Origin of the sequence: Vibrio sp. A2-1, assembly GCF_021728355.1 — a bacterium.
Classification (GTDB): Bacteria; Pseudomonadota; Gammaproteobacteria; order Enterobacterales; family Vibrionaceae; genus Vibrio; species Vibrio splendidus_K.
Genome location: NZ_JAKKCO010000001.1, coordinates 1,153,430 through 1,614,802, shown reverse-complemented (window position 1 = coordinate 1,614,802; position 461,373 = coordinate 1,153,430). Strand labels below are relative to the sequence as shown.

The 461,373-nt window shown below is 44.5% G+C and carries 394 protein-coding genes and 2 pseudogenes (2 of these 396 only partly in view); 180 read left to right on the top strand and 216 right to left on the bottom strand.

Annotated features, from left to right (window positions below; genetic code table 11):
• From ugpC to L3V33_RS06770, 8 genes are all read right to left on the bottom strand, one after another.
• On the bottom strand, positions 1–623 hold the 5' portion of the coding sequence (ugpC, locus tag L3V33_RS06805; protein ID WP_237290048.1) for a sn-glycerol-3-phosphate ABC transporter ATP-binding protein UgpC. It extends 469 nt beyond the left edge of the window; 623 of the gene's 1,092 nt are visible here — the first part of the coding sequence; the start codon lies at positions 621–623; its stop codon lies off the left edge, out of view.
• Complete coding sequence (locus L3V33_RS06800) at positions 623–1,972, bottom strand: GH1 family beta-glucosidase (RefSeq protein WP_237290047.1); 1,350 nt, start codon at positions 1,970–1,972, stop codon at positions 623–625. The genes ugpC and L3V33_RS06800 overlap by 1 nt, the downstream gene beginning before the upstream one ends.
• Positions 1,973–1,989: 17 nt before the next feature.
• On the bottom strand, positions 1,990–2,838 hold the full coding sequence (locus tag L3V33_RS06795) for a carbohydrate ABC transporter permease (protein WP_017077012.1): 849 nt from the start codon (positions 2,836–2,838) through the stop codon (positions 1,990–1,992).
• 46 nt (positions 2,839–2,884) lie between these two features.
• Entirely contained in the window at positions 2,885–3,871 is a 987-nt protein-coding gene (locus tag L3V33_RS06790; protein ID WP_237290046.1) for a sugar ABC transporter permease, read from the bottom strand.
• Between the two features lie 68 nt (positions 3,872–3,939).
• Positions 3,940–5,187, bottom strand: a complete 1,248-nt coding sequence (locus tag L3V33_RS06785; protein ID WP_171314248.1) for an extracellular solute-binding protein — start codon at positions 5,185–5,187, stop codon at positions 3,940–3,942.
• Positions 5,188–5,205: 18 nt separating this feature from the next.
• Entirely contained in the window at positions 5,206–6,213 is a 1,008-nt protein-coding gene (locus tag L3V33_RS06780; RefSeq protein ID WP_054546146.1) for a LacI family DNA-binding transcriptional regulator, read from the bottom strand.
• Positions 6,214–6,661: 448 nt separating this feature from the next.
• Positions 6,662–8,680 (bottom strand): methyl-accepting chemotaxis protein, encoded by a 2,019-nt coding sequence (locus tag L3V33_RS06775; protein ID WP_065206437.1) that lies wholly within the window; start codon positions 8,678–8,680, stop codon positions 6,662–6,664.
• 200 nt (positions 8,681–8,880) lie between these two features.
• Complete coding sequence (locus L3V33_RS06770) at positions 8,881–10,221, bottom strand: carbohydrate porin (protein WP_237290045.1); 1,341 nt, start codon at positions 10,219–10,221, stop codon at positions 8,881–8,883.
• Between the two features lie 53 nt (positions 10,222–10,274).
• Here L3V33_RS06770 and L3V33_RS06765 point away from each other — a divergent pair, with 53 nt between their 5' ends.
• Positions 10,275–10,565: a hypothetical protein gene (locus L3V33_RS06765; protein WP_054546144.1), complete on the top strand. Its 291-nt coding sequence runs from the start codon at positions 10,275–10,277 to the stop codon at positions 10,563–10,565.
• Between the two features lie 29 nt (positions 10,566–10,594).
• On the opposite strand, the gene L3V33_RS06760 is transcribed toward L3V33_RS06765, so the two are convergent.
• A complete protein-coding gene (locus tag L3V33_RS06760) occupies positions 10,595–12,655 on the bottom strand; it encodes a prolyl oligopeptidase family serine peptidase (protein ID WP_237290044.1) in 2,061 nt (686 codons plus the stop codon).
• A gap of 11 nt (positions 12,656–12,666) precedes the next feature.
• A complete protein-coding gene (locus L3V33_RS06755; protein WP_171307384.1) occupies positions 12,667–13,584 on the bottom strand; it encodes a LysR family transcriptional regulator in 918 nt (305 codons plus the stop codon).
• A 247-nt stretch (positions 13,585–13,831) separates the two neighbouring features.
• Here L3V33_RS06755 and L3V33_RS06750 point away from each other — a divergent pair, with 247 nt between their 5' ends.
• From L3V33_RS06750 to L3V33_RS06740, 3 genes are all read left to right on the top strand, one after another.
• Positions 13,832–15,538 (top strand): L-lactate permease, encoded by a 1,707-nt coding sequence (locus tag L3V33_RS06750; RefSeq protein ID WP_237290043.1) that lies wholly within the window; start codon positions 13,832–13,834, stop codon positions 15,536–15,538.
• A 313-nt stretch (positions 15,539–15,851) separates the two neighbouring features.
• Entirely contained in the window at positions 15,852–16,991 is a 1,140-nt protein-coding gene (gene lldD, locus L3V33_RS06745) for an FMN-dependent L-lactate dehydrogenase LldD (RefSeq protein WP_010432610.1), read from the top strand.
• 143 nt (positions 16,992–17,134) lie between these two features.
• Positions 17,135–19,990 (top strand): FAD-binding and (Fe-S)-binding domain-containing protein, encoded by a 2,856-nt coding sequence (locus tag L3V33_RS06740; protein ID WP_237290042.1) that lies wholly within the window; start codon positions 17,135–17,137, stop codon positions 19,988–19,990.
• A gap of 139 nt (positions 19,991–20,129) precedes the next feature.
• Here the strand turns inward: L3V33_RS06740 and L3V33_RS06735 are convergent, their stop codons facing one another.
• Both L3V33_RS06735 and L3V33_RS06730 read right to left on the bottom strand, forming a co-directional pair.
• Positions 20,130–20,372, bottom strand: coding sequence for a hypothetical protein (locus L3V33_RS06735; RefSeq protein WP_237290041.1), 243 nt, complete (start codon positions 20,370–20,372; stop codon positions 20,130–20,132).
• Positions 20,373–20,396: 24 nt separating this feature from the next.
• Positions 20,397–21,266, bottom strand: a complete 870-nt coding sequence (locus L3V33_RS06730; RefSeq protein ID WP_171310987.1) for a helix-turn-helix domain-containing protein — start codon at positions 21,264–21,266, stop codon at positions 20,397–20,399.
• A gap of 115 nt (positions 21,267–21,381) precedes the next feature.
• On the opposite strand from L3V33_RS06730, the gene L3V33_RS06725 reads away from it, so the two are divergent.
• The 6 genes from L3V33_RS06725 (at position 21,382) to L3V33_RS06700 (ending at position 25,809) form a co-directional block, all read left to right on the top strand.
• The gene (locus L3V33_RS06725) at positions 21,382–22,530 is read left to right on the top strand and encodes a PLP-dependent aminotransferase family protein (protein ID WP_237290040.1); all 1,149 of its coding nucleotides are present in this window, start codon (positions 21,382–21,384) and stop codon (positions 22,528–22,530) included.
• A gap of 145 nt (positions 22,531–22,675) precedes the next feature.
• Positions 22,676–23,011: a 5-carboxymethyl-2-hydroxymuconate Delta-isomerase gene (locus L3V33_RS06720; protein ID WP_114634350.1), complete on the top strand. Its 336-nt coding sequence runs from the start codon at positions 22,676–22,678 to the stop codon at positions 23,009–23,011.
• Positions 23,012–23,084: 73 nt separating this feature from the next.
• The gene (locus tag L3V33_RS06715) at positions 23,085–23,516 is read left to right on the top strand and encodes a GNAT family N-acetyltransferase (RefSeq protein WP_114634351.1); all 432 of its coding nucleotides are present in this window, start codon (positions 23,085–23,087) and stop codon (positions 23,514–23,516) included.
• A gap of 268 nt (positions 23,517–23,784) precedes the next feature.
• Positions 23,785–24,774, top strand: coding sequence for a rhodanese-related sulfurtransferase (locus L3V33_RS06710; RefSeq protein ID WP_017085031.1), 990 nt, complete (start codon positions 23,785–23,787; stop codon positions 24,772–24,774).
• Between the two features lie 156 nt (positions 24,775–24,930).
• A complete protein-coding gene (locus L3V33_RS06705; protein ID WP_010432560.1) occupies positions 24,931–25,188 on the top strand; it encodes a YdcH family protein in 258 nt (85 codons plus the stop codon).
• Positions 25,189–25,284: 96 nt separating this feature from the next.
• Positions 25,285–25,809 carry a GNAT family N-acetyltransferase gene (locus L3V33_RS06700; RefSeq protein ID WP_237290039.1) on the top strand — a complete coding sequence of 175 codons (525 nt, stop codon included), beginning with the start codon at positions 25,285–25,287 and terminating at the stop codon, positions 25,807–25,809.
• Between the two features lie 44 nt (positions 25,810–25,853).
• Here L3V33_RS06700 and L3V33_RS06695 read toward each other — a convergent pair whose 3' ends face one another.
• The 7 genes from L3V33_RS06695 to L3V33_RS06665 form a co-directional block, all read right to left on the bottom strand.
• On the bottom strand, positions 25,854–28,769 hold the full coding sequence (locus L3V33_RS06695) for an alkaline phosphatase family protein (protein ID WP_237290038.1): 2,916 nt from the start codon (positions 28,767–28,769) through the stop codon (positions 25,854–25,856).
• Positions 28,770–28,971: 202 nt separating this feature from the next.
• Complete coding sequence (gene manA / locus L3V33_RS06690) at positions 28,972–30,177, bottom strand: mannose-6-phosphate isomerase, class I (protein ID WP_237290177.1); 1,206 nt, start codon at positions 30,175–30,177, stop codon at positions 28,972–28,974.
• Between the two features lie 295 nt (positions 30,178–30,472).
• On the bottom strand, positions 30,473–31,813 hold the full coding sequence (locus L3V33_RS06685) for an MFS transporter (RefSeq protein WP_054546129.1): 1,341 nt from the start codon (positions 31,811–31,813) through the stop codon (positions 30,473–30,475).
• Positions 31,814–31,821: 8 nt separating this feature from the next.
• Entirely contained in the window at positions 31,822–33,318 is a 1,497-nt protein-coding gene (uhpB, locus tag L3V33_RS06680; protein ID WP_267136822.1) for a signal transduction histidine-protein kinase/phosphatase UhpB, read from the bottom strand.
• Positions 33,318–33,926: a transcriptional regulator UhpA gene (uhpA, locus tag L3V33_RS06675; RefSeq protein ID WP_004732761.1), complete on the bottom strand. Its 609-nt coding sequence runs from the start codon at positions 33,924–33,926 to the stop codon at positions 33,318–33,320. Before uhpA ends, uhpB begins: the two co-directional genes overlap by 1 nt.
• Positions 33,927–34,102: 176 nt before the next feature.
• Complete coding sequence (gene uhpT, locus L3V33_RS06670) at positions 34,103–35,497, bottom strand: hexose-6-phosphate:phosphate antiporter (protein ID WP_237290036.1); 1,395 nt, start codon at positions 35,495–35,497, stop codon at positions 34,103–34,105.
• A gap of 404 nt (positions 35,498–35,901) precedes the next feature.
• Positions 35,902–36,240 carry a DUF1840 domain-containing protein gene (locus L3V33_RS06665; RefSeq protein ID WP_146455334.1) on the bottom strand — a complete coding sequence of 113 codons (339 nt, stop codon included), beginning with the start codon at positions 36,238–36,240 and terminating at the stop codon, positions 35,902–35,904.
• A gap of 315 nt (positions 36,241–36,555) precedes the next feature.
• Between L3V33_RS06665 and L3V33_RS06660 the strand changes: the two genes are divergently transcribed.
• Entirely contained in the window at positions 36,556–37,746 is a 1,191-nt protein-coding gene (locus tag L3V33_RS06660) for a GGDEF domain-containing protein (protein WP_237290176.1), read from the top strand.
• Positions 37,747–37,774: 28 nt separating this feature from the next.
• Here the strand turns inward: L3V33_RS06660 and L3V33_RS06655 are convergent, their stop codons facing one another.
• On the bottom strand, positions 37,775–38,056 hold the full coding sequence (locus tag L3V33_RS06655) for a hypothetical protein (RefSeq protein ID WP_171307394.1): 282 nt from the start codon (positions 38,054–38,056) through the stop codon (positions 37,775–37,777).
• Between the two features lie 177 nt (positions 38,057–38,233).
• Between L3V33_RS06655 and L3V33_RS06650 the strand changes: the two genes are divergently transcribed.
• Positions 38,234–39,106 (top strand): pirin family protein, encoded by an 873-nt coding sequence (locus L3V33_RS06650; protein WP_237290035.1) that lies wholly within the window; start codon positions 38,234–38,236, stop codon positions 39,104–39,106.
• Positions 39,107–39,329: 223 nt separating this feature from the next.
• Here the strand turns inward: L3V33_RS06650 and L3V33_RS06645 are convergent, their stop codons facing one another.
• Entirely contained in the window at positions 39,330–39,611 is a 282-nt protein-coding gene (locus L3V33_RS06645; RefSeq protein WP_237290034.1) for a pyrimidine/purine nucleoside phosphorylase, read from the bottom strand.
• A 307-nt stretch (positions 39,612–39,918) separates the two neighbouring features.
• Here L3V33_RS06645 and L3V33_RS06640 point away from each other — a divergent pair, with 307 nt between their 5' ends.
• On the top strand, positions 39,919–40,383 hold the full coding sequence (locus tag L3V33_RS06640; protein WP_004732753.1) for a DUF2850 domain-containing protein: 465 nt from the start codon (positions 39,919–39,921) through the stop codon (positions 40,381–40,383).
• A 428-nt stretch (positions 40,384–40,811) separates the two neighbouring features.
• Complete coding sequence (locus tag L3V33_RS06635; protein WP_237290033.1) at positions 40,812–43,352, top strand: glycosyl hydrolase family 18 protein; 2,541 nt, start codon at positions 40,812–40,814, stop codon at positions 43,350–43,352.
• A 154-nt stretch (positions 43,353–43,506) separates the two neighbouring features.
• Here the strand turns inward: L3V33_RS06635 and L3V33_RS06630 are convergent, their stop codons facing one another.
• Positions 43,507–44,355 carry an alpha/beta hydrolase gene (locus L3V33_RS06630; RefSeq protein WP_237290032.1) on the bottom strand — a complete coding sequence of 283 codons (849 nt, stop codon included), beginning with the start codon at positions 44,353–44,355 and terminating at the stop codon, positions 43,507–43,509.
• Between the two features lie 193 nt (positions 44,356–44,548).
• Positions 44,549–45,142, bottom strand: coding sequence for a TetR/AcrR family transcriptional regulator (locus L3V33_RS06625; RefSeq protein WP_237290031.1), 594 nt, complete (start codon positions 45,140–45,142; stop codon positions 44,549–44,551).
• Positions 45,143–45,317: 175 nt separating this feature from the next.
• Here L3V33_RS06625 and L3V33_RS06620 point away from each other — a divergent pair, with 175 nt between their 5' ends.
• Both L3V33_RS06620 and L3V33_RS06615 read left to right on the top strand, forming a co-directional pair.
• Complete coding sequence (locus L3V33_RS06620; protein ID WP_237290030.1) at positions 45,318–46,274, top strand: AEC family transporter; 957 nt, start codon at positions 45,318–45,320, stop codon at positions 46,272–46,274.
• Positions 46,275–46,396: 122 nt separating this feature from the next.
• Positions 46,397–47,437 carry an acyltransferase family protein gene (locus L3V33_RS06615; RefSeq protein WP_237290029.1) on the top strand — a complete coding sequence of 347 codons (1,041 nt, stop codon included), beginning with the start codon at positions 46,397–46,399 and terminating at the stop codon, positions 47,435–47,437.
• A gap of 124 nt (positions 47,438–47,561) precedes the next feature.
• Here L3V33_RS06615 and L3V33_RS06610 read toward each other — a convergent pair whose 3' ends face one another.
• A complete protein-coding gene (locus tag L3V33_RS06610; protein WP_237290028.1) occupies positions 47,562–48,440 on the bottom strand; it encodes a 6-carboxytetrahydropterin synthase in 879 nt (292 codons plus the stop codon).
• A 231-nt stretch (positions 48,441–48,671) separates the two neighbouring features.
• Positions 48,672–49,496 (bottom strand): AraC family transcriptional regulator, encoded by an 825-nt coding sequence (locus L3V33_RS06605; protein ID WP_237290027.1) that lies wholly within the window; start codon positions 49,494–49,496, stop codon positions 48,672–48,674.
• Between the two features lie 110 nt (positions 49,497–49,606).
• On the opposite strand from L3V33_RS06605, the gene L3V33_RS06600 reads away from it, so the two are divergent.
• Together L3V33_RS06600 and L3V33_RS06595 are read left to right on the top strand one after the other, a co-directional pair.
• Positions 49,607–50,083, top strand: coding sequence for a YHS domain-containing (seleno)protein (locus L3V33_RS06600; RefSeq protein WP_017077045.1), 477 nt, complete (start codon positions 49,607–49,609; stop codon positions 50,081–50,083).
• A gap of 260 nt (positions 50,084–50,343) precedes the next feature.
• The gene (locus L3V33_RS06595; protein ID WP_237290026.1) at positions 50,344–50,979 is read left to right on the top strand and encodes an START domain-containing protein; all 636 of its coding nucleotides are present in this window, start codon (positions 50,344–50,346) and stop codon (positions 50,977–50,979) included.
• A 47-nt stretch (positions 50,980–51,026) separates the two neighbouring features.
• Here L3V33_RS06595 and L3V33_RS06590 read toward each other — a convergent pair whose 3' ends face one another.
• The 4 genes from L3V33_RS06590 to L3V33_RS06575 form a co-directional block, all read right to left on the bottom strand.
• Positions 51,027–51,557, bottom strand: a complete 531-nt coding sequence (locus L3V33_RS06590) for a hypothetical protein (protein ID WP_017075355.1) — start codon at positions 51,555–51,557, stop codon at positions 51,027–51,029.
• Positions 51,558–51,565: 8 nt separating this feature from the next.
• Positions 51,566–51,952, bottom strand: coding sequence for an MAPEG family protein (locus L3V33_RS06585; protein WP_237290025.1), 387 nt, complete (start codon positions 51,950–51,952; stop codon positions 51,566–51,568).
• Positions 51,953–52,613: 661 nt separating this feature from the next.
• Complete coding sequence (locus L3V33_RS06580; protein ID WP_004732741.1) at positions 52,614–53,081, bottom strand: YjiG family protein; 468 nt, start codon at positions 53,079–53,081, stop codon at positions 52,614–52,616.
• Complete coding sequence (locus L3V33_RS06575) at positions 53,081–53,818, bottom strand: nucleoside recognition domain-containing protein (protein WP_017075357.1); 738 nt, start codon at positions 53,816–53,818, stop codon at positions 53,081–53,083. Before L3V33_RS06575 ends, L3V33_RS06580 begins: the two co-directional genes overlap by 1 nt.
• A gap of 534 nt (positions 53,819–54,352) precedes the next feature.
• On the opposite strand from L3V33_RS06575, the gene L3V33_RS06570 reads away from it, so the two are divergent.
• Together L3V33_RS06570 and nhaD are read left to right on the top strand one after the other, a co-directional pair.
• A complete protein-coding gene (locus L3V33_RS06570) occupies positions 54,353–54,523 on the top strand; it encodes a hypothetical protein (protein ID WP_198595312.1) in 171 nt (56 codons plus the stop codon).
• A gap of 248 nt (positions 54,524–54,771) precedes the next feature.
• Positions 54,772–56,211, top strand: a complete 1,440-nt coding sequence (nhaD, locus tag L3V33_RS06565; protein ID WP_237290024.1) for a sodium:proton antiporter NhaD — start codon at positions 54,772–54,774, stop codon at positions 56,209–56,211.
• Here nhaD and L3V33_RS06560 read toward each other — a convergent pair.
• The 3 genes from L3V33_RS06560 to L3V33_RS06550 all read right to left on the bottom strand — a co-directional run bounded on the left by L3V33_RS06560 (position 56,208) and on the right by L3V33_RS06550 (position 58,774).
• Entirely contained in the window at positions 56,208–56,594 is a 387-nt protein-coding gene (locus tag L3V33_RS06560) for a hypothetical protein (protein ID WP_017075360.1), read from the bottom strand. The two genes, nhaD and L3V33_RS06560, sit on opposite strands and share 4 nt — an antisense overlap.
• A gap of 255 nt (positions 56,595–56,849) precedes the next feature.
• On the bottom strand, positions 56,850–57,332 hold the full coding sequence (locus tag L3V33_RS06555; protein ID WP_237290023.1) for a methylated-DNA--[protein]-cysteine S-methyltransferase: 483 nt from the start codon (positions 57,330–57,332) through the stop codon (positions 56,850–56,852).
• Between the two features lie 65 nt (positions 57,333–57,397).
• The gene (locus L3V33_RS06550) at positions 57,398–58,774 is read right to left on the bottom strand and encodes an AlkA N-terminal domain-containing protein (protein ID WP_171327574.1); all 1,377 of its coding nucleotides are present in this window, start codon (positions 58,772–58,774) and stop codon (positions 57,398–57,400) included.
• 236 nt (positions 58,775–59,010) lie between these two features.
• Between L3V33_RS06550 and L3V33_RS06545 the strand changes: the two genes are divergently transcribed.
• Positions 59,011–59,214: a hypothetical protein gene (locus tag L3V33_RS06545; RefSeq protein ID WP_237290022.1), complete on the top strand. Its 204-nt coding sequence runs from the start codon at positions 59,011–59,013 to the stop codon at positions 59,212–59,214.
• Positions 59,215–59,489: 275 nt separating this feature from the next.
• Here the strand turns inward: L3V33_RS06545 and L3V33_RS06540 are convergent, their stop codons facing one another.
• Complete coding sequence (locus tag L3V33_RS06540; RefSeq protein ID WP_004732733.1) at positions 59,490–60,380, bottom strand: LysR family transcriptional regulator; 891 nt, start codon at positions 60,378–60,380, stop codon at positions 59,490–59,492.
• A 156-nt stretch (positions 60,381–60,536) separates the two neighbouring features.
• Between L3V33_RS06540 and L3V33_RS06535 the strand changes: the two genes are divergently transcribed.
• Both L3V33_RS06535 and nagB read left to right on the top strand, forming a co-directional pair.
• Positions 60,537–60,890, top strand: a complete 354-nt coding sequence (locus tag L3V33_RS06535; RefSeq protein WP_017092459.1) for a DUF413 domain-containing protein — start codon at positions 60,537–60,539, stop codon at positions 60,888–60,890.
• Positions 60,891–61,437: 547 nt separating this feature from the next.
• Complete coding sequence (nagB, locus tag L3V33_RS06530) at positions 61,438–62,238, top strand: glucosamine-6-phosphate deaminase (RefSeq protein WP_004732731.1); 801 nt, start codon at positions 61,438–61,440, stop codon at positions 62,236–62,238.
• Positions 62,239–62,502: 264 nt separating this feature from the next.
• Here nagB and L3V33_RS06525 read toward each other — a convergent pair whose 3' ends face one another.
• The 3 genes from L3V33_RS06525 to L3V33_RS06515 all read right to left on the bottom strand — a co-directional run bounded on the left by L3V33_RS06525 (position 62,503) and on the right by L3V33_RS06515 (position 66,315).
• On the bottom strand, positions 62,503–63,039 hold the full coding sequence (locus tag L3V33_RS06525) for an MltR family transcriptional regulator (protein ID WP_208638372.1): 537 nt from the start codon (positions 63,037–63,039) through the stop codon (positions 62,503–62,505).
• Positions 63,040–63,089: 50 nt separating this feature from the next.
• A complete protein-coding gene (locus L3V33_RS06520; protein WP_237290021.1) occupies positions 63,090–64,238 on the bottom strand; it encodes a mannitol-1-phosphate 5-dehydrogenase in 1,149 nt (382 codons plus the stop codon).
• 190 nt (positions 64,239–64,428) lie between these two features.
• Positions 64,429–66,315: a PTS mannitol transporter subunit IICBA gene (locus L3V33_RS06515; RefSeq protein ID WP_054546108.1), complete on the bottom strand. Its 1,887-nt coding sequence runs from the start codon at positions 66,313–66,315 to the stop codon at positions 64,429–64,431.
• 565 nt (positions 66,316–66,880) lie between these two features.
• On the opposite strand from L3V33_RS06515, the gene L3V33_RS06510 reads away from it, so the two are divergent.
• The 4 genes from L3V33_RS06510 (at position 66,881) to norW (ending at position 71,750) form a co-directional block, all read left to right on the top strand.
• Positions 66,881–67,747 (top strand): glycerol kinase, encoded by an 867-nt coding sequence (locus L3V33_RS06510; RefSeq protein WP_237290020.1) that lies wholly within the window; start codon positions 66,881–66,883, stop codon positions 67,745–67,747.
• A 324-nt stretch (positions 67,748–68,071) separates the two neighbouring features.
• Positions 68,072–68,728, top strand: coding sequence for an NAD(P)H-dependent oxidoreductase (locus L3V33_RS06505; RefSeq protein ID WP_171327577.1), 657 nt, complete (start codon positions 68,072–68,074; stop codon positions 68,726–68,728).
• Positions 68,729–69,094: 366 nt separating this feature from the next.
• Positions 69,095–70,600 carry an anaerobic nitric oxide reductase flavorubredoxin gene (gene norV, locus L3V33_RS06500; RefSeq protein ID WP_237290019.1) on the top strand — a complete coding sequence of 502 codons (1,506 nt, stop codon included), beginning with the start codon at positions 69,095–69,097 and terminating at the stop codon, positions 70,598–70,600.
• Position 70,601: 1 nt separating this feature from the next.
• On the top strand, positions 70,602–71,750 hold the full coding sequence (gene norW, locus L3V33_RS06495; protein WP_237290018.1) for an NADH:flavorubredoxin reductase NorW: 1,149 nt from the start codon (positions 70,602–70,604) through the stop codon (positions 71,748–71,750).
• 113 nt (positions 71,751–71,863) lie between these two features.
• Here norW and gltS read toward each other — a convergent pair whose 3' ends face one another.
• Both gltS and L3V33_RS06485 read right to left on the bottom strand, forming a co-directional pair.
• Positions 71,864–73,090, bottom strand: a complete 1,227-nt coding sequence (gltS, locus tag L3V33_RS06490) for a sodium/glutamate symporter (RefSeq protein WP_004732723.1) — start codon at positions 73,088–73,090, stop codon at positions 71,864–71,866.
• 316 nt (positions 73,091–73,406) lie between these two features.
• Positions 73,407–73,763 carry a YibL family ribosome-associated protein gene (locus L3V33_RS06485; protein ID WP_004732722.1) on the bottom strand — a complete coding sequence of 119 codons (357 nt, stop codon included), beginning with the start codon at positions 73,761–73,763 and terminating at the stop codon, positions 73,407–73,409.
• A gap of 383 nt (positions 73,764–74,146) precedes the next feature.
• Here L3V33_RS06485 and L3V33_RS06480 point away from each other — a divergent pair, with 383 nt between their 5' ends.
• Entirely contained in the window at positions 74,147–74,944 is a 798-nt protein-coding gene (locus L3V33_RS06480; RefSeq protein WP_237290017.1) for a DUF4344 domain-containing metallopeptidase, read from the top strand.
• A gap of 126 nt (positions 74,945–75,070) precedes the next feature.
• Here L3V33_RS06480 and L3V33_RS06475 read toward each other — a convergent pair whose 3' ends face one another.
• Positions 75,071–75,457 carry a tautomerase family protein gene (locus L3V33_RS06475; protein WP_004732720.1) on the bottom strand — a complete coding sequence of 129 codons (387 nt, stop codon included), beginning with the start codon at positions 75,455–75,457 and terminating at the stop codon, positions 75,071–75,073.
• A 277-nt stretch (positions 75,458–75,734) separates the two neighbouring features.
• Here L3V33_RS06475 and L3V33_RS06470 point away from each other — a divergent pair, with 277 nt between their 5' ends.
• From L3V33_RS06470 to L3V33_RS06395, 16 genes are all read left to right on the top strand, one after another.
• Positions 75,735–76,355 (top strand): LON peptidase substrate-binding domain-containing protein, encoded by a 621-nt coding sequence (locus tag L3V33_RS06470; RefSeq protein ID WP_004732719.1) that lies wholly within the window; start codon positions 75,735–75,737, stop codon positions 76,353–76,355.
• A 110-nt stretch (positions 76,356–76,465) separates the two neighbouring features.
• The gene (locus tag L3V33_RS06465) at positions 76,466–77,113 is read left to right on the top strand and encodes a sigma-70 family RNA polymerase sigma factor (protein WP_065206472.1); all 648 of its coding nucleotides are present in this window, start codon (positions 76,466–76,468) and stop codon (positions 77,111–77,113) included.
• On the top strand, positions 77,106–77,795 hold the full coding sequence (locus L3V33_RS06460) for a ChrR family anti-sigma-E factor (protein ID WP_237290016.1): 690 nt from the start codon (positions 77,106–77,108) through the stop codon (positions 77,793–77,795). The genes L3V33_RS06465 and L3V33_RS06460 overlap by 8 nt, the downstream gene beginning before the upstream one ends.
• A 176-nt stretch (positions 77,796–77,971) precedes the next feature.
• Positions 77,972–78,919 carry a DUF523 and DUF1722 domain-containing protein gene (locus L3V33_RS06455; protein WP_054546099.1) on the top strand — a complete coding sequence of 316 codons (948 nt, stop codon included), beginning with the start codon at positions 77,972–77,974 and terminating at the stop codon, positions 78,917–78,919.
• Positions 78,916–80,361: a deoxyribodipyrimidine photo-lyase gene (gene phrB / locus L3V33_RS06450; protein WP_054546098.1), complete on the top strand. Its 1,446-nt coding sequence runs from the start codon at positions 78,916–78,918 to the stop codon at positions 80,359–80,361. The genes L3V33_RS06455 and phrB overlap by 4 nt, the downstream gene beginning before the upstream one ends.
• Before the next feature lie 14 nt (positions 80,362–80,375).
• On the top strand, positions 80,376–80,807 hold the full coding sequence (locus L3V33_RS06445; protein WP_054546097.1) for a nuclear transport factor 2 family protein: 432 nt from the start codon (positions 80,376–80,378) through the stop codon (positions 80,805–80,807).
• Entirely contained in the window at positions 80,807–81,538 is a 732-nt protein-coding gene (locus L3V33_RS06440) for an SDR family NAD(P)-dependent oxidoreductase (protein ID WP_237290015.1), read from the top strand. The genes L3V33_RS06445 and L3V33_RS06440 overlap by 1 nt, the downstream gene beginning before the upstream one ends.
• Before the next feature lie 2 nt (positions 81,539–81,540).
• The gene (locus L3V33_RS06435; protein ID WP_237290014.1) at positions 81,541–82,812 is read left to right on the top strand and encodes an FAD-dependent oxidoreductase; all 1,272 of its coding nucleotides are present in this window, start codon (positions 81,541–81,543) and stop codon (positions 82,810–82,812) included.
• A complete protein-coding gene (locus L3V33_RS06430) occupies positions 82,809–83,615 on the top strand; it encodes a DUF1365 domain-containing protein (protein ID WP_237290013.1) in 807 nt (268 codons plus the stop codon). The genes L3V33_RS06435 and L3V33_RS06430 overlap by 4 nt, the downstream gene beginning before the upstream one ends.
• A gap of 118 nt (positions 83,616–83,733) precedes the next feature.
• Complete coding sequence (locus L3V33_RS06425) at positions 83,734–85,014, top strand: cyclopropane-fatty-acyl-phospholipid synthase family protein (protein WP_102533956.1); 1,281 nt, start codon at positions 83,734–83,736, stop codon at positions 85,012–85,014.
• Entirely contained in the window at positions 84,992–85,513 is a 522-nt protein-coding gene (locus tag L3V33_RS06420; RefSeq protein WP_017098843.1) for a DUF2878 domain-containing protein, read from the top strand. The genes L3V33_RS06425 and L3V33_RS06420 overlap by 23 nt, the downstream gene beginning before the upstream one ends.
• A 3-nt stretch (positions 85,514–85,516) precedes the next feature.
• Positions 85,517–86,104: a chalcone isomerase family protein gene (locus L3V33_RS06415; RefSeq protein ID WP_237290012.1), complete on the top strand. Its 588-nt coding sequence runs from the start codon at positions 85,517–85,519 to the stop codon at positions 86,102–86,104.
• Complete coding sequence (locus tag L3V33_RS06410) at positions 86,101–86,643, top strand: DUF3833 domain-containing protein (protein WP_017082957.1); 543 nt, start codon at positions 86,101–86,103, stop codon at positions 86,641–86,643. Before L3V33_RS06415 ends, L3V33_RS06410 begins: the two co-directional genes overlap by 4 nt.
• Positions 86,644–86,921: 278 nt before the next feature.
• Positions 86,922–87,185, top strand: coding sequence for a hypothetical protein (locus tag L3V33_RS06405; RefSeq protein ID WP_004732701.1), 264 nt, complete (start codon positions 86,922–86,924; stop codon positions 87,183–87,185).
• A gap of 201 nt (positions 87,186–87,386) precedes the next feature.
• Entirely contained in the window at positions 87,387–88,061 is a 675-nt protein-coding gene (locus L3V33_RS06400) for an SDR family NAD(P)-dependent oxidoreductase (RefSeq protein WP_237290011.1), read from the top strand.
• Between the two features lie 112 nt (positions 88,062–88,173).
• Positions 88,174–88,413, top strand: a complete 240-nt coding sequence (locus tag L3V33_RS06395; RefSeq protein WP_004732698.1) for an RNA-binding protein — start codon at positions 88,174–88,176, stop codon at positions 88,411–88,413.
• Between the two features lie 173 nt (positions 88,414–88,586).
• Here the strand turns inward: L3V33_RS06395 and L3V33_RS06390 are convergent, their stop codons facing one another.
• The 5 genes from L3V33_RS06390 to L3V33_RS06370 all read right to left on the bottom strand — a co-directional run bounded on the left by L3V33_RS06390 (position 88,587) and on the right by L3V33_RS06370 (position 92,434).
• Positions 88,587–88,931 carry a ribosome recycling factor family protein gene (locus tag L3V33_RS06390; RefSeq protein ID WP_065206483.1) on the bottom strand — a complete coding sequence of 115 codons (345 nt, stop codon included), beginning with the start codon at positions 88,929–88,931 and terminating at the stop codon, positions 88,587–88,589.
• 175 nt (positions 88,932–89,106) lie between these two features.
• Entirely contained in the window at positions 89,107–90,339 is a 1,233-nt protein-coding gene (locus tag L3V33_RS06385) for a PatB family C-S lyase (RefSeq protein ID WP_237290010.1), read from the bottom strand.
• Between the two features lie 122 nt (positions 90,340–90,461).
• Complete coding sequence (locus L3V33_RS06380; protein ID WP_237290009.1) at positions 90,462–90,929, bottom strand: OsmC family protein; 468 nt, start codon at positions 90,927–90,929, stop codon at positions 90,462–90,464.
• 28 nt (positions 90,930–90,957) lie between these two features.
• Positions 90,958–91,350 (bottom strand): GFA family protein, encoded by a 393-nt coding sequence (locus L3V33_RS06375; RefSeq protein WP_017070209.1) that lies wholly within the window; start codon positions 91,348–91,350, stop codon positions 90,958–90,960.
• Positions 91,351–91,504: 154 nt separating this feature from the next.
• Entirely contained in the window at positions 91,505–92,434 is a 930-nt protein-coding gene (locus tag L3V33_RS06370; RefSeq protein WP_237290008.1) for a LysR family transcriptional regulator, read from the bottom strand.
• Positions 92,435–92,593: 159 nt separating this feature from the next.
• On the opposite strand from L3V33_RS06370, the gene L3V33_RS06365 reads away from it, so the two are divergent.
• The 3 genes from L3V33_RS06365 (at position 92,594) to L3V33_RS06355 (ending at position 95,765) form a co-directional block, all read left to right on the top strand.
• On the top strand, positions 92,594–93,277 hold the full coding sequence (locus L3V33_RS06365; RefSeq protein WP_237290007.1) for an SDR family oxidoreductase: 684 nt from the start codon (positions 92,594–92,596) through the stop codon (positions 93,275–93,277).
• A gap of 106 nt (positions 93,278–93,383) precedes the next feature.
• On the top strand, positions 93,384–94,592 hold the full coding sequence (locus tag L3V33_RS06360) for an MFS transporter (protein WP_237290006.1): 1,209 nt from the start codon (positions 93,384–93,386) through the stop codon (positions 94,590–94,592).
• An 84-nt stretch (positions 94,593–94,676) separates the two neighbouring features.
• Positions 94,677–95,765, top strand: coding sequence for an alkene reductase (locus L3V33_RS06355; RefSeq protein ID WP_237290005.1), 1,089 nt, complete (start codon positions 94,677–94,679; stop codon positions 95,763–95,765).
• 39 nt (positions 95,766–95,804) lie between these two features.
• On the opposite strand, the gene dcm is transcribed toward L3V33_RS06355, so the two are convergent.
• From dcm to L3V33_RS06285, 14 genes are all read right to left on the bottom strand, one after another.
• Entirely contained in the window at positions 95,805–97,475 is a 1,671-nt protein-coding gene (gene dcm, locus L3V33_RS06350; protein WP_237290004.1) for a DNA (cytosine-5-)-methyltransferase, read from the bottom strand.
• A 59-nt stretch (positions 97,476–97,534) separates the two neighbouring features.
• Positions 97,535–98,980 carry an MvaI/BcnI family restriction endonuclease gene (locus L3V33_RS06345; RefSeq protein WP_237290003.1) on the bottom strand — a complete coding sequence of 482 codons (1,446 nt, stop codon included), beginning with the start codon at positions 98,978–98,980 and terminating at the stop codon, positions 97,535–97,537.
• A 466-nt stretch (positions 98,981–99,446) separates the two neighbouring features.
• The gene (gene rlmJ / locus L3V33_RS06340; protein WP_237290002.1) at positions 99,447–100,313 is read right to left on the bottom strand and encodes a 23S rRNA (adenine(2030)-N(6))-methyltransferase RlmJ; all 867 of its coding nucleotides are present in this window, start codon (positions 100,311–100,313) and stop codon (positions 99,447–99,449) included.
• Positions 100,314–100,550: 237 nt separating this feature from the next.
• Positions 100,551–101,489 (bottom strand): protein translocase subunit SecF, encoded by a 939-nt coding sequence (secF, locus tag L3V33_RS06335; RefSeq protein ID WP_237290001.1) that lies wholly within the window; start codon positions 101,487–101,489, stop codon positions 100,551–100,553.
• A 2-nt stretch (positions 101,490–101,491) separates the two neighbouring features.
• Positions 101,492–103,291, bottom strand: coding sequence for a protein translocase subunit SecD (secD, locus tag L3V33_RS06330; RefSeq protein WP_237290000.1), 1,800 nt, complete (start codon positions 103,289–103,291; stop codon positions 101,492–101,494).
• A 271-nt stretch (positions 103,292–103,562) separates the two neighbouring features.
• Positions 103,563–104,027, bottom strand: coding sequence for a hypothetical protein (locus L3V33_RS06325; RefSeq protein ID WP_237290175.1), 465 nt, complete (start codon positions 104,025–104,027; stop codon positions 103,563–103,565).
• A gap of 312 nt (positions 104,028–104,339) precedes the next feature.
• Entirely contained in the window at positions 104,340–107,114 is a 2,775-nt protein-coding gene (locus L3V33_RS06320; RefSeq protein WP_237289999.1) for an insulinase family protein, read from the bottom strand.
• Between the two features lie 239 nt (positions 107,115–107,353).
• Entirely contained in the window at positions 107,354–108,184 is an 831-nt protein-coding gene (locus tag L3V33_RS06315) for a response regulator transcription factor (protein WP_237289998.1), read from the bottom strand.
• Between the two features lie 51 nt (positions 108,185–108,235).
• Positions 108,236–109,294, bottom strand: coding sequence for a sensor histidine kinase (locus L3V33_RS06310; protein WP_237289997.1), 1,059 nt, complete (start codon positions 109,292–109,294; stop codon positions 108,236–108,238).
• A complete protein-coding gene (locus tag L3V33_RS06305; RefSeq protein ID WP_237289996.1) occupies positions 109,294–110,586 on the bottom strand; it encodes a hypothetical protein in 1,293 nt (430 codons plus the stop codon). Before L3V33_RS06305 ends, L3V33_RS06310 begins: the two co-directional genes overlap by 1 nt.
• A gap of 8 nt (positions 110,587–110,594) precedes the next feature.
• A complete protein-coding gene (locus L3V33_RS06300; RefSeq protein WP_237289995.1) occupies positions 110,595–111,395 on the bottom strand; it encodes an outer membrane lipoprotein-sorting protein in 801 nt (266 codons plus the stop codon).
• Positions 111,388–112,686: an FtsX-like permease family protein gene (locus L3V33_RS06295; RefSeq protein WP_237289994.1), complete on the bottom strand. Its 1,299-nt coding sequence runs from the start codon at positions 112,684–112,686 to the stop codon at positions 111,388–111,390. Before L3V33_RS06295 ends, L3V33_RS06300 begins: the two co-directional genes overlap by 8 nt.
• Positions 112,674–113,372, bottom strand: a complete 699-nt coding sequence (locus tag L3V33_RS06290; protein WP_237289993.1) for an ABC transporter ATP-binding protein — start codon at positions 113,370–113,372, stop codon at positions 112,674–112,676. The genes L3V33_RS06295 and L3V33_RS06290 overlap by 13 nt, the downstream gene beginning before the upstream one ends.
• Before the next feature lie 87 nt (positions 113,373–113,459).
• Positions 113,460–114,140, bottom strand: coding sequence for a hypothetical protein (locus tag L3V33_RS06285; protein WP_237289992.1), 681 nt, complete (start codon positions 114,138–114,140; stop codon positions 113,460–113,462).
• Positions 114,141–114,658: 518 nt separating this feature from the next.
• Here L3V33_RS06285 and L3V33_RS06280 point away from each other — a divergent pair.
• Positions 114,659–115,519: an Imm49 family immunity protein gene (locus L3V33_RS06280; RefSeq protein ID WP_237289991.1), complete on the top strand. Its 861-nt coding sequence runs from the start codon at positions 114,659–114,661 to the stop codon at positions 115,517–115,519.
• A 531-nt stretch (positions 115,520–116,050) separates the two neighbouring features.
• Here L3V33_RS06280 and L3V33_RS06275 read toward each other — a convergent pair.
• Together L3V33_RS06275 and L3V33_RS06270 are read right to left on the bottom strand one after the other, a co-directional pair.
• Complete coding sequence (locus L3V33_RS06275; RefSeq protein ID WP_102460159.1) at positions 116,051–116,665, bottom strand: hypothetical protein; 615 nt, start codon at positions 116,663–116,665, stop codon at positions 116,051–116,053.
• A gap of 407 nt (positions 116,666–117,072) precedes the next feature.
• A complete protein-coding gene (locus L3V33_RS06270; RefSeq protein ID WP_237289990.1) occupies positions 117,073–117,972 on the bottom strand; it encodes a LysR family transcriptional regulator in 900 nt (299 codons plus the stop codon).
• A 325-nt stretch (positions 117,973–118,297) separates the two neighbouring features.
• On the opposite strand from L3V33_RS06270, the gene L3V33_RS06265 reads away from it, so the two are divergent.
• Positions 118,298–119,050, top strand: a complete 753-nt coding sequence (locus L3V33_RS06265; RefSeq protein WP_065206503.1) for a hypothetical protein — start codon at positions 118,298–118,300, stop codon at positions 119,048–119,050.
• A 681-nt stretch (positions 119,051–119,731) separates the two neighbouring features.
• Here the strand turns inward: L3V33_RS06265 and L3V33_RS06260 are convergent.
• From L3V33_RS06260 to L3V33_RS06240, 5 genes and pseudogenes are all read right to left on the bottom strand, one after another.
• Positions 119,732–121,015, bottom strand: a complete 1,284-nt coding sequence (locus tag L3V33_RS06260) for a serine hydrolase domain-containing protein (protein ID WP_237289989.1) — start codon at positions 121,013–121,015, stop codon at positions 119,732–119,734.
• A gap of 333 nt (positions 121,016–121,348) precedes the next feature.
• Positions 121,349–121,957 carry a DUF3299 domain-containing protein gene (locus L3V33_RS06255; RefSeq protein WP_237289988.1) on the bottom strand — a complete coding sequence of 203 codons (609 nt, stop codon included), beginning with the start codon at positions 121,955–121,957 and terminating at the stop codon, positions 121,349–121,351.
• A 94-nt stretch (positions 121,958–122,051) separates the two neighbouring features.
• Positions 122,052–123,572, bottom strand: coding sequence for a M20 family peptidase (locus L3V33_RS06250; RefSeq protein ID WP_017075587.1), 1,521 nt, complete (start codon positions 123,570–123,572; stop codon positions 122,052–122,054).
• A 423-nt stretch (positions 123,573–123,995) separates the two neighbouring features.
• Positions 123,996–124,190: pseudogene (locus L3V33_RS06245) on the bottom strand (NAD-binding protein); the annotation flags it as partial.
• A gap of 3 nt (positions 124,191–124,193) precedes the next feature.
• A complete protein-coding gene (locus L3V33_RS06240; protein ID WP_237289987.1) occupies positions 124,194–125,171 on the bottom strand; it encodes a DUF1254 domain-containing protein in 978 nt (325 codons plus the stop codon).
• A 116-nt stretch (positions 125,172–125,287) separates the two neighbouring features.
• Here L3V33_RS06240 and L3V33_RS06235 point away from each other — a divergent pair, with 116 nt between their 5' ends.
• Positions 125,288–126,169, top strand: a complete 882-nt coding sequence (locus tag L3V33_RS06235; RefSeq protein ID WP_237289986.1) for a LysR family transcriptional regulator — start codon at positions 125,288–125,290, stop codon at positions 126,167–126,169.
• A 142-nt stretch (positions 126,170–126,311) separates the two neighbouring features.
• Here the strand turns inward: L3V33_RS06235 and L3V33_RS06230 are convergent, their stop codons facing one another.
• Both L3V33_RS06230 and L3V33_RS06225 read right to left on the bottom strand, forming a co-directional pair.
• Positions 126,312–127,187 (bottom strand): NAD(P)-dependent oxidoreductase, encoded by an 876-nt coding sequence (locus L3V33_RS06230; RefSeq protein ID WP_065206509.1) that lies wholly within the window; start codon positions 127,185–127,187, stop codon positions 126,312–126,314.
• 12 nt (positions 127,188–127,199) lie between these two features.
• Positions 127,200–128,102, bottom strand: a complete 903-nt coding sequence (locus tag L3V33_RS06225) for a LysR family transcriptional regulator (protein ID WP_237289985.1) — start codon at positions 128,100–128,102, stop codon at positions 127,200–127,202.
• Between the two features lie 85 nt (positions 128,103–128,187).
• On the opposite strand from L3V33_RS06225, the gene L3V33_RS06220 reads away from it, so the two are divergent.
• A complete protein-coding gene (locus L3V33_RS06220) occupies positions 128,188–128,466 on the top strand; it encodes a DUF2798 domain-containing protein (protein WP_171315109.1) in 279 nt (92 codons plus the stop codon).
• A 276-nt stretch (positions 128,467–128,742) separates the two neighbouring features.
• On the opposite strand, the gene L3V33_RS06215 is transcribed toward L3V33_RS06220, so the two are convergent.
• The 4 genes from L3V33_RS06215 to phhA form a co-directional block, all read right to left on the bottom strand.
• A complete protein-coding gene (locus L3V33_RS06215) occupies positions 128,743–129,459 on the bottom strand; it encodes a YebC/PmpR family DNA-binding transcriptional regulator (protein ID WP_004732617.1) in 717 nt (238 codons plus the stop codon).
• 96 nt (positions 129,460–129,555) lie between these two features.
• Complete coding sequence (locus L3V33_RS06210; RefSeq protein ID WP_237289984.1) at positions 129,556–129,765, bottom strand: DUF3283 family protein; 210 nt, start codon at positions 129,763–129,765, stop codon at positions 129,556–129,558.
• A gap of 284 nt (positions 129,766–130,049) precedes the next feature.
• Positions 130,050–130,388: a 4a-hydroxytetrahydrobiopterin dehydratase gene (locus tag L3V33_RS06205; protein WP_017075596.1), complete on the bottom strand. Its 339-nt coding sequence runs from the start codon at positions 130,386–130,388 to the stop codon at positions 130,050–130,052.
• Positions 130,378–131,172, bottom strand: coding sequence for a phenylalanine 4-monooxygenase (phhA, locus tag L3V33_RS06200; protein ID WP_237289983.1), 795 nt, complete (start codon positions 131,170–131,172; stop codon positions 130,378–130,380). Before phhA ends, L3V33_RS06205 begins: the two co-directional genes overlap by 11 nt.
• A gap of 199 nt (positions 131,173–131,371) precedes the next feature.
• Here phhA and L3V33_RS06195 point away from each other — a divergent pair, with 199 nt between their 5' ends.
• Both L3V33_RS06195 and L3V33_RS06190 read left to right on the top strand, forming a co-directional pair.
• Positions 131,372–133,387: an acetoacetate--CoA ligase gene (locus L3V33_RS06195; RefSeq protein WP_237289982.1), complete on the top strand. Its 2,016-nt coding sequence runs from the start codon at positions 131,372–131,374 to the stop codon at positions 133,385–133,387.
• 608 nt (positions 133,388–133,995) lie between these two features.
• On the top strand, positions 133,996–134,925 hold the full coding sequence (locus L3V33_RS06190) for a carbamate kinase (protein WP_004732606.1): 930 nt from the start codon (positions 133,996–133,998) through the stop codon (positions 134,923–134,925).
• 235 nt (positions 134,926–135,160) lie between these two features.
• Here L3V33_RS06190 and maiA read toward each other — a convergent pair whose 3' ends face one another.
• From maiA to L3V33_RS06140, 10 genes are all read right to left on the bottom strand, one after another.
• Positions 135,161–135,865 carry a maleylacetoacetate isomerase gene (gene maiA / locus L3V33_RS06185; protein WP_237289981.1) on the bottom strand — a complete coding sequence of 235 codons (705 nt, stop codon included), beginning with the start codon at positions 135,863–135,865 and terminating at the stop codon, positions 135,161–135,163.
• A 21-nt stretch (positions 135,866–135,886) separates the two neighbouring features.
• Complete coding sequence (locus L3V33_RS06180; protein WP_237289980.1) at positions 135,887–136,924, bottom strand: fumarylacetoacetate hydrolase family protein; 1,038 nt, start codon at positions 136,922–136,924, stop codon at positions 135,887–135,889.
• A 12-nt stretch (positions 136,925–136,936) separates the two neighbouring features.
• A complete protein-coding gene (locus L3V33_RS06175) occupies positions 136,937–138,067 on the bottom strand; it encodes a homogentisate 1,2-dioxygenase (protein WP_017075602.1) in 1,131 nt (376 codons plus the stop codon).
• Positions 138,060–139,133: a 4-hydroxyphenylpyruvate dioxygenase gene (hppD, locus tag L3V33_RS06170; protein WP_114634421.1), complete on the bottom strand. Its 1,074-nt coding sequence runs from the start codon at positions 139,131–139,133 to the stop codon at positions 138,060–138,062. The genes L3V33_RS06175 and hppD overlap by 8 nt, the downstream gene beginning before the upstream one ends.
• Positions 139,134–139,535: 402 nt before the next feature.
• A complete protein-coding gene (locus tag L3V33_RS06165; protein ID WP_171327621.1) occupies positions 139,536–140,195 on the bottom strand; it encodes an HAD family hydrolase in 660 nt (219 codons plus the stop codon).
• A gap of 1 nt (position 140,196) precedes the next feature.
• The gene (locus tag L3V33_RS06160) at positions 140,197–141,216 is read right to left on the bottom strand and encodes an ABC transporter ATP-binding protein (protein ID WP_122081402.1); all 1,020 of its coding nucleotides are present in this window, start codon (positions 141,214–141,216) and stop codon (positions 140,197–140,199) included.
• Entirely contained in the window at positions 141,216–142,001 is a 786-nt protein-coding gene (locus L3V33_RS06155; RefSeq protein WP_004732591.1) for an ABC transporter permease, read from the bottom strand. Before L3V33_RS06155 ends, L3V33_RS06160 begins: the two co-directional genes overlap by 1 nt.
• A complete protein-coding gene (locus L3V33_RS06150; protein ID WP_237289979.1) occupies positions 142,001–142,894 on the bottom strand; it encodes an ABC transporter permease subunit in 894 nt (297 codons plus the stop codon). The genes L3V33_RS06155 and L3V33_RS06150 overlap by 1 nt, the downstream gene beginning before the upstream one ends.
• Positions 142,891–143,769 carry an alkaline phosphatase family protein gene (locus L3V33_RS06145; protein ID WP_237289978.1) on the bottom strand — a complete coding sequence of 293 codons (879 nt, stop codon included), beginning with the start codon at positions 143,767–143,769 and terminating at the stop codon, positions 142,891–142,893. Before L3V33_RS06145 ends, L3V33_RS06150 begins: the two co-directional genes overlap by 4 nt.
• Positions 143,770–143,830: 61 nt before the next feature.
• The gene (locus tag L3V33_RS06140) at positions 143,831–144,934 is read right to left on the bottom strand and encodes an ABC transporter substrate-binding protein (protein ID WP_237289977.1); all 1,104 of its coding nucleotides are present in this window, start codon (positions 144,932–144,934) and stop codon (positions 143,831–143,833) included.
• A 211-nt stretch (positions 144,935–145,145) separates the two neighbouring features.
• Between L3V33_RS06140 and L3V33_RS06135 the strand changes: the two genes are divergently transcribed.
• Positions 145,146–145,874 carry a UTRA domain-containing protein gene (locus L3V33_RS06135; protein ID WP_102572349.1) on the top strand — a complete coding sequence of 243 codons (729 nt, stop codon included), beginning with the start codon at positions 145,146–145,148 and terminating at the stop codon, positions 145,872–145,874.
• Positions 145,875–145,986: 112 nt separating this feature from the next.
• On the opposite strand, the gene L3V33_RS06130 is transcribed toward L3V33_RS06135, so the two are convergent.
• Positions 145,987–148,416 carry a response regulator gene (locus L3V33_RS06130; protein WP_237289976.1) on the bottom strand — a complete coding sequence of 810 codons (2,430 nt, stop codon included), beginning with the start codon at positions 148,414–148,416 and terminating at the stop codon, positions 145,987–145,989.
• Positions 148,417–148,504: 88 nt separating this feature from the next.
• Between L3V33_RS06130 and L3V33_RS06125 the strand changes: the two genes are divergently transcribed.
• Entirely contained in the window at positions 148,505–149,263 is a 759-nt protein-coding gene (locus L3V33_RS06125; RefSeq protein WP_237289975.1) for a transporter substrate-binding domain-containing protein, read from the top strand.
• Between the two features lie 182 nt (positions 149,264–149,445).
• On the opposite strand, the gene L3V33_RS06120 is transcribed toward L3V33_RS06125, so the two are convergent.
• A complete protein-coding gene (locus L3V33_RS06120; RefSeq protein WP_054546041.1) occupies positions 149,446–150,006 on the bottom strand; it encodes an NADAR family protein in 561 nt (186 codons plus the stop codon).
• Positions 150,007–150,196: 190 nt separating this feature from the next.
• The gene (locus L3V33_RS06115; protein ID WP_004732575.1) at positions 150,197–150,391 is read right to left on the bottom strand and encodes a hypothetical protein; all 195 of its coding nucleotides are present in this window, start codon (positions 150,389–150,391) and stop codon (positions 150,197–150,199) included.
• Positions 150,392–150,753: 362 nt separating this feature from the next.
• Between L3V33_RS06115 and L3V33_RS06110 the strand changes: the two genes are divergently transcribed.
• From L3V33_RS06110 to L3V33_RS06100, 3 genes are read left to right on the top strand one after another with little or no spacing between them, the layout of a single operon-like run.
• On the top strand, positions 150,754–151,578 hold the full coding sequence (locus tag L3V33_RS06110) for an ABC transporter ATP-binding protein (protein WP_237289974.1): 825 nt from the start codon (positions 150,754–150,756) through the stop codon (positions 151,576–151,578).
• Positions 151,579–151,587: 9 nt separating this feature from the next.
• On the top strand, positions 151,588–152,520 hold the full coding sequence (locus L3V33_RS06105; protein WP_065680955.1) for an ATP-binding cassette domain-containing protein: 933 nt from the start codon (positions 151,588–151,590) through the stop codon (positions 152,518–152,520).
• Positions 152,517–153,062 (top strand): transcriptional regulator, encoded by a 546-nt coding sequence (locus L3V33_RS06100; RefSeq protein ID WP_114634437.1) that lies wholly within the window; start codon positions 152,517–152,519, stop codon positions 153,060–153,062. The genes L3V33_RS06105 and L3V33_RS06100 overlap by 4 nt, the downstream gene beginning before the upstream one ends.
• 445 nt (positions 153,063–153,507) lie before the next feature.
• On the opposite strand, the gene L3V33_RS06095 is transcribed toward L3V33_RS06100, so the two are convergent.
• The gene (locus tag L3V33_RS06095; RefSeq protein WP_004732568.1) at positions 153,508–155,487 is read right to left on the bottom strand and encodes a replication initiator protein RctB domain-containing protein; all 1,980 of its coding nucleotides are present in this window, start codon (positions 155,485–155,487) and stop codon (positions 153,508–153,510) included.
• Positions 155,488–156,747: 1,260 nt separating this feature from the next.
• Here L3V33_RS06095 and L3V33_RS06090 point away from each other — a divergent pair.
• The 4 genes from L3V33_RS06090 (at position 156,748) to L3V33_RS06075 (ending at position 163,228) form a co-directional block, all read left to right on the top strand.
• Positions 156,748–157,965 (top strand): ParA family protein, encoded by a 1,218-nt coding sequence (locus tag L3V33_RS06090; RefSeq protein WP_004732566.1) that lies wholly within the window; start codon positions 156,748–156,750, stop codon positions 157,963–157,965.
• Between the two features lie 5 nt (positions 157,966–157,970).
• Positions 157,971–158,945 (top strand): ParB/RepB/Spo0J family partition protein, encoded by a 975-nt coding sequence (locus L3V33_RS06085; RefSeq protein ID WP_237289973.1) that lies wholly within the window; start codon positions 157,971–157,973, stop codon positions 158,943–158,945.
• 93 nt (positions 158,946–159,038) lie between these two features.
• The gene (locus L3V33_RS06080) at positions 159,039–161,138 is read left to right on the top strand and encodes a GNAT family N-acetyltransferase (RefSeq protein ID WP_237289972.1); all 2,100 of its coding nucleotides are present in this window, start codon (positions 159,039–159,041) and stop codon (positions 161,136–161,138) included.
• A gap of 419 nt (positions 161,139–161,557) precedes the next feature.
• Positions 161,558–163,228, top strand: a complete 1,671-nt coding sequence (locus tag L3V33_RS06075) for a FapA family protein (protein ID WP_237289971.1) — start codon at positions 161,558–161,560, stop codon at positions 163,226–163,228.
• A 147-nt stretch (positions 163,229–163,375) separates the two neighbouring features.
• Here L3V33_RS06075 and L3V33_RS06070 read toward each other — a convergent pair whose 3' ends face one another.
• The 6 genes from L3V33_RS06070 to L3V33_RS06045 all read right to left on the bottom strand — a co-directional run bounded on the left by L3V33_RS06070 (position 163,376) and on the right by L3V33_RS06045 (position 172,973).
• On the bottom strand, positions 163,376–165,490 hold the full coding sequence (locus L3V33_RS06070) for a type I secretion system permease/ATPase (protein WP_017078412.1): 2,115 nt from the start codon (positions 165,488–165,490) through the stop codon (positions 163,376–163,378).
• A gap of 18 nt (positions 165,491–165,508) precedes the next feature.
• Positions 165,509–167,419: a LapD/MoxY N-terminal periplasmic domain-containing protein gene (locus tag L3V33_RS06065; protein WP_237289970.1), complete on the bottom strand. Its 1,911-nt coding sequence runs from the start codon at positions 167,417–167,419 to the stop codon at positions 165,509–165,511.
• A 5-nt stretch (positions 167,420–167,424) separates the two neighbouring features.
• Positions 167,425–168,093 (bottom strand): transglutaminase-like cysteine peptidase, encoded by a 669-nt coding sequence (locus tag L3V33_RS06060; RefSeq protein ID WP_017078414.1) that lies wholly within the window; start codon positions 168,091–168,093, stop codon positions 167,425–167,427.
• 59 nt (positions 168,094–168,152) lie between these two features.
• Positions 168,153–169,544, bottom strand: coding sequence for an HlyD family type I secretion periplasmic adaptor subunit (locus tag L3V33_RS06055; RefSeq protein WP_065206536.1), 1,392 nt, complete (start codon positions 169,542–169,544; stop codon positions 168,153–168,155).
• 112 nt (positions 169,545–169,656) lie between these two features.
• On the bottom strand, positions 169,657–170,952 hold the full coding sequence (locus tag L3V33_RS06050) for a response regulator (protein ID WP_171307609.1): 1,296 nt from the start codon (positions 170,950–170,952) through the stop codon (positions 169,657–169,659).
• Between the two features lie 98 nt (positions 170,953–171,050).
• Positions 171,051–172,973: an ATP-binding protein gene (locus L3V33_RS06045; RefSeq protein WP_171307462.1), complete on the bottom strand. Its 1,923-nt coding sequence runs from the start codon at positions 172,971–172,973 to the stop codon at positions 171,051–171,053.
• A 166-nt stretch (positions 172,974–173,139) separates the two neighbouring features.
• Here L3V33_RS06045 and pdxH point away from each other — a divergent pair, with 166 nt between their 5' ends.
• Positions 173,140–173,775: a pyridoxamine 5'-phosphate oxidase gene (pdxH, locus tag L3V33_RS06040; RefSeq protein WP_004732548.1), complete on the top strand. Its 636-nt coding sequence runs from the start codon at positions 173,140–173,142 to the stop codon at positions 173,773–173,775.
• A 133-nt stretch (positions 173,776–173,908) separates the two neighbouring features.
• On the opposite strand, the gene L3V33_RS06035 is transcribed toward pdxH, so the two are convergent.
• From L3V33_RS06035 to L3V33_RS06025, 3 genes are all read right to left on the bottom strand, one after another.
• Positions 173,909–174,694: a helix-turn-helix transcriptional regulator gene (locus L3V33_RS06035; protein WP_237289969.1), complete on the bottom strand. Its 786-nt coding sequence runs from the start codon at positions 174,692–174,694 to the stop codon at positions 173,909–173,911.
• A 376-nt stretch (positions 174,695–175,070) separates the two neighbouring features.
• The gene (locus tag L3V33_RS06030) at positions 175,071–176,900 is read right to left on the bottom strand and encodes a formylglycine-generating enzyme family protein (RefSeq protein WP_171311138.1); all 1,830 of its coding nucleotides are present in this window, start codon (positions 176,898–176,900) and stop codon (positions 175,071–175,073) included.
• 203 nt (positions 176,901–177,103) lie between these two features.
• Positions 177,104–178,207 (bottom strand): PEGA domain-containing protein, encoded by a 1,104-nt coding sequence (locus L3V33_RS06025; RefSeq protein ID WP_237289968.1) that lies wholly within the window; start codon positions 178,205–178,207, stop codon positions 177,104–177,106.
• A 484-nt stretch (positions 178,208–178,691) separates the two neighbouring features.
• On the opposite strand from L3V33_RS06025, the gene L3V33_RS06020 reads away from it, so the two are divergent.
• From L3V33_RS06020 to L3V33_RS05990, 7 genes are all read left to right on the top strand, one after another.
• On the top strand, positions 178,692–179,516 hold the full coding sequence (locus tag L3V33_RS06020) for an AraC family transcriptional regulator (protein WP_017075637.1): 825 nt from the start codon (positions 178,692–178,694) through the stop codon (positions 179,514–179,516).
• A gap of 181 nt (positions 179,517–179,697) precedes the next feature.
• A complete protein-coding gene (gene putA, locus L3V33_RS06015; protein WP_237289967.1) occupies positions 179,698–182,835 on the top strand; it encodes a bifunctional proline dehydrogenase/L-glutamate gamma-semialdehyde dehydrogenase PutA in 3,138 nt (1,045 codons plus the stop codon).
• A gap of 11 nt (positions 182,836–182,846) precedes the next feature.
• Positions 182,847–183,551: a 1-pyrroline-5-carboxylate dehydrogenase gene (locus L3V33_RS06010; protein WP_146455211.1), complete on the top strand. Its 705-nt coding sequence runs from the start codon at positions 182,847–182,849 to the stop codon at positions 183,549–183,551.
• A gap of 186 nt (positions 183,552–183,737) precedes the next feature.
• Positions 183,738–185,228 (top strand): sodium/proline symporter PutP, encoded by a 1,491-nt coding sequence (putP, locus tag L3V33_RS06005; RefSeq protein WP_029203037.1) that lies wholly within the window; start codon positions 183,738–183,740, stop codon positions 185,226–185,228.
• Between the two features lie 262 nt (positions 185,229–185,490).
• On the top strand, positions 185,491–186,381 hold the full coding sequence (locus L3V33_RS06000; protein ID WP_146455590.1) for a helix-turn-helix transcriptional regulator: 891 nt from the start codon (positions 185,491–185,493) through the stop codon (positions 186,379–186,381).
• Between the two features lie 122 nt (positions 186,382–186,503).
• Positions 186,504–187,358 carry a hypothetical protein gene (locus tag L3V33_RS05995; protein ID WP_146455209.1) on the top strand — a complete coding sequence of 285 codons (855 nt, stop codon included), beginning with the start codon at positions 186,504–186,506 and terminating at the stop codon, positions 187,356–187,358.
• A gap of 329 nt (positions 187,359–187,687) precedes the next feature.
• Entirely contained in the window at positions 187,688–187,912 is a 225-nt protein-coding gene (locus L3V33_RS05990; protein ID WP_081008942.1) for a hypothetical protein, read from the top strand.
• A gap of 62 nt (positions 187,913–187,974) precedes the next feature.
• Here L3V33_RS05990 and L3V33_RS05985 read toward each other — a convergent pair whose 3' ends face one another.
• On the bottom strand, positions 187,975–188,145 hold the full coding sequence (locus L3V33_RS05985; protein ID WP_162838715.1) for a hypothetical protein: 171 nt from the start codon (positions 188,143–188,145) through the stop codon (positions 187,975–187,977).
• 279 nt (positions 188,146–188,424) lie between these two features.
• On the opposite strand from L3V33_RS05985, the gene L3V33_RS05980 reads away from it, so the two are divergent.
• Positions 188,425–188,913: an Lrp/AsnC ligand binding domain-containing protein gene (locus tag L3V33_RS05980; RefSeq protein ID WP_004732526.1), complete on the top strand. Its 489-nt coding sequence runs from the start codon at positions 188,425–188,427 to the stop codon at positions 188,911–188,913.
• A 132-nt stretch (positions 188,914–189,045) separates the two neighbouring features.
• Here L3V33_RS05980 and L3V33_RS05975 read toward each other — a convergent pair whose 3' ends face one another.
• Positions 189,046–189,750, bottom strand: coding sequence for a hypothetical protein (locus L3V33_RS05975; protein WP_017078426.1), 705 nt, complete (start codon positions 189,748–189,750; stop codon positions 189,046–189,048).
• Between the two features lie 297 nt (positions 189,751–190,047).
• Entirely contained in the window at positions 190,048–191,898 is a 1,851-nt protein-coding gene (locus L3V33_RS05970; RefSeq protein ID WP_102450049.1) for an ABC transporter ATP-binding protein, read from the bottom strand.
• Between the two features lie 665 nt (positions 191,899–192,563).
• Here L3V33_RS05970 and L3V33_RS05965 point away from each other — a divergent pair.
• The gene (locus L3V33_RS05965; RefSeq protein WP_004732521.1) at positions 192,564–193,538 is read left to right on the top strand and encodes an arginine deiminase-related protein; all 975 of its coding nucleotides are present in this window, start codon (positions 192,564–192,566) and stop codon (positions 193,536–193,538) included.
• A gap of 196 nt (positions 193,539–193,734) precedes the next feature.
• Here the strand turns inward: L3V33_RS05965 and L3V33_RS05960 are convergent, their stop codons facing one another.
• From L3V33_RS05960 to L3V33_RS05925, 8 genes are all read right to left on the bottom strand, one after another.
• On the bottom strand, positions 193,735–194,367 hold the full coding sequence (locus L3V33_RS05960) for an acetyltransferase (RefSeq protein ID WP_017091975.1): 633 nt from the start codon (positions 194,365–194,367) through the stop codon (positions 193,735–193,737).
• A 121-nt stretch (positions 194,368–194,488) separates the two neighbouring features.
• On the bottom strand, positions 194,489–195,328 hold the full coding sequence (locus L3V33_RS05955; RefSeq protein WP_237289966.1) for an AraC family transcriptional regulator: 840 nt from the start codon (positions 195,326–195,328) through the stop codon (positions 194,489–194,491).
• Between the two features lie 121 nt (positions 195,329–195,449).
• On the bottom strand, positions 195,450–196,295 hold the full coding sequence (locus tag L3V33_RS05950) for a GNAT family N-acetyltransferase (RefSeq protein WP_237289965.1): 846 nt from the start codon (positions 196,293–196,295) through the stop codon (positions 195,450–195,452).
• 266 nt (positions 196,296–196,561) lie between these two features.
• Positions 196,562–197,137: a mechanosensitive ion channel family protein gene (locus L3V33_RS05945; RefSeq protein WP_237289958.1), complete on the bottom strand. Its 576-nt coding sequence runs from the start codon at positions 197,135–197,137 to the stop codon at positions 196,562–196,564.
• Positions 197,137–198,072 (bottom strand): CorA family divalent cation transporter, encoded by a 936-nt coding sequence (locus L3V33_RS05940; protein WP_054546020.1) that lies wholly within the window; start codon positions 198,070–198,072, stop codon positions 197,137–197,139. The genes L3V33_RS05945 and L3V33_RS05940 overlap by 1 nt, the downstream gene beginning before the upstream one ends.
• A gap of 329 nt (positions 198,073–198,401) precedes the next feature.
• Positions 198,402–200,024: a phosphoethanolamine--lipid A transferase gene (locus L3V33_RS05935; RefSeq protein ID WP_237289956.1), complete on the bottom strand. Its 1,623-nt coding sequence runs from the start codon at positions 200,022–200,024 to the stop codon at positions 198,402–198,404.
• 305 nt (positions 200,025–200,329) lie between these two features.
• Positions 200,330–200,899 carry a porin family protein gene (locus L3V33_RS05930; RefSeq protein WP_237289946.1) on the bottom strand — a complete coding sequence of 190 codons (570 nt, stop codon included), beginning with the start codon at positions 200,897–200,899 and terminating at the stop codon, positions 200,330–200,332.
• 249 nt (positions 200,900–201,148) lie between these two features.
• Positions 201,149–201,712: a porin family protein gene (locus L3V33_RS05925; RefSeq protein ID WP_146455198.1), complete on the bottom strand. Its 564-nt coding sequence runs from the start codon at positions 201,710–201,712 to the stop codon at positions 201,149–201,151.
• 351 nt (positions 201,713–202,063) lie between these two features.
• On the opposite strand from L3V33_RS05925, the gene L3V33_RS05920 reads away from it, so the two are divergent.
• A complete protein-coding gene (locus L3V33_RS05920; protein WP_146455196.1) occupies positions 202,064–202,603 on the top strand; it encodes a hydrolase in 540 nt (179 codons plus the stop codon).
• Here the strand turns inward: L3V33_RS05920 and L3V33_RS05915 are convergent.
• Both L3V33_RS05915 and L3V33_RS05910 read right to left on the bottom strand, forming a co-directional pair.
• Positions 202,600–203,463 carry a MurR/RpiR family transcriptional regulator gene (locus L3V33_RS05915; RefSeq protein WP_017075657.1) on the bottom strand — a complete coding sequence of 288 codons (864 nt, stop codon included), beginning with the start codon at positions 203,461–203,463 and terminating at the stop codon, positions 202,600–202,602. The genes L3V33_RS05920 and L3V33_RS05915 overlap by 4 nt on opposite strands.
• A gap of 161 nt (positions 203,464–203,624) precedes the next feature.
• Entirely contained in the window at positions 203,625–204,899 is a 1,275-nt protein-coding gene (locus tag L3V33_RS05910) for an amino acid deaminase (RefSeq protein ID WP_237289936.1), read from the bottom strand.
• A 176-nt stretch (positions 204,900–205,075) separates the two neighbouring features.
• Between L3V33_RS05910 and L3V33_RS05905 the strand changes: the two genes are divergently transcribed.
• From L3V33_RS05905 to L3V33_RS05880, 6 genes are all read left to right on the top strand, one after another.
• Entirely contained in the window at positions 205,076–206,509 is a 1,434-nt protein-coding gene (locus L3V33_RS05905; protein ID WP_146455192.1) for a D-aminoacylase, read from the top strand.
• A gap of 139 nt (positions 206,510–206,648) precedes the next feature.
• Complete coding sequence (locus L3V33_RS05900; RefSeq protein WP_004732497.1) at positions 206,649–207,041, top strand: RidA family protein; 393 nt, start codon at positions 206,649–206,651, stop codon at positions 207,039–207,041.
• A 205-nt stretch (positions 207,042–207,246) separates the two neighbouring features.
• Positions 207,247–208,761 (top strand): sodium:solute symporter family protein, encoded by a 1,515-nt coding sequence (locus L3V33_RS05895; protein WP_237289934.1) that lies wholly within the window; start codon positions 207,247–207,249, stop codon positions 208,759–208,761.
• A 130-nt stretch (positions 208,762–208,891) separates the two neighbouring features.
• On the top strand, positions 208,892–209,860 hold the full coding sequence (locus L3V33_RS05890) for a sugar kinase (protein ID WP_237289932.1): 969 nt from the start codon (positions 208,892–208,894) through the stop codon (positions 209,858–209,860).
• A 19-nt stretch (positions 209,861–209,879) separates the two neighbouring features.
• Positions 209,880–210,515: a bifunctional 4-hydroxy-2-oxoglutarate aldolase/2-dehydro-3-deoxy-phosphogluconate aldolase gene (locus L3V33_RS05885; RefSeq protein WP_237289930.1), complete on the top strand. Its 636-nt coding sequence runs from the start codon at positions 209,880–209,882 to the stop codon at positions 210,513–210,515.
• A 127-nt stretch (positions 210,516–210,642) separates the two neighbouring features.
• Positions 210,643–213,093 carry a family 20 glycosylhydrolase gene (locus L3V33_RS05880; protein ID WP_237289928.1) on the top strand — a complete coding sequence of 817 codons (2,451 nt, stop codon included), beginning with the start codon at positions 210,643–210,645 and terminating at the stop codon, positions 213,091–213,093.
• A 120-nt stretch (positions 213,094–213,213) separates the two neighbouring features.
• Here L3V33_RS05880 and L3V33_RS05875 read toward each other — a convergent pair whose 3' ends face one another.
• A complete protein-coding gene (locus tag L3V33_RS05875; protein WP_237289919.1) occupies positions 213,214–215,289 on the bottom strand; it encodes an ATP-binding protein in 2,076 nt (691 codons plus the stop codon).
• Between the two features lie 208 nt (positions 215,290–215,497).
• On the opposite strand from L3V33_RS05875, the gene L3V33_RS05870 reads away from it, so the two are divergent.
• From L3V33_RS05870 to lhgO, 4 genes are all read left to right on the top strand, one after another.
• Positions 215,498–216,841, top strand: coding sequence for a sigma-54 dependent transcriptional regulator (locus L3V33_RS05870; protein ID WP_145563432.1), 1,344 nt, complete (start codon positions 215,498–215,500; stop codon positions 216,839–216,841).
• 318 nt (positions 216,842–217,159) lie between these two features.
• Positions 217,160–218,173 carry a TAXI family TRAP transporter solute-binding subunit gene (locus L3V33_RS05865; protein ID WP_010432072.1) on the top strand — a complete coding sequence of 338 codons (1,014 nt, stop codon included), beginning with the start codon at positions 217,160–217,162 and terminating at the stop codon, positions 218,171–218,173.
• Between the two features lie 213 nt (positions 218,174–218,386).
• A complete protein-coding gene (locus L3V33_RS05860) occupies positions 218,387–220,564 on the top strand; it encodes a TRAP transporter permease (RefSeq protein WP_237289917.1) in 2,178 nt (725 codons plus the stop codon).
• A gap of 25 nt (positions 220,565–220,589) precedes the next feature.
• A complete protein-coding gene (gene lhgO / locus L3V33_RS05855; protein ID WP_237289915.1) occupies positions 220,590–221,813 on the top strand; it encodes an L-2-hydroxyglutarate oxidase in 1,224 nt (407 codons plus the stop codon).
• Between the two features lie 131 nt (positions 221,814–221,944).
• Here lhgO and L3V33_RS05850 read toward each other — a convergent pair whose 3' ends face one another.
• The 5 genes from L3V33_RS05850 to L3V33_RS05830 all read right to left on the bottom strand — a co-directional run bounded on the left by L3V33_RS05850 (position 221,945) and on the right by L3V33_RS05830 (position 229,059).
• Positions 221,945–223,495 carry a M28 family metallopeptidase gene (locus L3V33_RS05850; protein WP_237289912.1) on the bottom strand — a complete coding sequence of 517 codons (1,551 nt, stop codon included), beginning with the start codon at positions 223,493–223,495 and terminating at the stop codon, positions 221,945–221,947.
• Positions 223,496–223,638: 143 nt separating this feature from the next.
• Complete coding sequence (locus tag L3V33_RS05845; RefSeq protein WP_237289910.1) at positions 223,639–226,023, bottom strand: M4 family metallopeptidase; 2,385 nt, start codon at positions 226,021–226,023, stop codon at positions 223,639–223,641.
• A gap of 564 nt (positions 226,024–226,587) precedes the next feature.
• On the bottom strand, positions 226,588–226,863 hold the full coding sequence (locus tag L3V33_RS05840; RefSeq protein WP_004732471.1) for a hypothetical protein: 276 nt from the start codon (positions 226,861–226,863) through the stop codon (positions 226,588–226,590).
• Between the two features lie 135 nt (positions 226,864–226,998).
• A complete protein-coding gene (locus L3V33_RS05835) occupies positions 226,999–228,318 on the bottom strand; it encodes an ATP-binding protein (RefSeq protein ID WP_017095807.1) in 1,320 nt (439 codons plus the stop codon).
• A gap of 36 nt (positions 228,319–228,354) precedes the next feature.
• Positions 228,355–229,059 carry a response regulator gene (locus L3V33_RS05830; protein ID WP_237289892.1) on the bottom strand — a complete coding sequence of 235 codons (705 nt, stop codon included), beginning with the start codon at positions 229,057–229,059 and terminating at the stop codon, positions 228,355–228,357.
• 279 nt (positions 229,060–229,338) lie between these two features.
• Here L3V33_RS05830 and L3V33_RS05825 point away from each other — a divergent pair, with 279 nt between their 5' ends.
• Both L3V33_RS05825 and L3V33_RS05820 read left to right on the top strand, forming a co-directional pair.
• Complete coding sequence (locus L3V33_RS05825) at positions 229,339–230,436, top strand: alpha/beta hydrolase (RefSeq protein ID WP_102562648.1); 1,098 nt, start codon at positions 229,339–229,341, stop codon at positions 230,434–230,436.
• Between the two features lie 308 nt (positions 230,437–230,744).
• Positions 230,745–231,944: a diaminopropionate ammonia-lyase gene (locus L3V33_RS05820; RefSeq protein WP_237289890.1), complete on the top strand. Its 1,200-nt coding sequence runs from the start codon at positions 230,745–230,747 to the stop codon at positions 231,942–231,944.
• A gap of 175 nt (positions 231,945–232,119) precedes the next feature.
• Here L3V33_RS05820 and L3V33_RS05815 read toward each other — a convergent pair whose 3' ends face one another.
• Positions 232,120–232,611, bottom strand: coding sequence for an Lrp/AsnC family transcriptional regulator (locus L3V33_RS05815; protein ID WP_004732456.1), 492 nt, complete (start codon positions 232,609–232,611; stop codon positions 232,120–232,122).
• A gap of 310 nt (positions 232,612–232,921) precedes the next feature.
• On the opposite strand from L3V33_RS05815, the gene L3V33_RS05810 reads away from it, so the two are divergent.
• The 19 genes from L3V33_RS05810 to L3V33_RS05720 all read left to right on the top strand — a co-directional run bounded on the left by L3V33_RS05810 (position 232,922) and on the right by L3V33_RS05720 (position 255,547).
• Entirely contained in the window at positions 232,922–233,716 is a 795-nt protein-coding gene (locus L3V33_RS05810; RefSeq protein ID WP_237289879.1) for an Asp/Glu racemase, read from the top strand.
• 100 nt (positions 233,717–233,816) lie between these two features.
• A complete protein-coding gene (locus L3V33_RS05805) occupies positions 233,817–235,028 on the top strand; it encodes a M20 aminoacylase family protein (RefSeq protein ID WP_237289877.1) in 1,212 nt (403 codons plus the stop codon).
• Positions 235,029–235,241: 213 nt separating this feature from the next.
• The gene (dctP, locus tag L3V33_RS05800; protein ID WP_237289875.1) at positions 235,242–236,285 is read left to right on the top strand and encodes a TRAP transporter substrate-binding protein DctP; all 1,044 of its coding nucleotides are present in this window, start codon (positions 235,242–235,244) and stop codon (positions 236,283–236,285) included.
• 120 nt (positions 236,286–236,405) lie between these two features.
• Positions 236,406–236,948, top strand: coding sequence for a TRAP transporter small permease (locus L3V33_RS05795; RefSeq protein ID WP_017088808.1), 543 nt, complete (start codon positions 236,406–236,408; stop codon positions 236,946–236,948).
• The gene (locus L3V33_RS05790) at positions 236,945–238,288 is read left to right on the top strand and encodes a TRAP transporter large permease (RefSeq protein ID WP_061021025.1); all 1,344 of its coding nucleotides are present in this window, start codon (positions 236,945–236,947) and stop codon (positions 238,286–238,288) included. The genes L3V33_RS05795 and L3V33_RS05790 overlap by 4 nt, the downstream gene beginning before the upstream one ends.
• Positions 238,289–238,325: 37 nt before the next feature.
• Complete coding sequence (locus tag L3V33_RS05785) at positions 238,326–239,507, top strand: Xaa-Pro peptidase family protein (RefSeq protein WP_237289873.1); 1,182 nt, start codon at positions 238,326–238,328, stop codon at positions 239,505–239,507.
• Positions 239,508–239,909: 402 nt separating this feature from the next.
• Positions 239,910–240,512 carry a transcriptional regulator BetI gene (gene betI, locus L3V33_RS05780; RefSeq protein WP_017078460.1) on the top strand — a complete coding sequence of 201 codons (603 nt, stop codon included), beginning with the start codon at positions 239,910–239,912 and terminating at the stop codon, positions 240,510–240,512.
• Between the two features lie 119 nt (positions 240,513–240,631).
• Positions 240,632–242,092 (top strand): betaine-aldehyde dehydrogenase, encoded by a 1,461-nt coding sequence (betB, locus tag L3V33_RS05775; RefSeq protein ID WP_237289872.1) that lies wholly within the window; start codon positions 240,632–240,634, stop codon positions 242,090–242,092.
• A gap of 72 nt (positions 242,093–242,164) precedes the next feature.
• A complete protein-coding gene (gene betA, locus L3V33_RS05770) occupies positions 242,165–243,877 on the top strand; it encodes a choline dehydrogenase (protein WP_237289863.1) in 1,713 nt (570 codons plus the stop codon).
• Between the two features lie 145 nt (positions 243,878–244,022).
• Complete coding sequence (locus L3V33_RS05765) at positions 244,023–244,994, top strand: choline ABC transporter substrate-binding protein (RefSeq protein WP_017081365.1); 972 nt, start codon at positions 244,023–244,025, stop codon at positions 244,992–244,994.
• Between the two features lie 95 nt (positions 244,995–245,089).
• Positions 245,090–245,932, top strand: coding sequence for a choline ABC transporter permease subunit (gene choW / locus L3V33_RS05760; RefSeq protein ID WP_009845976.1), 843 nt, complete (start codon positions 245,090–245,092; stop codon positions 245,930–245,932).
• Positions 245,933–245,934: 2 nt separating this feature from the next.
• Positions 245,935–247,149, top strand: coding sequence for a choline ABC transporter ATP-binding protein (gene choV / locus L3V33_RS05755; RefSeq protein WP_017078464.1), 1,215 nt, complete (start codon positions 245,935–245,937; stop codon positions 247,147–247,149).
• A gap of 362 nt (positions 247,150–247,511) precedes the next feature.
• Entirely contained in the window at positions 247,512–247,994 is a 483-nt protein-coding gene (locus L3V33_RS05750) for a MarR family transcriptional regulator (protein ID WP_004732429.1), read from the top strand.
• 276 nt (positions 247,995–248,270) lie between these two features.
• The gene (locus tag L3V33_RS05745; protein ID WP_237289861.1) at positions 248,271–249,686 is read left to right on the top strand and encodes a coniferyl aldehyde dehydrogenase; all 1,416 of its coding nucleotides are present in this window, start codon (positions 248,271–248,273) and stop codon (positions 249,684–249,686) included.
• 85 nt (positions 249,687–249,771) lie between these two features.
• Entirely contained in the window at positions 249,772–250,215 is a 444-nt protein-coding gene (locus tag L3V33_RS05740; protein ID WP_004732424.1) for a hypothetical protein, read from the top strand.
• 227 nt (positions 250,216–250,442) lie between these two features.
• A complete protein-coding gene (locus L3V33_RS05735) occupies positions 250,443–251,648 on the top strand; it encodes an iron-containing alcohol dehydrogenase (protein WP_102441077.1) in 1,206 nt (401 codons plus the stop codon).
• A gap of 207 nt (positions 251,649–251,855) precedes the next feature.
• On the top strand, positions 251,856–252,287 hold the full coding sequence (locus L3V33_RS05730; RefSeq protein ID WP_102441078.1) for a tetratricopeptide repeat protein: 432 nt from the start codon (positions 251,856–251,858) through the stop codon (positions 252,285–252,287).
• Positions 252,288–252,410: 123 nt separating this feature from the next.
• A complete protein-coding gene (locus tag L3V33_RS05725) occupies positions 252,411–254,156 on the top strand; it encodes an arylsulfatase (RefSeq protein ID WP_237289859.1) in 1,746 nt (581 codons plus the stop codon).
• Positions 254,157–254,275: 119 nt separating this feature from the next.
• Positions 254,276–255,547, top strand: a complete 1,272-nt coding sequence (locus L3V33_RS05720) for an anaerobic sulfatase maturase (RefSeq protein ID WP_237289857.1) — start codon at positions 254,276–254,278, stop codon at positions 255,545–255,547.
• Between the two features lie 90 nt (positions 255,548–255,637).
• On the opposite strand, the gene L3V33_RS05715 is transcribed toward L3V33_RS05720, so the two are convergent.
• Positions 255,638–256,228 (bottom strand): TetR/AcrR family transcriptional regulator, encoded by a 591-nt coding sequence (locus L3V33_RS05715; protein WP_237289847.1) that lies wholly within the window; start codon positions 256,226–256,228, stop codon positions 255,638–255,640.
• Between the two features lie 320 nt (positions 256,229–256,548).
• Here L3V33_RS05715 and L3V33_RS05710 point away from each other — a divergent pair, with 320 nt between their 5' ends.
• Complete coding sequence (locus L3V33_RS05710) at positions 256,549–257,205, top strand: QnrS family quinolone resistance pentapeptide repeat protein (protein ID WP_017057760.1); 657 nt, start codon at positions 256,549–256,551, stop codon at positions 257,203–257,205.
• Between the two features lie 131 nt (positions 257,206–257,336).
• Here L3V33_RS05710 and L3V33_RS05705 read toward each other — a convergent pair whose 3' ends face one another.
• Positions 257,337–257,552, bottom strand: coding sequence for a hypothetical protein (locus L3V33_RS05705; RefSeq protein ID WP_237289837.1), 216 nt, complete (start codon positions 257,550–257,552; stop codon positions 257,337–257,339).
• A 448-nt stretch (positions 257,553–258,000) separates the two neighbouring features.
• Between L3V33_RS05705 and L3V33_RS05700 the strand changes: the two genes are divergently transcribed.
• Positions 258,001–258,261, top strand: coding sequence for a DUF5062 family protein (locus tag L3V33_RS05700; protein ID WP_076679323.1), 261 nt, complete (start codon positions 258,001–258,003; stop codon positions 258,259–258,261).
• Positions 258,262–258,364: 103 nt separating this feature from the next.
• Here the strand turns inward: L3V33_RS05700 and L3V33_RS05695 are convergent, their stop codons facing one another.
• The 3 genes from L3V33_RS05695 to L3V33_RS05685 form a co-directional block, all read right to left on the bottom strand.
• The gene (locus L3V33_RS05695; protein ID WP_237289835.1) at positions 258,365–260,575 is read right to left on the bottom strand and encodes a hypothetical protein; all 2,211 of its coding nucleotides are present in this window, start codon (positions 260,573–260,575) and stop codon (positions 258,365–258,367) included.
• 104 nt (positions 260,576–260,679) lie between these two features.
• Positions 260,680–262,098 carry a melibiose:sodium transporter MelB gene (gene melB, locus L3V33_RS05690; protein WP_237289833.1) on the bottom strand — a complete coding sequence of 473 codons (1,419 nt, stop codon included), beginning with the start codon at positions 262,096–262,098 and terminating at the stop codon, positions 260,680–260,682.
• Between the two features lie 71 nt (positions 262,099–262,169).
• The gene (locus L3V33_RS05685; protein WP_237289831.1) at positions 262,170–263,522 is read right to left on the bottom strand and encodes an alpha-glucosidase/alpha-galactosidase; all 1,353 of its coding nucleotides are present in this window, start codon (positions 263,520–263,522) and stop codon (positions 262,170–262,172) included.
• Between the two features lie 327 nt (positions 263,523–263,849).
• On the opposite strand from L3V33_RS05685, the gene melR reads away from it, so the two are divergent.
• Complete coding sequence (melR, locus tag L3V33_RS05680) at positions 263,850–264,857, top strand: transcriptional regulator MelR (protein WP_193835104.1); 1,008 nt, start codon at positions 263,850–263,852, stop codon at positions 264,855–264,857.
• A 66-nt stretch (positions 264,858–264,923) separates the two neighbouring features.
• On the opposite strand, the gene L3V33_RS05675 is transcribed toward melR, so the two are convergent.
• The gene (locus L3V33_RS05675; RefSeq protein WP_237289829.1) at positions 264,924–267,167 is read right to left on the bottom strand and encodes a hypothetical protein; all 2,244 of its coding nucleotides are present in this window, start codon (positions 267,165–267,167) and stop codon (positions 264,924–264,926) included.
• Positions 267,168–267,464: 297 nt separating this feature from the next.
• Here L3V33_RS05675 and L3V33_RS05670 point away from each other — a divergent pair, with 297 nt between their 5' ends.
• The gene (locus L3V33_RS05670; RefSeq protein WP_004732395.1) at positions 267,465–267,620 is read left to right on the top strand and encodes a DUF5993 family protein; all 156 of its coding nucleotides are present in this window, start codon (positions 267,465–267,467) and stop codon (positions 267,618–267,620) included.
• A gap of 9 nt (positions 267,621–267,629) precedes the next feature.
• The gene (locus L3V33_RS05665; RefSeq protein WP_237289827.1) at positions 267,630–268,169 is read left to right on the top strand and encodes a disulfide bond formation protein B; all 540 of its coding nucleotides are present in this window, start codon (positions 267,630–267,632) and stop codon (positions 268,167–268,169) included.
• Between the two features lie 119 nt (positions 268,170–268,288).
• Here L3V33_RS05665 and L3V33_RS05660 read toward each other — a convergent pair whose 3' ends face one another.
• The 3 genes from L3V33_RS05660 to L3V33_RS05650 all read right to left on the bottom strand — a co-directional run bounded on the left by L3V33_RS05660 (position 268,289) and on the right by L3V33_RS05650 (position 271,431).
• Positions 268,289–268,918 carry a bifunctional 4-hydroxy-2-oxoglutarate aldolase/2-dehydro-3-deoxy-phosphogluconate aldolase gene (locus tag L3V33_RS05660; protein WP_237289818.1) on the bottom strand — a complete coding sequence of 210 codons (630 nt, stop codon included), beginning with the start codon at positions 268,916–268,918 and terminating at the stop codon, positions 268,289–268,291.
• A 3-nt stretch (positions 268,919–268,921) separates the two neighbouring features.
• A complete protein-coding gene (locus tag L3V33_RS05655) occupies positions 268,922–269,890 on the bottom strand; it encodes a sugar kinase (RefSeq protein WP_237289816.1) in 969 nt (322 codons plus the stop codon).
• A 107-nt stretch (positions 269,891–269,997) separates the two neighbouring features.
• Positions 269,998–271,431 carry a PTS transporter subunit EIIC gene (locus tag L3V33_RS05650; RefSeq protein ID WP_237289815.1) on the bottom strand — a complete coding sequence of 478 codons (1,434 nt, stop codon included), beginning with the start codon at positions 271,429–271,431 and terminating at the stop codon, positions 269,998–270,000.
• A gap of 261 nt (positions 271,432–271,692) precedes the next feature.
• Here L3V33_RS05650 and L3V33_RS05645 point away from each other — a divergent pair, with 261 nt between their 5' ends.
• Positions 271,693–272,892, top strand: a complete 1,200-nt coding sequence (locus L3V33_RS05645; protein WP_237289813.1) for an enolase C-terminal domain-like protein — start codon at positions 271,693–271,695, stop codon at positions 272,890–272,892.
• Positions 272,893–272,921: 29 nt separating this feature from the next.
• On the opposite strand, the gene L3V33_RS05640 is transcribed toward L3V33_RS05645, so the two are convergent.
• Both L3V33_RS05640 and L3V33_RS05635 read right to left on the bottom strand, forming a co-directional pair.
• On the bottom strand, positions 272,922–273,635 hold the full coding sequence (locus L3V33_RS05640; RefSeq protein WP_065206599.1) for a GntR family transcriptional regulator: 714 nt from the start codon (positions 273,633–273,635) through the stop codon (positions 272,922–272,924).
• A 283-nt stretch (positions 273,636–273,918) separates the two neighbouring features.
• Positions 273,919–275,163 carry a membrane dipeptidase gene (locus tag L3V33_RS05635; protein ID WP_208774562.1) on the bottom strand — a complete coding sequence of 415 codons (1,245 nt, stop codon included), beginning with the start codon at positions 275,161–275,163 and terminating at the stop codon, positions 273,919–273,921.
• A 239-nt stretch (positions 275,164–275,402) separates the two neighbouring features.
• Here L3V33_RS05635 and L3V33_RS05630 point away from each other — a divergent pair, with 239 nt between their 5' ends.
• Positions 275,403–276,359: an AraC family transcriptional regulator gene (locus L3V33_RS05630; RefSeq protein ID WP_237289810.1), complete on the top strand. Its 957-nt coding sequence runs from the start codon at positions 275,403–275,405 to the stop codon at positions 276,357–276,359.
• Between the two features lie 37 nt (positions 276,360–276,396).
• Here L3V33_RS05630 and L3V33_RS05625 read toward each other — a convergent pair whose 3' ends face one another.
• Entirely contained in the window at positions 276,397–276,981 is a 585-nt protein-coding gene (locus L3V33_RS05625; RefSeq protein ID WP_237289808.1) for a sugar O-acetyltransferase, read from the bottom strand.
• 167 nt (positions 276,982–277,148) lie between these two features.
• Entirely contained in the window at positions 277,149–278,147 is a 999-nt protein-coding gene (add, locus tag L3V33_RS05620) for an adenosine deaminase (RefSeq protein WP_171315215.1), read from the bottom strand.
• A gap of 120 nt (positions 278,148–278,267) precedes the next feature.
• On the opposite strand from add, the gene L3V33_RS05615 reads away from it, so the two are divergent.
• The 8 genes from L3V33_RS05615 (at position 278,268) to L3V33_RS05580 (ending at position 289,508) form a co-directional block, all read left to right on the top strand.
• Positions 278,268–279,203 carry a LysR substrate-binding domain-containing protein gene (locus L3V33_RS05615; RefSeq protein ID WP_017075712.1) on the top strand — a complete coding sequence of 312 codons (936 nt, stop codon included), beginning with the start codon at positions 278,268–278,270 and terminating at the stop codon, positions 279,201–279,203.
• Positions 279,204–279,363: 160 nt separating this feature from the next.
• Entirely contained in the window at positions 279,364–280,995 is a 1,632-nt protein-coding gene (gene gshA, locus L3V33_RS05610; RefSeq protein WP_237289806.1) for a glutamate--cysteine ligase, read from the top strand.
• Between the two features lie 6 nt (positions 280,996–281,001).
• Complete coding sequence (locus L3V33_RS05605) at positions 281,002–282,822, top strand: ABC transporter transmembrane domain-containing protein (RefSeq protein WP_237289796.1); 1,821 nt, start codon at positions 281,002–281,004, stop codon at positions 282,820–282,822.
• Positions 282,815–284,665 carry an ABC transporter ATP-binding protein gene (locus tag L3V33_RS05600; protein ID WP_237289794.1) on the top strand — a complete coding sequence of 617 codons (1,851 nt, stop codon included), beginning with the start codon at positions 282,815–282,817 and terminating at the stop codon, positions 284,663–284,665. Before L3V33_RS05605 ends, L3V33_RS05600 begins: the two co-directional genes overlap by 8 nt.
• A gap of 61 nt (positions 284,666–284,726) precedes the next feature.
• A complete protein-coding gene (locus tag L3V33_RS05595; protein WP_237289792.1) occupies positions 284,727–286,202 on the top strand; it encodes a glutathione synthase in 1,476 nt (491 codons plus the stop codon).
• A gap of 406 nt (positions 286,203–286,608) precedes the next feature.
• Positions 286,609–287,127, top strand: coding sequence for a TetR/AcrR family transcriptional regulator (locus tag L3V33_RS05590; protein ID WP_145562754.1), 519 nt, complete (start codon positions 286,609–286,611; stop codon positions 287,125–287,127).
• Positions 287,124–288,179 carry an alcohol dehydrogenase family protein gene (locus tag L3V33_RS05585; protein ID WP_237289790.1) on the top strand — a complete coding sequence of 352 codons (1,056 nt, stop codon included), beginning with the start codon at positions 287,124–287,126 and terminating at the stop codon, positions 288,177–288,179. The genes L3V33_RS05590 and L3V33_RS05585 overlap by 4 nt, the downstream gene beginning before the upstream one ends.
• 234 nt (positions 288,180–288,413) lie before the next feature.
• On the top strand, positions 288,414–289,508 hold the full coding sequence (locus L3V33_RS05580) for an HDOD domain-containing protein (RefSeq protein ID WP_237289788.1): 1,095 nt from the start codon (positions 288,414–288,416) through the stop codon (positions 289,506–289,508).
• Between the two features lie 101 nt (positions 289,509–289,609).
• Here L3V33_RS05580 and L3V33_RS05575 read toward each other — a convergent pair whose 3' ends face one another.
• The 5 genes from L3V33_RS05575 to L3V33_RS05555 all read right to left on the bottom strand — a co-directional run bounded on the left by L3V33_RS05575 (position 289,610) and on the right by L3V33_RS05555 (position 294,214).
• Positions 289,610–290,008, bottom strand: coding sequence for a DUF1090 domain-containing protein (locus tag L3V33_RS05575; protein ID WP_237289786.1), 399 nt, complete (start codon positions 290,006–290,008; stop codon positions 289,610–289,612).
• Positions 290,009–290,161: 153 nt separating this feature from the next.
• Positions 290,162–291,682, bottom strand: a complete 1,521-nt coding sequence (locus tag L3V33_RS05570) for an SgrR family transcriptional regulator (RefSeq protein ID WP_237289784.1) — start codon at positions 291,680–291,682, stop codon at positions 290,162–290,164.
• A 10-nt stretch (positions 291,683–291,692) separates the two neighbouring features.
• Positions 291,693–292,703 carry a Gfo/Idh/MocA family oxidoreductase gene (locus tag L3V33_RS05565; protein WP_237289782.1) on the bottom strand — a complete coding sequence of 337 codons (1,011 nt, stop codon included), beginning with the start codon at positions 292,701–292,703 and terminating at the stop codon, positions 291,693–291,695.
• 113 nt (positions 292,704–292,816) lie between these two features.
• Positions 292,817–293,716 carry a homocysteine S-methyltransferase family protein gene (locus tag L3V33_RS05560; protein ID WP_237289780.1) on the bottom strand — a complete coding sequence of 300 codons (900 nt, stop codon included), beginning with the start codon at positions 293,714–293,716 and terminating at the stop codon, positions 292,817–292,819.
• A gap of 108 nt (positions 293,717–293,824) precedes the next feature.
• Entirely contained in the window at positions 293,825–294,214 is a 390-nt protein-coding gene (locus L3V33_RS05555; RefSeq protein ID WP_237289778.1) for a phage integrase N-terminal SAM-like domain-containing protein, read from the bottom strand.
• A 342-nt stretch (positions 294,215–294,556) separates the two neighbouring features.
• On the opposite strand from L3V33_RS05555, the gene L3V33_RS05550 reads away from it, so the two are divergent.
• From L3V33_RS05550 to L3V33_RS05520, 7 genes are all read left to right on the top strand, one after another.
• Positions 294,557–295,507 (top strand): DUF559 domain-containing protein, encoded by a 951-nt coding sequence (locus L3V33_RS05550; protein WP_237289768.1) that lies wholly within the window; start codon positions 294,557–294,559, stop codon positions 295,505–295,507.
• Between the two features lie 161 nt (positions 295,508–295,668).
• Complete coding sequence (locus L3V33_RS05545) at positions 295,669–296,076, top strand: hypothetical protein (protein ID WP_237289767.1); 408 nt, start codon at positions 295,669–295,671, stop codon at positions 296,074–296,076.
• Between the two features lie 139 nt (positions 296,077–296,215).
• Positions 296,216–297,052 (top strand): hypothetical protein, encoded by an 837-nt coding sequence (locus tag L3V33_RS05540; RefSeq protein WP_237289765.1) that lies wholly within the window; start codon positions 296,216–296,218, stop codon positions 297,050–297,052.
• A gap of 118 nt (positions 297,053–297,170) precedes the next feature.
• Positions 297,171–297,866, top strand: coding sequence for a hypothetical protein (locus tag L3V33_RS05535; protein WP_237289747.1), 696 nt, complete (start codon positions 297,171–297,173; stop codon positions 297,864–297,866).
• Positions 297,867–298,043: 177 nt separating this feature from the next.
• The gene (locus L3V33_RS05530; RefSeq protein WP_237289745.1) at positions 298,044–298,715 is read left to right on the top strand and encodes an SLATT domain-containing protein; all 672 of its coding nucleotides are present in this window, start codon (positions 298,044–298,046) and stop codon (positions 298,713–298,715) included.
• Between the two features lie 220 nt (positions 298,716–298,935).
• A complete protein-coding gene (locus L3V33_RS05525; protein WP_237289743.1) occupies positions 298,936–299,259 on the top strand; it encodes a hypothetical protein in 324 nt (107 codons plus the stop codon).
• A 123-nt stretch (positions 299,260–299,382) separates the two neighbouring features.
• Entirely contained in the window at positions 299,383–300,084 is a 702-nt protein-coding gene (locus L3V33_RS05520; protein WP_237289741.1) for a lipoate--protein ligase, read from the top strand.
• Positions 300,085–300,235: 151 nt separating this feature from the next.
• On the opposite strand, the gene L3V33_RS05515 is transcribed toward L3V33_RS05520, so the two are convergent.
• Positions 300,236–301,096, bottom strand: a complete 861-nt coding sequence (locus tag L3V33_RS05515; protein ID WP_346730220.1) for an SDR family NAD(P)-dependent oxidoreductase — start codon at positions 301,094–301,096, stop codon at positions 300,236–300,238.
• 327 nt (positions 301,097–301,423) lie between these two features.
• A complete protein-coding gene (locus tag L3V33_RS05510) occupies positions 301,424–303,496 on the bottom strand; it encodes an alkyl sulfatase dimerization domain-containing protein (RefSeq protein WP_237289729.1) in 2,073 nt (690 codons plus the stop codon).
• A 197-nt stretch (positions 303,497–303,693) separates the two neighbouring features.
• Between L3V33_RS05510 and L3V33_RS05505 the strand changes: the two genes are divergently transcribed.
• Positions 303,694–304,596: a LysR family transcriptional regulator gene (locus tag L3V33_RS05505; RefSeq protein WP_237289727.1), complete on the top strand. Its 903-nt coding sequence runs from the start codon at positions 303,694–303,696 to the stop codon at positions 304,594–304,596.
• Here L3V33_RS05505 and L3V33_RS05500 read toward each other — a convergent pair.
• Positions 304,593–305,492, bottom strand: a complete 900-nt coding sequence (locus L3V33_RS05500) for a DMT family transporter (protein ID WP_346730219.1) — start codon at positions 305,490–305,492, stop codon at positions 304,593–304,595. The two genes, L3V33_RS05505 and L3V33_RS05500, sit on opposite strands and share 4 nt — an antisense overlap.
• Positions 305,493–305,701: 209 nt before the next feature.
• On the opposite strand from L3V33_RS05500, the gene L3V33_RS05495 reads away from it, so the two are divergent.
• Both L3V33_RS05495 and L3V33_RS05490 read left to right on the top strand, forming a co-directional pair.
• The gene (locus tag L3V33_RS05495) at positions 305,702–306,091 is read left to right on the top strand and encodes a VOC family protein (RefSeq protein WP_237289724.1); all 390 of its coding nucleotides are present in this window, start codon (positions 305,702–305,704) and stop codon (positions 306,089–306,091) included.
• A gap of 51 nt (positions 306,092–306,142) precedes the next feature.
• Complete coding sequence (locus L3V33_RS05490; RefSeq protein WP_237289722.1) at positions 306,143–306,667, top strand: hypothetical protein; 525 nt, start codon at positions 306,143–306,145, stop codon at positions 306,665–306,667.
• A gap of 83 nt (positions 306,668–306,750) precedes the next feature.
• Here the strand turns inward: L3V33_RS05490 and L3V33_RS05485 are convergent, their stop codons facing one another.
• Both L3V33_RS05485 and L3V33_RS05480 read right to left on the bottom strand, forming a co-directional pair.
• Positions 306,751–308,130, bottom strand: coding sequence for a hypothetical protein (locus tag L3V33_RS05485; RefSeq protein WP_237289720.1), 1,380 nt, complete (start codon positions 308,128–308,130; stop codon positions 306,751–306,753).
• A 61-nt stretch (positions 308,131–308,191) separates the two neighbouring features.
• A complete protein-coding gene (locus L3V33_RS05480) occupies positions 308,192–309,754 on the bottom strand; it encodes a bifunctional UDP-sugar hydrolase/5'-nucleotidase (protein WP_237289704.1) in 1,563 nt (520 codons plus the stop codon).
• 316 nt (positions 309,755–310,070) lie between these two features.
• On the opposite strand from L3V33_RS05480, the gene L3V33_RS05475 reads away from it, so the two are divergent.
• The 3 genes from L3V33_RS05475 (at position 310,071) to L3V33_RS05465 (ending at position 313,370) form a co-directional block, all read left to right on the top strand.
• Positions 310,071–311,510, top strand: coding sequence for a 6-phospho-beta-glucosidase (locus L3V33_RS05475; protein WP_237289702.1), 1,440 nt, complete (start codon positions 310,071–310,073; stop codon positions 311,508–311,510).
• A 98-nt stretch (positions 311,511–311,608) separates the two neighbouring features.
• Entirely contained in the window at positions 311,609–312,607 is a 999-nt protein-coding gene (locus L3V33_RS05470; RefSeq protein ID WP_237289700.1) for a LacI family DNA-binding transcriptional regulator, read from the top strand.
• 202 nt (positions 312,608–312,809) lie between these two features.
• A complete protein-coding gene (locus L3V33_RS05465) occupies positions 312,810–313,370 on the top strand; it encodes a sugar O-acetyltransferase (RefSeq protein WP_237289698.1) in 561 nt (186 codons plus the stop codon).
• A gap of 151 nt (positions 313,371–313,521) precedes the next feature.
• Here L3V33_RS05465 and L3V33_RS05460 read toward each other — a convergent pair whose 3' ends face one another.
• From L3V33_RS05460 to L3V33_RS05425, 8 genes are all read right to left on the bottom strand, one after another.
• Positions 313,522–314,880, bottom strand: coding sequence for a diguanylate cyclase (locus L3V33_RS05460; RefSeq protein ID WP_010431858.1), 1,359 nt, complete (start codon positions 314,878–314,880; stop codon positions 313,522–313,524).
• Positions 314,881–314,916: 36 nt separating this feature from the next.
• Positions 314,917–315,786 carry a hypothetical protein gene (locus L3V33_RS05455; protein WP_016797865.1) on the bottom strand — a complete coding sequence of 290 codons (870 nt, stop codon included), beginning with the start codon at positions 315,784–315,786 and terminating at the stop codon, positions 314,917–314,919.
• The gene (locus L3V33_RS05450; protein ID WP_237289696.1) at positions 315,755–318,193 is read right to left on the bottom strand and encodes a pilus assembly protein PapC; all 2,439 of its coding nucleotides are present in this window, start codon (positions 318,191–318,193) and stop codon (positions 315,755–315,757) included. The genes L3V33_RS05455 and L3V33_RS05450 overlap by 32 nt, the downstream gene beginning before the upstream one ends.
• A 43-nt stretch (positions 318,194–318,236) precedes the next feature.
• The gene (locus tag L3V33_RS05445) at positions 318,237–318,911 is read right to left on the bottom strand and encodes a fimbria/pilus periplasmic chaperone (protein WP_010431845.1); all 675 of its coding nucleotides are present in this window, start codon (positions 318,909–318,911) and stop codon (positions 318,237–318,239) included.
• A gap of 52 nt (positions 318,912–318,963) precedes the next feature.
• Positions 318,964–319,635: a hypothetical protein gene (locus tag L3V33_RS05440; protein ID WP_010431836.1), complete on the bottom strand. Its 672-nt coding sequence runs from the start codon at positions 319,633–319,635 to the stop codon at positions 318,964–318,966.
• Between the two features lie 122 nt (positions 319,636–319,757).
• Positions 319,758–320,402: a response regulator transcription factor gene (locus L3V33_RS05435; protein ID WP_016800423.1), complete on the bottom strand. Its 645-nt coding sequence runs from the start codon at positions 320,400–320,402 to the stop codon at positions 319,758–319,760.
• A 31-nt stretch (positions 320,403–320,433) separates the two neighbouring features.
• Positions 320,434–321,192 (bottom strand): helix-turn-helix transcriptional regulator, encoded by a 759-nt coding sequence (locus tag L3V33_RS05430; protein ID WP_237289694.1) that lies wholly within the window; start codon positions 321,190–321,192, stop codon positions 320,434–320,436.
• 387 nt (positions 321,193–321,579) lie between these two features.
• Positions 321,580–322,764 carry an MFS transporter gene (locus L3V33_RS05425; RefSeq protein ID WP_016799867.1) on the bottom strand — a complete coding sequence of 395 codons (1,185 nt, stop codon included), beginning with the start codon at positions 322,762–322,764 and terminating at the stop codon, positions 321,580–321,582.
• A 281-nt stretch (positions 322,765–323,045) separates the two neighbouring features.
• Here L3V33_RS05425 and L3V33_RS05420 point away from each other — a divergent pair, with 281 nt between their 5' ends.
• Complete coding sequence (locus tag L3V33_RS05420; protein WP_237289692.1) at positions 323,046–323,927, top strand: LysR family transcriptional regulator; 882 nt, start codon at positions 323,046–323,048, stop codon at positions 323,925–323,927.
• A gap of 121 nt (positions 323,928–324,048) precedes the next feature.
• On the opposite strand, the gene L3V33_RS05415 is transcribed toward L3V33_RS05420, so the two are convergent.
• The 3 genes from L3V33_RS05415 to L3V33_RS05405 form a co-directional block, all read right to left on the bottom strand.
• On the bottom strand, positions 324,049–324,339 hold the full coding sequence (locus tag L3V33_RS05415; protein ID WP_237289690.1) for a putative quinol monooxygenase: 291 nt from the start codon (positions 324,337–324,339) through the stop codon (positions 324,049–324,051).
• Positions 324,340–324,546: 207 nt separating this feature from the next.
• Positions 324,547–325,044 carry a hypothetical protein gene (locus L3V33_RS05410; protein ID WP_237289681.1) on the bottom strand — a complete coding sequence of 166 codons (498 nt, stop codon included), beginning with the start codon at positions 325,042–325,044 and terminating at the stop codon, positions 324,547–324,549.
• Between the two features lie 140 nt (positions 325,045–325,184).
• A complete protein-coding gene (locus tag L3V33_RS05405; RefSeq protein WP_237289679.1) occupies positions 325,185–325,718 on the bottom strand; it encodes a dihydrofolate reductase family protein in 534 nt (177 codons plus the stop codon).
• Between the two features lie 92 nt (positions 325,719–325,810).
• On the opposite strand from L3V33_RS05405, the gene L3V33_RS05400 reads away from it, so the two are divergent.
• Positions 325,811–326,374: a TetR/AcrR family transcriptional regulator gene (locus tag L3V33_RS05400; RefSeq protein ID WP_237289677.1), complete on the top strand. Its 564-nt coding sequence runs from the start codon at positions 325,811–325,813 to the stop codon at positions 326,372–326,374.
• A gap of 160 nt (positions 326,375–326,534) precedes the next feature.
• Positions 326,535–328,067, top strand: coding sequence for a phospholipase D family protein (locus tag L3V33_RS05395; protein ID WP_237289667.1), 1,533 nt, complete (start codon positions 326,535–326,537; stop codon positions 328,065–328,067).
• Between the two features lie 131 nt (positions 328,068–328,198).
• Here L3V33_RS05395 and nfsA read toward each other — a convergent pair whose 3' ends face one another.
• The 3 genes from nfsA to L3V33_RS05380 form a co-directional block, all read right to left on the bottom strand.
• On the bottom strand, positions 328,199–328,921 hold the full coding sequence (gene nfsA, locus L3V33_RS05390; protein ID WP_237289665.1) for an oxygen-insensitive NADPH nitroreductase: 723 nt from the start codon (positions 328,919–328,921) through the stop codon (positions 328,199–328,201).
• 230 nt (positions 328,922–329,151) lie between these two features.
• A complete protein-coding gene (locus tag L3V33_RS05385; protein ID WP_237289664.1) occupies positions 329,152–330,264 on the bottom strand; it encodes an outer membrane protein transport protein in 1,113 nt (370 codons plus the stop codon).
• 188 nt (positions 330,265–330,452) lie between these two features.
• A complete protein-coding gene (locus L3V33_RS05380) occupies positions 330,453–331,853 on the bottom strand; it encodes a DUF1214 domain-containing protein (RefSeq protein ID WP_237289662.1) in 1,401 nt (466 codons plus the stop codon).
• 242 nt (positions 331,854–332,095) lie between these two features.
• Between L3V33_RS05380 and L3V33_RS05375 the strand changes: the two genes are divergently transcribed.
• The 5 genes from L3V33_RS05375 to L3V33_RS05355 all read left to right on the top strand — a co-directional run bounded on the left by L3V33_RS05375 (position 332,096) and on the right by L3V33_RS05355 (position 338,827).
• Positions 332,096–333,247, top strand: a complete 1,152-nt coding sequence (locus tag L3V33_RS05375) for an anaerobic sulfatase maturase (RefSeq protein ID WP_237289660.1) — start codon at positions 332,096–332,098, stop codon at positions 333,245–333,247.
• Between the two features lie 17 nt (positions 333,248–333,264).
• Positions 333,265–334,161, top strand: coding sequence for a LysR family transcriptional regulator (locus L3V33_RS05370; RefSeq protein ID WP_237289658.1), 897 nt, complete (start codon positions 333,265–333,267; stop codon positions 334,159–334,161).
• A 186-nt stretch (positions 334,162–334,347) separates the two neighbouring features.
• Entirely contained in the window at positions 334,348–335,886 is a 1,539-nt protein-coding gene (locus tag L3V33_RS05365) for a sulfatase-like hydrolase/transferase (RefSeq protein ID WP_237289642.1), read from the top strand.
• 73 nt (positions 335,887–335,959) lie between these two features.
• A complete protein-coding gene (locus L3V33_RS05360; RefSeq protein WP_237289633.1) occupies positions 335,960–337,408 on the top strand; it encodes a DUF1254 domain-containing protein in 1,449 nt (482 codons plus the stop codon).
• A 174-nt stretch (positions 337,409–337,582) separates the two neighbouring features.
• Positions 337,583–338,827: an NADH:flavin oxidoreductase/NADH oxidase family protein gene (locus tag L3V33_RS05355; RefSeq protein WP_237289625.1), complete on the top strand. Its 1,245-nt coding sequence runs from the start codon at positions 337,583–337,585 to the stop codon at positions 338,825–338,827.
• 173 nt (positions 338,828–339,000) lie between these two features.
• Here the strand turns inward: L3V33_RS05355 and L3V33_RS05350 are convergent, their stop codons facing one another.
• Positions 339,001–340,710, bottom strand: coding sequence for an amidohydrolase (locus tag L3V33_RS05350; RefSeq protein WP_171315282.1), 1,710 nt, complete (start codon positions 340,708–340,710; stop codon positions 339,001–339,003).
• A gap of 230 nt (positions 340,711–340,940) precedes the next feature.
• On the opposite strand from L3V33_RS05350, the gene L3V33_RS05345 reads away from it, so the two are divergent.
• Positions 340,941–341,378 (top strand): MarR family transcriptional regulator, encoded by a 438-nt coding sequence (locus L3V33_RS05345; protein WP_146455059.1) that lies wholly within the window; start codon positions 340,941–340,943, stop codon positions 341,376–341,378.
• 697 nt (positions 341,379–342,075) lie between these two features.
• Positions 342,076–342,312, top strand: a complete 237-nt coding sequence (locus L3V33_RS05340) for a YdcH family protein (protein ID WP_009845921.1) — start codon at positions 342,076–342,078, stop codon at positions 342,310–342,312.
• A gap of 273 nt (positions 342,313–342,585) precedes the next feature.
• On the opposite strand, the gene glpD is transcribed toward L3V33_RS05340, so the two are convergent.
• From glpD to L3V33_RS05315, 5 genes are all read right to left on the bottom strand, one after another.
• Positions 342,586–344,145, bottom strand: coding sequence for a glycerol-3-phosphate dehydrogenase (gene glpD, locus L3V33_RS05335; RefSeq protein WP_114635755.1), 1,560 nt, complete (start codon positions 344,143–344,145; stop codon positions 342,586–342,588).
• A gap of 269 nt (positions 344,146–344,414) precedes the next feature.
• Positions 344,415–345,200 (bottom strand): DeoR/GlpR family transcriptional regulator, encoded by a 786-nt coding sequence (locus tag L3V33_RS05330; RefSeq protein ID WP_004732237.1) that lies wholly within the window; start codon positions 345,198–345,200, stop codon positions 344,415–344,417.
• Positions 345,201–345,492: 292 nt separating this feature from the next.
• On the bottom strand, positions 345,493–347,016 hold the full coding sequence (glpK, locus tag L3V33_RS05325; RefSeq protein WP_065206658.1) for a glycerol kinase GlpK: 1,524 nt from the start codon (positions 347,014–347,016) through the stop codon (positions 345,493–345,495).
• Between the two features lie 59 nt (positions 347,017–347,075).
• On the bottom strand, positions 347,076–347,930 hold the full coding sequence (locus L3V33_RS05320; RefSeq protein ID WP_004732234.1) for an MIP/aquaporin family protein: 855 nt from the start codon (positions 347,928–347,930) through the stop codon (positions 347,076–347,078).
• 447 nt (positions 347,931–348,377) lie between these two features.
• On the bottom strand, positions 348,378–348,809 hold the full coding sequence (locus L3V33_RS05315; protein WP_048660946.1) for a PACE efflux transporter: 432 nt from the start codon (positions 348,807–348,809) through the stop codon (positions 348,378–348,380).
• A 128-nt stretch (positions 348,810–348,937) separates the two neighbouring features.
• On the opposite strand from L3V33_RS05315, the gene L3V33_RS05310 reads away from it, so the two are divergent.
• Positions 348,938–349,819 carry a LysR family transcriptional regulator gene (locus L3V33_RS05310; protein WP_171307548.1) on the top strand — a complete coding sequence of 294 codons (882 nt, stop codon included), beginning with the start codon at positions 348,938–348,940 and terminating at the stop codon, positions 349,817–349,819.
• A 71-nt stretch (positions 349,820–349,890) separates the two neighbouring features.
• On the opposite strand, the gene arsB is transcribed toward L3V33_RS05310, so the two are convergent.
• The 3 genes from arsB to L3V33_RS05295 all read right to left on the bottom strand — a co-directional run bounded on the left by arsB (position 349,891) and on the right by L3V33_RS05295 (position 352,028).
• Positions 349,891–350,946, bottom strand: coding sequence for an ACR3 family arsenite efflux transporter (gene arsB, locus L3V33_RS05305; protein WP_237289623.1), 1,056 nt, complete (start codon positions 350,944–350,946; stop codon positions 349,891–349,893).
• Between the two features lie 102 nt (positions 350,947–351,048).
• Positions 351,049–351,390 carry a metalloregulator ArsR/SmtB family transcription factor gene (locus L3V33_RS05300; protein WP_237289613.1) on the bottom strand — a complete coding sequence of 114 codons (342 nt, stop codon included), beginning with the start codon at positions 351,388–351,390 and terminating at the stop codon, positions 351,049–351,051.
• A gap of 119 nt (positions 351,391–351,509) precedes the next feature.
• Complete coding sequence (locus tag L3V33_RS05295) at positions 351,510–352,028, bottom strand: HPP family protein (RefSeq protein WP_171329931.1); 519 nt, start codon at positions 352,026–352,028, stop codon at positions 351,510–351,512.
• Positions 352,029–352,183: 155 nt separating this feature from the next.
• Between L3V33_RS05295 and L3V33_RS05290 the strand changes: the two genes are divergently transcribed.
• The gene (locus L3V33_RS05290) at positions 352,184–352,735 is read left to right on the top strand and encodes a TetR/AcrR family transcriptional regulator (RefSeq protein WP_237289611.1); all 552 of its coding nucleotides are present in this window, start codon (positions 352,184–352,186) and stop codon (positions 352,733–352,735) included.
• Between the two features lie 51 nt (positions 352,736–352,786).
• Here L3V33_RS05290 and L3V33_RS05285 read toward each other — a convergent pair whose 3' ends face one another.
• The 3 genes from L3V33_RS05285 to L3V33_RS05275 are packed head-to-tail and all read right to left on the bottom strand — an operon-like array spanning position 352,787 to position 356,230.
• Positions 352,787–354,415 carry a M48 family metallopeptidase gene (locus tag L3V33_RS05285; protein ID WP_237289609.1) on the bottom strand — a complete coding sequence of 543 codons (1,629 nt, stop codon included), beginning with the start codon at positions 354,413–354,415 and terminating at the stop codon, positions 352,787–352,789.
• Positions 354,415–354,792, bottom strand: coding sequence for a hypothetical protein (locus L3V33_RS05280; RefSeq protein ID WP_237289607.1), 378 nt, complete (start codon positions 354,790–354,792; stop codon positions 354,415–354,417). Before L3V33_RS05280 ends, L3V33_RS05285 begins: the two co-directional genes overlap by 1 nt.
• Before the next feature lie 31 nt (positions 354,793–354,823).
• The gene (locus L3V33_RS05275) at positions 354,824–356,230 is read right to left on the bottom strand and encodes a CHASE2 domain-containing protein (protein WP_237289605.1); all 1,407 of its coding nucleotides are present in this window, start codon (positions 356,228–356,230) and stop codon (positions 354,824–354,826) included.
• 296 nt (positions 356,231–356,526) lie between these two features.
• Here L3V33_RS05275 and L3V33_RS05270 point away from each other — a divergent pair, with 296 nt between their 5' ends.
• The 3 genes from L3V33_RS05270 to L3V33_RS05260 all read left to right on the top strand — a co-directional run bounded on the left by L3V33_RS05270 (position 356,527) and on the right by L3V33_RS05260 (position 359,379).
• Complete coding sequence (locus L3V33_RS05270) at positions 356,527–357,324, top strand: Cof-type HAD-IIB family hydrolase (RefSeq protein ID WP_146455032.1); 798 nt, start codon at positions 356,527–356,529, stop codon at positions 357,322–357,324.
• A 179-nt stretch (positions 357,325–357,503) separates the two neighbouring features.
• The gene (locus tag L3V33_RS05265; RefSeq protein ID WP_237289603.1) at positions 357,504–358,151 is read left to right on the top strand and encodes a DsbA family oxidoreductase; all 648 of its coding nucleotides are present in this window, start codon (positions 357,504–357,506) and stop codon (positions 358,149–358,151) included.
• 34 nt (positions 358,152–358,185) lie between these two features.
• On the top strand, positions 358,186–359,379 hold the full coding sequence (locus L3V33_RS05260; RefSeq protein WP_237289601.1) for a crosslink repair DNA glycosylase YcaQ family protein: 1,194 nt from the start codon (positions 358,186–358,188) through the stop codon (positions 359,377–359,379).
• 65 nt (positions 359,380–359,444) lie between these two features.
• On the opposite strand, the gene L3V33_RS05255 is transcribed toward L3V33_RS05260, so the two are convergent.
• Positions 359,445–360,383 (bottom strand): LysR substrate-binding domain-containing protein, encoded by a 939-nt coding sequence (locus tag L3V33_RS05255; protein ID WP_237289599.1) that lies wholly within the window; start codon positions 360,381–360,383, stop codon positions 359,445–359,447.
• A gap of 106 nt (positions 360,384–360,489) precedes the next feature.
• Here L3V33_RS05255 and L3V33_RS05250 point away from each other — a divergent pair, with 106 nt between their 5' ends.
• The 4 genes from L3V33_RS05250 (at position 360,490) to L3V33_RS05235 (ending at position 362,657) form a co-directional block, all read left to right on the top strand.
• Entirely contained in the window at positions 360,490–360,792 is a 303-nt protein-coding gene (locus tag L3V33_RS05250; RefSeq protein WP_237289597.1) for an antibiotic biosynthesis monooxygenase, read from the top strand.
• Between the two features lie 3 nt (positions 360,793–360,795).
• Positions 360,796–361,770 (top strand): Gfo/Idh/MocA family oxidoreductase, encoded by a 975-nt coding sequence (locus L3V33_RS05245; RefSeq protein WP_237289595.1) that lies wholly within the window; start codon positions 360,796–360,798, stop codon positions 361,768–361,770.
• Between the two features lie 198 nt (positions 361,771–361,968).
• Positions 361,969–362,307 carry a hypothetical protein gene (locus L3V33_RS05240; protein ID WP_054545890.1) on the top strand — a complete coding sequence of 113 codons (339 nt, stop codon included), beginning with the start codon at positions 361,969–361,971 and terminating at the stop codon, positions 362,305–362,307.
• 50 nt (positions 362,308–362,357) lie between these two features.
• A complete protein-coding gene (locus L3V33_RS05235; RefSeq protein ID WP_237289593.1) occupies positions 362,358–362,657 on the top strand; it encodes a hypothetical protein in 300 nt (99 codons plus the stop codon).
• Positions 362,658–362,949: 292 nt separating this feature from the next.
• Here L3V33_RS05235 and L3V33_RS05230 read toward each other — a convergent pair whose 3' ends face one another.
• From L3V33_RS05230 to ulaR, 4 genes are all read right to left on the bottom strand, one after another.
• The gene (locus L3V33_RS05230; protein ID WP_171307557.1) at positions 362,950–363,849 is read right to left on the bottom strand and encodes a GyrI-like domain-containing protein; all 900 of its coding nucleotides are present in this window, start codon (positions 363,847–363,849) and stop codon (positions 362,950–362,952) included.
• A gap of 136 nt (positions 363,850–363,985) precedes the next feature.
• A complete protein-coding gene (locus L3V33_RS05225; RefSeq protein WP_237289591.1) occupies positions 363,986–364,228 on the bottom strand; it encodes a hypothetical protein in 243 nt (80 codons plus the stop codon).
• Between the two features lie 65 nt (positions 364,229–364,293).
• Positions 364,294–365,361 carry an L-ascorbate 6-phosphate lactonase gene (ulaG, locus tag L3V33_RS05220; protein WP_017072609.1) on the bottom strand — a complete coding sequence of 356 codons (1,068 nt, stop codon included), beginning with the start codon at positions 365,359–365,361 and terminating at the stop codon, positions 364,294–364,296.
• Between the two features lie 120 nt (positions 365,362–365,481).
• Positions 365,482–366,237 (bottom strand): HTH-type transcriptional regulator UlaR, encoded by a 756-nt coding sequence (gene ulaR, locus L3V33_RS05215; protein WP_237289589.1) that lies wholly within the window; start codon positions 366,235–366,237, stop codon positions 365,482–365,484.
• Between the two features lie 340 nt (positions 366,238–366,577).
• Here ulaR and L3V33_RS05210 point away from each other — a divergent pair, with 340 nt between their 5' ends.
• From L3V33_RS05210 to L3V33_RS05185, 6 genes are all read left to right on the top strand, one after another.
• On the top strand, positions 366,578–368,398 hold the full coding sequence (locus L3V33_RS05210) for a PTS ascorbate-specific subunit IIBC (protein WP_102387942.1): 1,821 nt from the start codon (positions 366,578–366,580) through the stop codon (positions 368,396–368,398).
• 66 nt (positions 368,399–368,464) lie between these two features.
• Entirely contained in the window at positions 368,465–368,932 is a 468-nt protein-coding gene (locus L3V33_RS05205) for a PTS sugar transporter subunit IIA (RefSeq protein WP_017072606.1), read from the top strand.
• A 10-nt stretch (positions 368,933–368,942) separates the two neighbouring features.
• Positions 368,943–369,641 (top strand): L-ribulose-5-phosphate 4-epimerase, encoded by a 699-nt coding sequence (locus tag L3V33_RS05200; protein WP_102551390.1) that lies wholly within the window; start codon positions 368,943–368,945, stop codon positions 369,639–369,641.
• Between the two features lie 43 nt (positions 369,642–369,684).
• Positions 369,685–370,506, top strand: coding sequence for a pyridoxal phosphatase (locus L3V33_RS05195; protein ID WP_102387943.1), 822 nt, complete (start codon positions 369,685–369,687; stop codon positions 370,504–370,506).
• Positions 370,507–370,510: 4 nt separating this feature from the next.
• Positions 370,511–371,158: a 3-keto-L-gulonate-6-phosphate decarboxylase UlaD gene (locus L3V33_RS05190; protein WP_102387944.1), complete on the top strand. Its 648-nt coding sequence runs from the start codon at positions 370,511–370,513 to the stop codon at positions 371,156–371,158.
• A 12-nt stretch (positions 371,159–371,170) separates the two neighbouring features.
• Positions 371,171–372,052: an L-ribulose-5-phosphate 3-epimerase gene (locus L3V33_RS05185; RefSeq protein WP_237289587.1), complete on the top strand. Its 882-nt coding sequence runs from the start codon at positions 371,171–371,173 to the stop codon at positions 372,050–372,052.
• A 194-nt stretch (positions 372,053–372,246) separates the two neighbouring features.
• On the opposite strand, the gene L3V33_RS05180 is transcribed toward L3V33_RS05185, so the two are convergent.
• Positions 372,247–372,456, bottom strand: a complete 210-nt coding sequence (locus L3V33_RS05180) for a hypothetical protein (protein ID WP_017072601.1) — start codon at positions 372,454–372,456, stop codon at positions 372,247–372,249.
• Positions 372,457–372,702: 246 nt separating this feature from the next.
• Between L3V33_RS05180 and L3V33_RS05175 the strand changes: the two genes are divergently transcribed.
• The 3 genes and pseudogenes from L3V33_RS05175 to L3V33_RS05165 all read left to right on the top strand — a co-directional run bounded on the left by L3V33_RS05175 (position 372,703) and on the right by L3V33_RS05165 (position 373,957).
• Entirely contained in the window at positions 372,703–373,302 is a 600-nt protein-coding gene (locus L3V33_RS05175; protein ID WP_017072600.1) for a beta-phosphoglucomutase family hydrolase, read from the top strand.
• 56 nt (positions 373,303–373,358) lie between these two features.
• Positions 373,359–373,571 (top strand): annotated as a pseudogene (locus tag L3V33_RS05170) (ribulose-phosphate 3-epimerase); the annotation flags it as partial.
• Between the two features lie 248 nt (positions 373,572–373,819).
• On the top strand, positions 373,820–373,957 hold the full coding sequence (locus L3V33_RS05165) for a hypothetical protein (protein WP_017072598.1): 138 nt from the start codon (positions 373,820–373,822) through the stop codon (positions 373,955–373,957).
• A gap of 185 nt (positions 373,958–374,142) precedes the next feature.
• Here L3V33_RS05165 and L3V33_RS05160 read toward each other — a convergent pair whose 3' ends face one another.
• The 13 genes from L3V33_RS05160 to yiaK all read right to left on the bottom strand — a co-directional run bounded on the left by L3V33_RS05160 (position 374,143) and on the right by yiaK (position 385,597).
• The gene (locus L3V33_RS05160) at positions 374,143–375,342 is read right to left on the bottom strand and encodes an MFS transporter (protein WP_237289585.1); all 1,200 of its coding nucleotides are present in this window, start codon (positions 375,340–375,342) and stop codon (positions 374,143–374,145) included.
• Between the two features lie 89 nt (positions 375,343–375,431).
• The gene (locus L3V33_RS05155; RefSeq protein WP_009845890.1) at positions 375,432–375,755 is read right to left on the bottom strand and encodes a hypothetical protein; all 324 of its coding nucleotides are present in this window, start codon (positions 375,753–375,755) and stop codon (positions 375,432–375,434) included.
• 10 nt (positions 375,756–375,765) lie between these two features.
• Positions 375,766–376,635 (bottom strand): L-ribulose-5-phosphate 3-epimerase, encoded by an 870-nt coding sequence (locus tag L3V33_RS05150; RefSeq protein ID WP_102313745.1) that lies wholly within the window; start codon positions 376,633–376,635, stop codon positions 375,766–375,768.
• 9 nt (positions 376,636–376,644) lie between these two features.
• A complete protein-coding gene (locus L3V33_RS05145) occupies positions 376,645–377,403 on the bottom strand; it encodes an IclR family transcriptional regulator (RefSeq protein WP_017065667.1) in 759 nt (252 codons plus the stop codon).
• 7 nt (positions 377,404–377,410) lie between these two features.
• On the bottom strand, positions 377,411–378,118 hold the full coding sequence (locus L3V33_RS05140) for a 3-keto-L-gulonate-6-phosphate decarboxylase UlaD (protein ID WP_267136820.1): 708 nt from the start codon (positions 378,116–378,118) through the stop codon (positions 377,411–377,413).
• Positions 378,111–379,604 (bottom strand): FGGY-family carbohydrate kinase, encoded by a 1,494-nt coding sequence (locus L3V33_RS05135; protein WP_237289583.1) that lies wholly within the window; start codon positions 379,602–379,604, stop codon positions 378,111–378,113. The genes L3V33_RS05140 and L3V33_RS05135 overlap by 8 nt, the downstream gene beginning before the upstream one ends.
• Entirely contained in the window at positions 379,604–380,092 is a 489-nt protein-coding gene (locus L3V33_RS05130; RefSeq protein WP_237289581.1) for a YhcH/YjgK/YiaL family protein, read from the bottom strand. Before L3V33_RS05130 ends, L3V33_RS05135 begins: the two co-directional genes overlap by 1 nt.
• Positions 380,093–380,140: 48 nt before the next feature.
• Entirely contained in the window at positions 380,141–380,989 is an 849-nt protein-coding gene (locus tag L3V33_RS05125; RefSeq protein ID WP_237289579.1) for a Cof-type HAD-IIB family hydrolase, read from the bottom strand.
• A gap of 10 nt (positions 380,990–380,999) precedes the next feature.
• Positions 381,000–381,710, bottom strand: a complete 711-nt coding sequence (locus tag L3V33_RS05120; protein WP_237289576.1) for an L-ribulose-5-phosphate 4-epimerase — start codon at positions 381,708–381,710, stop codon at positions 381,000–381,002.
• Positions 381,711–381,806: 96 nt separating this feature from the next.
• Positions 381,807–382,781, bottom strand: coding sequence for a DctP family TRAP transporter solute-binding subunit (locus L3V33_RS05115; protein WP_017072588.1), 975 nt, complete (start codon positions 382,779–382,781; stop codon positions 381,807–381,809).
• 21 nt (positions 382,782–382,802) lie between these two features.
• A complete protein-coding gene (locus tag L3V33_RS05110; RefSeq protein WP_017072587.1) occupies positions 382,803–384,083 on the bottom strand; it encodes a TRAP transporter large permease subunit in 1,281 nt (426 codons plus the stop codon).
• The gene (locus tag L3V33_RS05105; RefSeq protein ID WP_114634598.1) at positions 384,083–384,571 is read right to left on the bottom strand and encodes a TRAP transporter small permease; all 489 of its coding nucleotides are present in this window, start codon (positions 384,569–384,571) and stop codon (positions 384,083–384,085) included. The genes L3V33_RS05110 and L3V33_RS05105 overlap by 1 nt, the downstream gene beginning before the upstream one ends.
• A gap of 24 nt (positions 384,572–384,595) precedes the next feature.
• Positions 384,596–385,597: a 3-dehydro-L-gulonate 2-dehydrogenase gene (gene yiaK / locus L3V33_RS05100; protein WP_237289575.1), complete on the bottom strand. Its 1,002-nt coding sequence runs from the start codon at positions 385,595–385,597 to the stop codon at positions 384,596–384,598.
• A gap of 427 nt (positions 385,598–386,024) precedes the next feature.
• Here yiaK and L3V33_RS05095 point away from each other — a divergent pair, with 427 nt between their 5' ends.
• The 3 genes from L3V33_RS05095 (at position 386,025) to L3V33_RS05085 (ending at position 389,957) form a co-directional block, all read left to right on the top strand.
• Positions 386,025–387,206, top strand: coding sequence for a glycerate kinase (locus tag L3V33_RS05095; RefSeq protein ID WP_237289572.1), 1,182 nt, complete (start codon positions 386,025–386,027; stop codon positions 387,204–387,206).
• Positions 387,207–387,406: 200 nt separating this feature from the next.
• Positions 387,407–388,858, top strand: coding sequence for a catalase (locus tag L3V33_RS05090; protein WP_054541599.1), 1,452 nt, complete (start codon positions 387,407–387,409; stop codon positions 388,856–388,858).
• Between the two features lie 226 nt (positions 388,859–389,084).
• On the top strand, positions 389,085–389,957 hold the full coding sequence (locus L3V33_RS05085) for a patatin family protein (RefSeq protein WP_146455005.1): 873 nt from the start codon (positions 389,085–389,087) through the stop codon (positions 389,955–389,957).
• 120 nt (positions 389,958–390,077) lie between these two features.
• Here L3V33_RS05085 and L3V33_RS05080 read toward each other — a convergent pair whose 3' ends face one another.
• The 3 genes from L3V33_RS05080 to L3V33_RS05070 form a co-directional block, all read right to left on the bottom strand.
• Positions 390,078–391,070 (bottom strand): 2-hydroxyacid dehydrogenase, encoded by a 993-nt coding sequence (locus L3V33_RS05080; RefSeq protein WP_237289570.1) that lies wholly within the window; start codon positions 391,068–391,070, stop codon positions 390,078–390,080.
• 223 nt (positions 391,071–391,293) lie between these two features.
• Entirely contained in the window at positions 391,294–391,626 is a 333-nt protein-coding gene (locus L3V33_RS05075) for a DUF1971 domain-containing protein (RefSeq protein WP_237289567.1), read from the bottom strand.
• Between the two features lie 66 nt (positions 391,627–391,692).
• Positions 391,693–392,496 (bottom strand): ferredoxin--NADP reductase, encoded by an 804-nt coding sequence (locus L3V33_RS05070; protein ID WP_237289565.1) that lies wholly within the window; start codon positions 392,494–392,496, stop codon positions 391,693–391,695.
• 374 nt (positions 392,497–392,870) lie between these two features.
• On the opposite strand from L3V33_RS05070, the gene L3V33_RS05065 reads away from it, so the two are divergent.
• Positions 392,871–393,833, top strand: a complete 963-nt coding sequence (locus tag L3V33_RS05065) for an acyltransferase (RefSeq protein ID WP_237289563.1) — start codon at positions 392,871–392,873, stop codon at positions 393,831–393,833.
• A 152-nt stretch (positions 393,834–393,985) separates the two neighbouring features.
• Here L3V33_RS05065 and L3V33_RS05060 read toward each other — a convergent pair whose 3' ends face one another.
• The 3 genes from L3V33_RS05060 to glgX all read right to left on the bottom strand — a co-directional run bounded on the left by L3V33_RS05060 (position 393,986) and on the right by glgX (position 398,806).
• Positions 393,986–394,708 carry a tRNA (adenine(22)-N(1))-methyltransferase TrmK gene (locus L3V33_RS05060; RefSeq protein WP_237290173.1) on the bottom strand — a complete coding sequence of 241 codons (723 nt, stop codon included), beginning with the start codon at positions 394,706–394,708 and terminating at the stop codon, positions 393,986–393,988.
• Positions 394,709–394,836: 128 nt separating this feature from the next.
• Positions 394,837–396,579: a diguanylate cyclase gene (locus L3V33_RS05055; protein ID WP_237289561.1), complete on the bottom strand. Its 1,743-nt coding sequence runs from the start codon at positions 396,577–396,579 to the stop codon at positions 394,837–394,839.
• Between the two features lie 253 nt (positions 396,580–396,832).
• The gene (gene glgX / locus L3V33_RS05050; protein ID WP_237289553.1) at positions 396,833–398,806 is read right to left on the bottom strand and encodes a glycogen debranching protein GlgX; all 1,974 of its coding nucleotides are present in this window, start codon (positions 398,804–398,806) and stop codon (positions 396,833–396,835) included.
• Positions 398,807–399,239: 433 nt separating this feature from the next.
• Here glgX and L3V33_RS05045 point away from each other — a divergent pair, with 433 nt between their 5' ends.
• The 3 genes from L3V33_RS05045 (at position 399,240) to L3V33_RS05035 (ending at position 402,663) form a co-directional block, all read left to right on the top strand.
• Complete coding sequence (locus L3V33_RS05045; protein ID WP_237289551.1) at positions 399,240–400,637, top strand: carbohydrate porin; 1,398 nt, start codon at positions 399,240–399,242, stop codon at positions 400,635–400,637.
• 80 nt (positions 400,638–400,717) lie between these two features.
• A complete protein-coding gene (locus L3V33_RS05040) occupies positions 400,718–401,605 on the top strand; it encodes a MalM family protein (RefSeq protein WP_237289549.1) in 888 nt (295 codons plus the stop codon).
• Positions 401,606–401,835: 230 nt separating this feature from the next.
• The gene (locus L3V33_RS05035; RefSeq protein WP_171329989.1) at positions 401,836–402,663 is read left to right on the top strand and encodes an alpha/beta hydrolase-fold protein; all 828 of its coding nucleotides are present in this window, start codon (positions 401,836–401,838) and stop codon (positions 402,661–402,663) included.
• A 116-nt stretch (positions 402,664–402,779) separates the two neighbouring features.
• On the opposite strand, the gene L3V33_RS05030 is transcribed toward L3V33_RS05035, so the two are convergent.
• The 3 genes from L3V33_RS05030 to L3V33_RS05020 form a co-directional block, all read right to left on the bottom strand.
• Positions 402,780–405,611 (bottom strand): amylo-alpha-1,6-glucosidase, encoded by a 2,832-nt coding sequence (locus L3V33_RS05030; protein WP_237289540.1) that lies wholly within the window; start codon positions 405,609–405,611, stop codon positions 402,780–402,782.
• Between the two features lie 30 nt (positions 405,612–405,641).
• Positions 405,642–406,820 (bottom strand): maltose/maltodextrin ABC transporter substrate-binding protein MalE, encoded by a 1,179-nt coding sequence (gene malE, locus L3V33_RS05025; protein WP_237289538.1) that lies wholly within the window; start codon positions 406,818–406,820, stop codon positions 405,642–405,644.
• A 367-nt stretch (positions 406,821–407,187) separates the two neighbouring features.
• On the bottom strand, positions 407,188–408,819 hold the full coding sequence (locus L3V33_RS05020) for an alpha-glucosidase (RefSeq protein ID WP_237289488.1): 1,632 nt from the start codon (positions 408,817–408,819) through the stop codon (positions 407,188–407,190).
• A 194-nt stretch (positions 408,820–409,013) separates the two neighbouring features.
• Here L3V33_RS05020 and L3V33_RS05015 point away from each other — a divergent pair, with 194 nt between their 5' ends.
• The gene (locus tag L3V33_RS05015; protein ID WP_237289486.1) at positions 409,014–409,925 is read left to right on the top strand and encodes a LysR family transcriptional regulator; all 912 of its coding nucleotides are present in this window, start codon (positions 409,014–409,016) and stop codon (positions 409,923–409,925) included.
• A gap of 101 nt (positions 409,926–410,026) precedes the next feature.
• The gene (locus L3V33_RS05010) at positions 410,027–410,200 is read left to right on the top strand and encodes a hypothetical protein (RefSeq protein WP_237289484.1); all 174 of its coding nucleotides are present in this window, start codon (positions 410,027–410,029) and stop codon (positions 410,198–410,200) included.
• A 19-nt stretch (positions 410,201–410,219) separates the two neighbouring features.
• On the opposite strand, the gene pulA is transcribed toward L3V33_RS05010, so the two are convergent.
• Together pulA and L3V33_RS05000 are read right to left on the bottom strand one after the other, a co-directional pair.
• Positions 410,220–414,635, bottom strand: a complete 4,416-nt coding sequence (gene pulA, locus L3V33_RS05005; protein ID WP_237289475.1) for a pullulanase-type alpha-1,6-glucosidase — start codon at positions 414,633–414,635, stop codon at positions 410,220–410,222.
• Between the two features lie 391 nt (positions 414,636–415,026).
• Positions 415,027–416,802 (bottom strand): alpha-amylase family glycosyl hydrolase, encoded by a 1,776-nt coding sequence (locus L3V33_RS05000; protein ID WP_237289473.1) that lies wholly within the window; start codon positions 416,800–416,802, stop codon positions 415,027–415,029.
• 273 nt (positions 416,803–417,075) lie between these two features.
• Here L3V33_RS05000 and L3V33_RS04995 point away from each other — a divergent pair, with 273 nt between their 5' ends.
• Entirely contained in the window at positions 417,076–417,405 is a 330-nt protein-coding gene (locus L3V33_RS04995; RefSeq protein WP_102307705.1) for a DUF1294 domain-containing protein, read from the top strand.
• Positions 417,406–417,567: 162 nt separating this feature from the next.
• Here L3V33_RS04995 and L3V33_RS04990 read toward each other — a convergent pair whose 3' ends face one another.
• A complete protein-coding gene (locus L3V33_RS04990) occupies positions 417,568–418,152 on the bottom strand; it encodes a LysE family translocator (RefSeq protein WP_237289471.1) in 585 nt (194 codons plus the stop codon).
• 141 nt (positions 418,153–418,293) lie between these two features.
• Between L3V33_RS04990 and L3V33_RS04985 the strand changes: the two genes are divergently transcribed.
• Both L3V33_RS04985 and L3V33_RS04980 read left to right on the top strand, forming a co-directional pair.
• A complete protein-coding gene (locus L3V33_RS04985) occupies positions 418,294–418,734 on the top strand; it encodes an Lrp/AsnC family transcriptional regulator (RefSeq protein ID WP_010431662.1) in 441 nt (146 codons plus the stop codon).
• Positions 418,735–418,760: 26 nt separating this feature from the next.
• Positions 418,761–419,690: a LysR family transcriptional regulator gene (locus tag L3V33_RS04980; protein ID WP_017070613.1), complete on the top strand. Its 930-nt coding sequence runs from the start codon at positions 418,761–418,763 to the stop codon at positions 419,688–419,690.
• Between the two features lie 184 nt (positions 419,691–419,874).
• Here L3V33_RS04980 and L3V33_RS04975 read toward each other — a convergent pair whose 3' ends face one another.
• The 5 genes from L3V33_RS04975 to dsrO form a co-directional block, all read right to left on the bottom strand.
• On the bottom strand, positions 419,875–420,936 hold the full coding sequence (locus L3V33_RS04975; protein WP_237289469.1) for a c-type cytochrome: 1,062 nt from the start codon (positions 420,934–420,936) through the stop codon (positions 419,875–419,877).
• Between the two features lie 9 nt (positions 420,937–420,945).
• Positions 420,946–421,587 carry a c-type cytochrome gene (locus tag L3V33_RS04970; protein WP_237289468.1) on the bottom strand — a complete coding sequence of 214 codons (642 nt, stop codon included), beginning with the start codon at positions 421,585–421,587 and terminating at the stop codon, positions 420,946–420,948.
• 459 nt (positions 421,588–422,046) lie between these two features.
• Positions 422,047–425,139 (bottom strand): tetrathionate reductase subunit A, encoded by a 3,093-nt coding sequence (locus L3V33_RS04965; RefSeq protein WP_237289466.1) that lies wholly within the window; start codon positions 425,137–425,139, stop codon positions 422,047–422,049.
• 14 nt (positions 425,140–425,153) lie between these two features.
• Positions 425,154–426,302 carry an NrfD/PsrC family molybdoenzyme membrane anchor subunit gene (nrfD, locus tag L3V33_RS04960; RefSeq protein ID WP_237289465.1) on the bottom strand — a complete coding sequence of 383 codons (1,149 nt, stop codon included), beginning with the start codon at positions 426,300–426,302 and terminating at the stop codon, positions 425,154–425,156.
• Complete coding sequence (gene dsrO, locus L3V33_RS04955) at positions 426,299–427,105, bottom strand: sulfate reduction electron transfer complex DsrMKJOP subunit DsrO (protein ID WP_237289463.1); 807 nt, start codon at positions 427,103–427,105, stop codon at positions 426,299–426,301. The genes nrfD and dsrO overlap by 4 nt, the downstream gene beginning before the upstream one ends.
• Before the next feature lie 270 nt (positions 427,106–427,375).
• Here dsrO and L3V33_RS04950 point away from each other — a divergent pair, with 270 nt between their 5' ends.
• The 3 genes from L3V33_RS04950 to L3V33_RS04940 all read left to right on the top strand — a co-directional run bounded on the left by L3V33_RS04950 (position 427,376) and on the right by L3V33_RS04940 (position 431,452).
• Positions 427,376–429,271 (top strand): sensor histidine kinase, encoded by a 1,896-nt coding sequence (locus tag L3V33_RS04950; protein ID WP_237289461.1) that lies wholly within the window; start codon positions 427,376–427,378, stop codon positions 429,269–429,271.
• A gap of 11 nt (positions 429,272–429,282) precedes the next feature.
• Positions 429,283–429,885 (top strand): response regulator, encoded by a 603-nt coding sequence (locus L3V33_RS04945; RefSeq protein ID WP_237289459.1) that lies wholly within the window; start codon positions 429,283–429,285, stop codon positions 429,883–429,885.
• A gap of 322 nt (positions 429,886–430,207) precedes the next feature.
• The gene (locus L3V33_RS04940; RefSeq protein WP_237290172.1) at positions 430,208–431,452 is read left to right on the top strand and encodes a tetratricopeptide repeat protein; all 1,245 of its coding nucleotides are present in this window, start codon (positions 430,208–430,210) and stop codon (positions 431,450–431,452) included.
• A 183-nt stretch (positions 431,453–431,635) separates the two neighbouring features.
• Here L3V33_RS04940 and sstT read toward each other — a convergent pair whose 3' ends face one another.
• The 7 genes from sstT to malT form a co-directional block, all read right to left on the bottom strand.
• The gene (sstT, locus tag L3V33_RS04935) at positions 431,636–432,850 is read right to left on the bottom strand and encodes a serine/threonine transporter SstT (RefSeq protein WP_004732110.1); all 1,215 of its coding nucleotides are present in this window, start codon (positions 432,848–432,850) and stop codon (positions 431,636–431,638) included.
• A gap of 440 nt (positions 432,851–433,290) precedes the next feature.
• Positions 433,291–434,355 (bottom strand): ribosome small subunit-dependent GTPase A, encoded by a 1,065-nt coding sequence (gene rsgA / locus L3V33_RS04930; RefSeq protein WP_237289457.1) that lies wholly within the window; start codon positions 434,353–434,355, stop codon positions 433,291–433,293.
• Positions 434,356–434,822: 467 nt separating this feature from the next.
• The gene (locus tag L3V33_RS04925) at positions 434,823–435,281 is read right to left on the bottom strand and encodes a copper chaperone PCu(A)C (protein WP_061037950.1); all 459 of its coding nucleotides are present in this window, start codon (positions 435,279–435,281) and stop codon (positions 434,823–434,825) included.
• A gap of 71 nt (positions 435,282–435,352) precedes the next feature.
• Complete coding sequence (locus L3V33_RS04920) at positions 435,353–435,985, bottom strand: SCO family protein (RefSeq protein WP_237289455.1); 633 nt, start codon at positions 435,983–435,985, stop codon at positions 435,353–435,355.
• The gene (locus L3V33_RS04915; protein ID WP_237289453.1) at positions 435,982–436,422 is read right to left on the bottom strand and encodes a hypothetical protein; all 441 of its coding nucleotides are present in this window, start codon (positions 436,420–436,422) and stop codon (positions 435,982–435,984) included. Before L3V33_RS04915 ends, L3V33_RS04920 begins: the two co-directional genes overlap by 4 nt.
• A gap of 204 nt (positions 436,423–436,626) precedes the next feature.
• The gene (locus tag L3V33_RS04910) at positions 436,627–437,547 is read right to left on the bottom strand and encodes a DUF368 domain-containing protein (RefSeq protein WP_237289451.1); all 921 of its coding nucleotides are present in this window, start codon (positions 437,545–437,547) and stop codon (positions 436,627–436,629) included.
• 570 nt (positions 437,548–438,117) lie between these two features.
• Complete coding sequence (gene malT, locus L3V33_RS04905; RefSeq protein WP_237289449.1) at positions 438,118–440,826, bottom strand: HTH-type transcriptional regulator MalT; 2,709 nt, start codon at positions 440,824–440,826, stop codon at positions 438,118–438,120.
• A 568-nt stretch (positions 440,827–441,394) separates the two neighbouring features.
• Here malT and L3V33_RS04900 point away from each other — a divergent pair.
• The 3 genes from L3V33_RS04900 to glgB all read left to right on the top strand — a co-directional run bounded on the left by L3V33_RS04900 (position 441,395) and on the right by glgB (position 448,560).
• Positions 441,395–443,848: a glycogen/starch/alpha-glucan phosphorylase gene (locus tag L3V33_RS04900; protein ID WP_010431613.1), complete on the top strand. Its 2,454-nt coding sequence runs from the start codon at positions 441,395–441,397 to the stop codon at positions 443,846–443,848.
• A gap of 175 nt (positions 443,849–444,023) precedes the next feature.
• A complete protein-coding gene (malQ, locus tag L3V33_RS04895; protein ID WP_004732094.1) occupies positions 444,024–446,204 on the top strand; it encodes a 4-alpha-glucanotransferase in 2,181 nt (726 codons plus the stop codon).
• Positions 446,205–446,379: 175 nt separating this feature from the next.
• Positions 446,380–448,560 (top strand): 1,4-alpha-glucan branching protein GlgB, encoded by a 2,181-nt coding sequence (gene glgB / locus L3V33_RS04890; RefSeq protein WP_065206705.1) that lies wholly within the window; start codon positions 446,380–446,382, stop codon positions 448,558–448,560.
• A gap of 80 nt (positions 448,561–448,640) precedes the next feature.
• Here glgB and L3V33_RS04885 read toward each other — a convergent pair whose 3' ends face one another.
• The 6 genes from L3V33_RS04885 to L3V33_RS04860 all read right to left on the bottom strand — a co-directional run bounded on the left by L3V33_RS04885 (position 448,641) and on the right by L3V33_RS04860 (position 454,255).
• The gene (locus tag L3V33_RS04885) at positions 448,641–449,111 is read right to left on the bottom strand and encodes a TetR/AcrR family transcriptional regulator (protein ID WP_017072409.1); all 471 of its coding nucleotides are present in this window, start codon (positions 449,109–449,111) and stop codon (positions 448,641–448,643) included.
• 222 nt (positions 449,112–449,333) lie between these two features.
• A complete protein-coding gene (locus L3V33_RS04880; RefSeq protein WP_054545857.1) occupies positions 449,334–450,173 on the bottom strand; it encodes an energy-coupling factor transporter transmembrane component T in 840 nt (279 codons plus the stop codon).
• The gene (locus L3V33_RS04875; protein WP_237289447.1) at positions 450,170–451,864 is read right to left on the bottom strand and encodes an ABC transporter ATP-binding protein; all 1,695 of its coding nucleotides are present in this window, start codon (positions 451,862–451,864) and stop codon (positions 450,170–450,172) included. The genes L3V33_RS04880 and L3V33_RS04875 overlap by 4 nt, the downstream gene beginning before the upstream one ends.
• 6 nt (positions 451,865–451,870) lie before the next feature.
• Positions 451,871–452,419 (bottom strand): ECF-type riboflavin transporter substrate-binding protein, encoded by a 549-nt coding sequence (locus L3V33_RS04870; RefSeq protein ID WP_048609818.1) that lies wholly within the window; start codon positions 452,417–452,419, stop codon positions 451,871–451,873.
• Positions 452,420–452,729: 310 nt separating this feature from the next.
• Positions 452,730–453,860 (bottom strand): HlyD family secretion protein, encoded by a 1,131-nt coding sequence (locus tag L3V33_RS04865; protein WP_054545855.1) that lies wholly within the window; start codon positions 453,858–453,860, stop codon positions 452,730–452,732.
• A complete protein-coding gene (locus tag L3V33_RS04860; RefSeq protein ID WP_065206708.1) occupies positions 453,860–454,255 on the bottom strand; it encodes a DUF3302 domain-containing protein in 396 nt (131 codons plus the stop codon). Before L3V33_RS04860 ends, L3V33_RS04865 begins: the two co-directional genes overlap by 1 nt.
• Before the next feature lie 250 nt (positions 454,256–454,505).
• On the opposite strand from L3V33_RS04860, the gene L3V33_RS04855 reads away from it, so the two are divergent.
• A complete protein-coding gene (locus L3V33_RS04855) occupies positions 454,506–455,408 on the top strand; it encodes a DMT family transporter (RefSeq protein ID WP_237289438.1) in 903 nt (300 codons plus the stop codon).
• A gap of 63 nt (positions 455,409–455,471) precedes the next feature.
• On the opposite strand, the gene L3V33_RS04850 is transcribed toward L3V33_RS04855, so the two are convergent.
• From L3V33_RS04850 to deoD, 4 genes are all read right to left on the bottom strand, one after another.
• Positions 455,472–457,052: a GGDEF domain-containing protein gene (locus L3V33_RS04850; protein WP_017081835.1), complete on the bottom strand. Its 1,581-nt coding sequence runs from the start codon at positions 457,050–457,052 to the stop codon at positions 455,472–455,474.
• Positions 457,052–458,521 carry a hypothetical protein gene (locus L3V33_RS04845; RefSeq protein ID WP_017090319.1) on the bottom strand — a complete coding sequence of 490 codons (1,470 nt, stop codon included), beginning with the start codon at positions 458,519–458,521 and terminating at the stop codon, positions 457,052–457,054. Before L3V33_RS04845 ends, L3V33_RS04850 begins: the two co-directional genes overlap by 1 nt.
• Positions 458,522–458,707: 186 nt before the next feature.
• Entirely contained in the window at positions 458,708–460,177 is a 1,470-nt protein-coding gene (locus L3V33_RS04840; protein WP_029222154.1) for a lactate dehydrogenase, read from the bottom strand.
• Between the two features lie 81 nt (positions 460,178–460,258).
• Positions 460,259–460,969, bottom strand: a complete 711-nt coding sequence (deoD, locus tag L3V33_RS04835) for a purine-nucleoside phosphorylase (protein ID WP_004732072.1) — start codon at positions 460,967–460,969, stop codon at positions 460,259–460,261.
• A gap of 344 nt (positions 460,970–461,313) precedes the next feature.
• On the opposite strand from deoD, the gene L3V33_RS04830 reads away from it, so the two are divergent.
• A protein-coding gene (locus tag L3V33_RS04830; protein WP_237289437.1) for a L,D-transpeptidase family protein crosses the window boundary here: on the top strand, positions 461,314–461,373 show its start. It continues 936 nt past the right edge of the window; only the first 60 of its 996 coding nucleotides appear in the window; it begins with the start codon at positions 461,314–461,316; its stop codon lies off the right edge, out of view.

Below are 461,373 nucleotides of genomic sequence, written 5' to 3'. Positions count from 1 at the left end.
TTCAGAATCACGATACGATCCGCCAGTGTCATCGCTTCAATCTGATCGTGCGTTACGTAAATCGTGGTCGTTTTTAGTTCACGGTGCAGGTGTTTGATCTCTTCACGCATCACACCACGAAGTTTCGCATCTAGGTTAGATAGTGGCTCATCGAACAAGAAGACTTTAGGCGTACGAACCATCGCTCGGCCCATCGCAACACGCTGACGCTGACCACCAGAAAGCTCTTTTGGCTTACGGTTCAGTAGCGGGTCAAGCTCTAGCATTTTCGCCGCTTTTAGCACTTCTACGTCGATGTCTGCTTTCGGCATGCCTTTCAGTTTTAATGCAAAGGCGATGTTCTCGTACACCGTCATATGTGGGTACAGAGCGTAGCTTTGGAATACCATCGCCAAGTCACGGTCTTTCGCGTCGACTTTATTCATCAACTTACCGCCAACTACGATGTCACCAGAGCTGATGCTTTCAAGGCCAGCAAGCATGCGTAGCGTTGTTGATTTACCACAGCCAGATGGGCCAAGGAAAACCACGAACTCGCCGTCTTCAACCGTAAAATCAAACTCTTTTACAACCTCAACATCACCGAATGATTTCTTGATGTTCTTAAATTCTACTTTAGCCATTATCTGTTCTCCTCAGCGCGCTCTAGAAGCATATTTCGGTACGCAATTGCGCTCTGTTTCAATGTTCTTTCTTGGGTGGTGTAGTCAACATAGACAATGCCAAAACGCTGGCAGTAGCCGAATGCCCACTCAAAGTTATCCATCAAGCTCCAAGCGAAGTAACCATCGACTTTCACACCCGCTTCAACGGCGTTGTGAACCGCTTCGATGTGACCTTGGAAATAACGAACTCGTTGGTCATCCATCACTTGTCCGTTAACGCGCTCGTCGTTGCCTGCAGCACCATTTTCAGTAATGTAGATAGGTGGCATATTTTCGTAGCGAGCATCCAGTCGGACCAATAAGTCGGTTAAACCTTGTGGGTTGATCTCCCAGCCGATGTAAGTGTGTTCAGCTTCAGTTTGCTTCACCGATTCAATATCGCCGTTCTCATTGAAGCGAGCGACATTGCGTGTGTAGTAGTTAATACCGATGTAATCAACTGGAGCACTGATGATGTCTAAGTCACCTTCAAGGATCATCGGCATGTTCATCGCTTGGCGTTCAACCACTAACTGTGGGTATTCACCTTTCAATACTGGGTCGATGAACCAGTGATAGTTCTCCGCTTCGCAGTAGTCTGCTGCCGCTTGGTCTTGTGGCGTCAGTGGGTAGGCTGGTGTCGCGTTAAATACCACACCATGCTTAGCATGAGGCGCATTCTTACGAAGAATCGGCATTGCCAAACCGTGTGCCAACATTAGGTGGTGAGACGCTAGGTAGCCCTCTTTTTCGCCCTTGATACCTGGCGCATGTTCGCCCCAACGGTAGCCTAGGAATGCAGACACAAATGGTTCATTGAGCGTGGTGTACACGTCGATGTTGTCACCAAAGTATTTGCTCACCACTTCTGCGTATTCTGCGAATTTGTAAGACGTTTCACGGTTTAGCCAGCCGCCTTTATCTTCAAGGTATTGCGGCAGATCCCAGTGATAAAGCGTCACATAAACTTTCATTCCACGAGCATGACACTCATCGATGATCTGGCCGTAAAACTCTAGGCCTTGCTGATTCACCACACCGTCTTGCGGCAGGATGCGTGGCCACGCAATAGAGAGACGGTAAGCATCAACGCCTAAGCCTTGAATCATCTCGATATCTTGTTGCCATAAATGGTAGTGATCACACGCCACATCACCATTGTCACCGTTATCGACCTTGCCCGGCTTCTTACAGAAAGTGTCCCAGATAGACGGTGTACGACCGCCCTCTTCTACGCCGCCTTCAATTTGGTATGAAGATGTCGCGACACCGAATACAAACTCCTTACTACGTAACTTTGAATCACTTGGAAGTTGATATTTATTCATTGTTATAACCCTTAAACCTAACCTTTAACTGCGCCGGACGTTAAACCACTGATCATCTGTTTCGATGCGAACAAGTAAGTAATCACGAGTGGTAAAATTGAAATTGTAGTACCTAGCATCACCGCGCCCCATGGCGTATTTGGAATGCCTTGAACGCTTCGTAGCGCCTGTGTAATCACGTAATTATCTGGGTTGTTAAGCACCACGAGAGGCTGCATAAACATGTTCCAGAAGAAAACGAATTGAACGATAGCCAGTGTTGCTAATGCGGGCTTCATCAGTGGCAATACCACACTCCAGTACGTTCTAAACTCACCAGCACCATCCAGCTTTGCGGCTTCCAATAGCTCTTTAGGAATCGATGCAATCACGTGCTGACGCATCAGGAAGATACCAAATGGTGTCGTGGTGAACGGCAGCCACACCGCCATATGGTTGTCTAACAAGCCTAGGAATTTCACGATCATGAAGTAAGGGATCAAGCTAAGCACCGGCGGAATCGCCATTGAGCCAACCAGCATGCCGAACAACACGTTCTTACCGCGGAACTTAAACACAGCAAACGCGTAACCACCCATGCTACAAAACAGCAGCGAGATGGTGGTGCCTAAGAAAGCCACGTAAATCGAGTTAAACATCGCTTTCCAAAACGGCATGATTTCAAGCAATTTGGCGTAGTTAATCGCCAGGCTATCGCCAATCGCAAAGCTAATGCCCGTGCCGAAAATTTCAGAACGGTCACGCGTTGATAGCAGTGCCGACCATACAAATGGAAAGACTGTAATTAGCGCTGAAACAACCAGTAAAATGCCTAACATGACCATCAAGATCTTAGTCAGAATATACATGCTGCGTTCGCTTGGCATCAGTCCACTTAGTGGTGAGGTATTTGTCTTAATTGATGTCGACATCTTAATGTTCCCCTAAGCCTTTCTTACCGAAGAGTAAAAATTGAACCAATGTACAAGTCGCGATGAGTGCAAACAGTAACCATGAGATAGCAGATGCTGTGCCCATTTCTAGCCATTCCCAACCCACTTTGTAGAGGTACATCGAGATAGTTAAACCAGATTGGCCAGTACCACCTGTACCACGTGTTAATACGAACGGTTCTTCAAACATTTGCAGGTTACCGATGATGGTCATCGTGATAGCAAAGAAGATGAATGGACGAATCATTGGTAGTGAAATGTTCCAGAAGCGGCGGAAGGCATTGGCACCATCCATACGTGCAGCTTCTAAGATGTCTTTAGGTATCGTCATTAAACCCGTCGTGTAAAGGACGATGTTAAAACCGGTGTATTTCCAGAAAACCATGATTGCGATAGACGGCTTCACCATAGTGGCATCGTCTAACCAACGGATTGGTTGGAAATCGTTAACCCAAGCGAATGCCCAACCAAACAGCGTGCTATCGGCCAGAGCCATTAGCGTTTGGTTAATAATTCCTGAGTTAGGAGAGTACATGTTGAAGAAAATCAGAGACGCTGCGACCGTTGATGTAATGAACGGTAGAAAGTACGCCGATGTTAGCCAGTGACGCATACGGTCACCCATTGAAACCAACATGTAAGCCACTGGAATAGCAACTAAATGCTGAGCCACACCTGACGTGATCGCTAGCCAAAACGTATTCTTCAATGAACGCCATAACCACGGGTCAGTCAAGGCAATGTAATAGTTCTCAAAACCAACGAACTCCATTGCATCCATGCCTCTTACCGGGTTCCACTCGTGGAACGACAGGTAAACGGAGAACAACAGCGGGAAGATCCCAAATACAGAAAAAATGATCAGAAACGGCAGAAGAAATCCATACGGTGTAAGCGCTTTCAAATTTAGACGAGAAAAAAGACTTTTATCCGCAGGTTCCATCGTTGTGCTCGCTGTATGATTCATAGTAACGACCTCTTAAAAAAAGGAAGCGCGTTATCCACGCTTCCTCACTTACTTAAAGTAAAAATAAATTACAAACTGCGTGTGCGACGCTTGATTAGACGTTCAGCCTCTTTCAACGCTGTCTTGATATCTTTACCTTCATCAAGCACTTCCATTAACGCGTTCTCCAAAATTATAGAACGTGCAACGTGATCGCCTTGTGCTGGGGATACTGGTTTGATATTTTGCGCAACTTCAGCAAAAAGAAGACGTGCTTTTTGTCCGCCAAGGAACTCCATCTCCTCTTGGAAAAGCTCATCGTCATACGTGGTTACGTTAGAAGGGAAGGCCGCGATAGTCTCAAAGGCACCTAGCTGAACATCACGATCAGTCGTCATGTATTCAATAAGAGCCCACGCTTCATCTGGGTTGTCCGATTGAGTTGGAATAGAAAGGAATGAACCACCCCAGCTTCCGTAGATACCATCTGGAAGGTTAGAGACTGCCCATTTACCCGCAGTATCTGGAGCCATCCAGTTTTGAAGGTGACCCAATAGCCATGCGCCAGATAATTGAGTTGCTAACGTACCGTTACGGAAGCCTTCGTACCATTCGTTAGACCAAGCCAGAATGCGGCCGTCTAAGCCTTTGTCGCGAATCTCTTTTGCTACTTCAAAAGCGTGAACAAAACGCTCTGATGTCACCACTGGGTTACCATCTTTATCAAAATAAAGGCCTTCACCCTCAGGAACCGTCGTGAAGATAATGGCTTGTGCAACATCTGATGCTGAAGCGATAAGTTGTACGTTTTGCTCTTTCAGTTTTTCACCAGCAGCGATGTATGAATCCCAATCTTTGATTGCTTCATTCACATCAATGCCCGCTTTTTCGAATACGTCGGTACGGTAGTACATAACACCTGGACCTAAGTCGACAGGGATACCATACATATCGCCGTCAGCGCCTTTGCCTTGTGCCCATGCGTAAGGTGCGAATCGTTCTTCGTACTTATCTGCACCGTAGTTTTCAGACAAGTTAACTAGGCCGCCAGAGCCCACGAATGGACCAATTTTCTCAACGTCGACAACAATCACATCACCGGCACCAGAACCCGTTGCAAGGTTAGTGGTTAGTTTCGTATGGTGGTCACCGTGGTTGTTCATAAGGTAATCAACTTTGATACCCGTTTCCTTTTCGAAATCAGGCAGTAATACCTTCAGGCTGCTATCGAAATCAGGGAAACCGTCGAAACGAATTTCTTTGTCGGCTGCATTCGCAGTTGTTGTACCTAATCCTAAAGCAACCGCGCATGAAAGCGCTAAGGTCTTAAATTTCATGTTCTATCCTTAATATTTTTATAGGGTAACTGGTAAATCCGATACCGAGTTTCTAGTGACCAACGTCGGCAGCAATTTAAAGTTCACGTCATGTTTTATTTTTTTTAGCTTCTGTAGAGTGAGCTGTACTGCTTCAACGCTCATCTCTTCAATAGGGAAATTAATGGTGGTCAAACTAGGGGTCAGATAGCGCGCGAAGATGGTGTTATCGAAGCCCACCAGTGATACATCTTTAGGAACAGACAGCCCCTCTTGATGCAACACCTCGAAGGCGCCAAATGCCATGTGATCATTCGAAGCAAATACTGCTGTGAAATGACACTTACGATTTATCAGCTTCTTCATCGCACTGATGCCAGTCTCTTCAGTAAAGCCCGCTTCCGAGACTAATGCTTCATCGTATGGCACACCCGCTTCTTCCAAGGCCTTTCGATACCCCTGCAAACGCCCCCTAGCATCTGCTTTATCTAAAGGCCCGGTAATACACGCGATATCTGTATGTCCCTTTTGCAATAGATATTGAGTAGCGAGTAGCCCCCCGACTTCGTTATCAATATCAATGCAACTCATCGCCATTTCTGGGATGAAGCGGTTAATTAAAACCACAGGGGTCCCCTGTTCTTCCAATTCAATTAAATAGTCATCACTGAGCAGTTGAGTGTGAAGAATCAAAGCATCAACACGACGCCCCAATAGAAACTCCACCGACTCGCGCTGCCCTTGTTCGGTGTTCGAGCCCGCCGCAACAACAGCGTGGTAACCAAAGCGGCGTAGGTTTTCTTCTATGCTATGCAAGATGCCTGAATAGAAAGAGCCACCAAGCTCTGGAACAACAACGCCCACACTACCAGTACGACTTGAAGCCAAAGCTTGAGCGATAGAGTTCGGGCGATAACCCAATTCTTTGATCGCTTTTTCAACCTTTAGCTTCTTGTCATGACTGACTCGGCTAGTGCCATTAATAACCCTAGACACTGTCGCCTGAGACACACCTGCATGTTCTGATACGTGTTTAATTGTTGCCACTCGAACCTCGATACTTCATTAGCTTGTAACCGCTTACAAAACGATTATTAAAGAAAGGCGTCTTGGTTGAAGTGAGTGTCATCACACTAAAGTTGGAGGTAAAAAGGCCAGTTGTGGAAATCATGAAAGCGCTTACAGATTAACTTCACGCCATGAAACTGTTTCATGAGATTATTGTTCATATTATCAAGATGGCGCTCGGTTACTTGTTCGTCAGATCAAACAAGCCCGCCTAAATCCATTTTTTGAAAACGTTATTTGATGATGAATCCGCAGCTGACGGCAATATACACGGGGAAAGTGACCTTGTTATTTCAATGGCCTTTCGAAATTGTATGAGAACGTTTCACGGTAATTTTTAGCTCAAAGCCTTTTCATCAGAAAAAACCAGATACGAAAACGCCCAGCGGAAGGCTGGGCGTGAAATCATGGAAGAAATTAACTGGCTCTAATCTTTGTGATTAGATGATTCCGCTAACTTAAACTCTTGAGTTAATGAGAATTGCTGTTGCGACATGGTTTCAAGCTGTTGACCGTGGGAAAAAAGCACTTGGGAACGTTGCGAGTTATCTTCAGCCAAGGTGTGTATCTGGCTGATATTTTGAGTGACTTGAGAGGCAACGACTTGATGCTCTGTCGTCGCGGTCGCAATTTGATGGCTTCTTTGCTCTACTTCGTTGAGAAGATCAGACACTGTCGATATCGAGTGATTAACTTCGCCGGTTTGTTCTACGCATTGAATCATCCCCTCCACGCACTGATTGATCTGTTCAACCGCCAGTTTAGAGCTAGTTTGCAACTGCTCGATCTTGTTGTGTATCTCTTGCGTTGATGCATTGGTTTTGGCTGCTAACACTCGAACCTCATCCGCAACTACAGAGAAACCACGCCCTTGTTCTCCCGCTCGCGCGGCTTCTATTGCCGCATTCAACGCCAGTAGATTGGTTTGCTCAGAGATCCCAGATATCACATCCAGAATGGATCCAATACTGGCGCTTTCGCTTTCAAGCTGACCAATGGTCGCCGTTGATTCCGCCAGCTTATTTTCTAGGCTGCCCATCAATTCGACGCTTTTATTCATGGTCTTTTGCCCATCACTGGAACTGGATACCGCTTCGGTCACTAGCGTTAGAGTTTGGTTGGCCGCCTGAGTGATCTCCGTCACTGAGCACTCAATTTGTTCCATCGCTGTCGCTACCATCACCGTTTGATTGGTTTGTTCTTGCATCGCTTCACTCAGAGAACGACTGGTGCTTTGGTTCTCAAGGGAAGCTTCCTTTAAACGTGTTGAGGAGTGGCGCATGTTGTCAATCATTTGGGTCAGGTGACTGATCACCAAATTGACTTTATCGCTCACCAAACCAAATTCATTATTGGCTTGATAGTGAACCATCACGCTCAAGTCTTTTTTGGCGACTTGGTCTAGTGCACTTTGCAGTAATTTACTTGGCTTGCGAATCCCTTTAGCGATGTTCAGCCCGATTAGCAGCGCAATAAAAACCGACCCAATAGCAATGATGGCCTGCATCAACAGTGCTTGATGAGAGAAGTCCATCGACTCGTGATATAAACGTTTAGCCGTGTCTTCCGCATACATAGAAAGCTCATCAAAATGGCTTAACTGCACATCAATAAGCTGTTCGATCTCCACTCTTTGCTGAGCAATGCTCTCATGTAGCTTCACGGTTTCCATATGCGTTGACACAGATCCTTGCGCTGAAAATACATGTGAAGCGAGCAGTGATAAAGACTGTTTACTGCGGCGTAACAAAGATGAGTCCAGATTATCCAAGTCTGATACAGCTTGTTCGAATCGCTCTTTACGACTTTGTAGACGACGTTCAACTCCACGAACCTCCGATGACGTTTGCAGAGAGAAGGCTTCATTCGCTTCTGCGGCAATCAAACTCAACTGAACCAACAAGGCTTCTACCGCTTTTTGCGTGTTACCCGAACTCGTACTCGCCAATTGATTAACCAAGGTGTTATTGAGTTGTCCTACCACAGATTGAAATTGTTCCTGCTCCATCGAACCGAGATCTTTACTATCCAAATAAGAGACGTATAAGTTCAAGGACTGCTCTACCTTATTGATGGTGGCAACGCCCGTTTCTTCAATATTTTGGAGCATGGGTTCAAGTGGTGAGCCCGATTCAGCCTTGCCATCAAACCAATTTAACTGCTGCTGATATCGCTCGATATTACTCAAAACGGTTTGTTTCAGCGGTTCGAGCTCATCAATGTAGTTGGCAGATAAATAGGGAGTAGTACTGCGATTAATGTCCAAAAAACGAATGGTGAGCGTGGAGGATTGGAGCATTAAAGGGGTGGCTTGTTGAGTTATGGTTTCGATGTGTGAGGTTATGTTCTTGTTACTGCTAATACTCAACCATGCGCTACCCAGCATGATTACTATCAGCGTGAAGAAACCTAAATAGACTCGAGACACAATGGAAGAAAGTCTCATCGTTATTCCTTGATCTAGTGGCGAAAAAAAAGGGCACAAAAATGTGCCCAAGAATGGAGTTAATTGAAACGTGCCCTAATCAATCTGCCTTTAGGGCTAAAATGGACAGTATTACGTGCTCTTAATAAGCATAGATATTTGAAAGCATGGCTCCTTGAAAATATGCCGAATTCAAAGAGCAGTGCATTCTATACCCATGATTACCACCAAGCTTCAAACATTGCGCCGAACGACAATGTATCAACATTGGTTGTCTTCACTGTGTTGCCTTTAGTTTCTACATCACCCACGGTTGTGTAGAAGCGAAGCATTGGACGGCTCCAAGGTAAGCCACCAAGTGATACGTTTTGAGACAGAGTTACTTTCCATGCGTTCTCTTCACCGTCGTCATCGTAATCAACCATGCCGTAGCCTGCTTCTAACCAAGTAGAATGGACATCATTCCATTGGTACTGTGGACGAACGATACCCGCATATTCCGTGTTCTCACGGTCTAGATCTGAGCCAGAATTGTCTTTGTAAGACACTAAGTAATCAATGATGAACTGTTCAGATGCAGCGTAGCTACCCTCAACACTTGCATACAAAGTCTGGTAATCACCTTTAAGGTCATATACCGATGAATCTGCACCGTCACCGTACTTAACAACCAACTTGTTAGACTCACCCAAGCCTAATGTTGCACCTACTAGGTATGCCGTTTCATCACTGACTTTTTGACCTGGAGTCACGACAGGCTGCATTGAATCTGTCACTGGATCGTATACGTACTCAGTCGTCGTAGACGTATCCGCTTCGCTCGATGCAAAACCGTAGTTCGCGTAAAAATCCAGATTACCAATACCAGCGTCAATACTGTGTAGCTTCGCTGTCACGGCGTATCGACCATTGTCATTTACGAGGCCGCCTTTCACTTGGCCAACAAAGCCCATATCTAGCTTAGCGCCGCCGAAATCTAAGTTGTTAAAGCCAGCGCCTTGACCATCGTGTGTCATCCAGAAGTAATCGTTCAAACCTTGTTGCGGACGTTGATGGAAGTCACGACCAGCCCACATATAAAGTTCTGGTTGGCTTTCAAATACGTTGGTTACACCTGCGTACATTTTTTTCATACTTAGGCCACCGTCGTCAGCCCAAGCGTCTGCTTCCCAGTGGTCAGCCATGAATACGACGTCCCAGATAGCGCCATTGTCAGCTTGGAAAAGCTTAGCTAGCTGAACTTCACCACCATTAGCTTCGTTACCCAAACGACCGACAGAACGACCTGTTGTACCGATGTCTACATAACGCTCATCACCACTCTTGTAATGAGCGCCGTAACGAGCATAACCAGAGAAGACGATGCCATCTGGCACCTTAGTTTCTGCTGTTAAAACCGCGGGTTGTTGATCATTAACATAATCAATATCAACAACCTTAGATTCTAACTCTTGGATTCGTTTTTCTAATGCTTCGATATTAGTATCAGCTGCAAAAGAAGAGAGTGAAGCAAGCGATGCCGCCACTGCGACCGTTATTGGCAAAAGCTTAAATTTTTGCATTGTATTTCCCTATTATTTTTTTGAGTTTTCATCGAACAGGGAAATATTAAGCAATGAAAGAGTTGAAAAGTTGGTCGCTGTTCACACTGATAAATCAGCTTAAATGCCATGAAACTTTTAGAAAATCTATGACGAAAACTACTGATTTCAGATCAACAGGTTATAGTAAAAAATGCGTAAAATATCAGCTTGAAATCGCTTTCATTTCATCAGTAATGGTGGCGGCTATCACGGAAAAGGGTGTCGAAAAGCAAAGAGAACGAGGTGTGAATTTGATTGGTTTTCATATATATGAAAAACCTCAAAATCTAAGGCAGATTTTGAGGCTTTTTGGTCTGAGTTAAATACCCAGTTATCTAAAATCAAGTATTCGCTACAATGAATCTAGAGACTCAATTCCCATATTGAACAGGGTAAATGCGTAGATATCAGCAGTGAGGTCGATAGCTTTACTCAACGGCATACCTGCCCCATGCCCTGCATTAACATCAATACGAATCATCACAGGCGCGCCACCTTCATGCTTATCTTGCAGCTCTGAAATGAATTTATAAGAGTGAGCTGGCACCACACGGTCGTCGTGATCAGCGGTCGTAACCAGTGTTGCTGGGTAATCGACACCTCGTACAACGTTATGAACCGGGGAGTAACCCAGCAGGTATTCGAACATCTCTTTATTTTGCGCTGACGTGCCGTAATCGTACGCCCAGCCTTCGCCAGACGTGAATGTGTGGTAACGCAACATGTCCAAAACCCCAACCGCAGGTAAAGCCACTTGGAACAGCTCAGGCCTTTGTGTCATGCAAGCGCCTACCAACAAACCGCCGTTAGAACCGCCGCGAATCGCTAACTTATCGCTGCAGGTGTAGTTTTCTTCGATTAAGAACTCCGCAGCAGCAATGAAGTCATCAAATACATTCTGTTTTTGTTGTTGTGTACCGGCTTTGTGCCACGCCTTACCGTATTCGCCACCACCACGTAAGTTCGGCACTGCATACACACCACCAAGTTCCAGCCAACTGCCCACCGTTCCCGAGAAGGAAGGGGTTAGGCTAACGTTAAAGCCACCATAGGCGTACAACATGGTTGGATTATTACCATCTAACACTAATCCCTTCTTATAAGAGATAAGCATCGGGACCTTGGTGCCATCCTTCGAGGTATAGAAGACTTGTTTAGACTCAAATTGATCCGACTCAAACGGAGACTCAGAGCGTTGGTAGATTTCAGAGCTTCCAGATTCAACATCAAAAGAGAAAATCGTTGGCGGCGTTACATAGTTGGTAAAGGTGTAATAAAGCTCGGTTTGCTCGTTTTTTCCACCTAAGCCACTGGCCGTTCCGAGACCAGGTAAGTGGATTTCACGAACCAGATTGCCTTGGTAATCCAACTGCTCAATCTTAGACACCACATCGACCATGTAGTGGGCAAACAAGTAACCACCACCCGTGCTGATATCTAACGGCTGTGGCTTTTCAGGAATGATATCGAGCCACTGTTGACTGCTAGTATCAAAGCTCACCACCTTGCCATTAGGCGCATCGAGATTGGTGTATAGAATGAAGGTCTCATCTTGGTTATCGATGAGATAAGTGTCGCTATCCACATGATCAATCAGCGTGTTCAGCGATTGTTCTGGTGAATTTAAATCGATATAGAACAGCCTGTTACCCGATGTCGACTCTCGCCCTAGAATGATCAAGTAACGGTCGTCTTCGGTGGTGTAACCCGACACATAGCGGTGCTGCTCAGCGTTGTTCTCGCCAAAAACCACCTTGTCGCTAGCTTGCTCTGTACCCAACTCATGGAAGTAAAGTTTGTGCTGTTCGGTACGTGCAGAAAGCTGGCTACCGTCTGGCTTATCGTAACTAGAGTAATAAAAGCCACGATTACCCAACCAAGAAATGCCGGTAAATTTAGCGTCGGTGATTTCGGCTTCAAGCTGCTGTTTAGTCTCGGTATCGATAACAAAGATCTTACGCCAGTCGCTACCACCCTCGGAAATACTGTACGCCACTAGGCTGTAATCTTTAGAAAACGACACCGAACCCAGTGATGTAGTGCCATCTTCCGAGAAGGTATTCGGATCTAGGAAAATTTCTTCTTGTTGCCCTTCTTTGTGACGATAGAGAATGCTGTGATTTTGCAGGCCATCGTTCTTATAGAAGTAGGTGTAATCTCCTCGTACCAACGGCTGCGAGCTCTTTTTGTAGTCTTGCGCTTTCGCCAATCGCTCTCGCAGGTCATCACGATACGGAATTTGAGCAAGGTAATCGAACGTGACTTCATTTTGGCTCGCCACCCACTGCGCGGTTTCGTCGCTTCTGTCGTCTTCTAACCAGCGATAAGGGTCTTCAACTATGTGATCAAAATAGTCATCGCTGACGATCTGTTTGTTGGTGACTGGATATTGATACTCTTTTAAATAGCTCATCGTGATCCTTATTAAAAATAATGTGAAATCGTCAGGTAACGCGTTCTGATGTGTTCAATCAATAACTTAATCTTGTTCGGTGGCTGACGAGTGAACGGGTACACTGCATAGATGCCCAGTTTTTTGCCGACTAAGTCAGGGAAGATGTCCACCAGCTGGCCGTTACGAATGTCGTGATAAACCAGACAGCGCGGTACATACGCGACCCCATGACCGCCCAACGCCGCCTTTCTTAATGCCGTCGCATTATCGGTAGAAAAAGAGCCCGAGACGCGCACTATGTATTTATCGTTATCGGTAAAGCCATCTTTGCTATGCAGAAATTGCCACTCACTGGCACCCGTTGTTTGATAAGCGTATTGCAGACAATTGTGCTCAACCAAATCCTTGGGCTGCATCGGCTTACCATTCTTAGCGATATAAGACGGAGAAGCACATACCACCCATTGAGAGTCCAAGATATGACGGGCAATTAAACTGGAGTCTTCCAAGTAGCCGGTTCTAATCACTAAGTCGAGGCCATCATCAACCAGATCCACAAAGCGATTGTTAAGAGACATATCGACCGTTAAACCTGGGTGCATATTACAAAACTCGGCAACAGCGTCTGCGAGAATCAAATCTCCGGAGATAGTAGGTACTGACATTTTGATATGACCACTAACATTTTCACCAAAGCCTGAAACTGCGTCCATAGCCTCTTGAGCCGCCTGCTTCACATTTTTGGCGCTGTGTAACATTGCCTTACCTGCCTCAGTCAGCGTCAATTTACGCGTGGTTCGATACAATAGCTGCACGCCAATCTCTTCTTCCAAACGCGCAATTCTCTTACTAACTACCGAATTTGTAAGGTTATTTTGTTCTGCCACCTTACTAAAACTGCCCAGCTCTACTACCTGTGAAAACAGGATCAAATCGTCTGCTCGCATTTGATTATGCCAATTTTGGAATTAATTATTTTCATTATTTCCCTATATCAATAAAAAATAAAGGGGTAAATTCACGCCAAATTAACAAAACAATTACAAAAACAGCTTTTGCAATCACATCGGTTACAAATAAAGCGACTCTAATTACAACAATTGAATCCTCGAGATTCAGATTACACCTACAAAACTAATGACGTGTTATTCACTTCAAACATGAACGTTTGAAAACAAGTACGAGGAAGTACCCATGAGTGAAACTCTACTAGCATTATTGGCCTTTTCGCCAATAGTTGTTGCAGCGATTCTGCTGGTTGGCCTTAACTGGCCTGCAAAAAAAGCGATGCCCGTGGCATTTGCGTTAACCGTTGCTATCGCCCTATTCGCATGGGATATGTCTAGCACTCGCGTGCTGGCTTCAGTATTCCAAGGCTTCGGCATTACCGTGTCGGTTCTCTGGATTGTGTTTGGCGCCATCTTCTTATTAAACACTTTGAAACACACCGGAGCTATCACCACCATCCGCAACGGATTTACTGACATATCAGCAGACCGTCGTGTACAAGCGATCATCATTGCTTGGTGTTTTGGTTCATTCATTGAAGGTGCATCTGGCTTCGGCACACCGGCTGCCATCGCTGCACCACTATTGGTTGCTATCGGCTTCCCAGCGCTGGCTGCGGTATTGATGGGCATGATGATTCAATCTACGCCGGTATCGTTCGGCGCGGTTGGTACACCTATCATCGTTGGCGTAAACAAAGGTTTGGATACGCACAACATCGGTGAAAGCCTGATTGCCAATGGTTCAACATGGGATGCTTACCTACAACAGATCACATCAAGTGTTGCAATCATCCACGCCTGCGTTGGTGTGATGATTCCTGTATTGATGGCGATGATGCTGACTCGTTTCTTTGGTAAGAACAAAAGCTGGACTGAAGGCCTTGATATCCTGCCATTCGCACTGTTCGCAGGTGCCGCTTTCACTATTCCTTACGCACTAACAGGTGTTTTCTTGGGTGCTGAGTTCCCATCACTGATTGGTGGTTTGGTTGGCCTTGCGATTGTTGTAACAGCAGCAAAACGCGGCTTCCTAGTACCTAAATCAAAATGGGATTTTGAGAGCGAAGACAAGTGGCCAGCAGAATGGTTAGGTTCTTTGAAAATCGACCTTGATGACAACAATTCAAACGGTAAGCAAAGCCATAAAAAAATGAGCATGGCGATGGCATGGGCACCTTACGTGTTGCTCGCTGTCACTCTAGTTGCTAGCCGTGTTAGCCCTGAGTTCAAAGGCCTGCTTAAGAGCGTTAGCCTTTCATTCAGCAACATCCTTGGCGAGACAGGCGTAAGTACAGCGATTCAACCTCTGTATCTACCTGGCGGTATCTTGGTATTCGTCGCACTGGTTGCTGTTCTAATGCAATCACGCAGCGCAACACCACTGGCTAAAGCCTTTGGTGAGTCGAGCAAAACTCTAATAGGCGCTGGCTTTGTGTTGGTGTTCACCATCCCAATGGTTCGTATCTTCATTAACTCTGGCGTGAACGGCGCTGATTTAGCAAGTATGCCAGTAACCACTGCAAACTTTGCAGCTGACCTAGTCGGCGGCGCATTCCCAGCGTTAAGTGCCACGGTGGGTGCGTTAGGTGCCTTCATTGCAGGTTCGAACACAGTTTCAAACATGATGTTTAGCCAGTTCCAATTCGAAGTAGCACAAACTCTGTCGATCTCTAGTGCTGTGGTTGTTGCTCTGCAAGCCGTTGGTGCTGCAGCAGGTAACATGATTGCGATTCACAACGTGGTAGCCGCATCGGCGACCGTAGGCTTGTTAGGACGTGAAGGCGCAACACTACGTAAGACTATCATCCCAACGTTCTACTACTTGGTGATGACCGGAATCATCGGCCTAGTGGTTATCTACGGCTTCAAAATGACAGACGCACTTATGTAAACCATAAGTCGTTACAAAAGCACTTGGCGTTAATACTCAATTCCCCGACTGTAACACCGTCTAATAAGACAGTTGATGAGTTTCGGAATGGATACTAAAACACATCAACACCCCCGAGTATTAACGCCATTTTATTGCTTGTCTGTTTCACTGTTTATTTGCTTCATAGATTAATTGCTTCACAGGTTATTTTATTTATCGATGAGTTGCTTCACCGATTAATAAACAACAAACACTTACTTTTCAAGAATTAAAGCAGCCCAAGCCAAGCTCTCACAGAAGGGCAACATCCCAAGAATTTAGGACTGAAATTATGATCATATCCGCATCGACTGATTACCGCGCAGCAGCAAAAGCGAAATTACCACCGTTTCTTTTCCACTATATTGACGGCGGTTCTTACGGTGAACATACCCTACGCCGCAACACGGCCGATCTTGCAGAGATCGCGCTCAAGCAGCGTGTCCTCAATGACATGTCAGATCTGAATTTGGAAACTGAGCTGTTTGGCGAAAAGCTGGCGATGCCAATTGCCTTAGCTCCGGTTGGCCTAACAGGTATGTACGCACGACGTGGCGAAGTACAAGCCGCAAAAGCCGCAGACAACAAAGGCATCCCTTTTACCATGTCGACCGTATCGGTATGCCCGATCGAAGAAGTCGCACCTAAGATTGAGCGCCCAATGTGGTTCCAACTTTACGTGCTAAAAGATCGCGGCTTCATGAAGAACGTATTGGAACGTGCAAAAGCGGCTGGCGTGACAACACTGGTCTTTACGGTAGACATGCCTGTACCCGGCGCTCGCTACCGTGACATGCACTCAGGAATGAGTGGTCCAAATGCAGCAATACGTCGTGTATTCCAATCTATGCGTCATCCTAGCTGGGCGGTTGATGTTGGCCTACTCGGCAAGCCGCACGATCTTGGCAACATCTCGACTTACCGCGGCTCTCCAACCAAACTGGAAGACTACATCGGTTGGTTGGGTGACAACTTCGACCCGTCGATTTCATGGAAAGACCTAGAGTGGATCCGTGATTTCTGGGATGGCCCAATGGTCATCAAAGGCATTCTTGATGAAGAAGATGCAAAAGACGCCGTGAGATTTGGCGCAGACGGTATCGTAGTTTCAAACCACGGTGGTCGTCAGCTTGATGGCGTTCTATCAAGTGCTAAAGCCTTACCTGCAATTGCTGATGCAGTAAAAGGCGACACCAAGATTCTGGTCGACTCTGGTATTCGTACTGGCTTAGATGTAGTTCGTATGATGGCGATGGGCGCAGACTGCACCCTACTTGGCCGTTCTTTCGTCTACGCGTTAGCGGCACAAGGACAAGCAGGCGTTGAGAATCTACTCGACCTGTACGACAAAGAGATGCGTGTTGCGATGACTCTAACTGGCGCTAAGACAATCAAAGACTTAACCCGTGAATCATTGGTAGGGCTAGATTAATCGGCCACGACTCAGGCTCAGATTCGGACTAATGCTTTGGTCTACTTAGACTGAAGTTCAATCGGTGTCACAGCAATTCCACTGCCGTTGTGACACCGTTTAAAAACAAATCAGTGCCAAATAAGAAGCACAAGGAAGCAAAGATGGAGACAACCACATCCCATGAGCGAGTAGTAGACGCACAAGCTTATCAGCAGCTTGAATCGATACTGGCTCAAAAAATAGAAACAGAACGCATTGTCACTCAAGAGGCAAAGCGATTGGCTTACGGCACCGATGCGAGTTTTTATCGCTTGGTGCCGAAAATGGTTCTGAGGCTGAAAAACTTAGACGAAGTCATATTCACCATTCAAAGCTGTCGTGAACTCGGTATCCATTTTACTTTCCGTGCAGCAGGCACCAGTCTGTCAGGGCAAGCCGTTTCAGACTCGGTACTCATCACTCTAACCGATGACTGGCGTGGCCACGAAATCGTCGATAACGGTAATCAAATCATCCTTCAACCGGGTGTGATTGGCGCTGATGCCAACAAATATCTTGCCCCTTTCCAACGTAAAATCGGCCCAGATCCAGCCTCTATCAATACCTGTAAAATCGGTGGTATTGCGGCGAATAACGCCAGTGGTATGTGTTGTGGTACCGCGCAAAACTCTTATCGCACCGTCGAGAGCATGAAAATCGTATTGAGTGATGGCTCCCTGCTTGATACGGCTGATAACGCCAGCGTTGAGGCGTTCAAGCAATCACACAAAGAACTGTTTGAAGGCATTGTTGAATTACATCAACAGACAGCTTCAAACCAAAAACTTGCAGACAGAATCCGCCACAAATACCGCCTAAAAAACACCACTGGCTATGCTCTGAATGCTTTGGTCGATTACCACGACCCAATTGAGATCATCAAACACCTGATGATTGGCTCTGAAGGCACGCTAGGCTTCATCGCAGAGATCACCTACAACACGGTTATCGAACACCCGAACAAAGCTTCAGCGCTGTTGGTGTTTGCCGACATCGAACAAGCAAGCAAAGCCGTGACTACGCTATCAAAAACGCCCGTTGCTGCGGTGGAATTGATGGACGGCAGAGCGCTGCGTTCAGTGGCTGATAAACCAGGTATGCCTGCATTCATGCCGAGCTTAGATTTAGAAGCCGCGGCTATTTTGGTGGAATCACACGCCAGCTCCCAGCAGGACTTAGATTTACAATGTAAATCAATTTTGGACGCATTGACTGAATACACGATTGTTGAATCGGTCCCTTTCACCTCCGATCCAAAGACAGTCGCAACCCTATGGGGCATCCGAAAAGGCATGTTCCCTGCTGTTGGAGCCGTTCGTGAAGTTGGCACAACCGTTATCATCGAAGACGTGGCTTTCCCTGTCGAAAACCTCGCTAACGGCATTCGAGAGCTGCAAGAGCTGTTCGACAAATACGACTACAGCGAAGCGATCATTTTCGGCCATGCCCTCGAAGGCAACCTGCATTTTGTGTTTACTCAAGGCTTCGATAGCCAAGAAGAGATCGACCGTTACGGCGGATTCATGGATGACGTTGCCGAGCTGGTTGCAGTGAAATACCAAGGTTCTCTGAAAGCAGAACACGGTACTGGCCGTAACATGGCGCCTTATGTGGAATTGGAATGGGGCAAAGATGGCTATGCCTTAATGCAACAGATCAAAGCACTGTTCGACCCAGAAAGGCTGCTTAACCCCGGCGTTATCATCAACGATAATCCAAATTCACACATCACAGACCTAAAGCCGATGCCTGCTGCCGATGACCTTGTCGACCGCTGTATTGAATGTGGCTTCTGTGAGCCTGTTTGTCCGTCTCGTACCTTAACCCTATCGCCACGCCAACGTATCGTGCTGTACCGCGAGCTACAACGCCGCCGTGCCGCAGGTGAAGAAATAGAAGCAAGCGAGCTAGAGAAAACCTTCGAATACCAAGGTATCGATACCTGCGCCGCAACAGGCCTGTGTGCCGAGCGCTGCCCAGTGGGAATCAACACCGGCGACTTGATTAAGAAACTTCGTATTGCCAAGTACGAGAAATTTACGCCAATCGCGAAGTGGACAGCGGATCATTTCTCGACCACCACCAAGCTGACCAAGGCTGGCCTCAAAACCAACCAAGTGGCGAGCAAAGTTTTAGGCGCCAACACGGTTGGCAAGCTAACCAACGGCCTGCGCTCAGTGACCAAAGGCGCGACACCGGTTTGGATGCCTGAGATGCCGCAATCCAATAGCCATTCTCTCGTCTCATCACCAGTGACGGCAGAATCCTCAAGCAATCATAAAAAGGTGGTTTACCTGCCTTCGTGTGCGAGTCGAACTATGGGACAACAGAGTGATGCGGGCGACCAACGTCCTCTTACTGAAGTGACCATGTCTTTGCTCAACAAAGCCGGATTTGAGGTAATACTGCCGAAGAAGCTAGACGACCAATGTTGTGGCATGCCTTACGACAGCAAAGGCATGGCCGACTTAGCTCAATCGAAAGCACAACAACTCGAAGAAGTGTTATGGCAAGCGAGTCGTCAAGGTGAATACCCAGTATTAATGGATACCAGCCCATGTGCTAAACGCAGTATTGAACAGTTCACCAAACCGTTAGAGGTATTAGAGCCGACAGGGTTTGTGAACAAATACTTGCTTGAACATCTGACACTTGAGCCGCTGCAAGAAACCGTGATGCTGCATGTGACTTGTAGCTCTCGTCGAATGGGTTTGGAAGGCGCTATGTTAAGCCTTGCTAAAGCCTGTACCGAAGAGGTCATCGTTCCAGAGCATATTCAATGTTGTGGCTGGGCGGGTGATAAAGGTTTTACCACTCCAGAGCTGAATGAAGCGGCGGTACACCCACTCAAGGAACAAGTGCCGAGCAACTGCACTCGTGGATTCAGCAACAGCCGAACCTGTGAGATTGGTTTATCACATCACAGTGGCATTCCGTATCAATCAATCTTGTACTTGGTGGACGAAGTCGCGCAGTAGCTTCACTCTTAGTACAGAGCAATTTGCTCCCACTTAAAACGAAAATGGCAGCCCAATCAGGCTGCCATTTCTTTATTCGGTTATTTGACGGATGTTACTGAGCTAGGTATTACGAAGCTAGTGGTTACAGATCTAACGCCTAGACAGCTAAGCGCATCAACTCTTCTGGTGAGTAGTGCTCTGCTTCTGCGCCTTTGGCGATTAAGTCGATCACTTGGAACTCACTCATATCACCGAACTCTTTAACTAAGTAATCACGAAACGCTTTCTCATTCGGCCACTTACCTCGCACGATATAGCCCTCTTCTTTGTCAAAATCTTCCGTTTCAAAGAAGGAAAAGTCGGTCATACCAATATTGTGGCAATACAAAACAAGATACATAATTATTCCTCAAAAACGGGGTTACTAATAAAAACTCACAGGGAGGTAGAAATCAAGCTCAAACACTTCATCACTGTTGAGAAAGTGATTCTGATGATAATGCACATACGCAGGAGTCGAACGCTGTTTGAAACCAGAAGCCGGCAACCATTTTTCCAATACCATACTGATCTGTGGTAGCAGCTCACCATAACGACCATTAAGTCGAAACACCGCATGCAAACCGCCTGGAATCACCATTTGGTTAACCACACTGCGATACTTAATCGGCTCATCAATCGCGATACAGGCTACATAGCGACACTGATCCATTTCAACCCAAGCAGGGTTAGAGTGATGCAAACCAAACTGACTCGAAAAATCACGCTGTTCAGAGTTCGCCCATGCTTTCAATATCAACCAAGCATTGCGAATGGAGCGGTTATAGCCCGTATGTCGAACATAAGCTGCCATTCGGTCTGATACTTCAACAATTTTAGGTTCCGGCAACTCCCGCTGCGACACATTCAAATAACCCGCCGCTACTTCGGGATCTTTCAAATAGGGTTTTTCTGCTATCTGTAAATCATGCTTACGCCATTCTCCGGGCGACATATTAAAAGTCGCTTTAAACGCTCGGCTAAACGAAGACACAGAGCTAAAGCCGCATTTATGGGCGATCTCAACCACAGACGAGCTGGTATCGAACATTAATTGATTGGCCGCATACTCCATTCGGGTACGTCGAATGTACTGATGCAACGACTCCCCAACCACACTTTTGAACGTGCGATGAAAGTGTTGCTCTGAATACGCAGCAATCTCAGAGAGCGCTTTTGCCGACAAAGGCTGACTGATGTCTTGGTGAATATGGAACAAAACATCATTGATTCGGGATATATGTTGTCGTGACATTTTTCAAATAGCATAAATGGACATGTTTATGAGCATAAACGGACACGCTAGTTTTTACAATTGCCGTGTAATATCAAGCGATAGAATAAAAACGATAAACGACGAGACACAACACATGGAAATCGCACAGTCATTACAACAGATTCAATCTTCATACATTCGAGAGATCCTCGCAGCCGCAAGCGATCCAAATGTCATCTCATTGGCCGGTGGTTTACCGGACGAGAAAACATTCCCTATCGATTTAATGAAGCCAACGCTAGAAAACCTAGCGAACATGCCTGAAGTTTTCCAATACGGCTCGACTGCCGGTTACGGCCCGTTGCTTGATCACCTTACGCAAAGCTACCAATTGCCAGAGACTCACACAGCAATGATCTGTACCGGTTCTCAGCAAGGTCTCGACTTAATTGCACGAGCATATGTTGATCCGAATGATGTGGTTGTGATGGAAGCGCCAAGCTACTTGGGTGCGATGCAAGTGTTTGGTCTAGTTCAAGCGAACATTGTGACTGTGTCTCAAACAGAATTTGGCCCAAATCTAGACGAACTAGAAACGTGCTTTGCAGAGCAATCACCGAAAATGTTCTACGCCGTGCCTGATTTTCACAACCCAACCGGCGTGTGCTGGGCAACAGAAACTCGTCAAAAAGTGGCTGAGCTGTGTATCAAATACAACGTGGCATTCATTGAAGATGCACCATACCGAGAGCTACGCTTTACAGGCACAGAGCTGCCAATGGTTTCTTCGTTCTGCCCTGATAACTCTATCGTTCTTCGTTCATTCTCTAAGATTGCATCGCCAGGTCTACGTATTGGCGCGGTAACAGGTAAACGCAGCTACCTTGAGCCACTAATCAAAGTGAAGCAAGGCGCGGACTTACACTCAAGTATACCAATGCAAGCGCTGCTTGTTGGTCTTCTAAAACATGAAGATTTCAACCTGCACATGGAAAATATTCGTACCCTTTACAAGTCTCGTTATGAAGTGCTGTTTTCAGAGCTAGAAAAACAGCTGCCTACTGACTGTGTATTAAAATCCGTTGATGGCGGAATGTTCATTTGGGTTGAAATCCCAGAGTGCGACACTTTTGAATTAGCTAAGACTTTGCTATCGAATGGCGTCGCGGTAGTACCAAGCCCAGTCTTCTATCCAAAGGCAGATGAAGCAAAAGCCGCACTGCGCTTGAACTTCACCAACGCCAACCCAGAAGAATTAACCGAAGCGGTAAAGCGCTTAGCGGAAGTACTTAACCCAGCGTAATCGCTGACCGCTTTGGTGATTGCCTGAGCGGCTTATTGCCGAGAAAGCCGCAACGAATCAGCATTAAGGGTCAATGTCATTCTCAACAAGAGAGTCACATTGGCCTTAATTTTAGGTCGCTATAAAACACAGAAAGGACATCACTTTGCCTCATTGTATTATCGAACACTCATCCACTATTGATGGTCAGCAACTCAATCAGAAAGTGTTTCTCGGCGCGATGGAATCTCAATTGTTCTCACCAACAGGAGAAGACATCAAAGTACGCAGCCTTGCCTACCAGCATTACCAAACAGGTGAAGTAAAAGAAGACTTCGTGCATGTCTCTGTGCGTATTTTGTCTGGGCGTAACGAAAGCATTAAAACGATGCTCTCCAAGTCCATTTTGGATCAATTACTGACTCTTCCACTATCCAATGCTTCGCTGACCGTAGAGATCATTGATATAGACACAAGTAGCTATTCAAAAGCCTTAGTTTAAAGGCAAGTCACAAACGAACAGCCCCTCAAATAGAGTATTTTCAAAGCATTAGTTAGACAGCATGGAGCAATAAATGGAAGTGGTGATTGGTAACAACCCTGAATTGATAATGAAAGCACAATCCATTCGTCATCAAGTCTTCGTTGTTGAACAAGGCATACCGCAGATATTGGATCTTGATGGGCTCGATCCTGTCTCACATCATGCACTCATGACCGATGAAGATAATTTAGTCGCGACTGCACGCTTGCACATTGATGAATCAGGACACTCAACTATGGCGCGTGTTGCTGTTCTACAGCCTTATCGAGGATCTGGTATCGCATCTAAAATTGTTATAGCACTTCTAAAACATGCCTCTGAACATGGTGCTAAAGTAATTGAAATCCACGCTCATCAATACCTAAAAAATTACTATGAAAAGTTTGGCTTTAAGTTCATTCGTGAAGTAGAAATCGTCGGGGAACACCAGCTCATTGAAATGAGATACAACATAAGTTCGTAGCCAAATATTCAATAAACAACAAGATATCACTACTTATCTGAGCTGAAACTGTTTATCAAATAGCTACCATTTTCACCCACCTAAAACCACACTGATAACAATGCTAAATAGCCCTACTTTTGGTTGGTTTTTGTCCTTCCTTGGCTTGGTTATACTGCGGCGGATTTTAATAAGCCAATATGGGCAAACCTGAGTAAATCAAACTCAGTCTGTATCATAAAAGGCAACCGCTCTGGATTTACGTTCCAGCTCGCAGAAAGGAAAAACCATGTCTCAATATGTTGTATGTGCTCTGTATAAATTCGTAGCACTTGATGATTACCAAGAAATTCGCCAGCCACTCACTGACGTGTTAGAAGCCAACCAAATCCGCGGTACTTTGCTACTTGCGAGTGAAGGTATCAACGGCACCGTTGCAGGTAAGCGCGAATCTATCGACGCTCTTCTTAAATGGTTCAAACAAGATTCTCGTTTGGCTGATGTTGTTTACAAAGAGTCGTTCAACGAAGAACAACCATTCAACCGCACCAAGGTTAAGCTTAAGAAAGAGATCGTAACCATGGGCGTTGAGGGTATCGACCCACGCCACGTTGTCGGCACTTACGTGAAACCAAACGAATGGAACGCTCTGATTTCTGATCCTGATGTGATTCTGGTTGATACTCGCAACGACTACGAAGTCGATATCGGTACATTCAAAAATGCTGTAAACCCAAACACAGAAACCTTCCGTGAATTCCCTCAATACGTTGAAGACAATCTCGATCCTAAGAAACACAAAAAAGTCGCAATGTTCTGTACTGGCGGTATTCGTTGCGAAAAATCAACGGCCTACATGAAAGAGCAAGGCTTTGATGAGGTTTACCACCTTGAAGGCGGCATTCTTAAGTACCTAGAAGAAGTACCAGAAGAAGAGAGCATGTGGGAAGGCGACTGCTACGTATTTGATGGTCGTGTTGCAGTAAACCACCAGCTAGAGAAGAGCGGCTACGACGTGTGTAACGCGTGTCGTTTGCCAATCACTGACGAAGACAAAGCCTCTGAGCACTTCGAGAAAGGCGTAAGCTGCCCTAAGTGTATTGATAAGCACAGCGACGAGCAAAAAGCCCGTTTCCGCGAACGTGAAAAGCAAGTTCAACTGTCGAATGCTCGTGGCGAAACCCACGTAGGTGGTGAAGCCGCTCACCTTATCGATCAACGTAAGAAAGAAAAGCTTGCACACAAAGAGCAGCAACGCTCTGGTAAGAAAGCGAAGTAGTTTTTAGTATTACGAAAATAACAAAGGGCATCAGCGAATCCACAATGGAACGTTAATGCCCTTTTTTGATCCTGTTCTCGCTTTGTGTTTTGAGCCACATTTCTTTCGATAAATTGCTTCTATACTGTTAATAATCCGACTAGAGAGGAAGTGCCAATGCTCAATGAAAACCATGCCTTTATCTTAGATTTCCCAGATCTTAAATTAGACATTGTTCAGCTCAACCACGACGACGAAAAATTCAAAGCAGACATGCAGAAATACCACCAACTCGACTACGACATCCGTCAGCTAGAAATCTCTGGCAGCCCTATCGATGACGACAGCATGCACAACCTCAAAGTTGAACGCATGGCGCTAAAAGACTCGCTACACAAACAGCTCACGCGCCACCACGCACTTAAGATCGTATAGAAAAATCAATCCAAGACTTTATTCTAAGCCATGCATCACGCATGGCTTTTTGGTTTTATCACATCGCAAATCTAAGCTAATTCGGCTTCTTCAATTATGTTACTGTTTGCTTATTCAAAGGCGTTTGATAAGGAAGCAATCAGAGTGGTAATCAAAGAAGAGAATATACAATTCCAGCTCGTTTCAAATTCTGAATTCGAAGAACGGTTTACGTGTGTTAAACAAAGTCTTTTCATACACGTCGATAGTGTTTTCGGTTGGGATGACGACTTCCAACGCCAACGACTTTTAAACGATTACCATCCCTCTTGGTTTCATTGGGTATACCGAGGAAAAGAGAGGATTGGACTTGTGTGTTTTAAGCCTTATGACAACGCATACCATATTCATCTGCTGATCATTTTCCCTCAATACCAAGATCAATCTCTTGGTAAAAAAGTCATGTCACTCATCCACGAAAAAGCCCATCAAGAGCAACGAAACCAAGTCACTCTGTCGAGCTTTAGAAGTAACACCCGCGCCATTCGCTTTTATCAGTCACTTGGCTATCAGGTTATTGATGACAGTGATGAAGATTTTGTGGGGATGGCTCTCAACCTAGCTAACTCTCAGTCTCGCTAACCATAGAGAAAATACAGATAGCGAGTAGGTAGAGAGCGTTTACTTTAGCGCGCGCTTGAAATATCTAACTTCTCAATCAACGACGGAAAGCCCCAACCGTTCTCGCCTTCGACCACAGGTTCTCCGGTCAAATACTCAAACAGCGTTGGCGCTAAAGATCCGTTAGCTTCGATTTTCAGTTGCTGAGAGTTATCGCCAATTGGCGCTCCCCAGAATCCGATGAAAGCATCTTTCTCTAAGTAATCCTCACCAGCATGACGCCCCGGTACCTTGGTGTTGTAGCCAATTCCCGCTTTAGGGAACAAGTTAACCGTGCCAGCCCTATCTTCAAGGTAGATATTAGCCAGTTGATTCACTGAATCTGGTCGAGGTGTTGGTTGCGTTAATGAAGTCCACTCAGCACTGCTACACCACGTTGTCACATCCGCTTTAACCGCTCGGTTAATACACTTTTCTACCAATTGAGAATATTGTGAAAAATCAGCTTCGCTTGGTGATGCTAGGTATGGGTTTAACCTTTGCGTATTGAGCAAAATCGGCGCTCGGTTGTCTTCCAATGACTCATAGAAAAGCTTGTCACCTTCACGTGTGATCAATTCATCAACCCGTTTTAAATCACGGTTGCCAATCACACGAACAGCGCAACGTTGTTGATCACATGTGCTTTCTCTTACGACCATATAATCAAGACTTTCAGGCAAGCGCTGCGCTATCTGATTAATGATGTCTATGTTCTGACCATCTGGCGCTGCAATCGGAGACCACTGCGTGAGTTCTTGGTAAACCGGCTGAACCTGCCACCCTTGAGCCGAATTAAAGAAGTCCATCATGAAATTACCACCAGCAGTAGAGGCGACCACCACATCCAATTCCTTCGAGCTTGGGTAGCTTAGAGCATTGGTGATTTTAGGCCCTTCACCCTCGTCTGAAGATATCTTCTTAACCACAATTGGATACTCTAGCTCTGCTTGTAAGCCTTCAAATACCTGCTTTTCGGGATTGAGCGCGTAGAACACCGGCGTTAAACCATGATCCCCAGCTATGCCCCATAGCGTTTTATCGTAAACGCCTGCGCTGCTATAGGTCGCTTCAATCTGACGAATCCAATAGTCCAGTCGATTGAGCTCTCCAGTCGGCATCAGAATTTCGTCACTAAAAGGACCGGTAAAGTGCGCGAAATGATCCGGCCATGGGTTATACACCAAGGTGTAGTCTGGCATCCCTTTTCCATCTAACTCGGAAAACTGAGTGATCGACTGTTTAACCAGAGCTCTCTTCGAAAACTTAGTGAAAAAATCAAAGCTAAATATAGACTGATACGCCTCAATATCTTCAATCAAGGCTTGACGCTTTTCTTGCAAAACCACTTCGACTTCTGAACGTTCTTGAAGCTCTTTAACGCAGCGTTTCTCACCATAATCACGCAGTGACTCACCCAAACCTAGGTTTACTAGCCCGTCGTAAGTCGTGTGAGCATTCCAATCGTATTGGGCGTTGCAGTTCAACGTTTTCAGGTAATCAAGGCGATCAAACATGGTCTGCACCTTGTTGTTTGCCATCAACACATCCAACTGCAGGGCATCATTACCAAAGAAGTAATACGCTCGGTCGATCTCTCGGTCAACAAAGTGAAAATTAGGGATACCAGTGCCACCTTGCCCCGAGACTTTCGCGCCCGTTTTAATGATCGGTAGGTTGCGTACACTGATTGTCGGAGTAGAAGAGATACCTACTCGACTTATATTATTTCGATTTTCTTGATAGAGTTTTTTGAAGAACGGAAGATAATTCGGATCACGGTAGGTTTGTTCAGACAGAACTTCCATGAACCTCACCTGTTGTTGATGCTCAGGCTCAATCACCGTTTCTAACTTAGGTTTGTATTGCGTTCGGTTTTTATGATTTTGGTAAGCAACCGAGATGAATGGCGCGCTTTCATCGACCAACCCCTCAATCAACCCTTGCTGTAAACCATCGACGGTCACTTGGACCGCAAAGCGCTTGTGCTGTTGGGATTCTAAGAACTGAATGAGCGCATCTGGCTGGTCACTGAACGCTTGCTGCATCCAATCATCGAGCGCTTCTGCACGTTCTTCTTTAAACACAAATTGACGGTAGGCTTTCAGCAAGTTTAAGCGCACAAAATCAATAAGCGTGATGGTAAGAGCTTGTGCTTTGTTATTCGGCTTATCAGCGTTTTCTGGTTTACCATCTTCTGCAATCGCCAACATTGCAGACTTCATATCGCCGTCATCCATTCCCAATGCCGCTTTATCGATCAAATCAACGATGATCGGTTGAATCTGAGCGATGATCGCTAGATCTTCAGAGCTATTGGTTAAGTATGTGTAATTCGCAGGGAGCGTGTCCATATCCTGCCAAACACCAATTTCGAATAACGCATCGTAGATAACCACCATGTTGGCAATGAACTGTTCATCGATACGAATACCTTCATGATGCCCCGTTGCTTCAGTCGAGGTATCTGGCTCATGATGCTCTGAGGTTGGCTTATCTCCAACATGATAGAGGCTATGTTCAAAGCCCTTTAATGCCTGCTCATCATAAACCGTCGACAAGTAAGATTTGAATACATCTTCACTGCCCAAGCCTGAATAGCGGTCGTAATAACTATAAAGAAAATAACCCAAAGGAATTGAGTACGTCGGGTTGGATAACTGAGCAACGACTCTGGCTTTTGTTTTGACATCTAAAGGGAGAGCGAGAATATACGCATCTAATGTAACGCCACCAATCGTGAAAAGAGCCGCATCACGAGTGAGTTTGGCAGAGTAACTTAGGCTTGAAAGCACCTGATTTTTCAACACTTCACTGGAGCTAAACACGCCACCAATGACGGGCGTTGTTGATATATCAGCCGCACTCGGAGCTGACGCAACCGCCAACGATAAGACACTGAATAAACTGGCGTAACTGCGAACGTGAGAATAAGAGCTCATCAAATTTCCTTTAGATCAACACACTTCTATAAATACGACTTATTGTTTCAGTTTGCATTTATTAGTCAACCTATGAAAACGTTTGTTTTCTGATTCAAAGAGCTCTTATTGTTATGAAATGTTCATTCTTACTAATATCTCTACGACTTTACCGCGTACCCAAAGCCCGAAAGCTTTCTAATGTTAGACGACAACTATTCCCTTAATTAAACGCCCTAGCCACTCGTCCTTTACTGCTCAATTCGTAATGACCAATATAGGCTGGAATAAATACCGATTGTCCTTTAGTGAGGGTTAAGTGCTCGCCTTTCTGACTCATTAGCGTTAAATCATCATCTATGGCCATTAAAATTTCAGCACCGCTTGTGATGACTTCTTCTTGCTGTGGGCAATGAAAAATATTGAAACTAAAATCGATGACCGGGATGTCATAGCTATCACATTGCCCCAGTTTTGACGGCGCTAACAACAAGCGATCAAACGGGATTGGCGAAAACTCTGTACACGCCACTAACTCAGCGACATCAATGTGTTTTGGCGTTAAACCTGCTCGCAGCACGTTGTCTGAATTTGCCATAATCTCGAGCCCGGTTCCCTTAATGTAAGCGTGCGGAGTGTTCGCATTCAAATACATCGCTTCACCTGGCTTTAGTGTGATCAAGTTAAGCAGCAGAACACAAAACAAACCGATATCGTTCGGGTACTGATGGCTAAGCTCAGTAACCAAAGCAAACTCAGCTTGATCTTGGTGAGCGGCTGCGTGAGTCAGAAGTTGCTCTAATGCTCGGTGTTTACGTTGGTCATTCAGCGTTAACAGATCGCGGAAAAACGCTTCTAAGCCAAGAGAATCAATATTGTTACCAAACTCTTCAACCAAGCCAGCCAGCTCGCTCGAATCCAATTTTCTGAACAGACCCAATATTTCATCGAACTCTCGAAAGCCATTCATCGCTTGATATTCAGTGATCGCGTAAACCAATTCAGGTTTGTGGTTCGAGTCTTTGTAATTGCGATGCCCTGCGTTTAGGGGAATTCTTGCTTGCTCTTCTCTCGCAAAGCCAATTTCAGCTTGGCGCTTGTTTGGGTGAACCTGAACAGACAGCGCTTTTTCTGCTGCCAAGATCTTAAACAAGAACGGTAGCTCACCGAACTCCTGCGCAATATCAGTAGATAGATAAGCGGGTTTATTCTTGTTAATCAGCTCAGATAGAGGCACCAAATGTTGGTCAAGCTTGACCATTGAGCAGCCCTTCGGATGTGCTCCCATCCAGACTTCCGCTTGCGGCTCTTGTGACTCATTCTTAAAGCCAAACAGCTCACGTATCGAAGAAATACTCCCCCATGCATAATTTTGGATGGTGTTTTCCATTGGGAAAAATGAGTGTTCTGAGAAGTGGCTGAGTGACATGGCGTTTTCCATAGTGAGCCCTTTGAACATAATTCAGAGAGCTGATTTCTAATAACGTAAATAATTAGAAAGACTACAGAGAGCAGCTAGGACCCACATGAGATGAGGTCTTAGACGCAATAGGAAAAATTCTTAGAAACAGGTGAGATCGATGAAAAGCGTGAAAAGAGTCACATTTGAATATCACTAGTAGAAAGCGCTGAGAATAAGATAGCTACTTGTATCGCACTGGTTACAGCAGCGATACAAGCAACAATACAAACACCAGCGACTATCTTGTTATCGGGAAGAGTCCTTAAAAGCCAGAGCGAACCTCTGCACTTTTCTGAGGCGATTGAGCTTGTAGGAAAGGCAGCAGCAGCAAGCCAATAACGGCCGCACAAGTAGAGATGGTAATGAAGAACCCACTCCAACCATAAGTTTCTAGAACGAGCGCTAATGGGTAACCAGAAAGTGCTGCACCCATGTAAGCAAACAAGCCAACAAAGCCTGTCGCCGCCCCAGCAGAGTCTTTGTGCGAACATTCTGCCGCCGCCATACCAATAAGCATTTGAGGACCAAAAACAAAAAAGCCGACACAAAACAGCCCAGCAGCTTGAAACACAAAGTTGGTTAAAGGCATCAACCACAATGCAGAAACTGAAAGAAATATGCCGATGGCAAACAAGATGTTCATTGGACCGCGGTTGCCACCAAACAGCCTATCCGAGCCCCACCCAGCAACAAGTGAACCAACGAAACCGCCAATCTCAAACAGAGACAAGGCAGCGTTGGCGTTTATCAAACTGTAATTGTGTTCTTCGGTGAGGTATAAGTTACCCCAGTCGTTAACCGCCGTTCTTACGATGTAAACCAACACATAGCTAAAGGCGAGCAGCCAAATGTACTTATTGCTGAACACATAGGTTTTCAGGATTTCTCGATAGCTTAACCCTTGCCCATGGCTCTCTTGCGCCAATTCTAGATGGTCACTGCGCCACTTCCCTACCGTCGGAAGTCCCATGGTGGTGGGCTTATCACGTAAGCGCCAACAAACGATAAGACCGATAAATACACCAATCACACCCGGCCAGATAAACCCAGCTCGCCAACTGAATTGCAGCGTTAGATAACCCACGAGAATAGGAATTAGCGCCCCACCAACGTTGTGTGCTGTATTCCATATAGCCCAGCGAAAGCCTCTTTCGGAGCGAGAATACCAAGTCGTCAATAACTTAGAACACGATGGCCAGCCCCAACCTTGGAACCATGCATTCAGTACCCAAAGCGAGATGAAAGCCGCTAACGAACTAGAAAAGCCAAAAGCGATATTGATCAAGCCTGTTGCGATTAAGCCAAGCCCCATAAAGTAGCGCGGGTTTGAACGATCCGATATCGTGCCTGAGATAAATTTCGATAAGCCATAAGAAAGATAAAAGAGCGTGCCAATTAAGCCGATATCACCTTTGTCCAAGCCAAGGTCGGTGATCATGGCTGGCGCGGCATAATTAAAGGTTTTACGAGTGAAGTAAAAACCGGCATAGCCGACATACATTCCTATCATGATGTGGAGGCGCCAGTAGCGATAACTCTGATTGATCTCATCATCAGTTAGAGCATCACTCTTTGACGTTGTTGAGCGCAGAAATCCAAACATATTCGTTCTCACACTTTAGGTAATGTAACGCTGATATTGGTACCCGAAGATGAGCCATTAGCGGTGATTGTCATCTTGCCACCGAGCGCCTGAACACGCTCTTGCATACCACGAACCCCCATTCCTTTGAGAAGGTCTTGCGCTGTAAAACCAACGCCATTGTCTGAGATCCGAAGATAAGCCTGATCATCTAGAATCAGTTCAATTCTGATTTCGCTCGCGTTGGCGTATTTAGAGGCGTTGTTTAGAGATTCTTGGCACAGCCTGAAGATAGTGACCTTGAGCGTGTCACTCAAACACGAATAATCACCTTGCCAATTTAACTGAATATCAACGCCATGATCCGAAAACTCCATCTCTCGAATAAGCTGTTCCACAGAATCTTTTAGGTCAAGATCGTCCAACATCTTAGGTCTTAGTTTTGTAAGTAGACGCTTGGTGGTGTCATAAACATTCAAAGACAATGACTCAATCGTTCCCGCACAACGAACGCTCATCTCAGCCGCGTCAACACGCTTAATAATGCTTGCTTGAGTACGAATTGCCGTGATGTTTTGACCGATTTCATCGTGTAGCTCACGAGCAATGTCACGACGAACCGATTCTTCAGCCGTGATTAACTGACGTGAAAGATTTTGATTCCTTGAGAGCTCACTGCGCAATTTCGAATTGAGATCTTTTTGCTTTTGAACTGCAAGACCCAGCAATATACCAGTGATGGTTTGAGCGGAAAGAGATAAGAGTAAATCGGTAATTTCGAGTTTGGACGTTCCACTGTGGGCAGCAATCAGCGCAACACTGTTTAACAGGGTCGCGAGCAAAGCGCCTTGCCATCCGTAACGAACGGCCAGCAAGATAATAGGGATCGCCATACAAAATGGGGCAAATCGTCTGAGTTCATCAGGCAAACTGGTTTGTATCAAAATACTGGCCACCAGCAACACACTGTATAAAGCGATGTGACGGATTTTGAACTCTACAACATTATGGATTAAGTAAGAGCTCAGTGGCGCCCACTTATTTTGGAATAGATAGTTCCAGACTAGATAACACATAGGCACCAGCATCAGTCCACCCGTGATACTCGCTAACCACACCATGTAAACGGCTGGAACATGAGAACCCACCACGGCAACGTTAATTGATGCGGTGACCATGATTAAGCTCGCCATCACTAACAGGTGACGATTTTGGTCACCAAAGTAGTACCGCTTAGCAAGTAAAGTAACGGGAATACTTAATCCACTCGCAATTAATATGGTTAACCACTGTGGCTCATCGAGTAATAGGGCTAAAGCAATCGCGAGCCCCCACTCTGCAATATAGATAGCAGGCCAATAGTGAGTGCGAGTGTGCAGCGTCATTCCTAACCTGAGTGAGAATGGAAAAAGCAGAATGGCTAACTCAGGGTCATTAATGAAATAAAAGGCAATAACCCATAAACAAAACCATGCGCAGCCAGCCATAAAAACCCCACATAGGGAGGTGGCTAGATAGGAGCGCATTAGTACTGATCTTGAGTGAACAATTTAGCTAACTCAACGTTGTTCTTAACATTGAGTTTGTCCATGGCATTGGCACGGTGTACATGAACCGTTTTATGACTAACTCCTAACTCAACGGCGATAGATTTCACATCGAGCCCTGTTGCCAATAACTGGCACACTTCGCTTTCTCGACGGGTGAGTTGATTTAAAGAGGCTTTATTCTTCATTGGTGTCGCAAGCTTTATAGCGATATCGGGCGTGAGATAACAGCCACCATTTGCGCTCGTATGTACGGCTTGGATTAACTCATCTGGGCTGCAGCGCTTGCTGAGATAACCTTTGGCTCCTAACTCTAATGACTTCTCAACCATCGCCGGAGAGTCATGTACGCTCAGCATGATACTGGCAATGCCTGATGGAATTTCTTCCAATAAGCTCAAGCCACTTTCATCCTGCATTGAAATATCCAAGATAACGACATCAGGGTGACAACTTGGCAATCCGAGGCGCGCTTCTGCCGCAGAGTTGAATTCACCCACGACCGTAATATCAGTTTCAAGACTGAGTAATTGAGCAAAGCCCGAACGAACAATGACGTGGTCATCAACAAGCGCAACATTAATCATGATATTAACCAAAATTAGGAGTAAGAAAGAAAAATAGCCCCGACAGGAGCTATTTAATATTAAGTTTATTGATAGATATGATACTGAATCGAACTAGCGATTGGTATGATCTCACGTGCTTTAATCAAATAAAGCACGTGAGACTAACTACCCGAAACTCTATTTACGAAAACTCGCTAGGCGTTTTGAGCAGCTAGGTGCATCTTCTTCGTGTGACGAATCTTCTTCTCTTCCGCAACCGCAACGAATAGCAGCAAAACAATACAAATAGCAGCAGATGTATCCAATGCTGCGAATGTGCCTTTCCAACCCGTTAAGCCGAAAATAGGTGTGCCATCCGCAATCATACCGAGGCCAAGTTTGGCAAAGCTGTCACCAATTAGGTAAGCAAATGTACCTTTCACGCCGTCAGCAACACTGATTGCTTTCTTAGGTACAAAACCTACCGCAGCAACACCAATCAACAGTTGAGGACCGAACACTAGGAAGCCAAGTACGAACAGTGACGCTAGGTACATGAACTCGCTCGTTGCATTTTGGTAGAACTCTAGAGAGACAATAATCAGTCCAAGCGATACACAGGCAACTAAAGCACGGCGTCCGTTCGCAAGGTCTGATAAATAACCCCACATCAATGTGCCAACCAGTGCTCCGACTTCAAAAAGAGTAAAGCCTGAAATCGCAGTTTCTTTTGATAGACCTAGCTCTTGATACGCGTAAACGGTAGACCATTGATCGATACCGATACGAACAATGTATAAAAAGATATTCGCGAAGCAGAGCAACCAGATCACTTTGTTTTTTAGAATGTATTCAACAAAGATCTCTTTCTTGGTCATTTGATTTTCTTCAGCGATAGTATCTTCTTCGCTGATTTCTTCGTCAAACAACTCTTCTACTGTGCCTAGACCGTATGCTTCTGGAGAATCATTACCAAAACGCATGCCAATAAAACCCACCACAATCGCGATGATAGATGGGAAAACGAACATACCAATTACGTTGCCATCAAATAGGTAATTCGCACCAAACAGAGCAACACCAGCAGCACCAGCACCACCCACGTTGTGCGACATATTCCAAAGACCTAAATACGAACCACGCTTGTTACGAGGCGTCCATTTAGTGATCGTTGAATAACTTGAAGGGCCACCCGTACTTTGGAAGAAACCACTCAATGCGTAGAAGGCAACCATCATGAATAAGCTAGCGCTGCCGCCACCCATACTGAAGCTGAAGCCCAACATGGCAATACCTGAAAGGACAAGCATGAATGGCAGGAACTGCTTGGTGTTTTTACCATCGGCGTAATAAGAAACGACGGTTTTACCGATACCATAAGTGATTGAGAAACCAAGACCGATAAGACCTAGATCCGTCATTGATAACCCATAAGTAGAAATCATGTCGTTTTGCGCGACATTGAAGTTCTTACGGATTAGATACATGGTTAGATAACCAATGAACACGACTAGGTACGATTGCAGGAATGGTTTAAACCACATCTTTCTTCTAGTTTCGACCGGAAGATCCAGCGTCGGTTTTCTAACCTGATCTAGGAACTTTAACATTGTGAACTCTCTTATTTTTTGTGAGGTCTGCACGGCATAATTGCGACCATGCATTCTTTGTTAGTTGACCGTGAAATAATAAGGAGTCTAAAAATCGACCGCATGAGAGAGGGTCTTAGAATAACTAAGAAAAATTCCTAGTTCAGAATTGGGAGTCAAGAAAGCGTGAACAGCATCACTTTGTTTACGGTCTGTTATGTATTGATATTACGATAACAAAAGTAACTCATTTCAAGGCTGATAAACTTTGTAAACGAACAAACACAAGTGAAACACTTCGCCTAAAAAAAGCGCCAGTGTCGATTCATCACCATCAAACTCCATGACATGATCAATACTGGCTCAACATTCATTCCTATTAAAATAGATTCAATAGGCTTGTTACGTGTTTTGCGCGAATCGTACTACAGTCGTTTACCGCTGCCGTCTTCCCACATCACTTCGCATTCATCCTTGATTGCCGCTTTCAATAGTTCGACTAGCGGAAAAGCTCGGCTACCGATATTAACAGGCGCTTCAACAACCTCTTCTTCACTGTCGTCATCAGCATTTTCTTGCTCTACCGGTTTGCTCTGCTCAGCAGCGATCGCAGCACGTAAGTTGTTTAGCGCTTGAGGAACCTCTGAAGCATCAATCGCTCCTGGGATCGCGCCACTATGTCCAAGCATCTTAATGAACTGAAGACCTACCTCACCAAACATCGTGACGCTAGCATGAGCCTTGCAACTAAAGGTAATTAACATAATGAGCCTCTATCAAATTTAGGTATCTATAAACTATGTTGAGTAAATCATTGGAAAGCAAGTGGATAATAACTAAATCGCTTTTGCCAACTCGAACCTTGATTATCCTCCCTCTCGGACAAGCTTGCGCCGTCAGTGATACGCATCACTATTTATTATCGGTTGGGCATTTTTAATATAAAACCTTGATAATAATCACACTAAATAGCCATCTAAGTATCCGCATAGCTTATTATTTAATCTACTATTAACTTCATTATCAAAATCTTTGGCACAAATCACATGAAAAGGCTGGTCGGCAGACATCTAGAAGAAATGGCGGACATACGATCCACCCGCAAGCAAAAGATCGTCCACTCCTTTTCACTGACTGCCGCTGCGTTATTCATTTTCTACACTTGGGCTTACTTCCAAGGCCAACATTACACACTATCGGTTTTCGAATTGTGTTTTGCACTGATCGCTATCTCCAATGCATTTTACGTAAGAAAAGTCATTAACCCTGAATATTCAGAATTGATTCTGAGTGGCGTTCTTCTGGTACAAGGGGTTATCCTATTCTTGTACAGTCACGCTATTCCCGACCGGATACTTTGGCTCTATCCGATTCTGGCAGCCGTCATTTTCATTAACGATTTCAGAATTGGCATTGTCTTCAGCACCTCATTTTGCCTATTTATCAGCATCTTAATTACGGCGATGCCCAACAACTTTTCTTTGCCATTTAACAACACACACAGATTTATTCTTAGCCTGTTTACCATGAGCTTGGTGTGTCACACATCCGCTTATTACTACACAAAAGCCGTCAGTTACATCCAACGCCTGTATAAAGAAGGCATTGAAGATCTCGCCTACAGAGACCAACTTACCGGATTGGCAAACCGCTGGAGTTTTGAGCGCTGGGCGTTAGAAAAGCTTGCGACAGTGGATAGTGAGCGATCACTTACGGCATTGGTCTTCTTAGATATTGATGACTTTAAAGGTATTAACGACAGCTACGGGCACGACGTAGGAGACAGTGTCTTACAGCACTTTGCTAATCGCTTGAGCAACAACATCCGAACCAGAGACAGAAAAAGCCATGAATACGACTATTCGATTGCGCGCTTTGCTGGCGACGAGTTTGTTTTGATGCTCTACGATGTACCAACTCGTAAAGATCTAGACGGTATTTTAGATAGGATTTGCGGGTTATTCGAAAGTGGTTGCCAGACAAACGAGAGAATCAAGGAGTTGACGCTCAGTGTTGGGGTGTCTTTGTATCCGCAAGATGCTCAAGAATTACATGAACTGACGAGATGTGCTGATAAAGCGATGTATGTCGCTAAGCACTCAGGAAAAAACCGATACGCTTATTATCACGACAATCCAGTGTCGACCTTGATAGAAGAACTACCGACGAATCTAACCTTCTCAGAATCGGATTCATCTGAGCTTGAAGATTGTCTTGAAGCAAAAGTCGAAGGGAACAATGTTACGCTGTTAAAAACGCGTCAACGATAACCATTAACATCGTTTACTGCTAAGCGCGCTAACCTGCCATATACATAAGCCATAGGCTCACTAACCCGATCACAATAATCCATATGACTTGTCGTGTTCGGTTTGGGTTATTGCCTCTAGGTCTCACTACCGTTTTAAAAGCAGCTTGCTTAGCCGACTGAATAAACGGTGCTTCAATCTCACGTTTTTTCACGCGACGTTTAACAGCGCTGTTCGCAACCTCGGTAAAACGCTGCCCTTGCTCCGTTGTAAAGTCGTTATCAAAGCCCATCCGACCTTGCCTTTCGCCATGTTTTTGCTGTACTGCCATAGCGGCCTCCTTGGCGGTCTACTCTATATTGAGTATAGACATAATTTCATATTGTTACCTGTTCAAAATTATTGTTACCTGTTCAAAATTTTCGAATAAGTTACTCAACGCTATGCCATCTTCTTTTTAAATCAAATTACATAAACTACTGCTATTCAAGTTTATGAGGATTTCAAAATGACGAGTGTAAGAACAGTAGATAATGTGATTGCAGCACATGCCACCTCCGATGGTGATGGAGTCAAAATCCAAAGACTCACTGGTTTCAATAACACGCGTTTCTCTCCATTTTTGATGATTGATGAACTTAAGTCGGATGAAAGCAAAGACTATGTTGGTGGCTTTCCTCCACACCCTCACCGTGGGATAGAAACGCTCACTTACATGCTCCAAGGTCACTTCCAACACAAAGACCACATGGGGAATATTGGTGAACTTCGTAGCGGTGGCGCACAGTGGATGGCTGCGGGTCGTGGTGTTATTCACAGCGAAATGCCGATGATGGAAGAAGGCGCACTGCACGGTTTTCAGATTTGGATAAACCAGCCTGCGTCACACAAAATGCTGCCCGCGCAATATCACGACTTCCAGAGTGAAAGCATTACAGAACACCAAAGTGAACAACGTGGTTTATTGAGAGTGATAGCCGGTGGGTTTGAACTGCATAACCAAACTAACGATGATTCAGAGGCTTTACGAGCGCAAGGTCCATTGCAGAAAACAGGTGTGCCATTAAGCGTTGCGGATTGGCGCTCTCATTCTGGGCAAAAAGTGACGTTAGGGACTAATGTTAATCACAATGCCATGACTTATGTGTACCGAGGCAGTATTAAGATCAACGACAAAGTGATCAAGCAAGGTCAGCTTGCCCTGTTAACAAAAGCTGAATTGTTGTCTTTAGAAAGCCTAGAAGATTCAGGTGTACTGATTTTTTCTGGTCAGCCGATTAATGAACCTGTTGTGCACTATGGTCCGTTCGTCATGAATTCAATGGAAGAGATTGAACAGACGATTCAGGATTACAACAACGGCGTATTTGAGACTTACTGATTTACAGATGTCTGTCTTTGAGCTTTGAGATTTGAATTGAAGATTGAAGATTGAAGATATTTTGCAACGAACAACGATTTGGTCATCCATTTGATGACTGCAAAAACAAGTGACACTATCCACTGCCGGTTACTATCACTTATTTAACCACGCTCTTAGAGCGTGGTTTTTTTCTATTAAATCAGAGACCAACGATGTCCTGATTAAACGAATTTAGAGCGAGTTACAGGTACTCACACAGGTAAGCTGTCGCTTCTTTTACCTGTAGGTCGAATGAAGAATCACCCGCAACGTCAAAAGACTCACCAGATTGGTATGTCGTCCAGTCATCATCGCCAACACGCTTTACAATTAAAGCACCTTTAACAACGGTCATCTTCTCTGGAGCCGCGGTACCGAATGTGTATTCGCCAGCCGCCATCACACCAACACTCACATCAGCGCCACCTTGGTTAAACGCTAACGACTTAACGCCACCATCAAAGTATGTATTCTCTTTAATCATTGTACTTCCTTGTTATCTTCAAATTGCAATTATTGGACTCAACGAATGAGCCTATGCGTAAATCTAGGTGATAATTGTTTTAACCAATTCGAGACTGTCCTACAAGAAATAAATACGCATAGCTTAGGCATTTATTGAATTCACTTTCATTGATAACGTAAATACCAAGGAATCAGGCAAAAAATCGCCAACGCAACCAAATTTATTGGAACATTCGATCCTGCTTCTAACTCTTATAACAATTTTTGCAAACTAAGGTTTTAGTTAATAGAATCTAAAATAATATCAGTGGGAAAATGAAGAGATAATGGCAAAAAAGTCGATCAAAAGCAGAGATTTATTTGCCAACTCGTTACTCTACAGCTTCCTATTAGCTGGTTTTATGATTGCCCTCACCGCGGGCTATTTTGCTTACCAAGCCCACCAACAATCTGTCAGCCCAAGCAATGTCTATGGCACATGGATAGAAATTGCAGCACCACCTTACAATACTGATACCCTGACACTTTCAGATAATGGTGTGATGATGAATCATCGCCTCATTGCTACCTCGTTTGATTTTGATGGCAAGATTGTCACGATTAGCACAGGCTCTGGAACCACCGTTTACACCATCAGTGGTACTTACGATTCTCCTCGCTTGAAGCGACTAGAGCCAAGCGTACCATCTCAGCAATTTATTAAAGAAGGCTACGAAGATACTGCAGCTGGTGATACCCACAGTGTGATGCAACAAAGACGGGCTTCTTTAGCAGAGCAATTCAAAAGATAATCCCCTTCTCAGTCGTCTAAATAATAGTCTTCTCCGTAAAAAGTATTCTCCGCATCACTACTTTCATATTTACCTACCGATCTGCGCCGCTCACCCAACACACTTCGCTTTGTGATACTGCTTCAACTTGCGATATTTTCTTATCATTTGTCGCATCTTTTCATAACTTCATGTCGTGGATTTTCACTTATGAGATTTTACTTCTGAAGGGTGTTTTATTTTATAAAACATGGACTCAGCCTCTCACTCATTAAGCAACAGAATTGTAACGAAATACTATTTTTTAGTTGTCCATCGAAAACGGATTTATTTTCAGTTATAAAATTAAAACTCTCTCGAATACTGACTGGGAAGCTCCTTCAAAACTGACTGGAGCCGTTTATGGGGCCATTTGGTTCTCGTAACCTTCAAGGAATGAGAGAAAAAGTATGATTCGTATAAATACCTGTGCTGCGAGCATTGCTCTAGCGCTATCTGGTACAGCATTAGCTGCTCCAACAGCACCTAGCATCGACATGTACGGTTCCAACAACCTGCAGTTTTCCAAAATTGAACTCGCGATGGAAACCACATCAGGCTACAACCAGATGGTTAAATATCACGACAAAGCAAAGGTCGACGTCAAGTTCAACCAATGGAGCGGAACGTCAGGAAACACGTACAACATCTACTTCGATGGCGTTAAAGTTGCCACTGGCCCTATTACTGGCAGCCAAACTACAGCTTCATTCGAATACGGCCAAGGCGGCTTATTTCAGATGGAAATCGAAGCGTGTGACGAAACAGGCTGCGCCAAGAGTGCTCCTGCTCAGATCACGATTGCAGATACCGATGGTTCACACTTAGCGCCACTTGCAATGAATGTTGATCCGAACAACAAGTCATACAATACAGACCCAAGCACGGTAGTAGGTACTTACTTTGTTGAGTGGGGTATTTATGGTCGTGATTACACCGTTGATAACCTACCCGCTGACAACTTGACCCATATCCTTTATGGCTTCATCCCAATTTGTGGTCCTAATGAATCAGTAAAATCGGTAGGCGGCAACAGCTACAACGCACTCATGACAGCCTGTCAGGGTGTAAACGATTACGAAGTGGTGATTCATGACCCTTGGGCCGCTTTCCAAAAGAGTTTCCCGCAAGCTGGTCACGAATACAGCTCACCTATCAAGGGTAACTACGCAATGATGATGGCGCTAAAACAGCGCAATCCAGACTTGAAAATCATCCCATCAATTGGTGGTTGGACACTGTCTGACCCGTTCTTCGATTTCACGACTAAAGCCAACCGCGACACGTTCGTTGCATCGGTTAAGAAATTCCTCAACACATGGAAATTCTACGACGGTGTCGATATCGATTGGGAATTCCCTGGTGGAGACGGTGCTGCTCCCGATCTTGGTGACCCTGTGAATGACGGCCCTGCTTACATTGCATTGATGGCAGAACTGCGCGTTATGTTGGATGAGCTAGAAGCGGAAAACGGTCGTACTTACGAGCTCACATCTGCGATCGGTGTTGGTCACGACAAGATTGAAGACGTGAACTACGGCGATGCTATCCAATACATGGATTACATCTTCGCAATGACTTACGACTTCTACGGCGGTTGGAACAACGTGTTAGGTCACCAAACAGCACTAAACTGCGGTAACTTCATGCGCCCTGGTCAATGTGATGGCACAGGCCTTGATGAAAATGGCGAACAATACACTGGCCCAGCTTACACCACAGACAACGGCATCCAATTGCTGCTTGAGCAAGGCGTTCCTGCGAACAAACTTGTGGTTGGTACAGCGATGTACGGCCGTGGTTGGGAAGGCGTATTACCATCATCACTTTCAGATCCTAATGATCCAATGACTGGCGTAGGTAATGGCAAACTGACCGGCAGCTCTGCTCAGGGTGTATGGGAAGATGGCGTTATCGATTACAAAGGCATTAAAGCGAACATGCTTGGTGCAAACAACCAAGGCATCAACGGCTTTGAATATGGTTACGACGAAATGGCAGAAGCGCCTTACGTTTGGAACCGTACTTCGGGCAAGCTGATCACATTTGATGATGACCGCTCAGTAAAAGCAAAAGGCGCATACGTTCGTAGCCTTGGTCTTGCGGGTTTATTCTCTTGGGAAATTGATGCGGATAACGGCGATATCCTGAATGCGATGCATGAAGGTCTAGCAGGTGGAACTACTGACCCTGTAAACCGTAAACCAACCGCAGCAGCGGGCGCAGACCAATCGGTTGAAGGCCCAGATTCTGTTTCTCTAGACGGTAGCGTTTCAAAAGACAGCGACGGCACGATTGCAAGCTACGCTTGGTCACAAGTAAGCGGAACAGCCGTAACTCTGGCCAACGCCAATGCTGCAGTTGCAAGCTTCGATGTGGTTGAAGTCGCTCAACAAGAAGTACTCACGTTCAGCCTAACGGTAACTGACAACGAAGGTGCTACTGCAACTGACACCGTTGTTGTAACGGTAACTCCTAAAGACACAGGCCCAGTCAATACAGCACCAGTTGCTGTGGTTACGGCTCCGTCTGAAGTTAATGCGGGTGATGTAGTCGTGGTTGATGCTTCGGCTTCGAGCGATGCTGACCAAGATACATTGACCTTCACGTGGGATGTGCCTGCTGGTATTGATGCTACGGTTCAAGGTTCTTCAGTGAGCTTTGTCGCGGCGGAATACACGCAAGATACGACGCTGAACTTCTCTGTAACGGTCAGCGATGGCACTGATACATCGGTAGCGGCTACTTCAGTGAACGTTCTTAAGAAAACCACAGGCGGCGGTACGTGTACTAACGCTTGGGATTCAAGTGCGGTCTACACTGGCGGCGACCAAGTGACTCAAGGCGGTAAGGTTTGGGAAGCGAAGTGGTGGACAACAGGTGAAGATCCAACAACGACAGGCCAATGGGGCGTGTGGAAAGAGATCGGCCCTGCAAACTGTGCAAGCTAAAAATAGGGTTTAGCTAAACGCTAACTAAGCGTCGACTAAACACCTAAAAGCAAGGCCAACCAGATAATGTCTGGTTGGCCTTTTTATTTATGTTTTCTGAGCTTTGGGCTTACGATCTTTTTATTGGCGTCCTACTGACTTGCGATCGTTGGACTTAGCCAATTAAGTTATCAAAGCTCTCGAATACTTGTGGGCACTTCATCACTCGCCCGTGACCTTGGCCTTGAGTCGCAATCAAGGTAACTCGACCCATTTCATTAGCTGCACGCTGAGACACATCAAACTTAGTAAACTTGTCTTGCTCATCATGAACAATGATCGTCTGAGACTCACGAAGCGCCAGCTTTCCATAAGGATCGACAGACTGAATTGGGTAATTAAACTGCTCTTCCACTTCACCTACTACCGCCTCAAACAGCTTCATTGAGTAACCAGAACGCGCAACGCTGCCAAATAGGTTTTCTAGATAATCCAACACAGGTGCAATGAGCAATAACGGCTTGCTTTCCAATTTAACGTGCTTACATTCCAACGCAGAAGCGGTACCCATGCTGTGACCGACCAAACCTGCCACTTCACCCACCGAATCGAGAACAGCTTCCAAACCATTCACAAACGCTGGGATATGACCATGTACGCCATCACTGCCACCATGAGCAGGGTGGTCGTAAGCCATTGCAGTAAAGCCTTTAGCAGCGATGTGTTCCATTAAAGGAAAGAACTGACTCGCGGTGCCTGACCAACCGTGGGTAAGCACCCAAACTGGACCAGTACCCAGAGAATACGTTTTTATAACGCCATCACGACCTTCGATTTCACTCTTGATAAGCCCTTGCGGATCTGCATTTTTTTGCTCGGTACGCATCGGAGTGAGCAGCAGTTTACGTGCCGTTTTCTTTGCATGACTTGGCGCTAAAATGTAGTGCAAATTAGTTGTTGCGCCAATTAAGCTGCGCTTGAAGCTAAATTTGTTCGATGTATTGAAATAGATTTTGTCACTCATGACCGTTCCTTGTATCGCCATCATTATTGGCGGATCGAGCTCGGCCCTAAAAATCGAACGACCGTGCTATTTGTTGATATAAAAAATGGCGCTACTGCGATTTATCATCGCTTACCACCACTTATCTAAAATTTTGTTGTAAACCTTACTTCAGCAAGACTCACATGATTTGCGAGTTAACCTGCTGTATGTATTAAACCGCTTTCCAACTGGCTACCAAGCGCTCTACACCACTCCAAAAATGCGTGTGGCTGGCTTGTTGGCCTCGTAATGAGTAGAACAAGTTCGCGCTTAAGTAGAGACCGTACAACTCGAAGGTTGCCTGTTTCGGGTCTAAATCGGCTCTGAATTGTTTGCTCTCAACCGCTTTTGCTACCTGAATCGTAAAGTAGTCAATCCACACTGAAATGGTTTTCTGCAGTGCCTTCTGAATCACAGAGGTTTCGCTGCCAGCGTCTTTCCAAGCGTCAATAAACATGCAGCTGCCTTGGAACGAATGGTTCCAGCCCAGCCAGTTATCGAGCAGTTGTTTCAGCTTAGCTTCAATATCACCGTCGCCCAACTCTCTCGCCGGAATGATGACTCTTTCAGTGAATATGGCATTGGAATATTCGAGTACAGAGAGTTGCAGGTTCTCTTTAGAGTTGAAGTGCGCAAACAATCCACTCTTAGACATACCACACTGCTTGGCTAATTCGCCAATCGTCAAACTCTCAAGACCATTCTCACTCGCAAGTGAAAATGCATGGCTCAAAATATACTCTTTGGTTATCTTTCCTTTGCTCATTATTCACCAATAATAAATCTGATGCTTTATTTTTAGCACGTTCGTACTTTTTTTCAAGTTTTTTACTTAACCCTTGGTATTCATTTTGTATTATCAAAGAATTGTGGAAAAATGCGACAGTATTCAAAGGAATTTGAGCTAACCGATTATTGAGTTTAATAACTAGGGAAAGAGAATGAACACACTTTGGGAACAGTTTGCGTTTTCGGCTTCGGTGACAGGCCCCATCTGTTTAATGCTGTTTCTTGGTGTCATGCTCAAGCGAATCGGCTTAATCAATGACAACTTCATTGATGTCGCATCCAAGGTCGTGTTTCAAGTCACCCTGCCTGCAATGCTGTTTTTGAGCATTGTTCAGTCTAACCACGACTTTGCCGCAAGTGGAAAGCTTGTCATTTTTGGCTTAGTCGCCAACCTAGCCTTCTTCGTATTCACCACAGTAAGCACCAAAATAGCCTTTAAAAAGCCTCAAGACCAAGGCGTCATAGTACAAGGTGGCTTTCGTGCCAACACTGCTATTATCGGGCTTGCTTATGTTGCCAATATATACGGCAACGACGGTGTCGCGCTCGCTGCACTTTATGTCGCCTCGCTGACGGTTCTCTATAACATTCAGGCAGTTATCGCGCTCACCCCGAAAGGTCAAGAGTCGGGTGACAAAGCCATTCAAGTGATTGTTAAAACGCTCACCAAAAACCCTCTTATTATATCGATCACTATGGGTGTTTTGTTCTACTTACTATCGATTCCAGTACCGAAAATGGTGACAGATGCAGGGCAGTATTTTGCCAATATGACGTTACCATTAGCCCTGCTATGTACTGGAGGGTCGCTTGATATACGCTCTCTGAAAAAAGATAAAGGCCCAACTTGGTTCTCTACGGGATACAAACTGGTTTTGGCTCCGCTACTGATCACTCTAGCTGCCCTGTTCTTCGGTTTTAGAGGGTTAGATCTTGGTCTTATTTTCTTGATGAGCGCAGCGCCAACCGCAGCTGCAAGCTATGTTATGGCGCGTGCGATGGGTGGGAACTCCACATTGGCCGCCAATATTATCGCGCTAACCACTGTCGTTTCGCTTATCACTTGCACACTTGGCATATTTGCATTAACTGCAATGGATTTAATATAGCTGCGACAGGCTTCAAAAAATCAATATAAGCCTTAAATCAAAGGCCTCCAGCTTTGATTTAGGACTAACTGATTCCACATAAAGACTGTTAGATTTTACGAAATTTTTCTTAGAGATCTGATATGTCTTCCGTTCAACATACGCCTTCACAGCGCATCGCCAGTATCGAGTTGGGTCGAGTGATTGCTATCTTGGCGATCATTGGCTTACACGGCCAAATGGCACTTACTTATTGGCAAATCGATGAAGTGCCATGGATTGGTTATGTGCTTAACCAAGTCGCTCGCTTCGCCGTGCCTCTGTTCTTTCTGATTTCCGGCTATCTGATCCAACCCAAGCTCACAGCGTCGCCTTGGACAACCTTCATCAACTACTCCAAACCACTACTCAAAGTTTGGTTGGTATGGAGCGTCATCTGCCTAGTCATGCCATTTAATCTCGCTAAGGTTGAAGAATTGGGTTACTTAGGCGAACGCCAAGGCTACTGGGGCTTTTTAATGAACACCCCGCTCAACTCTTTCTTAGAGGGTGGGCTGGTTCACTTGTGGTTTATTCCAGCCCTTGTTTGCGCAGTGTTGGTCATCGCTTTATTGGTTGAGTTGAAGCTCAACAAACTTCTATTACCGATAGCCATAGCGCTCTATGGCTATGGTGTTTTGGCAGGAAGCTACGCAACGCTGACCGGATTAGAAGCACCCTTCTTCACGCGTAATGGCCCGTTCTTTGGCACGTTAATGGTGACCTTAGGTTTCCTTATTCGTCAGAATCAATGGAAGGTGTCATCAACTAAAGCGTGGGGGTTATTAGCGTTAGGCATGTTGATTCACTTTGCTGAGGCGGCATGGCTCACCACGTTCGACGTCGGATTCAACATGAATGATTTCTTGTTTGGCACGGCGCTATGGGGGATGGGCGTGTTCATGTGGCTTTTAGCAAATCCAAACATGGGTAACTACGCTTGGGTTCGTGCCATTTCGAATCGTATGCTGGGTATCTACGTAAGCCATTTACTGATCATTATTGTGTTGTTCAATGTCTGTGGAGTCTTAGGCATTACGGAATTGGCAAAAGACGTTACGGTATTTTTTGGCACCGTATTGTTGAGTTTCTTGTTGGTCGTTGGGATCGAAAAAACGCCACTGCGACGCGTGCTACTTCGCTAGTCTTTATGCCTAAAACTATCCGCTAAATCAATTTTAAAGAGCCACAAAAAAGAAAGGCAAGATAACTTAATATCTTGCCTTTCTTTCATCATATTGGAACCGAGATTATCTCACTCGTGAGGTGCTATAGGAACGCCATCGCACCTTTACCGACCCCTTCATAAGCGACGATCTGTAGTGATTGGTTCTCTGCTAGGCTCGGCTCAACTTGATCCGCAATATAGCCTGCCAGTAATTCTACTGTGGTATCTGTCGGCAAAATCTCTGTTTCACTCTTAGCAATCGCTAGCTCAAATTCACCTTGAGGCGCCGTGTAGCGGAAGCCATAGTGGCTTTCATCATTAACGCTTTGCGCGTGTTCACTCAGATTAAGTGATGAAACTGAAACTTGGTCTTCTTTAGAACCTAAATAAATGTCTTCCCAGCGCTGAGCAAACGCCTGTTCGCGTTGTTCGTCACGCTGACCATCAACCAAGATTTCGACTGGAGAACGGTGGCCATGTGCGATGCGTTGGCAGTTGCCATCATGCTTTTTCAAACCATGGGTATAGTGGTAAAACGCGCCATTAATGTTCTCATGACGTAGGGTGATCTCTAACCCAGTGACGTTACTTGGAAGGTTATCACGCAGAATATGATAAACATGAGCGGTCACACTCTCGATGGTGATCGCCTCTGCATCAATCAGACAGTATGCTTCGTCAGGGCAATGTAGGTAGAGACTCTTGTCACCACGCAACACATCAACCTTAGAGTAGCCCGCTTTGCTCGCTTGAAGAACAACTGCAGCGCTTTGCATCGGCAGTAGCAAACGGTGATCAACGTGCTCATCAACGAGGTGTTTGATCTGCTTTTTGACCTTGCTAAAATCCAGCACCATGCTCATTTCATTAAGTTCACCAGACATGGTGACATCTAAAATCCAACTATCTCCTACGACCCCTCTGTGTTCACAGATGTATGAAGAATCGATAACGGTAAGGTCTCTTACAAATAGGTTCAAGTTGAACTCCTTAATACTTTAATGAGATACGGGAGGCTGAATAATGTCCAGCAGGCACTTCGTCTCATTGGTGTCTAGATAAAATAGGACGAGCAGGATGTTACGACAAGCTCAAAAAGTCCACCTTTTTAGACCCTCTTTTGAGAAAAGAACAAACTCTGCACAATTTCCGCTAAAACATAGACCAGCCCGATGCGAATAGCCATATATTGGGTAAGGTTGCCGAGCGTTTCACGATACATTTTGCTTTAGCCAAAGGCGCGGTGACACCCCAGCAACATGCTGAAAAGCGCGTGAAAACCCCGAATAGCTGCTGTAACCCACTTCATCAGCAACCCAGTTGATGGGCTTATTTTGCAATAAGAGGGATTGAGCCACTGAGACTCGCCACTTTTGCACATAATCTCCAGGCGTCTCACCGACTTCTCGTTTGAACGCTTCAATAAACTGAGTTCGAGACATCGCGGCCAGTGACGCCATTTCCGCAATCGAAAAGTGGCGAGCAGGCAATAGGTGAACGGCCGTAACCACCGAAGCCAATCGTGGATGAGCTAGGGCTGAGAATACCCCTTGATCAATTTGCTGCTGTTCAATGAGATGACGAAAAATCAAAGCCATCAAGGCGTCACTCAACTTATCCATTAGATATTGTTGCCCAGATGACTCTTGGCTCGACTCTCGAAATAGCACCTCAATCACTGGCATTAAGTTAGGTGCATCCGCAAACGGAATCACTATCACGTCAGGCAGAGCAGACAATAAAGGATTCATCTGCCCTGAACGATATTCGACATTCGCACACACGACCTCAGCACCGTCTCCCACACCTTCAATCACATGTGGTGTGCTATTTGGAAGGTAAACAATGCAGGGCTGTGACAGTTGCCTGTACTCCGTGTGCGCGCTAGACAAGGTCAACTCACCCGCGCTCAATACATGAAGATGCCCTTCTTTACCCTGTTGCGGCTTAAATGACGACACTCCGCACAAATTGCCAGAATAGAAAACACCGGTACGTATCGAGAAGTGTTCCATTAATTGTGAAAGCAGATCCATGCATCCTCCGAACGATTCGCTTACTTTTAAGTTCTTTTGTCCCTCTATAGACCGGACGAGTGGGCTAAATTACTTCAAACAAGATAACCAACACTGACAAGGAACTTGATATGTCACACATGAAATCGACCAGTCAAAAAATCACTCTATTGGCCGCGTTACTAGGAACCAGCTTTTCACTGATGGCAGCAGACATCGACATGAGCGTTGATAGCAATGACATCGCGATCAAAGGCTATGACCCAGTGGCTTACTTTACTGATGCTGGTGCCGTTCAAGGTTCATCAGAATTCACTGCTACTTATAAGAACGCTATTTATCAGTTCGCAAACAGTGACAACCGAGATCAGTTCCGCACCAACCCTGAAGCTTATGCGCCTCAATACGGTGGCTATTGCGCCTTTGGTGTGGCTATGGGTAAGAAATTTGAGACCGACCCTAACGCTTGGAAAGTCGAAGATGGAAAGCTGTATCTGAACTTAGACAAATCAGTACAAAAACGATGGTTGGAAGATACGCAAGAGTTCATCCAAGACGCCAACAGCAACTGGACGACGATCAAAACCGTAGAAGCCTATAAGCTTTAGTCTATAAGCTTTAACCTACAAGTTTTAGCCTAGTAACTTTAACCTTTATCCATTGCCCATTAATAAAAGCGGAAGCGACCGAACGCTTCCGTTTTCATTTCGACGTTCCAAATCTTAATACGCCTCCAGCTATTGGCATCACCACAATAAATAGCGATGCGCAGCTCAAATCAGGAAAAACCCGTCAGCCTTTAGCACGAATCAAGCCCATTTATATTCTATACTCCTAGAAGATAAGTTTTTCTTTTTATGGAAGAATAATGATATTACCTAGGATTTTTGTACTTGGGCTCTGCGCCTTATCAACACTGACTTATGCGGCTCAATGGCAGTTCGTCAAAAGTGAAGACGGCATCATCATTGATAAGAGACCTCACAGTGAAGGCTTAGTAGAGATACGAGCACAAATGCAAACGCCCACCACTTACTCCGGTTTTTTACTGTTGCTGGAAGACAGCGATAACGTGCCGAATTGGCTCGACAACGTCTCCGAAAGCCGAGTATTAATGCAGATTTCTAATACAGAGAATATCGTCTATACCCAGTTCACCGCACCTTGGCCCGCGAGAGATCGAGACATGGTGACCTACTCCCAATACAGCATCGAGGATGGACAGTTTGTCTTGTCGATTAAGGATGCGTCTAACTATTTGGCGAAAGAGTCGGGGTATATTCGAATTTATGATGTGGATGCACTTTGGACACTGCAACCGCTCACCAATGGCAATACCTACATCACCTACACCGCTTATGCGAACGCGGGGGGAATATTACCCAATTGGTTGATGAACAAGTTGTCGATCGGCAGTGCACTAAGCACGTTCAAGGGGTTAAAAGAACAGCTACCAAAGTACCAAGGCCAACAGCACCCTAACCTGCCAAGCGAGTCTCGCTAGAGTTACAGGTACCAGCAATGGAAAGATCAACTTCTAAGGTTTTCTTGTTAAGGTCTTCTTGCTAAGTCTCGAGCTAAGATAAGTGCTAAACCAAACACCTGAAGAAACAAGGCGATGTTTTTATAGAAAGCCATTTTTTCGTCGAGTCTTTGTATCAACTCAACTAACGTCAAGTTATCCAAATAATAGTCGTCGATTCGTGTTCTTTGTGCTTCTTGGGCACGGTTTATCAACATCATAAGCTGAGATAAGTTAGCCAATGAGATAACCGGCACTTCATCACTCACCCAACGCCTAAGCTGCCCACGCAACGCTTCATCAAGAGCCGGGGTCGGTTGAGTCGCATCTGTTGACAGCTTATCAAGGTGAATCAAAATGGCTTCACGCTTACGTTCTAGGGTTTCAATCGTGTTCCAGGCCAGTTGTATCGAGTACACATTGCCATACTTACGATCGTTGTATTCCGCTTTCTCCGCTTCAATTTTGTCTAACACCAAACTCGACATGACAATCGCCATGACGTTAAGTATGAGACCTGCGAGGACAATTGCCCAAGCAGGAGGAAGGCGCAATGCCATAATGCTCCCTAGAACATTTTATCAAAAGGTAGGTAAGCTAAGTTTAGGACAATCAAAGAGATCATGCAGATAAGCGTTAACACCATCCCTACTTTTCGGCCTTTGAAGTTCTTCGCTAAAATCCCTTTTGCATGAATCACTCGTCCTATCAGAAACGCTACGCCGAGCACATGAATAAACCAAACATTGGCACCATTCATCTCTAAGAATCCCATCAGGATAATAGTAATTGGGATGTAATCCATTGCGTTGCTTTGTGCAGAACGTGCTATCTGCAACGACTCAACACCGCCATCGGCGTGAGCGACAAGATTAATTCGCCTCTGCTTAATAACTTCGATCGCTAACCAGATCATTACGACCGCAAGCAAGGCTGCGTAAAGTGCTGTAACCATTATATTTCCCTATTACTTGGTGTTTATTCATCATCCATTACCCATCAATTCATTGATGCGGTCAACGCAAAATGATAGTCGAGCCCGAAAGTTTGTAAGAGATCTCTTACATCGAACGTAAGAGATCACAATCAAGCTTCGCAGAAAATTCCCAAAATACAAACTCAACCCCTTGTTTTATATGAATCCACGCATATTTCTTTCGGCTAACGACTGCATTTTTTTCTTGGGGTAGATTGCGAGCAAAGCCTCCAGAGTGTTTAATACACATGTCGACAGGGAGTTGGCAGGAACAGGAAAAAGCCTAACGGATTAGGTATCTTCAGGACGAAGATTTGATGGCTTAGGATGAGTTATCTGCATGGAAGTTATTACTCTAGGATAGAGTCACTTATCAGGAAGATGAGTTTGAAGGACACCGCTAGGAAGGCGACGAATTGGATAGGTTAAAGGATTTAGCCACGTCAAGGAACGATGCAGGGAGCATTCGTTATCTATTGAAAGATAAGTAACGCGCAGTAGCAGGATGGCTACGAAAAGAATAGACCCCGTTTGGTGAAAGCCAAACGGGGTTTCCTTTTTTCAGCGTTTGAAAAGTCTCATTAGCAATTCATTTGCCATAAACTCTAAAAAAGTTTCGAGAACTGTCGTTCTACAAAAGTTATAGAATAATATTCATCAAGAACATCGCACCAAACGCATTCAATACTGAAATCGCGATCATCACTGGAATATAACGACCTTCAGTACCAATTGGCCCCATGATACGGCCCATGTATTGCACCTGAGAGCCCATCAAGTAGATAGCTGGCGCTAAGATAGCGATATGAGTTCCGTTCAAGATACCTTGGTCAAACAGCGTGATCACCACGCCCACAGCACCGCCCATAGACATCCACGCGCCAATCAATACTGCCGCCGCTTCGCCCGGTAACCCAAATACCGCCATGATAGGCGCAAACACGCTGCCCATCAGGTCAAGAGCACCCGTGATTTGCAACGCCTTGATGATGACAAACGCCATCAGAACATTAGGCACTGTAGAGGTTGTCGCAATTACCCAACCCTTCTTAGCACCTTCTACGAAAATATCAGTAACCATTGGTTTCTTTGCTTTAACTTCGCTCATTATGCTACTTCCTCTTCCAGTTTTTGTTCTTTATCTGCTTTTGGTTTGTCTTCTTTGCCTTCAGTAATATTGAGATAAATACGGAACAAGTTTGCGCCAACAAATTTGAAGATAAACATCACAGCAACCGCAAGACCAATTGACGATGTTACCGCCAGAGAACCGTCCATCGCAGTAAGAGTGAACAACACTGCACCCGACGAGAAAAAGTTAACGATCGCGGCACCAGCCGTGAACTGGAACATGGTGAATACGTCTGTTTCTCGCTTAGTTAAATGCCCTTCATCTTTCAGCTGTCTGGTCATTGCCGCGCCAGCATCGGTACTTTGTAGAGACGCAATCAGTGCCAAGCCTGAGTTACCCGGAATACCCATCAAAGGACGAAGTAGCGGAGTAAGTAGCTTACGAGCTGCATCAAGAGCACCGTAGTGCTCAAGAACGTTGATCATACCTAGTGCAAACATCACGGTCGGAATAAGTGTCAAAGCAAAAATGAAACCGTCGCGAGCACCGCTACCGCCTTTACCGCGTAATGAAGTGGTTGCAGCTTGAATACCATCGGCGGTTTCACTTACATCGTAGGCAACCTTACCGAATGAGCCATTGAGCGTCGTAAAATCGAGCACCCCATACCATTCATTGGACTGCATTAAGCCTGAAAAGAACACAATCGCAAAAGCGAGTGCAATATAGCTTCCGATCGTAACTTTACGGTCGGTTGTGGTTGGATTAGTCATAGGGACCTCTATACATCTCGTTTATGTGGAACAGAACACGTATAGATAGTGCAAACTTACGGGCAAGAGGTTACTGACCAAAATCAAATAGCGTATAAGTTTAAATATAAGAACCATAGCAACATATAAAACTGTGATTTGAATTCAAATATAGAAATATACACTGCATAAATTCGAATATTTCACATACAAAACTAAACAAAATCCGCTTCAACAACGCAACCGAAAACACACAGAATCAACACATAGATCAGGCTTGAAGAGAAAAACCTTCATGCAGGCTGATCTCTGATAATTACGTAAGAGATCTCTTACATAGCTTGCAGCACACAGTTTTAATTTAATTATAATACAAACACTTAAATTGCGATTTTTCTTCCAAAAATGTAAACGTTTACCTTTCATTGGTTGAGTTTTGAGCTGAGCTCAAACGATGAGCCATTTTATAAAGGATTTGAGCTCAATTCGAAATTCCAGCCAATAGAGGTGCTATAGACTTCGCGCAGCCAATATAGAAGGAAAACGGTGATTACGATGGAAATGAAAACACTTAAATATCAAGTAATGGGCAAGGGCTCATGGATCACAGCAACGGTATCTCGCGCAGTAGCGGACCAACTTGCGATGGAATACCAATCCTATGGCTGGCCTGTTGAAATATGTGCCGCAGAACAAACAATGACGTTTGATCGTAATGCGGCATGATGTTGGCAGTTTAGGGAAAGCTCTATCGGCAATAAGGCTGGTAGAGCTTTATCCTTAGTCTAAGGCTTTTAACCAATTTGATGCTTTCACTTCAGATTAATGCTTTCGCCCAGTTAAATATTTTCAGCACCGTCTATTGTTTTCACTATAATCTATTGAATTATTAAGATATCTATCACACCCCACCTAGATTTTTAGGTCTACGCTTTTACCCGTGTTAATGACTTATTAACTTTGGAGCGTAATCCATGTTAGGTATCCAGCTTTCTGCTGTTCTCTCTTTATTATTTTTTTCTACGGTAGCAGGCGCTGCCACTTCTCAGTTGGGAGAACCGCTCAAGCTAACCAGTTCATTTGCTGGCTACTTATCGCTGACCATTTTCGTTGTCGCCTACATCGTGGTGATGATGGAAGAATACCTAAAACTCCGAAAATCCAAGCCCGTTCTACTTGCGGCGGGCCTGATCTGGATCATCATTGGTTTTATCTACCAAGAACACAACCTTGTTGAAGTCGCCAAACAAGCGCTCGAACACAACCTTCTGGAATACGCCGAGCTATTACTCTTTCTACTCGTCGCCATGACATACATTAGTGCCATGGAAGAGAGAAGACTGTTTGATGCGCTGCAAGCGTGGATGGTAGGCAAAGGCTTTAATTTCCGCTCTCTGTTCTGGATAACCGGTATTCTGGCCTTCTTCATTTCCCCTATTGCCGATAACCTCACCACCGCCCTATTAATGTGTGCAGTGGTTCTTAAAGTCGCAGGCTCTAACCCTAAATTTGTCAATCTCGCGTGTGTGAACATTGTCATAGCAGCCAATGCTGGCGGCGCATTTAGTCCATTTGGAGATATCACAACGCTGATGGTATGGCAGGCTGGCCATGTCAGCTTTACCGAGTTCATTCCTCTCTTTATTCCTTCAGTGATGAACTACCTTGTTCCAGCCCTGATCATGTCTTACTTTGTTCCGACGACTCAACCTGACACGGTTCATCAGCACATCGAATTAAAGCGTGGAGCAAGACGAATCGTCTTCTTGTTCATCATGACAATAGCGACCGCGGTTGCTTTCCACGCCGTGCTCCACTTCCCTCCTGTGATGGGGATGATGATGGGGCTCGCCTACCTTCAGTTCTTTGGTTATTACTTACGTAAGACTTTACCCAACTCACTCGCGAAGAAAAAAGCGGTGGCGATCGCCAATAACGATGAAGGCGCCCTGAAACGACTCGGTTCTGTTGTGCCATTCGATGTATTTCGAAGAGTGTCGCATGCCGAATGGGACACGTTGCTGTTCTTCTACGGCGTCGTAATGTGTGTCGGTGGCTTGAGTTTACTTGGATACTTGGAATTAGCCTCGGGCGTGATGTATAGCCAATGGGATCCAATTTGGGCCAACGTCATGGTGGGGATCTTATCGGCTATTGTCGATAACATTCCGGTTATGTTTGCCGTGTTATCCATGGAACCCCAAATGTCGATGGGCAACTGGCTACTGATCACCTTAACCGCGGGCGTCGGTGGTAGTTTGTTGTCAATTGGTAGTGCAGCAGGCGTGGCTTTAATGGGTGCGGCGCATGGAAAATACACCTTCTTTGGACATTTAAAATGGATGCCAGTGATCATGATTGGTTATGTCGTCAGCATCGCCGCTCACCTATGGCTTAATGGTGATCTTTTCTAATAAGAGGAGTCACCCAAAGGCTTCTCAACCCTTGTCCAGACGTTGCTTAGTTGCATCGCTGGACATCGGTTGCAGGTGAGCACCGCCCCCTCATGTTGAATTCGCATTACCAACCCCGGGTCAACTCGACTATTTGCGGAGTTTAACTTAATACTGATCAAGTCATCTTCGACACGATACGTACGAGTGACGGTATTGTTCGTTGTTTGATAAGTCACTTGCCCAGATTCAAACAGCAAATAGCTGTCATTATCAGCGTTCTCATACATGCCTTTGAACAAAACAAGTTGTGGTACTTCGAAGGGACGACTGGTGTCAGTTAAACAACCGGACAACAATAACGCGGCACAGCAACCGAAGATTAACGAATGACGACTATTCATTTGGGCATCCTTGCCTAGAGAACATAGTTAAATAATATGCAACCAAACAAGTATTTTCCAGAAAGCGCCAATTTTATTGCAAAGTCACTCTTTACGTCTCTAACCCTTTAATTCTTTAATTCTAAATCTATGAATCTATGAATCTATGAATCTATGAATCACATTAGTGCTCACTAGCGATTTGTGCGCAATACATCGCAATACACTATCCAACCACTTTCGATAAAGCCCACCACCACTCTCTACAGAACCTATTTACTCTTGTTCTCGTCCTTCGATAACCAACAAGCGTTGCTTTCGTTCTACACCACCCGCATACCCGGTCAGCTTGCCATTTTTACCAATCACACGGTGACACGGCACAATCACTGACACCGGATTTTTTCCATTCGCTAAACCCACGGCCCGCACCGCTTTGGGGTTACCAATCGCATCGGCTAATTGTGCATAGCTCCATGTTTCTCCATAAGGAATGGTAGTAAGCGCCTGCCAAACCGACTGCTGAAATGGCGTGCCCTTAGCTGCGATCGGTACAGAAAACTGGATTGCTTCACCAGAAAAATAACGGTTGAGCTGGTCGGCGACCAATTCAAAGATCGGAAAGCTAGCATCTTGAACGCCTAACTGTTCTGGCTTGGTGGTGTATGTTTCAAACCAAAGGCCGAGCAGCCCTTCTTCGTTCGCCTGTAACGTCACGGTTCCCAATGGGCTCTCATAATAAGTAAATCGGTTAGTCATAATCTCTCCTAGCCTGCTACTGCAGATGTTTGTGGATTACTGATGTTTGTAGATTGTTCTTTCTACTAAGACTGATTCCAACAGTGGAACGTGGCGTAACTACCCCAAGGCGAAACACTCTCTGTGTTGATGGCGGGGCGATGCTCAATGAACTTCTTCACCACCAAATCGCCAACCAACAGGTGGTTAGGTTCACTTAACCCGCGAAGCAGCGCGTATTGAATCGTCCAAGGCCCAATGCCCTTTAGCTCAATCCATTTGGAAGGGTGCTCTGCTTCATTGTCGACCATGTATTCAGCAAAACGCTTTAAGGTCTCTTTGCGGCTTCCCGGCATTCTTAAGAAACTGACATCAGCCTCCGCTATCTGTTTAGGTGTCGGGAAGCTGACCTTCTCATGTGCATCAGAAAGCTCTTTGACCAACAAGTTAAGCTGCCCAATCGCCGCGGTTACCGAAACTTGCTGCCCGAGAATCGCTCTTACTCCGGCTTCCCAAGCACTCCACACGCCAGGAATGCGGATGCCACTCTTAGCCACTAAGTTGGGGTCAATGGTTGTAAAGAAGACCTCAACTTTGGCAATATCGACATCAAGATCGAACATGCGTCGAATGTTCGCAATCAAGCTTCTTAACTGGCTTATATCGTCCAACTCAAATTCAATATCTAAGCGGTTCTCTTTAGCCAAAGTGGCCTTGAACCAACCCTTTGACCCATTAACATTCACTGTGCGCTTGTAATAGTCTTCGCCAACGTCTTCTAAGCCCTCAATCATTCTTCGTCGATAGAAACCCAGTAAATGCTTCCAGTCTAATGGGCCGTGAAAGACTAGCTGAATATGATTGCTCAGGTTTTCACTTAGCTTTGTTCGTCGGATTTGGCTTGGCGAGAGCTGCAGCTCTTTTAGAAAGGCATCATTGAAACGACGCGTGCTATTAAAACCACTCGCAAAGCCAACATCGGTAATGCTCATGCTACTGGTGTGCAGCAACTGCTTGGCAAACATCAATTGGCTATAAAGGCTATATTGCTTTGGCGACACGCCGATGTAATTATCGAATAAGGTTCGTAAATAGCGGTCTGAAATACCTAATCGAGTGGCAAGGTCGACGATTGATCCTGAGTTCAGCGCACCATGATCAATCAACTGTAAAGCACGCAAGAAAGTCGTTTCAACACCTTTCCAAGCTGGAGAAAAAGGTGCGCTGTCTGGCCGGCAACGTAAGCATGGGCGATATCCAGCCTTCAAGGCTTGAGCTTGATGAGAAAAATACTCGACATTTTCTTCTTTGGGCGGGCTTGCTGGGCAAATCGGACGACAAAAAATTCCGGTGGTTTTTACCGCTGTAAAAAACATTCCGTCAAAGCGAGCGTCTCGCGCATATCGAGCCAAATGGCACTGCTCACTCGTTAACGTACTGTTGTGATGAATATTTCTCGACATGCTGTGCTCTTCCCATTTGCCATAACTTTTACTCCGATACCTAAAAGTTTACCGTGAACTGTCATTGTCGCTAGCCACTTTCGGAACTGAAGGTTAGATAAATCACAAAAAAGGGTTTTCTTTTTACGCAATTCGACTAAATTTAACCTTGAGAAGAAACTCTTCTCACAACGTCAACGATAGGTACTTAGCACACTAAGATGCAGAGACCTGTCGAATATAAAAAGGAAAAGGCTATGGTTCTTCACACGTGTCGTATTGTTTTATCAAACCAACAGGTTCTCACCAGTCAATCAGTCGAGCAGTCTCTCAGCTTTCTTGAAGACGAAGCGAGTAAGGGGATTTCTAAAATTGAGATTGACGCTACCGATGGAAATCAAATCCATTCATACATGTCACACTCTCTTGAAGAGTCCATTGAGAATCTAATGAATCTCTAGAATTTTCGAAGAATAGTGCTTTGAAGTGATAGGGCTTTTAAAAAAGGTTACGCATACCAGGCTTAAACTGATTTATCCGAGTTAGGGTTATCTCTGATTTGGCAATGAAGATCATCTCTGGTTTAAAACGAAAATGGCTCCCAACTATATAACTAGTTAGGAGCCATTTTTTATTTAATCAACTTTTATTTAATCAACAAAGTTAATTCAGCAACGCATATTTCAGCAAGCTGATATTGGTTGCAACACACGATATTCATTACAACATATAGCCGTTACTCAGGTGCTTGTTCAGCGGCTTGTTGCAGCGTGTAGGCGGTCGATGGGTCAATCTCGTTAACCAGCTTCTCAACCTGCATGATCGCATCAACCGAGGTGCTGCTTTTACGGTAGCTGAGATAAATTGGGCGATACCAATCTTCTACCCCTTTCACCTTATGCAGCTGACCCGAATCGATAAAAGGTTCAACCATAGAAACAGGTAAATACGCACTGCCACCTTTCTCTAAAATGAAATCGAGGGCAATACGAGCCGTAGAGGTACGTAAATACGGAGCTGGAACTTTAGGGTGACGTTCTGCGTGTTCTGAACCGAAGCGCGTTCCCCAATCAACATACACATACTTATGTTGGAACACAGATTCCAGATCATCTTGCTGCGTTGATACCAGCACCAAAACCAAATCAGCGACTTTTTTACAGTTCAGCTCTTCTGCTTTAATCTGATCGAAGGCGAAAGCCATATCTAAGGTTCGCTCTAGCAAATTACGGTTCAGTTGCTCGCGCCCCATCACCTCAGCCATGAAGCCATAACCACCAAAAGAATCGGTCACTACGCTTAAACAGTTTTGCAGATACGCATCCCAAATATTCGGAGTGCCACCTAGTGTTAACTGCAAGGCTTTTCCACTCTCTAACGACAGCTCAAACTTGGCTTGTTGTAAGGTGGATACCATCACTTCAGCATAACCAATCAAACGCTCACCGGAAGAGGTAAGCTTGATGTTATTGCGGTCACGAATGAAGAGCTGAGTATCAAAATAGCCTTCAAGCTGTTTGATCCGCGCACTCACCGCTGCTTGTGTTAAATACAAGTTTTCAGCTGCGCGCCCAAAGTGGCGCACCCTTGCAACCTCAAGAAAGGTTCTAAATACTTTCACATCCATCAAAAATACATCTCTGTAATAAATCTGCTAACTAGCCGATCTAGGATTGTTTATCGTAAAGGCAAAAACGTTTTGTTTCCTATTTTAGCCTTTTAACAATATTTTCGCGTGAGCAATAAACACTAATTTCTATCTAACCACATTACTGAGGCTGATATGTCTGAGACCGAATTCCGACACGGAAAAAAACGTTTTTATGACACCATTAAATTCCCACGAGGGTTCGCTAAGTCAGGTGATTTTACTCTTTCAGAAGAAGAAATCCTAACCTTGTTTGGTGACACTATGCTTGCACTTGAGACTGGTGAACTAACACCGACCAATGCTGAAGAAAGACATTTCATCAAAGTATTGGCTCACCCTCATAAGGCTAAGTCCAAGTTAGACCGTGTTTGGTTGAAGTACATTCAACTGGCTCGTGGACGCCGTCGCTTTCATACCCTAAACGGCTGCAAACGCGGTGAAGTGCCTAGGGAAGAATACGACAGAGAGTTAGTGTTAGAAGATTAGTAAAACTGCTCAAAGTGATACCTAATCACTTTGGGCTTTTTTCACAGCATATTAGTGGCAACTTAAAACAAACACGCATCTTCTTCGTAATTAGTAAGTTTAGCCAACCTGTCCAGTTTTACCAATATTTATATAAAATTCATAGTGATAGCTTTGAATGATCACTATTCTTAAATATACCCATGCTCATTCACGCCTGTCGGTGATACTTTCTCACTTTTTCTCCTCTTTTTTGCACGGCAGTGCCACATAAGTATCACTCTTTGATCATACGTCCATTGCACTCCTGACCATCCACTCAACGAAGCTTGTTGATCTTTCAGACCCTGAATCAAAACCACCTGACGATATATGACAAACGTATTAATCTTGTTTAACGCTACCAAATATCCATACAATAATTGTGCAAATTTGAGAGTTCTGGTCACAGATACGACGAAAAAAGCAAAAACTTGACCTAAAACAATAGCGGAATTTAATAACTTATTTTATAATGCGAATTAATGTTTCAGAACACTATAAAATTTTATTTCTAGGGGCAAAATCAATGAGACTTATTCCATTAAGCAACAAAGCTAAAGTAGGTAAATGGGCTGCTCGTCACATCGCAGATTCTATCAACAAATTCGCTCCTACTGCTGAGCGTCCATTTGTTCTAGGTCTTCCTACTGGTAGCACACCTCTAACTACTTACGCTGCGCTAATTGAACTACACAAAGCGGGCGAAGTAAGCTTCAAGCACGTTGTAACATTCAACATGGATGAGTACGTTGGTATCGACCCTAACCACCCAGAATCTTACCGCACATTCATGCACGAGAACTTCTTCAACCACGTTGATATTCAAGCAGAAAACATCAACCTGCTAGACGGCAAAGCTGAAGACATCGATGCTCACTGTGCAGCATACGAAGAGAAAATCCGTTCATACGGCAAAATCAACCTATTCATGGGCGGCGTAGGCATCGACGGTCACATCGCATTCAATGAGCCAGGTTCTTCTCTATCTTCACGCACTCGTATCAAAACGTTGACTGAAGACACTCGTATCGCGAACTCTCGTTTCTTCGATGGCGACATCAACCAAGTTCCTAAATACGCACTAACTATCGGTGTTGCTACTCTTCTAGATTCTGAAGAAGTAATGATCCTTTCTCTAGGCCACAACAAAGCGCAAGCGCTTCAAATGGCTATCGAAGGTTCTGTAAACCACATGTGGACTGTTACAGCTCTACAGATGCACCGTAAAGCTATCATCGTTGCTGATGAGCCAGCTCAACAAGAGCTAAAAGTTAAGACTCTACGCTACTTCCAAGAGTTAGAAGCTGAGAACATCCAAGACCTATAATCCGCATCGTCTTGGATAGAAGGGCGTTTTTAATAAAGAGAGCGTCTTGAATAGAAAAAGCCACTGAATGTGGCTTTTTTTGTACCTGCTGCTTTTGTGTTTAATGGGAAGAGAGGTTTCGGGTATTTTTTATAGACACAAAAACAACAAAGCGATTTCTCCAACGAGAGAAACCGCCATCATTTTAAGCTTTGGATTGAAACGAACGAACAGCTACAAGATATGTAGGATGTGAAACAAGATAAGCAGGACTGCAAACTAGAGCTAAGAACTCAGTGCGTTATCTCGGCATAAAGTCGTGATAATGTCAGTGATAGCCAAAACGATCGTCGACTTCACTTTCTGATTGTGTCGACCCAAGAACATTTGAAGCATTGGGCCAGACATGGTTTCCACCATCTCCGCATCATATTCGATAGGCATGATACGCTGAACCGCGTGCACCTTGTTAAGCTCAAATATAACGTCGACTTCTGTGAAGCTGGTGTCTTCACCCTGTATTTTCGCCCACTCTTTCAAGGTAACGAAAATCTCTAAATCATCGTAGAGCTCTTTACTGATCACACCAAGCCCTAATAGTAGCTTAGCGCGGATCATAATCTCGCCCAACGGCCCGCCACTGTTGAGAAGTGGTTCAACAACAAATTTAATTGCCGTGTCGTCTTTCTTGAAAATGTTTTTTAATACGGCATCTACCGTGTCATCCAATGCATCGTAAGCCGCCATTAGACAGGCGCTAGCGCTCTCAGCTTCAGATAGGGCTTCGAGTAATTCAGTTTCGTGGCTAGTTTGTATTGGCATAACGGCTCGACAATAAGAAAGTGCCACTGGTGTGGCACTTTGATGGTTTATCATTTCAATGCTAGATAAGCTTCTTCCGCTAGTTTAACAACTTCTGAGTTACTATTCAGCTCAGAATAATGCGCTAATGTCTCAGCAAACCCTTTTTCTGCGAACATTGCCTGAAGTTCAACCGCTTGAGGGTCATCTTCATTCTTGTAATGGAAAGCCGCTGCAATCGCTTTTACGAGATGAGCATTTGGAAGACCATACTCCAATGTGCCGTTTAATGGCTTGACTAGGCGGTCTTGTGGGCTCAGTTTACGAATTGGCTGACGACCAACACGGTCTACTTCATCACGTAGAAACGGGTTAGCAAAACGACCAAGGATTTTTTGGATGTAGGCTGCGTGAGCTTCCGGGTCAAAACCGTAACGCTTAATAAGCACAGCACCGCTTTCTTCCATTGTTGCAGTTACTTCAGCGCGGATCACGGCGTCTTCAATAGAATCTTTGATTGTCTCATGGCCAGCAAGCACACCAAGATAAGCTGTTACTAAGTGACCAGTGTTAAGGGTAAACAGTTTACGCTCAACGAAAGCCATTAGGTTGTCAGTGCATTCCATACCTGGGATGTTTGGAATCTCACCCTTAAATTGTGTTTGATCTACGATCCACTCGCTGAACGTTTCAACGGTTACGGCTAGAGGGTCTGTTTCGCCCGCTTCTGCCGGTGGAACAATACGGTCAACCGCTGAATCAACAAAGCCAATGTGCTCTTCCGTGAACGCTTTCATTTCATCAGAAAGGTGCTCTAACACTGCTGCCTTTAATTGGCTAGTACCGCGAACCATGTTCTCTGCCGCGATAATGTTCATTGGTGCCGTGTTGTTTGCCGCAGCACGTTTTTCAATACCTTGAGCGATCGATTTAGAGATAATCTTAAGAACCGTTGGGCCTACCGCTGTTGTTACAAGATCAGACTCAGCGATGCAATCTACTACAACGCTTGTCGCTGAGTTTACTGCTGTCACGTTCTTAACCACTTCCACAACACACTCTTCGCCAACAATCTTAACTGGGTATTCTTGGCGTTCAATTAACGCATTTACAACCGTTTCATTTACGTCAGCAAACGTAACCTTCATACCTGCATCAGAAAGAAGCTTACCAATGAAACCACGACCGATATTACCTGCACCAAAATGTAACGCTTTCATAATTTTGACCTTATAAATATTTGAATCTAGATAGCTAACGGCTCAACAACATGCCTTGACGACGTGCCCTAGGCATTAAGCAGTAAGCTATTCAGACTGAATCTTTAATAAACCGATAAAGAGTAAGACCGAAAATGAGGCCAGTGGGGGGACACCGGCCTCCTTCACTCAGGAGCTTGACTAGAGCGTATTAATTTCCGTTTAGAATACGTAGAACATCATCTGGGTTAGTTGTGTTCTGTAAGCATTCCACTGCTTCTTCGTCATCAAGTGAATTGGTAATAGCCATCAACACCATGTTGTGTTCATCGCCTTGTGCTGCAATACCGATAACCATCTTAGCGATATCATCTTCGTCTTCGCCCCACTGAATGCCTTCAGGGTATTGGCAGAACACGATGCCGGTTTTTTGTACGTATTGTTTTGCTTCGATTGTGCCGTGTGGTACCGCGATAGACTCGCCTAAGTAAGTAGACACAAGCTCTTCACGAGCAAACATACCGTCTACGTATTCAGGTGACACGTTGCCAAGTTTTACTAACTGGTCGCCAGCAAACTTGATAGCGTCTTCTTTCTGCGTGGCTTTAAGGCCAAGGAAGATACTGTCGTTAGTTAGTGCAAGTTTGTTGCCTTTCTGTGTAGGAGCGGCTGCAGTCACTGGCGCTTTTGCTTCGCCACTTTTTGCTTCTACAAGGTCTGCAACTAGCTGGTCGTATACAGCACCATCTAAGAAGTTGTTAAGAGACATATGCATTGCACCTGGTACGGTTTTACGTGCACGGTCTGTTAGGTCTTTGTGTGTAATAACAATTTGCGAATCAGCTGGTAGATTGTTGATTGCGTAGTTGGTTACCACAATGTTCAGGCCTGCTGCTTCTACTTTTTTACGCAGTAGACCGGCACCCATTGCACTTGACCCCATACCCGCATCACACGCTACGTACACTGCTTCTACATCAGTTAGGTTCACGTTTGCACCTGATGCCGCACCTTTAGAAGACGCTTTCATGTCTTTCATTTGCGCTGATGCTTTTTCTAGTGAATCTTCGTCGTCACCTTGAGCTGCAGTCTTAAGTAGGATTGAAGCTACGATGAAAGACACAGCGGTTGATGCGATAACAGAAAGAACAACACCAACGTAAGAGCCTTTTGGCGTCATCAATAGAACTGCAAAGATAGAACCTGGAGATGCTGGAGAGATAAGGCCAGAATCAAACATTACGTTAGTGAATACACCTGTCATACCACCTGCGATAACAGCAAGAATTAGACGTGGGTTCATTAGTACGTAAGGGAAGTAAATTTCGTGGATACCACCTAGGAAGTGGATGATAGATGCGCCAGCAGCAGACTGTTTCGCACTACCTTTACCAAATACCATATAAGCAAGTAGAAGACCAAAACCAGGACCTGGGTTCGCTTCAATTAGGAAGAAAATTGAACGACCAATCTCTTCAGATTGCTGGATACCTAATGGAGAAAAGATACCGTGGTTGATTGCGTTGTTTAGGAAAAGGATTTTCGCAGGTTCAACAAAGATAGAAGCTAAAGGAAGGGCACCAGCTTCAACCATTGCGTTAACACCAGCAGCAAGAGCACCAGACAGTACTTTAACTGCAGGACCAATCACAACGAATGCGATGATTGCGCAGATCATACCGATGATGCCAGCAGAGAAGTTGTTCACTAGCATTTCGAAACCACTCTTCACTTTACCGTGAACAGCTTCATCGAATTTCTTAATTGCGATACCACCCAGTGGACCTACAATCATTGCACCCATGAACATTGGGATATCAGTACCAACGATAACACCCATTGTTGTGATAGCACCCACTACGGCACCGCGGTCGCCACCAACCATTTTACCACCGGTATAACCGATCAATAGTGGTAGTAGGTATGTGATCATTGGGCCAACCATTGATGCTAACGTTTCGTTAGGCCACCAACCCGTTGGAATGAATAGTGCAGTAATGAAACCCCACGCAATGAATGCGCCGATGTTTGGCATTACCATATTGGATAAGAAACGACCAAAGTTTTGAACCTTAATCTTTGCTTCTGGTGATAACATAGGTAGAACCCCGTAATGTATTGGTTGGTCAAATGACCGAAAGTGTGTACTCAAAAGTCGATTAAAATGTATCACAACATTTTTAAAATGCACCTCAGCCCAACTTTCGTGATAGCCATCACACGCAAAAAACACTTTCGGGTTAACGAGTACACCTTAGATCACAAAAACATCATGAATTTAAATTACAAAGCCAAATTAATGAGAATAGATATCATTAACACAAGATCTAGATCACGTTTTATTTTGTAATACTTAAAAATAAATGGTGATGCAAATCACACTTAATAAAATATAGCATCTGAGATCTATATAACCCGTATAAAAGAACATCGTGTTACGAATAATAAATATGCACCAAGATGGGTAAAAACCCTAAAACTGTAATTTAATTACAAATTAGGCGACATTTTGCTTAACATTCAAAATGAGAGCGAATACTCACTAAAAACATGGACCAGTGAACTGCAGTTAGTATCAACAGTTGTGTTATTGTATTTCCCTATTCTATACAACAGCCCCTCAACATTAATCAGCAGTTCTACTGCTAATTGAGAAACAGACTATGCCAGACAAGATTTCCACATCAGCACTAGCCAAACAAAAAGGGATAGAAGCAAAGGCTCTATTCAGTGATTTGAAAACAGCTGGCTATATCGTGCGTTCACAGGAGCGTTGGGTACTCACAGAACGAGGCGAAAGCTTTGGTGGGGAGTATGTCGAACACAAGAAGTTTGGTGTCTTTATTGTCTGGCCAGAAAAACTACTCATCGACCTAGATTCTTTCTCTGGAAAAACGCTAACGGCAACTCAACTAGGCAGTGCCTTTCAACTTAGCGCAAAAAAAATTAACCTGTTGCTCAGCGAGCTTGGTTGGATAACACGTGAAGAAGATGGTTGGCATGTCACCTCAACAGGCTTAAAAGCAGGCGGTGAGCAAAGGGAAGATAAAGCGACTCAAAACCTATTTGTGGTATGGCACGATTCATTGGTTCGCAATAAACGTTTGAAGCAGTCTGTTGTCGAATTTCTAGGGCATGATGCTGAAAGCCACTCTACCGATGTCTCGTTTTCTAGCTTTCGTCAGAAATTTGAGGCGAAACACCGAACCTTAGACGGACATTATGTACGTTCAAAGGGAGAGCTGATCATTGATAACTGGCTTTATATGGCGGGAGTGGTTCATGCCTATGAACGTCCGCTCCCGATATCAAAGGAAGTAATGAGCGATTTCTACCTGCCAAGCGGCAAAGTATACATTCAGTTCTGGGGAACAGATTCAGGCTCTATAGAAGAAGACAAACGAAGTGCGACCAAGAAAGTTTACCAAGAGCATGGTTTTAGCTTGATTGAACTTAACCCTGAAGATATCCCAAACCTCGACAGCGTACTTCCCTCTTTATTACGCCAATATGGAATCAAGGCGTACTAACTGGCTGATTTTCGAAAACCAACACACACCCAGATCACACAAATCAAATCATTGTGGACATTATTAACCATAGTGATTTGATGTGTTCGCTATTTTTCCCGAGCCAATCTTCTATTATCTTACACCCATCGACTTGAGCTACCGCAGATACTCGATTTATTGGGGCATGTTCGATAGCCATTTAAGCGTTCAGCCTTTTAGAGGCTGACTGTTCTAGAAACGACTTCTATAGAGATATAGCCTAAATGCGTTATCCGTTTATTGTTGACGTTACCGAACATAAAACCCTACAACATTTATTATTGATAGATATTAGGATTCAACATGACTCATCCAATCATTACTGATCTAAACACTCGTTACACAGCTAAAAAATACGATGCCGACAAACGCATCTCTGCGGAAGACATGGAAGTAATCAAAGAAGCACTTCGTTTATCAGCTTCTTCTATCAACTCTCAGCCTTGGAAATTCATCATCATTGAGAGCGACGCAGCAAAACAACGTTTTCACAATACTTTCGAGAACATGTTCCAGTTTAACCAACCACATGCGAAAGAAGCATCACATACGATCTTGTTTGCTCACGATCCTAAGTACACTAAAGAGAAATTCGCTAAGCGTGCTGACACAGAAGTAAGCTCTGGTCACCTACCCGCTGAAATGTACGAGCAATTCTTGGGTGCTTACGCATTCGCAGAAATGAACACAGACGAAACGGGTTTTAACGGTAACTGGACTAAGTCTCAAGTTTACATCGCGCTAGGTAACACACTGCACACACTGGCTCGTCTTGGCATCGCTTCAACACCTATGGAAGGCGTAGACGCAGCTCTGATCGGCGAAGAATTTGCTGACGAACTGGAAGGTCACGTTGTTGATGTAGCACTGGCTATCGGCTACCACAAAGACGGCGAAGACTATAACCACGGTAAACCAAAAGCGCGTCTAGCGCTTGATGAAGTGGTTACTACACTGTAATAAATCCAATACATATGCATTATGTACTGATAGCTACAACGCTTTAATTTCTAAAACGCTTTTTCGTTTTACAAAAATATAGTTTTAACAGCACTTTAGACTGTTAGATTACACTGCCTTGTTTTGGCCAGACATTCGTCTGGCCTTTTTTGTATCTGTTATTTATCCAAGCAACTACCAATTACCAACCATCAACAACTTAGTCATAAAGACACGATGAGTTCATTTTAATTACACATCTAACAGTGTCATAAAGACACATCATGACAATTAAAAACCAAATAAACACTATAAAAACAAATACTTAAAAACATGGCATAACTAGTGCAATAGGAGCCTTAGATATTTAAATAAGGTATTATCATTATGACTATTCACGTTAAATCAAATGTTCATTGGGTCGGCGTCCACGATTGGGAAACAGAACACTTCCATGGTAAGGAATACCACATGAACAAAGGTACAAGTTATAACTCCTACCTGATTCGTGAAGAGAAAACGGTTCTAGTTGATACTGTTGACCACCGCTTTACTGAGCAATTCTTAGCAAACCTTGAGATGGAAATCGACATCAACGATATCGACTATATTATTTGTCAACACGCTGAAGAAGATCACTCGGGTGCGCTCTCAGCGCTACTAGCCAAAATTCCAAACACACCGGTCTACTGCACCGAAGCGGGTGTTAACTCAATTGTTGGTCATCATCACCAGCCAGACTGGAACTTCAGAACCGTTAAAACCGGTGACACACTTGACGTGGGTAACGGTAAACAGCTTATCTTTGTAGAAATGAAGATGTTGCACTGGCCAGATTCAATGGCGACTTACCTGACTGGCGATGAAATTCTGTTCAGTAACGACGCTTTTGGTCAGCACTACTGTGATGAAAACCTGTTCAATGATCAGTTAGACCAAGTTGAGTTGCATGATCAATGCCTACGTTACTTCTCGAACATCTTGACGCCTTTCGCACCTTTAGTGAAAGCAAAGATCGAAGAAGTATTGAGCTTGGGTGTGCCTATCGATGTTATCGCAACCTCTCATGGCTGTATTTGGCGCGACAACGCGACCCAAATCGTTGAGCAATATTACGAGTGGTCTAAAGCCTACAAAGAAGACCGTATCACCATTGTCTACGACACCATGTCGAATAACACCCGCATGATGGCAGACGCGATCGCAAAGGGTATTCGTAAAGGCAGCCCAGAAACAGCCATCAAGGTCTTCAATATCTCTAAGCACGATAAGAATGACATCCTTGCCAATATCTTCCGTTCAAAGGGCGTGCTTGTTGGATCATCGACCATGAACAATGTGATGATGCCGCAAATCGCCGCACTACTTGAAGAAGTACACGGCCTGCGCTTTGCAGAAAAAAGAGCCGCAGCATTTGGCTCTTCAGGGTGGACTGGCGGCGCAGTAAAACGCATCGATGCTCGCTTACGTGAAGCCAACTTCGAAGTGAGCGCACCTCAGCATATTCACTGGAAACCAGATACAGACGCACTTCGCCAATGTATTGATTACGGAATGACACTTGCTGAAGTTTGGCGTGTAAATCCAGACGAAGTCAGCGCACCAAAGCAAGTATCACGCAATGTTACACCGCTTGAAGCCACACCAGCACCGGCAAACACCACTGCCGAGCTCAAAGACACGACAGAGCAAGAAACAGAAGTAGCTCAAGATAAGTCAGTACACACTGCAGACTGCACTTGCTGGCGCTGCACTGTCTGTGAATGGGTGTACGACCCACAATTGGGTGAACCCTACCAAGGCGTTGAACCAGGAACACCTTGGGCACAAGTGCCGGATGACTTCCTTTGCCCAGAATGCCATTTAGGCAAAGAAGTGTTTGTGGAGAAGTAATATGGACAACATTGTTATTGTGGGCGCTGGTTTCGCTGCCTTACAAACCATAAAGATGATCCGTAAAACTGACCCAAATATCGCTATTACAATGGTCACTGCTGATGCGGGTATTGAATACAGTAAGCCGAATCTTTCGCATGTATTCAGTCAAGCTCAAACACCTCAGCAACTTGCGATCAATACTGCTCAACAATTAGCTGAGCTGCATAACGTTGTCATTAAAACCAACGTTTGGGTAAACGAGATTAACACCGAGCAACAATTCGTTGTCGCCGGTGACGATGTCATCCCGTATTCAAAACTTGTACTGGCAACAGGTGCTACGCCTTTCATACCGCCAGCCGAAGGCTTGAACCCTGGAGCGACCATTACGCTAAATAGCTTAGAAGAGTTCGAAAAACACAAAGCTCAGATCGATGCAGCCAAGCGAATCACCGTCATTGGTGGCGGGCTCATTGGAGTCGAGCTCGCTTTCGATCTTCAAACGTCGGGTAAAAATGTCACGATCATTGAACCTGCAAGTTACCTATTAAGTAGTTTGGTACCACCTTTTGTCTCTCTAGAGTTGGAGAGAGAGCTTCGTAAAGCCGGTGTAACTGTTGAGACGGATGCTACGGTAAGCCACGCGACTTACCTTGCTGATGGAGTCCGGTTACAAACGACCTCTTCTCGATTAATCAAAACCGATGTAGTCATCGCCGCAGCAGGGTTAAAGCCAAACACAGCATTAGCCAAACAAGCGGACATTGATGTGAATAGAGGTATTCTCGTTGACGAAACTATGAGAACCAACATCAAAAATATCTATGCCATTGGGGATTGTACTGAGATTCAAGGTCGAGTGATGGCTTACCTGCAACCCGCGATATTAGCGGCCAACGTATTAGCGAAACAACTCACTACGGGTGAAGGAAAACTAAGCTTGCCGCATATTATGACTAAAGTGAAAACGCCTAGTTATCCGATTCAACTGGCAGGCCGTGATATTCAAACTGCTCAGAGTTGGGAGACTCGGTTTGATCCAAAAGGGATTGTCGCCAAAGGTTTTAATGAGGCAAACCAACTCGTCGGATTCATTGTCACAGGAGAACACATTAAAGCAGCATTTCCTCTGCTTAAAGAACTACAGATCAGCTCACCGACATAAGATAAAATCTATAAGTTCGTATACGCTAGACAATAAAAAAGCCAGTCAACAGACTGGCTTTCTTGTATTCATCTTAGTGCGATTAGCTCATCGCATTTAAGCAAAGGCGAACATTAACCGATAAACGAGATGTAACCTTGAAGGATGATCAGGTTAACGATATCGATAAAGAAGGCACCAACGATTGGCACAACCATGAAGGCTTGTGGCGACGGACCGAATCGGTTCACCAAAGAACCCATGTTCATTACCGCTGTTGGTGTTGCACCTAGGCCGAAACCACAGTGACCACCCGCCATAACCGCTGCGTCGTAGTTAGAACCCATTACTTTGAACGTCACAAAGTAAGAGAAGATACCCAACACCACAGCCTGAACCGCAAGGATAACCAAGAAAGGAATCGCAAGGTCAAAGATGTTCCAAAGCTTAAGGCTCATTAGCGCCATAGCTAAGAACAGCGACAATGACACCGTACCAAGAATATCGACCGTTTCACTGTCGGTTTTATGCAGCTTAGTCACTTCAAAAACGTTAGTGATGAACACACCGATAAACAACGCGTAAACGAAGTCAGGAATCATCAACCAAGAAATTTCAAAAGTCGCTACCCACTCTTCTAAGTATTTCGCCCCCGAGATACAGATTAGAAGAATGAACAATACTTCAATCACCTTCTTCGCTGTTACTTTGTCTTCTTCATACTCGTTGTAAGTAACAAGTTCAGGAAAACGCTCATGGGTTTGTGTGCCGGTGCCGTACTCAGATTCAAGCTGGTTTTTATCAATCAGCTTTTGTGCTACTGGGCTACCGATAATACCACCGATAATCAAACCAAACGTCGCTGAAGCCATCGCGATTTCTAGAGTATTGGCAATGCCAAACGTGTCTGAAAAAGTTTGAGACCAAGCTGCGCCCGTGCCGTGACCACCCGAAAGCGTGATAGATCCAGCAATCAAACCCATCAAGGGTTCAAGGCCTAGTGCCGTCGCAAGTGTTACACCTACACCGTTTTGGATAATGATGTAAACCGAAGCCACCCCTAAGAATAGGAATACCTTAGCGCCACCTTTTATCAGCTGCGTGTAGTTAGCCGCAAGACCGACCGTTGCAAAGAACATCAACATAAAAGTGTTCTGCAGGGGCAAGGAAAACTCAAGATCAAGGCCGTTAAAGTGCAGGGCTGTAATAGCAAAAGCGACAATCAAGCCGCCGACAATGGGCTCTGGAATATTGTACTTTTTGAGAACCGGAAGCTTTGCATTGACGAAATGACCTAGAAACAAAACACTAATCGCGATTAGGAAGGATTCTAGTGGTCCAATTGAAATTAATTGATTCATATAACCTCTATTTTTTTACGTTCTCATCTTCCTTAATGAGTCTAGTTTTATCTGTAATTATCTGTGCTGCTCTACCTATATTTATACAAACTGGAGAGAAATTGTAGATTCGAAAAGCGAACACATTACTGCGTTCACTTGGTGCCATGTTAGTGACACGTTAACTTTTATAGGAGATAAAAGGATTTGTGACAAAAATCACCTCCAAAAAGTTGATAACGGCGTGAGTATCCTTGCCGCTAACTCTGCTTTTTTAATACCTAAAAAAGCAAAAAGGAGCTATTACTAGCTCCTCTTTCATCACCATCACTGGTAATTAGAATTTTTTCGGTGCGTAACCAGTCATAACCTCAATGCGAAGCTCTTTACCGATCTTCGTCATTGGGTGAACAATTACGAGCCCTTTTACAGACTTTTTAAGTTTACCCATATCCGCTTGCTCAGCTTTTGTAATCTCACGGCTAAATGGCATATCAACCAAAGACTTACGCTCTTGATTTACATCGAAGCTTTCTTTGTGTTTCAACTGAGCAATTTTCTTGGTTAGCTTCTTAATCTCGTCTTCAAATTGACGAACAACAGGACGATCATTACGAGTTTTAGCAGCCGCTAACTTGTTGCGACATTTGTCTAGACGGTTGTTAATTTGTTGAAGTTCGTTTTTAACACTCATAATAATTTCCTAAGATTTAACAAGCCAATTCGGATTGGGGCGCGGAGTATAGCACAAGGGTTCACTTGAACCGAAATTTATCTATCAATTACCAACAGAAACGAATCACATCACCGCTGGTCATTCAGCTCGCCAATTCTTTGTAGCCGAACCTCAAAGTGGGTCACTCATTAATCAGCTCGTGTCGACTTCAAAAATTGCTGTCCTCGATGCTTCAAAATTCAGTCTAAACTTGTAATCTAACCACAGTAAATAACTCAATTAACTCAAACAGCTTAAACAGCTTAAGGTACATAACTTAGATCGCGTAACTTGAGTTACATGACTTAGGGGGATCACCTTAACACCGAGCCTGAATCGCAGCATAATCACAAGGATAGCCGATGACATTATTGAAACGAACACTGACCTACAGCCTAGCCCTTAGCTCAGTGTTTGCCGCAACTTATGCATCTAGTGAACAAACAACCCAAAATAACCTGATCGTTGAGTTCTCTTCACCACAAAATACTGAAGAAGAGCAGCTCAAACGTGAAATTCGAAACAGTGGCGTCAATGACACTGTGATTGACCTGTCAAACCAACTCTTCATGTTTGAAAAGCCATTAACCATTCAATACGGCGGGGAAGAAGGTCCACTCTACGATCCACAAACGCATCAAGTGCTTATCCCGTATAGCTTCTACTCTGAGTCGCTTAATTACTTTGAAAAGAATCGATACGAAAAAGAGTATGGAAAGACCGCGCAAACTGGTGCTATCGATACCTTGCTTCATACTCTACTGCACGAAGCTGGGCACGCTTATATCGAAGACCAGAATATTGCCATACTGGGCAAAGAGGAAGATGCCGTTGATAACCTCGCGACAGTGCTTTTACTTAACTATGTAGAACATGGAGGTGATGCCGCAATCAGCGCCGCTGACATGTTCGCTTTCGAGTCAGAAGACCGCCCTGAGTATTACGACTTGGGTGAATACATTGATGAGCACAGTTTTGATCTACAGCGCTACTTCTCCACATTATGCTTGGTGTATGGCAGCGATCCTGATGCCTACAAGAACTTGCTCGATGAAGTAGAAAACGACTATTTGAAAGATAGGAAAGAGTTCTGTGTGGAGCACTTTGATGTCATCAATGCCAACTGGCACCGTTACCTAAAAGAGAACCACGAGAGCTAATGGTTTAACCTTCTCTATTGGTCTTCTTCAATAACAAGCGGCTTAGTGTTTTTCTAAAGCCGCTCTCAGTAATCTATAAATCCAAGATTTAAAGTGGAATATATCTTAGTCCTGAGTCCTGCGACCTTAGACCTTCACTTTATACTTCAGGTCTTGGGCTTCATCACCGGTCATGCCTCGAAACCCCCAACAGTGTGCAGGTTGTTCCTTGATGGTTATTTCAATATCAATAGGAGAGATAGCTAACTGCTTCTCTATTTCAGAGAATATCTTCTTAATTAAGCGCTTCTTGGTGTTGACCGCTCGGCCTTCCATCATATTGATCTCTATAACAGTATAGGCTTCTGTTCTTCCTTCTGGATAAAAGAAATCATCTCGCTCCAATGGCACAAATCGATGCGCTCGCTTGTCATCGGGTAAACCCATTTCACTGTTTAAGCACTGTTGCAACACATTAGAGAGCTGCAACTTAATTGGATTCAAGCACTCTTTGATACCATATATAACAATCATGACCATTCCTTTGATGCGATGTCAGGTAAAGAAGAAGGATAGATAGAAGCATCGTTTGGCGACCACCCATCCGCTTACTATTCGTACATATATTACCTAATGACGCGTATGAAAGAAGGTAAAAACAATGAATTTATGAGCATGTGCAACAAAAAATCATCTGCTTTGGCTCATGTCTGTAACTCATCACCCAATAACAACAACCGCAATCAATTGATCGAACACCACCGACTCCGCGTATATCTTCTCAAATTACATTTGAACTAAGGAGTGCTATGTGCCGAATTCATCGAGCCAGACCACACGGACAGACGCCGAACCAGAGGCACTCGTAGAGTCTTCTTTCGAGCTCGCCGTATTTCCTCTTCCGATATTTCTTCTGCCCGGAGGTCGTCAGAGGCTACGCATCTTTGAACCAAAATATCTTGCTATGGTTGCACATGCGGCCCAAGGAGATGGGTTCATTATTGCCACCCAAGACAGCACCAACTCTGAACATCTCAGTTCTTGGGGAACCAAAGTGTCCATCGTTGATTTCAATATGTCTGACGACCAAATTTTGGAAATCGATGTCGAAGGTCAACAACTGGTTCAGCTTCACGGGTCATTTCGAGACGACGATGACCTGATAAAAAGCCAATTCAGGTTATTACCTCATTGGCCAGATCTAGAATGCAAAGTACCGAACGTATTTACTGCATTCTTAGTACAGCTGTTTCGAGACCACGATTCAATCAGAACGCTCTACCCCACTCCAGACTTCGAAAGCCCACGATGGATTTGTGCGCGATTACTCGAAATGATGCCTATCCCATTGGAAAAGAAAACAGAATTTACCGAACCCGCTAGCTTTCCTTCTTTAGTTCCTTTTTTGAATCAAATCATTACGGGGCAATAAGCACTTTTCTTCACTATAATTTTGTATAGTGGAAATTAATTTAAATTAAAGTGATCCCGACCTTCTCCTTTCACGTAGTGCCACTCAAATTCGCATGATGGTTAAGTACTATGCAAGTCGAAAGCAGAAGTTCAGGGAACGGCAAGGAGCATGTCATTATTCCCGACAACAAATTACCTAATGAAAATAAGGTACCTACAGAGCTCTCAAGTTGGTTGATTTTGGTTGGTTCAGACCGAGACAAACAAGCCTTCACCTGTTTGTTCAAGTTCTTCGCACCTAAGATCAAGCGTTTTGGAATCAGCAAGTTGGGCGGCGAGGCTGCTGCAAACGAGCTAGTTCAAGACACAATGACTAACGTTTGGAAAAAAGCACATCTCTACAACGAAGAGAAAGGTGCTGCGACTACTTGGGTCTACACCGTGATGCGAAATGCGGCCTTCGACATGTTACGAAAGGTGAAAGCAAAAGCAGAACAAACCATTGCTGACGACATTTGGCCAATAGATGCAATGGTCGCGGAATCTCAAAGCGATGAATTACCGTTTGGTGATCATTTGATGAGCCGCCATGTAATGACTCAAATAGAGAAGTTGCCTTTGGCTCAGAAAACGATTGTTAAAGGCGTTTACTTTCAGGAGTTGTCACAAGAGCAACTCGCTCAACAACTTGGCGTCCCACTTGGAACCGTGAAATCACGTCTAAGACTCGCTTTAGCCAAACTTAAGGTTCACATGGGGGAACAAGATCATGATTAAACATCACCCAAATACCGCAATTTTGAAAGATTTTGTCGATGGCACACTCGCAGACTCAGTTTCTTTGATTGTCTCTAGCCATGTTGAACTGTGTGAACACTGCCAACAGCAAGTAAGCATGCTGACGGCGCAAGCTGCTGACTCAGTCTTTGAAAGTGATACCTCAGGGCTTCAACTTTCTGACAGCGAAATGGATGCGTTCCTATCCGATGATGGGGAGTTTGATTTTGATGCGATTGCTCAAATCACTGCTGATTCATCTCAAGCTATCGAAGTGACACCCGAAGTTCAGCAAGTTACGGTTGCAGACACCACATTCACTATTCCTCGCGCGTTGAACTCAGTGGCGAGAAAAGACTGGATGAACTTAGGCAAAATTTCGCGAGCGCGACTCGATTTTGATGACGAAGCACACCACACCAGCTTGCTGCACATCGACAAAGATGGACAAGTGCCTTGCCACACCCACAAAGGCTTTGAGATTACGCTTCTCTTGGAAGGCAGTTTCGAAGACGAAATGGGCGTCTACAACAAAGGCGACTTCATCTGGTTAGATGGTGACCACACCCATCAACCAGCTACCAAAGAAGGTTGTGTGTGTTTAACTGTTTCAAGTGATGCGCTTTACTTCACAAAAGGGGTGAGCCAGTTATTCAATCCACTCGGTAAATATATCTATTAACCCAGTTGCACGCTATAAATATACAGGATGGCGTGAAGTTATCCTGTATATCGTCAAATACATCTGGCTTAAAACATCAACGGTGTTGAGACTTAAAACACACCCGGCTCTGTAAGTACGATTAGCAATGTTGAAATATAATAAATAGCTCAAAGCAAGAGCAAAGGAGTTGGCCAATGGAAAAGAAAATTAAAATAGGCATTAGTGCTTGTGTTGCAGGACATAAGGTACGTTTCGATACAGGTCACAAACGCTCTCGTTTTTGTACAGATGACCTTGCAGATTATGTTGAACTAGAACCAGTATGCCCAGAAATGGCAGTGGGTCTTCCAACACCTCGCCCAACCATTCGCCAAGTTCGTCAGCTAGACAATATCATTCACGTTTCTAGACCTGACGGTTCTGGTGATGTGACCAATGATCTGATCGAGTTTGGACAAAACTATTCAAAGAGCAACCAGCACATCGCAGGATTCATTGTGTGTCAAAAAAGCCCAACCTGCGGTATGGAAAGAGTAAAAGTGTACCACCACCACGGTCGCGGCTCTGAATCGACAGGCGTAGGCATGTTCACCAAACAAGTGATGGAAGGCAACCCATTACTTCCTGTTGAAGAAAATGGTCGCCTCAATGACCCTATTTTGCGCGAAAACTTCATGACACGTGTCTTCACTTATCAGAAGTGGCTCAACCTTGTTGACGAAGGCGTAACTAAACACAAGCTGATTCAATTCCACAGCGCTCACAAGTACTTGGTAATGTGTCACCACATTGAAGGCTATAAGAAACTTGGGAAATTATTAGCAAGCAACGATCTTGAAATCGATGAGTTGGCAAAACAATATATTGAAGGCTTGATGACGGCATTATCTCACCACGCGAACCGTGGTAGCCACGCCAATACTCTGCATCATTTGCAAGGTTACTTTAAGAAACAATTGAGCAGCGCGCACAAGCAAGAGCTTACCAATCAGATTTCATCATTCAGAGAAGGTCTTGTTCCTCTGTTAGTTCCACTAACACTGATCAACCACTACTTGATGGAATACCCAAACGAGTACCTTGAATCACAGGTTTACCTAAACCCGCACCCACAAGAACTTAAGCTGAGATACGGATATTGAGCGACATTCTATGGATAAGACGAGACCTGCGGATTCACGATAACCCTGCGCTCGTCGCGGCAGTTGAAAACGGTGTGACGACCGCCGTTTTCATTTCAACGCCACAGCAATGGCAGCAACACCACCTTGCGCCAATCAAAGCCGATTTAATCTATCGTCACCTGCAGCAACTTGAATCCCAACTCGCTGAATTTGGGATCGATCTTCTGCACCTCAAAGCCACAGACTTTAACGATCAAGCCACTCAACTCATCAACTTGTGCAAACAGGTCGATGCGACATGTGTGTATGCCAATTCAGAGCCGGAAGTGGATGAGCAGTTAAGAGACAAACGCTTAATCGCTACTGGTATAAAGCTGAAAATAACCGACTGCGATACTATTCTGCCATTAGGTAGCGTGCTGAATAAACAAGGTGAGATGTTCAAGGTTTTCACACCTTTCAAAAACGCATGGTTAAAAGAAGTGCAAGCGAAAGGCATCATTTGCAGTCGCGCTCCAGTGCATTCAACAGGATCAGCGCAAGCAGGTTCATCTGAAACGGATTCGCTTCAGAATCCATCACAACTGAAACAATCGTTAAGTGGTTTTTCTGGCGAGTACGATTTCGAATTTCCGCGTGTTGATTCAAGCCGTTGGCCATTAAGCCAAGATGTGCTTGAGAGCGTGATCCCCAATTTCTTAGCCAATAAAGTTAACGACTATTCTCGCCTTAGAGACATTCCATCAGTGAAGGGGACATCAGGCCTATCTCCTTACTTGGCTATTGGTGCAGTCAGCCCTCGTTGGTTAGCGATTCAATTGATTCAGCAACAGCCTGACTTGTTATTTGATACTCAGTTGCCAGCTTTTTCTTGGCTTAATGAATTGATTTGGCGAGATTTTTATAAGCATTTGATGTTCCACCACCCTAAACTGGTTAAAGGTGCGAACTTTCAGCAGAAATACAACGGCTTAGATTGGTATCACGACAACCCGAGCTTCAAGGCGTGGTGCGAAGGAAAAACAGGCTACCCATTAGTTGATGCAGCGATGCGTCAATTGGTTGAGACAGGCTGGATGCACAACAGGCTAAGAATGGTGGTGGCAAGCTTCCTAACCAAGCACCTGCTGATCGATTGGCGTTGGGGTGAGCGTTTCTTTATGTCGCACCTTATCGATGGTGATTTCAGCGCGAATAATGGTGGCTGGCAATGGGCTTCAAGTACTGGCTGTGATGCTCAACCCTACTTTCGAATTTTCAATCCGATCACACAGAGTGAAAAGTTTGATCCGAAAGGAATTTTTATTCGTAAGTACATACCAGAGCTGCAAAATATTCCTGACAAGCATGTGCATTTTCCACATGATTACATTGCAAAAAACGGAATTAACAGCGAATACTGGCAACCCATCGTTGAACACAAAGAAGCACGATTGAGAGCCTTAGCCTTTTTCAAATAATTAGAGTGAATATTATGGATAACTCTCTATGGCTTGATAACTTTCTCAACATGTATCGAGAACTCGGAACTGACAATTTCGACGTGCTTAAGACGGTTTATCACCCTGATATCGAATTCCAAGATCCGCTGCATCATGTCAGCGGAATTGCGGCGCTTACCCACTACTTCGAGAATCTCTACACTCAGGTAACGAGCTGTTACTTTCATATCGAACACACTTTCGAAGCGAACGACGAAGCTTCTGTTTACTGGACGATGCAGTTTGCTCACAAGCAATTAAATGGACAAAAGCCGATCGAAGTACAAGGACACAGCCACCTCAAGATGCTCGACGGTCAAGTGGTCTATCACAGAGACTATCTTGATGTCGGCTCTATGTTGTACGAACACATTCCAGTTCTGGGCTGCGCCATCAAATCCATCAAAAAGAGAGCGAGCCAATAATGCGTATTATGATCACAGGCGCGACCTCAGGTATCGGCCAATCACTCGCTATCGATTACGCTCAACAAGGGCATCAGGTGATTGCTTGTGGCCGTAACCCAGACAAGCTGCAAGCCTTGGTTGATTCTCACGAGACAGACATCGCGCATTCATCCATTACGCCGCTCTGTTTCGATCTGACCGATTACCACAACTTCCCAGAGCTCGACCAAGACAAGCCGCTTGATCTACTGATTTTAAATGCGGGTGATTGTGAATACATCAACGACCCAGTGAATTTTGATGCCGAGCTTTTCGAGCGCGTCATCAACATTAACCTGATCTCAATTGGCTATGCGCTTAAATCGTGGCTAAAAAACATTAAGCCCGGCGGCCGTTTGGTTTTAGTAAGCTCCAGCGCCAGCTTTTTACCTTTGCCAAGAGCCGAGGCTTATGGCGCTTCAAAGGCAGCCCTCACCTACTTAGGCAGAACACTGTCGGTTGATCTGGCCGAGCACAATATTCATGTCTCAATTGTGCACCCAGGCTTTGTTGAAACGCCATTAACCGAGCGAAATACCTTCTCTATGCCTATGATTATTAGTAGTGAGGCCGCAACTCAGCGAATCGTAAATGGTATTGCTCAAGGAAAGAGTGAAATCGATTTCCCAAGACGATTCATCATGTTGATGAAGCTACTAAGAATGCTTCCAACTCCAGTTTGGCAAAAACTCGCTTCAAGGATGGTATAACAATGAAGAAAATCGCCATTATTGGGTCAGGTATCTCTGGACTCACTTGCGCACACATATTAGATAAGCACCACGACGTAACAGTATTCGAAAAAAACGATTATGTTGGGGGCCACACCGCCACCGTTGATATTGAACATCAAGGCTCGGCGTTTTCGATAGATACTGGCTTTATCGTATTTAACGATCGAACCTACCCAAACTTCAATCAGCTACTCGAACAACTCGGTGTTGAAAGGCAACCTACCGAGATGAGTTTCAGCGTTCACAACACCACGACTAAGTTTGAATACAACGGCCATAGCATAAACTCTCTGTTCGCTCAACGAAGTAATATTTTCAAACCTCAATTTTGGTCTTTAGTCTCTGACATTCTCAAGTTCAACAAATTGTGTAAGGCTCAATTCGAAAGTAACGAGTTCACACCGGATATTACCTTGGGCAACTTCCTACGTGAAAACCAGTTTTCCGACTTTTTCAGCCAGCATTACATCCTACCGATGGGCGCAGCAATTTGGTCGACAAGCTTAGAGGAGATGAAAGAATTTGAGCTTAAATTCTTCATTCAATTCTTCTATAACCACGGCCTGCTCGACATCGCGAACCGTCCACAATGGTATGTGATTCCTAAAGGGTCGCGCTCTTACGTTGAAATCATCCTTTCACGCTTGAACAAATCCGTCGCTTTGAACACATCGATCAAACAAGTCACTCGCCATGAAGCGGGCATCACGATTGAATTTGAAGATGGCGCTACACAAGACTTCGACGAAGTGATATTTGCTTGTCACTCAGACCAAGCGTTACGTTTACTCGGCGATGCGACAGAGCAAGAGCAACAGGTTCTAGGCGAGATCCCATACAGCCGCAATGAAGTGGTTCTGCACACTGATACCCGATTGTTACCAGACAGAAAGCTAGCTTGGGCAAGTTGGAACTACATGTTGGATGGCGACAGTAAACGACCTGCCTGTGTGACATACAACATGAACATTCTGCAAGGCATCGAAAGCCAGGACACCTTCTGTGTGACCTTGAATCAGAGCGAAGCTATCGACCCAGAAAAAATCATTCGCAGCTTTGTTTATCATCACCCGGTACTTAACTCGAACACGGTAGAAGCTCAGCACAAACGCGAACAGATCTGTGGCAAAAACCAGACTCACTTCGCCGGCGCATACTGGTACAACGGGTTCCATGAAGATGGCGTCCACAGTGCACTCGACGTGACCAAACGCTTCGGTTTAGATTTGAGTACGAGTTCAGCGCTATGAACAGTCAAACCCTGACATCCGAAATGGAGATCGCATCCGAAAAGAGTGAAGAACTCAGCGGTATCTATTGGGGCAACGTCAGACACCGCCGCTTTGGCGGCATCACTCATGAGTTCAGCTATCAGCTGTATATGATGGGGTTAGATCTCGATGAACTACCCCAAACCACAGCGCGTAGTGCGCTGTTCGGAACTCGATGGTACAACCCGATTCGCTTTGTCGAATCGGATTATCTCGCTGAAAAAAAAGAAAATGCCACCACGGATGAACCAAAATCACTTAAACAACGTATAGCTTCCAAAGTGCAAAAACTTGGTGGGGTTTGGTCTGATTCAAACCGTGTGACTATGCTGGCTCAGTGCCGCTGTTTAGGTATCTACTTCAGCCCAATCAACTGTTTCTTCTGTTACGACGAAACTGGCGATTGTAAGTATATGTTGGCTGAGGTGAGTAACACGCCTTGGCGAGAAAGACACTATTATCTGATCGACATGCACCAAGAGTTGAAAGTAAAAAAAGAGTTTCACGTTTCGCCGTTTATGGATTTGAACATGACTTATTTTTGGAAGATTAAGCCACCAGCGAAACGCACCTTGGTCCACATTGAAAGCCGCCGAGACGACAAGCTTTTCGATGCGACACTGGCTTTGACGAAACAGTCAGTAACCAAGACAAACATTAGACGAACGGTATTCAAGATTCCGGCAATGACGATTAAAGTCGTGATGGGAATTTATTATCAGGCTCTCAAATTATTCCTGAAAAAAGTACCGTTTGTGGGGCATCCAGATTCAACATCTTAAGTGTCTTCACAGCAACTAAATAATAGAACTCGACCCAAGCTTGGGTTGGCTCCAACCAAGGGGCACAACCCAGCTAAGTTGGCACAAAATATTAGAATGAGTTATCAGCGAGGTTTACATGGAACAGCTTGCCAAACAAAACAACAACATTGAACAACAAGCTAAAGCCGTTGCTGTTTCAAGCAACTGTAAATATCGAGCTTTAATCTTTAAGGTTTTAGAAAGCCTGCAATTCGCGACGCTTGAGATCATTGAGCGCGACCAGCATTCGGTGTTCGGCGATCGAGAAGCCGACTTGAAAGGTCGAATCGTGATTCACGATGCAACCTTTTTTAGAGATGTCGTGATTGACGGCAGTATTGGCGCATCTGAGGCCTACATTGATGGAAAATGGACAAGCCCAGATCTCACCAAAGTGATTCAAATCATGGCTCGAAATCAATCTCAACTCGACGAGCTTGACGATAAAACGCAATGGATTTCTCGCATCAAAAATCTATTGCTGCGTCGTAAGAATGCTAACACCGAGCAAGGCTCTAAACGTAATATTCTTGCGCACTACGATATTGGCAATGAGTTGTACGAGCGCTTCCTAGACAGCTCGATGCAATACTCTTCCGCTATCTACAGCGAAGAAGCAGAAACCCTATCCAAAGCTCAGCAAAACAAAATGAAAACCATCTGTGAGCGATTAGAGTTGTCAGAGAAAGATAACGTGGTCGAGATAGGCACAGGCTGGGGTGGCTTAGCGATATTCATGGCGCAACACTACGGATGCCATGTCACCACTACCACAATCTCAGATGCCCAACACGCGCTTGCAGAACAGAGAGTAAAAGCGCTTGGCTTAACCGACAAAATCACCCTGCTTAAAGAGGATTATCGTAACCTCACTGGTGAGTATGACAAGTTGGTCTCTATCGAGATGATTGAGGCGGTCGGTCATGAATATCTCCAGACCTTCTTTGAGAAATGTTCATCGCTACTTAAACCTTCAGGCAAGATGCTGATCCAAGCGATTACAATTGCCGACAGTCGTTATGACAAATACCGCAAAGGCGTCGACTTTATTCAGAAATACATTTTCCCAGGCGGTTGCCTACCTTCGGTCTCAGTGATGACCCAACACCTTGCGACCAGTACAGACCTTGTTGTCCAAGAAATCGATGACATTGGCCTGCACTACGCTCGAACGCTTAATGATTGGAATGTTGCCTTTGAAAACAGTTGGGAAGAGTTAGAGTCTCTCGGCTATTCAGAAGAGTTTAAGCGCTTGTGGATCTTCTACTTCTGCTACTGTGAAGGTGCATTCAAAGAGCGCGTGATCAGTACTCATCACTTAGTTGCTAGAAAACCTCGTTACTTTGGAGCAAAAGATGAAACGGTTTTGGATTATTAATCTCGTTCTGTTTCAAGCGACCTGGGTTTGCAGCGCGTTCTTTACCGCGCAAGCCCCGTTCGTGGCGCCACTGATTGTGGCCGTTCACTTCCTTCTCTCCCCTACTCGCAGTAGCGACCTGAAAATACTCATTTTATTACCATTAGGGCTGTTGCTTGATAGCCTCTTGCTTCACTTCGGCGTGTTTGCCGTCGACTCTGAAATTGCGAATCAATCGTGGTTTCCAGTGTGGCTAGTCTGCCTGTGGATCATGTTCTTAATCAGTTTTAACCACAGCCTAAATTGGCTTTTAAAATGCTCGAAAGTGATCTTGTTTGTCATAGGGTTCGTAGCAGGTACTAGTAGTTATTGGGGAGGCATCAAAGCAGGCGCCCTTCTGACTACTTGGCCAGACGCATCGGTGTTAGCTGCCCTTGCAATAAGTTGGGGGATTTTGTTGCCCTTACTGGTGGCCGCTTACTCCAACTTAATACAACCCAAAATGGCAACAACGAGGTGACTTATGGCTTTTCCACGCAACCCTACGCAAGCGTTCAAATCTGAGAGCGATGTTAGTCGCGTTCGCACTCAAGCAAGCGTGCAATCAAGAAATCGATTATTTAGCTTAGCCACCCTAATCCTCATTTGCGCAGCACTCCTATTTATCGGGAATGCCAAAGCTTCTGCTGTCGATGATTTAAATAAGCGCGGTCAGGGAGAAATGAGTTACTTGTTTTGGACTTTGTATTCTGCAGAGTTCTACACCACTCCTTCTAACTCTGAGCGCGCCTTGAAACTTGAGTACTACCGAGCAATTGACAGCGAAGACCTTGTAGACGCAACCAAAGACCAATGGAGCAAACTTGGTTACTCCAACAACAATATCCAACGTTGGTTGAAGCCTTTGTACGCAATGTGGCCCAACGTTGAGGAAGGCAGCACGCTGACTATCCGAGTTGCTGAAGACAACGTAAGTCGCTTCTATTTCGATGAGCAACCCATAGGCACCATCCAAGACAAGCAATTTGGTGAAGCCTTTCTCGCGATTTGGTTATCTGAGAACACATCTGAGCCCGGTCTACGCAAACAACTATTAGGTTTGAACAAATGAATCCAAAAACAACAATAATAAAATTTGCTTTGGCACTGTTTTCACTCACTTGGCTAGCGGGTTGTGGCTCTGCAAGTTTAGAAAACCACGTAGACACTACGCCAGAGCTCAAGCTTGAAACCTTTTTCAATGGCGAGCTAATGGCATACGGCATGGTACTCGACCGCTCTGGCAACCTACTACGCCGTTTTGACGCCAAGCTTGTCGCGACTTGGGACGGTGACAAAGGAGAAATCAAAGAGTGGTTCTCTTTTGCTGATGGCGAGCGCTCAACACGTGTTTGGAACCTAATAAAAACCGGCGAAAACACCTATTCTGGCACCGCTAATGATGTAGTCGGTACCGCTTATGGCGAGACTCTAGGTTCTGCTTTGTATTGGAAATATGACTTAGAAATCGAAGTAGACGGCAGCACCTATGAAGTGGTGCTAGACGACTGGATGTTCTTGATGGACGACAAACGCTTGTTCAACAAAACTGAGATGTCTAAATTTGGTTTTAAAGTAGGCGAAGTGATCTTATATATCGAGAAAATTTGAATAAACCAATGCTGATGCTTCAAGGCTAATTATTCTTTGTTTCATTAACCTTTCGATTCATTTTACAGGGCGTCTCCACCCCACAAGAAAACTTCAGTCCACAACAAAAAATTGTGGGCTGTCTTTTTTAATCGCTCGAATAGCATATCTGCAAGATTAAGTCTCTGTGCTAAGATGCGCCACCAGCATGCAAATGGGCTAGACTCATACACAACAGTTCCTATTTGTTTCGCTAAGTGTAGATTCCCTACCATGATTAATTGAAAAGGCTTTAAAGCATGAGCAAGTTGACCTCAGCGGAGCGTAAAGCTCGCGACAATGAACGTTTCTCACAACGTGTAAACGACCGCAGAGAAAAAGGCGAAGACGTAGTTGCTTACGCACTGACCAACAAGAAAGCTGTAAAATTCCTGACTAAGTCGGAAAAGAAACGCTTCAATGAAGCGAAAGTCATTCGCCAAGAAGAACAGCGTGTGAAAGATCAAGAAGAGCTCAACAGAATCGAAGACTCGTTCACGACCAAACAGTTCGACGAAGAGTAATCTGATTTTCAAAAGCGCTGGCCCTGTGCCGGCGTTTTTACTTTTTAGTTCTCCTTATTTTCCCCTCCCTAATTACATTACTTTCTCAAACCTCTGTTTTATCCACCTTGCTCATGGATCTCTGCATCTTGGTCTTAGATCTCAGCAAACAGGTATTCAAAGCCTTACTATCTCGATTCAATTCAACAATTCCGAGTCACCATGATTTTAATCACCGGATCAAGCAGCGGTTTAGGCGCAGCTTTAGCCAAGCAATATGCGAACACATCAAACAGCCGTCAGCGCTTAATGATCACTGGCCGCAGCTCCCAACGTTTAGCTGAATTAGCGAAAAACCTACCAGCAGATACCGTTAGCCAAGCCTGTGACTTGTGTGACCCGCGCTCCGTGAGCGAACTGCTTGATGCCTTACCAGAAACACCAAAGCTGGTGATTCATAGCGCAGGCAGTGGGTACTTCGGTAAAATTGAACAACAAGATCCCACAGCTATTAGCGACATGCTGAAAAACAACATCGAGTCCTCGATATTTCTGATTCGCGAGCTTGTTCAGCGTTACAAGGATCAATCTGTCACCATTGCTGTCGTAATGTCGACCGCGGCTCAAGGCGCTAAAGCAGAAGAGTCTACTTACTGCGCAGCCAAATGGGCAGTTAAAGGCTTTATCGAATCGGTAAGGTTGGAGCTCAAAGGTCACCCGATGAAAATCGTGGCGGTTTATCCCGGAGGTATGGCAACCGAGTTTTGGGGAACCAGCGGCAAAGCAATGGATACCTCAAGCTTTATGAGCGCTCAAGAAGCCGCTCAAATGCTGCAGCAGGCGTTAACCAGCACCGAGCATGGATATGTGTCAGATATCACGATAAACCGCGGTTAACGGCTAATGAGAGCAGCGAACAGGTAAACCGAGCTATTCCGCTAATTATTTGTGAGGGTGAGCACGAAAGTGTGCGACAATGCTCGGCGTAAATTCATATTCAAGGTTTATTATGAAACTTCTAGTTCGTAACCTATCGCGCTCTACTGCAGAGCAAGACATCCGTGTTCTATTTTCTGAGTTCGGCTCAGTAAAAGAGTGCAGCCTAGTTTTAGACCAAGAAACTGGCGAATCTAAAGGCTTTGCTTTTGTTGAAATGCCAGAGCACGAAGAAGCTAAAGCGGCACTAAACAAGCTGAACTTGTCAAAGCTTGGCAAAAACACGATTCGTGTAAAAGTGGCTAACTCTTAATCGAGTAAACGCTTTATAAGCCACATGGCTTAGCTTAACAGCAGCACAAGCACAGATGATAAAGCCCGTAACGATATTCCGCTGAAAAACGCAATATCGTTACGGGCTTTTTGCTGCTCGCAATTCTTTTTTACAACATTTCACAACACAACCTATTCACTTATAGTTTGCGCCTACAGCCCTTCATGTTCATCAATGGCACGCCTTGCTTCTGCCATTGAACATCCAGATTCCATCACCAGTTGAGCGACGGTCATTGAAGGTATCGCGGCCAACAGAGATGCCAAACACACCACTGGTTTAGGCAGCACTTTGTCTATTGCTGTTGCTATCCAACCGTCTTTCTCATGAGTTAACATGGTTTTGAATTCAACGAGTTGATGCTCTTGAGCGACCAACAGCCAATTGCGTGAACGACGAACTCTCTTCAACTGGCATCCACATTCTGCAGCATGCGCCATCACTTGGCTTTTATCACTCACACGATGTACAAAACTATTCAGTGGGACGCTAAACATAACTCTCTGCTAACCAATCTATTCCTACCATTCAAGAGATCGCTACCTATCTCTCAGTACTTTCTAACTGTCACTCAATAAAACCGTACGTAGGATTACACAGACATAAAAAAACCGCCAGTGATGCACTAAGCAGCCTCGCGGTTTTTTGTTCTTTAGAGCCTAACGCTCGATATCAGCAGCAGCTTTTTGAAGCGCCGCTATCACAGCAGTTTGAACTCTCCTGGCTTCCTCGCTCAAAGCCATCAATCGCATCGTCTAAAGCCGTAAACGACTTCTCAATATTATCGCGCGAAGTGGCAATATTCATTCGCATAAAATTAGGGTTCTCAGCGCCAAACCACCCACCCGGTGTTAACCCCATCTTCGCCTGTTCAAACACCACATTTTTTAACTCTTCTTCCGAAAAGCCTAAGCCTGAGAAATCAAACCACACTTGGTAAGTCCCTTGCGGTTGGAAGACTTTTAACTGAGGAATTCGCTGCTCTGCAAACTCGGTAATCCACTTAACCGTGTCTTGCAGGTACACCAACATGCCATCTAACCACTCTTCACCCTTTTCAAAGGCCGCCACGGTTGCGAACGTGCTGAATGCATTCCCGTGATCAAGATACATTGCGACCACATTGGTTTTGAACGCTTCAAATAGCTCATCATTGTTGGTGTACACATAGCCGTTTGAGATGCTGTGCATGCCGAAGGTTTTCGCCGGAGAGCCAATCAAGGCAATGACCTTGTCGTAATCAAAGCTGGTCAAGCTCGTAAAAGAGTGACCTTCAAAGATAATGTCTGAATGGACCTCATCACTGATGATCAATACATCATGACGCTTAGCAATTTCGATAACCTGTTCGATTTCTTGCGGTGTCCACACTCGGCCTGTTGGATTGTGTGGATTACAGAAAATCATCGTCTTCACTTTTTGCTCGATGATCTGTTGCTCCATACCATCGAAATCAATCTGGTAACCCTGTTCATCATTGAGCAATGGGCTTCTCACTACCTGACGTCCTGCTTTATTCACCAAGTTAGCAAACTGGTGATACGCCGGCGTATGGATAAGCACGCCATCGCCTTCGTTGGTGAATTGGCGCAGTAACAGCGCGATACCAGAAAGCACACCCGGTACCTGAACAAACTTGTCTGTAGAAAGGTTTAAACCATGACGCTTTGAATACCATTGAGAAAGCGCTTCAAATACAGCCTGCTCATGAAATTCATAAGAGTACACACCGCGCTCAACCAAACGGTTCAACTCTTGAGTTATGGGTTCCGCCACCTGAAAATCCATATCGGCAACCCAATAAGGGAATACATCTGTGGTGTTATAAATGTTCTGTAGCATCTGCGGTTTACTTTTGATAAACGCATTTTCACCATAGTTCGATGTACTGTTAAACGCTGTCATGGAGGTGTCCTCAAATAGTGTGTTCGGTCTTTTTGCAATCAACTGAATTGCATGAATACCCTTAAGACGACGGCAAAATCAAAAAGACGAAGCTTTTAAAGAAATCTTGCGATTAATTCAAATCAATCTCGCATCTCGACCTTTATCTCTGTTTTTACCGAGTTCGCGATAAAGCAGTTTTTGTGCGCCAAGTGATGCAGTTTTTCGAGTTGTTTGGCGGTTGGTTGGTTGGTGCCTAGAAACACAATGTCAGGTCGCAGAGTCACCTTCGTGACCGATGAGCGGCCTGATTCATCTTCCTCAAGCACACCAATCGCATCATCCACATAAGAGTCGATCACGTACTTCTGCTTCGCGGCGATTCCCAGAAAAGTCAGCATATGACAGCTAGAGAGTGCCGCAATAAAGGCTTCTTCTGGGTCAACATTCGCTTCCACCGAGAATGGGAGCGGCACAACATGAGGAGAAGATGAAGCCGGCACAGTAACTCCACCATCAAATTCCCACGTATGACCGCGGCTGTATTGATTGTCGCTAAAGGCTTCATCTGCCGCTTTTTGCCAACGAATGAGCGCACCATATTCAGACATAGAACCATTCCTTTTTAATGTTCATTACTTAACGATCAGCAGGATGATTCACACCATCGTTGGTCACCACATCACCAATATCAAAAGGGTTCACTCCTTCCAAACAACCGATGTTAAAACCGTATTCATTTGGGCTTGAGCGGCGTTGGTGATGGGTATAGATACCGCAGTTTGAGCAGAAGTAATGCTTCGCGGTGTTGGTATTGAATTGATAAAGCTTAAGATGCTCCGCACCTTTGAGGATCTTGATGCCATCTAGCGCAACAGAGCCCACAATCGCTCCCCTGCGACGACAGATAGAGCAATCACAACGACGTGGCTTCTCTATTCCGTTAGGTAGGCTGAGTTCTAGTTCGACTGCACCACAGTGGCAGGTGGCTTTGTGAAAAGGTTGGATAACCGTGTTGCCGACTACTTTCATTTTTATCTCCAATCACGTCCTTGTAATCGAACTATCTTAACGAGAACCATTTACCTTGTCCGCAACCTGGCATTGAGTTCGAGAGATCCGTCATAAGCTAGCGAGTGAGCGATTCTTCTTTATCTGGTTCATCTTCTGTATTTTCTTTATCTGACTAATCTGATTTCTCAACCAAACCGCCAAAATTTTCAAATAGAAAATCCAAAAACAGTCGAATACGCTTGGGCTGATATTTCTTGCTGATGTACACCACATTCAAGTCAGCACTGGACACAGACATCGCGGTATTGAAGTTCTTCATGTAGCCGTTGAGTAACGTCACAAGGCGCTGATTATTGATGTCATCTTGCACATCCAGAATGGATTTCAGTGCAATCCCCTCTCCTTGTAGCGCCCAATAACGGATCACTTCGCCATCATCCGAAAATCGCTTAGGAACCACCGTCACAGCCTTCTTCATGTCATGATCTTGGAAGTGCCAAGTTTTGAGTTCTTCGTTGCTACGAAGCATCGCCAGACACGCATGATCAACCAAATCTTGAGGCTTGATCGGCGTCCCGTATTTGGCGAGGTATTCTGGGGAAGCGCACAGCACACGTCGGCTCGGTGATAAGCGTCTGGATATCAAACTGCTGTCGACCAACTCACCATAACGGACCACGATATCCATTCCCGACTCAGCGATATTCGACAGATTGTCGTTCAAATAAAGGTAGGGAATCACGTCGGGGTATTGCTGACAAAACTCCGACAAAATAGGCAATATATACTGCTTACCGATGTCTTTTGGCGCAGCGATTTTTAGTGAACCTTTGACTTCTTTTACGCCATTTTGAATCAGGTTCTCAGCTTCGCTAACGTTATCTAATATCTCAAGACACGCCTTGTAATATAGCTCCCCTGAATCAGTCAACGACACATGGCGAGTGCTGCGGTTCAATAGCTTCACACCATATCGCTCTTCAAGCGCCTGCAGCCTTGCTGTCATTGTCGCAGGAGACAAGCCCAATTCACGCCCTGCCGCTGCTAGCCCATGATGCTTCACGATACCCACAAACATTGCCATATCTGAAAATTTGTCCATTTCTCGCCCTTTCGCTTATTCACTTATTCGCTTATTTCCCGTTACTCAATCTCATTATTCAGCCTAACCGAATAATGATTTTATATTTTAGTCAATTATCAAAATTAATCGAATAAATATAATAACAACCATCAGCAGAACAACGCAGGAATTCAGAACATGAACAACGAACTTAAAAACCAAGAAAAACACACATTCGTCATCATTGGTGGCACATCAGGTATCGGCAAAGCTTTGGCTATGCAATTGAGGGATGAAGAGCACACGGTACACATTGCTAGCCGACACACCGGCGTTGATATCAGCAATGAAAAATCGATTTGTGATTACTTTGAATCAATTGGTGCCTTTGATCATTTGGTAGTAACGGCAGGCTCATACGCTCCGGGCGGAAAAGTCACCGACGTTGCCATCGAAGACGCGAAAACAGCCTTTGACACAAAATTCTGGGGAAGCCTAAACGTTGCTAAGCATGCTGCACGTTACATGACATCAAACGGCTCTATCACACTCACGACCGGCATGCTGTCACGCAAAGTTGTTGCTGGCACTTACGTAAAAACTGCGATAAATGCAGCGCTAGAAAGCGTCACTAAAGTGTTAGCGAAAGAACTATCACCGATTCGAGTAAATGCCGTCAGCCCCGGCCTTACGATGACGGAAGCCTACAAAAACATGGACGACTCAGCTCGTTCAAGCATGTATGACAACGCCAAAAACAACCTACCCGCAGGCAAGGTTGGTGAACCTTCAGAGATAGCTATGGGTTACTTGTTCTCGATTAATAACCCTTACGTTACGGGCTCGATCATCGACATTGATGGTGGTGCACTGCTCGGCTAGTTCCCGATTTTTTCAAAATTTCAGGCTGTATAACTCACAGAAAAATTGAATGCAGGGCGCGTAATTCAAGCGCCCTTAACAACCATATCAACACAGGTCACTCAACATGAAACAACAAGTCATGAAACAAGAAAAGATGCCGTTTCAGGTTTGGATACTTACACTCGCGGCTTTTGCCATAGGTACGGCTGAGTTTGTTATTGCAGGTATTCTCCCACAAATCGCTACATCGCTTTCGATCACGGAAGGCCAAGCAGGCTACCTAATCAGTGCTTACGCGCTTGCTATCGTTATCGGAGGGCCAATCTTAACCATCTACCTCGCACGCTTTAATAAGAAGATAGTGCTAATCGGTTTAATGGCTCTGTTCATTATTGGTAATGTCTTATCCGCTCTAGCGCCAAGCTATCCACTTCTACTTGCAAGCCGCGTTATCGCAGGCTTAGTGCAAGGTCCTTTCTATGGCATAGGGGCAGTTGTCGCGACCAATTTAGTGTCTGAGAAAATGGCAGGTAGAGCCGTTGGCCAAATGTTCGCAGGCTTAACGCTCGCTAACGTTCTTGGCGTTCCCGCAGGTACTTGGGTGAGCTTGCAATTCGGCTGGCACACCACTTTCTTTACCGTGGCAGCACTTGGCACAGTTGCAATGATCTCTATCCTAACGTCAATCAAATCCACAGGTCACAGTGAAGCGAAAGACATCAAAACTCAGCTCATGGCATTCAAAAACCCAATGCTCATTCTCAGCTTAGCAATCACCGCTTTTGCTTGGTCTGGCTTCATGACGCTTTACGGCTACCTTGCGCCAATCGCTATGCACATCACTGGCTACAGTCAAGAATCAGTAACTTGGATTTTAGTGGTTGTTGGAGTTGGCTTAATCATCGGTAACACCTTGGGCGGACGCTCTTCAGATAAACACCTAGGCAAAGCTTCAATGTTTTGGGCTGTCGCGATGATCGCTTCATTGGTTGCGGTTGGCCTTGTGGTAGACAACAAAATCCTATTCGTTGCAGCCGCATTCATTTTTGGTATCGCTTCATTTGCCAACGTCCCTGCCATGCAGCTTCGAGTAATGAACCACGGTGGCGAAGGGCAAGAGCTAGCAGCAACAGCCAACATTTCAGCGTTTAACTTGGCCAATGCCTTCGGTGGTTTCCTTGGCGGCATGGTACTCGATAGCCAACTAGGCGCAGGAGTGATCCCGTTCGCAGCCGTTGTGGTTCCTATCGTCGGCTTGTTCTTAATCGCTAAAGCTAACCGAAACGAGAAACCACAAAGCAACTCAATATTTGCACCAACAGAAGCTAAATAATTTAAGAACTCCGTAACTTCAAAGTGCCAATTCATTATCAAACTGGAATTGGCACAGCACTAAAAATTCATAAAGGTAGAGATCATGAACAAGTTATTCGAAACATCAGAACTGAAAGGCCTAGAACTGCAAAACCGTGTGGTTATGGCACCCATGACACGCGCTCGTACTAGCCAGCCTGGAAACGTGCCAAACGACATGATGGCGACTTATTACCAACAACGAGCAAGTGCAGGGCTCATCATCACTGAAGCCACACAAATTTCAGATGACTCCCAAGGTTACTCATTCACACCCGGCGTCTATACCGATGCGCAAATCGAAGGTTGGAAATCAGTAACAACAGCAGCAAAAGAGCAAGGTGCAGCGATATTCTGCCAACTATGGCATGTAGGCCGCGTGTCTCACCCTACCTTTCAAAAAGGTGAACTGCCGATTGCCCCTTCTGCACTTGCTCCAGTCGAAACTCAAGTTTGGATTTCTGATGAGAATGGTAACGGCAATATGGTCGATTGCATCCAACCAAGAGAAATGACGCAAGTAGACATCGATCGCGTTGTTCAAGATTTTGCTAACTCAGCGAAAAAAGCAGTCGAGGCTGGATTCAACGGCGTCGAGATCCACGGTGGTAATGGCTACCTCATCGATCAATTTCTACGCACCAATTCAAACCAACGCACCGACAACTATGGTGGCAGCCGCGAGAACCGACTTCGCTTCCTAATCGAAGTGGTCGATGCTGTGATTGAAGCGATTGGTGCTGACAAAGTGGGCGTACGTTTGGCACCATTCATCACCTTCAAAGACATGAACTGCCCAGACATCGTGCCAACGATTTTAGAGGCATCAAAGGAACTGCAAGCTCGTAATATCGCTTATCTGCACCTATCAGAAGCCGACTGGGATGACGCGCCGGTTATTCCTGAAAGCTTCCGCGTAGAACTAAGAGAATTGTTCTCCAACACCATCATTGTTGCTGGCAGTTACACACCAGAACGTGCCGAAGAAGTATTGAGTAAGGGCTACGCCGATCTCGTCGCTTTTGGTCGCCCATTCGTTGCTAACCCAGATCTAGTTTCACGCCTACAAAACGGCAACGAACTATCCGATCTTGACGGCGCGACTCTGTTTGGCGGCAACGAAAAAGGCTATATCGATTACCCAGCGTTGTAGTTACTAAAAAGGCCTACATAATCAATGTAGGCCTTTGCTTTAAATATTATTTTTCAGTAGGTTCGCTACGGCTCGAAATACCGGGACTACCACTGAATTACCGAACTGTTTATAAGCTGCCGTATCAGCACAAACAATTCTAAAGTCCGTATCACTATCGTAGCGGTCAAACTCAGGCTTTTCAAACCCCATAAGTCTCGCGCATTCACGAGGAGTTAGGCGACGGGGCGTTTTATATAGTGAGTCAAACTCAGGTGCGTATCGACCATGTAACTCATCATATTTCTTTTCACCTTCCTTGATTGCTAGTTTGTACTCTTTCTCACCGACGTCTGGGTCATTCAATTTCAGTCTATCTGCAAAAGATTTCGCAACTTCATCACGTTCAAGGTTCTTACGAATACCATGTTCACGGTTATCTGTTAGATATTCTGGTTCCAAAGCATCTTGATTGATTAAGATCTCGGAACCATCTTTATAGTAACGAGCGGAAAGTGTTCTTGATACAGCGTTAGGATTACTAGGGTCTACTAAACCAAATCCAAATCCATTACCTTTGGTTTGATGCTTCAGTGCATAGTGGTACAAGTAGTTCCAAAGATTAGGAGTTAACGTATATTTTTTCTTTTCTGCATCAGTTAGCGGACACAGAATTTCTGCAAAAGTATAACGCTTCTTTGGCCTTTCAATATTACGAAGTGATAATCGTTTTAAGCTTGGGTTAGCTTCTGCTAAATCTTTGCGTACCCCTACTAAAACAATACGTTCACGATGCTGTGGTGTAAAATGCGCACCATCAATGACAGTAGGTTCTGGTTTGCGTTTGCGAACTTCTTGTATCGCTTCCTCAATATCGCTATCTACATCAGAAATATCAGCGATCCAATACCCAGCTCGATCAAGCGAACGAATGATCGTCGCAAATGTATTACCTTTATCATGGCTTTTGAGGTTCTTAACATTCTCAAGAACAAAGTACTTCGGCTGACGTGTTATAAGTATTTGCTCAACATCAAAAAATAGCGTTCCTTGAGTATCGCACTCAAAACCATGGGCACGGCCTAATGAATTTTTCTTAGATACACCTGCTAACGAAAATGGCTGGCATGGAAAACCAGCAAGCAATAAATCATGTTGAGGGATATGTTTTAATATATTCGCTTGCTTATCTTCTTCCGAGATACCACCATCACCACTTTGAGTTATCTTAGTAATATCCATGTAAGAAGTGTTTTTTTCTAGATTCTCTTTCTCATTATCTAAAAAATATGGAAGCTCGTGCTCATCTACATAATGATTTGCAAGGTATGTGCGTCGAGCGGCAGAGTCCCATTCATTAGTAAAAATGCATTTGCCGCCTACGTCTTCAAAACCTTTACGTAAACCACCAATACCCGCAAAAAGATCGATGAAAGTGAAATCAGGTTTATCCCAATGAGCAGGTTTGACAGGCAAAAGCTTATTTTGAAGGTCTTCTAACGCCTTTTCATGAAAGACGATGGTTCCAGCCTCTGGGTTGGCTTTCCACTTATTAAGTTTCTCCCGAGTGATATCGCAATAGTTACCGCCAAGCTCTTGAAGTTTGATCGCCAAGTTCTTCTGGTCGTAGATTTCCACCAGTAATTTCAAAAGCTTATTAGTCGCAAGTAAGTTGCGCTCAATACGCTTTTCATCTTCAATGTCACCTTTCAGTATTTCTTGATATCGCATGGCTTTTGTTCTTTGGGAATTTTGTGTGTAATGCTATCACACAAAATTCCCTTTTGAAGCTATTTAACCAAGTTTACAAGTCTTGTCTCTTCATAGAGACTATCTGCAGCCTCATAAATATCATTAATGCGCCATTGAGAACGACGCTTGTTGTCTTTAGGACTGTCAGGACAGTACTTAGGAGCAGGATCTAAATAGACAGTGCCATTATTAATAGCTTGGAATAACTTTTCAGCATTTGTTCTATTACACCAAAGTACTTGATCTGGGAAATCAATCTTCCACTTGTACCCTTTGTCTAGTGTCTTCTGTTCTTCATTAACTAGCTTTTGAGCAGGGACATAAACAACTTCGTTATGCTTAGCACCCCAACAATTCAGTAAACGTTCCAATGACCAACTAGCCGCGACTTCACCACTTCTATCTTCTAGAATAACTTTCATATCAGTCATTTGCTTTGTTATTGGAATCTCAGGATCGTAGTAACCAGCTTTATACAGGATTATTTTCTTGCCAGTTATTGCATCTTTTTCTTTGATTGCATGCTTACAGGTTATCTTAAGCGTGAGTAAGCTCTTGGTGTTCTCTTGATATGCACGGTGCAAGCCAGTAAGACGGTATGCTCCTTCTTTTTCATAACCATAAGTTGTCATGAATACGTTGAAGTTTTCTTTATATAAGCCCCCATCAGGCTCCGGAGTGAATAACGTTAATTTTTTCCGTGTAAAGCATTTGAGCTCTATACCAAAAATATCGCCGTTTTTATCTGCGTTGGGCTTAATTCCACAAGCATGTTCTAAAGTATAACCATGTACCTGAGTCCCTGTGAACGGGATGGTATTACCCTCTTTGTCAAACCGACAACCAAGTAAAGTTTGTGATGCAACATTTTCGCTAAGTATCGCTTTGAGCTTTTGAGTTCCGGTTTCTTGTTCAATGACAATCGCCTTGCACACCGAAGAACCAAAGTAATTTTCGAGGGCTTTGAACTCTTTGACAAACTCTTGTGGCGGATTAACGGCTATCATTGCGACAGCCTCACCAGTCTTCGTTGCCCCGATAATAAGATAGCGAGGTAACAAATCATCACTTTTTGTGTAATCGACCGACAAAGAACGTGGCATCTCTAAATCATCGGTTACAAACCCTGATAATCGAGCTTCAGGATATTGAGCATAAATGATGGCTTTACAGGCTTTAGTCTTGGCTAATTTTCCGTCAGTGGATAGCCATGAAAAACGCTCAAATGTCGCTTCTGGGATTATTCTTCCGGGATTTGAGGTCTTTTTTGTCTGGCTAGTACTAGCTTCTCTATCGCGAAAGTTAAGTGCGAAAATCGAGTTAAGTAAGCTCGCATCTGAGTGTATGTATATCTGATTTTTATCATTAGCATTTTTAGGTAATGCTTTAATCAACGCAATATTACAGCCATGCGCCTGCAACAATTTACTGGCAGCTGCCAAATTAGGGGTGTTGAAGTGATCAAAATGGTTGAATTCGTACATTGGTTCAGCCTTGTATCAGATATGAGACTAGACACTATGCTTAAAATTCCAGGATATCAACGAGTTACATCAAGTTTTTCATCCATGAGACACTTAATTAATCAAATTAATATATGACATTAGATCAGTACCCATTCCTTCCGGGTTATTGGTTTAGGTGATAATAGAATTGGGTACATCGATATGAAACGCACAAGCCTTTCCTTCAGGCAAAAGAAAGGCTCGCATGACTAGTGCGAGCCTTATGCAGTTTAGGGGGTAAACCACAATCTAGTTTAATCTTAAGATTAATTATTTAACTTATGAGCCATTATGCACTTGTGCGCATTGATATTCTATTTTTAAATGATTCACTGCAATTAATCAATCGATAAAAGTTAGCGTTTGGTCAATTTAAACCACATAAATAACAGTGATTTAGTGAACGACGTCTAGAAAATCATCATAAAATCCATAGAAATCAGATTTATAGACTTCTCATTTGCCAATACCCTTCACCATTAGTCGCGAGTTGGCTGTGTAAATAATCAAGCGTATCCGCGACCGTTCCAGCAATGCCTTGTGGTGGATTGAACAACAGTAAACCACTACCGATCAGGCGATCATCACCCTTAGGATCTCGAAGGCGAAGCTCCGACTTAATCGGACTTGGCAGCAAACCATCTTTCACTGCGGTCACACAGTGGTTCAAAATCAGTGAGCTCTTGTCATCCGTGTAGAGCGGGTACCAAATTAGTGCAGATACCTTCTCAGATTGTTGATACGCCTTAACTAAGGCATCAATCACCGCGAGATATTCTGAATCGGTTTCATAGGGTGGATCGATAACAATCAGATGGTGGTTGTCATGTTTAGCTACGTCATCAGGTAACGCTTTAAGCCCATCACCTGCGCTAATCGTAAGCTTGCTCGAAATATTCAGGTTACATTGTAACTTCTCAATATTGGTTTGCAGTAAATCAGCTTCATCTTGCTGAATGTCTGAAAAATAGAAGCTATCTTGGCTGCGACCTTGTTGGTAAGTGATGGCGGCAGAACCCGGATACAAAGAGATAAGTTGATTCGGATTATAGTACTCCAGTACCGACATAAAAGAAGCGAATGCCGGAGGAAGAGAAGCCTTATTGCGCCACAAGTACCCGACCCCTTCAGCAAACTCACCGGCGTGATTACTTGGTGCGGTAGTGAGGTCATAACACCCTGTACCTGAGTGCGTGTCGATAACATTGAGGCGTGAATGCTGCTGCATTAATGACTGAACAAGTGCACTCAATACTGGATGCTTCAGTGCATCACCATGGTCGCCTACATGACATTGATGTCGATATTCCATTCCCTTGCCTCATTTCTACTAACGTCATCTAAACATACTTCATATCATGAGGGCTTGCCTGCTCAATCCATCGTTTTTTGAAATAGGCTCACTTTTCTCTAACCAGTTGACTCTTATATAAAAAATAAAGCCCCTGAACTTACTTAGGGGGCTAAGTAAGTTCAAGGGCTTTCATTATTGGGTTCAGTTAATAGCGTAAGTAAATCGGCCTACCGTGCATAAGCTAGCTTAGCTTGACTAAGGGTACTCACCCTCAACTTCCACTGGCGCTTTCACTTGGTAGTGACAAGGCTGTAGGCCAAGTAACTTAGGCAGTGTGATGCCGACAGACACTGAAGACCACGTACCGCTGACAATGCCGACAACGAGTGCAATAGCGAAACCTTGCAGCGCAGCGCCACCCAGTAGCCAAAGCGCTGATACGGTAATTAGCGTTGTTCCTGAAGTCACCATGGTGCGTGAGAAGGTCGCTTTAACCGATTCGTTAAGCAGGTTATCAGTATCACCGCTTGGGTTGCCGCGCAGCATTTCGCGTACACGGTCGGCGATGATGATCGAGTCATTCAATGAGTAACCGAGAATCGCTAGCACGGCCGCCAATACCGTCAGGTTGAACTCAAACTGAGTAAAAGCGAACAGACCCAAGATGAGCGTCACGTCATAGATGATCGCGGCAAGCGCACCAAGTGCCAAACGCCACTCAAATCGTACACTCAAGTACAGCATGATCATGAGGAAACACACCAATACCGCCAAGCCACCTTGGTCAACCATGTCTTGGCCTACTTGAGGGCCAACCACGCTGCTGTTGAGTACTTTCACTTGCTCGCTAACCGTTGTCAAAGCATCCACTAAGTTTGGCTGTGGGGTATCTGTCAGTTGGCTGTAACGAATCGTCCAACGATCTTGCTCTGCCATACCAACCACTTGAACATCTTGTTGGAAAGCGGTATCGAGTTTTGTTTTTAAGGCGTCTTTAGTCACTTGTTCAGAGAGTTGCACCTCGGCAACTACGCCGCCTGTAAAGTCCAAACCCCAGTTAAAACCTTTCACTGCCACCAGCATCACAGAGCTCATGAACAGCACAATAGAGATCATAGACATCACCTTACGAAGGCGAGTCATATTACTGTTTGAAAAATAGCGGTCTGAAATAGTCATTTTTGAAATACTCATGCTTAAATCCTTACATCGTGGCGTTGGTCACGCCCCCAAACCAAATTGATGATCGCTCGTGAAGCAAAAATGCCCGTAAACATACTGGTTAGAAGACCTAAGCCCAGTGTCAGAGCGAAGCCCTGAATCGGTCCATTACCAATGGTGTATAGGGCTACAGCAACAATCATGGTGGTGACGTTGGCATCGAAAATAGAAGAGAACGCACTGTCAAAGCCACGATCGATAGAACTCGCAAAGCTGCGCCCTTCTTTCATCTTGTCTCGAATACGCTCGAAGATAAGCACGTTGGTATCCACCGCCATACCTACGGTCAGTACCAAGCCCGCAATGCCCGGCAGGGTTAATACCGCACCTGGTAGCAAGGCAATCAAGCCAAACAATGTGGTCATGTTCACCACCAATGCACAGTTCGCGACCCAACCTAAGCGGCGATACCATAGCGCCATAAACGTCAGAGTAAGACCAAGGCCAAGCGCCAGAGCAGCAAAGCCGTTGGTTACGTTTTCTGCACCCAGAGATGGGCCAATAGTACGTTCTTCAATGATGGTAACGGGCGCGGTTAATGACCCCGCACGCAACAGTAACGCAAGCTCTTGTGCGTCTGCCAAGCTGCCTGCACCAGTGATTCTGAAGCGGCTACCCAGTTGAGATTGGATGTTTGCTACACTAATCACTTCACTGTCTTGCTTGCTGTTGCCTGCTCTATCACGGCTGTATTCGCTGTAAACAGTCGCCATTGGCTTACCAATATTATGGCGAGAAAATTCAGACATTTTTTTGCCGCCAGAAGAATCCAGTGTGATGTTGACTTCTGCGCTGCCCATCTCACCAATGCCACTACGAGCATCGATAATATGTTCGCCACTCAACACAGCCTTGCGGTCGACTACCACGCGGTTGCCGTCTGTGTCCTTCAGCGTTTGAGTGCTGCGCGTTGGGTTGTCGTACACAGAATAGAAAGCAAGTGATGCGGTTGCACCAATCACATCTTTCGCTGCTGCAGGGTCTTGTACGCCCGGCAGTTCAATACGAATACGGCTTTCACCTTGGCGTTGAATTGATGCTTCTGTGATGCCTAGCTCTTCAATACGGCTGCGCATGATTTGCAGGTTTTGTTGAACCGTTAGGTTACGTAGCGTTCTTTGCTCTTCTTCAGATTGGGTTAACGTTAGCGATTTATCTGAACGATCACGTTGCCATTGTGGGAACTCTTCACGAATCAGCTTTTGAGCTTGTTCAAAATCAGCATCAGTGCGGAAATTAAACTTAACTTGGTTGTTCACCACTTCACCACGGGCATAACGCACTTCGCTAGTGATCTCGTCGACCACCGCTTGAGCTTGCGCGTGATAAACCGGTGCCATATCCACTTCTAGCAAGAACTGCACGCCACCGCGTAAATCAAGACCTAGTTGAATCGGCGCAAAGCCCATATCAGTTAGCCATTTAGGTGCAGCTGGCTCCATCGCTAGAGCAACGGTTGCGCTGTCTAGTAGGCGCTCATTAAGTACTTCTTTAGCTTTCGCTTGCTGCTCTGCATCTTCTAAAATCACAACTAAGCGTTTGTCTTTTTGAAAGGCTGATGTCGCTTGGATGCCTTCGCTCGCGAGATATTGAGTAATTTGAGTGGCGTCGATCGTCTGTTCAGAACGGTTGCTAATTTGAACCGAGGCGTTCTCGCCATACCAAGAAGGTAAAGCACTCAGAACCATAACGATGATAGTGGCGATAAGCACCACGTATTTCCACTTCGAGTAGTGGTTAATTTGTTTTCTTGGAATGCGTTTTTTCACAGTCAAGATCTCTTCTTTTTACCAATCACCGTAAACACGTGCTCAAAAATAGCGCCGGAAAAAAGCAGTGATCGAGCATTTTAACCAGCTAGGATGGCCAGTTATTTACTGCGATTGGTATAACTAATGTTTTGCGAACACAATCGATAGCTGAAACCAGAACAAGCTGATTGAACGGTAGTGATGCTAAAGCTGATGTCGCTATGTTTGTTTTGGTTAATTGGCGAGTTCAACGGGCACAAATGACCATCGATACGACCAATTTAGGGTCAAACGATTAGCTAAGAAGTTCTCGGAAATGCGAGTATTGGATGTTGCCCTCTTTCCACCCCGAAAGCCGGGAGGACGGAGAACTCACAATGCTGGTCCAATGCTGCTTAGTATCCAACATCGGCGTGTTGAAGAGCAGAGAAGCCAGTAATGATGGGGGAGAGAAGTCGATCAATAGATGATAAGCAGGCTCAAGGTCAGCCACACTTTCTTGCTCGTTGCTGAGCATACGTCTAAAGGTTACCGCTTGGAGACTCGATTCAGTGTCGTGATAATTGGAACTATCACCTAAAGACACAGTGTCAAACTGAACCTGATCGCATTCCATGTAGCTCGACGGGTTATCCGCAGCAGCTTGTTTACAAAGATTATTCTGCGAAGGCTGCTCTTGAGCGGAGTGGATTTGGAATGGCTTAGAAGGGAACGAATAGCCGTTAGAATTCACTAAGCCAAAGCTCAGTAAAAACAACATTAAGACTAATCGGGTACCTAATTTAAGCAATCTAATATCCAAACAACATTCTCGTAGATCGCCAATCTACAATACAAATGAAATGCTGTCTTGATTTAAAACATTTTTTTAGAAAATGATACGAAGCAACCGATTAAGCACCCTAGCATTTAGAATTACATGCCTTTAAATACGACCAACAACACGTAATACATTGACGTTATGAATGATGTAAAAAAAACAAAAAAGCCAAGCAGTGTGTGCTTGGCTTTGAGTCATCTATTTCTGTTTGCTTATAGCTTATTTATAGCTTTAGGCTTTAGGCTTTAGGCTTTAGGCTTTAGGGCGCATGATATTCTTAACCTTACGGCTATTTTCACCAAATACACGCTGCACAAGTTGATTCATGTCTTCCGCAGTGATCGACCTCGCAACACGCTTAACTTGAGACAACGCTTCGATGTCGTAACCATGAAGTAAATAACGAGATAGGTACCACGCTTGGTCGATAGAGCTCATCTCGAGAGGCGTGAAGTCAGCTTCAAACTGTTTCACTACCGCTCGCATTTCCTCTTCAGAGACACCTTGTAGAAGGTCTGCAATCACCTTATCGATCGCCACTTCCACTTTATCAACGTTCTCAGGCGCTATCATCGCACCAATAACCCACTCATGACTCAGCTCTCTATCTGCAGACGCCGAATATGCATAAGGTGAGTAATCTAAACTCAACTCTTCACGAATATAAGCATCTAAGCGAGTCGCCAGCAGTCGTTCTAGCAAGCTTTCCGTGAAGATATCTTTTGCCGTTACGCCTTGGTCGGTTTCGGTTACAGGTTCAGAGATGACTCGTAAGACGTACTCTGCGCTATTCACATTGTTGATGGCTAAATCAATACGTGATTCAGATGGCTGCTTGTAAGCCACCTTAAAGTCAGGAACCTCGGCTTTTTCTAATGGAATCGAAGCCAAGTATTGCTCAACCAAAGGCTTTAACTCACTTGGGTCGATATCACCCACGATAACCAATTGGTTATGTCTCATTTGACCAAACAGCTGCTGGTGAAGATTAGCGACGTCTTCCACAGAAACCGCTTCAACACGTTCTTTATCAACAAAGAGGTGGCCACTGTCCTGACCATAGATGTTCTGGTTTCTTGCGCGTTCAAACTGACCAACAGGGCTGCTCAAGAAAGATTCTTGACCTTGTACAAACTCCTGCTTCACTGCCTCTAACTGCTCGGGAACAATTTTAGGCGCAGTGATGAAGGTATAAAGCGCAGCAAACGTGTCTTCAAGCCCATCTTTGTTAATATTAAATTCAATACCATGACGAGTATTACCAATGAAGGAATCGGCACGAATATTTTCCCGATCAAAGTACGCTAAAAGCTCAGAGCCCGTAAACTCACCGGCACCGCTTCGAGCGAAGGTAGGTAACGCAACCTCAACCGCTGGGTACAAGCTCGGATCCAAAGCGGCTTTTCCGCCGAGGCTCATGTACATTACACCGACATCATCACCTGCCACATAATCACGCAGGTACCACATATCGATACCATTACTTAACGTCCACTTTTGGATGTATGGGTCTACGGACATTTGTTCAGCAAGTACAACCTCGCCTTGCGAGCTAGGTATAGCAAAGGCACTGGCTGTCCCAATCGCAAGCGGCGGAACTCCCGCCTCGCTATACGCGGCTTTTAAACTATCTAGAGAGTTGATGACCGCTGTTCTGTCTTCGGAATCATCCATCCCAATAACAATAAAGTAATCATCAGAAAGTAGATTCTTGATGTTGTCGTTAATCACTTCAAGGCTCAAGTTATCAATGAAGGCTTCCAAGCTGACTTGATAGTCTTTCTGTGATTGGACGATTCGATCAGTGACTAACGCACTCACTTTGTAGTTCGCGTGTTCAACGCTGTCCATTTTATCCCAGTCATGCTCAATGTTATCCAGCAAGTCTTGGTAGTAGTGCAGTTCGCCAGCAATATCCGTTTCCGAAACACCAAAATCACGCAGTGATGCCAATGTAGAAAGCAGATCTTTTTGGATAACTTCGCGGCCTCCAGTCGGAAACCCAACACTTATTGACGAATAGTACAGAGAACCCATTCGATAGCTATCAGACGCTATCCATTGAGTCGGCAGCGCGGCATCATTGAACACCGCTTCTAATCGCTGTCGAATCAATTGTTGAGCGGTTTCATCTAACCTGCGTTGGTTCTGCTGAGCATGATTGTCAACTCTATTTAAACCTCGGTTAAACGTCAGAGTGATGCTTGGCGCTTCTCTTCCTGCGTACTCAACATAATCATCTTCATTGAATGACGTCACTTTCTGTTTCTCTGGTCGCGGCGTGTCGCCACGCTCCCAGCTAGAAAACTTTTCTTCAATGAGTGGAATCACGGTTTTGATATCCACATCACCAGAAACGACCAGCTCAACTATTTGAGGTTGATACCAAGTCTGATAAAAGTTGGTGATGCCTTGAGGAGTGGCATTCACAATCGACGGTTTAGTCCCTAGTGCATCTTGCGATTGGTACGGGCCGCCTTCAATGAAGTGATCATAAAATATCTCTCCGAATGACTTATCATCGAGGCGAGCCATACGGAACTCACCAAGAACCACGCCTTTTTCTTTTTCTACTTCTGAACTTGATAGATCCAGGCCATCACCAATGTCACGCATCCACGTCAAAGCAGACTGCAATTGGATGTTATCTGGCAAATCTAACTGGTAGACCGTCTCTTCATAAGAGGTGTAGGCATTAATATCTGCACCAAAGCTAGCGCCTGCATCTTCAAATAGACGAATCACATCATTTTCAGAGAAATTCTTGCTGCCATTGAATGCCATGTGTTCCAAGAAGTGCGCGTAGCCTTCTTGCTGAACAGTCTCTTGAATTGAGCCCGCGTGCACAACTAAACGAACAGATACGGATTCTTCATGATCTGGATAAACATGGTAGGTAAGGCCATTTTCTAGCTGGCCTGATGTCCATGCCGGATCCGGCTGGATTGGAGTTTCGGTAGTTTTTGATGTTGAGCTACAGCCAACTAAGGTGAAGCATACTGCCGCCGCTAAATAATATGTTTTCATAACAACCTCTTAATGTCATTCATCGACAATATACAGATTGAGTTAACGATTATTATTTAATATTGAACCGGATGAATATCTTTGTGATCTGGATCTTTATTTTATAAATTGCTATACGTTGTGTAAGACCCACTGTACTCGTTTAAAGCAGCGTTTTGATAAGAGCCTAAAACATCCATTTAAACTCGCTTACTCCACATACTTTAAAATCAATGGCTACATCCCCTTAAGCTAGTTCTCTACATACCTTTAAAGAGCCCTTGCGAAGCGCGGCTGATCGGTAACTTCTCTCCAGAAACATACGCCGACATCTGGCCTGAGAGCCCTTTCTTCACCTTATCAATAGCGGAGACCTTCACCACCACGGAGCGGTGGATCTGCCAAAACTCATCAGGATTGAGCTGAGCGATCAGTTCTTTTAGCGACACGCGAAGAATAAACTCTTCTAACGAACCGCCTTGACCCTTTTTAAATATAGACACGTACTTATCTTCCGCTTTGAAGAAAGCCACATCATCGACGGCGATTAGGTGAATGTCTTCCCCAACACTGGCTTTAAGCCATGTGAGATATTGAGGTTGAGCTTGCTGTGATGTTGATTGAGATAATTGCTGAAGCTGACTCATTAACGCAGCAATATCAGGCTGCTCAGGCGTAATACAGGATTGTGTTTGATTGCTCGACAAGCGCGCTTGAACCTTCTGACAGGTAGCGAGTAGGCGCTCTTCGTTGATTGGCTTCAGTAGGTAATCCATCGCATTGTGCTCAAAGGCTTTGACTGCATATTCGTCATAAGCGGTGATGAATACCACCAACGGCGGAGAGTCTAACTTGTTCAATTGTTTCGCCAGCGAGATTCCATCGAGCTCTGGCATGCGAATATCGAGAAAGGCCACATCGGGCTTAAGCTGTTGAATACTCTGCATCGCCTCTAAACCATTGGTTGCCTTACTGACGATCTCTAGCTCAGGCCAAACCTCAGCAAGGCTTTTGTCTAAATGGTGCCTTAACAGTGCTTCATCGTCTGCGATAATTGCCGTTACGTTCGGCTTTACTGCTGGGTTAGTCATTATTATTCCTTTAAATTCACACTGTAAATCGTCTGTTTGTAATCACTGATCTTAGAGGTTCGGCTCATCGTTCTCAGATCTAGTTTCGCTGATAAGCGGTAATAAGATTGTCGATACCACCCCACCCTCAGCTTGCTCAGTGATCGTCAAGCTAGCTTTCTCACCGTAAAGGGTTTCGATTCGCTGACGAATATTGCTAAGTCCCACACCATGGCCCGCACTAATAGAAGGGGAGTTCAGCCCAGCGCCATTGTCTGCAACTTCAATTTTTAGTTGCTGCGCCTGTTGAGCTATGCGGATATTCACTTGGCCACCCGCGGCTTTAGGTTCGATACCGTGCGTGAGTGCATTCTCGACCAAAGGTTGAATCAAGAATGGCGGAATCACCTGCAAGTCGCTGATGCCATGCGTTTCAATCGAAAACTCCAATCGTTCTGCCAATCGAATTTTCTGAATATTAAGGTAAGCATCAATCAAATCGACTTCTTGAGAAACCGTAGATTGATCAGCACGACTATTTTTTAATGTCACGCGCAGTAAATCCGTCAGCTTTTCTAACATCAGCTTGGCTTTAGCGCCATCAGTCTCAATTAGCACGCTTATGGTGGCGAGAGTGTTGAACAAAAAATGAGGTTCAATTTGGCTTTGAAGTTGCTTTAGCTGACTCATCACCACGACTTTCTCTTGGTCAGCTTGACGGCGTTTAGCAATCTCCAACTCATTTTCGGCTCTGAGTTGTTCGCCTCTCGTATAAAAATAGTAGTAACAAACCGAGCAGAAAATGACACCCAACAACATCACCGATTTCAGCCCAGAGAAATTGTCACCAAAGAAACCATTTAACCAATAATGTGCGTTTAACGTACCAACCGTCATCGCCACCAACATCGAGATACCCACTTCAAACACACGAGATTCGGTTTTGAACAACTTAACCAAAATGAAAGAAGAGCCGACCGCACTCAAACCAAAACCAAAGCTGATCGCGAGGTTGAGGATGAAATCGCCTCCCCATATGGTTTGCGTGGTCACAGCAATCAAAGCGCAGAAAATGGTGGTCAGAGTGAAACTCTTTGGCCACGAAAATTCACTTTTAGAAGAAGTACTCATTAAAACCGTCCTTTGATATTTAAGAGAATCATATGACTATCGGGTAAGTTGGCGTAAGCAGAATCACTTTTACCGCCTAGAAAGCGTGCAGCAAGTTCCAAATCCAACGATGAATCACCATTATCTAAAGCCTGATAGTTGAGCCACTGCGTAGCAATAAAGCCGCCGTCTTGTGGAGATAACATGACGTCGAATGTCGGCGTGATATCTTCAAGCCAGCCATGTGTCGAATCCAAAGACCAGTGAAACATGATGTTGTGTTGAACCAAATTGGCGTGTTGATAGCCCTGAGCGTAAGAACCAGCCAATGATGCTGTCATTGGATTAACCGACAAAGACTCGGCATTTTCTATTGCCCTTTGCCATTCAGAGTTACTCCAAGCTCGGCTATCAAACCAATATTCCAGAACCACATTGTGCCCCGAGTCATTGGCCCATGTTAGTCCTGCTAACGCTTGATAAGCCTCGCCCTGCTCTTCGAGATAAACCGGTTTAAGCATTGAGCTCGGCTGGCGATAGCCTAGGCTTTGTCGCTGATAAACCGCCGAACCGTGAAACTCCCACGCGAGGTTTAATACCGAAACCAAACTAGCCCCGAGCAAGCCGTGACGTACATCGTCGTAATAAGCGACCCATTGAACTTCGTGATCGCCCACTAAGTTGTAACGACGTACCCCAAGTCCTTGTTGCTGATTCTGCTTTTCGAATTCATTTACGTCTTGGGAAGTCCATGACGAATCACTGTAAAGCAATGTCCACTCGCCCGTCATATCAAACAATGAGACCGAAGCAACGCCAGCGCCCTCTTCAGCCACAATACCAACGGGGTTCTGGCGATAAGGCTTGATGATGTCTAACGGTCGGTAGCCATAACCCACGCCCCAATCGAGACGAACCTTACCGAGCGTCACATCAAGGTAGTGATCCCCGAAAGCAGAATTAGACAGTTCAACACCACCTTGCCAAAACAACTCTCGTACAATGAATTCAGACTCAAAGGTCGCGTCTTGTTCTTGAGGGTTGTTGCTCACAATATCATTGGCTTTCACTGCGAACAGACCAAGCCAATTGCCATATCCAACCTCTAGATCCAGCAAACCATTGAGTGACTGACGATTATCTGATGCTAAAGGACTGAATGGCGACTCTCGCGATTCAACCGACTCAGCGCTCAGTTGCCAATCCCAGGCCAAGCTCAGATCGTCTGCTTGAATCGTGTTACTTACACAAGACAAAGCAAGCAAAGTAGTGATTGAAGACTTTATGTGGAATCGGCGATTGGGCGCTCTCATACGATCACCTACAATCCAGATACACTGTTACGCGACAAATAAGCAGGGTTGTAGTATTTGTCTTCCAAGCTTTGTTCTATTACTTCGCGGTACTCAATCACGGTTTTCTTACTCGGCTGAATCTTATCGAGCAAGGTCATCGATACCACACTTGGCAAGCCATCTCGCACACCTTCAGCAAACCACGCTTGCTTCGCTAACTTTCCTGAACGCAGGTACAAATCCGCTTTAACTGGAAACGCTCGGTCTGCCGTTAACCACAGGTCAATCGATTGATAGCTGGCACCCTTGGTTTTCGCCGCTAGCTTTAGGTGATGGGTATCAATTGTCTCGCCAGTCGGCATCTCAACCAGTTGTTCGGCAACCCACTCACCTTGGTAATCTTCACTCCAAGTGAGTGTCGAGATATCGCCCACCGAGGCTTCACCCAATAACTTTTGCATCGGTGTGATACGAATTGGTCGACGAGATTTCGGCATCAGTAACCAATAGTTATCTTCAATCATCAGCATCTTTTGACCTGCCTCAACAGCTGATTTAAAGACGACCAATGACTCTCGATTTGGCCTTGTGTAGACATTGTATTCACGGGTTTTATCCAGTTGTTCGTCTTGGTATAGCGCCACCAAAGAAACCACCTTAGAGGCTTGTGCACTGTTCAAGCGGTAGCTATCCGCCTTGGCAATCATCTCAGTGACTTGTTGTGAATCGACTGCCCAGCTTGGCGTCGATGTTACAGCTAGTGTTAGAACCGAGGCCAAGGCCAAAACAGAGCCCAACGTTTTAATTGAGCGAGTTAATTTAGACATAAACCAGCGCCTCCGTGATTGGCTTGTTCACGCCTTTACGAGCAGAGAAATAAGCAGCGATTAAACATATTGTCAGCACACCTAAGGTGGCGTAACCAACCAATTCCAATGAGAAGTAAATATTGAGTGGGTAGCCTTCGGTTCTGCCGGGAGGTGGCGGCATTTGTATATCAACCACCAACAGTAGCAACGACACCAAGCCACTCACTAGCGCGCCAATCGCGCTACCAATCAGTGCCAGTAATCCCGCCTCTTTTAAGAAGCCTGTGACAATTTCAGAGGGGTAACTGCCGAGTGCTGACAAGGTGCCGATCTCTCGAGTACGTTCCGTCACTGACATAGTCATGGTGTTAAACAACGACACAAACACCACCAACGCCATCACTGCGCCCATGATGCCGAAGATCCGGTCGTAAAGATCTTTAACCTTGGTGTAGAAAAACGCGCGATCTTGCCATGGGGTAATCTCGATCTCTGAGCCTGGATCGTTTTGGCTAGCGCTATTTCGCTCTAAAGCAGTTTGGATGCGCTGTTGAACGGTCGAGGTTTTGCTTGTTTCAAATAGGAACACCGACAAGGTGCTGACTTTATCTGAGGCCAACAGCTCTTGAGCGGCAGTGATATGAACATATAACTGACGCTTATCCAGCTCAGGAACCCCAGTCGAGTAGATGCCCTGCACCTTAAAATCAAAGGCATTCAATGCGCCGTCACTTGTTGTAGCGAGCAGAGTCACCCAATCTCCTACCGCAACTTTAAGGTTACGAGCAAGGTCAGTTCCTAGCATCACTTGGGGTTCTTGGCTGTCGTATCTTGGGGATTTCACATCCGACAGGGTTTGCCCGCTGCGTACATCAAGGAAAGGGCCTTTCATGTCGAACTCACGCTCATTCACGCCCGTTCCCATAAAAATGGTCGACTTGCTGCCGTTAGAAACCAAACCACTGAAATAGACTCGCGGCTGCACACCACGCACATCACTATCGCCAATAATGCTCTTGGTTAGGGATTGAACGTTATCCAGACCATTGCTCAGCGGCATATCTTCGTCTTGTTCAAAATAACCCGGCGTGCTCAAGGTAAGGTGGCCAGTATCACGCGCAGTCGATTCTCTCAGTGACTCATAGGTGTAAAGCCCATAACCACCGGCACTGGTCAGTGCAAATACCGCAATGGCGATGATCAACACTGAAAGCAGGCTGCGCCGACCGTTTCTTAATAAATTAAGCCACGCTAAACGCACCGAAGTTGGAAGTAAAAACGTGCTCATTCTTTGTGTTAACTTGCCCATGAGATCGCCTCCGTGGTTGCCGCTTGTGGAGCCAATTGACCATCGATTAACTCAATGATTCTGTCGCAACGCTTTGCCATTCTTGGGTCGTGCGTTGCTACGATAAAAGTCGTGCCCATTTCATGGCCGAGCTCTTTCATAATGTCGATCACTAGGTTCGCGGTATGGCTGTCTAGGCTGGCGGTCGGCTCATCAGCAATCACGAGGCTTGGATTGTGAATCAGCGCTCTGGCTATCGCGACACGTTGCTGTTGGCCACCTGAAAGGTTATCTGGTCGATGATGAACGTAATCCCCCAACCCAACACGCTCTAACATGTCTTGTGCTCTGGTCTGTTGTTCTTGCCTCGAGCATTGGTTCAACATCAATGGGTATGCCACGTTCTCAAGTGCCGTCATCACTGGAACCAGATTGAAGCGCTGAAATACAAAACCCAACGACTGACGGCGAAAACGCGCAGCGGCGATTTGCTCTGTCGGATACGGTTGGCCATCAATATTAATCTGCCCTCGATAATCCATATCCAACAAACCAAGAATATTCAAAAGTGTGCTTTTTCCTGAACCAGACGGGCCGCACAACGCCACCATTTCGCCGCGTTGGATGTGTCCATCGACCCCATTTAATGCATCAACACGTTGACCGCCCGTGACATATGCTTTGCCGATACCGTTAAATTCAATCATTTCGTTGTCCTCTTATTTCCAATCCATTCTTAAGCCCTCGCAAACCGCAATTGAGCTATCGCAGCTGTTATTTGGCTTTGACAACTGTTACTTGGCTTTCGCTATTAGGGCCTTCGCTGTCATGGTCTCGATGTTTCCGGCATCGGTACTTTCCATTTTTTCAAGCCACACCTGTGCTTGCTTGAAGTCTTCAGCACGAATCGATGCAGTAATGGCGTAACGGTAAATCCACGCTGTCGCAGAGAAATGTTGTTGTTGGAAATCATCTTCCGCGAGTAACGAGAGGAACAGGTCATAACCACGGTCAAAATGGTTAAACATATCTGGTAGAGAAGTGTAAGTCACCGCTGCCATGGCGCGAGTTAGGTAAGAATCTGGCAGCCCTTGAACACGAGGTTGTTCATCAATCGGTTGGACTTCGTCTTTAAGCAGCACCAGTGATTTATCAATGGTCGATAAGCCCTTCTCCACATACTTCATCTTGTTCCAAGGCAAGAATGCATCACGTCCCATTAAGGTTTCTGTACTGCCTAAGTAAACCAAGGTCAGTGGCGTAGCACCGTCTTGTTGTAGCGTGTCATTCAGGCGTTCATAAGCCACCTCAACCAAGTCTTCATTGCCTTGCGCAGCTTGGTTGTAGATATCAAGCACGTCTGAACTTGGGTTAGCCAAAGCTAATGACGGTACAAACGAAACAAGAGCAATCAGTAATGAACGCTTAAGCAGAGAAGTGGTAGAGCTTGAATTAAATGAGTGTGAAGTAGTCATGATTTCTAATCCCTTTCAAATGTTGACGTTGAAAGGTTAACTAGAATTTGTCGTGCAGTTTTACCAATGCGACGAATGGTAATTACAAGGAGCGAATGGTTGAGAGGGGGTGTGAGTGGTGGGAGCTGCAAACAAAAAGCACGAGTAGGAAAGGATAAAATGAGTGGGAAAAAACGTATCTGACATTTCCTACTTCAGGCCTTGATCAGAGCTGACTCATTTCTGCCCCATAGTCTATTTCATCTGAACTTCGACCTGACTAGTTACTCTTTATTTAGCTCCATATTTTTGTCTCAAACTTGTGTCTGTGTAGTGGTCAGTGCTTTGAGATAGGAGTAGATTTTATTGCGGCATAATGTCGTATACGTAATGAGCCATTATGTATAAGACATTGATAAATCGTAATTAAATCTTAGACAGTTGTCAGATTTTCAACAACCTTAGGCAGAGCTCATCTTTAATAAAGATGGTACCATTAAAACGTCAAATAACGTGAAATTTGAGTTGGGGGCCTAGCCATGATAAAGGCAGTAAAGACACACGTGAGCAATTTAGCAGGAAAGCAGCGGCTGTATGACGTAACGTTATCCAGATTTTGTCAAATGAACCAAAAAGCCGTGGATGATGAAGGACACAATTGGTTTGGATTTGAATCGGGATATGAAAAGCAAAAAAAATTATTTTTTATTGGCCATCATGCGCCCTCGGTTTCGGAACAAGCGGTGGCTGAACATTTGAGAACGGCGCAGCAGTACCTAATGCAATGGCAGCGCGTGCTTTCAGAACCGGAAGGGGGCATTGTGGCGTTTACCTATCAGGGAGTCGACTTTTCTGTGCCTACACGTGGTAAAGCCCAGTCAGTACCTGTTACTGATTGGCTAGATTGGGTATTTATGACAATCATTACAGGGCGATATGGTGATCTAAATGCCCTAATGGCCCAATTCGGGCGTGGGCAAGTAAATTGTGGGGAAATTTTTGGTTCGCTGCATTGCGAAATTATTTTGCACTTATTGGGTTTGCAACCTAGCCAAGATATTACTGCTGCCATTGAGCGACTGACGCAGTTAATTGATGAAGGCGATCGCGCTGGCAGAGAGCGCTGGATGATTTTCCACAGTATTACCATCACGCTTGGTTTCTATGATGTGATGCAAGCGGTACACCAACAAAATCAAGAGGCGTATCGTGATGCTATGCACCGTGCTTTGGAAATGCACAAAGAGTGGTGGACGCATGATAAAGATTTTAGCCAAAGGGAAACGGGGTATGTTTCACTGCCGTTGCTCACAGCGGCTAAATACGCCAAAGAAAAGTATGGATTGACCCTTGATGTTGAGTCAGGATATTTACCTACTTATGTATTCTCAAACTCGTAAACAGTGAAGTAAAAATGATCGGTGGCGTTGTTGCCGATCATTACACTGATTGTCACAGTAACCCCGCGTTATTGAGCTGTTCTGCTACCATTAGAGTGGCATAAAGCTACGCGACTCTTTCGATACTTTTGCTCATTGGTTGTTTGCTAATTTAGTAATGTCGCTGACAAGCTTTTGTCCAAAAATGAGTTAGAGCAGCAGGTCTACAAACATTAATGCTAGTTTTTCTATACGCTATCTAATTCGTGACGGGTACCGGCGTTATGAGCTACTTGACATGTTTGGTTCCGTGGGGAAAAGATCGTGATTACGATAGCGTGCGTAGAGTAAAAGTGCGGTATAAATAGCTCGTTGGTGTCGCTTTATTAGCTTCGCACTGAGGATTAACTAAACTAGCCCTAATACACCTCATAATCAGAAGGTTCCAATTATGAGGTTTGTAACGTGGTTTATCTTGGAATAGAAATTACTTTTAGTACGATTCTATATCGAGTTAATTGTTTGATTGGTTATCAGAAACAGTCACATCACTTAAATTAGGTTTTTCATAAAATGGTCGTATATCCTTTGCACAGTTGGCTCTGAGGCAGAGCTAAAGAAGTGAGTCATTGACTCTTCGGATGAAAAGAGTTCAACCAAAGATATAGAGTATCCATCGGCTATGAATGGTATCAAAGGAGTATACGACCACAGTATATTTTTTTTACCATCAAGTAATTGAGCAGTAATATTGTAGCGGACGTCAAAACTACCAGGAAACCCCGGGGCCTTTCCTAAAACGACATGATTAAGTGTAATGACGAGTTTATTTGGGGAACTATCGTCAAATACTACTTTAACGTTACCTTGCTCTACTTTTTCGGAAAATTGTTTCTGAATAATCTGATTTAAACTAACTTGATTTTCATCCATAAAAATCAGGGTTTTTTCTTTTAAACCTAAACCATCTCCGCCTACTGGAGTTAAGCCCGAACCTTCAAGATGAACCGTACTTATTACAGTTAGTATCGAGTTGTCACTTTCACTTGATTCGAGTTTTATAGTTTTCAGATGTTCGAAGTTTTCTTTAGTCAACTTTACATCTGGAACTGTTGAACAACCACTTAAAAATATTGCTACAAAAAAAGTAAAATGATGAAATTTCAATGAATCACTCCGGTAAATATTAAATCTATCTTATATATTAAATTTGCTAATCATAACGTATCATTGAATGAATTAATATGTATATATACTATATATCTTCAGTTAGCTAAAATACATAACTAACGAATCCTTACTATTTAATACCAGTGATAATTGGTCATCTATGAAATTAGAAAAGGTACTAGCAAGTTTTTTTGTCCAGACACCTCTCAGACTGAATTTTCCCCCATGGAAAATTATTAATGTGATGGCTCTAAGAAACTTTTGTCCACAACTTGGATAGTCCAGTTTTTAACTCTTGGCACTTTATAACTCAAAGTGCGCTAAAACAAACTCATAATAGATAGCTCATCAAGCTCAATACTTTCTATAGCCTGATGAACTCATCCCAATACAGTGTCCGTTTTTTAGTACGCTGATTTATTTATATAATAATCAGCGACCTTGATGATCGATTTTTTTACCTGAGCAATCTGTTTTGAATGTGGACACCAAAGGGATATGGGAACCATTATTTCTTGTTTGATCTCGTCACATTTTATCTCTACCAAATTCTCTGTCATATATTCAGATTCAATTATCGATTTTGGTAAAAGAGCCCAGCCAAAATCATCTTGGACAAGCTTAACAATGACCGCTAATTGATCAACATATTCATGTCTTGAAGAAACAACAACCTTCTCCGTCATTTTATCATCGACCATAGATTTGAGTACAAACTGGCGTAAAGATTTCATCGTTGAGAGCGTTTCGTTTGAGGGCTTAGCCGATAATTCACTTCCTGCATGAGCAAATGGAACAAAAGGCATATTCCCCAAAAAGGTAAAATCAATACTATTAATCACTTTGCTTTCGTATATATTCACAATCCCAAAATGAATGCTTCCATCTTCGATCCCTGCTTTTATTTCTGGTTTCGTTCTGACCAAAAAATTAACACGCATGGATGGGAAGTCTTCATAAAGCTGTCGACGAATTTTAGAAACAACGTGATGAGGTAAAAAGCTCGCATAGGCTATCGTCACTGACTCTAGCCCGCCAAATGAAAGGCTTAATGCAAATCTATCAAGAGTTTTAGCCTGCTCTAGAATTTGCTTTGCGTAATGATAAAGGAGTACTGCATCTTCAGTCGGTTCGACACTGCGGCTCAATCTATCGAATAAAGTGATCGCTAACTGGTCTTCTAAACTCGTAATTACTTGTGCAACCGTTGTTCGGTGCTTATTCAATTTTATCGCAGCTTTACTAAAAGCTTGCTGTTCATATACCGCAACGAAAGTATTTAATTGTTCAAGACTAAAATTCATATCATGCCCTGCGAGTCCTTATATTCGATAATAAATCTTACCATCAGAGTTTACATTAACCAATACAACGTATGTTTCTCTTATTAAGTGGCACATTTTTATCAGCACGTTCTGACTTGAGTTCAAATATCTTCCCAAATACACATTAAACATACGAATTAGTATACTTTTTACCACCAGAAACCGCCCGCCCTCCCTTTACCGACGCTGTTTGGATGACAACGATGGTTCGAGCCCATCGCTAGAGAGTTAATGAGTCTAAAAACCTTATGTAAAGTTGCGTCATTGCTTCGGCAACTTAACTTAAATAACTCAGGAACGTCCCATGAACACTCTAAAAATGACCGCTTTGTCTACGGCTTTACTTGCTACTATTTCTATTTCTGCATTTGCTGGCGATGACATTCAAAAAGTCGATCCATCCGATATGACTCGTGCCAGCTCTAATATGTATGTAGCAACCAACAACAAAGGTGACCTAAAGCTATCAGGGGCACTATCATACGCTTATGACAACGGGCAGATGTCTATGTTCACATTGGAAGGTTCGATGGATAATGAAGGTAAATATAAAGACAGCCGAGCTCAATATTTCCATGTGTTCAACATAAATAGTGCTATTACACCTCGTGTAGCCGCATCATTAGATATCATTGATAATGCAAGCTTTACTACTGCTGCAGTAGGTGGTGTCGCTATTTTTAGAACTCCAATCGACTCTCTGACCTTTTTTGGCCGTGCAGCAGTGATGGGCGGTGAATATTCAGACAGCACAACAAGTGCCTTCGGTGTGACAGACAATAGCATCGTAGGTGGTATGGCTGCTGCTTATGCAGTTTGGAAGCCGGGCGCCGATGGTACTTATTTTGCAGCCTACCCAGAATTTACATACATGGATGGTGATATTGAAACGAGTACCGTTAAAACCACTCTACTCGCAGCGACTCCTTTTTCGGCAGACAAAACACGTTGGGGACAAGTCAAGGTTGAAAATACTTATGGAAGCATGGAATCAACCAATCAAAAACTAGACATTGACGACACCGTGGTTTGGTTCCAATACAAAGTATTCTTCTAAAACGACCAAAATCCATAATATGTTAAAGGTGAATCGAGAGATTCGCCTTTTTTTAGTTTTGTTTTCCTTACCTTACACCCTCTCACTCTTCTTTATTAAAATAGCCACGATTTACTATTCAGTTCGGCCTTACCTTGAACTGACTCTCGATCTCTATCAAGTTACATCTACATCCCGTATTGATTCAACACTCAAAACCTTATTCCAGCGAGCGAATTCGATGCTTCTATTGATTGATATCTAACTGTTTACGTTTGCTAGTGCATACCTAAACCCATCAAGATAAGTGAATTCAAACGAAGCCTCTCTTGAACTTACACTGCATCCTAACCCTACGTGTATTGCCAATGAGTAGAGGGTAAGGAGATCGAATGTATAGTCTGAACACAATGAGTAACGGGAAGAAGCTCAAACAATCGTATCTATATAATGTGAACTTCTTTACGCCATGGCATTGGTGTGTAACCACGAGCCTAAAGCGCATAAAAGCGTTAACACAAGCGATAATGGATAGTGGTGTTGAGATGACCCAAAGATATCGTGGTACTTAATCACCCGATAACAGGGAATCAATAACCAAGTTCAACAAACAAAAAACGCCAGTCAGGCGACTGGCGTTACAAAAAGATAAAACTCTATTCAATGATTAATCACATCAAGTAGCAATCACCGATTGCATAATTAGCGGCTAAAATATTTCGCAATCTCACGAGCATAAGTTTCTTCTTGGTTTTTGCCATTACTGGTTGAAAAGAAAGATATAACTAAGTCTTTTTCTGGTGAAATATACACACCTTGACCGCCAACACCGGCCTTGAATAAGTCGCCATCCTCAAAGATTGCATCAAATTGATAACCATTCTTGATGTTTGTGTCGTTGTAGAAAGAGTTTTCCATCATCTTACCAACATAACCACCACCGTAAGCTTCAGGGTTACCAGAGTCTTGAATTAACGTAATGACTTCTTTGCTAACACCACCATTACCCAACTTTGTGGCTGACGGAGTAAGTAACATACCGAATTTAGTCATATCTTCAATTGTGGTATTCATTGAGAAAAACATTAAAGGGTATCCCCCTTGTGGAGAAACGACAGTGTAAGCGTCATTATTTGCCCCCATTTTCTGCCACATATCACGACTGACAATCTCATTCATGGGTAAGTTACGAACATTCTCAATAAGTCGAGCCAGAACAAACGTATTAATTGAATTGTATTCGAATGTTTTTCCGCCCGGTGCTCTTCGCTTCATTTCGGCCAACACTTCAAGTGGGCTTTGGTTGCCTTCACCCTCAAATACGCCAATGGAAACCGCCCATTTAAACCAAGGTTGTTCTGGGTTTATACGTGAGTCTGCCTCTGGCTCATCGTGCTCTGTTGCGTTTAAGCCTGTCGCCATATTTGCAGTATCAGAAACAGATACTGTATCCCAGTCAGATCCCTTTAATTCTGGAATGTATTTAGAAATAGGGTCATTAGGGTTAATTTTGCCCTCATTGACCAACTTAGCCAGCTCTATACCTGCTGTAATTTTCGAGTTTGAAAACCAATTATGCTTATCTGTTTTTCGCATCGTGTTGTAACGTTCAAAGACAACCTCTCCACTCTTAACAACAAGAAAAGCATCGACAGGGTAAGAATCTAGGTGTTCATTTAATGTCTTGCTTTCACCGTGCACAGTCGCTGATATTTCACCAATTTCTAGGTCAATCTGATATGGGAATTGGTAGACAGGTCCATCACGTTCAATTTGAGCGGTAGGATAGAAACGGCTTAGGTTCTGCCAAGCAAACTTAGACTGTTCAATAGGAAACTGAAGTTTAACGCGATTGCCTTTTTGCAAGAAGAAGTCATGAGTATTGTAAACATCTACATTTGTGGATGATTCATTAACGATCTCATTAGCAAACGCTGAGCCTGCAGATAGAGCCGTTACTATGGATATAGCGATTAAGCTTTTCATATTGGTTTTCCTATTGGTATATAAGTGCTGTAGTGCGAACTGTATGCAAAAGCTGCGAGCCAGTTGCCTTTGTTAATACAGACACGTTACAAGGAAAACGTAATAACGCCTCATCGCCTCCGATGGATTGCTTCCATCAAACATTGAAGTTAGAAACATGAATATTGTGTTTTCGGTGGTTTTACCTACCCCAAGTGATTCTAATATTTACTATATTTAGTGTTGCTATGTGTAGAGCATGAAGAGAAATGAATTAAACGGCACATACCGATCAAATTTAGTCTAACTGTTCCCCGTTAGTCACCTTTTCAATTCTAAGTTCGTTGATCAGATTTAGTGATAGAGCTCAATATCCGACGCGTCAATAACATATCCAGTTTCAATATATTGATTGCCATCAGAAAGTGCAATCGACGTATCAACCGCCCCTGTTTTAATGTTCCCTGTCACCCATACTGGTGTGTATAAACTTTGTAATTCATGGCCTTCAGGAAATTCAACTAAAATCGTTTGGTTTACAGGTGGGGGAGGAGTGTGAATGCAAGCCCCTGCGGTTGGCACTAAAATGAACTGCTTTCCTATTAAACCTTCCATTTCGAGCGGTACTAAAAACCCGGCCAGTTTCATATCGTTAATACTAAGCTCAGGAACTATATCGTTCGCTTGTTGTGTTCTTTGTACAAGCAGCTCACGTACGTTTAAGCCAAACTTTTCAGCCAATACCACGCGTTGATTGTATCCATCGTTTTCCATTGAACTTAACTGACGCGTTTTTTGAACGGCTTCGTAGGCGTAAATCTCAGAAAGTAGCGCCTTATTCCCAGGAGAAAGAACCTGATACTGATTTTGCACAGGTCTTAATGACTCCCAAGATATCGTTTCAGCAGCTTGTGTGAACAAACTAAAACAACAAGCCATAACCATTAATAATGTATTTTTCATGTCAATGTTTTCTAATTAGAACAAGGGCTAATGAAAAAATGGCTAAGAAAGTCTTAGCCATCGTCTCGTTTTATATCAGTCAATAATATTTGAATTACAGACTTTCGAGGTTATCCATTAGTTGGTAGAAGAACCCAATAGAGCGACCGTATTCTTCAACTAAGATACGCTCGTTCACACCGTGGAAGCCTTCGAATTCTTTTACGCTTTCTAATTGTATCGCCGTCATCGTATATACATCAGGGGCAAAATCTCGTGCTTGAAAGTGCTTAGAATCTGAACCACCAATAACAAAGAACGGTGAGACAATCAGGTCATTTCCCCAAGTTTGGCGAATCGTTTTCTCCAACATGGCGTAACCAGGCCCGCTAGGATCCGCAACATTAGTTGCAGGCGTTGATGCTGAGATATCACGAATGGTCATTCTTTCGTCCCCGATCGCTTTCTTCACATGCTCAATAATCACCTCAGGAGTATCACCTGGCATTGGTCTAAAGTTTACAACTGCAGTTGCTGCTGGCGGTAATACGTTGTCTTTAATACCAGCATTAAACATAGTAACTGCCGTTGTGGTATGAAGCATGGCGCGAGTAACCTCATTTTTAGACATTACATCAATAAATTTTTTCTCTAAGTCCGTCACCGTGTCGTTCTCGCCATAGGCTACGGCTTTGTAAAGTGGTTGCTGCGCTTCTGGAAGTTCCGGCCCCATGTATCGGTATTGGTATCTCACCGCATCATGAATTTTGTAAGGGAATTGCGCTGCTTCAACTTTCTCAACGGCTTTTGCTAACGCGACAATATTCGATTCTTCACCCGGTTGTGATGAGTGACCACCAACACCATTGATGGCAATCTCTAGACTAACGAATCCTTTTTGAGCAATACCGATTAGTGCCGTGTTTTCACGGATGCCAGGGAATATACCAGGGACAAGAGGAGCAGATTCATCCATAACAAACGCAATTTTCTCATAGCGTTGTTCAATGATGTCAGCGGCGTGCTTAGCACCTTCTGGCCCACCAACTTCTTCGTCGTGGCCGAATACAAACAAAATGGTACGTTCAGGTTGGAAACCTTCTTTTAGCTTCATTTCAGTGGCTTCTAACAGTGCTTGAAGTTGGTTTTTGTCATCTAATGAACCACGGCCCCAGATATAACCGTCTTTAATTGCACCTGAAAACGGATCTTCTTTCCACTCATCACGAGACTCTTTTGCAATTGGTACCACATCTTGGTGCGCCATAAAAATAGCGGGAGCGAGTGATGGATCTTTACCTTCCCAAGTGTAAATCAAGCTGAAAGGGCGCGGGTCACCGACTTCTTCTCGCTTGAGTGTTTTGTGCACTAATGGGTACGATTCTTCAAGAAATTGGTGGTAGTCACGAAAAGCCTGTTCATCAAAATCACTGCGATCTTGGTTAGAGATAGTTTGAAACTGAACCGCTTGCGATAAGCGTTGCGCAGCACCTTCTATATCAACTTGAATATCCACTTTTTCGACGCCTTGCATTTGCATCGAACTAAAGTCTTGCTCATCAGCCCATACTGAAACACTAGCGGTCAATGCCAAAGCAGAAGCGATACTGGTAAAGAGTTTTGATGGTTTTGTCATGATTTGACGCCTTAATTAGGTAGAAAGTAAATCTGTGTTTTTGGTTTATGCGGCAATTATTAATGAAGAATACTGACCAAACCAATCTCTAGCGAAGGACTCAACCCATCAGAAGACGTTGGTAACAATTTGTAGTGGATGAGTAAAATCGTTGTAGTGGATGAGTAAATCGAGCATGACTTTCTAGGGGAGGGAGGTTTTTACAGTCGCGGAAATGATCCGAGATCACCCTGTGGCATTAAATTCGTAACAAAATTTTGTTCAATGGTGAGTTTCAGAACAAACGCTTCTCTGTATTTCTAAGTTATCTTAGGCAAAAAAATAGCCGCTAATCTGCGGCTATTTTTTAAAGTTCTAAGCGAAGCTTTTACTGCTTCTTCGCTGCGACTATTTCTTCGTTTCTTCTACTTCTTCGTCTCTTCAACTACGGCTTTCCACCTGCCATGAACCTGCAGCGCCGTTTTTAAGGCAATCAACCAGCGTTGGGGTGTCCAAACCTGATTTTTCAGCAAGTACTAAACCTCCAGAAAGGCCATCCAATACACCTGCGATGCAGTTCTGATTAACCATTTTCGCGCGTTGGACTTGACCGACTTTACCCTTCAGAACCGACGATTTAAATTAGCCTACTTTTTTAATCATCGTCGCTGGATTGTAACCTTTCTCGCCTTTGCTAACTGGCTCACTCGGGTTGTAATGGCGTATAAGAACGTTAAATTTACCGGTCTTATTACCTTCCATCGTTGGGATATTGTTTGGTTGACCTTCACACCCAAAACGGAGAGTGTAGGTTCCATCGCTGTTCATTACGGGGACCATTTCACTCGAAATATTGGCTTTATCGTTAAACATTCGTCCATCAGCGTTATATACGGTCGCGGACCAGAATGAGCCTGCCTTCGGATCTTTGAAAGTCGTCTCATAACATGCATTCGCATCGAAGTACTGGCTGGTTTGATAGATATTGTCTTCGACCATCGCGCCACCCCAACCGCCAGCTGCACCAACATAATTCATATAATCAGTTTGGCCGCTTTCTTTGTTACCAAACGCCTTTGATTGGTCATATCCGTCACTGAAATCGATGTTGCCAGCTTTATCTGTGGCACTGAACGACGCCATGTCCCACTCTTTTACTTCAAACGGTTTCTCACTGCCTGTTTCAATCTTCAGGTTACGGCGTGCATCATCTTCAAGAGCACGGACAATGACAAATGCATGATCGGTTTTTGCACTGATTTTATGACGACCTGAACCGTAGATCATTGGCTGCGTCTCGTGGTTTTCGTCCACGACTTGCAGTGACACATATTGGTCAGTTTCTGGAACCGTCACGTAGACATCATCGTTCGACATATCGATGACAGAAACGGAATAAAAAGTGTCTCGATTCATTCGTACAACGAACTGCTCTTCTGGAACGCTGCTCGGCACTGGCATCTCAAAGAATGTATTAATACCACCGGCTTTTTCTACGACTGCACCGAGACGCATGTTGGTGTATGCCTGAGCAAAATTATCTTCCGTGACGATAGTTGGCGTTGCAAAAACGCTGGTTGAGAATAAAGCGACAGCAGTAAGAGGGAATAGCTTTTTCATAATAGCGACCTTTATATTTCAAAGTGAATGTCATTTGGAAGAGTATTATTTGCTCTGCCGATAGTGATTACTTTATACTTCCCAAAAGGAAAGTGTGGAAAATAGGACTTGCCCAAATGGAAAGTATAGACCTGAATTTGCTGCGTACTTTTGTATTGCTGTGTCAGTCGAACAGCCTGAAAAGGGCGGGGATAAAGCTAGGGATCTCTGAGAGCGCAGTCAGCAAGCAAATGACCAAGCTCAGAGATCAATTAGGGCACCCACTTTTCGAACGCACCACTGAAGGACTAAGGCCAACACATTATAGCAAATCTATTTTGCCCAATATTGAACACGCCTTGTCCTTGATGCACTCTGCGACTTCACCTGTGACATTCGATTCTGCCACCTATGATGGGCCAATCACTCTTGCTTTTTTCGCCTACACACTGGAGTTTTCAGGTGTTGATCTATTTAGGGAACTCTCGAAAACGTTTCCCAAAGCGCAAATAGAACTGAAGACTTGGGCATCAGATACAGAGCAAAAGTTAGAAGAGGGTGACATCACTCTAGGTGTGCACTTTTTAAATGAAGACCGCAGTACGAATATCTTCCAGAAACGCATCATGGCCGATCAACTGGTGATTGCTGTTTCAAAGTCATTGGGGCAATTAACATGGGAAGAGGCGTTGCAATTGCCTTTTATCAAGATCCGAAGCCAAGGCTGGAATGAAGATCGTTACCGATATTTAGAAATGTTGAAAAGTAGTGGTATTGAGCCTCACATCAGTATCACGGTGGACAATTTTTCAGTTGCGAGGCAAATTCTAGAGCAGGGTGAACACGCCTGCGTATTAAGCGATAGTTGGAAGGATGCTTCGCTTAATACCATAGAGCCACCCAAAGAGTTTAGAATCGATCTAAACCTTGTGTCCTGCATGCGTCTTGTCGATCGCCAAAGCCCCCTAAATCTTGCCGTTCATGACGTAATAAAAAGGGTCATGCTTCAATCTAGATAGGCTTTAATCTAGATAGTTAGTGCCCCGAAACGAGTTAAAAAGGCTCGTTATCGTTTCACACAAACAAAAATAGCCGCTAATCAGCGGCTATTTTAATTATCTAAGCAAAGCTTTTACGGCTTCTTCGCTGCGACTGTTTCTTCTACTTCTTCGTTTCTTCAACCACGGCTTTCATCAATACTGATGTATCCATGCGGCCTTGTCCTTCGGCAGACAGTGCCTTGTATGCGTTGTTGGTTTTTTCAGTCAATGGAAGTTGGATACCTTGACGCTCTGCTTCATCTAAGCAGAATCCTAAGTCTTTGATCATCCAATCAATTGCGAAACCGAAATCGAATTTATCTTGCGCCATTGTGGTGGCGCGGTTTTCCATCTGCCATGAGCCAGCTGCGCCGTTTTTAAGGCAATCAACCAGAGTTGGGATGTCCAAACCTGATTTCTCAGCAAGTACCAAGCCTTCAGAAAGGCCATTCAATACACCTGCAATGCAGATCTGATTGACCATTTTCGCGCGTTGGCCTTGACCTACTTTACCCATCAGAACCGACGACTTACCGTAAGCTTTGAACACAGGTTGAAGGTCATCAAACAAATCTTGTTCGCCACCACACATGATGGTTAGCACGCCGTTTTCTGCGCCCGCTTGGCCACCAGACACTGGTGCATCCATAAAGCGAACATTTGCTTCCTTCGATGCAACTTCAAGCTCTTCAGATAGAACTGCAGACGTTGTGGTGTGATCGACAAGAATCGCGTTAGGCTTCATTGCTGCCAGTGCGCCCGTTTCGCTGGTCGTCATGCTGCGTACGTCGTCATCGTTGCCAACACAGACAAGTACAACATCCGCATCTGCTACACATTCAGCTACGCTTTCTGCGGCTTTACCTTGGTGTTTATCAGCCCAGTCTAGCGCTTTACTGTGAGTGCGGTTAAATACCGTTACTTCAAAACCGGCTTTGACTAGGTGGCCTGCCATTGGAAAACCCATAACGCCTAGCCCGATAAAACTTACTTTCATTCCTTTCTCCTTTTATTTGACCAAGTCATTACTATGGAAAGATCGAACACTCTCAATCAATGCATCGATAAGCAGGGTCAAAGCCTTTGGCTGATATTTTCTTTCTTTGTACACTAAATACGCTTGGCGATCACCCCGATGATACTCAGGGAGCACTTGAATCAGATTCATCTCTGGAGATACATGGCGAAAAGGCAGTGAAGCAAGCCCCAACCCCTTCAGCGCTGCGGCGGCCACAGCATTGATGTCATTAACAATAAACTTCGGTTTAATCGTCACCATCTGCTCTAAGCGGTCGGATTTGTAGAGCGGCATATCAAAAACATCATCGACATTAATCCAGTCGTGGTGCTCTAGATCACCTGGATTTTTAATCGCACTGTGGGAATCCAAATAATCTGGGCTCGCAAAGAAACCGTGCTTGGCTTTAAACAGTGGTCGAGCAATCATGCCTTCCATGTCGGAAATCTTAAACGTAATCAACAAATCACGATCAGTTTGAGGAACCACTTGCTGCTGACTCAGAGTTAAATCAAGCTGCACATTGGGATACTCAACAAGATATTGCTCAATGGTCGAACGTAGAAAGCCACTGTAGAAGTTATGAGGCACTGCGAGCTTTATCTTACCTTGAATCGCATCGCGCTCCTCAAGCAAGCTACTGAAGCCTTGATGCAGCGATTCCATACCGCTGCTCAACGCAGCAAAGGCCGCCTCGCCATCTTTAGTGGCCACCAACTCACGACCTTTCTTTTCTAAAAGTCGGATACTCAGGCGATCTTCCAATGCGGTTAATCGACGCGACATGGTCGACACAGGTAATTGCAGGCGTTTCGATGCCGAAAGCAAAGAACCCTCTTCAACCACTGCACAGAATAAAAACAGATCATCAATGTTTCCAAATATGGAATTCATACTTCTATATGTGCCTATTTTTCTCATTAATGGATAGATTTAACCTTATCTCATCAACAACAGAAAATCACGGGAGAAACATACAATGAACAATAAACAATTTTGGGTAACTTCTATTTTATCTTCCCTGACCATGGCAATGATTATGTCTGGGGTTATCTCAGGCTACAAAATAGGGTTCAGCCACGAATGGCCGCCTATTTGGCTACAAAGCTTCTTTATTGCTTGGCCTTGCGCATTAACACTCAACCTAACCGTACTGCCATTGATTCGAAAATTAGCAGCATGGATATGTAAGCCAAGAACCAAAGCGATACCTAACCCATTACCTGAAACTTCAACTTCACCTGAAACGACTAACTAAGTCGATCACGAGGCTAGGCGGATCATGTCGCTATCATGGAACGATGATCAAGGGGAATTCGATCAGCGGTTCCGAACAGATACTGCGAACGGGTACAGTGAGTAAAAATAGTAAGCAATCACAGAAGCTGACCAAAGAAAACAGCCAACACTCAGAGGCACACTTTTAAATTCTTCTATCTCTGAATCAACGGCATAAAAAAACCGAGCACTAGGCTCGGTTTTTTGTATTCTACATTCTACTCACAAGAGCAAAGCTATCAATTATAGATTGATATTATAGCTCAGCGTTGTGGTAAACCTGCTGAACGTCATCACAGTCATCAAGCATGTCTAAGAACTTCTGGAACTTCTCAGAATCTTCTTCAGCGACTGGCGTAGTCGTTTGAGGAACGAAAGTGATTTCCTCAACGTCCAGAGTTAGCTCTGGGAACGCAGTGTGTAGTGCAGTCTTCGTTTTGAAGAACTCAGTCGTTGGAGCGAATACAGTGATAACACCGTCTTCTAGCTCAACGTCAGTCACGTCTACGTCTTCCATCATTAGCGTTTCTAGGATGATCTCGTCATCTTCGCCAGCAAACTGGAATACAGCTTGGTGAGCGAACATGTGAGAAACAGTACCTTCAACACCGATTTTCGCGCCAGTCTTAACGAAACATTGGCGAACGTCTTGGAAAGTACGGTTGCCGTTGTCAGTTAGACAGTCAACGATTACGCTTGTGCCACCAGGGCCGAAACCTTCGTAACGAGCTGGTTGGAAGTCTTCACCGCCGCCGCCGTTCGCTTTATCGATCGCTTTGTCGATAACGTGAGCGGGTACTTGGTCTTTCTTAGCTTTAGCAATCAGGTGCTTAAGAGGTAAGTTCATATCTGGGTCAGAGCTACCGTTCTTAGCCAGTACGTAAATCTCTTTACCGTATTTAGAATAAACTTTAATTTTTGCGCCTGCAGTTTTCGCCATTGAGGCCTTGCGCACTTCAAAACTTCTTCCCATCGGGATCTTCTCTCTGATTCAATTAACGGAGCAAATTCTAGCAAATTACTGTGTCATTTCAATTCTACAGCTTTGCTGGGTAAGGTTTATGTGCGTTTATGCGACACCCATTACCCGTTTGTATTTTTCTACAGACTGATCAAACCAAGCCTTTTCTTCTGGATCACCTAGCTTCATTGCTTCTTCAATAATGGCTTCAGGGCCACATTTCGCATGCTTCAATTTCCATACAAGAAACGATGCCTGCTTATCCAGTTCGATTTTATTTTTCTCACTGGGTGGAAGGAGTGAAAGGTTGATAGACATTATTAGCCTTCGTCTGTAATACACTTGGCCGAGAAATATATCATAGAGCAGCCTCATAAAACCAATACTATGAGCAATAGAGGGGGTTGTGGGGCAAGAAACCAGCAAGTCGCTGATGCAGGTCAAGCTACTTTGGGAGAAGTTACGCTCTATGATACAAAAGTATTGCTTATTCAACTCATACCATGAGCCGTTTAAGCAGTTATTCGACTCACCTTATGAGCCGAATAATAAGATAATCACATCACAGATGTCGGAAAAAAGCCTCATCTAGACCAAAAAGGCTATTCACTCACGGCGAACACATCGCAGCGTGAGGCGCAGATGAAATCATTCTTGTGTAGGCCTTTGATTGAGTGGCTCCACCACGTTACGGTCACTTTGCCCCACTCCAATAAGATCGAAGGGTGATGGAATTCTTCTTCTGCTAACTCTGACACTTTATTGCTGAATGCCCATGCTTGTTTGTAGTTCTTAAACTTGAACACCTTCTCAAGCTGTGGGATGCCATCTCTTTCCATGATCTGCCAGTCGGACAACTCCAACAGTAAAGGCTGTTGCTCGTCTTTACTTAAGGCAATCGCGTCGATACTGCAGGCTTCGCATTTTTGTTCATTCAACATGTGTTGGTTCCTTAGGTTCAAAAAGTGGTGGTAGTAATCCCTCGTCTATCGCGAGATCAGCTTGCTGCAATAGGTTTTCCTGGCTGATTTTGAAGAGGTCAGACAACTCATCAATCACATAATATTTCGGTTGTATGATGTCGATGCGATAAGGGGTTCTCAAAACCGTTTGCAGATCAAACCGCTCACGAACGGCCAAATCTCCTCCCAACGCATACATGGTTTCCGCCGGAGACGAAAGAATGCCGCCGCCATAGATTTTCAGCCTATCGCCTTCTTTTACTAAACCGAACTCGACCGTAAACCAATACAAACGGGCCAGATACGCGCGTTGTTTAGGTGTGGCGGCTTGGCCTAGTTTTCCGTAATGCTCAGTGAATGTCGCAAAATCGGCATTGGTGAGCATGGCACAGTGGCCAAAAATTTCATGGAAGAAATCAGGTTCTTGTAAGTAATCGAACTCATCTCGCGTTCTTAGAAATGTCGCCACTGGGAATTTCTTATTGGCGAGCAAATCAAAGAATCGATCGAAATCGATCAATGCAGGCACAGGCTGAACCTGCCAACCCGTTGTTTCCATTAGCACTTTGTTTATCTCTGGAAGCTGGGGAACTCTGTCTAATGGCAGATCCAGCAGGGTCAAACCGTGCAAATAGGCACCGCATGCACGGTCATTAATGACGTCCAATTGCCTTTTCACTAAATCGTGCCAAATGGCGTCTTCTTCGAGGCTCCACTCAACCCATCCCTCTTGGCTCACGGGCTTAGAATGATATTGAGTCATTACACACCTCCTTTCGAATGTCTCACTTTAAGCCTATCTCCACTCGTTATATCCGCCAATTTGCGCGACTTTTCGAAATAGGCGGTCGTGTAACATTTTATTTACACAATTCCGACATCCCCTTATTTTGCTGATCTTTTGACTTTGTAAAACCTAAATACCAGACTGGAATCGTTAACTTTTTGTTAAAGGTAAAGGAATGCACGAAAGCGATAAGTCAATTTGGCAGCCTAGCGACCAGCGCATCGCACACGCCAACGTAACCCGATTTATGGATAACCTCGTTCAGCAGGGCGTACTCGAGCGGGAATTGAAAAACTACACGGATCTCCATCAATGGTCTGTGGAACATCCCGAGTCGTTTTGGCAGAACGTATGGCAGTTTTGTGGAATGGTGGGGTCGCAAGGAGATGACACCAAAACTCAAGGTGAGAGCCGCTGGCAGCAGCCAAAATCAAATCGCGATGCGGTGTGGTTCCCGAACGCTCAAATTAACTACGCCGAAAACTTGCTGCATTGTGCTCAGGCGTTGCCGAACGAACTTGCAATTTGGTTTGAGAATGAGCGTGGTGAGCAACAGAGTTATACATGGCAAACCCTATCTGAAGAAGTCTCTCTTATTCAACAATGGCTTGTTGATAGCGGAGTTCAACAAGGCGATGTAGTTGCTGCATATACGCCCTACCTGCCACAAACCGTAATAGCGATGCTAGCGACCACCAGCTTAGGCGCGATTTGGACATCGACTTCGCCTGATTTTGGCGTCGAGAGTGTGATTGAGCGCTTTGGCCAAGTGAAACCTAAGGTGCTATTCACCTGTGATGGCTACACCTTCAATGGCAAGGCGTTCGATATGACGGACAAAAACCGTGAAATCATCGAACACTTAAATGAATTAAAACAGGTGTGTGAGATCGGTTATTTGAAACCGAGTAATGACTTAGAGAAGAGCGATTTAGAGAAGAACGACTTTGAACATGATGTGTCGCCTCAAAGCTGGCACAGCATCATCAATCACTATCAGCCACAACCTCTTCGATTTACTCGTGTCGGCTTCAATGAACCACTGTTTGTACTCTATTCCTCCGGTACCACCGGAAAGCCTAAATGCATAGTGCATTCTGTCGGCGGCACCATCATCAATCACCTAAAAGAACATCAGCTTCATTGCGATATTAAACCAAGAGATCGCGTGTTCTATTACACCACCTGTGGTTGGATGATGTGGAACTGGCACGTCTCTGCGCTCGCGAGCGGTGCTTGTTTGGTGATCTTTGATGGTAGCCCAGTTTACCCACAACCTAACGTTCTGTGGGATTTAGCGCAGCGTGCGAATGTATCGCTGTTTGGCACCTCAGCCAAGTATATAGAGGCGATTGAGAAAGCCGAACTCTCGCCAATCGACAGTCACTCACTTCCTCACTTAAGAACACTGTGCTCAACCGGTTCGGTGCTCTACCCAGAGCAATTCGATTACGTTTACAAACACATCAAACAAGACCTGCATTTAGCCTCAATTTCTGGCGGTACGGATATTTGTGGCTGCTTTGTTTTGGGTAACCCGATCTCGCCTGTGTATCGCGGTGAGTGCCAACAGGCAGGGCTCGGGGTCGACATCAAGGTGTTCAACTCTTCTGGCCACAAAGTCAATCACGAACGTGGCGAATTAGTGTGTGCAAATTCCCTCCCCAACTTTCCTGTTGGCTTATGGAATGACACCGGAGAGCGCTACCACAGCACTTACTGGGACAAGTTCGATAATGTGTGGCATCACGGTGATGAAGTCGCACAGAGCGTGCATGGTGGCTACCTGTTCTACGGGCGAGGCGACACCACACTCAACCCCGGTGGTGTGCGAATTGGTACTGCCGAGATCTACCAGCAAGTGAACACCATTGAGGGCATTGTTGACTCGATAGCAGTCGGTAAAGACATCGACCGCAATGAACAGATATGGCTGTTCGTTCAGTTGCAGCAAGGTGTGAGTCTAGATGAAACATTACTAACGGCCATCAAGAGGAAGCTCAAATCATCATGCTCACCAAGACATGTGCCGAGCCAAATTTTTGCCATCAGCGACGTACCAAAAACACGTTCGGGCAAACTGGTGGAATTAGCGGTGAAACAGGTAGTGAACGGTAAAATAGTAGAAAACCTCGGAGCTATTGCTAACGCCGAGGTTTTAGAAGAGATAAAGCACGTTGTTTCGCTTTAGCGACTAGGCCTAGAACGTAGCAAGCTATCTCCAATTTTCACTTGGCTGTCAGATAATATCTAGAGTAAAGGCAGCCGATTGAAAACCGATGACTGAGTGAAGCAAGCAACGGGAGAAGCATTAAACACTGAACACTTTAAGCTGCCCTTGATTGGCCAATAAAAACCGAATCGAAGCCACTCTTTGAGCTCGTAAACCCTCGCCTCAGTTTGACCCCGTACCTTTTCTAAAGTTCTTAATGAGATCTGAACGTCATATTTAAAACAAAAATGTTAAATTATTCATTTTTTGGGCTGAGATAATATTCACTAAAGACGAATCATTTATACAAAAAAAGAGTCCACCACTAGATTGTATCCCAGCTTATGGATATTTAATCGAATTATAATAATTTCCGCTCCCACAGCTCTATTTCTAGTGAAATGATAATTTGATAGCTATCACATTTAGAACAGTTATTTTCCCATACTATCTCGGCATGTTAATTACTTAAGAGTAATTAAAAAACCTAGTCATTGTTATTAATAAGCTTGAGTTTAATTATAAACAAGCGGTTAATCCCTACGTAAAATAAATAAAATCATTATTAAATGATCGGAGACATTATCATGCGGATAGTATTAGCTTTAGGCGGTAACGCTCTTTTAGCAAGAGGCCAAGCATTAACGGCTGAGAACCAACGTGAAAATATAATCAAATCAGCGGCGAGTATTGCTGCAATCGCACGCGAGCATGAGATTGTTATCGTTCATGGTAATGGCCCACAAGTAGGTTTGTTGATGGAACAAAACGCGGCTTATAGCGAATATTCGCCAGAGACTACCCCATATCCAATGGATGTGCTCGGCTCTCAAACCTGTGGCATGGTGGGCTACATGTTACAACAAGAGCTAAGAAACATTGACCCTGAATTAGACGTAGCCACGCTAGTCACGCAAACTGAAGTATGCAAAAAAGACCCTGCGTTTGCTAACCCGACTAAATTTGTTGGCCCTGTATATACAGAGCAACGAGCTAAAGAATTAATGGCTCAAAGCACAATGCAATTTAAAGCTGATGGCGAGTACTACCGACGCGTTGTGCCTTCTCCTATGCCAAAAAGCATTGTTGAAATTCAGCAAATTGAAACACTTCTAGATACAGAAAACCTTGTTATCGCTTGTGGCGGCGGCGGTGTTCCCGTGAGTATTGAGCAAGGTAAGAGTAGTGGTGTAGAGTGCGTAATTGACAAAGATCTTACGGCTGAACTACTGGCTGAAAAAATCCATGCCGACTTATTTATTATCTTAACCGATGGGTCGATTTTCCGTAACTATGGTAAAGAAGACCAAGCAGAAATGAAGCAAGCAACGCCTGCTGGTTTAGCAGAATTTTCATTCCCTGCTGGTTCTATGGGGCCAAAAATTGATGCCGTTTGTAAATTCGTTGAAGCTGGCTTAGGTAATGCAGCGATTGGTTCATTATTTGATTTAGATAAAATAATCACCAATGAAGCTGGCACTCTGATAACGAAAGGCGAAGGTATTGTTTATTACTAATATTATCGAGTGATAAATACTACTAATATAAAATCTATTACAAGCCTCTTATTTGATTATAACGAGGCTTATTTTATTAGGACCGTTAAATGCTAGATGAGATAAATATTCATAAAATTAGAAATTAAACCTGAAAATAATGAATACATAATATCTTTAAATATACCAAATCGTAATTATAACGTGATTTAATCCAAATAACGTTTCCAGTTCATTAAAAAACAATTCAATACGTTCACATCGGTGCATTCGCATCCGCTTGGTTCTCTGGCATCGCCCCAATAAAGGCGGGTAACTGGTTACACTCCTCAACAATCGAGTTAATCAGCGGATAAGGCGACATATCAACATCAAACCGCAGCGCGTTATAGGCTTGCGGCACTAAGCAAATATCAACAATACAAGGGGAGTCAGTGAGGCTATACACTGAATCGCCATGTGCTTTTCTGTGCTTCGCCAGCTTCTCTTCTAACGCTGAAAACCCTTGGCTCATCCAATAGTGAATCCAATCCATTTTCACCTCTTGTTCGCAAGATAATTCTCTCTCCAAATATTGCAACACGCGCAGGTTATTCAGAGGGTGGATTTCCATCGCAATGTCCTGAGCCATCGCCAGTGCTTGATAGCGCAGTGGTGTTTGCTCTGGAATCAACAAGGTGTCGGGGCTGCTCTCACACAAATAGTGTTCATCGAGATATTGAAGAATAGCAAGCGACTGATTGAGCTGAACGTCACCATCCACCAGCACTGGCACTAATTGGCTGGCATTGAGATCGCGATATTGTGGATCATGCTGCTCGCCGCCATTACGCACCAAATGCACCGATTTCGACTCATAGTTGAGTTGCTTTAGGTTCAATCCAATACGCACTCGATAGGCTGCGGACGAGCGCCAGTAACCGTAAAGTATAATGTTCTTGTTCACGATGCTCTCGCTCATACTGAAACCCTATTACGTGGATTATAGTGCTCGATACTGGCTCACTTTTTGGTCTATCGCACCAAAAATAGAGTTACCCGCCGCATCAAACATCTCAAGCTTGATCGAGTCACCAAACGACATGAATTGAGTCGACGGCTTGCCATCTCGAATCGTCTCTATCATGCGCACTTCAGCAATGCAGGAATAGCCTACGCCGCCCTCGACAATTGAGGTGCCGTGGTCAGTCCCTTGCTTATTGGAAACCGTGCCTGAGCCAATGATTGCACCGGCCGATAGTGGACGAGTTTTCGCAGCATGGACTACTAATTCAGCAAAATTGAAAGTCATATCGACGCCCGCATTCGGACAACCAAAAGGCTGGTCGTTGTAGGTCGATATCAACGGTAGATGTACCTTGCTGCCTTTCCATTGCTCGCCAAGCTCATCAGGTGTAACGGCAACCGGAGAGAACGCTGAAGAAGGCTTAGACTGGAAGAAACCAAAACCCTTAGCGAGTTCAGCCGGAATCAAACCACGCAACGACACATCATTCACCAACATCAGTAATCGAATCGACTCGTGCGCCTGTTTAGCGCTAGCGCCCATGGGCACATCACTGGTGACAATCGCAACCTCACCTTCGAAATCGATGCCCCACTCGTCGCTGGCAAATTCGATATTGTCACGAGGGCCGATAAACGCGTCTGAGCCACCTTGATACATGAGTGGATCGACCCAGAAGCTTTCTGGCATTTCAGCACCACGAGCCTTACGCACCAGTTCAACGTGGTTTACATAAGCACTGCCATCAGCCCATTGATATGCGCGTGGTAGAGGTGATTCACAATACTGAGGTGCAAACACTTCACTGCCAGTCACATGCCCGTTGTTTAACGAGGTGTATAACTCTTCTAACTGAGAAGCCACGCTGTCCCAGTTATCCAATGCTACCTGCATGGTTGGCGCCAGATGCATCGCATGGAAGATTTCGGTGGCAGGTACACATTGTTTAAGATCTTTACTTACGACCATCAACAGGCCATCGCGAGTGCCATTTTTCTTGGTTGCTAATTTCATCCTTGTTGCCCCTTACTTCTCTTGCCAACTGTAGACATATTCTTTGTTCTCAACGCTATCGAGTTCATCAGAGAACTGCAGCGCATGGCGAGTATCGATCATCACCGCCACTTCATCGGTAAACTTCTTCTTATGCGCCTGACCTGCCTTAAAGGCTTTAGGGTGAGGCCCATGAGTGAAGCCCGCAGGGTGGAAAGTCACCATGCCCGCTTCAATGTTGTCGCGACTGAAAAAGTCACCAGCGTGATAGAACAGCACTTCGTCGTAGTCATCATTGTTGTGGTAGAACGGTACTTTCAATGCACCAGGGTCGCTCTCAATCGGGCGTGGCACAAAGGTGCACACCACAAATCCAGCGCCAACAAACGTCGTATGCGCAGAAGGTGGCAAGTGGTAGCGATGTGACATCAACGGTCTGATATCACGCCAATTCACTTTCACCACCGCTAAGTCGCCATGCCAGCCAATTGCGTCCAATGGGTTGAACGGATAGGTGATGACACTGACTTTGTCGTGGCGTTTCACCTGAACCTGAGTCTGGTTTTCTGAATACTGAGCGCGGAATTGATCATTGATTGAAGGTATGTCGAGCACAGCCGGATCAAACACCGCGTGATTACCGACCATGCCTTTCTCTGGCAGGGAGTAAGCCGCATCTGTGTTCTCAATCATCAAGATGAACATCGGCTCACTGGGTTCCAAGCGCCAGTTGGTCGAACGCGGGATCATCACGTAATCCCCTTCACTCACCGCTAGATGACCATAGTCACAATAGAGATCAGCGCTGCCTTGGTGAATGAATAGAAGCTCATCACCGTCGGAATTACGCACCAAGAAATCCATCTTCTCATCCATTCGCCACACGCGGATTTTGCAGTCCGCATTGTGCAAAAGATGAGGCACAGCCCAAGGGGTTATCTGGCTGGCTTTTTCCACCAACGTAAAATCGAAAGCGCGAGGGCGTAAATCGCCCTCCCACTCAGACCAACCTGTTGGGGCATGCTGGTGATGAAAGTGAGCCGCAGGGCCGAAGAATCCACTTCGGCCCGCCTCTCGCTCATAAATTGCCTCTTCGGGGAAGTCAGCGTGCGCTTGTTTAGAGCACACACCCTCCCGATGAGGAAACGAGATCCATTTATGCATCGTCTAATACTCCTCGACGAATCTGGTCCTCTTCAATCGATTCAAACAGCGCTTTGAAGTTACCTTCGCCAAAGCCTTCATTACCTTTACGCTGAATGATTTCAAAGAACACAGGCCCGATTACCGTCTGTGTGAAAATTTGCAGCAAGATGCCGTCTTTGGTCGGTGCGCCATCAATCAGAACACGCAGGTCACGCAACAGATCGGTGTCTTCCCCGTGGCCTTTCACACGATCGTCAACTTTCTCATAGTAGGTATCTGGGGTTGGCATAAAGTCCATGCCGCGATCACGCAGGGTTTTCACTGTTTTGTAGATGTCATCGGTGGCGAGTGCGATGTGTTGAATACCTTCGCCGTTGTATTCACGAATGAACTCTTCGATTTGTGATTTGTCGTCGGAAGACTCATTGATAGGGATGCGGATTTTGCCACACGGTGAGGTCATGGCTCTGCTCACAAGGCCTGTCAGCTTGCCTTCGATGTCGAAGTAGCGAATCTCGCGGAAGTTGCCAAGACGCTCATAGAACCCAGACCACACATCCATATTGCCTTGCTTCACGTTATGCGTGAGGTGGTCGATTTCGAACAAACCAACATTGGCTTCGGCCATACGCTCTTCCGCATCGTCATAGAATCGGAAATCGACGTCATAGATGCTCTGCTTGCCATAACGATCCACAAAATAGAGCAGGCTCTCACCGATGCCGTAAATAGCCGGAATGCTCAGCTCCATCGGCCCTATTTCTGTTTTGTACTCTTCACCACCGCCCTTGAAAGCTTGTTCCATTGCAGCCGTTGCTTCGTTGACACGAAAAGCCATGCCACATACCGATGGACCATGTACCTTGGCGAACGCTTCTGCTTGGCTGTGTGGCTGTTCATTGACGATAAAGTTGATGTCACCTTGTCGATACAGCCAAGCCTCTTTTGAGCGGTGCTTGGCGACCTCAGCAAAACCAAGTGACACAAACAACGCTTTAAGTTGCTCAATTCCCTTGTGGTCAACGGCCGTGTATTCAACAAACTCGAATCCATCCGTGCCAAGCGGGTTGTATGTATCCACCATGAACTTTCTCCTTGTACCTATTGGTTTGTATTACGTGTTTTTTTATTACGTACTTTCTATTACGTGAATAGATGTTGTGTGTTTTTTGTCCTTAATTAAATTTGGCCCACAAGCCGACAGATTGGAATGGATGGAGGAAAATGGGCAATAACGCTAAAACCCCGTCAACTTGTAAAATATTTGTTACACGCAGACAGCTAAGGCAGGAAAGTGAGTGCTATCAAGGGATTGAAAGGTGGTGGCTTGATTTACAACTGAGGAATAGATGTTATCGAATTGTTACAGACGTACTTTTGCCAGCTAAGGTAATAAATCGAACATTAGACTGATGACGTAAAAAAGCCGCTGTGTCAGCGGCTTGATGAGTTCTAGAACGAAGCTAATTCGAATATAAGATTCGCGTTAATCCCAGTCGAGAATCGACCAATTCGGTTGATCGGCTATTGCTTTTAAACGCGGACACGGATTCACCAGATAGGCAAAATCAGCGTGTTCACACAAAGGTAAGTCATTGATTGAATCCGTATAAAAGTGAATGTCCGAGTAGTTGGTTTCTTGATTGTCTAACCACTCTTTCAAACGCGTTACTTTACCTTCTCGGTAGCTTGGTACGCCTGAGATCTGAGACGTGAAACGGCCTTGGTTTTCGACCAAATCGATACCGAGTGCGTTCTCGATACCAATCTTGCGACCGACCGCTTCTACTAGGAAAGTCACGCTAGCCGAGATGATCAACATGTCGATGTCATCATTCTCTAGCTGCTCAATCAAAGGTTTCGACTGCTTGAACTGTTTAGGCAAAATATAGTGCTCAACACACTCTTCGACCAATGCTGTAACTTGCTCTGTTGGCATATCGGCTAAAGGCTGCATGGAGAATGTTAGGTAATCTTCCATGTTCAGTTTGCCTTCCGAATACAGGCCCATTAAGCGCTTATCTTCTTCAATAAAGTTGGGCGCGGTGGCAATGCCCTTTTCAACCAAGAACGCATTCCAGAGCATCGCTGCATCTGCATTGATCAGCGTTTCGTCCATATCAAATACATACAAAGGTTTGAACATCTTAGGCTCTCACAGGTTGAATTTCGTTAAGGTTAAACAGAAGTTCAAGTTGGCTGCCGTTTGCCAACAGTCGTTCAGAAGAACGGTTAAGCAAGTCGACGGTTAATTCACACTCATCAACGTCCACTTGGTAGCGAATCACGTTACCCAAGAGCTGGTGGTTGCGAATGGTGCCCGTTTTCGGTGCAGAGATATGCTCACCATATTGTCGACCTTGCTCTTTCACGTAGATAGATTCCGGTCGAATCGCCACTTTCCATTCCGTTTCAATGTTGAAAAGTTGCTTGGCTTTGTTCGCTTGCACCAAATTATAGTGCCCCATGAACCCAGCAACGAACTCATTGGCAGGTTGAGTGTAGATCTCTTCGGGTGTGCCGGCTTGCACGATCTCGCCTTTATTCATCAAGAAGATACGGTCAGACATGATCATCGCCTCTTCTTGATCGTGGGTCACGAAGATCGTGGTTAGATTCATCTCTTTTTGGATATCTCGGATCTGTTGGCGCAGATGTTTGCGGATCTTTGCATCCAACGCTGAAAGTGGCTCATCCAACAACAAAATACGCGGCTTGACCACCAAGGCTCTTGCCAAAGCCACACGCTGACGCTGACCGCCCGATAACTGATGCGGGTAGAATTTCTCTTTGCCCGTTAAGTCCACCAGCCCAATCACTTTCGCGACTTCGCGCTTAATCTCGTCAGCAGCAAGCTTTTTCATCTTAAGACCAAACGCAATGTTGCCTTCAACCGTCATGTTCGGGAACAGCGCATAAGATTGAAACACCATGCCGATGCCACGCTCTTGCGGCACTTGATGAGTAATCTCTTCGCCGTTCACCCAAATCTCGCCACCATCGACCGGATTCAGGCCTGCCAAGCTACGTAATAGAGTTGATTTACCGCAGCCACTCGGGCCAAGAAGCGTGATGAATTCACCCTTTTCGATGGAAAATTCAATGTCTTCAAACACCGTATTATCACCAAAGCGCTTGGTGAGGTTTTTCGCATTTACATAACTCATTATTTGGTTCCCTGGCTGAAACGACTTGCCAACCAAGTCAGTAAGAAAATAAACAGGAAGTACGTCATCACAAGGGCTGACGTGAAGTGACCACTGGTTTGACGCATGTTGTATAGGTAAATTTGCAGTGTCTCATAGCGTGTTCCTACCAAAATGTTGGCGAACACGAACTCGCCCAATAGGAACGAGAACGACAAGAACAGTGACGCCATTAAGCCTTTCTTAAGGTTTGGCAGAATAATCAACAAGAATGCCTTGGTGGTGCTTGCACCTAATAGGTGTGCTGCGTCCATCAAGTCATGCAAGTTAATCGCTTCAAAGCTGTTGGCAATCGCGCGATACATGAATGGCAGCGCGATGGTGAAGTAGGTGCCAATCAAAATCCACGGCGTGCCTATCAGTGAGATTTCGCTGTCTGCATACAATTGAAGTAAACCAACCGATGACACCACAGGCGGCACCGCGAACGGCAATAAGATCAGGATATTCATCACCTTATCGAGTTTCGGGAAATAGTAAAACACCACGAAAATCGCAGGCAGAACCAACACCACACTCAATGACAGTGCCGCCACGCAGATAAACAGTGAACGACCAAAGGCTTGCAAGAAGCGAGGATCCGTCAGCAGGTTGATGTACCAATCTAACGTGAAGCCATCCGGCAGGATCGTTGCGCCCCATCGAGAAGAGATCGAGTAGATAAAGGTCGCTAAAATCGGGATCATCATGATGCCGACAATCGAATAGACAACCGTTTTATGAAAGCGAGTATTTACGGTGTTCATTACTTTCTCTTCCCCGCGTAGCTTTTGCTGATCAGCCATTGGTTAATCACGGTGATGAAGGCCAGCATCGCCATCAGAATCACAGAAATTGCCGCGGCTAGGTTTGGTTCTAGGAACAAGTCGCCCGATACCAAGCTCGCGATACGAATCGTAATCACATTGTAGTTGCCCGAGGTTAACGCATACACGCTCGCATACGCGCCAATCGCGTTAGCAATCAAGATGATGAAGGTGCCAAGCAAGGCAGGCGACAACACAGGCAGCGCTATTTTGGTCCAGTACTGCCAAGTTTTCGCGCCAAGCAGTGCCGAGGCTGCTTGCCAGTCGTCACTCAAGGCATCGAACGCAGGATACAGCAACAACACCGCCAATGGGATCTGGAAATAGATGTAAATCGCCAGCAAACCCCACTTGCCGTACAAGTCAAAATCGCCCAGTAAACCGTACTGCTTGAGCAATAGGGTGATCGCACCGTTGGTACCCAAGATGATGATGAATGCGAACGACAGAGGTACGCCGGAGAAGTTGCTGCTCATGTTGGTAAAGGCAATCACCGCATCGCGGATTTTAGAATCAACGCGGCGCAGTGAAGAAACGAGCAGAGTCGCAATCGCCAAGCCAACAATGCTCGACCAAATCGACAACCATAAACTGTTGCCAAAAGCCTGCATCATAAAGGCAGAGTCGAATATTTCAGAATAGTTTTCGAGAGAGAGCTCATCGTCATAGAAGAAGCTGTTGATCAGCACCCAAACCATAGGTGCCAGTTGGAACAGGTAGAAGAACAGCGCGAAAGGCGCAAGCCACAAAGCGGGCTTGAAGCGTTGAAACAAAGATTTGGTTTTGGGTTTAAGCGCAGAGCCATCGCTCTGCGTGATTACAGAACTGCTCATAGGGCCAACAATTCCTGAGTGTAAGATTTATCGTGTTCAAGGTTGAGTAACTGACACACGCTGCCGCAGATATCGGTCTGTTTCACTGAACATTCTTGGTGTGTAAACTTATCGCCAATCACAAAGAAAGGCACTTCACGCTCTTCAGGCAGAATGCCACCATGAGACAAGTCATTGTTCATACCGTGGTCACTGGTGATGATCACCTGATAACCATCGTCTACCCATTTCTCAAGATAGTTTGATAGGTAGATATCCGCGCCACGTGCACTATTGCGGTACTGGCGAGAATCCAACCCATGCTTATGTCCCATATCGTCAATGTTCATTGGGTGAATCAGTAAAAAATCAGGCTGATGAGTCACGCGCAGGTGCTCGGCATCCAAGAACAAGGCTTCATCTGGGTAGTGATCCCAGTGGTAGAAACAGCCATGTTGAATGTTCATGGTCTCATCGTTGGTAAAGCGGTCACGCACAGCATCAAATGGCGCTCGGTTATATAACTCGCTCACCCAATGGTAAGCCGCAGCTGCCGTCACTTTGTTCTGCGACTTCGCCAAGCTAAATACCGACTCGTGATTCGACAAACGCACGATTTGGTTGTTGACGATGCCACTCTCGACAGGGCGAACACCGGTCAGGATGCACTCATACAATGGACGGGACATTGACGGCAGCTCACACTGCACAGGGTAAAGCGTGGCACGCAGCTTGTTTTTTTGCGTGCTCTGCGAAGTGCTCTGTTTATTGTACGAATCGCCCTGTTTTGTCTGCATATCACTTAGTTCTAGAAGACCGTTCAGGTAGCCCATGCAATCACGGGCTACCTGATAGTTCAGTCCATCTAGAACAACAAGGATAACCTTATTGTTCATGGTCTATTCTCTATTGCTTGTTTCTATAAGCCACCTATTGAAGGTGGTGTGTTAAGCGGGGTTATTGCTGGTGAATCAATACGCTTTCTTGCCATTGACGTGGCAGGCGACGTGCTGATTTTTCCCATGCTGAGAAGTCAGTCACTGGGTGAACATTGCTGTATTCATCGTTTGAGATCAGCTTGTCTTGTACTGCTTGAGGTAGCGTAATGTTGCTGCGGATTGGGCGTGCGTAACCTTCCGCTAGGTTGATTTGGCCTTGGTCGCTAAAGATGTATTCACGAGCCAACTTCGCCGCGTTCGGGTTTTGTGCGTATTTGTTAATGATGGTGGTGTAACCAGAAATCACTGATCCATCTTGTGGAATGCTGACGGTAAAGCGCTCACGGTCGATCTTGTCGCGGTAGTTCAGTGCGTTGAAGTCCCACATGATTGCCACTTCCACTTCGCCTTTTTCAAGGTTCGCGATGCTTGGGTCGGTGTAAGACAGGCGACCTTGCTTCGCTAGCTCACCAAAGAATTTAATCGCTGGTTTTAGGTTCGACTCGTCACCACCGTTAGCAAATGCAGCCGCTAGAATTGCGTTGTTTGCTTGCGCGGCTACGCCTACATCACCGACTGTGACTTTGTAGTCGCCTTCTAGTAGGTCGCTCCAAGATGTTGGGGCATCTTCAACAAGGTTATTGTTTGAAATGAACGAGATTGTACCTGTGTAAGCCAGAGCCCAATGACCATCTTTGTCTTTTGCCCAGTCTGGAATGTCATTCCAAGTAGTTGGTTTGTATGGCTGAGTGACGTTTTTCTTTACAGCCACACGTGCGAATGCGAAACCCACATCACCAATATCAGCGGTTGCGTTTTTCTTCTCTGCTTCAAATTTCGAGATCTCTTGCGCCGAGCTCATATCGGTATCCTGATGCTTCAAACCGTAGTTTGCTTTCAGGTCAGTCCATGTGCCTTTCCAGTTTGCCCAACTGTCTGGCATACCCACACTGTAAACTGCACCCTCTTTTTGAGCGGCTTCAATCAGTGACTCAAGATCAGCATCCTTCGCCATCGCTGGCATTGAAAGTGTTGCCGTTATTAGCGTTGCACCTATTAGCTTTGTAGATGAACCCATAAGTTTGGCTGGCGATACAGTTGAACGGCTAAGCAAAGTTTTCATTGTCTCTATCCTTCTGGACTAGGTCAGTAAGTTCGTTTTGTATGCTATAGCCGGAATGTGACGGTTTGCCGCAAGTTATTTGACAGTTCGAGTGCATTTACGTGGCAGTTATATTTCACTCATATGACAATAAGCCATTGTTTACTGTCACATTCCTGTTAACTCCATGGTTTACCTTATTAAGCACACGAACTTATGGACTAGATCAGTAATGAGAACATTGGGCACCGGGCAATCAGGGACACAGTTAGGAAGAATTAAGGCGAGTATTCGAGAGCAGCTTCAATCAGGTATCTTCATTGAAGGGCAAAAACTGCCATCAGAAAGAAACCTTAGCGAACTGTTTTCCACCACACGAATCACGCTCAAAGATGCGTTGGTGTCTCTGGAAACAGAAGGTTTGATATACCGAGAAGAGCGCCGTGGCTGGTATGTGTCACCCGAACGTATCCGCTACAACCCGCTGTCTCGCTCTCACTTTCATCAAATGATTCGCGAACAACATCGTATTGCAGAAACCAAGTTGCTCAGCACCCGCACAGAAATGGCCGCAGGCGATTACGCCAAAGCATTAGAAATAGAACAGATAACCCCGATACACGTGATTGAGCGATTACGCTTTATTGATGGCAGAGCGGTGCTGTTTGTTGAAAACGTCTTAAAAGCGCCGTTGTTTGAGAAGGTGTTGTCAGAAAATCTCACCATGTCGCTGACAGGCATCTACCGAGAAAAATACGGCTACGAGACCAAACGATCGCGCTTTGATGTGATACCCACCTCTGCCCCTGCGCATGTCGCCAAGGCATTGAATTTGGCAGAAGGGCAGCCCGTTCTAAAGATCTGCCGGGTGAACTACAAACAGGACGGTGAACTAATGGATTGCGAGTTGGAATACTGGCGACCCGATTCTGTAGTGATTCATATTGATAGTATTGGTTAGCGTCACGTAACCATTTGCCTAGGCTTAGGAAGAAAAATCGAGCACATACAAAAACTCCGACTGATTCAGTCGGAGTTTTTATTTTCAACGGTTACGTTTAATGAGGCACTAACTAAACAATCTTTTGCTCATCTTCTTCTTTGGTCGAATCGGTTTCTTTAGATAAAAAACTGGCTACGATCTCTCTCAGTTTCCCTTGGTTAACAGGCTTAGGTAAAAACTCATCCATGCCTACATCGAAGCACAAATGCTTGTCTCGCTGTACGACGTTGGCCGTCAGCGCAACGATTGGGATGTGCTTTGAAGACCCTTCTTCGAGCGCTCGGATCTGTTTGGTCGCTTCGAAACCGTCGAGAACCGGCATCTGGCAATCCATAAAAATCATCTCGTATTCGTTGGCCTGGAATTTCTCGACACCAATTTCCCCGTTATCGGCAATATCAACCTCAAACCCAAGCTTCTTGAGCATCATCTTGGCGACTTGTTGGTTCACTCGCGAGTCTTCAACGACCAATACTTTGCCACTAAACGAAGCGGCCACTGGTTTTGGCTCTTCTTTGATTGGAGCTTGTTTGTCTGTTTGTGTGGTTGTGACAGAAGCCGTTGGTGTAGCTTCAACAGAACCCGTTGGTTCGGTTAATGGTACTGGTTCATTGTCTTTGAACGCGACCTCACCTCTATTTGGATAAGTAAAGTTTGAGGTATCCGCTGCTCTCGCGAGAACTTCACTCAACGTCCATTTAAGCTGGTTGTCTTGATAAGGGCGAGCAATGTAGGCAACAAAACCCACTTGTTTAGCGCGCGCTTCATCTTGTTTTCGAGGGTCTGCAGAGATCATCACCAGCTTAGGACACGCTTTGTCAAAACGCTCAATCAAGCTTCTTGCTAACTGGAATCCATCAATAGACGGCATCACTTTATCAATCAGCACCAGATCATAAGGCAATGACTTCGCCACAGACTCCGAAACAAGCTCTAACGCTTGGGTGGCGGTTTCACAACACTCAGACTTAACACCGAAAGATTGAAGCTGTGTTGAGGTAATACGCATATTCAGCTGACTATCATCAACCAGAAGCACCGAGACTTTATTAAAATCGATATTGCTTTCGTCAACGTCCAGGCTCGGGTCAAAGTCAGCGGTAAAGTAAAATGTACTCCCCTTGCCTACGACACTGGTTAGCTCAAGCTTGCTGCCCATTAAGGTCACGATCTTATCGCATATCGTCAGACCAAGCCCGGTGCCTCCGTAAATACGGGTGGTGCTGCCGTCGGCTTGTTGAAACTTATCGAACACCGATTGTTGCTTGTCTTCTGCAATACCGATACCACTGTCAGTCACCTCAAATTTCACTCTGAGCTTTTGTTCTGGCTCTATGACTTCTTCCAAGCGAAGTGAGAGTGTGACATGACCATGCTCGGTAAATTTGATGGCGTTGCCGACTAGGTTATTAAGCACTTGTCTTAGCTGGGTGCCATCGCCAATCACCATAGTTGGGATCTTAGGATCAATCGCCAGTTGGAACCTGAGCCCTTTCTGCTCGGCTTTAACTCTAAACGTCGATTCAACATCGGCAGCAATACCCATCATCTTCATTGGTTCTTGTTGCAGTTCTAAACGACCCGCTTCTATCTTCGAGTAGTCGAGAATGTCGTTAATTAGATCAAGGAGAGTAAGCGAAGAGGTATTGAGCATATCGACATACTCTTTTTGCTCTTTCGGCATATCCATTTCAGAGAGTAGAGACGACAGTCCGATAATCCCATTCATCGGGGTGCGGATCTCGTGGCTCATGTTGGCAAGAAATTCACTTTTGTTGCGGCTGGCAACCTCAGCGACATCTTTGGCTTTTTCCAGTTCTTGGTATTGTTGACGAATACGTTCAACAGACTGGTTATAGCTACTCTCTAGTGTCGAGATCTCGTCTCTATAAGTAGAATCGGTTGGCGTTATGAAGCGTGGTTTGTTGTCTTCGACCTGTTGCTGGTTGATCTGGGAAGACATAGTCATTAAGCGTTTGACCACGAGGCGATAGACGATCGTTAAGCAAACCAGAGACAATAAGAAGATTTTAACGGCTTCGAAGGCGAGCAATAGTAAAACTCGTTCTTCAAAGTCGTTGAGGATCATGCTCAAATCAGATTGCACCGTGAGCGTCGCTAATGGGAAATCTGTCCCCCCCATCTGGTGCACCATTTCCCAAGACTGGGAATAAGACTGACCTGAGGTCTTTTGACCTAATTCTAGAATTTTTTCATCGGGACTTTCGATAAGAAGGTAACTAACCGAGGGTAAGCGGGAGATACCTTCGGCTTGCACAAACAGTTGCTCTCGATCTTCAACCCACAAACTGGACGTTAAACCCGAAAGATAGCCAGCCTTAACCTGTTCGATCTGAGAACTGATAAAAGAAACTCGACTTTGGTACTCCACATACAACCCTAGACCTGTCACTATAACTGTGAATAAGGTGCTGATTGCTATTATAGTCCCGATCAACTGTCGAGAGAGTCCAATATAGCGTTTTCCTTTTGTCACCATACACAAATTACCATTATTGTTATCCTAGCAAACTACAATTACTCAACTAGTATAATAGTAGTCATTCATCAAATAACTAGGGAAGGTTATGAAAAAACATCTTATATTTGCATCCATAGTCAGTTTGTTTTCAAGCAGTTATGCTTTTGCAAGCGAACCTGTTCACTACTACATTATTGCGAGCCAAGCGCAACCTTTTCAGATCGAAACTGACGGGTCATCTCACAGAGGAATGGTTTCGGATATTGTTGAGGCCGTATTTGATGACAGCCAATACGAGATCGATTACCACACCTACCCTTTCAACCGCATGATTGACAAGCTCGACGCGAGAGAGAATCCAAACTGGGTAACCTACGGCAGCCCTAGTTGGGGAAACATCCAATCTGTAAACCTGTCTAAAGATCCAATTTACAATGTAAAACACGTGTTGCTCAGCAGTGGCAAGGAACCATTTGAGTTCAATACTATCGACGATTTAAACGGAAAAGCGGTGGTCTTGTTGGTGGGGTTTGAATATCCAAATCTAGAGCCTTACATCGAACAAGGTAAGCTCAACGAGATTCGAGTTAAAGATTACAGCGCGGCTTTTCGTGTATTAAACCGAACTCCGGGCGATACCGTTTTTGTTGAGATGGAATCGAGAATCAAATACAACCTTAACGAGCAGAAGTTAAGTATTGATGATTACCAGATGCAAGAATTTGGTTCAGTGATCAATAACTACCCTATCCATTTGGCATTTGACCCTGAGATGGATCCTAAGCTGCAAAGCTTCATCAACCAACGTCTCGACCAAATGAAAGACGATGGTCAGCTCGATGACATCGTGCAAGGGTACTTATAGATCCTTTATTTATCTGTAATAGCGCCTAGTTGACGTTGTAGAGCACTTTTCTACTCTCAGTCACCTTAGCTCGACTTGCAACGAAAAGGCCGCTCTGCTTAGTCTAGCTTAATACTAAATTGCAGAGCGGCCTTTAAAGTTTAACGTTTAGGGAAACTATCTTTGAACTTGTACTCGATAGGTTAGTGCGAAGCAATCAAATGCAGTTGTTGATTACGAAGCTGTTGTCGCACCGCCATCAAAATTTCACCTAAGCGGTTCTCACCAGTTCCATCACCACCATCGCCCCAAAAATGGTCTTTATGAGAATGCTCTTTGATCACCGAATCTCCGGTGTTAGTCAGAAACAGCGCAAGCTGGGGGTTCTGTCTGAACTTCTCAGTCACAATGAACTGCATCACTTCAACACGAATGTCATACCAGTCTTCTCGAACTTGGTCTTCATAATCACGACTTAAAGAGAACGCTTCAGCAGGGGTACTGGCTTCCAAAATAGTATTGCGTAACGCTTCAGAAGCAAATTTCATCGCTTGATAATAATGTTCGCTGGTTGCCCAAACTTGATCGTTAACCTTGATGGGACAAGCTGCAAAATTTGACAGGTATCCGTTTGGATCTTCAGGTTCATAAAACAGCACTTCTTTGGCTTTAGCCACAGAATTAGACATAGCCTTCTCCTTACCAACGACATCGCATATTTTTGCTTTAACTTTAAAATTAGTGGCGTTGCATATTGCTGTCAAACAACTTAGTTCAAGAGTATGCCATGAGCATGTTTTTAGTCGGGAACAAGCAATGTAAAGGCAGGACAATGGAGTTAAATGGTGGGAGACAAGGAGCATGGTTTACTTATAAAAAACTCACAGCCCTTTTAAAAAGTCATATAAATCAAAGGGTGGCGGTGCGCCACCCTCTTAAATGCAATAGGGGTCCTTAGTGAATAAGACCGAGTTCCCTCGCTTCTTCCAGACTAAAACCGCTTTCTCTAATTTCTCTTAGAGCTTCAATACGACGACGAGCTTCAGCGGACTTCATTTTCTTTTCTGGTTTGAAAGATACTTCTTCTTCAGCATCCCACTTGTTTGCAATATTTGTCATTTCATCATGGTTGATAGAATTAATGGACATGTTTTCCTCCGAAAAGCACCATGTAATGGACAGGTAATCTGTAGCAAATGCTATTTCACTTGTTAAGACATTCTGTACTGAAATGTGATGATTCCGACGCTTCACAAAGCTAATTAATAAATGCCTCATTTAAACTTTGCCAAAGCCATTTTCTGCAATTACATTTACAAGATTCCCCATAAGAAATGTGGTTTGATCCACCTCTCATTTTCCCCGTTCTCATTTCTTGTTTCTCACTGAAACTTCGTGAAATAACCCAAGATAAATTTCGAGGCACTTCATTCTTTTTGTGCTCATCGCTTTCACTAAATTCACTTCATGTTAATGATAATAGTTATCAATATCATAGCTGAGTATTTATCATGTCTAGGGAAAATTCAGAGACACCTCTTCTCGAAGTGAAGAATCTATGTGTCGATTACATCACCGATGACGGTGATTTTAATGCCGTAAAATCCGTAAGCTTTAGCATTGGCCAAGGCGAAATTTTTGGTTTGGCTGGCGAATCAAGGTGCGGAAAAAGTACCATCGCGTTTGCCATTAACCGTTTACACAAGCCGCCTGCTTTCATCTCTGGAGGGAAGATACTGTTCGACGGGCAAGATCTGCTCGGTTTATCTGACGACCACTTGAACACCTTGCGTTGGAGCGAAATCGCCATGGTGTTCCAAAGTGCGATGAACTCACTCAATCCTGTACTGACCATTGAAGAGCAGTTCGCTGATGTGCTGCGTCACCATAAAGGCATGAGTAATGAACAGGCCAAAGATCGCGCCGAGAAACTGCTCGACCTTGTAAATATTCCACGCCATCGCCTAACAGAGTACCCGCATCAGTTCAGTGGCGGCATGCGTCAGCGTTTGGTGATTGCCATTGCTCTCGCCCTTAACCCGAAGCTGATCATCATGGACGAGCCGACAACGGCGCTTGATGTGGTTGTACAACGCGAAATTCTGCAGCAAATACACCAACTCAGAGAAGAGTTTGGGGTTTCGATACTGTTCATCACCCACGACCTCGCACTAATGAGCCAGCTATGTGACCGCATTGCCATCATGCGCCACGGCCAGATCGTTGAAATCAACCAAGCCTATGAGATTCGTAACAACCCTCAGCACTCCTATACCCAAAAGCTATGGAGTTCTTTCCCAAACATTCACGAACATGCGCACGCGACTACGTGCTAGGAGAGCTCAATGTCACAACCTATTTTTCAAGTGAAAAACCTCGTTAAAGAGTTCACCGTTGGCGGCGGATTTGGCAAAGAAGCGATCTTTAGAGCACTACATGGGGTGAGTTTTGATTTGCATGCCGGTAAAACATTGGCGCTGGTTGGAGAGTCAGGCTGCGGGAAAAGCACCTGCGCCCGATTGATGACCAAGGTTTACCCACCGACAGAGGGAGAGATACTGTTCAATGGCAGAGACATCTCTACCCTAAAAAGCCGCAAAGATATCTTGGATTACCGCAGCCGTGTACAAATGATATTTCAAGACCCATTTGGCTCACTTAATCCAACTCACACCATTGAGCACCACTTAACGCGCCCGCTTAAAATCCATAAGCAAGTTGCCACGAAACAGGCTCTCACAGAGCGTCTCAAAGAGTTATTAACGCTGGTGGAGTTACCCATTGAAACTCTCGCCAAATACCCTCATGAGCTCAGTGGTGGCCAAAGACAACGGGTTAATTTAGCAAGAGCACTTGCCGTCGGTGCTGAGGTTATCCTTGCTGATGAACCCACCTCGATGTTGGACGTTTCGATCCGACTTGGCGTGTTGAACTTGATGCAAAAAATGAAGAAAGAGTTGGGGATTGGCTTTTTGTACATAACTCACGATCTTGCTACGGCACATTACATCGCAGAAGAGACGGCGGTAATGTACAAAGGGCAGATCGTCGAATGGGGATCAACACAGTCGATCTTAACCAATCCACAACATCCGTACACTAAACTGTTGATCTCTGCCGTTCCCGATCCCGATCTGCCATTTGGCGAACTCGTCAAAAATGAGCCAAACTATTCAATAAACGCAGATCGAATTCGAGAGCAGAGCTGTGAAATACAGCATGAAATCAAGCAAGTTGCTGATAATCACTTTGTAAAACAGTGGGATAACGTTGCATGAATGAACTAGACACTTGGTTAGAGCGGATCGGAGATTGGTACAAAGACCGAAAGCATGATCAAGTGGACCGGTTAGAGCCTTTGATCTTAACGCCTCCAGACGCACTCTGGGGGCCAATGATCACGGATGTACAGAGCAAAGGCATCGCATGTTGGCTAGATGGATGCCTGAGAATCTTTACGTTTTATCGACATAAAAACGGAACGCTGACGACATCGACAAAGTTTGCAACACCAAGCGTATCATCGCTCTCAAACGAGGCTCGTAGTTCGCACAATCAAGAAAAGGCCTATCAATACCTGATGTTTGCCTATAGCAAGCTGCAGGCCGTGTCATGCGACCCAAAATCAGAGCCTGACTTGCAAGAGTGGTGTACGCAGCGGCTCCAGCATTTATGTGTACTGGCTTTAGAATTTACTAACCAACAACAAGAACCGCGCTGGAAGGAAGAATCAGAAAAACTGATCGAATCGCATGTGCGTTTTATGGCAAGCCAACACCAGAACGATGATCAAGGTGTAGCTCTACGTCAACGCCACTGATCCACTCCACGGTTTAACCCTGATCGATCAAACACCAAAGCAGAATTCCTTCACAAATAGGATCCGTAAAAAGCACGATCTAACCTTGATCATGCTTCAGGACCAACAGTCACGAATAATACGTAAGCTATTGAATTTTAATAATTATGCGAATTTCAGGCAAAAAAAAGCGAGTCCCTTAGGAACTCGCAAAAATCTATTCAGTATGATGTAACAAAATATGAGCCAATCTATTAATCATAAGAAAGGACAAAGGTTGTCTATTCGGGATAAATAATAATCAACTGGATGCGTTACATTGTCAGAACTTTGTCAGCGTTAGGTGCGGTTTTAATCAGCACCTAATGTGTTCAAACTATCCATTCATCGACCGTAAATAGTGGCTTCTTGCTACTGGGTATTTCTACTGCAAAAATCAGGTCGAAAGATCAACACGCCCTCGTGATTAATGGCCAATCGCCATTTCATCGAGCGCTAGAAACACATTCTCGTCCAAATGGCCTTCGTGAACTTGTTTACACACTTTACGACGTACAGCCAAACCAGAAATCAAACGTTCAATGGACAGGTGTCGATTGCTGGTGCTGTCACGGTCGTTGTACAGCTCAATTAAGCGACTCAGTGTTTCGTATGGGATAACATCCTCCCCTACTCTCAACCAATCAAGCTTCTCAATGAGCTCTGAGCACTCTTCTTTGATTGAGGCATGTGAATGCCCGGTCATAGCAGATAAAGCCGTTATACTGCGTTCTAGAGCCTCTGTGGAGGTATATTTAGAGAGAGTAATCATGATCTCATCAGCGTTGATCTCAACAGAATGTTTACGCTGCTTAACTCGACGTCCCAATTTGCCTCTTGGCGACGGAGCTTTACGTTGAATTGGCTCAAACTCACCATCGATAATCTCAGACAGCTCTTCCAGCTTCTGCTTAGACACCATCTCATTACGCAGCGGGTTCGGTAGCGTTGGGGCCATATTACGCTTACCAGCGTTGGTGGTACGCGCTCTTGAATAACGCAACACCTCTTCAACATTACATTTGATATCAACCTGATAATCGGTGGTTTTGCCTTTTTCGATCAACGCCGTGATCGTCAAGTGATAACCCCAAAGATTCACTAGGAAAGTATCTTCTTGATCCCCTACTTCACCCAATTTTCTTAGTTCGCGGATCAAATCCATCGAGAAGCGACGCCAATCGATATTACGAGCCAACTTCTGGTTCAGCTCGCTCAGCAACATACAATCTGAGTGGCGACGTGCCATACGGCTTCTAAAGTACGAATACATTTGGAAGACCAAGGTATGTTGTTTCAGGATTTCTGGCGGAAATAGGAAGAAATAATCACGCGTCAGGAGCTCTTCGTAGAACGAAGGTTCCCAGACAAGGATATACAGGTTCGGTTTAATGCGAATTTCGCCATCAGAGCCCTCTGTAGGCGCTTCTTCCGATGCCGTAATGGTTCTAGCTAAGAATCGGAAACGATCACTCTTGAAGCCTTCTGGCATGTTCTCGCTAAGCCAACGGCCCGTGAGCTCGTGCAGTTGGAAATCGGTAAATTCGATACGGTCAATACTGTCACGGATCGAATCGCGTGCAGGACCGCTGTCTTTCTTGCCACGCAAAGACAAAATATCCGTGATGTAGAGTGGTGTTTTGTTCGGTGTGTGTTTCGCGTCGAGATGATAATCATCTTGGTGGTGATCATGATATTGGACAGTAAGCGTGAATAACGCGAACAGCGTCATCAGATCGTCAACCGTCATGATGTTTTTAGAAGATCGTGTCTCGATCACCGCTCGAGTGCCAGAGATCGAAACCATAGATTTCTGGTAGCTCTTACGGGTTCTAGGTGGCGCCAACGCTTGATCAATAATCCCCGCCCAATTGGTTGGAGAAACAATGAATTGATCCGCTTCGTCTTTCATCGTCGGTGGCGTATTCAGTCCGTGTTCATTCAGTAAGCGCTTGTTTACTTTGGTTTGAGCTAGCGCTTTAGAACGCTTCTGCTTTTCATTTTGCTTGACGCTTTCTGTCACTAAACTGGTAGCACCCAGAACCGATATCAATTGGTTTGGGTTCACAAAGCGATGCAACATGGTTTTACCCGCAAGGCCTTCTTCAAAACGAACTGGGATTTGTTTGAACAGACCAATACTTACAGCGGCTCTCAGCCTTTGTTGCAAGGCGGCGCGAGTCACTTGACCATCAGTTGATTCAATGATCTCGGTGGTGGAGACGTATCCATCTTTACTGCTAAACCCACGTAGTGAAATTAGGTTAAGAAGCTCAACGATGCTTTTGGTGACCCCTTTGAAGTGTTGATATTGTTCTATCCATTCAACGGCTGTTTCAGATACCTCAAATAAATGACCATCTTTGTGGCTTCGTGCCTTAATTAACAATTTCTCTTCTGGTTTCATTTTTGATCCGTATCACACTAACCGTAATTTCACTATAGTTCCTGAATGATAAAGAAAGAATGATCATAAATAAAGAGAATTTATTGGCTTTTAAATAACTGATCTTTTTGATTAATATGATCTTAAATGATTAAGTGATCTAATGATCTGGCTTTGAATTTGCTTTTAAGTATATGAATTATAAGTGTTAAAAAAAATCCAATTGGAAAGCATGATCATAAAGAGCCCGAAACGATGATCATTAAATTAAAGAAAGCATGATCACAGAACTTCAGAACGATGATCATTAAGTCATTGTAAGCATGATCATTATCGGTTCGAAAGCATGATCATTATGCTTATACAGCTTATCCACAGTCCGTAATTGATCAAGTTGTATTAAGCGGCTTCTAAGTCACCTATGTGGATATTTTTGACAGCCAATTCATCGGAACAATGATCAAGTAATGGGGCTTTTATATCGTTCCTCCCCTTTTATGTTTAAAAATTCGTCGAGATTGGTCACACCGTCAGTGGTTGGGCACTTTTAGCTCGCAACACAATAAATCAGGAAGCATGATCATGAAATTGTCATGTTTCTGCATTTCCATTCTGTGTCGATTGAATTTCTAACCAATCAGGCCTTATAGAGCTTGAATCCCCATTGCAAAAGCATTTGTCCGTAAGTTAGCTCTAAATCTATATGCTTCCGGAACGATATTTACTTGATCATTTTTCCGGAGGTTGATCATTCCGAACGGGCATTCATACGGATCAATATTGATGAGTTTACACCTTGATCATGCTTCATAATATGGACTTATCAATTTTCTTACGAGTTATGTATCCCATGATCATTCTTCCGGTTGAGGCTCAATTCTCTTCTGTTTAGTGACATCTCGCCATCGCTTTGTTTCCTATTAACCAAGCGATTTTTTAGGTTTTACTCTTTGTTGGTTGAAAATCTATCAATTTCGAATGCAAATCACACCAACCGTAATCTATGCTTGTGTTTCAATCGTTCCGAAGATTTTTCTCTGAAATTCTATTTACATTGTAAATAAGTGATGCTGTAACATTTTAAATGTAAGGAAGAAATAGAACGGTTATACATGACAAAAAAGGTCATTTTTGTGTTCGTATTAGCCGTTGTTTCATTAAACTGTAAAAATACAGTCTATTTTGTGTGATTTTCCTCATAAATGTACGTTCATGTTTTTGTTGTGTTTGTTGTTAATCGCTGTACAATTTGTTCTAGGTTAATCATTACGGAAACTGGCAATGAAAAGAGAACAAACGATTGATAAGCTCTATCAGCTAGCCGAACAAACTCAACAAGTTCAGGCTGACCGAATTGAGATTATTCTGGAAGAGCGAAGTGATGAACATTTCCCTCCAATGTCTAAAGCTATGATGGAGACGCGTTCAGGCTTAACTCGTCGAAAATTGGATGAGGCTATCAACAAGCTTGAAGCGGATGGTCATCAGTTTACAAAGAACAACGCCAATCATTACTCGATTTCATTGACTGAAGCTCACATGCTGATGGACGCAGCTGAAGTGCCGAAGTTCCACCAACGTAAGCAGCATGTAGACAATAAGCCATGGGTTATTAACGTACAGAACCAAAAGGGCGGTACGGGTAAATCAATGACAGCGGTTCACCTAGCGGCTTGTCTGTCTTTGAACTTAGATAAGCGCTACCGTATCTGCTTGATTGACTTGGATCCACAAGGTTCTTTGCGTCTGTTCTTAAACCCACAAATTAGTGGTGCAGAGCACGACAGTATCTATTCTGCTGTTGATATCATGTTGGACAACGTGCCAGAAGGCCAAGATGTTGATCTTGAATTCTTGCGTAAGAACGTACTTTTACCAACACAGTATCCGAATCTAAAGACGATCTCGGCGTTCCCAGAAGACGCGATGTTTAACGCTGAAGCGTGGCAAAGCCTATCTCAAGATCAGTCACTTGATATTGTTCGTCTTTTAAAAGAGAAGCTTATCGACAAAATTGCTGATGATTTTGATGTGATTATGATTGATACCGGCCCGCACGTAGACCCTCTAGTGTGGAACGCAATGTACGCATCGAACGCTCTTCTGATTCCATGTGCTGCCAAGCGTTTGGATTGGGCTTCGACGGTTAACTTCTTCCAGCACTTACCGACCGTGTACGAGATGTTCCCGGACGACTGGAAAGGGCTCGAATTTGTTCGTCTAATGCCAACCATGTTTGAAGACGACAACAAGAAGCAGGTATCAGTATTAACTGAGATGAACTACCTATTGAATGACCAAGTAATGATGGCCACTATTCCAAGAAGCCGCGCTTTTGAAACCTGTGCAGATACTTACAGCACGGTTTTCGATCTAACGGTGAGCGACTTTGAGGGTGGTAAGAAAACTCTGGCTGTCGCTCAAGACGCAGTACAAAAAAGTGCTCTAGAATTAGAGCGTGTATTACATAGCAACTGGCCTTCACTTAATCAGGGATAACAAGAATGGCGATTAAAACATCTGACTTAAATGCAAAGCTATTTGGTAAAGCAAACAAACGTCGCGTAGCTACGCCACAAGAAGCTCAAACAGCGGCTAAAGAGCAGGCTCAAGTGATAGAGCTTTCTGTTGCAGGCGAAGAATTGGTTTCATTTGAACTAGTTCGAATCCCGGCGGCTGACGTAGCAACTCAAACGGTTGTTTTCGAAGAAAATGCTCGTGAGCAATCTTTCTTAAACGAGCACGCGCTTTCTGATGTTCTTACAACATTGAAAGAACGTGGCCAGCAATACCCAGCGGTTGGTCGTAAAAACAAAGACGGTAAGATTGAAGTTCTTGATGGTAGCCGTCGTCGTATGTCGTGTATTTTGGCTGACAAAGAGTTCCTTATCTATGTTGCTGAAAACATCAACGGCGAACACGCTAAGTTCCTATCTGATGTTGCTAACGCTCATAAACCGCTTTCTCTGTATGAGAAGGGTAAAGAGATGCAAGCGAAGCTAGATAAAGGCGAAGCTGAAGACCAGAAAGCACTAGCGAAAATGTTCCAGTGCAGTGAAGCTTTGGTGAGTGGCGCGTTGAAAGCGGCGGCTTTGCCTCTTGAACTGCTACAAGCTTACCCAAATGTGAGCGATCTTGGTCGACCAACCATTGTTAAACTACACAAACAATTCGGTGGCCTGACTGGCGAACAGCAGCAAGTATTACTGACTAAGTGCGATGCTTCTGAAGGTTTTGTATGGCAGCGTAGCGAAGCACAAGGTGTTACGCGTTTAACTAAAGACGTTACTGAAACTTTGGAAGGTTGGATTCTTGAATTGGCGCCAGCGCCAGCGAAGAAAGCTTCGCCAAAAGTTGAGCTTATTAAAGGCCGCGCTTCATACAGCCGTAAGGGTTCGAACTTAGCGTTGAACCTTAAGAAAGTGGATGATGCGACAATGGAAGAGATTTTAGCCTTCGTTCAATCGAAGCTCGACTAAGTCGACGACTTTCCATTACGACTCTAAAGCCGCATTATGCGGCTTTTTATTTGGCTGTGATAAACTGTGTCTAGATGAATCTGGACGCTAATTATGAAGAACCCAACAAACACTTTCCTACATACTCTTTCCCAAACAGCCGAGCATAATCAGCATCGTTATGGTGTTGTCTTTTCTGGTGATAGTGGTTGGCAAGACGCTACGATTCAAAGCTTTCTTGATGCCTCTTCAGCACAAACAGTTTTCCAGATGGGGGGGGCGCCTTTTCTATCGGTAACACATGTTCCGGTTAAAAAGGGGCAACAACTCTTAGGCCGTGAATGCCAACTTCTTGTTTGTGATTTTAGAGAGCAGTTTGATGCCAACAGTTTTAGTGCGGCACTAGGTGCGTTAGTCGGTGGCGGTTTGTTGTTGGTTATCCCGCCCAAATCCGATGAATATGAAGAGGGTTTGAATTCTACTTTTGGAAAACGTTGGTTAGCGTCTAACTTCGCCAAACTGTTTTCTGTTTCACAAGACGATGAACAGCTAACGCAACTCTATACTCGTAATCCTTTGCCTGAAGAATTAACCCAACCGATTTTGTTCGATAGATTTGAGCAACAAAAGACGGCAGTAGAGTTAGTCAAGAAAGTCGTCTCTGGACATCGAAAGCGTCCCTTGATTCTCACTGCAGACAGAGGTCGCGGCAAGAGTTCGACATTAGGTATCGCGGCAGCGGAGCTTTTGGTTGAGCGTCACGGGCTTAACATCATTGTTACCGCTCCTTCTGTTAAAGCGGTTGAGCCGGTATTTGCTCACGCAAGCCAACGGCTAGGCCCTTGTGAAGTTATAAGTACTACTAACATCGGCCATCAAGGTGGCAGCCTAAGATTCGTCGCACCGGATGAGCTACTTCAATCTAAGCCTGATTGCGACCTGCTATTGGTTGATGAAGCGGCTGCTATTCCAATCCCTATGCTCAAGTCCATGGTCGGCATTTATCATCGTATGGTTTTTTCAACCACGGTACACGGTTACGAGGGCAGTGGTCGAGGGTTTGGGATTAAGTTTGAATTTTGGCTTTCTGTACACCGCCCTGGTTGGAAAGGCTTTAAGCTCGAACAACCTATTCGTTGGAATAACAACGACCCACTAGAAGCTTGGTTGTTTGACTGCTTCCTGCTTGGTAACGACGCGTCGCTAAGTGACTCGGCGATTCATGAGTTAGATAACTTTTCTGATAAGACAATCAACCAATTAAATTTAGTTGAACTATCAAAAGCAGATTGTTTAGCTAATCCACACAAGTTACAACGATGTTTTTCTCTTCTTGTGGATGCTCATTATCAGACGTCGCCCAATGACTTAATGCAGTTCCTTAACAATCCAGCAATCCACTTGTACGCTGCCTGGCAGCAAGATGAATGTTTAGGTTGCATGTTGGTCACTGAAGAGGGTGGTTTAGATAAAGATTTGATTGCTCAGATTCAAATTGGAAAACGCAGGCCTCAAGGACACCTTGCTCCTGTGTTGCTGGCAAACCAACTAGGCTGTACAGAAGCGGCCACCAGTCGCTGCTTTCGAGTGATGCGCATTGCAGTTTCAACGCCTCATCAAGGTTTGGGCATTGGTGGTTGGATGTTGGCTAAGTTATCAGAGCAAACTAGCCAAGCGGATTATCTGGCGACAAGCTTCGGTGCGACTAGTGAGTTGATTTCATTCTGGCGCGATAACGATTTTGTACCTGTCCATATTGGCCACCAGCGGGATCAGGCAAGTGGCTGCCACTCGGTATTGATGGTTAAGGCGCTTACCTCAAACTCCCAAGGCTGGATTAACCAAGCTCTAAGTCACTTCGAGCGTAGCTACTGCTTTCTTGTTGCAGGTTCTTTAGTTTCACTTGAAACCGAAATGGTGCGCGTACTGCTGCCAAAGAGTGTCGATACCGTTAGCGAGTTTGAAACTCAGTTAGTTAGAAATTACGTGAACGGTGGCAACAGTTACGATGCGATTAGCTTCAGCGTACTGAACTTGATTCTACTTGGTAACGATCGAAACATAGGTATTTCTGACTTACTCATCGCAAAGGTCGTTCAGCAGAAAGAGTGGGGGACTTGTGTTGAACAGTCTAATCTTGTTGGTCGCAAACAAGCAGAGATTCAGTTTCGTAAGGACGTCGATGTTTTGCTAGCAAATTTACAGTGTAAATAGACAAGCCATCATTTAAATAGACTGACCGTTACAAATTAGATTTACAGTGTAAATTAGAATCTTGGATTTACACTGTAAACTGAAGCTCCATATTGAAATCCGTTTTTACCCTGATTATCAGCTTCATCACTTCTGTTCCACTTCTCCATAACAGCCTTTAATCTTCTAAAGCTATTCGCCTTTACTATCTTGCTCTAATATCGAATCGACATTCAATCACATGAAATATTCTGAAAAATTTCCCTATGTATTTGTAAAGGCGAAGTAGATCATAAAATGTGTAAGTCTTATTTATGAGTCATGTTTGCAGAATCGAAAGTAAGTGATGTGACGCTGATTATTCTAATAATGTGATACTCAGCGCAGAACGAATTATATAGACTGAATAACAACTGAGTCATTAGGGATACTCAATTCGAATGTGGGATAACATTGTTACATTGTCAGAAGACAAGAAACAAGTGGTGGCATGTCTGCCGTCGGGGTTTGTGGTTGAAGCAAGCTTTGATAACACGACGTTGCCACCAACCTTGGAAGCTTTGGACGCATCAAACTATTTTCTTTTTGAAGAAGAGGTGTTGCGCTTCGTCACTCTTGCCAAAGAAGGTAAAGGGGAAGCTTACGAAGGAGTCTTGATTGCCGAAGCTCGTAACGCAAGCGTTGCCGTCGAACTGTCTGATGACGAGATGCTGGCGAGTCTGGTGGTGACGGGACCACATCATGGACACGCACTGCGCGGGAGCGACATCATTCATTGTTTAGCCCAAGCCCACATAACAAAGGGAATTAATAAGTTAGCGCTCAGAAAAGTGCTGATGATGAGTAACAAGCTTAAACCCGGTGAAAAGTTTACTCAACCCGTCGCGAAAGGGACGCAGCCAGTAAAGGGCAAAGATGCTAAGTTTGCCGCCTTGGTTGAAGACATTACTCGCCAAGTCTTGAAGCCTCGCAGTAAAGACGAAGGCAAGATTGATATGCGAGACTTGGGGCAAACCATTACTGTTGGTCAAAATGATCACTTGATGAAGCGTACTCCCGCGACCAAAGGCATCGCTGGCTTTACCGTTCAAGGTCGAATTATCCCACCGCTTCCTGGACAAGACAGTTTAATTAAGCCTGGAAAGGGCACCTACATCTCCCCTGACGACCCCAATTTATTACTCGCTTCATTTCCTGGATTACCCATAATCAAAGATAGAACTATTGAAGTAGATGACGCCTTGTGTGTTAGCAACGTAGATGTCTCAACCGGACACGTTAAATTCAAAGGCAATGTCTTTGTCTCTGGGAACATTGAACCGGGAATGATCGTTAAAGCGACAGGAAGTGTCACGGTTGGTGGCTTTATTGAATCGGCAGAAGTCCAAGCACAGGGTGACATAAAGGTCGCGAAGGGGATTATCGGTCATACGACTAAAGAGGGTGAGCCGAAAAGCTGCAAGGTGTTTAGCAAAGGTTCTATCACAGCAAGCTACGCGCAGAACGCCGAACTCCAAACCGCCACCGACCTTCGACTGGGTGTGCACAGCATGAGTAATGATATTCGTTGTGGTAACAACCTTATCGTGATGGACAGTTTGAAGAAGCACGGTACGCTCAGTGGCGGCGAAGCTAGAGTCGGTGGGAAAGTGGAGTGTGTCTTTTTAGGCGTAGAAGGCGATACCGCAACCAAGGTACACGGATTTGCACGTTACGATGGTTACCGACAAAAGATAGCCGAGCTGAAAGAAACTTATAAACACGCTCAAGAGCAGACCATGGATGTGATTCGCCAAGAGCTCGAATTTAAGAAGCGACCAAAAGCGGAACGAAGCGAAGAGCAAGCACTAGAAATTGAGCAGCAAAGAGAAAAAAATAATCTTGCGATCGAAAATACTAAATCACAGTTGGATACGCTTGAAGCTGAGTTTGAAACCAACCTTGCTGAGTGCACAGTTGAGGCGCATGAAAAGGTGTATACGCGAGTGACGATTCAATTTTGTGATGAGACAGTCACCACCAAGCGAACCCATGGCGGCAGCGTTTTCTCGTTCAACCAATACGAGATTCAATGTTCATTCAAAATGGAGCAAGAAGATATCTCGTTGTAATGAATTACTTTGAAATTGACCGACCCTGAATAGAGCGGCTCGAGCTATTTTCTACTAATTAGAACAAACAAAAAAGGGGGAGCTGATGCTCCCCCTTTGCTTTTGCTGATATTGATTTAGTTAGATTCTTTAAGTCACATGCGCGCTTTAACTTGCTGCTCTTACCTTGCCTTGCTTCAAGTCTGACAGAACTTGTGCTTTCGGGCCGTCGGCAATAATACTGCCTCTCTCCATCACAATCACTCGATCTACAATATCCAACATCGATGTTTTGTGGGTGATAAGAATCAATGTCTCGCTTGGCAATAACTGGTTGAGTTGATGTTTGATGTGCATCTCCGAGCGATTATCCATCGCACTGGTCGGTTCATCCATCAAAAGCACGGGTGGACGTCCTAAGAAGGCTCTCGCTATGGCAATCGACTGACGTTGACCACCAGATAGCAATGCACCACCTTCGCCCACTTGGCGTTCTAAGCCTGCTGGATCTTGCTGAGTAAACGCGGTCACGCCTGCACGGTTGGCTGCGTCCATCACATCACGGTCATCGACCAACGGTCGACCTAAGGTAATGTTGTCTCTTACTGAACCGTAGAACAGGTTACTGTCTTGCGGTACACAGCCTATATTGCGTCGTACATCGACATGATGCAGTTGTTCCATGTCAGTGTCATCAATGCGCACATGGCCTTCTGTAGGCTTGTATAGGCCCATAATCAAACGTTCTAGCGTGGTCTTGCCTGAACCAATTCGACCAATGATCGCGACTTTTTCACCGGGTTTGATATTAAGGGTTAGGTCTCTGATAGAAGCGACAGGCGAGTCTGGGTAGTGGAACGTCACTTTATCTAGCGCAATATGACCCTGAATAATCGGACGGTGGATGTAGCGCTTACCTTCTTCCTGTTCATCAGGCATCGACATTACTTGTTCAATCAAAGTCATTGATGACTTCGCTTGGTTGTAACGTGTAGAAAGCAAAGACAGTTGAACAAGAGGGCCAATTGCACGGCCGCTCAACATGGTCGCGGCAATCAAGCCACCCATAGTGAGTTCACCTTCTGCGATGAGGTACACACCAAAAATGATCATACCTACATTGGTACTTTGTTGAACAAAGCCAGCCGTGTTTTGGATGCTGTCGGTGATGCGGCGACTTTTGATATTCCAGTTTGCCATGTGCGCCACCGCTTCTTCCCAACGGAATTGGAACTGACTTTGCGCGCTGAATAGCTTAACGGTTTCTAACCCAGCCAAGCTCTCAATTAAGTTCGCGTACTTCTGAGAAGCAAGTCGAGAGCCTTCTTCAATCGTACGACGCAGTGGCCCTTGGATTAACAGTGCATAGATAATCAAAATGACCACACCGACGACAGGAACAAACACAAGGTTTCCGGCCATCAGCCAAATTAACGCCAAGAACATCAGCGCGAATGGTAAGTCGATTAACGAGCCAATAGTTGCTGAGGTAAAGAACTCGCGGATTGATTCAAATTCTTGCAGGTTTTTCGCGAAAGCGCCAACAGAGGCGGGCTTTGCTTCCATGCGAATCCCCAGAACTTTACTGAACAGTTTAGAGGAAATTAAGATATCGGATTTTTTCCCCGCGACATCAATGAAGTAACTGCGCATTAACTTGAGAAGCAGATCGAAAAGGAAGACGACGAAAATACCACTCGCCAACACCCACAGGGTTTCAAAGGCAAGGTTAGGGACTACTTTGTCGTACACCAAACGAGTAAACATTGGCGCGGCAATGGCGAAGATATTGATCAGAATGGATGCTATCAACACGTCACGATAGATGTTTTTAGATTCCCAAATAGTGCTCCAAAACCAGTGACCTTTGCGTGTTTTTAGAACCTCTGGTGAACGTTCATCATAACGGAATTGTTTTTTTACCAAGAAGTAGCGGCCGATGAATTGTTCTTTGAGTTCATCGACTGGAATGACGATAGGCACCATCCCGCTTTCTGCGGTGATGATCTCTGCTTCTTGTTTTTCTAAATCGATACTATTTAGAACACATGCTTCGCCCTGTTTGAGAAGTAGAATAGCAGGCAGAATCAGGTGAGGAATACTTTCTAACTCGGAACGGTTTTCTTTCGCCACTAATCCCGCTCGTTCAGCTGAACGAGGGAATAGGAAAGGGGTTAGCTTTCCATCGGATAGTGGTAGCCCATTGATCAACGCTTCGGGCGAGTTAGCTAACCCGTAATACCGACTAACGTAGATCAGTGAGTTTAATAGTGGATCTTGCATGCGATATAACCCTTACAACTATTTATCAACAATGAAGCCTTGGAACACTTCTACGTAGTTATCAGACAGGATATCTAGCTGAGTCTGAGTTTCTATTCGAGACGCAATGGTGGTTATGCCTAGGTTGTGAGCGGTTCTAGAGATCGACGTTAAGGTGAATTTCTGTTTTTCATCATCAAGGTTGTGCGTAAACAAGTAATCCAACTTCACATAGCTTGGGCGGTACTCGTTGATGTAATCCAATGATTGGAAATTACGTCCGTAGTTATCAACACCGAATACGGACTCAGCGTTACGAATGGTGTTACACAGCAGCGCCGTGTAGTGCGGAACATTGATGAAACAATTTTCTGGAATCTCAAAATGTAACAGATGAGCAATTGAGGCATTGTGTTCAAGAGTTTTACCAATCCAGCGGATAAAGCTTGGCTGAGAAATACTGCTTGGCGAAATATTGATAGCAACGGGGCTCGTTATTTCTTTCGCATTCAGTTTCTCTATCATCTTCTCGATAACGTATTGGTCGAGAATGTGGCTCATTTCTAACTGTTCTAGTGCGTATAGATATTGGTTTGCACTGTAACGAACTCCGTCTTTTTCAATCGCAGAGAACACTTCTTGGTGATACGTTTTGCCAAAGCTATTGTTTGCAGCTTGCAGACGGAAGGTGACAAGGTCGTTGATGATTGCTTCTTCAACCAACATACGCCATTGTTGTTTGCCCATCACAGCACCATGATCGTCTGCCGTTACGTAGCCGTAAGTCAGTTCACGGTTCGCCTTCGCACTTGAGAGCGCGTTATCGACCAACGACATGATTTCGGTACTGGTTTTTCGCGTATTGCTGTATGTCACACCTAGCGCGATGTGTGGATTCGCCGTACCTGTTGGGTCTGAACCTAGGTTTTGAATGCAGTTTACGATGCTGCCAGCAACAAGTTTAAGTTCGCTTTCATCAATGTTTGGCATGATGAAACCGAATTCGTCACTAGAAATACGGGCGATGGTGATATCTGGTGATGAGATTGAAGCTTGCAGCTGTTCAGCCAGTTGATGAACCAAGGCATCACCTTCTTGATAGCCTTTTTCGTCGTACTCTTCACTAATAAATTCGGCTTTTAGTACGGCTAAACCACCTAAACTGGACTCTTCTAACCACTGAGCTAACTGAGACATGTAGTAAGCGCGGTTGCCTAGCTGAGATACAGGGTCGATATACGCTCTTTCACGCAGCTTTTGAGCTTCTTTCGCTTGGTTTTTAAAGGCCAGTTCAACTTGGGTCGACATGTGGTTGATACCATCGACAACCAAGGTGAGATCTTTTGTCTTTGGACGAGCCAGTGGTTCACCAAACTGATTCTTCGCGATCTGATCCATCTTGGTAATGATCAACGAGAGCGGGCGTAATGCGCGTTTAAGGATCCAAGAGATAGACACCAAACCAAGTAGAAAGATCGAGCTAAAGATGGTTAATAAGCGGATGAACGCTTGCCAAAGTTGATCGTAGGCAGGACCAGGGTGACTTACGATCTCTACTTCTGCCAGTTGCATCCAGCCACTGGTAATCACGCGGCGGTCATGAACAGGCTCAAATAGATTTAGGTTGGTAAACCACTCTGGTACGCCGGTTGGCTTTACAGGGTATGAACGGAGAATGTCATCTCCGGTGTCTAGGAAAATCAATCGCACGACGGAATAAGAACTGCCATCAAATAGGGCGTTGATAACAGACTCCACTGCCACCTTGTCCTTTTCTTCTAGGTAAGGGGCGAGAGCCAGTCCGACAGTATTAATGGTATTACTTACCTCAGAGCGTTGCTGCTCCTCTAAGTATCCACGGGTGGTATTGAATTCGATCATAAAAACTGACGTCATCAGCAGTATGAATACCGCAACCATCCCGACCACAAGCTGTTTATATAAAGTCATTGTACCTACTCATCGTAATTGATAATGGGTTTGTTTAAATTTAGAGAGCGCTCACGAGAACGTAGGTCGTTCCATAAGCTCAATCTTGAAGATTTCCCTGCCAGCTTACCGCTGCCTGCTGCCGACTTAATTAACCAAAGGTTTTTACCATTGAAACTGTATATCGGTCGCAGGTCTCCGCGTTTAGAACCGCGTTTTATTTCAGGGTTTAAGTTATCCAAAATTAGTGGTTCTGCACTGGGTGTCGAGTAGTACGCCAACACCATATGGAATTGGTTTAACTCAAGTGCTTTTACGTACACCAATCGCAATTTTTTATCTGGGACACCGAGTTCAAGTAAAGAGAAGTATTTTGCAATAGTGAAGTCTTCGCAATCACCGGCGTTGCTGCCTAAAAACTCCAGTGGTGTCGCCCAGTAGTCATTCTTTCCCCATAGTATGTTGTCATCGACAAAGTACATTTGGTTGAAGAACCGGTTTACCGAATCGAGCTTTTCCGTTTCACTTAGCCCTTCGTACGACGTCATATTAGAGCGCCATGTTGCCACTCGTTTTCCGGCTCTTTCCCCGTAGGTTGCAGTAACCGCGTCTATCCACCTTTGGTCGCTCTTGTTGAGCGCCACTGAGGTAAAAGAGGTGAGGACCAGCAACAATAACGAAATCCGAGATTTCATAGCCTCTGCTCTTGTCTGTTCACTGTGTATTGAAAGGCGCTATCAAGCATCAAACGTCCTTACTCTTTTAATGCGTTGTTTTGAGCGCTTAATAGTGGCTTCAACATGTACTCAAGTACGGTTCTCTTGCCCGTGATGATATCGACAGAGGCTGTCATACCAGGAATGATCGGTAACTCTTCGTTGTGTCCAAAGCTGTATTTATCGGTACGTACACGCACGATGTAGAAGCTGTTGCCTTCTTCATCTTGAGTGGTATCGGCACTGATGTGTTCTAGTACACCTTCTAAACCGCCATATTTTGTGAAGTCATAGGCACTAAATTTAACAATGGCGGTCAGTTCTGGGCGTAGGAATGCGATATCTTGTGGAGCGATTTTAGCTTCAACCAATAGCGAGTCTTCAGTCGGTACAATCTCAACAATGTCCATACCCGGCTGAATAACACCACCCACGGTATTAATCCCGAGCGTTTTGACTGTGCCCGTTACGGGAGAGACCACGATGGTACGGTTTACTCTGTCTTCAAGGCCAACCGAAGATTCGGTCATTGCAGAGAGCTTGTCTTGTGCTTGGTTCAGTTTTTCTTGTTGTTCTGAGCGGAAGCTCAATGCAGCATCGATACGGCTGAGCATCGCTTCTTTGATGGCGGAACGTAGAAGAGGGATTTTGAGTTCGCTCGAAGTCATTTCTCGGCGAGTGTCATTCACTTGTCTTTGAAGCTTGAGGAGTTCAATTCTTGGCACAACGCCTTCATCGGCAAGCGGTTTTGTTATATCTAATTCTTGGCGGGCAAATTTGTAACTTTGTCTTAAGTTATTGACGCGCGATTTTATTTCAACAAGGTCTTGTTGCTTCTGTTCAACTTGTTGATCAAAAACGGAAAGTTGGTTTCTTAAATTGTTTAGGTCTTGACGATATTCGGCTTTTTGGCGATTAACCAGTTTAGGTTGAAGTTCGTATAGCTTTGGTGGGAAGGCGAGTTTGCCGTAGTCGAGTAACACACTTTGTTTCCAGTCTTCGACGGAGAACTCTTCGTTGATGACCACGCTGTTAAATGAAGCTGAAAGCATCAACACGCTGGCAGTTAAGTTTGCCACTTGTTGTTCGCGCTCTCGGAAGTCAGAACGGAATCGAGTGTCATCGATCAACAGCAGCTGTTGACCTTTTTGAACGCGTTGACCCTCCCTTACTAATATCTCTTTTACGAGGCCGCCCTCAAGGTTTTGCACCACTTGGATTTGGGAAGAGGGGATGACCTTGCCTTGGCCAACGGTGACTTTATCGATCTCAGCCCAAGCGGACCACCCAATAGCAGCAATAAAAAACAGAACGATCACCCATAACATAATACGCGCACTGGTGGGCGTATTGAGTAGTAGTGCCGCTGTTTTATCATCGACGTACTCAAGTTCGGTTTCGTTCAATTTGCTGTAATTCTTCTGGCTCATGACAGTCCTTGTTTGCTAAATAAAAGTGCAAGCCTATTGAGTGTATTCTTACTTTTGATAAATGTTAAGATTTTGCTCCTTTAAATCTTTGAATTTATATATTTTTTAAGACTTATCGGTTCTTGAAATCTGTTTTATCCAATTGGTGCTTTCTCAGCTTGTCATACAGTGTCTTTCGCGACACTTGCAGCTCTTGTTGCACTTCTTTTAAACGCCCTTGATGGCGATGTAGTGCCTCAATTAAGATAATTTGTTCAAAGCTATCAGTGCGTTGGTTCAACGACTGTTGCTGCTCCTCAATGCTCACGTCACGTTCATCCGCGTCACTTTGCTCACCAGTATCACCGTCGAGCGACGGCTGCTTAATTTGAGTCAGCACTCTGAGTTCGGCATGTTGGCGAAGCTGACGAATGTTTTCCGTCCAATGAGTCGCAATGAGTCGTTGAATCTCTTTTTCTGTAATGACAGGTGGCGGCAGCTGATATCGACTTGCCGCACCACGAGCAAAATGCTTAAACAAGGAGCCAATATCTTCGGTTCGTTGCGCCAAGGTTAGCAAATCAAATCGGCGGAACTCACCTACAATTGTAGTTGGAACTATTGTGGTTGCGATAATGATACAAGTTGCATTGGTCTTGCATGAGTTTTCACGAAGTAGAGTGGGTTTTAGAGCCGCCAACCAGTGCCATTGTTGTGAAGTTAATGCTTCTGTTTCATGGATATAAAGTGTTCCGCCCTGATGTTTGCTGAATAATTGCACGACAAACTGATCGAACGTAGCTTGGTCATTGCGTGGTAAATTGAACGCAGCGACAGGGCAAAGTTCTGCGGATTGATGGCTGTGTAGATCGTGCGTGTACTGCGCCGTGACCCTTTTACCTGTTCCTAGATCGCCGACAAACAGTAGAAGAGGGTGAGTTTTGGTATCTAAGGTGATCAGTTCTCGGCGTAATGCCTGCATGGATGGCGATTGACCAATCAGTTTTGGTCCCACCTGATTCTGCATCGCCAACTCTTTACGTAATAAGTTGTTCTCTTCAACCAGTGCGAGTTTATCTGCGGCTTTTTTTACCGCGGTGAGCAGGGCATCGACCACAAATGGCTTTTCCAGAAAATCGTAAGCGCCGGCTTTCATTGCGGACACCGCTGTTTGCACGTCACCATGCCCAGTAAGGACGATGAGCTGAAAATTAGGATTTTGGCTCAGCAACTTTTGTGTCAATTGAATGCCATCCATCACAGGCATGTGAATATCGGTGATGACAATTCCAGCTTGCGCGGTATCTATTTTCTTTAGTGCCTCAATAGCATTAGGAAAGCAGACGATATCGATGCCTTCAATGAGCATGGCTTGTTCTACGGAGTCTCGGATTGCGGGTTCATCGTCGACAAAATAGAGTTTAGGCATAGAGTGCAAAAGTCGAGTCCTTAACAGTATGTGATTTGCTGTATGTCAGATCAGCAGTATGTAACGTTCGTTTTCTAATCAACAATAACAACGGCCCGTCAGCCCTTATCGTTATATAACGGGATGTTTAGCGAGAATACCATGCCTGAAGGCTCTAATCGGTTCGCGCTGATCGTGCCGTGATACGCCTCAATAATCCGTTTCGATATTGAAAGGCCTAGTCCTAAGCCTTCCGGTTTAGTGGTAAAAAACGGGTCGAACAACTTTTCTAATTTGTCGTCCTGCATGCCAATTCCGTTATCCCAAATGATCACCTGACAAGAGTCATGATGCAGTTGCCATTCGATGCCTATCTGTGGGCTAGCCTGTTGGTCTACGTTTTCCAGGTTTTGTTGCTGCTGCAAGACTTTCTGTTCAAGAACTTGTTGTTGAAGCGCTTGAGTCGCGTTGTGAATCAGGTTAACCAGTACTTGTTCGAGCTCGGTTGGGTGAATCGCAATGTTAATGTCGTTTGGCACTGTGCTTAACCTTAACGTGATGCCTTGTTTGATCATTAGCGCACTAAGAATACTGGTCGCGTTGTTGATCGATTGATGCAGGTTTGCGACGTGGTGTTCTTGCTTGGTGACCTTGCGAGTGAAGACTTTAAGACGCGCGATGATCTCGGTAATTGAGGTATTCAAAGCAATCATCTTATCGAGATTGCTTTTGACCAAGTCAGTCCGTTCCATTTCAAGCAGCTTTAAGCTGTTCTCACTGTATGTTCGCAGCGCTGCAAGTGGTTGGTTGATTTCGTGGTTAATGCTGGCTGACAGCTCACCGAGTACCGCTAATTTTGCGGTTTGTGTTAGCTCTTGTTCTGTCTGTTTCAACTTCGACTGCGACTCTTGGTATTGAAAAAGGGTTTGTTGCAGCTGTTGATTGGATTGCTTCAAGTAGTGAGTGCGTTTATCAACGGTTTGCTCGAGGTTTTGGTTGAGTCGGGTCAACGCCACTTTCGCGAGATAAGTCTGGCGCCACGACCAAGCGATTAGCATCACCAAGCTGTAAATCACCACGAAGATGACATCGATTTGCAAAACTTTAATAAGCTCAGCTCTGGTCTCTTTTAGTGCGACGACTTGGTATTGGTTGTTGCTGACCGTTGCAGGGTAAAGATTAAAAACACCAAGCTTGAATAGCTGGTTAGCCGTGAGTTCTTTTTGCACTTGATTTGGTTGAGGATCATTAGGCTGATTGGTGCTGCTAACTTCTTGTTTAGATTTGAAAGAACGAAAGGCTTCGATGATCGAAATTTCGCTTTGACCGTATTGGCGTTGAAGTGCGATATCCGTTTGTTGTTGCTGAGTTAATGGCAACAATGAATGGTAAAGCCATGGAGCTTGGCTTGATAAAAAGACTACTTGGTTAGAGTCGAGTACCACGATCTCAAAGTCGTCGCTGGTTAGGATGTTTTCGAGGTTCTCTAAACTCACCTTTACGGTGATAACACCAACAATGTCATTCTCAACATACAGTGGTGAAGATAAAAAATAACCGCGTACATTCGAGCGAGCGCCTAGTGCGACATATTGTGTATTGTTGCCTTGAATGGCTGAAGCAAAGTAGGGGCGAAATGAGAAGTTCTCGCCTACAAAAGTGCGAGGCTTTTGGTAATTACTGGAAGCGACTACAGTACCGCTCGGGTCATGAATATAGATGGTGTCAGCTTGGCTTTGATTAGACCATTCAAACAGTAATTGATTGAGTTGAGTGGCGGAAATCTTGTCTGTTTGTGGTGATGAGTCAAAATAAGAGAGCAGACGCGGGTCATGGCTGAGTAAATCCGGGATCTGTTTGAACTTATCCAGTTCAGAATCGATTTGTAGATTGGCTTTATTGGCCGCTTCATTGAGTTGCTGAGTGACGATTTTTTCTTGGAATTGTACTGCCATAAAGTGGGTTGCAGTCAGTCCTGCCGTTCCCAATAATAATGAGAATAAAACAAAAGGAGTCATTAGGTTAGGCAGTATCTTGGTCACTTGGATCTCAGCGTGTAATCGGTTTGTATAAAGATTATCAATATGATTGATTGAGTACCGAGATCTTGTTAACACCGAACACCTTCTGTGAGACAAAACCATGGCTTAGACTTGTGTTTCAAAGGATTACAGCGCAAAATCACAAAAAATTGAAAGGAGCAACGAAATGGAACTGACAGATATTCGTCGTGAATATGCTAAGGGTGGACTGAGACGTAAAGACTTAGCCGCAGACCCTATTGAGCAATTCAATCTATGGTTAGAGCAAGCCATCGAAGCTAAGATGACTGACCCTACTGCCATGACAGTTGCCACGGTTGATGAAAATGGTCAGCCATTCCAACGAATTGTTTTGCTAAAGAATGTTGATAAAGACGGTTTCGTTTTTTACACCAACTTAGGTAGCCGTAAAGCGCATCAGCTTGAGCACAACAGCAAAATCAGTTTGCACTTCCCTTGGCATCCACTTGAGCGACAAGTTCACATTACTGGCACCGCTGAAAAGCTGACAGCAATGGAAAACATGAAGTACTTCTCGTCACGTCCAAAAGAGAGCCAATTGGCCGCGATTGCAAGTAAGCAGAGTAGCCGTATCTCAGCTCGTGGCATTTTAGAAGGTAAGTATCTAGAGCTTAAACAGAAGTTTGCTAAAGGAGAGATTCCGGTGCCTTCTTTCTGGGGTGGCTTCCGAGTTCGCGTGGATAGCATTGAGTTTTGGCAGGGTGGTGAACACCGCTTGCATGACCGTTTCTTGTTCTCACGCCAAGACAACAGCTGGGATATTGATCGCCTAGCGCCTTAGGCTTATGGATCTTAAGTGGTCTACACCGAATAGAACATACAAAAATACCGCTAACTTGGTGATTAGAAACATCAAGCAGCGGTATTTTTTTATCTGTACATTCCCAGATTCATCGACGAGTTGGTCATTCAACTCATTTATCACTGTGCAGCACAACGGAGATCTGTTTATTGAGCAGAGTTTCTGGGATCACGGACCCTAAGCCCGAGTCCAGTGCATACTCAATTAATTGGCTTTTGCTGCGCGCATCGAACTTCTGTTTCAATCTCGCGACATGACCTTCGACCGTTTTGATTGAAATGTCTAACGTAGACGCAATGTATTGAGGCTTCTTGCCGAAAAGCAGTAAGAACAACACCTCTGATTCTCGCGAAGTCAGCCGCTTTTGCAGCTTAGACACACGCGGCTCTGATCCCGCAAGTGATGCTTGATTACCTTTCGCTCCTGTTGCCTGACAAACCCAATGACCGACCTCTAAGATTGCAGTATCAGTGAGCTCTTGCCCATAGAAGATAGTGCCTTGGACATTGTCATTATCATCAAGCCAAGGGGTTTTGGTAAAGATATGGGCGTGCCAGCGTCCGTCTGGATAAGGGTGAATATCGAGGATTTTAAGGGTACTGCGTGTATCCATCACATGTTTGTCTTGAGCTCTGAAATCTTGCGCGCACTCAATGGTTTGACTGGGCATGTCGAAGTCGGTCAAACCAGTACAAGTCTCATCGGGTTTTAAGCCAATCAGTTTGTTGTAGGCAAGGTTTGCGTACACGAAGATCGAATCAGTATCTTTGCAGCCCCAGCAACCTGGTAGTTGTTCAAATAAAGAACGATGTATGGCGTTGAATGGATCTGGCAAGGTTTTATCTCGTAAGCAGAGGTATAGCAATAATATCAGTTTCTTATAGCGCTGCAATGGCAATTAGAGTTTGTACTCTGTTCGAAAAATAGGGTGGTGAATGACAGTTAAACAGATTGCTGACTAACTGCTTCAATCACGGGGAATAGGTGGTCAGAAAGAATGATAAACAGGCAAAAAAAAGCCAGCCTGAAGAGGGGCTGGCTAAAGACAAGATATGCCTTGTCGACATGTAGAAGATTTTCAGCTTAATTTACGAGGGTCAGGTAAATTAAACTGAGGCATCAATTTGATACCCAGAGTGACTTACTACTCTATCGACGAATCTACTCCTAGGAATGCTTATGCATAAGGGGGGAATTCCCCTATAAATGCTGCTCAATGTGATAATTGAGAACTTAGAGTAAATATTTGAGATTCTGAGCCTGTGATTGGGAGCCTACAGCTCTCGCACGACTCGGAATCCTAGATAGTTCGCTGCCGTTGAAGGCGGTACATACAGTTCGTTAAACACTTTTGCTTCTTCTGGAGAGAAGCTCCACGCGCCACCTTTCGCTAAACCTTTCTGAATGGTTGTCCATTCCCATACGTTACCTACCATGTCGTAGAAGCCTGTTGGTGTTGGCAGGAATGATTTAACTGGAGATGTGCTAACGTTTGACCAAGGCGTACCCGCCCAGCCAGTGTTGGCCTTACCTGAGCGGAACTCGTTACCCCACCAGAAGTTGGTGTCTTGGCCTGCTCTTGCTGCAGCTTCCCACTCTTGTGGTGTAGGTAAACGGTAAGTGAAGCCGGTGTTTTGAGATAACCAACGAGTATACGCTTTTGCATCATTTTGGCTGACACATACAACGGGTGAGTTATCTGCTTGTTTAAAGCCAGGGCTTAGCCAGTCATTGTCTGAAACGGTTGTGATCTCTGCATTCACGAACGTATCGCAGGTGTTCATCAGTTCTGCGTCTGTTTGGTAGCCAGTGCTGTCAACAAATGTTCTAAAGTCTTGAACACGGGTTGGTGTTGCGGCTAATGCGAACGGCTGTTTGATCGTCACTTGCTGTGCGTTGTTTTCACCGAGTAGGTAGCGACCCGAGCCGACAACAATCATTTCAGGGCTCTGAATGTTGTTTCCCATCGGGTCTGCAAACTTGGTACCGACATTCAATGAGTTCTGCTTGGCCTGTAATACGGCTCGTAGGTTGTGATCGCGGGCTATCTTCAGCTCTTGGTGGAAAGAAAGGTAACCCTCTTTCTCAATCGTGACCATGTGCTGGCCTGTTGGTAACATCACTTCAACGGGTGTGCTGCCATAGTTCACGCCGTTGATAGAAACCTTGTCGTTGTATTGATTTGAACGAACCACCAAGTTAACCCAAGCGACTTCTTTTTGCTGGTCGTTGGCTTGTTGTTCGCTTTGAGTGAAACAGTTTGATGACTGAATACCAAGCAGACGACAAGGTGTGTTCTTATCTGGACGAGTTTCTAGGTTCGCCGCAATCACCGCTCGGTAACGGTTATCTTCAGAGAAGCCCGAGGATTTCACTTTGTGTTGCAGAACGTGAATATTCAATGAAGCAGACGCAAGGTGCTCTTTCACTGTTTTCGATTCGGTCGCGTTGTCTACAAGGCTGTGCTGGAATTGTTTTACCGCTTTTTGAAGTGCTAAGGTCACCGTTTGGTCTGAACATTGCGCCAGTGTCATATCGCTGCTGCAACGGTTCGTAAAGCTAACGGTTTGCTCTTCCGTCTGAGTGATCTCGTTTCTGAGTCGCTCAGCTCTTGCTCTTAGCTTATTTTGGTTCAGATTAGCGATTGAAGCTTCTGCTGCTGCTTTCTCGGCTTGGATAGCCTCAAGCTCCATCATCAAGCCTTGCTGCTTCTGCTCTGAATCTGAAATCGCAAGCTTGCCTTCTTTTACTGTTTTCCAAGCGTCTTGGAAGCGGTTTTGAGCCGGTGAGATATCGAAATCGGGCTCATCAATCATGCGCGTGTAATCTTGCTCTAGGCTGGCTTTCGCCTTTGCGAGTGTTAGCTCTGCTTGAGACGATAACTTGGCTAGACGTGCCGTTTGCTGCGCTTGATTGTCGACTTCATTTTGTTTGTCAGCTAGTTTCTTCTCAACTGCCGTTAACTCGGCATGCTTTTCGAAAAGTGAGCTTTCAATGTCGCTGACAGAAGACGCGATTGCTGGTGGTGTCGCCTCAGCGAAAACAGCAGGAGTCATTAGGCAGGGAGCAAGTGCAAATAGTAGAGTAGGAAGACCTTGGCGCATGATGGGCTACTTCAATCGTAATTTAGGTTAATCGAATATTCTAAACGAAAACGCCATTTCGTCTGCAGCTACTGTTTATAACGATCATACTGTCTATAACGTTCATACAGTTTATAACTACCAACAAAATGGCGAGTATTCATTCAGCTTTGTGAAATAGGCACGGCTATCTTAATTAGAGCGCTGAGCTATTCATACTGGACTTAGCTTTCCTTGCTAGGAAGAAGCTTAACCCAAATAGTGTCGCTACCGTTGATGGTAACTGTGCGGTTGTAAGACTCGTAACCTTGTTTTGAAATGGTTACTTGGTGACGACCACTTGGTAGCGCAACCTCAAGAGGGGTGCTGCCATACTTAATGCCGTTGATGGTCACTGAATCATTATATTGATCAGAACGTACCATCACGTTAGCCCATTGCTTATCGCGCTTTTTAACCACAGCAGCTTCACTGCCGGTTAAACAGTAGCGTGTTGAAACGTTCAATAAGTTACAAGCTGCAACCGCTTCAGGTTTTGCTTGAAGCTGAGCTTGCATTTGCATGAAGTAAGCGTTGTTACCTGAGAAACCGCTCTTAATTGCTTGGCTGTCTTGAACATGGATATTCAGTTGAACACCTTGTAAGTTTTGCTTAGCCAGAGTGCTTTCTGTGAGCTGCTCAAGTAATTGAGCCTTGAACGTTTGTACCGCTTTTTGATTGGTAAGTTGTTTACCTTGAGCAGTACACTCACCCAGTGTCATTGTTGATGCACATGTCGTGGTGTAGCTGGTTTTAAGAACAGCACTTTCTCGAAGTTCTGTTGCAATACGTTTAACACGAGCTTCAACTTTTGACTCTCTCAAGTTAGCCAACTCATTATTCAGGCGAGCTTGCTTTTGCTTGATTTGAGAAAGGTGAATTTCGCTTTCGTTCATCGCTTGTTGGTTATCTAGCTGAGACGATTGGTTCTCTTTAACGGCAGCCCAAGTGTCTTGGTAGCTTTTCTGGAAAGAAACCAAATCAGTTTCTGGGTCTTCCAGTAAGCGGCTGTACTGTTTGTCGAGTACAGACTTGGCTCTGTTACGTTTTGCCTTAAGTTCTTCACCTTCGCGTAACAACTTACTGTTTTGGTTTTGTAGTTGTTTTAGGTTTTCAGACGCCGATACTTGAGTTGCTGAAATACGCTCAATATCTGAGTTTTTCTCTGTTAGCTTTGCATCGATAGCTGAAACGGGATCGACTTGATTCAGTTCTTCAGCTGATACCGATGCAGATACCCAAAATGGGGATAGCGCGAGTAAAAGCGCTGAAATTCGAAAGTTAGTCATAGGTCCCTGCAACTTATAGATTGAAATTGGCTCGTTAATAAAGTGTCTACTTCCTAGTTGTGAGTCACTAGTTATTAGCAATTAACACAGTACCCGTCTTTATACCGTTTTATTGCCATCCAATCTACTCAAAAGCCCAGTTTCGGTACTTCGGATACACTTTTTACAAGTTGAGGCTTGATTATTTGAGCTATATAAGAAAATTTTTTTCGTATATAGCGGTAACGAAGCATCTATTTATTATATGGATTTCAATTCGTTGCATATCGTTATTTTTAGCCGCTTGAATTTGCCGGAAAGATTGGTTTTACAACTGCCGTAGTTTGTACACACTTGATCATCTTTCCGGAGGCATGATCAAGACGATCTCGATAATGATCTTTTGTTTAAGGCGAGGAAATGACTCTCATGATCATTTACAAATTCATCTTATGCAGATTTCAGAGTATTATTCTTACTATGTCGACCTGAGTATTTTGATGTTATGCCTAAACCGTTGCCCTTTCCGAACTTTGACTTGTCCCCGCTAAGCCTTACTGGCCCTCGCCCTGCGGAGATCATTACTTTGCCTTCGCATATGGATTGTCACGATCACCATTATTCGCAGGTAGTCATTGGTTTAAAAGGTCAGGCGGAATTTGAAGTGAGCGGTAAAGGTAATCTTGTCGGTCCAGGGCAAGGCTGTGTAGTCACGGCTCGCTCTGATCATGCTTTCGGTGGCGTGGTTGGTCAGTCGGATATTCTCGTACTCAACATGCCTATGCCAACCGATGATGACCCTCTGATGCTAGAGAAGATTAACCAGTTAGAATCATCGAACGTCTATTTCCAATTAGATGCGCAAATTCAAAAGCTTATCCATATGTTGGTGCAAGAGATGCAGGCCAGTCCTGATGATCTGTTGTTGAGTCGAGCTTGTAATGACACGGTGATTGCGTTGATGCAAAGACACATCTCGGCATTTGAAACCTCGATTAAAGATTCGCGTTTCGATCTTGAGTCGTTGGATCGCTACATCGAACAACACTTGGCTAATAAGATCTCAGTCGCGCAGCTTGCAGGCAGTGTGTTCTTGGGCGAAAGCCAATTCCACATGCTATTTAAAGATCAAATGGGCATTACCCCTCACCAATATGTTTTAGGAAAGCGTATCGACCGCTCTCGACGCCTTATTGAACAAGGTAATCTTAGCCTTGGACAGGTTGCAGAACTTGCTGGTTTTTCCGGTCAATCCTCCTTTACTCACACCTTTTCTCGCCTTCAAGGCATGTCACCATCTCAATACAAAAAGCAAATTTCTGTTAAATAAAAAAACAAAACGGCATATTATTTTAAAGTTTCATATGTGACCTTGTGTTTGTTTTGTTAATAAAGCGAGTTTTTAGCAAAAAACTCGGAGTTTTTGACAAGTAATCCTTATATACTCTAAATACACTGCAGCCATTGTAGAGATCCCGAACTCTTTTCGGGTGTGAGATTAAGGAAAACGCATGTTTACAGCTACTGATGTGTTAAAGCCAGAATTCAACGAGCAGTCGCTTGCTGATCTTTGGACGCTTATCTCACCATTATATATGGTGGATGAAACCCAATGGCTAGAGCAACTTCTGCCGCTAGCTACCCCTTCTGAGTCTGAAAAGCAGCAAATCACAGACAAAACGACATCATTGATCGAAGCTATCCGCGCGGATAAGACATCTATCCAGATGATCGATGCACTGTTGCTTGAATACAGTCTAGATACTCAAGAGGGCATCTTGCTGATGTGTCTGGCGGAAGCCTTGATGCGTATTCCTGATTCAGCAACCGCTGATGCACTGATTCGTGACAAACTCAGCGTTGCGGATTGGAAATCTCACCTAAAGAATTCTGACTCAGTGTTTGTTAACGCATCCACTTGGGGCTTAATGCTAACAGGCAAGGTTGTTGGACTTTCATCAAATGAACAGAGCGCTGGCCAAGCGGTTAACCGTTTAGTCAACAAGCTTTCTGAGCCGGTGATTCGTAAAGCGATGCACCAAGCGATGAAGGTGATGGGTCACCAATTTGTTCTTGGCCGCAGTATTGCTGAAGCGCAAAAGAACGGTAAGTCTATGCGTGACAAAGGTTTTACCTATTCATACGACATGTTAGGTGAAGCGGCACTGACTACTGCAGACGCCAATAAATACTTCAAAGATTACCTAGTGGCGATTGAAGCCGTAGGTCGAGATACGTATGTCTCTTCAAAATCGAGCCCTGCGCCATCGGTTTCTATCAAGCTTTCTGCGCTTCACCCACGTTATGAAGTGGCGAACGAAGACCGCGTATTGACGGAACTTTGCGACACGCTAGAGCAGCTATTGCGCCGTGCAGTAGAGCTCGATGTTGCAATTACGATTGATGCGGAAGAAGCGGATCGCCTAGAGCTTTCTCTTAAATTATTCGAAAAACTGTACCGCACTGACCTTGTAAAAGGTTGGGGTAAATTTGGTCTGGTTATTCAAGCATACTCAAAGCGTGCACTACCGGTTCTGGTATGGCTAAACCGCCTAGCGAAAGAGCAGGGTGATTTAATCCCGCTTCGCCTAGTGAAGGGCGCGTACTGGGACAGCGAAATCAAATGGTCACAGCAGGCTGGTTTCACTGATTACCCAGTTTACACTCGTAAAGAAGCGACAGACGTAGCTTACCTTGCTTGTGCGCGTTACCTATTGAGCCCAAGTGTTCGCGGCAATATCTTCCCGCAGTTTGCGAGCCACAATGCTCACACGGTTTCAGCTATTGCCGTAATGACAGAGCATAAAGACTTTGAATTCCAACGCTTACACGGCATGGGTGATTCTCTGTACAACCATGCGATGGAAGCTTACCAACAGTCGGTACGTATCTACGCACCGGTTGGCAGCCATAAAGACTTACTGCCATACCTAGTACGTCGCTTACTAGAAAACGGCGCAAACAGCTCGTTTGTACACCGTCTAGTTGATGCGCGTTGCCCTGTGGCAGAGCTGACCCAACATCCTGTCGATATGCTTCTGGCGTTCGATACACTGCATAACACTAAGATTCCATTGCCACCGGCGGTATTCCCAGAGCGTAAAAACTCTTACGGTGTGAACATCGATATCGAAAGTGAAGCGCATCAGTTTGAAGAGCAAGTAAAAGCGTTCCTTAATAATCAATGGACTGCTGGCCCTGTGATCAACGGTGAATCTCTTGCCGAAAGCATGATCAAGGCTGATCAGAACGTTGAGCAAGTGACTGCACCTTATGATCGTCGTATTAATGTCGGTCGGGTGGCTTTCGCTAACCTTGATCATGTTTCCGCAGCGATCACTGGCGCAGATGCAGCATTTGCTGATTGGAACGCAACTTCAGTTGAAACCAAAGCGGCAGCGCTTGATAAGCTGGCTGACCTGATGGAAGACAACCTTGCTGAGCTGGTGGCAATTTGTCATCAAGAAGCAGGTAAGACGATTCACGACAGCGTTGATGAAGTGCGTGAAGCGGTCGACTTCTGTCGTTACTACGCAAAACAAGCGGATAACCTACAAGGTTTTGAACTAAAAGGTTTTGATGGCCAAACACGAATCGCTTCTCGACAAGGTCGTGGTGTGTTCGTTTGTATCAGCCCTTGGAACTTCCCTCTAGCGATCTTCCTTGGCCAAATTACAGCAGCTTTGGTTGCGGGTAACACGGTTGTGGCGAAGCCTGCCGAGCAAACAAGCTTGATTGCAGCTCGCGCAGTGGAACTGATGAATGAAGCGGGTTTCCCTGCTGGCACCATTCAGTTACTGCCGGGTCGTGGCGCTGAGATCGGCAGTGCACTAACAAGCCATGATGCGATTGCGGGCGTTGCCTTTACGGGTTCAACACCAACCGCACAACGTATCAACGTGTCATTGGCAAGTCGTAACGCTAAGCCTGTTCCGTTTATTGCGGAAACCGGTGGTCAGAATGCGATGATCGTCGACAGTACCGCACTGCCTGAACAGGTAGTTCGTGATGTTATTCGTTCTGCATTTGCTTCAGCAGGTCAACGTTGTTCTGCGCTGCGTGTGCTTTACATTCAAGAGGACATTGCAGACCGCGTGGTTGGATTGATTCACGGTGCAATGGACGAATTGAGTGTGGGTATCCCACATCTTCATAAAACGGATGTTGGCCCTGTTATCGACCAAAATGCGAAACAGAAGTTGCTGGCGCACTTAGAAAATATGACCAATACCCAGAAGAAGGTGGCTCAACTTTCTTTAGGTGCTGATTGTGAACATGGTGATTTTGTTCCACCAAGTGCTTTTGAAATTGATGACATCAGCTGCTTGAAAGAAGAACAGTTTGGCCCTGTGCTGCACATCGTTCGCTTCAAGGCGAGTGAGTTAGCGCAAGTGGTAGACCAAATTAACCAAACCGGTTTTGGCTTGACCATGGGTATTCACAGCCGTAACGAGACAACTTACCGTTGGATCGAAAAACACGTGCGCGTGGGTAACTGCTACATCAATCGTGACCAAGTGGGTGCCGTTGTTGGGGTTCAACCATTCGGCGGTCAAGGTTTGTCAGGTACTGGCCCTAAAGCGGGTGGTCCTCACTATCTATACCGTTTTACAGATGTTCATTTCTCTCAATCACAAGACAAGGCATAAGGAGCAGTATCATGGTTCATCAAGTGACAGGTTTTTCTGATGCTTTGTTAGCGTGGGAACAATGGAATCTTACCGACTTTGATTACAAGAGTGCTCAGGTACTTGCGCTGAAATCAGAGATCGAAAGTCAATCTGTGCCTTTGGCTGCAGTGGCAACTTATCATCTAGAGCAAGCATCTGCGCTGCTTTCTGAACATCACCTAATGGCAGGTCCTACGGGCGAAACCAATGAGTTGTATGCCGCAGGCCGCGGTGTGGCTTTGGTGATTGTTGATGATTGCGAAGAGAAAGTGCCCGCACTGCAAACTGCAACAGCGATGATTACTGCAGCACTATTAGCAGGTAACAGCGTTCAATTGTGCAGTGATGACGTGCAGTTCAATACCTTAATTGCAGATGCCGCGAAACAAGCGAATCTACCAACCAACTTGGTGCAGGTTGCCTCGTACGACGCTGCTCAACAGCTGCTGTTTTGCGATGTACGAAGCGCGGGTTACGTGGGTAACTCGCAAACGGCACAAGCTATCAATTTACAGCTTGCTAAGCGTGACGGTGCAATCGTCGGTTTAGTAGCTGAAACGGATCTGGCGACAATGAATGTTGCCAATGATCCACACCTATCGCTGCGCTTCATTACCGAGCGTACGCGAACTATAAATATAACAGCCGTGGGCGGTAACGCGACCTTGCTCGAACTTGGAAGCGAAGCTCACTAACCTTCAGTAAAATTGGCTCTAAAGACTTTTGGTTTTCTCCATTGTTGGGTTTTCCCATTTTTGGTTTTCTCCCTGAGTGCTTTAGAGCCTCAATACCTAACTCAATGCACTTGCTTGCCTTTACGGTGAGTACCTTGCATTGAATTAGGCATGGAAGGCTTTCTACAAAATGAGGACTATCAAATGATAGAAAACAGTTTTGCAATAACGACGACGTTCATTGCGTATCTAATTATGATGCTAGCGATCGGTGTTATTGCTTACAAACGTACATCTAACTCAACTGACTACTTCCTAGGTGGTCGTTCGTTAGGCCCATGGCCTGCTGCACTTTCTGCTGGTGCATCAGACATGAGTGGTTGGTTGCTACTTGGCCTGCCTGGTTACGCTTACGCTGCTGGCTTTGAAGCATTTTGGCTTGCTGGTGGCCTACTTGTAGGTACTTGGGCAAACTGGTTAATCAGTGCAAAACGTCTACGTACTTACAGCATTACGACTGAATCACTGACGCTGCCTGAGTTCCTATCTCGTCGTTTCAATGATAATTCTAAGCTGATCCAAACAATTTCTGCTTTCTTTATCCTTTTATTCTTCCTTTTCTACACAAGTTCAGGCTTGGTAGCAGGCGGTAAATTGTTTGAAACGGTATTCGGCCTAGATTACACAACTGCGGTAATTATCGGTACGGTATGTGTGGTTTCGTACACCCTGTTTGGTGGCTTCCTTGCGGTATCTTGGACTGACTTAGTTCAAGGCTTGCTAATGTCTGCTGCGCTATTGATTGTACCAATCGCAGCAATGAACGGTGGCCTAGGTCAGCTGTCTAGCGACCTACACAACATCAACCCAGAGCTTCTAACGTTATGGAATGATGCGAAAGGTGAGCCGCTTTCTGCTATTGCGATTATCTCGCTAGCGGCATGGGGTTTAGGTTACTTCGGTCAACCACACATCTTGGCTCGTTTTAAAGCAACTCGTTCAAACAAAGATCTTGTGACAGCACGCCGCATTGCGGTTATCTGGACTGCACTGTCTATGGTTGGTGCAATGCTAGTGGGTCTTGTTGGTCTAATTTACGTGACTAACTCTGGCGCGCCTAAACTAGACGATGGCGAGAAGATCTTCATGCTTCTTGTTAACGCAATGTTCCACCCAGTAATCGCCGGTATCCTACTTGCTGCAATCCTAGCGGCAATCATGAGTACTGCTGATTCACAACTTCTTGTTTCTTCATCTGCAATGGCAGAAGACTTGTACAAGCAAATTCTGAAGAAAGACGCAACGTCGGAAGAGATTGTTCGTGTAGGCCGTTTCGCGGTTATCCTAATCTCTCTGATTGCACTTGTTCTAGCGATGACACCAGACAGTTCAGTTCTTGGCCTTGTATCTTACGCATGGGCAGGTTTTGGTGCTGCGTTTGGTCCAGCTATCGTGTTGAGCCTGTACTGGTCTCGTATGAACCGTAACGGCGCTCTAGCGGGTATCGTGGTTGGTGGTGTTACGATTGTTCTTTGGAAACAGTTCACGGGCGGTTGGTTCGATGTTTACGAAATCGTACCGGGAATCATCCTATCGACTCTTTCTATCGTTATTGTGAGCCTAATTACTGGCGAACCAGAAGACGAAGTTAAGAAGCAACACGCTGAATTTAAGAAGAACCTAGTTGAGCTAGACTAATTTACATTGTAAAACAGATGTGAATTAGCAACGGACATTAGCTAAAAATAATAGAGTCACTTCGGTGGCTCTATTTTTTTGACTATACCCCAATGCTTTGACCTTTCGAGCTTTGTGCGTCTGGCAAGTTGAGTGTATTGAGCATGATTACCTTGTTGGTGACGCTGGCTAAGTCATACTTCTAGGCTCGGAGCATTTCAGTTCCCACAGGGATACATTACTCTTGCTAAGAGCTGTTGAGTAAATGAATAGGAAGGTAGTAGTGCCTCAAGTAATCCCGAATATTGGCTTTAACCATGAAAAAACGGCGCAGGCTGAGCTGGAGTTGGTGCCCTTGTCTCGGCTCTATTCAGAAAGCAATATTTATCATGACCCTCAACTGCCCCATCGTGTCAGCTTCTTCCTGATTTTGTTTATCGAGCAAGGCTCTGGCACGCACATGGTCGACTTTGAGGACTACCCTTTTAGCCAAGGGAGCGTGTTGTTCATTCAAAGAGAGCAGGTGCACGCCTTTGATTTTAGTAATAAGCCACAAGGCACTGCGGTTTTGTTTACTCAAGCGTTCTTAGACAGCGTTCACGCTAACATGAAGTTGCCGAACTACACGCCTACTCATTTGAACAAGGCGCACTCGGTATTATTGTCACTAGACGAGTCCCACCAAGATCGGACGCGAAGTCTCATACAGCAAATTAAGACGGAACTGAAACAGTCAGAATCCGATCCCTTGATTGTGATGTACCTGTTCTCAGCACTAGCACTGATTCTTCATCGCCTGCGACCAGAAGTGAAGCAAGACGCCTTGAGCTTGCAGCAGAACATTAAGTTTGCCCGCTATTTTGAGCTTCTTCAAAACAACTACCTGCGCGTGCGTGATGCAAACTGGTACGCCAATCAAATTAACACCACCTACAAGACGTTGAACCAAGTGTGCAAAGTCGCAACGGGGTTAACTGCCAAGCAGATCATCGATTCTTTTACCGTTTTAGAAATGAAGCGTCAGCTGGTGGTAACCAATATTACGTCTCAAAAAATGGCGTCGGATTTTGGTTTTGAAGACGCCAGTAATTTTGTTAAGTACTTTAAAAATCATACTCAAATGACGCCGAGCGAGTTTCAAAAGAAATATTCCAAGCCTTCCCTCTCTGAATAGTGAATGGATCGACACGAATCATCTAAGGTTCGATATCTACCATTTTTCTGCCTAAATCCACTCTGCCGTGAGTCTCTCTCGTTGATTAATATAGTTTCCAAGCCAACGAGAGGACTTTAAAAATGAAAACAATAACTAAATCTACATTACTAGCGGCAAGCGTATTTAGCGCTTCTACTTTCGTAACCATTGCGACTGCCCAAGAGCTGTCTATTCAAGAAAAAGCGGTAGCGGTTATTTCGAGCATTGAAACGGGCGACGCAAAAGCGGTGAGCTACATTAACCCTGAAAAGTACATTCAACATAACCTAGCTGTTGGCGATGGCTTAGCGGGCTTTGGTGAAGTGCTACAAATGCTGCCTGAAGGCTCTGCGAAAGCACAAGTGACGCGCTCATTTCAAGATGGCGACTATGTTGTCATTCATACCGAATATAACTTCTTTGGTCCGAAAGTCGGCTTTGATGTGTTCCGCTTTGAAGAGGGGCAGATAGTTGAGCATTGGGACAACTTGCAAGAAATTGCCAAGCCAAACGCCAGTGGACGAACTCAATTAGATGGCACGACTAAAGTCGTAGATCTCGATCAAACGGACAAAAATCAGCAGTTGGTCAGTGGTTTCGTTAAAGACATCCTGATCGGCGGTGATATGGCGAAGATTAATAACTATATCGATAATGAAGACAGTGCTTACTTACAGCACAACCCAGGAGTAGCCGATGGTCTAAGCGGTTTGGGTGAAGCTTTGGGTGCGCTAGCAGAAGCGGGTATGCCAATGGTTTATACCGCCAACCATAAGATTTTAGGCCAAGGTAACTTTGTGTTGTCGATCAGTGAAGGCCAGTTCATGAATAATCACGTTGCTTTTTATGATCTATTCCGTGTTGATAACGGAAAAATCGTAGAGCACTGGGATACCATCGAAACCATTCCTGCTCGTTCAGAGTGGAAAAATGACAATGGTAAATTTGGCTTTTAAAATGTGAGCTAAATTCAACCAAACATGGTTTGCTTAAGCGGTACTTTCGCAGAGGAAGTGCCGTTTTTTTATCGATCAATTTGATGACTAAGACGGGGGAAGTACTGTCGTTATGGGGTTTTACAATGTAAATCGAAACCGCATGAACGAGGGAGGATAAATGGAAGAAGAAGGATCTTGATGGCGTTTGATGTCAAAAAACGAAAGAGAAAAATGGCTATTTTTTGAACTTGGCGCTCACTTTTGTAATTAGCTCGGTGAATAGTGAAACCAAATTCGACATGATGTGTCAATTGTCAGTAACCACTAAAGACCTATAGGACAAAGGTATGCCTGATCTCTATTGCAAAGGATGTAAAAAAACAACACTACATAAGTCTATAATGAAACGTTGTGAATCTGAGCCCGAGACAACCTCTGGCCGTATGATGCAATGGACGTCAAAGCTATTTAGTGGAAATCTGTACTACGATATGGAAACTCAGCACTTCTGTCGAACGTGTAACTGCCGTTGCGAAACAGGAAGTACTGTACCCCAAGTTGGTTTAGCTTAACTTAAAGTAAGCGCTCACTAACTTAGATCAAAAAACCTCCGTTTTAGGAGGTTTTTGCGTTTCTATGCGGCTTTGAGTGCTAGTTCGGCGTCAATGGCGTTGCCATCAATCTTCACTTCCCATCCATAGTTCGAGTATTCACTTGCGAGTGCTTCAGCAACATCTTTTGATACTGTTACGTGTGTCCATGAGCCAATACCGTATGGTTTGTACGCGAGTTCTTGTGTCTTCATAATAGAGTTATCCTTTCTCTTTGATAATCCCATTATTCACTTTGGCCTATATCCTTTCTTTCGTTTCTGGCTCAACTTATTTGTTATTCGGGTCATTTCTATAATAATTTGTTAATAGTCAAAGATTGATTTATAAGGGGTCTTATCGTTTCATATTGATTTATATTTGATGTGAATGCTAATGGCGTATTTAGTTTTTTAAATGTGTGAGCGAGGTTTTCTTCGATTGTTCGTGGTATGGAATATACTGAGCGGAATTTAGAATGTTTAAGGAATGTTATGTCTCAGCATCAACTCGATCGTATCGATAAAGAGATACTAAGAATTCTGCATATGAAAGGGCGTTTGCCTGTTGTTGAGTTGGCAAAGCAGGTCAACCTAACGACGTCCCCTTGTTCTGATAGATTGAAGCGATTGGAGAAAGAAGGCTACATAACGGGCTATCATGCCGAGCTCTGTTCAGAAAAGCTGGGACTCGATGTCCAAGTCTTTATCCATATTCGTCTCGACCAGACCAGCTTTTCGATTTTCGATAAATTCGCCCAAGCGGTTGAAATGATGCCTGAGGTGGAAGAGTGTTATTCGCTGTCGGGTGATTTTGACACCATGATCAAGGTTCGAGTGAAAGACATGAAGGCATACCAAGCGTTTATGGCAACCAAGCTGGGTACACTGCCGGGCGTGATTCAGACTCGAAGCGAAGTAGTGATTGAAGAGCATAAGAAAGGCTTTGGTGTTAACCCTGAGTTGTTGGCTACCCTAAAATAGTGGCCTGCTTTCGCCTTACCAAGGTTATTTAGATATAAAAAATGGAAGCCGATAAGCTTCCATTTTTTGTTGAGCGTCAGATGAGGGCATCAGATTAAGTTAGAGCAAATAAAGTGAGAACAGATAAACTGCTTATAGCGTAATTGCCGCAGAAATTAAGCCAATCACACCACCGAATACTCCGCCCCAAACGACCAACCAGCCAAGGTGTTTCTTGATCATGGCTTGAACCATCTCTTTAACCAGCTTTGGTGTCAGTTCATTCAAGCGCTGATCGATGATCGCTTCAATATTCTCTTTGATTTCATCCATCATTGCAGGCGATTCAAGTTCATCCTTGATGGCATTTTTTACAGAATCACTCTTGCTGATTTCAATCACAGACTCTTGCATCTTTTCCACGAATGGCGCTTTCATTGGCTGTAGTGCTTCAGTTCCGCCAACCATCGCTAGCATGCCACCAAATTGTGAGTTCTCGATAACATGCACCAGTGAATCGAATGCAGGGTTAAAGTCGATCTTCTTAATCACGGGTTCTAGGTTGAGTGACTTACCGCTCATCTCGCTGCTTAGGAAGCGGTCGATATTACCTTCGGTAAAGAACTGTTCCATCATCAGTTGTTTAATAGCCGCCTTGAACTCTTCAAAACGAGCTGGAATAACGCCAGAACCGTATAGGCCGGGTACTTTTTCGAACAACATGTGAATCGCAAGCCAGTTGGTGATGGCACCAGAAAAGGCGAATAGGCCTGCATAAAGCAAGTATTGGTTTGCTGTCGCATAGCCGCCAGCAAGCAGTGCTAACGCGATTACGTTAGTTAAGACACTTTTGTTCATGGTTGATCTCTAGAAAGAATACTGCGCGCATTTTAAGAAAAAAACGCCAAGAAAAAAACAAAAGGATCGATGAAGTTTATGGGGAAGACGAAAATAGATGAGAAAGAGGCGAAGAATAACAGACATAAAAAAGGCTAGCCTCCCCCCGAAGTCTAGCCTTATTCCAGAACGCGCAAGCGAGGCGTCTTTGGTGTTAATGTCATTATATAATTACGACATAACATTCTGCCACGTGTAATTTACCATTAGTTAACAAATTGGTGTGAATTACACCGCACTTTTAAAGTAGCACATAAATCAAGCACTCGACGCTTGGTCAAGATTATCGGCAATGAAGCCTCCGGTCTGGTGATTCCACAATTGAGCGTAGATACCATTTTGTGTAATCAGCTCTTGGTGAGTGCCTTCTTCAACGATATTGCCTTGATCGAGTACGATTAAGCGATCCATTGCTGCAATCGTCGATAAACGGTGTGCAATTGCAATCACGGTCTTGCCTTCCATAAGCTCAATCAAGCTCTCTTGAATTGCGGCTTCTACTTCTGAATCAAGTGCTGATGTTGCTTCATCCAGAACCAACAGCGGTGCATTCTTCAGAAGTACGCGTGAGATAGCAACACGTTGACGCTGACCACCCGAAAGCTTAACGCCTCTCTCACCAACTTGAGCATCGTAACCAATGTTACCAAACGGGTCGGTGAGCGTTTCAATGAACTCGTGCGCGTGCGCTTGTTTGGTTGCGGCATACACCTCTTCATCTGTCGCGTCAGGTCGACCGTAAAGGATGTTCTCTTTGATTGAACGATGAAGCAATGAGGTGTCTTGAGTCACCATGCCAATGTTGCTGCGCAGTGAGTCTTGCGTGACATCTGAGATCACTTGGTCATCAATCAGGATGCGGCCATTTTCTACATCGTGGAAACGCAGTAGCAAGTTAACTAAGGTTGATTTACCTGCACCTGAACGGCCAACCAAGCCGACTTTTTCACCCGGTTTGATGTTGAGGTTTAGGTTGTTAATCACACCCTTATTCTCGCCGTAGTTAAAGCTCACGTTATCGAAGTTGATGCCACCTTGTGGCACATCCAAAGGCTTAGCGTCTTTTTTGTCTTCAATAGCGATGGGCTTAGACAGCGTTTTAATACCATCAATCACGGTGCCTAGGTTTTCAAACAAGCCACCAATTTCCCACATGATCCATTTCGACATACCGTTAATACGCAAAGCCAAGCTGACTGCGATGGCAATTGCACCCACGGTGATCGCGTTGTCTAGCCATAAGTAGATAGAGATGCCGGCAATACTGAACACCAACAAGTAGTTAGCGAACTCAACGCAGATGTTGAAGCCGGTCACTAAGCGCATTTGGCGATGGACGGTATCTAAGAAGCCTTCCATGCCTTCTTCGGCGTATTCTGTTTCTCTTTTGCTGTGTGAGAACAGTTTGACCGTTGCGATGTTGGTGTAGCTATCCACAATACGACCCGTCATCAACGAGCGAGCATCGGCTTGCTCAGAAGACACATCTTTGAGTTTCGGTACGAAGTGCAGCTGAATGCTGACGTAAATGAACAACCAAACCAGCATCGGAGCCATCAAGCGCCAATCTGATTCTGCGAGTATGAATAACATTGCCGTAAAGTAGACCGTTACATAGACGAATACATCGACCATTTTGGTCACGGTTTCACGTACTGCGAGCGAGGTTTGCATCACCTTGGTGGCGACACGTCCGGCAAAGTCATCTTGATAGAACGACAAGCTTTGCTTCAAAAGGTAGCGGTGCGCTAACCAACGAATCGACATTGGGTAGTTGCCTAGCAAAGTTTGGTGAAGCAATAGCGAGTAGACGCTGATCAAGATTGGCATCACGACCAACAGTAGAACGCCGAGCCCCATCAGTGTTGATTTATTATCAGCAAGGAAGGTTTCGGGATTGCTTGTTGATAGCCAGTCAACCAGTTGTCCCATGTAACCGAATAGCGCGACTTCGATGATCGCGATGGTCATGCTCATCAACCCGAGCAAGATCAACGGCTTTTCGAAACCTCGAGTGTAATGGCGGCAGAATGCCAGTATTCCAGTAGGAGGTTGTATCGGCTCTCCCTTTGGAAAGGCTTCAGTAAAGCCTTCAAATTTCTTGTACATAGATTTCCCTTTATAAACTAGTGCATCTATAAGCGACTGCATCGTTGGTGCAGCTTTGTTTTTATAGTCTTGATTTGAAATTTTACCGTCTTAGTTTGAAATTATATAAGCGCCCATGGGTTCTTATAGGCATTGAGTCATTCGATGGGTGTTGTTCTAGCTCTTATCTAAGTACTTGGTTTAAGCGCTTAGCTTTAATTACTTAGCTTTAATCACTTGGTTTTAACGTTAAATGCTTAGTTTCAACGTTAATGCTTAGCTTTAACGTTAATTACTTTGTTTAAGTGACGAAGGAAAGATCCAAAGAGTGTCTTTCATGACGCTTATTTTAGATTGAATTAGACAGGAAAAGTTAAGCTTATTTCAAACGTAATTGATGGTTATGCAACGGTGATAATCCTAACGTTAAATGGATTGAATTGTAACCAAAACTCGTGGTGAGCGAGAAAATGAAATCGGAATATTTATCCATAAAGCGACTTAACGAATATGCATACAGTTGGTTCTTTCTGATGTGCTGTTATCTTGCAGTAAAAATTACCGATTAATCTAAGATCTGCAGTGATTGTTTGGGATAAATATTCAAATCATTATTATTTTCAGTGAATCTTGTCGTAACAAGTTGTTTACAATTCTGAGGTAAATAAAAGATAGGGACGGTTGAGATGTTAAACCTACACAAAAAATCACTTCATATTACTAATGTTCAAAACGCCAATTGCGTTGTTATGGTTCCGCCAAAAGAGTTTCGATTTAACGAAGAAACAGCACGTGATAATGAGTTTCAGCACAGAGTCAATCTGACCGAAGCTGAGGTGAAGCTAGAAACGATGGCCGAATTTAAGGCTATGGTGGCTTCGTTGCGTAAAGAAGGTGTGCAAGTTGTAGAGTTTGATTACCCAGAATTGGGTGTCGAAACCCCTGACGCAGTGTTCCCAAACAACTGGTTCAGTACTTGTAGTGATGGAAGTTTATTCACTTTCCCTATGGCCTGTGAAAACCGTCAGCATGAAGTTAAGCCTACTGCTCTTATTGAAGTGTTGGAAGCGTCTGGTCGCATTGTTAACCACAGTGAGTCTATGGAGTCGTACGTTGCTCAAGGTTCTTATCTAGAGAGCACCGGTGTGATGGTTATCGATCACATCAATAAGACGATCTATGCGGCGCTTTCTCAGCGTTGCGACCGTGAAGTATTAGAAGATTATGCGAAGCGTATTGGTTATTCTCGCGTGGTTTCGTTCCAAACGGCATTACCGTCTGGTCAGCCGATTTATCACACCAATGTGATGATGGCGATTGGTGATAACTTCTGCGTGATCTGTGATGAAGTGATTCCTGAGTTTGAACGCCGCTTTGTGGTGAAATCTCTTGCCAAAGACAAGCAAGTTATCTCGATCTCGATCGATCAGATGAACCGATTCTGCGGCAACATTCTGCAATTGGAAACCGTGAATGGCGATAAGGTAATCGCGATGTCTCAGTCGGCTTACGATGCATTTTCTCCAGCTCAGTTAGCTCAGCTTTCGACACACGGAAAACTGCTGCCATTTAACGTGAAAACGATTGAAGACATTGGTGGTGGTTCGGTGCGATGCATGTTGGGTGAGGTGTTCCTACCAACGCGAGTGAATCGTCTGTAATAAGTATAGAAAGTATAACAAGCACTCACTTCCAGCATTGAATTTTTGAATACCACTCTCATCGCAGAGTGGTATTTTTGTTTTTATCTATCTTTGTATCGGTCTACCAGAAGTAAGAAAACAGCAATAAGAGAACCAGAGCTAGATACACGAGCTAACGCGCACAAAAGTTAACGGAAAACAGCTAACGCAAAAGCTATGAAGCGTCCTTAAAAGCTCTGTGTTCGATAAACTGAGCCGACAGTGCCACGACTTCCTTAGAGTAGACAAGCGCCGTGTGGTTGAGTTTGAGAGCGTAAGTATCCGTTGCCCCTCGCAGGTTTGCGTCTTCGAGTGTTACCGTGCCATCCCCCGGATTTTTTCCCAGTACAATACGTCCAACTCCGGCGTCGTAAGTGCCTGTAATCACGCCAATCGGCACATCAATATCGTAATCACCCAAGCCATCACTTAAGATCATTTTGCTCGAACCAAATATAAATCCAAGACCATGATTCGAAAGCGTTTTGGCGATGGTTGCCCCATTGTGCGGAGTGCCTGCGGTAATAATGCAGGTGTCTGCAAAGTCGGGTTGGTAGAACTTAAAGTAGTGGCGAATCAGCAAGCCACCCAGTGAGTGACCAAAGAAGTAGACTTCATCGTATTCATTAAAGCGAGCATTCACGAAGCGATTGAGGCGTTTGGCGGCCGAAGGGAAGCGCAGCGAGTTGTAGGCAAATTTGTGCGTTGTAAAGCCGCGTTTTTTAAAGTTTCTATCCAGATATTGCATGATCAACGCAGGCATATATAGACCATGAATTAAAACTATATGTTTGTTTTTATTATTCATTTCTGTCCTCCGTCTGATGATGTCCCCAGTATATTTAGTCGCAAATCTAAACTCAATAAAACTTGCTACTAATGGGACACAAAAGGCAGAGAGTGCTTGATGGGTAAAGGTAAAGGGTAGGTTAGTCCGATCTCACTCCACCATAAACATCAATAGTTAAACCGCCTTGTTTAGCGTAAGTATTGGGTGTTAGACCGATGGTTTTCTTTAGGTAACGAATCAGGTGCGGTTGGTCGCTAAACCCAAATTGAAAGGCAACGTCCATCCAGTCGATGTCATCCAAATTTCGCTTATACAAATATTCCAACATCGCTTCGAGTTTGTTCATCGATTGGCACTGTTTTAATGTCAGCCCAGTTACCTTGTTGAAGCTTCTTTCCAGTGTTCTTTGCGAGCAAAACAGCTTGTCGCCAAGCTCTGCAATCGGTGTCGAACCAAGCACACCCAACACCTTACGTGTCAGTTCGCTGTGCCTATCCGTCTTACCTGTCAATATCCAAGGAAGTAGAAAATCATCTAACTGCTGACAGCAGGCCTCAACATCAGTTTGAGCGAGTTTGATCAGTAGCGTTGCATCGGCGTTTGGGTTGTTTAGTAAACCTGCGAGATTGACTGGACTAACCCTGTCCAAGCTAGGGTGAGGACTCTCTGGGAGAGCCAATGAATACAAGGCTCCGACATGGAATTTAATGCCCAAGTGAACAAAGGGCTTCGAGTGATCCAATTCGATGGCTTTATGGTGTGGTAACAGCAGATGGCTGCCAACGCCTTGATCGACCTGTTGCTCAATCGTGTAGTGATATACCTGCTCGCTTGGCGATAAGATCAGGTGTGCCGATGGATCGGGATTGAGTATCGGAAATTGATGAGTTTGAGCGTCGGGCGTTTTTTCAATCAGCCAGTAGCAATCAATGAACTGAGCAACTACAGGGGATTTTGGAGACTGTAACCAATTGATCATTAGACCTTCTATTTCAGATGATTGTCACCTCCAACTATATGTGGATATCGTTGGAGGTGACAGTTTTTATCAGTATCAATTGTTAGAACTTAGTCTTGATGTTTGTTAATCCGAATCAAGGCTAATCAGTTTCCTTTAATTCGCTAAAATCAAACTGCAAGATACGATGCTTTGATGATAACCCAGCGCGTTTGATGGCCTTTTGTGCGCCAATATTACTGCTTTCCGTAGAGCACATAGCTTCTACCCCTTGGCTATTAGCCTGTTGCTTTAGAAAGTGAATAACACGCGTTGCTAAGCCTTTACCGCGTTCTTCTTGTGCGACAATCATACCTAGGTCGGCAAACTGTGTTTGATGCTCATCGAACTTACGGCACTCTCCAGTAGCGAGAATGTCGTCACTCTCCCAGTAGCCCCATAGCTCTTGGCGGGCAATCAAATTACCGTAGTAATCGGTGAGCCACTCTTTTGGCGCGCCGATTGTTGTTGAAGTAAATTCAACTAACTGATCGAGTTGTTCTTCCGTCGCGAGGTTCATCTCTATCTCTTCAATTCGGCCTGAATCACAATCAGAGTTGGCTTGAGAGTTTTGGCGGTACATCATCGCATTCACTTTAAATGACTCTGTGTTGTCGACACACAGTGATAAATATTGTGGTTCAGCGGTGCTCACGAATGCGCCTTTCACCTTACCAATCACAGAGCTGTTGTTCTCTACGATTAGGGCGAATAGATCTTCAATACTGTGGTTTGCTGTTGGTGCTAGGAAAAACTGAAGCAAGTAGCCTTCACCATTGACCGCACAGTAGCCCACAAGTGAGTTGTTTTCGTAAAAGCCATAATGATCAGACATAGGAACAAAACCAAAGTGCCACATACCATCGAGTGGCGCTGTTGCTTCAGTAAAGTAAGCGGTTTTAAGTTCGTTTAAGTCACTCAGTGCGGAGATTTTTTGGATGTCTAACATCGCTTGAATTCCTGTTGTTTCGATTCGGTAGAGTGCGTGGCTGCGGTCTGGTTCTCAGGTACGTCAATTGACGATGAGATAAACTGATTAGCTGAACCACGTTTCAATGACAGCAATTGTAGGCGACTGCTTGAGGCAGGTATTGAATAAAAACGACAGTTTTGAAAGGTGTGTGGGTGTTAACAGAAGAGCTGATGTTAATTGAAAGAGGGCAAGATATTTTGCCCTCTGCTGAACTTATTGATTGGGACGCTGAATAGGGCGCATTACTTTCCTGAGTCTTCAGCTTTGATGAGTTTTGTATCGACAGTTTCACTGTTTAACTCAGGTTCAACTAATACCTTTATCACGCCTTTTTGTAGGATCAGGTTATTAGGGTAGGTGATGATGTTGCCCGAACTGTGTCGAAGAATAACGTGGAACATGGTGATATCGATGATCACACCGCTGATGTCTTCGTCTTTCTCCGCGACTCTTACTCTGTCACCAATGCGATAAGGGAATACGAAAAATATTAGTACGCTGGCTGTGAGGTTACTTAGAATCGACCATTGCGCGAATAAAGCGACACCCAACACCGCGAATATGGATGACAAGAACAGCGAAATATCACCAAAGCCCAAGTTAAGAACAATCGTAAACACAGCGATGAAGAGTAGAAATAGAACGATATTGAAACACTTAATCACGAACTGCTTTCGCTTCAATTCGACGCGCTTATTTTCAGCTAATGTTTCTATCCAGTTTTTCCCCAAGCGTTTTATCACCCAATACACAGTGATAAGAAGTAAACCTAAACCCACTTGTTTAAGCCACATATTGGATTGCAAAAACTCAACCATTAAATAAACCTCAATTTTTTCAAAATAATGACCTCTGCCGCTATGACCACGAGCAGCCCAATGCAAAATAGTGGGAATGCTATTGGGTTATCTGTTCCGGGTATTCCTGCAATATTGACACCCAGCAAACCGGTGAAAAACCCAGCAGGGAGGAAAATACCCGCAATGATAGAAAATAGGTACGTATTTCTATTCATTTTTTCAGCTTGTTGCTGACTTAGGCTCGCTAAAAATACATTAATTTGTTCGATGTAAAACTCAACAGACTCATTAATTCTCAGGATGGTATCAAGGCTGTTTTTTATATGACTGTTGTGCTTACTCAATGGTGCAGGCAGGTCACTCATTAAGTCCTCAAAAACGTATTTCTGTGGCTTCAAATAGCGCCTTAGTCTAAGTAGCCTTGAATGCAGAGCGTTAATCGATCTTATGTCGATATTGGATGTAGATTCTAACTCGTCAATCAAGAGTTCGACGGGTACTAGGAAGGTTGAAATGCTGTGGTTGATTCCACGTATCATGCCCAGTAATACATCAGGTAATGATGTCGGGCCTTGGTTTTGTTTGAGATCGGATATCAGATTACTGACCGCTTTTGAAGGAACTTTGCGTGTCGATATTAAAGTGCCTTTGTACCATAAGATGCGTAGGCTAAGCATGTCGTCAGGGTTAGCACCTTCGTTTAGATTAATGCCTCGCAGAATCATCAAAAAACAGTCGTGGCCAAATTGTTCAAATCGAGGGCGGGTGTCATCGGTGAGTAATGAATCGATTATGGCATTTGGAACCGTATTACTGTGGAGCCATTCTCTCAAACCGTCAGCATCTCTTTGGCAGTGATACCAAGTTGATTGCTCGAATGAGGCTGGGCTGGTGGTGTGTTCATGTGCCACACCCTCAGAAAATTGCCAGCTTGAAATTATGAAAGCGTCCATTCATTTGTCCTTAATGATATGACGTAAACATTGATATTGCGGCGCCATTCAGGTGCCGTATTGAACTGAGCTTAATCGTGGTAAGTTCAATGAGCGATGTGAGTGAGATAAAGTCTAATAAGACAGGTTGGTCTTTGGAGCACGACGGACTGTTCCATTATTGTCTCTATTAAATGTAGCTCATTGTTTCGTCGTTATAAATTAACACTCTGGATCCATGTTAGCGACGAAAAAAAAAGAAAAGACCGAGGTCTTTTCTTTTTCGGGGAAGTTGAGGAGAGCTTGCTCAGGCAACTCGAGTTTTCCGATGATTTACATAAGCAAAAACACTACCGACACGAAGCAAAAATATCTTGGTTCTCTCGGTATTCTTTGGTTTGTACATCCATTAGGCCGAGTAAAGAGTCGAACAGGTTGTCTTGGGAGAAGCTCTGTTCTTTGCCTGCCTTTCTTAAGCAGGTTTGGTTTATCCCTTTCTGCTCGGCGAAACCATCAGACATCCACATGATCATAGGCACATGGGTTTGCTCTTTCGGTGCCAATGAATAAGGCATGCCGTGTAAGTAGATGCCATTTTCTCCCAATGATTCTCCGTGATCGGAAATGTACATCAGCGCGACATTGTACTTATCGGTGAGTTTCTCTAGCTTCTGAATAGCCTGTGATAGAAAGAAATCTGTGTACAAGATGGTGTTGTCGTAGGTGTTGACCACTTGCTCTTTGGTGCAGTTTTCGATATCAGAACGTGGGCAGTCTGGCACAAACTTCTTATGATCTTCTGGGTATCGCTCAAAGTAAGTTGGGCCGTGAGATCCGGAGATATGATAGAAAATGATGCTATCTTGTTTAAGATCTTGAGTATCTTGTTCGAAGTTCTCTAGCATGGCTGTGTCATAGCACACTTCTTTATTACACAAAGGGTCGCTGTCTTTGGCAACCAGTGTCATCTCTTTGATTCGGTGTGCGACCGCCTTGTCTCCACCATCGTGCTCTCGCCAGATAGAGTGAATGCCCGCGCGATTCATAATGTCGACCACGTTATCTTGGTTGTAGGCTTTGTCGCGATCGTAGTTGCTTCGGTTCATGTTAGAAAACATACATGGCACAGAAACCGCAGTGGCTGTTCCGCATGACTGGACATCAGAGAAAAAGATCGGGTTATAGGGTTTGGTATGAGCATTGGTTTCTTTCTCATAGCCATAATATTGGTAGTTATATACACGTGCTGTTTCACCAAGAACAAACACCAATAAGGTTGGTTTTTCAGCTTGTTTAGCTTCTGGTTTTAGCTGCGCATCTAAGCCGATTTCTTGGTAAGGAATCGGTTCTTTGATGTAAGTATTGTTGATGTATTTTGCGGTTGAAGCGACGTATTCGGTCGGAATGATCATCTTTTTAAGATGAGAGTTATTACGACCAATCGATGCGTAATCTTTGTAAAACAACCCTGCAATGATGGCAATGAGGATCAAAGAAGACAGCAGCCCTATCGACTTCCAAATCGCAAAATCTTTCCAAGATTCTCTTTCAAGGTTTGTAAACAAAAGAAGCAGTGACGGGACTCCACCCATCAAGACAAACCATAAAATAGAATAGCTGCTTAGGTAGCTAGCGGCTTCTCCGCTGTTGGTTTCGAAGACGTTTTCTATCATTCCATAGTCTACAAAAATGCCGTAGTTGAACATGCTGTAGCTGACTAAAGAAGAAGTAAGTAGTAACAAGATAAAAAAAGCTTTGGCGAATATAGGCCAGTTGAATACTTGAAAGATAAAGTTGAATGCGGCGAGAAAGAAAAATGGGATCGAGATGATAAACCCAATGCTTTCGGCTTGTGAGGCACAAAGAATATTGAACAGTTCGCGTGAGATAGGTAAGTTAATGACAAGCAGGTAATACACAGCCAGCACGAAAGGGAGTTTGTTTATCGACATATTTAAGCGTGGTAGATTCATTGTTTTTTTGATTCCTACGTCTCTTAGTTTTGTTTATTTCTCTTAGCCAAGTTAAATTCTGACTCTTCATCACTGAGTCTAGTCTCGCTATTGTGAAAGCTCTAATACGAGTTCATAAAGTAATTAAGTATTAGATTAAGAGTTTTTTGATTGTCATGAGAAAGGTTTAATGCTGAATTGAATGTTTGGAGATCGATATGAGAAAGAAGCTACTGCAAATTCACTTTACTGAGTGACCTTCATGACAAGGTAGAACAGCAAAGTGAATTTGAGTTATTTACTACAATGTGGTCTTTAGGAGCACATTAGAAGTTGTATGAACCACCGAAGCTAATGCTGCTGAATGCTAGTGTCTTATCGTTTTTGTACGTACCGTAGTCGTTTTCCACGCTTACTGCGTCTGCTTGCGAGATCAAGCGCAGCGTTAGGTGTTCGATTGGCGTGTATTCAACACCAACACCAAAGTGGAAACCCGTACCGCTATCATCATCGTAACTAGCGCTCTTGTTTGCGTTCAAGTCAACAGAACTTAAACCAGCCAAGACGAATGGGCGGATTGTGTTGTCGAATGTGTAACCAAGATTTGCCGATAAAGAAATAGATGTCGGAGACAGTTTTGTAGTCCCTTTTTTGTAGTCTGCGTAATCGTTGTAGCCCAGTTCAACACCTACGATGCGGTTGAATTGGTAGCCGCCATATAGGTTGTAGCCCATACCGTCTGAATCTAAACTGCCTTGACCATCGGTATCAGAATCTTGGTATATGCCAAGACCGCCACCAATGTAAGCACCGCCGTCAGTACCTGCTGCTAAAGCTGGAAGAGAAACTGCGCTGATTAAACCCAGTGCTAATGCTGATTTCGTTATCTTGTTCATCTTTGTTACTCACTCTGTCATGTCTTCAAATGTGATTGTCGGTCACTGTCGATTTTTAATCGTTGTTGGTTTTTGGCCTCTCGACCGTTGTTGACAATTATCCCTGAGTCTTTTGCTCATTACTGTATGGCTTTGTAAGTTGAATCGTTACATAGATAAAAAAATTCACTTTACTGAGTTACCTTTGAGGCAAGGTGGTACAGCAAAGTGAATGAGTATGTTTAGCTTATTCCATGTGGTTCAATCACATTAGAAGTCGTATGAACCACCGAAGCTAACACTATTGAACGCTAGTGTGTCGTTACTGTAAGTCTTGCCACCAATCGTATTATCTACACTTACCGCATCTGCTTGGGAAATAGCACGAAGTGTTAAGTGTTCGATCGGAGAGTATTCAACACCGACACCAAAGTGGAAGCCAGTACCACTGTCATCATCAAACCCTGAACCACTACTTGCATTTAAGTCTACGGAACTCAAACCTGCTAATACGAATGGGCGAATGGTGTTGTCGAATGTATAACCGAGATTTGCCGATACAGAGATAGACGTTGGCGAAAGATCTTCGTAGTTATTTTTGTAGTTTGCATAATCGTTGTAACCTAACTCTACGCCGACAATTCTATTGAATTGGTAGCCGCCGTATAAGTTGTAGCCCATGCCGCTAGAATCTAGGCTTGGAGCACTATCAGTGTCTGAGCCTTGATAAACACTAAGTCCGCCACCTACATATGCGCCACCATCGATACCTGCTGCAAAGGTTGGTAGTGAAACTAAACCGATTAATCCGAGTGCTAATGCTGATTTTTTCATGATGATACCTTGTTAATTCATCCTGTGATGCAAATCACGGTATCGCTGATTTTTGATTTATAAAACCCTCACAAATGAAACCTATCTTTTCATTGATAGTGCGATTGTATGTACTCCTAGAGTTTTCAAGCATTAACGGAGTTTTTGTTGGTTATATCGTTTATAAATAAAATTCATATATTGACAAATAGTTAAATTTGCTAAATAAAACGATGTTTTTTATGGTCTGGGTAGAATTGCATTTATCTAACCTATTGAAAAATAAGGCACAACCAATGAGATTAACATCGTATTGTAGTATTTATTGGTTAGGGTCAGAGAGTTGATTATAGTGATAACAAGGAGAGTTGGATGTTAAACAGAGCAAACACAGGTTTGGTGGTTGTGGACGTACAAGGCAAGCTCGCACGCCTTGTTGATGAGAGCGATACGCTGATTGCTAATTGCGGAAAGTTAGCTCAAGGAGCGCAGGTTTTGGGTCTGCCAATTATTCGTTTGGAACAGAATCCAGAGAAGCTAGGTGCTACAGTCGACGAACTTAATGACTTGTTGAATGATGCAAAGCCGATACCTAAATTCACTTTCAACGCGTGTGATGAGCCCAAGTTTGTTGAGGCGGTTCAAGCCAAGGATGTGAAAACTTGGCTGGTGTGTGGCATTGAGGCTCATATTTGTGTCTATCAAACCGCAATGGGGTTGTTGGAACTTGGGTACAAGGTTCAGGTAGTTGGCGACTGTGTTAGCTCGCGAACGGCACTCAACAAGAATCTGGCAATCCGCCGATTAACGGATGCTGGTATCCAAATCACAGGATTGGAAATGAGCTTATACGAGCTAGTGAAAGATTGTCGAGCACCAGAATTTAAGCCCATCTTGTCCTTGATTCGCTAATCACCGAGAGGTTGTCTGTCGCCACCGCCGCGGTAGGAATCTAGCGCGACCTTCAAGCGACGCAGTTTGTCGCGCGATCGGTTCTTATGATTGACCGCGATTCCCATCGAAAGCACATCCACTAACGCCAACATTGCGTAGCGAGAAGCCGATGGTTTGTAGATGAAGTCGGTTTCCATATGTTTGATAGGTAACAAGATATCCGCAATCTTTGCCAACGGTGTGTCTTGTGGGGTAATCGCTATGATCTTAAGTCCATACTGCTTAGCTAGCTCTGCGGTTTCAGTGATCACTGGTGTAAAACCGGTCGCGGAAATCATCACCATCACGTCATTGGCATCGGCTGTGGCGGCAACCATGCGTGACATTAAGCCGTCGTTGTACGATACCACTGGGTAGCCCAATCGGAACAGTCGGTGTTGCAGTTCTTGTGAGGCGATAGTCGAGCCGCCACCCATGCCGATAGCAATGATCTGCCTGGCGTTATGCAGCCAGCTGACTGCGGTTTCAACGTCTTGCTCTTTGAACAAAGTGCGGTTGATGTCTAGGCTTTGCTTGATCGATTCGTAGATACCTTGATAACCCGTTTGGTCAACAGGTTCGAGGATAAAGCGCTGGCCAACGGTTAGTGTCTGAGCCAACTTAATCTTCATATCACGTACGTTATTGCAGCCGATCGCCTTAGCAAAGCGTGTGATGGTGGCTTCACTGACTTGAGCACCTTCAGCAAGTTCTGTGATACTGGCATTGGCAGCAAAATTAATGTCATCCATGATCAGCTTGGCGACTTTCTTTTCTGCATCACGAAGAACAGGAAAACGCTCTGTTATCTGTGAAATGATATCTACTTCTAAACTCAAGAATCCTGATCCTTTGTTGATGGGGCTAATCGTATTGCTTAGTTTTTAAGAACCTAGCTCTTAAGAACCAAGCCATTTAGCACTAATCTATTTAAAACTAAGCCTTAGCCCCGTTAGTATATCTTATTGCTTCGTTGATTCTAGCTTATTGAAAAATCGACCTAGAAACAGGTTTCCACCCATTTGGTCACCTGATGTTCGTCATCGCTGATAGCAATGTAGCGCCATTTGTCGAAGGTTAAACACGGGTGTGAGGTGGAGAAAGCAATCATGTCGCCCACTTCAATTTCAGAAGAACCATCGGTTTCAACAAAGGTATGTTGATCCATCACGGCAGTAGAGGTTAAGCCTTTCACTGAGATAGCTTCGCCATTGCGATAGCCACGCTCAGCAATTGGTAAGCCTGCATCAAAGGCCACATCACGCTTGCCTAGCCCAACCACTAATTTGGTCGGCTCTGGACGAGAGATTACATACGCCCATACCTCAAGTGCCGATTCTAAATCACCACCCAATTCGCACGCGTAGCCTTGGTTTACTTGGGCGCGTTGCAACACCTTGCTTTGTGCGTCTAGGTAAATACCTGTGTCGTGAATGGCATAACAGCCCGGGCGGATGATCGCCAAGTAATCAGTTAGGTTCGCCAAGCATTCTGCCACCACATCATACCAAGCAGAGCCAGCGCCAGTGATAATAGGTTGCCCTGCAATTAGGCCATCTGATGCAAGGCTTTCGACCGAAGTGAGTGCCTGATTTAAGAAGGTACGAATGTCTTGTTCTGCATTGTCACCGTGAATTACACCTTCGTACACCTCAATACCTGCTAGCGAAAGGGCTGGTGTGTCTTGGATGGTTTGAGCCAGTTCTAGAACTTCTTGTGGTGAACGACAACCACAACGGCCACCCGGTACACCAAATTCGATCAGTACTTTTAGTGTCTGTTTCGTGTTGGCGAAATACTGGTTAAGTTGCTGCACGTTTACCGATGAGTCCACACAACAATAGAAATCGACATCAAACTCGCGAATAAGTTGTTCGATGATCGCCATGTTGGTTCTACCCACCAACTGGTTGGCCATGATGATTCGTTTCGCACCCGCCATTGCGGCAACTTCTGCCTGTGCAGGTGTTGCTACTGTTATGCCCCAAGCGCCATTTTCTAGTTGTTGGCGGAAAAAAGCAGGAGTCATGGAGGTTTTGCCATGTGGCGATAATTTAACCTGATGATGATCAGCGAATGATTGCATCCAATTCAGGTTATTGGTCAATGCCGATTGTTTGATAACTGCAACCGGAAGTGAAACATCTTCATCAACCAGTCGATAAATACCGTTCTCAGATTGTGATATTGCTCTCCCTTTTTGGCCTTTTTCAGTCAAGACAAAACTATTGTTTTGATACTTTATAACATCTTTTTGTGCCGAGTTATGTTTCATTGCTGATTCCTAACATGATTTAAGTTGTTGTTATTTAATGTTTAAATATATCGACAATCTGTTTTGTGGTAGAAACTATCACACAAATTAAAATATTATGTGTGTTTTGTCACTGAAAATAATCGGCTGAATTTCTAATATAGCTCCATCAACACAGTGGATTGAGAGAGTGAGAAATGTTGTTCGATACGATAATTAAAAATGTAGAGGTGTTTGATGGCACCGGCGAACAATCGTTTTGTGCCGATGTAGCAATCCGAGATGGAAAAATCGCCGAAATTGGTCAAATCGATCATGAAGATTGTGGCCAGTTGGTTGAGGGAGCGGGCTTAGCATTGGCTCCTGGTTTTATTGATGTACACACACATGACGATACCAATGTAATTCGTTACCCAGATTGCCTACCTAAGATCAGCCAAGGTGTCACAACCGTGATTGTTGGTAACTGTGGTATCAGCGCATCACCAACCGTTTTGGCTGGCGATCCACCTGACCCAATGAATCTATTAGGCGCACAAGCTGACTTTAAATACCCAACTTTCGCCGCGTATGCACAAGCGGTAGAGCAAGCTCAACCCGCAGTAAACGTTGCAGCGTTAGTCGGCCATACCACATTGCGTAACCAAGTGATGGACGACCTGCAACGCACTGCAAGCGAAGACGAAATCGCAGCGATGCAGACCAACCTTGATTTGGCGATGGCGCAAGGCGCATTAGGTTTGAGCTCGGGTTTGGCTTACGCCAGCGCGAAACAAGCGAATGCCAACGAAGTGATGCAGTTAGCGAAAGTGCTTTCTAGTCACGGCGGCATCTATACCACGCATATGCGTACCGAGTTTGAAGAGATCTTAAGCGCGATGGAAGAGGCGTTTGAGACAGGACAATACGCGAAAGTACCGGTTGTTATCTCACACCTTAAATGTGCAGGTGCAGGTAACTGGGGCAGAACTGTTGAAGTACTCGACTTAATGGACAAGGTTTCTGAGCACCAAGATGTGTCTTGCGACTGCTACCCATACTCAGCGAGCTCTTCGACATTAGATTTGAAACAAGTGACCGACGATTTCGACATCTTCATCACTTGGTCTGAAGCAAAACCAGAACACGCAGGCAAAACGCTGAAGCAGATTGCTGATGAAATGAACCTACCTCTGATGGACGCAGCAAAAGCGCTTCAACCAGCGGGTGCGGTTTATCACTGCATGGATGAGAACGACGTAAAGCGCGTATTGAAATACAAACTGACCATGGTCGGCTCAGACGGTTTACCTAATGACCCGCATCCACACCCAAGATTGTGGGGCACCTTCCCGAAAGTGCTAGGCCACTATTGCCGAGATGAAAAACTGTTCTCGTTGCCAGAGGCGATTCACAAGATGACCGGAATGTCGGCTCAGCGTTACAACTTAGCCGGCCGAGGCGAAGTTCGCTGTGGTGCCTTTGCCGATTTAGTTTTATTTGATCCAAAGAATATTAAAGACACAGCAACATTTGAAAATCCTATTTCAGTTGCTGAAGGAATAGAAAGTGTATTTGTAAATGGTGAGTTAACTTACCAGCAAGGAAAAGTAAGAAATAATCATTCAGGCGTTTTTATTTACCGAAATTAGAATTTAAATTATTTATTAAATTCAGATGGATATAAAAACGGCGAATTAATTTAAATATATTGGAATAGAAACTGTTTTATCTATAAAGCCAATGTTATCTATAAACCCAATATTATCTATAAATAAGTGGAGTTAAAAAATGACTATTAAACGTTACGGTGTTGAAGGCGGTACAGGTACAGGCGGACAACATTTACCATTTGCACGTGCAACTGAAGCAGGTGGTTTCCTATACGTTTCTGGCCAGACACCGATGACAGATGGTGAAGTGGTTGAGGGTGGCATTGTTGACCAGTCTCGCCTAGCGATCCAAAACTGTGTCGATATCATGACTGAAGCGGGCTACGGCCTAGAAGACGTAATGCACGTAAAGGTTGTGCTAACGGATTCTCGTTACTTCCAATCTTTTAATAAGGTATTCAAAGAGTTCTTCGGTGCTAACCCACCGGCTCGTATCTGCATGGTTTGCGACTTAGTTGTAGACGTGAAGGTTGAAGTAGATGTGACTTGCTACCGCGCCGATCGCGGATAGTAATAACCTAATCACAATTACCTACTTAGAGAGTATTAGGGGTTAGTCATCCCTGTTATTATCCTTTAATACTCTCACCCTACATTTATAAAAATTACTTTAATTAAAAAAGATAAAACCAATAAAGTAATTATATGAAATATAAAATGAATGAATCATAAATAAAGTTCAAGAATGAACTCAATATTTCACTGAGAGGTGTCAAATGAACAGCACACTTTTTCTTACAGGCTTCGGCGTGTACGTATTATTTTTAATTTGGTTAGGCTGGTTTGTCTCGCGTAATCAAAAATCTGGCGAAGATTTCTTATTAGGTGGCCGTGGCCTACCTATGTTCTTAGTACTTGGTACAACAGTAGCGACGATGGTTGGTACGGGTTCAAGTATGGGTGCGGTTGGTTTCGGCTACGCAAATGGCTGGGCAGGTGCACTGTACGGCATTGGTGGTGCGATAGGCATCCTATTACTTGCACTTTGGTTTGCTCCGGTTCGTAAATTGAACTTCATGACCATGAGTGAAGAGCTGGCTTACTATGTTGGCGCTAACCGCATCGTGAAAAACGTTGTAGGCGTACTGATCTTTGTCGCTTCAATTGGTTGGCTGGGCGCTCACATTCTAGGTGGCGGCATGTACCTAGCGTGGATTGCTGACATCGATCTCAACCTAGCTAAAATCATTATTGCTGCGGCATTCACTATTTACGTGGTGATCGGTGGTTACACCGCGGTTGTGTGGACCGATACCATTCAAGCTATCATTCTTTTTGCTGGCTTCATCTTGATGGCGGTAATGTCAGTCGATTACATCGGCGGCATGGATAACCTTTACGCTGCGATGGACCCTGCTGCTACGAGCTTTTTAGCAATCGATAAACTGGGTCTTCTTCCAGCTGTGTCTCTGGCTGTGGTTATTGGTGTTGGTGTACTAGCTACGCCTTCATTCCGTCAACGTATCTACTCGGGTAAAGATGTATCAACCGTTCGTCGCTCATTTGTTGCATCGGGTGTGTTGTATCTTTTCTTCTCAATCATCCCTGCAATCATTGGTATGGCAGCACATGCCATTGATCCATCATTGGATAATCCGAACTACTCGTTCCCTTATGTTGCAGCAACGGTTCTTCCGGTTGGTGTTGGCATGATTGTTCTTATCGCGGGTCTTTCTGCAACCATGTCGAGCGCAAGTTCAGATGCGATAGCTGGTGTGTCTATCTTACTGCGTGATGTTTACGTGATGTTCACTGGCCGCGTACCAAACAAAGAGTCAATGGTGAACTATTCTCGCTTGGCATTGATTGTGGTGATTGGTTTTGCACTGTTGTTCGCACTGACATCAAACGACATCATTGGCTACATCACGAAAATGATTTCAACCGTAATGTCGGGCATGTTTGTGTGCGGTATGTTGGGCCGATTCTGGAAACGTTACAACTGGCAGGGTGCGCTTGCTACGCTAGCGGGTGCATCTGTGGCTTCATTTGTCGTAATGCTAAACGCAGACTACACGGCTTTCTGGGGTAACCCTGTGATTCCTTCTTGTCTAGTGGCTCTAACGGCTGGTGTGCTGGTAAGCCTATGTACTCCGGCTAATCAAGTAACACCAGAAATGGCGAAAGCAATTCTTGATGACGAGCGTGCTCTGATGGAGATGGAATTGTCAGACTCAGGTGTGCTTGAAGAAGACGCGTCTTCTCAACGTCCTGCAAATCAAACAAGCTAATCTAAAACGCTCCACAGCTAGTTAGTACAACAAATTCAGTACAACAAGCTGTGGAGTGGTTTAGCTAGCTCAGGCTCTGCTTCTCGGTAGGGCCTTCTTCCCCATTTATATCTCTATTTTAGGATCTGCTATGCCTGCATCTTCTAACTTCAATATTGCTTTCTTTGGCGAGTGCATGGTCGAAATCAGCGGCTCTCCATTAACCAAAAAATTCGGCGGTGACACGCTCAATACCGCACTTTACCTTTCTCGCTTAACTCAACATCAAAACCTCTCTGTGCACTACGCGACAGGTCTTGGCAGTGATGAACTGTCTCAAAATATGATTGATAGCTGGCAGTTAGAAGGTATTCAAACCAATTTCGTCGAACGCATCCCAAACAAGCTACCCGGCTTGTACATGGTCGAAACCGACGAGACAGGCGAGCGACACTTTCACTACTGGCGCAACGACGCGGCAGTCAAATATTACTTTCAAATCGATAACTTAAACAAGCAAGCCGACGACCTGAATAAGCTTGAAATCGCCCTGACAGAGAAGCAAGTCGATGCGGTTTACATCAGCGGTATCAGTATCGCGATTTTGGATGATGCCTCTCGCGAGCATCTATTCAAAGCCATTAGCGTGTTCTCAAACCAAGGCGGCAAGGTGATTTTTGATAACAACTATCGCCCGCAACTTTGGAGCACCGAGCAAGCTCAACATTGGTACGCCAAGTTACTGCCGCTGGTGGACATCGCCTTGATTACTGAAGACGACGATCTGCTGGTTTGGGGTAACTCAGAGAGCGTTCAACAACGCTGCCTGCGTTTGGGTTGCCAAGAGATCGTCATCAAACGTGGCTGTGAACCATGCAAGATTGTTCAAGTTGAACAGGGCAACATTGTTGAGAGTTATGTCTCAGCGACTCGTGTTTCTAACGTGGTCGACACCTGCGCGGCGGGCGATTCATTCGCCGCGGGTTATTTAGCTGCGCGTCTTACTGGCGAGAGCGCCACCGACGCAGCCGAACTTGGCCACCAACTGGCTTCCATCGTTATTCAATACTCTGGCGCAATCATCCCCGTGAGCGCTATGAGCCAACTGATTAAAAAATAAAATAAAAAGCGGAATTATTATGTCTCAAGAAATGATCAACAAACTTAAGCAATTCAAAGTTATTCCTGTTATCCAAATCAACAAGGTTGAACACGCGATTCCACTGGCAAAAGTGTTGGTAGAAAACGGCCTGCCAGTTGCTGAAGTGACATTCCGCACTGAAGCGGCAGCAGACGCGATTCGTGCGATGCGCGATGCGTACCCAGAGATGTGTATCGGTGCTGGCACAGTGTTAACGCCAGCGCAGATCGATCTTGCGAAAGAGTCGGGTAGCGAATTCATCGTAGCTCCGGGCCTGAACCCAAACACCGTAAAACGTTGCCAAGAAATCGGTATGCCAATCGTTCCGGGCGTAAACAACCCAAGCCAAGTAGAGCAAGCGTTAGAGCTTGGCCTTAACTTCTTGAAGTTATTCCCGGCAGAAGCGTCTGGCGGCATCAACATGGTGAAGTCTCTGTTAGCGCCATATGTTGATGTGTCTTTAATGCCAACGGGCGGTATCGGTAAACACAACGTGAATGACTACTTAGCAGTGGATCGCGTGATGTGCTGTGGTGGTACTTGGATGGTGTCGCCAAAGATGATCGAGAACGAGCAATGGGATGAGATTGCAGTATTGGTTCGTGAAGCGGTCGCTCTTGTTAACGAGCAATAAGCTTTTGAACTAGCGATAACAACCTTTCGAATGAGAGATAACGAGCAATAGCAGTGGCTGATGGTTCTGTTTTGTGAATCGCCTCCGAGAAACAAAACAGAACCATATTTATATAGGAAAACTAATAATGAAAAAAACTATATTATCCCTATTGATTTCAGGTTCAGTAGTGTCCCCAATGGCGTTAGCAATGGCTCCAAATACCGATCTAAATTTAATGCCGTACCCGCAAACGGTCGAGCTGCAAGCTGGACAAGTTAAGGTCGACGGTAACTTCAAGGTTTACATCAAAGGCTTTAATTCTGATCGTGTTGAATACACGGCGAAACGCTTTATTGATCGCCTTGAGCGTCAGACAGGTGTTCCGATTCTAAATTGGCAGGTGGATAGTGCAGGCGAAGCGAACCTGATCATAGATATCGACGCAGCACCAAAATCTGAAGTACAAAACATCGACTCTGTAGAGTCGTACAAAATTACCACTCAGGGTGAACAAATCACGCTGAGCTCTCCAAGCCCATACGGCACTATTCACGGCATCGAAACCCTTTTACAACTCGTCGAAACCACAGCAACTGGTTACCATATTCCTGCTGTTACGATTGTCGATGAGCCTCGTTTCCGCTGGCGTGGTGTTTCTTACGACACGTCACGTCATTTTATTGAATTCGATGTGTTGATTCGTCAGTTAGATGCGATGGCGTCGGCGAAAATGAACGTGTTCCATTGGCACTTCTGGGACGATCAAGGCATTCGCATTCAAACCGAATCATGGCCGCGTCTGTGGTCTGAAACCGCTGATGGTAATTACTACACCAAAGACCAAGTTCGCTACCTAGTTGAATACGCGCGTAACCTTGGTATTCGTGTGATTCCAGAGGTGTCTCTTCCGGGTCACTCTTCTGCGGTTGCTCACGCTTACCCACGCTTGATGTCTGGTGGTGAAGGTCAAAGCTACGAACAAGAACGTGGCTGGGGTGTGTTTGAACCGCTCATGGATCCACTGAACCCAGAAGTCTATGAGATGCTTGGTGATGTGTTTGATGAAGTGACCGAGCTGTTCCCTGATGAGTACTTCCACATTGGTGGCGATGAGCCAAATTATGCGCAGTGGAAAAACAGCGAAAAGCACCAACAGTTCATTGAAGAGAACAATATCGATGGCGAACGTGGTCTGCAGTCTTACCTCAACGTAAAAGTCGAGAAGATGCTCGAAGAGCGCGGTAAGAAGATGACGGGTTGGGATGAGATTTGGCATAAAGATCTGCCGACTTCGATCGTGATTCAAAGCTGGCAAGGGCACGACAGCATTGGCCGTGCGGCGAAAGAGGGCTACCCAGGTATTCTTTCTACGGGTTACTACCTAGATCAACCTCAGCCGACTAGCTACCATTATCGCAATGACCCAATGCCAAGCGGTATCACTGTTGACGATAAGCTGCACAGTGGCGAAAAATTCGTGACGTATCAATGGGAAAAGCCACGTTCAAAAGGCGGCCCACGTAAGGGAACACTGACCATCATTGAAGCGAAAGACGGTACTTTCCGTGCCTTCAGTGATTACAACGGTAAGTCTCGCGAAGAGATCTTTATCCTTGATTATGTGCCGGGCAAAACCTTTGTTGGCCACTTCGATAACTTCATGTCGTACACCGAGTTCAACTTAAACCTAAATCTAAAGGGTTTTGCAGAAAGCAGTTATCAACTGGTGGGTAACGTGCGCTGGCCAACCACTGGTGAAGTGATTGCGAGCAGTGATGTTGAAGGCAGCGTGATTCCTGAACCGAATGGTGGTTACCCAGCAGAATTAACGGATAAAGAAAAAGAGCTTATCTTGGGCGGCGAGATCACCATGTGGCTAGAGAACAAAGACAGCCTCACGGTCGAAAACTACCTATGGCCACGCAGCTATGCAATTGCAGAACGTTTCTGGTCTGATGCGGAATTGACGGACGAGCGCAGCATGTACAAGCGCATGAAAGCGATGGATACATGGTCTGAAGTGTCGGTTGGCCTACGTCATCATGCGGACGCTGACATGCTGTTAAAACGTATTACCAAAGGGCAGGATATTCACGACCTGCGCGTGCTTGCCAAGTACACCGAGCCAGCACAGTACTACGCGCGCAACTGGGAGAAGTGGAATTCGACTGAACCTAAGGGCACTTTATACAGCCAATACGAGCGCCTAAACCGCTTTGTTGATGCGCTACCAGTGGAAAGCTACGCCGTGTATGAGATGCAAGATTTGGTCAACGACGTTGCGACGGGTAATCAACAAGCGCTTGAGCAACTTGCTGAGCATTATCAGAAAGCAAAATCGGCTGCACTAGCGGCTAAAACTGTCTTCGCTGGCAACGTATCTTCGGTAGAGACTGTGGTTGTCGCAGAGAAAACGGCGGAAGTCGCAGACTTGGCGTTAACCTTGATTGCTAAAGCACAAGCGGGTGAAAAAGTTAGAGCATCAGATGCGAATGCCTACCAAGCGATACTGTCTGATTCAGCGAAGATCTACGACGAATCGATCATCGCGATTGTTCGTCCGACAGAGCTACTGTTGAAGCAGTTAGCTGAGTAAGCCGTTAACGGATTAGCGAATAAGTCACACGCCAACAAGTGAATCAAAACCGCCCTCTGTGGGCGGTTTTTTAGTTCTAGCTTCTCAACCAGGTGGGAATTCTAAACTCTATGTAAGCGGCTACTTATAATCACTATCACTATCAATATTCTGTAGCGTTAACGTGAATGTCATGCCTTGGTCTGGGTTGTTCTTCGCTATCAAGGTACCTTGCATATCCCGAACATTGTTTGCTGTTATAGCCAGCCCGAGTCCTAAGCCTTCGCCCATCTTTTTGTTGGTATGGAAGGGTTCGAAAATGGTTTCGAGTTGGTCTTCTGACACGCCACAGCCATTATCTTGCACCTTGATGATCACACGTTGTTGATCGGTATGTGCGCTGATAACAATGGTCGCGGGTGTTTGATTCTGCGTAGCGTCCACAGCATTTCTGATTAGGTTGCCAAGCACTTGACGAAGTCGCGCCTCTTCTCCCATCACCATCGAAATATTAGAAGCAACACGCACGCGAATATCGATTTTGTCTAATTCGGCTTGGTGAATTCGTAGGGTTTCTTGCAGTGCGTCAGTCAGTGAAACTGGATAGGGCTTCTCAAGTCTTTTAAATGCGAACGACTTCAATTGACTGGTCATGTTGGCCATTCTGTCGATGAGGCTCATCACTAAGTCCATGTTCGCTTTCAACATCTTGGTCTCGCCTCTTTCCATCAGTAGTTGATTACTTGAAAGCAGGGTTTTTAGACCAGTAAGCGGTTGATTGAGCTCATGAGTGATCGCACTCGACATCCGCCCTAGTGCGGCAAGTTTGCTTGATTCAACCAGTTCTTGTTGTGCGTCTTTCAGGTCTTGTGTTCGCTCTTCTACACGTAGTTGAAGCGTTTTATTAGCATTTTGCACTGCAATTTCTGCTTTTTTGCGCTTACTAATATCGATCACGGTACACAGATAATAAGTGGTCGCATGCCAAGGAAAGGCACTTATAGAGAACAGTACCGGAAAGTAGCTACCATCGCTGCGCCTTGCCATGGTTTCGACGCTGGTTATTTCGGCCAGTTCTTGGTGTTGATCTAGGTTCTGAAGCAATTGCAAGGTGGTTGAATTTGGATTGCCTGCCTCAAATAACTGCCAAGCTTTGATGTTACTGATCATTGAATCGGATAGTGAGAAGTAGTTCTTGGCCATGAGGTTAATATCATGGATATGACCATGTTTGTCGATCAGCACTAGCCCAACGTGCGTTTTATTGATCATCCCAGACAGACGCTTTTCCGACTCTTCGATGAGTTTTTGTATTCGTAAATTGCTGAGCTTTTTCTGACGTCTTTGATAAAGAATAACCAGCAATAACAGAATGAACAGACAACCTACCGCGACGCTCCAACTTATCCAACTTGTGGTTTGGTTGAGGCTGGTTAACGGCGTTAGGTAGGTTAAGCGCCAATTGAGGTCGTCTAACTTTATGGATTGAATAAGGTAATCTTTATCTTTCAGTCGCCATACTCGAATGTGGGTTTGGTCATATAGCTCACGCTTTGTAGCGAGCGGTTGTGAAGTGAAATTTTCATTGAACCAATCTGCATTCAATCGGTGATCACTCGATAGAAAAAACTGATCGCGAGGGTTTTGAAACAAGATGGCTTCACCATCGGCAAACCATTGGTCGATCAGTAATGATAAATCAATTTGTACTGCAACAATGCCTACCACATCGGATGCTCGATAAACGGGTGCAGCAATAAAATAATCGGGTGTGACGCCTTTATTTTTGGTTACTAGGGAGATCGCACCGCCTTGCTGGTGGATCTTGGACACAATAGTGCTGGCGCTTTTTTTACTGAGTTTGTTCCTTTCTACGCTAGAAACAAGCAAATCACCGTTTGCGGAAAGTAGATACCATCCTTTGGTGTTAGCCGCTTTGTCTAACTGAATCAGCTGTTTTTTAATGTGTTTTTGGAGGCGAATGTCACCATCAATAAAACGCACGCTGGTTTCATCGTTCGTCACGAGATAAGGCAAATAGTAAAAACGTTTGAGCGTGCGTCTTGCTTCGGCAATGTATCCAAGGAAGCGCTGTTCTGCGTAACGCTGAGCTTGTTCTAGCTTCCATTGGCTTATGCCACTTTTGGTGGTTACCTGAACTAAACCAATCAATAAACAGGCAAACAGGAACAACCAATATCGATTTTTGTTAACCATTCTTGATTAAATCCTTTTTAAATTATTGAGTTGAAAAGCTGCGTTTTATTACCACATGGAAGGTTGAATCTGGAACAAATTGAAGCTAGCAAACATTATAAAACTGTTAAAGGAGTGTTATTCAAAGTGGGAGCTAGCTCCTTTTAGTCTGCGGCTTTTTTACATACCGTGGTCGATATTATTTAGGTGTAAGCGATGGGAAGAGATCATGCAACGTATTGCTTTGATTGAAGATGACGCAATTGTGCGTCAAGCAACCAGCCAATGGTTGCAGTTGGCAGGCTTCGATGTCACCGCATTTGAGGTTGGACAAGACGCGTTAGATGCGGTCGTGGAAGGTGATTTTCAGACCATCATTAGCGATGTGCGCTTACCTGATATTGATGGTGTTGAACTGTTAAGTCGCTTTAAAGATTTGGTGCCAGAAGTACCTGTTATCTTGATCACCGGACATGGTGATGTCGATATGGCCGTTAAGGCATTACAGCAAGGCGCGTATGATTTTATAGAAAAGCCGTTCGATCCAGAGCGTTTGTCTCAAACGGTATCGGAAGCGGTAGATAAACATCAAAGTGGTCAAGATAGGATAAATCGTCAAAGCTATTTGGATAACCTGAAGGGCATTGAACAAGTTCTGATTGGCCGCAGCAGAGTGATGTGTGCATTACGAGAACAAATACAAAAAGTCGCTTCAATTGATACCAACGTGATCATTTATGGTGAAACTGGCTGTGGGAAAGAGCTCGTTGCCTCTTGTTTACATAAATTTAGTCAGCGTAAACCTCATCCTTTTGTGCCACTAAACTGTGGTGCGATTCCAGAGAATCTATTTGAAAGCGAGCTGTTTGGTCATGAAGCCGGGGCATTTACTGGTGCTGCTAAACGACGCATTGGTAAGCTTGAATTTGCCGACAAAGGTACGGTCTTTCTTGACGAAATAGAAAGTATGCCGTTGTCGATGCAAGTCAAAGTGCTACGTACTTTACAAGACAATGTTGTTGAGCGTGTCGGTGGTAATCAACAGCAACATGTTGATTTAAGAATAGTTTCAGCTTCGAAATGCGACCTTTTAAATCATCCGGACTTTCGCCAAGATCTTTTCTATCGTTTGAACGTTGCTCAACTGCATTTACCTCCCCTTAGTGAACGAGAAGACGATGCTCTTATCCTTTTTGAACACTTCACTCAAGAAGCGAACAGCGAAACCCGAGCGGCCAGTGAAGCCGATCGCTATGCCTTGTTGTCGTATGCATGGCCGGGCAATGTGCGTGAACTGCGTAATGTTGCGATTCGTTTTGCGCTGGATGAAAGCCTGACCGTTGGTGATATTTTGGCGTGTCGTCCTAATTCTGTCACAGAGTCCACAACGGCAGGCATCCCGTTGGCGGTTCAAGTGCAGAGCTTTGAACGGAAAGTGATTCATGATGCCTTAGTTCGTTATCAAGGTCGCATCAATGATGTTATGCAAGACTTGGATTTACCTCGTCGAACATTGAACCAAAAGATGGTGCGTTATGCGTTGAATCGAAGTGACTACGTCGATTCTCAATGATCGGTTTGACAGTCGTGTTTATTGGATATTGATGAGCAATAAATGGCTCATCGTATATTTATCACTTTATAAACATTGATCACATAAATATAACATGATGTGACCTGACCACCTTTAAGGGGATGTTAACTGCGGCTTTGGATAAGCAAAAAATAGCTTACTCATTAGTAGTGAAATAAGCAAAAAATGGCTTACTTTAGGTGGGTTTTAAAATAAATTTCAATAAAAACAGTATTTTAAAAATTGGCATTGTGCTTGCTATCTAGTGATTGTTGTTAACAAAAATATAACGTGAATAACCCTACATGGAGAGTAACAATGAAATACAACAAGCTAGTTAAAACTTTAGCGATAGCAATGGCTTCTCTTGGCCTTATCAGTAATGCGTCAGCTGAAGAGGATCGCAGCTATATTTTAGCGACGGCCTCAACGGGTGGTACTTACTATCCGGTAGGTGTGGCCTTAGCGACATTGAGTAAAGTTAAGCTTGCGCCTAAGCAGCACTTTTCTTTAGCGGCTATTAGCTCTGCGGGCTCGGGTGAGAACGTAAAGTTGTTGAACGAGAACGAAGCTCAGTTCGCCATTCTACAAGGTTTGTATGGTGCTTGGGCTTGGCAGGGTTTGGGGCCATATGAGAAATCTGGCAGACAAACTCAACTGCGTTCAGTTTCCATGTTATGGCAAAACGTAGAACACTTTATTGTGCGTTCAGATCTAGCAAAAACAGGTACGGTAAGCGATCTAGAGAACCTAAACGGTAAGAAATTCTCTATCGGTAAGAAGAACTCTGGGACTGAAAACTCAGGTCGTCAAATCATGCAAGGCTTATCCGTGGACCCAGAACAATTTAAACTCGCCTTTATGGGTTACGGTGGCAGTGCGAGCGCATTACAAAATGGCACAATTGATGGTATGAACACGCCTGCTGGTGTTCCTGTTGGTGCGGTGACGCAAGCCTTTGCAGCACTGGGTGAAGATATTCAAATCTTGTCGTTTACCGATGCACAAATCAAACAAGCGAATGGTGATTACAATATTTGGACCAAGTATGAGATCCCAGCAAACACTTATCCAGGTGTCGATAAACCAATTACTACGATTGCCCAACCTAACTTCCTAGCGGTTCGTGAAGACATTTCTGAAGAAGATGTGTATCAATTGACCAAAGCTATCTATGAAAACCTACCTTTCCTACAAGGTATCCACAAAGCAACCAAAGCAATGGCACTTGAGAAAGGGATCGCAGGCCTTCCTGTTCCGCTTCACCCAGGTGCTGCTCGTTACTATAAAGAAGTGGGCATAGAAATCCCTTCTGAGTTGATCGTCGACTAACCCTTTGTCTTCGATTAGCCATTTATCTTTAACTCGCTATTTGGCGTGAACTGAATATTCGCGTTAATTAATTGCTTGGTGCGTTTTCATCTGTTTCGGCTACTTTGTCTGATTTGACCGTCTCCGACTCGTTCGATTATTTGAAGTGAAAACGCACCACCTTACTTTATGGATTTTCTCTGCGCGTTTGGCTGTGGAGAGCAGGAGTTTTCTATGAGCGATTCGCTGCAGCAGGAACTGAAAAAATTCGAATTGCCTACCCGAACAGATTTCCCTTGGGTAGGCAAAGCAATAACGACAATGGGAGTGATACTCTCCCTCCTACATATTTGGTTTAATACCTTATCTACCTTGCCAGAGCTTTGGGTTTCGGCGACGCATTTTGCTGGTTTCGCAATCATTTGCGCACTTTGGTATCCCGCCCATGTCTCGCTTAAAAAAAGCAAAATAGCATTAGCTATCGATATTGGGATTGCCTTGGCTGCTTTAGCTTGCCTTATCTATATTCCCTTTGCCGAAGATGCGTTGTATGACCGAGGCGTAAAATTTATCGCTAGTGATTGGTTTTTCTCGATCTTGGCGATTGCCATCGTCATTGAGCTGATTAGACGCACTATGGGCTGGTTCATTCCAGTGCTTATCTTAGTGTGTTTAAGTTATGTAGTGCTTTGGGGACAATGGACCAGCGGTATTTTTCATTTTCCGGGTTTAAGCCTTGAGACGTTACTTTATCGAAGCTTTTATTCATCAGAAGGGATGTTTGGTTCGATCTCAAGAATCAGTTGGACCTTCGTGTTCATGTTCATCCTATTTGGCGCATTTTTAGTTCGATCTGGTGTCGGCGACTACATTATTGATGTATCCCGTGCCGCGGCGGGCAAAGTGATTGGTGGCCCTGGTTTCATTGCCGTTATTGGCTCCGGCTTGATGGGCTCTGTCTCCGGATCGAGCGTAGCAAACACAGTATCGACGGGCGTGATCAGTATTCCCTTGATGCAAAAGGCAGGTTTCCCTTCGCGTTTCGCGGCAGGTGTTGAAGCGGCTGCATCTACTGGCGGGCAGCTGATGCCACCTGTGATGGGTGCGGGCGCGTTCATCATGGCCTCTTACACGCAGATCCCTTATGTCGATATTATTGCGGTTTCCTTTGTTCCTGCGCTTATCTACTTTTTGTCTGTGGCCTTTTTCGTACGTATTGAAGCGAAGCGTAGTGGTGTACAAAAGGTGACCTCTGGCTGTGAACCTTTGTTAAAGGTATTGCTGTCGGGTTGGCACAACCTGATCCCATTGGCCGTGTTAGTGACTTTGCTCGTTCAAGGCTTTACGCCGACTTACGCTGCGGGTATTTCGATTCTTTCTGTGGTGGTGGCATCATGGTTCTCTAAAAATCACAAAATGGGACCGAAAGCGATCATTGAAGCTTTGTCTCAAGGCGCAAAAAACATGGCGACAACGGCTGTGTTATTAGTTGGTATTGGTCTAGTTGTTAATGTCATTAGCACTACGGGAATTGGTAACACCTTCTCTTTGATGATCAACAGTTGGGCGAATGGCGAGTTACTGGTGATGATTGCGTTGATCGCACTGGCATCTTTGATTCTGGGTATGGGGTTACCAGTAACGGCGGCTTATATTGTGTTGGGAACATTGTCTGCTCCTGCCTTGTATAAATTGATTGCTGAAAGTCAGCTGCTCGACTTGTTAGTGTCAGGGCAGCTTCCTGAGCAAGCTAAAGCCATCTTTATGTTGGCTGCGCCAGATAAGCTTGATCTATTGAACGCACCGATGGCGTTGGAAACGGCGAAAGAGATGATTGCGTTGGTTCCTGCTGATTTTGTGGAAACTCTGCTTGAACAGAGCCTTGGCTTAGAAGCAATCAGCCTCGCACTGCTTTCGGCTCACTTAATTATTTTCTGGTTATCGCAAGACAGCAACGTGACTCCGCCTGTTTGTTTAACTGCATTTGCGGCTGCAACCATTGCTAAAACACCCCCGATGAGAACGGGCTTAATGGCATGGAAGATCGCCAAAGGCTTGTATTTAGTACCATTGTTGATTGCCTACACTAACTTGGTAAGTTGGGATGTGACCTCCGTTTTAGTCACGGGTGGCTTTGCTGTTATTGGTACTTACGCGTTTATCGCGGCGATTGAAGGTTATCTAGAGAGCGAAGTTAATATTATTACTCGAGTAGTGTTGGTTGCGATAGGTATAGCTCTAGTATGGCCTGATGTTTCAGTCGTGATCCGTTTGGTATGTGTTGCCATTTTTGTTGGCATCTTTATCTACAGCGGTCGTAAATACGATGCTAATCAAGTGAAAAAGGAATCAGAAAGTGAGGAAAAAAAGTCACCTCAAACCGGGTCTAACACTGTCGCGTCTTCCCTATAATTAAAGGATTGAATGTAGGAATATTATGAACTCAACATACGACTATATTATCGTTGGTGGTGGCATTGTTGGTGTGTCGACGGCATGGCAATTACAGCAAGCTCACCCTGATAAAAGTATCCTTTTAGTCGAAAAGGAGCGTGGCTTCGCGCAGCACCAAACTGGCCACAACAGCGGTGTGATTCACGCGGGTGTTTACTACGCTCCAGGCAGTTTAAAGGCCGATTTTTGTAAGCGTGGCGTAGAGCGAACTATCGCCTTTTGCAGCCAACACGATATCCCAGTCGAAAACTGCGGTAAGCTGTTGGTCGCGACCAATGAGCAGGAAGTCGAGCGCATGAATGCGCTCTATCAACGTTGTCATGATAACGACATTGATGTCGATTTGTTGGACCAAGCGCAACTGAAACTTGCCGAGCCTAACATCACGGGCTTGGGCGCGATTTATGTCAAAACCACCAGCATCGTCGACTACAAAAAAGTCACCGAAGTAATGGCTCAAGAGTTTGTTGAGGCGGGCGGCAAGCTCAGTCTAGGCACAGAAGTGATCATGGCGGATGAGCAAGAAGATGAAGTGCAGTTAACGTGCAAAGTAGATGGTCAAACTCTACAACTGAACAGCCGATTCTTGATCACTTGCTCTGGTTTGATGGCCGACAGAATGACCAGTATGCTTGGCATTGAAACCGACTTCCAAATCGTCCCTTATCGCGGTGAATATTATCAGTTGGACGCCAAACACAACCAAGTGGTGAATCACCTTATCTATCCGATCCCTGACCCAGAACTGCCTTTCTTGGGCGTGCATTTAACACGCATGATTGATGGCTCCGTAACAGTAGGGCCAAATGCAGTGCAAGGCTGGAAGCGAGAAGGTTATGGCAAGCTTAACTTTAGTTTCAAGGACACTTGGCAGATGCTGAGCTTTGCGGGCTTTTGGAAAGTGACTGCGAATAATCTGAAAACCGGTTTGGTCGAGCTTAAGAACTCGTGGTGGAAACCGGGCTATTTAAAGTTAGTGAACAAATATTGCCCGAGCATTACGGTATCAGATTTCAAACCTTACCCAGCAGGCATTCGTGCCCAAGCGGTACTCAAAGATGGCACTTTGGTTCATGACTTCCTGTTTGCAGAAAGCCCAAGAAGCTTGCATGTGTGTAATGCGCCATCGCCTGCAGCGACTTCTGCGATGCCGATTGGCGAATACATTTGTGGCAAGGTGATGAAAAAGACGGCTTGTGATAACTGAAGATCATTGATCGAACTTTTCTCCGAAGATAATAAAAAATCCGTCAGCTCCATTCTATTTAGGATCGAACTCGCGGATTTTTAGTTTTAGCCGTGTTTGCTCGAGTTAGTTGCTAGCAACTAAACTTAAAGCTAATCAGGAACGAAGGTTGCGACGATGGTGACATCGTTAAAGTTACGATAACCATGCACCATGATGTTGAATTCACCGGCTGGTTTGTTCAATACACACTGTTCGTTGCTGCTATTTTGGTATGGACGACAATCGTAGCTCGCTTTCGATACAGTGCCATCGTGTTTCACGTAAAGGTCGGCATCGCCACTTCGAGGGCCGGTTAATGTTACCGTTAGCTGACCTGCACTTTGAGTCGTAAATGTGAAGAACTGCTCTTCACCATATCCTGCAGTAAGTCCTTCAACAGGCACGCCATTTTGCAGCTCTTTAGGGTCTGCAACGGGTGAATCAAGGCTGGTTTCGACAAGGTAAGCAATGGCCAGTTTGGCGAACTTGGTCGCGTGTGTCGCCGTAGGATCTGAGTTCTCAAGCGTGTCGTGCTGGGTATGAATACTTGGGTTGTAATCATTGAACATGCTCTCGAATGGCATGGCAGCTGGGTAGCCAACATTGTGCCAAGAGGCGTGGTCAGAACAGGCATAGCCGCAATCATCGAAACCGTAACTGATGTCGCTAGCGTAAGTGTCGATCAGCTCGCTCAAGTAGGCGGTTAAGTTACTGTCGGTATAGTCCGTGATGAAGGTGATATCGTGCGCTGAACCGTTGTAGTTGGTCATGTCTAATTGCAACACCGACACAACGTTTGCTTGCTCGTCTCTTAAAGCGTTAGCGACATCTTGTGAACCACGCAGTCCTACTTCTTCTGCAGCATAGCCATAGAACTTGATGGTTTTGTCTGGCTGAATGCCACTGGCGATCATCAGGCGAAGCGACTCTGTTACCGTTGCAATGCCAGACGCATCATCATCGGCTCCCGGTGAGATGGTGCCTTCGCTTGTCCAAGATCCAACGGTCGAATCAAGGTGTCCGCCAACAACGACGATCTCTTCAGGATATTTAGCGCCAAGCAGTGTCACTTCAACGGATTTTTGTGGATATTCGGCATGCGTGATCTGGCGTGCAGATGCGTACGGTACATCTTTAATCTCGGTTTCCCAACGCTCTAAAAGCCAATTTGAAGCAGCGACACCTGTAGAAGTAGTATAAAAACGGTTGGTGAAGTTGGTTAGATTTTCAATGGTCGTGACCATGTTGTTCGGCTCGACCTGAGCGAGTAGATCGTTCACTGTGTCTTGATGGCTGATCACCGGCTTTTCGAAGGTGTTCATTGTCAGTGGCATCGCTGCGGCTTTGAGTGCACTTGCTTTGTCTTCGTGCACCATGTAGCCACCACAACGGTGAGTTTCTTCATGCATGTGGCTGGATAGTTTCGCCAGCTCTTTCTGGTTGATTTTCGCGACGATGGAATGCTTGTTTCCAGTCACGCTTGGATAAACCGTTGCGCCATGCTGAGTCATTATATGCTGTGCGTCAGCATCGGTGGTGATCCAAACCTCTTCGTTCGCTGGTGGTGTGATGCCTAGGGATGCGTAAGCCGAAGTACTGTTGATTAAGGCTAAAGAGCCTCCGAGTACAGCCAAAGCTAGCATGCTTTTTTGAATAGCCATTTGTCGTCCTTTTTATGGTGAGTATTGTTATGTTGATGGGTGTGAATTTTGTTTAGTGCGTGGATGTTTTTGTGTAGATGTTTCATTTTCTAAACAGATAACCGCGAAAAGGGCCCCTTTCGGAGCCCTGAATTTACTATCGATTACTGTGTTTTAATGAAACGGTAGTGCTTGGTTTCTGAACAGATATCGCTTGAGGTACACACTTGGTACTCCACATCCACTGTGCCGTTGTGACGGAACTTGTCGACATATGAGTTGAAGTCTGTAGCACCAACATTCTTGCCATTACGTTTAATCACGAAGTAGTCATTGGTGTCGTAATCCCATGCCAGCTTAACGCGAGCTTTGCCATTCGGGTTTTTGTTACCAAACTTCAGTTTTAGTGGGAAGCCTTCCGCTGAGTCACCTTCAATCGTGATCGACTTGCTTGTTGATGTTGCAACACCTGCATCGTCAGTCACGGTTAGAGTCACCACGTAGTCGCCAGCTTCAGCGTAGGTATAACGAGTCACTTCACCGGTTTGTGTGTTGCCATCGCCAAGGTTCCATTGGTAAGAGACGATCTGACCATCGCTATCCGAACTTGTGCTGCGCAGTTCGACTTCTTTGCCGACAATGGTGTGTTCGAAAGAAGAAACTGGCGGTACGTTAGCATTGCCTGATTCGTACGATGCTTTCAGATTTGCACCTGCGTAATCTGAGTAACCCAGAATGTTCACCGTGTAGCGACCAGCTGTTGGGTTTTCAATCACACATACTTCATCGGTTACGCTTTCACTCTTACAAATATTCTCTTGAGAGCTTGGCGCATAATCTAGACCGACATACATATCCGGATCACCAGTAGAGACAGCAAGATCAATCGTTAGCTTGTCTTGGCCTTCTGGTACTTCGATATCGAAGTAAGTTTTTGAGCCGGTTTCACCAGCAACCGCAGCTTCAACACCGTTTTCAAGGCGTTGATATTCCGGTTCTGGCGGCAGTGGTGGCTCTGCACATGGGGTAACACCTACGAGAGCGAACGCAGACACAACGTCATCGGCATTGTAACCAAGGTCGGTTGCTGAGTTTTTCACACCACAAGCTCCTTGCCAAAAATTACTGTTTTCAGACCAGTAGATTTGATTGGATAGTACGAAAAGCTCGAATGCTTTTTTTGTATCCCAACCTTGCGTGGTTGCAAGATGATAGAAGGCCTTGTTGAACACCCCAGAGCTGTAGTGCACATTCAAGCCATCGTAGTATTCAGATGCGTTGTTGATTGAAGAACCATCTCGTGATGGATCGTCCATGTAACGCAGAGCGCCGTCGCCTTTAAAGATATTACGGCCGACCATCCAGTCGTTGGTGCCTTTCATGTAGTATTCTGCCGCTTCACCTGCCATATCAGAGAAAGCTTCGTTCATACCACCGGATTGGTTAGCGTAAATCAAACCTGAGTTTTGTTCTGTGAAACCGTGGCTCACTTCATGCGCTGACACGTCTAGGCTAACAAGTGGATAGAAGAAGCTTTCACCATCGCCAAAGGTCATTGCCTTGCCATCCCAGAATGCGTTCTCGTAGTTGTTACCGTAGTGAACACGCATCATGAGTTTGAAAGAGAGTGGTGCAGTGTCGAACCAGTTCTTATACATGTCGAACACAATGTTACCGAAGTAGTGCGCATCGTTGAGTGGAGAGAAGGCTCCGTTCACTTCTTTATGTTCGTTACGAGGACATTCGTAGCTATAAGTGGTCTCGCCGTCTGTCGCGCCATTTAGGTCAACGGTGACAACATTTTCCGACTCCATGACACACTCTGTGCCATTTTCTACCACATCAAGGTAGTGGTAGTCGGTACCGTACTCGTACATGCCTGTTTTTTCGTTACCACCAGGGCCTGTACCGATCTGTGCGTGAGCAATACCTTCCCAGCGGTCGATAACTTCGCCAGTGTGCGCGTCTAGCATGGTGAATGGTCGAGTCGGCTGTTCGCTGCCTTCAACGAGATAAGAGATAACGTAGACTAGGCGTGTTTTATCTGCCCCTTGTGTACCAATGCCTTGTTTATCAGCTCCTTGCTTAGATGCGCCCTGATAAATAAACAGCTCATGTTGTACGTTGTCTAGAGATTTGCTGGTTAAGCCCTGAACCTTAAGATCTTTACTCGCAAGCTCAACTGCTTGAGAGCTGTTGATCGATGGTTTAACAAAAGATCGCTCTAGGGTCGTCGTTTTAAGGTAGTTGCCTTGAACAGACTTAAGTGCGCCACCTTGTACACTTTGGGTGGCATTTAGGTAATGCCCCCAAACGGGTGTTCCCCAGATGTTTTGTTGGATCTTAACTTTGTAGATACCACGCTTTTTGAGGTTAACTTCCTTTACCATCTTAAAGCTAGAGGCGTTACTGACGCCTAACTGAGTGTTCAACCCAGAAAAGCTAGTAAAGTTGATCGGTTGATCGATGCTAACTGATTCACTTGCATGTACTGATAAAGACATAGCACTGGCTATAGCAACGGCAACTAAACGCTTTTTCATTTTCATTGTTATTTTCTCTTTCCATGTAAAATCCATGAAAACGTAACAAAATTATCACAACGAATTTACATCATTCGATCTAATTAATTAGTAGCATGGCAATGATCTCTTTTATTCATGAAACTTATATTTCTCGTATTTACAGATAGTTATCGTTTCTGTTTATTTTTGAACGCACTCATAGGTTTTATTTATAAAATCATGACAATTTTATTAGGTGTTATTTTTTGTTGGAAATTAAGATTTCTAGGTAAATTGATCTGTGCCTCAATTAGCGGGCTCTGGGTTGATAGAAGGATCAACGATTTGGAAGCGTCATTTTGAGCGAAAGACTATTAAGCGAGTTTAAAGGCAATTTTGATAAGAAATTGACGATTTTTGGGCTTATTTTCTGAGTTGTTAGTTACAAGAGAGTTAGCCAAATGGGGCTTTATTTGGCACAGAGCACAAAAACGGCTGGATGAAAAAAGCCAGCGACGGGTCACTGGCTTAGATTAACTTAGTTTGTGCAGGTTACTGATTAAAGGTACGTAACTAATACACTTAGCTATGGTTTGCGACTAAAGCGAATTACTGCTTTTTACCGCCAACTTGAACATATTCAATACCAATAATACGGTTGATAACACCCAAAACAGAGGTAGTATCAGAATTTGTTGATGTAACGGTATCGACGGTTGCGCCTTCAGGAACCAATTCCATTGCACGATCTTGAGTGTTGCCTGGAACTTGGAAGCCTACAATGTTGAAGCTCTCAGCGTGCGCTGTGTAAACTTCTTCATTGTGGTTAATACCTGAGCAACCTGCTAAAGAGACAATGCCTAAAACAACTAATAACTTTTTCATAAAAATACCTTAAGAATGATTGGAATCGAGATGGCAAGCCACAAAAGCAGTGTCGTGATTATCAAGATTCAATAAGTTCATGGGAGACAGCATCTCCCGACCGATGTTGAACATTATTCCAGAGGTGTTTTGTAGTTACTGTATGGGTTTGTCAGTTGAATCATTACACAGCTGAATGGTAATGGTGAATACCGCACCCTTTAAGGCTTGGCTCTGACCTACCTCCACGCTAGCGCCGTGTTGAGCACAGATCTTCTCGACGATAGACAGCCCTAAACCATGACCGCTCTTGGCTTTGTTACGCGCTTTGTCGCCAACGTAAAACGGTTCAAACAGGCGAGCTTGATGCTCCTTTGCCACACCATCACCGTCATCGTGTACCGCGATCTGTAGCTGATCTTGATGCACGGTCGCTGCAATCGACACTTGTGAGCGTGCGAATTTCATTGCGTTACGCACTAGGTTATCTAGTGCTCGGTTAAGTAGTGTTTCATCCGCCATTATTGAGCTAGGTTGCTCTGGTAGCGATAGGTCGATGTTGAGCTGAGTGTCTTTGTTCCAACGCGCCATTGCGTGGTCGAGAAAATCTCGAATCTCTAATGGTTTTTGTAAGTTTTCTAGGTCAGTGCTATCGAGTTTGGCGTAATACAATAGCTCATCAACCATTTTTTCCATTTCTTCCGTGTCTTCGACAATACTCTCAATCGTTCTCTCTTGATCGTCGTTAAGTTGGGTGTCTTTGAGCATTTCAGCTTGCCATTGGATACGGAATATCGGCGTGCGCAGTTCATGAGCGACGGCATTAGTGAGTGAGCGATTACTCTCAATCAAGCGGTGAATTCGGTCGGCCATTAGGTTGAAGGATTTGTTCAGTGAACCAATAGCAATGCCGCTTGAAGTCTCGGCTCGCGAGGAGAGATCCCCTTCAGCAAAACGCAGAGTGGCAGATTCAAGCTTTTTAACTCGGCGGAAGATGATTAACAGGTGGCATAAGCCGTACAAGATAAAGCTTGCTAAAAAGAACAACCAAATGAGGTCATCCTCTAGCTCTATCTTTTGCCTAACGAACGCTTCACTGTTGGGTAGGTAGTGATAGGTATCGTCACTGCTGGCTAATCGAAACCATAGGTCACGTTCATCATCGTGAAAGATAAAGGTATTTGGGTTGGTACTGAAAAATTCTGAAACTGGGCCTGGTATTTCATCGTCTGGGCTGAATGTGACCAGTTTATTTCGTGTGGTTTCTACAAACTGGTTTATCGCTTGATGAGCGGCTTCAAGACCTTGATTCTTAGCGATGTTTTCTATCAGTTGCTGGTGGGCCGTCGCTTCGTAATCTTGCAGTACATATTCGTAGTCGGTGTTGAGCTGATAGACACAGATCTCGTAGGCGACAAGGCCGGTCATAAAGCAAACTAATAGCCCTAACAAGGACTCCAAATAGATACGTCGCATAATTGATCTCTTTCATTACGCTCGTATTGAGCGAGGTTAGTGCCAGGCGGTTGAAACAAACAAATAGCCTTTACCGCGAATGGTCTGAATTTTCTCTGCTGGTGCGTGATCGTCGCCAAGAATCTTTCTTAGGCGCACCACTTTGTTATCAATGGTTCGATCAATCCCGTCGTACTCAATCCCGCGCAGTGTTTGCGTCAAATAGTCACGTGATAATGGCGTATCAGGGTTACTCGCTAATAACCAAAGTAGGTCAAATTCACTGTCAGTGAGTGATAAAACGGCACCTGAAAGTTCACACTTCTTATAGGTGTTTTTCAGAACGAGTTGATCGAACTGAAGGTTTTCTGAGTCATCGACTGAAGCTGTGTTGGCGTCTTGGCGGCGTAATAGCGAACGAACTCTGGCCAGCAGAACTCTTGGTTTGATTGGCTTGGTGACATAGTCATCAGCCCCTGTCTCTAAACCCGCGACGTGATCAAAGTCGTCATCGCTAGCGGTGAGCATCAAGATTTTACCTTTATAGTGCGTACGCGTCTGTCGGCAGATTGTAAGCCCATCAGTTACAGGAAGCATTAAATCCAACAACACGATGTCAGGTTGTTCGGCAAGGATAGTTTTCGCAGCATCACTACCGTCATCTAGTGTGGTGACATCAAAATCCTGCGTGACAAAGTAGTCCTGCAGCATTTTCTGAAGTTTTAAATCGTCTTCCACGATGATCATTTTAGGTTTTGTCATTCCATTATCAGCCTTGTCGTGCGTTTCAATCATTGAGATTACGTGAGGGAGCCTTATCTAGTGATTAGCTATTGTGGCATCTCCAATTTGCATGTTTTACGTAAAATACCTGACATGAATGATTAAACACTTTCCACGCCAGTTCAATGATGATTTTACATTAATGGGAGAATAAAAAACAATGTTCAAAAAACCAATACATACTCTTACATTCGCACGACAGATAGATTAACCATTTATCAATAGAATTACCCCATCAAACATTTGGGGAATAATTGTATGAACGACTATCGAAATGCATTACTGGCGTTGCCTTTGGTTCTTTTAGCTGGGTGTAACTCAAGCTCCAACTCAGGTAAAGCGGCGACTAAAGCACAAGTCAAACCTAAGGCCGATTACGTGTTTTCATCAGCTAAGCTTGGCGAGTTGTATCAAGAGCGACAAGAGGTCCAAGAGTCAATGGAGCTGACTTACGATGGTGTGCAGTATGAAACTATTCTGTTTGCGGAAGACATTAGTGATAAGCAAAAAGTGGTGAGGCTTGCGGATAGTTTAGGTCAAAGCGTTGACCTGTATTTTCCTGATGCAGGGTTTGATAGCTGTGGTATCTACACAGAGAGCAAGGGTTTGGACGTGTTTGATTGCAGCTCCGCGTTACGCTCTGTTTCTAATGAGACCACGTTAATCCAAACAACAGCGAACAGTGCAAAAGCCGTTAAGCTTGAATACCACAATGAGTTGTCGCAATACATGACTAGTCTTGGTTCGACGATTTTGAGCAACACTAAAAGTGGGAACAAGGTAACGATAACCACCTCGTTTGCCTTCAACGCTTTTTACCGAGATGTGCTTAAAGAGACTGGCGCTGTTGAGCGCATTAATTCGACTCTGGGTGCATCAACCTATTCTCAGCTTTTTGATATCGTAAAGTTATACCGAGGCAGTGAGATGACATTGAAGTTCACTAACCACATCGGTGGCAGTGCCGACGACGATATCAATATGTACACTGGGCGCATGATTAAGAACAACAAGATGACGACAATCGTGACCCCAACGGGTTCGGTTTTCTCGGGTGGTACGGATCTATTTGCTGCTGGTAATCCACGTATCTTACAGCGCTCTAACACCAAGCAGGCCATTGAATTAAACAAACAAATCGGCGTGCACAGTTGGGGGACGGGCGATAAGACAGCAAAAGATTTCCCGTATACTGAGGAGAGCCACCGTAAGCAAGCGACGTATTTTAAGAAGGTGATGGGAGATACAGGGATTGATTTTTACATCTTCACTTTAGACTCTGCGCCATCTGATGGTGAACACTGGGTGACTAAGACCGATTCAGATAAATACGGCTTCATCACTCGCATTGAGTAGCTTAAGCTCGGATTAAAATTAGAAACGACTTGAAAGGGTTGGTGATGACGTTGTTGTCACCAACCCTTTGAGCATCTGTTGTTTAGTGTACTGGCATATTGAGTCGTCGAGTACCGATGTTCGTTGGTGAATAAATTCTTCATTTAACACTCATGTAACAATTAATTCCCGCAGATCGTGTGATAAGAATGTGTAATCACGGCACTTTTTTATCGATAGAATTTATTATCCGCAGCCTTACTGGTCGGTAGGTTTCGATAATCTAACGATGTAAGGAGCATGTGAATGACTAATAAGGACGATCATTTATGCAGTTACTGGCAGGCACTCTGACCCACTACGCTAACCCTCAAGCACGCCCTGAATTGGAATACTCGAGCGAGCAGCGTGACATTTTAAGTGTCGCGAACTCACAACAGGCGATTAAAGATATTTCTCAATGGCCAGGCTACTCTGTTACTCCTTTGCATGAGCTGAATGCTATCTCTGCTGAGATCGGCGTAAACAAGTTTTGGTACAAAGATGAATCGCAGCGTTTTGGCCTGAAGAGTTTTAAAGCACTAGGCGGCGCTTATGCCGTTGCTCGTCAGCTTCAGATTGAAATCGCCAATCGCTATGGGAAGAATCCGACCATTAGTGAGTTGCTCAACGGGGAATGGAAATCAGAAGTTGCTGAAATCGTTGTCAGCTGTGCAACTGACGGAAACCATGGTCGCTCCGTCGCATGGGGCGCACAAATGTTTGGTTGTGGTTGTGTTATCTACATTCACCGTGACGTATCGGAAGGCCGCAAGCAAGCGATGGAAGCGTTCGGTGCAGAAGTGGTACGCATTACTGGTAACTACGATGAATCCGTTCGTTTGGCCGACTCAGAAGCTAAAGCGCAAAATCGCGTGATTGTTTCGGACACCTCTTACGAAGGCTACATGGAAATCCCTAAAGACGTTGCTTTAGGTTACACCGTGATGTTGGCAGAAATTGTTGAGCAATTGGATGGCGAGATTCCAACCCATGTCTTTGTGCAAGGGGGAGTGGGTGGTTTGGCATCTGCTGTCTGTGGTTACTTCTGGGATCTATGGGGCGTCGATCGTCCACGTTTTGTAATCGTAGAACCTGAGCAGGCTAACTGCTTACAGAAGAGTGCTCAAGCGGGTAAACCGATTGTGGTTACGGGCGACTTAGAAACGTTGATGGCAGGACTTGCCTGTGGTGAAGTTTCAAGCTTGGCGTGGACGATTCTACAAAACGGCGCGGATGATTTTATGACGTTGAGCGAAGAAGCTATTCCGCAAGCGATGCGCATGTTGGCAAGTGGCGAAAAAACGGAAGTAGCGATAGAGGGCGGGGAATCTGCAGTTCCTGGATTTGCCGCAGCGATCATCGCCAAGCAAGATCCGAACTTCGCTGAAAAATTGAATTTGACTCAAGGCAGTCGAGTGTTGGTTATTGGTACTGAAGGGGCAACCGACCCCGATCTCTACCAACAGATCATCGACAATAAAATCTAATAGCGAAAAGTACATAGCTAGCAGCTAACAGTTAATAGTTAATAGTTAATAGCTAATAGCTAATCGCGAACAACGAATAATAAAGTAAGCCCCAAGGTTGGCGGTATGTAAGGTTTCTTCATACCGTCTTTTTTTCCTCTCTTTTTTGACTTCATTTCACGACACGCCTTGCTTTCTAATCGCGCTGCTCATCAATTGGAATCGTCAGCCCCACCTTGACGTTATCCATCACCACATTGGTTTGAAAGCTCTTGATATTGGCATTGTCGAAGAAGGCTTCACGAGTAAAGTTGTCGTAACCCTCCATATCCGCTGCCGTAACAATCATGATGAAATCTGAACTACCGGTCACGTAATAGCATTGCTGTACTGAGCGGTTCGAACTCATCTCTTTTTTGAAATTGTGCATTAAATCCACACGCTCACGCTCTAGCGTTACCTGAACGATAAACGTCATTCCATGGCCGACTGCTTTTGGGTTGATAACAGAGACATCAGCTTGAATGACACCTTGCGCTCTCATGCGTTTTAAACGGCGCTGAACAGCAGCAGGAGAGAGCCCGACCTTTTCTGCAATCTTGTCTGAGGTAGCTCTGTTTGAGTCTTGTACGATGTTGAGGATCTTCTTGTCGAAACTGTCGACCACCAATGCAGGTTGCTGTGTCATACCCATACTTCCCAATATCTGTTTGTAAATTAATTGTTTCTTTTGAACCAGTGTGTGATCGAGTTAAAGGTATTTAGCCTTAACATTTAGACCTCAATGAGCGAGAACAAAAAACCACTATAACGCAGAAAAAATGCGGAATTTCTGCACAACAAGGTAATCATTTAATGATAATCCTTAAAGTTATCGGTGCATTATTAATCTTGTGAACGAAATGTAAAGATCAAATCGACAGAGTTTGAAAATTATATGAAACATGTTGTTAACATCCTTTGGGCGATGTTAACTCTCGCTCAAGGAGTTGGAAAGTATGAAATCTGCAACCGCTACTTTACAGTTTGAATTAGAAAAATTGGCACCAGCAGGACGCGTCGGTGTGATTGCGTTAGCGACAGATTTCAATATTGAGCGTGATTTAAACGCGTTGTATCCAAACGATGTGCAATCGTTCACCAGTCGCCTGAGAAACTACAATCCATTGACGATAGAAAACCTGCGTAAGATGGAACCGGGAATCGCCGCTTGTGCCGATACCATCCTACCGGGCACCGAATTGGATGTGGTGATTTACGCTTGCACCTCCGGCACCATAGCGATTGGCAGCGAGCGAATTACCCAGCTCATTCATCAGTCTCGCCCAAACGCTGCGGTAACGAATCCGGTGACCGCTGCCTTATCGGCTTTCGACAGTTTTAAAGCCAAGCGCATCTCGGTATTAACGCCTTATACCGAAGCCGTGAATCAAGACGTGGCTGCATTTTTTGAGTCGCAAGGCATTGAAGTGTTGAGCATCGCAGGGTTTGGTTTTGAAGATGACACCGCAATGACGTTCATTTCTCCAATGGACATCAAACAAGCCGCGATACAAGTCTGTGACCCTGAAGCGGATCTTCTGTTTATCTCTTGCACGGCATTGCGAGCAGCATCGGTGATTGAATCCATTGAAGCGGAATTAGATAAGCCCGTTGTCAGCAGCAATCAGGTGTTGGCTTGGCACTCGCTTCAGTTGATGAACTACCCCATACCCATTAAAGGGTTTGGTGCACTGCTAGAGCACCATCTCCAACCATCCTCTGATAATTGCCGAAGGTCGCAGTCGTTGTAACGACCTTTGATTAAAGCTGCTCACTTTGCGTTTACATTCAGCAGTCAGCTAACTCCATATCTAACGTTAATACAAAGAATTACACTTTGGGATCACTACTATGCCGTCTACTTTCTCGATCAAACCAGACCAACTGTCTTCGCAGCTTATTCAAAGCATGACGGAGTGGCGTCAACACTTACACCGTTTCCCTGAGTGTGGCTTTGACGTCAACCTCACCTCTGATTTCATCGCCAGTAAGCTTGAGAGCTTTGGCATCGAAGTGGTGCGTAACATCGGTAAAACAGGATTAGTAGGGATACTTCGTTCCGGATCAAGTGAGGCGAGTATTGGCCTAAGAGCTGACATGGATGCTTTGCACATTCATGAAAAAAACAGCTTTGCGCATTGTTCACAACACGACGGAAAGATGCACGCCTGTGGACACGATGGGCACTCTGCAATGTTGCTTGGTGCTGCAAGCTATCTAGCTCAAAACCTATTATCAGGGTACCCAACTTTTGATGGCACGGTGTATTTCATTTTTCAACCCGATGAAGAGCACGGTTGTGGCGCGCAAGCGATGATTGATGATGGCTTGTTTGAACGATTCTCGATTGATGAAGTGTATGGGGTTCACAACTTCCCCGGTCTAGCGGAAGGTGAATTGATGGTTCGCCCCGGATCATTAATGGCCAGTGAGAGTAGCTTTGAGATCACCATCAATGGTGTGGGTGGACATGCTGCTCTGCCGCATCAAGGGGTCGATCCTCTCGTCGTTGGCTCGCAAGTCATTCTTGGTCTGCAAACCATCGTGTCTCGTAATCTCAGTGCGATTCACGACACGGCTGTAGTCTCAGCCACCGAATTTATTACCGATGGTACGGTTAACGTCATTCCTACTCAAGTGGTAATCAAGGGTGACTGCCGCTGCTTCACTGAATCTTCTCTCGATCGAATCAAGCAGAGCATGGAGCGAATCGTGGCGGGCATTTGTCAGGCAGCAGGCGCGACTTACGACTTCGAGTTTATCAATACCTTCTACCCAACCATCAACAGCGAGCAACAAACCCAATATTCGGTTGCCGCCGCGCAGAAGGTGCTTGGTGTAGAGAGCGTTAATGAGGCCTGTGACCCACTGACAATTTCGGAAGATTTCTCAAGCATGTTGCGCGTTAAACCGGGCTGTTATGTGTTGTTGGGTAATGGCACGGAATCGGTCGGTGGCTGCGCATTGCATAACCCCGAATACGACTTTAACGACGGCATCTTAAAGCTCGGTGCGAGTTACTGGATTCAGTTGGTGAACGATCGTTTAGCAAGATCAATTTAGAAGCACTTATTTAGAAGCACTTATTTAGAAACAATGAATTAGAAGCAACTCAATTTGAAGTAACAAGTAGAGAAATAGATTCAGCAGTGACGCATTTGGCACTGCAAGATGGCTGACTTTAAACGGAGTTTATTGTCGACACAGCCAAAACTGAAGCGCGTGAAGTGACCAAGGTCATCAGCGTGTAATTAGGATAATAAAAGGAAAGACAGGATGAAACGATTAGGCGTAGCACTGCTAAGTTTGAGCATGGTTTTTGGCGTTCATGCCGAAACATGGAAGTTTGCTTCAGAAGAGGACAAAACAGACGTTCAAGACATCTATGCGCAAAAATTTGCGGAAGTGATTAAGAAGGAATCTGATGGCGACATCCGTGTTCGCATCTATTACTACGGTCAACTAGGTACAGAAAACGACATCGTAGAGCTGGCTGCTAAAGGCACGATTCAATTTGTGTCTGTAGGCGCGGGTCACTTAGGTTCTTATGTTCCTGAAGTACAAGCGGTGAGCTTACCGTATGTTCTGGGTACTAACGAAGCGATCACGCATAAGGTCTTAACGGAAAGTCCAACCATCTACAACAAGCTGGCACCCAAGTTTGAGAGCGTAAACCTCAAACTGTTATCGATGATGTCTGAAGGTGAAATGGTTTGGGGCGGCAATAAACCTATCCGTACACCTGAAGATTTTGCTAACCAGAAAATCCGTACTTTCACTTCAACCATTCCTGTTGAAACCTACAAAGCGTTTGGTGCAACACCTACTCCTCTTTCTTGGGGTGAAGTGTACGGTTCACTGCAACTTAAGACCATCGATAGCATGGTTAACCCGATCTACTTCATCTACAACGCGAAGTGGCATGAGGTTCAAGACTACCTAATGTTCCCAGGTCAGCAACCCTATGTCAGCACGGTATCGACCAACAGCAAGTGGTACAACGACCTGTCGGAAGAGAAGCAAGCGATGGTCGATAAAGCGATCACAGCGGCTGATGAAGCAGCGTATGACTATCAGGTACGCATCAACAAAGAGAACATGGACAAGATCTTAAAAGAGCGTCCAGACATGCAAGTGGTTGTGTTAACTGAGGAAGAGCGTGAACGCTTCAAGGTCCTCAGTCAAAAGCTGCACACGACTTACTATGACGTGGTAGCAAATGCCTACCCTGCCGGTGAGCAAATTGAAGCGCGTGAGGGTGCGAAAACCATTCTCGAAGAAATCCTAGATGAAGTGAAGGCTGCTTCAGCGATGCAATAGAAAGCGTTGTTAGGATGAATGCTATCCGCTGTTTATTGGCGGCGGGTAGCTTATCCCCACCTTCTCCAAATTGTGGCAATGGACCCCTGTCACTGAACGAAGTATGGAGCACTGCCTGTTATGAAAGAACTGCTACATAAAATAAGCGTCGCGACAGAAAAGCTAGAACGCTTTTTAATCACAACCGCTATTCTCGCGATGATGATCAACTCCACCGCCAATGCGATTGGGCGATATGCCTTCAATAAAAGCCTGTTCTTCTCAGAAGAGCTTAATCAATTCCTTATTGTCTCAGTGACCTTTATTGGCTTTGCCTATGCCGTCCGCCAAGGTCGAAATATCCGCATGACTGCGGTGTACGATTCACTGAGTTTCAAAGCCCAGAAGGTGCTCACCACCGTGATTGCATTGTTGACTGGGATGTTGATGTTTTACCTCGCTTATCACGCCTTCCTGTATGTCCAAGAGTTGAAGTCAATCAACCGACTTAGCCCAGCACTGCAGTTTCCGGTGTATTGGGTCTACTCCATTATTCCAATCGGCTTTGCTATCGCAGGGCTGCAATACAGCATGAGTTTTTTGATGAACTTGCTGCATAAAGAAATCTACGTGTCATTCGATGTCATAGAGAATAAACATAACAACGTGGGTGAATTCGAATGAGTGATATTGCACAATTTTTCTCGGACATTATTGCCGGCGAACTCGATATTTATGTCATCACATTTACTCTTGTTTCTGTGATGGTGATTTTGCTGTTTTTGAGCTTCCCAATGATCGTGCCGTTAGCGGTTGGCGCGTTAATCGGCTTGATTCATTTCTCTCAGGTTGAGCCGGGAGTGCTTATTCAACAGATGGTCACGGGCATCTCACCGAACGCCTTGATTGCGGTGCCGATGTTTATCTTGGCTGCCGATATTATGACACGCGGCCACACTGCCTATAACTTACTTGGCCTGATTCAAGCGTTTGTTGGACATCTGCGTGGCGGGCTGCCGATTACCACCTGCATTAGTTGTACTCTATTTGGTTCTGTTTCCGGTTCGACTCAGGCAACCGTGGTGTCGGTTGGCCAAATCATGCGTCCGAAGTTGCTGCAAGCAGGCTACAAAGACAGCTTTGTGATGGCGCTGATCATCAATGCCAGTGACATCGCGTTTCTTATTCCGCCAAGTATTGGTTTGATTCTTTACGGCACCTTAGCCAACGCCAGCGTGGGCGAATTGTTCATTGCTGGTATTGGCCCAGGTTTAGTGCTCGCGAGCCTGTTCTCGTTATACAGCTATGCCTACAGCGTCAAACACAGCGATACCATCACTTTGGTTGAAAAAGCCAACACCGCAGAACGCATTGAAGCGATCAAGAAAGCGATTCTTCCTCTCGGTTTCCCTGCTTTGATTATCGGCGGTATCTACTCTGGGGTCGTGACGCCAACAGAAGCCGCTTCGTTTGCGGTGCTGTATGCGATCATCGTTGAGTGCATTTTCTATCGCAAACTTGGCGTGAAAGACATCTGCGATGCGGCGTTGAATACCGGCTTGATCACCGCGGTTGTATTTGTGCTGGTGGGTGTTGGTCAGGCTTTTTCTTGGTACATCTCTTTCGAACAAATCCCTCAAGAACTGTTAGCACCTTTGGACTTAGAGAGTGCCTCTCCAGAGTACATCTTGTTTGTCATCGCACTGACTTTCTTTGTCGGCTGTATGTTTGTGGATTCGTTAGTGGTTTTGCTGATCTTGACGCCGATTTTCATGCCGATTGTTGATGCAGCAGGCATCGACCCGATATTGGTGGGTGTGATGGTGACATTGCAAATGGCTATTGGCTCAGCGACGCCACCTTTTGGGTGCGACATCTTTACTGCTATCGCCATCTTTGAAAAGCCTTATATGGAAGTGATTCGCGGGACGCTGCCGTTCTTCCTGATCTTGGTGTTGATGTCTGCGTTGCTGATTTTCTTCCCAAGCATCGCTCTGTTGCCAAGAGACATCTTATTCAATTAACCCGTCGAGTTACCCTTATTCAATCAAGGATAGAGATATGAGTATATTGCCATTAACACCTCCGCAGAGAGGGTTTGAAGCAGCAGAACTAGAGCAACGTACTGTCGAGTTGCAACAACGTCTTCGCGCGCAAAACATCGATGCTGCGTTTTTCACGACCGAGCCTGAATTTCGCTATTTCAGTGGCTTTAAATCGCAGTTTTGGGAGAGCCCAACGCGTCCGTGGTTTTTGGTGGTGCCAGCGGTTGGTAAGCCCATAGCGGTAGTACCAGAGATCGGTGTGGCTGGTTTCGACGATACATGGATTGAAGATGTGCGCAGTTGGCCGTCGCCAAGGCCAGAAGATGACGGTATCTCTTTGTTAGCTTCTACGCTATCTGAAGTCTCCAAAGGTTCTCGCAGAATCGGTTCGATGATTGGCCCGGAAACACACCTACGTATGCCTGCCACTAACTATGCGTTGTTACAGCAGAAGTTGAGCCAACATAGTGTGGTTGATGTGTCATTCATGGTTCGCGATCTGCGCAGTGTTAAGTCTCAAGCGGAGATCGATAAAGTACGCTTCGCTTGCCAAGTGACAGCGGCGGGCTTTGAGTATCTTCGTCATCATCTCGCTATAGGGATGACAGAGCGACAGGCGTGTAAAGCCATGCATTTGGAAATGCTGCGTTTAGGTGCCGATGCTTGCCCTTATCTGATTTCGGCATCCGGCCAAGGTGGCTATGACAACATCATCATGGGGCCAACCGATCGTGTGCTCTCTGAAGGGGATGTTTTGATCATCGATACTGGGGCTAACTTTGATGGCTACTTCAGCGACTTTGACCGTAACTATGCGTTTGGGCATGCGCAGCCAGATACAATATCGGCTTATGACGCCGTTTATCAATCGACAGAAGCGGGGCTCGCGATGGCAGAGCCGGGACGAACAACCGGAGACGTGTGGCAAGCCATGTGGTCGGTGCTCGAAAAGAACGGCGCGCTTGGCAACGATGTGGGTCGTATGGGGCATGGATTAGGCATGCAGCTAACAGAGTGGCCATCACATGTACCAAATGGTGACGTGATATTAAAACCCGGCATGGTGTTAACGTTAGAGCCCGGTATGGCGTTTGCGAAAAACCGCATGATGGTACACGAGGAAAACATCGTCATCACCGAATCTGGCTGCGAAATGCTGCATCAAAGATCTTGGCAGTCGATACCGATTATTGGCTAATTGCGCTTAGAATCTAGTCATAATTTTGAATCCTGGTAGAGGAGGGCGTTCAAGCACTTTGTTGGACGCTCGGTTTTCTTTTTCACTTCGCTATACCTCTTCATCTTTTACACTTAAATACCTCTAATTTCCGAATTCCTCTTTGTTTCAAGAATCTCTATTTCTGTTCAAATATTGTCCTTGTTGAGCAAAAACATTTGACCAATAACTATCACACCTCAAATCTTTAATTGTTTTCGTTAGTGCTCTAAATGATATTTAATTTATTGTTTTATAATGATTTTTATTGCTTTGAATGCTGTATTGTTACGAGTTTGTTTTAAATAATCATTTGAACCCTAACTAAATTTCTGTCATTTTATATTTAACTGAACGTTCAATATAAAATAAAAGGACTAAGAAATGCCGAAGGTTGGGATGCCTGATATACGTAAACCACAGCTTGTTCAAGCCACCATGACGGTGATTGATCGAGTGGGTTTGCATGCCGCGAGTATTGCGTTGATCAGCAAAGAAGCGGGAGTCTCCACTGGCATTATTAATCACTATTTTGGTGGAAAGCATGGGCTGCTCGAAGAGACCATGCGTGAAATCCTTCGCCAACTTTCCAATACCATCACCACGTCACTAAAAGCACTTCCTGTTGATGCTCACCAACAGAGAATTAACGCGATCATCGATGGTAACTTCGAAGGTTACCAAGCAGAAAATAAGGTCGCGAAGGCGTGGTTGGCATTTTGGTCATATTCAATGCATGACGAGCAGCTTAAAAGACTGCAACGTGTGAATGAAAAACGTTTGATTTCACACTTACGTCTTGAGTTGAAAGGTATTTTGAATCATGAACAAGCGGATCTCGTTGCTCACGGGATTGCGTCTCTGATTGATGGTTTGTGGCTGAGAGGCACACTAAACCCAGATGGTATCGATGCTCAAAAGGCGCGTGCCATCATTAATGATTATCTAGATAAACAACTTACGTTCTACTCGTGTCACAGCCAATAGATCGCAGTGGCAGCGCTAGACCTAGACCTAGATCAAGAGCTAGAACGACCACTATTCGCACCTAATACTCACATATAGACCAGTAGAGTCTAATAACAATAATTAAGTCAGAATCTCAAATGGAAATGAACTCGTTATACATTGATGGCGCAGCGGTTAAAGCAACCTCTGGTGAAACCTTTGATAGCATTAACCCTGCAAACGGTGAACCTATCGCGACATTAGGCCAAGCATCTTCTGCGGATGTCGACAGTGCTATTGAATCTGCGAAACGCGGATTTGCGGTATGGTCTGCAATGACCGCTGTGGAACGCAGCCGTATTCTTTTGAAGGCAGTGGAAATACTTAGAGCTCGAAATGATGACCTTGCAAACCTTGAGGTTGTTGACACGGGCAAGCCGCTGCAAGAAGCAATTGAAGTGGATGTGGCGTCTGGCGCTGATGTTATTGAATACTTTGCTGGTTTGGCTCCAACGCTACAAGGCGACCAACAGTCGCTGAGCGAATCTCAATTTTTCTACACTCGCCGCGAGCCGCTAGGCATTTGTGCGGGCATTGGCGCGTGGAACTACCCAATTCAAATCGCGATGTGGAAATCGGCTCCGGCATTGGCCGCGGGTAACGCGATGATTTTCAAACCTTCAGAAGAAACGCCGCTAACGGCGCTCAAGCTTGCAGAGATCTTTACCGAAGCTGGTCTTCCTGATGGCGTGTTTAACGTGGTTCAGGGCGATTACCGTGTTGGTCAGATGCTAACGGCGCACCCAGACATCGCGAAAGTGTCGTTCACGGGCGAAACCGGTACCGGTAAAGCGGTAATGGCAGACAGCGCTAAGACGCTGAAATCAGTCACCATGGAACTTGGCGGCAAGTCACCAATGATCATCTTTGATGATGCGAAATTGGATGATGCAGTTTCCGCTTCGATGGTTGCTAACTTCTACACCCAAGGCGAAGTGTGTACTAACGGTACCCGTGTTTATGTACACGAAAACATCTACAACGCATTCATCGACCAACTTAAAACACGCACTGAGAAACTGATCATTGGTAACCCAATGGACATGGAGACTCAGATCGGTGCGTTGATTTCTAAAGAACACCTTTCAAAAGTTCTCGAAGCGATTGAGCTGGCAAAACAGTCAGGGGCAACTCTGCTGACTGGCGGCTATCGAGTGACAGACAACGGCTTAGCGAACGGCAACTTTGTTATCCCAACCGTGTTTGTGGATTGCGAAGACAACATGCCTCACGTTCAACAAGAGATCTTCGGCCCTGTAATGTCAGTGTTGAAGTTTACGGACGAAGACGACGTGATTCGCCGCGCTAACGACACCAAATATGGCCTTGCGGCTGGCGTGTTCACGCAAAACCTTTCTCGTGCTCACCGCGTGATCCACCAAATGCAGGCAGGTATTTGTTGGGTGAACACGTGGGGCGACTCACCAGCAGAAATGCCTGTTGGTGGTTACAAGCTTTCGGGTATTGGCCGGGAAAATGGACCAGAAACCCTACTTCATTATACGCAGACTAAGAGCATTCTTATTGAACTTGGCGACTACGCCAGCCCTTATGCCTAACGCGTAACACTCAATTTTATGGGTTAGCTTAAAAGAGCTAGCCCTACTGACTCATCTCAGGGAAATCAAAACATGGAACAACGCTACGATTATATTATCGTCGGCGCGGGTTCGGCCGGCTGTGTGTTAGCGGATAGGCTAACGGAAAGCGGTGAACATAGCGTTTTATTACTGGAAGCTGGTGGTACGGACAAGAGTATTTTTATCCAAATGCCAACCGCGCTTTCTTACCCAATGAATACTGAAAAGTACGCTTGGCAATTTGAAACAGAGCAAGAACCGGGCCTTGATGGACGTGAACTGCACTGCCCACGTGGCAAAGTGTTAGGCGGCAGCTCATCAATTAACGGCATGGTGTATGTTCGTGGCCACGCGTGTGATTTTGACCAATGGGAAGAAGAAGGCGCAGCGGGTTGGAACTACCAAGCATGTCTGCCTTACTTCCGCCGCGCTGAATCATGGAACAAAGGCGGTGATGAATACCGTGGTGACAATGGCCCTGTCGGCACTTGTAACGGTAACGATATGGAGCTCAACCCGCTTTACCAAGCGTTCATAGATGCAGGTAAAGACGCCGGTTATCCAGAAACCAACGATTATAACGGCTACCAGCAAGAAGGCTTCGGCACCATGCATATGACGGTAGACAAGGGTGTTAGAGCCTCAACCTCTAACGCTTATCTACGTCGAGCATTGAAGCGTTCAAACCTGACCTTGAAGAAAGGTATCGTGGCGCGTCGTTTCCTACTTGAAGGACAAGACTCAAATGGTCAATCGGGCTTGAAAGCCGTCGGTGTCGAGTTTGAAAAGTCAGGCAATACCCAAGTGGCTGTGGCGAACAAAGAAGTGATCTCTTCTGCGGGCTCTATCGGTTCTGTTCAACTGCTGCAGCTTTCTGGTATTGGCCCGAAAGCGGTGCTTGAAAAGGCAGGCGTTGAGCTTAAACACGAACTGAGCGGTGTCGGTGAAAACCTTCAAGATCACCTAGAAGTGTACTTCCAATATCACTGCAACGAACCCATAACACTCAACAGCAAGCTTGGCTTGGTCAGCAAGGGCATGATTGGCGCAGAATGGATTCTGACTCGCAAAGGCCTTGGTGCCACTAACCACTTTGAATCGTGCGCGTTCATTCGCTCTCGCAAAGGGTTGAAGTGGCCAAACATTCAATATCACTTCCTGCCAGCCGCGATGCGTTACGACGGGCAAGCGGCCTTTGATGGTCACGGTTTCCAAGTACACGTTGGGCCTAACAAGCCAGAGAGTCGCGGTACGGTTGCGATCACTTCTGCAGATCCGCATGCCAAGCCAGAGATCATTTTCAACTACATCTCGACTGAACAAGATCGCCAAGATTGGCGCGATTGTATTCGTCTGACGCGTGAGATTTTGTCTCAACCTGCGATGGATGTGTACCGAGGCAAAGAGATTCAGCCGGGTCTAAACATTACTTCTGATGAAGCGATTGACGAATGGGTTAAGCAGAACGTTGAAAGTGCTTATCACCCTTCATGTGGCTGCAAAATGGGTTCAGATGATGATCCAATGGCAGTGCTTGATGAAGAGTGTCGCGTTCGCGGTGTCGATAATTTACGTGTTGTCGACTCATCGGTTTTCCCAACCATTCCAAACGGTAATTTGAACGCCCCGACCATTATGGTTGCTGAGCGTGCTTCCGATTTGATTTTAGGTAAGCCGATGCTCAAAGAACAGGGCGTTTCAGTGTGGATTGCACCTGAATGGCAAGACAAGCAAAGAATAAATAAACCAGTAAGAGAAGCGTAAGCCTCTGTTATTAGTTAAAAAATAGAAAACATTTCAAAAATAGAAAAAGCAAAAAGTAACAACAAAAATTAGTCAAAAGTCAGAAGAACTGCTCTCTATCGATGTTGATATCGAGCAGAAAAAGGAAAGATAAAAAGGAACCATTATGACGACTCTAAATATTCAGAACATGACCACGAAAACGTTAACAGCACTAGCCATTAGTTCATTTGCATTTGGTGCTAACGCTTCTATTGAACCACAGCAATGTGAAAACGTTCGCTTCGCTGATGTCGGCTGGACTGACATTACCGCAACAACCGCCGTTACTTCTGAACTATTAAAAGGCCTTGGTTACCAAACCAAAACCGACCTACTTTCAGTACCGGTGACTTACTCTTCAATGGCGAACGGCGATATTGATGTCTTCCTAGGTAACTGGATGCCAACCATGGAAGGCGATATTGCTAAGTACCGTGAAGCGGGCACGGTTGAAACCGTTCGTGCCAACCTTGAAGGCGCAAAATACACGCTAGCTGTACCAAAATATGTGTACGACTCTGGCGTAAAAAGCTTCGCAGACCTAGCAAAACATGCCGACAAATTTAAAGACCGCATCTACGGCATCGAGCCGGGTAACGACGGTAACCGCTTAATCCAATCAATGATTGATTCTGACGCGTTTGGCTTGAAAGATTTCAGCCTAGTGGAATCAAGTGAAGCGGGCATGGTGTCTCAAGTATCACGTGCAGCACGTCGTAGCCAATGGATTGTTTACCTTGGTTGGGCTCCGCACCCAATGAACAGCAATGTTGAAATGGAATACCTATCAGGTGGTGACGACTTCTTTGGCCCTAACTACGGTGGCGCGAATGTTTACACTAACGTTCGTTCAAACTACCTGTCTGAGTGTGCAAATGTCGGTCAACTTCTACAAAACCTAGAATTCACTCTAGAGATGGAAAACCAGTTGATGGAAGAGATTCTTAACCAAAAAGTGAAGCCAGAAAAAGCGGCTCAACAATGGTTGAACAAGAACCCTCAACAAGTTGAAGCTTGGTTAGACAACGTAAAAACGCATAAAGGTGAATCAGCGACTCAAGCCGTTACTGAATACTTAAAGCAAGTTAAAGCTTAGTTCTACCTATCTCAACAGCTACATAAATAATAAAGGTGGGCTTGCCAATTTATCGATTGGTTTGAAGTAGCCCACCCATAATAAAAGGCAATATTGTGAATTTTATTACGGAAAACAAAATCCCTGTCGGACAATGGATGGAAGCGGGTGTTGATTGGCTAACAATCAATGCAGCAGGATTCTTTGACGCTATTTCGATTTTTCTAGAAACCGTCATTATGTTTTTAGTCGATGTATTTAAGTGGATGCCGCCTGCACTGCCAATCGTGATGACTGCTGCGATTGCATGGTACTTACACCGTAAACCTTCGCTAGTGATCTTTGTGGTCGCAGCGCTGCTGACTATTCTTAACCTCGGCTATTGGCAAGAAATGCTGGAAACCTTTGTTCTCGTCTTTGCGGCGACAACGATTTCCGTATTAATTGGCGTACCGGTTGGCATCATGGCTGCTCACCGTCCTTGGCTCTATACAGTTTTGCGTCCAATCCTTGATTTGATGCAGACAGTCCCAACTTTCGTTTATCTGATTCCAACTCTGGTTCTATTCGGCTTGGGTATTGTTCCTGGCTTAATCTCGACCATTATTTTCGCGATAGCTGCACCGATTCGTTTAACCTACTTAGGCGTCACTAAAGTGCCTGAAGAGTTGATTGAAGCGGGTAAAGCGTTTGGTGCCAGCCGCATGAAATTGCTGATGAAGGTCGAATTACCGGCGGCTCTACCAAGCATCATGGCGGGTGTAACCCAATGTATTATGTTGTCGCTTTCGATGGTGGTTATCGCCGCTCTTGTCGGTGCTGACGGACTTGGTAAACCTGTTGTTCGTGCATTGAACACAGTGAACATCTCACAAGGTTTTGAAGCTGGATTAGCGATTGTATTAGTCGCAATCATCCTTGACCGCTTGTGCAAAACACCAAACCAGAAGGAAGCTTAATCATGTCTAACTCTCAGGAAAAAAAGACAATGGACGCGATTACCATTAAGAATCTCGATGTTGTGTTTGGTAATAAATCGAAACAAGCGCTTGAGCTACTCGACCAAGGTAAAACTCGCCAAGAGATCATTGATGAGACTGGCCAAGTGGTTGGCGTAGATAATGTGTCGCTGACCGTTGAAGAAGGCGAGATTTGTGTGCTGATGGGGTTGTCTGGTTCTGGTAAATCATCTTTGCTTCGCGCAGTTAACGGCCTGAATGAGATCAGCCGTGGCTCATTGGCGATCAAAGATGGAGACAAGCAGGTTGATTTAGGTGAACAGTGCGACGAAGCGACCTTGCGTCATCTTCGTACTCACCGCGTTTCTATGGTGTTCCAAAAATTTGCCCTAATGCCTTGGTTAAACGTGTTAGATAACGTGGCGTTTGGTCTAGAAATGCAAGGCGTAGCCAAAGATGTTCGTCGTGCTAAAGCGCGTGAACAACTTGAAATGGTGGGTTTGGCAGAGTGGGAAACCAAGTATCCGCATGAGCTTTCTGGCGGTATGCAGCAACGTGTTGGTCTAGCGCGTGCCTTTGCGATGGATACCGACATTCTTCTTATGGATGAACCGTTTTCAGCGCTTGATCCGCTGATTCGTGCGCAGTTGCAAGATGAGCTAATTTTATTGCAAAACAAGCTTAACAAAACGATTTTGTTCGTGAGTCATGATTTAGACGAAGCGCTGAAGATTGGTAATAACATTGCGATCATGGAGTCAGGCAAACTGATTCAACACGGTAAGCCTGAAGAGATCGTACTGACGCCAAAAACCGAATACGTAAAAGACTTCGTTGCTCACACCAATCCATTGAATGTGCTTAAAGGTCGTTCTTTAATGCAGCCTCTTGATTCACTGACGCAAGAGAATGAAAGCTGGAAGATCTGCGATTCTAAAGATCTCTGGATTGAACAGAATGAAGGTGCTTTATCGGTGAAAGGTGAATCTACCTTGGCGCTTGTTGAGTGGAGCGAGTCTGACGACCTAACCGCGATTAACGCGTCTAGTGTGGTAGTGACAAGCCCGGAGATTGGTATGCGTGATGCGATTAAGCTTAAGCAGATCAGTAACCACCCAATTCTGTTGGTTGAAAATAATCAATTGGTAGGGATTTTGGATAACAGCGAGTTTTACAACGCGCTAACGGGTAACTTTCAGATGAATACCGCTGCGTAAAATTTCGTTTTTCAGCTTAGCTATTGAGGCTGGTTTTTTATTGGGTGGAGAGGATTAAATCTCTCTACCTCTATGATTATTAAAATATATTATTCTTTGAGTTTGTATTCTCTGGTTCATTATTTTTGTCTTCATTGAAGCTTTCATTCCCCCTTCATTAAGCAAAAGTGCCGTACCACGCAAGTTTAGTGGTATAGAAAAGATTGAGAATAGTATGAACATCAGTACAATGCGGAAAAATCAATGAAGTAATTTATCAATTTACAGTGTAATTCGAGCGCGCGTGACGTAATCACTCGAGACATTTCATCGCTTCGACGCTGTAAAACCATTCACAGTATATTAGTACAAAGGTCTGCATCTTGGACAAACATGACGAAATCCTGGTCGCTATTCGCCAAATTATTCGCGCTATCGATTTACACTCGAAGAAGCTGAGTAAAGAGTATGGTTTGACTGGCCCTCAATTAATCTTAATGAGAGCAATCCAAGAAATGGGTAATGTGACGATCAAAGAATTGTCTAATCAGACCAATGTAAGCCAAGCAACGACGACGACGATCATCGACCGTCTTGAGTTAAATGGCTATGTACAACGAGTACGCAGTTCATCGGACCGCCGCAAAGTACACGCGAACCTGACTGAAAAAGGTCAAGAGTTGCTAAACAATGCGCCACCGCCGCTGCAAGATAACTTCGTGAAAAAATTCCAAAACCTAGAGACGTGGGAGCAAAGCTTACTGCTTTCTTCGATGCAGCGTGTATCAGCAATGATGAACGCAGAAGACATCGACGCTGCTCCAGTGCTTCAGCTTGAAGGCATTGCAAACGTAGCCAAAAGCTAACGTTAGTTTTAAATTATCTATTTAAAACAAAAACTTAAAGAGTTATTAAATGGTCGCATTAAGCGGCCATTTTTGATCTCACCATGTGAGATTTCTCGTTATACCGCCTGTTCGTTACGCCCTTCTATTTTTAATCGCCCTGAATTTTAACCCTACGTTGTAACCACCCTATTTATTTGTATTCAAAAATGCATTGACGATTCTCTGACAATAAAAATATAGACCGACCGGTCTGATTTGTATTATTGTGTGCTCATCTTAACCACGAGGTGATGTATGAAATACGAATTGACGCCAACACAAATGACCATGACGTTGAACAACATGCAGGGAGCTTTTGCACAGAACCCGATGCCAGCGGTATCGGTGAGAATTGAGCAGTTGCTTGCACTTAAATCTGCGCTTATCGATTACACGGATCGTTTGTGTTCAGCCGTGAGTGAGGACTATGGTCACCGCAGTCGACAAGACACTTTGATGGCCGACATATTGCCTTGCATCGGAAATATTGATCACAGCATTGAGTGTTTACCTCATTGGTCGACATCTTCGATTCGTCATTCCGGCCCTTTGCTTTCAACCTCTCGTGTTGAAGTGGTTTATCAACCCAAAGGCGTTGTCGGGATCATTGCTCCGTGGAACTTCCCGATCATGTTATCCGTCGGCCCGCTTATTTCGGCGTTGGCAGCGGGCAATCGCGCCATGATCAAGATGAGTGAATTTACCCCAGCGACGAACCAAGTATTAAGAGCGCTATTGGCGGAAGTCTTCCAATCCGATGAGGTGTGCTTGGTTGAAGGTGAGGTAGAAATCGCAGCCGCATTTTCGGCGTTGCCGTTTGATCATCTTCTGTTTACGGGGTCAACCCAAGTGGGTCGCCAAGTGATGAGGTCAGCGGCTGACACGCTAACTCCAGTCACGCTAGAGCTAGGTGGTAAGTCACCAGTTATCGTTGCAGAAGACATGCCAATTGATATCGCGGTTGAGCGAATCATTTATGGTAAGAGCCTCAATAACGGGCAGGTGTGTGTAGCTCCTGACTATGTATTGCTACCTGAAGGGAAAGTTGAATCTTTCATTCAAGAGTATAAAAAACAGTACCAATTGCTGTTCGATGAAGGGGTCTATTCCGAGAGTTTGACGTCCCTAATCAATCCTCGTCAATGCGACCGCATAGTTGGTTTGTTGAATGAAGAACGACAAACTGGAACGCGAACCGTCGCTTGCCATGACGAAGCGATGGACTTAGATAACCACCGTTTGGTGACGCACCTGATTGTTGAACCAAGCCTGTCATCCAAGGTGATGAACGAAGAGATTTTCGGCCCACTATTACCCTTGATTACTTATCGCAATATCGAAGAGGCGTTCCAAGTCATCAATAGCAAACCAAGGCCGTTGGCGCTCTATCTAATGAGCTTTGATTTGAGCTTACAAGCTCAGGTTAAACACCAAGTTCATTCCGGAGGAATGTGTATCAATGACTGTGTTTTCCATTTAGCAGTTGATGACGCGCCGTTTGGTGGCATTGGTGAATCTGGTCAGGGCAACTATCACGGCAAAGAAGGTTTCCTTACTTTCTCCCATGCCAAAACCGTATTGGAAACAGGCTTAGATCATCGAGTTAAGCATCTGTTTTCAAAAGAAGACAACGAATTAAAGACCGCAGTGATGAGCATGCTTGGCAAGTAAATCATTTCTGTCATCACCCAATTTATCTACAAGAAGTTATTTATAAGAAATTATTTTTACGACGTTATTTTAAGAGGTTATTTTTATGTTGGAACGATTTTTTGAACGAACGATGAAAGCGTATTTGATGGTTACAGGATTCTTAACCGCAACCGCTTTCTCTACTTTCCTTGCGCCTGATTGGAGTATGCAAACGCTGTTCTCGTACAACGATACGATGATGGTGAACAAAGAGTATCTTATGGGTACCTATCAACACTGGGGAGTCATGGTTGGCTGTATTGGTGTGTTGTTGATGTTCTCGGCGAAGTACAAATCGCTGCGTACTTCGACCATGATTTACAGTGCATTTGAGAAGTCGATGTTTGTGGGCATATTCTTATACAACGTGTGTATCAACGATTATGAGTGGTTTTATGGTTGGAGCGGTGTGTTTGCGCTCGATGGATTTGTGACTGTCTACTCTTTAGTTTACCTGTATTACTACCTCACTAGAGACAAAAGCAAGGTGCCAGCTCATCTTCGTTAATAGTTAATAGTTAATAGTTAATAAGTTGCTCATGGTGAGTCAATGACACTTATTCAATGATCACTCACTAGCTTACTTATCACTACAGCCCGCATTTGCGGGCTTTTTTCGTTTTGGGGCAATGATCCATAAAGATCTTAATTGACATATCTTTGACATCAACACTCTAGACCGACCGGTTTGTATTGGTTATTGTTTAGTCATCAACTAGAAATGAGGTAAATACCATGACAACCAATAATTTTAACTTTCAACTTAAAACCATTGTTCATGCTCAAGAGAATGGCATTGAAAATATCCCTTCTCTTTTTGGTCGCTTAGGTGCGCAAAGAGTCGTGCTCTTTTCTGATAAAGGCTTGGAGTCTCTTGGTTTTGTTGAGCAGTTCTCGGCGTTGTTTGTAAACGAAAAGGTGAACCAGCCAGGCAATGAACAAGCGGTTCAGCTTGTTGGCGTGTACACCGATATCGCGCCAGACGCGACTTGCGACAACATCAACGCAGCCATTGAGTTTGCAAACAGCGTCAATGCTGATGCGATCTTGTCTGTTGGCGGCGGCAGCGTAATTGATGCTTCTAAAGGTGTGAAATACGCATTTCATAAGAAGATAGATGACATTCGCACCGTAATTGCAGGTGGTGGTCATATGGATGTATGGCCAAACAATGAAGATATTCGAGTGCCCCACATTGCGGTTCCGACAACGGCTGGTACGGGCGCAGAAGCTTCTCCTATTGCTGTTTTTTACAACGAACATGAAAACATTAAGGCAAGCCTAGTCGCATCGGGATTGGAAGCCGATATCGCGATTCTTGATCCAACGGTGACCACTAAGCTACCAGCTCACCTGACTCGTTCTACCGCCATGGATGCACTAACACACGCTGTTGAAGCAATTGTCTCACCAATGAGTAATGCATTCACCGACGCTTACGGAATTCAGGCGGCAAAATTGATTGTTGAAAACTTACCCTTGGCACTTAAAGAACCAGAAAACCTAACGGCACGTGGCAACCTTCTTCAAGCAAGTACCATGGCGATCTCTGCATTTTATTCGTCTTTGGGCGGGATTCCGATTCATAACTGCGCTCACGCTTTTGGTGCGATTAGCCACATTCCACATGGTGATGCCAACACGGTATTAATGCCGGTTGTGATTGAAGCACTGCCAGAGTTCTACATGCCGAATGCGGCGAAGTTAGCTCAAGCATTCTCTGTCGACAGCACGGGAACTGATGAAATGATTTACCTACGCGTGTTGGATTTCTTAAATAACTTCCAAACCAGTGTGGGTGCGATGAAGCGTTTCAGCAGCTGGAAGTTTGATGAGCAAGAGAAGAGCAACATTGCAGAAGCGATTGAAAAAGACATCTGTTTTCAGTTCTACCCAATCTCGAAACAGACGATTGAAACCATCATAGAGAAAGCGATTTAAGTCTCTGTCTTAATCGACTGAATGTTATGACCATTTAATTCAGTCGATGATTCAGTCCCTGATTCACTCAACAATCATTACTCGAGAGCCAATTATGAAAATCGAAAACGTATTGCTATCAAGCTTGTGCATCATCGCGCCATTCCTACTTTTCACCTAACTCATTCAACAGGGACGTTGTGACCTTTATTCCCGAGGAGGAAATAAATGATCAATAAACGTTTAACTACCGTGATTCTGACTGGTGTTTTAGCTGCACTGTTTTTTGCTAAAGCAAGCGTTGGAAGCGAAAGCTCTAAGAACCACACCACCATGGACCAATCGCAGCAGCATCAAGATGTCGTGCAATTGTTGGATGAGGCTTACCAAGGGCAATTGGATGCCCAACTCTCTGTCGCTTACTTATATCTGAGCGGAGATGGCGTAGATCAGAATGATGAAAAAGCCGCGGAGTGGTTCGTCACCGCAGCCAATAACGGTAGCCCTGAAGCTCAAACACAGCTTGGGTTGATGTATATCTCTGGAAGTGGCGTTCAAGCCAGCCAAGCGGAGGCTGTCACCTGGATTGGCATGGCAGCAGCTCAAGAGTATGACCCCGCGCTCGACTTATTACATTGGATGTCGCAAGCCGCGCATTAATTCAAATCCTAACTCAGGTTAATCACAAAAAGGTTAACCACAGAAAAAGTTAATCACAGAAAAAGTTACTCGCAGAAAAGTTAATTATTGAAAAAGTTAATCACAGAAATTGGAGAACGTCTTATGCAGACATTCAAGAAATCTTTAGTCTTCACTGCAATGGCCGCGGCAAGTAGTGCTGCTCTGGCCGCAGAATCAGAAAAACCGAACATTGTTGTCATTGTTGGCGATGATGTGGGCTTTGCCGATACTCAGCCTTATGGCTCAGAAGCCAATACACCAAACCTAATGGCGCTGGCTGAAGAGGGGGTTAAGTTTACTAATTTTCACGCGTCACCAACGTCATCGGTAACGCGCTCTATGATGTTAACCGGAGCAAACAGCCACGAGGTTGGGCTAGGCACCTTCGACTATGCCGTCTATCCGGGCGCGATTGGTAAGCCGGGTTATGAAGGTTACCTCATAAAGAAAGGTGTTACGGTCGCCACGCTGCTTGAAGAGAGCGGCTATAACACTTACCTCTCTGGTAAATGGCACTTGGGGCACGACGATGGCTTCTTACCTGACGATCGAGGTTTTGGTGAGAGTTACGGTATCTTAGCGGGCGGCTCGAATCACTTTAATCGAGATATGATGTTCCCGGCCAAAAACGCTGCGACAGCGGATGCGTTGCAAAAAGGCGATATTCCCGGTGTTGAAGTTGAGCCAACTTACCGCAACGGTGAAGTGGTTGAGGATAAATACAAAGGCGAGTACTCAGACCAAGTTTACACCAACGAGATCATCAAGATGATCGACAGCAAAAAAGACGACGGCAAGCCTTTCTTCGCCTACGTCCCATTCACCGGTATTCACCTGCCACTGCAAGCGCCTGAGTCTGCCTATCAAGATAAAGTCGACTACTACGTTGAGCATGGTTGGGACTCGGTTCGAGAAGACCGTTTTCAACGCATGAAAGAGATGGGTGTGATTCCAAAAGACGCCGATATTTCAGATCGTAACGCATTAAGCCGACCTTGGGATTCGCTCTCTGAGAAAGAACAAAAGTGGTATGGCAAGAAAATGGCTGTCGCGATGGGCATGATGGAAATGCAGGACCACCAAGTCGGCCAGATAGTCGATTACCTGAAAGAAATCGGCGAATACGACAATACCTACATTATGTATCTAGCGGATAACGGCCCAGAAGCGGCGGATATTACCGGTGAAAATATCAGTGATTTGATCCGAACGTGGACTGCTCATCATTTCGATAATTCGACTGAAAACTTAGGTAAGGCGAACTCCAGTGTGTCACTTGGTCCTGAGTGGGCAAGCGCTTCAACCGGTGGCCTATCTTGGTACAAAGCTTATACAGCAGAGGGCGGTATCCGTGTGCCATTTATCGTTAAGCCAGCCAAAGCGCTTTTAGACGGTGAAGATGCGTTGCAACCGGGAACTCAGACAGACGACTTATCTCAAGTGAAGGACATTGCAGCAACGATTCTTGAGATTGCAGAGGTCGAGCATCCAGGAACGGAATATCAAGGTCGAGAAGTGGCGCCGATGAGTGGTGTGAGCTTGTTGCCTTACTTCAAAGGGGAAACGGCAGACGTGCACAGTGCCAACAATGCGATTCCATTTGAATTGTTTGGTAGCGGGATTTTGCTTAAAGGTGATTACAAGATCATCCGAATCTCTACGGGAATGGGCGGTGACAGTGAGTGGCACCTATACAACACCAAGAAAGATCCTGCTGAGCAACATGACTTGAGAAATGAAATGCCAGATCTGTTCCTTGAAATGGTCGCTGAATATCAAGAATACGAAAAAGCGCAAAATATCGTCCCAGTTGATGAAGCGTGGAACCCGTTTGAAAACGTGAAATAGAGGAAAAAAACCACTCGGCCAACCTAATGCCATCAAGCTTGGTTGGTCGATGAACACCGTGTAAAGGAATTACGAATTGTTTTAGCTAATACAATAACTTTTACATCGAGGCACTCTTCATGACGACATTATCGCTATCAAACTTGAGTTCAGTTCCGCAGTTCAATGGCAAAGCACACAGTAAACTTCAGGCCTTAGCAAAACCGATAGGTGCGGTGTGTAATATCAGTTGCACCTACTGTTATTATTTAGAAAAACAACAGCTGCTTGAATACCCAAAAGGCTCTCAATATACGATGGATGAAGTTCTGTTAGAGCGTTATATCAAGCAGTACATAGAAGGGCAGAATACGCATGAAATCATCTTTTCTTGGCACGGTGGAGAGCCTACCTTGTTGGGGGTTGAGTACTTTCAAAAAGTCGTCGATCTGCAGAAAAAATATTGTCCTAGCTACAGCAAGATTAGCAATGACCTTCAAACCAACGGTACGTTACTGAATGATGCGTGGTGTGAGTTCTTCAAAAAGAATGACTTTATCATTGGTGTGAGCATTGACGGCCCAGAGCACTTACACAATCACTACCGAACCAACCGTGCAGGCAAAGGTACTTTTTCTCAAACAATGCGTGGCATTCGCTACTTGAAGCAGCATGATGTCGAGTTCGCGACCCTAAGCTGCGTGAATGATGTGACAGGAAAATATCCATTAGAGGTCTATCGCTTTCTGCGTGATGAAGTGGGTTCGAAGCAATTGCAGTTTATTCCTGTGGTCGATAAGCGTGCTGCTCATACTAACAACAAATGGCTCACCAACCAGAAGGCGATCATTCCTGTTTCAGGCGATCTAGAGCCGTGGAGTGTTGAATCAGCACAATGGGGAGAGTTTCTCTCTACGATTTTTGATGAATGGTACCAACATGATTTTGGTCAGGTGCTCGTGCCTTATTTTGAAAACTTCTTTGGTGTGTGGATGGGGAAAGAAAGCACGATGTGCACATTGAGTGAGATTTGCGGGAAAGGGCTCGCGGTTGAACCGAATGGTGATGTCTATTCATGTGACCATTATGTTTTTCCTGAATTTCAGTTGGGTAACATTCAGGAGCAAGAACTTTCCACCTTAGCTTTCTCATCAGCGCAGCAGCGTTTTGGGTTCGCCAAACAGAAGTCTCTGCCGAAACAATGCCAAGCCTGTGAGTTTAAATTTGCATGCCATGGCGAGTGCCCTAAAAACCGCATCATCAAAAGTCGAGATGGTGAGGCTGGGTTAAATTATCTCTGTGAAGGATGGCTGAGCTTCTTCAAGCATATCGACCCTGTTATTAAGGGCTTACTCAAAGCTAATAATATTCCGTCTCGTCTGGGGTGGCGGAGTAAGCGTGAATCGATTTAATCAATGTTTACAGTAAGATAGAAGGCTCGCATAAATTATGCGAGCCTTTTGGTATTTGGTATTTGGTATTTGGTATTTGGTAACGGGTATCTAGTCAGCCGATTCCTGGGCTGGGCTCATGGCGAGAAGAGTCTCTTCCATGGCATTGTTTAGAATCGAACGGTTACGCTGCATGGCGGCCATGAGCGTTGAGCCTAGCCATAGGCCATAAAGCATTCGAGACAGCGATTCGGGCTCTGCGATCGTGAAATCACCGGTCTCATTGCCTTCTTCAAATAGCTTCGCCATACGCAGGATGATCTTTTCTGCACCTATTGCCATTGTGGACTGTAACGGGTTAGCAGACCCAGATACTTCTCCCGCCAGTTTTACGACAAGACATTGGATATTGAAGTCTTCAGTCAGTTTCGATGCACACCAAAACTCGAAATAGGCTTTTACGCGGTCACGACGAGAAAGCGACTCATCACTTAAAAAGTCGTCTAGCTTAGCGAGATGCTCATCAAAGTAGTTAGTAAGAAGGATCTCACCAAAGTGTTCTTTGGATTTGAAGTAATGGTAAAAAGAACCCTTCGTGCCTTGCGCTTGGTTGATGATTTTCATCAGGCCAACACCAGCAAACCCGTGTTCATTAATAAGGCTAAACCCTGCATCGAGCATAGCTTGTCGCATGTCTTTCATTGTTCTTACTCTTTATGCTGAGAATGAGGAATAGTGTAACGAGCAACATACCAACCGTCCAGTCTAGCGCGTTAGGACGCGGTCAATAATTGACTCGTTTCGTCAAAGTAACTTTTTCTCTTATTGGCACTTCTAAGCGACAAAACTTTTTTCAAGATAAGCACATCCTATAAATCGAAAATAACAACCTTAAAGGGCTTGTTTGGTGCCTTAAAATGGCTAAATCAGGGTGTTTTAAGTTGCTGTTTTTGTTGATTTTTAATTTGGTGTTTTCTTAAGATCGCAATGGTAGTCTTAGCTTAATTTCTTTAGGGGGCTAAATGGACACCAATAACAGCACTTATCATCACCACAGTTTTGCTCAGCAAGATTTATCAGAGCTTACATTTACAGCCTGCACGTTTATCCGTTGTGATTTCAGACGTTCGAACTTACGTGATGCAACGTTTATTAACTGTAAGTTTATTGAGCAAGGCGATATTGAGGGATGCCACTTTGATATTGCCGACTTACGAGATGCAAGTTTTCAGAATTGTCAGTTGGCGATGGCGAATTTTAGTAACGCGAATTGCTATGGTATTGAGCTACGTGAATGCGACTTGAAAGGGGCGAACTTTACTCGTGCGAATTTTGCCAATCAGGTGAGCAATCGCATGTATTTTTGCTCGGCATACATCACGGGTTGCAACCTGTCTTACGCTAATTTTGAACAGGCTTGTTTAGAGAAGTGCGAACTGTTTGAGAACCGTTGGATAGGCACTTACCTTGGCGGCGCGTCATTGAAAGAGTCTGATCTCAGCCGAGGTGTGTTCTCGGAAGATGTATGGGGGCAATTCAGTATGCAGGGGGCTAACTTGTGTCATGCTGAATTAGAAGGGTTAGATCCTCGCAAGGTAGACACATCGGGGATTAAAATTGTCGCTTGGCAGCAAGAGCAACTGCTTGAAAGCATGGGTATTGTGGTCATGCCCGATTGATAGCTGTAATTTCCAACTGCAGGCTATAGAAGAAAAGCCCAAAGCTAATAACTTTGGGCTTTTCCGTACTTGGTCGCATGCATTTTATAATGAAGTTTAGAAAAGAGAATGCTTGGCGAATATTGAGCTGATTAGTGCATACCTGAGCGCATTTTATCGGCAAGCGCAAAGAAGGCAAACAGCACAAAACATACTAAAGCAACACTCAGTGAAACTAAGATTGTTGTTGCATCTTTTGAGATCAATGGGATAACGATAGAGGCTAACGCTACTAACATAACAAGGATATGAACGATTCGTCCGACGATTGGATTCTTATGACAAAATGAAGCCCATAGGTAACGCATTTTTAACACCAGTATAAAATTAGTGGATTTATTCTATTTTCTTAATGAGTATTTTGTAAATAAGTTTTGGTTATAGGTGCCCGTAAATATGATCTGAGTCGTTCTAGTATAAAACTGGTTAAATAACATGAAGTTATTGGTTGTTGATAGAATTCTTATCATCTATATGAGAATCATAGTATTCCGTATTCTTTGGAATGATAAGTCAAAAATTGTTCGACTTTTGGTTTCTTGACTGAAGATCTCATTTACTGAGTGTTCTATTAAGAGACCGTTTGCTTATCATTATTTGTCTCGTCAATGTCTATATAATTAGAATCAGCTTTTAGTCTGTGATGCGTTTTATGTTATTTATCAAAGAGATTTTTTGATTTGAGATCGCGGTGATCTTGTCTTCTATTCTGTTTGATATACTCAATGCTCATTCGGTAAAGATGATGGAGATAAAATGTCGAAAACCGCTAAGATCATTAATGAAGATAAGCTGGTAAAAAAAGCAGTAGAGGTCGGTTTTAAAATGGCAAAATTGCAAGGTTTTGATTTGCCGCATTCATCTCAACCGATAAAGGTTAAATCGGTGTATTTGTTCCTTGTTGAAGTAAATCAGATTACCCCTCTTCCAGAAAGTAAGCTTGATGGAGCGAATATCAAGAAACGTTTGGCGCTATGGATTCACAAGGCACTGCCTGATAATGACCCCCTGAAGTAAGCTGTAGTTGAACAAGTATGACTGAGCTTATTTTTAGTTTGTTACTAATCAGGCATTTGAACTTAGAAGCCTAGCGGTTATTCGCTAGGCTTTGTTTTAAGCGCTACTTTTCAATAACTCGAGTAGAGTTTTTAGCTATGGGGACAATCACATAGCTGACTTGTTGCCCGTTCACCTGTTTCTTTTGACTACGGATTGCTTGGCCATCTACGATTAACGTTGGGTAATCGCCATAGAACCATGCCTCCCATTCTAGGGCATGCTCCGAACGGTTGGTAAGCGTTGACTTCGTGAGCCCATCATGACGCAGGGTTAGCTCATGTTCACCCATTGGTAACTGATCCACACTTAACCATTCTATGTCACTGGTGAGGTGAGAAGCTGTCGTCACTTGGTGCTCTGCGGCGTTTGGTTTTATGCCCATTAAGCCTTCAATCATATTCGAAATGAATGTAAAGGATATTTCTGGGTAGTCACCATTGGTTCCTTGAGTTGGACGTTCGTGTGGCTCATCTTTAGTGTCCATTATGTACTGCATCCACTTCCATGCTTCGGCATTGCGATTATATGGAAAATAGGTTTCAGGAATGTAGGTGTAGGCTTCAATATTATTGGGTGCCTCTGGCGTGCTACCAATGCCATTACCTAAATTGCTAGCAATGAAATCAAGATACCTGTTGTTTCTTTCTCCAGGTTCAGTGATGAGTTTCATCGGCATGAACCAACTATTCTCTTTACCAAAATCGTTTAGGCGCAGCCCATCTTTTTGAACAATGTTAACGTAGTTCTCTAGTGGTTTATTTGGATCTACGATGCTCCAGTCTTCATTAAAATAACGCTTAAGCTCTTGGGCTTTTTCTCGCCATAGTGTTGCCTCACTGTATTCTTCTCGTGCTTCTAGCATTGCTGAGTAAGCGAGTGTAGCTTGGTATTGAGAACCAATTCCGTCGCCAGCTTCAATTGGAAACTCGCCTCGTTCGTTGTACGTGGCAGACCCTTCAAAAATACCGCCATAACCTTCAGCGATTCCGTTAGGATCTTGGTCATCATGTAGCTCGATGTAATCGGTGAGAACTTTGGTATAAAACTGCCAGAGATCATCATCTTCTATATAGCGTTTGTCCCCTGTCCATTGGTATTGTTTCCATGCCTTTTCAACAAATTCGAACTGTGCGGGCACTTCACGAACAAACCAATTGTCGTCGTCATAATCAATAGTATGTGGCGTACCATCGAAATTAATGGCCCATAGTGTGTACCACTTTCTTGATTCTGTTGAATGCTTGGCGAATGTTTTGAACATTGAGAAGTTTTCTGGTTCAAGCCCTGCGATTTTTGCGCCACTTGCTTGGTGTAAGAAGTCTCTCGAGTAAAAAGCGGTTCGGTCAAAATAGCCAGCCCAATAAGATGGAATGTAATTTGCGCTGCCATCACCGTCATTATTGTATTCATCCCGATTTACGAGGTCATGTTGACCTGTCATTACGAAAAGTTGAGTTTTCTCTATCGCCCATTCGAAAGAGTCTTGGAGCTTCGAATTTGAAGAGGTGACCACCACTTGCTTTTCTTTTTCGATAGCGGTGAGCGTCCACAGCTGTTCTTTATTGTTGTCATCTATCACTGCTACTTGTACAGGGTGACGGAAATCGATCACATCGCCCGTGTTGACAGACGAGTAGCTGTTTTCAGATATTAGGATGTTCTCAATGGTCAATGTGGTTAGGTCTGTGCCGAATGGGACCTGGAACTTTATATCCCTAGAAATTTTATTGACGCTAGTGACTCCGACTTGTTCTTGAGCTGAGAACTGAATGATTTGGTTGAAATTTAGGGGTTTGTTTTTATTACTTTTTATTAAGGCGACGCTATCAACACTGACGCCACCTTGAGCAGAACCTGAGAACCAGACTTTTAGCTGTTCCCCTTTTTCTAATGGAATGTGTTTCAAATTTTTTCGCTTGTACTTGGTACTCGGCTTAATTTGTTCACTCACCAATACTTGATCGGTGAGGTTAGTCATTGCGAGGGTGGCATCGTTAGAAGGGCTAATAAAATAAGCGGATAAATCGTAGTAGCCCGTTTCAGGAATCGTCACTATTTGACTAATGTGGTGATTCTTGCCTTGAGCGATACGACCTCGGTATTCTCCTTCATGAGTAAAGTCGTTTTTGATGTTAGAAAACCAATAGTTCCACCCTAATCCCTTGTTTTCAAAGCTAGGGTTAGTAAGAATGTTGTCGTTTTTTTGTGCATGTGCCCCAGCTGATAGCATGAGGGAGAAAGTGATGGCAGAAGCAAGTAATTTGAGTTTCATACGGTTCTCTTTTATTGGAAGTAGAAAGGCTAGTGAGGGTTGAGAGTTGTTGGTATGGACGTCAATGTGGGTTCCGAAAACCTACATTGACGTCACTCTATGGTTTATGTTGCTTGTGCCGGTTCTGTTGGTTTGTGATTTTCTGAGCCATCGTTGGTGATGTGGTCATACTTTTCAGTGAGGTGATCTTGAATTTTTTGGTGATACGCGCCGTTCAGCTTGTAGAAGCGGAAGTATATGATTAATGCAATGGCAAAGAAGAAAGCAGGTAGGCCGACCATGATGCATTGCATGCCAAATACGGTTTCAGGGCTTTGCACTACATTAGGTACATAGTCGACGGCAGTGAGCGAGATGCCGATGAAGAAAGCGGCAAATGCAGAGCCTGCTTTTACGACCAAAGTTTGCACCGAGTAAGCGATACTTTCACAACGAGCACCTAGTTTAAACTCACCGTAATCGACCGTGTCGGCAACCATGATCACGTTGAGTACCCAGAACAGGGCTGTACCGATTTGTAGGAACACACCCGCCGTTGAAATCAACAGAATGCTTTGTTTGTCGTACATGCCAACATAGATCAGAACAGCACTGCCTAAAATAGGGAAAGTGGAAGCACAAGCCCATAGGGTGCGGCGTGAGAACATTTTTGCGAGTTTAGGAAACAGCACCAGTGTGATGAGGTTTGCGATGCCTGCATAAGCCATGTAGTAAGGGAACAACTCTTCGTTACCTACAACATAGGTGAAGTAGTAAACCGCGAAGGCTGTGATGATGTTGGTCGCTAAGTTGTAAGACAGTGCCATGCATAGAACGCTGGTCAATTGATCGTTTTTGTAGATAAGTGACAGTAGCTTTTTCAGTGATACTTTTGCTTCAGGCTGTGTGGCGTCCAGGTTTGCGGTTGAATAGCGTTCTTTGACATTACGCAGTGTGATAAACGTAGAGACTAAGAAACAGGCAATCAACAGTAGCGTAAATATTTGAAACCCAAACCCCTTGTCGTCACCACCTACATAGTTGACGAAAGGCATTGCAATGGCAGCGGTTACTATCCACGCGAGGCTCGCAAAGAAGCGAGGATATGGGACTAACTCTTCGCGTTCGCGTTTATCTAAGGTGAGTGTTGGGACTAACGACCAAAAAGGAATATCCATTAGTGTATAAGTCATGCCCCACAAAATATAAGTGACAGCGGCGTAGGCGATGAGCCAAGGACCTTCGATGTAGTGTGCACTAAACACCATGAGTAGAACGATAGAGTTGGCGAGCGTGCCAATTAAAATCCAAGGTTTGAATTTGCCCCAACGGGTGCGCGTATTGTTGACCAACCAGCCCATAATTGGGTCGTTGACCGCGTCCCAAATACGGGCGACGAGGAAGATGGTGCCGACGGTAGCGGCAGAAATACCGACTACATCCGTGTAGTAAAACATTAGGTACATATAGACGATGGTGATTGCGAAGTCTTTACCAAACGCCCCAAAGCCATAACTTAGCTTGGTATTCATAGAGATACTCATTGCCACTCCTTACGCCTCCTCGGTGAGAAGGCGCTAATATTCACGTTATTGTATTTTTTATTAGTATGAAATTACGTGTTAACCCACTCTGGTAGCCAACCTTCATGTGCTTCAATTAAGTCGTCAACCAGCGCGTATATTTCTTCTATTCCAAGTACAGCGGCTGTATGTGGGTCCAGCATCGCAGCATGATAAATACGGTCGCGGTTTTCAGTGAGGATGGCTTCCGTTAATAGAGTTTGAACATTGATGTTGGTCTGCATTAATGCGGCCAAGTGGTTAGGTAGGCGACCAGCTTTGATCGGTTGCACACCATTCGCATCAACTAAACAAGCGACCTCAACGCAGCAGCCTTGCGGTAAGTTGTCGATCAAGGCTTCATTTTTCACATTGCCGTAAATGACGCTCGGAGTACCTGTCCAGATAGAATTCATGATGGTGCTGGCGTATTCATGAGACTCATCAACGGTGATCTTGTCAGCTGTTTTGAATTCTTGAAGGTCACGTTTCCAATCGGCAATTTGCTCGACACAGCGCTTCGGGTACTCATCAAGTGGCACTTTATAACGTTCGATTAAATCTGGGCGATTTGGCTTGATAAAGTAGGGGGTGTATTCCGAAAAATGTTCAGAAGACTCAGTCACAAAGTAGCCCAATTTTTTGAACATCTCGTAGCGAACCAAATTTGTGCAGCGACCATTGTGATAAATACCTGGTTTAGGCGCTTGACCACTCTCAAAAGCTTCAAGTAGATCTGGATAAATATCGATGTATTGACCACTTGCTGTTTTCTTCTCAAGAGTGAGGTAGTAAGCCATGTGGTTGATGCCAGCGCAGGTATAGCGAAGGTCTGAATAGTCTAAGTCCAAGTCACGCGCTAATTCTTCTGCTGTGCCTTGTACTGAGTGGCATAAACCGACTTGTTTGATGTGCGGGTATTTCTCGTACATCGCCCACGTGTTCATCGCCATAGGGTTGACGTAGTTGAGCATAGTGGCGTTCGGACAAACTTCGGTCATATCTTCACACACGCTCCAAAGGTGCGGGACTGTGCGTAGCGAACGCATAATACCGCCTGGGCCAAGTGTGTCTGCGATGGTTTGTTCCAGGCCATGGCGTTTACACACCTCGAAATCAGTGACCGTACAAGGTTCATAACCGCCTATTTGAAAAGCGATGACAACGAAGTCTGCATCTTGTAGTGCCTCTTTTTGATTTAAGTGACACGAAATAGAACCAGTAGCACCAGATGATTCCATGAGTTTACTGACGACTAGGTGTGATTCTTCTAATCGGGTCCCATCAATATCCATCAGGGCGACATGAGCGTTTTGTAGTGCAGAACGATGGAAAACGTCACCAAGAATGTTCTTAACAAAAATGGTTGATCCTGCACCGATGAATGTGATCTTAGGGCTTTGCATAGTGGAATCCTTTATCTCTCTGAGTTCTTTGTTGATACAGACAAATTACACCTAGAACCCACATCGATTCGTCTCAGATAATCAAATAGCTCTCCCGTTTTCTAATATTTTTAAATCATTGAATGGAAATCTTAGGAAATGGGATAACTTGCTGGCTTTTAAGGTGAAGGGTTGTGCAATGAAACGAGTTTTGCACTTAAGATGCTGACTCTAATCACATTGTGCTGATCTTATGAAATGGGGTATTTCGGCACCATGATCGCCTTCAGAGTTTTATTATCGAGGAACTGCTAAAAGTCATTTATACGATTTCCTAAGGAACGAGATATGCCGCAATCAACCCCTGATACGCTGAGAATTATCACTTTAGATAAGTACTCATCCGAGACCGTGTCGGTAAGCCCGCTTTCTCTCTATTCTTCCTATGAGAAAATCGATATCGAACTCAGAGCTCCTCACTCCATGCCCGGCTATCATTGGCATGGTCAAATTGAGGTGAATATTCCTTTTGGGGATGATGTGGAATACATCATTAACGGCAGCCCAATCGTGGTTAAGAGCGGATCGATTGGCTTGTTTTGGGCATCGGTACCTCATCGACTCACCAATCCCGGCCAAAGCCATAATATGGGGATCATCAACATACCGATTCATCATTTTATGTCGTGGACTCTCAGTCGAGATTTAGTCAATCAGATAACTCACGGTAGTGTGTTGCAATCGAATTCTTGTTCGTTAGTGAGTGAATTTGAAATTGCCCGTTGGGTACAAGAGATAAAGCATTCGTCAGAAAGCCGCCAGCAGTTGGCCATCGATGAAATTGGCTTGATGCTTAAGAGAATCTGCCTTGATGGTTGGCAACAACTGCTCGTAAATCGACAGGATAAATCGACCTCAAAAGGGGTGTCGAAACACTCTCAATTCTATGTAAGCCAAATGTTGGAATACATCGCCACGCATCACAACCAGCCATTAACCGTGAAAGATATCGCAGAACATATTGGATTACATGCCAACTATGCAATGAACGTATTTCAACGAACGATGCAGATGACCATCAAGCAGTACATTACTGCGATGCGCATCAATCATGCTCGCGCTTTACTGAGTGATACTGACAGAACCATTCTCGATATCTCACTCACGGTGGGCTTCAATTCGAGTAGCCGATTCTATGAAACCTTCCAAACGTACATTGGCGTCACGCCGACGCAATATCGAAAAATAGCGAGGGAAGATCATCGGTGGAGCAGTCATGGAGCCAGCCCCGTCTACGACCTTGAGAAAGGCGCGTGTGATGGAAAAAGGCCGCTAACGGTCACCGATAATTTATAGGAAAAGTGGTAAGTGTTTATTCCGTTGTGTAAAGATGGCTAATACCCTGAACTTGGGGCTAAGGGGCTAATAAAGCAGAAATAGCCCTTGATATCCCCCAAGCTTAACTTCTTTCACATACTCACCAACCTTGCCATTCATATCTATGGGCCTCATTGGCTTGTTTAATGGAATATTGAGTTTAGGCGCTGAATAAAAGTCTGGGTTTTTACCGTAGAAATCGGTGCGGAAGAGTACGCGACCATGCTCAAACTCTCTTGCGAGCACCATCTCTTGTGGGCCTCCCTCTACGATGTTTGTTTCCGAACGATAAAGAAAATAGGTATAGGTTGGTAACAGCTGAACCTTACCGTTTGGCAGATCAGCATGCACAACTTGATGCTTGGTTGAATCGCCGACAATGGTGTAGTCACTGGGTGTTGAGTGTGTGGTCGAAAGCATTAACGGAATGGGTTCTAATTTATTCGGAATCCGGTTGGCTGGAAAGCCTAGGTCTACCTTGAGCAGTTGTGTCGGTCGGTAAGCCATGTTTTTCGGCACACCACTCTTCCAAAAATTCTCTTCGGTAGTATTGCCGCTGCCATACACATAACTGCTATTCCACTGGTTAAAATAACTATGTTGTGGCTGGTAACTGAGGTAATAAATAGCGAGGGTTGAATACTTATCTTGTTGCCAGTTATCTTGGCTATTACCTAGGTATTGAACGCGCCCATAGCGAGTAGTGGCTTGGAATATAACGTTTGAATCAGTGTTAGCTAACGCTGAGTTATCCCAAAACTTAGACAATCCGGCATAACCACTAAAGCCTGTAGAGGGGAATAAGTAGTGCTCCCTAAAGTACAGGTTTCCTGAGTCAATTAAGTGTGATTGCCCGTTTCGGCCATAAAGGTTGGCCGTTCCAATATTAAGGCCAATTGAAAGAGTGTCGTCGCTAGCTGATAACTGTTTGAGAAAGTCTGCGAATTGTTCTTTGTATCGCTTATCCGCTTCATCAGACCCTACGACAAGACCAAGCTCTTGAATTGTTCCTCCTGAATGAACCTCAAATTGATTGCTGCCAAGGAGTTTGTTGGTATCGTCGTTGTAGGCGCCATTGAGCCCTTGTTGCCCCCAATGTTTGGAATAGTAGTTTCGCATCAACATCAGTAGATCTGGGTTAGCAAGGTTGGTCAATGACCATGATGAGTTTTGGTTCCACATTCGGCCGAAAGGAATGACGCGAGATTCCCAACGAAATTGAGCCGTAGCCAATTTGTTGTTCCTATTCTCATATTCAGAAGATGATAAATAGTTGTCTTGGTCGAGATCGGCTGATTGGTCAAAACCACGGATCTTGCGCCAATACTTGGTTTCGTTTGGTGGTTGTGAATCTGTCTTTGAAGTCTGCAGATCTTTGAGTATGATTTTCGGGAAATGGTCCTTCAATTGAACTTGATTTAAGCGAGGGCGGATATCATTTTGGTTCCCTTGCCAGCGTACCCTAACAACGTATAAACGCCCGCCATCTCGAATAAACGTAGAACCAAAATATTGACCCCCACCATAACTCTGACCACTTCCATCATGAGTATTTGCTCTTACCCAGTTAGATGGGACTCGCCAGTTTACGGCTTGGTTTCGGGTCATGTTGCTTGTGTTATCTTCCATTATAACGACGCTAGACCATGCCGTGACTTTGCCCTCAACGTTCATCGATGATGGATACTCAATCTGAAACTCTCCGCCCTGTGCAAAGTGTGAAAATTCAAATGCTAAGTGATTGAATTTCTCAGAGTGATAAACGTAGAGAGCACCACCTTCGTCGAAATGTTCAAACACATCAGCATCCCAAGGTGGTGGTTGATAAAGAGCAAAGCCCGCGTGCTTTTCATCAGCGGTATAGCCGATAATCATAGGTTTGCGATTTAAAGTGGTATTGGCACCGTGACTCGTATCAGGCTCTGCCAGAATCGTGTCTTCTGAAAAGTGTAGGAAAAAATCTTCGTAATCAATGCCATTTCGCTCTGCGGCATTTCTAATTTCGTTTTCTAATTCTCCTGAATTCAGATCCAATTTTTGGTTGTACATATAACCAATCGCGCTGACGCTTTTGTTATCATTTTTATCGGCGTAAGCCCCAAACACCAAGTCACTATTGTTGACCTCCCAATCGATCACCTCTCTGGCTGATAAGGAGGAGCCATGTAAGTTGAACCCATTCTCATGTTGGCTTGGTAGCACAATGGTATAGCTTGCCAAGCTGGTGTTTGAAGACACAAGGCATGTAAAGGGAAGGGCCAATAGTAGTCGAGTACGGTGTTTTTTCATCAAGCTTCCTAGCCATAATGGGAGCGATTTAATATCAGCTAAATTAAGCATGTCACGCTATGTCAGTGTAGCAAAGTACGGTATTGGGGTTCGGTGTACATCGGGAGGTTAGCTCGAATAGATATCAGCATATAGCTTCTAACTTGACAGTTTGGAGGTTACTAACAACTATTAAGTTGATGATTTTAAATCCGTAATCCATTGGTTCACCTAAGGTGAATGACTAAGGAAGTAGGTGCGGGTGTTTTATGATGTTCAATATGACTGAACTCGATAAATAAGGAGGGGGTGCCCCTTATGATGTCTTTACTGTTTTTGTTATTACTTGTAGCGATGATATGTGCTTTTTTTGGTACAAAGACCGCTGCGTATGGCTTTTTCGCTAGCTCAGTGATCCTTGGTTTGTATTGGTTCAATCATCATGCGACTGATCCACTCTCGATCTTATTGTAAGGAGCTAGCATGAATCGAAATCAGTTAACTCTCTTGAATACGCTTGGCCTGCTAGGCATGACAGCCGTTTTATTGATCGGCTTTGTTCTTCAGTTTGTCCTCAATGAACTTCCTTGCCCACTGTGTTTACTGCAACGGATTGGCTTTGTGATGGTCGCGTTTGGCTTCATGCTGAATGTGGTTTATGGGCCTCAATCGCGTCACTATGGGGTTGTGCTAATTGGCGCTTTGTATGGTGTCGCCACATCGTTAAGACAAGTTTCCCTACACGTGATTCCGGGCACTCCTGGTTATGGCAGTCCTATTTTTGGGATGCATTATTACACTTGGGCTTTTGTGTTGTTCGCTGCAACTATATTGGGTGTTGCCGTGATCCTGATACTAACCAATAAGGCCGAGTCTCACGAACCTTACAAAATGAGTAACTTTGGACGGATTGTGTGTTTACTAGCAATCGTGGTGGTGGCATTGAATGCTATTGCTACATTTGTCGAATGTGGTCCTTATCAGTGCCCTGATAACCCGGTGAGCTATTGGTTACTTAATTAAGGGACTGGTGGCTAATTTCTGGATTTGAACAAAAAGAGCGAGAGGCCAACCTCTCGCTCTTTTTGTATGTAACGCATTTCCAAATCTGCTAACAGTTTGGCTGGCTTGGCTTAGTTTACTTAGCGATTCACCTGCTCAACAATCTCTCGCGTTAGGCGGGCAATCTCATCCCACTTGCCGTTTGCAACGAGCTTCTTATCCACCATCCAAGTGCCACCGCAGGCTAATACCTGAGGCACTGCTAAGTAATTGTCGATGTTTGATGACGTAATGCCGCCTGTAGGCATCAGTCGAATATCGCCATAAGGTCCGACTAGCGATTTCACCATGTTGATACCGCCAGACGCCTCAGCAGGGAAGAACTTCAAGGTTGTTAAGCCCATCTCTAATGCCGCTTCAACAGTGCTTGGGTTGTTCACGCCTGGGATAATATCAATGCCGATCTCTTGGCATGCTTTAACCGTGTTTGGATTGAATCCCGGTGATACCACAAAGGTTGCGCCTGCTTCTTTCGCGGCCAGTGCTTGCTCACGGTTCAAGATGGTGCCCGCACCGATCAGCATTTGTGGCTGTGCTTGGCGAAGCAGTCGGATAGCTTCAACAGCTGCGTCTGAACGGAACGTAATTTCAGCGGCGGGAAGTCCATTCTCAGCTAATACTTTGCCTAGAGGGATAATATCCTCTGCGTTATCAATCGCGATAACAGGGATAACTTTAAGTGCTTTTAGCTGTTCGTTAATTGTAGGCATGGTTTACTTCTTAATAGGGTTTGAAAGAGTATCGGTGATGGCTTTTGGAATAATTGCACCGTGGTGCTGAATCACTAGTCTTGCGAGTGCATTACCTTGTTGGCAGGCTTCTGAAACAGAACCTCCAGCGAGATAGCAAGATAAGAAACCGCCGTTAAAAGAGTCGCCAGCAGAGGTGCTATCAACCACAGTCTCGACAGGTGTCGTTGTGATTTTTACTGGCTCATTTTCGGGGTTTTCGCTGATCAAGCAGCCTTCAGCACCAAGCTTCACAACAACGGTTTTGACGCCGAGTGCATGCAATCTTTTTATGGTGTCTTGTGGGTGTGCGTCTTGCCACAAAAGTTGCTCATCGTCGAAGGTGACTAAGGCGATATCTGTCGCTTGATAGGCAAGCTGATAAGCTTCTTTGATTGCGTCTTCTGAGTCCCATAACTTTGGTCGATAGTTACTATCAAAGGCGATGGTAACGCCACGTTCACGTAAGCCTTGGATGATAGTGAGTAACTTTAGTTGATCGCTATGTGGCAAGATGGCAAGAGAGATCCCGCTCAAAAATACCATATCAACATCTTCAAGCTGGGCGGTTATTTTGTTGAAATCTGGGTGCTGCACCATGTAGCGAGCAGCAGAGTCATTACGCCAATACAAGAATGTGCGTTCGCCAACGTCGTCTAATTGAATCAGATACAGGCCTGGCGAGCGCTGTTCGTCGATAAGCACTAAATCGGTTGATAATCCTTCATTTTGCCAACGCTTAAGCATCTCTTGGCTAATGGAATCTGCTCCAAGAGCCGTGACGTAACTGGTACGAATCCTAGGAGTATTTGTCGAACTGGAATGGCTGGTGGCACTTCGGTTCAAATACACAGCGGCGTTGAGCGTATCTCCACCATAGGTTTGTTGCATGGTGCCGAATGGAGCGCCGTTCAGTTCAATCATGCACTCGCCGATAATCGCAATGTGGCTCATAAGTGTGCCCTTACAGAAGAATGGGTATTGCTAGCTATAAATGATGGAACGTGGCTACAAGGAAGGTAGCCACGTTGATTCTGTTCCCAATAGGTTGAGAGGAAGTGTTATTTGTTGTCTAGTTTCACGAACAATAGCGTTAGAACATAAGACAGTGCGAACACACCCACCACGCCCATTAGTGCTTGAATGAAGTTTTGCGTACCGCCAGCAAGGTAAGCCGGCAAGCTGAAGACAGAAGAAAGAATGTAGCTCGTTAAGTGCGTATCGATTGTTACCGAGATTGCACCGAATACACCAGCAGCCAAACTCGCGGTCATCATCGCTTTGGTGTATTTCGTGAGGACACCAAATAGAGCCGGCTCCGTGATGCCTAAGATAGCGGTAACACTTGAGCCCATCGTGATTGAAGATTGCTCTTTAGAAACTGTTTTACGTTGCTTGTGCCAGATAGCCATTGTCGCGCCAGCAATTGCCATGTTACCTAAACACATGATCGGCATTAGTAAATCCTTACCATACAGAGCAAAGTTGTTCAGGCTAATCGGCGTCATGCTGTGGTGAATACCAAACACAATCGTAATCGGGCGAGTCAGACCAAAAACAAAGCCCGTTAACGTCGGAGAGATCTCCAGTAGCGAGCTCATTACCCAGCCCGCGCCGTTACTTAGCCAGATACCAGCAGGGCCAACAAATGATAGCGTGATGGTCGAAGTTACCGTAAAGGCAAGCAGTGGTGTAAATACAGGCTTCGCAGAAGAAGGAACTAGACGGTCAACTAACGGAGTCACTTTAGACAATAACCAGATTGCTAGAATCGCAGGAACAATTGCGCCGCCGTAGTTGAGCAGTTCAATCGGAACCACTCCAAGAACCGTCAGCTCCGGAGCAGCGCCAGCATCTTTTAGCATCGCCGCTTTATCTACTAGCTTGGGTGCTAACATTGCGGAGGAAACAGCAAGCGCAATGTATTCGTTTACTTTGAATACTTTAGCTGCAGAGAAAGAAACCAGCATAGGTAAGAAGAAGAACACAGCAACAGAGATTGAGCGGAAGAAATAAACTGTGTCTGAGCTTTCAGAGATAACGTTGGTTGCGATAAGCCCTGAGAGTAGACCCATCAACATACCAGCGCCCGCAATGGCAGGCACGACAGGGCCAAAGATACCTGCGACAATACGCATCACGCCCTGGAACAGCTTGCCTTTCTCTAGCTCATCAGCCGGATTAGCGTCAGCTTGTTGAGTGTTTGATAGCGCGTTGAACCACTTCTCGACCTCAACACCGATGATGACTTGGGTTTGGCCTTGTTGAAGTACCACACCTTTCACATCAGCGATCTGCTTGATAGCCTCTTCGTCTACCAGAGACTCGTCTGCCAATTTGAATCTTAGTCTTGTCATACAGTGCGTGAGACTCACGATATTATCTTCACCACCAAGTGCAGTGACTAATAACTGTATATTTTCTCTGAAATTTTTCTTTTTAGACGATGACTTAGAGTTATTCATAACAGCATCATTATTTTCAACAATTTGCATACTACACCTGTTACTGGGATATATTTAACTCCAGTAATCATATCGATAACTTATTTAAATCCAATGGGATAAAAAGAGACTTCAATCACACTTAAAATTCGAATAAATTATTTTTGACCGTTTTGGGCCAATTGGTATGTTTTGTTTATCAAAAAAAAACACTAAACGTACCAATTATTTTCGCATGAAATTTAACGCTTGAAATGTGCTTTTTAACACGGTTAGATAATAAGAGTTGAAGTTAGTTTAGGTTATTTAATTGTGAAAGAAACTATTATATCCGATATCCATTGTATTATTACCAAGCCAGATAGGCATAACCTCATCACGGTTGTTGTTGAAACCAATGAAGGTGTGACAGGCTTTGGTTGCGCGACCTTCCAACAACGACCGCTTGCTGTAAAAACAATGGTCGATGAGTATCTAAAACCTCTTCTAGTTGGTAAAAATGCCAATAATATTGAAGACTTATGGCAAATGATGATGGTCAATGCTTATTGGCGAAATGGCCCTGTTATCAATAATGCAATTTCCGGTGTTGATATGGCACTGTGGGATATTAAAGCCAAATTGGCGGGTATGCCGTTACATCAATTATTTGGTGGTAAGTCTCGTGATGCTATTCCTGTATACACACACGCGACTAGCGACACAATGGAGGGTATTTATGAGTTGGTGGAATCTTTCCTAGACAAAGGTTACAAGCATATTCGTTGTCAGCTTGGTTTCTATGGCGGTGTTCCAACCGATTTGCATACCACTCAAAATCCAACTGAAGGTTCGTACTACGACCAAGATCAGTACATGGACAATACACTGACAATGTTTAAGTCGCTTAGAGAGAAATATGGTAATAAATTCCATATTCTTCATGATGTTCATGAGCGCCTTTTCCCAAATCAAGCAATACAATTTGCCAAAGAAGTCGAGCAATATAAGCCTTACTTCATTGAAGATATTCTTCCGCCAAACCAAACTGAATGGTTGGATAACATTCGTAGCCAAAGCTCGGTTTCATTGGGTTTAGGGGAGTTATTTAACAACCCTGAAGAGTGGAAGTCTTTGATTGCCAACCGCCGTATTGATTTTATTCGTTGTCATGTTTCACAAATTGGCGGCATTACTCCAGCTCTGAAACTAGGTCATCTATGTCAGAACTTCGGTGTTCGTATTGCATGGCATTGTCCGCCGGATATGACGCCAATTGGCGCTGCGGTAAACACGCATTTGAATGTACATTTGCACAATGCGGCAATTCAAGAGCATGTTGAATACAACGAGAATACACATAAGGTATTCCCGAACGCTGCTGAGCCAATTAATGGCTACTTATACGCTTCTGAAATCGCAGGTATTGGTGTAGAGATGGATCGAGAGGTTGCAGCCGAGTTTCCTGTGATGTACCGCCCTCATGAGTGGACTCAAAGTCGACTACCAGATGGCTCAATTCATACGCCATAGTTTGTTGTTTCAATTAAAATTTAGCCGCACTAGCGGCTATTTTTATCTCTGAAATTCATGCTCTCGTTGTTAAAAGGCGTGTGATAAGTGCATTGATAGTTGATGTCGATAATGTCACTGACGATGAACAATTCGCCAGAGGTAAGGAAGCCACGGTTGGTGATGTTCATTGCCGCGACATTCTTCTTACAGCCCAGTAAATCGGCATCATCTTTGGATACGTTGATGGCTTGATAAGTCGTTAAGTAACTGTCGATCTCTAAGCCTTGAGCGAGTGCGTGTTTTTGAAGCGAACTCTCGATGATGTCTGTGTTCATTTCATGAAAGATACTGACAGGTATTTTTGTTTCTTCAATTTGAACGACTTTATTATTAATTAACCTAAGACGTTTGATCTTCCAAATATATTCATCATCACGTAGAGAAAATATTTGTTGTTCGTGGTTGTTTGGTAACGCCTTATTTAATTGAATCTTTTTATAAGATATTTCTTCAAAGCTGTTTTCAGTAATCGAGTTATAAACTAGAGGGGTTCCAACCAAAGATGTATTAACAAAGTACCCTGAGCCCACCTTAGATGTCACCATGCCAATCGCTTCTAGTTTGGCTAGCGCTTTTCGAATAGTAAATCGAGATAAGCCATATATTTCAGAGAGTTCCCTTTCTGCAGGAAGCTTATGATTGATACTGTTTTGGCAGATCTTGCTAACAATATCTTGGACAACTAATTCATATTTTTTCATTCTAAAAACTTAAAAAAGCACTCATGGTGATTAAATTATAGTTAACTAAATCAGATACTCAGCGCATTCCGAACTAGCCGTTAATTCTAACATAGAAGGCCGATTAGATGATGGGATATAGGGTGTTTTGGAGGGCGAATTCGAGGGTTACTTCTGGGTGTGTGACTTCATTCTCTTTCTTCGATATATAGCGGCTGAATGAGGATGTTGTCTACAAGATGTTAAATAAAAAAGCACGCCCAATAGGACGTGCTTCGAATGCTTGAGCTTTGTTAGTTGCGAGCTACATGGCTAAGTTTTCATTTCTTAACTTGGTTAGTTCTTTTAGGCGTTTTGCATACTCTTTTTGGAACTTGTCGGGGTCTGCACCTTCAGAAACTTGAGCGTAAACTCTCATCTTGTTACCGCCGTAGATCTTCGCAAGATCATCATTGCTGTAGCCACGTTTCCACAGTTCATCGGTGATGGCTGCAAGGATCTTCGCTAATTCACCATTGCCCGTCGCGCCTTTGTTGAACGCCTCGATCATGTAACCACCATCGTCGTACATTTTTGCGTTCTTGGTTGCGAAATCAACCACCATGTCAGTTGAGAACATGTCATCGGTGGCGATACCTACGTGGTCAACGCCGACCAATTTTACGTAGTAGTCGATCATATCGGCAGCTTGAACTGGAGAGATATCTTCAGGCCAAACGCCGTCCATCATCCATTCCGTGAAGGTTGGAGCAACGTAGCCTCCTGATTTAGCTGCGCGTATTGCTTCATCATCAGGAATGGCACGGTAACAGCCTTTTGGTGTCGCATTCGCTTCGTTTTTGTATAAACCGGCAGGCACAGAGTGGGTGTATACAAATGGCACATCAGGGTAGTTTTCTTCCATATAACTCATGGCATCGTTAGCCGTTTTTGAGCCTGTATGGCTGAGATCTAGAATCACCTGATACTTGACCATCGAATCGATAACAGACTCTCCCCAAGATGTTAAGCCGATGTCTCTGCCATTATATGCAGCCAGTTGTCCCGAACCTGTTCTGAAAATGTCGTTATAAGACAAGATCATGCTTTTGAGACCCATGTCTTTAAGAATCGCCATCTTGGTGACATCTTCTTCCAAAATTGTCGCAGTTTGGCTATTCCATAGAACGGCAGTCTTTCTTTCTGTATGGGCTTTTTCAATATCGTGATTAGAGTGGGCAACGATGAACTTATCAGGTTGTTTTGCCATCACAGAACGATGCTTGTGATGGTGGAACAAGAAGTCATCAAAGTTGTGGTCGGCAGCAGTAATGGTGTATTCATGCCCTGTAATACCCGCGTCACGTGCACCTTGGAAGTAATCCAATAATTGTTGGTCGTCACTCCAGCCCGCTCCATATGGGCTCGCGAGCATACCAATGACGATCGTGTCTTGAACGAATGTTTTGGCTTTGTCTGATGCTGGCCAAGTTTTGCTTTCAACACTGGCGTTAGCAACACCAAAACTCATTGCTATACTCGCTGCTACTAACGTGATCTTTTTAAACATGAAAACCTCTCAATTATTGGTTTAAGTCCATTTATTCAATATCTATATTTAATAGTAGACCCTGACGGTATCTCGGGATTATTTAAAATTGATAACCCTGTCATACTTTGCAATCAAAGCTGCTCTTGTTGGCTATGTGGTTCACTTTATTAGTGAAAACTGTAAGTGAACCTTGTTAACTTGAGATAATTGTAGCTAAGCTCTGAAATGAAAATGTGCATTTTGCGTCACTAGTTAATATGGAAAAGGATAGAGTGATGGGGCTTGATATTCCTCTGATTGATAAGCGTGTGGTGAACCACTTTCAACAGTGTTTGCAAGAAGATAACTCGCTTGCTCTCGGCCGCTCATTGGTTGCAGATCTGGCGTTAGAAGTGAAACTTCCATTCAGTATGGATACGTCATCGGCTAGCTATGTTCCGTATAACGTTTTTTCCCTCTTCTTACACCATATCAGGGCTAACCTAAGCCCGAATGACTTCATTGCTGTGCTGTTAGAGAGTGCAACTCGAGCAGCTAAAGAACTTCGATTTCCTGCTCTTTCGATGCAAGATTTCCTTGATTATTTCCCCATTGAAAAGCTATCTGTGGAACAACGTGGGGCAAAGTTTTCTGTCTCGTTTAAGACGTCAATGCAGTCAGTTAGTCACGTTGAATCTGAGTTGTTTCTTATCGCTTATACTCACGCTTATTTGAAGGCGCAATATGCTGAGCTCGGTAACCCAATTCGATATGATTTAGTGACAACGAAGTCGCAGGCATTAAGCGAGTTAAAAATCCAAACTGAGACACCTCAATACCTTGGGCAAGAGAATATGCGTATTCAATACGATCGGTTAGAAGTGGAACATTTGCTGGAAACCAAAGTGAAGCCCATGGCCGATGCTCGCAAAGTCACTGAGGCTTTGTCGCCATATATTGGTCGAGTCGATATCGACTTAGATACATTTTGCGATTTGATCGGGATTGGAAAGCGTACTATTCAAAGAGCGTTGAATAAAGAAAATACAACCTTCAAAGCGATAAAAGAGACGCTCGCGTTTGATTTCGCTAAGCGGGTTATTTCACAGCAAACCTATACTATTTCTGATGTCGCACTTCACTTAGGTTATGCCGATTCATCGCAGTTTATAAGAGCATTTAAGCGAGTAAATGGGATTACACCTTATCAATGGAAGAAAGGCCATGTTGAGTGATAAACATGGCCTTTCTTAGATTTAGATTGTTGCTGAATTAGTCGCTCTGTTGCTCAGTATTCAAGTGTCGAATCAACTTGGCTGGCGTACCGCCGTATAAGCAGTCTGGTGGTATATCGCTGTTGACCACAGAGTTAGCTGCGATGACTGAACGAGCCCCAATCGTCACGCCTTGGTTGATCACTGAGTTACCGCCAACCCACACATCATCTTCGATTGTTATTGGTAAACAGAAGGTTTCCCATTTACGGCGGCTACGATAATCAAGGGAGTGTGATGGCGTATAGAATTGGGCACTTGGTCCAATTAAAACATTGTTACCGATCTTGATATTCGCACCATCCAACATCACCACGTTCATGTTGATGAAGGTGTCGTCACCAATCTCAATGGTTTTACCAAACTCACAATGAAAAGGGGGCTGGATTAAGCTACTACTACCAACCTTACCGAATAGCTGCTTTTGCAATGTGTGTTGTTGATCTGGGGTTTGGTGGTTGTTGAAAGCCATTAGCGCCTTTTTTGCATTGGAACGCATGGTATCAATTTCTTGGTCTGCACCATCATACACTTGCCCAGATAGCATCTTTTCCAGTTCAGTTTTATCGCTTGTATTACTCATGCTTGCCCACTTTCCGAGAGTCTCGGTCTAAATGACGAATACTGCAAGATTAGCGATTTTTGGACATAAAAAAAGAGAAAAGCCTCAGCCTTTCTCTTCCTATTTTGTGCTTTAAGCACTAATGCTAAGTGAGCCCAGCTATTCAGCAAAAGGCGCGCTTTGCCAAATTAGATTTGCTCAACGAAACCCATTAGGTGTTGTTTCACTTCGTCTGAAGCAAAAGCGCTGTCGACTGAGTACTTGTAGATTTCTACGTAGTCTTCTTTTGTTAGGCCGAATGTTTCACACACACGCTTCACTTCGTTGGTCATGGTTGTGTTCGACACAGTACGGTTGTCTGTGTTAATCGTAACAACGATGCCGTCTTTCTTGAATTCAGCAATTGGGTGGTCGCTGAATTTGTGAATACATTTAGTTTGAACGTTACTTGTTGGGCAAGTTTCAAGCGCAACTTGCTTCTCTTTAACGATGTTGTATGCGTCCTCGTTGCCTTGGATGTGAACACCGTGGCCGATACGCTCAGCGTCTAGCAAAGTAACTGCATCGTAAACGTTTTGACCATGCCATTGCTCACCAGCGTGCACGGTAATGCGGTAGCCTTTTTCAAGAGCGTATTGTGTGTACTCAGGGAATTCAGCGCAGAAGCCTGGCTTTTCACCGCCAGCGATATCAAATGCTACAACACCTTTACCTAGGTAAGGTTGACCTGCATCGATCACGTCTTTGATAGAGTCTTTAGGGAACATACGAAGCACAGACATGATGTAGTTGCCTTTGATGTCGTATTTCTCTTCAGCACGCTTCATGCCTTTAACTGCACTAGCGATTATTGCATCAAGAGACAGACCTTTGTTTACGTGCAGGATTGGTGCAAAGCGAACTTCTAGGTACTTAACGTTTTCTAGTGCAGCGTCTTCGTAAAGCTCGAAAGAGATACGTTCAATCGCTTCTTCAGTCTGCATTACTTGTAATGGCAGGCTGAAGCAAGCCAGGTACTCATCTAAGTTTTTACAATCTTCTGGCACCGTTAGAGATTGAACAACCGCATCGCGATCTTCAGGTAGTTCGATATTGTACTGTTTTGCTAGGTCAATAATCGTATCTGGACGAACACTTCCGTCTAGGTGGCAGTGTAAATCAATCTTTGGTAGTGCTAGAAAATCCATGAGTATTCCTTAATTCTATTATTCTTTGAGTGTATTAACTCACATGCGCTAAATTTACCAAGACAATGATATGATTTAAAGTGACAATTAATCATCATTAACCTGAATTTAGGGAATATCATGGTAGATGTGAAAAGCTTACTTAAATGCGATATGAATTTGCTGCTTTGCTTACACGTTCTGATTGAAGAGCGAAGTGTGAGCAAAACGGCAGATCGACTCTTTTTGAGCCAGTCAGCGGTAAGTAAACAGCTCACTAAACTCAGAGCTTTGTTTGATGATCCGCTGTTTGAGCGAGAATCAAAGGGGTTGTTCCCAACGCCCAAAGCACTCGCTTTGGCACCTAAGGTCCACCAAATCCTACTGCAAATTGAAAAGCTGACCGTTCCCGAAGTTTTCGATCCTAAAGCCAGTGAGCGTACCTTCACTATAGACCTTGTCGAAACCGCCTACACCGCGATTTATCCGCACTTCATGCCGACTGCTCTCGCGGAAGCGCCTCACATTACCATCAACAGCTCAACGTGGAGCAGCGACAGCTTCAAGCGTTTGCTAAAACGTGAAGTGGATTTTGGCATCGGTATTTTTGAGCTGGATGAGCGAGCATCTACCCATGTGCAATGTATTCCCGATGATCTGGATTACGTAGAACTGTGCTTGGACTATTCTGTGTGTTTGATGCGAAATGACCATCCGGCGTTAAAGGAAGAGTGGAACCTCGACACCTTCTTGAAGTATCGACACATACAGTTGGTGACGGGCGGAGCGGGGGATTGGCTATTGATGGAAGTGCTGAACTCTAAGCAGTTGGAAATCAATAAAGCCGCTAACGTGTCAGACATCACCAGCGCCATTAAATTGTGTAAGCAGAGTGATTTGCTGATGTGTTATCCATACAACTCGGTACGTGATTACATTGATAGCGGTGAACTGGTGATGAAGCCTGTTCCAGTCGATTTGGTGCCGGGAGGTCTATTCTTGCTGTGGCACAAATACTTCGATTCAGAGCCGAGCCATAAGTGGCTTCGCGATTTGATCATCGAACAGATTCAATAATAAACGATAAAGTAATTAAGAGTTAGTATTAGTTACTTATTGAAAATTAAAAGAAAAATATCGAATTAGAAACTAGTTGGATATTTTTTTGTTTTTATTTCGTCTTTTTATCATGAGCCTCGTCTTAATTACGTTGCTATAGCTTTTTTAAGACGAAACAATGAAAGATAATCAAGTATTAAAAATTGAAGCCAATCTCGCTTCCTTCCTACAAAATGAACAAGTTCATGCTTCTTTGGCGGGTATCCGTCGCGGTATTGAACGGGAGTTAATTCGCACACAAGCGACCTGTGGTATCTCAGATAAAACTCATCCAGTCGAGCTTGGTTCTGCGCTCACACATCCTTATATCACCACTGATTTTGCCGAGGCTCAGTTAGAGTTAGTGACTCCAGCGATGGATGACCGAACTGCGACATTCGATTCGCTCGCTTCACTGCATCATTTTGTTGCGACTCGCTTACCTGAGGGTGAAACCTTATGGGGCGCGAGCATGCCACCACAATTGCCGAATGATGAGGCAGAAAGTGAGGGCGCGATTAGAATCGCTAGCTATGGCACTTCGAATGCTGGCCTACTGAAAAAACGTTATCGAGAAGGGTTAGCCAATCGTTATGGCAAACGCATGCAGCTTATCTCTGGAATTCATTACAACTTTTCTCTGCCGGAAGCATTTTGGATTGCGCTGTACGATCACCAGAAGAGCATCGATAGCAGTGTCGCTCAAATGCCTCTGGAAGCATTCGTTTCTGAACGCTACTTTCATATGATTCGTAACGTGCTGCGTCATGGTTGGTTAGTACCCTATTTATTTGGTGCTTCCCCTGCGGTAGATAACAGTTATTTGCAAGGCAAAGCACATGCGCTTGAAGTGTTTGATGACGAGACTTGTTACTTACCGTGGGCGACATCATTGCGTCTGAGTAATCTCGGTTACAGCAGTGATGAGCAGTCATCGTACCCAATCAGTTTTAATAACAGGCAGCAGTATTTATCTGATTTGCATAACGCTTTGACTCGTCCAAGTGAGCGCTATTTGCATCTAGACATCGATCAGCAAATGAATGGTTCTGTGTTACAGCTGGAAAACGAATTGTATGGCTCGGTGCGGCCAAAAATCGTTAACGATACACTGCGTCCGTTGTATGCGATGTGTCATTACGGTGTGCAGTATGTTGAGCTGCGCAGCATGGATAACAATCCATATTTACCACTTGGTATTGCGCAAGAGCAGAGCCACTTTTTGGATCTTTTTTTGGTTTACAGTGCATTAGCGCCAAGCCCCGAGTTGACCGAAGAGGAACGCGCCATTGTCGTTCAACGTCAAGAACTCGTGGCAACACAAGGCCGAAAACCGGACTTAACACTTCCTACATTAGAAGGCGAAGTGTCATTAGAAACTTTGGGGCTTGATCTGTTGGACGCTATCCAAGAAATAGCAGCGCTGTTTGATGATGCTTTTTCTACGGATTCATACCAAACCAGTATCTTCAGTGAACGTATGAAACTGCAAAACAGTGACTTAACCCCTTCGGCAAAACTGTTGGCACAAATGAAAGACCAAGGATTGAGTCATCAAGGCTTAATGCAACGTCTTTCTGATGAGCACTTGTTTGTGCATTTGCAACACCAAGTTGAGACGGAAAAAATGGACAACTTAACAGCGTTGGTTGATGAATCGCTTTCCAAGCAGCAACAAATGGAAAGGCAGCCAGACATCAGCTTTGATGATTTTTTGAAAAAGCAAAATCAACTACAGCGCGACTGCAAACAACAAAAAATGATGGTTTAACAAGTTATGGATATTCTTTGGAAATTACGTGGCTACATTAAAATGTTCAGCCGCCAATATTTGATCGCCTTTGTTGTTTTACAAGTGGTCGCATTGTTCAACCTAGTACCCTCATGGCTGATTGGTCGCATCGTTGATAGCATCAGTGATGGTGAACTGACTCTATCATTGCTCATGTTTTATGTGGGTGGTATAGCGGGTTCGGCATTTGCCATGTACGGGCTGCGTTATGTATGGCAGAGCAAACTCTATGGCGCGGCGATTGGTATTACACGAGTCATGCGTAGCGAGCTTTTCCATAAGTTCACACGCTTATCGCCATCATTTTATTCTCGTCGCAGTACGGGAGATTTGATGGCGCATGCGACTAATGATCTTAATGCAGTGGAAGAGGCGACAGGCATGGGCATCATGACGCTGGTTGACTCTCTTATCGCTGGTTTTACCGTGATCTTCGGGATGATTTTTGTCGTCAGTGGTCACTTAACCGCTGTGGCGTTATTACCATTCCCGCTGTTGGTTTACTTTACTCGTCGTTATGGTGCTCGTTTACATACCGCCTTTGGACATGCGCAAGCGAGCTTCTCTGAACTAAGCGAAGAGACTCGTGAAACCGTTGCTGGTATTCGTGCCGTCCGTTCACATGGTATTGGTCAACGACAAGAGCAACGTTTTGGTAAGACGTTAGATGAGACGTTGGAAGCGAACCTTAAAGTGGCAAAGGTGGATTCGGCATTTGCTCCAACGATCCAATTGGTTTACGGCTTGTCGTTTGTGATTTCATTGGGTTATGGCGCTTGGTTAATTGAGCAAGGCAGCATTACGGTGGGCTTGTTCACAACGTTCACTTTGTATCTTGGTCAGTTGCTAGGACCATTCTTACAGTTTGGTTGGCAGTTCAATGTATTCCAACGTGGCAGTAAATCATGGGAACGCCTCGACAGCCTATTGTCAGAGCCTGAAGACGTAACTGAAGGGACGAAAACCCTATCAGACGACGTGAGATCAAGCCTTGACGTCAACATTCATTCATTTACTCACCAAGGTGCAAATAGACGAACGTTAGAAGCAATCAAATTCAGCGTGAGTGAAGGCGGTTTAGTCGGCATTACGGGCCCGACTGGTGGTGGGAAGAGTACGCTATTGCAGTTGTTGATGAGGCAGTTTCCGTTGGACGGAAATTCGAAGATGGCATTGGACGGTAATTCGATCGATGACCTGACGTTTGATTCGTTGCGAAGCAAAGTGACGTGGGTTCCTCAAAAACCATTTTTATTCTCAGGGACGATTGCTGAAAACATTGCGTTAGCAAAGCCGGACGCTACCGATGAAGAGATTAAGCATGTGGCGAAAATGGCTGGTATTCAAGCTGAGATTGAAGCTATGGCTGATGGGTTTGATACTGAACTACGCGAAGGTGGTAATAATTTGTCTGGAGGTCAAAAGCAAAGATTAACCCTTGCGAGAGCATTGCTTTCAGGTGCCGATATTTTATTGCTTGATGACCCGTTCAGTGCGTTGGACATGAAAACAGAAGTGGTGGTTCGCCGAAACTTAAAGGCGCATTACGGCCACAAAACGATGTTGTTGGTCACTCAACGCTTAACCAACTTGATAGAGGCTGACCATATTCTGGTATTGAACCAAGGTCAAATTGAAGAGCAAGGTTCTCACCACGAACTTGTTGCTAAGCAAGGTTGGTACTCAATGGTTTATCAACGTCAAAGCCAGCTCGGTAAAGACGATATTCAGACCACTATCGATGTTACAGAAACGGCTCACACGTTTAATTCTAAGGTTGTTGAAACGGGAGCAAGTTATGTTTAAGCCAACACAAAAAACTCAACGGTCTCAAAGCCAAACAGATATGAAGGCCAATTCAATGTACCGTCGGTTGTTGGCTTATTCATTGCCACATAAAGCACGTTTTATCTTAGCCTTTGCGATGTTGACCGTTGCCGTGAGTGCTGAGATGGCGATCCCATGGCTCGCTAAAATTATCTTGGACGATGTGATTGTTCCTCAGACATTTGAGTTGCAACACCTTGTTATATTAACTGGGGGAGTGATGATGTTTTACATCATTGCCGCCCTGTTTACTTACCTGCAGGCTGTCACATTCCGTCATAGTGCACTGCTGGTGGTTAATGATATTCGCCGAGAATTGTTTAGCCATGTGCTCAACTTTCCAATCAATACTTTTGATAAGTTAGCGGCGGGTAAACTGGTGTCGTACATCACCAATGATACCGAAGCGATGCGCAACATGTTTGTTTCTACGTTTCCGACTATTATCCAAGGTGCACTACGTATTACGGTGATCTTCATTGCTATTGCACTACTTGATTGGCGTTTGATGCTATTGAGTTTAGTGCTTATCCCAATTCTGCTGATGACCATGCATTTGTATCGAAAAATTTCGATGCCAGTATTTGATGGCATTCGCATTCAAGTGAGTAACATCAACGGTCGATTGAATGAATCTTTGCAGGGAATGGCGCTCATTCAAGCTTTCTGCCAGCAAAAGTCGTTTAAAGAAAAGTTTGAAAAAGAAAATCAAAGCTGGTTTGAATTTAGAGCTAAATCGATCGCAATAGACAGCTTCATGCTGATCCCGCTCACTCGTTTAGTCTCTACATTAACGGCTGCGGGCATTGTGGCTTGGTTTGCTGGTGCTTCGTTTAGCACGGTCGTTGAAGTCGGTACTTTGTATGCTTTTCTTAACTATATAGAACGATTTTTCGACCCATTCCGCCAGTTATCCATGGAACTAAGAAAGCTACAGGTGGCGACGGTTTCTTCTAAGCGTGTATTCGAGCTGCTGGATGATGAATCGGAACATCATCGATATTCTCACCGGTTGGTCGAGGTTTCAGAGCCGTATGACATTGAGTTTAAAGATGTTCAATTAAGCTATGAAGAAGGTTCGCTAGTACTCAACGACGTCAGTTTTACGGCTAAAGGTGGCCAATTCACAGCGATTGTTGGTCATAGCGGAAGTGGTAAAAGTTCGGTGATAAACCTGTTGATGCGTTTTTACGATCATCAAAAGGGTGCAATTTTGGTGGGTGGACAACCTTTATCGGCATTCCCAGAGGAGCAACTGCGGCAACTGTTTGGTTTAGTGTCTCAAGACCCGACCATATTCAGTGGTTCAGTGCTTGAGAACATAGACCTGTCTGGAAGCTACCTAGCTGAGCGAGCAACAAGAGCCAAGGTTATCGATGCAGCGAAACAAGTCAAAGCGCACTCATTTATTGAACGTTTAACCAATGGTTATGACCATCAACCTAGTCACGGTGGAGCTTCGTTTTCCGTTGGTGAGAAGCAGCTGTTGGCGTTAGCAAGAGCGCTTTCGCATGATCCTAAAATCTTCCTGTTAGATGAGGCCACCGCTAACATTGATAGTGATACGGAAGAGGCAGTGAAGATAGCATTAGAGAAAATCCAAGAAGGCAGAACAGTTATAACGGTGGCGCACCGACTTTCAACGATCAAACACGCTGACCAAATTTTGGTGATGAACAAAGGGCGAATTGTTCAAAGCGGCACGCATCACGAATTGGTTGCTCAAGATGGCGACTACCGTGATTTATATCTAGCCCAAAAGGCGCAAGAAGAACAAGAACATCTAAGCAGCAAGCTAGGATTGTCGGCTGCCACAGCATAGTTGATGGGCGTGTTATTAGAAGAATGACACGGCTAATCATTAATACTTGAGAGTAAAAATAATGAATATCGAAAAAGCATCATTGATTTCACAACAAACGATTGAAGACGCTTGCGAATGGGCAATTATGCATGGTGTCGCTTTCCGTCAGGCCGATAATACGGCGAGGCATTGTCCTTTCAGTATCGCGCCAATGACAATGGAACGTAAGGTATATGAGCACTTACGTAAGGTTACGCCTCTGATGACTAAGTTGGTGAGTAACGTCTCTGAGGATCATGACTTCTTGCAGTCATCATTGAGCGACATGGCTAAGGCTGACCCGTTTTTTGGTCGTTTGATGGAGCTGCACTTACAAGCGCATGGCAGTGCTGATGAACGCTTGAATCCTGCTCGTCAGCCACTGTTGTTAATGCGCACTGATTTCATGGATGACCGTCAACACGGTGCAAAAGTGATTGAGTTTAATGGTATTGCGGCAGGCATGGCTCCGTTTGGCCAGAAAGCGACAGAGTTTCATGCCTATATGCAAAATCAATGGCCTGAAACTTACCAAAAATGGTTGGAAGATAAATCGGCGACTCCGGCAGGAAATCAAGGTCTTGAACAACTTGCTTTCGGTATTGCGACTTCTGCGAGAAAGGTGAGAGCGGACTTCAATTGTTCAGACAAAAATGCTCCTGAAAAACCAACATTTTTGATGGTGGTGCAGAAGAATGAAGACAATGTGTATGACCAACACTTACTAGAAGTGGAACTGCAGAAGCAGGGTATTCGCACGGTTCGACGTACCTTTGAGCAGCTCAGCTCTCAGCTTTCTTCAGGTGATAACAAACGTTTATTACTCGAAGGCATTGGCGCTATTGATGTGGTGTATCTGCGCGCCGGCTATCAGTATTCTGACTATTGGGCTCCAGAGCTAAACGAATCTATTTGTTGTCATACGCTTAGCCAAACTCGCTTGTTCATAGAGCAGCACCATGTGGCAATGAATGCGACGATAAGCCAACAACTCGCCACCAGTAAAACCATGCAAATGTTGCTGACCATGATGTCTGCATCAGAATACGCACGTTGGGGTTTAACCCTAGAAGAGGCTGAATTGGTGAAGAGTGTATTGGCGGACATGAAACCAATCACCAGTGAATCGATTGAATGGTTTAACACGCAAGCCGACAAGCAAGAGTGGGTGCTGAAAAACCAAGGCGAGGGCGGTGGCCATTGTGTATTTGGTGACGATATCAGTGAAAAACTGAGCCAACTTAAGCCAGAAGAATACGATGCATGGGCATTGATGCAACGCTTGTACCCACATGAACGAGACGTACCTACCATTGCAGTTCGTGATACTCAGCAAACGCTAGTGACAGACTTAGTCAGCGAAGTCGGCCTATTCACCGCTTACTATCAAGGCAAACCCGTTACCGAATTAGACGGCTACGCGGGCTACTTAATCCGCAGCAAACCAGCCAGCGAAAACGAAGGCGGGATCCACAGCGGAAAAGGCATTCTCGATTCATTGGTGTTGATTGATTAACTCAATATATCGAACAAAAACCAGAACCCATGTTCTGGTTTTTTTGTATTTGTCATCTGCAAAGTCAATGCGTGGGTACAAAAAGAATCACGTTCTTGACTTAGTAAAAGCCAGCGGTGTTTGTCCTGTTTGTTGTTTGAATAATCGAGTAAGTGTTTTGGTATTTTCTCCAACTGAGTGAACTAACTATCTGGTTCTTGTTTCCGATGATGTTGATGTTGATACGCAGCCGACTCTAGATTTAACGGTAAGTCTCTCATTCATATTGATAAATCCCGCGTCCTATTTGATGCGGGATTTATCATCTTATCCTTTCGCAAATTTGCATATTGACATGGGTAGAATGATCGCTCTACTATATGTGTAGAACAATCATTCTACCTTTGGTTAGGTATAAGAGGTCAGCTTGTTAAGAGAACAGATTGCAGCAAGTCTTGAAGTGGCGTTTAGCCAGCAAGGTTTTGCGGAACCGAGCGTTGCTCAACTGAAGACGGCGTGTAACGTGAGCCTACGTACGCTCTATAAACATTTTCCATCGAAAGAAGCGATGATAGTGGGCGCCTTAGAGCACCGTCATCACCGTTACCTAAATTTCCTATTAGAAAATGTACCTGCTGGTGGCCTTGAGTCGATGCTTGATATCTTCAACAAGTTACAACAGTGGATGGAAGAGTATGCGCCGCACGGTTGTATGTCGATGAATGCGATGGCGGCTTTTCCTGACAACGAGATAATTAACCAAGCTGTTACTGAACATAAACGAGAAGTAAAAGCACTTCTGGGTAAGCAGAGTCAACGAGATGATCTGGCTTCAGAGCTTTTTCTACTTCATGAAGGTGTATCAAGCGCGTGGCCAGTATTAGGCGAAGAAGCGGTGACATCAGCACAGAATATGGTGACAAAATTACTCAAGGAAACACGATGAAATTCGAATTACCAAAAACAATGAAAGGCGTAGAGATGTTAGGACACGGCGGAGCAGAAATGCTTGGCTACCGCGAAGATATCGCAGTTCCTCAAATCGAACCTAATGAAGTGCTGATCAAAGTGATGGCTGCGGGCGTAAACAATACGGATATCAACACACGAATCGGCTGGTACTCAAAAAGCGACGATTCAGACGACGCAAGTTGGTCGGGTGAAGCGTTGAAGTTCCCTCGTATTCAAGGTGCTGACGTGTGTGGTTTCATCGTGGCGGTCGGCAATGAAGTCTCTGCTGATCGTATTGGTGAACGTGTTCTGATCGAACCTTGTTTGACGGAAGTGTACGGACGAGATTTACCACAACCATGGTATTTCGGTTCGGAATGCGATGGTGGTTTTGCTGAATACACCAAAGTGGCGGCGAAACACGCTTATGCGGTGAACAGCACCATGTCGGATGTTGAGCTAGCGTCTTTCCCATGTTCTTACTCGACCGCAGAAAACATGCTGACGCGTGCCAATGTAGCTGAAGCTGATCGCGTGCTTATCTCTGGCGCATCGGGCGGTGTAGGCTCTGCGGCTATTCAGCTAGCAAAAGCTCGCGGCGCGTATGTGATTGCGATTACCAGCCCAAGCAAGAACCAACATTTACTTGAACTTGGCGCTGATGAAGTGATTGCTCGTGATGCGGGTTTGGTTAAAGCGCTAGGCGAAAGTAGCGTGAATGTGGTTATCGATTTAGTGGCAGGTGACAAGTGGCCTCAGTTCCTTGAAGTGCTGAAACCACATGGCCGTTATGCCGTATCTGGCGCAATTGGTGGCGCTATGGTTGATCTTGATGTCCGAACTCTGTATCTCAAAGACCTTAGCTTTTTTGGTTGCACGGTTTTAGAGCCACAGGTATTCCAAAATCTAGTCGACCGTATTGAGAAGCAGCAGGTTGGCGCCATCGTCGCAGAGTCTTACCCGCTGGCCGATATTCATAAAGCACAAGATGAGTTCTTAAAGAAAAAACACGTTGGTAAGATCGTGTTGGAAGTAGCAGAGCGCTAGTTTTAGTCAGCTTCACGGTTGAGATTTATGTAAGAGCGAGCCAGTATCATGTGCTCGCTTTTTTGTTTCTGACGAATACAGGAGGCCTAGTCTCGCAGGCTGTTGAGTAACAGATCTTATACAGTTGAAAAGTTAATGATTCATTTGTCACTGTGTGGTTTATTAATTAACTGTGCGATAATCACCGCCGTTATATATCCCTATCTATGTTGTATTCATCTAGGAGCCGTATTGATGTTTAAAAGGGTATTGCAGGCACTATTCTCGCCTTTTGTTGATTCAAAAAACAAACCCTCTGCAGAGCCTGTCCAAAAAGAGCAACAACAAACCGTTGCTATTGATTCCGTTCAGTCTTCAACCTTTGTTCCGCCTTCGTCAACTCAACCATCATCATTAATCGTCGATAATACGCTTAGCCTTCACGATGGTGAGTTCCTTGATTATTTGTTTGGAGAGTCTCGTCTTCGAACGGAGTCAGACCCATTTAGCGATTTTGTCGCTTGTCAGATTGAACGCTTGATTCGCTCTCCAAAAGCTTTGCTTAATGAACTGCCAGTGATGCCAGCCTCTGTGACCACGTTAATGGCAGAATTACAGAGCGATGAGTTTGATGTCGATGCTTTGTTAAGAGTGATTGAGCGCGAGCCGAGTATGGCAGCCGATGTGATTAAACTGGCTAACAGTGCTTTCTATAAGCGTGGTGAAAAACAGGTTACTGACCTAAAAACAGCATTCCTAAATATGGGTTCTCAAGGGCTTGTTGAAGGGGTGGTGAATAGCTACATGAAGAACTTCACGCCGGGGAACAATATTTACTGGCGTCACTTCGGTGAGAAAATTTGGAATCACAGTGCTCAGACTGCGTCGTTTTCTAAGGAGTTGATGAAAGACTCTTCATCCCAAGAAGATCAAGCGGCAGCGTACTTTGTTGGGTTGATTCGCAACTTAGGCAAGATGATCATTTTCCAGATGATGGTAGAAGCTTTCAAGCATGTAGATCCTTCTGTTCCGCCTAACTCGTTAGCATTGAAGCGCCTAATGAACAGCTACTCTATTCGCCTGACTTACACCATTGCTAAGTTCTGGGAGCTGCCAGAGTCTGTGTTGACCGCAATTGGTTATCAAGAGTCGAGCCGATACGAATGTACACCACTTGGTCAAGCTGTGTTTGAAGCTAACTACTTGAGTGAGTTGTACTATTTACTGGAAGAACAAACGATTGAAGTCGAGCAGTTTAAGCGCAGATGCAAAGAGACACTGATGTCTCCGGCGGCATACAAAGTGGCTAACCGGATTTATAAAGAGTCTGAATTGGCGCTAGTAGGATAATAACGCCTGGCGTTGGCTAGGTTGATTCTGAAGTCGTCATAAAGCGGTATTTTCTAAATGGTCTTACTAAGCAGTAAGACCATTTTTGTTTCAATTATCGATTAAGGGATCTTAGCCAGTTCTTGCTTTAATTTATCGATTTTACGCAGTTCTTTTTCGATCTTACCCTCATACTTTCGGATTTTATCCGCTCTATCGTCTCTTTTTGCTTCTTCTAGGTCAGCTTGGTATTCAGCTAAATCTTGTTCATTGGATTCAATCTTCTCACGGAGATCATCCTTCAAGCCTTCATTAGTGCAGTTCTCTTTCGCGGCTTTTAACGCCGTGGCTAATCGCTCCACTTTGTACTGATTATCGTACTGCTCCGCTTTCTTTATTTGATATTCGATCTCACAGAACTTCTTTTCACAACCAGTTAGTGCGTCGCATTGGGTGCTCGCCATGCTGTTAAAAGAGAATGCGCAAAGAAACAGTAATGAGCCTTTTAGGTGTCGAGTCATGGTTTACCTTCTTATTGGGTCTATTTAGTTTGTGCTTATATTTGTCGAGTTTCACTTCGAGAGTACATTAGCACTCCATTTCTTTGCTATTGGCAGGGGAGTGTTAAAGATAAGTCGCTGTGCCTAATGACTTATTTTTGAACATGGCTAGACTTACAAATGGCTAATCCACAGATTGTCGAGTTCGCACCAACCGAAACCATTCACTTGCGCGCCGTGTATCTTTTCAGAAACCTCTAAGTTGAACGCCTCTTGCTTGAGCTTAATCACAACCTCAGAGTCATTCAACCAATGCTTCAGTGCCAACAGTGCATTCATCGCTAACTCAAAGTTTGGCTGGTTTCTTATTGAGACTAAGCCTTGTTCGATTGTCTCTAGCATTTCAGCAGGCAGAGCTAATTCCTCAAACGGAAAGCGAGTGAAAAAGCTTAACCATGAAGTAAAGGTGTCGTTTTCATCAATAATGCTGCATAGCACGACGTCTTTGGTCGTTAGGTAGTTAGTTAAGTAGTGTCCATATTCCACGCTGGTTTTGCTGTCGCCGGATACTGACAACTGCTCGAAAAGCGCTTGGCATTCAGAAGTGTCTTCAACAGTGAATTCACGAACGGTTTTCGACAATGTTGGGTTCTGAACTTTGAAAAACGTTGAGCCATAATCCGGTTGAGAAAAATGATTATCTCCTCTCACTGTGATCGTCTTTTCGGGCAGTTTTACGCACACCTGATTTTGAGCGCAAGCTTTGCTCTGTGCCCATTCCGGATAGACCCACAACTCGACTCGATTGAGAATCGGAGTGCTGTGTGAATACGTGCTATTACGGCTTAATCTCAACATCTTGCTTGAGAAGATGTCTAGTGAGAACGCGCCAGATCCAATCAGCCTATCAGTCGGTGATGAGTGATCAAATACGGAGGCTTCAACTCTGGCAAGTAGGCGTGGTAAGTGCCAATCAGGTTGATTCAATTTCACGACAACCACATTACCAGCCGAGACAGAGACCTCATCAATATGCTGATAACAACGACGCCATATTTTGCTTTGAATTAGCGAGTTAAGGTTGCGTGCTATGTCTTGAGGTTCGAGTGTTCGACCGTTATGGAACTGAACGCCATTGCGAATTTGAAAGTGCCACTGTGTCGCATCTTCATTAGGTTGCCAATGATAAGCCAGATCGCCGCTGAGTTTGCCGTGCTTAACGGAGGTTAGGCGTTGGCAAGTTTGCATCACTAAGAAACGTTCGGTGCGTCTAAGTACTCGTTGAGGGTGAAGCGCTTCGAGTTCTCGGTGAAATGGGATATACGCGATATTCTGCGCCGATGGATTGGTATTGCTTAGAAAGGCTTGTAACTCAGCGCCAGCATTGCGGCCATTGAAGCTCAAGGTGCTAAACACCTGTTCGATGTTGCCTGCGTCAGCTTGGGTTTGTGCGTATTGGTAACACGCCTCAATGGGCTCAACCAGACACGTGAGTTGTGCCTTCTTGCTGCGGCCTGAGCTGGCGTGCCACTCAATCCAGCCTTGTGCTGTCATCGCTTTGAGTAAGGTTTGAACGTGACGTTCACTCACGTGCAGCAGTGTGGCCAGTTGGTTGACCTGACAATGTGATACTCCAGGCCCAAAAGCCTGAAATATCTTTTCATACAGTTCAAGCTTGCGCTTAAGGTTGCCCAATTTGCTTTTCCTAACGACGAGGTTGAGTTAAATGTTTATAGCCAGAGTCAATGAGTGCTTTCTCCATCGTATCGAGCACTTGAGAGGTTACCTCTGAGCTTAGGATATCCGATTCAGTTTTGCCTTGAAGCACCAAATCTGAAAAATGGTCGATTTCAAATTCGAACCCATTGCCCGTCACTCGTTTGTTGATGGTCGACTTCTGCCCTTGATGTTCAATCTCAATAAAGGCCGGATTCCACCATTTTTCGTGAATGGTGATCTTAGTGTCGGGCCCAGTCAAGTGTGCTGATCGGGGAAGGTTTTGCACTGTTGATGCCGATATCTTACCGTTCATATCGCCAGAGAAGGTAAAGCATGCATCGGTATCAACATTCGCCCCCTCATACAGACATGACATCTCTACCTGAGGTTTTGAAGGATTCACACCCAGTGTGCGGCACAGATCGTAGAAGAACCAAAGCCCATAGACCCCAACATCGAGCGTTGCTCCGCCTGACAAATCGGGATTGAAGATAAACAAATCGGGTTCATAATCGTGATGGTTACCAAAGCTGGCTTCGATTGAATCTATTTGAATGTGGTTATCGACCAATAATGATTGAAGCTCACGATATGCGGGAAACACCACAGTTTTCATCGCTTCTAACAGCATCACGCCATTTTGTTTCGCGAGGGCTTTCATCTCAAGCCAGTCAGCAAGATTGGTGAAAGCCGGCTTCTCGACCAATACGTGCTTATTGTTCTTTAGAAACAGTTCAGCGAGTGGCTGGTGGTATGGGTGAACGGTGGCGATGTAAACCGCTTCAACATTTGGGTCATGCGCCATTTCTTCATAAGAGCCATAAGCCTTGTCGCAACCAAACTTATTCGCGAACGTGGCTGCGCGTGAGTGATCTCTTGCGGCAACCGCATAAAGTTCACCATGTAGACATTGCTCTGTGACTGCGGTTGCGAATCGATTGGCGATATTGCCTAGCCCTGCGATGCCCCATTTGATTTTTCGTTGCGTGTCGCTCATCAGTTGCTCCAAATCGTTGTTTTGTATCAGTGTACTCAGAGACGCCACATACAAATAGAGAACAGATTTCTCAACCTGTTCTCTATTTATTTTATTCTAGTTGAAGCTCTGGATCAGCTCTGTATGGAGCGTTTCCAATCGGCTAGGGCTTGAATGTGTTTTGGCCCGATGCCACAACAACCACCGACAATATTCGCACCCAATGCGTGCCAGCGTTTTACATAAGTTAAATAACCCTGGCCATCCAGCTCACGCATTTCTTGAAGCATGTCGTTTGCTTCATGTTCGCTGCTGATAGGCACAAAGTTATTGGCGTAGACACCTATTTCTAAATCACTGCCTAGCTCATCGATCACTTTCTTAGCATCGATAATGGCTTGATCCATCACTTCAGGCACTGAGCAGTTAAACATAATGCCTTTCGCGTTTGATTGGCAGGCAAGTTTGATCGCATCTGTTACGCTTTCGCCAGAGCGAATGCTGGCAGAATCGCCCTTGGTGTCTTCCAAACTGAATGCGTAGTAACACGGCTTATCTGACTGCTTAAGTACCGCATGAATGGAGTCGAATTCTTGTAGGCTGCAGATGGTTTCTGCTATCCAAAGGTCGATGTTTGGGTCTTGGGCATCGTAAAGCGTTTGGATGATTGGCGCTGCTTCTTCTACCTTGAATAAATCTGGTCGGTAGCTACCAAATGGCGGTGGAATCGCGCCCGCGACTTTTACTGTGTGAGGGGCATTGTCAGCAACCGCTTTAGCCAGTTCGCCAGACAGTGCTGCTAGTTCAAAACCTCGTTGCTCAAACAGCTCTTCACCCAAGTGAAAAGGCACACAGGCGTAACTGTTGGTGATTAGGATTTCAGCACCGGCATCGACAAAGTTTAGATGCGCTTGGCTGACAAAATTGGGTGCTTCAATCAGCGCTTGAGCACTCCAAAGCGGTTGAGAAAATGGCGCACCAATTTCTTTGAGTTCTCGGCCCATGCCGCCATCAAGTATGGTTAGTGTTTTCATATTCAATACTATCTAAACAATTGCTGAAGTTCTGCCGCCACCATATCAGACAACCTTGTCAGACAGAAGCCATCAAGCCAAGGTTCAACTATCGATGAGGGAGTTTCGTTATAGGCCGTCTAGCGGGCTAGTCGTGCCACTAAAGTGTTGCCCAATAACGTGAGTGTAAATTTGAGTTGTCTTAACATCACTGTGCCCCAGTAGCTCTTGAACCGTTCTGATATCGGAGCCTGACTTTAGAAGTTGCTTAATAAATTGATTGTACAGATAGGCTAGAGCATTGAGGGCAACCTTTTGAGTATTGATGGCGACTTTTTGTTGATTAGCTAAATGAGAAAGAAAGGAGACAACTTCAATGGCATGCATCTGTTCAGGGTCTTTAAGCTTATGAAAATGAATGAAGTATTTTATCCAGTAACAGTAGGCTTTGATTGTCTTGCGACTATAGCCTCGCATCGTCATATGTTCGCAAATTGCCTGCATGAATTGACTCGCCATATATACCCCTTCTAAAAAGCTGTGCATACACAGTTTATTGGAAGGGGTATATATGGCTTAAAAAAGAGTGGTTTTTAACTCTGATGGAGCACGAATTTAACGAGAGGTTGATTTTAAGTCATTGATTAATATTCGAATTTGCGAGTGGTTAAGAATGAGGCCGAGCGTTACATAGGCGGCAATATGTGCTTGCAGGTTTTCACACTTAATGTTTAGACCCACTTTTACATTAAATGCATAGCATTCAGTTGGTTATGAGCGACCTTTTTGATATGTTAAGCGGATGGATTCGTGCTTGCACGATATTAAAATGTTAGGCCCCACTCATGAATCGAGGTAAACATGAAATATCCAGGTCAACCCCAAACTCCGCCTAGTTGGTACAAAGACAGAGGACAATCATATATTGAGAAGGAATTTAGTAAGGAACTAGGTGACTTAGCAAATGCTATAGAAGCTGAGCATTGGTTTGGTGATAAAGAAAAACATGGTCGTTTCCGCGTTGATTTTATTTTAAAAGATGCTCGGCTAATAATCGAATTAGATGGGCATGAATACCACTCAACAAAAGAACAATTAGAAAAAGATGCAATAAGACAACGCTACCTTTCTAGAGCGGGCTACACGGTAATTAGGTTTACTGGGCGTGAAATAAATCGCAACCCTCAATCATGCGTTGCAGAAGTTAGAGAAATATACATAGAGCGAATGCAAAGAGCTCCTGCTAAATACCGTGTAATGTATATTGATTATCCATTTCTCTATCGAGAAACAGCTAAGGCACTTTATTTTTTTAAAAAGATAAATCCTGATAAAACATTAAAGCCTGTAAGCATTGATGAGCTCATTCCTCATGCGATTGAATGGTTGCATGAAAAATCGTTCATCACAGCGTTTGTCTTCCACCCACCAGAAGATGAGCATGAAATAAAGTATTTAGATGGTTCAATTAAAGAGTATAAAAAGGGTGAAGTGAGAATTAATACTGTTTTAAAAGAATGGTATACATTAGAATTAGGTGAGCATATGGAAAGTTTCTCACACTTGTTTGATGAGTTTATTTTAATCGCTGATGACCCTGTATATATAAAACCTCTTCGTGCTGTTCTTCCTGATGAATTAAGTGACAGAGAGCATGGCTCTTATAGTTTCAAATACTTGGCTAACGGTAAATTACTACGTCATGGTAATGAAGAAACTTCATATGTTGGCAGTGAACTAGTTCATGTTTTCTGGCAGAGAATTTGGTACATTATTGGTGCATCTATGGGATTAAGCTTATACGAAATGTAGAGCCTAACAATTGCATCAACACGATTTACTACACTCGGAATTTTTGGTTGTCGGGTGTTTCTCGTTTTAAGGCGTCAATTTTGAGTATAATTACATAGTAGTAAACGTGTTATGCAGGCGTTATGTGTTTCTCGGTGAGTTTTCGTAATTAAGAGGTATAAATGGTTAAATTGATCGTGACAGTTATATTGGTTATCTTACTCTGGTTATTAAGCCCAGCTTTAATCAGTAATGTTGTATTTCCTCTACTAGATATTAAATCTGATGAATCAAGTGGTTTGTATACCGCAATCGCAGCTTTATTTTCTGCTTTAGCTTTTTCCGCTTTGCTAGTGACTCTTTGGTTGCAAAGAGAACAGTTAAATATTCAAAAGAAAGAACTCGAATCTGCTAAATCTGAAAGTGATCGTAATATTGAAATAGCTGCTTATACTGCTTTACTTGCCTATTACGGCAATGGAAATAAATATAACCCTATAGCATGTGATTTAACTCCTATGGATATTGCTAAGCGCTTAGATAAGTTACTTGGTAGCCCTAATCGTTTAGACAATGAAAAAAACACATAACAAATGCATCAACACGATTTGCTACACTCGGCGTTGTCGGTTTGCCTTTAGTTTCAGTGATTAAGGCGTTAAAATTCAGCTAGGCCTGCATAGTAGAGTAGCAAACGTGTTATGCAGGCGTTAGGTATATGGAGCGTAGATGTCTTTAGATGGTTTGATCAGAGAAATACAAAGAAAAATTGGTAGAAACATTCTACTTTTTCAACAGCTCGAATACGCATTAAAATATGTTGTCGCTAATGGACAGTTCTCCGGATATTCAAGTGATTTAAAAAATATTATTGAATCGAAAAGAGAATCTGTAAATAAACAAACAATGGGGCAATTAATAGGACAGTTTGTTGAAAGTCATAATCCGGCAAGAGATGAGTCTTTAAATGAACCTGAAGAATTAAAAGAAGCACACTTTTCATTTGATTTTCGAGTTGAAACTGACGAAAAAAGTTATGAAGATCAAAAAGAAACCCTTTCTAGGTTAGTATTAGAGAGAAATAAATTAGTGCACCACCTTCTACTTGAGTTTGATCCTAATTCTTTTGAAAGTTGTGAGAAAGTTGAAAGAAAACTCGATGAGCAAGCTGATAGAGTAAGAGTCGAAGTCAAAAATATTCAGAGTTTGGCACAGAGCCTTTCTGATATGAGAAAAAAAGTATCTGACTTTTTATCTTCTCAAGAAGGTCAAAAAGCGTACTTACTTTCTTTTTTACGACAAGATAGGTTAGTTATTTTACTTTCTGAGATTTCGACTCAAGTAGCTAGAGAGGATGGTTGGACTTTAATGAACACAGCTGGGCAGTTAGTTAAACAGCATGCTCCTGATGAATTAGATTTACTACATAAAGGCACTGAGCATAAATCATTAAAGTCTTTAATGCTTAAAACTGAAATGTTTGAATTTAGTGAAGAACATACTGATAAAGGTGGCATTAGAGTATTGTATAAATTGAAAGACGAGTACCAGTTATCATATGCCTAACAAGAGCTTTAAACGGAACAAAAAAACAGTTGGTTAGGTTCCACTTCGCTCCACATTATAACCAACAATTTTTGTCCGCTTAAGCGGGCGTTAGGCGCTAGTCAAATAGGAGTATAAATTGAGTACTGAAAAAAGTTGTTATTATTGTGGCGTAATAGCTACGAGTAAAGAACATGTTCCTCCGAAATGTCTTTTTCCTGAAAGTAAAGATGTAACAGATGGAACGAATTATCGTAATAAACTAATAACGGTACCTTCATGTGATCTTCATAACAGTGCAAAATCTAATGATGATGAACACTTGCTTGTCATGCTGTCGATCAATATTCTTAATAATGCACAAGGTAATGAGCATGCGAAGGGGAAGGTTTTAAGGGCACTTAAAAGGTCAAAAGGATTATCAACGTCTTGTTTTAAAGATATTCAATCTGTAATAGTTGAAGATAATGAAAAAAAGACTGTTGAAAATACAATTGTAGTTAAACTTGATGACGAAAGAATTAATAGCGCTATAGAGCATATAACCAAAGCTATTTATTTTCATCATTTTGGAAATCAGTGCAATGAAAGGATTCAGACAATATATCATGGTGCGATTTCTATAGGGGAAGCTGATGATATATCTCTAAATGAGATTAATGAATCACTCCGAAAGAATGCTGATTTAATTTTGGAATCTGTTGAAGTTCTTGGTGATAATCCTGAGATATTTAATTATAAGATTTTGGAAGTACCTGAGAATATAATTAAATTTATTATGCGTTTTACGTTTTATGGTGGAAACCAAGTCACAGTGATCGGAAGAAGCGCCTAACAATTGCATCAACACGATTTACTACACTCGGCAATCTCAGTTTGCCGGGTGTTTCTCTTTTTAAGGCGTCAATTTTAAGTATTATTACATGGTAGTAAACGTGTTATGCAGGCGTTAGCTGTTGTCTATTATATACAGTATGGTGTAATATGCTTTCTTTTCAATTGGCTATTTTTAATGCAAACACAATTAAAAAATTTATACCGTCGTTCAGGTATTACAAAAGAAAGTTGCTTCCACTCGGCTAGGCGTTTAGATTCACATAATAATTTATCGCTTTGGGCTCTTACAACACTGGCGTTTAGCCTGATCGTTATTTCACTTATCACACAACTTTATTCTGAAAATAAATTTGTCTCTGAATATAGTAAGTTCCTTGATTTCTCAATGACAGCGTTATCGATTTTAGCTTTAATTATCTCAATAGTTGTTGCTAAAAGTAATTTTGCTTTAAGAGCTGAGCAGTATCGCATGCAGGCTAAAGAGATTAGTGAATTACGAATTTCATTTCGTCACTTAGTAGATAAAGATGATGATGACAGAACTAAAGAAAAGTTATATGACGAAAAAAGTGTAGCTTATTCAAGTATATTAGACAGAAATTTAGTTCATGACCAAATTGATTTTAATATTTCAAATACAACAGGCATTGAGCATAAATATTACTTTATCAAATTAATTGTCACTGAATATTTAGGTTATGTTGTAGTTATTTTATTATCACTATCGTTGTTATGTTGGTCTTCATATAAAACGTATAGTGCTGTTGAATCTTTTATGATAATGGAAAATCCTCAATCAGTATCTATCAATTCTGATGCTGTCGAGCATAAAAAACAGTCTAATTAGCGCTGAAAGTAACAGCTAACAATCGCATCAACACGATTTGCTACATTCGGCATTCTAGATTTCTTTGGGTTTACTGCGTTAAGTGGTAAATTTAAGCTTAATCTGTATGGTAGCAAACGTGTTATGCAGGCGTTAGCGCGCTGGGCCAATCAAATCCTGGATGACATTGGAAAGGGTATCGGTCTATTCTTATTCTGATGTTTTTGTGAGGGTTAAAAGTATGGCACCAAGAAACTATTACACGTTACCTGAGATCGTCTTTTGCACTTATATTGCAAGATTTGGTCGCAGCCAGTTTGATGAAAATGATATCAGTGAGTTTAGTGGTCGTTCATTATCATCAATTAAGATGAAGGTTCAGAATATTGCGTCAATGATAGATGAAGCCGGTTATCAAGCATCGAACCAAGTTAGTTTGCTTACTGGAAGAACAACTGGTGAAAAAGGGCGTAAAACCAACTGGGATGATGTGCGTCCCCTGTTAAATCTAGGCCAAAGTGAGTTGCTCAATAAATGCAGTGAACTTGGCATAAAAGCGCGCTAACAAACGACTATGGCACCAATAACTAAATTTTGGTGCTGTTGCTATCCCACATAGTCCCATTTCTCATCAACCATTTTAGAACGTTAAATGTTAGGTCACCACAATCTGTAGAGGAAAAGTGCATTGAAGTTAACGAATAAACTCGTACGTTACCCGCACATTGATGTTGATCGTGCGTTTGAAAAAGAAGCTGAGTTATTGCAGCAAATACAGGCCGGTGAGATTGCGCAAGCCTTAATGCTTTGGCAAGCAAAAACGCCAACACTCGTTTTGCCCGCAGGTAAAAAGTGGCCAGTGACCGTAGAGTCTAGAAAACAACTTGCGGCACAAGGTTGGCAACTCACCTCACGAAAAACAGGTGGCGCTCCCGTTCCCCAACTGCCGGGGATAATTAACCTATCGCATATCTACCATTGGCCTCGTGATGAAGCCTACAACATCCCAAAAGCGTATCGACATTTATGCGATGTCTTAACCCAGTTTTTTAAAGAACTGGACATCGATGTAGATGTACACGCAACCCCCGGTTCTTATTGTGATGGTGAGTACAACCTCAATATCAATAAACAAAAAATAGTGGGTACTGCTCAGCGTGTTTTGCTTAAACGAGGAGGCGGTCAAATCGTACTTTCACAAGCCTGTATCTTGTTGGATGTCGACTTAGAGAACAGTGTTGCACCCGTGAATTTTTATAATCAAGTTTGTGGAAATCCAACCGTGGTGGATGCGCAGGTTCATACTCCGTTGTCCGCGCATGTGACACCCTTGCCCAACGTAGACTCACTCTTTCAACGGTTGAGCCAAGCTTTCATCAAGCATGCGTAATGCCTTCCTTTCGCTAACGACTGCCAATTTGTTGGGAGAGGAACCATTTCAATGCTATCGAAATAATAGTTGAAGCTCTCTCGTCACGACATCAGACAGTTTTGAGTTTTTGGTGCCCCTAAATATGGAGCACTCCTTGTATTGTATCTGGCTAGCGAGAGTGGGATTTCAGCTCGAGCTGTTCTGCAAGTAACTGGTCGAGAGTTGTCACCAGCTTTTGATTTTTCTCCGTATCTAATGCATCAGCATGAGGGTCTTTGAATAATCCCGAATCATTATCAAAGTACCGTCCTGAGGCATCAGAAAATTCTTTCGACAGTGCAGCTCTGCACAAGATATCAGCACCAATCCCTAAGTCATTGCCTTCCAAACCATACGCATCTTTAACCAATTTACTGCCAAGAAATGAGGCCGGATTAACGGGAATGATTAGGGGCCCTTGATCTCCTAATTGGTGCGCAAGATGGATTGACCACATCGTTAACGCCAACTTACTTTGTGCGTAGATGGGGCCATCTAAAGCGTCAGGATTTGGGCTGACAAGTGCCTCGAGATCGACCGATGACTGAGCGGCTGAAGATAGATTGACGATGCGACCGTTGGCATCAAAAAGTGGTAGCAGCTTTTGAGTCAGTAAATAAGGGGCAATGGTGTTGACGGTAAAGCGGACATCGAGATTGTCTTTGGTGGTGATCTCGGAAACCTTGTAGATGCCAGCGTTGTTAATGAGTACATCGAGCTCTTCATGCTTCGACTTTATTTGGTTGGCGAGGGCTGCAACTTCAGAAAGAGAAGAGAGATCAGCAACATAACTTTCGATAATCGCATCCTTGGATAATCGAGAAAGGCCGGTTTCTACTTTGCTGAGTTTTGTTGGGTTACGTCCATGGATAAGGATGTGATGCCCTTGTTGGGCTAACATTTTCGCGGTCTCTAAACCGATACCATCTGTCGCACCTGTAATCATGATCTTTTTTCGCATCTTCCTTCCTTGAATAAAGAGTCCGGACAACTTTTATAACAAAGTTTGATTGCACAAAGTTTCTACTACTTCACATGCTGAGATATAGAAAGTACGGATGTGTATTGCGATTGATAAACCGTGAAACAAGGGTGTGGTTTAACAAACACAGTACTGTTTTTCTGGGCTTGATAAGAAGATTTACTCAATGCTATTTGAGTGCTGTGAGTGGGGGTTCTTATTTTATTTTCTTGATATCGAATAAAGCTCAAATCAAAAAAGCCTCAACCAGTTTAATGGTTGAGGCTTGGTCGTATTAGCCTTGTTTCAGCCTATTTAGGCCAGTTTGACGTTGTAATTATTTTACCTTAGAGCGGCTTAGTGAGCGTGTTCGTGTGAATCTTGGTACAACTCAGCGTCTACTTCTTCGCCTTTGTTTGGACGAGGAACAATCTCAAAAGAGGTATCAGCTTCAGTCAATGAAGACAGCAGTTTGTTAAGTGATGATTTGTCACCTTTCACGCCTGCTTGTCCGTCTTCTAGCAGTTTTCCAAGGCTTGTTTTCTTAAGCACGATATCAGACACGTCAGACTTATTGATGATCAGTGTGGTATCCGCATCTTGCAGTTCTGATACTTGGATGTTGTTCAGGTTGCCGTTAGACATTTCAACGTAGTAGAACTCTTTTACATCAGGCAACTGAATATTCAACGTAAATGGTGTTTCTTGCGCCTTTAGCGAATCCACTTTAACCGCTAAGTAATCCAACAAGTTCTCAATGGTCATGTTAGCCAATACATCCGGAGATGCAGTTTTTGGTGCGCCCGGTTGTGTGCCAATACGCAGTTCTTGGGCGCCCGTAAGGTAGATGTTTCTCCAACCTGCGCCTTCTGATTGATAACCCAATTGCTCGTAAGTATCTGCCAATAAGCCACGTGCAACTTTGTTCTCTGGCTCAGCTTGAATCACTTTATTCAGTGCTGTTGCAACGAAGCGATATTCGCCTTCTTGGAAATCTTGCTGTGCTTTTTCTATCACAGCATCGCTGCCGCCCATGTACTCCACAAACTTCACCGATTCTGGCTCGATTGGTAATGGGTTTAGGTTCGCTGGGTTCATGTCGAAGTAACCAAGATACATGTTGTACACAGCGCGAGCGTTGTGAGAGTAAGTACCGTGGTAACCATTGGTGTGCCAAGACTGTTGAATGCTGTCTGGCATTACCTTGTAAATCTCGTCACCGATATCTTGTAGAACCACACCGTTATTGGCTAAACGAAGCGTTTGGTTATGAGTAAAACCGTAAGCATCGCGCTGCATTTTTAGGTAATCAGAAATCTCTTGTTCACCCCAGATTGGGGCTGAGTGAGACGCAAATAGCACCTCTGTTTCTTCGCCCCAAGTGACTAACATCTCGTTGATTTTTTTCGACCACTTCAAACCATCACGTACTTTTGCACCGCGAAGCGTGTACAGGTTATGCATACCTTGGTAGGTCAGTTCGCCAGTCCAAAGTGCTTTCATGCTTGGAATGTAGGTCACCATTTCAGATGCCGCTTCGGTACCTGAAGCATCCATGAATTGCATTTCTAGGCCGTCGATAACCAGAGTTTCAATTTCTTCGTTATGGTTCAGTTCGTAGTCTGGCAGGACGTAAGTAATGCTACCGGTTGATAGGCCTTTAGACAGTGCCGCATCAACAATACCGTGTTCGTGTCGGTTCAGGGTTGCGCCATATTGATAAGCAGTACGACGAGACATCGCATTACCTGCTAATACGTTTTCGTCGACGATTTCTTTAGTGATGTTTTTCGAACCGTACACTTTTACATCTGGGTACGCGTCTTTGATTGCTCTTGCGCCACCAAAGTGATCAGCATGTGAGTGTGAGTAAATCATTGCAACGACTGGCAGTTCACCGCCATCAGGCACATTGTTCTTGAAGAATTCGAGTGATTTGGCGGCTGATTCTTTGGTAAGAAGAACGTCGTAGGCGATCCAACCGTTGTCACTACGAATGAAAGAGATAGACGCTAAATCCGCGCCTCGAACTTGGTAAACTTTACCCGGAACAACTTCATATAAACCTTCCGCCGCTTGGTTCAATACCGCTTGGCGCCACAGTGAAGGGTTTACCGAATCTGGTGCTTGGTCTGCATTCGTTACACTTGGATCGATGAAGTTAAAGCTATTACGAATGATGTCGCCCGTCTCTTGATCAAAGCTAGCAACAAGACCTTTATTGTTATTGTCGAAAGCGCGAGTGTCGGCAAAGTTAAGTGTTTTTGCGAACTCTTGGTTTGCTTTAGTGGTCATCTCGGTTGCGCTTTTGCCACCTTGATCGCCAATTTCGCTGAAGTGTGCGTGGTCATGGTTAGCTGCAATCGCAGGGAATGCGAGCGAGATAGCTAGGAACAGTGATGCATTTTTGAACTTGTGAGAAGTTGTCATAAGAGCCTCTTCAATTCGGGAAATTGTTTCGTTGAGAGGATTATAGGACTGTAAAACATAGTGAGAAATAAAGTAAACTTTAGTTAATACATCACGAACTGTTATGTATAAGCTAAACTTTAATCAAGGACAGGCTTTAGCGCGTTGTTTTATTGAGACGCAGCCTGAAGTAACGGTTTTAAATAGGGAGTGCGTCTGTGAGTGACGTTGAAAAATTAGATTTAAACTTGTTGAATGTGTTTTTAGAAGTGTATCGATTGAAGTCGATAACTTTGGCATCTGAGTCCCTGGGTATGACGCAACCGGGTGTGAGTGGTGCGCTGAAGCGATTGCAGTCTCAGTTAGGCACTGATCTGTTTATCCGAGAGGGGCGAGGGATCAGTCCGACGAATGCTGCAACGCAATTAGCTCTTAGAATCGAACCTGCGTTAGACGGTATTTCTAGTGCTGTAAGTTCATTGCAACAGTTCGATAATCAACAACATCATGTGTTTCGAATTCTGGTTAATGAGATCGGTTTGACCAAGCTTCAACCTCTTGTGGAAAAAGACAATACTCTTGGAAATATCTCTATTGAGTTCAATATGGTACCGAGTAATGAGGAGGATCTTCTTCAAAGCTTAAGTATGCAGCAAGCCGATTTAGCTATCGATATCCACTACCCACAAGTTAATGGGTACATGAATCAGAAAGTGATTGAGGATAGGTTGGTGTTGATCGCTCGCAAGGGGCACCCAAGAATTGATGGTTCAGTAACAGAAGCACAATATTACGATGAAAAGCACGTTACTTTTAGAATGCGTCGTTCTCGCCTTTATACCGCAGATTACTTTACGAAAAGCCCGATACAACAGCGAAAAGTCAGCTCCGAATGTGATTCATTGATGACGATGTGTGTGTTGGTCTCTGGCTCTGATTGTGTTGGTAGTACGTCTCGTGATTTTGCTAATCAGTTTGCGGAGCAATTCCAATTGCAAGTTCTCGACCAGCCGTTTGAGGTCTTGCCCATGAAGCAGTATATGATTTGGCATAAGAGAACCGATTTGAATCCTGCTTATCAGTGGTTAAGAAACAGGATTCAACAATACATGGCCGACTAACGAGCCGCTTTTGCCGCTCGTTTTTGTTTTGCACTTTCTATCATTTTAGAAGGCGTCATACCCGTTACTAGCATGGTGCCAGTAATAACAAGAATAGAGCCGAAAATGGTGTTAAGACCAATCGCTTCGTCTAAGAACAGGTTGCCCCATAAGATACCAAATACCGGAATCAAGAAGGTGACAGACAGAGCCGAAGGCGCACCTAATTCTGAAACAAGGTTGAAGTAAAGCAAATAAGCGAGACCCGTACAAACAGCCCCTAATAGGATGACGGATGTTGTAATCGTCAAGTCTGGCGCTTCTCTCATCGGGAAGAAAAAGACGAACGGCAACACGATTAGTACGGCAGCCCACATGCTGCCATGAGCATTATTGAACGCCTCAACTTTTGGCGCCTGTTTTGTGTAATTAGACGCTATCCCATAACTAAACGCGGCCATCATAGCAGCCAAAATAGGAACAATTGCCTCTTGGCCAATGTTCATCGCATCCCAACCCACCAACACACCAACGCCAGCCACACCAATACCTAACCCGAGTAATACTCTGCTTTCAAGTGCGGTTTTCGTCCATATCGCACCTATGATCGCCGCCCATATTGGCGCCGTTGAATTGAGAATGGCAAGGGTAGAAGCGTTAAGTGTTTGCGCAGCGTAAGCGAACAATAAAAAGGGTACAGCGGTATTAAACAGCCCAAGAATAAAGAAATGTTTAGCGTGATCGTTGAACGCCAATTTCTTTCTTAAATACAAAGACACCAACAGTAGCGTGATTGCTGCAAACATCACTCGTGCTTCAATTAATACTGCTGGCCCCAATGGATTCGCAGCTATTCTCATAAAAAGAAACGAGCCACCCCATATCGCAGCGAGAGTTATTAGTTTTAAAAAGTTCACAGCTTCAATCTCAGAATGTGTAAAACATCGACTATGGATCAAAGCTATGTATTACACAAACTTAGATGTTAATACTGTGCAGCTACTTGTTATTATTTTGATAACTCAACTGACCGTTAAACAGGAACACATTCGATGAATTTCGTTCTGTTTATTGTTCCTTTTTTGATGAGTAATCTAACGTTAGACATCAAACTTAGGTGAACAGAATGAAGATTGAACACATCGCAATATGGACCAAACAGCTCGAAGTACTTAAGCGGTTTTATGAAAATTACTTTGGTGCGGCGTCTAACCAGAAATATCGCAACCCAACTAAAGGCTTCTCTTCCTACTTCCTCTCTTTCGAGAGTGGTAGCCGATTAGAAATCATGGAAATGGATTCGGTGCCTGAATCAAAGGATGATATTTATGACCAATTCACAGGCTTCATTCATATGGCGATTTCACTAGGATCTGAACAAGCGGTCGATGAGTTAACAAGCCGCTTGATTCAAGATGGTTATGAGCGCTTAGATGGCCCAAGAAGAACAGGTGATGGCTATTATGAGAGTTGTGTACTCGATCCTGATGGAAATCGTTTAGAACTTACCGTTTAATAGAAGGAGCTTGAATAGCGTTTAATTCACTAACGGAACTGAGGTATTACAATGATGAAGCGTACTTTGACTTTCTTTTTTAGTCTTGGGCTTATGGGATGTGCTACCTCAGATCTGGTGTATGAGAAGAAGCCAGATGCAAAGCCTGAACCGTCTCAACCAATCGGCTACCTTGGATTCAAAGCGAATCAAGAATGGGCTGTTAAATTCAACGACTGTACGGTCTATGATTTAACAGGCGCACAACCCTACCAATGGTTTGATCGCACTTCAGCCGCAGTGAGCTGTTACACGTTTAAGCCAACCGATGCTATTAAGCCTTTGCTGGTTTATTCCTATGCCACTTTCAACAGTAATAAACTCACCCCGATTAACCGCTTTCAAGAGCTGCAGGTATCAGAGTCAGGCTGGGGCAGTTTTCCTATCGTCTACGAGACAAACGGAACCAATTGGCTGAAAGTCAAAGAGGGTTGGATTCACCTCACACTAGCCGATCAGACTTTGGTTCAGTTCTATCCCGGAACTCAAGACCAATCTGGTAAATCACAGCATGACCAGTATTTTGAGCAGCATTGATGTTGGGGGGCCATTTGTCCCTATCGAATTGGTAGGGGCCAAACATGGCTTTCGGAATATTTTGATAAGAGGTTTGTGCAGCACTATTTTGAGGTTGAGTCGTTAAGCGTTGATACTATTTCTAGAATTGATTCGAATTCACATTCGGTGAAACATTGACGTCTATCTAGGCTGTAGGTGAAGTTGTATAAATAGTTGAATATGGCACGCCAATGCTGCGACATCTGGTATGAGATGGTCTTTTGATATTGGGTTGGTAACCATTGAGTTAGCTGGTTTAAGTAGTCTTGGTGCCATTCAGTGCCGTTGAGTTCAAGGTTAGGCTCTTTGTTTTCAGTTAGAGCGCATAGAGTGATATCCCAATAACCACTTGGGTATTGCTTGGTTTGAGTCGACCAGTTTTCTCCCCACCAACCAATACTCTTTTGCTCAATATCAGTCGTGGAATTCTTTACCGAGGGTTTTGTGTATAGGTAATAGAGATTGAAGCGACCAGCTACTATCTCTTGGGTAAGGTTGGTGATGGCGCCACCGCGAATGAAACTCTCGTGTTCTAGAAAGAAGTCGAATTGGTGATGTTCAGGCAATATTTTAGACAAACTTATCCAATGGGCGTGAGCTGCATAGACGGGACGCAGCACGCTTCCTTCATTGGACTGACACTCTATTTGATAGGCGTAACCTAATTCGTCAAATTTGCTCCGAGCGAAGATTTTGTCGTAAGTCGCCTGAACGGTTGTTAAAGGTGAACTTGACGAATCATCAGTTACTTCGACGAAGTCCAAGTAATAGAGCCCTGCGGGACTTTTCTGTGTGCCATATTGGTAAAAGTTGTCAGTGTCTAAAACATGGAAACCATACTGACTGTCAGTGGTCGATAGGTTCCAGCATTTTAGGGTATTGCCTTTTCCTGAGCGCGATAAAAACGTGAAGCTTGAGGTGTACAAAGACATGCTGCTTTCGGTTTCGCTGAGGTATTTTTGAATCAGCAGTTGATTGAACTGTTGCAGCAACAGAGCCAACTGTTTTAAGCGAGTATAGAAAAGTTTGCTATTGAGTTGAGATAATCGTTGAAGATCTTTAGGTAAAACGCCAGAAGTCAGCAGGGTTAACAAAGGTTGTAGTGTGCTACTGGTCTTGTGTGGATTGAGTAGGCTGAACACCGTTGAGCATTGGTTGCATTTAACACGCGGTGTGCCGATCCTTGTGCTCCCATAGGCGCTGGTTTCGGTGTGTTTTAAGCAAGTAGGACATTCAATATCAGCTAAGTGGAGTTGATTAGTTTCGATTTGCTTCGCTAAAGCGAGGATCGGCTCGTTTTCCAGTATCGGAGTAAATGCCCCACACAAGGGGCATTTATAAGACGCGAAGCCTAATTGAGAGCTGCGCTGATAAAGGCTTAGATCAGGATTAGCTAGGTTAAAACAGTTATATGTTTTACAGCAATTGAACTGGGTTCTCATGAGCGTTGTACCTGCTAATCCCTGATACATATTTTATGACGTTGGTTGTTGGATATCTCTGTTACTGACGACTTACATCGACTTGACGACCAAGTTCAGGAACTGTGATGTTTTTGCGTTCTTGGAAACCTTCAACAAGTACTTGCATGACCGGCTCTCCGTTCGATAGTGTTTCGCCTTTATTAAATACAGTGTAACCATCGCCACCACTTGCCGCGTATGAATATGTCGCAACTTTGTACTTCTGATTCTCGGATACGGGCTCGCCGTTGATACTCAAGCTAATCAAGCGCTCACCTTCCAGTTGTGTACTGTCGTAAGTGGCTTTAATCCCTGAGAATTGCGCCAGACCGTAAGGTAATGTGTAGCTGTATTCAAGCAGCTCTTGAACGTTGTCACCCGTTAGTTCAACTACAGTTAGTGTGTCAGTAAACGGGAAAAGGTTCATTACATTTTCACGAGTGACTGCACCTGGATTTAGGTCAACACGAAGGCTACCTGAGCTGATCATCGCGATGTCTGCTTGGCCTGCATCTTTCATCAAATCAGCCACAAGGTTACCAATATTTGACTCTCGATAGTAACGGCGTGATGCGGCTTTATCTAGGGTCGAAAGCTGATCTGCTAATGTTGGGTGAGCATCGCGAATTTTCTGAATTAATGCGTAAGTCGCTTCGTCACGCTCTAATTTGGCCGATTCAACGGGAATCAATTTTCCGCCTAAGAATTTCACATCATGCTTTTCGGTATCGACAGTAAATTTGGTGTAGCCAAGGTGCATGCCTTGACCAAAGGTTAAGCCGATAACGGTGCCTGTTTTTGGATGAACGACTGGTTCAATTAAACCATTGTCAGAGTGACCCCCGAAGATCACATCAACGCCTTTGAGTTTTCCGGCCATTTCGTAGTCTTCATCGAATCCGCGCTGAACTTCTGCGTCGGCTTCTTTGTCTGTTTGCATTGGTGCCGTCTTGTTTTGGTGCGTTAGTACCACGATCATGTCGACATCATCGCGGATCTTATCAGCCCATTTTTGAGCGATTTCCGTAGGATCTTTGACGGTTAGCCCTTTACGGTTTCCTTTCCACATTGTGTTGTAGAACGCATCAATTCCCATGACACCAATCACGCCGATTTTAACGCCATCACGCTCAAGGATTGTGTAAGGTTGAGCAAACATCGAATCAGAAGCTTCATGGAATATGTTCGCATTGAGCACAGGGAAACGAGCACGAGGCATGGTTTCTACAAGTGATTCCCAACCGTATTCGAATTCATGATTACCCAGTGTGATTACGTCATAACCCATTGAGTTATATAGGTCGAAAGGCAGCTTACCTTTCGACTTTTTAGAGAGTGCGCCCGTATAAATATCACCAGCGTCTAATAGGAAACTGGTTCCTTCCTCAGCTTGAACGTTTTTGATCAACGTCGCCAAGTAAGGAATACCGCCAATCAGCTCAATGTCATCATTCCAGAACGCATCTACTGGTTCGTAAACACTTTCAATATCGTTGGTATGAAGCAGAGTGATCTCTTTTATTTCGGCTAAAGTTGGCATTGAAGCTACTGTCGTTAATACGGATACAGCAAAGCATAAAGGTTTCATTTTGAGGTTTTTCATAGCGTGCTCATGTCAGTGAAGGAAACGTTTGCCATTTTAGTGAGCGCGAGTGGGGTGAGTGTGCGCCAAAGCACAGTCCTTAGCCTAGATTGATCCTGGAAACTAAGGAATTACCTTTTGAGTTGGTTTTAATGAATGGAGTCGCTTGGGTAGGTATGAACTCAAATTAATCCTAAGTTTGATCAAAAAAAGATCAAAAAGGCATTGTTGAAACCGGTTTCAGTATGTATCTTTACTTTATTGAAATCGGTTTCAGAGTGGCGGTTGCTTTTCTAATACCAATATTTTTCACGAACAATCTGTAGCGAGTAACAGTATGAACAACGAATTTCCGAACGATTTTTTATGGGGTGGTGCGGTTGCTGCGCATCAGCTAGAAGGCGGCTGGGATGCGAATGGTAAAGGTGTGAGTGTGGTCGATGTATTAACGGCAGGCGCTCATGGTGTACAACGTCGAATTACAGATGGTGTAATCGATGGTGAAAACTACCCAAACCAAGTGGCTGTTGATTTCTACCACCGTTACAAAGAAGACATTAAGTTATTCGCAGAGATGGGCTTTAAATGCTTTCGAACCAGTATTGCTTGGACGCGTATTTTCCCAAATGGTGATGAAACCGAGCCGTGTGAAGCGGGTTTAGCGTTTTACGATAACCTGTTTGATGAGCTGTTGAAATACGACATTCAACCAGTGGTAACACTGAGCCACTTTGAAATGCCTTACCACCTAGCCAAAGAATACGGCGGCTGGATGAACCGCAAAGTGATCGATTTCTTTGTTAAGTATTCAACCACGGTGATGGAACGCTACCAGCACAAGGTGAAGTACTGGATGACGTTCAATGAGATCAACAACCAGATGAATACCTCGGCGGATATCTTCGGTTGGTTGTGCTCTGGCGTGAAGTTTCCACAATGCGAAAAGCCGCAACAAGCCATGTATCAAGCGGTTCACCACCAGTTTGTGGCGAGTGCTTTGGTGGTTAAGAAAGGTCATGAGATCAACCCAGATCTGCAAATCGGTGCGATGTGTGCGATGGTGCCTTTTTACCCTCGCTCTTCAAAGCCGGAAGACATTATGATGGCTCAGCAAGCGATGCGTGATCGTTACTTCTTCTCGGATGTGATGGTTCGCGGCCACTACCCAAGCTACGCCAAGCGCGATTGGGCAATTAAAGGCTTCAACATTGAAATGCAGCTAGAAGATGAACAGATCTTAAAAGAGGGTAAAGCGGACTACTTAGGCTTTAGCTACTACATGTCGAATACTTTAGATTCATCTTCGCATCAGTCGACTGAAGAAGCGATGGACGGTGGCCATGAAAACTCGGTTGATAACCCGTTCATCCAATCAAGCGATTGGGGTTGGCCAATTGATCCAACGGGTTTGCGTTTCTGTTTAGCTTCCCTGTATGAGCGCTATGAAGTGCCATTGTTCGTCGTTGAGAATGGTTTTGGCGCGGTCGACATCATTGAGGAAGATGGCAGCATCAATGATGACTACCGTATTACCTATCTTGGCGATCACATCAAAGAGATGAAAGAAGCGGTTGCGATTGATGGCGTTGATCTCATGGGTTACACCCCTTGGGGCTGTATCGATTTGGTGTCGTTCACTACCGGTGAGATGAAAAAGCGCTACGGATTCATTTATGTAGATAAGCACAACGATCAATCTGGTTCTTTAGAGCGCAAACGTAAGAAGTCGTTCGAGTGGTACAAAGGCGTGATTGCATCTAACGGTGCCACTATTTAGAATGCATTCCCCAGCGCAGTTATGCGAACTGTGAGCTGTGATTTTGCAATGAATTAGTCGGCCTATGTCGACTAATTTTTTATAAAGGAAAAGAAGCAATGGTAACCATGCTTGATGTCGCGAACCGCGCAGGCGTATCTAAATCGACCGTTTCTCGTGTCTTAAATGGCAAGAACATCGTGCGCCCAGATGTGGCGAAAAAGGTATTTGATGCGATTCAAGAGACGGGTTATCGACCAAACCTGTTAGCTCAGCAATTGGCGACCAAGAAGACCAACTTCATCGGCTTTGTTATCACTAATGAGCTATTCAACGGCCCTTACTTCTCTTCTTTGATGTATCACGCCGCTTCTTATAGTGAAAAGTCGAATCACCAATTGGTGATCACCGATGGTAAACACAGCGCTGAAGACGAAAGAAAGGCGATCAATTTCCTGCTCGACATGAAGTGCGCTGGCATCATCATCTATCCGCAATGTTTAACCGAAAGCGAGATCGCTCAGATCATCGAAAGCACCGACACACCGATTCTGGTGCTCAACCGCGAAATGCCGTCGAAGCCTAATCATGCCATTACCACAGACCATTATCAGAGCGCTTGTTTGATGGTGGAGCACATCATCGATCAAGGTCATACAGACATTGCGGTGATTCGTGGTAAAGCCGGGTCTTCGACCGATGAACAGCGTTATAAAGCCTATCAAGATGTGCTAACCAAGCACGATATTGCATTGGATGAATCTAAAGTCGTTCAAGGCGATTGGACGATGGAGAGCGGTTATCACGCTGTTCAAGCCTTGGTAAAAAGCAAAGCAATGTTCACTGCTATCTTGTCTGAAAACGATGACATGGCGATTGGTGCGATTAAGGCGTTAACCGAACTTGGGTACTCATTACCTCAAGATGTTTCGATCGTCGGCTTTGATAACAGCAAAGTGGGGGCGTTTTTAACGCCAAGCTTAACGTCTGTGAGTGTGCCATTACAGCAAATGACGCAAAAGGCGATCCTGCAAATTGTCGGTGAAACAGAGCAAGCGACCACCATCAATACCACCGGCAGTTTGGTGTTACGTGATTCGATAGCGAAGCTAAATTAGCACTGTTCGAATTTCATATTTCACCTACAAAAAGTGACGAGCTGCGCATCTCTTAAACCAAGCTTAAACACTCATTATTCACTGTTATTTAGATGTGCGATATTGCGTTTTGGGTCGATGAATTGAACAGCATTAGTTAAGTTGTGTGAGATCAGTTTAGTAATGTAAAAATAGCTCAGTAATGTGAGAACAGGTAAGTAATGTGAAAACAGAAAAACAAAAAATGCTAGCAGGTGAACCATATCAGGCTTGGGATGAAGAGCTTTATTCAGCTCGAATTGAGTGTCGTAAGGTACTTCAAAAACTCAACAACAGTATTCCTGATACGTCTGAATGGAAAGCGGCAACTCAAGAGCTTATTCCTGGTTGTGAAAATGCGCATTTAGAACCCCCATTTCGTTGTGATTACGGCTCGAACATCAAGCTGGGTAAGAACTTCTACGCTAACTTTAACTGTGTGATTTTGGATGTGGCCGAAGTGACCATTGGTGACAATGTGCTGCTTGGCCCTAATGTACAAATCCTTACAGCAGGCCATCCACTCGATGTGAAAGGCCGAGTTGAAGAGGGCGTAGAGTTTGGCACACCGATTAACGTTGGCGACAATGTTTGGCTTGGTGGTGGTGTAATCATCTGTCCGGGTGTCACTATTGGCGAAAACAGCGTGATTGGCGCTGGCAGTGTGGTAACTAAAGACATCCCAGCCAATGTGGTTGCAGTCGGTAATCCATGTAAAGTGCTGAAAGCGATTGATAATGATTAATTGACGCCACTGCATTTTTGAGCGGCTTTCGATCTCTGAGTTGTAGTAAACTAATGTTCTTTTTGTAAGCCCAGCTTTCTTCGTTGGTTGATTGGCTATTCTTTTCCTGTTCACAATTGCGGTTGCAGCGAACAGGAAAATTCGTTTTCTTTCAGATAAGGGAGCTTTGAACCAAATTGCGCCCTTGGTTTTTCGCTTGATACAACATCTCGTCAGCGGAAATAATGGCCTCTTCAATCGATTGCCCAGTCGATAAATCCACAAGTCCAAGCGAAGCTGATACTCCTCCTTTAATCATACTTCTGAGCTGTGGGTCGTAGGCGATTTTATCTCGAATTCTATCTGCTAACTTGATGATATCGGACTGACTTTCTGTTTTGAGAATGACGATGAATTCGTCTCCACCGATACGATAGCACTCATCGTTGTTTCTTACATTTTCTAATAATATCTCGCTTACCCGAACTAACACGTTGTCGCCGATATGGTGTCCGTAGTTGTCGTTGATCAGTTTAAAATGGTCGAGATCAATGGCAATAACTCCGATACATCGGTTGTTTTTGCTCGTTCCAGCATCGCGAATGCGTGAGTTTGCACTTTCTAAGTAAGAGCGGTTCTTCAACCCTGTTAATGCATCTGATTCCAAAGCAATTGAGGTTCGATATTGATAATGAGAAAAAGCGATCAGTAACACATAGCCTATCCCTAACAATGCGATGACCTCAACAAAACTTTGAATCACTCCCTTTATTTCAGCCACAGAACTGGTCATATTATCAAAGATAAAAAGGGTCGCACGAAGTTGTGGTAACGGAACTTCAACAAGATGAAAGTATCGAGAATTGTCATTGTTTAATTGGAAAAATATGACGTCCAGTAGTTCCACTTTGCTTACATAGACAGCGGTGTCTTCTAGAGGTTGTAAGGCGTGCGTGTTCGATAAGTCTAGATTTATCTTTTCTCCAGAAGGCATAAAGTATTGATGTTGATTGTCTCTTATAAAAAGAAGCGTGTTGGCCGTGCCGTTGATTTCTGGGAAGTAATGCTGCAGATCGACATTCGCCTCGTGGTATAGGGATGTCCGCTGCGACACGAGCCCTGCTATTAAGTTGATATGAGGTTTTGGATGATTGAAATTAAATCCCCAAAGTGTCGTTTTTCCGTTTTTCATGGCAAGAAATTGAGGTGACGATGTACTGATATTGAATCGTTCTGCGATGCCTTTAATGTCAGAATTTGAGAAAGGTCGCGTAGGCTGATAATAAACGCCACCCACATTGGGTCTGTTGGTATTTGTTGCTTCTGAGTGTAAAGAAGTACCTAAAATATTCAGTGTTCGCACGACATTACTTTGAACCAGCGTTTGAATGAGATCGCTTCGGTGAGTTTGATCTTTCTCAACAAAATGGATGGTTCTACGGATTTCACCAATATGAATACAAAGGATGACCAAAGCGAAGCAGGCCATGACCCAATGTCTTTGTTTCATTGCTAAATTGATAGCATTCATATTGGTGTACCTTTGTTAAAATGTCACAGCGCTACTTCAGAAAATAGGATCTATTGCTTTTACTTGGATATATAATTCATCGCGGTAACTTCCCGCTCGTGACAGGTTGGTGTTGTCAGTGATCGAGAGTAAAAAAGGAATGGTGTGCTGGCCGCGATTATAGTTTTTTATGGGAGTCATGCGGTGCAATCTGGACACTTCTATCCCATTCACGGTCAGTTGATAGGTAATCGTCCAATCCGGGTTCTGGGTATTGATCAGTTTGCCGTGTCGAGATTTAACCCAAAGCTCTGTTAGAGAATTAGAACGGATCATAAAATCTGCTTGATAACGCTTACCACTATGAAGTTCACCGAGTTGCCAACTGTATCCTGTTGCTGAGCGGTGAATGTTGCTTCCATGGCCAGACCAATCAAAAGTAACGAAAGACTTTATCTTGTAAGTTGCGGTACTTGTTAGTGTTGATACAGGGTTGTCTTCATACTTGAGCTTGGCAATAAAAGGCACAGTGTATTTTGCAGCGTAGTTAATTTTTGCTCTCGGATCGACCAAGTAAAAACGGACCGGAGAATTGTATTTTGCGTATAGCAAGTACTCTCGCTCTTTGGGATCATAAGTAAGCATTGTTTGGCTTTGGTTGACGAAATAAGGTCCATTTTTGTCCAACGTATTGAGAATTTTTAGTCGAACCGACCTTAATGAACATTCGCCGCTTTGAGAGCGTAGCTTTTTGAGCTCGTATTGAATTTTCGCAAATCCCGATTTATCAAACTCAATCGGACCATTGTTAAGTTGGGTTAAGCTCCATACTCCGTTGCAACTCTGTGCTAGTAATGGTGAAGGCAGCCAGAGAATGCATAATGTGAGCAGCCAATTAGTTTTTTTCATTGGAGTTACTTTGAACATTGTTTGCTCCTTGTTCTAGTTGAATATCAGAAAGTCTCAACAGGTTATCGTCTGATTCAGGGATGCTGATGATCCCCGTTGCGTTGGAGTTGATCGTTTCGATTCGATAATCACCGCTGCCTATTCCTTCAATAACGAATCTTCCGCCTTTGTTGGTGAAGAATGGATAAGATGTGTCATCGATATCGGTTAAATAGCCTTGAGTTAACGCAAGCGGTTGACCGTTAGCTAGTAGTAATTTGCCTATTATGGTTTTAGATTTATTAGACCCAACGGTGATGAGATGACTGGTATAAGCGCCTGGGGTGATGTTGTACAGATAATTGCCGATGTCATAACCAACAGGTGCGTTTGGCGCATCTACAGTAAAGCTCTGAGTGATGTGGGCTGTAGAGAGGCTGATAGCATTGGGGTAACCTTGCTGAGAAATCGCTTCTGCGTACGCGTCTTCATCGCTGTTTATTAGGGCGTCCGACTCTAAACTTTCATGAACTTGCACCACAGCCGCCGCACCATATATTGGGCGTGACCAAGAGAGATTGCTGTCACTAATTGTGAATGCTGTACTGGGTCTAAACGAGGTGACCACGGTGTCTTCGGTACTGTTCGAGTTGTAATAATTGATGTCTCCATCATATCGAACCCGGTTGCCTATGTAGTCACCACGTAATTGATACTGCCCTTGGTTCGATTCGACATCAGCAGATAGAGAATAGCCATATTGGCCAACTTGATTTTTACTTGGCTTACTAAAGCTTGCTCGTAAGATCTCAGTATCGCTGGCGTATCCGGCATCTGCGGTGTATTGCCCGTCATCAGAACCCCATGTCCAATCAACAGATACAATACCCTCTGTGTTCGAAATGCCCTCATTTGGGTCTTCTTCATGAGTAACACCTAAACCGACCACTACATTGGAGTAAGACCAAGACGTTGAGGCTTCTGCACTCCATTCCGTATCGTAACCACTCTGCTTATCAAGGTTATATGAGAGCGATAAGTAAACATCATCGGTAATGCCTAAGGTATAGCTGACTGCTGCCGAATGGCCTGTCGTTCCTTCTTCCGTCCAAGGTTGATAGGAATAGGTATCGTAAGATTCAAGCGCGATACGTAAGTTGGGGGCGCTGTAATTGTTTTGATCCCAGAGCGAGGCGGCATAATCGATGCTTGCGATATAACCGGTTTCATCATATTCACTCGACTGGCTGCCTGATAGTCGAAAGCCAATATTACCGATGGGGGTGCCAAAAGTGGAGATCCCCCCCAGTATGAATCCATCTTTATGATAAAAGCCATTCAACCCAAGCGTTAAGTATTCGGTTAAGCCATAGTCATAATAGGCACTGGTGATTAAGCTTTCGGTATCGTACTTATAGTGACTGTTTTTTATTTCTGAAGGAGCACCCAAATACACGCCAAAGTCGGATATTCCCTCTTTGAGTAGTTTAGAGTTGTAGAATACGCTGTAGAGAATGGAGTCTCGTCTTCCCGATTGATATTCAATATCTAAACGAACGTCATTACTACCTGAAGACAGTGGCAAGTTATCGAGCATATAACGTCCAGGTGGAAGTCGAAACTCTGTCACGTAGGAGCCATTAATGTACAGTTCGATGTCGGCAGACTCTTCAAGCACTAAGGCTTGAGTGCCTCCTACCTGAATACTGCGATTCGGCTGTAATGCTGAGTAATTACGTTCAAACCCGATCCCGCCAAATTGCTGGCTAGGTAGGTGGCCTGAAGTACTGTTAACTTGGTCGCCAAAAGTGACTCGATAAGGGGTTTCTGCACGGTCGATAAAGGCCGATATATCGCCACGATAAAAAGTTTGTTCCTCACTGGTGCTATCATCAAAATAGCCTGACAGTTTATAGTTAACTCCCCGCGCACCAGCAAAGTTTCCTGTGGAGATCCACTCTATATTCCACTTTTGTTCTTCATTTTGAGTCTCAACTCCTCGTGTATCAGATAGGCCAAAGTTAAAGTTATTGATGTTGGTGAAAAAGGCTGATGTGGAATAAATAGGAGGAGAGTAAGGTGCGCTGAAACTTAGCGCTTGCTCTTTTCGTGCATCTTGAACGAAAGATAATGAGATAGACATGTCAGAGGATGAAAAGGAGAGCAACACACCCCACTCTTTCAATGTTTCAACTGAAATAAAGGTATCTTTGTACGAAGATAATTTACCTGATACTTCACTTGTAAGCGCTGAACCAATCAGTGTATTCAGTTGAATGGTATGAACCTTGGAGATCGTTTTACCATCAGAGAACGCATCAATATCGCCCACTGTTGAGCCTAAATAGTTGATTGGGAATGGAAATAACCAATCCGCGGAATAGGCGTGAGGGTGGGCTAGCAAGCATAGAGAGACGCACAGAAGAACTGTGTAATATCGGCTCATGTTACCTCCCAATAAAGCTCGTGTAGAAGCAGGTGGTTCAGTGTTAATTATTTTGCTTTATGGCAATACCAGTGACTTTTTTGAATTCGTTTGGAATAGGATAATAAGCGGTGGCACCAGGCATTAAGTAACCACTTGTCTTAGTGTCAATCTGGCTCCACGGGAGGTCTTTTTTCTCGCCGTTAGTTTGAAGTTCGAATACGGAATGAAGCAAGTTCACTAGAACTTGGCTTGTGTTTTCTACCACTATGTTTCTATCTTTAATCGAGGACTTCATAGTGGGCTTTATTGAGTTCGGAGATACAAAAGCTAAGGTCGAAAAACTAAGCAGTGTTCTTATTTTACTGTCACTATCTTCAGGCCCTTCGACTTCTAGTTCGTTGAATTCAATGCGGTACAGTTTGGTCATTGTGAGAGTATCGCTAGGGATATAGCGCACCCGAATCTTTTGAGAACTTTGTGGGTCTACCATTATTTGAGGAGGCAAAATGAGAAAACTGTCTTCATTAAGTGTTAGTACCTCTCCGGTTTCATCGTAACTTACGTCATACACTACAACTTCAATTGGGAGTGAACGGTCTTGAGGGTTATTGATCGTATAGCTTGAGAGAGCCTTTCCTCCAAATTCGTTCATTTCTTGATACATAGGGGTAATTTCGTAGCTGAAAGCGACGGCGTGGAAGAGTAGCAGACTGATAAATAAAGTAATGTTTTTCATAAAACCCTTCCTTGGTAAAATGAGCCCACGTTTGTGGGCTCTAATTTATGAGCTAAAATCCACACATGTGGTGACAAGTTTTCGCTTGGAGTTTCACATACACTGTAGAGCGATAATTACCGGCTCTTGCTAAAGCTGCACCCTCTGTTGTGATACTAAGAGGAACTTCTGCAATTCTTGCTTTTTGGTGTTCACCACTCCATTTAACTTGGAAGTTACCTGTCGTATGACCAAACAAACCATCACTTGCATTGCTTGTATCGAAAATGTCGGTTTGATTTGCTTGTAATGTGTAATCGATACGTTCTTTACCAATGGCCATGCCGAAACGAGTCATTTTGAAAGGTGTGGCAGTCATATCGACTTCCATTGATTTCCCGTAGTTACACCAGGCACGAAGACTTGCAATTGGTTTACTGGCTGTTAGCCCTGAGACCAAATTTTTGCTATCTGCCAGCATGTTCGTTAGGTGGATATCACCATTAACAAACTCTCCGGCTTGTGCTGATTTCAAGTTGAGCACACAACGTTGTGGAATCGTGCCTTCCATGCGAATGTGTGCGCCATCAGTGTTCGTTGCATTGGTCAGAAGAGCATTGGTTGCTCCTCCAAATTGAACCACATTAGCTTCTAACTTGGTTCCACCTGGACCACCACCAACAGCGAAACTATTTACACTGAACATCACACCAGCTACTGCTACCGCTAATATTAATTTTTTCATAATTATTCCCTCATTACTCTTGTTATTCCCGACAACAAATACATAGTAATTAGGATTTAAAAAATATACCTCGCAACGAGGGGTGATATATTGAATAAATAAGTATGAAAAGAGTGCTAATTTTAAACGGTTAATTCATGAGCTTTAGCAAATAGTTCATGTCGAGAATGTACATTCAACTTGGACATCACATTGTAAGCGTGTGTTTTTACTGTGTTTATACTGACATTTGTGTCGTTTGCTATTTGTATGTTTGAAAAACCTTGAATCATTAATTCAAAGACTCTTTGCTCTTTCTTTGTTAAAAAAAACTTTGATGTTACTTTTTCTGTGATGGAATAGGATTTCTTAGAAATGCTACTGATACAAAGGTCAATAATAAAGCTTTCCATAATATGTCTAGGGAACCAAAGCTCTCCCTCTTGAACAGATTTAATGGCTTTTGGAATAAATTCAAAATGATTCACTTCTATTTGGCCAAAAAAGCCAAATTTTAGGTAATCGTAACAAGCGCTGCATTTAATATTGATGGCGATCCACTTATCTTTTCTATTGATAATTGAAACACCACACTTGTCTGGCATCGGTATCGTACTTCTGTCTAAAAGCACAACGCCTTTATACTCAGGGTCAAGTTCAGAATAAGATTCGATAACTTGAAATTGATTGAGTGGGAAAGAAAGTTTCAATAAATCTCTGATCACTCGCGACAAGGTGTTGCTGCGAGTGATCAAGCATGTGTAAGGTGCTGGTCGATTATTTTGCATACTTTGAGCCTTCCTTGGCGGCAGAAGCGAATTAGGTGTAAGCAGAGCGTATTGGTGGGCTGATGAGCCACTGCCCTTGTCCAAATCGAGAGATCAGTTGGTTTTGGTTTTTACATTGTGTTTTGTGCAGGATACTCTTGATCTGACTGCGAACCGTTTCTTTTGATACATCACGGGTTTGTGCGATCTCAGTACCGTTCAATCCTTTAGTCAGTAGATCAAGCACATCAAGTTCTGACTTAGTCAAAGACGGGCTCGTGTTGGCCGTTTTTGGCTCAGAATATTTACGCCAATGTGAGACCATAGTACGGTGGGCGACCCATGAATTTGCCCAAGCGATGGCAATGTCACATATTGATTTTAACTGGCGTAATTCATCAATCCGGAGTTCATCGACACTATGAAACATTATTGATATTCCATGTTCGTAAAGTAGATTTTCAGAAATACTATAGAAATTCAGATAATCTTGTGCGACAGGGAGCTTGTCATGACCCAATATTCTATTGTCCATTATGTCATCTAGCTTGTGATGAATTTTTCCTTTACGGCTCTTTGAAATCAACATGAGATAATCATCTAGATTGTCTGTGATTACCTCTGTCAGTGAGACTCCATCTGACAAACCATCAATATATTTGAAGGCTGGGAAGTCTGGTTTTGATGAGATAACTAATGTGACATGCTCAATTCCAAGTGTAATTAATCCATTTCTTATCGCTTCTTCGAATTCAGACGGGGATTTATTAAGTCCATTTTCTAGTGGAATCTTCAATTCTGATATCTGCATAACTCAATCCATTTAGCCTATTGCAAGCGATAACTCGAATATATTTTGGTGCTTCATTTGAGTTTATCTAAGGTTGATATTAGTCATTAAATGATAGGTTTATCATCACCCAATTGGGTGAAGTAATCCACAAACAATCCACTTTTTATAATAATGGATGCCTATTGAGCAATTAATTGATTTGAATCAATATTAGAAGGGCGATATCGAAGGGTATTTAAATTCAAAAAAAGATTCATAATAAATTATTACTCAAATTATAATTAATAATCTCTTAATTTAATTCAATCGAGGATGTGTTATTTATGTTGTTTGATTCTTATTTGCGAGAAGACAAGGTAGAAAATAGCAACGATGTAAGATTTCATCGTTGCTATTTGGTTAGAGTTATTGGTTCGTCGCTTGGAATGCTGGTTTTTTATTGTCTAGAGCACCACTAATTCGGGTCAACACTAGCGCGATTAAGACAATCATCGCCCCGATCCAAGGGGTGTTCATTAATCCAGATTTCGCGACAATCAAACCACCGCCCCATGAGCCCAATGCAATACCGACGTTGAAGGCTGCAATGTTCAACCCAGAAGCGACATCGACTGCGTCTGGTGTGTATTTCTCAGCCAGTTTCACAACATACACTTGTAGCCCCGGAACGTTACCGAATGCAAATGCCCCCCAAACCAAAATAGTCGCAACGGCTGCGTAAGGGTTTACTGCGGTAAAGTTGAATACCACCAGTACTGCGGCTAAACCAGAGAAGATAACGGTCAGCGCTTTAATCGGGCCCATCTTGTCGGCCATTTTACCGCCCCAGATGTTACCTACCGCCACTGACACACCGTAGACCAACATGATTAAGCTGATTGAGCTCGAATCAAACCCTGATACGTTTTCCAGTATTGGAGCAAGGAACGTAAACGCTGTGAATGTTCCGCCATAACCTAGTGCCGTGATAGCGTAAACCAACAGTAAGCGTGGTTGAGTTAGAACCTTTAGTTGTGCCGAAATCTTCGCCGCTGGTGGTTGCTTAAGGTTGCTTGGAACCAAGATAGCGCTACCGATAAGAGCAATAAGACCAAGCAGAGCAACGATCAAGAAGGTCGCTTGCCAGCCAAAGGTTTGGCCGATATAAGTGCCCAGTGGTACGCCAGTTACCAATGCAACCGTTAAACCCGTAAACATGATCGCAATGGCACTGGCTGCTTTATCTTTTGACACCAAACCTGTCGCGATGGTCGACCCAATCGAGAAGAACACACCATGGGCAAGGCCAGTCAAAATTCGTGCGGCGATCAGCGTGTTATAGCCTGGAGCTTGCCACGCCAATAAGTTACCAATGACAAACAGTGCCATCACGGTCAGCAACACCGCTTTACGATTCCATTTGCCGGTTAGTGCCGTTAATACTGGTGCGCCAATAGCAACACCAAGCGCGTATAAACTGACTAATAAACCTGCCGATGGCAGAGATACATTCAAGTCGCTCGCCATGGTAGGAATCAAGCCTACGATGACAAATTCTGTGGTTCCGATGGCAAAGGCGCTGAGCGTCAATGCAAGTAATGCTAATGGCATAATCATCTCTCTTACTGTTCTTTGTTAAATACCGAGCGCGATAAAATGGGGCAGCTTGTGACTGCAATAGGAGCGCTTCGTTTGATGGCGAGGATTATCTAGCAAAATATATTTGTGAAAAATGCCATCATTAACAAATAACCTTTGTGTTATTTGCAATAATTTGAGAGTTAGCCGATCATAGGATTAAGCTGATGAGATCGAAAAGACACACATGATTTGAGCTGTGATGATCACAAGCGAGATGACATTAACCAAAATGAAGATAGCGAAGGAGCCTCATGTTAACCCGTTCAGATGATTTAGAAATGGTACTCACCGTCGTCGATGCTGGTGGTTTTTCTGCGGCGGCAGAGGCGCTGGATGTGCAGGTCGCCAAGGTGTCTCGTTCGGTGAGTAAGGTTGAGTCGCAACTCGGCGTCTCGATATTCAACCGAACAACGAGACGCGTGGAATTGACGGAGGAAGGGCGGCAGTTTGTCGATTCAGTCAGGGTAGGGTTACAGGTTATTCAGAGCGCGGAAGAAGAAATCGTGTCGCGTGGTGAGTTACCAAAAGGTCGTTTAAGAGTCGATGCCGCCAGTCCATTCGTATTCCATCAGCTAGTGCCGTTGGTGCAGTCATTCAAAAAGGCTTACCCAGACATTGAGTTGGAACTCACTTCCAACGAAGGCTTCGTTGATCTTCTGGAAAAGAGAACTGATGTTGCGATTCGAATCGGTAAGCTGTCCGATTCAACACTGCACGCTCGCCCGTTAGGAAAAAGTTTACTCCATATTGTAGCGTCACCTGATTATCTCGCTAAGCGTGGGCTACCCATTAAACCTGAAGATTTGAGTTCACATCAAATTGTGGGTTTTGCAGGGAACAAAGTGCTTAACCATTGGCCTTTACCAAACCAAAGTTATGTCGCGCCTACCGTGACAGCCAGCAACGGTGAAACCGTGCGTCAACTAGCACTAGCTGGAAATGGGATAGCTTGTTTATCGGGGTTTATGGTGCAGGAAGATATAGCTGCGGGTCGTCTAATCCCTATTCTGGAACAAGATAAACTTGCCAACACAGACCGAGAGCGAGTGAGTGCGGTTTATTATAAGTCTTCCTCTGTCTCTAAACGTATCTCGGCGTTTATTGATTTTATTCAGCCCCGTTTGAAGCTCTAGCTAAGGCAGACTGACGATATCCGCTTAAATGAAAAAGCCCCGCTGACGTGCCACGGGGCTTTTAAATCGAATTCGATAGCTGGTCAGTGTGCTTTCTAGTAACAGACTACTGGAGCTGTACTTAAGCGATCTTAGTCATCTCGTTAAGTGTAAACGACGCAACACAACCTTCAGTTGCTGCCATGTACTCAGCAAGATGGGCATTACCCATGTGCTGTTGCCACAGTTCACGAGACGTCCAGTTTTCATAGAAAGTGAAATGTGCTGGGTTTTCATTGTCTTGGTGAAGGTCGTAGTTGATGCAGCCTTCTTCAGCGCGAGTAATATCAATCAGCTTTAGCAGCTCTGCTTTAACCAATTCGATTTTGTCTTCGTTAGCGACGATGTTTGCGACGATAGTTAGTTGAGTCATGTTCGTACCTATATTACTTTTCACCGAAATGGTGATTTGTCTGTGTTTACAGCGCCACTCTTTGTTCATTGAGCTACAGTCTGTATCGATGGATAAATAATAGTAGGAATATTCGAAACGATAAACAGCGCCACATTTGAATTATTTTCAAAAATAAATTGATAATAACCTGGGGGTTATGTGCTACTAGGCGTAGGTAAAGAGTGTTTAAAAACCGCCCGCCCACGCATCAAAATCGTCAATGTTGTCGAGCTCTTCCTTGGTTTTTGGGGCTGGGTAATAAGGCAGAGCCAATCTTTGAGCGGAAGGTTGCAGTTCCCAATCGGGCGTAATCTTGAGTCGTTTTAACTCATCGTTGAGGCGCACAAACATATAGTAACCATCGCTATGGGTATTGGCATAACTTGCGATGGTCGCAATGTCACCAGAAGGCAACTTTACGTCTCTGCCTAGTGGGTAAAGTTGGTGCAGAGCGAAGCTGACCTTAGGATCTTGTAGCTTGCCTTGTTTAAAGCGTTCTAGGCCAATCGCGGTTGAGGTCGTGCGAGGCTTCCAACCTGTGAGGAATAATCCACTCAAGCTATCTTGGAACGGTTTACCTTTTCGATTGCCTTCATTGCTAATGAATTGAACCGTCAGCGTGTCTCCCGATTCTTGCAGGATTTCTAAAAACTGTTCACCAGTTCGATCGACCAAAAGCTTCATAAGATCCAGATACCATCAAGAATAAGAGACGATAAAGGGTACTACTATAGGGGAGGCTTGTGTAGGGACGATAAACGTTATGTAGCGTGAACAATGTTTCCGGTGTTGATCCTTACATGCCCCTTTGATGAACAACAGCTCTAGCGCTTACGTAAGTAATGCGTTTGCACGATCTCATCAAGGTACGTCGTGACGTCTTTCAACGTAAAATCGACAGGGGACACTAAGTCACCAAATAGCGGGGACCCACCACCAAGCACGACAGGAATGGCCGAGATGATCAGCTCATCAATCAGGTCTTCTTTCATGAAGTTTTGAATGGTGATGCCGCCATCGATGTACAAGTTTTTTAGGCCTTTGTTATTCAAATCCGCGACAATCTGTTTAAGCTCGCCCTTCATCAAAAATACCTTACCTTCAAGTTCTTGAGGTACTTCATTCAAAGTATTGCTAAGTACATAGACTGGCTTGCTGTAAGGCCAATCGATACCAAAGCTCAACACCATATCCATTGTATTACGTCCCATGACCAGCGCATCGATACGATCGGTATGAGCGTTGTAACCCATGTCGTCACCGTCTGGATTTGGAATTGATTGCAGCCAATCTAAGCCGCCTTGCTTGTCTGCAATGTAACCGTCAAGGCTGGTTGCGATAAATACAATATTTGACATTTTAACTCCGATATTGATGAGAAACTTGGCATTTACACGGTAATAAATTAAAATATTCTACAGTGTAGAAATAAAGTTTAAGAGGTGACGGTATGACTGTCAAGGATCAGAGACGAGGTCGACCAAAGAGTGGATCAAGCCAACTCAGCGCCGAGAGAATTCTCACCATTGCCAAAAGCATGATGCGAGAGAGTGGCAAAGTGCCAAGCATTCGAGGGTTGGCGACAGAACTCGGGGTCGATGCGATGGCCATATACCATTACTTCAAAAACAAAAACGATCTGCTTGAGGCAATCACGGTTTCCTTGATTGAAGAAGTGGCACAGCCAGAGCTGAATCATGACTGGCGAGATAACCTTTATCGGCTCAGTGTGAGTTACTTGTCGATGCTCAACGAATATAGAGGCTTGTTAGAGACCTTATTGACCATGAAATCTCTCGGGCCGATGGAGGTATTTAGTGAACGTTTTGAAGCGGTGTTGAACCCGTTAGCGTTAACTGATGAGCAAACCAAAAATGCGTTGGACTTGCTGGTGGATTATTTACACGGATACGCTTTGGCGTTGAACTGTAACCCAGACCGAACAGAGCTCACCATTGAAATGGTCGAAAAGCCGCTGAGTTTATACTGTTTGGCACTCACTCAACTTAAGTGATCTGTAGGCAATTTACTGACCTTTAAATTTATACTGGATAATTACCTATAAATTTCAGGCTTTAGCAGTAATAATCAATGAATAGATCGGAATAGCTTGTTCATTGAAAAGCTGTACGGAAAGTTTCTAAAGACGCAATCGTGAAAAGGAAGTCAGATACATGCCTGTGCTCCAACGCATCAGTTTAACGTTAATCTTAATCGCCGTTTTAGGTGGGTGTTCTTCACTTCCAGAAGGCATCGATCACCCGACAGAGCCGGCAACCTCTCCTGCACCTAGCTCTTTATCGGTTCTAACCAATGCATTTCAGCCTGAAGCTTTAGAGCAAGGCACCACCGCGGTTCGTCTGCAAGAGTCCGGTTGGGATGCTTTGGCACAGCGATTAGCACTGGTCGAAAGTGCCGAGCACACCATCGACATTCAATACTACATCTGGAACTCTGACGAATCGGGCAGCTATCTCGCTAGCCGTTTATTAGCCGCGGCTGAGCGTGGTGTGAAGGTGCGCGTAATGTTGGATGATATCAACCTCAACGAACGTGAAGGGTTACTGTCGGCATTGGATGTGCACCCGAACGTCGAGATTCGTATCTTCAATCCAACACCCACACGCCGTGGCTTCAGTAAATGGTTGAGCTTTGTCGGTGACTTTTCTCGTTTAAATCGCCGTATGCACAATAAGTCGTTTACCGTAGATGGCACTTTGTCTGTAGTTGGCGGGCGTAATATTGGTGATGAATACTTCGACCTTTCTGATGAAATCAATTTCCGAGACCGCGATGTATTAGTCATGGGCTCGGTAGTTAACACCATCCAAACCAGTTTTGTTGAATACTGGAACAGTCGTTGGTCTTACCCAGTCGATATGTTGGGTGATGACGAACAACCTGATCTCTCAAAGATAGATAATATTGTCGTTCCGCATTATCAAAATTACCCTGAATTGCCATTAGATCGTAAGGCTGCTGATAGCTTACTGAAAGAGGTGATTGGTGAGATGACATGGGTGAATGCGCGTTTTGTTTACGATCAACCCGTCCCTGATGACTCCGATAATACTGATGAACCAAAAGCGACCGCGATTCTTCTAGGGAAGTTAGCGAGTGAATCGAAACAAGAGATCTTGTTGGAATCGGCTTACCTTGTATTCGATGACGGTCAGCTTGAAGAGTGGCAGGTATTGAACAATAAGGGCGTTGAAATACAAGCGCTAACTAACTCTATGGCGTCTAATGATCTGGTGACTAATCACTCAGCTTACGCGGGTCGACGCTACGACATGTTAGAACATGGCATCGACCTGTTCGAGCTAAAACCAGAATCAAAGCTATGTGAAGCTTCGACTCAAGACGTGTCGAAATGTGCGCCTGAGACTGCCTATGGCTTGCATGCAAAGTCAGTGGTGTTTGACCGTAGCATCGCGAGTATTGGCTCATTTAACTTCAACCTGCGCTCTACCTATCTCAATACTGAATCGGTTTTGATCATCGAGAATAAAGAGATTGCTGAAACGTTAGCAGAAACTATTAAACAAGCAATGAGTGACGACAATAGCTGGCGTTTGGAACTGGAAGACGGTGATGTGTATTGGTATTCAGGCGAGCAAAGTTGGGACAGCGAACCAGAAACCGGCAAGTGGGAACGAATGCAGTCAGGCTTCCTACAGTTGTTACCGATTGAGAAATATCTGTAATCTAGCCGCCTCTGGATAAATAAAAATGTCAGCGTATATTACGCTGACATTTTTGTTTGTGCTGCTGTTTGCTGTGGTTTGCTGCTATTTTTTAACGGCTTAACGGCTTAACGGCTTAACGGCTTAACGGCTTAACGTTTGGTCAGCTGCTTGCTGTTCAAGTAAGGCAGAATGTGTGGGCGAGATTCCCCAGACAGCTTCTGTGTGATCTGTTGTGACCAACTGCTCTGTTTTTGATTGCTTGAACGGTTTGCGTAGTAGCTTTGCATTGAATCGTCGTAGCTAGCAATTTCATCGAGGTTCAGCGGTTGGTATTGGTTTTCGTGCATTACCACATGCACAGGAAGGCGAGGTTTTATCTCAGGCTGCTGCGCAGGGTGACCTAAGCACATTCCGAACAACACGGCGGTGTGTTGTGGTAGTTCTAATAGTTCATCGACTTGCTGCGCACTATTACGTAATCCACCGATGTACACGCCACCTAAACCAAGAGACTCAGCAGCCAGCATACAGTTTTGTGCCATGATGCCAGAGTCTACCGCGCCAATCAGGGTAAGCTCGGTAAAGTCGGTTTTCACTTCAGGGTTAATCTGAGCGTGGCGTTGATAGTCGATACAGAACACCAAAAACTCAGCCGCGTTCTCAACGTAAGCTTGATTGCCTGCGTATTCAGCTAGCAATTTGCGCTTCTCTTTGTCTGTCACTCTCACGATAGAAACAGCCTGCAGTAAGCTCGATGATGAAGCTGCGAGACCAGCCTGAATAATCATATCTAGTTGCGCTTTTTCAATCGGTTGATTTGTATATTGACGAATGGAGCGGTGCCCCAGAATAGTTTCAATCGTGCTGTTCATAACTCTCAGACAGTCCTTGTGGTGATGACGTAGAGAATCACAATAACGACAATTACCATGAGCGTAAAGGGTGTTCGAGCCTTTCTGGTTGGCAGAATGATATTCATGAATTTAAAAGGATTGCTACCACAGCCAATCCTTTTTTGTACGGTTTCCTGCTAGAAGCTAGAAGCTAGAAGCTAGAAGCTAGAAGCTAGAAGCTAGAAGTGAATAACGCTTAAGAGTTAGCTTTAATGGCGAAGAGATAAAGTGATGAAGTGAACTCTGTTGGTCGAATAGCTGCCAGAAGGCTGAAATAGTCCTGAGTCAGCATTAATTTCACCATGGCCTAAATCTTGGTATTGGTAGCTCAACCCAAGATGTAAGTCATTGGATATCTTCTTCTCAGCGCCGAATCCGATACGCCACTGTTTATCGAGCGGGAGTAACACATCCCTGTTTTGACTGCTTACAGGGCTCGTGTCACCGCTCAATCCACTGTACAGCAACCAATCCTCATATGTATATTCCACACCAACCCCAAGAGAATAGGTGGTTGAGTATTTGTCATCATAATCTTGCCATGTTTCGATGTTGGAGCTGAGTAGAAGGTTTAAGTCTTCATTTAATGAATGCTTCAACCCTAAGTTTAAGCTTCGAATCCATGTCAGTTCGGAGCTAATTCCAAAAGCGTTGGCGTTATCAAGGGAAAGGTCGTGATCAAATTGGCCCTGATAACTGACACCCAATTGTGTGTTGTCACTGATGTGGTGATTGAGACTCAGGCCGAACCCTAGGTCGAGGCTATCTCCTTGAAGCTCTCGACCATTCAATGCTTGAGTTTCAAGTGCTGCGTGCTGCAATATCAAAGAACCACCAAGAGACAGTTGTTCGCTAACTTGATATGACAATGACGACGTTAAGTTGAGTGCTGAAATGCTATTTTCTTTGATCAATAAAGCAGGGTGCGCGCCAACGCCGTGTGAGTATTCAACGCCAGTGCCGCCAGCTGCGTGCAATGCTGCGCCAACGACCCATTGGTCATTGAGCCTTGATGCGTAAGACAGGTGAGGGAGAACATCCGCGCTGCTTCCTGTGGTCGAAGCCGAGTTATCGTCACGGACAAAAGTGGTTTCAACATCGAGGTATTGAACGCCGAGAATCCAAGCGCTTTCTTCAATGGCCGATAACCCCGCAGCGTTGGTGATCACTGCGGATGCATCGTTCGCGGTTACGTTTCCTGCGCCGGCTGTGCCAACGCTTTTGGTTGTCGCAATCTGAGATAGGTTTAATCCACCCGCGTGCGCGAGAGAGCTGACTATCGCTGTTACTAAAAGAGACAGTGTGATGAAAGGTGTTTTCAAGAATAGAACCTCATTTTCAGTGTATGAGTCATGTTTCCAGTAATTTGGGTGATGTTTCTAGCAGTTCGAGCCATGCTCTTAGAGAGAGAAGTCATTGCCACGAGCGAACACTAAGAGCAGCGTGGCAATTGACTTGATCGACTTAATTGCCTTAGTTGGATTAATCGACGTAATTAACCAAATTGAGGCTAGAGTTTTTCAACTTGTGGCAGTGGATATTCATTGTCGAGAACGGCTTGAGTTGGCTCGTACAGGCGCATGTGAAGATAGAAGTCATCTTGAGGGGCTGGTAGCCAGTTACATGTTGGATCGGACGGTTTTGCGTATTGAATGCATATTGGCAAGGTGCCGTCGTCTGCGTATTTCAGTTCATCTTTACGATTGCTTGAGATGGAGTAGCGTTGAATGAAGTTCTCAACCATGAATAGATTTTTAGCGTCGTACATGGTCAGCGACCAAAAGGCGTCAGCGGGTGCATCGGCAGGCATGGTCATTCGATATTGATTGTCTCCCGACAGCTGCTCGCCATTCGAGTCCGTGTATCTATTTGGGTAGAGTGCTCGCTCTGGTACATTCAAACCAGCCGCACGCATATTGATGCTCGCTCGGCTCAGGTAATCATTTCCGTAGCGGCCTCCCTCGTACATCATCGACCAGCCATTATTGACATCGCCAATGCTTCGACCTGCGTATTGAATGATCTGTTGTGAAGACTCAATCGCGCGCATTAGCCCTGCTTTCTGTGCTGAAGTTAGCGCTTCAGGGTTAAAGGGGGTCGATCCTCCAATACCAATTTGTTGGAATTGATCAACGATGGCGGCATCTCCTGGAATTGGATTTTTACGTAGCTCGCGGTCAATTAATGAATACCACTCTAACCCTTCAGGTCTCGCCATGGGTGGGATGCGACCTGTCGAAGCTTTGAGTTCTACGATGTCATGCGCTGTACCGAGTTGATCGAGTGGGTAGCTGAGGAATTTATCGTGAGTAACCAGTGCGTCATCGAGATCTTGCTCGCCAAACACGCCCGTTCGTTGAATCAACCAAACCATAGGAGTGCGAGACTCTACGACACGATCAATCCCCTCTGGCACTTCGCCAGCCCATCCTTTGTTGACCAAAAGTACTTTTGAACCTTGGTCGCCGACATTCTTCACGTGCAGATCTTCAATCGAATCTGAGTAAGCATCCAATAACTGAACAATGTAGTAACGGTTATCGGTGCGAGGAATATCAATCACCATTGGGCCCGATAAATCCAGATCGTAGTGAGCTTGTGAGTAGAGCGTATCGTTGTTGACGGTAGGTACAATTCTATCTTGTGGTCCGGATAGAACGCGTGTTTTACCCATCTCATTCAATGGTGCCATGGCGTTGTCCATCGGCGCATCGACAGATGTGGTCGTTTGCCTAACCGCCGCCACGGTTAATGGGCCAGTACCATAGATAAATGCTTGAACACCTAGATTGTAAGCGAGCTCTTCTTCAGGATTAATAGATTGTTGGGCAAGGGATGGCATCGCGATAATACTGGACAAAGAACACACTAAACTGGTCAGTACACTTTTCTTATAGAGCAGCTTTCTCATGGAACACCTTAGATCGTAGGAACAGAATTAGGCATTTATCATATGAGCAAGTGAGATTAAGGAGTGTAATAGCCGATATTAAGGATGTTAATAGTCTCTTTTTACCTTTCAAGTGATTGTTTTAATTAGCATTTTATTAGGACTGAGAAGCAACTCTACGACGTGTTCAGGTAGGGGGCCTGAGGCGCTATTGTTTGATTGATTTTCGGTTGATATGTTGGCAAAAAAGTACGGGAATCGATATGAACACATCCACTTATCCTTTTAGCTTATTCATTAAAGCAGAAGGGGCTCAGTGCAATCTGGATTGTAGCTACTGCTATTATCTCAATAGACAAGATGTCGATAAGAGGTCTTCAATGTCTTTGGACATGATGGAGCAAATTGTCGGTGCTCATATCGACGCGCAGCCAATGAAAGATCAGCAAGTGGACTTTATCTGGCATGGTGGTGAGCCTATGTTAAGAGGGCTCGATTTCTATGAAGCTGCGATGAAAACGCAGGCAAGCAAAGCGACTACCAAGCTCGTCGTGAATACGATGCAGACCAATGGAACCATGATTAACGATCGTTGGGCGAGTTTCTTTGCTAAACACAATTTCATGATGGGCATTAGTATCGACGGGCCCAATATCCTGAATGACATCGCTCGGATCGACAAAAATGGCGAGTCGTCTTTTGAACGCACAATGCGTGGGATGTCTTATCTAAAGAAGCACAATGTTGATTTTAATACGTTAACGGTCGTGAACAATAAAACCTACAAACACGGTAAAACGATCTATCAGTTTTTGGTTGAAAATGGCAGTGGTTACATGCAGTTTCAGCCTTGTATCGATCATGAGTTGGACAGGCGAACAGGGCACGACTGGTCGTTAACGGGGGAGCAATGGGGGCAATTTCTTTGCGACTTGTTTGATGCTTGGAGCGCCAATGATGTCGGTAAAGTGTATATCCAGTTTTTTGAGAACTGCTTAATGGTGTTGATGGGCTACCAAAGTCAAATGTGTCATCACAGTGCGACTTGTGGGCAGCAACTAATGGTTGAGCATGACGGCAATGTTTACAGTTGTGACCATTATGGGTATCAAGATCATCAACTGGGAACAGTGAAGAGTGATAAGCTTGTAAGCATGGCGACCTCACCAGAACAAATAGCGTTTGGCACCAACAAATATCATGAGTTAAACAGCACTTGTCGAGGTTGTGATTTTGTTGAGCTTTGCCAAGGTGGCTGTCCTAAGAACAGGATAGCAACAACGGAAGATGGCAGTGCGATGAATCATTTATGCCAAGGGTATGAGATGTTTTTTCGTCACGCGTTACCCAAATTATTGCCAATGGTAGAAGCGATGAAAAAAGGGTATTCGCCAGCGTACTTTCCACTTTTCTAAATCACTTGGAGTCGGGCATGACCAAAGATCTAAATTTATTGCGACTTATTTTGGTGCTCAATGAAACTCGCCAAACGGTTACTGCTGCAAAAGCCTTGAACGTGAGTCAGCCGACGATCAGTGTCATGCTTCGTAAACTAAGAGAGCAGTTTGATGATGAATTGTTTGTTAGAGATAAAGCAAAGCTTGAACCAACCCCAAAATGTTTAGAGCTCATCGAAACCTTGCCTTTGTTACTAGAGCAACTCGACAATCTTTATATACCTAGTGAAGAGTGGGGATTGGAAGATTTAAGAGGAGAGGTTCAAATCATGCTGCCTTCTCCTTTGTTGGTTCCAGTGGGTGTACCATTAATTAAAAAACTGACCAAAGAAGCGCCGCAAGTGACGTTTCAATGTTCGCCTTGGTTAGACAACGGTGTGCAGTCTCTAGAGACCAATCGAACGTGTTGGGGAGTAAGCTATCTTCCTATGGATGTGAATAAAACGCTGACTGAGCGTCCGGTTGGCTTTGATAAGTTTATGTTGGTGCTAAGAGCTGATCACCCAGTTCAAGGTAATGCCCTTGAGGACGTGCTGAAGTACCCACTCTGTATCAACATGATCCCTGGTTACATTCAACCATCTAAGACAGAAATGTTGATCAAAAAGTACGATTTAGATAAGCATATTGCCCTTCGAAGCAACAACATGAACTTGATGTTGGAGATCGTTAAGGACAGCGACTTTATCTATATTACATCGACGAAATGTCGTTATTTGCTTGATCACTCTTATCGCTGTATTGAGTTACCGCCTGAACTGTTGAAAGACACCTATCGTCGAGAATTGGCTCTATTTACTCACCAAGCAAACCGTAATAACCCGTTCACCGATTGGCTTCAAAAAGAAATTACGTCGATCATTCAATCCTAGCTTCACGAAACTCTTTCCTCTAAATAACGCCCCCTTCTAGCAGCCACTATTAAAAATCGTAATAGTGGTTATCAAGCCATTTTTGGCGTCTTTCTTATACCATTTACCTCAACAACGATTCGCTTGAGACATACATAAATTTCAGTGTGACTTCAGCGATTTACCCATAGTGAATGAGGGTTATAAATGTATAAGTCTTTTGTTAAATCCGCTTTGGCGCTCTCGGTGCTGGCGAGCGTCAATGTACATGCCGCGAGCCAACCCAATGTGGTCGCCATTATGCTTGATGATGTTAGCCCCACTGATCTGTCAGCCTACCACCGTGGCTTAGGTGCGGTGGACACACCGAATATTGACCGAATTGCAGATCGCGGCATGATGGTCAGCGATTACTACGCACAAGGCAGCTCTACCGCGGGGCGCTCTGCCTTTATCACGGGTCAATATCCTTTCCGAACAGGCTTAACGTCTGTCGGTCAGCCGGGCTCTTCGCTTGGCCTTCAAAAAGAAGATCCAACTCTAGCTGAAATGCTGAAAGACAAAGGCTATGCGACCGTGCATGTCGGTAAAAGTCACTTGGGCGATAACAATAGTCACCTGCCAACGGTGCACGGCTTTGATGAATTCTTCGGTTTCCTTTACCACCTCAATGTCATGGAGATGCCTGAACAGCCGGAATTCCCAACAGATCCTAACTTCAGAGGACGCCCTCGCAATGTTCTTCACACCGTCGCTACCGAGAGTGTGGACATGCAAGAAGACCCAAGGTTTGGTGTGGTTGGAAAGCAAACAATTGAAGATAAAGGTCTTTTAGGCGCTAAACGCATGCAAACCGTTGATGGCGAATTTTTGGAGTTTGCTACGAATTGGCTTGATAGACATGAAGCAGAGAAAGACGAACAACCTTACTTCATGTGGTACAACCCGACTCGTATGCACCAAAAAACGCACGTGCGTCCGGAATATCAAGGCGCGAGTCAAATCAACACTTACTACGATGGCTTGATCGAACTTGATGACCAGATCGGTGTGCTGCTCGACAAGCTTGAAGACTTGGGCGAAATCGACAACACCATCATTCTCTTCACATCTGACAATGGCGTAAACCTAGATCACTGGCCTGATTCTGGCTCTGCCTCATTTAGAGGACAAAAAGGCACAACATGGGATGGTGGTTTCCGTGTACCTATGTTGGTGAGTTGGCCAGATAAAATCCCTCAAGGTGAATACACCGATGGCTTCATGACTTCTGAAGACTGGGTGCCAACCATTATGGCTGCAGTGGGTGAAGGCGACATTAAGCAACAACTGCTTGATGGTAAAGAGTTAAACGGCGAGCGCTATCAAGTCCACTTGGATGGGTATAACCAGCTGGATATGTTGACCAAAGGCGAACCGAGTCAACGTCATGAGTTCTTCTTCTACAACGAGCAAGATTTGAATGCGTTCCGAGTGGATGATTGGAAAGTGCATCTAAAAACCAAAACGGAGTGGATTGCACCTCCTGAAGAGTGGCCACTAGGGATGCTCATCAACATCAAAGCTGATCCTTACGAGCGTAGCCCTGATACTCGCGGTTGGTTCTTATGGATGAAAGAGAAGTCTTGGGTATTACCAAAGCTGCAAAAATCAGCGGCGGAATATCAGAAGTCACTCAAAGCGTTTCCACCAAGACAGAAAGCCGGTGGTATTGGTATGGCAGACAAATCAGTGGTTGCTGACTAACGCCAAATACGACTAATGCAAGGTGTGCTGTAACAAGCGCACCTTCCGTAATCGCTTTTAGTTAGGACATTAAATGATGAAAAAAAATAGACTTGCGGCAGCACTGGCTTGTGCTTTCATGGTTGCACTTCCGTCGCCGGTACTAGCGAGCCAATCCGTGGACGCGACGAGCGCAACTATGGCAACAAAAACAGCAATGGCGATAAAAACGGAAACTCTACCCGTTGAGATGGCGAGTTTAGCGTCGCTCAAAAAGGATAATCAGCTATTGGCACAACTTGCCTACGAGTACGCGTACTCAATAGATGAAGCCTACAAATACTTTTACAAAACCGTCGTTGAGCAAGATTACCCTTTGAATCGATTCCAAAATATTCGAATACTTGCTGACGACACTTACACTGCACATCCTACGATTAACAATGACACATTACACTTGATGGGTTGGATGGACCTAGCGGCAGAGCCGGTCATCATTACGATTCCAGATCATGATGACAATCGATATTGGTTGTTCCATACCATGAATATGCAGCACTTTACTGACTCGGCTTTTGGCTCTCCACAGCGAGGCACAAAAGGCGGCAGTTTCATGTATGCAGTTGAAGGATGGAAAGGTGAAGTGCCTGCGAGTGTCGACCGAGTCATCTATGTCGAGCATCCGCTGGTTAAGATGATGGGTCGAATCATGGACCTTGGTGGTGACGATTCTGCAACTGCTCAAAAGTTAATGGATCAATGGAATATTAGGACGTTATCGGAATACTTAGGTCAGAAAGGGCCAGTTCCTGTTGAGCGCGAGTATCCCGATCCTGAATACTCTAATTGGGTCGAGCGAACCAATTTCATTTTGTCTGAAGGAACAATGAAGGCGCATGATCAAAAGCTGCTTGAACTGTTTAAGTATATTGGCTTGGGAGATTTTGAATTAGGCAAATCCAATCATCCATTTACGACAGAGCAGCTTCGTATGATCGAGTCTGGTCAAAAAGACGGACTGGAACGAATCATTAATGCGGGCTTTGATGATTCACGTGACGTATTAGGCACACGCGATGAAATGACTAAGGTTCCAAGCTTTCAACACGCCTACGGCACGTTAATGGGCCAGTGGGGGCTACCTGCAAAGCACACTATGTATAGCGGTGACTTCGTTGATAGTGAAGGTGCTGTGCTCGATGGCGGAAAATATGATTACACGGTGAGCTTCGATGCGCCACCGCTAGAAGAGGGTGGTTTTTGGTCATACACGGCTTACAGTGGTGAAACCCGATTGATGGAGAAAAACGAGTTAAATCGCCATTCTCGTGGAGACAGAACGTTAACGCCCAATGATGATGGCAGCTACACCATTTACATGAGTAGTGATGTAAAAGGGCACGAAGATGAGCCTAATTTCTTACCTATCCCCGATCATCAATGGTATTCAGTGTTACGTATGTACACGCCCGGTGAAGAGGTCATAACAGACAAATGGAAATCGACACCGTTTACCAAGGTCAAAAAATCCACGATAAAGTGATGACTTAAATCGCCTGTTTAAGGTTTCGTTTATCATCGATTAATGCCAGTTGTTATGCCGCTGGCATTTTTATTGAGCGAAACTTGCTTCGAAATAGTCACTAAATGCTCAGAACTGTAGGAAAAATAGGGCATACTGGACTCAATATATAAACCAAAGAAAGTAACCACGCGCATGAATCCAATCTGCCTCAACGACCCTTTTTCTCTTCCTAATGGCCAAGTGATCAAAAATCGCCTGTTCAAATCGGCAATGAGTGAACAGCTAGGTGATAAATACCATAATCCTAAGCAAGGTTTAGTCACGCTCTATCAGCGTTGGGCTCAAGGAGGAATTGGCCTATCCATAACGGGCAACGTGATGGTCGATAGAGGCGCGCTTGGTGAACCTAAAAACGTTGTGTTGGATGAGCACAGTGATTTAACCGTATTTCGTGAGTGGGCGAAGGCAGGAACACAGAGTGGTTCTCAGATATGGATGCAACTGAATCATCCTGGTAAGCAAATTCCTAAGTTCTTATGCGATAGCCCGGTTGCTCCTTCGGCTATCTCTTTAGAGCGTGGATTAGAAAAAGGCTTTAATACGCCACGAGCTCTGAATGAGACGGAAATAATCGCAATCATTGATAAATTCGCGCTGAGTGCAAAGCTTGCAAAACAATCGGGTTTTACTGGTGTGCAGATTCACGGTGCTCATGGTTATCTTGTTAGTCAGTTTTTGTCTTCGAGACACAATCAACGCCAAGACAAATGGGGTGGATCACTCGAAAACAGACTTCGTTTTGTGCTTGAGGTTTATCGTGCGATTCGAAGAGAGGTCGGTGACGATTTCCCTGTCGGGATTAAGCTCAACAGCGCTGACTTTATGAAAGGTGGCTTCACTGAAGAAGAGTCGATGCAGGTTGTGCAAACACTGAGTGATAACGGTATCGACCTGATTGAGATCTCCGGTGGCACCTATGAAAGCCCATCAATGATGGGGTCGAAAAACAAAGCCGAGCCATTGAAGACCAGCACAGTAAAGCGTGAAGCGTATTTTATGGATTACATGGTTAAGGTGAGAAAACTCGTGAGCACTCCGCTGGTGGTCACGGGTGGCTTTCGAACTGCGCGAGCAATGAATGAAGCATTAAACACCTCGGCGACCGATTTTATTGGTATTGCGCGCACAATGGCGGTTGATCCAGATTTCCCTAACAAGTTAATTGAAAACCCTAGCCACGGCATGCCGCTAACGGTGCCAACCACAGGAAAGCCCGCATTAGACAAGGTGGCGATGGTAGGACTGGTTTGGTATGAACATCAGATGTGGCGCATCGCTTCTGGCAAGAACGCCGACCCTAAACTAAGCGCACTCGGTGTGGTGTTAAAAACAATTTTCAGCGCTGGCTGGCACGCCTTCAAAAAGCGCAGAGCGTAAACAACAACGGAATTTCAACTCGAACTTTTTGGGAACGAACGTTTTTGTAAAGAACGTATTATCATGTTCCTAACGTAGGCTGTTGAATCGAGTTACGTGGAAAGCCGCTATGAATTAAAAAAGCCACTGCATTGAGTGGCTCTTGATACTTTTTCTTGTTAGGGGAGTCGCTGCTATTGAGCGTTGTATATCGTTTTGCCTTCGAATACTGTTGTTATGACTTCGGTTTCTCCAATCTCAGAAGGCTCTGTCTCAAACACATTTTGGCTTAACACCAGCATATCTGCTGACTTTCCGACTTCAATTGAGCCACTTTGTTTATCAATGCGCTGAGCCATTGCCCCATTTACGGTATACATTTCAATAGCCTGCTCGATAGTGACACGTTGTTCTGGCCAAAGTGTTTCATCAGGGCTTAAACCATTTGGATCCTGACGAGTCACCATCGATTCCATTGCTTTCCAAGGGTTTACGTCTGGTGAAACTGGCCAATCAGAACCTCCAGTTGGTAAAGAGCCGTTCTCTGAGAGTGTCTTCATTTCACAGTTTCGTGTTGCGCGTTCTTTGCCTAATATCTTCTCTAAGCCGGTTTGAATTGGGCTTGGATACCAGAAAATTGGCGAGAAGTTGGGCACCACATTGAGCTCTGAAAATCGAGCTATATCGCTTGGATCGACAATACACGCATGAGCAATTTCATGTCTTAGACCAGAACTCCCTTGTACCTCACGCACTTTTTCTACGGCATTGAGCATCGTTCTGCTTGCTCGGTCACCGACTGCGTGTACTTGGGTTGTGTAGCCGTTACTGTCTAGCCACATCAGGTTGGTGGCCAGTAATGTTTCTGAGTAGTTGAGTGTGCCGAGAATTTTTTGTTCTACAGGGTTGTAGGGTGCCAACATCGCTGCTGTTTTGGTCGGTGGGATGCCATCGAGCGTCATCTTGGCAAACATAGTATTGAGGTGGCCAGAGCTAGGTTTCGCCATCTTTTTAAACGCTTGCTGTTTTTGCTCTTGGGTGAGGTTGTTGTCACTCGGCCAACCCCAAGAGAGTGCGACGTTTGCTGTGAGCGAGCCTTCGTCATCTAGAGCTTTCCAGGCCTTGTATTCCTTGTCAAAAACATATGAATCTTTAACGCCAATAATACCAACTTTGTTTAACTCAGAGATTGCCTTTTGAGCGGCCATTTTATAGTCAGTGTCGGTGCGAGGTGGCACAACGGCTTGCAGTGGCTTACCTGCTTGCTCAAGAAAGAATCCAGTTAATGCTTTGTTGTTGTCTGTAATTACAAGGTTACCATAGGTATCCGCATAGCCTGCAGTGACACCGGCCTTGTCCATTGCTGCAGTGTTCGCCCACACATTGTGGTGACTGAAATCAGTGAGCAATACCGGTCGTCCTTGAGATGCCTTATCCAATTTTTTTAAAGTTTCGGCATTCGCGTGTTGTAGTGTCTCTGCACTCCAACTACCGCCGATTATCCAGTTCCCTTCTGGAATACTTTGAGCACATCCTTCAACGGTCTTAAAGATCTCATCAAGAGAGGCCGATTGTGGGAAGTTGCATTCAAACAGCAGTTTCTCACCCGCTCCAATAGGATGAATATGACTATCGTATAGGCCGGGAACAACGGTGCTGCCCTTTAGGTCGATGACTGTAGCTTGACTAGGATCTTTAAGGCTTTGTAGTGCATTGTCACCCACATAGGTGAAAATACCATCCTTAATGATCAGGGATTTTGCATAGTGATCTGGCGCTACTCCCGTATAGATATTGCCATTGACGTACGCAATGGTGGTTGTAGCGCTACTTGTAGCGTTAACCGAGTAGGAAAGTGTCGCGATAAGTGCCGAAAGCAGCAAAGGTGGGTAAGTCGTCTTCATGCGTATCCCCTGTTATGTGTGAACGTTATGGATGGCGAAAATAGTAATTGTCGGTAGCTTCTAATAAGTCACAAATAGCCCCAGCGCCTTGTTACTCAGTATTTAATTACTGGTATTTAGTGTTTTATTACTGTTAAGCGGACTGTATTTGTAAGATAATTAGTTGATATGTCAACATTCTCGCACTCAATTAGTTGATGTGTCAACTAATTATTATTGAGGACAATTAAGTGAGCCCAAGAAAAGATCCAATAAGCAGACAAGTTTCTATTCTTTATCGACAAGAGCTAAGTATCGTAAGCCACTTGTTAGAGCAGCATGATATTTCATTTTCTCAGTTGCCATTCGTTATGGAGTTATACACTGCTCAAGGGGTGTCTCAGGAAGTGCTGGTTTCGAAGGTGCAGGTGGATAAAGCCATGGCGACTCGAGTATTGAAACAGCTTGTCGACAAAGGGATGATTACTCGTAAGCGTAACCCAAACGACGCTCGTTCTAAGTTGGTTTATCCAACAGAAAAGGCATTAGAGCTTAAGCCAAAACTGATCAAAATCATTGGCGACTGGAATGATATTCTGAGTGCCGGAATTAGCGAGGAAGAGTTAGAGATAGTGAAGCGAGTTAATCGCCAAATGATTAATAATGTGAAAGAGACATTCGCTAAGTAAGTTTTTATACCCAGACTGCTATATAGCATGTCGGTCAAACTTAATTAAGTAGTTAGTAAACCAGCGGAGTCCACTTTAATCTGCGTTTGCCGATTTTGCTACTTGCTTGTTTTTTGCGAAGAACGATAGGGTTATGGTTGTTTATTGTTCGCTTTTGAAAGTTTTTATGGTTTTCAACGGTCGTTGATTAATGAAGCAATGCTTTGTTCATTAACCAAGGCTTTATCGGTAGGTAAGGCTTTAGTTAATGGCTGAGGTATCTGCGTTTTTAAGCACTATGCTTTAGTCATGACAAAAAGAGGATTAATTATGAAATGGCTTATCTTATCTGTAACGCTATTGTTTGTGGCAGGATGCCAATCGACAGGCTCTGACACATCTTCACATGATCAAATGAATCGAGTTCATTCTGGTGGGTGTAGCAGCTAATCCTTTTTTGAAAATACTTTTTAGCTACTGTTATTATCATTTTTGTCACTGTTCTTATAAAGAGCCCCCCTAAAAAGCCTTGTGATTACATGAGGCTTTCTTCTATGTAAAACAGCGTATCCCACCGACTGATGTTGTAAATTTGTGAATCTGAATTGTCTATATTCTAGGCTGTGTACTGGATCTCATTTGTTATTTGAAGCACTTGCTAAGGTTAATAATGAAATGTGCTTAATACCAATCACTTTACTCAACTTAAGAGGTTTCTATGCTAGGTGAAAATCACTCTCTTGTTCACGAATTTCCTGAAATGAAAGACAAAATTGCTGAGCTTGCTAAAACTGACGATGGCTTTGCAGAAGATATGAAGACATACGACAACCTTGATAAAGAGATTCGTAAACTAGAGCTGAAAGATTCACCCATTGATGACGGCTCGATGCACCAACTAAAACATGATCGTTCTGAGCTTAAAGATTCACTGCATGCTCGTTTAATTGCCTAGCTAGCGGGTTATTTTGCTGAATAGCTAAATTAAATAGTTAGTTAGCGGATTGCAGATTGAGACAATAAAAACTCCTTCGGGAGTTTTTTTCGTTTCTGCGTTCCAGTCTCTATCTGAACGCATGAGAATATTTAGATACAAGAAACCGTAGATATAGGCAAACTCAATTAGCACTAAGATTTTGTAAATAGGGCGGATGTAAAAAAGCTTAGCGCGGGGGACGCTAAGCTTCGTTGTTAAGTATGTTCTTGAACCATGTTTAGGCTGGTGGGGTTAACCTACTTGAGAAAAGCTCACTACTTTGCTTTGTAGTTTCTCTTTCAGGTAATCCGTTACTGCTTGCTGCTCTGATTCACTCATGTACAGGCCAAGCTTGGTTCTGCGCCACAAGATGTCTTCGTCAGTCATCGCCATCTCTTCATTGATCAAGTAATCGATTTCAACTTGATAAACGCCATGGGCTTCGCTTGAGAATTGGCTGCCAAGGTCAGCTTCGCTATTCGCACCTTCCAGTAGTTTCCACGTGTAAGTTCCGAATTGAGTCACGTAGCGAAGCAGCAACGCTTCAGATGCCCAAGGGTATTTAGTATGGATCATCTTCGCAAGTTGCTCTCTGCTACAGCTGAAGTTACCACCTGGAAGCGTGTTGTTGGCTGTCCAAGGCGCACCCATATTGGTTAGGTGTGGTTCTAACTTCTTAAGTGCTGCTTCGCCTAGCTTACGATAAGTGGTCAACTTGCCACCGAAGATCGAAAGCAGTGGTGCTTGATCGAGCTCTGCGTCCAATTCCAATGTGTAGTCACGAGTGATCGCTTGTGGTGAATCAGATTCGTCGTCACAAAGTGGTCTTACGCCACTGTATGTCCAAACCACGTCTTCACGGCCAAGCTGTTTAACAAAGTGCTGGTTAACGATATCAATCAAGTAATCCACTTCTACATCATCAATTGCGACGTTACGTGGGTCGCCTTTGTATTCAAGGTCGGTAGTGCCGATGATCGAGAACTTATCTAGGTAAGGGATCATGAACACAATACGATTGTCTTTGTTTTGCAGAATGTACGCTTGTGGTTCGTCATGAATGCGTGGCACAACAATGTGTGAGCCTTTGATAAGACGAATGTTACGAGGCGAAGCCTGCTCTAATCCATCATCAAAGAACTGTTTAACCCAAGGACCAGCAGCGTTAACAAGCGCTTTTGCTTTGCGTTCAAAGCGTTGGTTTGTCATGACATCAAGGATCGTCACATGCCAAATACCACCTTCACGGTGCGCTTTTTCAACACGGCAGTAGTTACGTACTTCAGCGTTGTTTTCTTTTGCTGCCAAAACGTTGAGCAATACCATTCGCGCATCATCAACCCAGCAATCTGAGTATTCGAAACCTGTCTTCATTTCTGGCTTCAGTAAACCTGATTTAGCCAAGTTCACCGTTTTACTTCCAGGAAGTGTGGTGCGTTTACCTAAGTTATCGTAAAGGAATAGGCCACAGCGAATCATCCAAGCTGGGCGTAAAAATGGTCGATGAGGTAAACGGAAACGCATTGGTTGAGCAACATGAGGCGCTTTTCTTAACAAGACTTCACGTTCAGCGAGTGCTTCTGAAACCAAACGAAATTCGTAATGTTCAAGGTAGCGTAGGCCACCGTGGATAAGCTTTGAGCTAGCGGAAGATGTCGCAGAGGCGAAATCATTTGCTTCGTATAAGCCAACGTTTAGACCACGACCTGATGCATCTGCCGCGATGCCTGCACCATTGATGCCGCCGCCAATCACGATCAAGTCTAAAGTGGAAGATGTACTGTTGTTTGAATTATTTTGTTGAGCACTCATGGTTTTGACCTCTTCTGAGCGAACGAGCATTTTAGAACATAATTGAATCCTATATGAACTTTCGTTTGCGGTCATTTATTATTTTCGTTTATGCGCGTTTTATGTGATTTGGGCATAAAAAAACCTCTGCTTATGAAAGCAGAGGTTCAAATAAGTCTAATTCGAGCATAGAAGCGACAGTGACAGCGAGCAAGTTTTACTTTTTTAACTTTTCTATAAAGAATCGTGATTCATTTAAGAAAATGGCGTCACTGAGCACATATGTTGAGTTATTCGCTCACAGGACGAGCAGTATCGATCACTTCTAATGGTATTGCTGAGTCTTTAAGGATGTTCAGAATCTCTTCTGGTGGCTGTTTGTTGGTAAACACCATATGCGCCTGGGAGATATTGCCGAGCTTAACCATCGCGTTACGACCAAACTTAGTGTGGTCTACGGCTAAGAAGATACTGCGGCTGTTTTCGATGATGGCTTGTTTCACACGAACTTCGTGGTAATCAAAATCGAGCAGTGAGCCATCAAAGTCGATGCCGCTAATACCTAAGATGCCGAAATCGAGGCGGAACTGCTTCACGAAATCGAGTGTCGCTTCACCAACAATGCCACCATCGCGGTTACGTACTTCACCGCCCGCCAAGATAACCTTGATCTCTGGGTTAGGTAGAAGGATGCTCGCAACATTGATGTTGTTGGTCACGACTCTTAATTGTTTGTGATTTTTGTTGAGTGCGCGAGCGACTGATTCTGGTGTAGTGCCTATATCAACAAACAGGGTTGCGCCATCTGGAATGTGCTTAACCAGTTCGTCGGCGATCACGTCTTTTTCGTTGAAGTTAAGCGCTTTACGCGTGTTATACGAGGTGTTTTCCGAGCTTAAAGGAATGGTTGCACCACCATGATAGCGACGAATTTTGTTGCTATCGGCAAGTTCATTGAGGTCTCGTCTGATGGTTTGTGGGCTGACATCGAACTTTTCAACGAGCTCTTCGGTACTCACATATCCTTGTGTTTTTACCAGATCTACAATCTGCTGGTGTCTTGGTATCTGCTTCACTTAACTTACCACTCCCTGCGCGCAAAGGGCTCTAGCGCGTCAAAATCGAAAATATAAACTCACGCTATTGTGCTCGAATTGATGAAAAGAGAGAAGTAATGATGGTAAGGAATCATGTCTAAACCGCAAAAACGCTGCGCAAAACGTGGAATTTGAGCCTGAAACGCAAAAAAGAGCACAAAATAGTGCTCTTTTTAGTTTCGTTTGCTGAGGTTCGAACAATCTAGTCGATTAGATTGCTCGAGTTTCTAGGTCAACGGCTAATGATTAACGATTAGCTGAGTACTTAGTATTACTCGTTGTCATCGTCATCGTGCAGCTCAGACCAAACCTGTGCACACTTGATAGCACGTTTCCAACCTTTGTAACGGCGGTTACGTTTTTCTTCGTCGTGGTGCGGCATGAAGGTGCGGTCAAGAACGGCTTTGTCTTGAAGTTCGTCGATGCTGTCCCAGAAACCAACAGCAAGGCCTGCAAGGTAAGCGGCACCCAGAGCAGTCACTTCCGTTACTTCAGGGCGGTGAACTTCAGTATCAAGTACGTCTGATTGGAACTGCATTAGGAAGTTGTTCGCTACTGCGCCGCCATCAACACGTAGTTTCGCTAGCTTGATGCCTGAGTCAGCTTGCATCGCGTCTAGTACGTCACGCGTTTGGTAAGCAATACCTTCCAGCGTTGCACGGATGATGTGGTTAGAGTTAACACCACGAGTTAGGCCGACAATCGTACCGCGAGCATAAGCATCCCAGTATGGCGCGCCTAGGCCAGTAAATGCAGGAACCACGTAAACGCCGTTTGAAGAGTCTACTTTGGTTGCGAAGTACTCAGAGTCTTCTGCACCAGCCAGTAGCTTCATTTCATCACGTAGCCATTGGATAGATGCGCCACCCATGAATACCGCACCTTCAAGCGCGTATGCAGGTTCACCTTTAGGGCCACATGCTAGCGTTGTTAGTAGACCATTCTTCGATGTTACTTTCTCTTGGCCTGTGTTCATTAGAAGGAAACAACCCGTGCCGTAAGTATTCTTAGCTTGGCCTGCTTCTACACACATTTGACCGTAAAGTGCAGCTTGTTGGTCACCGGCAATACCCGCGATTGGGATACGCGTACCGCCTTTACCACCAAGGTTCGTTTGACCGTAAACCTCTGAAGAGCGCTTCACTTCAGGCATCATGACTGCTGGAATGCCCATTTCATCAAGTAGCTTCTGATCCCAGCATAGATCATTGATGTTGAACAACATAGTACGTGACGCGTTGGTGTAATCCGTAACGTGAACACGTCCTTGAGTCATTTTCCAAACCAACCAAGTATCAACCGTACCGAACAGTAGTTTGCCAGCTTCAGCGTCTTCGCGAGCACCTTCAACGTTGTCTAGAATCCATTTTACTTTGGTACCTGAGAAATACGGGTCAAGGACTAAGCCTGTATTGTCACGTACGTAGTCTTCTAGGCCACGAGCTTTTAGGTCTTCACAGATGTCTGCTGTACGGCGACACTGCCATACGATTGCGTTATAAACAGGCTTGCCTGTCTCTTTGTTCCAAACAATGGTGGTTTCACGTTGGTTAGTGATACCGATACCCGCTAGCTCATCGCTGCGGATGCCTGCTTTAGCAAGAGCTTCAACCAATGTAGAGCTTTGAGTCGCCCAGATTTCCATTGGATCGTGCTCAACCCAACCGGCTTTTGGATAAATCTGAGTAAATTCTCGTTGAGAAGAACTAACGATGTTTGCATCGTGATCGAGGATTACAGCGCGAGAACTTGTGGTGCCTTGGTCTAGGGCAACAATGTATTTTTGCTCGGTCATGGTAAGAATCCTTTTTCTTTTGTTATTTATATTTTAGTAAATGTAGGGTCGCTTAGGAATTAAGCTTGAGCTTGTTCAGCTTCTTCTTCTGTTTCACATTGGTTTGGAATTGTGCAGCCTTGGCCTTCTACTGGTAGGTAAGCACCGATAACACGTGGGTACAACCAACCACCAAAACACGCACCAGCAATTGGAGCAAGAATTGGAACGATGAAGTAAGGAATATCACGAGCACCGCTTAGTGCGAAATCCCAACCTGCAAAGTAAGCAAACAGTTTTGGCCCGAAGTCACGAGCAGGGTTCATTGCAAAGCCAGTCAGTGGACCTAAAGAACCACCGATAACCGCGATAAGAATACCGATCAGTAGAGGGTTCATTGCACCGCGAGATGCGCCGTTGTTCTCATCACCTAACGCTAAAATGGCAAACATCAACACTGCAGTAATCACGAATTCCACAGCAAAAGCGCCGAAGAAAGAAAGTGAAGCATGTGGGTAAGTCGAGAAGATACCAGCAGTTGATAGTGCGTCTTGGCTGCTACGAACAAAGTTATGTGCGATTTCGTAGTCAGTAAATAGGTTGCTGTATAGGCTGTAAACCAATGCTGCAGAGCAGAAAGCGCCAAGCAGTTGCGAAATGATGTAAGGCACCACTTTCGCTTTATCAAAGCCATGGAACATGGCCAGTGCAATCGTTACGGCTGGGTTGATGTGTGCGCCTGAAACGCCGGCAGTACAGTAAATTGCAATCGCAACACCGAAGCCCCAGATGATGCTGATTTCCCATTGTCCGAATGTCGCACCAGTTAATACTAGAGCGGCCACACAGCCAACGCCAAAGAATATGAGTAATCCTGTACCGATAAATTCAGCCAAGCATTGCCCAAATAAAGAAGGGTGTTTGTTTGTTGTCATGTTCGAGTCCTTTTTAGTTTTGCTTATCTAGCACGTGTATTGTGCATATATTTGCGAACTCGAAAATAAACGAACATCAAAAGTGAGCGTTTGAGCATAAAATTGTTAATTAAAGTCACTTGAAATGTTAATCCGAACACTTTTGCTCGAAAAAGATGCTCGCATGAACGTCATTACTCGAATTGATAGGTTGCGAAGTCGCTCAAACTACCTATATGTAAATGAATGCGCAACTGGTACGAGGAGTTTATGTTTGGATTTGTGATGCTACTTCGTGAGTGGCGGATTATTAGACTTAAGTAGGGAGGGCTGTGTGATGTTTTTGCTATGTAACAAGCGAGTTAACAAATGAGCTTATATGCATAAATGAATAAACTGCCAACTAAGTTGTAGTTTGGCAGTTTCAATTTAGGTGTTTGTTCTAGTTACATGCTACGAACTGGGGCTCTAAACCAAAGCGGCAACTTTTCCTTTCGCAACCAATTGAGCTCGAATCGAGTCATACGCCCAGTTGAACGCAATCGCGTAAAGTACGAAGAAGATAACAATCCCGATATCCATCACTAATACCGTCCAAAAATCGAGTTGAAGTACCCACATTAGTAGTGGGAACGACACCAACATCAAACCCAGCTCGAAACCTAAGCCGTGCAGAATACGTGTTTTTTTGGTTCTTTTGCTACGGTCACTGCCGTAAATCTTGTCGTAACCGTAGTTGTAGACGTAGTTCCAACCCATTGCTATCAGCGACAAAGACAGAGCTAAGCCTGCCATTTTCACCGCTCCACCACCGACAATGTAGGTCGCAGCAAAGGCCATCAAGACCAAAGCAACTATTTCAAATAGCACCATGTGTAACATGCGTTCTTTATGTGACATCTTTTTACTCTCTTTATGTTTTTCTAGCCTCTATGGGCTAATGACTTGGCTAGATAATATCTATTTAAGTGATAATATAAAGATAGTTAACATCACATATAGTGATAGTAAGTATTGAGAGGCACCGAATGTACAACATAGAACAGCTGAAGATGTTTGTGTATGCCGTTGAATTAGGGTCATTTTCTGCCAGTGCTCGCGAGTTAGGTAAGGTACAGTCGGCGGTGAGCCAAGGTATCAGTAATCTTGAAATAGATTTTAATGTTCAACTTTTTGACCGTTCGACACGCAAGCCAACGCTGACGGCGCAAGGTCATCAGATTTTCAAGCAGGTCAAAGCGATTATTCTACAAGTGGAAGATCTCAACTCGTCGGTCAATGCCATCAATAATCAAGAGGAAGGGCTACTGCGTATCGCTTTAGACGATGCCTTGTTACTTCCTTCATTGCCTAAGGTGTTGGATAAGTTCAGCCGAACATTCCCAGCGACAGAAATTGAGTTAATGGCAGCGGCGAGTACCGATGTGAACCGCTTGGTGTCACAAGACCGCGCAGATATCGGCCTGATGTTTACTGACCTCGCTTTTCATGCCGATTCAGAGCCGTGCTTTATCGGTAATCTGCCTTTTGTTGCCGTGTGTCATCCAAGTCATGCTTTAGCTGAAGTGTCAGTTGCGAAGTTGCCCGACTTTATTTCTCATCGACAGCTTATTCTACGAGGCAACAAAGGTAAGGTGATTGACCATTTTCCTGTAGTCGCGGGCAAGGTGTGGTGGGCGAACAGCTTTGTTGCCATCAAGGAGATGATCGTACATAGCTCGGTGGGTTGGGCATACTTACCGAGTTATTTGGTGAAACATGAGATTCAACAGGGAAAGCTTAACCAGATAAACGTCTCGTTTGACCATAAAACATGGTCACCTCCTGTCGATTTGGTGATCTCCAAGAAAGCGATGAAAGGGCCGGGCTTGCTGTGGTTGGAAGACAATCTCAAAACCTTACTCGATTGATTTTTTCCAAACCGTAGACAAATGAAAGGGCTTACCCCGAAAGGTAAGCCCTTAGTTTTTCTAATCTTCTGCTAGATGCTAGATTTAACCGTCAGACCGTTGTAGTACTTGTCTTTCATCTTAAGCGCCACGTTCACTAGGTAAATCAACACAGGTACTTCAATCAGTGGACCGATAACACCGGCAAACGCTTGGTCTGAGTTGATACCGAATACTGAGATTGCCACTGCGATTGCTAGCTCGAAGTTGTTACCTGTCGCTGTGAATGCAATTGATGCGTTCTTGTCGTATTCAATACCCATCTTCTTACCAATGAAGAAGCTGATGAAGAACATCGCTGTGAAGTAGATGGTTAGAGGAACCGCAATCAACAATACGTCCATTGGCAGTTCAACAATCATCTCGCCTTTTAGGCTGAACATCAGCACGATAGTCGCCAGTAGAGCAATCAGTGTGATTGGCGAGATGCGAGGAATAAACACATCGTTGTACCACTGCTCACCCTTCATCGACACAAGGATCTTACGGCTTAGGAAGCCTGCTAGGAATGGGATACCTAGGTAGATAAGAACACTGTGTGCAATATCGATCATTGAGATATCAACCATCATGCCTTCGTAACCGAATACCGGTGGTAGAACGCTGATGAACAACCACGCCATAAAGCTGTAGCTCACCACTTGGAATGCACTGTTTAGAGCAACCAATGCCGCGCCGTACTCTTTGTTACCACCGCCGATGTCGTTCCAAACCAGAACCATTGCCACACAACGAGCTAGACCAATCAGAATCACACCGACCATGTAACCTGGGTGGTCGCCTAAGAATGTTAGCGCCAACACAAACATCAGAATTGGGCCGACAAACCAGTTCATGATCAAAGATAGTTTGATCGCTTTCTTATCTTTTACCACGGTGCCTAGCAGGCTGTAGTTAACCTTAGCCAGAGGTGGGTACATCATTAAGATAAGGCCAATTGCCAGTGGAATGTTGGTTGTGCCAACAGACATTGATTCGTTCCACTGTTCGATTTGTGGGAACAAGGTGCCAAGCAGTACACCAATGCCCATGGCGATGAAGATCCACAGCGTTAAGTAGCGATCGAGAAAACCTAATTTTGGTTTCATTATATTATCTCTTTGGTTGTTATCGTTAATCGTCGAAAAACGATATTTAAAGGCAAAAAATACGCTTAGTTTATTGTGTTCGACAATCTAAGCGTGGTTAATCTATTTTAAAATGGTGTCGATAAGCGATTCAAATTGCTGAATATTATCTCGGTTAATGCGATAGCACATCTTCGGTGGTATCGATTCAGCAGTGATGAAGCCTGAGGTTTTCAAGATTCTTAGGTGCTCTGATACGGTTGATTGAGCTAAACCCAACTCACTCACCAGATCACTGTTCAAGCAGCCGCCCGACTTTTCTAAAGCGGACAAGATACTAAGTATGCGAATTCTCGCTGGATGAGCGAGTGCTTTTGCTAACGCAGCCATCTCTTTTTCTGCTTCAGCATTACTTGGCGGAAGAGGTAGAGAACAGCTATCTGTTGCTTGGCATGTTGCAGTCATACTTAGTGGGCTCACTTACTACTAATCGTTAAAAGACGATTGATAGTAAGCCTATTTCTTTTATTGGTCAACGCTAATTTGTTTATTGCCTGACAGGAATGGGCAACCTTAAGGTCGATTTAAGATTTTCCTACCCAGTAAAGCGGCCACTTCTGGTGTGCTGATGTGTTATTGAGCATGGCCCCAACACAAACCAATGCAATGCTACCAATTAAAACTGGGGTAAATAGGAAAGTCCAATTCACAGCCGATGTGCCAGCTAACGCGATGACGATTGGGTTAGCTCCTGCTGGCGGATGAACTGCGCGGAAATATTGCATCAACATGATTGCCGAGCCTACTGCCATCGCCATTACTAAATAAGAATCACCAAACCCATACAGTGCGATCAACCCAACCGCAGCAGAGATAAAGTGACCAGCGATGATGTTCCTTGGTTGAGCGAGAGGCGATGTTGGAACGGCAAATAAGAGAACACAAGTCGCGCCAAAAGGTGCCATCAACCAAGGAACTTCAGATTGCTCTGCGAGTAAACATAAAAACAAGATGCCTACCGTGCCACCAACAAATCCCTTTATTAACTGGCTGAACGTTGCCCGTGGTGGAAGTTCACCTCCGCCGATTAGTTTTTTCATCATCGCGACTTACCTCTTTCAAGACTAAAAACACAAAGTGTACAGATCTGTACTTGTTGAGTTGAATGATACAGATCTGTACACTGTTGGCAACAGGTAATTTAGTCGCTGTAAATTTAGCAGCATCAAATTTTTCCCGATTTGAAAGAGTAATAGGCATGAGTAAGAAAGCACTGATCTTGGATGTAGCCGAATCTTTGTTTAACCAATTTGGGTATACCGCCGTTGGCGTAGATAGGATCCGAGATGAGGCTGCGGTTTCTAAGACATCGATGTACCGTCACTTTGGGTCAAAAACTAAGTTGATTGAAGCTGTGTTGGAAAGGCGTCACCAGCGTTTTGAATCGAGTTTAGAAGTGGCACTGGCATCGGTTTCTGGCTCACAGAGTCAGCTAAATGCATTACTGGATTGGCACTTTGCTTGGTTTGAGCAACCTGACTTCAAAGGCTGCATGTTCATGCACGCCTTGGCCGAATTTAAAGAATCCGACAGAGATATTTCTGCTCTAGCTAAAAAACATAAATATTGGCTGAAGCAGCTATTAATACGTACGATTGAATCAACAGGAGTCGAGGACTATCTAGTTCGCTCGGAAGTGATGATGGTATTTTTAGAAGGGCTGATTGTAAGGTCTGAGTTCCAAAGTTTAGAATCGGATAAGTCTTATTATCACCGAACTTGGTTTGAGTTATCGGGCTTTTGCAAGTGATTCCATTAAAATGACACCAGTAAGAAGCGTCCTTACTGGTGCCGACGTGAATTACAGCTCAACCAAATTGGTCAGTGAGCTGAACGAGTCCATTATACCGTTATTTGATTCACTAGATTTTGGAAGTGGAATACCCGCATTACTATGACATTGCGCAACGATATTACTTTCACTTAGCGTTTGGCATTGGGTAAGAAGCTCGGCTACTTGTGTGTTGTTGCCTAATGCTTTATGAGCTGCGATGTATTCAGGCAAGAATGGTACTTGGGTACCGATGACTTGCTCGCCTTTCGCAAGAAGCTTGAGTGAGCTCTGTGGTTTTTTCTGATCTCGATAAGATTGTGCCGCGAGGGTAAAGGTTTGGATAGAGGCGTAATCCCAGTTTTTAATAAGCGCCAAGTTTTGTAATGCTTTGGAATCTAAATTCTGCATTTTTCGGACACCATAGAATGCAAGTCTTGGGTAAGCATGGTGCTTGGTTGGGCCCGTTACGGATTTTCTCGCGAGTTTCTCAGCGGTTTTTATATCGCCAAACTCCAATGCTTTGAATGCTTCCGATGCATACCAATAGTTCTCTTGAATCTGTTTCCCCTTACCCGTTTTCACAACTTTTTCGAATTCGACAGTTGAAAGGTGTTTTTTCCGCTCTGTGCGATATTCACGTTTTACGTACGCTGACATGTCTTTCTTACGATCCATCGGAGAGGCATGTCGGGCTGAGAAACTTTGTAGCAGTTGTGTACCAGCTTCGTTTGCTGCTAAGTAACCCAGGTTGCTCCATTTATTGTCACTGGATAAGTGTTTTCCCGCATCACTGGCAAGGGTAACGAAGCTTTGGAATTCTTTCTTCTTCTCTTTCAGTTGCGCAGCAGTGTGGTTTTGGCTGCTATCCAGCCGCTCGAGTACAGGTGAAAATGCTCTTGGGCTGTATCCTGCCTTAACCAGTAGATCCATACCAAGTAGGTCGGCTTCATCTTCGTCGCTGCGGCTCATCGAAGAGCTTATTACATCACGGCTTAATCGATTGATGGTCAACCCCGCTCGATAAGAGTCTTGAATCAGGTTCTTGGTGGAACTCTTATTCTGGCTTGCAACCTTATAGCCGTTGACGGTTTTCTCTGCCTTCATATCCGTGATAAGCGCTGTGCTCATGGCTATATTGGCAGTTTTACTAACTAAGGCGCTTTGTTTAGCAAAATACTCATTGGTCTCATTGTGTTCTAACAAGATGTGGGAGAGTTCATGGGCAATAATAAACGCGAGCTCATCTTCAGAATCAGCGTCTGCTAATACGCCCTGGGTAATCACAATTGTATTAGGTGTTGCATATGCAGAGTAGTTGCGATCGGACGAGACTAATATCGTTATGTCTTTATCGATAGGCTTGCCCCACTCCTTGACGATCTTGGCTAAAATGCCTTCCAAATATTTATTGACGTATGGGTTAGCAATCAGGTCCTTATCAGCGGCAGCTCGAGTATTGACAATGTTTTGAAATTCTTTGCTAGCAGCCGTATTGCTTGCTGATGTGCTCTTTTCTGGTGCGTTAGTTTCAGCAAGATGTTGGTCAATAAATCTGCCATCGAAGGACTCATATTTACTGCTCATTAAATTGTTGATGCTGTCAACAGCACAACCTGAGATCAAAAAAGGTGCGGCGATCCAAAGTAGTTTTTTCATTAGTTACAGCCCTCACCAAGCCCCAGTGTTGCATATGTGCCACTGTCGCTTTTTGCACTGATCTTTTGGGTACTACATACTACACTTGCCACAGCTGTCTTATTCAATTGCACTTCAATCTGGTCAAACCATTTTTCTTGGCCATTGATTTTTACCATGATCATTTGCTCTTCTTGGTCATAGTTTTCAACCACTAAGCCGTTTTTCTTTGGGTCGGGCAGAGTGTTCTTTGGTACATCTGCACAGTCATTGTTTTTATCACAAACCCAAACGTTGTCGACTAAAAAATCGATAACCTTGATTTGTTCTTGAGCCATCACAACTGATGGTACGAGACCAATACCTAAGCCTAAAACTAACGTTGATAACGATTTCATAAATGTTCCTTATTTACTGAATGTTTGTTGTTTATTGTGTCTTTCTTAATTTATGTTTTGTGTTTTTTGCGAATAGACAGACCCTTTCCTTATAAGTTTGGAGTTTTGGTCTGAAAGCTTCAAAAATGAAGAAAAAAAAGATGGGTAGATCGATAAAAATAATTAGGATTAACCCGTACCAGTTTGGAGCTCCCACATTGAGCACGAAATGGGAGACCGCCACTGAAATGCCGATGACCGCGATGATAATAAGTATGGGCACGAAAGCGCCCCATAGTTTTTGTTGTTCATTGAAATGCTGGTTTTCTTGTTGCTCTAAAAAATTGAAACGAAACCAAATAACAAGAAACAGAACTATGGTTTGCACCGATATCTCGACCATGTCTGCAATGCTCAAATTGAATAGACCTGTATCGGCGGGTGATCGCCAGTACTCGCCATTGAGCGTTACTAAGTTATCGAGTGCCATAGCATGAAAATAGACGCCTGGAAGCGTGCCATGGACCGGCGAAACTACGAGGTCAACCCCACCAGTAACATGATAGCCAACCAATACCATTTTCCCTTGAATCGCTTGTTTTAGTTCACGAGAACCTGCAGATCCAGGAGCGCTGAGCTTCGATGCCGCTATGGTGAGAAAAGGCGGACAGCGTTTTCTGAGTGTAGCATCGACATCATTTTGATCTTGTATGCCTTGAGTAAGGCTTACGACAAGTAACTCTTTTAACTGTTGTAACTGGTTGGTATGTTCCCCACAGTCAAACCCAAGTGGAAAAAATGACTCCTGCTTACTAGCGTGTTTGTTACTCCATTGAACAATGACAGCGTCATCCATATTGCCGATAGTTGTGGTATCGCACTGTTTATCTCGTGTACACCAGTCTTGGTACATCGCAGCTGCAACGGTGTTCATTGTCTTATCATTCCATGGGACAGACAACGGGTAGTAGCGTCCTTCACCACTCCAAGATACTGCTGCCAGTTGTGCGACATTTGCTATTTTGTGTCTCAATGATTCCGGATCATTAAGTCTTTGTTCAGTGTCATAAGTGGTATTACTGGCCATAAAAATGGGAAATTTTTGGTTATCGAGTGTTTGTAACCAACGGTTTAGGTTATCTGAGTGCTCGTGGTGTTGAAGAATGTCGTAGAACATTGAATCGGGTTCGAAACGAGAAATGGTTTTGAGTAGTCGTGCAAGATTTCGATAGCTCACCGGGTAGGTCTTGGTTGCGTCTATGTATTGATCATCAATCAACACTACTACAATTTCATCAGAAACGGTTTGGCTAAAAAACGGTGACCAGAGTCTAAGTATATGATCTTCGTAATGGTCTTCTGCTGAATTTCGGATGCCCAACGGGTCAACGATAAAAACGAGAAGTATGAGAGCTGTGGTGACTAACGCTTTACAAAAAATTTCTAAACTAAAGGACATGAATGTTGGCCGTCGATAATCCATAGGTGATTTGTTGGTAAACAACTGGTTGCAAATTTTTTTAAAAAAATAGCACTGTAGAGTTGTGTTTTATGGGAGCAATATCACAAATGAAATTGGTATTTATAAATGAAACAGTAAGTTAGCGATAAGTCTCACTTTTCAAGATGGGTATTGATTTATTCATCAATTTAAATATGCGTTCGGGACAAGAAATCGAGTTAGGTATTAAGATATACTTTTGATCTTAATCTGCGGAGGCAGGTATAAAACAATAATTTAAGGTAAGCCCTGAAATGCCACAACAGAACATCAAATTTATCGCTGCTGATATGGACGGCACTCTGCTTAATGAACACGGAAAGTTAGACCCAGAATTCTTCAATCTTTATGAGCGACTAGAAGCTCAAGACATCATTTTTGCTGCGGCATCGGGCCGCCAGTACTACAGCTTGATGGAAACCTTTTCCCCGCTAAAAGATCGCATGATGTTCGTTGCTGAAAACGGCACATTAGTGATGCACAGAGGCCAAGAGCTCTACAGCTGCTTACTTGATACTGATGCCATCAAAGACATCATCAAAGAAGCGCGTTCTATTGAGGGTGCACATGTGGTGCTTTGTGGTAAGAAATCGGCATACATTGAAACTAAAGATGAGCGTGCTTTAGCGGAGATCTCTAAGTACTACCATCGCCGTGAGCAAGTAGAAGACTTACTGGCGGTAGAAGACGATTTCATCAAGGTGGCTATCTGTCACTTCGACGGTTCACAAGAGAAAGTGAGCCCAACTATTGATGCCAAATTCGGTGAGAACTACCAAGTGGTTGTGAGTGCAAAAATTTGGTTGGATGTGATGAACGCTGAAGCGTCAAAAGGTGCGGCGATTAAGCATCTACAAAGCACATTAGGTTTCACTTACGAACAGACCATGAGTTTTGGTGATTACCTCAATGACTTAGAAATGCTTAAAGAGAGCTACCACTCTTACGCGATGGAAAACGCACATCCAAAACTGAAAGAGATCGCTCGTTTTGGTGCTCCGAGTAACGTAGATGCTGGTGTGTACCAAGTGCTAGAGAAGCTGCTAGCGTAACGCGGTTAAGCTCAGTCCGATATTTATGAAAGCCAACTCGGTAATAGGAGTTGGCTTTTTTGTTGGTTACTGGGGTATCGAGTTTAATTTGAACGAGTGTTCAGCTTGTTGTAGTCTAATTAGAAAGTGGGTATTCACTTTGAATTGGATACGCCTTAGCAACGATATTTGGAATGATTATGAGCAACAAACTTCAACTTGATGTTATTTCTGACGTAATGTGCCCATGGTGCGTGGTCGGTTACAAAAACTTAGAACAAGCTATTACTGAGCTTGGCTTAGCAGAGCAAATTGAACTTGAATGGCAGCCGTTTGAGCTTAACCCTGATATGCCACAAGAAGGTGAAAACCTACGTGACCATATCATGAGAAAATACGGCTCTAGTGCGGAAGAGAGCCAAAGTTCGCGTGAGCAACTGGCTGCTCGTGGCCAAGTGGTAGGGTTCGATTTCAATTTCTACGACAACATGAGAATGGTCAATTCACGTCATCTACATGTACTTCTCGATTTTGCACTAGCGCACGGTAAACAGACTGAGTTAAAGCTACGCTTCTTTAATGCCCACTTTACAGAAGAGAAAGATCTTGCTGACTTAGGGGTCATCGCCCAAGAACTTGAAGCGGTTGGTTTGGATTCTAACAAAGCGTTGAAGCGCTTAAAGAACGCCGATAATGTAAAGAAAATCGAAGCCCAAGAGTTTGAATGGCAACGCATGGGGATCTCAGCGGTTCCTACCGTGGTATTCAATCGTAAAAGTGCGGTAACCGGCGCTCAGACGGTGGAAACGTACAAGCAAATCTTTCAAGAGCTTATTGCTGAATCATAAGCCGATCATTGGTATCAATTAGAGTCTGAACTTCATGGAATCATTGTCACTCGCTCAAGCGCAAAAGATTGTACTGCTTTCGCAAAAATTACCGCCTAAAAAGCAACGCAATGGGGGTGCCTTGGCGAACACGCTGTCTGCGATTGAAAACCTTGGGTATGTGCAAATTGATACCATTTCTGTGATTCAGCGAGCTCACCATCATACGCTGTGGAATCGCAATCAAGACTACCAACTTAACCATCTGGATAAGCTGTTAGAGCGTCGAGAAGTGTTTGAGTATTGGTCGCACGCTGCCGCGTATTTACCCATGCGCGACTACCGCTTCAGCCTGCATCGAAAGAATGGATTCGCAAGCGGTAAGCTTAAGCATTGGTATAAAAAAGACGACGCACTGATGGCACATGTTCTCAAACGTATTGAGAGCGAAGGGCCATTAATGGCGAAAGACTTTGAGGGGGATAGACCAAACCCCGGCGGATGGGGCGGTAAACCTGCCAAACAGGCACTAGAAACTTTGTTTATGCAAGGTGACTTAATGGTGCCGAGCCGAGTGAACTTCCATAAGGTGTATGACCTAACTGAACGAGTTTTGCTGAGTAGTATTGATACCTCAGAACCAACGGAACAAGAGTACATCGAGCATCTAATTACGCGTTATTTAGAAGCTAATGGTGTGGGAATAGCGTCGGAAATGAGCTATCTACTCAAGAACACAAAACCTCTGATTCAGACAACACTCCAGCAGATGCTTGAAGATAAGCAGTTGATGAAAGTAGATATTCAAGGCTCGGATTATTATGTGTTGCCGGATGCTTTCGAACTATTGAATCAACCTCTTTCTAGAACCAAGTTAAAGATACTGTCTCCGTTCGACAATCTGTTGATTCAACGTAAGCGAATGCAATCACTGTTCAACTTTGATTACCTTCTTGAGTGTTATGTACCTGAAGCTAAGCGTCAGTTTGGTTATTTTAGCTTACCGATTCTGTGGCAAGGTGAGCTGGTGGCTCGAATGGATTGTAAAGTTGATAGGAAGAGTGGTTTGCTCAATATCCGTAACTTGGTTGTGGAAGAGCGAATTAAAAACCATGAGTCGTTGGTTCATGCTTTATGCAATGAGCTAAAACACTTCATGGTGTTCAACCAATGTGATGAGATGATCGTCCATAACACCACGCCCTCTGATCTTGGCAAGCGCTTGATGAGCCATTGGCAAACAGTCTAGCAGTTTTGTTGAGTCGGAAACTATTAGTTACTTAAAAGTCTCCTTGTTAATTCGTCAGCGCTTAGTTACTCAGAAAGAGTGGCTAACAAGAATTCGACAAAGGTTCTGTTCTTCAATGACAGTTGCTTAGTTTTGTAGAGTAAGTGAATCGGTTTGGGTAACGGTGCCATGCCGGGCAATATTTCCAATAGCATTCCACGCTCTATCTCTTCTGCGACTAAGATAGTCGGCTGTAATAACACGCCCACGCCTTGCAGGGCGGCATATCGCAATACATCCCCATTGTTCGACATCAAACGTACTTGCCCTTTATTCACCGCGCTATGCGTTGCTTGGTGGTTCTGAGGGGCTAGGAGTTGCGATTCACTGCTTTGCGCACCCCGCGCTTGTGCATCTCGACCACTCACATCACGACGACTGCTATAGCTGAATCCAAGCGATGGGTGTTGTGCAAGGTCTTCCAACACACGAATCTCAGCATGTTGGTTAAGGTACTCAGGAGCCGCGCAGTAGCACATCTCATAACCCCCTAAGTATCTGGCGACTAAACTGGAATCAGACAGGTCACCGATTCGCACAATCAAATCAATATCGGATGAATAAGGATCGACAAGGTCGTTGTTCAGCACGAGTTCGACATTAATCGTTGGGTGATGCGCGAGGAACTTAGCCACAATCGGGGCAAGCACCTTGTTTCCATAGGTGACCGGGCAGTTTATTTTTACCGTGCCTTGAGGTTGGTTTTCTAAGGTTTGAATGAGGTTTTCAGCATTGCTGATGTCTTCAAGAATTCGTTTACATTCTCGATAATAAAGCTGACCTGAATCGGTTAAAGACTGCTTGCGCGTAGTGCGATGAATCAGTTGAGAGTTAAGGCTAGTTTCAAGGTGGTGGACATGTTTACTGATCATGGTTGCCGACAGGTTGAAGTGGTTGGCGGCGCTGCGAAAGCTGCCTTGCTCCACTACGTAAACGAAGACCTTCATGCTGGTTAACTTATCCATTAAACACTCTCAGTTGATAAATAATAAACAAAAGGTGAGTTTATCAATTATTAGGGGTTAATTATATTAATGGCAAACCGATAATTAACTAAAATAAGAGCGTGAAATGCCTCAAACAAACGAAACCATCTTTGTGACTGCCGAACTTAAGATCAAAACCAACATTGAACGTGAGGCTGCGGTTGAAGCTATCGAGCAGTTTTGCCTAGACATGCAGAGCGAGCCGGGCTGCCTACAGGCGATAGCAACTTATGATCAAAACCAAAGCGCCCGTGTGATTTTGCTTGAGCAATACGCAAACCGTGAAGCGATTAATCAGCACTTTGGTATGCCTCATACCCAAGCGTTTATTGAGCGTGACATTACCGAGTTGGTTCAAGCGTTCGAAACTCAGAAGCAGGAGAAATAAACCATGAAATGGGGAATCCTAGGAACCAGCTTTATCTCAGGCGTAATGGCCGATGCGATTAAAGGCGATGCTAAAAGTGAGCTGTATGCCGTCGCTGGACGCACAGAGAAAACACTCAATGAGTTTGCGGCGCAGTACCAGCCAACATTGACCTTCAACAGCTATGAAGCTTTGATTGAAGATGAGTCAGTCGACATCATCTACATTGCTCTACCAAACCATGTTCACCACGAATACGTTATTAAAGCCGCTCAAAAAGGCAAAGCGATTCTGTGTGAAAAGTCGTTGTCGGTTGATATGGAAAAAACCGAACAAGCTCTGCAAGCTGTCAAAGCGTCCGGTGTGTTCTTCGCTGAAGGTTTGATGTATCTAAACCACCTGCTTATCGCCAAGCTTCATCAAGAGTTGGCAACCGGTGAGATTGGTGAGGTGCGCTCTATTCAAGGGTCTTATGTTGCGGCGATTGACCAGTTCGTGAACCCTGCGAGCAAAGGCGCATTGTATAATCTGGGTTGTTATCCAATGTCTCTGATCCACTCTGTCGCGCAACAGCAATTTGGTGAGAGTGTGTTTGATGATGTGCAGATCTCAGCAATCGGTCGACGAGGTCAAGATGGCAATATTTGTGAATCGTCGGCGCTGATGCGCTTCAATGACCGTTTTACCGCACAAATCCATACCGCAGAAGACCACGGCTTAAAGCATGGCTTCACGATTCTAGGCAGCAAAGGCTGCATCACTCTCGAAACCAACCCATGGTTACCGGCTGACGAAAACGCATTCACGGTTGAGATCTATGAAACATCGACACGCGAAGTGAAAGTCGAAGCGCAAGGCGACGGCTTCCACTATCAAGTGCGTAATATTCGCCAAGCAGTTGAGCGAGGTGACACACAACTTGCTGCACCGATGGCGACTCATCAAGACTCGCGCGTAATAATGAAGCTATTGACCGATTGGGAACAAGCGGCGAGCTAACATCTTCGTAAATTCTATATTAGCCTCATGTTTGATTGTCTCGTCAGTGATCAAGCAGGAGGCGTTTCCTCTATATCTTCCAGTCGACTCTCCCAATAAATACTTTGCATTTGAAACCGCCACAGTGTCCAATGTCGGTTAAGACAATATTGACCGAAAAACCTTATTTTTTAAGGTGTTAAATAGGATGCTTACTTCATGCGTAAATCAGATAAGAAGACCGAAAACCAGATCAGAGACGTGCTAACTGACGTTTGTGAAGGCACGTTGAAAAGCTACGATGGTTTTCTATGGGTGACTCATACGGTCAATTTCTCTTCTTTTCCACAGAGCCTAAAAATCGTCTGCGTATTCGATACCAACCAAGATAGAACGAACTTCTTAAATGACGAAGGTCAACAGAGTGCCTCTGGCGCTATCCAACAAGCGTTCAATCAGGTTGGAATTCAACTGAAGAATATCGATAAGCACGTGAGCTTCGATACACAAGAGAATTGCGACCGTGACCATCAAGGGAAGTGGAATAAAAGGCTTTAGTACTCTTACTTCTTTAGAGCCCCCCTGTGTTGTGATAAAAAGGTCGTGAAATGAAAAAAGCTCAAATATCGCTTAACAAGAACACACTGCTAGGTGTGTTCGAGCAACTTTTAATATTAGCCTTATGGCTGCTCGCAGGAAGTGTCGTTTGGTTTGTTTGGTTTGTGTGGGGGATTAACGTTGTCCCCTTTGACGATCCTTACCTCTCTGATACTGAGTATCAACGTTTAATTAAGCAAGAAACTCAGCTGATCAATATCGGCCTATGGGTAGGTAAGCTCTATATCGCGTGTGTGGTGATGTTTTTTATTGTACGAGTTAGGAAAGTGCTTCGAGCCTCAAGCGATTGATGAAATCAGTAAGGGGTTCGCTTTGAACTGTCTTAACCGTTAGGTGGAAATGGTAAGGCAAAATTTAGCTTACCTCCAGTTTGTATCCCGCTCATTTTGATTATCATGGTCCAAATCCGTTTGGGCTATGACATTACTGGTGTCTACTAGTATTTATTCTCATTTATTGACTAAAAATCTTCGAAACAGGCCGGCTCTATCTCCAACCTAATTACGTAACAAAGCTGTTGGAAAGCGCTCTAAAGAGACGAAAGCCTACGCGAAGTAGGCTTTGTTATTGTATTTACTCTTGTTACTTAATTGCAGTACAGAAGCTGACGTCTGAATGGTGAGTTTGCGGATCGTAGCTGTGGTAGAGCTCAAAACAAGGTCGGTCTTCGGTTTCAATGCCGGATTCAATGACGTTACTCATTAAATCATCCCATGCTTTTGCATATTGACCGACTTCGGTGATCGTTTGTCTCATCACCGCATATTGCCCACCGGGAAAATCTTTTAATTCGATCCCACTTGGCACTTCAGTGTCGTCTGAAACCATCAAGCAGATGTCTGTTCGGCACTTATCTGTTGGAGTGATTTCTGGATTGTCATGATAGATAAAGATGCAACTATTACTCGCTAGTCCTTTCATTTCTGCCCATTGATAAAGACGACCGCTTGGCTCTTCATAACCTTGTCCATAGGGGCCAGTCACTCGTACATACGCCAGTTTCGATGCTTCAAATTGTTGTGTTTTCATTGTCATACTCCATGTTGAAAGTTCGGAGTTAGTATATGAATTGCCGTCAGTTGCATCGTTTCCATTCTTGCGCAATGAGTGTCCAATCTTGCTATTTCGAGTTAACTCGCTGAACGCTTGGTAATCTTCGCAATCACGAAAGGCACTAGGCGTAACACCGAAATGTTGTTTGAATGCCTTGGCAAAGCTCTGAGACGATGAAAAGCCATAATCCAATGCGACGTTAATAATAGGTTGTTTGGATTTGAAAAGATCATTGGCTGCCGCTTCGAGTCTCAATCGTCTGATGAAATCAGCAAGGGTCTCGCCTTGAACGGCCTTAAAAGTACGATGAAAATGGTAGGGTGAAAAGTTGGCTAACGCCGCTACCTCTGGCAGGTTTAATGGCTCATTAAAGCGTTTTTCTAGATAACGGATAACGGGAATCAGCCGTTTGTGATAGTCAACTTTCATTGCTTTGCTCGCCTGTCTGGCCTTGTTTTGGTATTAGACAGAGAGCCTAACCTATCCAAACAGAGTTGCAATATTCACAGTATAAAGGTGAGATGGACAAAGGGGATCATGTGATGAACTTGAGGTTCAGAAAGCTCTAGAGGTTTTGCATATCGACTGATTGATGATTGAAGCCAATTGATCTTGCAGCATTAAGCAGAGCTTGTTGGGTTTTGAACACTCTTGGTTTCAGCTTTCTGTCAGACTCTAAGAAACTATTTACTCCCCACTTACTGCTTCGAACCATTAGATAATAACCATCATTATTTGGAGAGTTAATGGCGACGGCTGACTCTAGATCACCACGTTTGAAGTGATGTTTAAATTCACGCAACAACATAAAAATTCCATTTTAGTTAGATAAAGAAAAGGGAGCTCATGCTCCCTCTTTTGTTGGTTGTTTAATTACAAGAATGCGCGGTATGGCAGTTCTGGGTCATTTTTGAAGATATCAGCAAAGCCACGGAAGTGCTGGTAGTGCATACGGCCTTTGTCTGTTGGGTAAGTGTATCGACCACCGACTTGCCAGAAGAAAGGTGCGAAGCCGTATTGGAGACGCTCTTTCTTCATGTTCCAAAGCATTTCAATTTCACGTGGGTCGTTTTGGAAGTTAGCCCAGATATCGTGGTGGAAAGGAACCACGACTTCACAATCCAAAGATTCAGCGGCACGTAAAATGTCTGAAGACGTCATTTTGTCAGTCACGCCACGTGGGTTCTCGCCGTAAGAAAGCAAAGCCACATCGATCTTGTGGTCGTTACCGTGTTTAGCGTAGTAGTTTGAGTAGTGTGAATCACCAGAGTGGTAAACAGAACCGCCTGTCGTTTCAACTAAGTAGTTCACTGCACGGTCGTCCATGCCGCCTAAGATCTCGGTATCTAAAGAAGAAGTGCCTTCAGGCAGTGTCACAAGTGCAGTACGGTCGAATGCGTCTAGAACTTTGATGTTCACGTCTTTGATCTTAATCTCGTCGCCAACTTTCGCGATAACACAACGATCTTCTGGCACACCCCATTTCATCCATAAATCTACACACGCTTTAGGACCAATGAATTTAACGTGATCGCCACAGTTTTGTAGAACGGCTGCCGCAACGTTGATATCAATATGATCGCCGTGATCGTGAGATGCCATAACTGCATCGATCTCTTTAATAGCGAAAGGGTCCAATGGGAAGATTGCAGTTCGTAGGTTAGGTTGAAGTGCCTCAACGCCACCCATTCGCATCATTTGGTGCTGGTTTTTCATTTTTTGAACTGCTTGAGTTTTTTTACCAGTACCACACCAGAAGTCCATTGATAGGTTTGCGCCACCTTCTGATTTTAGCCAAATACCTGTACAACCAAGCCACCACATAGAAAACGTATTAGGTTGCACGACTGTTTGTTCAATCTCTTCATTTAACCATGTACCCCACTCAGGGAATGTATTTAGGATCCAAGACTCGCGAGTGATTTCGTTTACATTGCTCATGATAATACCTTTTATTTCACTAATTTGATTAATTTTGGATGTAGGGAGCCGAGCGCCTTAATTTGGATTAAGGCACTGAGCTGAATTTATTATTATTTGTGGGCTAGTTTGCCCTGTGATTTAAACTAGGATGACTTGCGTCCCTTGAGCTTCAATCTGTTTTACGACTTCTGGATTAGCGTTTTTGCCTGTGATGACTATGTCTATTTGTTTGGTGTTGCAAAATAGCATTCCAGTACGTTGGCCAACTTTTGAACTGTCGACCACGACAACAAGTTTATCGACCTGTTCTAGCATTTGTTGTTCGGCCACAGCCGTTAACATGTCAGCTTTATACAGCCCTGCGTCAGTTAAGCCCTTGCCTGAGGTAAACATCCAGTTTCCAGCGTAGCCACCTAATGAATTAGGGGATGGGTTTAGAAAGATGTTCTGTGCTTTATTGTATTGACCGCCAATGATGATGACATCGTCATGATCTTCGTTGATCAAATAGCTTGCGAGTGGGAAGTAGTTCGTTACGATTTGAACGTCATCGCCACATAATTGCTGGCCCAGTAGAAAAGCAGTAGAGCCGCAGTTGATCACGATTGTATCGCCAGCGTCACACAGCCCAGCGGCTGCTTGTGCAATCTCCGCTTTCTCTTCATAGAACTCAGTGCTGTTGATATTGAGTGGTGACCATTTTCTCTTTTGAGTCTCTACTCGTTCTGCACCATTTCGAACTTTTCTCAGCCTGCCAACTTCATCCAGTTTAGCGATATCACGTCTGGCGGTAGCAGGTGAAACACTAAATCTATCAATGATATGTGAGACGTTAATCGTCTGCATATCTTCTAATAGCGACAAGATGCCGTTATGTCTTTGTACTTCATTCATTTTTATCACTCTTTATGTCGTTGTGACAATTTGATGATTACTTTTGATTTGTTTTGATTCTAATAATCACCGTCGTGATTGTCAAACTACATCGCTATAAAAATCAGACTTCAATCACAATGTTTTATAAGTTGCTGATTTTATTGATATTGATGTTTTTGTGTGTGATCCCAAGCTCAATTAGGCACATTCTGGGTGTGGTTAATTGATATAAATCAAAGTAATCACAAGTGAGCATTGAATGATTACTTTTGATTGGTAAAGTCTAGTTCGTGAGCAAAACTAGACATCATCACATCCTACATACCATTAAAATTAAAAATTAATCAGGGGTAAAGATATGGAATTCTTATATGATATTTTCTATATTTTTTACAGTCAGGTAATGACCAAAGCACCATTGCTACTCGGTCTTGTTACTTGTCTGGGTTACATTCTACTCAAGCGTGACGCAACAACTATTATCTCCGGCTCTATTAAAACCATCGTTGGTTTCATGATAGTGCAGGTAGGTGCAGGAACATTGGTAGCAGGTTTCAAACCGGTTATTGAGAAAATGAGTGAGATTCATGGATTAACGGGGTCTGTTATTGACCCGTACACCTCTATGATGTCGACTATGGAAACCATGGGTGACAATTACTCTTGGGTTGGATATGCCGTATTGCTGGCACTTGGGTTAAACATTCTTCTTGTTGCCTTCCGTCGTGTCACTGGTATCAGAACCATCATGCTTACGGGACATATCATGTTCCAACAAGCTGGCCTCATTGCCGTTTTCTACTTCGTGCTTGGTGCAGGTATGTGGGAAACCATCATTTATTCAGCAATATTGATGGCATTGTACTGGGGTATTTCGTCGAACATTATGTTCAAACCTACCCAAGAAGTTACGGGTGGGGCGGGTTTCTCTATTGGTCACCAACAACAGTTTGCGTCATGGGTAGCGACCAAAGTTGCACCAAAGCTTGGCGACAAAAATGACAGTGTTGATCACATCAAACTGCCTAAATGGTTACACATTTTCCACGATAGCATTGCAGCAACAACGTTAGTAATGACTGCTTTCTTCGGCATTATCCTTCTTTCATTTGGTCTTGATAACCTTCAAGACATGGCAGGCAAAACGCACTGGTTTATCTACATTTTCGAAACTGGTTTGAAATTCGCAGTGGCTATTCAAGTTATCGTGACGGGCGTTCGTATGTTCGTAGCGGAGTTATCTGAAGCCTTTAACGGTATTTCTCAACGTCTTATTCCTAATGCTGTTTTAGCAATCGATTGTGCAGCTATCTACGCATACTCTCCAAATGCAATGGTATTCGGTTTCATGTGGGGCGCTGTTGGTCAATTCACAGCGGTTCTTGCGATGTTAGCGTTTGATGCTCCTATCATGATCATTCCTGGCTTCATCCCAATGTTTTTCTCGAATGCCACTATCGGTGTATTTGCGAACCACTTCGGTGGCTGGAAAGCCGTCATGAAGATCTGTTTCGTGATGGGCATTATCGAAGTTGTCGGTTCAGCTTGGGCAATCAACATCTTTGCTCAATCAGGTACTGAGTTTAATGGCTGGATGGGCATGGCTGATTGGGCTCTGGTATTCCCGCCAATTATGCAAGGTATCTCTAGTTCTAATATGTTCTTCTTCGGGATTTTAGCTTTGGCTGGTGTCTACATGTTCTTCGCTTCTAAACAACTACGAGCAGAAGAAGACGCGGAAAAACAAGCTGAAACAATGACAGCAGTAACGCCAGAAGGCATTGAGATTGAAATTGCAGCACCACAACAATCGACAGCAACCGCTGAAGCGCCATCGGTTTCCACAACCACAGAATCTAGAGTATCGGCGGCTGACCAGAAACCGGTTCGTGTCTTAGTGTGCTGTGGTTCAGGACAAGGTTCTTCAATGATGTGCTCTAAGAAAATCAAAGAGTACTTGGATAAGAAAGGCATCCCAAGTTCGACGTTTAACAGCGCCATTACTGATTACAAATCTCACCTTGGTTCATTTGACATCATCGTTACTTCAGTTGCTCTTGCAGCGAAGATTACGGGTTTGCCTGAAGGCAAGCAGCAGTTAGCGGTGAAGAACATGATTATGGTGAAAACTTTCGGCGACGAACTGGTTTCTATCATCGAGACCAACTTCCACAAATAATTAGAAACGGCTCAGTGGTACATCACCACTGAGTCAATAAAAACAATTATATAAGTGAGCAATAACATGAACCTGAAAGAATCTCTTATCCAAAACAACTCTATCCTGCTGAACGCAAAAGCAGTTGATTGGAAAGCGGCAATTAAGCTCGGTACTGACGCATTGGTCAAAGCAGGAATTGCTGAAGAGCGTTACTACGAGGCGATTACCAAGGCAATCGGTGAAGAAGGCCCTTACATCTGTATTCATGACGCGTTCGCGTTGCCTCATTGCCGTCCTGAGGATGGCGTGATTCGCACTGGTTTTGCGTTAACCGTGCTTGAAACGCCGATTACTTTTGAAGGTGTTGATGAGCCTGTTGATGTTCTGATCACGCTGGCGGGTAAAGACTCTGAAGAACACATCGAAGGCACGATGCAAGTCGCTAATTTGATTGAATTTGATGAAGACTTCTCAAAACTTCGCGCATGTAAAAGCCCTGAAGAGGTGGCGCGTTTAATTGATGCTGCACTGCTGCAAGCGGAAGCCGCGTAAGGAGGCAATTATGTCTAAATATAGCCAATTGAAACAACGTGTCTTAGACGCCAATTTGCAGCTTCCTAAGTACGGTTTGGTGACTTTCACCTGGGGGAACGTATCGGAGATTGATCGTGAGTGCGGTGTGATTGCGATTAAACCATCAGGTGTTGAATACAGCAACATGACCGTTGAAGACATCGTGGTGGTGGATTTAGAAGGTAAGGTTGTCGAAGGAAAGCTAAACCCTTCAAGCGATACTGCGACCCACCTAGAGATCTACAAAGCATTTCCAGCAACGGGCGGAGTGGTTCATACCCATTCACGCAGCGCCACTATCTGGGCGCAAGCTGGCATTGATATTCCGGCTTTAGGAACAACGCACGCAGACTACTTCTACGGTGATATTCCTTGTACACGCCGGTTGTCACACCTTGAAATTGCCGATGAGTATGAGAAGAACACTGGTCTCGTAATTGTTGAAGAATTTATGCACAGAGACATTGATCCAATGGCTGTGCCAAGCGTCATTGTCGCAGGCCATGCGCCCTTCTCTTGGGGGAAAGATGGTAACGATGCGGTTCACAATGCCGTGGTGCTCGAAGAGGTTTCTGCGATGGCTTTGGCAACTCGTTCATTAAATAGTGGAATCAAGATTCAACCAGAATTATCGGATAAGCATTATTTACGAAAGCATGGTGAAAACGCTTATTACGGTCAGCAGTAAGCTTGACCTTCAATCGTAACCGCATTAGTTGAGAGGACACTCTATGTATAAAGTGTTGGCGTTAGATCTAGATGGAACCGTGTTGCAAGACGATCACACCATTCATCCTGAAGTGAAAAAAGCGATTCAAGAAGTGAAGCAATATTGCCATGTCGTGATTGTGACTGGCCGACATCACACGGCTGCACGACCTTACTATTACGAGTTAGGGCTAGATACACCGATCATTTGTTGCAACGGCACTTATGTTTATGATTATCAAACTGAAACGGTGCTGACTCAAAACGCGATAGATAAAGACAAAGCGCTGACCTTCATCGATATGGCAGATGAGTTTCAGCTCAAAATGGTCATGTATATCACGCATGCCATGACGTACTCCCATTACAACCCTTTTGCTTACATGTTGGCATTGGAAAGCTGGGCGGAAACAGCACCAGAACAACATCGCCCTCAAATTTACCAAGTGGAATCATTCATTGAGACGGCTCAACAAGCCGAGCACGTTTGGAAATTTGTAGTAGAAGGGAACCAAGACTCCGTAGACCGTTTGATGCAACACCCATGGATAGAAAAGAACTTCAATGGTGAGCGTTCTTGGTCAAACAGAATAGATTTTGCTGCGATGGGAAACAGTAAGGGCCTACGCCTTGCTGAATACATTTCAGAGCTCGGTTATCAAGCCAACGACGTCATAGCCGTCGGTGATAACCACAACGATATATCCATGCTTAAGTACGCCGGACTAGGCGTCGCGATGCTCAATGCTGATGACATCGTCAAGTCACACGTTCAATGCGTGTGCTCAACAGATAACAACCATGATGGCTTAGCCCGTCTAATACGTGAACAATTTAAAGGATAACCACATGACTAAACCAATGATTCAGATCGCTCTAGACCAAACAAACCTTCCTGCTGCCATTGAAGTGGCAAATAACGTTGAAAGTTTTGTTGATGTAATTGAAGTGGGCACTATTTTGGCTTTTGCAGAAGGTATGACGGCGGTTTCTACGCTTCGTAAGAACCACCCAGACCATATCCTTGTGTGCGACATGAAGACCACCGATGGCGGCGCTATTCTAGCGCGTATGGCGTTCGAAGCGGGTGCTGATTGGATTACGGTTTCTGCTGCTGCACACATCGCGACCATTGGCGCGTGTAAGAAAGTAGCCGATGAGTTTAACGGTGAAATCCAAATTGAGATCTACGGTAATTGGACAATGGACGATGCTCAATCTTGGGTAGACTTAGGTATCTCACAAGCGATTTACCACCGTTCTCGTGACGCTGAATTAGCGGGTGTGGGTTGGACAGAAGAAGACCTTGTTAAAATGCGTGCATTGTCTGAATTGGGTCTCGAACTGTCTATTACTGGCGGCATCGTTCCTGAAGATATTTACCTATTTGAAGGTATTAAAGCAAAAACCTTCATCGCAGGCCGTGCACTTGCTGGTGACAAAGGTAAAGAAACGGCTGAAGCATTAAAAGCTCAGATCAATCGTTACTGGAACTAAGGTAGGGGCGTTATGTATCAAAACTTGTTACGCCACCGTGTAGGGCTTTATGAAAAGGCCCTACCTAACGAACTCAGTTGGGAAGATAAACTTAAGCAAACCAAAGAACTCGGCTTTGATTTTCTAGAGATATCGGTGGATGAATCAGACGAGCGTCGCAGCCGTTTAGATTGGAATGACGATCAAGTGTATGCCTTGCGTCGCCTTTGCGAAAAGCACGGCATGCCGTTGCAATCGATGTGCTTGAGTGCGCATCGCAAGTTCCCCTTTGGTTCAGCAGATCCTGCGATTAGAGAACAAGCTGTCATCCATATGGAGAAAGCGATCTCGTTGGCTTACAAATTAGGTATTCGTACCATTCAACTCGCTGGGTATGACGTTTACTACGAGCCTGCGGATAGGGTCACGCATCAAAGGTTTATTGAAGGGATGAAGCTTTCAGCGCAATTGGCCGAAAGAGCGGGCGTTATGCTTGCTGTCGAGATCATGGATACGGATTACCTAAACTCTTTGAGTAAATTTGAAGTGCTGAGTCGAGAGATAAACTCACCTTATTTCACGGCATACCCTGACGTTGGCAACATCTCTGGCTGGAACTATGACATCGTGACTGAGCTGAAGCTGAGTAAACCTCGTATTACTCAAATTCATCTCAAAGACACTTATCGAGTAACGGATGAGTACAAAGGGCAGTTCCGAGATCTGGTTATTGGTGACGGTGAAGTGGACTTCAACGCAATTTTTGAAACGTTGAAAGAGACTGAGTGCGTTGTACCACTCGTGATTGAGATGTGGGCCCAGGATGAGCGTTGGAAAGAGAATATTCTCACGGCGCAAAAGCGTTTGAATGAGGTTTGTGTTCAAACGGGCGTACCGATATTGTTCGACCATTGACCAGTCGTTACTAACTAACCCGTCGCTATCAACGACTAGCCAGTTTCTCTTCGCGTTCTACATGCTCAGAATAGGAAGAGAAAATGCAGCATATTGCCCCCAATATGCTGCATTTTTATAGCTATGTGATGCTTTGCTTTTTCTTCTAATTAGTTTGTTAGTTCCCAACAAATCGTGTTTAGAAAAAGCGATGTTTAAACAGCAATCGTCACATGGTCACGGCCTACTTCAGCCATCTGAACTAGGTAGTCTGTGTGGTACTTTTTCTTGATGGTGATTTGGCTACCGATTTCAGCAACAATCTTTACTACTTCTAACGCGTCTGAAGGATGTAATGAAGACTCTTTTGTAATTTCGATGTTTACGCCCAAATTTGCCAATTTAATGATGTCGCTAGAGTGCATGATGATGTCCAAGATGTTTGATTTTCGTGGACTATATCATTTTCAATTTATGCAACTCTACTTGGTTTAAGTAAAAATGGGTGAGATGTGCTCAAAATATGATTTCAATAGTAAAACAACGGCTTTTATTGCATCACTTCGTTTAATTGTCGGATTGTTGAATAAGATCATATTAAGGCGATCATGAATAGGTTTTATGTATGGTGATTAGTAGTATGAGTCTCAAAACAAGACGAGAGATTGAGGATGCCAAAGTTAGATAAATATAAAGGAATTATTTTTGATCTCGACGGAACGTTGGTCAATTCTATGGTGGCGCACGCCCATGCATGGAAACAGACTTGCACGAAGTTTGATATTCCCTACGAAAAAGAGTGGTTGGATCAACTTGGTGGGATGCCATCACGAAAGGTCACTCAAGAGATCCTCAAGCGTTATGATCTAGCCCTTGATGCTCAACAAATTACTTCGGACAAAATCGCTAACTTTGAGGCTATTGAGCACAAAGGGGATGTTATTCCAGAAACCTATGCACTCTTACAGCAACAGTATCAGTTGAAAAAGATAGGTATCGGCACTGGCGCTCAGGCAAAACATGCAAGAGCAATCCTAAAGACGACCGACATCCCATCAATGATACGCACGATTGTCACTTCGGATGACGTAGAGAATCATAAACCAAACCCAGATACGTTTTTGAAAGTTGCTAGCCAGTTAGAGCTCGACCCGAGCGATTGTGTGGTGTTTGAAGATACGATCATTGGTCAGCACGCGGCGACATCGGCAGGCATGGATTGCTACATGGTTGAAAACGGACAGATAACTAAGTTTGTTCCTGCGAGCTAAACAGAATTTAACGATACAAAAATAACTAGGAAACAAATGGAACAATATCTTATCGCACCCTCGATAAGTTGCGTTCAATCAGAAAGCGCATTAATGAATCAGGTCGAAATATTCGTTTAGAAGTCGACGGTGGTGTGAAAGTTAACAACATAAAAGAGATAGCTGAAGCGGGGGCCGATATGTTCGTTGCTGGGTCTGCTATTTTTGATAGTGAAGACTATCAGCGGGCAATTGGTGCGATGAGACCTGAGTTAGCTCAATTGAAATAAGTTCTAATCATCAGCTATACATAGGCTCGAAGTGCTCCGTTATGGAGGCTTCGAGTTTTTTTGTGCTCAATAAAAGTTAATTTTCAGAAAGGGTATACAAAAGTAAACAAGACTTGAACGTTTTAAATTCATCAGTTTTCATCAACCGCACAGTAAGATTTTTGTGTAATAAAACTACACATAATATTGACTTTGGTCACATAACGGCGCAAAATCAACCTAAGATCACATAACGATGAGAATGAAGAATGAATGCTACAGTAATCACAAATGAAAGCAGCCAAGTATTGGTAAAACCTTCTGTAATGAACGAAGTTCTTTTCTTTGCAAAATCGACGGCTCTTATGGGTGCAATCATCCTACTTGTTGCTTCTGCTTGGGTTTAATCTCTTAGATAAACCGACGTTAATTGTGATCAGTGATGGTGAATCACCATTCACTGATACGACTTAACATTGAAACAGCAGTAAACTACTTTATACCTTCTAGGCCTTCCTGGCCGATTTCCTAGCTAAACCACTTATCTATTACTTGTTGAAGTGCTTTGCTTTAGTGCGCTCCTTCAATTAGTTCAAATACGATGCTTTAAGCTAGACCAGTACAAAACTGTCATCAATACATACGCTAATGCGGGCGCAATATAACTCGTGCTCAGTGATAGCTCATCGATCAAACTCGCCTGCACAAATGGCAAAACAACACCTCCAATTGAACACATAATGAGAATTGCTGCCCCTTGTGAGTTTTGCTTACCTGAGGCATGTAGCGCTTGTGCGTAAATGATAGGGTAGAGCGCAGAATTACATAGCCCTACGACAAGCATCAAATAGCCAATCCAAACATAATTTTGATAGACCGCAACGGCACTAATCAAAGCGGCAATAACGCAAGACAGTGAGAAGAGATAGTGCTTGTTTACAGTGTTTCCAAACTTGGCGAATAACACTCTTCCAACAAACATTAATACCCAATAAAGAGCGATGATCTGTGTTGCGAAGACCAAACCAAGGTCGCCATATTGCTGGTCGGCAAGATACGCAATAGTAAAAGTACCAAAACTGACCTCTACACCGATGTACAGCAACAGTACCAACGCTAACTTCATAAACTGCTGATTTTTAATTAGAAGCCTTAACCCTCGCCAAAAGCCAGTCATCTGTTTTGGTTTGATATCTGGAAGCGTCATTTTGCTAAAAAATACCAGTAAGCCGAAAAAGAACAGGGCGATGAATAAGAACAGATACGAAACTTGATGGGCGGTGTTGTCGACGTTAAAACTTGCTGCCACAAGAATGACAGCGGTAAGCACTAGCGGGCCAAGCACAGTGCCAACGGAGTTAGATGCTGTTGCTACACTTTGACGTATAACACTCTTATCGGGTGTCGAGAGTAGTGATACGTAAGGTGAACTCACTACTTGAATTGCTGACACACCTGAGGCCATCAATAAGATCCCGATGAGTGTTGGAACAAGCTCTTCTCCTCGTACTAAATATGCCATGGCTAGACAGCCCAGAAGGCACCATATCAAGCAGAGCTTCAGCGTAGTTCTATAGCCAATTTTTGCCATGACAAATGACGTTGGAAGCGACACCGTAATTCGGGTGATAAAAAAGGCCATGGGAAATAGCATCGCCATTTTATAATCGAGAGAGAAAGCTTCTTTGTAATGTGGAATTAGCGAGTTACTTGAAACGGTAATTAAACCCCAGATAAAAAAGATCAGAGACAGTAAGACCAGTGGGGCATCTTTTAACGGGAATACTCTCATAGTGATTCCTTATTGATAGCGATAAAAAAAGCAGAAGATGATCTTCTGCTTTTCGATTGAGACTTTACGGTGTATTGCCTATTAAGCTGTTAATCACGAACAAAATTGATGTGATGAACATGAATGTTGTATTTCTCAATAATCACTTTGGTCGCATGCATACTTTTGATTCGTTGCTCAGAATCTAAAGCAGCAGCCATTGCTGACTCGTTCTCGTAACTGTGTTGCATCATAAGCAGTAGGTTTTTATGGCTTTCAGCTTCAATCGCTTCAGGCTTATTCAGCGTTAACCCTTGGTTATTCGGGAATGTGCGAATAATAGGCGCGACTTCATTTTCCATGTATTGGTAGAAATCTTGTTTTTGTTCTTCAGTTAAATCAGCTTCAAAAAAAGCGGTGCGAAAAATAGTCATGGTCGTTTCCTTACAGTTCAAAGCCAGATTGGTTTGCGATAGATTTCAATGTTGCTTTCGCTTGTTTGATATCTTCGAACCAGTTGTCATTTTGAGCCCACATTTCAATCACTAATGGCGCGCTGTAATCAATTTCAGCGAGTGTTTTGAAAATAGCTGGGAAGTCGACTTGGCCTTCACCTATAACAAGATCTCGGAACTGACCTTTGCAGGTTTCTGAAACTCGTAGTGTGTCTTTTAGGTGCACTTGTACTAGGTGATCACGGCTTAGCTTTAGTTCGGTACACACGTCGTAGTTCCAACCAGAAATATTACCGACATCTGGGTAAGCCATGAAGTAAGGTGATGGGATCTCGCGCTTAAGCACTTCAAACTTACTTAATGAGTTGAGGTACGGAGTGTCCATGATCTCTACACCTAACATGATGCCTGCACGTTCTGCCATTTTGGTGGCTTGTTGCATGCCTTCAATGAAGCGAGCGTGAGTTTCAGCCGATTGCGGTTCGTAATACACATCGTAGCCCGCCATTTGAATACAGCGAATACCAAGCTTATAAGCCAATGAAATTGCTTTTTCCATGATGATCAGCGATTCAGTGCGAATAGCATCATCCATTGAGCCAAACGGAAACTTACGGTGTGCGCTTAGGCACATTGATTGGAAAGGCATCTGGTGCTTTTCACATAGACGGCGAAGCTCATAAATTTCTTCGTCTGACCAATCTAAACGAGCGCGGCGCTCATCGGTTTCATCCACTGAAATTTCTACAAAGTCGAAGCCAGCTTCTTTGGCGTGAATCAAACGTTCTTCCCATGAAAGGGTGGTTGGCATCGCTTTTTCGTAAATACCTAATCTGAATTTGTTTTTAGAATCAAACATTCTTTTTCCTTAAAAGAGTTGTTGTTCTATACGCGTTGTTATGTCTTGAATTCTGCTAGCAATTTCTTCGTAGCCGAGAGCTTTCATTTTTGGCGTAAGCGAAGAGACGCTAACCGCGTATACAGGAGAATTGTTCTTGTCAAAAATAGGGACAGCAACACAAGAAATACCCGCTTCGTTCTCTTCATCATCGAGCGCATAACCACGGCTCTTAATTTTATCGAGAACACCAAAAAACTGAGACTTGTCGAGAATCGTGTTTTCAGTTAACGGCTTCATTGTGCTGACATTGCGTTTCCAATAGGTTTCTCGAACGCTGTCAGAGCTAAATGCTAGGTAACATTTTCCTGCCGCTGAGCAGTACATTGGAGAATGCAGCCCTACGTAGGTTCGAGTTCTAAAGGAAGAATTAACGGGTTCAAACTTGTCTTTAAAAATGATGTTGTCAGCATCAAAAGAGAGGAAGTTAACCGTTTCATTCACATCGTCGAGTAGCTCAGATAGGTATGGCTTAACGGTGCCGGTGACATCAGAGTTGATAGCAGCGTGTCCAAGCTGAACCAACTTCATTGTTAAGCGATATTCTTTACCTGAACACATTTGAGCAACATAACCAGAGGCTTCAAACGTTGCTAAAATACGGTGGACAGATGACTTGTTGAAGCCAGTCCCTTCAGACACTTTTTGTAGCGAAACGCCATTAGGATAATTCCCAAGGAATTCCAATACGGTCAGTGCTTTAGACAACGATTTAATTTGCTCACTCATATATGTGCTACCAGTGTTTACCTATTTCAGTATGGAAGTTTTCTGCGATGTCACGTCCATTGCTACCAGCTAACGCTCGGCCAGCAATAAACGATTTTGCAGACAGATTCTTAAACAAATGCAGATCGTCAGGAACAATACCACCAGTAATGGATAGTTCAATTCCAATATCCGATAATTTCTGCATTTTTATCAAATCTTCTTCGGTCCAGCTCACACCAGCAAGTTCCGCATCACGAGAACGGTGATAAATTGCTTGTTTAATGCCCATGTCGACCCAAGCTTGCGCATCTTCCATTGTCCAGTGTCCATACAGCTCAATTTGCACTTCGCCGTCGAATTCATCCGTTACTTTCTTCGCTGAACGAATAGTTTCGATGTGTGCTGCTGCACTTACTGTTACCCAGTTTGCGCCGGCATCCATCGCCAGACGCGTTAAAATGGCACTGGCATCGGTGATTTTCATGTCACAGACAATGATGTGATTTGGGTATTTTTCTCGTAGGACTCTAACGCTGTCTACGCCATGAGCGAAGGCTAAAATAGTCCCAATTTCAATTACATCTAACTTATCTGCAACATGCTCAATTGATGCTAACGCGGTGTCGATATCAGTGGCATCAAGTGCCATTTGTAGCAACGGCTTCGGTGATTTGAACAGGGGCTTAGATGATTCTAATAAAGATTTAGATGGTTTTAATACGGTGCTAGGCATCCATTTCATCCTCAAATTGTTTAAACAACTGCACCAGTCTTTGATAGTGCTTATATTTCTTTTGGTAAGTGTCGTAGTGTTCAGGATTCGGTTCGACACGTGACGCAGAATTAGTGATGGTTTGAGTACATTCTTCTAATGAAGCGAACTCACCCGCGCCGACCATAGCCATCATTGCGGCACCTAATGAACCGGTTTCATTAACGTCTGATATTTCAACGGTCATTCCGGTAAGGTCCGCCAGCATTTGCATCCATACAGGGCTAGATGCTGGTCCGCCTGTCACTTTTAGTATGTTGGCTTTTGGAAAACGCTGACGCATACGTTCTAGGTGAATGTTGTGACAGAATAAAATGCCTTCCCAAATGGCTTGAATTAGGTGCCCTTTAGTATGGTGCGATTGGAGACCATAGAAGCCTGACTTTAGGCCAAGCCCTTGGTTTGAACCGTAAAGGAATGGCACAAAGTAGATACTGCTTGATGCCGGATCTAATGCTTCGACTAACGCTTGATTTTGCTGGTGGTTAATCTGGCCATTTTCACCAAGGTAGTCGGCGAACCATTCATAATTACCCGCAGAAGTTGGGCTCGCTTCGTGAATGATGTATTCGTTATCGACGGCGTAATGGCCGTAAACAAAGTTGTGGCTTTCTTGTGTAACTTCCTTTGATATGCCAGATGTTACCGCCCATGTTCCCATTACATAATTCAAGGTATCTTCTGAAGAGTTGATTCCAGAACATATCGCGGTAGACACCACATCAAACAAACCGCCGAAAACAGGAGTGCCTATTGCCAGTCCGGTTTCATTAGCAACGGCCGCAGTGATTTTTCCTGCTTGCTGCTGAGGTTTTACAACCGGTGGTAGTGCGTCCCAAACTTCTGCAATGTCAAACGTTTCCAGAAGAGCTTTGTCATACTCGCCAGTGAGAGAGTTGAAAAAATTACTTTCTGAAATGTTGGTCAGTTCTGCTGCGACTTCGCCCGTTAAGCGATAGCGAAGGTAGTCGTGAGACATCATCACTGCGCCAATGTTGTTGTATCGTTCGGCATCGTTTTCTTTGATCCAACGAATAATCGATACAGGGTGACCTGTCCAAAGTGTCTGTAGCGTCGTCGGGTAGATCTCTTGTGCTTTGCCTTGCTCTAGCCACTCTCTAACGATAGGCAATGAGCGAGAGTCAGAAGACATGATGCCGTGACCAAGGTTTTGTCCCTCTTTATCAAGAAGGTAAACGCCTTTGCCTTGGGCTGAAATGCTCAAGCCTTTGATAGAGGTTACTTCTACTTTAGTAGCCTCTAAAAGCTGTGTAATAACGTCAACCGCGTTTCCCCACAGAGCGTCGAGATCGCGTTCTACCCAGCCTTGCTTTTCATTAATGACACTTGCAGATACACGGGCAAGACCTTGTTGCTCGCCTTTTGCGTTAAACAACGCGGCTTTCATAAAAGTGCCGCCAGAATCAATTCCAATGTAGTAATTCATTATTTGGCTTCCAGTAAATCGTTGTGAATCTTCACCACCAGTTTTCTAACGGGCTGGCTGTCATCATTTTCAATATTGGTGATATGCACGATATTTGGCGTGAACAAATAAAATTGATCGCGTTTTGCATGAATGAAGCTGAGTTCAATTCCTGGATATTCGTAAAACTGAAGGTCACGTTCTTGGTTATAAGGGTGTGCGTTGCTGTGTTCACCAGTGTCTATAGCCCATGCCATTACTTCAGAGCCTTCCAGAATGATCTGTAGATCAGAATGGTATTTATGGACTTCAGGTTGGAAGTTTCCTAAAGGTTCTTTGTCGTATTCCAATACAACAAACCATGCCTGTTTTGAATCAAAGCCAGGAAGCTCGTGACGACCTAATGCGAGTTTTTCTTGGTCGAGGCTGTTTAAGTACTCAAGCACGTTTTGAATAACGACAGGGTACGACTTGCTGATCTGCGTAGGTTGAGTATTTCCGACTAACATAAAAATTCTCTTTAAGTATAAACAGCTTAATAAAGCTGATGCTTTAAATTAATGGGCACAAAATAGGTCTTGTAAAAGCGTCGCTAACCCTGTCTTATCGTCATTGTTTTTAGGCGTGATCAGGTTGGCTGAGCTTTTTACGGTGTCATCTGCGTTTTGCATTGCGATGCCAAGCCCTGCTGCTTTAAGCATCGAAATGTCATTGTGGTTGTCACCAATTGCGACACACTGCTCTAGGCTGATACCTAGCGGCTCAATGTAACGGGTTAATGCGTTGCCTTTGTTATTGCTTGTTGCTGCGAAATCGACACGGTCAATCCAAGAGCGCTCGCCGTTGAAGTTCTCTTTAACGAAAGGAAGTTCGGCAAATGTATCGACTTCACCTTCAACGACAAACTTCCACACGTACTCTGAGGTTTTCGCTTCATGTTGAAAATCGTCGACCTTTTGAATGTTTGGTCGCTGGCTTTCTGGAAAGGTTTGAGACCACGTCAGTAGCGCTTCCATGTATTCAATAGGGCGTGCTCTCGAGTAGAGCATTGCATCACGCACATACATCACCATCTTCAGATCATGAGCTTGAGATAGGGTGATAAACTCAGCCGCAATTTCTTTGTCGATGGCGTTTTCTTGAATGACCGTATCGTTCTGGTAATCAAAGATGTAAGTGCCATTGCAACAAATTATTGGAGTCGATAAACCAAGCTGATCGTAATAAGGTTTTGCCGCGACATGATGGCGACCCGTAACGATAACCACATGAGTGTATTGAGCGACTTGCTTGATGGCTTCGACTAACTCTTGGCTAATAGTGTGCTGCGAGTTGAGAACCGTGCCATCGAGATCTAACGCCAGTAACTTGTGCTTAGACGACTGATGCGCAAATAGCTGATGCATGTGTGAGCCCTTACTTCTGTCCGTAGTATGAATTCTTACCGTGTTTACGGTTGTAATGCTTATCGAGTAGCTCTGGTTGAATTGCGGCTTCTGGACTGATGGCACGAGTGGCTGTTGCCATGGCTGCAATCTCTTCCATTACGACAGCATTGTGCACAGCGTCTGAACCATCCTTGCCCCATGTAAATGGTGCGTGGCCTGCGATGATGACACCTGGCATTTCCTGTGGGTCGATATCGCGTTGCTTGAATTCTTCGACAATCACTAAGCCAGTGTTTTTCTCGTAGTCAGACTCGATCTCAGGTTTTGTTAGTAGGCGAGTGCAAGGTACATCACCGTAGAAGTAATCGGCGTGTGTAGTTCCAAGCGCTGGAATGTCTCGGCCGGCTTGTGCCCAAATGGTGGCGTTGCGAGAGTGTGTGTGAACAATGCCGCCAATGGTTGGGAAGGCTTTGTAAAGTTCAACGTGCGTAGCCGTGTCGCTTGAAGGGTTCAGCTTACCTTCAATGCGATTGCCTTCTAAATCCAGAACAACGATGTCATCTGCCGTCATTACATCGTATTCAACACCTGACGGTTTGATTGCAATCACGCCACGTTCGCGATCGATTTCAGAGACATTGCCCCAAGTGAAAGTCACTAAGCCATATTTAGGAAGTTGCAAGTTTGCTGCGAACACGCGTTCTTTTAATTCTTGGTATGTTTGTTGTTCTTGAGACATTGTGTTTGCCCATGTTGTATTGAGTTAATGACGAGCGGATTGCCTAGCTAAATTCCCTAGCTAAAAAAGAGGACTAGGCAATCGCCCTCAATCGCGTTACTTGGCTGCTAGCTTGATCTTGTTGATCATCACGTCGCCATTTTTCTCGATGTAAGCGCTCCAAACCGGTTGGATAGCTTGTTGGAAAGCAGCGCCATCAACGTCACGGTTAACTTGCATACCGTTCGCTTCTAGTTGAGCAATCATCTTGTCTTCTTTCTGGATGCTTAGCTCACGTTGCATTGCAACTGCTTCAGCAGAGACTTCTTCGATAATCTTTTGCTCTTCATCGGTTAGCTTGTCGAACTTACGTAGGTTCATAGTAAGAACCAGTGGCGAGTAAGCGTGTTGTGTAAGGCTTAGGTATTTTTGTACTTCATCAAACTTGAAAGACAGCGTTACAGAAATTGGGTGGTCTTGAGAGTCAACAACGCCTGTTTCAAGTGCAGTATAAAGTTCAGATACTGGAAGTTGCTGCGGGTTAGCACCGAGCTCATTGAACATGTCGTTTAGCGCTTTCGAGCCATTCACACGCATTTGTAGGCCTTCAACATCTGAAGGAACACGAATAGGTTTTTCGTTGTTGGTCATGTTGCGGTAACCATTTTCAGGGAAACCAAGACCTTTAAGACCGAATTTTTCAAAGTTCGCTAACACTTCTTTACCCGGCTCGCCATCCAGTACTTTGTATGCTGTTTGACGATCTGGGAACATGAACGGCAGAGTGAAGGCTGCTGATTCAGGCATTAGGCCGTTGTAGTTGTTCAAGCCAACCATCGCTAAATCAACGATGCCAGCGCGTGAACCATCGATCATTTGCTTATCACTGCCCAATTGACCTTGTGGGTAGATGTTTACTTTGATTTCGCCGTTTGAACGAGCTTCAACTTCCTTCTTAAAGAACAAAGATAGGTCTTGTTGCAAGTCTGACTCTGGTGCAGCGTGCGCCAGTTTTAGAGTCGTAGCGGCAAAAGCGTTAGCGCTCATAGCGATTGTGGATGCGATTAGAGTGAGTTTTAGTAGGGTTTTCATTATTATTTTCTCCGTCGAGGATTAACCAATGACAAACGACATTGGCACAGTGATGATGCCTGGGAAGATGACAAACAGTGTGAGCAGAGCCATGTAAGCTGCGATGAAGGGCAATACACCTTTCACTGCGGTCGACATTGGTACTCTCGCTACACCACACACTACGTTTAGTACGGTGCCTACAGGAGGCGTAATCAAGCCAATTGAACAGTTAATAACGAACAGTAGGCCGAAGTACGTTGGGTCAATTCCAGCCATCTTGATGACAGGCATTAAAAGAGGTACAAGGATTAGAATCGTTGGGCTCAAGTCCATAACCATGCCGACACAAAGTACGAGCAACATAATTACTGCCATTAATAGGCGTGGGCTATCCACCAGTGGACCTAACATTTCTGCGAGTTGTTGAGGAAGCTGAGCAACAGTAATTAGCCACGCTGCAACCATTGCACAACCCACCAAGAACATAACCATTGCGGTCGAGCGACCTGCGTTCAGTACGATGTGGTAGAACTTTTTAATCGAGAGCTCTTTGTACACAAACGTAGAGATGAAAATTGCGTAAGTGGCGGCGACTACTGCGGCTTCTGTTGGTGTAAAGATGCCGAAACGAATACCCACTATGATGATGACCGGCAGCATTAAGGCCCATACACCTTCTCTAAGTGCTGCGCGTTTTTCTGCTTTTGTCGCTTTTTCTGATGTCGCTAGGTTTTCTTTGCGAACAGTCCAGCGCCACACAAACATCAATGTCATACCCATTAACAGGCCAGGAACGATGCCGCCTAGAAATAGGTTTTTGATCGAGATACCGCCAGCAACACCTACAAGGATCAGAGGGATTGAAGGTGGAATAACGGGTGCGATGATACCGCCTGAAGCAAGTAAGCCCATTGAAGGTGCTTCTGGGTATTTCGCTGCTTTCATCATTGGGTAAAGAATACTGACCAAGGCTGCTGCATCTGCTACAGCTGAACCAGAAAGGCCAGCAAGCAGTACCGAAGTCATGATAGCAACGTAACCCAAGCCACCTTGACGGTGTCCCACGTAAGTGGTTGCTAGGCGAACAATACGCTGTGACAAGCCTCCCGATGCCATTACTTCGCCCGCAATGAGGAAGAATGGAATGGCAAGCAGAGTGAAGCTGTCGACACCATTAATTAAAGACTGCGCAAGAATGTCTGCACTAAAAAAGTCCATATGAAGCATCAATGCCATTGAAGACAACAACAGTGCAAATGCGACAGGAAGACCAAGTAAGATTGAGACAATCAATACCGATAAGAAAATGGCTAACGTCATTATTCTTTCTCCTCTTCTAAGTTATCTAGCTGCCAGTCTGGTTTGAAGATTCGCACAAAGGCAATCACACCCATTAACAAGCCTGACACCACACCAGCTAAGTAAAATAATGCTGAAGGAAGCCCTGTAAGTTGAGAAATATCTGACCAGTTAGACATCATTTGACGGTATGAACCGACGTAAAGCATGCCTACTGAGATCAAGACGATTACCCAACAAATACGTCTTAGTACGGGTACTGCTTTTGGAAATAATCGTTCAGAAAATTCCGCAACCGCGAGGTGTTCACCTCGGCGCAGCACAACGGCGGCACCGAGCATGACAATCCATACAAGACCAAGGCGAGATAGTTCTACAGAGGGACGAAGACCAGAAGAAAAGCCGTAGCGTAAAACTACGTTTGTAAACACGAGAGCAATCATGCAAGACAGAATAACTGCCATGATGACATCGATACTTTTCCAAATACTCTTAAATACACTTTGCATAACGCTTTCCCTACCTTTGGCTAATTACAGAGACGTAATTTGTTCCCAAATTCCATCGTTAATTTCAATGCCGCCAGCTGCTTCGTGTTTCTTAATGAAGTTTTCAATTTCAGAACCAGCAATCATCACTGAACCCGTTTCTGCAGGCTCTGACTCAAGTACGTAATCGCGGATGCGCTTCATCTCTTGTGCGTAAGTGCTATGATCCATTGTCTTGCTTAAGTCGATAGCGATAAGGAATTGAGATACACCAAACTCGCCACCCATATCTTCAGTTAGTGCTGGTACTGAGTGGCCGCCAGTGATTGCCGTTAGCATCATGTCTAGTACGATTGCCATTGATGAACCTTTCCAGAAACCCATTGGAAGTAGGCGTTTGTTTTCCCAAAGTACATGTGGGTCTTTAGTGAGTTCACCTTCGTTGTCAAAGCCACCAACAACGGGCAGTTCTTTGTCAGCAAGTACGAAGTTTTGTAACTGGCCGTAAGAAAATTGGCTCATTGAACAGTCAACAACGACTGGTGGATCGCCCGCAACCGCCATGATGAGAGGGTTTGAACCAATACGGTGATCTTTACCACCCCAAGCAGGCATTACTGCGATTGAGTTGGTTGACGCAATTCCTGCAAAACCTTCACGTGCCATTTTCAATACGTAAGCACCGCCACGCATCCAGTGGTTTGAGTTACGCATACCGACCATGCCAATGCCGTAATCACGAGCCAATTCCATTGCACGTTCTGCACAGATAAGGCCGTTAAGAACGCCAGGGCCGTAGTTACAATCCCATTGCTCTAGAGCACCCATGCTGTTAACGCATTCAGGTTCAGCATTTAATTTGATCTGACCTTTATCTACTTGGTCAATGAACACTGGAAAACGGTTGATGCCATGCGAGTAAGTACCTTCGTTTGCCATCTCAACAAAACCAGCCGCAAGCTTGGTTGCCATTTCTGGTTTCATGTCGCGAGCCAAAAGGATTCGTTCGTATTCTTGTTGTAGTTTTTCAGTTGATACTAAAGGCATCTGTGTTCTCCGATAAGTTGAATTCCATAATACGGAATGAATTATTGTTGTTATTCCGAAAATATTCTGTGAGCAAAGTTACGAAATATTTCCTTATTAAGTTTTTCTCCAATAACTGTCGGCAGGTTAAAAAATGGAACAAAAAGATCCTAAGATTCCGCAATGCGAAACAAAAAGCGTGTTCAGGATCTGGTTTCTACGACTAATTAAGTCGGAACTCGATAATTTGGCGGGATTAAACTTGTCAAAATATGGGTTATGAACAAACAGTAACTTTACTGAATATAAAATAGTGGCGTTGAAATCTGAGGGTTTGGTCAAATTCGGAAAGGGAAATACGCACAATTACCTCCTCTTCTATATAGTGGTTTTGTTGTTTTTAGACTATTTCTTGGTAGATATTTTTGAAGTATTGGAGCTCGCTTCTATGAAAATTGTTATTGCACCAGACTCGTTTAAAGAATCTTTATCGGCTGTATCGGTGGCGGCGTGCATTGAAAAGGGCTTTCGTGAAATCTTCCCTGACGCTGAATACGTGACTTTACCTTTGGCTGATGGTGGCGAAGGTACGGTAGATGTTTTGCTGCAAGGCCTAGCAGGGCAAAAGCGAACACATCAGGTTGAAGGGCCGTTGGGCAAATTGGTTAATGCTGAATGGGCGATGCTTGAGCCATCCGATAGCAACCCGAACAAAACGGCATTGATTGAAATAGCCGCAGCATCGGGCTTGGATTTATTGAAACCAGAGCAGCGCGATCCTTTGATTGCTTCTTCATTCGGCACAGGGCAGTTGATTTTGGAAGCGATAGAGCAGGGTGCTCAAACCATCATTCTTGGATTGGGTGGCAGTGCGACCAATGATGGTGGTGCGGGTATCGTTCAAGCTCTAGGTGGGTGCTTGTTAGATTGTAAAGGGCAAGATGGCAAAGGACATGAGCTTAATCGAGGTGGTGCTGCACTTGCAGAACTCGCATCAATAGATCTTACCGGCTTAGATTCGCGCTGTGCCGATATTGAGCTTATTGTGGCGTGCGATGTTGATAATCCACTGTGTGGTAATAACGGAGCCAGCCATATATTCGGCCCACAAAAAGGGGCGACGCCTGAACAAGTTTTAATGCTTGATAAGGCGCTTGCGAATTTTGCTCAAGTTGCTGAATCGCAAGGTTGTGTTGGTGGTGAACCCGTACAAGAGCGTGCTGGTTATGGCGCAGCTGGTGGCACGCCAATGGGACTTGGTTTGCTATTTAATATGCAGATCAAACCGGGTATTGAGATGGTGCTTGATGTTCTTCAAGCCGATGAAGTACTGAAAGGTGCTGACCTTGTGATCACCGGCGAAGGGCAAATGGACAACCAAACTCTGCAAGGCAAAACACCTTACGGAATTGCTAAACGTGCGAGTTTACAAGGTATTCCAACCATAGGTATTGCTGGCTCATTGGGAACTGAGGTAGAAGCACTTTATGGAGAAATGAGCAGCTTGTTTGGAACAGTACGTTCTCCTCAGTCACTTGACCAAGTTCTGCAGGAGGCGGAAAAAAATCTAACTAGAACGGCTAGGAATATTGCAGCGACGCTTAAACTAGGAAGGAAAATACTCGATTAGTCAGTGCCTTAGAATATGATTCCTAAATCAGTCGTTTAATAGGTTTTATAGATTATAACGATAAATAGAAACGATTATATTTTATGCCATTAGAGGTCTATTCTATATCCATAGTATTTTAGGGGCTTTTGAAAGGAAGCCAGTATAAATATCAAGGTGCACTCACTATTGCTGCACCTTTGGACCTTAAGGAATAGATCATGAGTAAAAAACTAACTACAGCTGCGGGTTGTCCTGTTGCTCATAACCAGAATGTTCAAACTGCGGGTAAGCGCGGTCCTCAACTTCTTCAAGATGTTTGGTTTTTAGAAAAGATGGCGCATTTTGACCGCGAAGTCATTCCAGAGCGTCGTATGCACGCGAAAGGTTCAGGCGCTTACGGTACATTTACTGTTACGCACGACATTACCAAATACACCAAGGCAAAACTGTTTTCTGAAATAGGCAAAAAGACCGACCTGTTTGCACGTTTTACTACGGTTGCCGGTGAGCGCGGCGCCGCTGATGCTGAACGTGATATCCGTGGCTTTGCATTGAAGTTTTATACTGAAGAAGGCAACTGGGATATGGTGGGTAACAACACCCCAGTATTCTTCCTTCGTGATCCTCTTAAGTTCCCAGATCTAAACCATGCGGTTAAGCGTGACCCTCGCACCAATATGCGCAGCGCGAAGAACAACTGGGATTTCTGGACATCTCTACCTGAAGCGCTTCACCAAGTCACCATCGTAATGAGTGACCGTGGTATTCCTGCTACTTACCGTCACATGCACGGTTTTGGTAGCCACACGTTCAGCTTTATTAACGCAGACAACGAGCGTTTCTGGGTGAAATTCCACTTCAAATCTCAGCAAGGTATTAAGAACTTATCTGATGCAGAAGCCGGACAATTGATCGGTAATGATCGCGAGAGCCACCAACGTGATCTGCTAGATAGCATTGATAACCAAGACTTCCCTAAATGGACACTGAAAGTACAAGTGATGCCAGAAGCGGACGCGGCGAAAGTGTCTTACAATCCGTTCGATCTTACTAAGATCTGGCCACATGCCGATTACCCATTGATTGAAGTGGGTGAGTTTGAATTGAACCGTAACCCGCAAAACTTCTTCGCAGAAGTTGAGCAGTCGGCATTCAACCCGGCGAACGTAGTTCCAGGTATCAGCTTCTCGCCAGACAAGATGCTGCAAGGTCGCTTGTTTGCTTACGGTGATGCACAGCGCTACCGTTTGGGTGTTAACCATCAGCATATCCCAGTAAACGCACCTCGTTGCCCTGTACACAGCTACCACCGTGATGGTGCGATGCGTGTTGATGGTAACTTTGGTAGCACACTTGGCTATGAGCCAAACAACGAAGGCCAATGGGCAGAGCAACCAGACTTTGCAGAACCAGCATTGAACCTAGATGGCGCTGCAGCGCATTGGGATCACCGTGAAGATGAAGATTACTTCTCGCAACCGGGTGACTTGTTCCGCCTGATGACGCCAGAGAAGCAAGCGATTCTGTTTGATAACACTGCTCGTAACCTAGGTGGCGTGCCTAAAGAGATTCAACTGCGCCACCTAAGACACTGTTATAAAGCCGACCCAGCATACGGTGAAGGCATTGGTAAACTGCTTGAAATCGACGTGAGTGAATTTAAGTCGTAATTAATAAACTTGTTTAATTAGTCGGAAGGCCGTTGAGTGAATCACTCAGCGGCCTTTTTTGATCATGCTGTGTATTGAGTCATGTAAGTAGTACCAATTACTTGAAAATTAGCACCATTTCTATTGATAGTTTTTACCTATCGAACTGATAAACACATCCCATTATCTTTATAACATGGACGGGATTATCCTACTGCTATCAGTTTATAAAGTAGTAGAGTTTGAGATGAGTAAAAGCGCATTAATCGTTGAAGGTGGAGCAATGAGAGGCATCTTCGCAGCCGGAGTTTTGGATGCCTTTATGGAAGACGATTTCCGTCCATATGATTTTGCTATTGGCGTGTCTGCGGGTGTGTCTAATCTGGTTGGCTACTTATCTCAAGCCCCTAAACGCAGCTATAACGTGATCACCACTATGGCGACCGATAAGACGTTCTTTAACCCTGCTCGCTTTGCTAAAGGTGGCAATTTGGTCGACGTTAAGTGGTTGTGGGATGAATCTAACCAACGTTATCCGCTTGATTGCGGTGAGCTGTTCTCAAGTATCCCACTCATCGCGGCTGTAACTAACGTCGATACTGGCAGTGCAGACTACTATCATATCAAGCCTGAAAACCTTTCTAACGTGGTTGAAGCAACAACGGCTCTACCTATCGCTTACCGTGAAACACCGTGCTTCTCTGGTGGCTGTTATACTGATGGTGGTGTCGCGGATTCGATTCCGGTTCGCGAAGCATACCGTCGCGGCGCACGAGATATTACCGTGATTCTTTCTCACCCATTAAGCTACCGAATGAAGCCTCAAAAGCATCAATGGATGCTAAAAAAACTATTAAAGAAATTCCCTAACATTGCAGAGTCGATGGCAGTGCGCGCTGAAAACTATAACCAGTCTTTGGAGTTCATTCGTAACCCACCCAAAGATGCGACCATTAAAGTGATAGCGCCGCCAGAAGCATTTGCGGTGAAGCGTTTAACTATGGATCAATCAACGCTTGATGCCGGTTATGAGATGGGGGTTAAAGCAGGGGAAGAGCACCTTGCTATTCGAAAAGGCATTTATGGTTTAGACACCGAAGATTGTCACTTCTGCGTCTAAGAACTGTTTTTGAATACTAGATAAACGAAAAAGCCACGCTGTTCACTTCAGAATAGCGTGGCTTTGTATTTGTAGAGCTCGTTTGTTATTAACTCAGTCTGCTATTAACTCAATCTTCTATTAAACGAGTTCGTTGCCGCTGGTGTTTCCAGTAAAGAAGGCATCAACACTGGTGAGCGTTGTATTGGCGATGTTGAACAAAGCATCTTTAGTCAAGAAGGCTTGGTGACCAGTGAACAATACGTTGTGACAAGCGGATAGGCGACGGAATACGTCATCCACAATCACGTCGTTAGATTTGTCTTGGAAGAACAGCTCTTTCTCGTTGTCGTAAACATCAAGGCCAAGCGCACCAATCTTGCTCTGTTTCAACGCTTCGATTGCTGCGGTTGAATCCAGTAGTTCACCACGGCTGGTGTTGACGATCATCACGCCATCTTTCATTTTCTCAAATGCCGTTGCATCCAACAGGTGGTAGTTCTCTTTACTCATTGGGCAATGCAGAGAAATCACGTCAGATTCTTGGTAAAGCTCGTCGAGTTCTACGTATTTAGCGCCCAGTTCTCTTGCCAATGGGTTCGGGTATGGGTCGTAGCACAAGATGTTCATGCCTAAACCTTTCAGAATACGCATCGTCGCTAAGCCAATTTTTCCAGAGCCGAGCACACCGACGGTTTTTCCGTGGAAGTTAAAGCCAACCAAACCCTCAAGGGAGAAGTTCGCATCGCGAGTACGTTGGTATGCCTTGTGCAGTTTGCGGTTCAAACACATCATCATACCGACGGTGTGTTCTGCTACAGACTCGGGAGAATAAGCAGGGACACGAACGACTTGCAGACCAAACTCTTTGGCTGCGTCTAAGTCGACTTTATCAAAGCCCGCGCAGCGCATCGCAATCAGCTTAGTGCCGCCTTTTGCTAGAATCTCTAGCACATCTCGCGATAGGTCATCGTTTACAAACGCACAAACGACTTCGTTGTCGTGCGCCATTTTTGCTGTTGTTGTAGTGAGTCGAAAATCGTGAAAATGGAACTCGGCGTTGAGTTCGCCTTTTGCAAGTTCAAATGATTTTTCGTCGTATGATTTTGAGCTAAAAAAAGCAATGTTGAGCATGGCTTCCTCTCTTACCTAAAATATAAATAATCCACTTATTCATTATCTGAAACGGGATTAAAACTAATAACTTTGTCCAGTGTGCTAGAGTTTTATAACCTTGTCTATCACCATTAGTCATTGTAATTACTATGGTTACTTGGTCTTGTATCTTCACTTCTTGAACATTAAAAATCACATTACGAGGTAGCTTGCTTATAAGTTCATCAATATTGGATGGATCTTACTTTCGGGTGTTGAACATCTTCTTGGCCTCTTTTTCTGACCAGAAATTAATGTTGAATTGTGCGTCGTCGCTAAGCTCTACTTGATGCCAATATTGAGGTGGGCTGGTGGCAAATTGCCCTGCTTGGATCGTGATAACACTTTCTGGTTCTGTCGCGTCTGCATCGGCAAAACCATAGAAGGTGACCGTCCCTTCCATTACGCAGATCTGGCCGAATACGCCTTCTGCGGTGTTATGGTGATTAAGCAATGCAGCCGGTATGTTGTCTTTGGTGAAAAATGGCGTTGAACGTTGAATTTTCCAGTGTGACGGAATACGTAAATGACTCATATAAAACCTCTTATCTGTCTGTATTTTGAATATAAGCTTTAGCTTTGATGGAATTGGTGACTGTGATTACCAGTAGTTTTCACTGCTGAATTGGCCGGGTTTTCGGCGTAAGTGCTTCTCGAAACCTAAGCTGGTTAGTGCTTCACTTGTGTCGCGAACCATTTGCGGATTGCCACAAAGGTAGAAAAAACTGCGGGTTTGATTGAAAGCGACAGACGTGGTTTGCTCAAGGTCGCCTCGAAGTAACAAGCTTGGGATTCGTCCGCGCAAAGTTCCGGTGACTGATTCTCTAGAAATAATTGGCACATATTGTAGTTTCCCTTGGAAGTGATTAACGAGTTGAGCGATACGGTCTCGATAAGTCAGGTCTTGTTCTGTTCTTACGGCATGAACCAGTACAAGGTTCTTGAATGACATTACTTTTTCGACATCTGAGCCATTTTGCTGCTGTATCTGCATACTTTCGAGCATTGAGATAAAAGGCCCAACGGCAGTCCCGGTTGAAAGCATCCATAGATCGTCGGCGATCTCTGGGATCTCATCTAAGGTCATAAAGCCGCTTGGGTCTTTGCCGACAAAGATGTCATCGCCTACCTTCAACTCATGAAGTTGAGGAGAGAGCTGGCCGTTTTGATCCTTAACAATCAAAAACTCTAAATGCTGATGACCTTTTGTGTGTTCTGGCGCATTCACCATTGAATAAGCGCGTCGAACAAACTCATCTTCACTGTTGAGTAAACCCAACTTTGTGAATTGACCCGCTTGGTAGGGTGAGACTGGTGCACTGACTTGAAGCGAGAACAATTGATCGGTCCACTCTGTCTTGTGTGTTACTTTTCCTGTTACCAAACCATGAGGAATATCTGTCATATCATCACCTTTATGTAGAGAAGTTATCTCATTAAGGATACTCAACTATCTTACTTTTTGGAGTTGCATGTACCATGCCAATAATGAGAATGCTTATCAATACTGAATTGCTGAGAGGGATTTCTTTTAATAGAGTCAAAAGTACATGCTTATGGTCGAGTCTTAATGACCATTTGTGGTCTTTTTTGTTCTTGTTCTTGTTCTTGGTCTTGTTGGAAGTTAGATCTTGGTGGCTTTGCTATGGCTAATTTTTGAATTGAGCTTGATCAATCTCAATGAGTGGTTTGACCCTTGAACGATTCCACCAATAACTGAAGAGAATAATTTACAGATGAGTATAATGTCGGCTTTCGATCTCAATATAGCCGTGTTTTATGCTTGATAATCTTCGTATGGTCTTGAACGTATTGTTCGTGACTATCAATACCGCAATGACTGCGTTTACCGTGAGCTTCTTTGGCCTCATCAAACTGATTCTTCCAATCTCTATTGTTCAAAAGTCATGTACTCGTTTAGCGAATTTCACGTTTTGGTGTTGGGCTTCGCTTAACCTTTGGATGTTGAATGTGAATAACGATATCGAGTGGCAAGTCGAAGGAGGGGAAGATATCTCGACTAAGCAGTGGTACCTGATGATGTCGAATCACCTGAGCTGGGCGGATATCGTGATTTTGTCTTCAATCTTGAAAGACAAGATGCCAATGACTAAGTTCTTCCTCAAGCACGAACTGTTGTATGTTCCCTTTGTTGGATTGGCCTGCTGGGGCTTGGATATGCCGTTCATGAGACGCCACTCGCGTGAGTTTTTGATTCGTAACCCTGAGCGCCGTAATGATGACTTCGACGCAATCAACAAGGCATGCACTAAGTTCAAATGGGCACCAACAACATTGGTCAACTTTGTCGAAGGGACACGTGCCAATCACGAGAAACTGGCGACAGCGAAAACACCGTATCGACATCTACTCAAGCCAAAAACCGGCGGTGTGGCGTTTGCTCTGTCTGCAATGGGCCCAATCCTAGATGGTATCGTCGATGTTACTTTGGCTTACCCAGAGAATCAGACTTCTCCGTTTGAAGACATGCTGAAAGGTAAGATGAAGAAGGTGGTCGTGCGTATTAAATTGCATCCGATGGATGAGAACGTGAACGGCAATTACTTTGAAGACAAAGCGTTTAAGCGTCGTTTCCACAGTTGGTTGAACAACACGTGGAAAGAGAAAGACGAGTATCTCGATACGGTTTATGCTCTTGATACGGTTGATGCGGTTGATGCGGTTGATACGCTCCGTGAGGCTGATACGGTTGATGCGGTTCATAAGAAGCAAGCGCAGTAAGATCAAACCAAACAAATAGCATCAAAAAAGCCGATAGTTCATTGAACTGTCGGCTTTTTTATTGAATCTGCTGTATGGGCTTTGAACAATGAAGTTAGTGCTTACTATGTTCTTAACTCTTTAAAGTGAATACGCTCAAAGTGAGTACAAAGCTAAATCGCTTGGTAAGCATCGATGATGTGTTTCACTTGGCTCGGTTTGCCTTGCTTCTCTTGCCCTTGATGGATGCGTAAGTAATGCTGCAATGTTTTGGCTTTGTATTGCTGTGATACTTTCATTTGTTCATCACAGCTTGGTGCCCAGATCTTGTCACCGACGTTTGATATCTCGTTAACGTTTTGGCTCTTTTCAGCATCACCTTGGTTATTACTAATCAATAAAATTTCGTAGTAACGACGGTTCTCTTCAATCAACACTTCGTCAATCAGGCCGAGCTTGAGCGCTTTTAAATGACTTCTTAGCTCGAACTGCTGATGGACTGGGCAAAGCAAAAAATCGATATCTTTGTCTGGATGTTGGCGATGAATGTCGTCGACGAGCTTCTGCGTGAGATCGCCACCGACGCCCGCGATAATAACCAGGTGTTTACCAGTATGTTTCTGGAGCGGAATAGCAGCGACATCCAAGCAGTAAACTTGCCATCGGCTGGTAACCGTTTGTTGGTCTGAATTATCTTGGGGAAAGTAACGAGTTAGCTTGTCTTCCAGTTCATTCATCAGAGACGGGACAATATCGACAAAGTGAATCTGAGGCGCTCTATTATCCGACAACAGTTGAACGCCCAAAAATCCATGATCGCAGCAGCAGTCCCAAATATGTTGGTAGTCATTGTTGACAAGGGAGTGGAGAGTTTGCAGTCGGTTACTTAGCTTCATAAGGTTCGTGTCGTTAGAAAGGGAATATTGTCGTGTCGAAGGCGCATTGTAATGACTTTCCATAAAAACAAAAGCACCTAGGGTGTGAATCCTAGGTGCTTTGTGTGCACATACGAATCTGCGGCGTGTTATGAAGCTTGCGCGACAGCTCTTATATGTCCTTCCACTCGGTTCTTTCCGAGCTGCTGAGCGATGAGTTTCGCCTGTTCTGCAAGCGCTAAAGCCGAATCTGTTTCACCTACTATTTGCGAGAATCCGACGCTGACACCTAATGATAACGTGATATCTGGTGTGGTAACGGCTTGATCACTAACTCCAATTCGACATTGGTCGAGCTGGAATTTGGCATCCTTCACATCATTTGCTTTGAACAATACAGCGAACTCCTTGCCTCCAATACGTGCAAGACAAAGCCCTTTAGGCTTAGGGAAGTATGAGCGTATCGCTTCTGCAGTCAGCTTGATCATCTTGTCACCGACCGCTTCACCATAGGCGCGATTAACGTGGTCAAAGTTATCGATGTCGAGCAGAGCAACATAGGTATCTGGCTCGTCGGCGTAGTTTTCCAGTGCGATATTGAAACTGCTTTTGTTGTCCAACTGAGTCATCAGATCTTTACTGCTCAATTGATGGTGGAGCAGTAAGTTAGACAGCGAGACCTCAGTGTAATCTCTGATCATACGCAGAATACTCTGGCTGATCGGTAAGTTCGCGTTCACATAAAGCACTGCGACCAACTGTTTGCGAGAGTGCAAAGGAATGCAGTAGTGACGTTGGTGTATTTTGAGTTTACATGCCAGCGGATCAGCGTACTTACCACTTCGATAAGCCATGGTGTCTGGTGTAAATCGTTCTGCAAGGGCCTTGTCACAATGTACCGTTGATTTGTTTCCGTGATAGTCGATGGTACTGAATGTGTGGTTTTCAGGCTGATAGAGACAGAATTGAATGCCTTTTTGGTAAGTAAAGCTAGCCAGTATGGATTTCAACTCTCGTTTAAAGCTTACGAGGTCATCGACCTTATTCAGTTGAGATAAAGATACGTTCAAGCGATAAGACAAATAGTTTGCCCCAACCCACAACAGAATCAGAGAACCAAGTACGACACCAGTTAATGTGAATTGATATGAGCTGGTTAGGATATCATGACGATCGGTACCTGCGATGAACACCCAGTTCAAGCTATTGTCAGCGTCAAATACCGATATTTTGAAGTTATCTTGATAGTAGTATTCGTGTTTACCGACGGTTTCGCCTTGCGAGAGTTGGTGGCTTATTCCAGCGTGGTAGCTGATAGATTTAGAGCCGATACGTTTCGGATTAGGGTGAAAGACAAGTCGTTCTGTTGCTCGATCAACCACAAACACATAGCCGTGATTAAGCGTTTTTAAGTCTCTCAATCCTTGGGTTGTGTGCAATAGATCAAACTCAATCCATATCTCTTCGTTCAATCTTTCCGCTGTATGTTTTACCGCGAATACCCAACGACCATCGGGCTTTTGATAAATAGAAGAGATATAAAAATCGTCAACAACACTGTCTATTGGGTTCCATTTGATGGAGCCAACTTGTTCGTTGGAAAGAGGTAAGCCACGACTTGATATATATTGTTGGGTTTGAGGTTGGTATCGAACGATATCGGAGAAGTTAGGTGTTCTTTTTAGAATGTTATCACTCAGTTCTCTGAATTTTCGGTCACCGATTGGAGCCGTTTTAGGTAAGCCTAGACTGGTTTCTAGAAAATAGAGCTTGCTAAATGTGGCTTCGATGTTGGAACGAATCGTGGAGCTTGCGATTCGAATATTTGATGATGATTGTTCGGTTGCTGCTGTTTCTACTTTTTCAAGCTGAGCCACAGCAAGATAGAGCATCCCTCCAGTTAATAAAATGATGTATGGTTTAAAAAGCCGAATTAATGTTTTAGGTAAAGCCATGATATCCAAAGACGTTATAGATTCATTTTTATAGTACGGCCATACTAAACAGTTTTAGTAATCACATCAATGCAAATGATTCCATATAAATGAATGACTTTTGTGATATTCGGCTAACAAAAAAGCCAGTCATAAACATAACTGGCTCCTATGGTTTCTGGTGGTTTATTAAGCTGGCTTAGCTTTTAACTTAAATCAAATCAGTCTTGTCTGGCGAATAGTGCAGAATCGCCATTGAAGCTGGAGATAACAGCATTTCACCTTCAGCATGACCTGGTTTTACATTTCTAAGGTTAGTATCGCAGATAGTCACCCAGTTTTGCTCACGGTCACTAGGTAAAGAAAAACGCGCAGGTGCGTTGGTTTGGTTGATCAGATAGATCAACTCGTCGCCATCTGTACCTATGCCCAAATGCAAGGCTACGGAGCTTAAGCGGTTCCAATCATCATGTTCCATTAATGTGCCATCAACACGTCTCCAGAATATGCGGTTAGAGTTACGTTTCTCGCCGCTGAATGCTTTGATAAACGGCACCATGTATTGTTGACGTGCGGAGATCATCTCAGATAACCAAGCCTTGAAGTAGGTTTTACGCTCTGAGCTTTCCCAGTTGAGCCAGCTGGTTATACCGTCTTGGCAGTATGCGTTGTTGTTGCCTTGTTGAGTATGAGATAACACGTCGCCCGTCAGAATATGCGGAATGCCAAATGCAAATAACAGGCTAGCCATGAAGTTACGCTTTTGCTTTTCACGTGTTGCGATAACCAAAAGGTTTTCAGTGTTGCCTTCAACACCATAGTTTTCAGAGCGGTTGTCACCGTGTCCATCGCGGTTGTTCTCACCATTTTCTTCATTGTGCTTATGTTTATAAGAAACAAGATCTTGCATGGTGAAGCCATCATGATAAGTGATGTAGTTTACGGTTAATTTGTACGGCCAGTGGGCGGCACTGTATATGTCACGCGAGCCCATTAAGCGAGTCGCAAACTCTTTCAAGTAGCCTTGATCGCCACGCCAGAAGCTACGAGTGATATCTCGCAGTTTGTCGTTACATTCATTCCACCCCAACGGAAAATTGCCAACTTGGTAGCCATTTGGCCCGATGTCCCATGGTTCTGCAATTAACTTGGTTTCTTTCAATGCCGGATCTTGGGCGACGGCTTTGAAGAAAGCAGCCTCAGGATTGTAGTTATCGCCTTCGCGGCCCAGTGTTGCTGCCAAATCAAAACGGAAGCCGTCGACTTGGAACTCACTAACCCAGTAGCGCAGTGTATCCATGACTAAGTTCAGTGCTGGTTGGTGGGTGAGGTCGACCGTATTACCACAACCGGTGAAGTTCGCGTAATGACAGCCATGCTTAATGTAGTAGCGGCTATCCAGTGCTTTTAGGTTGAAGGTTGTACCACCTTCACCGCCTTCTGCCGTGTGGTTGTAGACGACATCGAGAATGACTTCGATACCGTTGCGGTGCAGTTCTCGAATCGCGGTTTTGAGTTCACTAACGGCGTCTTTCTCTGCGTAGCGTGGGTCTGGCACCATAAACAAATATGGATTGTAACCCCAGTAATTCACTTTCCCCATATCCAATAGGTGGGGCTCATGCATACATGCAGCAATAGGTAAAAGTTGTAGAGAATTGATGTTTTGCTGTTTATAGAATGCAAGCATTTCGGGGCTAACTAACCCCAAGTAACGGCCTTTTGTATTGGTCGCGACTTCTGGGTGAAGTTGAGATAAGCCTTTTACATGAGTTTCGAAAAGAACGGTCTCTTCGCGGCTAATACGCGGCTTTTCGACATCTTGCCAATCGAACGTGTCATCAACTACGAGACACTTCGCCATCGAAAAGCTTTTTTCATTGGTATATGGCGTTGTGTAATCGAGCGGTTCGCTTATTGCTTTAGCGTAAGGGTCGGAAAGTAAGATCGGGCCATTATCAGTTTCAGCAATGAAACCGTATTTTTGTCCCGCTTTAATACCATCAACAAATACATATCTGATATCAGCGTATTCATTTTCCAATTTATAAGTGGTGAACTCATCGTTCTCGTCAAAAAGAGCGAGAGAAAGGGATTTACAGTCAGGGGAATAAATTGAGAAGTTACAGCCAGTGTTACCTAGCGTTGCGCCTAGTGGATAAGGGCGAGCGAGCGTTCTAGTCATTGCTTGATTTCTTGTTCGTTTATCAACATCAGTGAACTATTAGTAAAAGGCTTTGTCCCATTAAGGTCAAGCAACTTCATAGAATAAATTTTATTGAAAAATAATTCATCGATGAAGTTCAAATTATATATTTGAAGTAGATCTCACTTATGCTGAATAATTAGATCTGTGTGCTGTCTACTCCTCCTAGATTAAGTGATCCAACCCTTTAAAACACCATTCCGTATAAGTTCTACTCCCTTCTCATCCCCCTTAATTTAGTTCGGGGTGGAGGAAGTCAAACTTGTCACCCCCTCTTAATATTGGCTCCGTTGAAACGAATCAGGGGAAACCCTAAACCTCTCTATCTTACGTCTACCATTACTGCCTTTGGTTGTCGCAAGAGAGCAAAAATATAAAACCTAAAAATAAATCGTCCTTAATGGAGTTAAGAATGAAAAAAGTAAGTTTGATTGCTGCTGCAGTGGCTTCTGCACTCGTCGCTGGTTCAGCGTTCGCAGAAAGTGAAGTTGCACTTGATGTAACAAGTGGTGACTCTGCAATGGAAGTAGAGGTGAAAAACCCTACTGACGTTATCACTGACGGTTGGGAAGTGCATGGTTATATGTCTTCTAACGTTCGTGTTGTAGATGGTAAAACAGTAGACACTGAATTCGGTAAGCCAGATTACAAAACAGCGGGTACTCACGGTAAGAGTACTAACCAAGTTGAATTTGTAATTAAGAAGCACTCTGAGTACCAAAATGGTGTGTGGGCGGATTACGTTCTTCGCACTGAATATGGTAATGGCAACTCTTACGCTTATTCTTCATCTGGTAGCCAAAAAGCAGATACAACAGCACAGTTTGAAGTAAAAGAAGCCTTCGTTGAGCTTGGCGGTATTCTGGGTGAAGACACTTCTGTTTGGGGTGGTCAACGTTTCCTAAACCGTGCTGCAGGTATCTTGTCAGGTGAGTTCTGGAAGCAGTCATCAGGTATTGGTGCTGGTATTCAAACTAAGCTTGCAGGAAATACTGCTGGTATCGCTTACGTAATGGCTGATCCTGATGCGGGCAAGGCCGATTACATGAAGTGTCAAGATCCAACTAAACCTGAATACGACGCAACAAAACCTGCATGTGAAACTGTGACTAAAGGTGAACGTACGACAGCGTCTTCTATTGATTTGTATTACTACGGCGTAGATGCGGGTATTGGTTCTCTAGACTTTGATTTTAAATACGGTCAAAAAGTGGTAAATGACGGTGAAGATCAAGATGGTATCGGTGCATCTGTAACGCTAAATACGAGTTACTATGGCCTAGACGGTTGGACTCAAAATGCCATTGCATATGGTTCGGGCGTAATGCAAAACCGCGGCGTAAACTTCGGTGGCTGGTCTGAAGGTGATGATAATGCTGAATCTCTATTCTTGACTTCTTACGGTGTACTAAACATCTCAGAAAAATGGCAGCTTGGTACAGAAGCGACATACATCACAGCTCTTGACGAACTTTGGGGCGCTAAAGGCCTAACTCGTTATATTGTTGCTGCTCGTCCTTCTTACAAACTGAACGACAACATTCGTTTAGAAGCTACTGCTTCTTATGCGCATGAAGAAGGTGATGAAGGTTACTTTGGTGGTCGTACTGGTGATGATGTAGAGAGCGATATTCTTAACCTAGAAATTGCAACGGCATTTACTGCGAACTCTGACTACTTCGGTCGTCCACAAGTTAAGCCTTACATCAGTTACATTAAAGCTGATGATGAAGCAAGTGCTAAACAAATTGGTATCGATAACGGTAAAGACCAATTTGTATTCGGTGTGCACACTGAAATTTGGTTCTAAACCATTTACAGTATAAGGCAGCCCATTGGCTGCCTTTTTCCGTTTCTTCCCCCCAACAACCAATAGTGAGAGAGATTACAATGACAAATAAAAGCTCTATGTTAGCCGTGGTACTAGGTGCCTTGCTAAGCGGTTGTGCTTCCGATGCTCAGGTTCAAACTAAACTCGATGCACCTACCAATGCAGAAGTATGCTGCAGCGATTTTTCGCAGTTCCCATACGCACAATTGAATGATAATGAAGATTTAAAATTTGATATCGACTTGGGATCGCCTGTCGGTACATTTACAACAGGCAATAGCCACTTTGCAGCGTTCAAGTTCAGCGAACGCTCAGGGGAAATGGTCGTTAAGCTATCGAGCTTGATGATCGATGATTCAGTTTTTGCTCCAGAAGCCATGCTTCTAGATGAAAACTTTAAGATAGTACAAACATTGAAGTTTGAAGACTTTAAAGTTCAGGCTTCCGACGCTTTTACTCGTACGAGTTACATTGAACGCTTGCGTGTTGATGCGAGCAAAACACCTTATATTGTTATTTACACGCCAGCGGATGAGCTTGGTAATAAGGTGAAAGTTGATCACCCAGCAAAGGTGAGAGCGAAAGAATTTGGTGAGGTGATGCCTATGGTCACCGATCCGGTATACACGAATCAACTAGGTGGTCGTTTAGAGTTAGAAATCGAGACTTTAAAACTTCGCCCTTACCGTGCTAAACCTGCCGTAGCGCCAGTCGCTGTTGTTGCTGCCCCTGCGGCTCTTGCAGCGACTGCAACAGCTGTTGTACCGAAGAAAGCAGATACGCAGATACGTGTGCAGCAAGAGACAAAAGACTTCTATTTGTCCGCTATACAAAATGCGGTGAAGTCAGGTGACATACCGAAAGCTTTAGGTTTGTTAGATGAAGCGAAGGCGCTTAATGTTGAAGGTGCACAAGAAGCTTTTGTTCGAGCCGTCAATGCAAAATAGCTTGTTAGCTTGTTAGCTTGTTAGCTTGTTAGCTTGTTAGTTAGTTCGCTTATTGACCTACTAACTTAATAGATTAGTAGGCTGAATGGTTTAGCAACCAATAGCTTAGCTGCTTAGCTGCTTAGCTGCTTAGCTGCTTAGTTGCTTAGATCGAAATAGAAATAGAACGCTCCTTTAAAGGGGCGTTTTTTATATCTGAATTTATAGACGCTTCAAGTTTAGAGGTCGTAATGCAATCTGAATTGATTATTATCGATGAGTTCTTTATTCCACAGTTGAATCGAACTCGAACGCTCCGCATTTACCTTCCTGCGGGGTATCACCAAGCAGAGCATGCTTATCCTGTCTTATACATGCATGATGGGCAGAATGTCTTTGAGAAGTCTACAGCGACGTATGGGATGTGTTGGGATGCACAAACGACACTCGATGAGATGCAAAGGCTCGGTAAGTTATCAGGGTTAATTGTTGTCGCCATCGACAGCAGTCATGAGCTTGATGGAATGGAGCGTTATAATGAGTATTCGCCTTGGCGCGCCAATCAAGACATAAAAGAGTTGGGCGTTGGTGATGAGTTACTTAACTTTGGTGGTGAAGGGAACGAGTATATGGCGTTTATCTGCCACACATTGAAGCCTTACATAGATCAAACATACAGAACAAAGCCGAACCGAGAGTTTACGTACCTTGCTGGCAGTTCCATGGGCGGGCTAATTAGCTTATATGGCGGCTCACTATACCAGAATACCTTTGGCGTGCTTGGGGTCTTCTCTCCGGCTTTTTGGTTCAATAAATCCTCTTACTTCGACTATATGAAAGAGTTTGATTTTCTGTATCCAACGAAAATATATATGGATATGGGAACGAATGAAGCTCGTGAAGAGACAAGCGTGGATTTTGCTGACGTTTATCTGAGTGGTTCAAGGGAGATGAATACGTTGCTCGCTCAAAAGCCGAACGTGACGCTGCTTTATCAAGAAGGGCAAGGTCATCAACACAATGAACTGGCTTGGTCGTTGCGATTCCCGGATTTTATCGACTTTATTTTTAGACAATAAAAGAAGGCCTAACTCCGTTTTGTCTTCGTAACCGGTGTATTAGGCCTGCTTTTTTATCGCGTTATAGCCGTATCACTTTATACGTCAATAAAGCGATAGGCTTAGTATCAGCCAAGCTAGTCCTTGGCTGCTGACAATTTTTGCTTATTGCGCTTATTCAACAAGTAGTCCTTGCTCATCAAACAGTTGTGCTGCTTTGCAAAGTCGGGCTTGGCAAATTGTAAGTCGCGTAAGATGGCGTTATTTGGCTTTGGTTGAATCTCAAACTGCGCTTGTTTGTCGTTAACCGTGACCTGTTGTTGATGACTGTCGATCATTATCTCCAACGATTGTGCTAATGGTGTTGAGATAACAGCCACAGATTTTTGGTCGATATCCAGTTTAAGAACTAATGTGATTTCGGGACTTACCGTATCTTCTAGATTTGACTGAATCTTGTAATGAGAAATCCCATTTTTAGATTCAAATGACAGTCGTAGCTGGTTTCCTTGACCAAAAGGCAACGAAGCCACTAATTCGCTCCAACAACTTGGGAAATTTGGTGTTAGGTGTATCTGATTGTCCAATAAGCGTGGGCAATATCCCAAATAGTCCTGTTGCGCGTTACGAGCGTATTCTGAAACGGACCAGGCCTGAGCAAACGTCCCTGATTCTACAAGGTCGCGGTTACCTTCTTGAAAAGCATCCAAATTCTCACTCATCGTCCCTCTACAGCCTTGTGTAAGGATCTGTTTTGCCAAGTTTTTGGATAGCTGGTAACTGAGATCTTGCCGCTTAAATTTGTTGAGCGCAGTAATGGTAAAGCCCGCATTCCACCCCCAGATCGTCCCGTTGTGATAAGCCGCGTCTTTATGGTACATGGCTTGATTGTCATGATAAGGGTGAAAATCGACATGCTCTTGTTGTAGCGAGCAGATCCCCCATGGGAACAATAGCGTTTCTACCGCGTTCTTGACGATGTATTGCTCTCTTTCATTCTGATTAAGCTGACTTTTCTGAGGAATTGAAATCGTCATCAACTGATTCGGGCGCACGCTATAATCAGGCACATCACCTTGTGATAAATGATCGGCTAGGCGATGGTTTTTATCATCCCAAAACTTGGTGGCGAAATTCTCTTTCACTTTTTCTGCTTGGATTGTCCAGCTCTTTTCTGCTTCGGAGTCGCCCACTAAAGTTGCGAGTTGAATAGCGCAGTTTAAGCTTTCAAACCACAAAGCTTGGATGTCATTGGCTTTAGGACCGCGAGGAGACCAAGGTGTCATCCCATCAATTTTCGCATCCATCCACGTATCAGGGTGGCGATGTGCCATCAGGCTATCTTCATTCAAGTAGTGTTTTTCGACACCCGTGATGAAATGCTTGAGAGTGGGGTAAATGGCCTTAGCGAACGCCACATCGCCAGAGTAGTTGATGTACTCAAGGGCTTCACGAATCATCCAAGGTGTACCATCGGTGGTGTTATAAATGATGTTCGTTTTACTCGTCACTCGATTCGGGATTCGTCCGTAATTTGTGGAATTTTCGTCGAGCATCTGCATGGACGCAAAGTTTTCAATGATCTCTTTTGCTTCGTTGAATAAACCATTTACCAGGCTTGTACCAGACAGCGCGATAAAGGTGTCGCGGCCCCAACAGTCCTTGAACCAAGGTAATCCAGCCCAAATGCCCGTGCCGAACTCATGACTCACAAAGGTTCGGCTTGCAAGGCGCGACCACATGACGGCTTGGTTGTATTCAAGGTCGTTGGTCCACAAATAATTATTGGTTAAGAACTCATAAATCCGCTGTTGGTGAAGAACGTGTTCGTTATTTTTGATCGCTTGATTGACCAATGAGCTAGCGGTTTCAAGAGTTTCAGCAAAGCCGAGGTAGACGACAAGTTCAGTTTGTTTATCTGACGTCGTGAGCATGAGCTTTGTATTGCTCTCTGAGAGTTGAACTAGGTCGCGAAGTTCAGGGTGAGCGTCTAGCGAGATCTCTCGTGCATGTACTGCATGATTGCTCACGATGGCGACAAACCTTGGGCAGCCGTCTGGGCAAACTTGAGGGTTGAGTTCTATGACGATATTTGAGTCTGAAATGTGAACTTTAGAGTGAGTCGTCGGTACGTTGAGTTCTGGAATTAGGCTTAAAGCGCTCGGTTTGTTGGACGATACCTTAAGCGATACGAGTCTGGAACCTTGAATCAGGCTCAGCGATTCTCGACTATTCTCATAATGATGTTCAATACCATAAGGCGTCAGGCTAGCACGTTCAGCCTCTAACTTATTATTGAACTTGCCGTCGATATAGCTGGCGAAGGTTCCCAGTATCCAACCTTGGTGGTGACGATATTTACCACCGTTTACATAGCTATAGGTTGCTCCATGATAGTAACCATCGACATTATCCCCGAACACAAACGGGAATGACTGTGTCTCTGAGATGGTGAGCTCTTGGAATAGTTGGTTATGTGGCATTGCAAATTCAGGGTGTTGCCAGAGAGGCAGCGTCTCCTCTGTCTCACCCGCTATCAGACGTGTGTTCATAGGCTCGCGTTGAGGTGTTGATAGATCATTGTATTCCCCCTTGGTTACGGTGATCGTTGGCGTCGAAGCGCTGAATTGCACCTTCAAGGAGTATTGACCAGCGACAGCGGGAGAGAGCAGCAGATCATTACCAATACCTTGTGTATTGATAAGCGGCATTGCTTGTTCCAATTCACAGAGAGTGGCTTCACTTTCATGCCCTGAAAGTGTCCATTGCTTGGTGCCATCTGAATCCGAAATTTTGAAGCGATAAAGGTCGGTAGATAAGCATAAGTTTGCTCTGTAGGAGCCGTCTTGCTCTTTGAACAATGGGGTGTCTAACCCCCAGCCATTGAACGTACCTTTTAGGTAAAGAGTAGGGATTTGCATAGCGAGTTGATTTCCAAAACAAAAAAGGCACAGCATGCGCTGTGCCAAAGGACAATAGGATATTAATAATAAGAAAGGTTATTTGGTAATTTGTTTTGCTGCTGTGTCTAGTGCTTCTCTAACGGTTTGCTTACCCTGCATTGCGTTATCGATAGCCGCACCTTCAGCGAACCAGTAAGCCGTCATTTGCGGGATGTTTGGCATGATTTCGCCGTTTTCAGCATTCGTCATGGTTGATTTGATGCGATCATCGCTCTCAAGAATCTTTTGGAATGACTTTAGTGTCACCGCGCCAAGAGGCTTGTCATCATTCATGGTTTTCAGAGCGTCGTCTTGGAATAGGTAGTTTTCTAAGAACTCGACAGCAAGATCAGTATTTGGACTCGCAGCATTGATACCCGCACTTAGGATTCCAACAAATGGGTTACCTTTACCGCCATTTAATGTCGGCAGCTCCGCAACACCATAATTAACACCAAGCTTGTCTAAGTTACCCCAAGACCAAGGGCCATTAATGGTCATTGCCACATTGCCATTGGTGAACTCTGCTTCTGCTACTGAGTAATCCATATTCGGGTTAACTACCCCTTGGTTTACCATATCAACTAAGAATTGAAGGCCGCGCACACCCGCTGCATTGTTAACACCTGTGCTTTTAGCGTCATAGCCTGTTGCTGTTTTTTCAAACGCGAAGGCACCACCGGCAGAGATCATCGGCCATGTGAAGTACGCATTTTTTACATCCCACATGATGGCTTTTTTGTTTTGCTTAGCCATCTCTTTCTGAATGGCAGCAAGCTCTTCCCATGTTTTTGGTGGGTTTGGAAGTAGGTCTTTGTTGTAGATTAGAGAAGGTGCTTCGATTGCTAGAGGGTAGCCCACAACTTTACCGTTGACTGTCACCGCATCCCAACTGAAGTCGACAAGCTTTTCTTTGAATTCTTTACTTGGATTAAGTTCGTGAAGTAGGCCTGATTCTGCGTAGCCACCAAAACGGTCGTGTGCCCAGAAAATGATGTCAGGGCCGCCGCCAGTTGCTGCGTGTTGTTGGAATTTTGCTTCCAGTGAATCTGGGTACTGAACGTTAATTTTTACACCAGTATCTTCTTCGAATTGTTTACCAATTTCAGAAAGACCGGCATAACTTTTATCGCCATTGATCCAGATTGTGATTTCACCTTCTTCCATAGCAAAAGCCGGTGCATTGAAAAGAGCAGCAAGAGTACAAATAGACAGTGTTTTCAATAGAGGTTTCATAGTTTCATTCCATATTCAGAAGGTTATCCATAACGATAATCACTTCTATCAGTTCTTATTATCTGCTGAAAATAATATCGACTAATTTAGCCTTTGAGAAATAGGTAAACGCACCTTTGATATAGTAAAAAGCTATAGCAATGCCGATACAGTGCTGTTTTACAGGCTATCGCCATAGTTTTGTGAAGTGGCGCGTATAGAGAAATGTGAAGGCGGGCTCAAACTATTTTGGGGTGATGAAAGCCATCCAAAACTAAGCGCTAGGTTGCTTAGGTTAAGATGTGAAATGTTGGAGAGAATCGATGGCTTTGGGCAATAAAAAAGGCAAGGAGAACCTTGCCTTTGGTGTGTTGAATTTAACGTATGATTACAGTTTTACAGCAAATGATTCATACGGTGCCAGTTCAAGCTTGGCTGACAACTCAGTGACCGTTTGATAGTTATTGATCAGACAATCAAGCGTCTGAGTTTGGTATTGTTCAGGCATATCCAGTGTCAGCTTGTCGTTTGAGAAGTTACAAACTACAAACAGCTTTTCTCCATCCAGTTCTCTCACGTAAGCAAATACTTGATCATGTTCTTCAAAGACCGGAGTGAATGAACCGTAGACAATCGCTGGGTGAGCTTTTCGCAACGCTATCAACTTTTTGTAGTGATAAAATATGGAACTTGGATCAGCCAACGCACTTTCGACGTTGATCTCTGGGTAGTTTGGATTCAGCTCAATCCAAGGTGTTCCGTCAGAGAAGCCTGCATTAGTTTGGCTGTTCCAGTGCATGGGTGTTCTAGCGTTGTCACGGCTGTTTTCGTGAATGGCGTCCATCATGTGTTCATGAGTGATACCCGATTCCGTTTTTACTTTATAGAAATTGTGCGTTTCAATATCTTTATATTGGTCTAGATTGTCAAAAGCGACATTGGTCATGCCAATCTCTTCACCTTGATAAATGTAAGGTGTGCCTTTTAAGAAGTGCAAACACGTCGCCAGCATTTTTGCTGACTCAACTCGGAAGTGTTTGTCATCACCGTATTTTGAAACCAAACGTGGTAAATCGTGGTTATTCCAAAAAAGGGAATTCCAACCACCATCGGCCAGCTCAAGCTGCCACTTGGTCAGCACGTTTTTGAACTCTCGAAGATCAAGCGGAATAGGGTTCCATTTGTCACCGTTCTCCCATGTCAGGGTAATGTGCTCAAATTGGAATACCATAGAAAGTTCATTTCTATCTTGTCCGCTGTATAGCTTGGCTATTTCTGGTGTTGCGCCCCAAGTTTCTCCTACGGTTAACAAATCCTTGTTACCAAAGGTCGCCTGATTCATTTGTTGTAATAGCTTGTGCAGCCTTGGTCCGTTCCCAGTGATTTCTTTATCGATCTCTTTACCAATAAGATCAATCACATCTAATCGGAAGCCGCCGATGCCAAGATCAATCCACCAGTTCATCATAGTATGAACTTCTTCTTGAACCTTCGGGTTTTCCCAGTTCAAATCTGGTTGACGTTTCGAGAATAGATGGAAGTAATATTGTTGCGTGAGTTCATCCCACTGCCAAGCACTTCCGCCAAAGATAGAACCTTGGTCATCCGGTGCACTGCCATCCGGTTGCGCATCACGCCAGATGTAATAGTCTCGATACGGATTGTCTTTTGAAGAGCGTGCTTGCTCGAACCAACGGTGCTCATCTGAGGTATGGTTTACCACAAGGTCCATAACAATCTTAATGTCACGTTCCTTCGCTTCATCCATCAGGCGTTTCATCTCTTCCATCGTGCCAAACTCTTCAGCAATCGCTTGGTAGTCCGAGATGTCGTAGCCATTATCATCCATTGGAGATTGATAAACAGGAGATAGCCAAATGACATTAATGCCAAGTGCCTTTAGGTAATCCAGTTTGCTGATGATTCCATTTAGGTCACCGATACCGTCATTATTCGAGTCTAAAAAGCTACGCGGGTAAATTTGGTAGACCACTGCGTCATGCCACCATTTCTGTTCCATCTCAATGTCCACTTAATGATTTAATTGACTTTACTATAGTGATTTTAACTTTCTGTGGGAAATAGCATTACTAATGCTCTCTATAGAAAAATCCTATATCATGAGTTCTATCCACTGCGCGCTGTGTTAAGTGGTTTAATTTGTTGAATTTCTAACCTCGCATTTTGTGATCGAATGCAAACTAAGAGAATCCTATGAACAAGCTATACCGATATTTTCTGATGGTTGCGCATACAGGCAGCATTAAAGGTGCGGCGGAAAAGCTGAATATTAGTCAGCCCTCCTTGACCGCGGCGATCAAGAAATTAGAGAGTGATGTTGGTGTTGCTATTTTTACTCGCAAGTCAAAAGGCGTTGAGCTTACCGAGTATGGGTTGTTGTTTCGGGAGTTTGCACAAGAACAGCAAGAAAAGCATCTGTCGTTGATGCACCGCTTTACTGATATGCAGCAGCGACAATTAGGTAAATTGAAGCTCGGAACCGGGGAAGCTTGGTGGGAACAATTTGTTTGCCACTCTGTTAAAGAATACAAACTAATAGAGCCCGCTTGCTCATTGCATTTGGAATTTGGAAATAACTTGTCTTTGATGCACCACCTTGTTCAAGGTGATATCGATTTGTTTGTGGGGCATGAAGTCACAGGTTTACATGAACGCTGTAAAGTGACATTTCACCCTTTGTTTCAAGATAAAGAAGCCATTTTTGTTCGAAAAGATCACCCGCTGCTGACTAAGAAAAAATTGGATATTAGTGATCAATTGAAGAGTCAAGAACAGTACCCGTTATTACGAGTGACGCCTGAGCATTCAAGGCACAATTCGGTTCTCTCTGATCATGTTAATTCCCAAGAAGATGCAATGGAAAGCCAATTGGTTGGGCGTGATGTGTATGATGTAGATTCACTTTTCGCCAGCATTGATATGTTGAAAATGACCGATGCGGTGATGCCATATAGTCAGAAAATGTGCGCTTGGATGATAGAGCGAGAGATTGAAACCTTACTGGTGAATGAAGAAAGGTTAGGTAATGTCGGGATCTATACCAAGCAAGGTATTGATGACCAAAAGATACAACGATTTGTGCAGATTTTGCAGGAATCAATTTAAAGCAGTTATGTAAGGCGGCTTCTAAGCTATGCCAAATCAAGATACAAGCTATGTCAAACCTAGCTTCAAGCTGAACCAAAAACTGATTTGTATATAGCGACTTGCTTAAGGCTATTGAAGCTACGTTTCTAGAAACTCATGCACTAGAAATTAATGCACTAGAAAACAAAGATCTAGAAACGAAAAAGCGCCAACCTTATGTAGGTTGGCGCTTGCTTTTAGTTGGTGCTGTTTTAGAGCAGCCAAGCTTTACGCTTTCATATTACATTGACTAAAGTTACTTAGACGTAATAGTTACTTAGCAGTAATCGTTAGCTCTTTGTTTAGTATGTTGAATGCCACTTGGTAGCTACCCGCTGTTGCAGGAGTGAAAGCAATATTGCCGCTTGAGTCAGTAATCTCTAGAGATTCAGAACCCTGAACAACATCATTAAAGGCATGTTCACATTCGCCCCAGTTACCACAAGTCATTTTAAACTGAGTAGTTTCACCGGCAGTCAGCTCCGCTGTTGTAAATGAAATTATTTCAGGCTTATCAGCATCTGACGTCATTTTCTGTGCATCACCGTGTGCCCAATCTCCAGAGATAGTACCTGGAATGAACCAAGTTTTGCCTACATAGCTTTCACTTAATACTGCATCAACCACAACTGGTGTATCAGCATTGGTTGCATCAAGTGTAAACTCGTACATACCCATTTCAGAGAAGTTACTTGGGCAGTTATCACCACCACAGCTAATTTCTGTATCCCATGAGCCTTTAGTAAATTTGTAGCCAGTATCTTTAGCAAGACCTAGTTGAACTGTATACAAACCGCCATTAGCGTAAGGTACTTCGATAGTTGATGGATCCCAAGATGCAGCAGGGAAGTCACCAGCAATGTAGATCTTGGTGTTACCAAATGGAGGTAAATCATCAAGTTTTTCACTCACTGGTAAACCTAGCCCACGTTCGCCATTACGAGCTTGTACAAACACTGCGCTAGACCAAGCTGGAACCGAGAATTTACCTTCAGCAAATTGTGAAGCACCGGCTACGCCGCCATCCACATGTTCTTCGCTTAATGCAAATCCAGCCAGTTCGATAGCATTGCTCTCATGGTCAACGAAGTCACCCACTACTTGAGTTTCTGGTGATGCGTTAATAACCACTACGATTGAATCAAGACTAGAATCTAGGTCCGTCGTTTGTGTTGAACCGTTATCAATAGTCATCACAATCAAACCAGGTGTTTGACCTTTGCCTGAATTACGGAAGTCGACACGTTTCATGATTTCTTCAGCACTTGGCAGTGTCATCAAATCAGAAGCACTACGGATGCGTAGCATTTCTTTGTAATTTGAGTACATCAATTCCAAGTCTTTAGCTTGTGGGTGCGCGTTAACGTCGGCCGTTACTTGGCTGATCAAATCATAGTTAGCGAAGTCTTTATCTTTTGCAGGTAAACCTTTGTTCCAGTTGTTGTCTGCAAGAGTAAAGTCGACAAGGTTGTACCAATCACCGTAGTCGTAAGAGTCACGCTGCATTGATTTAGAACGTAGCAGTTCACCACCCATATGGTTGAACGGCATTGCTTGACCCAGTAGAACGGTCGCCATACCAACAGACTGCATTTGAACGCGTACTTCAACTGATGCCTCTGAAGGCACTTTGTACATGTTGATGTCCCAGAACGTTTGGTTATCGTGCTTAGAAACGTAGTTTTGAACTTCCCAAGGCTGTTCTGCGTAACCTGCTTGCTGACCGTTATAGTCAATGCTTGAACCTACTTGAGTGGTCCCTTCGTAATCGACCATCTTGAATTTCTTCAAGTTGCCAGCCATACCTAAGCGAGTTAAGTCAGTTTGGTGAAGTGCGCGAGCTAATTCTGCATCAGACACATTGCCTTCTGCATCTCGGCTTAACTCATTAGGTAATACTGCTGCACCAGTAGCAAAACCTTGAGTTTCACGGATGCCGTTAGCTTCATCAAATGGGCTACCGCCACGTACTGCATCTCTCAATCTGTCTGAGAATGAACCAATACCAGTGCCGCCAAGATTCGGTTGAGTTGCTTGTACAAAACGTTTGTTGTTCTCAACTTCACCAAAGTTCCAGCCTTCACCGTAGAAGTAAACTTCAGAGTTGACTTCACGAGCTGCCGCTAAAGTTTGCTCCATTTGTGAAAGTGGGTGGTGACCCATTAAGTCCCAACGGAAAGCATCAATTTTGTAAGCTTCAACCCAAGTTTGGATAGAGTCATCAATCAGCTTGGCAAACATGGCATTTTCAGGTGCTGTGTTTTCACAACAGGTTGATGTTTCTACTAGGCCTGTATCTGGTACTAAGCGTTGGTAATAAAGAGGAACCACTTTATCCAGTACCGACTTGTCGTTCATGCCTGAAGCGTTGGTATGGTTGTACACCACATCCACAACGACGTTCATGCCGATGTCTTCTTTAACTGACTTCACCATTTCACGGAATTCTAGGATACGCGCGGTACCTTCTGCATCGCTAGAGTATGAACCTTCAGGAACCGTGTAATGGAATGGGTCATAGCCCCAGTTGTATGAGTCGACTGAACGGACGTATTCGTTAAGCCCTTCAACCACTGGGTTCTCTTTTGAATCGCTTGCTTTTAGCTCTTCAAATGCGTCAGCAATAGTGCCACCACTTGTACAGTAGCCACTGAATCGGTCATCTTTTTCAACAGACGCATTCAGTGAGCATAGTTTGCTAAATGGTTCGTTGATATTAGCAACTTGATCAGGGTCTTCGTTGATCGTCGCGATATCAAACACAGGCATTAAGTGCAGGTGAGTCATACCCGCATCACTTAGCTCTTTTAGGTGGTTTACTGGAACCGAATTTTGCTCGGTGAAGGCGAGGTACTTACCTTTGTTGTCTGTACTTGCATCTTGAGCCGAGAAGTCACGGACATGAGATTCGTAAATCACCATGTTAGACAAATCACCATTTTCAGGATTTTGAGAGTGGGGTGCGTCTAGACCGTCCCAACCAGCAGGTTTCAAATCATCTGAATCTAAATCGATGGCTTGGCTGTATAGAGAGTTTGTTGAAAGGCTCACTGAGTACGGGTCAGTTACTTCGTAGCCGTAACCTTTTTGCTCTCTTGGTTGGAACACTTTCATTGCGTAACGGTAGAATTTGTTGTCTACCGCGTCAGTTTCTAGTTCAACGCTCCAGCTACCAGAAGCAGTATCTTCAGTCATTGCGTGACGTGAAGCTTCAGACTTGTCGCTGTTGTAAACCACCAATTCAACTTCAGAAGCTGTTGGAGCCCAAAGGCGGAAGGTCACCCCGTCATCACCATAAATTGGACCGTATTCTAGGTCTGCTGCATCTTCAGCAAAAATAGCATCAATTGCGCCAGCAAACTGAATCGCAGTAGAAGAACGCAGCTCTGATGGTTCATTCGCAGCACCGTTTGAAGAAGCAATCGCAATTAAGCTGCCTTTCATCAAAGAAGCCAATGACAGATCCGTTGGAAGATCTGGCACCTCAAATGCTGGGTAGTCAGCAAGGTGTGGGAATTGTGCTTTTTGCGCTTCTGTTAGTGTTGCACCAGTAAGCTTGATTGAGGCACCGGTGACGACACCGTTTTCTGATACATCGTACTTGCCGTTTGAGCTGAACATGATTTGCACAAGGTCAGCACCGCTGCCTGCACGCCACACCATGGTGTTGTCATCAAGTAAAATTGCCCCAACGGTATCAATAGTGAATTCTGAAGATGGACCGCCTACTGCAAATGCATCATCTCGGGTTGGGTAAGACGTTCCGCTGCCAGGAATATAAGTGACGCCTGGGTTATCTGCTTGACCTGAAATATCAATCACAAGGTCGTTACCAATAAGCTTATCTTTGTTGGCATTACGGAAAATTACGTTGAAACATTGAGTGGCATCATCAGTAACCGGTACATACCAAACGGGACCAAACTCATCAGAGGCATCTGGTGTTACGCTTACGTCGTCCCATCCACCATTTAGGTAGTCTTCACCTGCTGCGGCACAATTTGCGTTATTCCAGATATGCAGGTTTAAGTTTGCGTAGCCGTTTCTCTCTGCACCTTCTTCTTTGTAATCACCTAGTGCATCGTATAGGTGCAATGCAAAGTGACCAGACGGTGGAGCTGGCAATTCACCAGGAGCTGCTACTTCTGGTAATTTTACGTCAGTACCGGTTTGATCAAGCCCGTGAGCCATCATCATGGTGTCTTGACGAGAACCTTCAACTTTGTCGCCAGTATGAGTCACACCAAATGACTTACCAGCATCACTGCTGTCTAGCGTCACGGCTGCTTGTTGAGTTGTACCATCTGAAATACTGCACGCGCCTTGTGCTTCTGTTGCGGTAACTAACCAAGTCGGACCAAAATTATCAGACGATGTCGCGGTAAACGATTTATCACCACACTCCAATACCCATTGGCTAAAATCGGTGGTGGCATTTGCCATGCGAGAAACTATGGATGTCGTATCTGCAATGTAGCTAACCGAAATTTCGGTGGCTGCTGGTGTTGCAGCAGCAGAAGGGAGAGCTACATTCGGTGCAAGTTCCACTTCAGCGGGCACAGAGGTTGATGGTGTAGGAGCGGTATAATTTGATGAGTCATCATCATTACAGCCCGCAATCACTGTTGCCGTTAGAATTGGCAGCATAGCCTTGGATAAGGTCGATAGCTTAAAGGTTTTTGTATTCACGTTTGATATCCATATTGTTTTTATTTCAGTTGAATATCGTAGTGTTTAATAGGTCGAACGGTGTGTGAGCGATATATCCAAAGTTATTTTTGATAGGGAAATTTAGAAAATACAGTGAGGTCGTCACGCTTTGTATAACTAAAATGAATATTACGTTTGATCAATCGCTCACAAATTAACTATTCATGAGGTAAAGGCGTAGTGCATGGGAGTAGGAGGTGAGGATGAGCTCTACTCCTCAGAAGTGTGAGCTTAATGCCGATATAGAGCGATCTTATTTTTTATCGAAAATAAAGGGTGAATCATTCACCCTTTATTGGGGGTACTTAGTGCGAAAATCAGTATTAGATTTGCTCTTTAAGCTCGTTTTTCATGGACTAAATTTGCTTCATTAAAGTGGTAGAGTCAAAACTAATGCGGAGGTTGCTAGTGGCTCTAATTGTAAACTGATGAAACCTTCCCCGTGGTTGTTCACTTTTAATGTAGCCGTTGAATGGTTACCAATACATTCGTTTATACTATATATTCCTTCTTTTAAATCAATATCTTGAAGGACGTTTTGCGGAATGATGAGATCAATGAACTCGGAGTTCAGTTGATGGAAATTCGCCGCAGCAATCACCAGTTCATTCTGGTCATGGCGGATAAACGCGTAGCATGAATCGTTTAAATGATTGGATTGATGTAAGTCGACATAAGCACCTGTCATGGATGAATGTTCTAGGGTGAAATTCATCACTTTTTTGTAGAAGGCACGAAGTTGCTTTTCATCGTCATTGAGTTGCCCGCCGTCAAACTTCCCGTCATTCATCCACTTTTGGTGCTGAGGTACGCCAATGTAATCAAAGATAGAAGTGCGTGAAGGTTGCCCAAACCCTGCATTTTCAGCCCCTGATTCACCGACTTCTTGACCAAAATACAACATAGTTGGTGAGCTACTCAATAAAGCGCTGACTAGCATTGCAGGCTTAGCAATATTGGCATTACCGACAAACTCTGGTGAAGCAATTCTTTGCTCATCATGGTTATCAAGGAAGTGCATCATATGGTGTTCAATGTCTTGCAGCTGATGCTGAATCTCCGGAATGATTGCGGTTGATGCTTTGCCTTGCATAATCGCCTTCAAACCATCATACAGATCGACCTTATCGTATAAGTAATCCATTTTTCCGAGCTTGATGTAATCTCGGTAAAGGTGAGGCTGATATACTTCGGCCATTAAAAACGCTTCTGCATTATTCATTTTGATCGATGAGTTGAGGTAGCTCCAAAATTCAACGGGCACCATTTCTGCCATATCATAGCGGAAACCATCCACGCCTTTAGATAGCCAGTATAGGGCTATGTCTCGGAATTTAACCCAAGAGTCAGGGACTTCAAATTCAAGCCAAAAGTGATAATGATCCATGTAATCGCGGTGTTCAAAGTCACGAGGTAATTCCGGGAAATCTTTGGTGCCATCGGGCTTAATACCATAGTTCACTTTAACGGTTTCGTACCAATCGTCGAAATTTGGCTTGGAAAGGCGAGATCCATTACCTGTCCATTTGGCTGGGTTTTCAATAAATGGAGTCGCTAGGCTTGGATGATCTTCTCCACCAAGAGGCAGGAATTCGGAGATGATGTCTGGCAATTCAAACGCAGCATCAGGAATGTAATAGAAGTTATTATCGCGGTGGTACTCTACGCTGGTATTGTCTTGGCTACCGAAATCTTTGATACCAAGCAGGTTGTTTTCCCCTTTGTATTGGCGCGCAACATGATTGGGTACGATGTCTATAATGACTTTTAAGCCGTTTTCATGGCTTCTTTGTATTAGCGCTTCGAACTCTTCAAGGCGTGATGCAGGGTCATTAGCCAAATCAGGGTTTACTGAGTAGTAATCTTTGACTGCATAAGGAGAGCCAGCACGCCCTTTGACGACACTTGGGTGATCATTGGTAATACCGATATGGGTGTAATCCTTGATGACAGCATGATGCGGAACGCCGGTATACCAAATATGAGTAATGCCAAGGTCTTTTATTTCAGCCAGAGCGTGATGCGTGAAATCACTGAATTTTCCTACCCCATTTTCTTCCATCGTGCCCCATGGAGTATTAGTGGTATTTTTGTTGCCAAACAAACGTGTAAAAACTTGATAGATAGCATGTTTTTTATTATTCATTGTTATAATTCCTTTATATTCCATCATGTTATGTAGGGATGGATAAGGCATTTAGGCTAACGTATTTGTAAAAAAGCTTACTCCTCCTTTATTAAAGATTTAAGGGCGTAGTTGGGTTTTATTTGACGGTTTGAGTCGCTAAGCTAAGCATGTCAGATCCATACTTCGATAAGTTATATATAAATCAAATATATACCGAGTAAATTTAAGGGTTCATTTTTGTCTATCTCAATTATTCTCAGTTTTGTATACCTAGCTATTGTTGCAGTGAGCATGTTGTTTGTTGCGTCTTATGTACCGATTCTTATTGCCTACATTGTGATGAGCCTTTTGACCTTTGCGCTTTACGCGAAAGATAAGCGAGCGGCAATAAAAGGTCAGTGGCGAACCAAGGAAAGTACGTTACACCTGTTTTCTTTATTGGGAGGTTGGCCTGGGGCGTTACTGGCGCAAGCGAAGTTACGTCATAAAACTCAGAAACAGCCATTTAAAGCCATCCTATGGATGTCGATTCTTGGGAATATTTGTGGTTTTGCGTGGGCTTTGACGGCGCAAGGACAAGCCGTGTTACAGCCTATCCTTGCCAACTTATTGGCTAACTAAACCATTTGCTAACTAAATTATTGGTTAACTGAATTATTGAGCAGTTAAGCATTTAAGTGAACTGAATTTTAAGCTGTGTGAAAGCGTTAGATATCCAGATAACGTTTTGACTCAATGGCTAGAATCTAGAATCTAGAACCTAGATGAATCAATAACTAGAAATTAGAGCATTGGAATGGTCGACACGAGCAGTAATCCCGCCATTCCATAATTGAAGCTCTTAATACGCATTGGGGTTGTTAACCAGTGCTGTAGCTGTTTACCTGCCGCCGTCCAGAATGTCACAGATGGTAAGTTGGCTAGCGTGAATATCGCTGCGATGATCGCAAGTTCCCACCATGAACTGCCACTGCTATAAACTGAAATCGCAGTCAGAGCCATCGACCAACCTTTAGGGTTCACCCACTGAAAACTTGCCGCGCCAATGAAGGTCATGGGTTTATAAGCCTCGGTACTTTTGGCTTTGCCGCTCAATGCTATCTTAATTGCTAGGTACACAAGGTAAGTCAGGCTTAGATATTTCAAGATTTGGTGAGAGACCGGATAGGCGTTAAAAATTCCCATTAAGCCGAAGCCAACCAACAACAACATCGCGGCAAACCCTAGAGCTATCCCAAGCATGTGCGGAATAGTTCGGGCAAAGCCAACATTTGCTCCTGATGTCATGAGCATGATGTTATTTGGACCCGGCGTGAAGGTCGAGACAAACGCAAACAGGGCAAGTGCGCTAAGTTGTTCTAAAGGCATAATGGTTCTCCTACAATAAAATGAACGAAGTGACTGACCGGTCATGACTTTCACGTGTTGAGAAACATAGTAGGTGGAAAGTGAGGCAATTATGTGCTTTTATTTCACTTATTATCACTAATTGCACAATAATAAGTACCTATGGATAGATTTGACGAAAGGATATTGCAAGAGCTTAAGTTGGACGGCAGAATCTCCAACATTGAGCTTTCAGAACGAATTGGTTTGTCGGCTTCAGCGACCCTAAGGCGAGTACAAGATCTCGAACGTAAAGGGATCATTCAAGGTTACCGCGCAGTTCTGGATAATGGCTTGATGGGTGTCGGCTTTATTGCTTATGTTTCGATTGGTTTATCGAGCCACAGCAAATCGGCTCAGCTAGAATTTGAACAGCATGTCAGCATGGAAAAAGAAGTGGTGGAGTGCCACAACATTACCGGTGCTAACGAATATTTGCTGAGAGTAGAAACCAAAGATCTGCCGGGCTATAAGAAGTTTCATGCCGATGTGCTTGGGGAATGCGCTCAGGTTCAATCCATTACAACCATGGTTGTGATGGATACCCCCAAAGATGAACGCTAGTCGAGTTTTATTTCAGGAGAGGCGCAGTGCCTAATACTAATCAGTTGTTATTGTTCTTAGATGTGGTTCAACAAGGATCGTTTACCAAAGCGGCAACCTTGCATGATATGGACAACTCATCACTCTCTAAACAAATAAAAAAGCTTGAGCAAGACCTAGGTGTTCAGCTTCTCAACCGTTCTACGCGTTCGTTCTCGCTGACGTCAGCAGGGGAAGATATTCTCGCGCAAACCTACGTGTTGAAAGACACCATCAATCAGATCCAAGGCATTGCAGATTCGTACCAGTCTGAACCCAAAGGTGTATTGCGAATTACGTCGCCCATCTATTTTGGTCAGCAATACCTGCAACCTATCATCACGCAGTTCATGAGAAAGTATCCGGATGTACAGATTGTGCTGTCATTGGACGACAAGATTGCCAATATCATTGCAGGGCAGTTTGATATCGCATTTCGCTTCAGCAAGCTTGTTGAATCGAATTTGATTGCGAAGAAGATTGCCGACAGTAATTTCATGCTGGTCGCCTCGAACGACTTTGTGAAGCAGCATGGTGAACCGAAGACGCCACAAGATTTGCTCGCGTTACCTGCTGTAATTTATACCAATGGCGATATGACGGTTGATCATTTACGTATCAGCGAAGAGCCAGGAGGCAATACTTTCCAAAGTCTGACGATTCGTGGCAACTATAAGGTGAGTGATGTTCGCACCATGGTGTCTTGCGTTAAGGATGGCTTAGGGTATGGTTTCCTTGATCAATCAAACCTGTATGCCTCAATGAAAGAACTTGGCTTAGTCACTTTACTGCCGGATTATCCGATTTCTACAATCGATACCGCAATCTACGCTGTGTATCCGCACCGTAAGCAGACCAAACTGGTGAAAGAATTCATCACTACGGTTCAAGACTATATTGGCTCTCCGACGATTTGGGAGAAGATGCAGCAAGGTTAGTTATTTTTCTAATCGTTCAAACACAAAAAAGGAGCCAGATCGTTAAACAATTTGGCTCCTTTTTATTCGTCCAGTTGTAACCAATTTACAATGTAAAGCTTAGCTATAGCTGGTGTAAGCAACTATCCGTCTCACTGAAATGCATGACTACTCACGAAAACCGGTTACTGCTCTTTAAAACGAATTAGTGATCATTAATCACTTCTTTACCACTTGGGTAGGCTTTTGAACCCAGTACATGACCGTCGACTTCTTTGCCATAGTAACCTTGGTGGCTGTGGTAACGCTTAGCATTGCCGGCAACATCGCCTTTGTATCGAGGGTCTTGTGGGCGTTCATGACTGTTTACAAACGCGGCCACATCCCACGCATCCTGAATTGACAGCTGTTGGCTTTTTCCAAGCGGCATGTTTTCGTAGATGAAGTACGCGGCGGTGTTTACGCGGTGCATACCTGCGCCCCAGTTGAATGAGTTTTTGCCCCAAAGTGGTGGTAGGTATGAGCGGCCGTCGTCCCCTTTGATACCTTCACCATTCTGTCCATGACACGTTTGGCAGCTGGTTTGATAAACCTTTTCGCCACGCGCTATCGACGGTTCTTGTTCAGGGTTAGCAATCTTAGGGTAGCCGCGACCTGCAAGCTTGCTGCGGTCATCGATTGGGTATTTGCTTAACAGCTCTTCAGGAAGAGGGAAGCTCTCCGCTTTTCCTCCGACTTGTAAATCTGCATCGCTAATCTCAGGAACGGGTGTGTCTTGCATGCCGTTCTTATCCAAGATACCGCCCATTGCCAACCAGTATGAGTAAGCGGTTAGCGCGACCATCTCTTTTGAGCCCACTGCTGGTGGCAGGCCATTCATTGAATAAGTGAAACAGCCTTGGATACGTTCTGCGTAGCTGTTTACCTTGTCGTTTTTCTTACGGTAAGCAGGGTAGGCCATATAAGCACCCCATAGAGGCGCCGCATTCGCTTTCATGCCCGCTTGCATGTGGCAGTTGACACAGTTTTGTTCATTGCCGACGAACGTACCGCGCATCTGTTGTGAATCGACAAACAGTGAATAACCCAGTTTAACTTTGTCGCCAAACTCTCCTGCAGGAATATCGACCAAGTCTCGTGGCACCAGATACTTGTTATCTTGTGGTTTCTCAACAGCTGGCAGTTCGGTTTGGCGATCGGGCAACTCACCTTCGGCGTAAGCGATTCCAGAGGCAAGGGTTGCGGTAATTAAGAGTAATGTTTTCATGCGAGCCCTTTAGTATCGGAAAGATGCGAAGTAGTAAGACAGGTTTTTGATCTCATCGTCGGTCAACTTACCGGCGATATTGCCCATCATGTTCAAATCATCCCCCTTACGAGTGCCGTTTTTCCATGCGTTGAGCTGAGTTTGAATGTAGTCGGCGTGCTGGCTCGCTAGGCGTGGGAATTTGTCTACGCCCATACCGCTTGGCCCATGACAGGTTGCACAAGCGGGGATGTTGCGGTCCCAATCGCCTTGGAATACCAGTTTACGATAAGGGTTATCAATATCAGCTTGTGAGCCGCGCTGTTCTAAATCGCTGAATTCATAAGAAGGAAGCGAAGCGAAGTACTCGGCAACTTCACGACGAATCGCAGGATCAGACACACCATCCGCCATCCCTTTCATGATCGCGCTTTGACGCTCGCCACTTGAGAATAAGATCAGTTGATGTTCTAGGTAGTCAGCATTGAGCCCTGCAAGCATAGGGGCGATGTTGGTCATGCCTTTCCCGTCTGCTTGATGGCAACCGCTACAGGTTTCTGCGGCTTCTGGCATTGGATTAGGCGCTGCTTGTGCAAAACCGGATAAAGAAAGGCTTCCCAGAGCAGCGATGCAAAGCGTTAGAGTTTGAGTTTTTATGTTCAGCTTAATCATGAGGCGTCGCTATTGGTTGTAATGCACGCATTTTCGACATAATTGGATGTTCGCGCTATTGTGGATTTCCACATTAATTCAATTGGAACTTGAGGTAAGTCTCACATTAATAACCTCAATCACCATAATGGTATTGGTGTGAATTTCGATAGGCGAATCCAACTGCGGTTAACGAAGTGCAAGGGAACTGCCATGTTCGCCTCGGTGTAACTGCTTGTTAAGGCTCTTTTATGGCACCGATTGTATAAGCATAGCCGCTTTATAGAGGCTGGCTAAAAAAGTTACGGTGAAAAGAAAAGAAGAGAATAGAAGTGAAGAGAGTTTGCGGGTTGGATTGAATGTTGCGGATTGAATGCTGCCGATGTATTGACTGTTAAAAAGCAGAACAACTTCGAATGGCGAAGTTGCTCTGTTTTGTCCCTATTCAGAAATGAATAGGGATAGGTATTGGATCACTGATTAGACTTTGTAGATCTTAGCCGGAAGCGCTTGTCTTGCTGCTGCGCCCACAACCCAATCCAACATCACGCCTTTGCCTTCTCTCGTCGGGTCAATCAAGCCTATATCATTGATGTTAACGCCATCGTTTGACTTCATCTTTACTGGTTGTCGTGTGTCACCAATCCAGTGTGCACGTTCACCGAGCTCTTTGTGTCCAAAGCCGTGTTCAAAGCCTAATGTGCCCGGCTTGATGCCATCAATCACCATCGCCAACGCGTGTGTGGTTGAACTCGGTGTTTCAATGGCAAATACGTCACCGGTTTTGATGCCCGCTGAAGAGGCGTCTTGCGGGTGAATGTAAACCGGGTTCACGCCTTTAATCGATTCCAAGCGTGGTGACAGGTTAGACACCGCACTGTGAATATTGGATTTAAAGTTGGTCAGAGTAAATGGCCACTCTTTTGCTGGGAACTGCTCAGCCAATGGCGTACCGTCTGCCAGTTTTTGTGGATACCATGTCGGGCACCCCATGTACTGCTCGCCACTGATGGTGTTGCGAGAGGTACCAAGCTTTTCATTCCAAATAGCCAGTGGCTTGGTCCATTTGTACTTCATGGTTTCATTGGTGTAGGCATTGGTTGCGTCTTCGAAACGACCGCCACGCGCAAAGATATACGCCACTTTTAGCATCTCTTCTGGCTTAAGCGTTTTGTTCATCACAGGTACTAGGCGTTCTAGACCAGACCAAACGATATCTTCAGCGTCTACATTCGGTACGCCACCTTTTGCAAATGCTAAGTTAGCCGCTGAGCGCAAGTAGAAATCTTCAGCGCTATGAATACCGTGCCAATTACCTTGGCTGTCTTTGATTACGTTGTCGCCGAAGCCACCCAAGTCGAGAGTTTTCGCCAGATCAATAAAGAAGTTTTCTAGGTTGATGGCGCGCCCGTCTTGAGTGCGTGAGGTTTTAGGCTCAACTATCGGCCAACGAGCGGTGATCGCTTTGGTCGCGACGCCGTGCCACGGTGTCGCCATGCCCCAGCTCTCGTAGGTAACCGTGTCGGGTACTAGGTAATCTGATAATGCTGTTGTCTCATTGATGAAGGCATCGATAGACACGATCAAGCCAAGCTGTTTTGGATCTTTAAGCTTCTCGCCCAGTAGGTTGTCTAAACCCGGAACACCATAAAGTGGATTCGCCATGTGGTTGATCCACGCTTTTGCGCGGTAAGGGTAGCCATCAATCGCAGCTGATAAATGCTCGGTTAAAAGCGGCGCAGAGATTGGGTACCACGGAGCACGTGTTGGGTAAGGTGATTCACCGGCCGCAACGTGACGTTTGTATTCGCTGGTCTTGTGATACGGGAACTTGCTACGAGACAAGAACACGCCTTGTGGCTTAGTCTTACCTTTGAATTTGGTAAAGTCGTAACGTGGGCCTGCAACAGAGGTTGGGTAGCCACCCGCCTTGGCTATCGCTCCGCCTTTTGCATTGATGTTACCGATCAGCGCATTCAGCATTAGAATAGAGAACGAGTTGTAGAAGCCATTGGTGTGCATGTTGCCACCGTGAGTATCGACGACTGCTTTTGTACCGTAACTGGTGAAGCGTTTCGCTAGCGCAATAATCTGATCTTGTGGGATTTCACACTGCTCGCTGTAGTAAGCAAGGTCATATTTGAAGGCTTCTTCTTTCAATCTTTGTAGAGAAGACTTCACACGAACGGTTTGACCATCAATTTCTACGTCTTGATCGACAAACAGAGCCGCTTCATCTACCTGAATATTTGATGTTAATAGTGACGTTGTCACATTAAGTGCAATGAATCCATCATCGTCAGACATCGGTTCGCCCGTTTCTAGCAAACCAATATCCGATGTGCGAAGCATGCGCCCGTTTTGTGGGTGTGTTTCGTCGCTGATCACGAGGTGAGATGCATTACACCAATGGGTGGTGCCTGCTTTCTGCATTGCTTGTGCGCTTGGGCGAGACAAGAAATCATGGTTGTAGCGCTGGTTCTCGATGATCCATTGGATCATGCCCAGTACTAATGCTGAATCGGTGCCCGGTTTGATCGGTAGCCAGTTGTTGCGATCGCCCGCAGCAAGGCTTGAAGATCCTGCAGGAAGGCTCGGAGTCACTATGGTGTAGCTCAGTTTTCCGTTGGTACGAGCTTCCGCAAGTTGCCTTGCTTGGCGCTTAAACGGGTTACCCGCTTGAGCCGGAGACATACCGATGAAAAGAATGAATTCTGCGTTGTTGAAGTCGGGCTTTAAGTGCGAGAATTTGTCTAGATCATTCATGATCGCACCTGAACCTGCGCGGAACGCGTAGCCACAGTAAGAACCGTGGTGACCAAAGTTGCGAGTACCGTAGCTGTTAAATGCAAAGCGCTTCAAGATGTCGTCACGGCCTTCATTACCGGCATTGGTCACAAGCAGTTGGTTGGCTTTTGGTCCGTATTCAGGGTTGTTCGGATCAAGTGGCGTTTCGATGTCGCGAATCGATCGTAAGCCTTCAACTTTACCTTCACCGAATAAGTCACCACCCTCGGTGATCTCAGTGATAAGTTGTTCGTAGCTGATCGGCTCCCACTTGCCTTCACCTCGTTTACCAACACGTTTTAACGGTTGAGTGATTCGGTATGGGCTGTTTTGAATCTCTAACATGCCGTTACCGCGGGCGCAGGCCGTCGAACGGTTGTTGATGCCGGATTCACCAGACAAGCCAATGTAGGCGTCTTTTACGGGCGTTTTGAACGGGATCTGTTGGTCGCTTGATAGCGGGTGGTAAGGGTTGCCCGAGATGCGCAAAATCTCGTCATTGCGATTGTCTATACGTACACGCAAGCCACACAATGTCCAGCAGCCAAAACACATTGATGGTGCAACGCGTTGGTTTGGATTCGGCGAGATCTTACCTTGTTCATCGACACTGTATTCCGTCTCTAACGAATTACCGTGATGGATGTGATTGGTTTTCTTACCTGCGGTGCCATCAATAGCACCGTGAACCATGTGTTTTGTGGTTGTCGCATAACCTGCAGCAAAAGCTCCAACACCACCGGCAGCAAGGCCTGTTTTCAAAAATTGACGACGTTTGTTATCCATGATGATTCCTCAGACTACAAGCTATGTGAGCGGTTAAGTGGTGACGGTGTGTTTTGGTTTGGCTTAGATTCTGTCTTTGGTGCAGAGCCAGTTGCTCTTGTAGAACCAGTAGACACGATTTCAGAGGCAAACAACGCAAGTGCTAACCAAAGGCCACACATACCAACAATGCCAAGTAAACCAGCGCTACCCATTGGCAATTCATAAGGGAATGCGCCCACATCAAAGCGTGGAATGGTTTGAACTTCCATCATGGTCACCCAACGTACCGCCCATGCTGAAACGATGGTCACAAGCGCAACACAGATAATTCCTAGTTTGCTTTGCGATAGACGCTGCAGCGGAAGAACCAAGATCATGCAAAGTAAAATGCTGGTGGTCATGATGCCTAAATTGATACCCCAAGCGTCGTTCTCATACAGATTGAAGTGACCATGGTTAGATGCCCAAATCGACGTAAGAATGATGGCAAGGCCACCGGTTAAGGTAATGGTTCTTTGTACTAGAGCGAGGTCTGTTGGTTTTAAGCTTGGCTTGCTTGAAGGCAGCAGAGCCCAAATCAACAGCGTTAAACCCGTTGCAGCAAAGAATGCGGTCGTAAACCAAAGCAGCGGGGAAGCCGGTTGATGCCAAAGCGGTCGGCTCGCCAAAATTGCAATCTCGGCGCCAGTGTAAAGCGCAATACTTAAGCCCGAAACTGCTGTTGCAGCAGCGAGTGCAATCATCAATTTTGTTGAAACCTGCCATTGCCCCAGTGTTAGCCAAGACAAGCGTTTTAGAAGCGGGTTTTCACTTCTTTTAAGTTGTGCGATGTCATCGCGTAGGTAAACCCATGCGGTAGCGACAGACAGACCAGAAAATAGAGGAAGAAACAGAGAGCCTAATGACATCCATGACCAAGGTGTGATGTGAGCGTAGAAGTGCCACGCACGGCCAGGTTGGTGTAAGTCACCGGTTAGCGCCAGTGGGCCAACAATTGCGCCGATGGCCATCACAAGCACAAGAGCTGAACGGAATTGATGACTGGTCGAGTTTTTGAATATCAGTGCAATCAAAAACAGAATAGCCGCTGCGTAAGCCGAACCAATGTAGAAGAAATATTGAACTGCCCACGGTAGCCAAGCGATCTCTTGAGCGGGAACTAACACCTCAGTGATATTCATGCTGTCTCTCCTTGTTTGCTAGAGGATGAGTTATCGATGGCAGCAGGATCATAAATCGCAGGTTGACCTTCGATGTGGCTAACGAATCGCTCGTTCATGCCGATATAGAAAACATGTGGGTTGGTATTCTGCTCTGGCTTGAGCACTTTGATGTCGTCTTGGTTTTCATTGAGCAGACGATTGATTTCGCTGTTTGGATCTTTAAGGTCGCCAATGACACGCGCGCCACCGACACAGGTTTCTACACAAGCGGGCAGTAAGCCGTCTTCAAGGCGATGTGCGCAGAAGGTACATTTGTCGGCGGTAAGCGTGTCGTTGTTAATGAAACGAGCATCGTAAGGGCAGGCTTGAACGCAGTAAGCACAGGCTACGCAGCATTCGTTGTCGACCATCACAATGCCATCTTCACGTTGGAAGGTCGCTTGAACAGGGCAAACCTTTATGCAGGGTGCGTTGTCACAGTGATTACAAAGGCGAGGCAACATGAAAGATTTCACGTCTTGTTGAACTGTCGAACCATCATCAAGGGAGACTTCATACTGTTTTACAGTGGTTCTGAACTGGCCAATCGGCGCTTGGTTTTCAACGCTACAGCCAACAGTGCACGCCTGGCAGCCAACGCACTTACGTAAATCAATCGCCATGGCGTAGCGTTTACCTATTTCGCCTTTACGGTCAGGTTGGTTGTTATTGCGAATGACTGTGCTCGCGACTGCGGTGTTGATTCCGGCAATGGGAATGAGCGCAGCACCGGCGGAAACTTTACCGAATTGGCTGAGAAACCGTCTTTTCAATGAGTCCATAGTGGTACCTATAAATGGGTATTCGTTCTGTTGAGCTCATTGTCAGATTTTGGCCGTACTCGGGGTATTGTGGATTTCCACATACCCAGATCAAAGTTGATCTAGAACAAATGTGGTTTTACCAATGTAGCTGTTATGCTTTGTTTTAAAGACTTGTTTAAGGCGATCTAAAGCATGAGTTAGGCGTTAAACATGTCGTCAGCTTCAAGAAAAAGTGAAGTGACGAGAGAATAAATTGAATAAACAGTCCGTTTGGAGAAAGAGATTTTAGTGACAGTCCGAAACCTAATGACAATCATTGGCCTTTGTTGGTTGAGCCTAACCGCGGCTGCGTGTTTCGCGGCTCAATCTGAACAAGCGATAGTAGCTTCAAGCACAAGCACAAGCCCAAACCAAAACACAGATGAACCCGATCAGGTTATCGAGGTTGGCGTGTTGGCGACCCGAGGCAAACTTGCGGCGCAGCAGCGTTGGCAGCCTACGATGGATTGGCTGTCTGAGCGTATTGCGGGTAAGCACTTTGTCCTCAAGCCTTTCAACTTGGAAGAGATGGCCGAAGCGGTAAAAGACGTCACTGTCGATTTTGTTATCACCAACCCCGGTCAGGCGGTTCGCTTAGGACGCCAGTATGCGCTTTCTTGGATGGCCACCATGACCAGTCATAACTTTGAACAGTCGGGAGCCAGCAATACGCAAAGTATTGGTTCAGCCTTGGTGGTGAGAAGAATGTCGCCTTATATTTCGCTCGAACAATTGAGCGGTAAGTCGATTGCGGCGGTCTCGGAAAATGCATTTGGTGGTTACCTCACTATGCGTTACCAAGTGATGCAACAAGGGCTCAACCCTAATCACTTTTTCTCTAATACTCAGTTCTTAGGTTTCCCTATTGATGCCAGCTTGTATCAACTGCGTGAAGGGCACATTGAAGCTGCGGTGGTGCCTGTGTGTTTGGTCGAGAGCATGATCAGTGAAGGTTTGCTGGTGGCTAGTCAATATCGTGTTATCGACAATCAAGCACCAGAAGGGTTCCGATGTCAGGTGTCTACGCCTTTGTACCCTAACTGGTCGTTTGCCAAAACAGAGAGAGCGTCTTCTACACTGGCGAAACAAATGAGTCAGGTGTTATTTGCGATGCCAAAAAGCAGTGCGCCAGCCATTGCAGCTAATGCATCGGGCTGGACGTCACCGACAAGCCTGCTGTCGATCGACAAGCTATACCAACAACTCGACATGCATCCACTGCAACAACCTTGGTGGAAAGAAGCGTTGATCTGGCTCAAGTACAATCAACAGTGGGCATGGGCGTTCTTTATTCTTGTCGTGTCTCTGAATGCTTACCACTTCTGGCTAGAATACAAATTCAGTCGCAGCAAAAAGCAACTAGAAGCGACGCTGTATAAGCTGAAAAGTAAGAGTGAACAGCTAGAGCACTCACAACGTATCTCGGTAGTTGGTGAGCTGGGCAGCAGTTTGGCACACGAGATTAATCAGCCTCTGGCAGCTATTCGGAATTATAGCGAAGGTGGTTTACTACGGATTTCGAAGAACAAACCATTGACCGATATTGAACCTGTGTTTGAGAAGATCCAGTCTCAAGTGGACCGTGCTGATGCGATCATTCAACGCTTGAGAAGCATGATAAAGAAACGTTCATCGGAAAAGTCACGGACTGATATCGAGCAGTTACTCACAGACACTATCGAGCTACTGCAATTTCGATTACAGAAACACAAGATAACCATTGAGCGCGACGCTGTAGGTAAGCCTATCCAACTGCATGTTGACCCGGTGGGATTGCAGCAAGTGATTGTAAACCTGATAAACAATGCGACCGACGCATGTAATGCACAACAGCATCGCGAACAAAGCGCTACGTCTGATATTGGTAACAAAAACAACGAACCATCGACAATTAAAGTGATTACCGAGTATCAACCGGATAAAATGATACTGTCGATTATCGATAATGGCACCGGTTTAGATTTCACTGAACAACAAGTCACTCAAGCCTTTGTGAGCAGCAAAGAAAACGGCTTGGGTTTAGGGCTGGCGATTTGCCAAGACGTGATTGAAGACCACAGTGGCAAAATGAGCATCACCTCACTGACTCCTCATGGTTGTCATGTGGCGGTGACCCTGCCTTCCTCTATTTCAAATGACTCATAAGGAATCTTGTTATGTCTGAACTTCATCATACGTTGCCAGTCTATGTGGTTGATGATGATGAGTCGATGCGTGACTCATTGGTGTTCTTATTGGAAGAGCATGATTTCAAGGTGACAGCCTATGAAGATGGCCCGAGCTTTTTGGATGCAGTGGATTTGAATGCGACGGGATGCGTGGTGTTAGACAGTCGAATGCCTGAAATGAGAGGACAGCAAGTTCATGAGTTGATGATGAAAGCGCAGAGCCCATTGTCGGTGATTTACCTGACGGGCCATGGTGATGTACCAATGGCGGTGGAGGCATTGCAAGCCGGTGCGGTGAACTTCTTTCAAAAGCCAGTTAAAGGCAGTGAGTTAGCTGAGGCGATCAAGCAAGGGCTAGAGGCTTCTGAAAAGCATTTACACATGAATGTTTATCGCCAAGCGTATGCGTCGTTAACTGAGCGAGAAATCGATATTCTTAAGCAGATTATCGACGGCAAACGTAACCAGAAAATTGCCGATGAATTATTTATCGCGATGAGAACGGTGGAAGTGCATCGAGCGAGTTTAATGAAGAAATTCTCTGCTAAAACGGTTGCTGAACTGGCTTACATATACGGCCAACTGAACTAACTACAGCGACACGAAATTGTTTATAGGTATTCATCAATTTCGTTGTCTTTGTTTAAGACTATTTTGTTGAAAGATGGTCTTCATTATCGAACTCTATTGAAGCAAGATCACACCATTTATGGAGTGCATAACGATAGGTCTTAGTAGACTTTTTATCGCTATGTATTCCTGAGATACTGAACTAAGTTCATTTTAGGGCGGAACGTTTTAATAACGGCGCTTTTCCCTGTAATTAGAAACATACCATTCACTATGGGTTGATCACTTTCCCGATATCGGGGCTAGTATCAGCCGAGTTAGGTTAAAATATTTTATGAGTACAATGGGAATCGCAATTGGTGCGACGGCTCTTTCGTTAATACTTGTCGCCGTGTGGCTGATCTCTTTATCGCTAAGAAAGCAGCGCTTGGAACAAGAACGTAAGGCTCGTGCTGTCGCTTATCGAAAAGCGATTGAAAAAGCGCGCATACAAGAGCAAAAAGAGCGTCACTTCAAAGCCGAAACCGGGCATGTACCGTCGATTCTGTATTTGGCAAAAGAAGCTGAACGTAACAATATTAAGGAAGCTCTGTATTGGTACGACAAAGCGGCGCAACTCGATAATATCAATGGTATGTATGGCATTGTGCGCCTAAGCATGAAGCGTAAAGAAGACCTGATTTTAAGAGAAAAAGCCAACTTTTGGCAGCTTGCGATATCCGCATTGGACAATGACGTGTCTGCGAAATTTGAGATGGGCAAAGCACTTGTCTTTGGTCGTGGAACTGATAAAAACATCCCTAAAGGTTACACCTATATCGAAGAATCTGCGGCTGGTGGTAATACTGAAGCGATGCTGTTTATCGGTGACTGGTGTCTAGATAAAGAAAACCCAGATTACTCTGCCGAAAGTTCTGTCGAGTGGTACCAAAAGGCCGCGGAAAAGAATAGCTTAGACGGCAAGATCAAACTTGGTATGAGTTATTTGAACGGTATTGGTGTTGAGCCTAACCATGGCGAGGCTGTTTACTGGTTTGAGACGGCCGCAGAAAAGAACAGTGCAGAAGCGATGTTTAGAGCGGGTGAAGCTTGGATAGACCATGGCGAGCACGGCAATGCCATTGCTTATATCTGGCTATTTCTATCGGCTCATTTTGGTTACTCAGAAGCAAAGCATTTGAGGGATAAAGTCGGCGGTGAACTTGGTGTAGATGCTGTCGTGGGCTTACAGGCTCTGACTAAACCGATAATGACCAAGTTGACCCAAGAAGCGATCACTAAGCACTCAATCATTAAGGCGCTCAACAAGCTCTACAAACGCAATGTGCCTGTTCCTAAGAAGGTTAAAGAAGCCTCCGATGAAGAAGGTGAGGAGTTAAATGTCGATGGTAGTCATTTAGAGACCAAAGCGTCGAGTGAGCAAGCTTCTAACGTCGATTACAGCCAGCAGGCGACGCCAAACCATGATAGCGGAGCTGCGAATCAAGGGTCACCCAGCGATCAAGCAACGCATAACAAAGAAGCAAGCCCTAACTCTCTAGATTTCAGTCAGGCAGCAGTGGATCCAAGCTGGAAAAGCAACCACTAAAACGTGTTGGTTAGCTTTGATGAGTTGGACAAGAATGACTGAAGCTATATAGCTTCTAACCGTAATCTCGAAAACCAAGACAACAAAAAAGGGAAGCGAATGCTTCCCTTTTTATTTGTGTGCTATTTGCTTTTAGAGCTTAGAGCTTAGAGCTTAGAGCTAAAGCCTAATATCCAAGAGCTGTTAAGCTTTGTTTTGCTCAGCTTTACATACAGCCGCAGTGAACACTACGTCAGTTGAGCTGTTAAGCGCTGTTTCAGCCGAATCTTGAATCACACCAATGATGAAACCAACCGCTACAACCTGCATCGCTACATCGTTTGAGATACCGAATAGGCCACAAGCTAGAGGAATCAGTAGCAGTGAACCACCGGCAACGCCTGATGCGCCACATGCTGAAATTGCAGCAACAAGGCTTAGTAGAATCGCAGTGAAGATATCAATCTCAATACCCATTGTGTGTACAGCTGCAAGCGTTAACACAGTGATGGTGATTGCAGCACCTGCCATGTTGATGGTTGCGCCTAGAGGGATTGATACAGAGTAAGTATCTTCATCTAGCTCTAGCTTCTTACAAAGGTTCATGTTCACTGGGATGTTTGCAGCGCTTGAACGAGTGAAGAATGCCGTTACACCAGACTCGCGAATACATTGCAGTACAAGTGGGTATGGGTTCTGTTTTGTCTTTACAAAGACAAGCAGTGGGTTAACGACAAGAGCAATGATCAGCATTGAGCTTAGTAGAACCGCTAGCAGTTGACCGTAGCTTGCTAGTGCATCGAAGCCCGTTGTTGCGAATGTAGTCGAAACAAGGCCGAAGATACCGAATGGCGCAAGACGAATAATGAAGCGAACAATGTGTGAAACACTGTGGCTAAGGTCTTCGAAAACCGCTTTTGTTGTTGCTGATGCGTGGTGCAGAGCAAGACCAAGACCGATTGCCCAAGCAAGAATACCGATGTAGTTAGCGTTCATTAGTGCGCTAACTGGGTTATCTACAAGCTTGAATAGAAGCGTATGAAGAACTTCTGCAATACCTTGAGGAGGGTTAGCACCTTCAGCGCCAGCAACCAGTGTCAAAGTGGTTGGGAACATGAAGCTCAGTACTACAGCAGTCAGTGCAGCTGAGAACGTACCAATCAGGTAAAGCACAATGATTGGACGCATATGAGTATGCTGACCTTTCTTTTGGTTTGCGATAGAAGCTGCAACAAGAATGAATACTAAAATTGGGGCAACAGCTTTCAGAGCACCAACAAACAGACTACCTAATAGGCCTGCATCTTGAGCTGCTGAAGGAGAAACCATGGCGAGAACGACACCGAAAACAATACCAGCAAGGATCTGTAGAACGAGATTTCCACGAGCGATGCGGGCGAGCATGTTGTGATTTTGCATAAAATACCTGCAATTGTTAATTTATTATAGTGATGTATTTTTTTATAAAGTTGTACCAAATCCAACTATACACTAGTGGAATGGGCGGTCATATTAGCGGGATCTAAGAGGGTGTCTAGGAATAGTTTACTTTTAGGGTGATTGTTTGCGCTACGTGGTGTTTTTAGAGCTAAATGTTAAATTTTTGTACTCTTGTTGAGATATAAATCTGAATGATAATACTCATTCGGGTCAATGTTCTGGTTCTGGTGCCGTCAGAGTCGATTAGCAAGATCATTGTGTGCAGAAATGATCCCATTGGGTTCCTGTTGATATAAAGAAGACCTGTTAATACAAAGAAGCCCCAGCCCAATGCATTAAAGAGCTCATGAATTAATGAGCTAATACGCGATAGGGACATGGGGCTTATTTATGTGTTGTAAACCTAATCCAATAATCGGCTATTTAGACGATTTCTTGATATTACGGCTCTCTGATTGCACGGTTTTGTACATTTTAGAAAGCTGTTTACTGTTCGCTCTCTGTTCTGCCAATGAGGCTCCATTTCTTGCTTGCTCTCTGAGTAGCTTCTCATAGTTAGAGAATCGCCTTTCAGAAAGCTCACCGCTTTCAATGGCCTTGCGTATTGTGCATCCTGGTTCTGACTCATGACTGCAATCAGAAAAGTGACAATGCATCGCTAACTCTTCCACATCAGAAAAAGTTTCACTTACTCCTTCAGCACAATCGGCGAGTTGTAACTCTCGCATACCAGGAGTATCGAGCAATAAACCGCCCGACGTTAGCAAGTGGAGCGATCGTGACGTGGTTGTATGACGGCCTTTGCTGTCGTCTTCACGAATACCGCCCGTTTCTTGTTGAGTTTCCCCAAGCAGCGAGTTAACCAGCGTCGATTTTCCGACACCAGACGAACCCATCAAAGCCACCGTTTTGCCCGTTTTACACCAAGGCGACAATACTTGAGTAGAGTCTTGATCTAGGCTATTAACGGCTTCGATCATCAACATCGAATCTAAGCTTTGCACTTGTTGTACTTTGTCTTGGTAGTCGTCACACAAGTCTTTCTTGGTGAGGACGATAACCGCTTCGACCTGCGCTTCGTTGGCGAGTGCTAGATAGCGTTCGATGCGGCTTAGATTAAAGTCGTTATTTAACGAAACCACGATAAAAACGGTGTCGATATTGGATGAAATATATTGTTCAGCTACGCGACTGCCTGCCGCTTTACGGCGGAAGAGCGATTGACGGTCTAGTAAACGGTCGAATTGCAGATCAGAGTTCAACATCACCCAGTCGCCAACCGTCATTGCCGGTTGGTTTTGGTGGATGGGTAGAACAATTTCACCTTGCTCTGACGCTAATGTATAGCCACTACGGTGATGTGCGACGATACGAGCAATGACGGAATGGTCATAGTCTTCGAGTGTCAGTTGTTGTTGGAATACAGGTTGCCATCCAAGTTGTTGAAGTGACATTGGATGAGAAAATGCGTTTTGTGAATTCATGTCTATTTACCCAGACGTGCGAGCTTTCTTTTCTTGTGAGAGCATTAACATCTTGTGAGACCTCAGGTTGTTGATGAGATCGAAAAGCGTTGGTCAGATCAAAAAGCGTCGAGACGTCAAAAATGTTTTGAGCTTGGGTCGAATTCAAATAGATAGGACCCCGGATTTAGTCATGCGCTATTGGGCATGCAGGTATTGATCACTTACGACCAATAGTAAACCGGGTAAAAGTGTGCTGTCGTCACGGGTGACGATAAGTTGGTCGATCGGTATTTAAGTTGGATTAACCAAACAAATTAACGCGCTACTTTTACTGCCAGTTTTAGTGTTTTCATTACAATCATCTTCTATTCTCCTTGGTTATTTATGTGTTCAGGCTTTGAATAAAAAGCGAACTCAGTTTAACAAAAAGCCACGATGGCGAGAAGTCATCGTGGCTTAAATTATTTTATCAATTGTGAATACGATTAATGATGATCGTGATTCATCTTTTTCATGCCGCTCATTACTTTCTTAACCGGCGCATCGAAGGTCTGCGTTTCACCATTAGCGAAAGTCAGTGTCATCTCGATTTTCTCACCTTCTTTTAGGCTGCTTGCTAGGTCGAACAACATGATGTGTAGGCTACCTGGTTTAAGTACCGCTTCACCGTTCGCAGGGATGGTGATCTCTTGAACTTGGCGCATTTTCATTACATCGCCGTCCATGATTACATCATGAAGTTCTACTTTACCTGCTGCAGGTGTTGTTGCTGAAACAATAGCGCGATCTTTATCGCTGTGGTTCATCAGAGTCGTGAACACCGCGCTGTTCACTGCTGAAGGCGGGGTTGCACGAGCGTACGCGTCATGAACCATTATGTCACTACTCGCCTGAGCAAAAGGGGTGAGCAATAAGCCTGCTAGAGCAAGTGCTTTTAACTTCATGTTGTTGTCCTTAATTTTATGTTTTTGGTCTGGGACCTGACTTTTTGTTCGAACTTTATTAGTTAAGTTCTTTATTTTTTTATACGTTGTTCCTGGTCGTTGATGACTGGGTACGTTAACTTGTTGATGGCCTCAACAATTGGCGCTGGCGTCAACGTGTGCGGTACTTTGGTAATCAAAGTACCATCGGGCTTTAAAAAATAGAAATATGAGCTGTGATCTAGGGTGTATTCCAACTCTGAACCTTCAAGCTTGGTCTTTCTGAAAATAACACCGTAGTTATGCGCAAGCGTTGTTGTCACATCCAATGGACCACTTAATCCTTCCATCATCGGGTGGAAGTATTGCGCGTATTCATACGAGGCTTCAGCGGCATCACGTTCTGGATCGAGAGAAACAAACATTGGGCGAATCTTTGCTTTTGCTTCATCAGAGACTTGGTTAAGTGCTCCGGCTAACATAGCCAAAGAAGTCGGGCATACATCTGGGCAACGTGTGAAACCGAAGTAAACGATACGAATTCTGTCATCGGTTTGGTCAAAGATTTCCGTTGGCTGGTTGTCTTTGCCGAAAAGAGTCGTTGCGGAAAACTCTTGTTTTGCAGCGTGTTGTTCTTGAACTTCGTTTTGCCCATCAAGATAGCTTTTGACACCAAAGCCAAGTACAAAAGCGACAACCAATGCTAACGACCAATTTCTACTCATCTTGCCATCCTTATTGCAGGGTTTACGGTTTCAACACCATCGGTAAGCTCACCGAGCCAAGTCATTTTATCCATGGTACACACCGGTAAAATGACGTCACCTTCGTAGGTATTGTTGCCAATGCTCTTCAATTGAAAACGCGCTGATCCCATTTCCATTTCTAAACCGGTGAGTGACAACATCAGTGTCTCAGATGCGGCACCTTCCCAAACTACCTTTATCTTGGTGGGTAGAAGAGGTTGTGCGGTTTCGCGATCAAGCGACATTGAAATAGATTCTTGCTCACACGATGTTGTTGAAAGCATGCAATAGTCGTCTAAATTAACGTCCGCTGAGGAGTGTTCCATCGCTGATTTAAATTGCTGGATTGCTTGTGGTCCATAAAAGCCTGCCACAAGAGCGATTCCAAAAGCTGCCACCTTTAATACCGGGTGCATGTCGTGTTCTCAGTTAATTTTATAAGAGCGGCGATGTTATCACACCCCTCAATACGTGCTTGTATCAAAAAGCAATTTTGTGCGTATTGTAGAACTAAAAAAGCGAAGCCATAGGCTTCGCTTTTATCTATATAAGAAGGGTGTTGAGCTTAATGTTTATTAGACTCATCGATTCTTAAGTTTGCTCAAAGGGGCGCTGATTGGTTAATTCGCGTTGCGCTCTGCAAATTTCTCTAGTCCTAGAACCAAGGCAATAGCAGCCAACATCATCACAATCGCCATTACCAGCTGAGAAGGCTGAGAGGTTACGGCTTCAAAATCAAACGGTGACAGATTTTCTTGAAGTAGAGGAACTTGCTCACCCTTTGAATTTGTACGCCAGCTGATGGTTTCTTTCCACGGCCAAATCTTAGGCAGCGTACCGATCATCAAACCAGTTAAGAACACTAATGTGAAATCGCGGAATGAGCGCAGTAACCAAGAAAGTACGTGCGAGAAAGTCAGTAGGCCAATCACACAGCCACTAAGGAATAGCGCAAGCACATCGATTTGGAACTCTTTAACCGCACCAAGAACCGGACCATACATACCAATTAATAGCAGAATGAAGCTACCCGAGATACCCGGCAAAATCATCGCACAAATTGCAATTGCACCCGCGATTAGGATGTTGATGCTGGTTGGTTCCATTTGCAGCGGCTTAAGCACGGTAATGCTAAAGGCGAAAGCAACGCCAAGCAGCAAAAACACGAATCGAATCATATCGCGCTTCTCTACTTGCTTAAGAATATGGAAAACCGACACCAAGATCAGGCCAAAGAAGAAAGACCACAGTGGAACGGGGTGGGTGACTAATAACCAAGAAATTAGTTTTGCAAATGTCGCAATGCTTGTGAATACGCCTGCGAACAGTGAAATCAGGAAGAAACCATTGATGTGGTTAAACGCGGCTTTGAAGCCTTCGCGTTTCCATAAGCCAAGTACGCTAGGGTTAATTCTTCGAATGCTTTCTAGCAGCGTATCGTAGATACCAGTGATGAATGCGATGGTTCCGCCCGACACGCCAGGAACAACGTCTGCTGCGCCCATTGCCATGCCTTTGAAAAAAGTACTTAAGTAGTTCATTGCTTCATAGAGTTGAGGGTGATTTTGTGCAGTATACAAACTTTAGTGTAAAAAAAGTATGAATATGCCATTGGGGAAGGGCTTTTATTACTCTCTTAATTGTAAGGCAATAAGTTGAACTGAACATTTGCCTAACATTTAAAATACAACCACTTAGTAATTTGTCATTAAGAGCAGAGATGAAACTGATCTCTTATCGATATTGCATCTTGGTTGCATTATGCAAATGCACTTTGCAATTCGCATGACAAATTCATGGTTTTTATGCGATGCAGGGCTTATAAAACGTCGAATAAAAGTTGGCACGCTAACTGCATTATATTAATTGACCCTTCTTAAGCCGAGGGTCACCTAGCCAACTGACGTTGTTAGTGAACCTATTGATTTGTTCACAAATATATAGAGCCAATCGCGATTATTGCGGTTGGCTATTTTTTTGCCTGTCGTTTGGTGATTGTCTTTTTTCTTTTCCAGCTCCTACATTTTTAAGCTCTAAACTTCAGATGAAAAAAAAGCCAGCCACCATTGGTGACTAGCTTAAGCTTTTCTCGAATCAATCTCGATTCCGTTTTAGTACCCCATCAACTGCAGCAAGTTCTCCGCCGTGCTGATTGCTTCTTTACGGTTAGCAATGTTGAGCTTTTGATAAAGGTTACGGATGTGCGTTTTGATCGTGGTCCCCGCTACATCGAGCTCTTGAGCGATTTGCTCATTACTGAACCCAGAATAGATTAAGCCAAGTACTTGCCATTCACGCTGGGTGAGTGGGCTAGTGCGCACAAGCTCAGGAATATTCGGGTGATTAACCAAGTTCTCAACAAAGTCTTCATCGAAGTGAACCGAGCGGCTGCGTTGGGTGGTTGAGATATCTTTCATGATCTGTTGAGCGCGATGGCGTTCTAAGTCACCTAAGCCTGGCTTGTTGCTCAATTTATCCAAGATATGCCCGATAGTTCCACCGTCGACTAAGAAGTTACCAACCATACCGGTTTGGTTGGTCATATGAAGCGCTTCTTCAAGTAGCACGCGTGCGCTGTCTTCATCGTTAATTTGTGTACGCAACACCGCTTCAACGATCAAGTTTCGGTTGGTGTCGGTAATCAGATGTGAACGCTGCGCTTCACTCTTAAGGAAAGTCAGCGCTTCTTCCGCATCTTCATACTGCTCAAGGATGATGTGAGAACGTACGATGTTTCGCCATTGAAGTTGGCAGAAGTGGTTACTTGCCGATTCAGGTCGAACCGCCACGCTTAGCCAATCACGGATTGCCTCTTTATTGCCTTTTACTTGCCAGAAAAGAATCAAAGACAAAGAAGCATTTGCCGTCCAGTCCACGTGGTAAGTTGATTGACGTAGCAGGTGTTGAATTTGGTCGATAAACTTCGACGCTTTATCAATCTCGCCGCGGCTCAATGAAATTCGAGCCAGCATAGAATAGCTGTGCAGGTGTTTACTCGGAGAGTGGTGACCAAGGATATCTAAGCCTTTGTAGCAACATTCTTCCGCTTCATCTAGTCGGTTCCAACACCAGAAGATCTGAGCGCGAACACGCAGCAAAAATTCATGTAGAGGAACGTATTGAAGCTGATGCTCTTCGATCAATTTGAATGCGCTGTCTTGTAGCTCAAATGCAGCTTGAACATAACCTTGAGCAATCAAGATTTCGCTTTGCTGCAGAATTGCCCATAGAGCCTGATGGTAAACCTGATACTGACGTGCCAGTTTTTCTGTTTGTTGCATCATCGGTAGCGCACGGCTTAGGTTACCCATTACGTGATTCACTTCGCCCACAACCGAGGTTGCGACAATGCGGCTACGATAAACGGTGGTGTTCAACTGGCTCAACGAAAGCTCAGCCAACTCCAATGCTTTCTCAGGCTCATTGCTGTTGATGGCAACTTGGGCACGCAAGGCATTGTATTGGCCTTGTTGCTGAGTATCGAGTTCAATGTTTCGAGCTTGATATTGAGTCTCAGCCTCTTCCAACAAAGTACCCACTTGATCATAACGGTGCTGACTTTGTGCCAGCCAAGCGCGCAGCATTGATAGCTTCGGCTCACTGTATAGTTGATCCGTAGTCAGTTGCTTGATCGCCATCTCTAATGATGAAAGCTCACCTTGGTTGAACATCGGCCAACCGTGTTCAGTCAGGATTTGGATGATCAGATCTGGATCTTCAGCACGTTGCGCATGTCGCAGTGCTTGATGAGGCGTTTTCTGTTTGATCCACGCTTTCGCGGCACTTCGGTGCAACTCGGCTTCTTGTTGCGGAATTCGAGCTTGGCGCTCATGGGCAAGAAATTCACCGAATAGATTGTGGAATCGGTACCAGTTTTTCTCGCCTTCAAGCGGGTAGATGAATAAGCCAAATCGGTTGAGTGATTCGATCATACCCAGTGCGTCTTCACGCTGTGTAAGCGCGCAGACTAATTCGTCATTGAAATGATCAAGTACTGAACACTGCATCAAGAACTGTCGGGTTTCTTTATCCAGTAGATCGAATACTTCTTCAACCAAGTAATCCCAAAGGTGGGCATGGTTAAAGTGAGAGAACGATTCTGCCGATTGCGCCAGCGTGCGTTTTTGATGTTGAGCTTGAAGGGCAATAAGCTGTAACGCCGAAGGCCACCCCTCAACATAAGTACAGATACTACCAGCGGTGGTGTCATCTACGCCATCGGCGACACGTTGATTGAAGAAGCGCGTCGTCTCTTCAGTATCAAAAGCCAGCGAATCGTTGCCAATCTCAATCATCAGATCACGAACACGAAGGTTTGCAGTGCCAAGTGGTGGAGTGCCACGGCTAGTTACAACAAGCGTTAGGTTGTCGGGCATGTGCTTGAGGAAGAAGCGCATTGCTTCGTGGATGTCGTCATTGTTGACCAAGTGATAGTCATCCAACACAAGGAAACATTCGTGATGGAATTCAGACATCTCAGCAAACACTTCACTTAACAAAGAATGCAAAGATGAAAATTGTCGCTTTTCTGCCAGCTTTTGGGCGCTAGGGCAGGCATTTTGAGTCGCTTTATTGAGTGATTGCATTAGGTAGTTGATAAAGCGAAAGGCATCGTTGTCACTGTCATCAATGCTGTACCAACCCACATTGGGCTTATCTACCAGCCATTGAGCTGCCATTGTGGTTTTGCCGTACCCCGCTGGAGAGCGGAATAATACAAGCTTATAGCAATCTGCGTGTTGGAGCAGATCGAGAACCCTAGGTCGTAGGATTGCATTATGTAAGCGGCCGGGACGAGTCAGTTTCGAAGGGATCCACATGTCGAAGTTTTTCACCTATTCCGTGGCTTATGTTCTGGATTACCTCAATCTATCGTTGAGTGTAATCGAATGACATCAGCCTAATTACTTAAGTCTTCAATCATATTACGTGAAGCAAAACGGCACCGACTATGATCCTCCTCAGAAACCTTGCACTCCTGCATGTTTTTAGGCTTCTACGCCCTTTATTTGAGACTTTGCTCACATAGCGGGTTGGTTTGTGAATGTGACTTCCTTCATCCCAACACGTAAATCTATGCAAAAGATGAGAGGAAGAAATTATTTTCGTGATCTGAATATCAAATTTGATAATGACTTTAATCCGGTTAAATAGAAGTCACATCAATTGAAGGTAAGTTATCGAACGGGAGCTTGTGATCTTAGTCACTCCAAGTTTTTGTTCGAAGTCAGAACATGAGAGTCAGATCACTAACCCTATGTCGGTACGCCCCCTACGCCCTCCCATCTACTCCTAGTTTGTCGCGTTAGCGGGAGGATGTTTAGTTAATGGTGACCATGCACGATATGTGACAGATGAATTAGAACTATTAAAAGCGAGATTTCTGAAATGAAACCAACTCAGCAAAAAACTTTCGATAAAGTGTCGTTCCAAGAAAGCGTTAAGAAGCATTTATCTGCAACCTACGCAACAACGATTGAAAACGCAGATAGCCGCGCATGGTACCTAGCAATGGGGCGTGCGCTAGCAGAATTGACAACATTTGATCTGTTAGAAACTGAAAATGACGAAAAAATTAAGAACGCGAAGAGCGTTAACTACCTTTCACTAGAGTTTTTGATTGGTCGTTTAACAGGTAATAACCTGATCAGCATGGGTCTGTATGAGCAAATCACTCATGCAATGGAAGAGCTAGGTCAAAACTTAACTGACCTTCTAGAAGAAGAACGTGACCCATCACTAGGTAACGGTGGCCTTGGTCGTCTTGCTGCTTGTTTCATGGATTCTTGTGCCGCTCAAGAATACCCAACAGTAGGTTACGGTCTTCACTACGAATACGGTCTATTCAAACAGTCTTTCCAAGACGGTCGTCAACAAGAAGCACCAGACGCGTGGCGTGGTGTTGAAGGTTACCCATGGGAAGTAGCTCGTCCAGAACTAGCACAACACATTGGTTTTTACGGTCATGTAGAAGTTGAATATATCGACGGTAAAGAAGTTCGTACTTGGGTTCCGGGTATGGAAGTGAAAGCAATGCCTTGGGATCTACCTATCGTAGGTTACGAGTCAAACACAGTTTACCCATTGCGTCTTTGGGAATGTCAGGCAATCGCACCATTCTCATTAGCAAGCTTTAACAACGGTGACTACTTCGAAGCGCAACACTCGCTAATCGATGCAGGCAACATCACTAAAGTACTTTACCCGAACGACAACCACGAGAAAGGTAAGACACTGCGTCTAATGCAGCAGTACTTCCACTCAGCAGCGTCTGTTCGCGATATTCTACGTCGTCACGAAGCAGCAGGTTTCTCTCTAGAAGATCTGCCTAAGCAAGAAACGATTCAACTGAACGATACGCATCCAACGATCGCTATCCCTGAATTGATGCGCATCCTGATCGATGAGAAAGGTTTAACTTGGGACCAAGCTTGGGAAATCAGTGCTCATACGTTCGCATACACGAACCACACACTACTTCCAGAAGCATTAGAGACTTGGTCTGAATCTTTGATCAACCGTCTTCTTCCACGTCACATGGAAATCATTTTTGAAATCAACCACCGCTTCATGCAAGAAGTTCGCAAGATGTGGCCTGGTGACGGTGAGAAGCAAGCGAAGCTTTCTATCATCCAAGAAGGTTTCCACCGCATGGTTCGCATGGCAAACCTATGTGTGATTGGCTCTTACAAAGTAAACGGTGTAGCTGCGCTTCACTCTCAACTGGTTAAGAAAGACTTGTTCCCTGAGTTCAACGAAATTTTCCCTGGCAAACTGACTAACGTAACGAATGGCATCACGCCACGTCGTTGGTTGAAGTTCTGTAACCCAGGGCTATCTACGCTAATTACTGGCAAGATAGGCACTGAGTGGCCAGCAAAACTTGAGCAGCTAGAAGGCATCGCTAAGTTTGCAACAGACGCGAAATTCCAAAAAGAATTCATGGCTGTTAAGAAAGAAAACAAACAGCGCCTTGCTGATTGGGTTCAAGAGAACATGGGTATCGAGCTAGATACTAACGCTATCTTCGACGTGCAAATCAAGCGTCTTCACGAATACAAGCGTCAGCACCTAGATTTGCTACACATTCTATCTCTGTACCACCGTATTCTTAACGAACCTGGTTTCGAGTGTGAGCCACGCGTATGTTTCTTCGCAGCGAAAGCAGCACCGGGTTACCACCTAGCGAAAGAGATCATCTTCGCGGTTAACAAGATTGCAGAGAAGATCAACAACGACCCTCGCATTGGCAACAAGCTGAAAGTGGTATTCATCCCTGACTACCGTGTAAGCATGGCTGAAATCATTATTCCTGCGGCAGACGTTTCTCAGCAAATCTCACTGGCTGGTAAAGAAGCATCGGGTACGGGCAACATGAAGATGGCGCTAAACGGCGCGCTAACTATCGGTACGATGGATGGTGCAAACGTTGAGATTCGTGAAGAAGTTGGCGATGAAAACATCTACATCTTTGGCCTAGACGTTGATGGTGTAGTGGCATTGCAAGCTCAGGGTTACAACCCATACGATTACTACAACGCAGACCCACTGCTGAAAGCATCTCTAGACCTACTGACTGGCGATGAGTTCTCTCCAGGTCAACCAGGCCTTCTACGTGCAACGTTTGATAGCCTACTAGACGGTGGCGACCCGTACCTATGTCTTGCTGACTTCGCATCTTATGTGAAAGCACATGAAGACATGGGCAAGCAGTACAAAGACCAAGCAGGTTGGGCTAAGAAAGCGATTCTTAACACAGCATTGGTTGGTAAGTTCACATCAGACCGCTCTATTCGCGATTACGTGAACAACATTTGGAAACTTGAAGCGGTTAACCGTTAATACTTCCAAAGTAGCCAAGGCAGTTTCTGCCTTGGCTCAATTAGCTTGTGGGCAAATAGATGGCTTAAAAAGATAGCGATGCTTACAAACTGATTGTCACAAGCTAATTGATTAGTAACAAATTAAATAACAACCCTACAAAATTGAAAGCGTCAGAACGTTTTCGGAGAGAGCGATGAAAGAACAGACCGTATTAAAACAAGTCGCAGAAATGGCAAATATTGCCGACAGTTACGTTAGTGCGTGGGGCGATGAAGCACAAGTATCAGAAGAGACGATTACGTCTCTATTGGCTTCATTGGGCTACGATACAAGCAGCGATGATGCACTGCTTAAATCTGCAGAAAGAAAACACAAAAAAGATGTACTAGACCCAGTTCTTGTCTTGCGTGACGGTGAGCCAGTAGAAGTGGCGCTTAATCTAGGTGTTAGTGCTCGTGAAAGTGAGTTCAGCTGGCGTTTAGAAACCGAGCAAGGAGAGGTACTTGAAGGCTATCTTCAATCTCAAGTCGTTCGTGACGAGCGTGCCGAGGGTGGCCCTTTAGTGTTTGCATTGCCAAGTGATTTGGCATGGGGTTACCACAAGCTGATTGTGAGCCGTAAGCGCCGTAAGAAGCCTTACGAGATGACATTGATCATTACGCCAAAAGCGTGTTTCAAGCAGTCACCAATCGAGCAAGGCAAAAAGCTTTGGGGACCAAGTGTTCAACTGTACACACTAAGAACTCAGCACAACTGGGGTATTGGTGATTTTGGTGACCTTAAACAGCTTGTTGCTGATATCGCTTCTCGCGGTGGTGATTTTGTTGGTCTAAACCCAATTCACTCATTATTCCCAGCGAACCCAGAAGGCGCGAGCCCATACAGCCCGTCGTCACGTCGTTGGTTGAACATCTTATACATTGATGTGAGCTCAGTACCTGAATTCGCATTAAGTGCTGAAGCACAACAAACGGTAGGCAGCGCTGAATTCCAACAGCGCCTACAGAAAGCTCGTGAAGCACACTGGGTGAATTACACTGAAGTGTCCGAGCTTAAGATGAGCATCTTGCCTCTGTTATTCGCAGAATTTAAGACTCGTCATTTAGATAAAAACAGCGATCGTGCACAAGCGTTCTTAGCGTTTGTAGAAGAAGGTGGTGAAAGCCTGATGCATCAAGCGGCGTTTGATGCTCTGCACGGTGAGTTACATGCCGAAGATTCAGGTATGTGGGGCTGGCCAGTATTCCCAGAGAAGTATCGTACATTCGAAAGCCCAGCGACACAGAAATATATTAAAGAGAACCTAGAGAATGTTCATCTTTACATGTACCTGCAGTGGTTAGCGGATTGCCAAATCAACGATGCACAGTCTCTTGCTGAAGAGAAAGGCATGGCCGTTGGTTTGTACCGTGACCTAGCTGTTGGTGTTGCGGATTCAGGCAGCGAAACTTGGGCCGATGAAGGCAACCTAGTGATGGATGCGAGCATCGGTGCTCCACCGGATGTGCTTGGTCCTCTAGGTCAAAACTGGGGTTTACCACCACTTAATCCTGAAGTGCTTCAAGAAACGAGCTACGACGCTTACATCAAGCTACTTCGTGCCAACATGAAGCACTGTGGTGCACTTCGTATTGATCATGTTTTAGGCCTACTGCGTTTGTGGTGGATTCCAAAAGGCGAAAACGCAACCAAGGGTGCGTACATCTACTACCCAGTACAAGACATGCTGTCAATTCTGGCGCTTGAATCTCACCGTTACCAATGTAGCGTTATTGGTGAAGATTTAGGTACTGTGCCGGATGAAATCGTCGATATTCTAGCGGATGCGGGTGTGCATTCTTACAAAGTATTCTTCTTCGAAACATCAGAAGATGACGGTGGCTTTATCTCACCGAAACATTATGCGCCACAATCGATGGCGGCACTTTGTACTCATGATATGCCAACGCTTCGCGGCTTCTGGCATTGTGATGACTTGAAAATGGGTCAAGAGATTGGTTTATACCCAGATGCAGAACAGCTAGAAACCTTGTTCGATGACCGTCTGGAATGCAAACAAGGTATCTTAGATTCGGTGGCATGGCATGGCTTCTTACCTGAAGGTGTTGGTCGTGATGCAAGCCAAGTACCGATGGACTCTTATCTTGCTGAAGCACTTCAACTGCACGTTGCGGCTGGTGGTTCGACACTTCTTAGTGTTCAACTGGAAGATTGGTTAGAGATGGACAAGCCAGTAAACATCCCTGGCACTGTCGATGAGTATCCTAACTGGCGTCGTAAACTATCAATGAACTTGGACGAAATATTTGCTCACGAAGGCGTAAATCGTATCGCTTCTAAGCTGACTGACGTTCGAGAAAAAGCAGCTAAGTAATGACGTTGAGTGGCTTGAAAATAGGTGGTTTTTTGCTTACGCCGTACGAAACTACAACCTCGGTCACTCAATAATGAATGCTCATCTGGTAGAATAAACCGTCGTTATATTGCCCGCACTAATAGCGGGCATTTTTGTATTATATTTTTTGGATGTTTGGTTAGGGAGAAGCGTTTTGGAACTAAGTTCGATTTCAAAGCAAAAACAAATATATACCCAACTATCACAGGCTTGTTTCACTGACCCATTTGCGTTTTTAGGGCCATACCTACCTTCTGAGCAAGGTGCATTACGTGTGTGGATTCCTGGGGCAAATAAAGTCGAGTTGATTGTTGGAAAGGAACCTCGTATTGAGTTAGCGCGAGAGGGTGAAAGTGGTTTCATTCTTAAGCAAGAGAGAGATTTACGTTTTACTCACTACAAGCTCGCGGTTGATTGGGCTGGAGTCGAGCAGATCATCGACGATCCATACCAGTACCACGATCTGTACGCGAGTTATGAAGATCTCCATACACCTAAAGATATGTATCATCACATGGGGGCTCAGTTTATTACGCTAGAGCGTGATGGACAGACGATTTCAGGTACGCGTTTCTTGGTGTATGCACCGCATGCAACAGCGGCAAGCTTAGTGGGTAACTTCAACGCTTGGGATGGTCGTCGTCATCCAATGCAACGCTTAGATTATGGCATGTGGGGCCTATTCATTCCTGAACTGGAAGAAGGCGCTCAATACAAGTTTGAATTAAAAGGACCTGATGGCGAAGGCTTACCACACAAAGCTGACCCATGGGGTTTTTACTCTGAGCAATACCCTTCATTTTCTTCTGTGACTTACGATCACGCTCGTTACGAGTGGCAAGATACTCAGTGGCAGAATCGCCCAGTAACGCAAAAGCGTAAAGAAGCACTTTCGTTCTATGAACTGCACGCTGGTTCTTGGAAGCGTAACGCTGAAGGGGAATTCTTAAACTACCGTGAACTTGCTGCTGAATTGATCCCATATTTAACGGACTTGGGTTACACGCATGTAGAGTTGATGCCGGTTTCAGAGCATCCGTTTTACGGTTCTTGGGGCTATCAGCCAATAGGCTTGTTCGCTCCAACGAGTCGTTTTGGCTCTCCTGATGACTTCAAATTCTTCGTCGATCAATGTCACCAAGCTGGTCTGGGTGTTGTTCTGGATTGGGTTCCAGCACACTTCCCTAGTGATGATCACGGCTTAGCCAATTTTGATGGAACACCTTTGTTCCATGATCCAGATCCACGTCGTGGTTGGCACCAAGATTGGAATTCGTACATTTACGATTTAGGCAAAGAGCATGTGCGCCGTTTCTTGGTTGCAAACGCACTGTACTGGTTTGAACAATTCCATATCGACGGCATTCGTGTTGATGCGGTTGCTTCGATGTTGTACCTCGATTATTCGCGTAGCCATGATCAATGGATTCCGAATGCAGACGGCGGCAACGAAAACTACGATGCTATTGCAACCCTTAAGTGGATGAACGAAGAAGTGTACAAGCACTTCCCGAATGCGATGACGATTGCTGAAGAATCAACGGCTTTCCCTGGTGTTTCAGCCCCAACCTTTATGGGCGGCTTAGGCTTCGGCTTTAAGTGGAACATGGGTTGGATGCACGATAGTTTGTCTTACATCCAAGAAGATCCAATCAATCGTAAATATCACCACGATACAATTACCTTCCCATTGGTTTATGCACACAGTGAGAACTATGTATTGTCTCTATCTCACGATGAGGTGGTTTATGGTAAAGGATCTATCCACGAAAAAATGCCTGGTGATGAGTGGCAGCAAACGGCAAATCTACGTGCTTACATGGGTTACATGTACGCGCAGCCGGGTAAGAAGCTGAACTTCATGGGTGCTGAATTTGGTCAGACGGCGGAATGGAACCACGATGATCAACTGCAATGGTTTTTGCTAGATTATGAACGTCATCAAGGTGTTCAGCGCTTAACGAAAGATTTGAACAATCTGTACCGTTCTGAAGCTGCAATGCATGATCTTGATTTCGACCCGAAAGGTTTTGAATGGCGTCTACAGGATTCAGCTGAAGCGAGTATCTTAGCTCATGAGCGTATCAGTGAATCAGGCGAGCGTGTATTGGTGGTTTCTAACTTTACACCCGTTCCTCATGAGCACTTCCGCTTAGGTGTTCCAGCACAAGGTCAGTACTCTTTGTTATTGAATACAGACTCTGCGGATTATGCAGGCAGTGGCTTTGAAGTGAAGCCGGTTGCTGAGGTTGAATCAGTAGAAAGCGAAGGCTTAGACACATCGATTGAGCTGCGTTTACCACCGTTATCGACCGTTTTTTACAAGCTAAATTAGGTCTATAAGTTGAAGTAAGCGATAACTAAAAAGAAAATGGGAGCTGAAAGGCTCCCATTTTTGTATTTTTAATGCTTGGTTTAATGCTGTTTGAAGTTCGTGAGATAGAACATTGAACGTCCTACGACAGTTTCAAGGATTCGAACGGAATCAAGCCCAAAGCTATTAAACATTATCTCGCGGAATTGACCATCTGAACTGATATTAAACTGTTCAGGGCTCTTGACCTGGGAGGCATGGAAAAACATCAATTTGATCACGAATCGAAATTGATCATTATCTAGAGCGTTTTGCCAAGATTGAATGAATACTTCTTCCGACGAGAACTCTAGATTCTCTATAACAATTGATAGCATGTGTTGGTGTAGCGCTGATCGGATAGCGCGGGTCGATGGATAATAGCCCTGAAGCGTCGTCAAACTAATGCCAATTTCTTGAGCAATCCTTGCATAAGTTAGTGCTTCATGTCCTTCAGCCAGAAAAAGGTTTAGTACGATCTCATCGTAGTGCTTTTGATTTTCTAGTTTCTGTACTTGAGTAATTCGAGCCATTACAAATCTCTATTGAGTGTGGCATTCTGTAAGCGTGTATATTAAGAGTTTCTAAATTAGATTTCAAACCAAAGACGTAAGTAAACGGTCAGTTTATCGTCAAAAATAGTCAGTATTGAGTTATTGGTTCAATTGTTAATCAGATCTTGGCACACATAAAAACACCGCCCTACTGAGCGGTGTGTAATTTTAAGTCGTTGTTTGTATGTGGTAAATGAAAACTTAGAATGGATACCAAAACAATTCAGGTTCAAGAATGCGTTTCGCTATGGCCAACACCACAATAAAAGCAATGACACTCAAACAGACAAAGTCGATACGTTTCAAAGGCGAATAGCTATACCAAGTACGTGCCTTGTGTCGGCCAAAGCCTCGTAACGTCATTGCGTTAGAGATCTCGTCTGCGCGGTCTAAGCTAGAGAAAATGAGCGGCCCTAGAACCTTAGCCACGTTTTTGATCCGAGTTATTAGGGGCGCTTTCTTTGAGAGCTCTACACCACGAGCTTGCTGAGCATGCATGATATTGATGAAGTCCTTCTTAACCTCTGGCAAGTAACGCAGCGTTAAGCTTACCGCATAGGCGATCTTGTACGGAACACCGATACGGTTGAGGCTTGCGGCAAACTCAGTCGGATGCGTAGTGAAGACGAATATTAACGCTATCGGAAACATGCTCATGTACTTAAGCGTGACGGTGACTAAGTAAAACAGAGTCTCCTGGCTCAACGAGTAGTTACCCGGTAATGTCAGTAATACAGTTTCGCTACCGATGAGCTCAGTGCCTTGCTGCGGAGCAAGCAGGAACATGAATAAAGCATTTAGACTTAAGACACTCGCCGTACCTAATAACAAAGGCTTATACACGCGTATAGGCACATTGGTGAGCTTTAATAGGTATAAACCAGTCATAATAAGCAGCGTAATCAATCTCAGGTCGAACGTAGTCAATACCACTGTTACCCAAGCTAAGAAGAGTGCAAATTTCGTGATGCCATTTAATGCGTGCAGGGGGGATTTGGTATCAATGTAGTTGATGCCGAATTTTACTTTTGATGCGTTCATAGAGAACTTCTCTCGTAGTCGATGAAGTACTGCATAAACGCATTGGTATCGTCGATTTTCATCATAGTCGCGAGTTCATAAATACTAGTGGTACAGAGGTTTGCACGTTCTAGAAGCGATGGCTGACTAAACACTTCCGTCATGGCGGCATTGGCAATAAGCTTGCTGTCTGCGATTACGATCGAACGTGTGGTGTACTCTAGAACGAGATGCATGTCGTGTGAGATGATCACCACAGTAATACCCAAATCACGGTTAAGCTTTTGGATAAACGCCAACATTGACGTGTAGTTTCGGTAATCTTGGCCTGCAGTTGGCTCATCTAAGATGAGGAGTTCAGGTTCCAACACTAAGATAGAAGCAATGGTTACACGCTTTTTCTGACCGTAGCTCAAAGCTTCGATAGGCCAGTGACGGAACTTACTCAGCCCACACAGCTCAAGAACGTTCTCAACTTTTTCTTTGACCTCATCTTCTGCAACGCCACGGTTACGAAGACCAAAAGCAATCTCGTCAAAAATCATATGATGCGAGATCATATGATTTGGGTTCTGCATGACTACACCGACCTTTTGGCTTCTTTCGAAGATAGAAAGCTCAGATAAGTCTTCACCATTTAGATAGGAAGAGCCTGAATCGGCATCGATCACACCCATGATGAGTTTGGTGATGGTAGATTTACCCGAACCGTTCTTGCCCAGAATCGAAACAAACTCGCCTTTGCCAATCTTGAAGCTCACATCTTCGAGTGCGTTCTTCTCGCCATCGTAAGAATAAGTCAGACCATGAACTTCGAGTAAAGGTTGATACTGCTTTTCTGCAGCTGGGGCAGGGCGCTCAGCAAACCAAGCTTGAACTGCTGGGCGGAACCTTTTGTAATCCAAAGCTTTGAGGTTTGACAACTTATCTTCGCAGGTTAGTGGGGCTTTCGCCGCTTTAAGCGCAGATAAGTAAAGAGGCTCACGAATACCATGCGTATCAAGTAACTTAGACGCTAAAATTTCATCGGGAGTCATATCCGCGACAATTTCACCGCGTTCCATTAAAATCACACGATCAATATCGCGATGCAGGACATCCTCAAGGCGATGCTCGATAATCACGATAGTCTTGTTGGTTTCTTTATGCAGTTGGTCGATGATCTCGATAGTCGCCTTGCCGGTCTTAGGGTCAAGACTGGCTAAAGGCTCATCAAACAGCAAGATATCAACGTCATCAACTAAGATGCCGGCTAGCGATACTCGCTGCTTTTGACCACCTGAAAGATCGTGTGGCGAGCGCTCAAGCATGTCCGCTAGGTCAACCATTTTTGCAGTCGACTTAACTAACGGGTACATGTCAATGTTCGACATCAACTGGTTTTCTAATGCGAATGCGATATCTTCGCCGATACTTAAACCCACAAATTGGCTGTCAGTATCTTGCAATACTGTGCCTACCTGCTCGGTATAGTCGTGCATCGAAAATTCAGAGATATTCTTGCCGTTGATCTCTAAAGAGCCAGTTACCTCACCTTTAATTGCATGAGGTATTAGGCCATTGAGGCATTGACCTAGGGTAGATTTACCGCTTCCGCTTGGTCCAATAATGACGATTTTCTCTCCTTTCTCTATCCTTAGATTGATATTTTTTAGCGTCGGTTTATCCAGCGACTCATATCTAAAAGAGAAGTTCGAAAATTCTATAGTCATTGGCGCTTATGCCTCAGTAAGGTTGCGGCTTTGTTTGTTGCGTTTAGCGACTGATTTTAGGATCAGGAAGCCCACAACAGCGATCAGAACGGTGTTACCCGCTGCGATGATAGACAGTTGAGTGAAGACTTTAGTAAACGGTTCTGCGTATAGGATAGTGTCTAGGAACGCGGAACAGCCGTAGCCTACAACGTTACCTGCAAGGGCAAGTACCACGAACAATACAAAATCTTTCATTGGCAGTTCGCCTTGTTGAAGACGGTTCTTAGTCATCATAGGGAACAAGCCGATAACCATACCTACGATACCTGAGCCTAATACCCAAGTTAACCATACGCCCCAACCAGCAAATAAATCCGTTACCCAGTGACCAATAAAGCCAACCAAAAAGCCAACGATAGGGCCGAACAAAACAGAAAATAGTGCTAAGACTGCCATTGCTGGTTTCAATGTCGTGTTAGCAAACACTGGGACACCAAACATAGGTAAACCACCAATGCCGTACAGTGCCGCGCCAATGGCGATAACGACCACTGTTTTAGCTGAAAAGTTCATAGATAACCTCGAATACTGAAAGATAAAGCATGAATATTCGCCATTATTAATATGTGTCTCAATGAGAACGTTTTTTGGGCAAATATAAAAAATAAGGCGCGCATTATACAGTAGAACCCTTCCATAAGGGAAGATAAGTGTCTAGATGTCTAAAATTCCATCCGAACACTTAGATATCATGTAAAAAGCCCACTTTTACGGTTAATCAAGCAACAAAAAAGCCAGAACGGGTCTGGCTTTTTGATTCATCTTAACAATGTGTTAAGTGGGTTCATCGTATATCTACGACCATTTTGTGGTCTAGGTATAGTTAGTGGTCTAGATATAGATAGTTTTGCCAGCTCTTCATGCGAATAAGGACCTTACGCATGATAGACACGTGAGTGAAGCTGTCAGAATAAACGGCAACCTCAACTGCAGTACCCATAGGTAAATGGTAGTCAGACAGATCATCAGTGATGCTCAATTTAACAAACACACGACCACTGGTACGCAATGCGTCAGTACCTAGAAGCGCGCCTCGAGCTTGGAATTGGCTCTCACCAATAGCTGGAATCACTTCATCAATACGTCCTTTAAATACTTTTCCTGGCAATGCTCTAAATAGGAACTCAGCTTTGTAACCTGGTTGTAGGCGCTGTAGCGAGTTTTGTCTAAATGCAGCCGTATAGAACTGTTCTTCTGTGTGAACAAATGTCATCACGGGAGCTAAAGGAAGTGGTACTGCCATTACACCTGGGCGTAATGCTAGTTGCGTAACGTATCCGTCAGTGGGAGCTCGAACCACGGTTTGTTCTAAATCAAACTGAGCTTTACGTAATTCAGCTAATAAGCTTAAAACCGCTGTATTCTCGCCACCTATTTCAGAGTCCAAGGCGATCTTTGTTTGTTCTAGGTTTGCATCCGCAACTTTCACGGCCGCTTCCGATGCTTTGTAAGCTTGTCTGCGAGTATCCAATTGCTGCTCGGTAAAAGCGCCGCTGTCGTAACCGCGCTTGTAACGAGAAAACTCACGTTTGGCTTTATCTCTTTCTGCGATGGCTTTGATTTTTGCAGCCTCTGCTTCAGCCACTTCAGATTCCATTCCAAGCGCACCTTGGCTTGCTTCTTTTACCTTGGCTTCTAACCTTGCGACTTCAGCTTCGAATGGAACTGGGTCGATTTTGAAAAGAATATCCCCTTGCTTCAGAGGTTTGTTTGCTTCTACAGGAACTTCGATAACTTTACCCCTAACGCCTGAAACGACTGGCGTCGTTGAGTAAACTTGGTTACCGATTTGCGTAAATGGATGGTTGTAGTTCATTAGTAGAATTAGGGTACCTACTATGATCACACCTCCAAGTACGGCAGTGGGTACTGTCCACTTATTTAGCGGGATATTGAACACCTTGAAAATGGTGATACAAAGCGCCGCATAGGTCATTATCAGCAGTAAATCCATTATTTAGCCTCCTGATCTTGAGCGTTATTTTGATCTTTAGCTTGATTCTCTTTCACTGAATCGGCTTGTTTGAGTTGAGCAATTTCTTCCTGAAGCGTGCTAACCTGATCGATTAAAATATCAACACGATGATGAATGTCGTGTTGTTCTTCTTCTAATTTAGCAAAGCCCCAGCCACGATCTTTGCGCCATAGTGTCGCCCAAATCCATAGGAACGGCCAAATTGTGTGCAAAGTGAATAGGCTAACCCAGCCTGAAACATGAATAGCATCTTGATGAGGATGATTGCGTTCTTTCGCTATTTCGTAAGGAATATCGTGAATAACGATGATGCCGTAAAAGATGACTAATGCTACGAAAATAAGTAAGCCGAGCGCAAAGTAGTCTAAAAACATAACAGATCCTTGTAATGTTAGATATTAGTTATAAATATACTACGCTATCATCCAAGTAATTGTTATAAAAATGATTTACCGAGTTGAAAATAATGTGTTGTCGCTTCTAATGCGAATAAAAGCATTGATGAATCTTATAAAATCTCATCGCGTTTGAAGAGGCTATTTCGGCTTTCTGGTTGGTATTTCAGCTGAAATGATGACAGCTACGATTCTAAATGACGTGCATAACCACAAGGGGCAAATACGGATGTATATAGGTGAATTGGCGGCCATTGGCGCTGCAATTGTGTGGGCGTGTGCGACATGGATCTATGGGCAATTTGGACATCGCTTCTCTGCGATGCAATTGAACATTGTTAAGGGTGTTGTAGCCTCTGGCATGATGCTGTTAGTCATGCCGTTAATACCGATGCCTGAATTTGAATTGAGTACCAGCCATTTTCTGATATTGGCAATTTCAGGTGTGATTGGCATTGCGATTGGAGATAGCGCCTATTTTGCGGCGTTGAAAAGAATCGGTGCTAATAAGACGCTGTTACTGGAATCTTTAGCACCGCCTATTTCTGGCGTGCTGGCACTCATGTTTCTTGGTGCCGCATTAACGTTGCAAAGTTGGCTCGGAGTCGTGATTACAACATTAGCGGTGACCTTTGTTGTCTTTCAGCCATCAAAACCGGCGAGCGGTGAATCGAATGACAAAGCACAGTGGGGTGGCATTGGTTATGGGCTTGTGGCGAGTGTTTGTCAGGCATCCGGTGTGGTGATTTCTCATTACGCGTTAGTGGCGGGTGATATCCCACCATTATTAGGTGCACTGATTCGTCTCACGATAGGTGTGTTTGCCGTAATGCTGATTATCCCTTTTGTTGAAAAGAAGCCGTATTCATCGATAAAAAGAGATTTATGGGAAATGACCAAGCTCGATAAACTTTGGTTATTAGGGGCAATCTTTGTCGGGACGTTTCTCGCTCTATGGCTTCAACAAGTGGCGCTGAAAAATGCGAACCCTGCGATTGCACAAACATTGATAGCGACCAGTCCGGTCTTTATTTTGGTGATTTATGCGATTAAAGGGGAGAAGGTGTCAAAGCAAAGCGTCATAGGGACGCTTGCTGCCCTTGCTGGAATATCTCTGTTCTTTTATCAATAAGATGCAGGCTTACCTACAGACCTACAGACCTACAGACCTACAGACCTACAGACCTACGTGGCACTATTCTGTACACACTTGATTACGGCCGTTGGCTTTCGCTCGGTATAGCGCTTTATCGGCACGGTAGAAGGTACGCTGAGTATTTTCTCCGTCGCGATGTAAAGTGATACCGATACTCACGGTTAAACCGCGTTCTCCGAGTATTTCATGCCATCCGAATTGGAAGATACGCTCTCGATAATTTTCAGAGTGCATTTCTGCTTTCGCAAGGTCAGTGTTCTCAAGGATGACTAGGAACTCTTCTCCGCCAAACCTGACACATGACGCGCCTCTAAACTTAAAGTATGAGCGCAGCTCTTGAGAAACGCTGACAATCGCTTTATCACCCACTAAGTGGCTGAGTTCATCATTGATAGACTTAAAGTGGTCGATATCAACAACCATCAAGGCGAAAGGTGCTTCGTGAAGCAACAGGTCTTTTAGTTTCACATCTAACCATCGACGGTTGTGTAACCCGGTCAGTGGGTCGGTGAAAACATCTTGTTGTAGTTGAGCAACTGTATTCTTGTGTTGTTCAGTCGTCTCTTTGAGTTCTCTATTTTCTTGTTCAGAGAGAATGAGCTTTAGTTGTAACTCAAAACGCGACAGGCGGCGTAGTTGGCTTGCACCGAGTTCGCTGATCGGGATCTGCTTCATCAGATCCGTTTCAATTCGGTAACCTTTTTTCTCATAGCTCAGAGCTTCTTGAAAACGGCCCTGATTCATACATACGTCACTTAAAGAGTCATAGAAACGCTTTGCAAGCACTGGCGATGAGTAGGCTTTTACACGTTTGTCTGTGCTCGACAAAATCATGCTCGCATAGTCTTGCTTTCCGGTTGCACTTAGGCAATGTGCTAACTCGAGACGAGTCATGGTTGCGAGCCAACTTGCTTGAGTGCTGTTGGCTGGGTATTGAACTTTTGATAGGCAACGTAAGGCTTCATGGTATTTCTTCTTAGCACGAAGCACTTTCGCCTGGTAAAGCAATATCTGAGCAGTGAGCAGCTTGTCACTTACTAAAATACTGAGTTCTTCGCACTCATTTAGTAAATCGCTGGCCGCGGTAATGCGGTTGAGCAGAAGTAGGCTTGCTACCATATGCAGCTTGAATTTGAGGCGAAGTGAGCGACTGCTAATCGCGTGGTCTATACTGCTGATTTTTTGGTAATAGCGAAGAGCTCTGTTGTGATCGCCATAGGCATCACACAGGTTCCCCATGCCTAAAATTGCTAATACATATTCATCGATATGGCCATGTTCAACCGCGATTGTCGATGAACTGACGAATTCATTCAGTGCTGACGTGTAATCACCAATTTCAACTAAGCGGTCACTTAGGCTGGTCTTTACTGTGAGAATGTCTTCGATATCTACAGGAAGGTGGAGTAGGTCGAGTGCAAGCCTGAGTTCTTCAATACTGGTTTGATTTTGTTGCAACTCGGCACGGTACTCAGAGCTGATTATATAGCAGTGCGCTTGTTCTGTTTGCGTGGTCGAAACGTGCTGGCGAATGTGGTTCCAGAATATGATCGCTTCTTCACCCGATACCGATGAAGGATCTAAACCAGCATCTGTGATTTTGCGTAATAGGGTTTCCATTATTCTATTACCTCAGCATCGTCTTCTTCTAATTGTTCAAGAGTGAACGGGAACGTCAAAATATCATTGAGGCTGACGGTAGGTCTCGAACCTTTTAATCCTTTTCTATGCCATGGATATATTTCTAGCATGGTGCTGAGAGTTTGGAAGGTTTGTTCTGCGGCTTCGCCTTTCTCTGAAAGCATCATAGCAACACGCTCTGAACTCAGCCTAGCGATGAAGTCGTTTTGATTACACAAGGTATGAGCAATCTCGGTACAGACATCTAAGTAATCGGTATCGACATGATGGAACATAATGATGCTGTGGTTCGAACGCTTAAGTTCTGTCTTAAATAGGACCAGCTTCTCCCACCAAAAGGTTTCAGAGACGACATAAGAGAGGTGCTTTTCAGGATCGTATTCATGCTGGCCACGAATACGATTAATCAGCTTTCGTGCTCTCTGTTCAAGCTGGCGTTTTGAACTGCGCGCTTTGTCTAAACCGACACGATTAGTTTGCTCTTTAAGCATACCGATGGAATATTGACGGTATTTTTTAAAGGCAACCAACGCAGCTTTGAAATCTTGGTTTTCTTCTGCAACCAAGGATTGTTGGTAACAAATTTGGCTAAGCAACTCACCATTATCGAATTCATTTGCAGAGTGTTCAGCGAGTTTCAGCAATTCTGCCGCATGTTCTGGTCTTTTTCTCAGGAGCTCCAATCGAGCTCGACTGATGTAAGAGTGCGCTTTCATCCAAACGAGGTTGTGTTCTACGGCTAGATTGTGCGCTTTGGCTGTCGCGCGCTCTGCATCATCTAGACGTTCAAGCCCAAGCAGAGCAAGGCCTCGAAAGTCCCATACTTCGGCATGCCAAGTGTTATCTTTATGCTCTTTTAACGCTTCTTCTGCACCGTCGAGTACCGACAGCATTTCAACATAGTTGTTAAGCAGGTAGTAATCCCAAGCGAGCAGTATTCTTGCTTTGCCCTCTAGCCAACCAATGCGGCTGTTGTTAGCCACTTTAACGGCAAGCTGATGGGTAGAACGTGCAAGCTTATATTCATGAGTCATTCGCCAAATGTTGCCAAGCCCAATGAGACATTCAATTTGAATCTCGACTTCATCAACCAGTGCAGATTGCTCTAAGGCATTGATCCAGAACTGTTGGGCGGAGTAATACTTGGCTTGTCCCCAGTACTGGAGCGCGTGTAAATGGAGGATTTCAGGGAGGAAAAGGTCGGTATCTAATCGGTTCTGGCGCTTGTAGGCTTCCTTGATGTACTTCAAACCTTTTTGGTAATCCATCAGGTTCCAGCTACACCTTGCCATTAACATCAACGACTGGATAGCACCCTCTTCAAACAGAACTTGCTCCGATCGGACTAGGCACTGTTGAGCAATCTCAAGGATCACCGATGGCTCAGAGTCGACACGAGTTTTGAGTTGTTCTAGTTCTGTTTCAAGAAGGTACTGGTTTTTGTCCAAGACTTAGATCCATAATTATCGAACATATTGATAACACAATCATTATAAGTGTGTGATTTGAGATAAGCACCAATTATCTTTCTTAGAGCGTCAAAGGAACATGTATCTTTTCTAATTATGGGTGTTACCTCATGTTGTTGCTTTAAAATCAATGAGTTCCCGAATAATTATCTAGCTGATACGTGTCTATGAAAGTAGTTGCTTTAAGGTCAATGGCTGCTCTGCTACACCTAAGCGCTGCGCTGCCGTGAGCCCTTGCTTATCTTGGTAGCACAGATTGTGCCAAGCTCTGAATATGTCGAGTAATGGAAGAATGCCCCCAGGACGAAGCTTACGTCTGGGCTCATTAATGAAGCTATCAAATAACAGCTGGAAGCGTTGTTGATAGAACTTGGTTTGCTGAATTGAGGCAGTGTTAAACCACTGTTTTGGTTCTGGATTGTTACCCGTCAGGTAGCAAATACCTTTCTGATTATCACCTTGATTTGCGATAGCCCAACGATCGCGCCACCAGCTCATGTGAACGATGTCGATCTTTTCGAAACTTTGATCGTCTTGCCACCCAGGATCTTCCTCTACATACATAAGGTCAATATTTTGACTCTGAATGCGCGGCAAACATACACTTAAAGCGGCAGATCTTAGTAATGGATCTTGTGGCATATAGATAGCAACATGCTTGTCTTCATTACACATATCAAGCACATGTAAGAAGTGAGCATAGGAGGTATAAGGCGGTCGAATCAGCGCGCCTTTCGAAGGGTAGCTAAATGTGGTGAGGTTACCCATAGGATCCTCAACGTTACCTCTCGCTAGAATCACTTGGTACTGCTGTTCAATACGCTCTTTCAACTTGTCAGATGGCTGAGGTTGTTCGAGGTTCGCTTCTGATGAGTGATCTTTGGATACAAAACGCGCAACATCATCGTAAGGATTGTGGTCAACATTCCCTGAAGGCTCTTCATTTTGAGAATAGTTGACGTGTTGGCAAAGGATATAGCCAGAATGCGCCTCACCCGTTGCTATCCAAACCACACCATTGTTGCTTTGCGGTTGCAGACGTTGATAGTGAGAAGCGAATTGATAATCTTTGGCATGATTAACCCATCGTGCATCGATCATCGCTAATTTACGGCGGCAACGGCTCGCGATGTGGTCAACATGATCATAGAAAGTCTTTGGGTTGATCTCAAGTTTTCTGCAGATTTCACGTACGGAATAACCCATGAACAATAAGCCCATGAGGTTTTCTTGAAACTGAAGTTTTTTATTGGATCCAGACCACTTGTCAACGAAGGTTGACTGGCAGTCTTTACATCGATAACGCTGCCTGTCGCCACTGTAGCCGAAGGCATGGTAAAGATGTTTGTGGGTATGAACCGATAGGCCAAAGTTATCGCAATCATCATTGCGGCAAGCAGGAAGGCCATCGCTGTGAAGTTGTCGCAGGCGATGAAGTTCGCTTAACACTTCACGATTGTTAAGTAAGGGGGGGAAAGCTCCACATTCACGACAAACCATCGCTGGACGCTTAGGGTTCGCGTGTTGCAAAACATACCGTTTTGCATCGCTCAAGCCAAAGTTGTCACACGCCAATGTTTTACAAAAGTTGAGTTGCAAACCATCCGCATCTTTTGGCAGCTTGTCGTTAGACACGATCTCCCCCTCGGGATTATTTGAGCAGCCAAGTGAACTCGGCTGCGAGGTAACGCTTTTCAATGTATCTTTATCAAACAGTTAGATGTTGATTGCAGTCTCTAGAGCAACTTTCATCATGTCGTTGAAAGATTTTTGACGATCTTCAGAGCTTAATTTCTCGCCACGGATGATGTGGTCAGACACTGTTAGGATAGTTAGGGCTTTAGCACCAAGATCCGCAGCAACACCGTAGATACCAGCTGCTTCCATATCAACACCAAGGATGCCTAGCTTTTCCATTTTTTCGAAAAGGTCAGCTTCTGGAGTGTAGAAAAGGTCTGCAGAGAATACGTTACCAACTTTAACTGGAACTTCTTGTGCACGTGCTTGGTTTACAGCTTCTTCTAGAAGACCGAAATCAGCGATTGCAGCGAAGTCGTGATTGTTGAAACGAATGCGGTTTACTTTTGAGTCAGTAGAAGCACCCATACCGATAACAACGTCCATTAGTTTAACGTCGTCACGTACCGCACCACAGCTACCTACGCGAATAACGTTTTTCACGCCGTATTCAGCGATAAGCTCGTGTACGTAGATGCAGCATGATGGGATACCCATACCGTGGCCCATTACAGAAACTTTCTTACCTTTGTAAGTGCCTGTGTAACCAAACATGTTGCGAACGTCACAAACTTGCTTCACGTCATCAAGGAATGTTTCTGCAATGTATTTTGCGCGAAGCGGGTCGCCCGGCATAAGTACTGTTTCTGCGAAATCACCAGCTTGAGCATTAATATGAGGTGTAGCCATGGTCGTTCTCCAAAGTTTTAACGGCAATTATAGGAACAGGATTTATTAATTACCGTTTCTGTTGAATTGAATTCGTTTTGTTGAGGCAATATTAGCGAGTTAAAACGAGGCTCCGTGAGATGTTTGTCACAAATTTGCTCTGCCTTTAAAGTAATATTCATATAGATAACTAAATATGTTGAAAGTTTAGAGGCAATCGATTTTGTATGGTTAAATTTCGCTATGTCTAGAGGGAAAATGATGAATAAAGGCCTGTTGCATATCGGTTTGGAGCAACAATACGTTGTCGCGACGTTTGATCAGCGATAATCTAAACTTTGATAAAAGACAAACCAAGGAATTGTATGTCGTATTGCGCTAACTTGACGCCTTTGCTCGCTATGAAAACACAACTGCGCAAGATC

What these genes read in the sequence shown, in the direction of transcription:
- L3V33_RS06800 (WP_237290047.1), bottom strand. Translation starts at nt 1,972, where the DNA reads ATGAATAAATATCAACTTCCAAGTGATTCAAAGTTACGTAGTAAGGAG.
- L3V33_RS06795 (WP_017077012.1), bottom strand. Translation starts at nt 2,838, where the DNA reads ATGCCAAGCGAACGCAGCATGTATATTCTGACTAAGATCTTGATGGTC.
- L3V33_RS06790 (WP_237290046.1), bottom strand. Translation starts at nt 3,871, where the DNA reads ATGAATCATACAGCGAGCACAACGATGGAACCTGCGGATAAAAGTCTT.
- L3V33_RS06785 (WP_171314248.1), bottom strand. Translation starts at nt 5,187, where the DNA reads ATGAAATTTAAGACCTTAGCGCTTTCATGCGCGGTTGCTTTAGGATTA.
- L3V33_RS06775 (WP_065206437.1), bottom strand. Translation starts at nt 8,680, where the DNA reads ATGAGACTTTCTTCCATTGTGTCTCGAGTCTATTTAGGTTTCTTCACG.
- L3V33_RS06770 (WP_237290045.1), bottom strand. Translation starts at nt 10,221, where the DNA reads ATGCAAAAATTTAAGCTTTTGCCAATAACGGTCGCAGTGGCGGCATCG.
- L3V33_RS06765 (WP_054546144.1), top strand. Translation starts at nt 10,275, where the DNA reads ATGAAAGAGTTGAAAAGTTGGTCGCTGTTCACACTGATAAATCAGCTT.
- L3V33_RS06760 (WP_237290044.1), bottom strand. Translation starts at nt 12,655, where the DNA reads ATGAGCTATTTAAAAGAGTATCAATATCCAGTCACCAACAAACAGATC.
- L3V33_RS06755 (WP_171307384.1), bottom strand. Translation starts at nt 13,584, where the DNA reads ATGCGAGCAGACGATTTGATCCTGTTTTCACAGGTAGTAGAGCTGGGC.
- L3V33_RS06750 (WP_237290043.1), top strand. Translation starts at nt 13,832, where the DNA reads ATGAGTGAAACTCTACTAGCATTATTGGCCTTTTCGCCAATAGTTGTT.
- lldD (WP_010432610.1), top strand. Translation starts at nt 15,852, where the DNA reads ATGATCATATCCGCATCGACTGATTACCGCGCAGCAGCAAAAGCGAAA.
- L3V33_RS06740 (WP_237290042.1), top strand. Translation starts at nt 17,135, where the DNA reads ATGGAGACAACCACATCCCATGAGCGAGTAGTAGACGCACAAGCTTAT.
- L3V33_RS06735 (WP_237290041.1), bottom strand. Translation starts at nt 20,372, where the DNA reads ATGTATCTTGTTTTGTATTGCCACAATATTGGTATGACCGACTTTTCC.
- L3V33_RS06730 (WP_171310987.1), bottom strand. Translation starts at nt 21,266, where the DNA reads ATGTCACGACAACATATATCCCGAATCAATGATGTTTTGTTCCATATT.
- L3V33_RS06725 (WP_237290040.1), top strand. Translation starts at nt 21,382, where the DNA reads ATGGAAATCGCACAGTCATTACAACAGATTCAATCTTCATACATTCGA.
- L3V33_RS06715 (WP_114634351.1), top strand. Translation starts at nt 23,085, where the DNA reads ATGGAAGTGGTGATTGGTAACAACCCTGAATTGATAATGAAAGCACAA.
- L3V33_RS06710 (WP_017085031.1), top strand. Translation starts at nt 23,785, where the DNA reads ATGTCTCAATATGTTGTATGTGCTCTGTATAAATTCGTAGCACTTGAT.
- L3V33_RS06705 (WP_010432560.1), top strand. Translation starts at nt 24,931, where the DNA reads ATGCTCAATGAAAACCATGCCTTTATCTTAGATTTCCCAGATCTTAAA.
- L3V33_RS06700 (WP_237290039.1), top strand. Translation starts at nt 25,285, where the DNA reads ATGTTACTGTTTGCTTATTCAAAGGCGTTTGATAAGGAAGCAATCAGA.
- L3V33_RS06695 (WP_237290038.1), bottom strand. Translation starts at nt 28,769, where the DNA reads ATGAGCTCTTATTCTCACGTTCGCAGTTACGCCAGTTTATTCAGTGTC.
- manA (WP_237290177.1), bottom strand. Translation starts at nt 30,177, where the DNA reads ATGTCACTCAGCCACTTCTCAGAACACTCATTTTTCCCAATGGAAAAC.
- L3V33_RS06685 (WP_054546129.1), bottom strand. Translation starts at nt 31,813, where the DNA reads ATGTTTGGATTTCTGCGCTCAACAACGTCAAAGAGTGATGCTCTAACT.
- uhpB (WP_267136822.1), bottom strand. Translation starts at nt 33,318, where the DNA reads ATGCGCTCCTATCTAGCCACCTCCCTATGTGGGGTTTTTATGGCTGGC.
- uhpA (WP_004732761.1), bottom strand. Translation starts at nt 33,926, where the DNA reads ATGATTAATGTTGCGCTTGTTGATGACCACGTCATTGTTCGTTCGGGC.
- uhpT (WP_237290036.1), bottom strand. Translation starts at nt 35,497, where the DNA reads ATGTTAAAGTTCCTAGATCAGGTTAGAAAACCGACGCTGGATCTTCCG.
- L3V33_RS06665 (WP_146455334.1), bottom strand. Translation starts at nt 36,240, where the DNA reads ATGTTAATTACCTTTAGTTGCAAGGCTCATGCTAGCGTCACGATGTTT.
- L3V33_RS06660 (WP_237290176.1), top strand. Translation starts at nt 36,556, where the DNA reads ATGGCGGACATACGATCCACCCGCAAGCAAAAGATCGTCCACTCCTTT.
- L3V33_RS06655 (WP_171307394.1), bottom strand. Translation starts at nt 38,056, where the DNA reads ATGGCAGTACAGCAAAAACATGGCGAAAGGCAAGGTCGGATGGGCTTT.
- L3V33_RS06650 (WP_237290035.1), top strand. Translation starts at nt 38,234, where the DNA reads ATGACGAGTGTAAGAACAGTAGATAATGTGATTGCAGCACATGCCACC.
- L3V33_RS06645 (WP_237290034.1), bottom strand. Translation starts at nt 39,611, where the DNA reads ATGATTAAAGAGAATACATACTTTGATGGTGGCGTTAAGTCGTTAGCG.
- L3V33_RS06640 (WP_004732753.1), top strand. Translation starts at nt 39,919, where the DNA reads ATGGCAAAAAAGTCGATCAAAAGCAGAGATTTATTTGCCAACTCGTTA.
- L3V33_RS06635 (WP_237290033.1), top strand. Translation starts at nt 40,812, where the DNA reads ATGATTCGTATAAATACCTGTGCTGCGAGCATTGCTCTAGCGCTATCT.
- L3V33_RS06630 (WP_237290032.1), bottom strand. Translation starts at nt 44,355, where the DNA reads ATGAGTGACAAAATCTATTTCAATACATCGAACAAATTTAGCTTCAAG.
- L3V33_RS06625 (WP_237290031.1), bottom strand. Translation starts at nt 45,142, where the DNA reads ATGAGCAAAGGAAAGATAACCAAAGAGTATATTTTGAGCCATGCATTT.
- L3V33_RS06620 (WP_237290030.1), top strand. Translation starts at nt 45,318, where the DNA reads ATGAACACACTTTGGGAACAGTTTGCGTTTTCGGCTTCGGTGACAGGC.
- L3V33_RS06615 (WP_237290029.1), top strand. Translation starts at nt 46,397, where the DNA reads ATGTCTTCCGTTCAACATACGCCTTCACAGCGCATCGCCAGTATCGAG.
- L3V33_RS06605 (WP_237290027.1), bottom strand. Translation starts at nt 49,496, where the DNA reads ATGGATCTGCTTTCACAATTAATGGAACACTTCTCGATACGTACCGGT.
- L3V33_RS06600 (WP_017077045.1), top strand. Translation starts at nt 49,607, where the DNA reads ATGTCACACATGAAATCGACCAGTCAAAAAATCACTCTATTGGCCGCG.
- L3V33_RS06595 (WP_237290026.1), top strand. Translation starts at nt 50,344, where the DNA reads ATGATATTACCTAGGATTTTTGTACTTGGGCTCTGCGCCTTATCAACA.
- L3V33_RS06590 (WP_017075355.1), bottom strand. Translation starts at nt 51,557, where the DNA reads ATGGCATTGCGCCTTCCTCCTGCTTGGGCAATTGTCCTCGCAGGTCTC.
- L3V33_RS06585 (WP_237290025.1), bottom strand. Translation starts at nt 51,952, where the DNA reads ATGGTTACAGCACTTTACGCAGCCTTGCTTGCGGTCGTAATGATCTGG.
- L3V33_RS06580 (WP_004732741.1), bottom strand. Translation starts at nt 53,081, where the DNA reads ATGAGCGAAGTTAAAGCAAAGAAACCAATGGTTACTGATATTTTCGTA.
- L3V33_RS06575 (WP_017075357.1), bottom strand. Translation starts at nt 53,818, where the DNA reads ATGACTAATCCAACCACAACCGACCGTAAAGTTACGATCGGAAGCTAT.
- L3V33_RS06570 (WP_198595312.1), top strand. Translation starts at nt 54,353, where the DNA reads ATGGAAATGAAAACACTTAAATATCAAGTAATGGGCAAGGGCTCATGG.
- nhaD (WP_237290024.1), top strand. Translation starts at nt 54,772, where the DNA reads ATGTTAGGTATCCAGCTTTCTGCTGTTCTCTCTTTATTATTTTTTTCT.
- L3V33_RS06560 (WP_017075360.1), bottom strand. Translation starts at nt 56,594, where the DNA reads ATGAATAGTCGTCATTCGTTAATCTTCGGTTGCTGTGCCGCGTTATTG.
- L3V33_RS06555 (WP_237290023.1), bottom strand. Translation starts at nt 57,332, where the DNA reads ATGACTAACCGATTTACTTATTATGAGAGCCCATTGGGAACCGTGACG.
- L3V33_RS06550 (WP_171327574.1), bottom strand. Translation starts at nt 58,774, where the DNA reads ATGTCGAGAAATATTCATCACAACAGTACGTTAACGAGTGAGCAGTGC.
- L3V33_RS06545 (WP_237290022.1), top strand. Translation starts at nt 59,011, where the DNA reads ATGGTTCTTCACACGTGTCGTATTGTTTTATCAAACCAACAGGTTCTC.
- L3V33_RS06540 (WP_004732733.1), bottom strand. Translation starts at nt 60,380, where the DNA reads ATGGATGTGAAAGTATTTAGAACCTTTCTTGAGGTTGCAAGGGTGCGC.
- L3V33_RS06535 (WP_017092459.1), top strand. Translation starts at nt 60,537, where the DNA reads ATGTCTGAGACCGAATTCCGACACGGAAAAAAACGTTTTTATGACACC.
- nagB (WP_004732731.1), top strand. Translation starts at nt 61,438, where the DNA reads ATGAGACTTATTCCATTAAGCAACAAAGCTAAAGTAGGTAAATGGGCT.
- L3V33_RS06525 (WP_208638372.1), bottom strand. Translation starts at nt 63,039, where the DNA reads ATGCCAATACAAACTAGCCACGAAACTGAATTACTCGAAGCCCTATCT.
- L3V33_RS06520 (WP_237290021.1), bottom strand. Translation starts at nt 64,238, where the DNA reads ATGAAAGCGTTACATTTTGGTGCAGGTAATATCGGTCGTGGTTTCATT.
- L3V33_RS06515 (WP_054546108.1), bottom strand. Translation starts at nt 66,315, where the DNA reads ATGTTATCACCAGAAGCAAAGATTAAGGTTCAAAACTTTGGTCGTTTC.
- L3V33_RS06510 (WP_237290020.1), top strand. Translation starts at nt 66,881, where the DNA reads ATGCCAGACAAGATTTCCACATCAGCACTAGCCAAACAAAAAGGGATA.
- L3V33_RS06505 (WP_171327577.1), top strand. Translation starts at nt 68,072, where the DNA reads ATGACTCATCCAATCATTACTGATCTAAACACTCGTTACACAGCTAAA.
- norV (WP_237290019.1), top strand. Translation starts at nt 69,095, where the DNA reads ATGACTATTCACGTTAAATCAAATGTTCATTGGGTCGGCGTCCACGAT.
- norW (WP_237290018.1), top strand. Translation starts at nt 70,602, where the DNA reads ATGGACAACATTGTTATTGTGGGCGCTGGTTTCGCTGCCTTACAAACC.
- gltS (WP_004732723.1), bottom strand. Translation starts at nt 73,090, where the DNA reads ATGAATCAATTAATTTCAATTGGACCACTAGAATCCTTCCTAATCGCG.
- L3V33_RS06485 (WP_004732722.1), bottom strand. Translation starts at nt 73,763, where the DNA reads ATGAGTGTTAAAAACGAACTTCAACAAATTAACAACCGTCTAGACAAA.
- L3V33_RS06480 (WP_237290017.1), top strand. Translation starts at nt 74,147, where the DNA reads ATGACATTATTGAAACGAACACTGACCTACAGCCTAGCCCTTAGCTCA.
- L3V33_RS06475 (WP_004732720.1), bottom strand. Translation starts at nt 75,457, where the DNA reads ATGATTGTTATATATGGTATCAAAGAGTGCTTGAATCCAATTAAGTTG.
- L3V33_RS06465 (WP_065206472.1), top strand. Translation starts at nt 76,466, where the DNA reads ATGCAAGTCGAAAGCAGAAGTTCAGGGAACGGCAAGGAGCATGTCATT.
- L3V33_RS06460 (WP_237290016.1), top strand. Translation starts at nt 77,106, where the DNA reads ATGATTAAACATCACCCAAATACCGCAATTTTGAAAGATTTTGTCGAT.
- L3V33_RS06455 (WP_054546099.1), top strand. Translation starts at nt 77,972, where the DNA reads ATGGAAAAGAAAATTAAAATAGGCATTAGTGCTTGTGTTGCAGGACAT.
- L3V33_RS06445 (WP_054546097.1), top strand. Translation starts at nt 80,376, where the DNA reads ATGGATAACTCTCTATGGCTTGATAACTTTCTCAACATGTATCGAGAA.
- L3V33_RS06440 (WP_237290015.1), top strand. Translation starts at nt 80,807, where the DNA reads ATGCGTATTATGATCACAGGCGCGACCTCAGGTATCGGCCAATCACTC.
- L3V33_RS06435 (WP_237290014.1), top strand. Translation starts at nt 81,541, where the DNA reads ATGAAGAAAATCGCCATTATTGGGTCAGGTATCTCTGGACTCACTTGC.
- L3V33_RS06430 (WP_237290013.1), top strand. Translation starts at nt 82,809, where the DNA reads ATGAACAGTCAAACCCTGACATCCGAAATGGAGATCGCATCCGAAAAG.
- L3V33_RS06425 (WP_102533956.1), top strand. Translation starts at nt 83,734, where the DNA reads ATGGAACAGCTTGCCAAACAAAACAACAACATTGAACAACAAGCTAAA.
- L3V33_RS06420 (WP_017098843.1), top strand. Translation starts at nt 84,992, where the DNA reads ATGAAACGGTTTTGGATTATTAATCTCGTTCTGTTTCAAGCGACCTGG.
- L3V33_RS06415 (WP_237290012.1), top strand. Translation starts at nt 85,517, where the DNA reads ATGGCTTTTCCACGCAACCCTACGCAAGCGTTCAAATCTGAGAGCGAT.
- L3V33_RS06410 (WP_017082957.1), top strand. Translation starts at nt 86,101, where the DNA reads ATGAATCCAAAAACAACAATAATAAAATTTGCTTTGGCACTGTTTTCA.
- L3V33_RS06405 (WP_004732701.1), top strand. Translation starts at nt 86,922, where the DNA reads ATGAGCAAGTTGACCTCAGCGGAGCGTAAAGCTCGCGACAATGAACGT.
- L3V33_RS06400 (WP_237290011.1), top strand. Translation starts at nt 87,387, where the DNA reads ATGATTTTAATCACCGGATCAAGCAGCGGTTTAGGCGCAGCTTTAGCC.
- L3V33_RS06395 (WP_004732698.1), top strand. Translation starts at nt 88,174, where the DNA reads ATGAAACTTCTAGTTCGTAACCTATCGCGCTCTACTGCAGAGCAAGAC.
- L3V33_RS06390 (WP_065206483.1), bottom strand. Translation starts at nt 88,931, where the DNA reads ATGTTTAGCGTCCCACTGAATAGTTTTGTACATCGTGTGAGTGATAAA.
- L3V33_RS06385 (WP_237290010.1), bottom strand. Translation starts at nt 90,339, where the DNA reads ATGACAGCGTTTAACAGTACATCGAACTATGGTGAAAATGCGTTTATC.
- L3V33_RS06380 (WP_237290009.1), bottom strand. Translation starts at nt 90,929, where the DNA reads ATGTCTGAATATGGTGCGCTCATTCGTTGGCAAAAAGCGGCAGATGAA.
- L3V33_RS06375 (WP_017070209.1), bottom strand. Translation starts at nt 91,350, where the DNA reads ATGAAAGTAGTCGGCAACACGGTTATCCAACCTTTTCACAAAGCCACC.
- L3V33_RS06370 (WP_237290008.1), bottom strand. Translation starts at nt 92,434, where the DNA reads ATGGACAAATTTTCAGATATGGCAATGTTTGTGGGTATCGTGAAGCAT.
- L3V33_RS06365 (WP_237290007.1), top strand. Translation starts at nt 92,594, where the DNA reads ATGAACAACGAACTTAAAAACCAAGAAAAACACACATTCGTCATCATT.
- L3V33_RS06360 (WP_237290006.1), top strand. Translation starts at nt 93,384, where the DNA reads ATGAAACAACAAGTCATGAAACAAGAAAAGATGCCGTTTCAGGTTTGG.
- L3V33_RS06355 (WP_237290005.1), top strand. Translation starts at nt 94,677, where the DNA reads ATGAACAAGTTATTCGAAACATCAGAACTGAAAGGCCTAGAACTGCAA.
- dcm (WP_237290004.1), bottom strand. Translation starts at nt 97,475, where the DNA reads ATGCGATATCAAGAAATACTGAAAGGTGACATTGAAGATGAAAAGCGT.
- L3V33_RS06345 (WP_237290003.1), bottom strand. Translation starts at nt 98,980, where the DNA reads ATGTACGAATTCAACCATTTTGATCACTTCAACACCCCTAATTTGGCA.
- rlmJ (WP_237290002.1), bottom strand. Translation starts at nt 100,313, where the DNA reads ATGGAATATCGACATCAATGTCATGTAGGCGACCATGGTGATGCACTG.
- secF (WP_237290001.1), bottom strand. Translation starts at nt 101,489, where the DNA reads ATGAGTATTTCAAAAATGACTATTTCAGACCGCTATTTTTCAAACAGT.
- L3V33_RS06325 (WP_237290175.1), bottom strand. Translation starts at nt 104,027, where the DNA reads ATGTTGTTTTTACTGAGCTTTGGCTTAGTGAATTCTAACGGCTATTCG.
- L3V33_RS06320 (WP_237289999.1), bottom strand. Translation starts at nt 107,114, where the DNA reads ATGAAAACATATTATTTAGCGGCGGCAGTATGCTTCACCTTAGTTGGC.
- L3V33_RS06315 (WP_237289998.1), bottom strand. Translation starts at nt 108,184, where the DNA reads ATGACTAACCCAGCAGTAAAGCCGAACGTAACGGCAATTATCGCAGAC.
- L3V33_RS06310 (WP_237289997.1), bottom strand. Translation starts at nt 109,294, where the DNA reads ATGAGTACTTCTTCTAAAAGTGAATTTTCGTGGCCAAAGAGTTTCACT.
- L3V33_RS06305 (WP_237289996.1), bottom strand. Translation starts at nt 110,586, where the DNA reads ATGAGAGCGCCCAATCGCCGATTCCACATAAAGTCTTCAATCACTACT.
- L3V33_RS06300 (WP_237289995.1), bottom strand. Translation starts at nt 111,395, where the DNA reads ATGTCTAAATTAACTCGCTCAATTAAAACGTTGGGCTCTGTTTTGGCC.
- L3V33_RS06295 (WP_237289994.1), bottom strand. Translation starts at nt 112,686, where the DNA reads ATGGGCAAGTTAACACAAAGAATGAGCACGTTTTTACTTCCAACTTCG.
- L3V33_RS06290 (WP_237289993.1), bottom strand. Translation starts at nt 113,372, where the DNA reads ATGATTGAATTTAACGGTATCGGCAAAGCATATGTCACGGGCGGTCAA.
- L3V33_RS06285 (WP_237289992.1), bottom strand. Translation starts at nt 114,140, where the DNA reads ATGACTACTTCACACTCATTTAATTCAAGCTCTACCACTTCTCTGCTT.
- L3V33_RS06280 (WP_237289991.1), top strand. Translation starts at nt 114,659, where the DNA reads ATGATAAAGGCAGTAAAGACACACGTGAGCAATTTAGCAGGAAAGCAG.
- L3V33_RS06270 (WP_237289990.1), bottom strand. Translation starts at nt 117,972, where the DNA reads ATGAATTTTAGTCTTGAACAATTAAATACTTTCGTTGCGGTATATGAA.
- L3V33_RS06265 (WP_065206503.1), top strand. Translation starts at nt 118,298, where the DNA reads ATGAACACTCTAAAAATGACCGCTTTGTCTACGGCTTTACTTGCTACT.
- L3V33_RS06260 (WP_237289989.1), bottom strand. Translation starts at nt 121,015, where the DNA reads ATGAAAAGCTTAATCGCTATATCCATAGTAACGGCTCTATCTGCAGGC.
- L3V33_RS06255 (WP_237289988.1), bottom strand. Translation starts at nt 121,957, where the DNA reads ATGAAAAATACATTATTAATGGTTATGGCTTGTTGTTTTAGTTTGTTC.
- L3V33_RS06250 (WP_017075587.1), bottom strand. Translation starts at nt 123,572, where the DNA reads ATGACAAAACCATCAAAACTCTTTACCAGTATCGCTTCTGCTTTGGCA.
- L3V33_RS06240 (WP_237289987.1), bottom strand. Translation starts at nt 125,171, where the DNA reads ATGAAAAAGCTATTCCCTCTTACTGCTGTCGCTTTATTCTCAACCAGC.
- L3V33_RS06235 (WP_237289986.1), top strand. Translation starts at nt 125,288, where the DNA reads ATGGAAAGTATAGACCTGAATTTGCTGCGTACTTTTGTATTGCTGTGT.
- L3V33_RS06230 (WP_065206509.1), bottom strand. Translation starts at nt 127,187, where the DNA reads ATGAAAGTAAGTTTTATCGGGCTAGGCGTTATGGGTTTTCCAATGGCA.
- L3V33_RS06225 (WP_237289985.1), bottom strand. Translation starts at nt 128,102, where the DNA reads ATGAATTCCATATTTGGAAACATTGATGATCTGTTTTTATTCTGTGCA.
- L3V33_RS06220 (WP_171315109.1), top strand. Translation starts at nt 128,188, where the DNA reads ATGAACAATAAACAATTTTGGGTAACTTCTATTTTATCTTCCCTGACC.
- L3V33_RS06215 (WP_004732617.1), bottom strand. Translation starts at nt 129,459, where the DNA reads ATGGGAAGAAGTTTTGAAGTGCGCAAGGCCTCAATGGCGAAAACTGCA.
- L3V33_RS06210 (WP_237289984.1), bottom strand. Translation starts at nt 129,765, where the DNA reads ATGTCTATCAACCTTTCACTCCTTCCACCCAGTGAGAAAAATAAAATC.
- L3V33_RS06205 (WP_017075596.1), bottom strand. Translation starts at nt 130,388, where the DNA reads ATGTTGAATGAACAAAAATGCGAAGCCTGCAGTATCGACGCGATTGCC.
- phhA (WP_237289983.1), bottom strand. Translation starts at nt 131,172, where the DNA reads ATGACTCAATATCATTCTAAGCCCGTGAGCCAAGAGGGATGGGTTGAG.
- L3V33_RS06195 (WP_237289982.1), top strand. Translation starts at nt 131,372, where the DNA reads ATGCACGAAAGCGATAAGTCAATTTGGCAGCCTAGCGACCAGCGCATC.
- L3V33_RS06190 (WP_004732606.1), top strand. Translation starts at nt 133,996, where the DNA reads ATGCGGATAGTATTAGCTTTAGGCGGTAACGCTCTTTTAGCAAGAGGC.
- maiA (WP_237289981.1), bottom strand. Translation starts at nt 135,865, where the DNA reads ATGAGCGAGAGCATCGTGAACAAGAACATTATACTTTACGGTTACTGG.
- L3V33_RS06180 (WP_237289980.1), bottom strand. Translation starts at nt 136,924, where the DNA reads ATGAAATTAGCAACCAAGAAAAATGGCACTCGCGATGGCCTGTTGATG.
- L3V33_RS06175 (WP_017075602.1), bottom strand. Translation starts at nt 138,067, where the DNA reads ATGCATAAATGGATCTCGTTTCCTCATCGGGAGGGTGTGTGCTCTAAA.
- hppD (WP_114634421.1), bottom strand. Translation starts at nt 139,133, where the DNA reads ATGGTGGATACATACAACCCGCTTGGCACGGATGGATTCGAGTTTGTT.
- L3V33_RS06165 (WP_171327621.1), bottom strand. Translation starts at nt 140,195, where the DNA reads ATGTTCAAACCTTTGTATGTATTTGATATGGACGAAACGCTGATCAAT.
- L3V33_RS06160 (WP_122081402.1), bottom strand. Translation starts at nt 141,216, where the DNA reads ATGAGTTATGTAAATGCGAAAAACCTCACCAAGCGCTTTGGTGATAAT.
- L3V33_RS06155 (WP_004732591.1), bottom strand. Translation starts at nt 142,001, where the DNA reads ATGAACACCGTAAATACTCGCTTTCATAAAACGGTTGTCTATTCGATT.
- L3V33_RS06150 (WP_237289979.1), bottom strand. Translation starts at nt 142,894, where the DNA reads ATGAGCAGTTCTGTAATCACGCAGAGCGATGGCTCTGCGCTTAAACCC.
- L3V33_RS06145 (WP_237289978.1), bottom strand. Translation starts at nt 143,769, where the DNA reads ATGAACAATAAGGTTATCCTTGTTGTTCTAGATGGACTGAACTATCAG.
- L3V33_RS06140 (WP_237289977.1), bottom strand. Translation starts at nt 144,934, where the DNA reads ATGAAAACTTTGCTTAGCCGTTCAACTGTATCGCCAGCCAAACTTATG.
- L3V33_RS06135 (WP_102572349.1), top strand. Translation starts at nt 145,146, where the DNA reads ATGAGAACATTGGGCACCGGGCAATCAGGGACACAGTTAGGAAGAATT.
- L3V33_RS06130 (WP_237289976.1), bottom strand. Translation starts at nt 148,416, where the DNA reads ATGGTGACAAAAGGAAAACGCTATATTGGACTCTCTCGACAGTTGATC.
- L3V33_RS06125 (WP_237289975.1), top strand. Translation starts at nt 148,505, where the DNA reads ATGAAAAAACATCTTATATTTGCATCCATAGTCAGTTTGTTTTCAAGC.
- L3V33_RS06115 (WP_004732575.1), bottom strand. Translation starts at nt 150,391, where the DNA reads ATGTCCATTAATTCTATCAACCATGATGAAATGACAAATATTGCAAAC.
- L3V33_RS06110 (WP_237289974.1), top strand. Translation starts at nt 150,754, where the DNA reads ATGTCTAGGGAAAATTCAGAGACACCTCTTCTCGAAGTGAAGAATCTA.
- L3V33_RS06105 (WP_065680955.1), top strand. Translation starts at nt 151,588, where the DNA reads ATGTCACAACCTATTTTTCAAGTGAAAAACCTCGTTAAAGAGTTCACC.
- L3V33_RS06100 (WP_114634437.1), top strand. Translation starts at nt 152,517, where the DNA reads ATGAATGAACTAGACACTTGGTTAGAGCGGATCGGAGATTGGTACAAA.
- L3V33_RS06095 (WP_004732568.1), bottom strand. Translation starts at nt 155,487, where the DNA reads ATGAAACCAGAAGAGAAATTGTTAATTAAGGCACGAAGCCACAAAGAT.
- L3V33_RS06090 (WP_004732566.1), top strand. Translation starts at nt 156,748, where the DNA reads ATGAAAAGAGAACAAACGATTGATAAGCTCTATCAGCTAGCCGAACAA.
- L3V33_RS06085 (WP_237289973.1), top strand. Translation starts at nt 157,971, where the DNA reads ATGGCGATTAAAACATCTGACTTAAATGCAAAGCTATTTGGTAAAGCA.
- L3V33_RS06080 (WP_237289972.1), top strand. Translation starts at nt 159,039, where the DNA reads ATGAAGAACCCAACAAACACTTTCCTACATACTCTTTCCCAAACAGCC.
- L3V33_RS06075 (WP_237289971.1), top strand. Translation starts at nt 161,558, where the DNA reads ATGTGGGATAACATTGTTACATTGTCAGAAGACAAGAAACAAGTGGTG.
- L3V33_RS06070 (WP_017078412.1), bottom strand. Translation starts at nt 165,490, where the DNA reads ATGCAAGATCCACTATTAAACTCACTGATCTACGTTAGTCGGTATTAC.
- L3V33_RS06065 (WP_237289970.1), bottom strand. Translation starts at nt 167,419, where the DNA reads ATGACTTTATATAAACAGCTTGTGGTCGGGATGGTTGCGGTATTCATA.
- L3V33_RS06060 (WP_017078414.1), bottom strand. Translation starts at nt 168,093, where the DNA reads ATGAAATCTCGGATTTCGTTATTGTTGCTGGTCCTCACCTCTTTTACC.
- L3V33_RS06055 (WP_065206536.1), bottom strand. Translation starts at nt 169,544, where the DNA reads ATGAGCCAGAAGAATTACAGCAAATTGAACGAAACCGAACTTGAGTAC.
- L3V33_RS06050 (WP_171307609.1), bottom strand. Translation starts at nt 170,952, where the DNA reads ATGCCTAAACTCTATTTTGTCGACGATGAACCCGCAATCCGAGACTCC.
- pdxH (WP_004732548.1), top strand. Translation starts at nt 173,140, where the DNA reads ATGGAACTGACAGATATTCGTCGTGAATATGCTAAGGGTGGACTGAGA.
- L3V33_RS06030 (WP_171311138.1), bottom strand. Translation starts at nt 176,900, where the DNA reads ATGCGCCAAGGTCTTCCTACTCTACTATTTGCACTTGCTCCCTGCCTA.
- L3V33_RS06025 (WP_237289968.1), bottom strand. Translation starts at nt 178,207, where the DNA reads ATGACTAACTTTCGAATTTCAGCGCTTTTACTCGCGCTATCCCCATTT.
- L3V33_RS06020 (WP_017075637.1), top strand. Translation starts at nt 178,692, where the DNA reads ATGCCTAAACCGTTGCCCTTTCCGAACTTTGACTTGTCCCCGCTAAGC.
- putA (WP_237289967.1), top strand. Translation starts at nt 179,698, where the DNA reads ATGTTTACAGCTACTGATGTGTTAAAGCCAGAATTCAACGAGCAGTCG.
- L3V33_RS06010 (WP_146455211.1), top strand. Translation starts at nt 182,847, where the DNA reads ATGGTTCATCAAGTGACAGGTTTTTCTGATGCTTTGTTAGCGTGGGAA.
- L3V33_RS05995 (WP_146455209.1), top strand. Translation starts at nt 186,504, where the DNA reads ATGAAAACAATAACTAAATCTACATTACTAGCGGCAAGCGTATTTAGC.
- L3V33_RS05990 (WP_081008942.1), top strand. Translation starts at nt 187,688, where the DNA reads ATGCCTGATCTCTATTGCAAAGGATGTAAAAAAACAACACTACATAAG.
- L3V33_RS05985 (WP_162838715.1), bottom strand. Translation starts at nt 188,145, where the DNA reads ATGAAGACACAAGAACTCGCGTACAAACCATACGGTATTGGCTCATGG.
- L3V33_RS05980 (WP_004732526.1), top strand. Translation starts at nt 188,425, where the DNA reads ATGTCTCAGCATCAACTCGATCGTATCGATAAAGAGATACTAAGAATT.
- L3V33_RS05975 (WP_017078426.1), bottom strand. Translation starts at nt 189,750, where the DNA reads ATGAACAAAAGTGTCTTAACTAACGTAATCGCGTTAGCACTGCTTGCT.
- L3V33_RS05970 (WP_102450049.1), bottom strand. Translation starts at nt 191,898, where the DNA reads ATGTACAAGAAATTTGAAGGCTTTACTGAAGCCTTTCCAAAGGGAGAG.
- L3V33_RS05965 (WP_004732521.1), top strand. Translation starts at nt 192,564, where the DNA reads ATGTTAAACCTACACAAAAAATCACTTCATATTACTAATGTTCAAAAC.
- L3V33_RS05960 (WP_017091975.1), bottom strand. Translation starts at nt 194,367, where the DNA reads ATGAATAATAAAAACAAACATATAGTTTTAATTCATGGTCTATATATG.
- L3V33_RS05955 (WP_237289966.1), bottom strand. Translation starts at nt 195,328, where the DNA reads ATGATCAATTGGTTACAGTCTCCAAAATCCCCTGTAGTTGCTCAGTTC.
- L3V33_RS05950 (WP_237289965.1), bottom strand. Translation starts at nt 196,295, where the DNA reads ATGTTAGACATCCAAAAAATCTCCGCACTGAGTGACTTAAACGAACTT.
- L3V33_RS05945 (WP_237289958.1), bottom strand. Translation starts at nt 197,137, where the DNA reads ATGGTTGAGTTTTTGCAATCCAATATGTGGCTTAAACAAGTGGGTTTA.
- L3V33_RS05940 (WP_054546020.1), bottom strand. Translation starts at nt 198,072, where the DNA reads ATGGACGCTTTCATAATTTCAAGCTGGCAATTTTCTGAGGGTGTGGCA.
- L3V33_RS05935 (WP_237289956.1), bottom strand. Translation starts at nt 200,024, where the DNA reads ATGAATCTACCACGCTTAAATATGTCGATAAACAAACTCCCTTTCGTG.
- L3V33_RS05930 (WP_237289946.1), bottom strand. Translation starts at nt 200,899, where the DNA reads ATGAACAAGATAACGAAATCAGCATTAGCACTGGGTTTAATCAGCGCA.
- L3V33_RS05925 (WP_146455198.1), bottom strand. Translation starts at nt 201,712, where the DNA reads ATGAAAAAATCAGCATTAGCACTCGGATTAATCGGTTTAGTTTCACTA.
- L3V33_RS05920 (WP_146455196.1), top strand. Translation starts at nt 202,064, where the DNA reads ATGTTAAACAGAGCAAACACAGGTTTGGTGGTTGTGGACGTACAAGGC.
- L3V33_RS05910 (WP_237289936.1), bottom strand. Translation starts at nt 204,899, where the DNA reads ATGAAACATAACTCGGCACAAAAAGATGTTATAAAGTATCAAAACAAT.
- L3V33_RS05905 (WP_146455192.1), top strand. Translation starts at nt 205,076, where the DNA reads ATGTTGTTCGATACGATAATTAAAAATGTAGAGGTGTTTGATGGCACC.
- L3V33_RS05900 (WP_004732497.1), top strand. Translation starts at nt 206,649, where the DNA reads ATGACTATTAAACGTTACGGTGTTGAAGGCGGTACAGGTACAGGCGGA.
- L3V33_RS05895 (WP_237289934.1), top strand. Translation starts at nt 207,247, where the DNA reads ATGAACAGCACACTTTTTCTTACAGGCTTCGGCGTGTACGTATTATTT.
- L3V33_RS05890 (WP_237289932.1), top strand. Translation starts at nt 208,892, where the DNA reads ATGCCTGCATCTTCTAACTTCAATATTGCTTTCTTTGGCGAGTGCATG.
- L3V33_RS05885 (WP_237289930.1), top strand. Translation starts at nt 209,880, where the DNA reads ATGTCTCAAGAAATGATCAACAAACTTAAGCAATTCAAAGTTATTCCT.
- L3V33_RS05880 (WP_237289928.1), top strand. Translation starts at nt 210,643, where the DNA reads ATGAAAAAAACTATATTATCCCTATTGATTTCAGGTTCAGTAGTGTCC.
- L3V33_RS05875 (WP_237289919.1), bottom strand. Translation starts at nt 215,289, where the DNA reads ATGGTTAACAAAAATCGATATTGGTTGTTCCTGTTTGCCTGTTTATTG.
- L3V33_RS05870 (WP_145563432.1), top strand. Translation starts at nt 215,498, where the DNA reads ATGCAACGTATTGCTTTGATTGAAGATGACGCAATTGTGCGTCAAGCA.
- L3V33_RS05865 (WP_010432072.1), top strand. Translation starts at nt 217,160, where the DNA reads ATGAAATACAACAAGCTAGTTAAAACTTTAGCGATAGCAATGGCTTCT.
- L3V33_RS05860 (WP_237289917.1), top strand. Translation starts at nt 218,387, where the DNA reads ATGAGCGATTCGCTGCAGCAGGAACTGAAAAAATTCGAATTGCCTACC.
- lhgO (WP_237289915.1), top strand. Translation starts at nt 220,590, where the DNA reads ATGAACTCAACATACGACTATATTATCGTTGGTGGTGGCATTGTTGGT.
- L3V33_RS05850 (WP_237289912.1), bottom strand. Translation starts at nt 223,495, where the DNA reads ATGGCTATTCAAAAAAGCATGCTAGCTTTGGCTGTACTCGGAGGCTCT.
- L3V33_RS05845 (WP_237289910.1), bottom strand. Translation starts at nt 226,023, where the DNA reads ATGAAAATGAAAAAGCGTTTAGTTGCCGTTGCTATAGCCAGTGCTATG.
- L3V33_RS05840 (WP_004732471.1), bottom strand. Translation starts at nt 226,863, where the DNA reads ATGAAAAAGTTATTAGTTGTTTTAGGCATTGTCTCTTTAGCAGGTTGC.
- L3V33_RS05835 (WP_017095807.1), bottom strand. Translation starts at nt 228,318, where the DNA reads ATGCGACGTATCTATTTGGAGTCCTTGTTAGGGCTATTAGTTTGCTTT.
- L3V33_RS05830 (WP_237289892.1), bottom strand. Translation starts at nt 229,059, where the DNA reads ATGACAAAACCTAAAATGATCATCGTGGAAGACGATTTAAAACTTCAG.
- L3V33_RS05825 (WP_102562648.1), top strand. Translation starts at nt 229,339, where the DNA reads ATGAACGACTATCGAAATGCATTACTGGCGTTGCCTTTGGTTCTTTTA.
- L3V33_RS05820 (WP_237289890.1), top strand. Translation starts at nt 230,745, where the DNA reads ATGCAGTTACTGGCAGGCACTCTGACCCACTACGCTAACCCTCAAGCA.
- L3V33_RS05815 (WP_004732456.1), bottom strand. Translation starts at nt 232,611, where the DNA reads ATGACACAGCAACCTGCATTGGTGGTCGACAGTTTCGACAAGAAGATC.
- L3V33_RS05810 (WP_237289879.1), top strand. Translation starts at nt 232,922, where the DNA reads ATGAAATCTGCAACCGCTACTTTACAGTTTGAATTAGAAAAATTGGCA.
- L3V33_RS05805 (WP_237289877.1), top strand. Translation starts at nt 233,817, where the DNA reads ATGCCGTCTACTTTCTCGATCAAACCAGACCAACTGTCTTCGCAGCTT.
- dctP (WP_237289875.1), top strand. Translation starts at nt 235,242, where the DNA reads ATGAAACGATTAGGCGTAGCACTGCTAAGTTTGAGCATGGTTTTTGGC.
- L3V33_RS05795 (WP_017088808.1), top strand. Translation starts at nt 236,406, where the DNA reads ATGAAAGAACTGCTACATAAAATAAGCGTCGCGACAGAAAAGCTAGAA.
- L3V33_RS05790 (WP_061021025.1), top strand. Translation starts at nt 236,945, where the DNA reads ATGAGTGATATTGCACAATTTTTCTCGGACATTATTGCCGGCGAACTC.
- L3V33_RS05785 (WP_237289873.1), top strand. Translation starts at nt 238,326, where the DNA reads ATGAGTATATTGCCATTAACACCTCCGCAGAGAGGGTTTGAAGCAGCA.
- betI (WP_017078460.1), top strand. Translation starts at nt 239,910, where the DNA reads ATGCCGAAGGTTGGGATGCCTGATATACGTAAACCACAGCTTGTTCAA.
- betB (WP_237289872.1), top strand. Translation starts at nt 240,632, where the DNA reads ATGGAAATGAACTCGTTATACATTGATGGCGCAGCGGTTAAAGCAACC.
- betA (WP_237289863.1), top strand. Translation starts at nt 242,165, where the DNA reads ATGGAACAACGCTACGATTATATTATCGTCGGCGCGGGTTCGGCCGGC.
- L3V33_RS05765 (WP_017081365.1), top strand. Translation starts at nt 244,023, where the DNA reads ATGACGACTCTAAATATTCAGAACATGACCACGAAAACGTTAACAGCA.
- choV (WP_017078464.1), top strand. Translation starts at nt 245,935, where the DNA reads ATGTCTAACTCTCAGGAAAAAAAGACAATGGACGCGATTACCATTAAG.
- L3V33_RS05745 (WP_237289861.1), top strand. Translation starts at nt 248,271, where the DNA reads ATGAAATACGAATTGACGCCAACACAAATGACCATGACGTTGAACAAC.
- L3V33_RS05740 (WP_004732424.1), top strand. Translation starts at nt 249,772, where the DNA reads ATGTTGGAACGATTTTTTGAACGAACGATGAAAGCGTATTTGATGGTT.
- L3V33_RS05735 (WP_102441077.1), top strand. Translation starts at nt 250,443, where the DNA reads ATGACAACCAATAATTTTAACTTTCAACTTAAAACCATTGTTCATGCT.
- L3V33_RS05730 (WP_102441078.1), top strand. Translation starts at nt 251,856, where the DNA reads ATGATCAATAAACGTTTAACTACCGTGATTCTGACTGGTGTTTTAGCT.
- L3V33_RS05725 (WP_237289859.1), top strand. Translation starts at nt 252,411, where the DNA reads ATGCAGACATTCAAGAAATCTTTAGTCTTCACTGCAATGGCCGCGGCA.
- L3V33_RS05720 (WP_237289857.1), top strand. Translation starts at nt 254,276, where the DNA reads ATGACGACATTATCGCTATCAAACTTGAGTTCAGTTCCGCAGTTCAAT.
- L3V33_RS05715 (WP_237289847.1), bottom strand. Translation starts at nt 256,228, where the DNA reads ATGAAAGACATGCGACAAGCTATGCTCGATGCAGGGTTTAGCCTTATT.
- L3V33_RS05710 (WP_017057760.1), top strand. Translation starts at nt 256,549, where the DNA reads ATGGACACCAATAACAGCACTTATCATCACCACAGTTTTGCTCAGCAA.
- L3V33_RS05705 (WP_237289837.1), bottom strand. Translation starts at nt 257,552, where the DNA reads ATGCGTTACCTATGGGCTTCATTTTGTCATAAGAATCCAATCGTCGGA.
- L3V33_RS05700 (WP_076679323.1), top strand. Translation starts at nt 258,001, where the DNA reads ATGTCGAAAACCGCTAAGATCATTAATGAAGATAAGCTGGTAAAAAAA.
- L3V33_RS05695 (WP_237289835.1), bottom strand. Translation starts at nt 260,575, where the DNA reads ATGAAACTCAAATTACTTGCTTCTGCCATCACTTTCTCCCTCATGCTA.
- melB (WP_237289833.1), bottom strand. Translation starts at nt 262,098, where the DNA reads ATGAGTATCTCTATGAATACCAAGCTAAGTTATGGCTTTGGGGCGTTT.
- L3V33_RS05685 (WP_237289831.1), bottom strand. Translation starts at nt 263,522, where the DNA reads ATGCAAAGCCCTAAGATCACATTCATCGGTGCAGGATCAACCATTTTT.
- melR (WP_193835104.1), top strand. Translation starts at nt 263,850, where the DNA reads ATGCCGCAATCAACCCCTGATACGCTGAGAATTATCACTTTAGATAAG.
- L3V33_RS05675 (WP_237289829.1), bottom strand. Translation starts at nt 267,167, where the DNA reads ATGAAAAAACACCGTACTCGACTACTATTGGCCCTTCCCTTTACATGC.
- L3V33_RS05670 (WP_004732395.1), top strand. Translation starts at nt 267,465, where the DNA reads ATGATGTCTTTACTGTTTTTGTTATTACTTGTAGCGATGATATGTGCT.
- L3V33_RS05665 (WP_237289827.1), top strand. Translation starts at nt 267,630, where the DNA reads ATGAATCGAAATCAGTTAACTCTCTTGAATACGCTTGGCCTGCTAGGC.
- L3V33_RS05660 (WP_237289818.1), bottom strand. Translation starts at nt 268,918, where the DNA reads ATGCCTACAATTAACGAACAGCTAAAAGCACTTAAAGTTATCCCTGTT.
- L3V33_RS05655 (WP_237289816.1), bottom strand. Translation starts at nt 269,890, where the DNA reads ATGAGCCACATTGCGATTATCGGCGAGTGCATGATTGAACTGAACGGC.
- L3V33_RS05650 (WP_237289815.1), bottom strand. Translation starts at nt 271,431, where the DNA reads ATGCAAATTGTTGAAAATAATGATGCTGTTATGAATAACTCTAAGTCA.
- L3V33_RS05640 (WP_065206599.1), bottom strand. Translation starts at nt 273,635, where the DNA reads ATGAAAAAATATGAATTAGTTGTCCAAGATATTGTTAGCAAGATCTGC.
- L3V33_RS05635 (WP_208774562.1), bottom strand. Translation starts at nt 275,163, where the DNA reads ATGTTTAAAAAGATCACGTTAGTAGCAGCGAGTATAGCAATGAGTTTT.
- L3V33_RS05630 (WP_237289810.1), top strand. Translation starts at nt 275,403, where the DNA reads ATGGAAAAGGATAGAGTGATGGGGCTTGATATTCCTCTGATTGATAAG.
- L3V33_RS05625 (WP_237289808.1), bottom strand. Translation starts at nt 276,981, where the DNA reads ATGAGTAATACAAGCGATAAAACTGAACTGGAAAAGATGCTATCTGGG.
- add (WP_171315215.1), bottom strand. Translation starts at nt 278,147, where the DNA reads ATGGATTTTCTAGCACTACCAAAGATTGATTTACACTGCCACCTAGAC.
- L3V33_RS05615 (WP_017075712.1), top strand. Translation starts at nt 278,268, where the DNA reads ATGGTAGATGTGAAAAGCTTACTTAAATGCGATATGAATTTGCTGCTT.
- gshA (WP_237289806.1), top strand. Translation starts at nt 279,364, where the DNA reads ATGAAAGATAATCAAGTATTAAAAATTGAAGCCAATCTCGCTTCCTTC.
- L3V33_RS05605 (WP_237289796.1), top strand. Translation starts at nt 281,002, where the DNA reads ATGGATATTCTTTGGAAATTACGTGGCTACATTAAAATGTTCAGCCGC.
- L3V33_RS05600 (WP_237289794.1), top strand. Translation starts at nt 282,815, where the DNA reads ATGTTTAAGCCAACACAAAAAACTCAACGGTCTCAAAGCCAAACAGAT.
- L3V33_RS05595 (WP_237289792.1), top strand. Translation starts at nt 284,727, where the DNA reads ATGAATATCGAAAAAGCATCATTGATTTCACAACAAACGATTGAAGAC.
- L3V33_RS05585 (WP_237289790.1), top strand. Translation starts at nt 287,124, where the DNA reads ATGAAATTCGAATTACCAAAAACAATGAAAGGCGTAGAGATGTTAGGA.
- L3V33_RS05580 (WP_237289788.1), top strand. Translation starts at nt 288,414, where the DNA reads ATGTTTAAAAGGGTATTGCAGGCACTATTCTCGCCTTTTGTTGATTCA.
- L3V33_RS05575 (WP_237289786.1), bottom strand. Translation starts at nt 290,008, where the DNA reads ATGACTCGACACCTAAAAGGCTCATTACTGTTTCTTTGCGCATTCTCT.
- L3V33_RS05565 (WP_237289782.1), bottom strand. Translation starts at nt 292,703, where the DNA reads ATGAGCGACACGCAACGAAAAATCAAATGGGGCATCGCAGGGCTAGGC.
- L3V33_RS05560 (WP_237289780.1), bottom strand. Translation starts at nt 293,716, where the DNA reads ATGAAAACACTAACCATACTTGATGGCGGCATGGGCCGAGAACTCAAA.
- L3V33_RS05555 (WP_237289778.1), bottom strand. Translation starts at nt 294,214, where the DNA reads ATGGCGAGTCAATTCATGCAGGCAATTTGCGAACATATGACGATGCGA.
- L3V33_RS05550 (WP_237289768.1), top strand. Translation starts at nt 294,557, where the DNA reads ATGAAATATCCAGGTCAACCCCAAACTCCGCCTAGTTGGTACAAAGAC.
- L3V33_RS05545 (WP_237289767.1), top strand. Translation starts at nt 295,669, where the DNA reads ATGGTTAAATTGATCGTGACAGTTATATTGGTTATCTTACTCTGGTTA.
- L3V33_RS05540 (WP_237289765.1), top strand. Translation starts at nt 296,216, where the DNA reads ATGTCTTTAGATGGTTTGATCAGAGAAATACAAAGAAAAATTGGTAGA.
- L3V33_RS05530 (WP_237289745.1), top strand. Translation starts at nt 298,044, where the DNA reads ATGCAAACACAATTAAAAAATTTATACCGTCGTTCAGGTATTACAAAA.
- L3V33_RS05525 (WP_237289743.1), top strand. Translation starts at nt 298,936, where the DNA reads ATGGCACCAAGAAACTATTACACGTTACCTGAGATCGTCTTTTGCACT.
- L3V33_RS05510 (WP_237289729.1), bottom strand. Translation starts at nt 303,496, where the DNA reads ATGACAACTTCTCACAAGTTCAAAAATGCATCACTGTTCCTAGCTATC.
- L3V33_RS05495 (WP_237289724.1), top strand. Translation starts at nt 305,702, where the DNA reads ATGAAGATTGAACACATCGCAATATGGACCAAACAGCTCGAAGTACTT.
- L3V33_RS05490 (WP_237289722.1), top strand. Translation starts at nt 306,143, where the DNA reads ATGATGAAGCGTACTTTGACTTTCTTTTTTAGTCTTGGGCTTATGGGA.
- L3V33_RS05485 (WP_237289720.1), bottom strand. Translation starts at nt 308,130, where the DNA reads ATGAGAACCCAGTTCAATTGCTGTAAAACATATAACTGTTTTAACCTA.
- L3V33_RS05480 (WP_237289704.1), bottom strand. Translation starts at nt 309,754, where the DNA reads ATGAAAAACCTCAAAATGAAACCTTTATGCTTTGCTGTATCCGTATTA.
- L3V33_RS05475 (WP_237289702.1), top strand. Translation starts at nt 310,071, where the DNA reads ATGAACAACGAATTTCCGAACGATTTTTTATGGGGTGGTGCGGTTGCT.
- L3V33_RS05470 (WP_237289700.1), top strand. Translation starts at nt 311,609, where the DNA reads ATGGTAACCATGCTTGATGTCGCGAACCGCGCAGGCGTATCTAAATCG.
- L3V33_RS05460 (WP_010431858.1), bottom strand. Translation starts at nt 314,880, where the DNA reads ATGAATGCTATCAATTTAGCAATGAAACAAAGACATTGGGTCATGGCC.
- L3V33_RS05455 (WP_016797865.1), bottom strand. Translation starts at nt 315,786, where the DNA reads ATGTTCAAAGTAACTCCAATGAAAAAAACTAATTGGCTGCTCACATTA.
- L3V33_RS05450 (WP_237289696.1), bottom strand. Translation starts at nt 318,193, where the DNA reads ATGAGCCGATATTACACAGTTCTTCTGTGCGTCTCTCTATGCTTGCTA.
- L3V33_RS05445 (WP_010431845.1), bottom strand. Translation starts at nt 318,911, where the DNA reads ATGAAAAACATTACTTTATTTATCAGTCTGCTACTCTTCCACGCCGTC.
- L3V33_RS05440 (WP_010431836.1), bottom strand. Translation starts at nt 319,635, where the DNA reads ATGAAAAAATTAATATTAGCGGTAGCAGTAGCTGGTGTGATGTTCAGT.
- L3V33_RS05435 (WP_016800423.1), bottom strand. Translation starts at nt 320,402, where the DNA reads ATGCAAAATAATCGACCAGCACCTTACACATGCTTGATCACTCGCAGC.
- L3V33_RS05430 (WP_237289694.1), bottom strand. Translation starts at nt 321,192, where the DNA reads ATGCAGATATCAGAATTGAAGATTCCACTAGAAAATGGACTTAATAAA.
- L3V33_RS05425 (WP_016799867.1), bottom strand. Translation starts at nt 322,764, where the DNA reads ATGCCATTAGCATTACTTGCATTGACGCTCAGCGCCTTTGCCATCGGA.
- L3V33_RS05420 (WP_237289692.1), top strand. Translation starts at nt 323,046, where the DNA reads ATGTTAACCCGTTCAGATGATTTAGAAATGGTACTCACCGTCGTCGAT.
- L3V33_RS05415 (WP_237289690.1), bottom strand. Translation starts at nt 324,339, where the DNA reads ATGACTCAACTAACTATCGTCGCAAACATCGTCGCTAACGAAGACAAA.
- L3V33_RS05410 (WP_237289681.1), bottom strand. Translation starts at nt 325,044, where the DNA reads ATGAAGCTTTTGGTCGATCGAACTGGTGAACAGTTTTTAGAAATCCTG.
- L3V33_RS05405 (WP_237289679.1), bottom strand. Translation starts at nt 325,718, where the DNA reads ATGTCAAATATTGTATTTATCGCAACCAGCCTTGACGGTTACATTGCA.
- L3V33_RS05400 (WP_237289677.1), top strand. Translation starts at nt 325,811, where the DNA reads ATGACTGTCAAGGATCAGAGACGAGGTCGACCAAAGAGTGGATCAAGC.
- L3V33_RS05395 (WP_237289667.1), top strand. Translation starts at nt 326,535, where the DNA reads ATGCCTGTGCTCCAACGCATCAGTTTAACGTTAATCTTAATCGCCGTT.
- nfsA (WP_237289665.1), bottom strand. Translation starts at nt 328,921, where the DNA reads ATGAACAGCACGATTGAAACTATTCTGGGGCACCGCTCCATTCGTCAA.
- L3V33_RS05380 (WP_237289662.1), bottom strand. Translation starts at nt 331,853, where the DNA reads ATGAGAAAGCTGCTCTATAAGAAAAGTGTACTGACCAGTTTAGTGTGT.
- L3V33_RS05375 (WP_237289660.1), top strand. Translation starts at nt 332,096, where the DNA reads ATGAACACATCCACTTATCCTTTTAGCTTATTCATTAAAGCAGAAGGG.
- L3V33_RS05370 (WP_237289658.1), top strand. Translation starts at nt 333,265, where the DNA reads ATGACCAAAGATCTAAATTTATTGCGACTTATTTTGGTGCTCAATGAA.
- L3V33_RS05365 (WP_237289642.1), top strand. Translation starts at nt 334,348, where the DNA reads ATGTATAAGTCTTTTGTTAAATCCGCTTTGGCGCTCTCGGTGCTGGCG.
- L3V33_RS05360 (WP_237289633.1), top strand. Translation starts at nt 335,960, where the DNA reads ATGATGAAAAAAAATAGACTTGCGGCAGCACTGGCTTGTGCTTTCATG.
- L3V33_RS05355 (WP_237289625.1), top strand. Translation starts at nt 337,583, where the DNA reads ATGAATCCAATCTGCCTCAACGACCCTTTTTCTCTTCCTAATGGCCAA.
- L3V33_RS05350 (WP_171315282.1), bottom strand. Translation starts at nt 340,710, where the DNA reads ATGAAGACGACTTACCCACCTTTGCTGCTTTCGGCACTTATCGCGACA.
- L3V33_RS05340 (WP_009845921.1), top strand. Translation starts at nt 342,076, where the DNA reads ATGCTAGGTGAAAATCACTCTCTTGTTCACGAATTTCCTGAAATGAAA.
- glpD (WP_114635755.1), bottom strand. Translation starts at nt 344,145, where the DNA reads ATGAGTGCTCAACAAAATAATTCAAACAACAGTACATCTTCCACTTTA.
- glpK (WP_065206658.1), bottom strand. Translation starts at nt 347,016, where the DNA reads ATGACCGAGCAAAAATACATTGTTGCCCTAGACCAAGGCACCACAAGT.
- L3V33_RS05320 (WP_004732234.1), bottom strand. Translation starts at nt 347,930, where the DNA reads ATGACAACAAACAAACACCCTTCTTTATTTGGGCAATGCTTGGCTGAA.
- L3V33_RS05315 (WP_048660946.1), bottom strand. Translation starts at nt 348,809, where the DNA reads ATGTCACATAAAGAACGCATGTTACACATGGTGCTATTTGAAATAGTT.
- L3V33_RS05310 (WP_171307548.1), top strand. Translation starts at nt 348,938, where the DNA reads ATGTACAACATAGAACAGCTGAAGATGTTTGTGTATGCCGTTGAATTA.
- arsB (WP_237289623.1), bottom strand. Translation starts at nt 350,946, where the DNA reads ATGAAACCAAAATTAGGTTTTCTCGATCGCTACTTAACGCTGTGGATC.
- L3V33_RS05300 (WP_237289613.1), bottom strand. Translation starts at nt 351,390, where the DNA reads ATGACTGCAACATGCCAAGCAACAGATAGCTGTTCTCTACCTCTTCCG.
- L3V33_RS05295 (WP_171329931.1), bottom strand. Translation starts at nt 352,028, where the DNA reads ATGATGAAAAAACTAATCGGCGGAGGTGAACTTCCACCACGGGCAACG.
- L3V33_RS05290 (WP_237289611.1), top strand. Translation starts at nt 352,184, where the DNA reads ATGAGTAAGAAAGCACTGATCTTGGATGTAGCCGAATCTTTGTTTAAC.
- L3V33_RS05285 (WP_237289609.1), bottom strand. Translation starts at nt 354,415, where the DNA reads ATGAAAAAACTACTTTGGATCGCCGCACCTTTTTTGATCTCAGGTTGT.
- L3V33_RS05280 (WP_237289607.1), bottom strand. Translation starts at nt 354,792, where the DNA reads ATGAAATCGTTATCAACGTTAGTTTTAGGCTTAGGTATTGGTCTCGTA.
- L3V33_RS05275 (WP_237289605.1), bottom strand. Translation starts at nt 356,230, where the DNA reads ATGTCCTTTAGTTTAGAAATTTTTTGTAAAGCGTTAGTCACCACAGCT.
- L3V33_RS05270 (WP_146455032.1), top strand. Translation starts at nt 356,527, where the DNA reads ATGCCACAACAGAACATCAAATTTATCGCTGCTGATATGGACGGCACT.
- L3V33_RS05265 (WP_237289603.1), top strand. Translation starts at nt 357,504, where the DNA reads ATGAGCAACAAACTTCAACTTGATGTTATTTCTGACGTAATGTGCCCA.
- L3V33_RS05260 (WP_237289601.1), top strand. Translation starts at nt 358,186, where the DNA reads ATGGAATCATTGTCACTCGCTCAAGCGCAAAAGATTGTACTGCTTTCG.
- L3V33_RS05255 (WP_237289599.1), bottom strand. Translation starts at nt 360,383, where the DNA reads ATGGATAAGTTAACCAGCATGAAGGTCTTCGTTTACGTAGTGGAGCAA.
- L3V33_RS05250 (WP_237289597.1), top strand. Translation starts at nt 360,490, where the DNA reads ATGCCTCAAACAAACGAAACCATCTTTGTGACTGCCGAACTTAAGATC.
- L3V33_RS05245 (WP_237289595.1), top strand. Translation starts at nt 360,796, where the DNA reads ATGAAATGGGGAATCCTAGGAACCAGCTTTATCTCAGGCGTAATGGCC.
- L3V33_RS05240 (WP_054545890.1), top strand. Translation starts at nt 361,969, where the DNA reads ATGCGTAAATCAGATAAGAAGACCGAAAACCAGATCAGAGACGTGCTA.
- L3V33_RS05235 (WP_237289593.1), top strand. Translation starts at nt 362,358, where the DNA reads ATGAAAAAAGCTCAAATATCGCTTAACAAGAACACACTGCTAGGTGTG.
- L3V33_RS05230 (WP_171307557.1), bottom strand. Translation starts at nt 363,849, where the DNA reads ATGAAAGTTGACTATCACAAACGGCTGATTCCCGTTATCCGTTATCTA.
- L3V33_RS05225 (WP_237289591.1), bottom strand. Translation starts at nt 364,228, where the DNA reads ATGTTGTTGCGTGAATTTAAACATCACTTCAAACGTGGTGATCTAGAG.
- ulaG (WP_017072609.1), bottom strand. Translation starts at nt 365,361, where the DNA reads ATGAGCAATGTAAACGAAATCACTCGCGAGTCTTGGATCCTAAATACA.
- ulaR (WP_237289589.1), bottom strand. Translation starts at nt 366,237, where the DNA reads ATGAATGAAGTACAAAGACATAACGGCATCTTGTCGCTATTAGAAGAT.
- L3V33_RS05210 (WP_102387942.1), top strand. Translation starts at nt 366,578, where the DNA reads ATGGAATTCTTATATGATATTTTCTATATTTTTTACAGTCAGGTAATG.
- L3V33_RS05205 (WP_017072606.1), top strand. Translation starts at nt 368,465, where the DNA reads ATGAACCTGAAAGAATCTCTTATCCAAAACAACTCTATCCTGCTGAAC.
- L3V33_RS05200 (WP_102551390.1), top strand. Translation starts at nt 368,943, where the DNA reads ATGTCTAAATATAGCCAATTGAAACAACGTGTCTTAGACGCCAATTTG.
- L3V33_RS05195 (WP_102387943.1), top strand. Translation starts at nt 369,685, where the DNA reads ATGTATAAAGTGTTGGCGTTAGATCTAGATGGAACCGTGTTGCAAGAC.
- L3V33_RS05190 (WP_102387944.1), top strand. Translation starts at nt 370,511, where the DNA reads ATGACTAAACCAATGATTCAGATCGCTCTAGACCAAACAAACCTTCCT.
- L3V33_RS05185 (WP_237289587.1), top strand. Translation starts at nt 371,171, where the DNA reads ATGTATCAAAACTTGTTACGCCACCGTGTAGGGCTTTATGAAAAGGCC.
- L3V33_RS05180 (WP_017072601.1), bottom strand. Translation starts at nt 372,456, where the DNA reads ATGCACTCTAGCGACATCATTAAATTGGCAAATTTGGGCGTAAACATC.
- L3V33_RS05175 (WP_017072600.1), top strand. Translation starts at nt 372,703, where the DNA reads ATGCCAAAGTTAGATAAATATAAAGGAATTATTTTTGATCTCGACGGA.
- L3V33_RS05165 (WP_017072598.1), top strand. Translation starts at nt 373,820, where the DNA reads ATGAATGCTACAGTAATCACAAATGAAAGCAGCCAAGTATTGGTAAAA.
- L3V33_RS05160 (WP_237289585.1), bottom strand. Translation starts at nt 375,342, where the DNA reads ATGAGAGTATTCCCGTTAAAAGATGCCCCACTGGTCTTACTGTCTCTG.
- L3V33_RS05155 (WP_009845890.1), bottom strand. Translation starts at nt 375,755, where the DNA reads ATGACTATTTTTCGCACCGCTTTTTTTGAAGCTGATTTAACTGAAGAA.
- L3V33_RS05150 (WP_102313745.1), bottom strand. Translation starts at nt 376,635, where the DNA reads ATGTTTGATTCTAAAAACAAATTCAGATTAGGTATTTACGAAAAAGCG.
- L3V33_RS05145 (WP_017065667.1), bottom strand. Translation starts at nt 377,403, where the DNA reads ATGAGTGAGCAAATTAAATCGTTGTCTAAAGCACTGACCGTATTGGAA.
- L3V33_RS05140 (WP_267136820.1), bottom strand. Translation starts at nt 378,118, where the DNA reads ATGCCTAGCACCGTATTAAAACCATCTAAATCTTTATTAGAATCATCT.
- L3V33_RS05135 (WP_237289583.1), bottom strand. Translation starts at nt 379,604, where the DNA reads ATGAATTACTACATTGGAATTGATTCTGGCGGCACTTTTATGAAAGCC.
- L3V33_RS05130 (WP_237289581.1), bottom strand. Translation starts at nt 380,092, where the DNA reads ATGTTAGTCGGAAATACTCAACCTACGCAGATCAGCAAGTCGTACCCT.
- L3V33_RS05125 (WP_237289579.1), bottom strand. Translation starts at nt 380,989, where the DNA reads ATGCATCAGCTATTTGCGCATCAGTCGTCTAAGCACAAGTTACTGGCG.
- L3V33_RS05120 (WP_237289576.1), bottom strand. Translation starts at nt 381,710, where the DNA reads ATGTCTCAAGAACAACAAACATACCAAGAATTAAAAGAACGCGTGTTC.
- L3V33_RS05115 (WP_017072588.1), bottom strand. Translation starts at nt 382,781, where the DNA reads ATGAAAACCCTACTAAAACTCACTCTAATCGCATCCACAATCGCTATG.
- L3V33_RS05110 (WP_017072587.1), bottom strand. Translation starts at nt 384,083, where the DNA reads ATGACGTTAGCCATTTTCTTATCGGTATTGATTGTCTCAATCTTACTT.
- L3V33_RS05105 (WP_114634598.1), bottom strand. Translation starts at nt 384,571, where the DNA reads ATGCAAAGTGTATTTAAGAGTATTTGGAAAAGTATCGATGTCATCATG.
- yiaK (WP_237289575.1), bottom strand. Translation starts at nt 385,597, where the DNA reads ATGCCTTTAGTATCAACTGAAAAACTACAACAAGAATACGAACGAATC.
- L3V33_RS05095 (WP_237289572.1), top strand. Translation starts at nt 386,025, where the DNA reads ATGAAAATTGTTATTGCACCAGACTCGTTTAAAGAATCTTTATCGGCT.
- L3V33_RS05090 (WP_054541599.1), top strand. Translation starts at nt 387,407, where the DNA reads ATGAGTAAAAAACTAACTACAGCTGCGGGTTGTCCTGTTGCTCATAAC.
- L3V33_RS05085 (WP_146455005.1), top strand. Translation starts at nt 389,085, where the DNA reads ATGAGTAAAAGCGCATTAATCGTTGAAGGTGGAGCAATGAGAGGCATC.
- L3V33_RS05080 (WP_237289570.1), bottom strand. Translation starts at nt 391,070, where the DNA reads ATGCTCAACATTGCTTTTTTTAGCTCAAAATCATACGACGAAAAATCA.
- L3V33_RS05075 (WP_237289567.1), bottom strand. Translation starts at nt 391,626, where the DNA reads ATGAGTCATTTACGTATTCCGTCACACTGGAAAATTCAACGTTCAACG.
- L3V33_RS05070 (WP_237289565.1), bottom strand. Translation starts at nt 392,496, where the DNA reads ATGACAGATATTCCTCATGGTTTGGTAACAGGAAAAGTAACACACAAG.
- L3V33_RS05065 (WP_237289563.1), top strand. Translation starts at nt 392,871, where the DNA reads ATGCTTGATAATCTTCGTATGGTCTTGAACGTATTGTTCGTGACTATC.
- L3V33_RS05060 (WP_237290173.1), bottom strand. Translation starts at nt 394,708, where the DNA reads ATGAAGCTAAGTAACCGACTGCAAACTCTCCACTCCCTTGTCAACAAT.
- L3V33_RS05055 (WP_237289561.1), bottom strand. Translation starts at nt 396,579, where the DNA reads ATGCTCTATCTTGCTGTGGCTCAGCTTGAAAAAGTAGAAACAGCAGCA.
- glgX (WP_237289553.1), bottom strand. Translation starts at nt 398,806, where the DNA reads ATGACTAGAACGCTCGCTCGCCCTTATCCACTAGGCGCAACGCTAGGT.
- L3V33_RS05045 (WP_237289551.1), top strand. Translation starts at nt 399,240, where the DNA reads ATGAAAAAAGTAAGTTTGATTGCTGCTGCAGTGGCTTCTGCACTCGTC.
- L3V33_RS05040 (WP_237289549.1), top strand. Translation starts at nt 400,718, where the DNA reads ATGACAAATAAAAGCTCTATGTTAGCCGTGGTACTAGGTGCCTTGCTA.
- L3V33_RS05035 (WP_171329989.1), top strand. Translation starts at nt 401,836, where the DNA reads ATGCAATCTGAATTGATTATTATCGATGAGTTCTTTATTCCACAGTTG.
- malE (WP_237289538.1), bottom strand. Translation starts at nt 406,820, where the DNA reads ATGAAACCTCTATTGAAAACACTGTCTATTTGTACTCTTGCTGCTCTT.
- L3V33_RS05020 (WP_237289488.1), bottom strand. Translation starts at nt 408,819, where the DNA reads ATGGAACAGAAATGGTGGCATGACGCAGTGGTCTACCAAATTTACCCG.
- L3V33_RS05015 (WP_237289486.1), top strand. Translation starts at nt 409,014, where the DNA reads ATGAACAAGCTATACCGATATTTTCTGATGGTTGCGCATACAGGCAGC.
- L3V33_RS05000 (WP_237289473.1), bottom strand. Translation starts at nt 416,802, where the DNA reads ATGAATAATAAAAAACATGCTATCTATCAAGTTTTTACACGTTTGTTT.
- L3V33_RS04995 (WP_102307705.1), top strand. Translation starts at nt 417,076, where the DNA reads ATGTTGTTTGTTGCGTCTTATGTACCGATTCTTATTGCCTACATTGTG.
- L3V33_RS04990 (WP_237289471.1), bottom strand. Translation starts at nt 418,152, where the DNA reads ATGCCTTTAGAACAACTTAGCGCACTTGCCCTGTTTGCGTTTGTCTCG.
- L3V33_RS04985 (WP_010431662.1), top strand. Translation starts at nt 418,294, where the DNA reads ATGGATAGATTTGACGAAAGGATATTGCAAGAGCTTAAGTTGGACGGC.
- L3V33_RS04975 (WP_237289469.1), bottom strand. Translation starts at nt 420,936, where the DNA reads ATGAAAACATTACTCTTAATTACCGCAACCCTTGCCTCTGGAATCGCT.
- L3V33_RS04970 (WP_237289468.1), bottom strand. Translation starts at nt 421,587, where the DNA reads ATGATTAAGCTGAACATAAAAACTCAAACTCTAACGCTTTGCATCGCT.
- L3V33_RS04965 (WP_237289466.1), bottom strand. Translation starts at nt 425,139, where the DNA reads ATGGATAACAAACGTCGTCAATTTTTGAAAACAGGCCTTGCTGCCGGT.
- nrfD (WP_237289465.1), bottom strand. Translation starts at nt 426,302, where the DNA reads ATGAATATCACTGAGGTGTTAGTTCCCGCTCAAGAGATCGCTTGGCTA.
- dsrO (WP_237289463.1), bottom strand. Translation starts at nt 427,105, where the DNA reads ATGGACTCATTGAAAAGACGGTTTCTCAGCCAATTCGGTAAAGTTTCC.
- L3V33_RS04945 (WP_237289459.1), top strand. Translation starts at nt 429,283, where the DNA reads ATGTCTGAACTTCATCATACGTTGCCAGTCTATGTGGTTGATGATGAT.
- L3V33_RS04940 (WP_237290172.1), top strand. Translation starts at nt 430,208, where the DNA reads ATGGGAATCGCAATTGGTGCGACGGCTCTTTCGTTAATACTTGTCGCC.
- sstT (WP_004732110.1), bottom strand. Translation starts at nt 432,850, where the DNA reads ATGCAAAATCACAACATGCTCGCCCGCATCGCTCGTGGAAATCTCGTT.
- rsgA (WP_237289457.1), bottom strand. Translation starts at nt 434,355, where the DNA reads ATGAATTCACAAAACGCATTTTCTCATCCAATGTCACTTCAACAACTT.
- L3V33_RS04925 (WP_061037950.1), bottom strand. Translation starts at nt 435,281, where the DNA reads ATGAAGTTAAAAGCACTTGCTCTAGCAGGCTTATTGCTCACCCCTTTT.
- L3V33_RS04920 (WP_237289455.1), bottom strand. Translation starts at nt 435,985, where the DNA reads ATGAGTAGAAATTGGTCGTTAGCATTGGTTGTCGCTTTTGTACTTGGC.
- L3V33_RS04915 (WP_237289453.1), bottom strand. Translation starts at nt 436,422, where the DNA reads ATGCACCCGGTATTAAAGGTGGCAGCTTTTGGAATCGCTCTTGTGGCA.
- L3V33_RS04910 (WP_237289451.1), bottom strand. Translation starts at nt 437,547, where the DNA reads ATGAACTACTTAAGTACTTTTTTCAAAGGCATGGCAATGGGCGCAGCA.
- malT (WP_237289449.1), bottom strand. Translation starts at nt 440,826, where the DNA reads ATGTGGATCCCTTCGAAACTGACTCGTCCCGGCCGCTTACATAATGCA.
- L3V33_RS04900 (WP_010431613.1), top strand. Translation starts at nt 441,395, where the DNA reads ATGAAACCAACTCAGCAAAAAACTTTCGATAAAGTGTCGTTCCAAGAA.
- malQ (WP_004732094.1), top strand. Translation starts at nt 444,024, where the DNA reads ATGAAAGAACAGACCGTATTAAAACAAGTCGCAGAAATGGCAAATATT.
- L3V33_RS04885 (WP_017072409.1), bottom strand. Translation starts at nt 449,111, where the DNA reads ATGGCTCGAATTACTCAAGTACAGAAACTAGAAAATCAAAAGCACTAC.
- L3V33_RS04880 (WP_054545857.1), bottom strand. Translation starts at nt 450,173, where the DNA reads ATGAACGCATCAAAAGTAAAATTCGGCATCAACTACATTGATACCAAA.
- L3V33_RS04875 (WP_237289447.1), bottom strand. Translation starts at nt 451,864, where the DNA reads ATGACTATAGAATTTTCGAACTTCTCTTTTAGATATGAGTCGCTGGAT.
- L3V33_RS04870 (WP_048609818.1), bottom strand. Translation starts at nt 452,419, where the DNA reads ATGAACTTTTCAGCTAAAACAGTGGTCGTTATCGCCATTGGCGCGGCA.
- L3V33_RS04865 (WP_054545855.1), bottom strand. Translation starts at nt 453,860, where the DNA reads ATGGATTTACTGCTGATAATGACCTATGCGGCGCTTTGTATCACCATT.
- L3V33_RS04860 (WP_065206708.1), bottom strand. Translation starts at nt 454,255, where the DNA reads ATGTTTTTAGACTACTTTGCGCTCGGCTTACTTATTTTCGTAGCATTA.
- L3V33_RS04855 (WP_237289438.1), top strand. Translation starts at nt 454,506, where the DNA reads ATGTATATAGGTGAATTGGCGGCCATTGGCGCTGCAATTGTGTGGGCG.
- L3V33_RS04850 (WP_017081835.1), bottom strand. Translation starts at nt 457,052, where the DNA reads ATGGAAACCCTATTACGCAAAATCACAGATGCTGGTTTAGATCCTTCA.
- deoD (WP_004732072.1), bottom strand. Translation starts at nt 460,969, where the DNA reads ATGGCTACACCTCATATTAATGCTCAAGCTGGTGATTTCGCAGAAACA.